This window comes from Ramlibacter tataouinensis, from assembly GCF_027941915.1.
Classification (GTDB): Bacteria; Pseudomonadota; Gammaproteobacteria; order Burkholderiales; family Burkholderiaceae_C; genus Ramlibacter; species Ramlibacter tataouinensis_C.
In genome coordinates, this window is sequence record NZ_CP116009.1 from 3,577,715 (window position 1) to 4,018,742 (window position 441,028).

General features: G+C 69.8%; 434 protein-coding genes, 2 tRNA genes, 6 pseudogenes and 1 riboswitch (2 of these 443 cut by a window edge). Of the genes and pseudogenes, 220 read left to right on the forward strand and 222 right to left on the reverse strand.

What is annotated here, in order from left to right; all coding sequences use genetic code 11:
• Both orn and PE066_RS17130 read left to right on the forward strand, forming a co-directional pair.
• Positions 1 to 431: the 3' portion of an oligoribonuclease gene (orn, locus tag PE066_RS17125; protein WP_271233734.1), read on the forward strand. The gene continues 157 nt to the left of window position 1, outside the view; only the last 431 of its 588 coding nucleotides appear in the window; the start codon falls outside the window, past its left edge; the stop codon is at positions 429 to 431.
• Between the two features lie 263 nt (positions 432 to 694).
• Positions 695 to 2,335 (forward strand): DEAD/DEAH box helicase, encoded by a 1,641-nt coding sequence (locus PE066_RS17130; RefSeq protein ID WP_271233735.1) that lies wholly within the window; start codon positions 695 to 697, stop codon positions 2,333 to 2,335.
• A gap of 49 nt (positions 2,336 to 2,384) precedes the next feature.
• Here PE066_RS17130 and PE066_RS17135 read toward each other — a convergent pair whose 3' ends face one another.
• Positions 2,385 to 3,620, reverse strand: a complete 1,236-nt coding sequence (locus PE066_RS17135; RefSeq protein WP_271233736.1) for a multidrug effflux MFS transporter — start codon at positions 3,618 to 3,620, stop codon at positions 2,385 to 2,387.
• Positions 3,621 to 3,713: 93 nt separating this feature from the next.
• On the reverse strand, positions 3,714 to 3,980 hold the full coding sequence (locus PE066_RS17140; protein ID WP_271233737.1) for a hypothetical protein: 267 nt from the start codon (positions 3,978 to 3,980) through the stop codon (positions 3,714 to 3,716).
• A 598-nt stretch (positions 3,981 to 4,578) separates the two neighbouring features.
• Here PE066_RS17140 and PE066_RS17145 point away from each other — a divergent pair.
• Positions 4,579 to 6,396, forward strand: a complete 1,818-nt coding sequence (locus PE066_RS17145; RefSeq protein ID WP_271236605.1) for a cytochrome c/FTR1 family iron permease — start codon at positions 4,579 to 4,581, stop codon at positions 6,394 to 6,396.
• Positions 6,397 to 6,527: 131 nt separating this feature from the next.
• The gene (locus tag PE066_RS17150) at positions 6,528 to 7,745 is read left to right on the forward strand and encodes a c-type cytochrome (RefSeq protein ID WP_271233738.1); all 1,218 of its coding nucleotides are present in this window, start codon (positions 6,528 to 6,530) and stop codon (positions 7,743 to 7,745) included.
• 33 nt (positions 7,746 to 7,778) lie between these two features.
• Here PE066_RS17150 and PE066_RS17155 read toward each other — a convergent pair whose 3' ends face one another.
• The 3 genes from PE066_RS17155 to PE066_RS17165 form a co-directional block, all read right to left on the reverse strand.
• Positions 7,779 to 8,342 (reverse strand): DUF1439 domain-containing protein, encoded by a 564-nt coding sequence (locus PE066_RS17155; RefSeq protein WP_271233739.1) that lies wholly within the window; start codon positions 8,340 to 8,342, stop codon positions 7,779 to 7,781.
• 19 nt (positions 8,343 to 8,361) lie between these two features.
• The gene (locus tag PE066_RS17160) at positions 8,362 to 9,861 is read right to left on the reverse strand and encodes a catalase (RefSeq protein WP_271233740.1); all 1,500 of its coding nucleotides are present in this window, start codon (positions 9,859 to 9,861) and stop codon (positions 8,362 to 8,364) included.
• A 62-nt stretch (positions 9,862 to 9,923) separates the two neighbouring features.
• On the reverse strand, positions 9,924 to 11,351 hold the full coding sequence (locus PE066_RS17165; protein ID WP_271233741.1) for a PQQ-dependent sugar dehydrogenase: 1,428 nt from the start codon (positions 11,349 to 11,351) through the stop codon (positions 9,924 to 9,926).
• Between the two features lie 295 nt (positions 11,352 to 11,646).
• Between PE066_RS17165 and PE066_RS17170 the strand changes: the two genes are divergently transcribed.
• Genes PE066_RS17170 through PE066_RS17180 form a run of 3 tightly spaced genes read left to right on the forward strand, consistent with a single transcriptional unit; the run spans position 11,647 to position 13,264 of the window.
• A complete protein-coding gene (locus PE066_RS17170) occupies positions 11,647 to 12,198 on the forward strand; it encodes an NADPH-dependent FMN reductase (RefSeq protein WP_271233742.1) in 552 nt (183 codons plus the stop codon).
• Positions 12,199 to 12,215: 17 nt separating this feature from the next.
• Positions 12,216 to 12,974, forward strand: a complete 759-nt coding sequence (locus PE066_RS17175) for an alpha/beta hydrolase family protein (protein ID WP_271233743.1) — start codon at positions 12,216 to 12,218, stop codon at positions 12,972 to 12,974.
• A gap of 56 nt (positions 12,975 to 13,030) precedes the next feature.
• Positions 13,031 to 13,264, forward strand: a complete 234-nt coding sequence (locus PE066_RS17180) for a hypothetical protein (protein ID WP_271233744.1) — start codon at positions 13,031 to 13,033, stop codon at positions 13,262 to 13,264.
• A gap of 51 nt (positions 13,265 to 13,315) precedes the next feature.
• Here the strand turns inward: PE066_RS17180 and PE066_RS17185 are convergent, their stop codons facing one another.
• The gene (locus tag PE066_RS17185; protein ID WP_271233745.1) at positions 13,316 to 14,875 is read right to left on the reverse strand and encodes an MFS transporter; all 1,560 of its coding nucleotides are present in this window, start codon (positions 14,873 to 14,875) and stop codon (positions 13,316 to 13,318) included.
• Positions 14,876 to 14,997: 122 nt separating this feature from the next.
• On the opposite strand from PE066_RS17185, the gene PE066_RS17190 reads away from it, so the two are divergent.
• Both PE066_RS17190 and PE066_RS17195 read left to right on the forward strand, forming a co-directional pair.
• Positions 14,998 to 15,936, forward strand: a complete 939-nt coding sequence (locus tag PE066_RS17190) for a DUF5996 family protein (protein ID WP_271233746.1) — start codon at positions 14,998 to 15,000, stop codon at positions 15,934 to 15,936.
• A gap of 177 nt (positions 15,937 to 16,113) precedes the next feature.
• Positions 16,114 to 17,181: a sensor histidine kinase gene (locus PE066_RS17195; protein ID WP_271233747.1), complete on the forward strand. Its 1,068-nt coding sequence runs from the start codon at positions 16,114 to 16,116 to the stop codon at positions 17,179 to 17,181.
• Here PE066_RS17195 and PE066_RS17200 read toward each other — a convergent pair.
• On the reverse strand, positions 17,126 to 17,551 hold the full coding sequence (locus PE066_RS17200; protein WP_271236606.1) for a PACE efflux transporter: 426 nt from the start codon (positions 17,549 to 17,551) through the stop codon (positions 17,126 to 17,128). The genes PE066_RS17195 and PE066_RS17200 overlap by 56 nt on opposite strands.
• Before the next feature lie 185 nt (positions 17,552 to 17,736).
• Between PE066_RS17200 and PE066_RS17205 the strand changes: the two genes are divergently transcribed.
• A complete protein-coding gene (locus PE066_RS17205; protein ID WP_271233748.1) occupies positions 17,737 to 19,104 on the forward strand; it encodes a dicarboxylate/amino acid:cation symporter in 1,368 nt (455 codons plus the stop codon).
• Positions 19,105 to 19,382: 278 nt separating this feature from the next.
• Positions 19,383 to 20,105 (forward strand): TerC family protein, encoded by a 723-nt coding sequence (locus PE066_RS17210; RefSeq protein WP_271233749.1) that lies wholly within the window; start codon positions 19,383 to 19,385, stop codon positions 20,103 to 20,105.
• 37 nt (positions 20,106 to 20,142) lie between these two features.
• Here the strand turns inward: PE066_RS17210 and PE066_RS17215 are convergent.
• From PE066_RS17215 to PE066_RS17225, 3 genes and pseudogenes are all read right to left on the reverse strand, one after another.
• Positions 20,143 to 20,319: pseudogene (locus PE066_RS17215) on the reverse strand (alpha/beta hydrolase); the annotation flags it as partial.
• 111 nt (positions 20,320 to 20,430) lie between these two features.
• Positions 20,431 to 20,898, reverse strand: coding sequence for a hypothetical protein (locus PE066_RS17220; protein ID WP_271233751.1), 468 nt, complete (start codon positions 20,896 to 20,898; stop codon positions 20,431 to 20,433).
• 192 nt (positions 20,899 to 21,090) lie between these two features.
• Complete coding sequence (locus tag PE066_RS17225; protein WP_271233752.1) at positions 21,091 to 21,705, reverse strand: hypothetical protein; 615 nt, start codon at positions 21,703 to 21,705, stop codon at positions 21,091 to 21,093.
• Positions 21,706 to 21,835: 130 nt separating this feature from the next.
• Between PE066_RS17225 and PE066_RS17230 the strand changes: the two genes are divergently transcribed.
• The gene (locus PE066_RS17230; protein WP_271233753.1) at positions 21,836 to 22,492 is read left to right on the forward strand and encodes a GntR family transcriptional regulator; all 657 of its coding nucleotides are present in this window, start codon (positions 21,836 to 21,838) and stop codon (positions 22,490 to 22,492) included.
• Here PE066_RS17230 and PE066_RS17235 read toward each other — a convergent pair.
• The 3 genes from PE066_RS17235 to PE066_RS17245 all read right to left on the reverse strand — a co-directional run bounded on the left by PE066_RS17235 (position 22,485) and on the right by PE066_RS17245 (position 24,309).
• Positions 22,485 to 23,408, reverse strand: coding sequence for an ornithine cyclodeaminase family protein (locus PE066_RS17235; RefSeq protein ID WP_271233754.1), 924 nt, complete (start codon positions 23,406 to 23,408; stop codon positions 22,485 to 22,487). The two genes, PE066_RS17230 and PE066_RS17235, sit on opposite strands and share 8 nt — an antisense overlap.
• A 2-nt stretch (positions 23,409 to 23,410) precedes the next feature.
• A complete protein-coding gene (locus PE066_RS17240) occupies positions 23,411 to 23,722 on the reverse strand; it encodes a 2Fe-2S iron-sulfur cluster binding domain-containing protein (RefSeq protein WP_271236607.1) in 312 nt (103 codons plus the stop codon).
• A gap of 284 nt (positions 23,723 to 24,006) precedes the next feature.
• A complete protein-coding gene (locus PE066_RS17245) occupies positions 24,007 to 24,309 on the reverse strand; it encodes a 2Fe-2S iron-sulfur cluster-binding protein (RefSeq protein ID WP_271233755.1) in 303 nt (100 codons plus the stop codon).
• A gap of 71 nt (positions 24,310 to 24,380) precedes the next feature.
• Between PE066_RS17245 and PE066_RS17250 the strand changes: the two genes are divergently transcribed.
• Genes PE066_RS17250 through PE066_RS17265 form a run of 4 tightly spaced genes read left to right on the forward strand, consistent with a single transcriptional unit; the run spans position 24,381 to position 27,854 of the window.
• Complete coding sequence (locus tag PE066_RS17250) at positions 24,381 to 25,109, forward strand: TenA family transcriptional regulator (RefSeq protein WP_271233756.1); 729 nt, start codon at positions 24,381 to 24,383, stop codon at positions 25,107 to 25,109.
• Positions 25,106 to 26,569 (forward strand): aldehyde dehydrogenase family protein, encoded by a 1,464-nt coding sequence (locus tag PE066_RS17255; RefSeq protein WP_271233757.1) that lies wholly within the window; start codon positions 25,106 to 25,108, stop codon positions 26,567 to 26,569. The genes PE066_RS17250 and PE066_RS17255 overlap by 4 nt, the downstream gene beginning before the upstream one ends.
• Positions 26,570 to 26,581: 12 nt before the next feature.
• Positions 26,582 to 27,061, forward strand: a complete 480-nt coding sequence (locus PE066_RS17260; protein WP_271233758.1) for a GlcG/HbpS family heme-binding protein — start codon at positions 26,582 to 26,584, stop codon at positions 27,059 to 27,061.
• A gap of 13 nt (positions 27,062 to 27,074) precedes the next feature.
• Entirely contained in the window at positions 27,075 to 27,854 is a 780-nt protein-coding gene (locus tag PE066_RS17265) for an SDR family oxidoreductase (RefSeq protein ID WP_271233759.1), read from the forward strand.
• A gap of 12 nt (positions 27,855 to 27,866) precedes the next feature.
• Here the strand turns inward: PE066_RS17265 and PE066_RS17270 are convergent, their stop codons facing one another.
• From PE066_RS17270 to PE066_RS17285, 4 genes are read right to left on the reverse strand one after another with little or no spacing between them, the layout of a single operon-like run.
• A complete protein-coding gene (locus PE066_RS17270; RefSeq protein ID WP_271233760.1) occupies positions 27,867 to 28,535 on the reverse strand; it encodes an isochorismatase family cysteine hydrolase in 669 nt (222 codons plus the stop codon).
• A gap of 12 nt (positions 28,536 to 28,547) precedes the next feature.
• A complete protein-coding gene (locus PE066_RS17275) occupies positions 28,548 to 29,414 on the reverse strand; it encodes an ABC transporter permease (RefSeq protein WP_271233761.1) in 867 nt (288 codons plus the stop codon).
• A 6-nt stretch (positions 29,415 to 29,420) separates the two neighbouring features.
• Entirely contained in the window at positions 29,421 to 30,254 is an 834-nt protein-coding gene (locus tag PE066_RS17280; RefSeq protein ID WP_271233762.1) for an ABC transporter ATP-binding protein, read from the reverse strand.
• The gene (locus PE066_RS17285) at positions 30,254 to 31,261 is read right to left on the reverse strand and encodes an ABC transporter substrate-binding protein (RefSeq protein ID WP_271233763.1); all 1,008 of its coding nucleotides are present in this window, start codon (positions 31,259 to 31,261) and stop codon (positions 30,254 to 30,256) included. The genes PE066_RS17280 and PE066_RS17285 overlap by 1 nt, the downstream gene beginning before the upstream one ends.
• A gap of 185 nt (positions 31,262 to 31,446) precedes the next feature.
• Between PE066_RS17285 and PE066_RS17290 the strand changes: the two genes are divergently transcribed.
• Positions 31,447 to 32,889: a gamma-glutamyltransferase family protein gene (locus PE066_RS17290; RefSeq protein ID WP_271233764.1), complete on the forward strand. Its 1,443-nt coding sequence runs from the start codon at positions 31,447 to 31,449 to the stop codon at positions 32,887 to 32,889.
• A gap of 104 nt (positions 32,890 to 32,993) precedes the next feature.
• Here PE066_RS17290 and PE066_RS17295 read toward each other — a convergent pair whose 3' ends face one another.
• The 6 genes from PE066_RS17295 to PE066_RS17320 form a co-directional block, all read right to left on the reverse strand.
• A complete protein-coding gene (locus PE066_RS17295) occupies positions 32,994 to 34,364 on the reverse strand; it encodes a TRAP transporter large permease (RefSeq protein ID WP_271233765.1) in 1,371 nt (456 codons plus the stop codon).
• Positions 34,365 to 34,368: 4 nt separating this feature from the next.
• On the reverse strand, positions 34,369 to 35,475 hold the full coding sequence (locus PE066_RS17300; protein ID WP_271233766.1) for a TRAP transporter small permease subunit: 1,107 nt from the start codon (positions 35,473 to 35,475) through the stop codon (positions 34,369 to 34,371).
• A gap of 87 nt (positions 35,476 to 35,562) precedes the next feature.
• Positions 35,563 to 36,585 carry a TRAP transporter substrate-binding protein DctP gene (gene dctP, locus PE066_RS17305; protein WP_271233767.1) on the reverse strand — a complete coding sequence of 341 codons (1,023 nt, stop codon included), beginning with the start codon at positions 36,583 to 36,585 and terminating at the stop codon, positions 35,563 to 35,565.
• 346 nt (positions 36,586 to 36,931) lie between these two features.
• Positions 36,932 to 37,726 (reverse strand): molybdopterin-binding protein, encoded by a 795-nt coding sequence (locus tag PE066_RS17310; protein ID WP_271233768.1) that lies wholly within the window; start codon positions 37,724 to 37,726, stop codon positions 36,932 to 36,934.
• Entirely contained in the window at positions 37,723 to 38,532 is an 810-nt protein-coding gene (locus tag PE066_RS17315; protein ID WP_271233769.1) for a cytochrome b/b6 domain-containing protein, read from the reverse strand. Before PE066_RS17315 ends, PE066_RS17310 begins: the two co-directional genes overlap by 4 nt.
• A gap of 134 nt (positions 38,533 to 38,666) precedes the next feature.
• Positions 38,667 to 39,482 (reverse strand): IclR family transcriptional regulator domain-containing protein, encoded by an 816-nt coding sequence (locus PE066_RS17320; RefSeq protein ID WP_271233770.1) that lies wholly within the window; start codon positions 39,480 to 39,482, stop codon positions 38,667 to 38,669.
• Positions 39,483 to 39,564: 82 nt separating this feature from the next.
• On the opposite strand from PE066_RS17320, the gene PE066_RS17325 reads away from it, so the two are divergent.
• The 5 genes from PE066_RS17325 to PE066_RS17345 are packed head-to-tail and all read left to right on the forward strand — an operon-like array spanning position 39,565 to position 43,878.
• The gene (locus PE066_RS17325; protein ID WP_271233771.1) at positions 39,565 to 40,266 is read left to right on the forward strand and encodes a 3-oxoacid CoA-transferase subunit A; all 702 of its coding nucleotides are present in this window, start codon (positions 39,565 to 39,567) and stop codon (positions 40,264 to 40,266) included.
• Positions 40,266 to 40,922, forward strand: coding sequence for a 3-oxoacid CoA-transferase subunit B (locus PE066_RS17330; RefSeq protein WP_440480542.1), 657 nt, complete (start codon positions 40,266 to 40,268; stop codon positions 40,920 to 40,922). Before PE066_RS17325 ends, PE066_RS17330 begins: the two co-directional genes overlap by 1 nt.
• 9 nt (positions 40,923 to 40,931) lie before the next feature.
• Complete coding sequence (gene pcaF, locus PE066_RS17335; RefSeq protein WP_271233773.1) at positions 40,932 to 42,137, forward strand: 3-oxoadipyl-CoA thiolase; 1,206 nt, start codon at positions 40,932 to 40,934, stop codon at positions 42,135 to 42,137.
• Between the two features lies 1 nt (position 42,138).
• A complete protein-coding gene (locus tag PE066_RS17340) occupies positions 42,139 to 42,861 on the forward strand; it encodes an SDR family NAD(P)-dependent oxidoreductase (RefSeq protein WP_271233774.1) in 723 nt (240 codons plus the stop codon).
• 21 nt (positions 42,862 to 42,882) lie between these two features.
• The gene (locus tag PE066_RS17345; protein WP_271233775.1) at positions 42,883 to 43,878 is read left to right on the forward strand and encodes a Bug family tripartite tricarboxylate transporter substrate binding protein; all 996 of its coding nucleotides are present in this window, start codon (positions 42,883 to 42,885) and stop codon (positions 43,876 to 43,878) included.
• Positions 43,879 to 44,435: 557 nt separating this feature from the next.
• Here the strand turns inward: PE066_RS17345 and PE066_RS17350 are convergent.
• The 5 genes from PE066_RS17350 to PE066_RS17370 all read right to left on the reverse strand — a co-directional run bounded on the left by PE066_RS17350 (position 44,436) and on the right by PE066_RS17370 (position 48,276).
• Positions 44,436 to 44,708 carry an SWIB/MDM2 domain-containing protein gene (locus tag PE066_RS17350; RefSeq protein ID WP_271233776.1) on the reverse strand — a complete coding sequence of 91 codons (273 nt, stop codon included), beginning with the start codon at positions 44,706 to 44,708 and terminating at the stop codon, positions 44,436 to 44,438.
• A gap of 180 nt (positions 44,709 to 44,888) precedes the next feature.
• On the reverse strand, positions 44,889 to 45,431 hold the full coding sequence (locus PE066_RS17355) for a GAF domain-containing protein (RefSeq protein ID WP_271233777.1): 543 nt from the start codon (positions 45,429 to 45,431) through the stop codon (positions 44,889 to 44,891).
• 62 nt (positions 45,432 to 45,493) lie between these two features.
• Entirely contained in the window at positions 45,494 to 46,714 is a 1,221-nt protein-coding gene (locus PE066_RS17360) for a pyridoxal-phosphate-dependent aminotransferase family protein (protein ID WP_271233778.1), read from the reverse strand.
• 78 nt (positions 46,715 to 46,792) lie between these two features.
• The gene (locus PE066_RS17365; protein WP_271233779.1) at positions 46,793 to 47,494 is read right to left on the reverse strand and encodes a GntR family transcriptional regulator; all 702 of its coding nucleotides are present in this window, start codon (positions 47,492 to 47,494) and stop codon (positions 46,793 to 46,795) included.
• A 59-nt stretch (positions 47,495 to 47,553) separates the two neighbouring features.
• The gene (locus tag PE066_RS17370; protein WP_271233780.1) at positions 47,554 to 48,276 is read right to left on the reverse strand and encodes a maleate cis-trans isomerase family protein; all 723 of its coding nucleotides are present in this window, start codon (positions 48,274 to 48,276) and stop codon (positions 47,554 to 47,556) included.
• 263 nt (positions 48,277 to 48,539) lie between these two features.
• Between PE066_RS17370 and hydA the strand changes: the two genes are divergently transcribed.
• From hydA to PE066_RS17415, 9 genes are all read left to right on the forward strand, one after another.
• Complete coding sequence (hydA, locus tag PE066_RS17375; RefSeq protein WP_271233781.1) at positions 48,540 to 49,973, forward strand: dihydropyrimidinase; 1,434 nt, start codon at positions 48,540 to 48,542, stop codon at positions 49,971 to 49,973.
• Positions 49,970 to 50,716, forward strand: a complete 747-nt coding sequence (locus PE066_RS17380; protein WP_271233782.1) for an aspartate/glutamate racemase family protein — start codon at positions 49,970 to 49,972, stop codon at positions 50,714 to 50,716. Before hydA ends, PE066_RS17380 begins: the two co-directional genes overlap by 4 nt.
• 38 nt (positions 50,717 to 50,754) lie before the next feature.
• Positions 50,755 to 51,810, forward strand: coding sequence for a TRAP transporter substrate-binding protein (locus PE066_RS17385; RefSeq protein WP_271233783.1), 1,056 nt, complete (start codon positions 50,755 to 50,757; stop codon positions 51,808 to 51,810).
• A gap of 101 nt (positions 51,811 to 51,911) precedes the next feature.
• On the forward strand, positions 51,912 to 52,493 hold the full coding sequence (locus tag PE066_RS17390; RefSeq protein ID WP_271233784.1) for a TRAP transporter small permease subunit: 582 nt from the start codon (positions 51,912 to 51,914) through the stop codon (positions 52,491 to 52,493).
• Positions 52,490 to 53,782: a TRAP transporter large permease gene (locus PE066_RS17395; RefSeq protein WP_271233785.1), complete on the forward strand. Its 1,293-nt coding sequence runs from the start codon at positions 52,490 to 52,492 to the stop codon at positions 53,780 to 53,782. Before PE066_RS17390 ends, PE066_RS17395 begins: the two co-directional genes overlap by 4 nt.
• A gap of 11 nt (positions 53,783 to 53,793) precedes the next feature.
• Complete coding sequence (locus PE066_RS17400) at positions 53,794 to 55,200, forward strand: amidase (RefSeq protein WP_271233786.1); 1,407 nt, start codon at positions 53,794 to 53,796, stop codon at positions 55,198 to 55,200.
• A 62-nt stretch (positions 55,201 to 55,262) separates the two neighbouring features.
• Positions 55,263 to 56,024: a fumarylacetoacetate hydrolase family protein gene (locus PE066_RS17405; RefSeq protein WP_271233787.1), complete on the forward strand. Its 762-nt coding sequence runs from the start codon at positions 55,263 to 55,265 to the stop codon at positions 56,022 to 56,024.
• A 52-nt stretch (positions 56,025 to 56,076) separates the two neighbouring features.
• Positions 56,077 to 58,383: an NADP-dependent malic enzyme gene (locus PE066_RS17410; RefSeq protein ID WP_271233788.1), complete on the forward strand. Its 2,307-nt coding sequence runs from the start codon at positions 56,077 to 56,079 to the stop codon at positions 58,381 to 58,383.
• Between the two features lie 207 nt (positions 58,384 to 58,590).
• Positions 58,591 to 59,679 (forward strand): ornithine cyclodeaminase, encoded by a 1,089-nt coding sequence (locus PE066_RS17415; protein ID WP_271236608.1) that lies wholly within the window; start codon positions 58,591 to 58,593, stop codon positions 59,677 to 59,679.
• Positions 59,680 to 59,682: 3 nt separating this feature from the next.
• On the opposite strand, the gene PE066_RS17420 is transcribed toward PE066_RS17415, so the two are convergent.
• The 8 genes from PE066_RS17420 to gabT are packed head-to-tail and all read right to left on the reverse strand — an operon-like array spanning position 59,683 to position 69,087.
• Positions 59,683 to 60,102, reverse strand: coding sequence for an Lrp/AsnC family transcriptional regulator (locus PE066_RS17420; RefSeq protein WP_271236609.1), 420 nt, complete (start codon positions 60,100 to 60,102; stop codon positions 59,683 to 59,685).
• Between the two features lie 20 nt (positions 60,103 to 60,122).
• Entirely contained in the window at positions 60,123 to 61,532 is a 1,410-nt protein-coding gene (locus PE066_RS17425; RefSeq protein WP_271233789.1) for an amidase family protein, read from the reverse strand.
• The gene (locus tag PE066_RS17430; RefSeq protein ID WP_271233790.1) at positions 61,507 to 63,183 is read right to left on the reverse strand and encodes an ABC transporter ATP-binding protein; all 1,677 of its coding nucleotides are present in this window, start codon (positions 63,181 to 63,183) and stop codon (positions 61,507 to 61,509) included. The genes PE066_RS17425 and PE066_RS17430 overlap by 26 nt, the downstream gene beginning before the upstream one ends.
• A complete protein-coding gene (locus PE066_RS17435) occupies positions 63,180 to 64,019 on the reverse strand; it encodes an ABC transporter permease (RefSeq protein WP_271233791.1) in 840 nt (279 codons plus the stop codon). Before PE066_RS17435 ends, PE066_RS17430 begins: the two co-directional genes overlap by 4 nt.
• A complete protein-coding gene (locus PE066_RS17440; RefSeq protein ID WP_271233792.1) occupies positions 64,016 to 64,990 on the reverse strand; it encodes an ABC transporter permease in 975 nt (324 codons plus the stop codon). The genes PE066_RS17435 and PE066_RS17440 overlap by 4 nt, the downstream gene beginning before the upstream one ends.
• Before the next feature lie 22 nt (positions 64,991 to 65,012).
• On the reverse strand, positions 65,013 to 66,581 hold the full coding sequence (locus PE066_RS17445; protein WP_271233793.1) for an ABC transporter substrate-binding protein: 1,569 nt from the start codon (positions 66,579 to 66,581) through the stop codon (positions 65,013 to 65,015).
• A gap of 33 nt (positions 66,582 to 66,614) precedes the next feature.
• Positions 66,615 to 67,787, reverse strand: a complete 1,173-nt coding sequence (locus PE066_RS17450) for a M20 aminoacylase family protein (RefSeq protein WP_271233794.1) — start codon at positions 67,785 to 67,787, stop codon at positions 66,615 to 66,617.
• 4 nt (positions 67,788 to 67,791) lie between these two features.
• Positions 67,792 to 69,087 (reverse strand): 4-aminobutyrate--2-oxoglutarate transaminase, encoded by a 1,296-nt coding sequence (gabT, locus tag PE066_RS17455; RefSeq protein WP_271233795.1) that lies wholly within the window; start codon positions 69,085 to 69,087, stop codon positions 67,792 to 67,794.
• Between the two features lie 177 nt (positions 69,088 to 69,264).
• Here gabT and PE066_RS17460 point away from each other — a divergent pair, with 177 nt between their 5' ends.
• Positions 69,265 to 70,215 (forward strand): LysR family transcriptional regulator, encoded by a 951-nt coding sequence (locus tag PE066_RS17460; RefSeq protein WP_271233796.1) that lies wholly within the window; start codon positions 69,265 to 69,267, stop codon positions 70,213 to 70,215.
• Here the strand turns inward: PE066_RS17460 and PE066_RS17465 are convergent.
• The 10 genes from PE066_RS17465 to PE066_RS17510 all read right to left on the reverse strand — a co-directional run bounded on the left by PE066_RS17465 (position 70,184) and on the right by PE066_RS17510 (position 79,805).
• The gene (locus PE066_RS17465) at positions 70,184 to 71,317 is read right to left on the reverse strand and encodes a branched-chain amino acid ABC transporter substrate-binding protein (protein ID WP_271233797.1); all 1,134 of its coding nucleotides are present in this window, start codon (positions 71,315 to 71,317) and stop codon (positions 70,184 to 70,186) included. The genes PE066_RS17460 and PE066_RS17465 overlap by 32 nt on opposite strands.
• A 192-nt stretch (positions 71,318 to 71,509) precedes the next feature.
• Positions 71,510 to 72,223 carry an ankyrin repeat domain-containing protein gene (locus tag PE066_RS17470; RefSeq protein WP_271233798.1) on the reverse strand — a complete coding sequence of 238 codons (714 nt, stop codon included), beginning with the start codon at positions 72,221 to 72,223 and terminating at the stop codon, positions 71,510 to 71,512.
• A gap of 8 nt (positions 72,224 to 72,231) precedes the next feature.
• Positions 72,232 to 72,723: a GlcG/HbpS family heme-binding protein gene (locus tag PE066_RS17475; RefSeq protein WP_271233799.1), complete on the reverse strand. Its 492-nt coding sequence runs from the start codon at positions 72,721 to 72,723 to the stop codon at positions 72,232 to 72,234.
• Between the two features lie 101 nt (positions 72,724 to 72,824).
• A complete protein-coding gene (locus PE066_RS17480; RefSeq protein WP_271233800.1) occupies positions 72,825 to 73,463 on the reverse strand; it encodes a response regulator transcription factor in 639 nt (212 codons plus the stop codon).
• Positions 73,460 to 74,908: a sensor histidine kinase gene (locus tag PE066_RS17485; protein WP_271233801.1), complete on the reverse strand. Its 1,449-nt coding sequence runs from the start codon at positions 74,906 to 74,908 to the stop codon at positions 73,460 to 73,462. Before PE066_RS17485 ends, PE066_RS17480 begins: the two co-directional genes overlap by 4 nt.
• Before the next feature lie 77 nt (positions 74,909 to 74,985).
• The gene (locus tag PE066_RS17490) at positions 74,986 to 75,177 is read right to left on the reverse strand and encodes a DUF2783 domain-containing protein (protein WP_271233802.1); all 192 of its coding nucleotides are present in this window, start codon (positions 75,175 to 75,177) and stop codon (positions 74,986 to 74,988) included.
• The gene (locus tag PE066_RS17495; RefSeq protein ID WP_271233803.1) at positions 75,174 to 76,883 is read right to left on the reverse strand and encodes an FAD-dependent monooxygenase; all 1,710 of its coding nucleotides are present in this window, start codon (positions 76,881 to 76,883) and stop codon (positions 75,174 to 75,176) included. Before PE066_RS17495 ends, PE066_RS17490 begins: the two co-directional genes overlap by 4 nt.
• A gap of 65 nt (positions 76,884 to 76,948) precedes the next feature.
• Positions 76,949 to 77,650 carry a GntR family transcriptional regulator gene (locus PE066_RS17500; protein WP_271233804.1) on the reverse strand — a complete coding sequence of 234 codons (702 nt, stop codon included), beginning with the start codon at positions 77,648 to 77,650 and terminating at the stop codon, positions 76,949 to 76,951.
• Between the two features lie 8 nt (positions 77,651 to 77,658).
• Positions 77,659 to 78,846: a YbfB/YjiJ family MFS transporter gene (locus PE066_RS17505; protein ID WP_271233805.1), complete on the reverse strand. Its 1,188-nt coding sequence runs from the start codon at positions 78,844 to 78,846 to the stop codon at positions 77,659 to 77,661.
• The gene (locus tag PE066_RS17510; RefSeq protein WP_271233806.1) at positions 78,846 to 79,805 is read right to left on the reverse strand and encodes a Bug family tripartite tricarboxylate transporter substrate binding protein; all 960 of its coding nucleotides are present in this window, start codon (positions 79,803 to 79,805) and stop codon (positions 78,846 to 78,848) included. Before PE066_RS17510 ends, PE066_RS17505 begins: the two co-directional genes overlap by 1 nt.
• 155 nt (positions 79,806 to 79,960) lie before the next feature.
• Here PE066_RS17510 and PE066_RS17515 point away from each other — a divergent pair, with 155 nt between their 5' ends.
• Together PE066_RS17515 and PE066_RS17520 are read left to right on the forward strand one after the other, a co-directional pair.
• On the forward strand, positions 79,961 to 81,202 hold the full coding sequence (locus PE066_RS17515; protein ID WP_271233807.1) for a M24 family metallopeptidase: 1,242 nt from the start codon (positions 79,961 to 79,963) through the stop codon (positions 81,200 to 81,202).
• Between the two features lie 48 nt (positions 81,203 to 81,250).
• The gene (locus PE066_RS17520; protein ID WP_271233808.1) at positions 81,251 to 81,508 is read left to right on the forward strand and encodes a hypothetical protein; all 258 of its coding nucleotides are present in this window, start codon (positions 81,251 to 81,253) and stop codon (positions 81,506 to 81,508) included.
• A 40-nt stretch (positions 81,509 to 81,548) separates the two neighbouring features.
• On the opposite strand, the gene PE066_RS17525 is transcribed toward PE066_RS17520, so the two are convergent.
• The 3 genes from PE066_RS17525 to PE066_RS17535 all read right to left on the reverse strand — a co-directional run bounded on the left by PE066_RS17525 (position 81,549) and on the right by PE066_RS17535 (position 85,220).
• On the reverse strand, positions 81,549 to 82,622 hold the full coding sequence (locus tag PE066_RS17525) for an isocitrate/isopropylmalate dehydrogenase family protein (RefSeq protein WP_271233809.1): 1,074 nt from the start codon (positions 82,620 to 82,622) through the stop codon (positions 81,549 to 81,551).
• An 8-nt stretch (positions 82,623 to 82,630) separates the two neighbouring features.
• On the reverse strand, positions 82,631 to 83,668 hold the full coding sequence (locus PE066_RS17530; protein ID WP_271233810.1) for a Bug family tripartite tricarboxylate transporter substrate binding protein: 1,038 nt from the start codon (positions 83,666 to 83,668) through the stop codon (positions 82,631 to 82,633).
• A gap of 70 nt (positions 83,669 to 83,738) precedes the next feature.
• A complete protein-coding gene (locus PE066_RS17535; RefSeq protein ID WP_336298436.1) occupies positions 83,739 to 85,220 on the reverse strand; it encodes an amidase in 1,482 nt (493 codons plus the stop codon).
• Here PE066_RS17535 and PE066_RS17540 point away from each other — a divergent pair.
• The 4 genes and pseudogenes from PE066_RS17540 (at position 85,146) to PE066_RS17550 (ending at position 87,485) form a co-directional block, all read left to right on the forward strand.
• On the forward strand, positions 85,146 to 86,105 hold the full coding sequence (locus PE066_RS17540; protein ID WP_271233812.1) for a LysR family transcriptional regulator: 960 nt from the start codon (positions 85,146 to 85,148) through the stop codon (positions 86,103 to 86,105). The two genes, PE066_RS17535 and PE066_RS17540, sit on opposite strands and share 75 nt — an antisense overlap.
• A gap of 194 nt (positions 86,106 to 86,299) precedes the next feature.
• Complete coding sequence (locus PE066_RS17545; protein ID WP_271233813.1) at positions 86,300 to 86,659, forward strand: PAS domain-containing protein; 360 nt, start codon at positions 86,300 to 86,302, stop codon at positions 86,657 to 86,659.
• A 114-nt stretch (positions 86,660 to 86,773) separates the two neighbouring features.
• Positions 86,774 to 86,944 (forward strand): annotated as a pseudogene (locus tag PE066_RS21435) (histidine kinase dimerization/phospho-acceptor domain-containing protein); the annotation flags it as partial.
• 316 nt (positions 86,945 to 87,260) lie between these two features.
• Entirely contained in the window at positions 87,261 to 87,485 is a 225-nt protein-coding gene (locus PE066_RS17550) for an ATP-binding protein (RefSeq protein ID WP_271233814.1), read from the forward strand.
• Here PE066_RS17550 and PE066_RS17555 read toward each other — a convergent pair.
• The 3 genes from PE066_RS17555 to PE066_RS17565 form a co-directional block, all read right to left on the reverse strand.
• Positions 87,460 to 88,410: a patatin-like phospholipase family protein gene (locus PE066_RS17555; RefSeq protein ID WP_336298437.1), complete on the reverse strand. Its 951-nt coding sequence runs from the start codon at positions 88,408 to 88,410 to the stop codon at positions 87,460 to 87,462. The two genes, PE066_RS17550 and PE066_RS17555, sit on opposite strands and share 26 nt — an antisense overlap.
• Entirely contained in the window at positions 88,407 to 89,129 is a 723-nt protein-coding gene (locus PE066_RS17560) for an FAD-dependent oxidoreductase (protein WP_271233815.1), read from the reverse strand. Before PE066_RS17560 ends, PE066_RS17555 begins: the two co-directional genes overlap by 4 nt.
• Positions 89,130 to 89,274: 145 nt before the next feature.
• On the reverse strand, positions 89,275 to 89,637 hold the full coding sequence (locus tag PE066_RS17565; protein ID WP_271233816.1) for a hypothetical protein: 363 nt from the start codon (positions 89,635 to 89,637) through the stop codon (positions 89,275 to 89,277).
• Positions 89,638 to 89,731: 94 nt separating this feature from the next.
• Here PE066_RS17565 and PE066_RS17570 point away from each other — a divergent pair, with 94 nt between their 5' ends.
• Positions 89,732 to 90,364 (forward strand): 3'-5' exonuclease, encoded by a 633-nt coding sequence (locus PE066_RS17570; protein ID WP_271233817.1) that lies wholly within the window; start codon positions 89,732 to 89,734, stop codon positions 90,362 to 90,364.
• A complete protein-coding gene (locus tag PE066_RS17575; RefSeq protein ID WP_271233818.1) occupies positions 90,357 to 91,073 on the forward strand; it encodes an RNA pseudouridine synthase in 717 nt (238 codons plus the stop codon). Before PE066_RS17570 ends, PE066_RS17575 begins: the two co-directional genes overlap by 8 nt.
• On the opposite strand, the gene PE066_RS17580 is transcribed toward PE066_RS17575, so the two are convergent.
• The gene (locus PE066_RS17580) at positions 91,050 to 92,729 is read right to left on the reverse strand and encodes an FAD-dependent oxidoreductase (RefSeq protein WP_271233819.1); all 1,680 of its coding nucleotides are present in this window, start codon (positions 92,727 to 92,729) and stop codon (positions 91,050 to 91,052) included. The two genes, PE066_RS17575 and PE066_RS17580, sit on opposite strands and share 24 nt — an antisense overlap.
• A 109-nt stretch (positions 92,730 to 92,838) precedes the next feature.
• On the opposite strand from PE066_RS17580, the gene PE066_RS17585 reads away from it, so the two are divergent.
• The 4 genes from PE066_RS17585 to PE066_RS17600 all read left to right on the forward strand — a co-directional run bounded on the left by PE066_RS17585 (position 92,839) and on the right by PE066_RS17600 (position 95,527).
• Entirely contained in the window at positions 92,839 to 93,711 is an 873-nt protein-coding gene (locus PE066_RS17585) for an intradiol ring-cleavage dioxygenase (protein ID WP_271233820.1), read from the forward strand.
• Positions 93,711 to 94,793: a maleylacetate reductase gene (locus tag PE066_RS17590; protein WP_271233821.1), complete on the forward strand. Its 1,083-nt coding sequence runs from the start codon at positions 93,711 to 93,713 to the stop codon at positions 94,791 to 94,793. The genes PE066_RS17585 and PE066_RS17590 overlap by 1 nt, the downstream gene beginning before the upstream one ends.
• Positions 94,790 to 95,197: a YkvA family protein gene (locus tag PE066_RS17595; protein ID WP_271233822.1), complete on the forward strand. Its 408-nt coding sequence runs from the start codon at positions 94,790 to 94,792 to the stop codon at positions 95,195 to 95,197. The genes PE066_RS17590 and PE066_RS17595 overlap by 4 nt, the downstream gene beginning before the upstream one ends.
• A 150-nt stretch (positions 95,198 to 95,347) precedes the next feature.
• Positions 95,348 to 95,527 (forward strand): DUF3606 domain-containing protein, encoded by a 180-nt coding sequence (locus PE066_RS17600; protein WP_271233823.1) that lies wholly within the window; start codon positions 95,348 to 95,350, stop codon positions 95,525 to 95,527.
• Positions 95,528 to 95,611: 84 nt separating this feature from the next.
• Here PE066_RS17600 and PE066_RS17605 read toward each other — a convergent pair whose 3' ends face one another.
• Positions 95,612 to 96,013 (reverse strand): Hsp20/alpha crystallin family protein, encoded by a 402-nt coding sequence (locus PE066_RS17605; RefSeq protein WP_271233824.1) that lies wholly within the window; start codon positions 96,011 to 96,013, stop codon positions 95,612 to 95,614.
• Between the two features lie 11 nt (positions 96,014 to 96,024).
• Positions 96,025 to 96,471, reverse strand: coding sequence for an Hsp20/alpha crystallin family protein (locus tag PE066_RS17610; protein ID WP_440480543.1), 447 nt, complete (start codon positions 96,469 to 96,471; stop codon positions 96,025 to 96,027).
• Positions 96,472 to 96,709: 238 nt separating this feature from the next.
• Between PE066_RS17610 and PE066_RS17615 the strand changes: the two genes are divergently transcribed.
• The 6 genes from PE066_RS17615 to PE066_RS17640 all read left to right on the forward strand — a co-directional run bounded on the left by PE066_RS17615 (position 96,710) and on the right by PE066_RS17640 (position 98,386).
• The gene (locus PE066_RS17615; RefSeq protein ID WP_271233826.1) at positions 96,710 to 97,171 is read left to right on the forward strand and encodes a septal ring lytic transglycosylase RlpA family protein; all 462 of its coding nucleotides are present in this window, start codon (positions 96,710 to 96,712) and stop codon (positions 97,169 to 97,171) included.
• An 87-nt stretch (positions 97,172 to 97,258) separates the two neighbouring features.
• The gene (locus PE066_RS17620) at positions 97,259 to 97,552 is read left to right on the forward strand and encodes a hypothetical protein (protein WP_271233827.1); all 294 of its coding nucleotides are present in this window, start codon (positions 97,259 to 97,261) and stop codon (positions 97,550 to 97,552) included.
• Between the two features lie 52 nt (positions 97,553 to 97,604).
• Complete coding sequence (locus tag PE066_RS17625) at positions 97,605 to 97,805, forward strand: hypothetical protein (RefSeq protein WP_271233828.1); 201 nt, start codon at positions 97,605 to 97,607, stop codon at positions 97,803 to 97,805.
• Positions 97,806 to 97,816: 11 nt separating this feature from the next.
• Positions 97,817 to 97,972, forward strand: a complete 156-nt coding sequence (locus PE066_RS17630) for a stereocilin (RefSeq protein WP_271233829.1) — start codon at positions 97,817 to 97,819, stop codon at positions 97,970 to 97,972.
• 73 nt (positions 97,973 to 98,045) lie between these two features.
• Complete coding sequence (locus PE066_RS17635) at positions 98,046 to 98,189, forward strand: hypothetical protein (RefSeq protein WP_271233830.1); 144 nt, start codon at positions 98,046 to 98,048, stop codon at positions 98,187 to 98,189.
• Positions 98,186 to 98,386, forward strand: a complete 201-nt coding sequence (locus PE066_RS17640) for a hypothetical protein (RefSeq protein ID WP_271233831.1) — start codon at positions 98,186 to 98,188, stop codon at positions 98,384 to 98,386. Before PE066_RS17635 ends, PE066_RS17640 begins: the two co-directional genes overlap by 4 nt.
• Before the next feature lie 24 nt (positions 98,387 to 98,410).
• On the opposite strand, the gene PE066_RS17645 is transcribed toward PE066_RS17640, so the two are convergent.
• The gene (locus tag PE066_RS17645; RefSeq protein WP_271233832.1) at positions 98,411 to 99,139 is read right to left on the reverse strand and encodes a hypothetical protein; all 729 of its coding nucleotides are present in this window, start codon (positions 99,137 to 99,139) and stop codon (positions 98,411 to 98,413) included.
• A gap of 148 nt (positions 99,140 to 99,287) precedes the next feature.
• Here PE066_RS17645 and PE066_RS17650 point away from each other — a divergent pair, with 148 nt between their 5' ends.
• From PE066_RS17650 to PE066_RS17690, 9 genes are all read left to right on the forward strand, one after another.
• Complete coding sequence (locus PE066_RS17650) at positions 99,288 to 99,596, forward strand: hypothetical protein (RefSeq protein ID WP_271233833.1); 309 nt, start codon at positions 99,288 to 99,290, stop codon at positions 99,594 to 99,596.
• Positions 99,597 to 100,036: 440 nt separating this feature from the next.
• The gene (gene epsA / locus PE066_RS17655; protein WP_271233834.1) at positions 100,037 to 100,825 is read left to right on the forward strand and encodes an XrtB/PEP-CTERM-associated transcriptional regulator EpsA; all 789 of its coding nucleotides are present in this window, start codon (positions 100,037 to 100,039) and stop codon (positions 100,823 to 100,825) included.
• Positions 100,818 to 102,278: an undecaprenyl-phosphate glucose phosphotransferase gene (locus tag PE066_RS17660; protein ID WP_271233835.1), complete on the forward strand. Its 1,461-nt coding sequence runs from the start codon at positions 100,818 to 100,820 to the stop codon at positions 102,276 to 102,278. The genes epsA and PE066_RS17660 overlap by 8 nt, the downstream gene beginning before the upstream one ends.
• Positions 102,279 to 102,381: 103 nt before the next feature.
• A complete protein-coding gene (gene epsL, locus PE066_RS17665) occupies positions 102,382 to 103,704 on the forward strand; it encodes an XrtB/PEP-CTERM-associated polysaccharide biosynthesis outer membrane protein EpsL (protein WP_271233836.1) in 1,323 nt (440 codons plus the stop codon).
• Between the two features lie 45 nt (positions 103,705 to 103,749).
• Positions 103,750 to 104,637, forward strand: coding sequence for a polysaccharide export protein EpsE (gene epsE / locus PE066_RS17670; RefSeq protein ID WP_271233837.1), 888 nt, complete (start codon positions 103,750 to 103,752; stop codon positions 104,635 to 104,637).
• Between the two features lie 31 nt (positions 104,638 to 104,668).
• Positions 104,669 to 106,072, forward strand: coding sequence for a chain length determinant protein EpsF (gene epsF, locus PE066_RS17675; protein ID WP_271233838.1), 1,404 nt, complete (start codon positions 104,669 to 104,671; stop codon positions 106,070 to 106,072).
• Complete coding sequence (epsG, locus tag PE066_RS17680) at positions 106,069 to 106,974, forward strand: chain length determinant protein tyrosine kinase EpsG (RefSeq protein WP_271233839.1); 906 nt, start codon at positions 106,069 to 106,071, stop codon at positions 106,972 to 106,974. Before epsF ends, epsG begins: the two co-directional genes overlap by 4 nt.
• A complete protein-coding gene (locus tag PE066_RS17685) occupies positions 106,974 to 107,762 on the forward strand; it encodes a WecB/TagA/CpsF family glycosyltransferase (protein WP_271233840.1) in 789 nt (262 codons plus the stop codon). Before epsG ends, PE066_RS17685 begins: the two co-directional genes overlap by 1 nt.
• Positions 107,763 to 107,868: 106 nt before the next feature.
• On the forward strand, positions 107,869 to 109,311 hold the full coding sequence (locus PE066_RS17690) for a hydroxysqualene dehydroxylase (RefSeq protein ID WP_271233841.1): 1,443 nt from the start codon (positions 107,869 to 107,871) through the stop codon (positions 109,309 to 109,311).
• A gap of 75 nt (positions 109,312 to 109,386) precedes the next feature.
• Here PE066_RS17690 and PE066_RS17695 read toward each other — a convergent pair whose 3' ends face one another.
• From PE066_RS17695 to PE066_RS17755, 13 genes are all read right to left on the reverse strand, one after another.
• Positions 109,387 to 110,700 (reverse strand): glycosyl hydrolase family 8, encoded by a 1,314-nt coding sequence (locus tag PE066_RS17695; protein WP_271233842.1) that lies wholly within the window; start codon positions 110,698 to 110,700, stop codon positions 109,387 to 109,389.
• 464 nt (positions 110,701 to 111,164) lie between these two features.
• A complete protein-coding gene (locus PE066_RS17700; RefSeq protein WP_271233843.1) occupies positions 111,165 to 112,211 on the reverse strand; it encodes a GNAT family N-acetyltransferase in 1,047 nt (348 codons plus the stop codon).
• A gap of 80 nt (positions 112,212 to 112,291) precedes the next feature.
• On the reverse strand, positions 112,292 to 113,299 hold the full coding sequence (locus PE066_RS17705) for an NAD-dependent epimerase/dehydratase family protein (protein ID WP_271233844.1): 1,008 nt from the start codon (positions 113,297 to 113,299) through the stop codon (positions 112,292 to 112,294).
• Positions 113,300 to 113,354: 55 nt separating this feature from the next.
• Positions 113,355 to 115,040 (reverse strand): FAD-dependent oxidoreductase, encoded by a 1,686-nt coding sequence (locus tag PE066_RS17710; RefSeq protein WP_271233845.1) that lies wholly within the window; start codon positions 115,038 to 115,040, stop codon positions 113,355 to 113,357.
• The gene (locus tag PE066_RS17715; protein WP_271233846.1) at positions 115,037 to 116,284 is read right to left on the reverse strand and encodes a glycosyltransferase family 4 protein; all 1,248 of its coding nucleotides are present in this window, start codon (positions 116,282 to 116,284) and stop codon (positions 115,037 to 115,039) included. Before PE066_RS17715 ends, PE066_RS17710 begins: the two co-directional genes overlap by 4 nt.
• Positions 116,281 to 117,339 (reverse strand): glycosyltransferase family 2 protein, encoded by a 1,059-nt coding sequence (locus tag PE066_RS17720; protein ID WP_271233847.1) that lies wholly within the window; start codon positions 117,337 to 117,339, stop codon positions 116,281 to 116,283. Before PE066_RS17720 ends, PE066_RS17715 begins: the two co-directional genes overlap by 4 nt.
• A complete protein-coding gene (locus PE066_RS17725; RefSeq protein ID WP_271233848.1) occupies positions 117,336 to 118,298 on the reverse strand; it encodes a glycosyltransferase family 2 protein in 963 nt (320 codons plus the stop codon). Before PE066_RS17725 ends, PE066_RS17720 begins: the two co-directional genes overlap by 4 nt.
• Positions 118,295 to 119,737 (reverse strand): O-antigen ligase family protein, encoded by a 1,443-nt coding sequence (locus PE066_RS17730; RefSeq protein WP_271233849.1) that lies wholly within the window; start codon positions 119,735 to 119,737, stop codon positions 118,295 to 118,297. Before PE066_RS17730 ends, PE066_RS17725 begins: the two co-directional genes overlap by 4 nt.
• Positions 119,734 to 121,230, reverse strand: coding sequence for an oligosaccharide flippase family protein (locus tag PE066_RS17735; RefSeq protein ID WP_271233850.1), 1,497 nt, complete (start codon positions 121,228 to 121,230; stop codon positions 119,734 to 119,736). The genes PE066_RS17730 and PE066_RS17735 overlap by 4 nt, the downstream gene beginning before the upstream one ends.
• Complete coding sequence (locus tag PE066_RS17740) at positions 121,227 to 121,523, reverse strand: hypothetical protein (RefSeq protein WP_271233851.1); 297 nt, start codon at positions 121,521 to 121,523, stop codon at positions 121,227 to 121,229. Before PE066_RS17740 ends, PE066_RS17735 begins: the two co-directional genes overlap by 4 nt.
• A gap of 286 nt (positions 121,524 to 121,809) precedes the next feature.
• Positions 121,810 to 122,721, reverse strand: coding sequence for a DMT family transporter (locus tag PE066_RS17745; RefSeq protein ID WP_271233852.1), 912 nt, complete (start codon positions 122,719 to 122,721; stop codon positions 121,810 to 121,812).
• Positions 122,718 to 123,212, reverse strand: coding sequence for a methylated-DNA--[protein]-cysteine S-methyltransferase (locus PE066_RS17750; RefSeq protein WP_271233853.1), 495 nt, complete (start codon positions 123,210 to 123,212; stop codon positions 122,718 to 122,720). The genes PE066_RS17745 and PE066_RS17750 overlap by 4 nt, the downstream gene beginning before the upstream one ends.
• Positions 123,209 to 124,732, reverse strand: coding sequence for an Ada metal-binding domain-containing protein (locus tag PE066_RS17755; RefSeq protein ID WP_440480544.1), 1,524 nt, complete (start codon positions 124,730 to 124,732; stop codon positions 123,209 to 123,211). The genes PE066_RS17750 and PE066_RS17755 overlap by 4 nt, the downstream gene beginning before the upstream one ends.
• Positions 124,733 to 124,834: 102 nt before the next feature.
• Between PE066_RS17755 and PE066_RS17760 the strand changes: the two genes are divergently transcribed.
• The 21 genes and pseudogenes from PE066_RS17760 (at position 124,835) to PE066_RS17860 (ending at position 141,252) form a co-directional block, all read left to right on the forward strand.
• Entirely contained in the window at positions 124,835 to 126,217 is a 1,383-nt protein-coding gene (locus PE066_RS17760) for a phosphomannomutase/phosphoglucomutase (RefSeq protein ID WP_271233855.1), read from the forward strand.
• A 146-nt stretch (positions 126,218 to 126,363) separates the two neighbouring features.
• Positions 126,364 to 127,350, forward strand: coding sequence for a lipopolysaccharide heptosyltransferase I (waaC, locus tag PE066_RS17765; protein ID WP_271233856.1), 987 nt, complete (start codon positions 126,364 to 126,366; stop codon positions 127,348 to 127,350).
• On the forward strand, positions 127,347 to 128,630 hold the full coding sequence (locus PE066_RS17770) for a 3-deoxy-D-manno-octulosonic acid transferase (RefSeq protein ID WP_271233857.1): 1,284 nt from the start codon (positions 127,347 to 127,349) through the stop codon (positions 128,628 to 128,630). Before waaC ends, PE066_RS17770 begins: the two co-directional genes overlap by 4 nt.
• A 47-nt stretch (positions 128,631 to 128,677) precedes the next feature.
• On the forward strand, positions 128,678 to 129,397 hold the full coding sequence (locus tag PE066_RS17775) for an aldolase (protein ID WP_271233858.1): 720 nt from the start codon (positions 128,678 to 128,680) through the stop codon (positions 129,395 to 129,397).
• A gap of 191 nt (positions 129,398 to 129,588) precedes the next feature.
• Positions 129,589 to 131,862 carry an alpha,alpha-trehalose-phosphate synthase (UDP-forming) gene (locus PE066_RS17780; RefSeq protein WP_271233859.1) on the forward strand — a complete coding sequence of 758 codons (2,274 nt, stop codon included), beginning with the start codon at positions 129,589 to 129,591 and terminating at the stop codon, positions 131,860 to 131,862.
• 536 nt (positions 131,863 to 132,398) lie between these two features.
• Positions 132,399 to 133,013, forward strand: coding sequence for a hypothetical protein (locus tag PE066_RS17785; RefSeq protein WP_271233860.1), 615 nt, complete (start codon positions 132,399 to 132,401; stop codon positions 133,011 to 133,013).
• A 17-nt stretch (positions 133,014 to 133,030) separates the two neighbouring features.
• Positions 133,031 to 133,495, forward strand: a complete 465-nt coding sequence (locus tag PE066_RS17790) for a hypothetical protein (protein WP_271233861.1) — start codon at positions 133,031 to 133,033, stop codon at positions 133,493 to 133,495.
• An 83-nt stretch (positions 133,496 to 133,578) separates the two neighbouring features.
• A complete protein-coding gene (locus tag PE066_RS17795; RefSeq protein ID WP_271233862.1) occupies positions 133,579 to 133,998 on the forward strand; it encodes a hypothetical protein in 420 nt (139 codons plus the stop codon).
• Between the two features lie 58 nt (positions 133,999 to 134,056).
• On the forward strand, positions 134,057 to 134,659 hold the full coding sequence (locus tag PE066_RS17800; RefSeq protein WP_271233863.1) for a DUF4145 domain-containing protein: 603 nt from the start codon (positions 134,057 to 134,059) through the stop codon (positions 134,657 to 134,659).
• 478 nt (positions 134,660 to 135,137) lie between these two features.
• The gene (locus PE066_RS17805; protein ID WP_271233864.1) at positions 135,138 to 135,536 is read left to right on the forward strand and encodes a hypothetical protein; all 399 of its coding nucleotides are present in this window, start codon (positions 135,138 to 135,140) and stop codon (positions 135,534 to 135,536) included.
• Between the two features lie 525 nt (positions 135,537 to 136,061).
• The gene (locus tag PE066_RS17810) at positions 136,062 to 136,511 is read left to right on the forward strand and encodes a methyltransferase family protein (RefSeq protein ID WP_271233865.1); all 450 of its coding nucleotides are present in this window, start codon (positions 136,062 to 136,064) and stop codon (positions 136,509 to 136,511) included.
• A 45-nt stretch (positions 136,512 to 136,556) separates the two neighbouring features.
• On the forward strand, positions 136,557 to 136,991 hold the full coding sequence (locus tag PE066_RS17815) for an SAM-dependent methyltransferase (protein WP_271233866.1): 435 nt from the start codon (positions 136,557 to 136,559) through the stop codon (positions 136,989 to 136,991).
• A gap of 63 nt (positions 136,992 to 137,054) precedes the next feature.
• Positions 137,055 to 137,303 (forward strand): annotated as a pseudogene (locus PE066_RS17820) (nucleoside deaminase); the annotation flags it as partial.
• A 330-nt stretch (positions 137,304 to 137,633) separates the two neighbouring features.
• Positions 137,634 to 138,089, forward strand: a complete 456-nt coding sequence (locus tag PE066_RS17825) for a GFA family protein (protein WP_271236611.1) — start codon at positions 137,634 to 137,636, stop codon at positions 138,087 to 138,089.
• 9 nt (positions 138,090 to 138,098) lie between these two features.
• A complete protein-coding gene (locus tag PE066_RS17830; protein ID WP_271233867.1) occupies positions 138,099 to 138,443 on the forward strand; it encodes a cupin domain-containing protein in 345 nt (114 codons plus the stop codon).
• A 13-nt stretch (positions 138,444 to 138,456) separates the two neighbouring features.
• Positions 138,457 to 138,996, forward strand: a complete 540-nt coding sequence (locus tag PE066_RS17835) for a DUF4256 domain-containing protein (protein ID WP_271233868.1) — start codon at positions 138,457 to 138,459, stop codon at positions 138,994 to 138,996.
• A gap of 11 nt (positions 138,997 to 139,007) precedes the next feature.
• Complete coding sequence (locus PE066_RS17840; RefSeq protein WP_271233869.1) at positions 139,008 to 139,361, forward strand: gamma-glutamylcyclotransferase family protein; 354 nt, start codon at positions 139,008 to 139,010, stop codon at positions 139,359 to 139,361.
• Positions 139,362 to 139,424: 63 nt separating this feature from the next.
• Positions 139,425 to 139,835 (forward strand): low affinity iron permease family protein, encoded by a 411-nt coding sequence (locus tag PE066_RS17845; RefSeq protein ID WP_271233870.1) that lies wholly within the window; start codon positions 139,425 to 139,427, stop codon positions 139,833 to 139,835.
• A gap of 265 nt (positions 139,836 to 140,100) precedes the next feature.
• The gene (locus tag PE066_RS17850; protein ID WP_271233871.1) at positions 140,101 to 140,535 is read left to right on the forward strand and encodes a YciI family protein; all 435 of its coding nucleotides are present in this window, start codon (positions 140,101 to 140,103) and stop codon (positions 140,533 to 140,535) included.
• Positions 140,536 to 140,566: 31 nt separating this feature from the next.
• Positions 140,567 to 140,881 (forward strand): hypothetical protein, encoded by a 315-nt coding sequence (locus PE066_RS17855; protein ID WP_271233872.1) that lies wholly within the window; start codon positions 140,567 to 140,569, stop codon positions 140,879 to 140,881.
• Between the two features lie 83 nt (positions 140,882 to 140,964).
• Positions 140,965 to 141,252: a hypothetical protein gene (locus PE066_RS17860; RefSeq protein WP_271233873.1), complete on the forward strand. Its 288-nt coding sequence runs from the start codon at positions 140,965 to 140,967 to the stop codon at positions 141,250 to 141,252.
• A 27-nt stretch (positions 141,253 to 141,279) separates the two neighbouring features.
• Here the strand turns inward: PE066_RS17860 and PE066_RS17865 are convergent, their stop codons facing one another.
• From PE066_RS17865 to PE066_RS17900, 8 genes are all read right to left on the reverse strand, one after another.
• On the reverse strand, positions 141,280 to 141,765 hold the full coding sequence (locus PE066_RS17865; protein ID WP_271233874.1) for a hypothetical protein: 486 nt from the start codon (positions 141,763 to 141,765) through the stop codon (positions 141,280 to 141,282).
• A gap of 135 nt (positions 141,766 to 141,900) precedes the next feature.
• A complete protein-coding gene (locus tag PE066_RS17870) occupies positions 141,901 to 143,226 on the reverse strand; it encodes a TolC family outer membrane protein (protein ID WP_271233875.1) in 1,326 nt (441 codons plus the stop codon).
• Between the two features lie 48 nt (positions 143,227 to 143,274).
• Positions 143,275 to 143,610: a rhodanese-like domain-containing protein gene (locus tag PE066_RS17875; protein ID WP_271233876.1), complete on the reverse strand. Its 336-nt coding sequence runs from the start codon at positions 143,608 to 143,610 to the stop codon at positions 143,275 to 143,277.
• Positions 143,610 to 144,299, reverse strand: coding sequence for a protein-L-isoaspartate O-methyltransferase family protein (locus PE066_RS17880; protein ID WP_271233877.1), 690 nt, complete (start codon positions 144,297 to 144,299; stop codon positions 143,610 to 143,612). The genes PE066_RS17875 and PE066_RS17880 overlap by 1 nt, the downstream gene beginning before the upstream one ends.
• Before the next feature lie 21 nt (positions 144,300 to 144,320).
• Positions 144,321 to 147,605 carry an efflux RND transporter permease subunit gene (locus tag PE066_RS17885; protein ID WP_271233878.1) on the reverse strand — a complete coding sequence of 1,095 codons (3,285 nt, stop codon included), beginning with the start codon at positions 147,603 to 147,605 and terminating at the stop codon, positions 144,321 to 144,323.
• Positions 147,606 to 147,611: 6 nt separating this feature from the next.
• Positions 147,612 to 148,775 (reverse strand): efflux RND transporter periplasmic adaptor subunit, encoded by a 1,164-nt coding sequence (locus PE066_RS17890; RefSeq protein WP_271233879.1) that lies wholly within the window; start codon positions 148,773 to 148,775, stop codon positions 147,612 to 147,614.
• Positions 148,772 to 149,467, reverse strand: a complete 696-nt coding sequence (locus PE066_RS17895) for a TetR/AcrR family transcriptional regulator (protein ID WP_271233880.1) — start codon at positions 149,465 to 149,467, stop codon at positions 148,772 to 148,774. The genes PE066_RS17890 and PE066_RS17895 overlap by 4 nt, the downstream gene beginning before the upstream one ends.
• 110 nt (positions 149,468 to 149,577) lie before the next feature.
• Positions 149,578 to 150,342: a YdcF family protein gene (locus tag PE066_RS17900; protein ID WP_271233881.1), complete on the reverse strand. Its 765-nt coding sequence runs from the start codon at positions 150,340 to 150,342 to the stop codon at positions 149,578 to 149,580.
• 89 nt (positions 150,343 to 150,431) lie between these two features.
• On the opposite strand from PE066_RS17900, the gene msrA reads away from it, so the two are divergent.
• Positions 150,432 to 150,971: a peptide-methionine (S)-S-oxide reductase MsrA gene (msrA, locus tag PE066_RS17905; RefSeq protein ID WP_271233882.1), complete on the forward strand. Its 540-nt coding sequence runs from the start codon at positions 150,432 to 150,434 to the stop codon at positions 150,969 to 150,971.
• A gap of 53 nt (positions 150,972 to 151,024) precedes the next feature.
• A complete protein-coding gene (gene sugE / locus PE066_RS17910; protein WP_271233883.1) occupies positions 151,025 to 151,342 on the forward strand; it encodes a quaternary ammonium compound efflux SMR transporter SugE in 318 nt (105 codons plus the stop codon).
• Positions 151,343 to 151,427: 85 nt separating this feature from the next.
• On the opposite strand, the gene cueR is transcribed toward sugE, so the two are convergent.
• Entirely contained in the window at positions 151,428 to 151,853 is a 426-nt protein-coding gene (cueR, locus tag PE066_RS17915; RefSeq protein WP_271233884.1) for a Cu(I)-responsive transcriptional regulator, read from the reverse strand.
• Positions 151,846 to 154,062 carry a heavy metal translocating P-type ATPase gene (locus tag PE066_RS17920; protein WP_271233885.1) on the reverse strand — a complete coding sequence of 739 codons (2,217 nt, stop codon included), beginning with the start codon at positions 154,060 to 154,062 and terminating at the stop codon, positions 151,846 to 151,848. The genes cueR and PE066_RS17920 overlap by 8 nt, the downstream gene beginning before the upstream one ends.
• 145 nt (positions 154,063 to 154,207) lie before the next feature.
• Here PE066_RS17920 and PE066_RS17925 point away from each other — a divergent pair, with 145 nt between their 5' ends.
• Together PE066_RS17925 and PE066_RS17930 are read left to right on the forward strand one after the other, a co-directional pair.
• Positions 154,208 to 154,399, forward strand: a complete 192-nt coding sequence (locus tag PE066_RS17925) for a heavy-metal-associated domain-containing protein (protein WP_271233886.1) — start codon at positions 154,208 to 154,210, stop codon at positions 154,397 to 154,399.
• A gap of 76 nt (positions 154,400 to 154,475) precedes the next feature.
• Positions 154,476 to 155,756 carry an MgtC/SapB family protein gene (locus PE066_RS17930; RefSeq protein ID WP_271233887.1) on the forward strand — a complete coding sequence of 427 codons (1,281 nt, stop codon included), beginning with the start codon at positions 154,476 to 154,478 and terminating at the stop codon, positions 155,754 to 155,756.
• On the opposite strand, the gene PE066_RS17935 is transcribed toward PE066_RS17930, so the two are convergent.
• The 3 genes from PE066_RS17935 to PE066_RS17945 are packed head-to-tail and all read right to left on the reverse strand — an operon-like array spanning position 155,728 to position 159,547.
• Entirely contained in the window at positions 155,728 to 156,660 is a 933-nt protein-coding gene (locus PE066_RS17935; protein WP_271233888.1) for a ribose-phosphate diphosphokinase, read from the reverse strand. The two genes, PE066_RS17930 and PE066_RS17935, sit on opposite strands and share 29 nt — an antisense overlap.
• On the reverse strand, positions 156,657 to 158,183 hold the full coding sequence (locus tag PE066_RS17940) for a thymidine phosphorylase family protein (RefSeq protein WP_271233889.1): 1,527 nt from the start codon (positions 158,181 to 158,183) through the stop codon (positions 156,657 to 156,659). Before PE066_RS17940 ends, PE066_RS17935 begins: the two co-directional genes overlap by 4 nt.
• Entirely contained in the window at positions 158,180 to 159,547 is a 1,368-nt protein-coding gene (locus tag PE066_RS17945; RefSeq protein WP_271233890.1) for an MBL fold metallo-hydrolase, read from the reverse strand. The genes PE066_RS17940 and PE066_RS17945 overlap by 4 nt, the downstream gene beginning before the upstream one ends.
• 177 nt (positions 159,548 to 159,724) lie before the next feature.
• On the opposite strand from PE066_RS17945, the gene PE066_RS17950 reads away from it, so the two are divergent.
• A complete protein-coding gene (locus PE066_RS17950) occupies positions 159,725 to 160,186 on the forward strand; it encodes a DoxX family protein (protein ID WP_271233891.1) in 462 nt (153 codons plus the stop codon).
• 72 nt (positions 160,187 to 160,258) lie between these two features.
• Here PE066_RS17950 and PE066_RS17955 read toward each other — a convergent pair whose 3' ends face one another.
• Positions 160,259 to 162,484, reverse strand: coding sequence for a copper-transporting P-type ATPase (locus PE066_RS17955; RefSeq protein ID WP_271233892.1), 2,226 nt, complete (start codon positions 162,482 to 162,484; stop codon positions 160,259 to 160,261).
• Positions 162,485 to 162,602: 118 nt separating this feature from the next.
• Between PE066_RS17955 and PE066_RS17960 the strand changes: the two genes are divergently transcribed.
• Together PE066_RS17960 and PE066_RS17965 are read left to right on the forward strand one after the other, a co-directional pair.
• Positions 162,603 to 163,073, forward strand: a complete 471-nt coding sequence (locus PE066_RS17960; protein ID WP_271233893.1) for a c-type cytochrome — start codon at positions 162,603 to 162,605, stop codon at positions 163,071 to 163,073.
• A 103-nt stretch (positions 163,074 to 163,176) separates the two neighbouring features.
• Positions 163,177 to 163,359: riboswitch (yybP-ykoY riboswitch) on the forward strand.
• A 2-nt stretch (positions 163,360 to 163,361) separates the two neighbouring features.
• The gene (locus PE066_RS17965) at positions 163,362 to 163,958 is read left to right on the forward strand and encodes a TMEM165/GDT1 family protein (protein ID WP_271233894.1); all 597 of its coding nucleotides are present in this window, start codon (positions 163,362 to 163,364) and stop codon (positions 163,956 to 163,958) included.
• A gap of 90 nt (positions 163,959 to 164,048) precedes the next feature.
• On the opposite strand, the gene PE066_RS17970 is transcribed toward PE066_RS17965, so the two are convergent.
• From PE066_RS17970 to PE066_RS17995, 6 genes are all read right to left on the reverse strand, one after another.
• Positions 164,049 to 164,903: an HpcH/HpaI aldolase/citrate lyase family protein gene (locus PE066_RS17970; protein WP_271233895.1), complete on the reverse strand. Its 855-nt coding sequence runs from the start codon at positions 164,901 to 164,903 to the stop codon at positions 164,049 to 164,051.
• Positions 164,900 to 165,364, reverse strand: a complete 465-nt coding sequence (locus PE066_RS17975; RefSeq protein WP_271233896.1) for a MaoC family dehydratase — start codon at positions 165,362 to 165,364, stop codon at positions 164,900 to 164,902. The genes PE066_RS17970 and PE066_RS17975 overlap by 4 nt, the downstream gene beginning before the upstream one ends.
• 62 nt (positions 165,365 to 165,426) lie before the next feature.
• Positions 165,427 to 166,605 (reverse strand): acetyl-CoA C-acyltransferase, encoded by a 1,179-nt coding sequence (locus tag PE066_RS17980; RefSeq protein ID WP_271233897.1) that lies wholly within the window; start codon positions 166,603 to 166,605, stop codon positions 165,427 to 165,429.
• Positions 166,602 to 168,719 (reverse strand): 3-hydroxyacyl-CoA dehydrogenase NAD-binding domain-containing protein, encoded by a 2,118-nt coding sequence (locus PE066_RS17985; RefSeq protein WP_271233898.1) that lies wholly within the window; start codon positions 168,717 to 168,719, stop codon positions 166,602 to 166,604. The genes PE066_RS17980 and PE066_RS17985 overlap by 4 nt, the downstream gene beginning before the upstream one ends.
• An 18-nt stretch (positions 168,720 to 168,737) precedes the next feature.
• Positions 168,738 to 169,901: an acyl-CoA dehydrogenase family protein gene (locus PE066_RS17990; RefSeq protein WP_271233899.1), complete on the reverse strand. Its 1,164-nt coding sequence runs from the start codon at positions 169,899 to 169,901 to the stop codon at positions 168,738 to 168,740.
• Between the two features lie 14 nt (positions 169,902 to 169,915).
• Positions 169,916 to 171,058, reverse strand: coding sequence for an acyl-CoA dehydrogenase family protein (locus tag PE066_RS17995; protein WP_271233900.1), 1,143 nt, complete (start codon positions 171,056 to 171,058; stop codon positions 169,916 to 169,918).
• 289 nt (positions 171,059 to 171,347) lie between these two features.
• On the opposite strand from PE066_RS17995, the gene PE066_RS18000 reads away from it, so the two are divergent.
• The 4 genes from PE066_RS18000 to PE066_RS18015 all read left to right on the forward strand — a co-directional run bounded on the left by PE066_RS18000 (position 171,348) and on the right by PE066_RS18015 (position 176,498).
• The gene (locus PE066_RS18000) at positions 171,348 to 173,123 is read left to right on the forward strand and encodes a TetR family transcriptional regulator (protein ID WP_271233901.1); all 1,776 of its coding nucleotides are present in this window, start codon (positions 171,348 to 171,350) and stop codon (positions 173,121 to 173,123) included.
• A 17-nt stretch (positions 173,124 to 173,140) separates the two neighbouring features.
• A complete protein-coding gene (locus PE066_RS18005; protein ID WP_271233902.1) occupies positions 173,141 to 174,235 on the forward strand; it encodes a hypothetical protein in 1,095 nt (364 codons plus the stop codon).
• Between the two features lie 11 nt (positions 174,236 to 174,246).
• A complete protein-coding gene (locus PE066_RS18010; protein ID WP_271233903.1) occupies positions 174,247 to 175,440 on the forward strand; it encodes a CaiB/BaiF CoA transferase family protein in 1,194 nt (397 codons plus the stop codon).
• A gap of 116 nt (positions 175,441 to 175,556) precedes the next feature.
• Positions 175,557 to 176,498, forward strand: a complete 942-nt coding sequence (locus tag PE066_RS18015) for a Bug family tripartite tricarboxylate transporter substrate binding protein (RefSeq protein WP_271233904.1) — start codon at positions 175,557 to 175,559, stop codon at positions 176,496 to 176,498.
• A 308-nt stretch (positions 176,499 to 176,806) separates the two neighbouring features.
• Here PE066_RS18015 and PE066_RS18020 read toward each other — a convergent pair whose 3' ends face one another.
• The 8 genes from PE066_RS18020 to PE066_RS18055 form a co-directional block, all read right to left on the reverse strand.
• The gene (locus PE066_RS18020; protein WP_271233905.1) at positions 176,807 to 177,340 is read right to left on the reverse strand and encodes a hypothetical protein; all 534 of its coding nucleotides are present in this window, start codon (positions 177,338 to 177,340) and stop codon (positions 176,807 to 176,809) included.
• A gap of 67 nt (positions 177,341 to 177,407) precedes the next feature.
• The gene (locus tag PE066_RS18025; RefSeq protein WP_271233906.1) at positions 177,408 to 177,764 is read right to left on the reverse strand and encodes a copper-binding protein; all 357 of its coding nucleotides are present in this window, start codon (positions 177,762 to 177,764) and stop codon (positions 177,408 to 177,410) included.
• Positions 177,761 to 178,252 carry a DUF411 domain-containing protein gene (locus tag PE066_RS18030; protein WP_271233907.1) on the reverse strand — a complete coding sequence of 164 codons (492 nt, stop codon included), beginning with the start codon at positions 178,250 to 178,252 and terminating at the stop codon, positions 177,761 to 177,763. Before PE066_RS18030 ends, PE066_RS18025 begins: the two co-directional genes overlap by 4 nt.
• Positions 178,249 to 178,758 (reverse strand): cupredoxin domain-containing protein, encoded by a 510-nt coding sequence (locus tag PE066_RS18035; protein WP_271233908.1) that lies wholly within the window; start codon positions 178,756 to 178,758, stop codon positions 178,249 to 178,251. Before PE066_RS18035 ends, PE066_RS18030 begins: the two co-directional genes overlap by 4 nt.
• Before the next feature lie 19 nt (positions 178,759 to 178,777).
• The gene (locus PE066_RS18040; RefSeq protein WP_271233909.1) at positions 178,778 to 180,208 is read right to left on the reverse strand and encodes a multicopper oxidase family protein; all 1,431 of its coding nucleotides are present in this window, start codon (positions 180,206 to 180,208) and stop codon (positions 178,778 to 178,780) included.
• A gap of 11 nt (positions 180,209 to 180,219) precedes the next feature.
• Positions 180,220 to 181,641 carry a TolC family protein gene (locus tag PE066_RS18045; RefSeq protein WP_271233910.1) on the reverse strand — a complete coding sequence of 474 codons (1,422 nt, stop codon included), beginning with the start codon at positions 181,639 to 181,641 and terminating at the stop codon, positions 180,220 to 180,222.
• Between the two features lie 10 nt (positions 181,642 to 181,651).
• A complete protein-coding gene (locus PE066_RS18050) occupies positions 181,652 to 181,990 on the reverse strand; it encodes a hypothetical protein (protein WP_271233911.1) in 339 nt (112 codons plus the stop codon).
• A gap of 91 nt (positions 181,991 to 182,081) precedes the next feature.
• Positions 182,082 to 182,498 (reverse strand): hypothetical protein, encoded by a 417-nt coding sequence (locus PE066_RS18055; protein ID WP_271233912.1) that lies wholly within the window; start codon positions 182,496 to 182,498, stop codon positions 182,082 to 182,084.
• Between the two features lie 122 nt (positions 182,499 to 182,620).
• On the opposite strand from PE066_RS18055, the gene PE066_RS18060 reads away from it, so the two are divergent.
• Together PE066_RS18060 and PE066_RS18065 are read left to right on the forward strand one after the other, a co-directional pair.
• Positions 182,621 to 185,431: a beta-phosphoglucomutase family hydrolase gene (locus tag PE066_RS18060; RefSeq protein ID WP_271233913.1), complete on the forward strand. Its 2,811-nt coding sequence runs from the start codon at positions 182,621 to 182,623 to the stop codon at positions 185,429 to 185,431.
• Entirely contained in the window at positions 185,428 to 186,309 is an 882-nt protein-coding gene (locus PE066_RS18065; RefSeq protein WP_271233914.1) for a universal stress protein, read from the forward strand. The genes PE066_RS18060 and PE066_RS18065 overlap by 4 nt, the downstream gene beginning before the upstream one ends.
• A 90-nt stretch (positions 186,310 to 186,399) precedes the next feature.
• Here PE066_RS18065 and pdxH read toward each other — a convergent pair whose 3' ends face one another.
• The gene (gene pdxH, locus PE066_RS18070; protein ID WP_271233915.1) at positions 186,400 to 187,047 is read right to left on the reverse strand and encodes a pyridoxamine 5'-phosphate oxidase; all 648 of its coding nucleotides are present in this window, start codon (positions 187,045 to 187,047) and stop codon (positions 186,400 to 186,402) included.
• 84 nt (positions 187,048 to 187,131) lie between these two features.
• On the opposite strand from pdxH, the gene PE066_RS18075 reads away from it, so the two are divergent.
• The 4 genes from PE066_RS18075 to PE066_RS18090 all read left to right on the forward strand — a co-directional run bounded on the left by PE066_RS18075 (position 187,132) and on the right by PE066_RS18090 (position 189,358).
• On the forward strand, positions 187,132 to 187,359 hold the full coding sequence (locus tag PE066_RS18075) for an SHOCT domain-containing protein (RefSeq protein ID WP_271233916.1): 228 nt from the start codon (positions 187,132 to 187,134) through the stop codon (positions 187,357 to 187,359).
• A 123-nt stretch (positions 187,360 to 187,482) separates the two neighbouring features.
• Positions 187,483 to 188,301: a dioxygenase family protein gene (locus tag PE066_RS18080; protein WP_271233917.1), complete on the forward strand. Its 819-nt coding sequence runs from the start codon at positions 187,483 to 187,485 to the stop codon at positions 188,299 to 188,301.
• Positions 188,298 to 188,918, forward strand: coding sequence for an esterase (ypfH, locus tag PE066_RS18085; protein ID WP_271233918.1), 621 nt, complete (start codon positions 188,298 to 188,300; stop codon positions 188,916 to 188,918). The genes PE066_RS18080 and ypfH overlap by 4 nt, the downstream gene beginning before the upstream one ends.
• Positions 188,915 to 189,358, forward strand: coding sequence for a hypothetical protein (locus PE066_RS18090; protein WP_271233919.1), 444 nt, complete (start codon positions 188,915 to 188,917; stop codon positions 189,356 to 189,358). The genes ypfH and PE066_RS18090 overlap by 4 nt, the downstream gene beginning before the upstream one ends.
• Before the next feature lie 34 nt (positions 189,359 to 189,392).
• On the opposite strand, the gene PE066_RS18095 is transcribed toward PE066_RS18090, so the two are convergent.
• The 5 genes from PE066_RS18095 to PE066_RS18115 form a co-directional block, all read right to left on the reverse strand.
• Positions 189,393 to 189,743, reverse strand: coding sequence for a DUF3147 family protein (locus PE066_RS18095; RefSeq protein ID WP_271233920.1), 351 nt, complete (start codon positions 189,741 to 189,743; stop codon positions 189,393 to 189,395).
• A 30-nt stretch (positions 189,744 to 189,773) separates the two neighbouring features.
• Entirely contained in the window at positions 189,774 to 191,009 is a 1,236-nt protein-coding gene (gene chrA, locus PE066_RS18100) for a chromate efflux transporter (protein ID WP_271233921.1), read from the reverse strand.
• A gap of 6 nt (positions 191,010 to 191,015) precedes the next feature.
• Positions 191,016 to 191,825, reverse strand: coding sequence for a 3-hydroxybutyrate dehydrogenase (locus tag PE066_RS18105; protein WP_271233922.1), 810 nt, complete (start codon positions 191,823 to 191,825; stop codon positions 191,016 to 191,018).
• Positions 191,822 to 193,330 (reverse strand): class I adenylate-forming enzyme family protein, encoded by a 1,509-nt coding sequence (locus PE066_RS18110; protein WP_271233923.1) that lies wholly within the window; start codon positions 193,328 to 193,330, stop codon positions 191,822 to 191,824. Before PE066_RS18110 ends, PE066_RS18105 begins: the two co-directional genes overlap by 4 nt.
• An 83-nt stretch (positions 193,331 to 193,413) precedes the next feature.
• Positions 193,414 to 193,989, reverse strand: a complete 576-nt coding sequence (locus tag PE066_RS18115) for a LuxR C-terminal-related transcriptional regulator (RefSeq protein WP_271233924.1) — start codon at positions 193,987 to 193,989, stop codon at positions 193,414 to 193,416.
• 66 nt (positions 193,990 to 194,055) lie between these two features.
• On the opposite strand from PE066_RS18115, the gene PE066_RS18120 reads away from it, so the two are divergent.
• Positions 194,056 to 194,625, forward strand: a complete 570-nt coding sequence (locus tag PE066_RS18120; RefSeq protein WP_271233925.1) for a nucleotidyltransferase family protein — start codon at positions 194,056 to 194,058, stop codon at positions 194,623 to 194,625.
• Here the strand turns inward: PE066_RS18120 and PE066_RS18125 are convergent.
• Both PE066_RS18125 and PE066_RS18130 read right to left on the reverse strand, forming a co-directional pair.
• Positions 194,609 to 195,130, reverse strand: a complete 522-nt coding sequence (locus PE066_RS18125; protein WP_271233926.1) for a superoxide dismutase family protein — start codon at positions 195,128 to 195,130, stop codon at positions 194,609 to 194,611. The genes PE066_RS18120 and PE066_RS18125 overlap by 17 nt on opposite strands.
• 118 nt (positions 195,131 to 195,248) lie before the next feature.
• A complete protein-coding gene (locus PE066_RS18130) occupies positions 195,249 to 196,508 on the reverse strand; it encodes a phospholipase D-like domain-containing protein (RefSeq protein ID WP_271233927.1) in 1,260 nt (419 codons plus the stop codon).
• 103 nt (positions 196,509 to 196,611) lie between these two features.
• On the opposite strand from PE066_RS18130, the gene PE066_RS18135 reads away from it, so the two are divergent.
• Complete coding sequence (locus tag PE066_RS18135) at positions 196,612 to 199,098, forward strand: DNA internalization-related competence protein ComEC/Rec2 (protein ID WP_271233928.1); 2,487 nt, start codon at positions 196,612 to 196,614, stop codon at positions 199,096 to 199,098.
• A 69-nt stretch (positions 199,099 to 199,167) separates the two neighbouring features.
• On the opposite strand, the gene PE066_RS18140 is transcribed toward PE066_RS18135, so the two are convergent.
• Genes PE066_RS18140 through PE066_RS18160 form a run of 5 tightly spaced genes read right to left on the reverse strand, consistent with a single transcriptional unit; the run spans position 199,168 to position 204,899 of the window.
• Entirely contained in the window at positions 199,168 to 199,776 is a 609-nt protein-coding gene (locus tag PE066_RS18140; protein ID WP_271233929.1) for an HD domain-containing protein, read from the reverse strand.
• Positions 199,773 to 200,861, reverse strand: coding sequence for a lytic murein transglycosylase B (gene mltB / locus PE066_RS18145; RefSeq protein ID WP_271233930.1), 1,089 nt, complete (start codon positions 200,859 to 200,861; stop codon positions 199,773 to 199,775). The genes PE066_RS18140 and mltB overlap by 4 nt, the downstream gene beginning before the upstream one ends.
• Positions 200,858 to 202,888, reverse strand: coding sequence for a transglutaminase family protein (locus tag PE066_RS18150; protein ID WP_271236612.1), 2,031 nt, complete (start codon positions 202,886 to 202,888; stop codon positions 200,858 to 200,860). The genes mltB and PE066_RS18150 overlap by 4 nt, the downstream gene beginning before the upstream one ends.
• 38 nt (positions 202,889 to 202,926) lie before the next feature.
• On the reverse strand, positions 202,927 to 203,979 hold the full coding sequence (locus tag PE066_RS18155) for a DUF58 domain-containing protein (RefSeq protein WP_271233931.1): 1,053 nt from the start codon (positions 203,977 to 203,979) through the stop codon (positions 202,927 to 202,929).
• On the reverse strand, positions 203,979 to 204,899 hold the full coding sequence (locus PE066_RS18160; protein WP_271233932.1) for an AAA family ATPase: 921 nt from the start codon (positions 204,897 to 204,899) through the stop codon (positions 203,979 to 203,981). The genes PE066_RS18155 and PE066_RS18160 overlap by 1 nt, the downstream gene beginning before the upstream one ends.
• A gap of 39 nt (positions 204,900 to 204,938) precedes the next feature.
• Between PE066_RS18160 and PE066_RS18165 the strand changes: the two genes are divergently transcribed.
• Genes PE066_RS18165 through PE066_RS18175 form a run of 3 tightly spaced genes read left to right on the forward strand, consistent with a single transcriptional unit; the run spans position 204,939 to position 207,948 of the window.
• Complete coding sequence (locus tag PE066_RS18165) at positions 204,939 to 205,898, forward strand: histone deacetylase family protein (RefSeq protein ID WP_271233933.1); 960 nt, start codon at positions 204,939 to 204,941, stop codon at positions 205,896 to 205,898.
• A gap of 27 nt (positions 205,899 to 205,925) precedes the next feature.
• Positions 205,926 to 206,708: an enoyl-CoA hydratase gene (locus PE066_RS18170; protein ID WP_271233934.1), complete on the forward strand. Its 783-nt coding sequence runs from the start codon at positions 205,926 to 205,928 to the stop codon at positions 206,706 to 206,708.
• Positions 206,709 to 206,736: 28 nt separating this feature from the next.
• Positions 206,737 to 207,948, forward strand: coding sequence for a mechanosensitive ion channel family protein (locus tag PE066_RS18175; RefSeq protein WP_271233935.1), 1,212 nt, complete (start codon positions 206,737 to 206,739; stop codon positions 207,946 to 207,948).
• Here the strand turns inward: PE066_RS18175 and lepB are convergent.
• The 5 genes from lepB to PE066_RS18200 form a co-directional block, all read right to left on the reverse strand.
• On the reverse strand, positions 207,905 to 208,405 hold the full coding sequence (lepB, locus tag PE066_RS18180; RefSeq protein ID WP_271233936.1) for a signal peptidase I: 501 nt from the start codon (positions 208,403 to 208,405) through the stop codon (positions 207,905 to 207,907). The two genes, PE066_RS18175 and lepB, sit on opposite strands and share 44 nt — an antisense overlap.
• Positions 208,377 to 208,976, reverse strand: coding sequence for a DUF6448 family protein (locus PE066_RS18185; RefSeq protein WP_271233937.1), 600 nt, complete (start codon positions 208,974 to 208,976; stop codon positions 208,377 to 208,379). Before PE066_RS18185 ends, lepB begins: the two co-directional genes overlap by 29 nt.
• A gap of 112 nt (positions 208,977 to 209,088) precedes the next feature.
• A complete protein-coding gene (locus PE066_RS18190; protein WP_271233938.1) occupies positions 209,089 to 210,381 on the reverse strand; it encodes a TRAP transporter large permease in 1,293 nt (430 codons plus the stop codon).
• Positions 210,378 to 210,863, reverse strand: a complete 486-nt coding sequence (locus PE066_RS18195) for a TRAP transporter small permease (protein ID WP_271233939.1) — start codon at positions 210,861 to 210,863, stop codon at positions 210,378 to 210,380. Before PE066_RS18195 ends, PE066_RS18190 begins: the two co-directional genes overlap by 4 nt.
• A 102-nt stretch (positions 210,864 to 210,965) precedes the next feature.
• Complete coding sequence (locus tag PE066_RS18200) at positions 210,966 to 211,982, reverse strand: TRAP transporter substrate-binding protein (RefSeq protein WP_271233940.1); 1,017 nt, start codon at positions 211,980 to 211,982, stop codon at positions 210,966 to 210,968.
• A 268-nt stretch (positions 211,983 to 212,250) separates the two neighbouring features.
• Between PE066_RS18200 and PE066_RS18205 the strand changes: the two genes are divergently transcribed.
• The 4 genes from PE066_RS18205 (at position 212,251) to PE066_RS18220 (ending at position 216,957) form a co-directional block, all read left to right on the forward strand.
• Complete coding sequence (locus tag PE066_RS18205) at positions 212,251 to 213,000, forward strand: electron transfer flavoprotein subunit beta/FixA family protein (RefSeq protein ID WP_271233941.1); 750 nt, start codon at positions 212,251 to 212,253, stop codon at positions 212,998 to 213,000.
• Between the two features lie 160 nt (positions 213,001 to 213,160).
• On the forward strand, positions 213,161 to 214,093 hold the full coding sequence (locus tag PE066_RS18210) for an electron transfer flavoprotein subunit alpha/FixB family protein (RefSeq protein ID WP_271233942.1): 933 nt from the start codon (positions 213,161 to 213,163) through the stop codon (positions 214,091 to 214,093).
• Positions 214,094 to 214,154: 61 nt separating this feature from the next.
• On the forward strand, positions 214,155 to 215,975 hold the full coding sequence (locus tag PE066_RS18215; RefSeq protein WP_271233943.1) for an acyl-CoA dehydrogenase: 1,821 nt from the start codon (positions 214,155 to 214,157) through the stop codon (positions 215,973 to 215,975).
• Between the two features lie 16 nt (positions 215,976 to 215,991).
• Positions 215,992 to 216,957 (forward strand): NAD(P)H-dependent flavin oxidoreductase, encoded by a 966-nt coding sequence (locus PE066_RS18220; protein WP_271233944.1) that lies wholly within the window; start codon positions 215,992 to 215,994, stop codon positions 216,955 to 216,957.
• Positions 216,958 to 216,966: 9 nt separating this feature from the next.
• Here the strand turns inward: PE066_RS18220 and PE066_RS18225 are convergent, their stop codons facing one another.
• Positions 216,967 to 218,013 (reverse strand): cytochrome d ubiquinol oxidase subunit II, encoded by a 1,047-nt coding sequence (locus PE066_RS18225; protein WP_271233945.1) that lies wholly within the window; start codon positions 218,011 to 218,013, stop codon positions 216,967 to 216,969.
• A gap of 11 nt (positions 218,014 to 218,024) precedes the next feature.
• A complete protein-coding gene (locus PE066_RS18230) occupies positions 218,025 to 219,410 on the reverse strand; it encodes a cytochrome ubiquinol oxidase subunit I (protein ID WP_271233946.1) in 1,386 nt (461 codons plus the stop codon).
• A 135-nt stretch (positions 219,411 to 219,545) separates the two neighbouring features.
• Between PE066_RS18230 and PE066_RS18235 the strand changes: the two genes are divergently transcribed.
• Positions 219,546 to 220,628, forward strand: coding sequence for a PA0069 family radical SAM protein (locus PE066_RS18235; protein WP_271233947.1), 1,083 nt, complete (start codon positions 219,546 to 219,548; stop codon positions 220,626 to 220,628).
• A gap of 3 nt (positions 220,629 to 220,631) precedes the next feature.
• Here PE066_RS18235 and PE066_RS18240 read toward each other — a convergent pair whose 3' ends face one another.
• The 4 genes from PE066_RS18240 to grpE all read right to left on the reverse strand — a co-directional run bounded on the left by PE066_RS18240 (position 220,632) and on the right by grpE (position 225,194).
• Positions 220,632 to 221,195 carry a hypothetical protein gene (locus PE066_RS18240; RefSeq protein ID WP_271233948.1) on the reverse strand — a complete coding sequence of 188 codons (564 nt, stop codon included), beginning with the start codon at positions 221,193 to 221,195 and terminating at the stop codon, positions 220,632 to 220,634.
• Between the two features lie 138 nt (positions 221,196 to 221,333).
• Complete coding sequence (gene dnaJ / locus PE066_RS18245; protein WP_271233949.1) at positions 221,334 to 222,476, reverse strand: molecular chaperone DnaJ; 1,143 nt, start codon at positions 222,474 to 222,476, stop codon at positions 221,334 to 221,336.
• A gap of 85 nt (positions 222,477 to 222,561) precedes the next feature.
• Positions 222,562 to 224,517, reverse strand: coding sequence for a molecular chaperone DnaK (gene dnaK / locus PE066_RS18250; RefSeq protein WP_271233950.1), 1,956 nt, complete (start codon positions 224,515 to 224,517; stop codon positions 222,562 to 222,564).
• A 104-nt stretch (positions 224,518 to 224,621) separates the two neighbouring features.
• The gene (grpE, locus tag PE066_RS18255) at positions 224,622 to 225,194 is read right to left on the reverse strand and encodes a nucleotide exchange factor GrpE (RefSeq protein WP_271233951.1); all 573 of its coding nucleotides are present in this window, start codon (positions 225,192 to 225,194) and stop codon (positions 224,622 to 224,624) included.
• A 195-nt stretch (positions 225,195 to 225,389) separates the two neighbouring features.
• Between grpE and PE066_RS18260 the strand changes: the two genes are divergently transcribed.
• Positions 225,390 to 225,776, forward strand: coding sequence for a RidA family protein (locus PE066_RS18260; protein WP_271233952.1), 387 nt, complete (start codon positions 225,390 to 225,392; stop codon positions 225,774 to 225,776).
• A gap of 128 nt (positions 225,777 to 225,904) precedes the next feature.
• On the opposite strand, the gene PE066_RS18265 is transcribed toward PE066_RS18260, so the two are convergent.
• The gene (locus tag PE066_RS18265) at positions 225,905 to 226,255 is read right to left on the reverse strand and encodes an FKBP-type peptidyl-prolyl cis-trans isomerase (RefSeq protein ID WP_271233953.1); all 351 of its coding nucleotides are present in this window, start codon (positions 226,253 to 226,255) and stop codon (positions 225,905 to 225,907) included.
• A 50-nt stretch (positions 226,256 to 226,305) separates the two neighbouring features.
• Positions 226,306 to 226,632, reverse strand: coding sequence for a winged helix-turn-helix transcriptional regulator (locus PE066_RS18270; RefSeq protein WP_271233954.1), 327 nt, complete (start codon positions 226,630 to 226,632; stop codon positions 226,306 to 226,308).
• Positions 226,633 to 226,818: 186 nt separating this feature from the next.
• On the opposite strand from PE066_RS18270, the gene PE066_RS18275 reads away from it, so the two are divergent.
• A complete protein-coding gene (locus PE066_RS18275; RefSeq protein ID WP_271233955.1) occupies positions 226,819 to 227,526 on the forward strand; it encodes an SOS response-associated peptidase in 708 nt (235 codons plus the stop codon).
• Between the two features lie 10 nt (positions 227,527 to 227,536).
• Here PE066_RS18275 and PE066_RS18280 read toward each other — a convergent pair whose 3' ends face one another.
• Together PE066_RS18280 and PE066_RS18285 are read right to left on the reverse strand one after the other, a co-directional pair.
• Positions 227,537 to 228,901 carry an MATE family efflux transporter gene (locus PE066_RS18280; RefSeq protein ID WP_271233956.1) on the reverse strand — a complete coding sequence of 455 codons (1,365 nt, stop codon included), beginning with the start codon at positions 228,899 to 228,901 and terminating at the stop codon, positions 227,537 to 227,539.
• Positions 228,902 to 228,970: 69 nt separating this feature from the next.
• Positions 228,971 to 229,726, reverse strand: a complete 756-nt coding sequence (locus PE066_RS18285; protein ID WP_271233957.1) for a hypothetical protein — start codon at positions 229,724 to 229,726, stop codon at positions 228,971 to 228,973.
• A gap of 213 nt (positions 229,727 to 229,939) precedes the next feature.
• On the opposite strand from PE066_RS18285, the gene PE066_RS18290 reads away from it, so the two are divergent.
• Both PE066_RS18290 and PE066_RS18295 read left to right on the forward strand, forming a co-directional pair.
• A complete protein-coding gene (locus tag PE066_RS18290; RefSeq protein ID WP_271233958.1) occupies positions 229,940 to 232,759 on the forward strand; it encodes a PAS domain-containing protein in 2,820 nt (939 codons plus the stop codon).
• 108 nt (positions 232,760 to 232,867) lie between these two features.
• The gene (locus PE066_RS18295; RefSeq protein WP_271233959.1) at positions 232,868 to 233,848 is read left to right on the forward strand and encodes a YcjF family protein; all 981 of its coding nucleotides are present in this window, start codon (positions 232,868 to 232,870) and stop codon (positions 233,846 to 233,848) included.
• Positions 233,849 to 233,896: 48 nt separating this feature from the next.
• Here the strand turns inward: PE066_RS18295 and PE066_RS18300 are convergent, their stop codons facing one another.
• A complete protein-coding gene (locus PE066_RS18300) occupies positions 233,897 to 234,616 on the reverse strand; it encodes an ArsR/SmtB family transcription factor (protein ID WP_271233960.1) in 720 nt (239 codons plus the stop codon).
• Between the two features lie 108 nt (positions 234,617 to 234,724).
• Here PE066_RS18300 and PE066_RS18305 point away from each other — a divergent pair, with 108 nt between their 5' ends.
• From PE066_RS18305 to PE066_RS18315, 3 genes are all read left to right on the forward strand, one after another.
• On the forward strand, positions 234,725 to 235,054 hold the full coding sequence (locus tag PE066_RS18305) for an NIPSNAP family protein (RefSeq protein ID WP_271233961.1): 330 nt from the start codon (positions 234,725 to 234,727) through the stop codon (positions 235,052 to 235,054).
• 87 nt (positions 235,055 to 235,141) lie between these two features.
• On the forward strand, positions 235,142 to 235,519 hold the full coding sequence (locus PE066_RS18310; RefSeq protein ID WP_271233962.1) for an antibiotic biosynthesis monooxygenase family protein: 378 nt from the start codon (positions 235,142 to 235,144) through the stop codon (positions 235,517 to 235,519).
• A 130-nt stretch (positions 235,520 to 235,649) separates the two neighbouring features.
• Positions 235,650 to 236,072 (forward strand): VOC family protein, encoded by a 423-nt coding sequence (locus PE066_RS18315; RefSeq protein WP_271233963.1) that lies wholly within the window; start codon positions 235,650 to 235,652, stop codon positions 236,070 to 236,072.
• 9 nt (positions 236,073 to 236,081) lie between these two features.
• On the opposite strand, the gene PE066_RS18320 is transcribed toward PE066_RS18315, so the two are convergent.
• From PE066_RS18320 to PE066_RS18340, 5 genes are all read right to left on the reverse strand, one after another.
• Complete coding sequence (locus PE066_RS18320; protein ID WP_271233964.1) at positions 236,082 to 236,393, reverse strand: MTH1187 family thiamine-binding protein; 312 nt, start codon at positions 236,391 to 236,393, stop codon at positions 236,082 to 236,084.
• 173 nt (positions 236,394 to 236,566) lie between these two features.
• On the reverse strand, positions 236,567 to 236,977 hold the full coding sequence (locus PE066_RS18325) for a DUF2894 domain-containing protein (RefSeq protein WP_271233965.1): 411 nt from the start codon (positions 236,975 to 236,977) through the stop codon (positions 236,567 to 236,569).
• On the reverse strand, positions 236,970 to 237,668 hold the full coding sequence (locus PE066_RS18330; protein WP_271233966.1) for an OmpA family protein: 699 nt from the start codon (positions 237,666 to 237,668) through the stop codon (positions 236,970 to 236,972). The genes PE066_RS18325 and PE066_RS18330 overlap by 8 nt, the downstream gene beginning before the upstream one ends.
• The gene (locus PE066_RS18335; RefSeq protein ID WP_271233967.1) at positions 237,665 to 239,743 is read right to left on the reverse strand and encodes a hypothetical protein; all 2,079 of its coding nucleotides are present in this window, start codon (positions 239,741 to 239,743) and stop codon (positions 237,665 to 237,667) included. The genes PE066_RS18330 and PE066_RS18335 overlap by 4 nt, the downstream gene beginning before the upstream one ends.
• Entirely contained in the window at positions 239,740 to 240,447 is a 708-nt protein-coding gene (locus PE066_RS18340) for a DUF3348 family protein (protein WP_271233968.1), read from the reverse strand. The genes PE066_RS18335 and PE066_RS18340 overlap by 4 nt, the downstream gene beginning before the upstream one ends.
• Before the next feature lie 427 nt (positions 240,448 to 240,874).
• Here PE066_RS18340 and PE066_RS18345 point away from each other — a divergent pair, with 427 nt between their 5' ends.
• Both PE066_RS18345 and PE066_RS18350 read left to right on the forward strand, forming a co-directional pair.
• Positions 240,875 to 241,357, forward strand: a complete 483-nt coding sequence (locus PE066_RS18345) for an SRPBCC family protein (protein ID WP_271233969.1) — start codon at positions 240,875 to 240,877, stop codon at positions 241,355 to 241,357.
• A gap of 34 nt (positions 241,358 to 241,391) precedes the next feature.
• Positions 241,392 to 241,733 carry an ArsR/SmtB family transcription factor gene (locus PE066_RS18350; RefSeq protein WP_271233970.1) on the forward strand — a complete coding sequence of 114 codons (342 nt, stop codon included), beginning with the start codon at positions 241,392 to 241,394 and terminating at the stop codon, positions 241,731 to 241,733.
• Here PE066_RS18350 and PE066_RS18355 read toward each other — a convergent pair.
• The 6 genes from PE066_RS18355 to PE066_RS18380 all read right to left on the reverse strand — a co-directional run bounded on the left by PE066_RS18355 (position 241,727) and on the right by PE066_RS18380 (position 247,181).
• Positions 241,727 to 242,464 (reverse strand): aspartate/glutamate racemase family protein, encoded by a 738-nt coding sequence (locus tag PE066_RS18355; protein ID WP_271233971.1) that lies wholly within the window; start codon positions 242,462 to 242,464, stop codon positions 241,727 to 241,729. The two genes, PE066_RS18350 and PE066_RS18355, sit on opposite strands and share 7 nt — an antisense overlap.
• On the reverse strand, positions 242,461 to 243,447 hold the full coding sequence (locus tag PE066_RS18360) for a Bug family tripartite tricarboxylate transporter substrate binding protein (protein WP_271233972.1): 987 nt from the start codon (positions 243,445 to 243,447) through the stop codon (positions 242,461 to 242,463). Before PE066_RS18360 ends, PE066_RS18355 begins: the two co-directional genes overlap by 4 nt.
• Positions 243,448 to 243,482: 35 nt before the next feature.
• Positions 243,483 to 244,640 (reverse strand): mandelate racemase/muconate lactonizing enzyme family protein, encoded by a 1,158-nt coding sequence (locus tag PE066_RS18365; protein WP_271233973.1) that lies wholly within the window; start codon positions 244,638 to 244,640, stop codon positions 243,483 to 243,485.
• A gap of 110 nt (positions 244,641 to 244,750) precedes the next feature.
• Positions 244,751 to 245,644, reverse strand: coding sequence for a LysR family transcriptional regulator (locus tag PE066_RS18370; protein ID WP_271233974.1), 894 nt, complete (start codon positions 245,642 to 245,644; stop codon positions 244,751 to 244,753).
• A 46-nt stretch (positions 245,645 to 245,690) separates the two neighbouring features.
• Positions 245,691 to 246,419 carry a glutathione S-transferase gene (locus PE066_RS18375; protein WP_271233975.1) on the reverse strand — a complete coding sequence of 243 codons (729 nt, stop codon included), beginning with the start codon at positions 246,417 to 246,419 and terminating at the stop codon, positions 245,691 to 245,693.
• A 63-nt stretch (positions 246,420 to 246,482) separates the two neighbouring features.
• Positions 246,483 to 247,181: a pseudouridine synthase gene (locus tag PE066_RS18380; protein WP_271233976.1), complete on the reverse strand. Its 699-nt coding sequence runs from the start codon at positions 247,179 to 247,181 to the stop codon at positions 246,483 to 246,485.
• A gap of 167 nt (positions 247,182 to 247,348) precedes the next feature.
• Here PE066_RS18380 and PE066_RS18385 point away from each other — a divergent pair, with 167 nt between their 5' ends.
• From PE066_RS18385 to PE066_RS18395, 3 genes are all read left to right on the forward strand, one after another.
• The gene (locus PE066_RS18385; protein ID WP_271233977.1) at positions 247,349 to 247,951 is read left to right on the forward strand and encodes a DUF4136 domain-containing protein; all 603 of its coding nucleotides are present in this window, start codon (positions 247,349 to 247,351) and stop codon (positions 247,949 to 247,951) included.
• Between the two features lie 73 nt (positions 247,952 to 248,024).
• Entirely contained in the window at positions 248,025 to 248,264 is a 240-nt protein-coding gene (locus PE066_RS18390; RefSeq protein ID WP_271233978.1) for a DUF1653 domain-containing protein, read from the forward strand.
• On the forward strand, positions 248,261 to 249,100 hold the full coding sequence (locus PE066_RS18395) for a 5'-3' exonuclease (protein ID WP_271233979.1): 840 nt from the start codon (positions 248,261 to 248,263) through the stop codon (positions 249,098 to 249,100). Before PE066_RS18390 ends, PE066_RS18395 begins: the two co-directional genes overlap by 4 nt.
• 30 nt (positions 249,101 to 249,130) lie before the next feature.
• Here the strand turns inward: PE066_RS18395 and PE066_RS18400 are convergent, their stop codons facing one another.
• Complete coding sequence (locus tag PE066_RS18400; protein ID WP_271233980.1) at positions 249,131 to 249,877, reverse strand: spermidine synthase; 747 nt, start codon at positions 249,875 to 249,877, stop codon at positions 249,131 to 249,133.
• Between the two features lie 6 nt (positions 249,878 to 249,883).
• The gene (locus tag PE066_RS18405) at positions 249,884 to 250,822 is read right to left on the reverse strand and encodes a pseudouridine-5'-phosphate glycosidase (protein WP_271233981.1); all 939 of its coding nucleotides are present in this window, start codon (positions 250,820 to 250,822) and stop codon (positions 249,884 to 249,886) included.
• Positions 250,823 to 250,947: 125 nt separating this feature from the next.
• Here PE066_RS18405 and PE066_RS18410 point away from each other — a divergent pair, with 125 nt between their 5' ends.
• The 7 genes from PE066_RS18410 to PE066_RS18440 all read left to right on the forward strand — a co-directional run bounded on the left by PE066_RS18410 (position 250,948) and on the right by PE066_RS18440 (position 257,324).
• Positions 250,948 to 251,757, forward strand: a complete 810-nt coding sequence (locus PE066_RS18410) for an alpha/beta fold hydrolase (protein WP_271233982.1) — start codon at positions 250,948 to 250,950, stop codon at positions 251,755 to 251,757.
• A 96-nt stretch (positions 251,758 to 251,853) separates the two neighbouring features.
• Entirely contained in the window at positions 251,854 to 252,969 is a 1,116-nt protein-coding gene (locus PE066_RS18415) for an NADH:flavin oxidoreductase/NADH oxidase (RefSeq protein WP_271233983.1), read from the forward strand.
• 89 nt (positions 252,970 to 253,058) lie between these two features.
• Entirely contained in the window at positions 253,059 to 253,790 is a 732-nt protein-coding gene (locus PE066_RS18420) for an MBL fold metallo-hydrolase (protein WP_271233984.1), read from the forward strand.
• A 136-nt stretch (positions 253,791 to 253,926) separates the two neighbouring features.
• Positions 253,927 to 254,823, forward strand: a complete 897-nt coding sequence (locus tag PE066_RS18425) for a nuclease-related domain-containing protein (RefSeq protein ID WP_271233985.1) — start codon at positions 253,927 to 253,929, stop codon at positions 254,821 to 254,823.
• A gap of 422 nt (positions 254,824 to 255,245) precedes the next feature.
• Complete coding sequence (locus PE066_RS18430) at positions 255,246 to 255,539, forward strand: RNA recognition motif domain-containing protein (protein WP_271233986.1); 294 nt, start codon at positions 255,246 to 255,248, stop codon at positions 255,537 to 255,539.
• 349 nt (positions 255,540 to 255,888) lie between these two features.
• The gene (locus PE066_RS18435; RefSeq protein ID WP_271233987.1) at positions 255,889 to 256,239 is read left to right on the forward strand and encodes an RNA recognition motif domain-containing protein; all 351 of its coding nucleotides are present in this window, start codon (positions 255,889 to 255,891) and stop codon (positions 256,237 to 256,239) included.
• 143 nt (positions 256,240 to 256,382) lie between these two features.
• Positions 256,383 to 257,324 carry an NYN domain-containing protein gene (locus tag PE066_RS18440; protein WP_271233988.1) on the forward strand — a complete coding sequence of 314 codons (942 nt, stop codon included), beginning with the start codon at positions 256,383 to 256,385 and terminating at the stop codon, positions 257,322 to 257,324.
• A 143-nt stretch (positions 257,325 to 257,467) separates the two neighbouring features.
• Here the strand turns inward: PE066_RS18440 and PE066_RS18445 are convergent, their stop codons facing one another.
• Positions 257,468 to 259,264 carry a glutamine--tRNA ligase/YqeY domain fusion protein gene (locus tag PE066_RS18445; protein ID WP_271233989.1) on the reverse strand — a complete coding sequence of 599 codons (1,797 nt, stop codon included), beginning with the start codon at positions 259,262 to 259,264 and terminating at the stop codon, positions 257,468 to 257,470.
• A gap of 165 nt (positions 259,265 to 259,429) precedes the next feature.
• Between PE066_RS18445 and PE066_RS18450 the strand changes: the two genes are divergently transcribed.
• Positions 259,430 to 259,822 carry a hypothetical protein gene (locus PE066_RS18450; RefSeq protein WP_271233990.1) on the forward strand — a complete coding sequence of 131 codons (393 nt, stop codon included), beginning with the start codon at positions 259,430 to 259,432 and terminating at the stop codon, positions 259,820 to 259,822.
• 118 nt (positions 259,823 to 259,940) lie between these two features.
• Here PE066_RS18450 and PE066_RS18455 read toward each other — a convergent pair whose 3' ends face one another.
• Positions 259,941 to 260,201 carry a hypothetical protein gene (locus PE066_RS18455; protein ID WP_271233991.1) on the reverse strand — a complete coding sequence of 87 codons (261 nt, stop codon included), beginning with the start codon at positions 260,199 to 260,201 and terminating at the stop codon, positions 259,941 to 259,943.
• A 285-nt stretch (positions 260,202 to 260,486) separates the two neighbouring features.
• On the opposite strand from PE066_RS18455, the gene PE066_RS18460 reads away from it, so the two are divergent.
• The 8 genes from PE066_RS18460 (at position 260,487) to PE066_RS18495 (ending at position 270,054) form a co-directional block, all read left to right on the forward strand.
• Positions 260,487 to 261,422 (forward strand): LysR family transcriptional regulator, encoded by a 936-nt coding sequence (locus PE066_RS18460; RefSeq protein WP_271233992.1) that lies wholly within the window; start codon positions 260,487 to 260,489, stop codon positions 261,420 to 261,422.
• A gap of 143 nt (positions 261,423 to 261,565) precedes the next feature.
• Positions 261,566 to 262,240 (forward strand): RraA family protein, encoded by a 675-nt coding sequence (locus PE066_RS18465; RefSeq protein ID WP_271233993.1) that lies wholly within the window; start codon positions 261,566 to 261,568, stop codon positions 262,238 to 262,240.
• A gap of 5 nt (positions 262,241 to 262,245) precedes the next feature.
• Entirely contained in the window at positions 262,246 to 263,448 is a 1,203-nt protein-coding gene (locus tag PE066_RS18470) for a pyridoxal phosphate-dependent aminotransferase (RefSeq protein ID WP_271233994.1), read from the forward strand.
• A gap of 16 nt (positions 263,449 to 263,464) precedes the next feature.
• Entirely contained in the window at positions 263,465 to 264,730 is a 1,266-nt protein-coding gene (locus PE066_RS18475; protein WP_271233995.1) for a 3-isopropylmalate dehydratase large subunit, read from the forward strand.
• Complete coding sequence (locus PE066_RS18480) at positions 264,727 to 265,236, forward strand: LeuD/DmdB family oxidoreductase small subunit (RefSeq protein WP_271233996.1); 510 nt, start codon at positions 264,727 to 264,729, stop codon at positions 265,234 to 265,236. Before PE066_RS18475 ends, PE066_RS18480 begins: the two co-directional genes overlap by 4 nt.
• Positions 265,237 to 265,276: 40 nt before the next feature.
• Positions 265,277 to 267,382 carry a hydantoinase/oxoprolinase family protein gene (locus PE066_RS18485; RefSeq protein ID WP_271233997.1) on the forward strand — a complete coding sequence of 702 codons (2,106 nt, stop codon included), beginning with the start codon at positions 265,277 to 265,279 and terminating at the stop codon, positions 267,380 to 267,382.
• The gene (locus PE066_RS18490) at positions 267,379 to 269,004 is read left to right on the forward strand and encodes a hydantoinase B/oxoprolinase family protein (RefSeq protein WP_271233998.1); all 1,626 of its coding nucleotides are present in this window, start codon (positions 267,379 to 267,381) and stop codon (positions 269,002 to 269,004) included. Before PE066_RS18485 ends, PE066_RS18490 begins: the two co-directional genes overlap by 4 nt.
• Positions 269,005 to 269,055: 51 nt before the next feature.
• The gene (locus PE066_RS18495) at positions 269,056 to 270,054 is read left to right on the forward strand and encodes a tripartite tricarboxylate transporter substrate binding protein (RefSeq protein WP_271233999.1); all 999 of its coding nucleotides are present in this window, start codon (positions 269,056 to 269,058) and stop codon (positions 270,052 to 270,054) included.
• Between the two features lie 280 nt (positions 270,055 to 270,334).
• Here the strand turns inward: PE066_RS18495 and PE066_RS18500 are convergent, their stop codons facing one another.
• Genes PE066_RS18500 through PE066_RS18525 form a run of 6 tightly spaced genes read right to left on the reverse strand, consistent with a single transcriptional unit; the run spans position 270,335 to position 273,465 of the window.
• Positions 270,335 to 271,144 carry a LytR/AlgR family response regulator transcription factor gene (locus PE066_RS18500; protein ID WP_271234000.1) on the reverse strand — a complete coding sequence of 270 codons (810 nt, stop codon included), beginning with the start codon at positions 271,142 to 271,144 and terminating at the stop codon, positions 270,335 to 270,337.
• Positions 271,141 to 272,187, reverse strand: coding sequence for a sensor histidine kinase (locus PE066_RS18505; RefSeq protein ID WP_271234001.1), 1,047 nt, complete (start codon positions 272,185 to 272,187; stop codon positions 271,141 to 271,143). The genes PE066_RS18500 and PE066_RS18505 overlap by 4 nt, the downstream gene beginning before the upstream one ends.
• On the reverse strand, positions 272,184 to 272,468 hold the full coding sequence (locus PE066_RS18510; RefSeq protein WP_336298439.1) for a 2TM domain-containing protein: 285 nt from the start codon (positions 272,466 to 272,468) through the stop codon (positions 272,184 to 272,186). The genes PE066_RS18505 and PE066_RS18510 overlap by 4 nt, the downstream gene beginning before the upstream one ends.
• Before the next feature lie 46 nt (positions 272,469 to 272,514).
• The gene (locus PE066_RS18515; protein ID WP_271234003.1) at positions 272,515 to 272,802 is read right to left on the reverse strand and encodes a 2TM domain-containing protein; all 288 of its coding nucleotides are present in this window, start codon (positions 272,800 to 272,802) and stop codon (positions 272,515 to 272,517) included.
• 20 nt (positions 272,803 to 272,822) lie between these two features.
• Positions 272,823 to 273,020 carry a hypothetical protein gene (locus PE066_RS18520; RefSeq protein WP_271234004.1) on the reverse strand — a complete coding sequence of 66 codons (198 nt, stop codon included), beginning with the start codon at positions 273,018 to 273,020 and terminating at the stop codon, positions 272,823 to 272,825.
• Positions 273,021 to 273,054: 34 nt separating this feature from the next.
• Positions 273,055 to 273,465 carry a DUF2306 domain-containing protein gene (locus tag PE066_RS18525; RefSeq protein ID WP_271234005.1) on the reverse strand — a complete coding sequence of 137 codons (411 nt, stop codon included), beginning with the start codon at positions 273,463 to 273,465 and terminating at the stop codon, positions 273,055 to 273,057.
• 195 nt (positions 273,466 to 273,660) lie between these two features.
• On the opposite strand from PE066_RS18525, the gene PE066_RS18530 reads away from it, so the two are divergent.
• Positions 273,661 to 274,611 (forward strand): alpha/beta hydrolase, encoded by a 951-nt coding sequence (locus PE066_RS18530; protein ID WP_271234006.1) that lies wholly within the window; start codon positions 273,661 to 273,663, stop codon positions 274,609 to 274,611.
• Positions 274,612 to 274,708: 97 nt separating this feature from the next.
• Positions 274,709 to 275,533 (forward strand): undecaprenyl-diphosphate phosphatase, encoded by an 825-nt coding sequence (locus PE066_RS18535; protein WP_271234007.1) that lies wholly within the window; start codon positions 274,709 to 274,711, stop codon positions 275,531 to 275,533.
• Positions 275,534 to 275,541: 8 nt separating this feature from the next.
• On the opposite strand, the gene PE066_RS18540 is transcribed toward PE066_RS18535, so the two are convergent.
• The 3 genes from PE066_RS18540 to mutS form a co-directional block, all read right to left on the reverse strand.
• Entirely contained in the window at positions 275,542 to 276,351 is an 810-nt protein-coding gene (locus tag PE066_RS18540; protein ID WP_271234008.1) for an alpha/beta hydrolase, read from the reverse strand.
• Positions 276,352 to 276,507: 156 nt separating this feature from the next.
• Positions 276,508 to 277,317: a proteasome-type protease gene (locus PE066_RS18545; protein ID WP_271234009.1), complete on the reverse strand. Its 810-nt coding sequence runs from the start codon at positions 277,315 to 277,317 to the stop codon at positions 276,508 to 276,510.
• Positions 277,314 to 279,932 (reverse strand): DNA mismatch repair protein MutS, encoded by a 2,619-nt coding sequence (mutS, locus tag PE066_RS18550; RefSeq protein ID WP_271234010.1) that lies wholly within the window; start codon positions 279,930 to 279,932, stop codon positions 277,314 to 277,316. The genes PE066_RS18545 and mutS overlap by 4 nt, the downstream gene beginning before the upstream one ends.
• Positions 279,933 to 280,103: 171 nt before the next feature.
• On the opposite strand from mutS, the gene PE066_RS18555 reads away from it, so the two are divergent.
• Positions 280,104 to 280,409 carry a hypothetical protein gene (locus PE066_RS18555; protein ID WP_271234011.1) on the forward strand — a complete coding sequence of 102 codons (306 nt, stop codon included), beginning with the start codon at positions 280,104 to 280,106 and terminating at the stop codon, positions 280,407 to 280,409.
• Here the strand turns inward: PE066_RS18555 and PE066_RS18560 are convergent, their stop codons facing one another.
• Positions 280,410 to 281,486, reverse strand: a complete 1,077-nt coding sequence (locus PE066_RS18560; protein WP_271234012.1) for a mechanosensitive ion channel family protein — start codon at positions 281,484 to 281,486, stop codon at positions 280,410 to 280,412.
• A 1-nt stretch (position 281,487) separates the two neighbouring features.
• Positions 281,488 to 282,426 (reverse strand): inositol monophosphatase family protein, encoded by a 939-nt coding sequence (locus PE066_RS18565; RefSeq protein ID WP_271236613.1) that lies wholly within the window; start codon positions 282,424 to 282,426, stop codon positions 281,488 to 281,490.
• Positions 282,427 to 282,554: 128 nt separating this feature from the next.
• Here PE066_RS18565 and PE066_RS18570 point away from each other — a divergent pair, with 128 nt between their 5' ends.
• Entirely contained in the window at positions 282,555 to 283,268 is a 714-nt protein-coding gene (locus PE066_RS18570) for an RNA methyltransferase (protein WP_271234013.1), read from the forward strand.
• 99 nt (positions 283,269 to 283,367) lie between these two features.
• Here PE066_RS18570 and PE066_RS18575 read toward each other — a convergent pair whose 3' ends face one another.
• From PE066_RS18575 to yjgA, 3 genes are read right to left on the reverse strand one after another with little or no spacing between them, the layout of a single operon-like run.
• A complete protein-coding gene (locus tag PE066_RS18575) occupies positions 283,368 to 284,621 on the reverse strand; it encodes an amidase (RefSeq protein ID WP_271234014.1) in 1,254 nt (417 codons plus the stop codon).
• Positions 284,618 to 285,217, reverse strand: coding sequence for a molybdopterin adenylyltransferase (gene mog / locus PE066_RS18580; RefSeq protein WP_271234015.1), 600 nt, complete (start codon positions 285,215 to 285,217; stop codon positions 284,618 to 284,620). Before mog ends, PE066_RS18575 begins: the two co-directional genes overlap by 4 nt.
• Complete coding sequence (yjgA, locus tag PE066_RS18585; RefSeq protein ID WP_271234016.1) at positions 285,210 to 285,824, reverse strand: ribosome biogenesis factor YjgA; 615 nt, start codon at positions 285,822 to 285,824, stop codon at positions 285,210 to 285,212. The genes mog and yjgA overlap by 8 nt, the downstream gene beginning before the upstream one ends.
• A 62-nt stretch (positions 285,825 to 285,886) precedes the next feature.
• On the opposite strand from yjgA, the gene pmbA reads away from it, so the two are divergent.
• A complete protein-coding gene (gene pmbA / locus PE066_RS18590) occupies positions 285,887 to 287,272 on the forward strand; it encodes a metalloprotease PmbA (RefSeq protein ID WP_271234017.1) in 1,386 nt (461 codons plus the stop codon).
• A 120-nt stretch (positions 287,273 to 287,392) separates the two neighbouring features.
• On the opposite strand, the gene PE066_RS18595 is transcribed toward pmbA, so the two are convergent.
• On the reverse strand, positions 287,393 to 287,836 hold the full coding sequence (locus PE066_RS18595) for a GatB/YqeY domain-containing protein (protein ID WP_271234018.1): 444 nt from the start codon (positions 287,834 to 287,836) through the stop codon (positions 287,393 to 287,395).
• 86 nt (positions 287,837 to 287,922) lie between these two features.
• A complete protein-coding gene (gene rpsU, locus PE066_RS18600) occupies positions 287,923 to 288,135 on the reverse strand; it encodes a 30S ribosomal protein S21 (RefSeq protein WP_012346814.1) in 213 nt (70 codons plus the stop codon).
• Positions 288,136 to 288,316: 181 nt separating this feature from the next.
• Between rpsU and PE066_RS18605 the strand changes: the two genes are divergently transcribed.
• The gene (locus PE066_RS18605) at positions 288,317 to 290,953 is read left to right on the forward strand and encodes a hybrid sensor histidine kinase/response regulator (RefSeq protein ID WP_271234019.1); all 2,637 of its coding nucleotides are present in this window, start codon (positions 288,317 to 288,319) and stop codon (positions 290,951 to 290,953) included.
• A 34-nt stretch (positions 290,954 to 290,987) separates the two neighbouring features.
• Here the strand turns inward: PE066_RS18605 and PE066_RS18610 are convergent, their stop codons facing one another.
• Genes PE066_RS18610 through ybiB form a run of 3 tightly spaced genes read right to left on the reverse strand, consistent with a single transcriptional unit; the run spans position 290,988 to position 293,995 of the window.
• The gene (locus tag PE066_RS18610; protein WP_271234020.1) at positions 290,988 to 292,235 is read right to left on the reverse strand and encodes an NAD(P)/FAD-dependent oxidoreductase; all 1,248 of its coding nucleotides are present in this window, start codon (positions 292,233 to 292,235) and stop codon (positions 290,988 to 290,990) included.
• A 55-nt stretch (positions 292,236 to 292,290) separates the two neighbouring features.
• A complete protein-coding gene (cobA, locus tag PE066_RS18615) occupies positions 292,291 to 293,070 on the reverse strand; it encodes a uroporphyrinogen-III C-methyltransferase (protein WP_271234021.1) in 780 nt (259 codons plus the stop codon).
• Between the two features lie 16 nt (positions 293,071 to 293,086).
• The gene (gene ybiB / locus PE066_RS18620; protein WP_271234022.1) at positions 293,087 to 293,995 is read right to left on the reverse strand and encodes a DNA-binding protein YbiB; all 909 of its coding nucleotides are present in this window, start codon (positions 293,993 to 293,995) and stop codon (positions 293,087 to 293,089) included.
• Positions 293,996 to 294,065: 70 nt separating this feature from the next.
• On the opposite strand from ybiB, the gene tsaD reads away from it, so the two are divergent.
• Positions 294,066 to 295,106, forward strand: coding sequence for a tRNA (adenosine(37)-N6)-threonylcarbamoyltransferase complex transferase subunit TsaD (tsaD, locus tag PE066_RS18625; RefSeq protein WP_271234023.1), 1,041 nt, complete (start codon positions 294,066 to 294,068; stop codon positions 295,104 to 295,106).
• 30 nt (positions 295,107 to 295,136) lie between these two features.
• On the opposite strand, the gene PE066_RS18630 is transcribed toward tsaD, so the two are convergent.
• Positions 295,137 to 295,520, reverse strand: coding sequence for an Hsp20/alpha crystallin family protein (locus tag PE066_RS18630; RefSeq protein ID WP_271234024.1), 384 nt, complete (start codon positions 295,518 to 295,520; stop codon positions 295,137 to 295,139).
• A gap of 115 nt (positions 295,521 to 295,635) precedes the next feature.
• On the opposite strand from PE066_RS18630, the gene PE066_RS18635 reads away from it, so the two are divergent.
• The 25 genes from PE066_RS18635 (at position 295,636) to PE066_RS18755 (ending at position 319,767) form a co-directional block, all read left to right on the forward strand.
• Positions 295,636 to 296,910, forward strand: a complete 1,275-nt coding sequence (locus PE066_RS18635) for a branched-chain amino acid ABC transporter substrate-binding protein (protein ID WP_271234025.1) — start codon at positions 295,636 to 295,638, stop codon at positions 296,908 to 296,910.
• 13 nt (positions 296,911 to 296,923) lie between these two features.
• Positions 296,924 to 298,084, forward strand: a complete 1,161-nt coding sequence (locus tag PE066_RS18640) for a pyridoxal phosphate-dependent aminotransferase (protein WP_271234026.1) — start codon at positions 296,924 to 296,926, stop codon at positions 298,082 to 298,084.
• Between the two features lie 114 nt (positions 298,085 to 298,198).
• On the forward strand, positions 298,199 to 298,462 hold the full coding sequence (rpsO, locus tag PE066_RS18645) for a 30S ribosomal protein S15 (RefSeq protein WP_271234027.1): 264 nt from the start codon (positions 298,199 to 298,201) through the stop codon (positions 298,460 to 298,462).
• Between the two features lie 178 nt (positions 298,463 to 298,640).
• Positions 298,641 to 300,962, forward strand: coding sequence for a polyribonucleotide nucleotidyltransferase (gene pnp / locus PE066_RS18650; protein ID WP_271234028.1), 2,322 nt, complete (start codon positions 298,641 to 298,643; stop codon positions 300,960 to 300,962).
• Between the two features lie 153 nt (positions 300,963 to 301,115).
• Positions 301,116 to 302,102, forward strand: a complete 987-nt coding sequence (locus tag PE066_RS18655) for an NAD(P)H-quinone oxidoreductase (RefSeq protein ID WP_271234029.1) — start codon at positions 301,116 to 301,118, stop codon at positions 302,100 to 302,102.
• Positions 302,103 to 302,248: 146 nt separating this feature from the next.
• Positions 302,249 to 302,992 (forward strand): triose-phosphate isomerase, encoded by a 744-nt coding sequence (gene tpiA, locus PE066_RS18660; RefSeq protein WP_271234030.1) that lies wholly within the window; start codon positions 302,249 to 302,251, stop codon positions 302,990 to 302,992.
• Positions 302,993 to 303,026: 34 nt separating this feature from the next.
• Complete coding sequence (gene secG / locus PE066_RS18665) at positions 303,027 to 303,482, forward strand: preprotein translocase subunit SecG (RefSeq protein WP_271234031.1); 456 nt, start codon at positions 303,027 to 303,029, stop codon at positions 303,480 to 303,482.
• 135 nt (positions 303,483 to 303,617) lie between these two features.
• Positions 303,618 to 303,702 (forward strand) — tRNA-Leu (locus PE066_RS18670).
• A gap of 55 nt (positions 303,703 to 303,757) precedes the next feature.
• Complete coding sequence (locus PE066_RS18675) at positions 303,758 to 304,129, forward strand: NADH-quinone oxidoreductase subunit A (protein ID WP_271234032.1); 372 nt, start codon at positions 303,758 to 303,760, stop codon at positions 304,127 to 304,129.
• 33 nt (positions 304,130 to 304,162) lie between these two features.
• Entirely contained in the window at positions 304,163 to 304,642 is a 480-nt protein-coding gene (locus tag PE066_RS18680; RefSeq protein WP_135263744.1) for a NuoB/complex I 20 kDa subunit family protein, read from the forward strand.
• A 4-nt stretch (positions 304,643 to 304,646) separates the two neighbouring features.
• On the forward strand, positions 304,647 to 305,291 hold the full coding sequence (locus PE066_RS18685; RefSeq protein WP_271234033.1) for an NADH-quinone oxidoreductase subunit C: 645 nt from the start codon (positions 304,647 to 304,649) through the stop codon (positions 305,289 to 305,291).
• Positions 305,284 to 306,537, forward strand: coding sequence for an NADH-quinone oxidoreductase subunit D (locus tag PE066_RS18690; RefSeq protein WP_271234034.1), 1,254 nt, complete (start codon positions 305,284 to 305,286; stop codon positions 306,535 to 306,537). Before PE066_RS18685 ends, PE066_RS18690 begins: the two co-directional genes overlap by 8 nt.
• Positions 306,534 to 307,025 (forward strand): NADH-quinone oxidoreductase subunit NuoE, encoded by a 492-nt coding sequence (nuoE, locus tag PE066_RS18695; protein ID WP_271234035.1) that lies wholly within the window; start codon positions 306,534 to 306,536, stop codon positions 307,023 to 307,025. Before PE066_RS18690 ends, nuoE begins: the two co-directional genes overlap by 4 nt.
• The gene (nuoF, locus tag PE066_RS18700) at positions 307,022 to 308,380 is read left to right on the forward strand and encodes an NADH-quinone oxidoreductase subunit NuoF (protein ID WP_271234036.1); all 1,359 of its coding nucleotides are present in this window, start codon (positions 307,022 to 307,024) and stop codon (positions 308,378 to 308,380) included. Before nuoE ends, nuoF begins: the two co-directional genes overlap by 4 nt.
• Entirely contained in the window at positions 308,373 to 310,541 is a 2,169-nt protein-coding gene (gene nuoG, locus PE066_RS18705; RefSeq protein ID WP_271234037.1) for an NADH-quinone oxidoreductase subunit NuoG, read from the forward strand. The genes nuoF and nuoG overlap by 8 nt, the downstream gene beginning before the upstream one ends.
• Positions 310,538 to 311,620, forward strand: coding sequence for an NADH-quinone oxidoreductase subunit NuoH (gene nuoH, locus PE066_RS18710; protein ID WP_271234038.1), 1,083 nt, complete (start codon positions 310,538 to 310,540; stop codon positions 311,618 to 311,620). The genes nuoG and nuoH overlap by 4 nt, the downstream gene beginning before the upstream one ends.
• Positions 311,621 to 311,633: 13 nt before the next feature.
• Complete coding sequence (nuoI, locus tag PE066_RS18715; protein WP_271234039.1) at positions 311,634 to 312,155, forward strand: NADH-quinone oxidoreductase subunit NuoI; 522 nt, start codon at positions 311,634 to 311,636, stop codon at positions 312,153 to 312,155.
• A gap of 98 nt (positions 312,156 to 312,253) precedes the next feature.
• A complete protein-coding gene (locus tag PE066_RS18720) occupies positions 312,254 to 312,940 on the forward strand; it encodes an NADH-quinone oxidoreductase subunit J (protein WP_271234040.1) in 687 nt (228 codons plus the stop codon).
• Positions 312,937 to 313,245, forward strand: coding sequence for an NADH-quinone oxidoreductase subunit NuoK (nuoK, locus tag PE066_RS18725; protein WP_271234041.1), 309 nt, complete (start codon positions 312,937 to 312,939; stop codon positions 313,243 to 313,245). The genes PE066_RS18720 and nuoK overlap by 4 nt, the downstream gene beginning before the upstream one ends.
• A gap of 75 nt (positions 313,246 to 313,320) precedes the next feature.
• Positions 313,321 to 315,354, forward strand: a complete 2,034-nt coding sequence (gene nuoL, locus PE066_RS18730; protein ID WP_271234042.1) for an NADH-quinone oxidoreductase subunit L — start codon at positions 313,321 to 313,323, stop codon at positions 315,352 to 315,354.
• A gap of 13 nt (positions 315,355 to 315,367) precedes the next feature.
• Positions 315,368 to 316,843: an NADH-quinone oxidoreductase subunit M gene (locus tag PE066_RS18735; protein ID WP_271234043.1), complete on the forward strand. Its 1,476-nt coding sequence runs from the start codon at positions 315,368 to 315,370 to the stop codon at positions 316,841 to 316,843.
• Between the two features lie 10 nt (positions 316,844 to 316,853).
• Entirely contained in the window at positions 316,854 to 318,341 is a 1,488-nt protein-coding gene (gene nuoN / locus PE066_RS18740) for an NADH-quinone oxidoreductase subunit NuoN (RefSeq protein WP_271234044.1), read from the forward strand.
• A 16-nt stretch (positions 318,342 to 318,357) separates the two neighbouring features.
• A complete protein-coding gene (locus PE066_RS18745; RefSeq protein ID WP_271234045.1) occupies positions 318,358 to 318,666 on the forward strand; it encodes a DUF2818 family protein in 309 nt (102 codons plus the stop codon).
• The gene (locus tag PE066_RS18750; RefSeq protein ID WP_271234046.1) at positions 318,659 to 319,237 is read left to right on the forward strand and encodes an NUDIX domain-containing protein; all 579 of its coding nucleotides are present in this window, start codon (positions 318,659 to 318,661) and stop codon (positions 319,235 to 319,237) included. Before PE066_RS18745 ends, PE066_RS18750 begins: the two co-directional genes overlap by 8 nt.
• Before the next feature lie 89 nt (positions 319,238 to 319,326).
• Positions 319,327 to 319,767: a DUF1178 family protein gene (locus PE066_RS18755; protein ID WP_271234047.1), complete on the forward strand. Its 441-nt coding sequence runs from the start codon at positions 319,327 to 319,329 to the stop codon at positions 319,765 to 319,767.
• Between the two features lie 150 nt (positions 319,768 to 319,917).
• Here PE066_RS18755 and PE066_RS18760 read toward each other — a convergent pair whose 3' ends face one another.
• Both PE066_RS18760 and PE066_RS18765 read right to left on the reverse strand, forming a co-directional pair.
• The gene (locus PE066_RS18760) at positions 319,918 to 320,295 is read right to left on the reverse strand and encodes a cupin domain-containing protein (RefSeq protein ID WP_271234048.1); all 378 of its coding nucleotides are present in this window, start codon (positions 320,293 to 320,295) and stop codon (positions 319,918 to 319,920) included.
• Positions 320,296 to 320,505: 210 nt separating this feature from the next.
• A complete protein-coding gene (locus PE066_RS18765; RefSeq protein WP_271234049.1) occupies positions 320,506 to 322,284 on the reverse strand; it encodes an ABC transporter transmembrane domain-containing protein in 1,779 nt (592 codons plus the stop codon).
• A gap of 80 nt (positions 322,285 to 322,364) precedes the next feature.
• Between PE066_RS18765 and PE066_RS18770 the strand changes: the two genes are divergently transcribed.
• From PE066_RS18770 to PE066_RS18790, 5 genes are all read left to right on the forward strand, one after another.
• Entirely contained in the window at positions 322,365 to 322,895 is a 531-nt protein-coding gene (locus PE066_RS18770) for a MarR family winged helix-turn-helix transcriptional regulator (RefSeq protein ID WP_271234050.1), read from the forward strand.
• The gene (locus PE066_RS18775; protein ID WP_271234051.1) at positions 322,882 to 324,318 is read left to right on the forward strand and encodes an efflux transporter outer membrane subunit; all 1,437 of its coding nucleotides are present in this window, start codon (positions 322,882 to 322,884) and stop codon (positions 324,316 to 324,318) included. The genes PE066_RS18770 and PE066_RS18775 overlap by 14 nt, the downstream gene beginning before the upstream one ends.
• A 12-nt stretch (positions 324,319 to 324,330) precedes the next feature.
• Complete coding sequence (locus PE066_RS18780) at positions 324,331 to 325,608, forward strand: HlyD family efflux transporter periplasmic adaptor subunit (RefSeq protein ID WP_271234052.1); 1,278 nt, start codon at positions 324,331 to 324,333, stop codon at positions 325,606 to 325,608.
• Positions 325,608 to 327,170 carry a DHA2 family efflux MFS transporter permease subunit gene (locus tag PE066_RS18785; RefSeq protein WP_271234053.1) on the forward strand — a complete coding sequence of 521 codons (1,563 nt, stop codon included), beginning with the start codon at positions 325,608 to 325,610 and terminating at the stop codon, positions 327,168 to 327,170. Before PE066_RS18780 ends, PE066_RS18785 begins: the two co-directional genes overlap by 1 nt.
• An 83-nt stretch (positions 327,171 to 327,253) precedes the next feature.
• On the forward strand, positions 327,254 to 327,805 hold the full coding sequence (locus tag PE066_RS18790; RefSeq protein WP_271234054.1) for a hypothetical protein: 552 nt from the start codon (positions 327,254 to 327,256) through the stop codon (positions 327,803 to 327,805).
• Between the two features lie 48 nt (positions 327,806 to 327,853).
• On the opposite strand, the gene PE066_RS18795 is transcribed toward PE066_RS18790, so the two are convergent.
• Genes PE066_RS18795 through PE066_RS18805 form a run of 3 tightly spaced genes read right to left on the reverse strand, consistent with a single transcriptional unit; the run spans position 327,854 to position 331,941 of the window.
• Positions 327,854 to 328,906 (reverse strand): lipocalin-like domain-containing protein, encoded by a 1,053-nt coding sequence (locus tag PE066_RS18795; RefSeq protein WP_271234055.1) that lies wholly within the window; start codon positions 328,904 to 328,906, stop codon positions 327,854 to 327,856.
• On the reverse strand, positions 328,903 to 331,431 hold the full coding sequence (locus PE066_RS18800) for an FtsX-like permease family protein (protein WP_271234056.1): 2,529 nt from the start codon (positions 331,429 to 331,431) through the stop codon (positions 328,903 to 328,905). Before PE066_RS18800 ends, PE066_RS18795 begins: the two co-directional genes overlap by 4 nt.
• A 24-nt stretch (positions 331,432 to 331,455) precedes the next feature.
• Positions 331,456 to 331,941 (reverse strand): hemerythrin domain-containing protein, encoded by a 486-nt coding sequence (locus tag PE066_RS18805; protein ID WP_271234057.1) that lies wholly within the window; start codon positions 331,939 to 331,941, stop codon positions 331,456 to 331,458.
• A gap of 247 nt (positions 331,942 to 332,188) precedes the next feature.
• Here PE066_RS18805 and PE066_RS18810 point away from each other — a divergent pair, with 247 nt between their 5' ends.
• Positions 332,189 to 332,371: a CopG family transcriptional regulator gene (locus PE066_RS18810; RefSeq protein WP_271234058.1), complete on the forward strand. Its 183-nt coding sequence runs from the start codon at positions 332,189 to 332,191 to the stop codon at positions 332,369 to 332,371.
• A gap of 34 nt (positions 332,372 to 332,405) precedes the next feature.
• Here PE066_RS18810 and PE066_RS18815 read toward each other — a convergent pair whose 3' ends face one another.
• Genes PE066_RS18815 through mutL form a run of 4 tightly spaced genes read right to left on the reverse strand, consistent with a single transcriptional unit; the run spans position 332,406 to position 336,822 of the window.
• A complete protein-coding gene (locus PE066_RS18815; protein WP_440480545.1) occupies positions 332,406 to 333,074 on the reverse strand; it encodes an ABC transporter ATP-binding protein in 669 nt (222 codons plus the stop codon).
• Positions 333,071 to 334,000, reverse strand: a complete 930-nt coding sequence (miaA, locus tag PE066_RS18820; RefSeq protein ID WP_271234059.1) for a tRNA (adenosine(37)-N6)-dimethylallyltransferase MiaA — start codon at positions 333,998 to 334,000, stop codon at positions 333,071 to 333,073. The genes PE066_RS18815 and miaA overlap by 4 nt, the downstream gene beginning before the upstream one ends.
• A 52-nt stretch (positions 334,001 to 334,052) precedes the next feature.
• Positions 334,053 to 334,898, reverse strand: coding sequence for an alpha/beta hydrolase (locus PE066_RS18825; RefSeq protein WP_271234060.1), 846 nt, complete (start codon positions 334,896 to 334,898; stop codon positions 334,053 to 334,055).
• 40 nt (positions 334,899 to 334,938) lie between these two features.
• Positions 334,939 to 336,822 carry a DNA mismatch repair endonuclease MutL gene (mutL, locus tag PE066_RS18830; RefSeq protein ID WP_271234061.1) on the reverse strand — a complete coding sequence of 628 codons (1,884 nt, stop codon included), beginning with the start codon at positions 336,820 to 336,822 and terminating at the stop codon, positions 334,939 to 334,941.
• Positions 336,823 to 336,850: 28 nt separating this feature from the next.
• On the opposite strand from mutL, the gene PE066_RS18835 reads away from it, so the two are divergent.
• A complete protein-coding gene (locus PE066_RS18835; RefSeq protein WP_271234062.1) occupies positions 336,851 to 337,495 on the forward strand; it encodes a DedA family protein in 645 nt (214 codons plus the stop codon).
• A gap of 144 nt (positions 337,496 to 337,639) precedes the next feature.
• Here the strand turns inward: PE066_RS18835 and PE066_RS18840 are convergent, their stop codons facing one another.
• Entirely contained in the window at positions 337,640 to 338,185 is a 546-nt protein-coding gene (locus tag PE066_RS18840; RefSeq protein WP_271234063.1) for a PAS and helix-turn-helix domain-containing protein, read from the reverse strand.
• A gap of 101 nt (positions 338,186 to 338,286) precedes the next feature.
• On the opposite strand from PE066_RS18840, the gene PE066_RS18845 reads away from it, so the two are divergent.
• From PE066_RS18845 to PE066_RS18855, 3 genes are all read left to right on the forward strand, one after another.
• Positions 338,287 to 338,985: a CoA transferase subunit A gene (locus tag PE066_RS18845; RefSeq protein WP_271234064.1), complete on the forward strand. Its 699-nt coding sequence runs from the start codon at positions 338,287 to 338,289 to the stop codon at positions 338,983 to 338,985.
• Between the two features lie 40 nt (positions 338,986 to 339,025).
• Positions 339,026 to 339,664, forward strand: coding sequence for a 3-oxoacid CoA-transferase subunit B (locus tag PE066_RS18850; RefSeq protein WP_271234065.1), 639 nt, complete (start codon positions 339,026 to 339,028; stop codon positions 339,662 to 339,664).
• Between the two features lie 150 nt (positions 339,665 to 339,814).
• On the forward strand, positions 339,815 to 340,321 hold the full coding sequence (locus tag PE066_RS18855) for a hypothetical protein (RefSeq protein ID WP_271234066.1): 507 nt from the start codon (positions 339,815 to 339,817) through the stop codon (positions 340,319 to 340,321).
• A 53-nt stretch (positions 340,322 to 340,374) separates the two neighbouring features.
• Here PE066_RS18855 and PE066_RS18860 read toward each other — a convergent pair whose 3' ends face one another.
• Entirely contained in the window at positions 340,375 to 340,827 is a 453-nt protein-coding gene (locus PE066_RS18860) for a fasciclin domain-containing protein (RefSeq protein WP_271234067.1), read from the reverse strand.
• A gap of 112 nt (positions 340,828 to 340,939) precedes the next feature.
• Between PE066_RS18860 and PE066_RS18865 the strand changes: the two genes are divergently transcribed.
• Positions 340,940 to 341,923 (forward strand): MerR family transcriptional regulator, encoded by a 984-nt coding sequence (locus PE066_RS18865; RefSeq protein WP_271234068.1) that lies wholly within the window; start codon positions 340,940 to 340,942, stop codon positions 341,921 to 341,923.
• A gap of 27 nt (positions 341,924 to 341,950) precedes the next feature.
• Here PE066_RS18865 and PE066_RS18870 read toward each other — a convergent pair whose 3' ends face one another.
• The gene (locus PE066_RS18870; RefSeq protein ID WP_440480546.1) at positions 341,951 to 342,583 is read right to left on the reverse strand and encodes a DNA-3-methyladenine glycosylase; all 633 of its coding nucleotides are present in this window, start codon (positions 342,581 to 342,583) and stop codon (positions 341,951 to 341,953) included.
• A gap of 121 nt (positions 342,584 to 342,704) precedes the next feature.
• Here PE066_RS18870 and imuA point away from each other — a divergent pair, with 121 nt between their 5' ends.
• Genes imuA through PE066_RS18885 form a run of 3 tightly spaced genes read left to right on the forward strand, consistent with a single transcriptional unit; the run spans position 342,705 to position 348,016 of the window.
• On the forward strand, positions 342,705 to 343,427 hold the full coding sequence (gene imuA / locus PE066_RS18875) for a translesion DNA synthesis-associated protein ImuA (RefSeq protein ID WP_271234069.1): 723 nt from the start codon (positions 342,705 to 342,707) through the stop codon (positions 343,425 to 343,427).
• A complete protein-coding gene (locus PE066_RS18880) occupies positions 343,396 to 344,682 on the forward strand; it encodes a DNA polymerase Y family protein (protein WP_271234070.1) in 1,287 nt (428 codons plus the stop codon). The genes imuA and PE066_RS18880 overlap by 32 nt, the downstream gene beginning before the upstream one ends.
• Complete coding sequence (locus PE066_RS18885) at positions 344,675 to 348,016, forward strand: error-prone DNA polymerase (protein WP_271234071.1); 3,342 nt, start codon at positions 344,675 to 344,677, stop codon at positions 348,014 to 348,016. The genes PE066_RS18880 and PE066_RS18885 overlap by 8 nt, the downstream gene beginning before the upstream one ends.
• Positions 348,017 to 348,110: 94 nt before the next feature.
• Here the strand turns inward: PE066_RS18885 and PE066_RS18890 are convergent, their stop codons facing one another.
• Entirely contained in the window at positions 348,111 to 349,022 is a 912-nt protein-coding gene (locus PE066_RS18890) for a LysR family transcriptional regulator (protein ID WP_271234072.1), read from the reverse strand.
• A gap of 127 nt (positions 349,023 to 349,149) precedes the next feature.
• Here PE066_RS18890 and PE066_RS18895 point away from each other — a divergent pair, with 127 nt between their 5' ends.
• The 4 genes from PE066_RS18895 to PE066_RS18910 are packed head-to-tail and all read left to right on the forward strand — an operon-like array spanning position 349,150 to position 352,993.
• Entirely contained in the window at positions 349,150 to 349,935 is a 786-nt protein-coding gene (locus tag PE066_RS18895) for a 3-hydroxybutyrate dehydrogenase (protein WP_271234073.1), read from the forward strand.
• An 8-nt stretch (positions 349,936 to 349,943) separates the two neighbouring features.
• Positions 349,944 to 351,272 carry a fumarylacetoacetase gene (fahA, locus tag PE066_RS18900; protein ID WP_271234074.1) on the forward strand — a complete coding sequence of 443 codons (1,329 nt, stop codon included), beginning with the start codon at positions 349,944 to 349,946 and terminating at the stop codon, positions 351,270 to 351,272.
• A gap of 55 nt (positions 351,273 to 351,327) precedes the next feature.
• Positions 351,328 to 352,290: a tripartite tricarboxylate transporter substrate binding protein gene (locus PE066_RS18905; RefSeq protein ID WP_271234075.1), complete on the forward strand. Its 963-nt coding sequence runs from the start codon at positions 351,328 to 351,330 to the stop codon at positions 352,288 to 352,290.
• Positions 352,291 to 352,342: 52 nt separating this feature from the next.
• Positions 352,343 to 352,993 carry a trimeric intracellular cation channel family protein gene (locus tag PE066_RS18910; protein ID WP_271234076.1) on the forward strand — a complete coding sequence of 217 codons (651 nt, stop codon included), beginning with the start codon at positions 352,343 to 352,345 and terminating at the stop codon, positions 352,991 to 352,993.
• On the opposite strand, the gene PE066_RS18915 is transcribed toward PE066_RS18910, so the two are convergent.
• Complete coding sequence (locus PE066_RS18915; protein WP_336298441.1) at positions 352,947 to 353,678, reverse strand: N-acetyltransferase; 732 nt, start codon at positions 353,676 to 353,678, stop codon at positions 352,947 to 352,949. The genes PE066_RS18910 and PE066_RS18915 overlap by 47 nt on opposite strands.
• A gap of 113 nt (positions 353,679 to 353,791) precedes the next feature.
• Positions 353,792 to 354,664, reverse strand: coding sequence for a hypothetical protein (locus PE066_RS18920; protein WP_271234077.1), 873 nt, complete (start codon positions 354,662 to 354,664; stop codon positions 353,792 to 353,794).
• A 708-nt stretch (positions 354,665 to 355,372) separates the two neighbouring features.
• On the opposite strand from PE066_RS18920, the gene PE066_RS18925 reads away from it, so the two are divergent.
• From PE066_RS18925 to PE066_RS18940, 4 genes are all read left to right on the forward strand, one after another.
• Entirely contained in the window at positions 355,373 to 356,305 is a 933-nt protein-coding gene (locus tag PE066_RS18925) for a universal stress protein (RefSeq protein ID WP_271234078.1), read from the forward strand.
• Positions 356,295 to 356,852, forward strand: coding sequence for a hypothetical protein (locus PE066_RS18930; RefSeq protein ID WP_271234079.1), 558 nt, complete (start codon positions 356,295 to 356,297; stop codon positions 356,850 to 356,852). The genes PE066_RS18925 and PE066_RS18930 overlap by 11 nt, the downstream gene beginning before the upstream one ends.
• Before the next feature lie 500 nt (positions 356,853 to 357,352).
• Entirely contained in the window at positions 357,353 to 358,135 is a 783-nt protein-coding gene (locus PE066_RS18935) for a hypothetical protein (RefSeq protein ID WP_271234080.1), read from the forward strand.
• A gap of 272 nt (positions 358,136 to 358,407) precedes the next feature.
• On the forward strand, positions 358,408 to 358,572 hold the full coding sequence (locus PE066_RS18940) for a hypothetical protein (RefSeq protein ID WP_271234081.1): 165 nt from the start codon (positions 358,408 to 358,410) through the stop codon (positions 358,570 to 358,572).
• Positions 358,573 to 358,720: 148 nt separating this feature from the next.
• Here PE066_RS18940 and PE066_RS18945 read toward each other — a convergent pair whose 3' ends face one another.
• The 8 genes from PE066_RS18945 to PE066_RS18980 all read right to left on the reverse strand — a co-directional run bounded on the left by PE066_RS18945 (position 358,721) and on the right by PE066_RS18980 (position 368,980).
• Positions 358,721 to 359,380, reverse strand: coding sequence for a hypothetical protein (locus tag PE066_RS18945; RefSeq protein WP_271234082.1), 660 nt, complete (start codon positions 359,378 to 359,380; stop codon positions 358,721 to 358,723).
• The gene (locus PE066_RS18950; RefSeq protein ID WP_271234083.1) at positions 359,373 to 359,762 is read right to left on the reverse strand and encodes a hypothetical protein; all 390 of its coding nucleotides are present in this window, start codon (positions 359,760 to 359,762) and stop codon (positions 359,373 to 359,375) included. Before PE066_RS18950 ends, PE066_RS18945 begins: the two co-directional genes overlap by 8 nt.
• A gap of 169 nt (positions 359,763 to 359,931) precedes the next feature.
• The gene (locus PE066_RS18955) at positions 359,932 to 362,637 is read right to left on the reverse strand and encodes a TnsA endonuclease N-terminal domain-containing protein (RefSeq protein ID WP_271234084.1); all 2,706 of its coding nucleotides are present in this window, start codon (positions 362,635 to 362,637) and stop codon (positions 359,932 to 359,934) included.
• Entirely contained in the window at positions 362,627 to 363,727 is a 1,101-nt protein-coding gene (locus tag PE066_RS18960) for a site-specific DNA-methyltransferase (protein ID WP_271234085.1), read from the reverse strand. The genes PE066_RS18955 and PE066_RS18960 overlap by 11 nt, the downstream gene beginning before the upstream one ends.
• Positions 363,670 to 364,575, reverse strand: coding sequence for a DNA methyltransferase (locus PE066_RS18965; protein WP_271234086.1), 906 nt, complete (start codon positions 364,573 to 364,575; stop codon positions 363,670 to 363,672). The genes PE066_RS18960 and PE066_RS18965 overlap by 58 nt, the downstream gene beginning before the upstream one ends.
• Entirely contained in the window at positions 364,572 to 367,490 is a 2,919-nt protein-coding gene (locus tag PE066_RS18970; protein ID WP_271234087.1) for an ATP-dependent helicase, read from the reverse strand. Before PE066_RS18970 ends, PE066_RS18965 begins: the two co-directional genes overlap by 4 nt.
• Positions 367,491 to 367,785: 295 nt before the next feature.
• Positions 367,786 to 367,995 carry a retron Se72 family effector protein gene (locus PE066_RS18975; RefSeq protein ID WP_271234088.1) on the reverse strand — a complete coding sequence of 70 codons (210 nt, stop codon included), beginning with the start codon at positions 367,993 to 367,995 and terminating at the stop codon, positions 367,786 to 367,788.
• Complete coding sequence (locus PE066_RS18980) at positions 367,988 to 368,980, reverse strand: reverse transcriptase family protein (RefSeq protein WP_271234089.1); 993 nt, start codon at positions 368,978 to 368,980, stop codon at positions 367,988 to 367,990. The genes PE066_RS18975 and PE066_RS18980 overlap by 8 nt, the downstream gene beginning before the upstream one ends.
• 1,824 nt (positions 368,981 to 370,804) lie before the next feature.
• Between PE066_RS18980 and PE066_RS18985 the strand changes: the two genes are divergently transcribed.
• The 4 genes from PE066_RS18985 (at position 370,805) to PE066_RS19000 (ending at position 374,313) form a co-directional block, all read left to right on the forward strand.
• Entirely contained in the window at positions 370,805 to 371,272 is a 468-nt protein-coding gene (locus PE066_RS18985; protein ID WP_271234090.1) for a hypothetical protein, read from the forward strand.
• Between the two features lie 199 nt (positions 371,273 to 371,471).
• A complete protein-coding gene (locus PE066_RS18990; RefSeq protein WP_271234091.1) occupies positions 371,472 to 372,122 on the forward strand; it encodes a hypothetical protein in 651 nt (216 codons plus the stop codon).
• A gap of 767 nt (positions 372,123 to 372,889) precedes the next feature.
• The gene (locus PE066_RS18995) at positions 372,890 to 373,390 is read left to right on the forward strand and encodes a hypothetical protein (protein ID WP_271234092.1); all 501 of its coding nucleotides are present in this window, start codon (positions 372,890 to 372,892) and stop codon (positions 373,388 to 373,390) included.
• Positions 373,391 to 373,407: 17 nt separating this feature from the next.
• On the forward strand, positions 373,408 to 374,313 hold the full coding sequence (locus tag PE066_RS19000) for a DUF4407 domain-containing protein (RefSeq protein ID WP_271234093.1): 906 nt from the start codon (positions 373,408 to 373,410) through the stop codon (positions 374,311 to 374,313).
• A 329-nt stretch (positions 374,314 to 374,642) separates the two neighbouring features.
• Here the strand turns inward: PE066_RS19000 and PE066_RS19005 are convergent, their stop codons facing one another.
• The 7 genes and pseudogenes from PE066_RS19005 to PE066_RS19035 all read right to left on the reverse strand — a co-directional run bounded on the left by PE066_RS19005 (position 374,643) and on the right by PE066_RS19035 (position 380,642).
• Positions 374,643 to 375,413 carry an ATP-binding protein gene (locus PE066_RS19005; protein ID WP_440480547.1) on the reverse strand — a complete coding sequence of 257 codons (771 nt, stop codon included), beginning with the start codon at positions 375,411 to 375,413 and terminating at the stop codon, positions 374,643 to 374,645.
• Positions 375,410 to 376,958, reverse strand: a pseudogene (istA, locus tag PE066_RS19010) (IS21 family transposase). The gene PE066_RS19005 and the pseudogene istA overlap by 4 nt, the downstream one beginning before the upstream one ends.
• A gap of 620 nt (positions 376,959 to 377,578) precedes the next feature.
• Positions 377,579 to 377,798: pseudogene (locus tag PE066_RS21470) on the reverse strand (fumarylacetoacetate hydrolase family protein); the annotation flags it as partial.
• A gap of 299 nt (positions 377,799 to 378,097) precedes the next feature.
• The gene (locus PE066_RS19020; RefSeq protein ID WP_271234095.1) at positions 378,098 to 378,559 is read right to left on the reverse strand and encodes a hypothetical protein; all 462 of its coding nucleotides are present in this window, start codon (positions 378,557 to 378,559) and stop codon (positions 378,098 to 378,100) included.
• Positions 378,560 to 378,684: 125 nt separating this feature from the next.
• On the reverse strand, positions 378,685 to 379,065 hold the full coding sequence (locus tag PE066_RS19025; protein WP_271234096.1) for a hypothetical protein: 381 nt from the start codon (positions 379,063 to 379,065) through the stop codon (positions 378,685 to 378,687).
• A 29-nt stretch (positions 379,066 to 379,094) separates the two neighbouring features.
• Positions 379,095 to 379,754 (reverse strand): hypothetical protein, encoded by a 660-nt coding sequence (locus tag PE066_RS19030; RefSeq protein WP_271234097.1) that lies wholly within the window; start codon positions 379,752 to 379,754, stop codon positions 379,095 to 379,097.
• 30 nt (positions 379,755 to 379,784) lie between these two features.
• On the reverse strand, positions 379,785 to 380,642 hold the full coding sequence (locus tag PE066_RS19035; protein ID WP_271234098.1) for a hypothetical protein: 858 nt from the start codon (positions 380,640 to 380,642) through the stop codon (positions 379,785 to 379,787).
• 83 nt (positions 380,643 to 380,725) lie between these two features.
• On the opposite strand from PE066_RS19035, the gene PE066_RS19040 reads away from it, so the two are divergent.
• Both PE066_RS19040 and PE066_RS19045 read left to right on the forward strand, forming a co-directional pair.
• Positions 380,726 to 381,046: a hypothetical protein gene (locus PE066_RS19040; RefSeq protein WP_271234099.1), complete on the forward strand. Its 321-nt coding sequence runs from the start codon at positions 380,726 to 380,728 to the stop codon at positions 381,044 to 381,046.
• 142 nt (positions 381,047 to 381,188) lie between these two features.
• Positions 381,189 to 381,905: an ATP-dependent DNA ligase gene (locus PE066_RS19045; protein WP_271234100.1), complete on the forward strand. Its 717-nt coding sequence runs from the start codon at positions 381,189 to 381,191 to the stop codon at positions 381,903 to 381,905.
• Here the strand turns inward: PE066_RS19045 and PE066_RS19050 are convergent.
• From PE066_RS19050 to PE066_RS19070, 5 genes and pseudogenes are all read right to left on the reverse strand, one after another.
• Positions 381,851 to 382,846, reverse strand: a pseudogene (locus tag PE066_RS19050) (PGN_0703 family putative restriction endonuclease); the annotation flags it as partial. The gene PE066_RS19045 and the pseudogene PE066_RS19050 sit on opposite strands and share 55 nt — an antisense overlap.
• Positions 382,847 to 382,901: 55 nt before the next feature.
• Positions 382,902 to 383,594, reverse strand: coding sequence for a hypothetical protein (locus PE066_RS19055; protein WP_271234102.1), 693 nt, complete (start codon positions 383,592 to 383,594; stop codon positions 382,902 to 382,904).
• Positions 383,595 to 383,657: 63 nt separating this feature from the next.
• Complete coding sequence (locus PE066_RS19060) at positions 383,658 to 384,353, reverse strand: hypothetical protein (protein ID WP_271234103.1); 696 nt, start codon at positions 384,351 to 384,353, stop codon at positions 383,658 to 383,660.
• Positions 384,343 to 384,771: a DUF6884 domain-containing protein gene (locus PE066_RS19065; RefSeq protein ID WP_271234104.1), complete on the reverse strand. Its 429-nt coding sequence runs from the start codon at positions 384,769 to 384,771 to the stop codon at positions 384,343 to 384,345. Before PE066_RS19065 ends, PE066_RS19060 begins: the two co-directional genes overlap by 11 nt.
• Positions 384,772 to 384,869: 98 nt before the next feature.
• Entirely contained in the window at positions 384,870 to 385,634 is a 765-nt protein-coding gene (locus tag PE066_RS19070; protein ID WP_271234105.1) for an IclR family transcriptional regulator, read from the reverse strand.
• A 140-nt stretch (positions 385,635 to 385,774) separates the two neighbouring features.
• On the opposite strand from PE066_RS19070, the gene PE066_RS19075 reads away from it, so the two are divergent.
• From PE066_RS19075 to PE066_RS19090, 4 genes are read left to right on the forward strand one after another with little or no spacing between them, the layout of a single operon-like run.
• The gene (locus PE066_RS19075) at positions 385,775 to 387,430 is read left to right on the forward strand and encodes an FAD-dependent monooxygenase (protein ID WP_271234106.1); all 1,656 of its coding nucleotides are present in this window, start codon (positions 385,775 to 385,777) and stop codon (positions 387,428 to 387,430) included.
• A gap of 21 nt (positions 387,431 to 387,451) precedes the next feature.
• Positions 387,452 to 388,336, forward strand: coding sequence for a fumarylacetoacetate hydrolase family protein (locus PE066_RS19080; RefSeq protein ID WP_271234107.1), 885 nt, complete (start codon positions 387,452 to 387,454; stop codon positions 388,334 to 388,336).
• A gap of 20 nt (positions 388,337 to 388,356) precedes the next feature.
• On the forward strand, positions 388,357 to 389,307 hold the full coding sequence (locus PE066_RS19085; protein ID WP_271234108.1) for a cupin domain-containing protein: 951 nt from the start codon (positions 388,357 to 388,359) through the stop codon (positions 389,305 to 389,307).
• Positions 389,308 to 389,358: 51 nt separating this feature from the next.
• Positions 389,359 to 390,345: a tripartite tricarboxylate transporter substrate binding protein gene (locus PE066_RS19090; protein ID WP_271234109.1), complete on the forward strand. Its 987-nt coding sequence runs from the start codon at positions 389,359 to 389,361 to the stop codon at positions 390,343 to 390,345.
• 1,130 nt (positions 390,346 to 391,475) lie between these two features.
• On the opposite strand, the gene PE066_RS19095 is transcribed toward PE066_RS19090, so the two are convergent.
• Positions 391,476 to 391,862 (reverse strand): PxKF domain-containing protein, encoded by a 387-nt coding sequence (locus PE066_RS19095; protein ID WP_271234110.1) that lies wholly within the window; start codon positions 391,860 to 391,862, stop codon positions 391,476 to 391,478.
• A gap of 233 nt (positions 391,863 to 392,095) precedes the next feature.
• On the opposite strand from PE066_RS19095, the gene PE066_RS19100 reads away from it, so the two are divergent.
• On the forward strand, positions 392,096 to 392,542 hold the full coding sequence (locus PE066_RS19100; protein WP_271234111.1) for an EcsC family protein: 447 nt from the start codon (positions 392,096 to 392,098) through the stop codon (positions 392,540 to 392,542).
• Between the two features lie 276 nt (positions 392,543 to 392,818).
• Here PE066_RS19100 and PE066_RS19105 read toward each other — a convergent pair whose 3' ends face one another.
• Positions 392,819 to 393,019 carry a hypothetical protein gene (locus PE066_RS19105; RefSeq protein ID WP_271234112.1) on the reverse strand — a complete coding sequence of 67 codons (201 nt, stop codon included), beginning with the start codon at positions 393,017 to 393,019 and terminating at the stop codon, positions 392,819 to 392,821.
• 477 nt (positions 393,020 to 393,496) lie between these two features.
• On the opposite strand from PE066_RS19105, the gene PE066_RS19110 reads away from it, so the two are divergent.
• Both PE066_RS19110 and PE066_RS19115 read left to right on the forward strand, forming a co-directional pair.
• On the forward strand, positions 393,497 to 394,183 hold the full coding sequence (locus PE066_RS19110) for a hypothetical protein (protein ID WP_271234113.1): 687 nt from the start codon (positions 393,497 to 393,499) through the stop codon (positions 394,181 to 394,183).
• Positions 394,184 to 394,516: 333 nt separating this feature from the next.
• Positions 394,517 to 394,768, forward strand: a complete 252-nt coding sequence (locus tag PE066_RS19115; RefSeq protein WP_271234114.1) for a hypothetical protein — start codon at positions 394,517 to 394,519, stop codon at positions 394,766 to 394,768.
• A 117-nt stretch (positions 394,769 to 394,885) separates the two neighbouring features.
• On the opposite strand, the gene PE066_RS19120 is transcribed toward PE066_RS19115, so the two are convergent.
• Both PE066_RS19120 and PE066_RS19125 read right to left on the reverse strand, forming a co-directional pair.
• Positions 394,886 to 396,787 (reverse strand): site-specific integrase, encoded by a 1,902-nt coding sequence (locus PE066_RS19120; RefSeq protein WP_271236617.1) that lies wholly within the window; start codon positions 396,785 to 396,787, stop codon positions 394,886 to 394,888.
• Between the two features lie 91 nt (positions 396,788 to 396,878).
• A tRNA-Gly gene (locus PE066_RS19125) sits at positions 396,879 to 396,952 on the reverse strand.
• Positions 396,953 to 397,097: 145 nt separating this feature from the next.
• Here PE066_RS19125 and PE066_RS19130 point away from each other — a divergent pair.
• Together PE066_RS19130 and PE066_RS19135 are read left to right on the forward strand one after the other, a co-directional pair.
• Positions 397,098 to 398,276 (forward strand): helix-turn-helix transcriptional regulator, encoded by a 1,179-nt coding sequence (locus PE066_RS19130; protein WP_271234115.1) that lies wholly within the window; start codon positions 397,098 to 397,100, stop codon positions 398,274 to 398,276.
• A 176-nt stretch (positions 398,277 to 398,452) separates the two neighbouring features.
• The gene (locus PE066_RS19135) at positions 398,453 to 399,661 is read left to right on the forward strand and encodes a hypothetical protein (protein WP_271234116.1); all 1,209 of its coding nucleotides are present in this window, start codon (positions 398,453 to 398,455) and stop codon (positions 399,659 to 399,661) included.
• A gap of 77 nt (positions 399,662 to 399,738) precedes the next feature.
• On the opposite strand, the gene PE066_RS21475 is transcribed toward PE066_RS19135, so the two are convergent.
• Positions 399,739 to 400,377: a response regulator transcription factor gene (locus PE066_RS21475; RefSeq protein ID WP_440480548.1), complete on the reverse strand. Its 639-nt coding sequence runs from the start codon at positions 400,375 to 400,377 to the stop codon at positions 399,739 to 399,741.
• A gap of 243 nt (positions 400,378 to 400,620) precedes the next feature.
• Here PE066_RS21475 and PE066_RS19145 point away from each other — a divergent pair, with 243 nt between their 5' ends.
• Positions 400,621 to 400,839 carry a DUF1059 domain-containing protein gene (locus PE066_RS19145; RefSeq protein WP_271234117.1) on the forward strand — a complete coding sequence of 73 codons (219 nt, stop codon included), beginning with the start codon at positions 400,621 to 400,623 and terminating at the stop codon, positions 400,837 to 400,839.
• Between the two features lie 52 nt (positions 400,840 to 400,891).
• Here PE066_RS19145 and PE066_RS19150 read toward each other — a convergent pair whose 3' ends face one another.
• Positions 400,892 to 401,947, reverse strand: a complete 1,056-nt coding sequence (locus tag PE066_RS19150; protein WP_271234118.1) for a mechanosensitive ion channel family protein — start codon at positions 401,945 to 401,947, stop codon at positions 400,892 to 400,894.
• Between the two features lie 136 nt (positions 401,948 to 402,083).
• The gene (locus PE066_RS19155; protein ID WP_271234119.1) at positions 402,084 to 403,562 is read right to left on the reverse strand and encodes an NAD-dependent succinate-semialdehyde dehydrogenase; all 1,479 of its coding nucleotides are present in this window, start codon (positions 403,560 to 403,562) and stop codon (positions 402,084 to 402,086) included.
• 149 nt (positions 403,563 to 403,711) lie between these two features.
• Here PE066_RS19155 and alaS point away from each other — a divergent pair, with 149 nt between their 5' ends.
• Positions 403,712 to 406,333 carry an alanine--tRNA ligase gene (gene alaS / locus PE066_RS19160; protein WP_271234120.1) on the forward strand — a complete coding sequence of 874 codons (2,622 nt, stop codon included), beginning with the start codon at positions 403,712 to 403,714 and terminating at the stop codon, positions 406,331 to 406,333.
• Between the two features lie 23 nt (positions 406,334 to 406,356).
• Positions 406,357 to 406,860 carry a hypothetical protein gene (locus PE066_RS19165; RefSeq protein ID WP_271234121.1) on the forward strand — a complete coding sequence of 168 codons (504 nt, stop codon included), beginning with the start codon at positions 406,357 to 406,359 and terminating at the stop codon, positions 406,858 to 406,860.
• A 27-nt stretch (positions 406,861 to 406,887) separates the two neighbouring features.
• Here the strand turns inward: PE066_RS19165 and PE066_RS19170 are convergent, their stop codons facing one another.
• The 5 genes from PE066_RS19170 to PE066_RS19190 all read right to left on the reverse strand — a co-directional run bounded on the left by PE066_RS19170 (position 406,888) and on the right by PE066_RS19190 (position 411,827).
• Positions 406,888 to 408,033 (reverse strand): ABC transporter substrate-binding protein, encoded by a 1,146-nt coding sequence (locus PE066_RS19170; protein ID WP_271234122.1) that lies wholly within the window; start codon positions 408,031 to 408,033, stop codon positions 406,888 to 406,890.
• Positions 408,034 to 408,148: 115 nt separating this feature from the next.
• Positions 408,149 to 408,919, reverse strand: coding sequence for a tRNA (guanosine(46)-N7)-methyltransferase TrmB (gene trmB / locus PE066_RS19175; RefSeq protein ID WP_440480610.1), 771 nt, complete (start codon positions 408,917 to 408,919; stop codon positions 408,149 to 408,151).
• Positions 408,864 to 409,745 (reverse strand): tRNA glutamyl-Q(34) synthetase GluQRS, encoded by an 882-nt coding sequence (gluQRS, locus tag PE066_RS19180; RefSeq protein ID WP_271234124.1) that lies wholly within the window; start codon positions 409,743 to 409,745, stop codon positions 408,864 to 408,866. Before gluQRS ends, trmB begins: the two co-directional genes overlap by 56 nt.
• A gap of 5 nt (positions 409,746 to 409,750) precedes the next feature.
• Positions 409,751 to 410,827 (reverse strand): NAD(P)/FAD-dependent oxidoreductase, encoded by a 1,077-nt coding sequence (locus PE066_RS19185; RefSeq protein ID WP_271234125.1) that lies wholly within the window; start codon positions 410,825 to 410,827, stop codon positions 409,751 to 409,753.
• A 46-nt stretch (positions 410,828 to 410,873) separates the two neighbouring features.
• Positions 410,874 to 411,827, reverse strand: a complete 954-nt coding sequence (locus PE066_RS19190) for a LysR family transcriptional regulator (protein WP_271234126.1) — start codon at positions 411,825 to 411,827, stop codon at positions 410,874 to 410,876.
• Positions 411,828 to 411,940: 113 nt separating this feature from the next.
• Between PE066_RS19190 and PE066_RS19195 the strand changes: the two genes are divergently transcribed.
• The 5 genes from PE066_RS19195 to dnaE all read left to right on the forward strand — a co-directional run bounded on the left by PE066_RS19195 (position 411,941) and on the right by dnaE (position 418,260).
• Positions 411,941 to 412,642 (forward strand): pirin family protein, encoded by a 702-nt coding sequence (locus PE066_RS19195; protein WP_271234127.1) that lies wholly within the window; start codon positions 411,941 to 411,943, stop codon positions 412,640 to 412,642.
• Positions 412,643 to 412,730: 88 nt separating this feature from the next.
• Positions 412,731 to 413,180, forward strand: a complete 450-nt coding sequence (locus tag PE066_RS19200) for a DoxX family protein (protein WP_271234128.1) — start codon at positions 412,731 to 412,733, stop codon at positions 413,178 to 413,180.
• 30 nt (positions 413,181 to 413,210) lie between these two features.
• Complete coding sequence (locus tag PE066_RS19205; protein WP_271234129.1) at positions 413,211 to 413,771, forward strand: flavodoxin family protein; 561 nt, start codon at positions 413,211 to 413,213, stop codon at positions 413,769 to 413,771.
• Positions 413,772 to 413,775: 4 nt separating this feature from the next.
• Positions 413,776 to 414,666 (forward strand): pirin family protein, encoded by an 891-nt coding sequence (locus tag PE066_RS19210; protein ID WP_271234130.1) that lies wholly within the window; start codon positions 413,776 to 413,778, stop codon positions 414,664 to 414,666.
• A gap of 78 nt (positions 414,667 to 414,744) precedes the next feature.
• Entirely contained in the window at positions 414,745 to 418,260 is a 3,516-nt protein-coding gene (dnaE, locus tag PE066_RS19215) for a DNA polymerase III subunit alpha (protein WP_271234131.1), read from the forward strand.
• Between the two features lie 12 nt (positions 418,261 to 418,272).
• Here the strand turns inward: dnaE and tolA are convergent, their stop codons facing one another.
• The 10 genes from tolA to ribD all read right to left on the reverse strand — a co-directional run bounded on the left by tolA (position 418,273) and on the right by ribD (position 425,813).
• The gene (gene tolA / locus PE066_RS19220; protein WP_271234132.1) at positions 418,273 to 419,172 is read right to left on the reverse strand and encodes a cell envelope integrity protein TolA; all 900 of its coding nucleotides are present in this window, start codon (positions 419,170 to 419,172) and stop codon (positions 418,273 to 418,275) included.
• Between the two features lie 4 nt (positions 419,173 to 419,176).
• Positions 419,177 to 419,602 carry a biopolymer transporter ExbD gene (locus PE066_RS19225; protein WP_271234133.1) on the reverse strand — a complete coding sequence of 142 codons (426 nt, stop codon included), beginning with the start codon at positions 419,600 to 419,602 and terminating at the stop codon, positions 419,177 to 419,179.
• Position 419,603: 1 nt separating this feature from the next.
• On the reverse strand, positions 419,604 to 420,296 hold the full coding sequence (gene tolQ / locus PE066_RS19230; RefSeq protein ID WP_271234134.1) for a protein TolQ: 693 nt from the start codon (positions 420,294 to 420,296) through the stop codon (positions 419,604 to 419,606).
• Positions 420,293 to 420,703, reverse strand: coding sequence for a tol-pal system-associated acyl-CoA thioesterase (gene ybgC, locus PE066_RS19235; protein ID WP_271234135.1), 411 nt, complete (start codon positions 420,701 to 420,703; stop codon positions 420,293 to 420,295). Before ybgC ends, tolQ begins: the two co-directional genes overlap by 4 nt.
• Complete coding sequence (locus PE066_RS19240; RefSeq protein ID WP_271236618.1) at positions 420,703 to 421,887, reverse strand: pyridoxal phosphate-dependent aminotransferase; 1,185 nt, start codon at positions 421,885 to 421,887, stop codon at positions 420,703 to 420,705. Before PE066_RS19240 ends, ybgC begins: the two co-directional genes overlap by 1 nt.
• 64 nt (positions 421,888 to 421,951) lie before the next feature.
• A complete protein-coding gene (gene nusB / locus PE066_RS19245) occupies positions 421,952 to 422,473 on the reverse strand; it encodes a transcription antitermination factor NusB (protein WP_271234136.1) in 522 nt (173 codons plus the stop codon).
• Positions 422,473 to 422,934, reverse strand: a complete 462-nt coding sequence (ribH, locus tag PE066_RS19250) for a 6,7-dimethyl-8-ribityllumazine synthase (RefSeq protein WP_271234137.1) — start codon at positions 422,932 to 422,934, stop codon at positions 422,473 to 422,475. The genes nusB and ribH overlap by 1 nt, the downstream gene beginning before the upstream one ends.
• Positions 422,935 to 422,943: 9 nt before the next feature.
• Positions 422,944 to 424,065, reverse strand: coding sequence for a bifunctional 3,4-dihydroxy-2-butanone-4-phosphate synthase/GTP cyclohydrolase II (ribBA, locus tag PE066_RS19255; protein WP_271234138.1), 1,122 nt, complete (start codon positions 424,063 to 424,065; stop codon positions 422,944 to 422,946).
• Positions 424,062 to 424,703, reverse strand: a complete 642-nt coding sequence (locus PE066_RS19260) for a riboflavin synthase (protein ID WP_271234139.1) — start codon at positions 424,701 to 424,703, stop codon at positions 424,062 to 424,064. Before PE066_RS19260 ends, ribBA begins: the two co-directional genes overlap by 4 nt.
• 24 nt (positions 424,704 to 424,727) lie before the next feature.
• Positions 424,728 to 425,813 (reverse strand): bifunctional diaminohydroxyphosphoribosylaminopyrimidine deaminase/5-amino-6-(5-phosphoribosylamino)uracil reductase RibD, encoded by a 1,086-nt coding sequence (ribD, locus tag PE066_RS19265; protein WP_271234140.1) that lies wholly within the window; start codon positions 425,811 to 425,813, stop codon positions 424,728 to 424,730.
• A gap of 153 nt (positions 425,814 to 425,966) precedes the next feature.
• On the opposite strand from ribD, the gene PE066_RS19270 reads away from it, so the two are divergent.
• From PE066_RS19270 to PE066_RS19300, 7 genes are all read left to right on the forward strand, one after another.
• Positions 425,967 to 426,407 (forward strand): type IV pilin protein, encoded by a 441-nt coding sequence (locus tag PE066_RS19270; protein ID WP_271234141.1) that lies wholly within the window; start codon positions 425,967 to 425,969, stop codon positions 426,405 to 426,407.
• Positions 426,404 to 426,883 (forward strand): GspH/FimT family pseudopilin, encoded by a 480-nt coding sequence (locus PE066_RS19275; protein WP_271234142.1) that lies wholly within the window; start codon positions 426,404 to 426,406, stop codon positions 426,881 to 426,883. The genes PE066_RS19270 and PE066_RS19275 overlap by 4 nt, the downstream gene beginning before the upstream one ends.
• Complete coding sequence (pilV, locus tag PE066_RS19280) at positions 426,880 to 427,434, forward strand: type IV pilus modification protein PilV (protein ID WP_271234143.1); 555 nt, start codon at positions 426,880 to 426,882, stop codon at positions 427,432 to 427,434. The genes PE066_RS19275 and pilV overlap by 4 nt, the downstream gene beginning before the upstream one ends.
• Before the next feature lie 7 nt (positions 427,435 to 427,441).
• A complete protein-coding gene (locus PE066_RS19285) occupies positions 427,442 to 428,518 on the forward strand; it encodes a PilW family protein (RefSeq protein ID WP_271234144.1) in 1,077 nt (358 codons plus the stop codon).
• Entirely contained in the window at positions 428,515 to 429,048 is a 534-nt protein-coding gene (locus PE066_RS19290; protein WP_271234145.1) for a pilus assembly PilX family protein, read from the forward strand. The genes PE066_RS19285 and PE066_RS19290 overlap by 4 nt, the downstream gene beginning before the upstream one ends.
• Positions 429,049 to 429,079: 31 nt before the next feature.
• Positions 429,080 to 433,576 (forward strand): PilC/PilY family type IV pilus protein, encoded by a 4,497-nt coding sequence (locus tag PE066_RS19295; RefSeq protein ID WP_271234146.1) that lies wholly within the window; start codon positions 429,080 to 429,082, stop codon positions 433,574 to 433,576.
• A gap of 150 nt (positions 433,577 to 433,726) precedes the next feature.
• On the forward strand, positions 433,727 to 434,320 hold the full coding sequence (locus PE066_RS19300) for a GspH/FimT family pseudopilin (protein ID WP_271234147.1): 594 nt from the start codon (positions 433,727 to 433,729) through the stop codon (positions 434,318 to 434,320).
• A 20-nt stretch (positions 434,321 to 434,340) separates the two neighbouring features.
• Here the strand turns inward: PE066_RS19300 and nrdR are convergent, their stop codons facing one another.
• The 3 genes from nrdR to PE066_RS19315 all read right to left on the reverse strand — a co-directional run bounded on the left by nrdR (position 434,341) and on the right by PE066_RS19315 (position 437,097).
• Entirely contained in the window at positions 434,341 to 434,790 is a 450-nt protein-coding gene (gene nrdR, locus PE066_RS19305; protein ID WP_271234148.1) for a transcriptional regulator NrdR, read from the reverse strand.
• A 4-nt stretch (positions 434,791 to 434,794) separates the two neighbouring features.
• A complete protein-coding gene (glyA, locus tag PE066_RS19310; protein WP_271234149.1) occupies positions 434,795 to 436,039 on the reverse strand; it encodes a serine hydroxymethyltransferase in 1,245 nt (414 codons plus the stop codon).
• A 224-nt stretch (positions 436,040 to 436,263) separates the two neighbouring features.
• Positions 436,264 to 437,097 carry a lytic transglycosylase domain-containing protein gene (locus PE066_RS19315; RefSeq protein ID WP_271234150.1) on the reverse strand — a complete coding sequence of 278 codons (834 nt, stop codon included), beginning with the start codon at positions 437,095 to 437,097 and terminating at the stop codon, positions 436,264 to 436,266.
• Positions 437,098 to 437,874: 777 nt separating this feature from the next.
• On the opposite strand from PE066_RS19315, the gene PE066_RS19320 reads away from it, so the two are divergent.
• A complete protein-coding gene (locus PE066_RS19320) occupies positions 437,875 to 440,826 on the forward strand; it encodes a DUF349 domain-containing protein (protein ID WP_271234151.1) in 2,952 nt (983 codons plus the stop codon).
• Between the two features lie 61 nt (positions 440,827 to 440,887).
• Here the strand turns inward: PE066_RS19320 and PE066_RS19325 are convergent, their stop codons facing one another.
• Positions 440,888 to 441,028 carry the final stretch of a zinc-dependent peptidase gene (locus tag PE066_RS19325; RefSeq protein WP_271234152.1) on the reverse strand. The gene runs 663 nt beyond the window's last position, so 141 of the gene's 804 nt are visible here — the last part of the coding sequence; the start codon falls outside the window, past its right edge; the stop codon is at positions 440,888 to 440,890.

The following is a 441,028-nucleotide window of genomic DNA, read 5'->3' on the forward strand; positions in this document are numbered from 1 at the left end:
TGGAGGGCCCGGTGTTCGCCATCCACCAGAGCGACGAGCAGCTCGACCGCATGGACGCCTGGAACAAGAACACCCATGGCCGCAGCGGCCTGATCGACCGCGTGAAGGCGTCGGTGATCTCGGAGGCGCAGGCCGAGGACCAGTTGCTGGCCTTCCTGGCGCAGTTCGTGGCCAAGGGCGTGTCGCCCCTGTGCGGCAACACCATCGGGCAGGACCGGCGCTTCCTGGTCAAGTACATGCCGCGGCTGGAAGCGTTCTTCCACTACCGCAACCTGGACGTCAGCACGCTCAAGGAGCTGGCGCGCCGCTGGCGGCCCGAGGTGTACAACAACTTCAAGAAACAGCAGTCGCACACCGCGCTGGCCGACGTGCACGAGTCGATCGACGAACTCGTGCACTACCGCGAGCACTTCATCCGGCTCGGGAATTAGAGGCGGCGCTCAGGCAGCCGCGCCCGCCCTGTGCGATAATAGCCAGCTTCGCGGCGCCGCGCGTGCCGCAACTCCTCGCATCCGACCTTCATGCACAGGCCCCCCGATGGGGCCACCGGCGCCTTCCGCCGGACGTCGTTGATGGTTGCATGTTCCCTTGACCATTGACGACGGCAGCTCGATCAATGGGGGTCAGAGCCCGATCTGCTTCGCAGATCCGCGATCCGATCCCCAGGCATTCGAACTCGCCGCATGAGAGCTTCATGACCGACACGTTTGACGTGCAGGGCGAGTTCGCGCCTGCGCTTTCCATCGAAGAAACCACCGTTGCCGCCGCGCCGGCGCTGCCGAACGGCTTCATCCGCCTGGGCCTGGCGCCCGAGCTGATCGCCGCGGTGGAGGACCTGGGCTTCTCGCAGCCCACCGCCGTGCAGGACGAGGTGATTCCGCGCGCGCTGCCCACCGGCGTGGAAGGCGGGGACGCCTTCATCGACCTGATGGTCTCCAGCCAGACCGGCAGCGGCAAGACCGCCGCGTTCCTGTTGCCGGTGCTGCACACGCTGCTGCAGATGCAGGCCGAAGCCGCCGATCGCGAGCGCGCGGAAGAAAAGCGCCTGGCCGACGAAGCCTCCGCCCGCGGCGAAGCGCCGCCCAAGCGTCGCCGCCGCAACCCGGCCGACCCGCGCAACTTCAAGCCGGCCGTGCCCGGCGCGCTGGTGCTGTGTCCGACGCGCGAGCTGGCGCAGCAGGTGGCGCACGATGCCATCGGCCTGGTCAAGCACTGCAAGGGCCTGCGCATCGCCAACGTGGTGGGCGGCATGCCCTACCAGATGCAGATCGCGCGGCTGCAGAACGCCAACCTGGTGGTCGCCACGCCGGGCCGCCTGCTGGACCTGCAGCGCTCGGGCCAGATCCAGCTGGACCAGGTGCGCTTCCTGGTGGTCGACGAGGCCGACCGCATGCTGGACCTGGGCTTCGCCGACGACCTGGCCGAGATCCAACAGCTCACCGCCCAGCGCCAGCAGACCATGATGTTCAGCGCCACCTTCGCGCCGCGCATCCAGCAACTGGCCGCGCGCGTGATGCGCCAGCCGCAGAAGATCCAGATCGACTCGCCGCAGGAGCAGCACGCCAACATCAAGCAGATGCTGTACTGGGCCGACCACCCGCAGCACAAGCGTGCGTTGCTGGACCACTGGCTGCGCGATGCGTCGATCGACCAGGCCATCGTGTTCGCCTCGACCCAGGTCGAGTGCGATGCGCTGGCCGAGGACCTGCAGCAGGTCGGCTTCGCCGCCGTGGCGCTGCACGGCGCCCTGAGCCAGGGCCTGCGCAACCGCCGGCTGGGCGCGCTGCGCAACGGCCAGGTGCAGATCCTGGTGGCCACGGACGTGGCCGCGCGCGGCATCGACGTGCCGACGATCACGCACGTGTTCAACTTCGGCCTGCCGATGAAGAGCGAGGACTACACGCACCGCATCGGCCGCACCGGCCGCGCGGGCCGCGATGGCCTGGCGGTCACGTTCGCCGAGTACCGCGACCGCTTCCGCATCTTCGACATCGAGGCGTTCACCAAGCAGCCGTTCAAGGCCGAGGTGGTGCCGGGCCTGGAGCCGCAGCAGCGTGCCCCGCGGGCGCCGCAACCCGGCTTCGGCGGCCGCGGCCGTGGCGGCCCGGGTCCGCGCGGTGGCGCGCCTGGCCCGCGTGGCGGCCATGGCGCCCGCCGCAACACTGGCGGCGAATTCGGCCGCCAGACCGGCTTCGGCGACTTCAACGGCGACCGCCGCGAGCGCCGTGAATCGACGCCCTGGGAAAAGCCGGCGCCGCGCTCGTCGTTCGCCAAGCCCGGCAACGGCGGCAAGGTGTTCGTGCCGCGCGACGCCAAGAAGCGCGCCTATCGCTGAGCGCCGCGCGCGCTGGCTGCTCGATGCCTGACGCGGCGCGGCGCTCGCGTCAGGCGTGAGCGACCGCGTGCCGTCCGATCTCCGGCCAGCGGTGGTGGACGTAGATCCACGCGAGCAGCCCCACGCCCATCATCAGCAGCGAGGCGATCGCCAGCCAGGCGGTGGAGTGCATCACCAGCGGCGCGATGACGCCGGCGACGACGCCGTTGGCGGTCGAGCCGATCACGGCCTGCAGCGACGAGGCCAGCCCGCGCCGCTCGGGGTTGAGGTCCAGCACCAGCAGCGTGACCACCGGCACCATCAGCGACCAGCCGAAGGCGAACAGCGCGATGGGCAGCAGTGCCCACCAGGCCTGCGCCGGGAACAGCAGGTTGGCCGCCACGTTGGCCAGCGAGATCGCCAGCATGATCACGAAGCCGTGCCGGATCTGCTGCTTGGGCGGAATGTGCCCGGCCAGCCGGCCGCTCATCCAGGCGCCGCCCATGATGCCGGCGATGGTCAGCAGGAAGAACCAGAAGAACTCGGTCGGCGCCAGCCGCAGGTGCGTGCCGAGGAATTCCGGCGCCGCCAGCACGTACAGGAACATGCCGTTGAACGGCACGCCGCTGGCCAGCGCCAGCAGCAGGAAGCGCGGGCTGGAGCCCAGCGCCCAGTAGCCCTGCAGCAGGTTGCGCACGTTGAACGGCTGCCGGTGGTCCACGTGCAGCGTCTCGGGCAGCAGCTTCCAGTTGGCCAGCCACAGCAGCACGCCGACCGCGGTGAGGAACCAGAAGATCGAGTGCCATCCCAGGTGCACGAACAGCCAGCCGCCGATGATGGGCGCGACCGCCGGCGCCACGCCGAAGTAGATCGTCACCTGGCTCATCACCCGCTGCGCCTGCGCCGGGGGGAACATGTCGCGGATCACCGCGCGCGACACCACGATGCCGGCGCCGGTCGACAGGCCTTGCAGCCCCCGGAAGAACACCAGCTGCCCGATGGTCTGCGCCAGCGCGCAGCCGATCGAGGCGATGGTGAACACCGCGATGCCCCACAGCACCACGGGCCGGCGGCCGAAGCTGTCCGACAGCGCGCCGTGGAACAGGTTCATGAAGGCGAACCCGAACAGGTAGGCCGACAGCGTCTGCTGCATCTCGACCGGCGTCGCGCCGATCGCCTGGGCGATGCCGGAAAAGGCCGGGATGTAGGTGTCGATCGAGAACGGCCCCAGCATGCCCAGCAGCGCCAGCAGCACGGCCAGCGCCCAGCGCGGGGCGCGCCACAGCTTGTCGGCGTCCGGATTCACGCGCGGGGCTCCGCGGCGGCGATGGTTTCAGGCGGGATGGGCGCGTGCGAAGGCGGGGTCATGTGGCCCCGATCGTAGGGCATGGCCCGCGGGCTATTCCTGCGTCGCCTCGCCCTTGCGCCCGCGCTGCGGCCAGGAAGGCGGTGGGACAGGGGCATCGAAGAACGCCTTGTCCAGGTGGCGCGAGAAGCGCGTGAGCCAGGTGTCGCGCGGGTAGAACGCCGTGCCGCGCGGCCCCGACAGGCGCACCAGTCCGTCGCGCTGCAGGGCGGCGCTGAAGCTGCCGGGCTCGCGCCCGCGGGCACGCAGCAGGGTCGCGAGCAGTTCGCGTTCGTCGGGGCGCAGGTCGGGCTGGGTCACGCCGGGATCATCCGCGCAGCGCTGCCTGAGCGGTAGGCGGGCGGGCGGCAGCGCGTGTAGGACGAAACCCCGCGCCAGCTCGGCGCCTGCGCCGTCGCACGCCGGCGTTCAGCGCCGTCCTACGAACTTTCCGCAACGCGTTGGCGACGATGGCTTCCGACCGGAGGTCATCGTCATGGACGCATCGAGCCGCAGCCGCCGCGCGGGAGCCTGAGATGGCTCCGGAAGAGTTCGGCCTGGTCGGCACGCCTTACTTCTGGACCGGCATCGCCGGTGTGGTGGTGGTCTGGGCGATCGTGATGCTGGCGCTGTGGAGTTGAGCGGGCTTCGACAAGCGGCCCGCCGGGCGCTCTCGCGAAAGGGGCACGGAAGCTGAATCGGCGTACACTCCTTCAATGCGAATAATTCTCATTGAAGGAGTGTGAGATTGCCCAGCCTTGCCGGCTGTGGCCGGGGCCGACGCGCACCGGCGCCGCGCCGCTGGTTGTGGCTGGGCCTTTTCCTAACGTTCGCAGTTGCCGCCGCGTTTGCCCAGCCGGCGGCCAGCCCATCTGCGCAGGCCCCGTCGCCGGGCGAAGCCGCTCCCGCCGTGATCCACATGCTCGACTACGTCAGCGTGGACTACCCCGAGTTCGTGCAGGACGGCAAGGTGCTCGACGCTCCCGAGTACGCCGAGCAGAAAGAGTTCGCGGCCCGCTCGCTGGCGCTGCTGGAACGCATGCCGGACGCTCCGGGCAAGGCCGGGCTGCTCGAGCGGGCGCGCCAGCTGCTGGCGTCCGTCGAAGCCAGGGCCCCCGGCGCGGAGGTCAGTGCCTTGGCGCGCGCGGTTGCCGCTGAGGTGATTCGCATCTATTCGGTGGCCGTCGCGCCGCGCCAGGCGCCCGACCTGGCCCGCGCGGCCACGCTGTTCCGCCAGCAGTGCGCGTCCTGCCACGGTGCGCAAGGCCGGGGCGACGGGCCTGCGGCCAAGGGCATGGACCCGCCGGCCAGCAACTTCCATGACGAGGCGCGCATGCGCCAGCGCAGCCCCTACGGCCTGTACAACACCGTCACGCTGGGCGTGGGGGGCACGCCGATGCGTGCCTTCGGCGAGCTGTCGGATGCGGACCGCTGGGCCCTGGCGTTCTTCGTGGCCGGGCTGCGCCACCCGCCGTCCACCATCAGCCAGGGCGAGCAAGGCTGGAAGCAGGGCGAAGGAAAGAACGAACTGGGTACGCTGCGGCAACTGGTGACCGCCGCGCCCGCCGCGCTGGCACAGCAGCAGCCGGACCTGCCGGCCGTGCAGGCCTTCCTGCTGGCGCAGCCACGGCTGCTGGAGCCGACCCGTCCGGGCGCCTTGGCGTTCACGCGCAGCAAGCTGCAGGACACGCTGGCCGCCTACGCGCGCGGCGACCGCGAGGCCGCGCGCCGCGAGGCCATCACCGCCTACCTCGAGGGCTTCGAGCTGGTCGAGTCCAGCCTGGACAACGTGGACCCGGCCCTGCGCAGCGCGACCGAGAAGGAGATGATGGCGCTGCGCCACGCCATCGACCAGGGCCGGCCGGCGCCGGCCATCGCGCAGCAGGTGGAGCGCATCGACGGCCTGCTCGACCAGGCCGAGGACAAGCTGGGCCAAGGCGGGCTGTCGGCCGAGGCGGCCTTCACCAGCTCGCTGCTGATCCTGCTGCGCGAAGGCCTGGAAGCGATCCTGGTGCTGGCCGCGATCATCGCCTTCGTGCGCAAGACCGGCCGGCGCGATGCCATGCCGTGGATCCATGCCGGCTGGATCGCGGCGGCGCTGCTGGGGGTGGCGACCTGGCTGGTGTCCAACCACGTGCTGGCCATCACCGGCGCCAGCCGCGAGTTGACCGAGGGCGTGTCGGCGCTGCTGGCCTGCGCCATGCTGCTGTACGTGGGCGCCTGGCTGCACAAGCGCTCGCACGCGCAGGCCTGGCAATCCTTCATCCGCGAACAGGTGACCTCGGCGCTGGGCCGGCGCACGCTGTGGGCCATGGCCGGCATCGCCTTCCTGGCGGTGTACCGCGAGCTGTTCGAGGTGATCCTGTTCTACCAGGCGCTGTGGGCGCAGGCCGGGCCGGGCAGCCAGCACGCGGTGCTGGGCGGCATGCTGGCCGGCGCCGCGCTGCTGGTGGTGCTGGCCTGGGCCATCCTGCGCTTCGGTGCGCGCCTGCCGATCGGGCCGTTCTTCGTCGCCACCTCCGCGCTGCTGGTGGTCATCGCCGTCGTGTTCCTGGGCCATGGCATCGCCGCGCTGCAGGAAGCCGGCGTGATGGGCGCCACGCCGGCGGGCCATTTGTCGCTGCCGCTGCTGGGCATCCACCCGACGGCGCAAGGCTTGCTGGCGCAGGGCCTGCTCGTGGTCGCGATCGCGGTCGCCTGGCTGGCCGGCCGGCGCGCCGCTGCGCGCTCCAGCTGAGACGAGCGCACGGCCGCCGCTCCGGCGCTACGCCGTACCAGCTCAGCCGCGCAAAGCGCGGCTTGTCACCAACAGGCGCTTCGCCACGTCTATGCCACCAACCAATCCCCGGTTGCAGCAAGGACCCCACGATGCGCCTCCGTCATCCGCGCCGCCGCCTGTCGCGCGTGCTGAATCCACTCATGCTCGGCCTGAGCGGCCTTTTCCTGGCCGGCTGCGGCGGCTCCGATCCCGCCACGCCCACGCTCGATCCCCAGCTCGTCGCCCAGGGCAAGCAGATCTTCCGCGAGGACACCTTCGGCGACGAAGCGCAGTGGACCGACACGCTGCGCATGCACGAGGTGATCGAGCAGAACGTCACGCCGAAGATCGCGCTGGACGTCGGGCTGAAGGTGGATTCGGAGGCCCTGCCCGCCGCCGTCGTCGAGGGCATCCAGAAGGGCACCGTCGACCTCAACGACACGAAGACCACGCTCGCGCTGATCCAGCTGGGGGCGGTGGTCGGCGTGAAGGGGACGGTGGAGACGGTCGGCGGCGTCGAACGCCTGACCAAGGTGGGCATCACCTGCGCGCTGTGCCATTCCACGGTCGACAACTCGTTCGCGAAAGGCATCGGCAAGCGCCTGGACGGCTGGCCCAACCGCGACCTCGATCCCGGCTTGATCATCTCGCTGTCGCCGGCACTGACCGCGGCCCAGAAGGCGGTCTATGCGTCCTGGGGCAAGGGCAAGTTCGATCCGCGCTTCAACGTGGACGGCAAGAGCAAGCCGGTGGTGATCCCGCCGGCCTTCGGCCTGCTGGGCGTGAACAAGGTCACCTACACGGGCGACGGCGACGAGATCGCCTACTGGAACCGCTACGTGTCGGTGGTCGAGATGGGCGGGCAGGGCTCGTTCTCCGAGCCGCGCCTGAACCTGGACGTGGTGCACGGCACGCAGGACATGGTGTCCGCCAAGCTGCCGGCCTTGCAGGCCTACCAGCTCTCGCTGGCGGCGCCGGCCGCGCCCGCGGGATCGTTCAACGCCGCCGCCGCCGAGCGCGGCCGGGCCCTGTTCTTCGGTGCCGGCCAGTGCGCGACCTGCCACTCCGGCGCCACCTTCACCGACTCGCGGCTGCATCCGCCGTCGGCATCCATGGCCGAGCCCGAGTCGCCCAGCTACGCCAGCCGTTCGGCGACCGGGATGTACCGCGCCACGCCGCTGCGCGGCAACTGGCAGCACCCGCCTTACTTCCATGACGGCTCCGCGGCCGACCAGGAAGCGGTGGTCGATACCTACAACCGTCGCCTGAACCTGGGCCTGTCGGCGCAGGAGGTGCAGGACCTGGCGCAGTACCTGCGGTCGCTGTGACCGGCCGAGGCGAGGTGCTTCGGTGGAGCCGCCTCAGCGGCGCGGTTTCGGCGCGAACGCCAGCACCAGGCCATCGTCGACCACGGTGACCTGGTCCGGCTCGAAGCCCAGGGTGTCGGCCAGCGCCAGTTCACGCGGCGAGAACCGGTGCAGCACGATGTCGCCCAGCACCTGGCGCGCCATCGCCGGCAGCAGCTCATGGAGCGCTTCGGCCGCTGCGGGCGCCAGCCCGGGCAGGCGCAGCTCGAGGATCTCGGGGCGGTGGGCCCGCAGTGTGCGGTCGGCCGGTTCGTAGCGCACGCCGAACACCAGGTCGAGCTCGCCCGGCGGCAGCGGCTGCAGCACCGGGCCGCCGGCCTGGGCTTGCAAGGCGGCGCCGAGCTGGTTGCGCACCGGCACCAGGTGCAGGCGGGGTGCGCTGACCTGCAGCTCCAGCAGGCCGCCGAGCCCGAGGCGCACGGGAAAGCGTTCCGACAAGGCCTGGTGCAGCGTTGTGGCGGAAATCTTGTGGCGCGGCTGGCCACCAGGCTCCTGCTCCGTGGCCAGCGCGGCAACGGGACAGCAGGCGAGGGCGCAGATCAGCAAGCGTCGTTGCATGGCGCCCATTGTGGCGCGCTCAGGCTTCGCCCATGCCCTCGGCCGGCTTGGTCGCGGCGCCGGCACGCACCTTCTCCTCGATGCGGCGGCCGACATCGGCGTCCACCTGCTTCCAGTAGTCGAAGGCGCGTTCGAGCACCGGGCTGCGCACGCCGCCCAGCAGGCTGCCAGCCACCTGGTCGACCAGCGCCGTCCGCTGCGCATCGTCGAACACCTCCCGCACCAGCGTGCCGGGCTGCCCGAAGTCGTCGTCCTCCTCGTGCAGCGTGTAGGCGCTGCGCACCAGCTCGCCGTCGGCTTCCCAGCCCTCGGCCGCGGCGCCGGTCTCGTCGGCCCAGGGGCGGCCGCCGCTGTTGGTGGCATAGACCGGTGCATTGCCGCTGTGCGCGTAGGCCATGGGGCCGTCGAACAGGTAGGTGTTGACAGGCACCTTGGGCCGGTTGACCGGCAGCTGGTGGAAGTTGGTGCCGATGCGGTTGCGTTGCGCGTCGTTGTAGGCGAAGGCGCGGCTGAGCAGCATCTTGTCCGGCGACAGGCCGATGCCGGGCACCGTGTTGCCCGGCGAGAACGCCGCCTGCTCGATCTGGGCGAAGAAGTTCTCCGGGTTGCGGTCCAGCGTCATGGTGCCGACCGGGATCAGCGGATAGTCCTTGTGCGACCAGGTCTTGGTCAGGTCGAACGGGTTGAAGCGGTAGTTGCGCGCCTCGGCATAGGGCATCACCTGCACCGACAGCAGCCAGCTCGGGTGCTCGCTGCGGGCGATGGCATCGAACAGGTCGCGCCGGTGGAAGTCGGCATCCAGCCCCGCCATCCGGGCGGCTTCGGTATTGCTGAAGAACGCCATGCCCTGGCGGGTGTGGAAGTGGTACTTGACCCAGAACCGCTCGCCGGCCGCATTGACCCACAGGTAGGTGTGCGAGCCGTAGCCGTTCATGTGGCGCCAGGTGCGCGGCAGGCCGCGCTCGCCCATCAGGTAGGTGACCTGGTGGGTGCTCTCGGGGTTGCCGGTCCAGAAGTCCCACTGCATGTGGTTGTCGCGCAGGCCGCAGTCGGGCAGCCGCTTCTGGCTGCGGATGAAGTGCGGGAACTTCATCGGGTCGCGCACGAAGAAGACCGGCGTGTTGTTGCCCACCAGGTCGTAGTTGCCCTCGCTCGTATAGAACTTCAGCGAGAAGCCGCGCACGTCGCGCCAGGTGTCGGGGCTGCCCTGCTCGCCGGCGACGGTGGAAAAGCGCGCCAGCATCTCGGTCCTGGCGCCCGGCTGGAACAGCGCGGCCCGGGTGTAGCGCGACACGTCCGCGGTCGTCTCGAACACGCCGAAGGCGCCGCCGCCCTTGGCGTGCGGCTGGCGCTCGATCACCTTCTCGCGGTTGAAGTGCGCCATCTGTTCGAGGAAGTGCACGTCGTGCAGCACGATCGGGCCATTCGGGCCCACCGTCAGGACGTTGCGATCGCTCGGCGCGGGGGCGCCGGCGCCGGTGGTCGAACGCGCAGCGGGGTCATAGTCGGACTTGCTCATGGAAGAAATGTCCTGTTCGCTGGGGGTTGGAGGGGTGTCGATGCAGCAGTCCGCGACCGCTGTCAGCGGCGCGCGACGCGGAAGATCGTGCCGTTGGCGTCGTCGCTCACCAGCAGCGCACCGCCGGGCGTGACGGCCACGCCGGCGGGCCGGCCCCAGGTGCGGTCGTTGTCCAGCAGGAAGCCGGTCATGAAGTCCTCGTACTCGCCGGTCGGCTGGCCGCCCTGCATGCGCACCCGGATCACCTTGTAGCCGGTGCGCTGCGGGGCGCTGTGGGAGCCGTGCAGCGCGACGAAGGCATCGCCGCGGTAGTCGGCCGGGAACGCGTCGCGGTCGTAGAACGCCACGCTCAGGGCGGAGGAGTGCGGCTGGATCAGCACCTCGGGCTGGCGCATCTGGCCGCGCAGGTCGGGCCGCTTGCCCCTGAGCGCGGGATCTTCCGTTCCGCCGACGTAGTACCAGGGCCAGCCGTAGTAGCCGCCGTCCTGCACCCGTGCCATGAAGTCGGGCGCCAGCTGCGGGCCGAGGTGGTCGCGCTCGTTGACCACGCCCCACAGGTTGTCGGTACCGGGCTGCATCGCCAGGCCCGAGCAGTTGCGCAGGCCGGTGGCGTAGTTGCGGATGCCTTCTCCTTCCGGATCGAACACGCGGACGACGGCGCGATTCATTTCGCCGCCCCAGGCGGCGCCGCGGCCGTGAACCTGTTCATGCCGCCGGATGTCCTGCGGCGACAGGTCGGGCATGTCGGCCACGCCCAGGTTGGAGGCCGAGCCGACGGCCAGGAACAGCCGCCGGCCGTCCCGGGTGACCGCCAGGTCGCGCGTCCAGTGCCGCTTGGTCGGTATGTTGTCGATCACCACCTCGGCCGGCCCCGAGGCCCTGGCGTCCCCGCTGCGATACGGATAGCGGACCACCTGGTTGGCCGCTGCCACATAGACGTACTGGGGATCGGCCGGCGGCACGAAGGCAATGCCGTAGGGACGCTCCAGGGATTCGGCGAAGACCTGCGGTTGCGCCGCCGGCACGCCGCCCGGGCCGGCGGGAAACAGCAGCACACGTCCGGCGCCGCTTTCCGCCAGGAAGAGGTCGCCATTGGGCGCGATGCGCATCGTGCGCGGCTGCTTGAAGCCGGTGGCGAGCACCTGCACGGCGAACCCCTCGGGCACCCGCGGCAGCGCGCCCGCCGGCGCCGGGACCACCTTCACGGTGCTGGCGACCGACTTCTCGGCCTCGGCGGCCGTCACCGGCGGCGGCGGCGGCAGGTCGGACGCGCGGATGAGGCGCCGCACGCCGGGGGCATCGGACCGCCAGTCGGCAAACGCGGCCCGGCCGGTCAGCAGGTTGGCCGATGGGGCGGCGGGACCCGCAGCCGGGGCCGGGCCGGCGGGTGCGGCCCCTGCAGATGGGTTGCCGGGTGGCGTGCCGGCACAGCCGGCGAGGGCGGTAGCACCGATGGCGGCCCCACCGAGCACGAAGCTCCTGCGTTCCATGGCGATGACCTCTTCTTCCTTGTCGACGGGACGGGGATGCAGCGGGGGACCGATGCTGCGGCACTGCCAGCGGGGCCGCTGCGCATGGGTGCAACATCTGTAGCGCGCCGTGCGGGGTCGTTTGCGAGGACCCACATTCGGTAGCAGGCGACAGCCCGATCACGCGTGGACGTTGCAGCAGAGCGGGAACAAGGCCAGGAGACTGGCTCGTTCATTCACCGGACCGCGTCCCACGGAAGCGATGGCGGTGCTAAGGTCATGGCCCGGCGCCGCGGCGCCCACGGATGGAACCGCCATGCCCACTGTCCTTGGCTTGTCCGGCAGCCTGCGGGCCGGCTCCTTCAACACGGCGCTGCTGCGCACCGCAGCCAGGCTGATGCCGGCCGGTTCCACGCTGGAGCTGGCCACCCTGCACGGCATTCCGCTGTACGACGGCGATGCGGAGGCGCGCGACGGCATCCCGCCCGCAGTCCAGGTGCTGAAGGACCGCATCGTCGCCTGCGACGCCCTGTTGCTGGCCACGCCCGAGTACAACAACGGCGTGCCGGGCGTGCTCAAGAACGGCATCGACTGGCTGAGCCGGCCGCCGGCGGATATCGCCCGCATCTTCGGCAACCGTCCCGTCGCGGTGCTGGGCGCATCGCCTGGGGGCTTCGGCACGATCCTGGCCCAGAACGCCTGGCTGCCGGTGCTGCGCACCCTGGGCACGCGGCCCTGGTTCGGGGGCCGGTTGATGGTTTCGCGCGCTGGCCAGGTGTTCGACCCGGCCGGGGAGATGGCGGACGAGAAGATGAAGGCGCAGCTGCAGCAGTTCCTGCAGGGCTTTGTCGAGTTTCTCGGCCGCTAGCCAGCGAGGAGGGTGCGATGCAGTCCGACAAGGCCTCCTTTCCCGGCGCGCACGGCGACCTGCTCGCCGCCCGGCTGGACGCGCCGGATGCACCGGCCCGCGCGCATGCGCTGTTCGCCCACTGCTTCACCTGCAGCAAGGACATCTTCGCCGCCAGCCGCATCGCACAGGCGCTGGTGGAGCATGGCATCGCCGTGCTGCGCTTCGACTTCACCGGCCTGGGCCACAGCGAGGGCGAGTTCGCCAACACCAACTTCTCCTCCAACGTCGCGGACCTGGTTGCGGCGGCCGACTGGCTGCGACGCGAGCACACGGCGCCGGCCCTGCTGATCGGCCACAGCCTGGGCGGTGCGGCCGTGCTGGCCGCGGCCGCCGCGGTGCCGGAGGTGCGGGCGGTCGCTACCATCGGCGCGCCCAGCGATGTCAGCCATGTCTCCGGCCTGTTCCGCGAACAGGTGGCCGAGATCGAGGCCCGCGGCGAGGCGCTGGTGCAACTGGCCGGACGGCCGTTCCGCATCCGGCGCGAGTTCCTCGCCGACGCGGCCGAGCAGAACCTGCGCGAGAAGGTCGGCCAGCTGGGGCGTGCCTTGCTGATCCTGCACTCGCCCGTGGACGAGACCGTGGCGATCGGCAATGCCACCGGCCTCTTCGTCAATGCGCGCCATCCCAAGAGCTTCATCTCGCTCGACGACGCCGACCACCTGCTGCGCCGGCGCCGCGACGCGACCTATGCGGCGAACATGATCGCGGCCTGGAGCGAGCGTTACCTGGCCTGACGCTCACGGAGGCGGCGAATGGACAAGCGGATGTTGCTCGACCTTGGGAATCCATCGTGCAGCACACACCCGAACAACTCGACGCCCTGTGGGTGGCGCTCAAGAGCACCGACGGCGAACTGCGTTCGCGCGTCCTGGCGAGGTACAGCAACCCGAACCTGGGCGGGGCCGCGCCGGCGATCGTGCGCGACGAGCACGATGCCCAGGTCCTGAGCATCCCGACCCCCGATCATCCGGGCCGCCACGTGTATGCCCGCAAGCCGGGGGGTGCCTGGGGCCAGGAACACTAGAGCCGCCTGTTGCGCGCCCGCCAGAGAGGACGGCGCGCCCGATCGGGAAGATCAACTTCGCTCCGGCGCGCGCGGTTCGATCCACAGCGCCGCCACCGCCGCGCCGCCGAGCGCCAGCACGGCGCTGATGGCCATGATCCAGCGGTAGCCGGCGACGAAGGCCTGGCGCACGGCCTCCTGCGCACCGCGCGCGCCCGGCGGCAGTTCGATCGCTGCCAATCGGCTGCGCTGCTGCCAGAGCGCATCGCCCAGCTCCGACGGCAGCGCGGCGGCGGCGCCGCGCAGGCGCGGCTCGAACACCAGCACCATCACCACGCCGAACACCGCGATCGCCAGCACCCCGGCCACGCGCGACAGCGCGTTGTTGACGCCCGAGGCGACGCCGGCGGCATCGGGCGGGACCGAGTTCATCACCGTCGTGGTCAGCGGCGCCACCGCGATCCCCATGCCCAGCCCCAGCACGGCGATGCCCGGCAGGAAGTGCCAGTAGCCGGCCCCGGTGCCCGGCAGCGCCAGCAGGGCGAAACCCACCGCCGCCATCGATGCACCGGCCAGCAGCGGCCCGCGCGCCCCATGCCGATCGACCAGCCCGCCGGCCCAGCGCGACAGCAGGAACATGATCACGGTGAAAGGCAGCAGCGCCGCGCCGGCGGCGGTGGCGGACAGGCCCTGGACCTGGATCAGGTTGAGCGGCAGGAAGAACAGCCCGCCGCCCAGCGCCGCATACAGCAGCAGCGTCAGCAGGTTGGCGCCGGCGAAGTTGGGGTTGCGCAGCAGGTGCAGCGGCAGCATCGGCTCCGCTATCGTGCGCTCGACCCGGAAGAAGGCCGCGAGCGCGCCGAAGCCGATCGCGCCGGCCGCCAGCACGGCGGGTGAGCCCCAGCCGCGGGCCGGTGCCTCGATGAAGAAGAACACGCAACCGGCCAGCCCGAGCGTGCCCAGCGCGGCACCGGCCACGTCGAGCCGGGGCAGGGGGCCGGGCCGGCGGCTTTCCGGCACGCGCCACCACGCGATCGCCAGCACCAGCGCCGCCAGCGGCACATTGATCCCGAAGGCCCAGGACCAGGACAGCCGGTCGATCAGGAAGCCGCCGAGCAGCGGCCCGAGGGCCGAGGTGATGCCGCTGAACGCGGCCCAGGTGCCGAAGGCCGCGCCCCGCTCGCCTTCCGGAAAGGTCGCGCTGATCAGCGCCAGGCTGCCCGGCACCAGCAGCGCCCCGCCCACGCCCTGCAGGGCACGAGCGGCAATCAGCTGGTTCGCGGTCTGCGACAGCGCGCAGGCCACCGACGCCAAGGCGAACACCACCACCCCGGCCATGAACACGCGCCGCCGCCCCAGTCGGTCGCCCAGCGAGCCGCCGACCAGCAGCAGCGCCGCCAGCAGCAGCGCATAGGACTCGATCACCCACTGGGCCTGGTAGACCGAAGCCTGCAGCTCGTGCTGGATCGCCGGCAGCGCGACGTTGACCACCGTTCCGTCGATGAAGGCCAGGCTGGAGCCGAGGATGGAGGCGACCAGCACCCAGCGCTTCTGTGCGGGACCGCAGCCGGGCACCGCGGGGCCGCGCCGGGCCGCCGAGTCGTCGCAGGGAAAGCGGGCCGCCAGCGTCATCGGCACCATGATGCGCGCGGCAGGCCCCGATGGGCTTGGCAAAGGCCGCACGCCGGACCCGGCGCGCCGGTGCTATGGTGTTCCGGCCGGCTGCCGGACAGCCGGGCACCAGGAGCCGCGCCATGTCCTCCAGCGAATCCGCCCGCACCCGCGCCGCCGATTGGCCCGACCTGCCGCTGGCCGGCTGGCGCGACACCGCAGCGACGCTGCACATGTGGACCCAGATCGTCGGAAAGACCCGGCTGGCGCTGGCGCCGCGGCAGAACCACTGGTGGCACACCACGCTGTACGTCACCGAGCGCGGCCTCACCACGTCGGCGATGCATGGGGGCGACCGCATGCTGTCGGTGGAGTTCGACTTCATCGCCCATGCGCTGAACCTGCGCACCGGCGACGGCGACTCGCACACCCTGGCGCTGGTGCCGCAGACCGTCACCGATTTCCATGCCCGCTACCTGGCCGCGCTGCGCTCGCTGGACATCGTCCCGGCGATCATGGGCCGCCCCGTGGAAGTGGCCACCGCGATCCCCTTCGCCGACGACGTGCAGCACGCCGCCTACGACGCCGCGGCCGTGCGGCGCTGGTGGCAGGTGCTGGCGCGGATCGACGGGGTCTTCAAGCGCTTTCGCGGCGACTTCGCCGGCAAGCAGAGCCCGGTGCATTTCTTCTGGGGCAGCTTCGACCTGGCGGTCACCCGCTTCTCGGGCCGGCGCGCGCCGCTGCATCCCGGCGGCGCGCCCAACTGCCCCGACTACGTGATGCACGAGGCCTACTCGCACGAGTGCAGCAGCGCCGGCTTCTGGCCGGGCGGCGGCTACGTGGACGAACCCGCCTTCTATGCCTACGCCTACCCCGAGCCCACCGGCTACGCGCAGCACGCGATCGCGCCGGCCGCGGCGTACTACCACCCGACGGCGCACGAGTTCATCCTGCCGTACGAAGCCGTTCGGCACGCCGCCGACCCCGAGGCCGACCTGCTGGCCTTCCTGCGATCCAGCTACGACGCGGCCGCCACCCTCGGCCATTGGGATCGCGAGGCGCTCGCACCGTACGTGGCCTGACGGCGCACCGCGGCGGCCCATCTGCACTCTTGCGCGCGCCAGACTGTGCCGCGAACGATCGCCATCTGCGGGTGGTTCTGCTACTGTGAACGCGTGCTTGCGCCACGACCCTCATCGACTGCACAGCAAGGCCGTTTCAGGCCTGATGAGCCGCAACTGGCATTCTGGAAACGCGCCATGGTGGCGGTGGGCTTCTCGGCCTTGGCCCTGGCCATCCGGTACCTTGCCGATCCGCTTCTTGGCGCGCACCAGGCGTTCACTGCAGCCTTCGCCGCGGTCGCATTCGCTTCCTGGCACGGAACCTGGCGCGCCGGCCTGTTGTGCGCCGTCCTGTCCTTCCTCTGGGCAGATTACTTCTTCGTCGAGCCGCGCCTGCACCTCATGGTCATGTCGCCTTCCAAGGCGGTGGAGTCGGCCTTCTACTGGGCGCTCGTGACCGTGATCCTCTATATCAGCCACCGCGCAATCAAGTCGCGGGACGCCGCCAAGCACCTGATCGCAAGGCTGCAGGCCGCCGATGCGCAGAAATCCGAGCTCCTGGCGACGTTGGCGCATGAAATGCGCAGTCCCCTGTCGGCCATCGGTTCGGCCATCCAGATCCTGGAGCTGGGGGGGGCCCAGCCCGAAACGCGAAGCCGAGCGACCGCGACGCTCGCGCGGCAGGCCGCCTACATGAACCGCCTGACCGAGGATCTGATGGACGCTGCCAGGATCCAGCAGGGAAAGATCGACCTCAAGCTGGAGAGGGCGGCGATCGCCGACCTCGTCGCGGCCGCACTCGAAGCGGTCGATCCGGTGCTGCGCGAGAGGAAGCAGCGCTGCGAAGTCTTCGTGGCCGGGGAGGTACCGGAACTGGTGGTCGACTCGGCGCGGATGTACCAGGTGCTGACGAACCTGCTCTTCAACGCATCCAAATACTCCCCCGACGCCTCGGTGATCCGCATCGAGGCAAAGCTCGCGCACAACGACGTTTGCATCAGCGTGACCGATTCGGGTGCAGGCATCCCGCCTTCCAAGCTCGACTGGGTGTTCGACACCTTCTCCCAGGTCAAGCAGGGTGGGCAGGGCTTGGGCCTGGGCCTGTCGCTCGTGCGCCGCCTGGTCCAGCTGCACGGCGGCTCGGTGAATGCGCTAAGCCGCGGAGAGGGCGAAGGAACCCGATTTGAGATCCTCTTGCCTGTCGAGGCGCCTAGCGCGCCTGCGCCGACAACGGCAATCCGAACACCCGATCGAACACCAGGTTGAACAGGAATGCGTAGACCAGGAAGAACACGATCATCACCGCGTTGAGCAGCAGCGCGGCGAGCAAGCCGACGCCCAGCACCCACGCGAAGAGCGGCACCAGCATCGTGACCAGCCCCGCCTCGAAGCCGATCGCGTGGACGATGCGCCGCAGCAGGCTGCGGCCCTTGCGTGCCTGGCGGACCTCCCACGCCTCGAACAGGGTGTTGTAGGCATAGTTCCAGGCCATCGCGATGGCCGACGATGCCAGCGCGGTGACCCCCGCGGTCGCTACCGGGCTGTCGGACAGCCATCGCAGCAGCGTGGTGGCAAGCAAGACGGCGATCAGCTCGAATGAAACGACGTAGACAATTTTTCGCTTGAGTCCCTGCACCGGCGGGATTCTAGGTGCGCTGCAGTAGATCAAGGCCCGTGGCTCAGCCCTGCGCTGGAAGGGGCCAGGCGGGTTGATGGCGAGACTCAAGGCTGAAGAGGCACGGTAGGCGCTATGCGCGCCCAGCGCCCCGTGCGCGCGCCCCCGGGTGTAGAGTGGCCGTTCGTTCCCGCCCGGTCGATGTCATGGCCACTTCGAACGACTCCACCGACGCGCCGCGCCGTCAGCCGCTGTACCGTTCGCTGTACTTCCAGGTTGTCATTGCCGTCATTTCCGGCGTGCTGCTCGGCCATTTCGCACCGGCGACCGGCGAGGCGATGAAGCCGCTGGGCGACGGCTTCATCAAGCTGATCAAGATGATGATCGCGCCCATCATCTTCTGCACCGTCGTGACCGGCATCGCCGGCATGGAGGACATGAAGAAGGTGGGCAAGACCGGCGGGCTGGCGCTGCTGTACTTCGAGGTCGTCAGCACGATTGCCCTGATCGTCGGGCTGGTGCTGGTGAACGCGGTCGGCCCCGGCCGCGGCATGAACGTGGATCCGGCCACGCTGGACACGAAGGCCCTGTCGGCCTACACCGCGCCCGGCAAGATCGGCACCACCACCGACTTCCTGCTGCACGTCATTCCGGACACCTTCGTCGGTGCGTTCGCCAGCGGCGAGATCCTGCAGGTGCTGCTGATCGCGGTCCTGTTCGGGTTTGCGCTGCACCGCTTCGGCGGCCGCGGCTCGCTGGTGTTCGACTGGGTGGAGAAGGCCTCGCACGTGCTGTTCACCATGGTGGGCTTCATCATGCGCGTGGCGCCGATCGGCGCCTTCGGGGCCATGGCCTTCACCATCGGCAAGTACGGAGTGGGCTCGCTGTTCTCGCTGGGCAAGCTGATGGCGACCTTCTACGCCACCTGCCTGATCTTCGTGTTCGCGGTACTGGGCCTGATCGCGCGGGTGCATGGCTTCTCGGTGTGGAAGCTGATCAAGTACATCAAGGAGGAGCTGCTGGTGGTGCTGGGCACCTCCTCATCCGAGTCGGTGCTGCCGCGCATGATGGAGAAGATGGAGAACCTGGGCGCGCGCCGCACCTCCGTGGGCCTGATCATCCCGACCGGCTACTCCTTCAACCTCGACGGCACCAGCATCTACCTGACCATGGCCGCCGTGTTCATCGCGCAGGCCACCAACACGCCCCTGACCTTCGGGCAGGAGCTGGTGCTGCTGGGCGTGCTGCTGCTCACCTCCAAGGGCGCCGCCGGCGTCACCGGCAGCGGCTTCATCGTGCTGGCGGCCACGCTCTCGGCCGTGGGCCACGTGCCGGTCGCGGGGCTGGCGCTCATCCTGGGGATCGACCGCTTCATGTCCGAGGCCCGCGCGCTCACCAACCTGGTCGGCAACGCCGTCGCCACGCTGGTGGTGGCGCGCTGGACCGGCGACCTGGACATGGCGCAACTGCACGCCCGGCTGGACAGCCGCGACTGGCAGGAGACCGGCGAGCCCGAGGTGCTGCTCGATGCCAAGACGGCCCGCATGAGCGTGGAGGGTCAACCGGGGTCGTGAGTGAACGCGTGGTTGGTCGAGCGCGAGCGACGGCAAGAGCCGCTGTCGGATCGGGCGCGAGGAGTCGCTGGCGGCCAAGAGCGGCTTTCGATCCCGATCTTGTCACCTGGACGCACCCACTCGCGTCTAACGAATACGGACCGCGGTCAGGCCGGGGTCAAAGGTGAACACCAAATTCGTACTTCAACGCATGTGCTTCGCACGCACGCACTCCAACTGGCCGGCCACGCGGCAACGGCGCAGTAGCGGCGCTGTCATCAAGATCAGCGCGGTGCCGAATGCCTGAATTCCTCCATCCGGCGTTCTGGATTGCCGTGGGGCAAATCATCCTGCTGGACCTCCTCCTGGGCGGCGACAACGCCGTCGTCATCGCGCTGGCCTGCCGCGACCTGCCGCCCAAGCGGCGCAGGCTGGGCATCCTCTACGGCACGCTCGGGGCCATCGGCCTGAGGGTCGCGCTCATCCTGTTCGCGTTGGCACTGCTGGCTGTCCCCTACCTCAAGGCGACGGGCGGCGTGCTGCTGTTGTGGATCGGCGTCAAGCTCCTTTCTCCGTCGGAAAGCGAGGAGCGTGCGGTCCAGACCAGTGACAAGCTGTGGAGCGCGGTGAGAACCGTGATCCTGGCCGACCTCGTCATGAGCATGGACAACGTGCTGGCCATCGCCGCCGCAGCGGAGGTCGCGGGCGCGCACCAGGTCCCGCTGGTGATCTTCGGGCTGCTGGTGAGCATCCCCGTGATCGTGGCAGGCAGCCAGCTGGTGCTGCGCCTGATGGACCGCTTCCCGGTGATCATCACTCTGGGGGCCATGCTGCTCGGCTGGGTCGCAGGCCAGATGATCTGGACCGATGCGGGGCTGCAGCCGCACCTGCCGGACGCCAACGCCTGGGAGTACGGTGCGGCCGCCATTGGCGCATTGGTGGTCCTGGCATTGGGCAAGCGGCGCATACGGCGCAAGGCGGCCGGCCTGGCTGCAGCGGCGCTGCGCGAGCAAGGCAGGTAGGCGTGCGTGAGGCTTAGACAGCCAATGGCCGCTTCGGCTGGAAGTTGACGTAGGACTTGCCGATCTGCAACGCCGCCAGCTCCGTGCGCAGCGTGACCGGCTCGGTGAACGTGCGGTACGGTTGCGGATTGAGCCGGGCGTAGCTGCTCTCGGCCAGCGCGAAGTCGGCGTCGATGATGAAGGCTTCGCGCCAGATCGGGAAAGGCAGCATCAACGGGAGCGCAGGTGCTTGGCGGTGGGCTCCAGGAGCTCGCCGTGCCAGGCGCCGTGGACCAGGACGTAGGTGTCGGCCATGGTGTCTCCCCTTCGGAGCTGGCCCCGCCGGCTACTTGCACTCGACCCTGAAGTTGTCGTGAAAGCTGGTCAGTTCGCCGCTTTCCGCGACGACGAGGTGAACGTTCTCGTGCAGCTGGAAGTTGTTTCCCGGGCCCAGTCCGATGATCCTGAAGTTGTTCAGGAACGTGAGGCTGAACCTTCCGTTCTCGGACGCGGCGTTGAAGTAGTCCGACGTGTTGCCCACCGCGCGGTAGGTGTCGCCAGTGCTCTGGCCGATGCCGGCGATGCCCTGCGGCTGGTAGTGGTTCATGCCGCGGATCCTGTTCCCGTTGATCGTGAAAGAGGTCAGGACGTGCAGTGGCCCGCTGAGATTGACGACTTCGCCGGCACCCCCATTGGCGCAGGGGACGAAGACCGCGAGGGTGACATCGACCTTGTCGTTCGTGACAACTTCGGCGTGGGTCGGGATTGCGCACAGGACTGCCAGTGCCGCGGCAGACGCTTTGAGGGTCTTCATGGCCATGCCTCCTTTGCAAGTTCGGGATCGGAGCCGGTGCTTCGGTCCGCTGCCCACCTTCGACGCACCCATGCTTGCCCGCAAGGTGAAAACCTACCGGCCAGGCTAGTAGTAATGTCCTGCCGGCGCGCTCTCACTAATCGAGAGCGCAAGCGAGTCCGGCCAGCCTCCCGGTGCGGATGGCGTTGTGGCCTACGCGCGCCTGGCCAGCGACACCAGACCCAGGTAGTCCGAGCGGGTCTGCGGCAGGACGGCGCCCACCAGTTGCTCGTACGAAGTGCGATGGCGCGCAAGCATGCGGGCCGAAGCCACGGTCTTGGACCTGCAGAACCAGTGGCAGGTATGTTGCATCAGGAGCATTTCGGCCGAAATGGCGAACGCGCGATCCTTCGCCGAGCCTGCGCCTTCCTCGTCGATGGCACGGCAGATGCCCCGTGCGTGGACACGGAGTGCTTCGCGCATGTCGAAAGAACCGGCGAAGGCTGACGCCAGCGGAAGCCAGATCGGCAGCTTGCTCACGCGAGTGGCTGCGGCGTCGGCAGCCGCGAAGTCATTCGCGAACTGGCGCATTTGCGTGCACAACGCTTGCTCGGTTGTTCGCAGCAGGTTCCAGACCTGTTCGCGCCGGCCAGGATCGGCTTCGCCCAGGGCCCGCAAGTAGCCCTCGGTCAGGGTCTCGATGTTCTTTTCGATGCTGAAGCCCGAAAGGAATCGGGCGAGGAGGGCGATGCGCTGTTGCTGCAGCTTGGCCTTGGTCATCCAGAAGGACAGGGCCAGCACGAGGGCGAGGGTCAGAAGGAAATCCACGCGCGATCCTACACATCGGAAACGGCTGCTCCCCAGCCGATCCAGGTCTTGGGCGCGCATGGCGGCGCAGTGGCGGGTGGACGATTTGCGGCTTGGGATTCTGTATACCGGCGTAGAATCCGGGACCAACATGGATACCCTGAAGGATTCCAGCCTGGGTGCCAGCCACTCTCCGCTCACCCGGCTTGTCGTGGAGGCCCTGCGCGAGCGCATCCTGGCGGGCACCATCCCGCCCGGCGATCGCCTGATCGAGGGCCGCCTCTCGGAGGAATTCGGGGTGTCGCGGATGCCGGTGCGGGAGGCCCTGCGCCAGCTGGCCGCCGAAGGCCTGGTGGTGATCGAGCCGCGCCGTGGCGCCTCGGTGGTGACCTTCGACGACCAGCAGATGCGCGAGCTGGTCGAAGTGCGCGCCACGCTGGAAGGGCTCAATGCGAAGCTGGCCGCCAAGCGCCACGACCCCGGACAGATCGCCGAACTGCAGCGCATCCTGGAGGAGGGCACGCGGCTCGCCGAAAGCTCGGACGTGGCCCGGACCACGCTGATGAACCAGCAGTTCCACGAAGCGCTGGGCAACGTCGCCGCCAATTCCGTCCTGCGCGACATCATGCGTTCGCTGCGCGACCGCACGGCCCTGCTGTTCGCGCCGATCAACCGGGTGCGCGGCCGGCAGAACTGGGAAGAGCACGCCGCCATCCTGCGCGCCGTGATCCAGGGCGATGCCGAGCTGGCCGCGATGCTGGCGACGCGCCACGTCTACAACGCGGCGCAGATGGATCCGCTCAGCTAGAACCCCGGGCTTGCAGGCGCTGCCAGGCCAGGCCCGCCAGCGCCACGTCCTGCAGCCCGACCCCCACCGACTTGTAGATCGCGATCCCGTCCGCATTGGCGCGGCCCGGGGCCTGCCGCGCCAGCAGCGCCCCGAGCTCGACCACCCTGTCGGCCACCCGCAACTCCGGCGCTGCGAGCACAAGGTCGCCCGCCTCGCGCAGCGCCTGGGCGCGCCACTCGACGACGATCTGCGAAGCGCGCGCGAGAGCGCGGTCGTCCAGCTCGCGCGTGGTCGGCAGGCTCGAGCCGGTCGCCGCGACGAAGCAGTCCTGCGGCAGCAGCTCGCCCGGAAAGAGCGGCGCGGGGGAGCGCGATGCCGTGACCACCAGGTCCGCGCCGTCCAGCACCCCGGCTGCGTCGCCGTAGGACACCGGCACGCCACAGGCGCGCTGCAGGTCGTCGGCCCAGCGCGGGTCCGCCGTGCGGGAGCAGACCCGGATCGCTTCCAGCGGAAAGGCCTCGGCCAGCTGCAACGCATGGGCGGTGGCCTGCACGCCAGTGCCGAAGAGCGCGAGCCGGCGGGCGTCCGGGCGGGCGAGCCGCCGAGCCGCCAGCACCGTGCAGGCGGCGGTGCGCAGCCGCGTGATGGCGCCGGCGTCCAGCGACGCGAGCGGGCGTCCGTTCTCGCTGGAGAACAGCAGGATGACGAAGCTGAACCGGCCGGCCAGCGTGGAGTAGACCTTGGCGCCGGCCACCCCCAGGTCCGGCAGCACGGCGCCCAAGGTGGAGAGCTTGACGCCCCCGGCCTCGGTCCTCGCGCGCTCCTGCATGGCCGCGCGCCCGGCCGTGAAACTGGTGAACGCGTCGTGCAGCACTTGCTGGGCATCGCGCGGGCGGATCGCGCCCTCCACCATGGCGTCCGTGATGTGCAGCATGGCTACCAGGAGACGGCGATGTCGCCGCGCACGAAGGTCTGGCACGCCATGCGCCAGCCGTCCGCCAGCTGCGCCTCGGTCAGGTGGCGGCGCTCCTTGGCCTTGACCTCGTCGGTGTACTCGCGGCCCTGCTCGATGCGGCACTTGCAGGTGCCGCACAGGCCCCCGCCGCACTTGAAGGGAATGCCGCCTTTCTCGCGCAGGGAGACCCGCAACAGGTTGCTGTTGGCCGGCGCGGCGGCGACCTTGCCGCCATTGCTCAGGAAGGTGACGCTCACCGTGCCGGCCCCGGCCGCCGGCTGCGGCGGGCGCAGCTCCACGGGGCGCAGCAGGCTGGAGTCGCTGCCATCGCGGCAGAGCTCGCGCAGTTCGGCGCGCGCGGACGCGAGCGTGGAAAAGCGCGGGAAGAACTTGGCCGGAACGGCGTTGACGCTGCCGCCGTCGCCTTCCTCGACGATGCGCACGCGGTCGTCGGCCTTGAGCTGGGCGATGACGAAGCGCGCACGCAGCCGGCCCCCGTGCAGGTATTCGTAGGCCTCCAGCGATTCCAGGCCGGCCCCGGGTTCGCTGCGGTACACGCCGGGCTTGCTGGTCAGGATCAGGTACATGCCCGGTCCTGCCGCAGTTCGATGTCGTGGGACAGCCACAACTGACAGACCAGGCGAAAGCCTTGCGCCAGCCGCTCGCCCAGCAGCTTCTCCTCCTTCCAGTTCGGGGGTGGCAGGTGCTCGGCGCCGGCGAGCACCCGGCTGGCGCAGCGGCCGCACTGGCCCATGCCGCAGCGGAACTGCAGCAGGGGGTAGGGGAACTGGCGGATGCCGGCCCGCACGACCAGGTTGGCGCCGGCGGGGACTTCCTCGCGCGCGACCTGCTCGTTCTGGTGGAAGGTGACGAATGGCATGGTGAGGGCGAGGGCACCTTTGCAGTCGACAGTATACAATATACCAACCATTCACCGACGAAAGGAACAGCATGGCCGCCGCCCTGATGACCCACGACGAATTCCGCAGCGCCCTGGAAGAAGCGATCAAGGGCAAGAGCGCCAACAAGGCGCCCTTCAGCATCGCCTGGGCGACCGGCCAGCTGTCGCGCGCCCACCTTGCGCGCTGGGCCGAGAACCACTACCACTACGTCGGGCCGTTCGCCGACTACCTGGCCTACATCTACGCACGCACGCCCGACCACATGACGGAGGCCAAGGACTTCCTGCTGGCGAACATGTACGAGGAGGAGATCGGCGGCGACCGCCACACCGACCTCCTGATCCGGTTCGCGCAGGCGTGCGGCACCACGCGCGAGCGGGTGATCGATCCCGACAACATGTCCCCCACCACGCGCGGCCTGCAAAGCTGGTGCTACGCGGTGGCGATGCGCGAGGACCCGGTGGTGGCGGTCGCTGGGCTGGTGGTCGGCCTGGAATCGCAGGTGCCGTCGATCTACCGCAAGCAGACGCCGGTGCTGCGCGAGCAGTACGGCTTCACCGACCAGGAAGTCGAGTTCTTCGACCTGCACATCGTGTCCGACGAGATCCATGGCGAGCGCGGCTACCAGATCGTGCTGGAGCACGCGAACACCCCGGAACTGCAGCAGCGCTGCCTGAAGATCTGCGAGATCGGCGCCCAGATGCGCCTGCTGTACACGACCGCGCTGTACCACGACTACGTCGCCCGCGACCTGCCCGAGCTGAACCTGGCGGCATGAGCACGAACACTGCAACGGTGGACGGCCTGAACTACATCCAGGGCGAGTGGGTGGCGGGCCTGGACGGCGCCACCTTCGACGACCTGAACCCGGCGGATGCGCGCGAGTGCGTGGCGCGCTTTCCGGCCTCCACCGCGCGGGATGCCGAAGCCGCGGTGGCCGCGGCCGCGGCGGCGTTCGACGGCTGGCGAAAGACGCCCATCGGCAAGCGCGCCGCCATCCTGAACGCCGCCGCCGCCTACCTGGAGGCGCATGTCGAGCGCCATGCGCGCGACCTGACGCGCGAGCAGGGCAAGCCGCTGGCGCAGGCCCGGGACGAATGCCTGCGCGCCGCGCAGACCTTCCGCTTCTACGCGGTGGAAGCCCAGACTTTCGGCGGCGAGACCTATCCGCAGGACGACCCGGGCATGGTGGTGTACAGCCAGCGCGAGCCGCTCGGCGTGGTCTCGGTGATCTCGCCCTGGAACTTTCCCGCGTCCATCCCCGCCCGCAAGATTGCCCCGGCGTTGATGACCGGCAACACGGTGGTGTTCAAGCCCTCGTCGGACGCGCCGCTGAGCGGATGGCGTCTCGTGCAGGCGCTGGCCGAAGCGGGCTTGCCCAAGGGCGTGCTCAACTTCGTCACCGGCGCGGCCGCGGCGACCGGGCCGGTGCTGACGCGGTCGGCCGCCGTGCGCGCGATCACCTTCACCGGCTCCACCCGCGCGGGCGAGGAGATCCACCGGGGCGCCTCGCTCACCACGCGCCTGCAGATGGAGCTGGGCGGCAAGAACCCGCTGCTCGTGATGGAGGACGCCGACCTGGACCAGGCGGTGGAGTTGGCGGTCAAGGGCGGCCTGTCGCTCAGCGGCCAAGCATGCACCGGCACCAGCCGGATCATCGTGCAGCGCCCGGTGCTCGCCGCCTTCACCGACAAGCTGGTCGAGCGGGTGCGCCGGCTGAAGGTCGGCAGCGGCCTGGAGCCGGGCATGGACCTGGGGCCGCTCTCCACCCGGCGGCAGCTGGACACCGTGCTCTCGTACATCGAAATCGGCCGCCAGGAAGCGGACCTGCTGTGCGGCGGCGAGCGGCTCCAAGGCGAGGCCCACGCCCACGGCTGGTACGTGTCGCCGGCGGTCTTCGCGGGCGTGACGCCCACGATGCGCATCGCCCGCGAGGAGATCTTCGGGCCGGTGCTGGCGGTGCTGGAGGCGGGCAGCTTCGAGGAGGCGCTGGCCCAGGCCAACGACAGCGACTACGGACTGGCGGCCGCGATCGCCACCCGCAACCCGCGCTACATGCACGTGTTCGCCAGTGAAGTGCAAAGCGGCACGGTCAAGATCAACCGCACCACCACCGGCAACCTGGTCAACGCCCCGTTCGGCGGCATCAAGTGTTCCAGCACGTCGACGTTCCGCGAGTCGGGGCGCGCCGGACTGGAGTTCTTCACGCAGACCCGCATGGTCTACCGCGGCACCTGAGGAGGAGAGGCAATGAAGAAGTCGCTGAAGCTGCAGCTCGACGAGGCGCGCGTCATGGCGGCCGCCGCGCTGCGGCGCGCCCAGGAGATCGGCGTGGCCGAGACGGTGTGCATCACCGACGAAGGCGGCTTTCCGCTGGTGCTCGAGCGCATGGACGGCGGCCGCGTGACGGGCCCGCAGATCGCCTGGAACAAGGGCTTCACCGCGGCCGGCCACAAGCGCTCCACCCACCTGTTCACCACGCCGCCCAACGGTCCGGCGCTGCCAGGCAACGAGGCATTCGGAATCCAGCTCAGCTTCGAGGGGCGCTTCGCCGCCTTCGTCGGGGGCTTTCCGGTGGTGGTCGACGGCGAGGTGGTCGGCGGCGTGGGCCTGAGCGGCGGCAACGGCGAGCAGGACATCCAGTGCGGCCTGGCCGCGCTGGCGGCGTTGCAGCAACTGCTGGAAGGCCAGGGGCACCAGGTGCTGGTGCAGGCCGACATCAAGAAGTGAGGGACCGGGCGTGATGGACCTGGGCATTGCCGGCCGCCGCGCCCTGGTGTTCGGCGGCAGCAAGGGCATGGGCCGCGCCTGCGCGCTGCATTTGGCGCGCGCGGGCGTGCAGGTGTGCATCGCCGCCCGCACGCGGGAGACGCTGGAGCAGGCCAGCGCGCAACTGCAGCAAGCCAGCGGCGCGCCCGTGGCGTGGGTCGTGGCCGACCTGACGACCGAAGCGGGCCGGGCCGCCGCGCTGCAGGCCTGTCCGGCGCCGGACATCCTGGTGAACAACGCCGACGGACCGCCGCCGGGCGATTTCCGCGACTGGACGCGCGCCGACTGGCATGCGGCGCTGGACGCGATGATGCTCGGTCCCATCGGGATGATCCGCGCGACGATCGACCCCATGCTGGAGCGCGGCTTCGGCCGCATCGTCAACATCGTCTCGCGCAGCGTGAAGGCGCCGCACGCGGAGCTGGGGCTGTCCAACGGCGCCCGCTCGGGGCTGGTGGGCTTCGTCGCCGGCCTGGCCCGGCAGGCGGTGCGGCGCAACGTCACCATCAACAACCTGCTGCCGGGGGCCTTCGACACCGACGCCCAGCGGCGCCACCTGGAAGCGCTGGCGCGCGCCACCGGCCGCGATGCCGGCGAACTGCGGCGCGAGCGGGAGAGCGCGACGCCAGCGGGCCGTTTCGGAAACCCCGACGAGGTCGGCGCCCTGTGCGCCTTTGTCGCGTCGGCCCATGCGGGCTACCTGACGGGGCAGAGCCTGCTGATCGACGGCGGTGCCTACCCCGGCACCTGGTGACCGCCCGGGCGCCTAGGCGGCCAGGCGCTCGATCACCTCGCGCGTGCCGAGCACGTCCCCGAAGAACAGCATCCAGGTCTGCAGCGATTGTTCGTGCTCGTGCGGCGTCACCGCCGACAACGCGTCGTGCACCATGACGGTGGCGTAGTCCATCATCATCGCGTCGCGCGCGGTCGATTCGCAGCAGACGTTGGTCACCGTGCCGCCGACCAGCACGTGCGTGATGCCGCGCGCCTGGAGCACCTCGTGCAGGCGCGACGATCCCGGCGCCAGTGCGCTGTAGCAGCGCTTGACGACGCGCTCGTCCGCCGGGTCGGGCTCCAGCCCGGGCGCCAGCTGGAAGCCCGCATGGCTGCTGGCCAGCTCGCGCAGCCGCCTTGCGCTGCGCTCCGGCGTGAGCATGTGGGCGTGGTGGTGCGACCAGCTGCGATCGGCGCCGTCGGCGCTGGTCTGCACCCAGATCACGTGGCCACCCGCATGGCGCAGCGCGTTGGCGAGCCGGTTGACGGCCGGGAAGGTGGCGCGCGCCGGCGCGCACTCGCCCAGGTATCCGGGCTGCGTGTAATAGTTCTGCAGGTCAATGACGACGAATGCCGTGCGCTTCGGATCCAGGCGGTCATAGGGGTGCAGCCGGCCCTGGCGAGCGATGACCCGTTCCACCACCCATTGCGGGAATTCCATCAGTCCGTCCCTTCAGGCGTAGCGCCGCGCGAACGCCGATTCCAGCCGGGCGATCGCCAGGTACATCAGGCCCGACAGCAGCCCGAGCACCACGATGGCCGCCATGACGATGTTCAGCTTGAACACCTGGCTGCCGTTGATGATGAGAAAGCCCAGCCCGGCGTTGGACGACTGGAACTCGCCCACGATGACGCCGACCAGGGCCAGGCCGATGTTCATCTTCAGCGCCGCGATCAGCGTCGGCATGCTTCCGGGCAGCACGACCAGCCGCAGCACCTGGGCGCGGCTGGCGCCGAAGGTGCGGGCCAGCTTGACCTTGTTCGGGTCGATCCCCTGGAAGCCCTCGTAGACCACCATGATGGTCACGAAGACCGCGATCGCCACGGCCATGCCGTACACCGAGTACTCCGAGCCGAGCCAGATGTAGAAGATCGGCACGAAGGCGATCTTGGGCATGGCATTGGCCACCACCAGGAACGGATCCAGCACCTTGTGGGCGAAGGAGGACCACCACAGGCCCGCGGCCACCGCGATGCCGAACGCCATGCTCAGGGCGAAGCCGACCAGGGTCGCCCGGAAGGTGGCCCAGGTGTGCCCGAGCAGGTCCCCGCTGCGCGAGAGCTCGATGAACGTGGGCCACAGCGCACTCGGATAGCTGGTCATCAGGGGGTTGACCACGTGCGTGCGTGCGAGCACTTCCCAGAGCACCAGAAAGAGCAGCAGCAGCAGCGCGCGGGTGGCCTGGATCCAGCGGCCGCGGCGCTTCTCGCGCGCGCGCCAGGCCAGGTAGGCGGCGCTGGGCGCGTGCGCCGGGGCGGCGGGCGACCCGGCCGCGGCGGGTGCGGGGGCGGCGTTCTCGGCCAGCAGAACGGAGCTCATGGAACCTCAGCCCTCCACGTGCACGTCCAGCTCGTCCCAGAGCGTGCGGAAGTAGTCGTTGAACTCGGGCAGCCCGCGGATCTCCAGCGGCTTGGGCCGCCGGCCCTCGTGGCCGGCGAAGCGCATCAGGTGCTGCGACTTGATCCGGCCGGGGCGGCGCGACAGCACCACCACCCGGTCGGTCATGGAAATGGCCTCGCCGATGTCGTGCGTGACCAGGACCACCGACTTGCCCTCGCTGCGCAGCACGTCGACCACCTCGTCCGCAATGGCCAGGCGGGTCTGCGAATCGAGCGCGGAGAACGGCTCGTCCAGCAGCACCACGTCCGGGTCGGTGACCAGCGTGCGGGCCAGCGCGACGCGCTGGCGCATGCCGCCGGAGAGCTGGCGAGGGTAGTGGTCGAGGAAGTCGCCCATTCCGCACTTGTGCAGCAGGTGGGCGGCGCGCTCGCGCGCCTGCTTCATCGAGCGGTGCTGGATCTGCGCGCCGAGCACCGCGTTGTCGAGGATGGTGCGCCACTCGAACAGGTAGTCCTGCTGCAGCATGTAGCCCACCCGCGGGGAGGGCCCGCGCACCGGCAGCCCGTCCACCAGCACCTGGCCCGACGAGGGCTCGAGGATGCCGGCGATCAGCGACAGCAGCGTGCTCTTGCCGCATCCGGACTGGCCGATGAGGCCGACGAACTCGCCCGCGCCGACCCCGAGCTGGATGCGGTCCAGCGCCTCGGTCTCGCCCGCGTGGGTGAAGTAACGCAGGCAGACGTCCTGCAGTTCGATGCGCGGCCGCCCGCGAGGGGGCGACGCGGTGGCGGGGCGCTCGGCTGCCTCGGCGAGCGTCATCAGCGGGCCTTGCTGCTGAACTCGTTGGCCACGACCTGCTCGTACTTGACGCGCTTGGCGCGGTCGAGGACCCCGCTGGCGATCAGCATGTCCTGCAAGGTCTCGATCGCCTGCTGTTCGACCGTGGTGCTGGTCTTCCACAAGCCGATGCCGCGATACCGCTCGATGGCTGCGACCAGCTCGGGTTGCGTCATGCCGGGGAAGAATTCGGCCAGGGCCTTGGCCAGGTCGGCCGCCGGTGCGGTCGCCACGTGCTTCTGCGCGCGCAGGATGACGTTGGTCCAGGCTTGCGCCACCGCCGGGTTCTTCTTCAGGAAGTCGCTGGTGGCGGTGAAGACGGTGTAATCCACCGGGCCCACCTCGCGGCCGACGGCCGCGACCACGAAGCCCTGGCCGTTCTTCTCCAGCATGCCGGCCTCCGGCTCCAGGAAGATGCCGTAGTCGGCCTGCCCGGCCATCCAGGCGCCGGCGCGCGCGGCCGGTCCGATGTTGTTCACCAGCTTCAGGTCCTTCTTCGGATCGAGCCCGTGCTTGCGCATCGCCGTCTCGAGGAACACGTCCGGGTTCGAGCCCGGACGGAAGGACAGCACGCTCTTGCCTTTCAGGTCGCTCCACTCGAACTTGGCCGGCTTGGTGCGCGCCATCAGCAGGAACCCGTCGGTGGCCGTCAGCCCGGAGAAGATCCTCGGCTTGGTCGGCGACTCGCTGTTGGCCACGTAGATCGAGGCTTCCGGCCCGATCAGCACGATGTCGGCGCTGCCCGAGAGCAGGGCGGCCATGCCCTTGTCGGTCCCTTGCGAAGTCTTCAGGCCAACGTCCAGCCCGGCTTCCTTGAAGTAACCCTGGCTCAGTGCCACGTACATGGGCGTGTACAGGATCGACCGGACCACTTCCTCGTAGCGGACCTTGGTCAATGTGGCAGCGGATTGCGCCTGCGCGGTGCCGGCCAGCGCAAGGACGCTCACGGCCAGGCCGATCGTGCGGAACAGGCGGGACAAGTAGGACATGGCGACTCCTGTCGGTGAAGAAATTAGTTTCTACGAAATACAGTATGCAATTCGCGTGCCGGCAGGCACTACCTCAAGCTCTGGTTTGACTTGGATCAAGTGGAACAGACCCACTGACGAGCGTCTACTGACATTTGTCGGTATACTATATACCGTAGATGCTGACCACTGGAGTAGGTGAAAGCGTGACTGCCGGCCCGGGGCGGGCCATGGTGGCCACGGGCCACCCCCTGGCCGCCGGGGCCGCCGCCGCCGTGCTGCGCGAAGGCGGCAGCGCCGTGGATGCGGCCATCGCCGCCGACGCCGTCATGGGCGTGGTGGAGCCGATGGCCACCGGCGTCGGCGGCGACCTGCTGGCGATGCTGGTGCCGCAGCAGGGGGCACCGCAGGCATACAACGGCAGCGGCCGGGCGCCCTTGTCACTGGATCCGGCGCAGGTGGCGGCCTTGCCGGGCGAGCGAATCCCCGAACGCCACCCCTTGTCCGTCACCACGCCTGGCGCCGTTCGGGGCTGGCACGACCTGCATGCACGCCATGGGCGGCTCCCGTGGAGGCGCCTGCTGCGCGAGGCGATCGATGTGGCGGCCGCCGGCTTTCCCGTTGCGCCGGTGGCGGCACGGGAGTGGGCCTGGTTCGAGCCGGTGCTGCGCGCCCAGCCGGAGTGCGCCGCGCTGTACCGGGCCGGCGCCGCGCCGCGCGCGGGAGAAACCTTCCGCAATCCCGAACTCGCCGCCGTGCTGGAGGCTATCGCCACGGACGGGCCGGATGCCTTCTACCGCGGGGTTCCGGCGCAGGCGGCTGAACGGGCCGTCCGGGCGCTCGGCGGCGTGCTGTCCGCAGAGGACTTCGCGGCGCACCGGGGCGAGTTCGTCGCGCCCGTGGCCGGCTCGTTTCGCGGACTGCAGGTGCTGCAATGCCCGCCGAACACGCACGGCGTGGCGGTGCTGCACGCGCTGGCCGCCCTGGAGCCGCTCGCGCTCGCGCCGGAAGACCCGCTCACCATGGTGGCGGCGGTGCAGGCCATGAAGCAGGCCCAGGACTTTGCTGCGCGAACGGTCGCCGACCCGGCCGGCAATACCGTGTGCACGGTGGTGGTCGACGCCGATGGTTTCGCTGTCACCCTGATGAGCAGCATCTTCAAGCGCTTCGGCGCCGGCATCGTCGCACCGGGATGCGGGTTCGTGCTCCAGAACCGCGGGTTCGGCTTTTCGAGGCCGGGACACCGCAACGGCCCGACACCTGGGAAACGGCCGTACCACACGGTGGTCCCGGGCGCTGCGCTGCGCGAAGGCCGCCTGCATGCCGCGTTCGGCGTGGTCGGTGGCGCGATGCAGCCGCAGGGGCAAGTGCAGCTGCTGCTGCGCATCGCCGCCTGGAACCAGGGCCCCCAACCGGCCATCGACGCGCCGCGCTGGCGCCTGGAAGGCGGCCGCGAGCTGGCCATCGAGACCGGCATGCCGCAGGCCACACGACAAGCTTTGCGTGCGGCGGGGTACACGGAACCCGCACGTGGCGAGCTCGGGGGCCGCAGCGACTTCGGTGGGGCGCAGCTTGTCCTGCGCACGCCGGATGGCGGACTGGCCGGCGGTTCGGACCGCCGCAAGGACGGACTGGTGCTCGTGATATGAGCGGGGTGGTGGTGGGTTGGCGGAGGCCATCCGCCAGCGTCTAGGCGGTGCCCTCTGCACGCATCCGGACGCGCGGCCCGGCCCAACTGAAGTCGAGGCCCGCTTCAATGGCCGCTGTAGACCAGCCCAGGAAGCCACAGCACGATTTTCGGGAACACGACGCACAGCGCCAAGCCGACAGCCTGCAGCATCAGGAAGGGAACGGCGGAGCGGAAGATCATCGCCATGCTGATCTGCGGCGGGGCCACGCTCTTCAGGTAGAAGAGCGAATAGCCGAACGGCGGGCTGAGGAACGCCATCTGCATGTTCACCATGAAGATCACCCCGTACCACAACGGGATCTGTTCCACGGCGACGCCGGCTACGCCGGCCACACCGTCGAACTGCAGGCTCTTCATGATCGGCAGGAAGATGGGCACGGTGAGCAGCAGGATGCCCACCCAGTCCAGGAACATCCCGAGGATGAAGAGGACGACCATCATCAGGAACAGGATGCCGTAGGGGGGCAGGCCGGTGCCGATGATGAGCTCCGACACGAAGGTCTGCCCGCCCTTGACGACGAAGAAGCCGACGAACATGGTGGCCCCGAAGAAGATCCACATGACCATGGCCGTCGCCCGCAGCGTGGCCAGTCCGGCGTCGTACAGTGCCACCCACGTCAGCCGGCGGTGCAGCGCACACACCACCAGCGCGCCGAAGGTGCCGATGCCGGCCGCTTCCACTGGGGTCGCGATGCCGAAGAAGATGACGCCGAGCACGAGCAGGATCACGAGGATGGGCGCGATCGTGTTGCGCAGCAGGCGCAGCTTCTCCCGCATGGACACGCGTTCTTCCTTGGGGAGCGCCGGCCCGAGGGACGGATCGAGGTAGCAGCGGACGGTGACGTACGCGATGTACAGGCCGGAGAGGAGCAAGCCGGGAAAGACGGACCCGATCAGCAGTTCGCCGAGGGACTGCTGCGCGACCACGGCATAGACGATCGCCATCACCGAAGGCGGAATCAGGATCCCCAGGGTGCCGCCGGCCAGCAGCGCGCCGCAGGCGAGCTTGGGCTCGTAGCCGCGCCGGAGCATCGCCGGCAGCGCGATCATCCCCATCGTGACCTCGGTGGCCCCGACCACGCCGACCATGGCGGCCAGCAGCGTGCAGGCCACCACGGTCGCCGACGCCAGGCCGCCCTTGACCGCCCCGAGCCACTTGTAGATGACGTCGAAGAGCTCCTCGATGATGCCGGCCTTCTCCAGCACGGCCGCCATGAAGATGAACAGCGGCACCGCGGACAGCTGGTAGTCCGTCATGAACGGGAACACCCGCGAGGGCAGCATGTTCAGCACGCTGCCGCTGCCGAAGACGTACAGGTAGATGATGGCCAGGCTGCCGGTGCAGAAGGCCATCGGCAGGCCGAGGAGCAGCAGCACGGCGAGCGAGCCGAACAGCAGCAGGGTGAGCCAGCCGATGCCGATCTCGAGCCCCATCGCACTAGCTCCCCGCTTCGCGCACGATCAGGATGTCCTTGATCAGCTTGGACACGCCTTGCAGCGCCAGGAGGAAGGCGCCGATCGGAATCATGAGCTTGACCGGCCAGTACTGGACGCCCCATTCGGTGAACGAGTGCTCTTCGACCCGCACCGCATCCATGGCGAAGCGCGCGCCGGTCCAGAGCATGGTGAGGACGAAGATGAAGAAGAAGACCGACGTGACGATGTCGGCGATCGCCTTGCCGCGTCGCGAGAAATGCGTGTAGACCACGTCGACGCGCACGTGCTGGTCCTCGCGGTAGGCAAACGCGCCGCTCAGCATGTACTGCATGCCGAACATGAGGAACATGCTCTCGTGCACCCAGTTGGTCGGTGAATTGAAGATGTACCGGGCCATCACCTCGTAGTAGTAGGCGAACACGGCGATCACCGCCCACCACGCCACGAAGGCGCCGATGCGGGTGTTGAGCCCGTCGATCCAGTCGGTGAAGCGGGTGCGCACCTCCAGCGTGGGGTCCTGGCCGATACCGCCCTCTTGCACGTCGACGGCCGGCGTTGCCTCGAGGGGCGATGGCCTTTGCCCGGCTCTTTGCCCGGCTTCCAGTGCGCGCCGGCGGCGCACCAGGCCGGGCAGCAGCGCGGCGTCCACCAGCAGCATCAGCGCGAGCGCCAGGGCCACGTCACGCGTCCGGGAGTGCCACAACTCCGTGACCCCCCTGGCCTGCTCGAATTCGAGCTGGCGTGCCGCCAGCTCGGCCTGGGCCTTGGCGGCGTCCGCCGGATCGGCTTGGCTCGCGGCGACCTGCGCCGCCTGGAACGCCGCGAACGTGCGCGACGTGTCCTCGCGCACGTCCCGCACCTGGGCGTTGCAGTAGATGATGGCCAGGAAGACCGGAATGAACACGAATCCCCAGGCGCTGCGCAGATAGAAGCGATGGATGCCCAGGTAGCCGGCGAGCAGCCAGAACAGGTAGGCGATGCCGAGCACCGGCCGCCCGTCGGGGCGGCGCTTGAGCTGGCGGGCTGCCAGCCATCCGGCGATGAGGGGAAAGAGAAGAAGTCCCGACCAGTAGAGCCAGTGCGGAAGGATGAAACCGAGGCTGGGCATGTGGAGGTCAGGCTGACTCACGGCTCGGGCGCACGATGCATGCGCACCGTGCGCCCGAGTTCGCGGGGTGGGCCGGCGGGCCGGACATCAGACGTCGATCTTCAGCCCCTTGTACATGTCGGGCGTGACGTAGCCGACCGTGTGGGACTCCATCACCTCCAGCTGCAGCTTGAACAGGCGCGCCGCATCCTTGTCCTTGTTCGCCCACTTGAACCAGATCGGGACCGCCGTGCGCTGGAACTTGGGCAGGTCCTGGGCGGGCAGGCGGTTGATCTGGACGCCGGCCTTCTCGAACTTGCCCCACGCTTCCATGTCGGCCTTCTGGATCGCGCCGTGGTGCTCGTTGGAGTAGACCTGCACTTCGTCGTCCACCCAGCGCTTCATCTTGGGCGACAGCTTGTTCCACACGTCCATCCGCACCACCAGGTCCATCAGGTCCACCGGCTGGTAGACGGACTCGAGCCCGGGCGGGCCGGTCCAGATGAACTTGGACACCTGCTGGAAGCCCAGGTCCCAGTTGACCGCGGGGCCGGTGTAGTCGGCCGCCTCGATGGTTCCCTTTTCCAGGGCCGAGAACACTTCGCCGCCCGGCAGCAGCGTCGTCTTGGCGCCGATGGCGGCGAAGCCTTCCGCGATCATCCCGCCCGGGACGCGCAGCTTCAGGTCCTTGAAATCCTCGATGCTGCGGATCGGCTTCTTGGAGTGGATGATGTTGGGTCCGTGGTGGATGCGGTTGACGTAGTACAGGCCCTGCTTGGCGAAGATGTCGCGTGCCGCCTGCAGGCCGCCCTTGCTGTAGAAGAAGATGTCCCACTCGTGGGGGTAGCGCAGACCCATCAGGTAGGACGACAGGAAGGCGGTCGCCGGAAGCTTGCCGGCCCAGTACAGCGTGAACGAGTTCATCGCCTCGAGCACGCCGTTCTTGACGCCGTCGAGAAGTTCGAAGTCGCCGACGACCTCCTTGGCGGCGAACGGCCTGAACTCGAGTTCGCCGCCGGTCTTCTCCTTGATCGTGGCGCACCAGTTCTTGAAGGTCTGCAGGCCCACGCCGGCGGGCCAGGAGGTCTGCACTTTCCAGATGGTCGTCTCGGCGGCCTGGGCATTTCGCACGAAGGGTGCGGCGAGGGCCACTGCGGTGCCGGCAGCCGCGGCGCCGCCCGTCTTCAGCAGCGAGCGTCGCGTCGGAGAGGGCTCACTCGGCGACTGTTGCTTGTCTCGGGATGCAGGATTCATTGCGCCTCCTTGACTTGCGGGGAAGCACGCCTCTGCTGAGAGAACGGCGCGATCATCTTGCGCCTCGCCGCAGAAACGTCGGAACTAGGGCAAACGCGAACCCGCGGCATGGCCGCGCTGGGGTGTGTGCACTGGTCGCCGTTACGGAAGCCGAGCGGCCAGCGCGGCGCGGTTCAACGACGCTCTGCCGTGAATACGGATGAGGCGATAGGAAGCGCCGCCCCTAGATGCCCCCGTACCAGCTGTAGCCCAGATCCTCCCAGTAACCGCCGCGCCCGCGCCCCAGGGCCGCGAAGCTGTCCACCAGTTCGATCCGCTGCACGTACTTGGGCTGCTTGTAGCCCAGCTGGCGCTCGACGCGCACGCGCAGCGGCGCCCCGTTCTCCACCGGGAGCCGACGGCCGTTGAGATCCCAGGCCAGCAGGGTCTGCTCGTGGTAGGCGTCGTCCATGTCCACGCTCTCGTAGTAGGGGGCCCGGTAGTCGCCCTCGTCCATGACGTCCATGCAGTGGAAGACCACGTAGCGTGCCTGCGGTCTCGCGCCGACGAGTTGCAGCACGTGCGAAAGGCGCACGCCGGTCCATTGGCCGATGCAGCTCCAGCCTTCGACACAGTCGTGGCGCGTGATCTGCGTTCTCGAGGGCATGGCGCGCAACTGCGCCAGCGTGAACGATCCCGGGCGCTCGACCAGGCCGTCCACCTGCAGCCGCCAGTTCGCGAATCCGTCCCGCAGGTGCGCCGAGTAGGTCTCGCCGACCGGCCGGGTCGTGCCGTTGGGGCGGAACACCGGCGCGATGTCGGCGGGCGTGAATTCCTGCGCCATCGCCCGCCCCGCAAGGGCGCGCTGCACGCGACGCGTCAGCGCCTCGGCGCTGCCCAGCACGCGCACGGCCCGCTCGTCATGGCTCAGGGCGTCGCAGCCGGCGAGCGCTCCGCCCGCGACCGCGGCAAGGCCGGCGCGCAGCAACCGTCGGCGTTCGCGGCGGTGTTCGAAGGGGGGGTTCCTGACGGGCCTCATCGGGGGAGCCTCCAGTAGCCGGTGACCATCGAACGCAGGTTGTTGACCAGCCCGGTGACGACCACCTCGAAGACGTGCACGAGCACGAAGGCGATCAGCAGCAGCGCGCCGGCGAAGTGCAGCGTGCGCGCGGCCTGTCGGCCGCCGAGCCAGTCGACCCAGCCGGGGAGCGCGGCATTGAGCCACGGCGACATGGCCAGGCCGCACAGGATGAGCAGGGGCAGGACGATGAACACGATGGAGAGATACGCGATGTTCTGCATCACGTTGTAGCGGAGCGCCGCCTCGCCGGTCGGATGCCGCAGCAGCAGGTGGTCGACCACGGAGCGCCCGATCCCGCGCCACTCGCGGCCCGTCGGCACCAGATCGCGCTGCAGATGCCCGCTGAAGATCGTCCACAGGAGGTAGGCCACGCCATTGAGGACGAACAGCCAGGCGAAGAAGAAGTGCCACAGCCGGCCCAAGGCGAGCCACTGGCCGTCCGGGATCGTGGCCCAGGACGGAAAGCCCCGCGCCACTTCGGCGCCATCCGGACCGCGTGAGACGCCGAGCACGCCGTGGGTGGGGAACTCATGGGCGCCGACCCGCGTGATGCCCACCAGCCGGTCGCCGTTCCGGCGCTGGCCGATCTCGAGCACGCGGGTTTCCGGCCGCGAGTCCTTGCCCCAGTAGAGCGCAGGATGGGCGTTGAAGATCTGCAAGCCGCTGCCCAGCAGCGCCAGCACGCAGACGACGTTGACCCAATGCATGATCCGCACCGGCAGCCGGTGCCGGTAGATCACGGCGGGAGCGGGACCGGATGCCATGGAAGCCTCCCCGGTGGATGCCCAAGCGAAGCGTGCGCAAACGAGCACTCTTCATACCGCGGCGCACCGGGCCGGTCAACTGCCGCGCACGCGTGGATTCGAATCACTCATCGGTTGGGGATGCGGGCGGGTGCTCAGGTGGGTCCGGCCCCAGCTTGCAGCCGTCGCGAGACCTCGCGCGCCGCTTCGCGCAGCGCCGGCAACATGGTCTCCTGCATCTGCCGCGGCGCCGTACGGTTGGCCTGACCACTGATGTTGAGCGCTGCGATGGTGCGGCCGGCGCGGTCGATCACCGGCGCGGCGATCGACACGAGGCCTTCCTCCAGCTCCTGGTTGACCAGGCACCAGCCCTGGCGGCGTGCCTGCTGCACCTTGGCCAGGAGCGCATCGATGTCCACCACCGTGTGCCGTGTGCGCGCCTCGAGCATGGTGGACTTGAGCAACCCGACCACCTCATCGTCCGGCCGGCCCGCCAGCAGCATGCGCCCGATCGAAGTGCAGTAAGCCGGCAGGCGTGAGCCGATCCCGAGACCGTTGCGCATGATCTTGCGGGTCGATACGCGCAGCACGTACACGATGTCGGTGCCTTCCAGTACCCCGGCGGAGCACGACTCCTTCACCTGCTCCACCAGCGCCTCCATCACCGGCTCGGCCACGTTCCACATCGGCATCGAGGAGAGATAGGCAAAGCCCAGGTCCAGGATGCGCGGCGTCAGCGCGAATTGCCGCTCATCGCTCTCCACGTAGCCCAGCGCCTGCAAGGTGAGCAGGATGCGGCGGGCACCGGCGCGGGTGAGGCCGGTGCGGGCGGCCACCTGGGTCAGGGTCTGGCGCGGCGCGTCGGCGCTGAACGAGCGGATCACTTCCAGCCCGCGCGCGAACGATTGCACATAAGCGTCCCCCGGTCGCGGGTCGGGGGTGGCGTTCGGGCGGGCGCTGGCGGTGGGCATGTAGAATTCATTATACGAACAAGTGTTCGCATGGCGAACATTCTTTCTGCCAAGGGCTGCAACAGCCCATTCAAGGAATTCCATGATCAACAAGATCGCGGCCTCCGTGGCGGAGGCACTGGCCGGCGTGAAGGACGGCGCCACGGTCCTGATCGGCGGCTTCGGCACGGCGGGCATCCCGGGCGAGCTGATCGACGGGCTGATCGAGCAGGGGGCCAGGGACCTCACGGTGGTCAACAACAACGCGGGCAACGCCGACCAGGGCCTGGCGGCCCTGCTCAAGACCGGCTGCGTGCGCAAGATCATCTGCAGCTTCCCGCGCCAGGTGGACAGCTGGGTGTTCGACGAGCTGTACCGCGCCGGCAGGATCGAGCTGGAGCTGGTGCCCCAGGGCAACCTGGCCGAGCGCATCCGCGCGGCCGGCGCCGGCATCGGCGCCTTCTTCTGCCCCACCGCCTTCGGCACCGAACTGGCCAAGGGCAAGGAGACGCGCGAGATCGACGGCCGGCAGTACGTCCTGGAGTACCCCATCCACGGCGACGTGGCGCTGATCAAGGCGGAAGCCGGCGACCGTTGGGGCAACCTGGTGTACCGCAAGTCGGCGCGCAACTTCGGCCCGGTGATGGCCACCGCCGCCAGGCACACGGTGGCCACCGTGTTCGAGCTCAAGGAACTGGGCGAACTCGATCCGGAAGCGATCGTCACCCCCGGCATCTACGTGAGCAGGATCGTGAAGATCCCGCGGGTGGCGACGCAGGCGGGCGGATTCAGGAAGGCTGCATGATGAACGCCGCGAACTACCAGAAGCGAACCAAGGACGAACTGGCCCGGCGCGTGGCGCAGGACATCCACGACGGTGCCTACGTGAACCTGGGCATCGGCATGCCGACCACCGTCGCCAACCACATCCCGGCCGGCCGCGAGGTGATCCTGCAAAGCGAGAACGGCATCCTGGGCATGGGCCCGGCGCCGGCTTCGGGCCAGGAGGACTACGACCTGATCAACGCGGGCAAGCAGCCGGTCACCCTGCTGGCGGGCGGCTCGTATTTCCACCACGCCGACTCCTTCGCGATGATGCGGGGCGGCCACCTCGACATCTGCGTGCTGGGCGCTTTCCAGGTGTCCGCCCGCGGCGACCTGGCCAACTGGAGCACCGGCGAGCCGGGCGCCATCCCGGCCGTCGGTGGCGCCATGGACCTGGCCATCGGCGCCAAGCAGACCTGGGTGATGATGGATCTGCTGAGCAAGGCCGGCGACAGCAAGGTCGTCGAGCGCTGCACCTACCCGCTGACCGGCATCGCCTGCGTCAAGCGCATCTACACCGACCTGTGCACGCTCGAATGCACGCCGCAGGGCCTGCGCCTGATCGACGCCGTCGAGGGCCTGTCCCGCGAGGAACTGGAGCGCCTGATCAACCTGCCGATCGCGGCCCCGATCTGAAGGACCCCCATGACCCGACAAGCTTTCATCTGCGATGCGATCCGCACGCCGTTCGGCCGCTATGGCGGCGCGCTGTCCTCGGTGCGCGCCGACGACCTGGCCGCCCTTCCGCTGAAGGCGCTGATGGCGCGCAACCCCAAGGTCGACTGGCAGGCGGTGACGGACGTGATCTACGGCTGCGCCAACCAGGCCGGCGAAGACAACCGCAACGTGGCCCGCATGGCCGCGCTGCTGGCCGGACTGCCGATGGACGTGCCCGGCGCCACCGTCAACCGCCTGTGCGGCTCCGGCCTGGATGCGGTCGGCACGGCGGCCCGGGCGATCAAGGCCGGCGAGGCGGGCTTGATGATCGCCGGCGGCGTCGAGAGCATGAGCCGAGCGCCCTTCGTCATGCCCAAGGCCGACAAGGCGTTCTCGCGCGCCAACAACGTGTACGACACGACGATCGGCTGGCGCTTCGTCAACAAGCTGATGCAGCAGCAGTACGGCATCGACTCCATGCCCGAGACGGCGGAGAACGTCGCGGTCGACCACCAGATCGAGCGCGAGGCGCAGGACCGGATGGCGCTGGCGTCGCAAACCAAAGCGCTGGCGGCGCAGAAGCGCGGCTACTTCGATGCCGAGATCACGCCGGTGACCATCCCGCAGAAGAAGGGCGACGCCGTCATCGTGAGCAAGGACGAGCACCCGCGGGAGACCTCGCTGGAGGCCCTGGCCAAGCTCAAGGGCGTTGTGCGTCCCGATGGCACCGTCACCGCGGGCAACGCCAGCGGCGTCAACGACGGTGCCTGCGCGCTGCTGATCGCCGACGAAGCGACGGCGGCCAGCCATGGCCTGACACCGCGCGCCCGCATCGTGGGCATGGCCACCGCCGGCGTGGCGCCGCGGGTGATGGGCATCGGTCCGGCCCCGGCCACGCAGAAGGTGCTGGCGCTCACCGGACTGGCGCTCGAGCAGATCGACGTGATCGAGCTCAACGAAGCGTTCGCGGCGCAAGGGCTGGCGGTGCTGCGCATGCTGGGCCTGGGGGACGACGATCCGCGCGTCAATCCGAACGGCGGTGCGATCGCGCTGGGCCATCCCCTGGGCGCCTCCGGCGCGCGCCTGGCGACGACCGCGGTCAACCAGCTCCATGCGAGCGGCGGCCGCTACGCGCTGTGCACGATGTGCATCGGCGTGGGGCAGGGCATCGCCGTGATCCTGGAGCGCGTCTGACATGCAGGAAGCAACCCTGGTCACCGGCGGCAGTTCCGGCATCGGGCGCGCCATCTGCGAAGGCCTGCTGGCGCAGGGCCGCACGGTGGTGAACCTCGACTACCAGCGGCCCGCGTGGTCGCACGAGCGCCTGGTGTCCTTCCAGGCCGACCTCACCAGCGAAGCGCAAACGCTCGAACGCGCAGCCGAGATCGCGCGCGCATTCGACATCACGGCGCTCGTGAACAATGCCGGCGCGACGCGGCCCGGCTCCATCGACACGCAGACGGCCGCCGACCTGGCCTACGTCCATGCGCTGACGCTGCAGGCGACGATGCTGCTCACCCAGGCCTTCCTGCCGGCGCTGCGCGCCAGCGGCCGCGGGCGTGTCGTCAACATGGCGTCGCGGGCGGCGCTCGGCAAGACCGAGCGCATCGCCTACTCGGCCGCCAAGGCGGGGCTCGTCGGCATGACCCGCACCATGGCGATGGAGCTCGGGGCCGACGGCATCACCGTCAACGCCATTGCGCCCGGCCCGATCGCCACGGAGCTGTTCCGCCAGAGCAACCCCGAAGGCGCGCCGCGCACGCAGCGCATCCTGGACAGCATCGTCGTCAAGCGCATGGGCACCCCGGAGGATGTCGCACGCGCGGCGCTGTTTTTCCTCGCTCCGGACAATGGCTTCATCACCGGCCAGGTGCTCTACGTCTGTGGCGGCACCACCCTTGGACTCGCTCCCGTCTGAATTCACCAAGAGGACCCTTCCATGACCCCGTTCCACGACTCCCGCCGCCGCTTTGCACTGGGCGGCCTCGCACTCGCCGCTGCCGCCGCAGGCCTGCCCCTGACTGCCACCGCGCAGGCGTACCCGTCCAAGCTGGTGACCGTCATCGTTCCGTTCGCCGCCGGCGGCACCACGGACATCCTGGCACGCGTGATCGGCCAGGCACTGACCAAGGAGCTGGGCCAGTCGGTGATCGTCGACAACCGCGCGGGCGCCGGCGGCAACATCGGTTCGGCCCTCGCGGCCAAGGCGACGGCCGACGGCTATACCCTGCTGATGGGCACGGTGGGCACGCACGCCATCAACCAGAGCCTGTACAAGAAGCTGCCGTTCGACCCCGTCAAGGATTTCGCGCCGCTCACGCGCGTGGCGATGGTGCCGAACCTGCTCGTGGCCAATCCCGGCAAGCCGTACAAGAACGTGAAGGAGCTGATCGCCTACGCGCAGGCCAATCCGGGCAAGGTGAACTTCGGTTCCTCCGGCAGCGGCAGTTCGATCCACCTGTCGGGTGAGCTGTTCAACTCGATGGCGAAGGTCAACATGATCCATGTGCCCTACAGGGGCAGCGCGCCGGCCGTCACCGACCTGCTGGGCGGCCAGATCGACATCATGTTCGACAACATGCCCTCTGCCATCCAGCACGTGCGCAGCGGCAAGCTGCGTCCGCTGGCCGTCACGACGGCCAAGCGCGCCCCCGAACTGCCCGATGTTCCGACGATTGCCGAAGCCGGGGTGCCCGGTTACGAAGCGACTTCCTGGTTCGGCATGTTTGCGCCCGCGGCCACGCCGGCGCCGATCGTCGCCCAGCTCAACGCGGCACTGGTCAAGGTGCTGGCCGATCCGGACGTGAAGAAGAAGCTGGCGGAGCAGGGCGCCGAGCCCTACGCCGAGAAGCCGGAGCAGTTCGCCGAATTCATCCGCAGCGAGTCGGCGAAGTGGAGCAAGGTCGTCAAGGCCTCCGGCGCCAGCGCCGACTAAGGCGGAGTTCTCGACGGGAAGGCCCAGGCCGGGGCCTTTTCGGTCCGCTCTCCCGGCCGGCTTCCCCGAGCGTCGGAGTCCCTGAAGCCCTAACCAGGTAGCTAGGATCATCGTGAGTTCGGCTGGGCTCCGCGGCGCCCTTCGGAAGGAAGGAGGCTACTTGGGCCGAGCGCATCGGCGGGGAGAACACGTTGGTGGCGATCCGAGCCGTTCCTGCTTGGGTACGCTTTCAGCCTTGCGACTGATGGCAGGCCGGGAAGCCCGTACTTCGTCTGGGTGTTCCCTTCCAGGAAGCAGTACACGTTCGAGATCGGACCCGACGAGAGGCGGGCGGCGCGCTGAACGCCTGTCTCGGAGGGCGGCGTCGGCCGGCTGAATCTGCAGCCGATGAGCAACCCGTCGACATCAAGCCCCAGCGTTGAACGTCGACAGCGGCGCCGCGAACAAGCCCCTCGTTGTCGGCGAGAACTTGCTCGCCGTGAAGGTGTGGTTCCGGCATCGCCCTGCGGCACCCCTGGCACCGCAGGGCGATCTCCGAGAGGAGATCGCCCCGACGGTCAGGTCGCGTGCAGGTGCTTGCCCACCAATCCGGTCATCTCGAACATCGTGACCTCACCCTTGCCCATCACGGCCTTGAGCTTGTCATCGCAAATGATGTTGCGCTTGTTGGAAGGGTTCTGCAGGTTGTGGGCCTTGATGTACTCCCAAAGGCGCTTCGTGACTTCGGTGCGTGGCACAGCCTCGGAGCCGATCACGGCAGCCAGCTCAGGGCTCGGTTTCAGCGCCTTCATGAAGGCGGAGTTCTTCTTGGGTGTTTCGGCTTGCGTCATGCTGTACCTGTGGTCAAAAAGGAAGGCAGCATACTCGCACGCGGTCGAGAAACCTGTGCCAAACGTAAGCTGCTGCCGCCCGCAAGCGATGGGGCTGCTTTCGGGCCAGGAGCAGACATCCTGAAGTTGCGCGCGCTAGCAAGGGCCGGCTTGCTGATGCCCGGGCCTCTCGGCCTGCAGCTATCTCGCGAGCTTGATCAATTCGGCCGAGCGACGCTCGGCGTACATGACGCGTTCAGGTGCGGGCGCAAGGCTGACCACTGCGTCTGCCAAGTGCCGCCCGTAGGTCTCGCCCGACCTGAGCTCGAGCTCGGTTGGCGCAAGGACGTGGGCGGAGTGCGCTGACACCATGCCGACAAATTCTCCGGCAGAGGAAACCAGTGGAAAGGAGAGGACCGAGCGAAATGGGACCGAGTTCGCGAAGTCCACGTACGGCTTGAAATCCTCATCGACGCGGACGTCGGGAACGAACACCGGCTTGCCCGAGCGGGCAGCACGACCGCAGACTGTGCTGGAGCCGACGGCGACCCGCTCGAAGGTTTTCAGGAATGCCAACCCGAGCCCGCGGGCGGCGACGATGACCAGTCGCCCGTCGCTCCCTGGAAACTGCACGTTCCCCATCTCCGCACCGTGCAGTGCGACGACGTCGTGAAGCCCTGCCTGGATCTTCTCGTCGAGCGTCTTGGCGCCACCCAGGCGTGAAAGCATTGGCTCCAGAAGCATCCTGGAATTCTAGGCTGAGCGTCCGGGCTCATGGACCGGGATCTCGCCGGCCGCTGGTGCCGCTACTCGGCGATGGGCCGGTCGGACCGCTGGGCCGTCCCGGCGAGGTATTCCATCGCGGCGGCGCAGCCGCTGCCTGGCAGCCGCACGCCGGCCAGGCGCAGGCCCATCTCGCAGCCCGAGAGGGTCGCCATCAAGGTGAGGTCGTTGCACTCGCCGAGGTGCCCGATCCGGAACATGCGCCCCTTCACCTTGCCGAGCCCCGCGCCCAGCGACATGTTGAAGCGCTGGTAGACGAGTTGCCGCACCGCGTCGGCATCCACGCCCTCCGGCATCATCACCCCGGTCAGCACCGGCGAGTAGACCGCCGGGTCGGCGCACTGGATCTCCAGCCCCCAGGCGCGCACGGCACGGCGGCAAGCTTCGCCCAGGCGCTGGTGGCGCGCGAACACGGCCTCCAGCCCCTCCTGGTGCAGCATGTCGAGGGCTTCGGACAGGGCGTACAGCAGGTTGGTGTTGGGCGTGTACGGGAAGTACCCCGTCTTGTTGATCTCCAGCATCTCGTCCCAGGCCCAGAACGATTTCGGCAGCCGGGCCGTGCGGCTCGCCTCGATCGCCTTGGGCGACAGGGCATTGAAGCTGATGCCGGGCGGCATCATCAGGCCCTTCTGCGAGCCGCTGACCGAGACGTCCACGCCCCACTCGTCGTGGCGGTAGTCGGCCGAGGCCAGCCCCGAGATGGTGTCCACCATCAGCAGCGCCGGGTGGCCGGCAGCGTCGATCGCGCGGCGAACGGCGGCGATGTCCGACGTCACGCCGGTCGAGGTCTCGTTGTGGACGACGCACACGGCCTTGATCGCATGCGAGCGGTCCGCCCGCAGCCGCTCTTCGATCATGGGGGCCTGCACGCCGCGGCGCCAGCCCTCGCTGCCCGGCAGGCCCAGGAACTCGGGCTCCAGGCCCAGGCGCAGGGCCATCTTGTTCCACAGCGTGGCGAAGTGGCCGGTCTCGTACATCAGCACCGCGTCGCCGGGGCTGAGCGTGTTGGCCAGAGCCGCCTCCCAGGCGCCGGTGCCCGAAGCCGGGTAGATGACCACGGGATGCCGGGTCTTGAAGAGGGTGCGGATGCCGGCGAGAACCTTGCGGCCAAGCGCGCCGAACTCCGGGCCGCGGTGGTCGATGGTCGGGTAGCTCATCGCACGCTGCAGGCGGTCGGGCACCGGGCTCGGCCCCGGGATCTGCAGGAAGTGGCGCCCGGCGGGGTGGAAGTTCAGGTTCAGCACGTGGGTCTCCTTGTTGAAATGGCGGCGCCGCAGGGGGCGCCGGCGCCGCCGGAAAAGGCAGGGAGCAGGCGCGCGCGCCTAGCTGTTGAAGATCTCGGCGAGATCGACCTCGCCGTTGCCGACATCGAGCTGGAGGCTGCTCTCGATGTGCTCGAGGTGCTCGAGCATGAGCTTCTCGGCCTTGGCGCGATCACGCTTGGCGACCGCATCGACGATCTTCTCGTGTTCATCGTTGCGGCACGCGTGGGCGGTCGGCGCGTCGTACAGGAAGATGGTCAGGCAGGTCAGCATGCAGAGCTCGCGCACGCTGCGGGCCAGCGCCGCGTTGCCGGCCAGTTCCGCCGCCAGGGTGTGGAACTCGCCCGACAGGCGGATCACCGCCCGCTTGTCGGCCCGGCGGCGCGCGTCCGCCTCCAGCTCCTGGTGCTGGCGCAGGCGTGCGACCTTCTCCGGGGTGAGGGTGTCCACCAGCCGCCGCAGGACCGCCGGTTCGATCAGCCGGCGCGCCTCGAACACGTCGCGCGCCTGCTCGATCGAAGGCTTGGCGACGTAGGCGCCGCGCTGGGGGTACAGCTCGACGATCTGCTCGTGCGCCAGCTTGGCGAGCACCTCGCGGATGCGTGCCCGGCTGACGCCGAAGATCTCCGCCATGCGCTCTTCGCCGAGCTTGGTGCCGGGCTGGAGGCGGTGCTCCAGGATGGCGACATAGATGCGCTCGTAGATGTCTTCCACCGATTTTTCCCGCTCCGCACGGGGGGAGGACTTGCGCGCAGTCGCCATCGGTTGCTTGTGGTTGCGTTCGCCGGCGATTCTAGCCAGCGGTCGGGTTTGCGCCGCGTTCAGGCCCATTGGAACAGCTCTCCCCATCCGGTGATGCCGGCCGGCGACCGCCTGGCCAGTCGTGCCATCCCCCAGACGGTGGTGCTCACCGTATCCAGCAGGGGGATGCGTGTGTCGGCTTCCACGCGCGCGGCCAGCGGCGCGGCGCGCAGGTTGGTGCAGAAGGTGGTGATCGCCTCCGGCCGCTGCGCGGCCACTTCGTCGATCAGCTCGCGCAGCCGCTGCGGCTCGACGCCGGCGAACGAGTGGTTGTCGCGGATGTCCAGGTGTCGCTCGGCGACGACCGTGATGCCCAGCGCGCGGTAGTTCTCGACGATGCGCACCTGCACGTCCTGCGTGTAGGGCGTGACGAGCGCCAGGGTTCGCGCGCCGCGGATCTGCAGCAATTCGTTCAAGGCCAGCACGGCCGTGGTGGCCGGGATGCCGGTGTGCGAGCGGATCCGCTCGCACAACTGCCGGTCGCGCTCGAAGCCCAGCCAGCCGGCCGAGGTGCCGCTCCAGCCGATCACGTCGACCTTGGCATGGGCCAGAAGTTCGGCCGCGGCCAGGATCGGGCCTTCGTCGAACTGGCCCAGGGCGCCGGCGCCCAACCCGATCTCCGTCACCCTGAACCGCGAGAAGTGCGCGGTGGCATCCGGCAGCAGCCGGACGATCTCGCCGGTGATCGGTTCGAGGGTCGTATTGGAAGACGGCGTCAGGATGCCGAATCGGGTTGTTGACATTTGTGCCTGCAATGTGCAAGGCCATTATGCATGGCGCGTTGGGGAAGAGCCAGCTGTTGCGTTTTCAATGTCTACATCGGTGTAAACACCAATGGGGCGGACGATCGGCCAAGCCATAGTGGCTATCCGTGAGCCATTTTCGATGGTATGTAGGCACCCTTGGAAGCGCTCATTTGAGCGACATATGCGAGCTGTGCATGAGTAAATGTCAACAATGAATCGGATAGATTGTCTACATGAAAAGATGGCGACCAGGGGGCTGAATGGCTGATGCGGCCTTCGACCTGGTGGTGCGCAACGCGCAGGTCGCCACGGCGAGCGACACCTTCGATTGCGACATCGGCATCCGCGACGGCCGGATCGTGCAACTGGGGCAGGCACTGGCGGCGGGCCGCGACGAGTACGACGCCGCAGGCAGGGTGGTGACGCCCGGTGGGGTGGATGCCCACTGCCACCTCGACCAGCCGATGGAGGCGCCGGCCCGCATGGCCGACGACTTCCGCTCCGGCAGCCGCTCGGCGGCCTGCGGCGGAACGACCACCGTGATCCCGTTCGCCGCACAGATGAAGGGGCAGTCGCTGCTGGCCGCGGTGGACGACTACCACGCACGTGCCGAGGGGCGCGCGGTGGTGGACTACGCCTTCCACCTGATCGTCAGCGACCCGACGCCGCAGGTGCTGTCCACGGAGTTGCCGCAGCTGATCGCGCAGGGCTACACGTCCTTCAAGGTCTATATGACCTACGACGACATGAAGCTCGACGACGGCCAGATCCTGGACGTGCTGGACGTCGCGCGCACCCACGGCGCCCTGGCCATGCTGCATGCGGAGAACGCCGACTGCATCGAATGGCTGACGCGCCGGCTGGAGGCCGCCGGCCGGACCGCCCCGCGCTACCACGCCCATGCCCGGCCGATGCTGGTCGAGCGCGAGGCGACCCACCGCGCCATCGCCCTGTCGCAGCTGGTGGACGTGCCGATCCTGATCGTCCACGTCTCGGGCGGGGAGGCCGTCGAGCAGATCCGCTGGGCCCGCAGCCACGGCCTCTCGGTGTTCGCCGAGACCTGCCCGCAGTACCTGTTCCTCACCGCGGAGGACCTGGGCATCGACGACAGTTACCACGGCGCGCGCTGCGTCTGCAGCCCGCCGCCGCGCGACAAGCGGAACCAGCAGGTGATCTGGGACGGCTTGTCCGACGGCCTGTTCACGATCTTCTCGTCCGACCACGCGCCGTTCCGCTACGACGATCCGCAGGGCAAGAAGCCGCACGGCGAGGAGGTGGCCTTTCGCCACATTCCCAACGGCATCCCGGGACTGGAGACGCGGCTGCCGCTGCTGTACTCCGAAGGCGTGCTGGGCGGCCGCATCACGCTGCAGAAATTCGTGGAGCTCACCTCGACCAACCCCGCCAAGGCCTACGGCCTGCATCCGCGCAAGGGCACCATCGCCATCGGCTGCGACGCCGACCTGGTGGTCTGGGACCACCGGGACACGGTGGTGCGCAATGCGGACCTGCACCACGCGGTCGACTACACGCCCTACGAGGGCATGGGGCTCAAGGCCTGGCCGGCGCTCACGCTCAGCCGCGGCGAGGTGGTGTGGGACGGCCGCGACTGCGTGGCCCGGGAGGGCCGCGGCCGCTTCCTGCGTTGCGGCCGGCCGACGCTGCTGCCGCAGCGCCCGGAGGGACGGCCATGAAGCTGCTGCTGGTCAACCCGAATATCTCGACGGAAGTGAGTGCGCTGATCGAGGCCGAGGCCCGGCGCACGGCGGCGCCGGACACCCGCATCACGGTGGCCACCGCACCGTTCGGGGTCGCCTACATCGAGACCCGCTTCGAGGCGCTGGTGGGGGCGTACGCGGCGGCGCAGGTGGCGGCGCAGGCGTACGCGCAGCACGATGCCCTCATCGTCGCGGCCTTTGGCGACCCCGGCGTGGGCGGCATCCGCGAACTGCTGCCCATCCCGGTGATCGGGCTGACCGAGAGCGCACTGGCCAGCGCCTGCCTGCTGGGCCAGCGGTTCTCCATCATCACCATCTCGCAGCGCATCCAGGCCTGGTACCGCGAGGTCGTGCACTCGTACGGGCTGCTCGATCGCCTGGCCAGCATGCGCGGCCTGGACCGGCAGCTCTCCATCGGGTCGGTGCAGCAGGACCACGCCGACCGGCTGGCGCAGCTGTGCGACGAAGCCGTGCGCCAGGATGGCGCCGACGTGATCGTGCTGGCCGGCGCGCCGCTGGCCGGGCTGGCGCGCACGCTGCGCGACCAGCTCCCGGTGCCGGTGGTGGACGGCGTCTCCAGCGCCGTGCGCCACGCCGAAACGCTCGTCGCCCTGCAGCCCGGATCGCACCGGGGCGGCAGCTTCGAAACCCCGCCGGTCAAGCCTCACAAGGGCCTGCCGGAAGCCATCGCGCGCATCCTCGCGCGCACCGGTCCGTAGTCCCCCGCCCGTCTGCAACCTCTGCCCAAGGAGCCCCCATGAAAGCTTCCCTTTCGCGCCTGCTGGCCTGCGCCGCGCTAGGCGCCGCCGCGCTGCAGGTCCCGACCCAGGTCCAGGCCGATGACCGCATGAAGTGGAAGGCCATCGGCCAGCCGCTGGCCACCGGCCTGATCCAGAAGAACAAGGAGCAGCCGTTCTTCGAGAATTTCGCGGCGAAGACAGGCCTGCCGATCGACATCGACTACAAGCCGATCGACACCCTCGGCCTGAAGGACACGGAGCAGCTGCGCGTGATGAAGGCCGGCCTGTTCGACATCGTGTCGCTGCGCGTCTCGCAGAACTCGCGCGACGAGCCCACCCTGCTCGGGCTGGACCTGGTCGGCGCCGCGCCCGACTACGCCACCGGCCGCAAGGTCGCCCAGGCCTACTTCGACACCATCGACAAGCGCTTGCAGAAGCAGTTCAACGTCAAGCTGCTGGGCGTGTGGCCATTCGGGCCGCAAGTGCTGTTCTGCAAGAAGCCGATCACCAGGCTGGCCGACATCAAGGGCATGAAGGTCCGCGTGTACGACCAGAACCTGGCCAAGTTCATCGAGCTGGTGGGCGGCACGCCGGTGCCGGTGTCCTTCCCCGACACCCACCAGTCGCTGTCGCTGGGCGTGGTCGACTGCGCCATCACCGGCCCGAGTTCGGCCAACACGGCCGGCTGGCCGGAGGTGACGACGCACCAGATGCCGCTCGGCTTCCAGATGGCGCTGAACGGCTACGCGATGTCGCTCAAGTCCTGGAACCAGCTCAAGCCGGATCAGCAGGCCAAGCTGAAGGCGGCGTTCGACGGGCTGACCAGCGAGATCTGGTCCTACTCGGAGGAGCTGTTCCAGGACGCGCTGAACTGCAACACCGGCAAGGAATGCAAGACCGGCAAGCCATTCAAGCTGACCAACGTGCCGGTCTCGCCGGCCGACCTGGAGCTGGTGCGCAGCGCCGTCACCAAGGTGTCGCTGCCGGTGTGGGCTGAAGTCTGCGACAAGTCCAATCCCGACTGCTCCAGGCAGTGGAAGGCGATCGTTGCGCCGGTGCTGGGGCTGAAATGAAGAACGGCGCGTCCATGCTCAAGCGGGGCGCGCCGGACGGCGCGCCCGCGGCCAAGGGGGAGGCGCCGGGCGCCGCCCCCGCGTCTCCCGCGGGGCCCGCCGTGAAAGAACACATCGAGAACGTGCTGGCCTGGATCTTCGGCGCCATCTTCCTGGCGCTGTCCGTCGTGGTGGCGGTGGAAACGCTGTCGCGCAAGCTCTTCAGCTTTTCGCTGCAGGGCGCCGACGAGCTTGGCGGCTACGCGCTGGCCGTCGGATCCACCATCGCCTTCAGCCTGGCCCTGATGGGGCGCAACCACATCCGGGTGGACGTGTTCCACGAGCGGTTGCCGCGTGCGCTGCAGGCGTTCCTGAACTGGTTCGCCGTGGCCAGCATCGCCGCCTTCGGCGTCTTCATGGCCTGGGTGGCGACCAAGGTGATCGTGGACACGATGCAGTACGGCAGCACCGCGCAGACGCCCTGGGCCACCCCGCTGATCTGGCCGCAATCGGTCTGGTATGCGGGTCTGGTGATCTTCGCCCTGGTGGCGACCGGCTACGCCCTGCGGGCGAGCTGGCTGGGGGTGCAGTGCCGGATCGACTCGCTCAACGAGGACTTCCAGCCCAGGAGCGCCAAGGAAGAACTGAAGGAAGAACTGGACGACCTGGCCAACCGGCAGGCGGCCGAAGGAGCCCCGCGATGACCCTTTCCTTCTTCGGGATCGCCTTCGCGCTGATGCTGGGCATGATGCTGATCGGCACGCCGATCGCCGTGGCCATGGCGCTGGTGGGCATCGTCGGCGGCATCGCTGCCTATGGCATCCCGTTCATGGACTCGATCGCCCCGGTGGTCTGGGGCGTGCACAACGAGAACCTGCTGACCTGCATTCCGCTGTTCGTGCTGCTGGGCGAGCTGCTGCTGCGCTCGGGCATCGCCGACCGCATGTACATCGCACTGTCGGCCTGGCTCGGGCGGCTGCCCGGCGGGCTGCTGCATACCAACATCGGCAGCTGTGCACTGTTCGCCGCCACCTCGGGCTCCTCGGTCGCGACCGCCGCCACCGTGGGTACCGTGGCACTGCCGTCGTTGCAAAAGCGCGGCTACTCGATGCGCAATTCGCTCGGCTCGCTGGCCGCCGGCGGCACGCTCGGCATCCTGATTCCGCCCAGCGTCAACATGATCGTCTACGGCTCGCTGACCAATACCTCGATCGGGCAGCTGTTCATCGCCGGCATCATTCCCGGAATCCTGCTGACTGCGATCTTCATGATCTACATCGCCGTATCCAGCGCCCTCAGCGGCGAGGTGATGCGCGAAGCGAAGATCCCGCTGGCCGACAAGATGCGCACGCTGGTGCACCTGGTTCCGCCGCTGGTGGTGTTCGGCATCGTCATGGGCAGCCTGTACTTCGGCCTTGCCACCACCACCGAGAGCGCCGCGCTCGGGGTGATTGCGGCGCTGGGCTTCGTCTGGCATTCGGGCCGGCTCAACCGCGAACTGCTGCGCAACTGCTTCATCTCCACCGCCCGCGTCAGCGGCATGATCCTGCTGATCATGACGGCCGCGTTCATCCTGAACCTGGCGATCAGCCTCACGGGCGTGGCCGACTCCCTGACCAAGTGGGTGACCAGCCTGGGCCTGTCGGGCACCGGCCTGATCCTGGTGCTGATCGTCTTCTACCTGATCCTGGGCATGTTCATGGACGTGCTGTCGATGCAGGTGGCCACCATCCCCATCACCTACCCGATCGCCGTCGCATTGGGCGTGGACCCGATCTGGTTCGGCATCTTCATCGTCCTGATGTGCGAGCTGGGGCTGATCACGCCCCCGGTCGGCATGAACCTGTTCGTGGTGCACGGGATCCGGCCGGACAAGGGCGGCATCGAGGATGCCATCTGGGGCGCGCTGCCGTACGCGGTGATCATGATTGCCTTCACGCTGCTGCTGCTGGCCGTGCCGCAGCTGGCGACCTGGCTGCCCAGCCACATGTGAGCCGCACGCCGATGACACCGACCGAAGCGTGGCGGCTTCCCGCCACCGAACTGCAGCGCCGCTACCGTGCGGGCGATCTCACCCCCTCCGCGGTAGCGAGGGCCTGCCTGGCCCGGCTGGAGGCGGTCAATCCGAAGATCAATGCGGTGATCGCCCGGCGCGATGCCGCCTTCCTGGCCGAAGCCGAAGCAGCGACGCGCCGCTACGAGGAAGGCCGGCCACGATCCGCCATCGACGGCATTCCGCTGACGGTGAAGGACAGCCTGTACACGGCCGACCTGCCCACCACCTGGGGTTGCCCGGCGCTGCGCAACCACTGCACCGCAGAGGATGAACTGTCGGTGGGGCGGGCTCGCGCCGCCGGTGCGCTGATCATCGGCAAGACCAACGTGCCGGAGTTCGCGCTCGAGGGCTACACCGCCAATCCGATCTACGGCGTCACGGGCAATCCGTGGAATCCGGCGCTCACGCCGGGTGGCTCCACCGGGGGCGGCGTGGCCGCCTGTGCCGCCGGCATCGCGCCGCTGGCGATCGGACAGGACGGCGGCGGCTCGATCCGCCGGCCGGCCTCACACACCGGCCTGGTCGGACTCAAGCCCTCGCTGTCGGCGGTGCCGCGCGAGCACGCGCTGCCCAGCCTGCTACTGGACTTCGAAGTGATCGGCCCGCTGGCGCGCACGGTGGCCGACGCGCGGCTGCTGTTCGAGGTGATGCGCGGCCCGGCCGACGCGGACCGCTCCTCGCTCGCGGCCGCCCAGGCAGCGGGCAGCGTGAGGGCCGGCGCTGCCCTGCGCATCCTGTACGTGGAGCGCTTCGGCAGCGCGCCGCTGGATCCGCAGATCGCAGCCAGCGTCGGCGCCGCCGTGGAGCAGCTCGCAGAACTGGGCCATTCGGTGGAGGCCGGCCCATTGCCGCTGGATCTCGATTTCTATGGCGAGGCCTGGCCGCAGATCGGCCAGATCGGACTGGCGCAACTGTTCCAGCAGCACCCCGAATGGGCGGCCCAGGCTTCGCCCAGGTACCTGGAGATGGCCGAGAAGGGCAGGGCGTTGCCGGGCGCGCGCCTGTGGCGCATCCTGGAGCAGGTCAAAGCCTTGCGCCGACAGGTCGCCGCGGTGTTCCGGCAGGTCGACGTGATCGTCCTGCCGTCCGCCGCCGCGCTGCCCTGGGCGGCGCAGGAGGCGTATCCCACGCACATCGACGGCCAGGAGGTCGGGCCGCGCGGGCACGCCATCTATACCGGCTGGGTCAACGCGGCCGGGCTGCCGGCACTGGCTCTGCCGTGTGCGCCCTCGCGCGAGGGCCTGCCGATCGGCCTGCAGATGGTCGGGGCCTACGGCAGCGACGATAGACTGCTCGAACTGGGGGCGAAGTTCGAGGACGCGAGCCCTTGGGCGCACCGGTGGCCGCAGCTCTGAGGGGTGCGCTCGCCCGGAACGATGAAACAACCCCCGCTGCTGCTTTTCGAAGGCTGATGTCCATGGACGCCTCTTCCACCCAGTCGGTCGCGCAGGCCCTGCTGCACGCGCGCCGCCACCGCAGTCCCGTCGACGCCGCGGCGCTGGCCGGCTCCCTGCGCGAACCGCAGGACGCCTACGAAGTCCAGCGGCTCGTGCGCGAGGCCCTGGCGCCAGGCGAACTGCCGGCTTTCTGGAAATCCGGGGGGCCGTCGCGCAGCGCCGTGCTGACCCACGCGCCGCTGTTCGCGGCGAGCACCTGGCCAAGTCCCGCGGACGCCCGGAACTCGCACTTCAATTCCAGGTTGATCGAGGCCGAGGTCGCCTTGCGGCTGGGATCGGATGTCACGGCCGCGCAGGCGGCCCGGCTGACGCCCGGCGATGCCGCAGCGCTGGTGGACGCGATGGCGGTGGCCATCGAGATCGTCGATTCGCGCTGGACCGAAGGCGTCGACGCGCCGCCCCTGCTGAAGCTGGCCGACCTGCAGTCGCATGGGGCGCTGGTGGTGGGAGAGTGGCGCCGGTTCGCGGCCAGGGATTGGGCCATGCAGTCGTGCGTGGTGCGGATCGCCGCCTCGAGCGCCGAGTACCGCGGCACGCACCCGCTCGGGGATCCCACCTGGCTGCTGCCCGCCTGGCTGAAGCACGCCACCCGAGGCGGTGCCGTCGTGCGGGCCGGCACATCGGTGACCACCGGCACCTGGTGCGGGATGCTGCCCGCCAACCGGGGGGACCGGGTCTCGGTGACCTTCGACGGCATCGGCGCGGCCTGCGTCGAGCTCTAGCAGCCCAGCAGTCGGCGCCGGCACGGCGCATCCAGATCAAGGACGGTCATCCATGGCAGATTCATCTTCACCGGGCCGGCCGCTGTCCGGCGCCGAGCAGGCGCTGCGCGAGGCCGCGCGCGAGTACCACCGCAGCCCGACGCGCGGCAAGATCGCCGTCACCCCCACCAAGCCGCTGTCCAACCAGCGCGACCTGTCGCTGGCCTATTCGCCCGGCGTCGCCTATCCCTGCCTGGACATCCAGACCGATCCTTCGCTGGCCGCCGAGTTCACCTCGCGCGGCAACCTGGTGGGCGTGGTCACCAACGGCACCGCGGTGCTGGGGCTGGGCGACATCGGCCCGCTGGCGGGCAAGCCGGTGATGGAAGGCAAGGGCTGCCTGTTCAAGAAGTTCGCCGGCATCGACGTGTTCGACATCGAGCTGGCCGAGCGCGACCCGGACAAGCTGGTCGAGATCATCGCGGCGCTGGAGCCCACGCTCGGCGGCATCAACCTCGAGGACATCAAGGCGCCCGAGTGCTTCTACATCGAGCGCCAGCTGCGCGAGCGCCTGAACATCCCGGTGTTCCACGACGACCAGCACGGCACCGCCATCATCTCCGGGGCGGCGCTGCTCAACGGGCTGGAACTGGTGGGCAAGTCCGTCGGCGAGGTCAAGGTGGTGGTGTCGGGCGCCGGTGCCGCCGCGCTCGCCTGCATCGACCTGATGGTGGGCCTGGGCGTGGCGCAGCGGCAGATCTTCGTGTGCGACTCCAAGGGCGTGCTGTACGAAGGGCGGCCGGGCGGCTACGACCCGTCCAAGGCGCGCTACGTGCAGGCCACGGAGGGCCGCACCCTGGCCGACGTGGTGCAGGGGGCCGACGTGTTCCTCGGCTGCTCGGCGCCCGGCGTCCTGACCGGCGCCATGGTCGCGACCATGGCGCCGCGGCCGATCATCCTGGCGCTGGCCAACCCCGAGCCGGAGATCCGGCCGGAAGTGGCGAAGGCGGCGCGGCCGGACTGCATCATCGCCACCGGCCGCTCCGACTACCCCAACCAGGTCAACAACGTCCTGTGCTTTCCCTACATCTTCCGCGGGGCGCTGGACTGCGGTGCCACGCGGATCACCGAGGCCATGAAGCTGGCCTGCGTGCGCGAGATCGCCGCGCTGGCCAAGGCCGACATCAGCGAGGAGGTGGCCAACGCCTACTCGGGCAAGGAACTGGCCTTCGGCCCGGACTACATCATCCCGACGCCGTTCGACTCGCGGCTGATCCTGCGCATCGCGCCGGCCGTGGCGCGGGCCGCCGTGGAATCAGGGGTGGCCACGCGGCCGATCGAAGACCTGGAGGCCTACCGCCAGAGCCTCACGCGCTTCGTCTACCAGACCGGCATGATCATGCGGCCGGTGTTCGCCGCCGCCAAGGGGGCGCAGGCGCGCCGCGTGATCTATGCCGAAGGCGAGGACGAGCGGGTGCTGCGCGCGGCGCAGCTCGCGCTGGACGAGCGGCTGGCCCAGCCGATCCTGATCGGCCGCCCGGCCGTGATCGAGGCGCGCATCGCGCGCGCCGGCCTGCGCCTGAAGCTGGGCCAGGACGTCGACTGCGTCAACCCGGAAAGCGACGCGCGCTTCCGGCAGTACTGGGAGGCCTACCACCGGCTGATGGGGCGCAACGGCGTCACGCCGGAAGCCGCCAAGGCGGCCGTGCGCCGCTCCAACACCCTGATCGGCGCGTTGTCGGTGCACCTGGGCGACGCCGACGCCATGCTGTGCGGCATGGTCGGGCGCTTCGACGCCCACCTGGCGCACGTGCGCGACGTCATCGGCACCGCGCCGGACGCCCCCGGGCTGGCCACGCTGAACGCGCTGATGCTGCCCAACCGCACGCTGTTCATCGCCGACACCTATGTCAACGAGAACCCCGATGCGGAGCAGCTCGCCCACATCGCACTGATGGCGGCGCAGGAGGTGCGGCGCTTCGGGCTGCCGCCCAAGGTGGCGTTCCTGTCGCACAGCAGCTATGGCTCCTCCACCCGCGGTGCGGCGCAGAAGATGCGCCGCGCCCGAGAACTGTTCGCGCAGCTTGCCCCGGACATCGAATGCGACGGCGAGCTGCAGGGCGACGCCGCGCTTTCCGAGCCGATCCGCCGCGAAAGCCTGATGGAGGGCGGTTCGCTCGAGGGCGAGGCCAACCTGCTGATCTGTCCGGACCTGGACTCGGCCAACATCCTGTTCACGGTGCTGAAGATGACGGGCGGGCACGGCATCACGGTGGGGCCGATCCTGCTGGGCGCGCGGGCCTCGGTGCACGTGCTCAATCCATCCGCCACCGTGCGGCGGATCGTGAACATGACGGCGCTGGCGGCGATCCGGGCCTGAAGCCCTGGTCGCTCGGCAGGCTCCTCGCGGAACTGACTCCGTCCGCGTGGGGGAAGGAGCAGGGCCGGTCCGAACCCTGTCCTTGTCCATTGCGCCAATGGCCGCTCTCGTTTTGTCGAAACCGCCCGGCACTATCTGCCAGGCTGCAGCCTTCCGGCTGACATGCGCCCGCGCGAGACTCTTGTGGTTCGTTCAAGGAGTCTCCCGATGCTTCCCGCCCCGTATCCCTCGACGCGGTATATCGATGCCGGGACCATGGTCCGGCTGGTGAATCGAAAGGGCCTGTCGACCTGCATTTCCGGCATCGCCGAACGGATCGCCGCCGATTTCAGGCGCTGGCAGGACTTCGACAAGTCCGCGCGGGTGGCTGCGCATTCCACGGAGGGCGTGATCGAGCTGATGCCGATCGCCGATGCGCGGCGCTTCGCCTTCAAGTATGTCAACGGCCATCCGAAGAACACCCGGATTGGCCTGCCGACGGTGATGGCCTTCGGCGTTCTGGCGGATGTCGCCACCGGTGCGCCCCGCGTGCTTTCGGAACTGACGCTCATCACCGCGCTGCGCACGGCCGCCATGTCGGCGCTCGCGGCGCAGCACCTGGCCCGCGCCGGGAGCCGTGTCATGGCGCTGATCGGCAACGGCGCGCAAGGCGAATTCCAGGCGCTGGCCTTTCGTGATCTGGTGGGCATCGGGGAGCTGCGCCTGTTCGACGTCGATCCTGCCGCCACCGCCAAGCTGATGGCCAACCTGGCCGGCCAGGGGCTGCAACTGCGGGCCTGCAGCTCCATCGCCGAAGCGGTGCGCGGCGCCGACATCGTCACCACCGTGACCGCCGACAAGGCAAACGCCACGATCCTCACTCCGGAAATGCTGGCGCCGGGTATCCACGTCAATGCCGTAGGCGGCGATTGCCCCGGCAAGACCGAACTGCACCGCGGCGTGCTGGAGCGCGCCAGCGTGTTCGTGGAATTCGAGCCGCAGACGCGGATCGAGGGCGACATCCAGCAGATGCCGCCGTCGTTCCCGGTCACCGAGTTCTGGAGGGTGCTCGACGGCACGCACCCCGGCCGGCGCGACGACGCCGAAGTGACGGTATTCGATTCGGTCGGCTTTGCCCTGGAGGACTACGCCGCCCTGTGCTTCGTAGCCGATGCCGCGCAGCAAATGGGGTTGGGCGAGACGCTGCGCCTGGTGCCGCAGCTCGCCGATCCGAAGGACCTGTTCGGGCTGCTGTGCCAGGAGGCGGGTGTGCCGCCCCCCACGCAGCCGCCCGTCTGGGCCGGGGCGCTCTCGTAGAAGCTAGCGGTAGGTGGTCAGGTGGATGCTGGTCTCGGTGTGGGCGATACCCTTGATCAGGCGAACCCGCTCGAGCACCTGCGAGAGTTCCGCCATCGTCTCCGCGCGCAGCTCGGCCAGCAGGTCCCAGCGCCCGTTGGTGTCGTGCAGCGACTCGACCCCCGGTTCGCCCAGCAGGTTGGCGATCACCGCGCGGGTCTGGTTACCTTCCACACGCACCCCCATCCAGGCGCGGATCTGCCGCGGCTGCGCCTCCGGGCGCAGGCGCACGGTGTAGCCGACGATGACCTGCGCATCCTCCAGCTTGCGCAGCCGGTTCGCCACCGTGCCGCGCGAGACGCCGGTCTTCTGCGCCAGCGCGGCACTGCTCATGCGCGCGTCCTTGCGCAGCAGCGCCAGCAGGTCGCGGTCGGTGTCGTCCAGGTGCACGGCGCCTCGGTAGGCTACCCGGCCAGGTGATCCAGCGGGCGGAAGCGGGCGGCGCGCTCCACGATCTCGCCCGCCGCCAGGCACAGATCCTCGCGGTAGCGCGTGGCGCACAGCTGCACGCCGGTGGGCAGGCCATCGGCCACGCCGGTCGGGACGGACAATCCGGGCAGGCCCAGCATGGCCGTGGCCAGCAGCGGGCTCTGCGCCGCCAGCATCTGCTCGAGGCGCTCCTGGCCGCGCTGGTCCTCGTCGATCGGGAACTGGCGCTCCCAGCTCACCGGCATCAGCAGCACCGGGTACTGGGCGTAGAACAGTGACCAGGCGCGCGCGATGGTCAGCCGCCGCTGCTGGGCGGTCAGGTACTGGTCGCGGCTCCAGTCGGGAATGCTGCCGAAGTAGCCGCGCACGGCCGTGCGCACGGCTCTGTCGCCTAGGGCATCGATCGCCGGCTTCATGCTGCGGCGCATGTCGTCGTGCACCAGCTGGCGCCACAGTACCGTGGCTTCCTCGAAGTGCGGCGGCTCCTGCTCCTCGACGACGCAGCCGGCATCCGCCAGCCATTGCGCGGCCTGCTCCAGCGCAGCACGCACCGTCGGGTGCGTGTCGCAGCCGGACCAGCGCTTGAACAGCGCCACCTTCAGCGGTTCCTTGCGCGACGGGTACTCCAGTGGCGCCGGCACCCACAGCGGGTCGCGCGGGTCTTCCTGGGACATCACCTTCAGTGCCAGGCGCGCATCGGCCACGCTGCGGGTCAGCGGCCCCTGAACCGACATCTGCTGGTTCGAGAGGATGCGGTCTTCCTTGGCGGTCGCGTTCACTGCGGCGATGCGGCCGGCGGTGGGGCGCATGCCGACCACGCCGCAGGCAAAGGCCGGGTAGCGGATCGACCCGCCGTAATCGTTGCCGTGGTGGATCGGGCCCATGCCCAGCGCTGCAGCCGCGGCGGCACCGCCGCTGGAGCCGCCCGGCGTGCGTTGCGCATCCCAGGGGTTGAGCGTGCGGCCGTGCAGGTCGTTGTCGCTGAACCAGCGCAGCGAGAACGAGGGCACGTTGTTGCGCCCGACGATCACGGCGCCGGCGTTCTTCAGGTGGCGCACCAGCGGCGCGTCTTGCGTCGCCATCAGGTCCTTGAGCGCGACGATGCCGCCGTCGGTGGGCTGGCCGGCGACGTCGACGTTGACCTTGATGGAGACCGGCACGCCGTGCAGCTCCCCCACCGGCTCGCCGCGGGCGAGCTGCTGGTCGGCTGCGCGGGCCGCGGCCAGCGCCTCCTCGGGGTACTTGAGCGGCAGCGCGTTCACCGACGGGTCGACGGCGGCGATCCGGTCCAGCACGGACTGGGTCGCCTCCACGCAGGAGACGTCCTTGCGGCGGATGCGGGCGGCGAGTTCGACGGCGTCAAGCCGCCACAAAGGCTGGGTCATGGTCGGTGTCCTTGTCCAGGGTTGAACGGAAATTCGGCGCGGCAGCCAGCAGCTCGCGCGTGTATTCGTGCCGCGGGGCGTCCAGCACGTCGGCGGTGGCGCCCATCTCGACGATCTCGCCGCGGCGCATCACCGCGATGCGATCGCACATGCGGGCGGCCACGCGCAGGTCGTGGGTGATGAACACCATCGACAGGCCGAAGTCGCGCCGCACCTGTTCGAACAGGTCCAGCACCTGGGCCTGCACCGAGACGTCCAGCGCCGACACCGGCTCGTCGGCCACCAGCAATTGTGGCCGCATCGCGAGCGCACGGGCGATGGCGATGCGTTGGCGCTGTCCACCGGAGAACTCGTGGGGGTAGCGCCCGGCGGCGTCGGCCTTCAGGCCCACCTGCTCCAGCAGCGCACGCACGCGCTCGCGCACCTCCGCGGGAGGCACGCCTTGCTGCAGGGGGCCGGCGGCGATGGCGGCGCCGACGGTATGGCGCGGGTTGAGCGAGGCGTAGGGATCCTGGAACACCATCTGGATGCGGCCGCGATCGGCCACCGGCCGGCGCCGCAGGTCCAGCGGCAACTCCTGCCCGCCGAAGCGGATGCGGCCTGCATCGGCCGGCACCAGCCCGGTGAGGCAGCGGCCCACGGTGGACTTGCCCGAGCCGGATTCGCCCACCAGGCCCAGCGTCTCTCCGGCCTGCAGCGAGAACGACAGGTCGCGGGCGGCCTGGACCTCGCGCGACTTGCGCCACAGACCGCCGCCGCTGCGATAGGTCTTGGCCAGGCTGTCCACCTGCAGCAGCGGCTCGAACCCGGCCGTGGGCGCGGCGCGGGTTTGGCCGCTGGGGATGGCAGCGATCAGCCGCTGCGTGTAGCCGTGCTGCGGCGCGCGCAGCACCTGCCGCGCCGGACCGCGCTCGACCACCCGGCCGAACTGCATCACCGCCACCCGGTCGGCGATCTGGGCGACGACGCCGAAGTCGTGGGTGATGAACAGCAGCGCCATGCCGCGCCGTTGCTGCAGCTCGCGCATCAGCGCCAGGATCTGTGCCTGGGTGGTCACGTCCAGCGCCGTGGTCGGCTCGTCGGCAATCAGCAGCTTGGGCTGCAGCACCAGCGCGGCGGCGATCATCACCCGCTGACGCTGGCCGCCTGACAGCCGGAACGGGAAGGCATCGGCGATCAGCTCCGGTTCGGGCAGCCCGACGTCGCGCAGGGCGGCAACGATGCGGGCGCGGCGCTCGGGCGCGGGCAGGCTCTGGTGCGCGTCCAGCACCTCGCCGATCTGCTCGCCGATGCGCATCACCGGGTTCAGGGAGGTCATGGGCTCCTGGAACACCATGCCCATGCGGCAGCCGCGCAGCGCGCGCAACTCGTCCTCCGACAGCGCCAGCAGGTCGCGCCCTTCGAACAGGATGCGGCCCGCCACCGGCGCAACCTGCGGCCCGGGCAGCAGGCCCATCACCGCATTGGCAATCATCGACTTGCCGGAGCCCGACTCGCCCACCACGCACAGCGTCTCCCCGGCGTGCAGTTGCAGGTCCACCCCTTCCACGGCCAGCGGCCGGTCGGCGCCGGCCGGCAGCCGGATGGACAGGCCCTCGATGCGCAGCACGGGTGGCGCCGCATGCGCCAGCGAGACGGGCGCGGCGCTCATCGCGTCCTCCCGTCCAGCCGCGTGTTGAGGCCGTCACTCAGGCCCTCGCCCACGAGGTTCAGCGCCAGCACGGTCAGCGCGATGGCCAGGCCAGGGAACACCGCGATCCACCAGGCCTGGCGCAGCGCCGTGCGGGCCGCCCCGACCATGTAGCCCCAGCTCATCATGTCCGGGTCGCCCAGGCCCAGGAAGCTCAGGCCCGACTCCAGCAGGATGGAGCTGGCGATCATCAGCGACCCCATCACGATGATCGGCGAGATGGCGTTCGGCAGGATCTGGGTGAAGATGATCCGGCTGCTCGACTGCCCGGCCAGCAGGGCGGCCTGCACGAACTCGCGCTGGCTCAGGGTCAGGAATTCGCTGCGCACCAGCCGCGCGACCGGCGGCCAGGTGATGATCGCGATGGCCGCGACGATGGTGTAGACCGTCGGCTGGAAGATCGCCACCACCACGATGGACAGGGCGAAGGCCGGGATGGCCTGGAACAGCTCGGTGAAGCGCATGAGCAGGGCGTCCACCCAGCCGCCGTGGTAGCCGGCCAGTGCGCCGACGCCGATGCCCACGGCCAGCGACACGGCGGTGGCCACCAGCCCGATCAGCAGCGACACGCGCGCGCCGTGGATCAGGCCGGCGGCGACATCGCGCCCGAGCGCGTCGGAGCCGAGCGGCAGGCTGCCTTGCGCGAACGGCGCCAGGAAGGGCGGGCCCACCATGTCCCAGGGCGAGCCAGCCAGCCAGGGGCCGGCCACCGCCACCAGCGCGACCAGCAGCAGCACCGCCAGTCCTGCCACCGCGCCCTTGTTGCGCGCGAATCGCCGCACGAATCCGGAGTTCATCGCAACTGGATCCGAGGGTCCACCAGGGTGTAGGCCACGTCGGTGATGATGTTGAACAGGACCGCCAGCGCGGCGGTCACGAGGAAGGTGCCCAGCAGCAGCGAGTAGTCGCGCTGCTGCAGGGCGTCGAACAGCAGTCGGCCGATGCCCGGCCAGGCAAACACGGTTTCGATGATCACGGCACCGCCGACCATCGCGCCGGCCTGCAGGCCGGCCAGCGTGACCACCGGCAGCAGGGCGTTGCGCAGCACGTGGGCGCGCAGCACCCGGCCGGCGGGCAGTCCCTTGGCCCGGGCGGTCTTCACGAAGTCCATGCCGGCGACTTCCAGCATCGAGGCGCGCGTCATGCGGGCATAGACCGCCATGAAGAACATGGCGAGCACGACCGCAGGCAGCACCAGGTGCCGGCCGATGTCCAGCATGCGGGCCAGACCGGTGTGCCCACCACCCACCGTTTCGTAGCCGAAGGCGGGAAGCCACGGCAGCCACACCGCGAACACCAGCACCGCCAGCAGCGCCAGCCAGTAGACCGGCATCGCATAGAAGACGGTGGCGAACAGGCTGATGGCGCTGTCCTTCCAGGTGCCCGCGCGCACGCTGGCCCAGACGCCCAGCGCCACGCCGATGGCCAGCGACAGCAGGAAGGCCGTGCCGGTCAGCAGCAGGGTGGCGGGCAGGCGATCGAGGATCAGGTCGATCACTGGCTGCTGCTGCCGGTAGGAGACGCCGAGGTCGCCCTGCGCCAGCTGCCCAAGGTAGGTCGCGAGCTGCTGGGGCAGCGGACGGTCGAGGTCGAAACGCTCGCGCAACTGCTGCAGGAACACCTCGTCGGCTGCGCCGGACTCGCCCGCCAGCAGGGTGGCCGGGTCGCCCGGGGCCGCCCGCACCAGCAGGAAGTTCATCACCGCGATCAGCAGCAGGGCGGCCAGGCCCTGCAACAGTCGCCGCGCCAGGAAGCGAAAGGTATCCAAGCTGGGGCTCCCGGGCGCGTCCTCAGACGGACTTGATCGAGGCCCGCCCCAGGCTGTCGATCAGCCCCAGGGAGGTGTTGATCAGGTTGTCCACCTTGCTGCGGTAGACCGTCGGGAAGCCCAGATCGAGCAGCCAGGCGGCCGCCACGTCTTCGGACAGCGTGCGCTGGATGTCCGCATAGATCTCGGCGCGCTTCTTCGGGTCGATCTCGCGCGAGCCGCGCTCGAACAGGGCGTCCACCTTGGGGTTCTGGTAACCGCCCACGTTGTTGAAGGGCGACCCCTTGCGGATCTCGCTGCTCACGTAGTTCCGCGCCACGCCCAGCGCGGGGTCGCCAAGCTGGAACATGTAGGTAAGGGTCAGGTCGAAGTCCCAGCCCGACTGGCGCTGGATGGTGCCGGGCAGGTCCGCCGACTGCAGGTCGACCTTGAACCCGGCGGCCGTCAGGTTCTGCCGGATCAGCTCCGCCAGCCGCATCCAGCTCTCGCCGAAGGGCAGCGGCAGCAGCCGCACGGCCTGGCCCTTGTAGCTGGACTCGGCCAGCAGTTTCCTGGCGCGCGCCGTGTCGAAGGGGTACTGCGGGACCTGCGGCGTGTAGAACTGGGTCTGGTGGCTGAAGGCGCCGGTGGACGGCTTGGCGAAGCCTTGCCAGACCACCTTGGCCATGGCGTCGCGGTTGAGGGCGTGCATCACGGCCTTGCGCACCTTGAGGTCCTGGAACAGCGGCAGCCGGTGGTTCATCCACATCCAGGCCATGGGACACAGCTTCTCGTGGCCCTTGAGCGTGACATCGGTGTTGGGCAACTTGTCGAGCCGCCCGACGTCGAAAAACTCCACCATGCCGCCCGGCAGCACGTCCACCTTGCCCGATTCGAAGGCTGCCGCGCGCGAAGCGCCGTCCGGGATGATGTGCCAGTACACGTTCTCCAGCTTGGGCAGGCCGGACTCGTGGTACTTCTCGTTCCTGACCAGGTGGATGAACGATCCGCGCTGCCACTCCTTGAACTTGAACGGCCCGGTGCCCACCGGGTTGGGCGACAGCGGCTTGGTGACGTCGTCGCCATACAGGTGTTTGGGGGCGATCGGCAGCGTGCTGCTGTCGAACAACTGGATGAAGGCCGCATACGGGATGGCCATGCGGAATTCGACCGTGTGCGGGTCCAGCGCCTTGACCGATTCGACCGAGGCCATCGCGACGCGCACGCGCGGGTTCAGCGTGCGCATCAGCTTGTCGGCGGTGAACACCACGTCGTCGGCGGTGAACGGCTTGCCGTCATGGAAGGTCACGCCCTTCTTCAGCTTGAAGGTGTAGACCTTCATGTCCGGGCTGACGGTCCACTCCGTCGCCAGGTTGGGCATGGGCTGCAGCTTCTCGTCGAAGCGCAGCAGGCCGTCGTAGATGTTGCCGATCACTGTCTGGGCCGGGCCGGTGGAGCCCAGGCCGGCGACCACGCCGTTGGGCTCGGGGAACAGGGCAATGTTGAGCGTGTGGCCGCTCGCCTGCGCCAGCGCGCTGGCGGAGAAGCCGGCGGCCAGCCAGCCGAGGCCCGCGGCGCCGGCGGACAGCAGTTCGCGTCGATCGATGGTCATGGTTGTCTCCTTGCGGTTGCAGGTGCGGGAAAGTCAGTCGGTGAGGAAGCGCTCGGCCAGCAGGCACCAGAAGGCGGCGCCCACGGCCACGTTGCCGTCGTTGAAGTCGTAGCCGGGGTTGTGGACCATGCAGGTGCCTTCGCCGTCGCCGTTTCCGATCAGCACGTAGGCACCGGGGCAGTGCTCCAGCATCACGGCGAAGTCCTCGCTTCCGGTCTGGGCCGGGCCGTGCGCGACGACCTTGTCGGCGCCGACCAGTTCGATGGCGACGCGGCGCGCGAACTCCGTTTCAGCCGGCGTGTTCACCAGCACCGGGTAGTCGCGAAGGTACTCGACGCCGGCCTCCAGGCCGTAGCTCGCGGCCTGCGCCTGCGCCAGCGCGGTGATGCGCTGTTGCAGCAGGTCGCGCACACCACGATCGAGGGCGCGCACGCTGACGAGCAGCCGAGCGCTGTCCGGGATCACGTTGTTGGCGGCGCCGGCCTGGAACGATCCGACCGTAACGACGGCGGTTTGCTGGGGATCAACGTTGCGCGACACCACGGTCTGAAGCGCCAGGACGATGCTGGAGGCCGCCACGATGGGGTCGGTGGCGCGATGCGGCATGGCGCCGTGGCCGCCTTGCCCGCGCACGGTGATGATCACGTCGTCGCTGGACGCCATGGCCGGGCCGTCCCGGAAGACGAAATCGCCCTGCGGCGTGCCCGGCATGTTGTGCATGGCGAACACCGCGTCGCAGGGAAAGCGCTCGAACAGGCCCTGCTCGATCATCAGGCGAGCACCCCCAGGGTGCTCCTCGGCCGGCTGGAAGATCAGGTTGAGCGTGCCGGAGAACTCGCCGCGCATGGCCAGGTGGCGAGCGGCCGCCAGCAGCATGGCCGTATGGCCGTCGTGGCCGCATGCGTGCATCACGCCGGGGTGGACGCTGGCCCACTCACGGCCGCTGTGTTCCTGCAGCGGCAGTGCGTCCATGTCCGCCCGCAGGCCGAGCCGGCGCTTTCCATTCCCCCGCTTGAGCCGGGCCACGACACCGGTGCGGGCCAGGCCGCTGTGGACCTCGTAGCCCCAGGACTGAAGGCGCTGCGCGACCAGTTCGGACGTGCGGTCTTCCTTCAATCCGAGCTCCGGGTGGCGGTGGATATCGCGGCGCAGCGCGATGAACTCCGGCGCGGACTGCTGCAATGCGTCGACGAGCGGGTGAGCCATGACGTCAGGCAACACAGGCGTGCAGGCTGGCCGCGAGGAGGTCCAGCGCCTCGGCGAAGGTGTCGTCCTCGATGGTGAGCGGGTAGAGGAAGCGGATCGCTTCCGCCTCGGCGCCGCAGGTCAGGAGGATCAGGCCGCGCTGCAGGGCCTGATCCACCACCCGCTTGGCGAATTGAGGGTGCGGCCGGCCGTCCGGATGCCGGAAGGCCGCGGCTGCCATGCTGCCGAGTCCACGCAATTCGGCCAGCGCAGGGATCTCGGGGCGAAGCGCGTCGAGCCGCTCGCGCAGGCGGCGCCCCAGGACGTCCGAACGATGGGTCAGTCGCTCGCCAAGCATCACCTCAACGACGGCGAGGGCGGCCGCAACCGCGACGGGGTTGCCCGCGTAGGTGCCCCCGAGTCCGCCCGGCGGCACGGCGTCCATGAGTTCCGCGCGCCCGATCACCGCTGAGAGTGGCAAGCCCCCCGCCAGGCTCTTGGCACAGGTGATGAGGTCCGGCGTGATGCCGGATTGATCGATCGCAAACCAGGTTCCCGTGCGGCCGAAGCCGCTCTGGATCTCATCCGCGATCAGCACGATGCCGTGCTGATCGCAGGTGGTGCGCAACTCGCGCAGGAACTCGAATGGGGCAGCATGGAAGCCGCCTTCTCCCTGGACGGGCTCGATGATGATCGCGGCCACCCGGCGGGGATCGACGTCGGCACGGAAGATGCGGTTCAATCCCTGCAAGGCTGCAACTGCATCCACGCCATCGGCGGGAAACGGTGCATGGAACACCTCCGGGGGCAGGGCGCCAAAACTGCTCTTGTAGGGCGTGACCTTGCCGGTCAGCGCCATGCCCATCGCCGTGCGGCCGTGAAACGCGCCGCTGAAGGCGATCACCGCCGTCCGGCCGGTGGCTGCGCGGGCGATCTTCACGGCGTTCTCGACCGCTTCGGCGCCGGTGGAGAAGAGCGCGGTCTTGGCCGCGGCGCCGCCCAGTGGAGCCAACCGGTTCAGGACCTCGGCGAGCTGCACGTAGCCTGGATAGGGGATCACCTGCCAGCAGGTGTGCAGGAAGCGCTCGGCTTGCTCATGCACGGCCTGCAGCACGCGCGGATGCCGGTGACCGACGTTGAGCACGCCGATGCCGCCGGCGAAGTCGATGTAGCGGCGACCGTCGACGTCCCACAGCTGCGCATTGAGCGCGCGCTCGGCGAAGACGTCGGTGGCAACCGCGATGCCCTGCGGGATGGCTGCCCGAAGCCGTTCACGCCAGGATGTTCCGGCGAAGCTCTCGCCGGTCTCGATCGTCTTCATCGCGCCACTCCGTTGGGGGAGTCGAATGCTAGGAGGGCGCGCGGTGAACGGGGAGGCTACTTATGGTGTTCATCAGCACCTCTGGTAGCGCCAAATGAGGGTAACTTCGGGTTGTGCCGACGTGTACGGCCTGGTTTTCATGGCCGTTGATATCCAAAAGCTGTCCCGCAACCCTCTATGAAGCTCCAGCAACTCCAGGTATTGGTCCATGTGGTGGACCACGGCGGCATCCGGGCTGCCGCGCGCCAACTGCACCTCTCGCAGGCTGCCGTCACCAAATCCATGCGCCTGCTGGAGGAGGTGGCAGGGGTCTCGCTGCTGCGCCGCGGTTCGCGCGGCGTCGAGCCGACGGAGGCTGGCGAAAAACTACTGGCGCGCGCGCGGCTCGTCACGCGTCAAGTCGAGCTGGCTCAGGAGGAACTGCGCCAGCTCGCCGGCGAGGACGAGGGGCGGGTGCGGATCGGGCTGACCCCGTACGTGACGCTCACCGCCTTGGGCGAGGCGTTCCACTGGTTTCGCCAGCGCTACCGCGAAGTCAAGGTGGAATTCAGCGAGGGGCTCATGAGGCGCGTGCTGCCCCGGCTTCGCGACGGGACTCTCGACCTGGCCGTCGTCGCCGCCGACGTGGGCGAACTGCAGGGCGATGAATTCAGCGTGCGCCGGCTGAGCCGGGCCCGCCAGCACATCGTGGTTCGCGAAGGCCACCCTGTGCTGACGCAGCCCAGCGCCGCCTTGCTGGCCCAGCAGGAGTGGGTGATGACGCATCCGATCCCCGCGGATCGTCAGAACCGGGTCTGGGCCATGTTCGCTCTGGCGGGGCTGGAGCCGCCCGAGCGCGTGGTCGTGTGCGAGACCCTGGCCGCGCTTACGCTTCTGCGCAACTCGGACGCGGTGGGCATCATGCCGGAGCCGCTGCAAGGCCACCCCGAGTCACGCGGCATCGTCGCTGTGCCCGATTGCGGACTCACGCCGACCGACATCGAATTGCTGCTGCTCGCCAGGCCCGACATCCCCCTGACACCGGCGGCCGAGTTTTTCGGTCACTGCGTCGCCCAGATCATCTCCGGCGAAGCAGGAGCGGCTCGGCCCCAAGTGGTCAATTCAGCGGCGCCTTCCGCCCATCCTTGAACTGGAACAGCGTCATGGCCGGGTTCTTCAACTCGCCGGTTGAGTCGAACTCGATGCGCCCCGTCACCCCTTGGTAGCTCAGCTTGAACAGCTCCGGCGCGTACTTGGCAGGGTCCGCCGAGCCGGCGCGCTTCATCGCTTCCACCAGGACCAGCGCGGCGTCATAGCCGTAGGGTGCATTGCCTTGGAACTGGCCCGGGAATCGGGCGTCGTAGCGCTTTTTCCAGGCGGCCCCGCCAGGCATCTTGTCGACCGAGGCACCGCCTTCCCCGCAGGTGACGGCGGCCACGTTGGCGGGACTGCCGGCCAGTTCCACCAGGCGGTGGGTGCAGATGCCGTCGCCGCCGAACAGCCTCACCTTGCCCATGCCGAGCATCTGCATCTGCCTCAGCATGGGGCCGGCTTGCGCATCCAGGCCGCCGTAGAAGATCGCTTCCGCGTTCTTGGCGCGGATGGCAGTGAGGAGGGGCGTGAAGTCGACGGACTTGTCGCTCGCGTACTGCTCGTCCACCACCTGCAGGCCCAGCGAACGCGCGGTCTTCTTGAAGACTTCGGCCACGCCCTGCCCGTAGGCGGTACGGTCATCCACCACCGCGACCTTCTTCAGCTTCAGGGTGTCCGCAGCGTAATGGGCCAGTCCGGCGCCCATGGCGTTGTCGTTGGCCAGCAATCGAAAGCTGGTCTTGTAGCCTTGCTGCGTCAGCTTGGCGTTGGTCGCCACCGGGCTGATATGGGGGATGCCGCAGTCGTTGTAGATGCGGGAAGCGGGCAGCGTGGAGCCCGAGGTGAGGTGCCCCACCACACCGTTGACCTTCTGGTCGCACAGCTTTTGCGCCGCCGCCGTGCCTTGCTTGGGGTCGGCGCCGTCGTCCTCGGCGATCATCTCGAATCGCGCCTTCCGGTTCCCGATGAGCACACCCGCCGCGTTGAGGTCGTCAATAGCCATCCGCATGCCATTGACGTTGTCCGCGCCCAGGTGGGCTGCGGGGCCGGACGTGGGCGAAACGTGGCCGAGGCGCACGACCAGCGTGTCCTGGGCTTGCAGGCTGGTGCCCGCGAAAGCGATGCCCAGCACGAGCGCGGTACGGCTGAATCGATGCATCGATTGTCTCCTGTGGTTCGCAACGGCGCCGTGCGGCGCCGCGGGATGCTAGACCAAGGACCCATGAACACGGTGACAACAAATAGTGTTCGCCGGCAACATCGGGGCTCTCCTCGGACGCGAGCCAGCAAGTGGCAGTCTGCCGCTGGGGCGGTCGGCCGACTACCGCGGGATCCGGAGTCTGCGCGCCAGCTAACGCCCGGTCGAGCGTCGCCGCCCGAGCGCTGTTTCCAGCATCTGCTCCATCGCGGCGTATCCGCGGCTGCGCGCCAGCTGCAACGGCGTTCGGCCGTGCCGGTCGGCGATCTCCAGGTTCGCGCCGGCCTCGATCAGAGCCGCCAGGGTGGCCTGGTGCCGCGGGCCGCCGTCGCCCAGGACGATGGCCTCGATCGTGGCGGTCCAGTGCAGGTTGTTGACGTGGTCGAGCGGGGCGCCGGCCGCGATCAGCTGGCGCACGACGCCGGCGTGCCCCAGATGGGCGGCTGCGATCAGGGCCGTTCCGTCATAGCGACTGGTGATCTGCTTGGCACTCGCACCCAGGGAGAGCAACAGCGCGAGGGTTTGCCCGTCGTCCGCGACGGCGGCGATCGTCACGCTGTCGTAGCGGTCGTTCTCGAGCAGGTCCAGCTTCGCGCCGGCTTCGGCCAGCACGCGGATCACCGCGCGTTGCCCGGCGAACGCGGCCGCGTGAAGGGGCGTACGCCCGTGTGCATCGCGCGCATCGATGGACCAGGGTTCGGCGGCCGCGAGGCGACGCACCGCGGCGGCATCGCCCCGCCACGCCGCCGCGTGCATGCCACCGTAGGCGGCTGCTTCCGCGACGCTCGGGGCCACTTGCGCGCCGGCCGGGAGCGCCGAACCCAGCCAGAGTGCGGCAACAGCGGCGGGCAGGAGGCGGGTCAGCATCTGCCTCGTCACTGCAGGAGGGCTTTCGCCTTGTCGAGCGCGGCCATTGCACACTGCTCGTCGAGGTGTCCGCCGGGCGCGCCGCCGACGCCGATGGCGCCGATCACCTCGTTGCCCACCTTGACCGGAACGCCGCCGCCGAGCAGCAGGTAGCCGGGGATGTTGACCAGGTTCGCAGCCGCGGGGTTCTTCTGCGCCGCTTCCATCATCGCGAGCGTGCTGTTCTTAGCCGACGCCGCGGTGTAGGCCTTCAGGCGGCTCGCTTCCAGCGTATGCGGGCCGGCCAGGTCGGCGCGGTGCACCGCGCGCACCGTGCCCGCCCGGTCGACCACGGTGGCGGCGACCGCGTAGCCGCCGGCGGAGCAGGCCGCGACGGTGGCGCCCGCGAGCTGGCTGGCCAGGTCCAGTGACATGTTGCGTTCGGTGCGCACGGCCTGCGCGTGCGCGCCGACGGCGGCGAGCAGCAGGGTGGAAACGAGGAGGAGGGGCTTGGCGTTCACGGTGTGTGTCCTTCGGTGCCGGTTCGATCAACCGTGGCGCCACTGTAGGAAGCGGGTGCCGCTTCGGCCATCCGCACGGCAACGCAACGGCATGCGTAGAACTACGCGGCCGCGCCGCCCGGCCCTGCGTCCACCAGGGCAGCGTACTGCCGGATCAGCTGCGCCAGCGAGGGCGCCTGGAGCTTCTCGAACAGGTGCGCGCGATGCGCCTCCACGGTGCGTGGCGACAGGCCCAGGGCACGCCCGATCTGCTTGTTGGTGAGCCCCTCCACGATGAAGGCGAGGACTTCGCGCTCGCGGCCGGAGAGCTGCGCGAAGCGCTCGCGCGTGACGCGGTCGGCCTGCCGCCGCTCACGGGTGCGAACATGCTGCCGCACGGCGTGCTGCAGCGTCTCCAGGAGCAGCTCGTCGTCGACCGGCTTTTCCAGGAACTCCGCCGCGCCGGCCTTGAACGCCCGCCGGCACATGTCGACGGTGCCGTGGCCGGTCAGCATGATCACGGGTTGATCGACCCCGTTCGCCAGGAGCTGCTCGAGCACGGACAGGCCGCCGATTCCCGGCATCCGCACGTCGAGCACGATCGCGCCGATGGCTGCGTGGTCCATGCCGGCCAGGAAATCCGTCGGGTCGCTCCAGGCCTGCACGCGCAGGCCGATGGTCCCGATCAGCAGCGTCAAGGCCTGGCGCACCGCGGCGTCGTCGTCGACCAGCTGGATCACGGGCGATTGGTCGGGCGTCATGGCAGGGCGGGCAAGGTGAGGCGGAAGCTGGCGCCGCGTTGCGGGATCGGCTGCGCGGCGATGCTGCCGCCCATCGCGCTGGCGAGACTCTCGCACAGGGGCAGTCCGAGGCCGAGCCCGCCTGTGCGCGTGCTCACGAACGGCTCGAACAGGCGGGGCAGCAGCTCCGGCGGCACGCCCGGCCCCGAGTCGCGCACGGTGAGGACGCCGCAGCCGCTTTCCTGCGACAGGGCGACCCAGAGGGAGCGCTCCCCGGGTGGCACCTGTTCCAGTGCCTGCAACGCGTTCATCAGCAGGTTGTGCAGGATCTGCTCCAGGGCCACCGGCTCGGCCCGGACCCGGACCTCGGCCTGCGCATGGAATCGCGGGACGACCCCACGGCGGGCGAATTCGGGCTCGAGCAGTTCGAACGCGCTGCGCACCGCGTCCTGCAGGCTGACCGGTTGCGGCGCGCCGGGATCGGTCCGCTCGAGCCCGCGCCGCAGGCGCCGCACCACGTCGCTCGCGCGCCGGGCCTGCTGCGCTGCCTGCGACATCGCCGCACGCGCGTCGACGATGTCCGGCGGATCGTCGTCGAGCAGCCGGCCGGCCGCCTGGGTATTGGCGAGCACCGCGGTCAGCGGCTGGTTCAGCTCGTGCGCCAACCCCGCCGCGAGTTCGCCCAAGGCGTTCAGGCGGCCGACCTGCCCCAGGCGAAGCAGCTCTTCGGCCCGGGCCCGGGCACGGCGTTGCGCGCGCCAGGCGGCGAACGCGGCCAGGAAGCCGCCTGTGCCGAGCCACCAGAGCGCGATCCACACCCACGGCCACTGCGCGGGCGTGACCCGGCGCGACAGGGTCACGACAAGCGGCTGGCTTTCCACCGCGAGCGCCTTGCTGGCGGCCAGCCGCGTTCCCCATCCCTGGGCGCTGGCCGCCTGCTGCACGACGTACCGCTGGTCGCCGAGCGACAGATCGACATGGGTGTCGCCGGTGTCACGGCGCAGCGGCCACTCGGGCCCGGGCGCCAACGCCGCAAGGTCGATGCGCAAGGCGAAGCTCGCGGGCTCGGCAGCTTGCACCAGCCAGTACCGGCCGCCTGCGAGCTGCGCGTCGGCCATCACCGCACGCCTGGCCGTGCGGGAGCGTTCCTCGGCGATCGCGAGCGAAGGCAGCGTCCAGTCGCGTGCGGCGCTGCGCTGCTGGATGGCGACCAGCTGGGGGTAGATCGCCTGCAGCCGGTCGATGGCGTGCTCGGCGGGGGAGGGCTGCAGCAGCGCGAGCGTCGCCAGCACCGCATCGTTCTCCGCGGCACGCTGGCTGAGCAGGCGATGCACGATGCGGGCCTGCGTGTCGAATGCTTCGCGCTGTCGGCCCAGTTCGGAAGCGACCAGCAAGGCCGAGCCCGCAAGGGCCACCAGCAGCCCGCCGGCGGCCAGGAACGCGTGTCGACGCAGCCTGGAAAGCATCGCGAACGATTCTGTCACGCCCGCTCGGTGCCGGATGGCTGCCCCGAGTGTTGCCTCAGGGCGCCACGGCCAAGGTCTTAGAGGTCCGCCGCGGCGGATGCGAGGTGGGCCCGGAACAGTTCCGGGTCACCCAGCGCGTTCGCATTCAGCAGCGCGAGCTTGACGAGCAGCAGTTCGGACTTGTCCGGGCCCGCCTCGTCGATCGCGGTGGCGAGCAGGTCGTAGACCGTCTCCAGGCCGGGGATGGTCAGGCTGTGCGGCGCGGTCATGGAGGGCTCCTTCGCTGGGGAAGCGCCTGGGCGAAAGCCGCTCGCAGGCGCGTGGCGTCGACGGTGAGCCAGCGTGCGCACACGTGCTGGTCCGGCCGCAGCAGGTAGGCGGCACCCGCGCCGGGCATGCCGTACCTCGCGCGCAGGTGCCCTTGCGCGTCGGGGATCGTCTCGTCGGCGCCTTCGACGGGACCGGCCGCGCCGACGGCCAGCACCTTCAATGGAATGCCGCGTGCGCGCACGGTGGCGATGCAGTCGCGCAGCGCCGCCGGCACGGCGCTCCCGTCGACTGCGTACAGCAGGGTGAAGCCGGCGCCGAGCCGGTCCAGCAGGTGGTCGTCGCTGCCCAGCCGCACGTCCCTGGGAGGCGCACCGTGGGCAGGACCGGCGCGAAAGAGCGCCGTGTCGTCGCCGGGGCTGTTCAGCGCGGAGCCGGTGTATTCGTGCGGGCGCGACGTGCGCCAGTGGTACAGCGGACGCACGAACTCCTGCGTGAGCGACAGCGACAGCACCGCGTCGCGCAGCAGCTTGAAACCGCGCGAGGGCGGGGTCATGAACCGCGTGCTCTTGCCGGCCTCATCGATGATCTCGCGAGCCGCGCCGACCCGCTCGGCGCTGTAGTTGGCCAGCAGGGCCACGCTGGCCCAGCCGTTCACCACGGCGGCCAGGTGCCAGCCCAGCGACTGCGCGTCCTGGAAGGCGGTGTTCGCGCCGCGCACGCCGAAGATGGGCAGCAGGTGCGCCGCGTCGCCGGTGAACAGCACGCGACCCTGCACGTAGTCGGGCAGCGTGAGTGCCCGCGCGGAGTACACCGAGCACCAGTCCATCTCCCAGGGTGTGCCGGCGTGGCCGATCATCGCCAGCTGCGCGTCGATGCGCTGGCGCAGCGACTCGGGCTGCAACGCCTGTTCCGGTGTCTCCCCGCGAGGCAACTGGTAGTCCACGCGCCAGATTCCGAAGGGCTCCCGGTGCATCAGGATCGTGTTGCCGGGGTTCCACGGCGGATCGAAGAAGGCGAGCCGCTCGGTCGGCAACGGCAGGTCGATGCGGATGTCGGCGATGACGAACAGGCCCTCGTAGGAGGCGCCTTCCATCTGCAGGCCCATGCTGGCACGGATCCCGGAGCGGCCGCCATCGGCGGCCACCAGCCATTCGGCTTCCAGCGTGTAGGGTCCGGCCGGCGTGTCGACCTCCAGCCGGACGCCGTGCTCATCCTGGGTGAACCGTTCCAGCTTGTTGCCCCAGCGCAGCTCCACGAGCGGCTCGGCTGCACACGCATCCAGCAGGTACTCCTCCAGGAACTGCTGCTGGATGTTGATCATCGGGAAGAAGCGGTCGTCCGGATCGTGCGGGGCTTCCATCCGGAACACGCGCTGGCCGCGATAGAACGAGTTGCCGAAGCGCCAGGGCAGCCCGTTCTGGCTGATGCGGCGCGCAACGCCGGGGAGCTGGTGGAGGATCTCCATGCTGCGACGGGTGAAGACGATGGCCCGGCTTCCCTGGGACACCTGCAGTTCGGAGTTCAACACCACGCTGCGCACGCCGTGCTGGGCCAGCTTCAGTGCAGTGACAAGGCCGGCAGGTCCTGCGCCGACGACAACGACGGGGCAGCGCTGCTGCGGCTCGTGGCCGGCAGGCAGCCGCGGCGCATGCACTTCGTAGCGGTAGTAGATGGAAGGGCGAGGTCGCGTTTCGGGCTGGTGCATGGCGAGGCCCCCTGGTCATGGACGGCGGGGCTGGGTGACTTGGGTTGCTCGTGAATGCAGGGGACTCAGCTGGCCGAGCCGCGCAAGGGTGACAAGGCGAGAGCACGCTGCAAGTGCAGGTCGTCACCGCGCTGAGCGTCGTCCACCCGAAGGCTGTCTTCCACCACGCTCAGGTGCGAGCACAACAGCTCGAGAGCCTGTGGGGTGTCGCGCTTGGCCAGCAGTTCGATGAAGTGTTCATGATCCTCCTGCAGGCAGCCGGCATGGCGGTCATAGGCGGCGTTGTACAACTGCAGGATCAATGCGACCCGCCCCTGCAGTTGCTCCAGGTGCTGGGCCAGCAGGGCATTGCCGGCCAGGCGCGCCATGAGGGCGTGGAACTCGGCGCCCAGCCGGCGGACAAGTTCCCAGTCCTGCGCCTTCAAGGCCGCTTTTTCCCGCTTGAGGTGGGCGCGCAGCTTGGCGATGTCCTTGGGCGAGCCGCGGTCGATCAGTGTGCGTGTGACGTGCGACTCCAGGGCGATGCGCAGGTCGAAGACGTCCTTGGCTTCCTGTGCCGATGGCTGGGCCACCATGGCAATGCGCCCGGGCGGCAGATCCACCAGGCCGTCCTTGCCAAGCTGCTGCAGCGCCTGGCGGACCACCGTCCGGCTGACGCCGTAGAGGCGCGCCAGGCTCATCTCCCGCAGTTCGACGCCGGGCAGGAGTCTTTGCGAGAGGATCGCCGCGCGGATGCTGGCGACGATTTCGTCGGTCTTGCTTGACATGGTGCAGCTTACATTTTCGCACGCGGGTCCCAGCGGCCACCCCTCTGGGCCGAGGCGATCGCGGCTCCGGCGAGCAGCAGCACCGGGCCCAGCCAGAGGCCCGATTCCAGCCGGCCCGTGGCATCCGCGAGCGCCCCGGCGAGCACGGGCCCGATCGATTGGCCGAGCGAGAACGCCGCCGTCAGCGCCCCCAGCCCGCGCGCCGCATCGGCCGCGCCGAGTTCGCGCTGTGCGACGACGCTCACGGCGGCGGGGCCGGCCATGAAGACCCCGCCGAACAGCAGGGCGGAGGTGGCCACCGCCAGCAGGTGGTCCGAGAGCAGCACGGGCATGAGGCCGGCGGAGAGCAAGGCGCTGACCACGGCGAAGCCGCGCCCGCCGGGCTGGGTTTGCAACCAGCGCCCCCAGGCAGGGCTGGCCAGCATGGATGCCGCGCCGATGGCGCAGAAGACCAGCGTGGCGGCCGACACGCCGTAGCCGCGCTGCGCCAGCAGGGCGATGACGAAGGTCGTGTAGCCCACGTAGCCCGCCCCATAGAGGCTGTTGGCCACCAGCGTGGGCGCGATCGCGTCGCGAAGCAGCGGCGCACCCGTGCGCCCGCTGCACCCACGCTCCACCGAGGGCAGCTGGAACGCCACCCGCGCGCTGATCGCAGCGGCGATCACGCCGGCGCCCCCCATCAGCGTCCAGCCGAGGCGCCAGGGCTGCTCGCTGCCGGCAAACCAGTCACTGCCGTAGGTCGCCCCTGCCACCACCATGCCGAGCCCGGTGCCGGCGAAATAGACGGCCATGCCCACGGCCGGGCGCTGCGGCATGGTCAAGGGGGCCAGTGCCGAGCCCAGCACGAAGGCGCAGGCCGTGGCGGCGCCCCCGATGCCACGCACCAGCAGGAACGCGAGCCAGGCATCCAGCCAGGCGCTGAGCAGCAAGGCCAGCGAGCTCAGGGCGAGGGTGGCCGCAAACACCCTTGCGGTGCCCCAGCGCGCCGCCAGTCGCGACGCGGTCATGGCCCCCAGCAGGAAGCCCGCGCCGTTGGCTGTGTTCAGCGCGCCCGCCTGCGCCAGGTTCCACTGCAGGGAATCCTGCATGCCGGGCAGCAGGAGCGCGTACGCGAAACGGGTGAACCCCAGCGCCACCACCGGGGCGAGCGCCAGGGTGAGGGCGCGGTGCAAGCCGCGCCATGGGTATCCGGACATCAATCGTTGGTGAACCCCGAGGCCTTGATGGGCGCTTCCCAGCGCTTGTAGTCCGCGGCCTGCTGCGCGCCCAGTTCGGCTGCGCTGGCGTAGTCCGGCTCGACGCCGAGCGCGCGGATCTTGTCCTGCACCGCGGGCTTGGCCAGAGCGGCCTTGAGGGCGCCGCTCCAGCGTTCGACCTCGGCCGGCGGCATGCCCGCAGGCGCATACACCCCGAACCAGCCCTCCACCGGCGCCATCTGCAGGCCCGCCTCGCGCAGCGTCGGCACATCCGGAAGCTGGCGCAGCCGCTTGCCCGCCGTGGTGGCCAGGATGCGCACCTTGCCGGACCGGTGGTGCTCCAGGGTCTCCGTGGAGGTGCCGATCGTCAGTGCGATGTTGCCGCCGATCAGGTCCGTCAGGGCCGGGCCGCTGCCCTTGTAGGCGACGTGCTCCATCGCCACTCCGGCTTCCTGCGACAGCAGCACGCCGGCGAAGTGCTGGGCCCCGCCAGCGCCAGGCGAGCCGAAGCTTGCCCGGGTCGGGTTGGCCTTGAGCCAGCCGAGCGCGTCCTTCAGGGTGGTGGCCGGCACCATCGGCCCGGCCGTGACGACATAGCCGTAGCTGGCCGCGCGGCCGATCGGCGTGAAGTCGGCCGCCGGGTCGTAGGCCAGCTTCTTGACCGTATGGGGAATCATGACCATCGCGCCGATCGGCGTCAGCACCAGCGTGGAACCGTCCGGGGCCGCGCGCTTGGTCTCGGTCATGACAATGCGTCCGCCCGCGCCAGGCTTGTTCTCGACCACGATGCTGCGGTTCAGGGTGGTTCGCATTTCATCGGCGACCATCCGGGCCACCCCGTCGACCGAGCTGCCGGCCGGGAATCCGACCAGCAGGCGCGTGGTGGGCCCGGCCTGGGCAAGGGCACAGCTCGAGGCGAAGGCCAGGACGCTGCAGGCGAGTTGGCGGCGATTGATCAAGGAAGTCTCCAGTTCGTATTGCGTTGGCGGCAGCAGCGTCGCTTGGGCCCGCACCTATGCGCCCGGCACCGGCGGCTGCTTCATGTAGTATACCGGGTTGGTATACCGTTATCGGTATACCGATAAACCCTAAAGCAAGCACCGAGGAGACCTCCATGGATGTTCAAAAGACACTCGACCACTTCCCTGTCCTCAGCCTTGCCGAGCGCGACCGGCGCTGGCAGGTCGCCCGCCAGCTGATGGATGCGTCCGGCGTGGATGCGCTGGTGGTGCTGGGTCTGCGCACGCGCGAGAACTTCGACGCCTGGCTCACCAACGAGGCATTGGGCGGCATCGTGGTCCTGCCTCGCGAAGGCGAGCCGATGTACATCACCACCGGCCACATCCGCGTGCTCGCCCGCCACGATTGCGTCGGCGGCAAGCGCGAGCGCTGGGTGCGCGACGTCCGCGTCGGCGACGTGAGCCGCAACATGAAGTCCTTCTTCCTGGAGCACCGGCTGGGCGCCGCGCGCGTGGGCGTGGTCGGCCTGGACGCGGTGTTCGTGACGGAGCCGCTGGGCGTGGCGCCGCACGCCGGCTGGACCCAGGTCACCGAGGCGCTGCCCGAGGTGCGGTTCGTCGACGTGAGCATGGCTTTCGCCAACGCCGTCCTGCCGCGCAGCCAGGAGGAACTGGTCCTGCTGCGGCGCGCCGCCGCGATCGGCGAAGTCGCCACGCGCGCCTTCGTCGAACAGGCGGTGCCCGGCGCCCGCGAAAGCGAGGCCTTCGCTGCGGTGATGCAGGCCATCTACTCGCTGGGCGGCAACGTCACGTCGCCGACCATGATCCTGCGCAGCGGCCCCGAGTCGCTGGGCTGGTATTCCCCCGAGTGGCTCTGGATGGGCGGCGAGCCGAGGCGGCTGGAGCGGGGCGACATGATCGCCGCAGAGATCTTCCCGACCTACGGCGGCATGGAGTCGCAGCAGCAGTTGGCCGTCAGCATCGGCCCGGCCACCCCGACGCAGAAGATGCTGGGGGCGGTCGCCCGCGAGTCGTACGAGGCCGGGCTGCAGGCGATCCGCCCGGGCGCCTCGTTCGCCCAGCTGTGCGAGCTCATGCAGCAGCCGCTGCGCGCGGCCGGATGCTGGAACATCGGACCACTGGTGCAGACCGTGCCGGTGATCTACAACAGTGCGCAGATGGTCGGCGCAGCGGACCAGCCGGGCCTTGCCGGCATTCCATTGCCCCCGGTCGTGCCGATCACCGGCGACTTCGAACTGCGGGAAGGCATGGTGCTGGCGATGGAACCCAACGCCCTGAAAGACAAGGAGCGCGTGTGCATCGGCGGTACCGTGGTCGTCACTGCAGACGGCTGCGAAGAGCTGAACGAACTGGCCAACTGGCTGATCGAGACCTGAGCGGCGGCTGGCGAATGCCCGGAAGCCGCCTCGTAGGCGCTCGGGCTGATGAGCCAGTTCCTGGCCGCCGCGATGGTGCCGGTGCTGGCTTGCATCGCGTTGCTGATGACCATGGTCTGCCGCCTCTACCGGGTCGGCCCGCCCGGCAGCCTGTTCTTCGTGATGGCAGCGGCGATCGCCCCTGCAGGTGCCGCTGATGGTCGGCCTGCTGACCATGGGCGGCCTGCTGCCTTGCACAGCCCGCGATTTCGCCTTCGTGCCAGTGGGTGGATGCGGCGGTTGATGCCGCCCCTTGTGCGCCGCTGACAGCCCGACGACGCCCCGACGTGCCCATCGAGGCAAGAGTTCACGCCGTGGCCACCGTCCCGGCGACTGCCTGCCCGAATGCCCGGCAGCCGATGTGGCCGCCGATGTCACGCGTGCGCGTGGCCGGGTTGGCGAGCACGCGGTCCACCGCGGCGGCGATTTCGTCGCGGACCCGCTGCCAACCGGCGTGCCGCTGCTGGTCGCCAACCCATCCCACCAGCATCGCCACCGAAAGGATCATGGACGTTGGGTTGGCGACGTCCTGGCCCGCGATGGCCGGCGCGGAGCCGTGCTGGGCCTGGGCACAACACAGCTCGTCGTTGGCCATCATCGATCCCGCCAGCCCCAGGCTGCCGGAAAGCTCGCTGGCCAGGTCGGACAGGATGTCGCCGTACAGGTTGGTCGCAACCAGCACGTCGAAGCGTTCCGGCTCGCGCACCAGATGGGCGGTGGCGGCATCCACGAGCAGGTCGTCCAGCTGCACCTGCGGGAAGTCCCCGGCGACGTGGCGCACCGCCTCGAGGAACAGGCCATCGGTCATGTGGAAGCTGTTGGCCTTGTGGATCGCCGTCACCTTCTTGCGACGGGTCATCGCCAGCTCGAAGGCCGCGCGGGCGATGCGCTCGCTGCTATGCCGCGTGATCTTGCGGGTGGACAGCGCCATGTCGGGGCTGGGCATCACCTCGCCCCACCCGCGCGTCATGTTGCGGTCGGGGTAGAAGCCCTCGGTCGCCTCCCGCATGATGACCAGGTCCATGCTGCGGCCCTCGCGCAGGTTGGACGGCAGGAAGGGGCGGGTGCGCGCCGGCCGCACGTTCGCATACAGGTCCAGGCCGACCCGGAACGCCGCCGACACGTTGCGGCCGCCTTTTTCCGGCGCCGGGTAGTCGGCATGCGACTGCGTCCCGAGGATGACCCCGTCGTACCCGCGCGCGCGCTGCAGCACCTCGTCCCGCAGCGTGGTGCCGTGATCGCGCAGGCTGTCGAAGCCCACGCTGTCGTAGTCGAGACTCAGTTCCAGGCGGTGGCGCTGCGCGGCCGCAGTCAGCACCTGGACCGAGGCCTCGACGATTTCGGGGCCGATGCCGTCGCATGGCAGGACGAGGAGCCGCACGGCGATGCTCAGTCGACCTTGATGCCCTTGTCGCGGATCAGCTTCGTCCAGCGCTGGCTCTCGGTTTCGACGAAGCTGGAGAAGTTCGCGGGGGTGCCGCCGCCGACTTCGGCTCCCTGGTCGGCCACGACCTTGCGGTAGGCCGGGTCCTGGGTGGCACGGTTCACTGCTTCGTTGAGCTTGGCGATCACCTCGGGCGGTACGCCCTTGGGTGCGATCACGCCGAACCAGTTGGAAGCGTTCATGGTCGGGTAGCCCAGCTCGGCGAAGGTCGGCACGTCGGGCAGTGCCGGCAGGCGCTTTTCGGCCGTGACCGCCAGGATGCGGATGCGCGGGCTATCGCCAGTGGCGTGCGGGATGAACAGGCTGGCCAGGTCCATCATGAAGTCGGTGCTGCCCCCCATGATGTCGTTGATGGCCGGGGCGCCGCCGCGATAAGGGACGTGCACCGCGTCGAACTTGGCCGTGTCCTTGAACAACTCGGCGACCAGGTTGGAGGCTCCGCCGGCGCCGGTGGATGCATAGCTGAAGCCGCCTGGCTTGCGCTTCGACCAGGCCAGGAACTCCGCCAGCGTCTTGTAGGGCGCGGATGCGGAGACCCCGAGCACGAGCGGGCCCTTCTCGAGCAACGCAATGGGCTCGAGGTCCTTCTTCGGGTCGTAGGCCAGCTTGCCGTACAGCGCCTGGTTCACCGACATGGGCGCGAAATTGCCCAGGCCGATCATGTAACCGTCCGGCTTGGCGGTGGCGATCGCCTGCGTGCCGATGTTTCCGCTCGCGCCGGGCCTGTTCTCGACGACGACGCGTTGGCCGAGATAGTCTTCCATCTTCTTGGCAAGCTGTCGCGAGCGCGTGTCCGAGCTGCCCCCGGCGGCGTACGGCACCACGAAGACGATGGGCTTGGACGGGTAGCTCCCTGCCTGGGCCCATGCGCCGGGGGCCATGGTGGCCGCCGCTGCGGCGAGCATGCAGGCGGACCACAGGCGGCGCGTCACGCGGGTCTGCACCGAGGTGAGGGAAGGACAGGAGCGAAGGATCGACTGCATGGGCCTTTGGTAAGAGTGGTTGGGAAGAATGAAAACCGGTGTCGGGCGGATGTCGATGGGAGGGCAGCGCTCAGGCGGCCAACGCGCACGCGGACGCTCCGCGTTCGTCGACAACCGGGTGCAGCACGCGGGCCCAGGCCAGCAGCTCGCCATCCGCATTCCAGGGGGCGACCAGCTGCACCCCCATCGGAAGCCCCTCGTCCGTGAAGGAGGTCGGCAGGTGCAGGCAGGGCCAGCCCAGCAGCGACCAGGCCTTGTTGAAGCTGGAGTCGCCGGTGCTGTGCAGGCCCTCGGGTGCCGGGCCGGGTGCGCTGAACGTGAGGACGAGGTCCGCCTCGCCGAACTGCGAGTGCCAGCGCTGGCGCTGCTCCGCCTGGAACGCACGCATCAGCAGGTAGCGCTCGGCCGGGATCGCCAAGCCGCGGTCCACGGCTGCCAGCAGTTCGCGGCTGAGCGCGTGCGCGGCAACCGACGCAACCGGGAGCAGGCTGCGCGCGAACTCGTAGTGCATCACGGCGTGGTGGGCTTCCATCCAGCGCGGGGCCTCGGCCAGCTCGCACGGGCCCAGGATCGTGGCGCCACGGGCAGCCAGCCGCTCCCGCGCGCGCTGCACGGTTTGCGCCGCGCGCGCATCGATCTCGATCCCGGGCACGCGCTCGATCACCGCCACTCGCGGTGCGCGGGCGGGCGCCTGCTGCGCCATGCAGTGGGGCAGCAGCACCGAGGCGAATTTCCCGATCTCGTCGAAACCCGCGCCGAACCAGCCGACCACGTCCAGGGATTCGCAGGTGATCTTCATGCCGTCGCGTGCCACGGCGCCGAACGACGGCTTGAACCCCAGGACGCCGCAGAACGCGGCCGGGCGGATCATCGAGCCGCCGGTCTGCGTGCCCAGGGCCGCTGGAACGAGTCCCGCCGCCACGGCCGCGGCCGAGCCGCTGGAGGAACCGCCGGGCGTGTGGCCGGGGGCGTGCGGATTTCGCGTGGGCCCGGGGTGCACGAACGCGTATTCGGCGGTCACGGTCTTGCCCACTGGAACCGCTCCCGCGGCGCGCAACAAGGCCACGCAGCTGGCGTCGAAGGCGGCCGGCCGATCCGGCGTGGCCGTGGAGCCGCATCGGGTCGCCAGCCCGGCCACGTCGATCACGTCCTTCACGCCGAAAGGCATTCCGGCCAGGGGACCTTCGATGTGCGGGGTTGCCCGCAGCAGGGCTTCGTCGGCCACGCTCGTGAAGGCGCGCAGCTCGCCGTCGCGTTGTGCGACCCGCTGCAGCGCAGCTGCTGCGGCGGATGGGAGGGACGTGCCAGCGCTTGAAGAACCGTTTGCCATGGGCCGGCGGAGAAAGTCGAAAGCCAGGAGTGGAAGAAACGCCACCGGCTGGGTGCGCCGATGTCGGGGGGCGCGTGGGAAGCCGTGGTCGGGCGGCATCCTACGGCGTGGATTATTCTCAGTCCAATTCGAAATTGAGCGCCGACTATGTTGAATCACGACACAATCTTCCTGGACGCCCGGCTGCTGCAGATCTTCTGCGTCGCGGCGGAGGAACTGCATTTCGGCCGTGCCGCAGAGCGCATGTGCATGAGCCAGCCGCCGTTCAGCCAGCAGATCAAGCGGCTGGAGAAACTGGTGGAGGCGCAGCTGTTCGTGCGCACGACCCGCTCCGTGCGGCTGACGCCCGCGGGCGAAGTGATGCTCTCGCGCGCCAAGCGTCTGGCCAGCGATACCGGGCTGATGCTTCGGGCCGTGCGCCAGGCGGCGCGCGGGGAGGCCGGCTCGCTGTCGATCGGGCTGACGATCAGCGCCAACTGCTCGCCGCTCGCGGAAGCGCTGTACCAGTACCGGATCACGCATCCCCACATCGAGCTCGATCTGCGCGAGATGAACTCCAGCACGATGGAGTCGGCGCTGCGGCTGCGCCAGATCGACGTCGCCCTGATGCGGCCGGTGCACGTCGATGCCGACATCTCGACAACGGAGGTCTACCGCGAGCCCATGGTGCTGGCCGTGCGCCGCGACCACCCCTGGGCCGGGCAGAAGTGCGTGTCGCTGGAGCAGGTGGCCGAGGTGCCGCTGATCGGCTACGAGCAGGCGATCTCGCCTTACTTCCGGCGCATGGTGCACCAGATGTTCGCCCAGACCGCCCGGCCCCCGCGCATCGTCCAGGAAAGCGCCGTGCCGACCAACCTGACCCTCGTCGAGGCCGGCGTGGGGGTGGCCATCGTTCCGCTCACCATCTTGCGCGCGCGCAGCGATACGCTGACCTACGTCCCGCTGCACGACCGCTCGATGACGCAGGCCGTCACCGTGATGGCGATGCTGCGTTCGCACCCCAACCCGGCCGCCAACGACCTCGCCGCGACCATGCTGAACGTACAGGCGGACCTGGCGGGCCGGAGCGCGAAGAAGCAAGTCCGTCGCAAGAACAGGGGTAGCTGACCTTCGTGACTGGCCAAGACTCAGGTGAAGCTGGCATCTCCACGGCGACGCGATCCCCGCTGCTCGGCCGTGGCACGGTAGTGCTCACTGGTCAGCAAGGCTTGCCGGGGCGGCGCCTCATCGAGCCCGGCGAAGCGGGCTTTTGGATAAAGTGAATGTCGCGCGTGTGAATGCGGATGCCATGAAGACGCGAGATGAAAAGTAACCGGCGCCAACCGGCGACCAGCGGCACCGACATCGGTCGGCGGCTGCGTGACAAAGAGGCGATCCACGAAAACGAGGAGCGCCTGCGGCTGGCCATGGAAGTCGCCGATCTCGGCACCTACGACTGGGACCTGCCCGCCGGGATGATCCGCTGGTCGGGCAAGGTTTGCGAGGTGTTCGGCTTGCCGGCAGATGTGCGGGTGACCCCGGACAAACGGGCGGCGCTGATCCACCCCGACGACCGCGAGCGTGCGCTGGGGCTCTTCGCGGCTGCCGCGGAGCCGGCCAGCGGGGGCGCGTACCGGGCCGAATACCGGGTCCTGCCCGCTGACGGCAGTCCGGAGCGCTGAGTCGCTGAACGTGGCCAGGTGCTGTTCGACCGCGCGGGGCGCCCGCGACGTTTCATCGGCGTGGTCGTGGACAACACCGCGCACAAGCACGCCGAATTCGAGCGCGAGCGGCTCATGCGGGAGCTCGAGCAGGCGGTTCGCACCCGTGACGACCTTCTCGCCATCGTCTCCCACGACCTGCGCAGCCCGTTGGGCACGATCAGCCTGGCGGCAGAGCTGCTGGCGCGAGAGGCCGATGCCGACGGCGACGGCCGCGGCCGCAAGCCCGTGGAGACCATCCTGCGCGCCAGCAGTCGCATGAAGCAGCTGATCGGAGACCTGCTGGACATGGCGAGCACGCAGACGGGGCGTCTTTCGGTGGAATTCGAGGCTTGCGACGCGAAGGCGTTGGCGACCGAGGCGTTCGAGGCGCACGCACCTTCGGCGGCGGAGAAGGGCATTGAACTCGATGTGCAGCTCGATCTGCACGGCGAGTCCGTCTGCTGTGACCACGGAAGGATCCAGCAGGTGTTCGCCAACCTGATCGGCAATGCGATCAAGTTCTGCGCGGGCGGCGACACCGTCCGGCTATTGGCTATTGGCGGCACGCGAGCCCGGGGCGGTGCGCTTCTCGGTTGTCGACAGCGGCCCGGGCATTCCGGCCGAGGCGCTGGCCCACCTGTTCGATCCCTACTGGTCGGCCAGGGAGCACGCGACGATCGGTTCAGGGCTCGGCCTGTTCATCTCCAACGGCATCGTCGCTGCGCACGGGGGGCGGCTGTGGGTGGAGAGTACCGCCGGGAAGGGAAGTGCCTTCCACTTCACGGTGCCGATGGCACAGGGCTGAGCCCTGCCGATCGCGGCTGTCCACTGGGTGTGCCGGCTTGCGGCTCGTCCACGTGTGGCCGCAGCGCACCCGGGATGCGCTGCTGCGCAAGTCCGCCGCCTTCGAGCCAGCGGCGAGTGCCCTGGGCAGCGCGTTCGATCAGGTCGCGTGCGCGGGAGAAGTCGTAGGCCGATACCGCGAGCGGACACAGGGGCGGCACCGTCGCGACCTCGACGCGGCCGTCCAGCTGCTCCAGGTCGCGCACCAGCTGCCGCGCCACCAGCAGGTTCAGGGCATGGAAGGCGCTCGCGAGCGCGCCCGTCGGCGGCGTGCTCAGCGCGCATGCAAAGCCGGTGGGCAGGACGACCAGGCGCGTGCACCCGAGCGCCAGCGCCGCCATCACCGGCGTGTTGCTGGCGACGGCGCCGTCGATCAGGTACTGGTCGCCGATGCGCACCGGCGGAAAGGCGCCGGGAATGGCGCAGCTGGCGAGAATGGCGTCGGCAGCCGGGCCGCACGAGAGCAGCACCGATGCGCCCGTGAGCAGGTCGGTTGCCGCGACGTGCATCGGAATCACGGTGTCTTGCAGCTGCGAATGGGGCAGGTGCCGCGCCACCAGGCCGCGCAGCCCGCTCGGGTCGACGAGCGAGGCCGCGCCCCGGAAGACGCCGAACAGGTTGCGCGGCGACAGCGGAAACACGTCGCTGCGCCGCAACCCGCACCAGATCGCCTCCAGCCGCGCCACCCCGGCCGGCGTGGGATCGCAGCAGAAATGGATGCCGTTCAGGGAACCGACCGAGGCGCCCACGACCAGGTCCGGCCGCACGCCGTGCGCCACGAGCTCGCGCAGCATGCCCACCTGGATGGCCCCGAAGCTGCCGCCTCCGGCCAGCACGAAGGCGGTCTTTTCCCGATTGCCGTCGGCCATGGCGATGGCGTCCTTCAATAGCCGTAGAACTCCTCGCTGCGGATGTCGTCGCCGTCGACCCCGGCGCGCTCCAGCGTGTTGCGCAGCGCGCCCACCATGGCCGGCGGACCGGCCACGTAGTACACGGGAGCCGGCAGCTCCGCGGCGATCCGCTTCAGCAGGGCTTCGTCGATCGGGCCGGTCCTGCCCATCCACGGCAGGCGCGACTCTTCCAGCCGCGTCATGGTGGCGACCAGCCGGAAGTTGCGGTTGTCGCCTTCCAGCCGCTGCAGTTCGGTGAGGAACGCGCTGTCCTCGGGCCGCCGGTTGGAATACAGCAGGACCAGGCGCTGGGGCAGGGCGTTCCGGGTGGCGTGCCGCAGGATGCTCATGAAGGGCGTGATGCCGATGCCGCCGGCGATGAACACGGCGGCCCGTTCCTGCTTGTTGTGCAGGGTCAGCGAGCCGAAGGGTCCGTCGATCTCGGCCTGGCCCCCGATGGGCAGGCGCGCCAGCGCCTGCTTGAACGCGCTGTCGCGCATGCGCGTGGCCACCACCAGCTCGTCTTCGTGGGGCGCGCTGACGATGGAAAAGGCATGGCGCGCGCCGTCCGTGCCGGCGACGGCCGGATCCGGCAGGATCAGGTCGATGGCCTGGCCCGGCCGGAAGCTGAACCCGGCCGGCTTGTCGAAATGAAAGGCCGTCGTGCCGTGTGCAACTTCCTCGCTGCGCTGCAGGCGGATCGCCATGGTCGTCATGATGCTGCTCCTGGGCCGCTGGGTGGGGCGCGGCGGGTCCGGGCCTGTTGCCTCGTGGCCCTTGGACACTCGCGGGCCCTCGGAAGTGACAAACCCCTGAGCGCTGCATGGTGGCTGGATTCGGCGGCAGCGTCACCGCTCCCCCTCAGTCCAGCGTGAAGGCCTGGCGAAACACCTCGCAGAAGTCGCGCGAACCGCCGACCGTGAGCGCCAGCGTGATGCCGCCGCCGCTACCGCTGGGGAGCAGGATCACGCGCCCGGAGGCCGCGTCATAGGTCACGCCGAGCGGATCATCCGTTTCGCTCGCCCCCTGCAGGTCGAAGTCCCACGAGCCGGCGTCTACCGCTGCGTCCGGGGGCCCGAACGCCTGGTGGCCCCAGCCCAGCACGGCCTCGATTTCGCCGAGCAAGGCGGGTACCCGCTCGGGCAGCACCCAGGCCATGGCGTCGAAGCTGCCGGAGCCGCTTTCCTCGTCGGTGAAGTCGAACAGCAGGTAATCGAGTTGCATGGGCGGAGCATGCACCCTGGCGGCGGCGCCGGCGATGCCGCCGGCGAGCCGCGGTGACCGGCTAGCATCCCAACCTCATGTATTGGGAGGGCGGATGAACCGCATGGCCGTCATCGACTTCGAGACCACCGGCTTGTCGCCAGCCATGGGCGACCGGGCGACCGAAATCGCGATCGTGCTGCTGGAGGGAACGAAGGTCGTCGGACGGTTCCAGTCGCTGATGAACGCGGGGGTGCGGATCTCCCCCTTCATCGAGAACTACACAGGCATCAGCAACGAGATGATCCGGGCCGCACCGCCGGCCGCCGAAGTCATGGCGCAGGCGGCAAGTTTCGTGCAGGGTGCGCCGCTGGTGGCGCACAACGCGTCGTTCGACCAGCGCTTCTGGGCCGCGGAACTGGGCCGGCTGGGTGGGCAGGCGAGCACGGAGCCTTCATTCGCCTGCACCATGCTGCTGTCGCGACGCCTCTATCCCCAGGCCGGCAGCTACCGGCTCGGTGCCCTGGCATCCTTCCACGCCCTCCCTTTCGCGGGGCGGGCCCACCGGGCGATGGCCGATGCCGAGGTCGCCGCGGCGCTGCTGTCCCGGATCCAGGGGGACATCCGGCGCGACTACGATGTCGAGGACGCCCCGCACGACCTGCTGGTGAAGCTGCAGCGAAGCCAGCGCAAGGCCGTGCCCGAGGCGATCCGGAGGTACTTCCAGGTGTCGAGGTCGCATGTCTGAGGAGCCGCAGCGTCTTTCCAAGGTGGTCGCGGCCCGGGTGCCCTGCTCGCGCCGCGAAGCCGAGCAGTACATCGCCGAAGGCTGGGTGCGGGTGGACGGCCAGCGGGTGGAAGAGCCTCAGTTCCGCGTCGCGGATGGGCAGCGCGTCGAAGTCGATCCGCAGGCCCGGCTGCAGCCTCCGGAGCCCGCGACCCTGCTGGTGCACAAGCCTGCGGGCATGGCGACCGAGCAGGCGAGGGCCTTGCTGGGCGCGCCCGCCCACTGGACCGGGGACTCGTCCGGCATCCGGCGGGTCAAGAGCCATGGGGTCGGGCTGGTGGCCCTGCTGGCGCTGCCGCCGCAGGCCAGCGGGCTGTCGGTCTTCAGCCAGGACGGGCGCATCGTGCGCAAGCTGCAGGAGGAGGCCGGCCTCATCGAGCAGGAGCTGGTGGCCGAAGTGGCCGGCACCCTGGCACCCGGCGGCCTGGAGCGGCTGTGCCGCGGCCTGGTGCGGGACGGCCAGCCGTTGCCGCCAGCCAGCGTGAGCTGGCAGAGCGAGACGCGCCTGCGCTTTGCCGTCAAGGGCATCGCCCCGCAATGGGTGCCCTGGATGTGCGAGCAGGTGGGCCTGAAGCTCACTTCGCTCAAGCGCATCCGCATCGGCCGCGTGCCCATGGCCGGCCTGCCGCCGGGCCAGTGGCGCTACCTACCGCGGGGCGACCGGTTCTGACCCGCTGACACGGGCGAGCACGGCGTCGGCGGCCGCGCCGTCGTGCCCGCGCCAGGCCACGATCTGGTCGGGCCGGATCAGCGCCAGCGGAGCCTGGTACAGCTCCCGCAATTGCGGCTGCGCGTGGCGCACCACCCGCAGGTCCATCCCGCGCGCGGCCGCCGCCCGTTCGAACGCGCGGGTGTCCGGCGCATCGGTGCCGAGCGCCAGCAGCGTCCATTCGAAGTTGAACGTGTCGTACAGCGAGCGGCCGTCGTCAAGCCACGCGTGCGGCGCCCGCCCGCCCGGGCAGGCGCTGGGCGTGTAGGCATTGGGCTCGTCCGGCGGCGGCGTGCTGCCGTCGGGCACGATGGCCGGCGAGCCGTCGTAGCGGGTGCCGAAGGTCACGCCGGGGATGTTGAACTCCAGCCGGGCGTGCGCGTTCAGGTGCTCCGCAGCTGCGGCGCGGGCAGCGTCGCCGCGCGGGCCTTCGGCTTCCAGCTCGGGCGAGGCGGCGAACAGTCCCACCGAATCGGCGAAGCGACGGGCATAGCCGGTGTTGCGCTGCGCCGCCGGCTGGCGCTCGGGCCCGTAGCTGTCCAGCAGGGCTTCGCCGGCCTGGCCGCGCAGCACATGGGCCAGCTTCCAGCCCAGGTTCACCGCGTCCTCGACCGCGGTGTTGTAGCCCAGGCCACCGGTGGGCGTGAACAGGTGGGCCGCATCGCCGCCGATGAACACGCGGCCCTGGCGGAACCGGTCGGCCACCAGCGAATGCCCGGCCACCCAGGTGCCGACCGACAGCACCTCGATGGCGATGTCCCTGCCGAACGCCTGCGCGAAGACGCGGCGCGCATCGGCCTCGGTCCAGTCGTCGGCGTTCTCGTGCGGGTGCACCGCGGCGTGGAAGGCGTACTCGGCCACGCCGTCGACGGCGGCCATGAAGGCGCGCCGCTCGTGGTTGACGGTCACGTGCATCCAGGCCGGGGGGTGCGGCATCTGCCGTTGCAGCTCGGGCGCGCGCAGGTACACGGCGAACATCTTGCCGCCCATGAAGTCGCGCTGCACGCCGGTCATGCCGGTCCATTCGATGCCGAGCCGGCGGCGGATGCTGCTGCGCGCGCCGTCGGCGCCCACCAGGTAGCGGGCACTCACCGTGACGCCCGCCCCGTCGCCGCCGGCCACCGGCCGGATCGTGGCCCGCACGCCCTCGCCGGTGTCCTCGAAGTCTTCCAGCCGCCACTGGTAGCGGATGTCGCACGACGGCCACTCCTTCGCGTGGCGCAGCAGCACGGCCTCGACGTACTTCTGCGAGATGCGGTGCGGCAGCTCGGCCGCGCTCCAGGAGCCGGCCATCGACCGGATCCGGCTCACGGCTTCGCGCGCGGTGGGCAGCGCCAGGCGCGCCAGCTCGTGGCCGGCGTAGCGGGTGAAGTAGGCGATGTCGGTCGGGTGGTCGGCCGGCAGGCCGAGGAAGCGGATCTCCTGCGCGAAGCCCAGCCGCCGGAAGTGCTCCATGGTCCGCGCCTGGGTCGCATTGGCCTGCGGGTTGAAGGCGGTGCCGGGCTTGGGGTCCACCAGCAGGCAGCGCACGCCGCGCCGCCCCAGCTCGTTGGCCAGCATCAGGCCGCAAGGGCCGCCGCCGGCGACCAGGACATCGGTGGTGAATTCGTGCTGCATGCGTCGGGCCAGGGATAGACTGATCGATCCGTCATCCCGCGAAGCGGAGATCCAGCGCAACGCGCGAGTGCGAAGGGGCCGGCCCGGCCCAGTTTATCTGCCCAGCTCCATGCGAAACATCGACGAGAACACCATCACGCCCGCCGTCCTCGCCGCGATGGCCGATTGCCCCAGCCCGCGCCTGAAGGCCATCATGGATTCGCTGGTGCGGCACCTGCACGACTTCGCGCGCGAGACCCAGCTGACCGAACAGGAGTGGGAGGCCGGCATCCGCTTCCTGACCCAGGCCGGCCACATCACCGACGACCGGCGCCAGGAGTTCATCCTGCTGTCCGACGTGCTCGGGCTGTCCACGCTGGTCACCGCGCAGAACAACGCCAAGCCCGCCGGTTGCACCGAGGCGACCGTGTTCGGCCCGTTCTTCGTCGAGGGGGCGCCGCGCATGGACAACGGCGCCGACATCGCCAACGGCGCGCAGGGCACGCCCTGCTACGTCAGCGGCCAGGTGCGCGGCATCGGCGGCGAGGCCGTCGCCGACGCGGTGATCGACGTCTGGCAATCCGACGAGCAGGGCTTCTACGACGTGCAGCAGCCCGACGCCGCCGGCGCGCACACGCATCGCGCCCGCGCGCAGCTGCGCAGCGACGCGCAGGGCCGGTTCCACTTCCGCTCCATCCTCGCCCACTGCTACCCGATCCCGCACGACGGGCCGGTGGGCCGGATGCTGCAGGCACTGGGCCGCCATCCGTGGCGGCCGGCGCACCTGCACTTCATGATCGCGGCGCCCGGCTACGAGCGGCTGATCACCCACGTGTTCCGCGACGGCGATGCCTACCTCGATTCCGATGCGGTGTTCGGCGTGCGCCAGAGCCTGGTGGCCGACTGGCAGCGGCACGAAGCGGATGCGCAGCACCCGCACGAGGGCGGCTACTACACGCTGGCCTACGACTTCGTGCTCAACCCCGCCGGCGGGGCCGCGTGATGCGGAGCGAGCGCGACTTCACCTGGGAGGGGCGGCCGGGCCGCGTCGTCTTCGGCGCCGGCAGCCTGCAGCACCTGGAGCGCGAGGTGCAGGCGCTGGGCGCCAGCCGCGCGCTGGTGCTGTGCGGGCCGCAGCAGCGCGCCACGGCCGAGGCCCTGGCGGCCCGCCTCGGGCCGCGGGCGGCAGGGGTGTTCGATGGCGCGGCCATGCACGTGCCGATCGAAGTTGCGCGCCAGGCCCGCGCGCTGGCCCGGCAGGCCGGCGCCGATCTTGCCATCGCCGTCGGCGGCGGCTCCACGATCGGGCTGGCCAAGGCCATCGCGCTGGCGTCGGGGCTGCCCATCCTGGCCATCCCGACCACCTACGCCGGCAGCGAGATGACGCCGATCCACGGCATCACCGAGGGCGGGTTGAAGAAGACCGGCCGCGATGCACGCGTGCTGCCGCGCTGCGTGATCTACGACCCCGACCTGCTCGCCAGCCTGCCGGCGGCGCTGGCCGTCACCAGCGGCTTCAACGCGATCGCGCACGCGGCCGAGGGGCTGTATGCGGCCGACGGCAATCCGGTCATGGACCTGATGGCGCAGGAGGGCATCCGCGCCACGGCGGCCGCGCTGCCGTTGCTGGCGAACGGCACCGACGACGAGCGCCGCCCGGCCCGCGCCGACGCCCTGTACGGCGCCTGGCTGTGCGGCACGGTGCTCGGCTCGGTGGTCATGGGCCTGCACCACAAGCTGTGCCATACCCTGGGCGGCAGCTTCGACCTGCCGCACGCCGAGACCCACACCGTGATGCTGCCGCACACGCTGGCCTACAACGCCTCGCACGCGCCGCAGGCCCTGGCGCGCATCGCCGGCGCGCTGGGCGCCCCCGGCAACGCGCCCGAGGCGATCTTCCGGCTGCAGCAGGCCACCGGCGCGCCGACCTCCCTGCGCGAGCTCGGCATGCCGGAAAGCGGCCTCGACCGCGTGGCGGAGCTGGCGGTGCAGACGCCGTATCCCAATCCGCGTCCGCTGGAGCGCGGCGCCTTGCGGGCGCTGCTGCAACGCGCGTACGACGGGGCGGGGCCGCAGGCCCGATGACGCCCAGCCTGCCCGGCCGCCTGCGCGCATGGGCCCGCGGCATCAAGCGCGATGCCGTGGCGCTCTGGTTCGCCTCGCGGCATCCGCGCACGCCGCTGGCCGCCAAGGCCCTGTGCGTGTTCGTGGTGGCCTACGCCCTCAGCCCGATCGACCTGGTGCCCGACTTCATCCCGGTGCTGGGCTACGTCGACGACGTCCTGCTGCTGCCGGCGCTGATGTGGGTTGCCCTGCGCCTGATCCCCGCCGACGTGATGCAGGAATGCCGGACGCGAAGCGACGAGTGGCTGCACGAGCGCGGGGCCCGGCCGCGCAGCGTCCTCGGTGCGGCCCTGGTCGTCGCCATCTGGGCAGCGGTGGGCTGGGCCGGTTGGCTGTGGTGGTCGGGCCGCCCCGGCGGCGGCTGAAGGTGCGCCCCAGGAAGCAGGCCCGCAAGCGCCCCATCCATGCTCCTACAGCCGGTGCCGGCGGTCTCGCACCGCCGGCCGCAACCGCATCCGATGCCGGCACTGCCCGGCCTGCCTAAGGTGGTGGCATCGAGTGAATGGAGTACTTCGATGCCCGACGACGCCGATGCCCCCTGCGCGAACGAGTTGCTGGTGAGCCTCGAGGACGAATGGGAGCGGCGCAACTGGATGCGCTGGCTCGGCTGCAGCGAACAGGAACTGCAGCACGCGGTCGAATCGATCGGCCCCGATGCCGACAACGTCCGGCGCTTCCTGCGGCAGGCGCGTTGAAACCGCCGCCGCGCCGGCGCGCGCATGGATGACGGCATCGGCCGGCCATCCGTGCATGGCAGCAGCGGGCGCGGCGGCGGCGGCTCAGCCCGCGCGCACCTCGACGCGGCGGGGCTTTGCCTCTTCCGACTTCGGGATCGTCAGGCGCAGCACGCCGTCCTTGAGCTGGGCCTCGATGCGCGAGGCGTCCAGTTCCCGGCTCAAGGTGAACTCGCGCCGGTACGCGGCCAGCCGCGCCTCGCCGTACACCATGTCGATCTCGGCCGGCGCCGGCACTTCGGCGGTGCCTTCGATCACCAGGCTGTCGCCGTCCACGCGCACCCCGAGCCGCTCGCGGCTGACGCCCGGCAGGTCGGCCAGCAGGGTGATCCCTGCGTCGTCCTCGAACACGTCCACGGGCGGCACGGCGTACGACTGCCTGTTGCTCTCCGGCGTGGCGGAAGCGCCGACCTCGCGGCGCGGGGTGGTTTGCATGTCGTTGCTCATCGCAGCCTCCTTCACTGAACTTCGATGCGGCGCGGCCGGGACGACTCGCGCTTGGCCACCGTGATGCGCAGGATGCCGTCGCGGTAGCTGGCTTCGATCTTCGCGGGGTCGGCCTCCTGCGGCAGGTTGACCACGCGCCGGAACGGGCCGGTGAAGCGCTCGCGCGCATAGACGCTCGAGCCCTCGTCGCGGGGTACCGCATCGGGACGCTCGCCGGCGATGACCAGCAGGCCGCGGTCGGCCGTGACCTGCAGCGTCGCCGGGTCCAGCCCGGGTGCGAGGGCCATGATCTCCACCGATTCGGGCGTGGTGCCCACGTTGATCACCGGGAAGGCCGCCCCGGCCAGCGATCGGATGCTGGTCCGGTCCATGGGACGGAAGACCTGGTCGAGGAGGCTCTGCAATCGGTTGAGCTCCCCGAAGACGTCCGCGGCAGGTCTGAATGATGCGTGCAACATCGCTGCGCTCCTTTGAAGTCTGTCAGGTGAACCGCGCGGCGGAGGCCGCGCAGCGCCGACATAGCGGCGCGCGGGCGGTTTTTCAAGAACCCGCCAGGCAGGCCGCCGCAGCGGGGCCATGCGACGCGGCCGAGCCGGTTGTTCCTACGCCGGGCGGCGGTCCGGCCCGACCTGGAGCGGACCCCGATCGAGCGAGAGTAGCCCGCAGAGCCGGCCGCGCCGGCGCCGCGTGACTGCCATGGCTTCTCCCGCTGTCCTCCTGCTGTCGATCGGCCTGCTGCTGGCGGGCGGTGCCGCCTCGGCCGGCGGCGCGGCCCGCGGCGACGGCGCGCGCGCGGCCCGCCTCGACCATTCCGGCCGCAAGCAGGTGGGCGAGGCTTCGTTCTATGCGCGCAAGTTCGCCGGCCGCCCGATGGCCGACGGCACGCCGATGGACCCGCACGGCGACAACGCGGCCAGCCGGACGCTGCCGCTGGGCACCACCGCCACGGTCACCAACCTGGACACGGGCCAGCGGGCGGTCGTCACCATCCAGGACCGGGGGCCGTTCGTCGAAGGCCGCATCGTCGACCTGTCGCCGGCCACCGCGCGGCGGATCGGGCTGGAGCCGGAGGAGGGCGTGACCACGGTGGAGGTCGCGCCGATCGCGGTGCCGCAACCCGACGGCAGCGTGCGGCTGGGCGCCGGCGCCAGCCGCTGAGCCGCAGCGGCGAACCCAGCAAGGGACTGCGCCCGCAAGCAGCTTTGTCCTACAGGGCCGGCGCTCGTCCGTGCCTAGCATGGGGCCATGCGATACAGCCGTGCCGAATACGCCAAGATGCTGGCGGCCCAGCATGAGGTCGCGCGCGCCGAGGAAGACTACAACCGGCTGCGCGCCGCCTACCTGGAGATCGCCCGCAACGAGCCTGGGCACGAGGTCGCGCTGGCCATGATCGGCGCCGACATGGACCGCGCCCATGCCCATCTGCAGGTGCTGGTCGGCCTGCCGCAGCTGCCGTTCACGCACGACCCCAGCCGCACGCTGGCCGCCGAGGCCACGCGCGAGCCCGGCGAGCACGAAAAGGAAAAGGAGAGCGCCTGACGGTCGGCGCATGCCGACGGCGTTGGGCCATCGCCCGGGCGGGCCTGCAAGCATGACTGCCAGCGAGAAACCCGCTTCGAAGCCAGCGCCGGAACGCGTGCCCGGACCGGGCGCGGACGGCGAGCCGGCGCCGCCCCAGCTCGGCGACGGTTTCTCGCCGCCGGCCGCCCAGCCGCAGGCGCAGCCCGGCGAATCGCTGGCCGACCCGGCCGAGCTGCCCCATCCGGCGCCCTGGTCCAAGAGCGACTTCTGACAGGCGCCGGCATGGCCACCCACCCGGTCGAACCCGAAGAGTCCGACGAACCCGGCACCGAAGCGGGCACGCCCAATCCGACGCGCCTGCCGGTGGAGCCCGAGTTCGGGCCGATCGAGCCGCCGCCCGAGCCGGGCGAGCCGGTCGGCAAGCCCCCCAAACCCTGATGCCGCTTCGATCCACCCCCCGGGGCCAGAAGCCAGGCATCGACCGCTTCCGATCCGAAACAAGGACCCCACGATGAGCACCGCCAATCCCACGGGCATCCCGCGCCTGGAAGCCGAGGAGCCGGAATTCTCGGTCGAGGAAGACATCCCGACCCCGTCGAACGAGGATCCGGAGGAAGCCGCGCGCCACACCGAGGTGGACGCCGATCGTTCATGAGCGGCAGCCACCCCGTTCCCGCCGCGCAGCCCACGGCGCCCCCGAAGCCGACCGATCCGGAACCGCCGGTCCCGGCCAACACGGAGCCGCCCAAGCCCACCAATCCGGAGCCGGTGCACAGCCGGCAGCCGAAGGACCCGGAGAAGCACCACAAGCCGGAGCCCGACGACGGGCATTCGGAGCATCCGATGGAGTAGGCGCCCCGCGGCGCGGCGCGGCGCTCAGGCCAGCAGCCCCTGAACTTCCTCGTCCAGCCCGGTGGCCGGCGTTGCCTTCGCCAGTGCCATCCAGACGCCGAACGGCAAGGCACTGCGTCGCGCCCGCGGCGCCGCCCGCGCCACCACCAGCCGCTCGCCCTCGGCCACCAGCACGCCGCAGCTCTCGGGGATTTCCTCCGGCGCCGCGATGCAGCGCCCGCGGGCATCGCATCCCAGCACGTACCAGCACTCGCCCAGGTCCAGGTAGGCCGCGCGCTTGTCCTGCTGGCGCAGGTCGGACAACAGGTCGGCGCGGCGCACCTTGACCTCGTGCACCACCGGCTCGACGTACTCGGCGACCGAGGTGTTGCGGATCGAGAAGACGTCCGGCCGGGCCATGCACCAGCGCGCCTCGGACCCGTCACCGGCCGCGGGCACCTGCGCGCGCAAGGACAGCCCGCGCCAGGCCAGGCGGCCGGCGCGGCCCATCTCGCGCGCCACTCGCTCGACCAGCGCCTCGTGCGCCGACAGCCGCGCGCGGTTGCCGGCCAGCACATCGGCCATCAGTTGCAGCCCGGCGGCGGTGACGCGCAGCGACTCGTGGCCGGACGGCGCCAGCACCCGGTGCAGCAGGCCGGCCGCCAGCAGCTCGATCTCCAGCGTGTCCTGGCAGGGCCAGCCGGCCGAGCGATAGACGTCGCGCAGCCGCCGGGCATGGGCGCGGCTCAGGGACGGCGGGCTGTGCTGGGGCATGCGGCGATGTTAGGGGTTCCCGCCTGGCGCCTTCCGCGGCCCGGCGGCGTCCTGCAGCACCGCCGCAACCTCTCCCGTAGGCAGCCGCTGACGACCGGTAGCGCCCTCCGCCGATGACCCGGGGCGCCGCCGTTCACAGAATGTCGCCATGGCAGAGAAAGCCACCTACGGCATCACCGCGCTGCGCTATGCGGGGACGCAGGTCGTCGAGGCCATGATGGGCCTGATCGACTCGGCCAGCGCCCGCTGGGACCTGCGGCCGGCGCCCACGCGCGTGTCCGAGGTGGTCGACCGCCTGGTCGAGGGCGACACCGTGATCAGCCTGTTCCCCGACGACGAGGGCGGCCTGCAACCCGGCCCCGAGGTCAAGGTCGACGTGCTGCCCGGCGGTACCGAAGCGCTGGTGCTCGCCGACGAGCGCGACGGCCGCCGGCTGGACGACCTGCCGCGCTTCTGAGCGCCCGGCCGGAAGGCGGCCGTCCGCTCCAACGCTTCGGCACTCCCAATCCCGCGCCGGCCTTTCCGAACACTTCCTCTCTGGCCGCTGCACCTGGTAGCGGTCCGCCAGGCACGGTTACATACCGGTTGTGTCGAATTCCCCCGACACACCGATGCGCCGGTGACGACAGCAAGGGGCGGGTGGAGCCTACCCGGTGTGCATGTCCATTTTTCACACCATCACGGCTGCGGAATACGAAGCGTGAACCAGTCCGTGAAGTCGCCCTCTTTCATGTCGGAAACCCCCTGTCAAGCCGACCGTGGCACAGGGGCAACGGGCTTCACACCTGGTTTCGCAGCGCAATGCGAAGACACGCTTGCTGACGCCTGCGCGCGCCGAAAAGTGTTTCGGTTCATGTCGGCGGCCTGCGCCGCCCGGACCAACGACGGGAGAGCCTCATGATCACCACGCCAGCCGTTCCGGACGTCGATCCGGTCGAGTTCCTCAAGATTGCCGGCCAGGGTGCGCAGCTGCGCACCCACGCGGACCTCTGGCGCTGGCTGCAGGGGGACGTGCAGAAATGGCTGCCGCACGACATCCTGCTGGTGGGCTGGGGCGACTTCCGCGCCGGCGACCTGCAGTACGACATCGTCTCCAGCCTGCCGGGCCTGCGCACCCACCTGTGCCCGGCCTCGCGCATCGCGCCGCTGGTCAACTACTTCCGCGACTGCTGGGTGGCCGCCCAGTCGCAGCCGTGCGAGCTCGACATCTCCGGCTGCGGCCCGCTCCTCGGCGAGGCGGGGCAGGGCTGGGCGCCGGCCCCCGGCACGCCGGGCATGCACTCGGCGCTGGTGCACGGCGTGGGCGACTCGCGCCTGGGCGGCGAACGCATCTTCGCGGCCCTGAGCAGCGAGCCGGCGCAGCCCGCCGGTGCCGCCGCGCTCAAGCTGCTGGTGCCCTTCGTCGATTCCTCGCTGCGCCGCATGCCGCCGGCCCCGATGCGCCAGCCCGGCGCCGAGCGCAGCCAGGTCGAGCACCTGGTGGTGCGCCTGGGCCAGCTGTCCGAGCGCGAACGCCAGATCATGGTCTGGGTCGCGATGGGCAAGACCAACCCGGAGATCGGCTGCATCCTGCGCATCAGCGAGTTCACGGTGAAGAACCACATGAAGAGCATCTTCAGCAAGCTGGACGTGACCAACCGCGCCCAGGCCGTGGCCCGCCTCACCCGGATGGCCGCGTATGCCTGAAGCAGAGCGCGTCCTCGGGGCCGCCGCGGCTTCCGGGGCACCGCCCGCCACCGCACCGCCGCCGCCCGCGCCGGCCCTGCCGGGGTCGGCCGTCTTCAGCCACAGCCGCCTGCTGCGCGCGTTCGAGGCCTTCGTCGAGCCGCTGGCCACCGTGCTGTCGCTGTGGGCGCTGGTGCTGTTCTTCGAAGGCGCGCTGGCGCCGCGCTGGGTGGGCCTGTCGATCGTGTCGTTCGCGCTGGTCTATCCCGGGCGGCCGCAACTGCGCGCGTCGGCCGCCCGGGTGGTGGCCGACACGGTGCTGGCCTGGGCCTGGACCTGCGGCCTGCTGCTGGCCACCGGCTACGCGATCGACGCCCTGGCGAGCTTCTCGCGCGAAGTGGTGCTGAACTGGCTGTGGCTGGCGCCGGCCTCGCAGCTGGCGGCCCACTGGGCCCTGCGCGCGGCCGCCCCGCACCTGATCCGGCTGCAGGGGCCGCCCCTGCGCGCGGTGGTGGTGGGCATGAACGAGCAGGGCGGCTCGCTGGCCGACCGGCTGTCGATGGCGCACTACACCGGGGTGGAGCTGCTCGGCTTCTTCGACGACCGCACGCCCGACCGCATCCACGGGCGCGGGCGCCACCGGATGCTGGGGCGCATCCAGGAGATCGCCGAGTACGTCAAGCACCACAACGTGCAGCTGGTGTACCTGTCGCTGCCGATGGCGTCGCAGCCGCGCATCAAGCTGCTGCTGGACGCGCTGAAGGACACCACGGCCTCGGTCTACTTCGTGCCGGACATGTTCGTGACCGACCTGGTGCAGGGCCGCACCGACTCGATCTGCGGCATGCCGGTGATCTCGGTGTGCGAGACCCCCTTCCGCGGACCCAACGCGGTGGTCAAGCGGGCCAGCGACATCGTGCTCGCTGTTGCAATCCTGCTACTGGTTTCGCCGCTGATGCTGGCGATCGCCGCGGCGATCAAGCTGACGTCGCCGGGGCCCGTGATGTTCCGCCAGCGCCGCTACGGGCTGTGGGGCCAGGAGATCATCGTCTACAAGTTCCGCTCGATGACGGTGGCCGAGGACGGCGCCGTGGTCACCCAGGCGCGCCGCGACGACGCCCGCGTCACCCCGCTCGGTCGCTTGCTGCGCCGCACCTCCATGGATGAGTTGCCGCAGTTCCTCAACGTGCTGCAGGGGCGCATGAGCATCGTCGGGCCGCGCCCGCATGCCGTGGCGCACAACGAGTTCTACCGGCCTCTGATCAAGAGCTACATGATCCGCCATAAGGTCAAACCCGGAATCACGGGTTGGGCCCAGGTCAATGGCTGTCGCGGCGAGACCGACTCGCTGCAAAAGATGGAAGCGCGCATTCGCTGCGATCTCGACTATCTGCGAAACTGGTCACTGCGGTTGGACCTCTACATCATCCTGAGGACCATCCGCCTGGTGTTCAAGGATGGCGCGGCTTATTGAGCACTAGCACCAATGAGCCATTGTCCGCCCGTGAGCCTGTGCGCGACCATGCCGAGCATGAGCCAGTGTGTGCGTCGCCGGGCGTTCTTGTGAGAGAACACCAATGAAGAAACCTTCCATCCGGCCCGTGATGACAGCCGTGGCGGCAGCCGCCTGCCTGCTCCCGATGGCGCTGCACGCTCAAACCACCCTGCAGTCCCCAGGCGGCCTGGGCGAGTCGGCGGCCCAGCCGGCGGGGCAGTCCATGGGCACCCCGATGGGGCAGTCCATGGCCGTGCCCATGGCGGTGCCGATGTCGCCCGCGCAGGCCATCTCGCAACCGTACTCGCCGGTGTCCTCCGGCGCCGACCAGCGCGAGGGCTTCCAGTTCCGCGCCACCGCGGGCGTCGAGCGCGACAACAACGTGCTGCGCACCAACGGCGGCGAGATCTCCGACACCATCACCGGGCTGGGCCTGGGCCTGCGCTTCCAGAAGCGCGTGAGCCGACAGCAGTTCGTGGTGGATGCCGAGGTCAACCACTACAACTTCGACAAGATCGGCACCGACTACAACACGCTCAACTACTCGGCGGCGTGGCAGTGGCAGGCCGGCGAGCGGCTCGAGGGCATCCTCAGCGCCGACCGCCGCCAGTTCCGCGACGTCACCTCCAACGGCGTGATCGCGGGCATCAACCGCCGCACCGAGCGCAACGAGCTGTTCGAGGCCGGCTACAAGCTGGGCGCCTCCTGGCGCGTGCTGGGCGGCCTGCAGCACAACGCCACCCGCAGCAGTGACCCGACCGCCTGGGACGGCAGCCTGAGCCAGAGCAGCGTGCGCGTGGGCGTGGGCTACGAGCCGGCCACCGGCTCCAGCGTGGCGCTGCGCTTTCGCCGCGGCAACGGCGAGTACATGAACTCGCCGGTGGCCGCCGACTTCGACGACAACGAGATCGAGGCGACCGTGCGCTGGGCGGTCTCGCCCAAGACCTCGGTCGATGCGCGCCTGGCCCACCTGGACCGCGAGCACTCGGGTGCGCCGACGCGCGACTTCAGCGGCGTGGTCGGCTCGCTCGGCGTCAACTGGGGCATCACCGCCAAGACCAGCCTGGCCGCCGGCTACGCGCGCGACCTGGGCAGCTACCTGTTCGGCACCGGCGGCCACCTGTCCAGCGACCGCTGGTACGTCGGCCCGGTCTGGCGCCCGACCGAGCTGATCTCGGTGAACCTGCGCTACGAGCACGAGACCCGCCGCTGGGAGGACGTGACCGGCAGCGCCGATGCCGGCCGCCGCGACAAGTTCAACGTCGGCGCGCTGGGGGTCGAGTGGGCGGTGCGCCGCTCCGTCACCCTGGGCGCGCAATACCGCCACGAGCGCCGCTCGTCGTCGCTGCCCATCTTCAACTACCGCGCCAACGTGATCGGATTGACGGCCAAGCTGACGATCTGACGCGCCGCGCGGGCAACCGCAGGCTTATTGCAAGGGAGAGAAACGATGAAAAGCGTGTTCCGAAACCTGGGCGGGCTGCTGCTGGCAGCCGGGATGGCGCTGGCGGCCCAGGCCGCCGGGCCGTCCCCCCGTGGGGCGGCCGCGCCGGCCGCCGCCGCAACCGGCGGCAGCGACACCGGGGCCGCCGCCAGCAAGGGGGCCCCGAGCGCCGACTACCGGCTCGGCCCGGGCGACCAGATCCGGGTGCAGGTCTACCAGAACCCGGACCTGTCGATCGAGGCACGCGTGTCCGAGCAGGGCACCATCAACTACCCGCTGGTGGGGTCCGTCAACCTCGGCGGCTCCACCATCTCCCAGGCCGAGAACAAGATCGCCTCGGCGCTCAAGAACGGCCAGTTCCTCAAGCAGCCGCAGGTCAACATCGTGCTGCTGCAGGTGCGCGGCAACCAGGTGGCGGTGCTCGGGCAGGTGCAAAAGCCCGGGCGCTTTCCGCTCGAGACCACCAACACCCGGGTGAGCGACCTGCTCGCCGCCGCCGGGGGCGTCACCCCGATGGGCGACGACACCCTGATCGTCACCGGCACGCGCAGCGGCCAGCCGTTCCGCAAGGTGATCGACATCCCGGCCCTGTTCCTCAACCAGCGCGGCCAGGACGACATCCAGGTGCAGGGCGGCGACACCCTGTACGTGGCCAAGGCGCCGGTCTACTACATCTACGGCGAGGCCCAGCGCCCCGGCCCCTACCGCATCGAGCGCGGCATGACCGTGCAGCAGGCGGTGGCCCAGGGCGGCGGCCCGACCCCGCGCGGCAGCCTCAACCGGCTGCGCCTGTCGCGCACCGGGCCGGACGGCAAGCAGGTCGAGGGCGACGCCAAGCTCAGCGACCCGGTGCTGCCCAACGACGTGATCTACGTGCGCGAGAGCCTGTTCTGACCCCGCCGCCGGAACGAAGGAAGGCCCGCCCATGAACCTCTACCAATTCCTGTCCATCCTGCGTGCCCGCCGCACGATGGCCTTCATGATCTTCGTGACCACCATCGCCCTGGCCCTGGCCTGGGTGATGCTGCGGCCGAAGAACTACACCGCGCACGCGCCCATCCTGGTGGACCTGCGCGCCAACGACCCGCTGGCCCAGCCCAACTACCAGAGCATCGTGCCGCAGGCCTACATGGCCACCCAGATGGACATCGTGCGCAGCACCCGCGTGGCCGAGCAGGTGGTCGAGGCGCTGGGCCTGGAGAAGGACCCGAAGTCGACCGAGGCCTGGCGCAGCGCCGGCGGCAGCGGCACGCTGAAGTCCTGGCTGGCCGGCGAGCTGCAGGCCGACCTGGAGGTCAAGCCGGCGCGCGAGAGCAACATCATCAACATCTCCTACACCGCGCCCAACCCGGCCGAGGCGGCCAAAGTGGCCAATGCGTTCTCGCAGGCCTACCTGGACACGGCGCTGGACATCAAGACCGACCCGGCCAAGAAGTACTCCACCTGGTTCGAGGAGCAGCTGAAGTTCGCGCGCGACCGGCTCGAGCAGGCGCAGGGCGCGCTCACCGCCTACCAGCAGCGCACCGGCGTGATCAGCGCCGACGGCGTCGACATGGAGACCCAGCGCCTGAACGAGCTGTCGTCCCAGCTCACGCTGGTGCAGGGGCAGCTCACCGACGTCGCCAACAAGCGCGCCGCCTCGGCCGCCAGCATCTCCGAGGCGATGAACAGCCCGCTGATCAACACGCTCAAGGCCGACATCGCCCGCCAGGAGGCACGCGTGCAGGAGGCCAGCGCCAACCTGGGCGCGCGGCATCCGCAGATGGTGCGCATGCAGGACGAGCTCAACGCCATGCGCGCGCGCCTGCGCACCGAGACCTCCAGCATCGGCAGCGCCGTCGACACCGCCTACCAGGTGGGCCGCGCCCGCGAGAAGGAACTGCAGGCCGCAGTCAATGCGCAGCGAGGCCGGGTGATGCAGTTCAACCGCTACCGCGACGAGCTCAACGTGCTGCGGCGCGACCTCGACGCCGCCCAGCGCGCCTACGAGCAGGTCAGCGAGCGCGCCTCGCAGTCCAAGCTGCAGGCCCTGACCAACCAGACCAACATCCAGCGCCTGGCCACCGCGGTGGAGCCGCTCAAGCCCACCGGCCCCAGCGCCCGGCTGGCGCTGGCGCTGGCCGCCTTCGCCGGCGCGCTGCTGGCGATCGCCGGCGCGGTGCTGGTGGAGCTGCTCAATCGCCGCGTGCGCTCGGTCGACGACCTGGCCATCGCCACCCACCTGCCGATCCTGGCGACCGTGCCGGCCCACGACGGCCGCGAGTCGCTCAAACGACTGGCGCAGGCGCCCACGCGACCGGCGCTGGCCTACCAGGGGAGCCTCGCATGAACAGCCAGATCCTGCCGCTGCACCGCGAGCTCGACCTCGTGGGCCCGCCCGGGCGCGACCCGGCCCTGCCCATCGGGCACCTGCTGGTCGACGCCGGCCGCCTGACCCACGACGAGGCCGAGCGCATCCACGACTACCAGATGAAGGTCGGCCTGCCGTTCGGCGAAGCCGGCATCTCGATGGGGCTGCTGACCGACGAGGACGTGCGCCATGCGCTGGCTCTGCAGTTCGGCCACGCCACCATCTCGCCGGATGCCGGCCTGGGCAAGGACCTGGTCGCCGCCTACGAGCCCGACAGCCCGGCGGTGGAGCACCTGCGCAGCCTGCGCGCCCAGCTCACGCTGCGCTGGTTCGACAACGAGGTGCAGCACCAGTCGGCGCTGGCCATCGTCAGCCCCGGCCACGGCGAGGGCCGCAGCTACATCACCGCCAACCTGGCCGTGCTGTTCGCCCAGATGGGCAAGCGCACGCTGGTGATCGACGCCGACCTGCGGCGGCCGCGCCAGCACCGCATCTTCGGCCTGCCCGGCAAGATCGGCCTGTCGGCACTGCTGGCCGGCCGCGCCGGGGCCGAGGTGATGTGCGACATCAAGCCGCTGCCCGGCCTGACGGTGCTGCCGGCCGGCGTGCTGCCGCCCAACCCGCAGGAGCTGCTGTCGCGGCCGCAGTTCCAGCGGCTGGTGCAGTCGCTGCGCGGCATGTACGAGGTGATCCTGGTCGACACGCCGGCCGCCGGCTCCTGGGCCGACGCCGAAACCGTGGCCGCCCGCGCCGGCGCGGCGCTGATGGTGACCTGCCGTGACCGCAGCTCCATGCCGCGCGTGATCAAGCTGTCGGAAGACCTGCGCGAGTTCGGCGTCACGGTGGTGGGCGCCGTCCTCAACGGGGCAGGAGCCGTCTGATGGCCACGGCGCTGCCGTCCCCCACGCGGGACTGGCAGATGCGCTGGTACCAGCTCGTGCGCTCGATGGCCCGGATCCACAGCCCGGGCGGCGAGGAGCAGCTGCTGGACTGGCTGCTGCGGCCGGGCGAGGCGCGCGTGCTGGCCTTCGTCAACGCGCATGCCATGAACATGGCGGCCGAGTCCGAGCCGTTCTACCAGTCGCTGATGTCGGCCGACCTGGTGGTGCGCGACGGCATCGGCGTGTCGCTGCTGATGCAGCTGCTGAACCAACCGCCGGGCCAGAACCTGAACGGCACCGACCTGATCCCGCGGCTGCTGGCGCGCGCCAACGGCCTGGGCATCGCCTTGTTCGGCACCAGCGAGCCCTGGCTGGCGCGGGCGCAGCAGGTGGTGCGCGAGCGGCTCTCGCCCGCGAGCCCCTGCGTGGCGCTGAACGGCTTCCTGCCGCTGGACGACTACATCCGGCTGGCCGCGCAGTGCCGCCCGCGCGTGATCGTGCTGGGCATGGGCATGCCGCGGCAGGAGGAGGTCGCGCTGGCGTTGCGCGGCGCGCTGGGCGGCCCCTGCCTGATCGTGTGCGGCGGTGCCATCCTCGACTTCCTCGGCGGCAAGGTCACGCGGGCCCCGCGCTGGATGCGCCGCAGCGGCCTGGAATGGGCCTATCGCCTCGGCCGCGAGCCGCGCCGGCTGTGGCAGCGCTACGTGCGCGGCAACCCGGTGTTCCTGCGCCGTGCCTTCGCCATGGTCCAGCGCTCCATCCGGCGCGGCTGGCCGGCCGTGGCGTAGGCCTCATCAATTCCCACTGACGCACACCGTCGCTGCTGAGGCAGGACAGCGCAGCTACGGCTGGTTACGCTGGCGCAATGCACCGGCTCGTCCTGCTCCGTTCGCCATGCCCCTTCGCTGGGGCGATTGCATGAACGCCGACGCGCTGGTCGTCGGCGCCGGCATCGCCGGGCTGCGCTGCGCCCTGGCGCTGGCCGATGCGGGACTGAAGGTGGTGGTGCTGGAAGCCGCCCCGCACGCCGGCGGCCGGGCGGCGAGCTGGGCCGACGACACCACCGGCCTGCAGGTCGACACCGGCCCGCAGGCGATCAGTTCCGAGCACCGCAACTTCATCGCCATGCTGCAGCGCCTGGGCACGGCGCAACAGGTGCAGTGGCAGCGCAGCCCGCTGCTCACCGTGGTCGATGCCAAGGGCGTGCTGCGCGTGCCCAGCCCGCGCCTGCCGCCGCCGCTGCACGGCTTGGCGCTGCTGCCGGGCGTGCTCACGCGCCTGTCGCTGCGCGAGGGCTGGTCGCACCGCGCCATCGCCTGGCGCGCCGCCCGCATGGACGAGCGCAGCGTGCGCGACCTGGACGCCGATGACGCCCATGCCTTCCTGCGCGAGATGGGCGTGAGCCCGGCCGCGATCGACTGGTTCTGGCGCTCGGCCATGCTGGCGCTGCTGAACGTGCCGCTGGAGCAGTGCTCGGCCGCTTCCATGATGCGGGCCTGGCGGCTGCTGCTCGGGCGCAGTGGCTGGCACTTCGGCTTCCCGCGGCTGGCGCTGTCGCAACTGTTCGTGCCGGGTGCCTGCCGCGCGGTGATGCGCTCCGGCGGCCAGGTGCTGTTCGGCGCGCGCGTGCGGCGGCTGCAGCTGGCGGGGGGGCGCTTTGCCCGCGTCGAGGTGGAGGGCGGCCCTTCGATCGCCGCGCCGCACTGCGTGCTGGCGCTGCCGCCGCAGGCGCTGGCCGCGGTGGCCGGCGCCAGCGACGAGGCCGCACTGGCGCCGCTGGCGACGGTGGCGCGCTACTTCCGCGCCAGCCCCTGCATCAGCACCTACCTGTGGTTCGACCGGCCGGTCACGCGCGAGCGCTTCTGGGCGCGGGCCTGGACCTGCCAGGGCCTGAACACCGCGTTCCACGACCTGTCCAACATCCGGCCGGCGCTGGCCGGCCGCGGCGCCGTGATCGCGGCCCACGCGGTCGGGCCGAGGGCGCGCCAGGACTGGGACGATGCCCGCATCGTCCTGCAGACCACGCAGGAGGTGCGGGAGTTCGCGCCGGCCGCGCGCGAGGCCAAGGTGATGCATGCGCGCGTGCACCGCACGCCGATGGCGGTGCCGCAGCCGCGCCCCGGCACCGAGGCGCTGCGGCCGGCTGCTGCCACCCCCGTGCCCGGGCTGTGGCTGGCCGGCGACTGGACCGATACGGCGCTGCCGTGCTCGATGGAAAGCGCGACGCGCTCCGGCGCGCTGGCGGCCGAAGCGCTGCTGGCGGCCCTGGGCCGCCCGGTGAAGCTGTCGCTGGAAGCGCCCGACACCCGCGGCGTGGTGCGCTGGTGCCGGGCCTGACGGCGGGGCCGCGCTTGGCTTGGCGGCCCGGACGGCGGCCTCAGCCGGTGCCGCCGCTGCCGACGCCGTCGCCCGTTACGGGTTCCACCAGTTGCCCGAGGCGACGATCATCGGGATCAGCTGCAGCTCGGAGTCGTAGTAGTCGGTGGTGAAGTTGCCGGCGTTCCAGTTCCACAGGTTGTCCAGGAAGCCCTGGAAGCGCGGGTCCACCATCGCGCCGCACAGCATCGGGCCGATCATGCCTTCGGGCTCGTAGCTGCGGTTCATCGCGAAGCCGTCCAGGTGGTAGCCGGCCGAGATGCGGTTGGCCTGGCCGCCGGTGTCGCGCTCGATGAAGCTCACCAGCTTGTTGCACACGTCGCGCCAGCGCGTGTCGCCCGAGGTCACGTAGTCGGTGCCCCAGCGCCACGGGTTGCGCTGCGCGTTGGCGAAGTAGTAGCCCTCGGTGTCGACGAAGTCGCCGTAGCCGCCCGGCGAGGGGATCGGGTTGGCAGTGTCGGTGTGGATGATGAAGTCGGGCATCAGGCCGCAGTTGGGCGAGAACACCGACTGCATGCGGTCGACCAGCTGGTACGAGCGGTCGATCGCGCGGTCCCACAGGGCATCGCCGGTGGCGCGCTTGAACGCGCGGAAGTGGCCGGTCATGTAGTCCGAGGTGCGGCTCACGTGCGGGGTGGCCATGCCCTTGGTCGTGCCGTCGGGCTTCATGTTCCAGGCGGCCATCGCGTTGATGGTGTTGATCGCCTCCTGCTTGTAGTTCCAGCCGCTCGACGAGCCCCACTGGCGGTCGGCCATCAGCAGCGCCATGGCGATGTCCAGGTCGCCGTCCATGGCGTTCCAGCCGCCGCCGGCAGCGTCGGTCGACGAGCCGTCGATGGTCAGGCGCCAGTCCAGCAGCCAGCGCCCATGCTCGGGGATGCTGTAGGCCGGGCGGGCGCGCACGGTGGTCAGCAGGCCGTCGAAGAGGGAGCGGGCCTGCGGGTCGTGGCCGGCCATCAGCACGGTGATCAGCATGCCGTAGCCGATGCCCTCGGACACCGTGAGGTAGGCGCCGGAGTTGCCGAACTTGACGGCCTTGCCGCCGCGCACGGTGGGCACGTCGACGATGGCGCGCGCCTTCCAGGCGTCGTACGAGCGGCGGATCACCGCGTCCATCTGGTCGGCGCTGGCCGACGGCAGGATGCCGGCGACATACGGGTCCAGGCGCGCGCCGAAGGGGTAGGTATCCGGGCCGTCCACCGCGCGGCGGCTGGTGCTGCCGGGGCCGATGCCGTCCGCGGTCACGCCGGTGGAGAGCTCGCTGCCGCCGCCTCCACCGCCGCCGCAGGCGGCAAGGGCCAGAGTCAGGGCCGAGGCTGAACCGGTGCGCAGGAAGAGTCGTCTTTGCATTCTTGGGCTTGTTGGGTAAGGCGGCCTGGGCGGACAGCGGGGCTGCCGCGCACCTGTTGACCAGGTTGGAAGATGTGCCTCGGCGCCGGCGGCCCGTCCGGTGCCGCGGTGTGTCGCGGGCGAGAGTCCGGTGCGGCTGCGGGGGTGGCTGCCTCAGCGAGGAGCCCGGACTGTAGTAGGCGCAGTCCGACAAAACGGCGGGGCGCCGTCCTGCAAAAGTAACGAATGGGAGCGACTGTCGGGCTGCCGCTGGCGCGGCCGTAACAGCATCTTCAGGGGGCGCGCCGAACCCTGTTCATGCGAACAGGACAACGGCTGGGAAAGCGGCTGCGTCAGGCTCTGCAGCTGGTGCAGCCCAGCACGCGGCCGCGGCAGGGGCCGAGCTCGAGGCGGCCAGGGAGGCCGGCCCGACAAATCGGGTTACGACAATTCGAGCCGCACAAGTTACGTTTGTTAGCGGCGCGTTACGACGAGGCGCGCCTCAGGTGGCGCAACAGCGGCCGGGCCGGCGCGGCCAGGGGCGAGGTCCGGACCCAGGCGCCGACGCGTTTCTTGAGCTGGCGCGCCAGCGTGAGCGGGGTCGGCCGGCTGACGATGCCTTCCAGCAGCGGCCAGCTGCAATCGGCGAAGCTGCGCTTGTAGCGCTCGTCGCCCTTGCCCAGGTCCAGCAGGGCGTGGCCCTGCGCGGCCGCCGCGCGCGCCACTTCCAGCAGCAGCAGCGAGCCGGGCGAGTACGGCGCGTGCGCCTGGCTGTAGACCGGGAACCACCAGTGCAGCACCTCGGGCGTGTGCATGCCGAAGTGCGCCGCCACCAGCGTGTCGCCCGCGTGCAGGGTGGACAGGCAGCCGCCGAAATCCGCATCGTCGGTGTCGCGCACCCGCCGCACCAGCGTCCGTGTCCACTCCCATGCAAAGAAGTCGAGCTGGCCGGTGCGCCGGCACTGCTCGGACTTGAGCCGGATCACCTCGTCGAAGGCCGCCGTGTCGCCGCCGCGCAGTTCGAACCGCAGCGGCCCCGCTTCGCGCTCGAGCTTGCGCAGCTTGCGCGGCAGCGTGGCCAGCGAACTGCCCTGGTCGAGCTTGGCCTGCAGCCAGGCCGGGTAGCCGCGCGACAGGTCCAGCCCCGGGGAACTGGCGCAGGTCACCGGCACCGGTGGGCGTTGCCAGGCCGCGAGGTGGTCGAACTGCCAGAACGACAGTCGGCAGCCCTTGAGCAGCTCGGCCCAGTCCCAGCGCGTGCCGGGCGCGGCCACCACGCCGTGGTGGTCCGACAGGCGCCCGCCGGCCGGCTGGCCGGCGCCCATCCGGTGCTGGAAAGGGAAGAAGCCGACCACCTTGTGGCCGTCTTCGAGCACTGCGACGCGCACGTCGGGCCGCGCGGCGGCGGCCGCCTGCGTGAACTGCCACGAGAAGCAGGGGCTGGCCAGGCTGGGATTGGCCTTTTGCAGGGCACGCCAGCGGGCCCGCTCGGGCGGCCCCAGTTCATGCGCCCGGATCACCGAAATCTTCATGGCTCTTGTTCGTCTCCCGGTGTTCGAGGCGCCGCGGGGGAGGGCGCCGCCTGCGCCCGCGCGCTGCGTCGCCCGCCTGCTCAATGGGCCGCGGCCACGGCGCGGACACGGCTGCGCGCCTGGCTTTCCTGTTCCAGGAACCAGGCCGCTGCCTCCTGCAGGGCGGCCGGGTACGGTGTCCAGTCCAGGCGCAGCTCGCCGGTGGCCGCGCGCGCATCCAGGTGCAGGTGCCGCTGCCACAGCGCCACCAGCCCCGGCGTGATCGGTTCGGGCAGGCCGCGCGGCGCGCGGCCCAGCCGCTGCAGGCCCTTGCGCAGCAGGTGCAGCGCCGGGCCGGCCAGGGCTGCGTCCAGCCGCAGCCGCCGCCCCGACAGGCGGCGCACCGGGGTGGCGCCGATCGCCAGCGCGAGGTCGATGAAGTACTCGTTCCAGCGCGGGCTGTCGGGCGCGGCCAGGTTGAAGCTGCGCCGCTCGCCGCGCGCCAGCGGCAGCTCGAGCGAGCGCAGCGCGGCGGTGCAGACGTCGTCCACGTGCACGAGGTTGGACCAGCCATCGCCCGCCACGCCCAGGTCGCCCAGCCGGCCGGCGCGCAGCCAGCGGCCGATCCGGCCGACCCACAGTTCGCTGCCGGGGCCCCACACGCAGCCCGGCCGCAGCACCACGGCCTGGCCGCCGCCGCGCGCGAACGCGGTCGCGTGCTGCTCGGCCTGCCGCTTGGCCTGGTCATACCAGCCCAGCAGCGGGCCAGGTGGGGCTTGTTCGGTGATGCGGCCTTCCAGCGCGCCGTAGGCCGACATGCTGCTCAGGTGCACCAGCCGCCGGCAGCGCGGCGAGGCCAGCGCCGCTTCCGCCAGCACCCGCGCGCCGTCGGCGATCGAGGTGCCGTCGCCGGCGACGCAGTTGACCACCGCATCCATGCCGCGCAGCGCCTCCTGCACCGCGGCGCGATCGCGCGCATCGACGCGCAGCAGGCCGTCGGCCGGCACGGCGCGCGAGGAGGCCACGATCGCCTCGTGGCCGGCGGTCCGCAGCAGCGCGACCAGCCGAGAGCCGATGTAGCCGCGGCCGCCCAGCACCAGCACCTTCATTCGGAAACCTCCGTGCTGCGCACTGCGGTATTCGCCTTGGGAGCGGCCCTGCGGCTCATGCGAACACCTCCTCGGCCGCGGCCCGGCGCGGCTGCAGGCGCCGGGCCAGCCGGTCGGCCAGGCGCAGCGACAGCGCCACGATGGTCAGCGTCGGGTTGGCCTGGCTGGAGGTCGGGAACACCGCGCTGCCGGCCACGTACAGGTTGTCCACCCCGTGCAGCTTGCAGTCGGCATCGACCACGCTGGTGCGCGGGTCGCTGCCCATGCGGGCCGTGCCGACGTGGTGGCCGCCATAGGCGCCGTAGCGCAGCAGGTCTTCTTCCAGCGTGGCCGGGTCGTACTCGAAGCGGCCGACGCCGGTGCGCGCCAGTTCGGCGGCGATCAGGTCCAGCGTGCGCGCGATCGACTCGATGTCGCCGCGCCCGTAGCGCCAGTCCACCCGCAGCTTGCGCATGCCCAGGGCATCGACCGCGGACGTCAGGTGCACCCGGCTGGAGGCCAGCGGCTGCTGCTCGCCCTGCACCTCCAGGCTGAAGCGGTTGCTGCGGTTGCGCAGGATCACCGAGGGGAACTTGCGCTGCGCCAGGGTGCGCTTGCGCAGCCAGTGGGCCAGGAAGGCGGCAGTGTCGCCGGGGTCGCGTGCGACGTTCAGCGCATGCCGTGCCCAGTCGGCGGCGCTGAGCGGCTGCGTGTCGCGCAGCCGCTTGCCGTACTCGTAGCTGATCAGGCCCTTGGCCAGCAGCAGCCCCGACAGCACGCCGCTGCGGTGCGCCGGGTCGGTGATGCGGGGGAAGTGCAGGCGCGCCACCGCGTTGAGCAGGCCGTGGCGGCGCTGCTGCACCGGATCGATGGCGATGCGGCGGCGGCAGTAGACGCCGTCGGCCGCCACCTCGTAGCCGTGGCGCACGCCATCGACGCTGCCGGCCACGGTGAGGGTGCCGACGTTGCCGGCGATGTGGCACTGGTAGTAGCGGCCGACCACGTCGTGCGCATTGCCCACGCCCTGCGGCGCCACGTCGCTGGAGTGCAGCAGCAGCCGCGCCGTCTCGAGTCCGCCGGCAGCCAGCACCACGGCCCGCGCCGCCACCTGGAAGCGGTTGCCGGCCAGCGTGGCGACCTCGAGCGCGCGCACGCCGCTGCCGCTCGCATCGAGCCGGATCGCGGTGCAGTGCGCGCCGGACAGCACGCGCACGTCGGGCGCGACCTCCAGCCGCTTGCGGTAGCGCACGCCGAAGTCGGTCGGGCAGGAAAAGCGCTCCAGCCCGTGGGTGCGGACGATGTCGCTGTCGAAGCCGGCGAACAGCGGCGGCGCCAGCGGCAGCGCGGTCCGCGCGTCGTAGGCATAGCAGCCGGCTTCGGCCCAGGCGTTGGCCCGCGCGTAGTAGGGCTGCAGCCCTTCGTGCGAGATCGGCCAGCCGCTGTGCGGCACCCAGGACCGGGCCTCGAAGTCGATCGGATCGAACGGCATGCAGCGGCCGCCCCACAGGCTGGTGGAGCCGCCCAGGCCGCGCAGGCGGTAGCGGTGCAGCGGGCTGTGCAGGCGCTCGTCGGCCACCTCGCCTTCGTAGTGCGCCTGGGCCTGGCCGTCGCGCGTGCGCTCGCCGGCCTCCAGCAGCAGCACCGACAGGCCGCGACCGGACAGCGACAGCGCCAGCGGGATGCCGGCGGCGCCGGCACCGACCACGCAGACGTCGGCGTCCAGCACGGTGCCGCGCGGCACGGCGTTGGCGTGCCCGATCACGGCGCGATCCCTCCGGCCGGCGCCTCGCGCGGCCGCCGCGGCGCCGCTCCCCGCGGCTGCGCCGGGGCATCCGGCGCCGGCGCCGACTGCGCGCTCAGGCCGAAGTGCCGCTGGTGGATGCGAGCGATGGCGGCCGAGAAGCGCGCCAGCGAGAAGCGGGCCTCGTGCAGCGCACGGCCGTTGTGCTCCAGGCGCTCGCGCAGCTCGGGTTCGGCCAGCACCTGGCCCAGGCCGCGGGCGATGCTGGCCGGATCGCCGGGCTCCACGAACACGGCGTCGCGCAGGTGGGCCAGCACGTGCGGGATCTCGCCGACCGGCGTGCACACCACCGCCACGCCGTGCGCCAGCGCCTCGAGGATCGCCAGCGGCAGGCCTTCGTCGTAGGACGGCAGCACCAGCGCATCGGCCTCGGCCAGCAGCCGGCCCAGCTGCGCCTGGTCGGCCCAGCCGTGGAAGTGCACCCTGTGCGCCACCCGCAGCCGCTCGGCGTGCGCCGCATAGCCGGCCGTGTCGCCGCCGCCGGCGAGCGTCAGGCGCAGCGGCAGGCGGGCCAGCGCCGGCTGGGCCAGTGCCTGCAGCAGGTCGGCCACGCCCTTGCGCTCGGACAGGTTGCCGACGAACAGCACCTGAAACGCCTCGCGCTCGCGGGCCCTGCGGCGCGGCACGGCCGGATCGGGCACGCCGTTGATGACCACCTCGACCCGTTCGGCCGGCACCCGCAAGTCGCGCGTGACGAAGGCGGCCGACACCTGGCCCAGCACCACGCAGGCGCGCGGCAGCGAGAAGATCCAGCGCACCAGCGCCTGCAGCGGCCGCGGCAAGCGCGCATAGCTGTGGTGCAGCTGCGCCGCGTGCAGGTGCAGCACGGTCGGGATGCCCAGCGCGCGGCAGGCCACCAGCACAAGGGACTCGCGCACGAAGTCCAGCCGCTCGGCCATGTTGACGTGCACGCCGGCCAGCTGCCCGCCCAGGCGCGCGCGCGCCAGTTGGACCACCGCGCGCAGCACCTGCAACAGCGAGGCGGCGGCGTTGCCGCTGCCGCGCGTGTCCAGCGGCCGCAGCACCGGCCCGCCCTCGGCTGCGGCCTGCGACTGGATCAGGTAGTCGGCGACCTTGAACATGCCGCCGCCCACCGGGGTCCAGGGCACGGCGATGTAGATGAAGCGGCCCGGCTGCGCGCGCGTCTCGCCGGCATCGCGGGAGGGGAGGTCGAGGGTGGAGGAGCGGTCCATCGGCCGGGTCATGAGCACATTTCCTGGCCGTGGCGGGCCGCGGGGTGGGGGTCCTTGATCACGAGGCTGGGGATCAGCGCCCGCGGCGGGCGGCGCGGCGCCAGCAGGCCGCGCACCACCCCGGCCGCGTGCACGTTCCAGGCCAGCACGGAATAGACGGCGCGGGCGAGCGAGCGCTTGCGCCAGGCCATCGTGGCGAACGGCGCCGCCAGCAGCGCGGCGAACAGCAGCGCGGCGCTGCGCTGCGGCAGGGGCCACAGCGGCGCGCTGGCCAGCAGCAGCCACCAGCCGATCACCGCCAGGTACAGGCGCAGCTCGCGCAGCCCGCGCAGCACCGCCCGGGCATGGCCCTGGCCGAGCGCCGCGCGCAGCACCTCGCCGGCGCCGCACGCATAGCGCGTGCGCCAGCGGCGCAGCAGCAGGCGGTAGGGCGGCGAATCATGGCCGTAGTGGGTGACGGCATCGATCGGCAGCCGCCACAGCTTCCAGCCGCGCGCGCGCAGCCGCACCGCCAGGTCGAATTCCTCGTAGCTGTGCAGGTTGCGGTCGGAGAACCAGCCGGCCTCCTCGATGGCGCAGCGCCGGTACAGCCCGCCGCCGTCCAGCCGGTCGACCGGCCCGGGCGCGCGGTGCGCTTCGCTGCGGCGGCTGCGCTCGGTGCGTTCGCGGTACTCCAGGCTTTCGGTGTTGAGCTCCACCACGCGCCCGGCCACGCCGGCGATCTCGGGGTGCTGGGCCAGGAACGCCAGGGCCTGCTCGAGGAAGCCGGGCACCATCTTCATGTCGCCGTCGATGATCTGCACGTATTCGCCGTCGGCGTGCTGCCAGCCCAGCTGGGGGCCGGTGCCGCAGCTGCGCTCGGCCGGTCGCGCCAGCTGCACGATCCGGATCGGGTAGCGGGCCGCCACCTGCACGGTCCGGTCGGTCGAGGCCGAGTCGGCCAGCACCACCTCACCGTCCAGTCCGGCCAGCGCGGCCAGGCAGCTCTCGATCGCCGCGGCGATGTTCGCCTCCTCGTTGAGCGCCTTGATGACGATCGAGACGCGGCAGGGCGAACTGCGGGTCATGGGCCCTCCGGCGAGAACACCTCGGCGCTGCGCAGGCGCCAGCGCTGCCAGCTGTCGGCCACGCGCGCCGGCATGAACAGGGCCATCAGCAGCGTCAGCTGCCAGCGCCGCGTCAGCGCCACCCGGCGCGCGTCGAGCAGGAAGCGCAGCGCGGTGCGGCGGTCGCCCAAGGCCAGCGCTTCGCGCGCCAGCGTCACCTCCTGCTGGCCGACGAACCACAGCGCCGATTCGCGGTGCCGCGGCGGGATGCGGCCGGCGCGCGCGTCGTCGCGCATCTGCTGCAGGAAGCGCGGCAGCGTGTGGCGCGGCTGGCGCGCCGACAGGCTGTCGGACAGCACGCGGTTGGCCGCGAACGGCGCGTTGACGATCGCCACCGGCGAGGTGTCGGCGACCCGGAACCACAGGTCCAGGTCCTCGCCGTAGTGGTCGCCCTCGGCGAAGCACGGCTGCATGTCCTTCAGCCGCGCGGCGCGGATCGCCACGCTGCTGCTGCAAAAGGGCGAGGTGCGCATCCAGCGCTGGCGCAGGTCGTCCACCACCTCGACCTCGTAGAAGTTGTCGGTCACCGGCCAGGGCTCGGGATCGGCGCCCATCAGGTGCGGCACCTTGCGGAAACCGGTGCCCAGCAGGTCGGCCTCGGGGCAGGCCTGGTGCGCCTGGGCCAGCGCGGCCAGCATCTCGGGGTGGTACCAGTCGTCGGCATCGAGCAGGGCGATCCAGTCGCCGCTGGCCTCGGCGATGCCGCGGTTGCGCGCGGCCGAAACGCCCGCGTTGGACTGGCGCAGCAGCCGCACGCGCGGGTCGCCGATGCTTTCGACCGCGGCGGCGCTGCCGTCGGTGGAGCCGTCGTCGACCACGATCACCTCGTGCGGCGGCAGCGTCTGGGCCAGCACCGAGCGCACTGCGCTGTGCACGTAGCGGGCCTTGTTGTACAGGGGCATGACGACGGAAAACTTCATGGCGCGGTCCTGGTCCTGAGGGTCGGTTCGATCGGCACCACCGGCGCCGCGCGCGCCTGCACGCGGGCAGCCGCGCCGGATGCGACGGCGACGATGAGGAGGAAGTGGGTCATCACGTGGCTGCCGTAGTCGATCAGGATCAGCGGCACCTCGCTGATCGACAGCAGGGCCTGGCTCACGTACAGCGCCAGGCTCAGCCCGCCGGTGGCGCGCGCGTAGCGGAACGCCATCACGGTCAGCACCAGGGCGTACAGCACCAGGCCGACCGCACCCACCGTGCCGGAGCGCGCCAGCGTGTCGATCATCTGGTTGTGGGCGTGGGTGGCCTGCGGCATGCCGATCGCCTCGCGGTAGCCAGCGTCCCACAGCGTCAGGCCGTAGCCGAACACCGGCTGGCGCGCCCATTCCTCCATGGCCACCACCCAGATGCGGTCGCGGCCGGTCAGCGAGGCGAGCTGGGCGCCTTCGCGGGTGTCGAAGAAGTCGGTGATCGCCGTCGGCAGGTCGAACGCCAGCACCGCCACCAGCGCCGCCAGCACCGCGCCGATCACCAGCAGGCACAGGCCGACGCCGAACGAGCTGCGGCGCGGGTCGCCGGCGCGCTGCATGGCGTCGGGCGCGCGCCGCACCGCCATCAGGCAGGTGCCGCTGAGCAGGAAGCACAGCCAGGCCGTCTTGGACTGCGCCAGGAACAGCGCGCCCAGCCCCAGGCCCCAGCAGGCCGCGTTGAGCCAGCCGTGCTTGAGGGGCCGCGCCCACAGGATCACCAGTGCGGTCTGCGCCAGCATGCCCATGCCGACCGCGTGCGTGGCCAGCCCGCCGAAGCGCGGCAGGCCGGGGATCAGGCCCTGCGTGTACGAGGTGTCCAGTACCAGCGAGGGCATCACCGGGATCAGTGCGGCGCTGGCCAGCAGGAAGACGAACAGCGCGTTGCGCGTGACCGCGAAGATGCGCTCGCGGTCGCCGGGGCCGGCCAGTGAGCAGGCCAGGCCCAGCAGGAGCGGGTAGAGGTATTCGTGCGACAGGCTCGGGTGCGAGCTGAACACCGCCGGCGCGGCCACCGTGGTCAGCCAGAAGAACAGGAAGGTCCACGTCAGCATCGGCGCCGGCACCGGCTTGCGCTGCACGACGTGGCTGACCATGCGTTCCAGGCACACCGCGATCAGCATCAGCGAGACGCCGCGCTGGACCCAGGCCAGCAGCGGATGGCGGGTCGATTCCACCAGCGACTGGACTTCGCGCTGCAGTGCCAGGAAGGACTGGGTCAGGTCGCGGCCGGACAGCAGCACCTCCATCGCGGAGAGCACCAGCAGGGCCGGGAACACCAGCCACACCAGGCCGTCGCGGCCCAGCTTGAACGGCTCGGGGCGCGCCGTTTCGCGCGCGGTCACCGTGGTGGCTTCGGCGGCGCCCGGCCGGCGCACGGTCTTGCGGTTCATGGATGCACCTCCGGACCGGCGGCGGCCCAGCGCGGCCCCGGCAGCAGGCGGGCGAGCACGCCGCGCGCCTCGGGGCCCAGCACCTGCGGACGGGCGAACACCAGCGCAGCCACGACGGCGGCGCCGGTGCCGGCCCCGGCCAGCAGCGTCAGCAGCGGATGACCCAGCGGCGCGGCGGCCGCGCGTCCGGCCATCACCGCGGCGCCGGCCAGGGCGCCGAGCGCCACGCCGCGCAACGCGAACGGCAGCAGCTCGCGCCCGCGCATCTGAAAGGCGGCCAGGCAGGTGGCGACCACCACGCCGGCGCGGGCGAAGATCAGCACCGCCGAGGCGAACACCACGGCATGCAGGCCGCCGTGCAGCGCCAGCAGCCACCAGGCGGGCAGCGCCAGCAGCAGCAGCGGCAACTGCAGCGCGGCTTCCAGGTGCTTGCGCTGCGTGTTCCACAGCACCGGCGTGGACAGGCCCAGGCAGGCCCAGGCCGGCACGCACAGGAACAGCACGGCCATCACCCAGCCGGCATCCAGCCAGGCGCTGCCGTACAGCACGCGCACCAGGTCGCCGGCCAGCAGCGACATCATCACGGCGGCCGGCGTCAGCAGCACCAGCACGCAGGCCAGCACCGTCAGCCAGACGCGGGCCAGCTGCTGCGGCTCGTCCTGCAGGCGCGCGCCGGCGGCCAGGAAGGTCGGCTGCATGGCGTGCACCAGCAGCACGTTGGGGATCGAGGCGATGTTGTAGGCCACGCCGTAGAGGCCCACCGCATGGGTCGTGAGCAGGCGGCCGATCACGATGCGGTCCATGTTGGACAGCAGCCAGTTGACGATGTTGGTCAGGAACACGGTGCGGCCGGTGTCCAGCGTGTCGCGGGCCAGCGGGTGGTGCAGCAGCGGGCGGATCGAGTGCGGGCGGGCGGCGAAGGCGCCGACCAGCGCGACTGCGGCCTGCACCACGCAGGCGGCGGCCAGCGCCTGCGCGCCGTAACCCTGCAGCGCCATCGGCACGCCCACCACGAGGTAGCCGGCGGCGTAGCTGGCCATCTGCAGCAGGCCGAGCACGCGGAAGTTGAGGTCGCGCTGCAGCAGGCAGGTGGCCGGCCCGGCCAGCGCCATCAGCAGGCAGGCCGCGGCCAGCCAGTGCACCATGTGCTCGATGCGGGCGTCGCCGAAGTAGCTGGCGATCCAGCCGGCGCTGGCGTACATCGCGCCGGCGCACAGCACGCCGGCGATGAGCTGCCAGGTGAAGGCGAAGCGCACGTCCTCGGCGTCCACCTCCTTCTGCAGCATCAGGATGTAGCTGAAAGCGTTGCCCGACAGGAAGGCCGCGAACGTGAGCACCACCAGCCCGATGCCGTAGACACCGTAGTTGCCGGGGCCCAGCAGCCGCGCGAGCACGACCTGCGCCACGAACTGCAGCACGAAGCGGCCCGCGGTGGTGAGCGCGCTCCACTTGAACGCGCGCTCGGCGAGCGATCGGAGGGCACCCGGCGTCATCGCTCGCCCGCGTCCCAGCGCCGCAGCACGATGCCGGCCATCAGGGCCAGCGCCGCCAGCAGCATGCCCCGGGTGGTCTGGCGTTCGGGCTCCGTGTCGGAGGCAGGCGGCGCCTCGTCGTCCTGCAGCGCGACGACGACGACGGGGCCGTGCCCGGCTGTGCCCCTGGCAGCTGCCTTGGCCGGCGCGGCCAGCGTGGCGTGCAGCACCGGCTGCGGCCCGGGCGTTGTTGCCTGTGCGGGTCCCGCGGCAGGCCCGCCGGCCCAGGCCGGCTGCAGAGCCATGCAGAGCATGAGCGCGGGGAGGGTTCGGTGCATCACTTCGTCCTGGCCATCCGTCATTGCAGACGATTCTCAAACAACCCCCTTCCCCAATGGGGCGATGCATCCAGGGGGGTCATGGCTCTTTCAGGCTATTGCCGGAAGAGCTTGGCGGATGGGTTGCGCGGATGGGCTTGCGGCACGCGATTCGCCACCCCCGCGAACGCGGAGGGTCCACGCAGGCGCCCACACGCATTGCGCGTTGGGCTTCCCGCTCTTGGGTTGGCGGGAGCGACTCTTGCTGGGGTTGCGGCTGGGCCTAAGCCGTCCTCATCCGTCCCCAGCGCAACAGGCCGGTGGACAGCGCGGTGCCGATCACGATCACGGCGGCGCACACCACCATCCACGCGGTCACCGCCTCGGCCAGGAACAGCACGCCGTAGAGCACGGCGAACACCGGCACGACGAAGGTGACGGCCAGCGCGCGCGCCGGGCCCGCTTCCTCGATCAGCCGGAAGTAGAGGATGTAGGCCAGGCCGGTGCAGACCACCGCCAGCGCGACCAGCGCGAGCCAGGCCCGCGCACCGGGCAGCTGCTGCGGCCAGTACCAGATCGCCGGCAGTGCGAGCGCGGCGGTGGCGCCGAGCTGGCTGCCCGCTGCGGTCATCAGCGGCGGCAGGCCGGACAGGTACTTCTTGGTCGCGCTGGCGGCGATGCCGTAGCAGAGCGTCGCCAGCAGGCAGGCGGCCACCGCCCAGCCGGGCGCGGCCGTCGCGGTAGCGAGCGTGAAGCTGGACTTGTCGGTCGCCAGCAGCGCCACGCCGGCGAAGCCGACGACCAGCCCGAGCGCGCGCACGGGCGCGGGCCTGTCCTTCAGCCAGGCCCAGGCGATCAAGGCGCCGAACAGCGGCACGGTGGCGTTGAGGATGGCCGACAGCCCGGTGGTGATCGACATCACCGCAAACGAGAAGAGAGCGAACGGAATGCCCGAGTTGACCAGCCCGACCGCGCACACCCGGAACCAGTGCTTCCGTAGTTGCGGGCCCAGCCCGCGCCAGACCACCAGCGGCAGCAGGAAGGCAGCGGCGATGGCCACGCGCAAGGCCGCGGTCGCGACCGGGCCGAACTCGACCACGGCCAGCCGCATGAACAGGAAGGAGCCGCCCCAGATCGCGGCCAGCAGCACGAAGTCGATCACCCAGGCGCGCGGCCCGCGCCGGCCGGCGCTCACATGAGCCCCTCGATGCGCAGCAAGGCGGTCTTGCGCTCCAGCCCGCCCGCATAGCCGGTCAGCGAGCCGTCGGCGCCCAGCACGCGATGGCAGGGCACGACGATGCAGACCGGGTTGCGGCCAACTGCGGCGCCGACGGCACGCACCGCGGTGCTGCGGCCGATGCCGGCCCCGAGCTGGCCATAGGTGCGGCGTTCGCCGCACGGAATGCGAAGCAGGGCCTGCCAGACCGACTGCTGGAACGGCGTGCCGCCCTGCAGGTCCAGCGGCAGGTCGAACGTCGTGCGGCGGCCGGCGAAGTACTCGTCGAGTTGCCGCATGGTGCGGACCAGCACCGGGTGCGCGGGGTCGAAGCGCCAGCCGGCGGCATCGGGATGGTGGCGCTGGCCGTCGAACCACAGGCCGGCCAAACCGCGGTCGGTGGCCGCGAGCAGCATGCCGCCCAGCGGGCTGGAGTGGCGCGCGGCCACCAGGGAGGGATCGAATTTCATGGTCGGGTGCCCGGTGGAGGGGGAAGGGCCAGGCCGGCCCAGGCGCGGACCACGGCGTAGCTGCGCCAGGGCTTCCAGGCCTGCGAGGCGGCTTCGGCGGCGCGCGCGGCCTGGCGCTGGTGCTGCACGCCCAGCGCTTTCTGCAAGGCGACGTCGCCGGCCGGGAAGGCATCGGGCCAGCGCAGGGCGCGCATGGCGATGTACTGCGCCGTCCAGTCGCCGATGCCGGGCAACTGCTTCAAAGCGTGGATCGTCGCCTGCACGTCGGCGCCGCCGTGCAGCGGCAGCGTGCCCGACTGCACGGCGCGCGCCAGCGCGACGATGGCGGCCTGCCGCTGGCGCACGATGCCCAGCGTGCCGAGCGGGTCGCCCTCGGCGTGGGCCAGCGCCGCCGGTGTCGGGAACAGCCGCGTCAGGCCGGGCTGCCCGGTGTCGACCGGCTCGCCGAAACGTTCGACCAGCCGGTGCGCCAGGGTGCGGGCGGCGGCCACGGTGATCTGCTGGCCGAGCACGGCGCGCACCGCCAGCTCCCAGCCGCTGAAGGCGCCCGGCACGCGCAGCCCGTCGCGGCCGGGGAAGGCCTCGTGCAGCACCGCATTGACCGCCAGCGGATCGCAGTCCAGGTCGAGCGCGGCGCGCGTGCGGCGGATGACCTGGGGCAGCGCCTCGTGCAGCGATTCGCTCACGCGCAGCAGCAACTGGTGGTGCGCGATGTCGAAGCGCGCCTCGATCCAGCCGGCGTGCTCGCGCCCGGCGACGCTGGCCTGCAGCGTGCGCAGCAGGCGGCCGCCGGCCGGGTCGGGCACCACGAGTTCCATGCCGGCGATGGCGCGCTGGCCGAAGAAGCCCAGCATGGCCGCGGTGTCGTAGGGCGGCCGCCAGCCCAGCCGCACCTGCAGGCCTTCCTGCCCGGGCTGTGCGCCTTCGCGCCGCAGCCGCGTCGGCGCCAGGCCGTAGTGCTGCACGAAGGCGGCATTGAACCGGCGCAGGCTGCCGAAGCCGCTGACCAGCGCCACCTGGGTGATCGGCAGCCGGGTGTCGGCCAGCAGCTGCTTGGCGGTGAGCAGGCGGCGCGTCTGCAGGTACTGCAGCGGCGAGACGCCGAACTGGGCCTCGAAGATGCGGCGCACGTGGCGCTCGCTCACGCCCAGCCGTGCCGCCAGGTGCTCGACGGTCGGAACCGAGCCGTTCCAGGCCTCGGGCTCGTCCAGCAGCCGGGCCGCCTGCTGGGCCAGGATGCTGCCGGCATCCTGCATCGACCAGGCCAGCGCATGCGGCGCCAGCTCGGGCCGGCAGCGCAGGCAGGGGCGGAAACCCGCCCGCTCGGCCTGCGCGGCGTGGGCGAAGAAGCGGCAGTTCTCGCGCCGCGGCGTGCGCACCTTGCAAACCGGACGGCAGTAGATGCCGGTCGAGGTGACGCCGGTGAAGAAGCGGCCGTCGAAGCGCGCGTCGCGTGCCTTCAGCGCCAGGTAGCAGGCGTCGGGCTGGAGCGTGTCTTCGGGGGGCATGGCGCTCATCATAGGTGCGCGCCCGGTGCGGACTCGCCATTTCCGGACATGTGCCTGCGGCCGGCCTGCCTAGAATGGCCGGCTTCCCTTCACGCACCACAGGCAGTCCTCCCCATGCAAGTCGACGCATCCATCTTCAAGGCCTACGACGTCCGCGGCATCGTGCCCGCGACGCTGGATGAGGCGGTCGCCGAAGGGCTGGGGCGGGCCTTCGGCACGCTGGCGCGCAAGGAAGGCGAGACCACGGTGGCCGTGGGTCGCGACGGCCGGCTGTCGGGGCCGTCGCTGTCGGCGGCGCTGGTGCGCGGCCTCGTGGCGGCCGGCGTGGACGTGATCGACGTCGGCGTGGTCACCACCCCCATGCTGTACTTCGCCGGCAGCACGTTGTGCAACAGCGGCATCCAGGTCACCGGCAGCCACAACCCCAAGGACTACAACGGCTTCAAGATGGTGCTGGCCGGCCGCGCCATCTTCGGCGAGGAGATCCAGGCCCTGCGGCGCGTGATGGAGCAGGAGGCGTGGGACACCGGCGGCAGCGGCAAGGTGCGCAACATCAACGTGTTCGGGCCGTATCGCGACCGCATCGCCGGCGACGTCAAGCTGGCGCGGCGCATGAAGATCGTGGTCGATTCCGGCAACGGCGTGGCCGGCGCCTCGGCCCCGGCCATCTTCCGCGCGCTCGGCTGCGAGGTGATCGAGCTGTTCAGCGAGGTCGACGGCAACTTCCCGAACCACCACCCCGACCCGAGCAAGCCGGAGAACCTGAAGGACCTGATCGCCGCGCTGCAGTCCAGCGGCGCCGAGCTGGGGCTGGCCTTCGACGGCGACGGCGACCGGCTGGGCATCGTCACCCGCAGCGGCCAGAACATCTTCCCCGACCGGCAGATGATGCTGTTCGCGCGCGACGTGCTCAGCCGCGTGCCGGGCGGCACCATCCTGTTCGACGTCAAGTGCACGCAGCGGCTGGCGCCGGTCATCCGCGAGGCCGGCGGCACGCCGCTGATGTACAAGACCGGCCACTCGCTGATCAAGGCCAAGATGAAGGAAGTCGGCTCCCCGCTGGGCGGCGAGATGAGCGGGCACGTGTTCTTCAAGGAGCGCTGGTTCGGCTTCGACGACGGCACCTACGCCGGCGCCCGCCTGCTGGAGATCCTGTCGCGCGAGGCCGACCCGAGCGCGGTGCTGGAGGCGCTGCCCACCAGCTTCTCGACGCCCGAGCTGAACGTGAAGTGCGCCGAGGGCGAGCCGCACCGGCTGGTGGCCGAGATGATGGCCAAGGCGCAGTTCGCGTCGCCGGCCGAGGTGTCGACCATCGACGGCGTGCGGGTGGACTGGCCCGACGGCTTCGGCCTGGTGCGCGCGTCCAACACCACGCCGGTGCTGGTGCTGCGTTTCGAAGGGCAGACCGAGGCGGCGCTGCACCGCATCGAAGGCGAGATGCTGGCGCTGCTGCGCAGCGTCAAGCCCGATGCGCAGTTCGCCGCGGCGGGGCACTGAGTTTCTTGTCATCCTCCGCGAAGGCGGAGGATCCAGCGCAACGCGCTCCCGCCTTCCCGTAGCCGCCGCCTTCGCGCGGCGTGACCGCGTTGCGCCGGGTCCCCGCCTGCGCGGGGACGACGGCGACTTGGCCCGACAATGCCCCCGTGGACATCCTCATCGTCAAGCTCTCGTCCCTCGGCGACGTGGTGCACGCCATGCCGGCGCTGCAGGACCTGCGCGCGGCGCGGCCCGATGCGCGCATCGACTGGGTGGTCGAGCGCGCCTTCGCCCCGCTGGTGCGGCGCTGCGAGGGCGTGAACCGGGTGATCGAGCTGCAGATGCGCCGCTGGCGCAAGGCGCCGCTGGCGCCGGTGACGCGGCAGGAATGGCGCGCGTTCCGCCAGGAGCTGCAGGCCCATCCCTACGATGCGGTGCTCGACCTGCAGGGCCTGACCAAGTCGGCGCTGGTCGCCCACACCTCGCGCCTGGCCGCCGGCGGCCGGCGCTTCGCGCTGGCCAACCGCACCGACGGCTCCAGCTACGAAGCGCCCACCCGCTGGGTGGCCGACGTGGCGGTGCGGGTGCCCGCCCGCAGCCACGCCGTGCAGCGCTCGCGCGAGCTGTGCGCAGCGGCGCTGGGCTACGAGTTGCCGCCGGTCCTGCACTACGGCCTGCGCGCCGAGCCGCAGCGCGACCCGGCCGACGCCCGCCCCTGCATCGCCTTCGTGCACGGCACCTCGCGCGACGACAAGTGCTGGCCGCAGGACCACTGGATCGACCTGGGCCGCCGGCTGGTCGGCGAGGGTTTCTCCATCGGCCTGCCGCACGGCAGCGAGGCCGAGCGGCAGCGCAGTGAAGCGATGGCGGCGGCGATCGGCCCGCACGCGCACGTGTGGCCGCGCCTGGACCTGGGCGCGCTGGCCGACCGGCTGGCTGCGTGCGCCGGCGTGGTCGGCGTCGACAGCGGGCTGAGCCACATCGCGGTGGCCCTGGCGTTGCCGCACGTGCAGATCTACAACTTCGACACCGCCTGGCGCACCGGCCCGGACGTGCCCGGCGTGCCGCCGGGGCGCCAGCGCAGCGTGTATGGTTCGCCGTGCCCGTCGCCGGCCGCCGTGTGGGACGCGTGGCGGGCCGTCAGCCCCCGATGATCCGACGCTTCTATTCGCTGGTGATGCGCGGCGCGCAGCCCCTGCTGCGCCGCAAGCTGCGTCGCCGCGGCGCGGCCGAGCCGGGCTACCTGGAAGCGGTCGACGAACGCTTCGGCATCTACCAGGAACCGGCCGTGCCCGGCGCCCTGTGGGTGCATGCGGTGTCGCTGGGCGAGACGCGCGCGGCGGCGATCCTGGTGCAGGCGCTGCGCGAGCGCCAGCCGTCGCTGCGCCTGCTGCTGACGCACGGCACCGCCACCGGCCGCGCCGAGGGCGCCAGGCTGCTGCAGGACGGCGACGTGCAGGCCTGGCTGCCCTGGGACACGCCGCAGGCGGTGCAGCGTTTCCTGGCGCATTTCCGGCCGGCCGCCGGCGTGCTGATGGAAACCGAGGTCTGGCCCAACCTGGCCGAAGCCTGCCGGCGCGCGCACGTGCCGCTGGCGCTGGCCAATGCGCGCCTGTCCGACAAGTCGCTGCGCCAGGCGCTGCGCATGAAGCGGCTGGCGCACCCGGCCTACGCGTCGCTGCGCGCCGTGTGGGCGCAGACCGAGGCCGACGCGCAGCGGCTGGCACGCACCGGCGCCCGCGTCTCCGGTGTGTTCGGCAACCTCAAGTTCGATGCGGATCCCGACGAGGACCAGCTCGCCCAGGGGCGGCAGTGGCGGCAGGGCCAGGCACGCCCGGTGCTGATGTTCGCCAGCTCGCGCGAGGGCGAGGAGGCGCAGCTGCTGCGCGTGCTCGCCGCGGCGCGTGCTGCGGACGAAGCCATGGGGCAGGGTGTGCAGTGGCTGCTGGTGCCGCGCCATCCGCAGCGCTTCGACGAAGTGGCCGCGCTGGCGCAGCAGGCCGGCCTGTCGGTGTCGCGCCGCAGCGCGTGGCCGCGGGAAGAGGGTCCGCAGCGCGCCGACGTCTGGGTCGGCGATTCGCTGGGCGAGATGGCGCTGTACTACGGCCTGGCCGACGTCGCGCTGCTGGGCGGCAGCTTCCTGCCGCTGGGCGGGCAGAACCTGATCGAGGCCGCCGCCTGCGGCTGCCCGGTGGTGATGGGGCCGCACACCTTCAACTTCGCCGAAGCCGCCGACAACGCCCAGGCCGCCGGTGCCGCGCTGCGCGTGGCGTCGCTGGACGAAGGCGTGCGCGCCGCGGTGCAGCTGGCGCTCGATGCGCCACGGCGCGCAGCGCATGCGCAAGCCGCCCTGCAATTCGCAGCCGCCCACCGCGGCGCCGCCGACCGCACGGCGCAGGCGGTGCTGAAGCTGGTTCGTCCTTTCTCGAAATGACGCCAGACTCCCGGAAACAACGAAGCCCCCACCCGCCCATGATCGCCATGCACCCGCAAGACTTCGAAGCCCCCGTCATCCGCCAGCTGCGCGAAGACCTCGCCCTCGCCCTGCGCGCGGCCGCGCACCACGGGCTGGCCGAGGGCGTGTGCAACCACTTCAGCGTGGAACTGCCGGACGGCTCCGGCCGCTTCCTGCTCAACCCGCGCGGGCTGCTGTGGCAGGAGATCGGCGCCGACGACATCGTGATGGTCGACGGGCACGGCGAGAAGCTGGCCGGCCGCCACGCGGTGGAGCCGACCGCCATGTTCATCCACGCCGCCGTGCACCGCATCGCCGGCAAGGCCTGCGTGCTGCACACCCACATGCCGTACGCGACGGCGCTGACGCTGACCGCGGACCGCGCGCTCGACACCACGCTGTCGCAGAACGCGATGCGCTTCCACGACCGCGTCGCGATCGACGACGCCTACAACGGCCTGGCGCTGGACACGTCCGAGGGCGAGCGCATCGCCCGCGCGATGGCCGGGCGCGACGTCGCCTTCCTCGGCAACCATGGCGTGATCGTCTGCGGCGACCGGATCGCCCACGCGTACGACGACCTGTACTACCTGGAGCGCGCCTGCCTGCACCAGGTGCTGGCTCAATCGACGGGCCGGCCGCTGGCGCCGGTGGCGGCCGAGCTGGCCCATAAGGTGGGCCAGCAGGCGCAGGGCGAGCGGCTGCAATCCGAGCTCTTCTTCGAGGCGCTGCGGCGCCTGCTGTGAACGCGATTTCCTCACGGTAGCGTTGCGGCGGCCCCGCAGCGCGGGCTCGGCGGTACAGTAGGCACCCCGGAACTACGCACTCGCTGCAGACCGGCACGAGCCCCTGGGTACGGCGATGTCCGCCAAGCCCCACCCGAGCGGCCCCAGCGGGGCTGTCCCTTTCGAGGTGACTCGCGGCCGGCGATCCCCTGATGAAAGCCTTCAACCTCCAGCTCCGCTTCCTGCTTCCGTTGATCGTCGTCCTGGTCGCCGCGGCCTACCTGGCGCTGCCCGTGATGGACCGCCTCACGCTGCGCTGGTTCGCGCGCGACATGAACATGCGCGGCAACCTGGTGGCCAACACGATGTCGGAATCGATCGCCGACGCGCTGCAGGACCCGAAGGGCCGCAAGCTGCAGGCCCTGTTCAACCGGGCGGTGGAAGACGAGCGGATGGTGGCGATCGGCTGGTGCTCGCCGTTCGGCGAGCTGATGGTGCGCACCGCCAACTTCCCGCGCGACCTGAACTGCAGCGCGGCCGAGCAGCTCAGCGCCGAGCCCGACCCGCAGCTGCGCCTGCCGAGCGGGCCGGTGTACGTCAGCTCGCACCCGGTGCGCGCGGAGTCCGGGCCGGTGGGCCAGTTGATCCTGATGCACGACCTGAGCTTCATCGACCGCCGAAGCCAGGACACGCGCCGCTACCTGATCATCCTGATCGCCGGCCTGGGCGTGATCATCGCGCTGGTCACCATGGCCGTCGCGCAGCTGAGCTGGCGCGGCTGGGTCTCGGGCACGCGGGCGCTGCTGCGCGGCGAGGGCCTGATCCGCCCGCTGGGCGGCGGCGCCCCCGAGCTGGAGCCGATCGCGGCCGAGCTGCGTTCGCGCCTGCGCGACCTGGAGGACGAATACCGCCGCAGCCAGATCCAGGAAGCCGGCTGGGACGCCCCGCGCCTGCAGGCGCTGCTGCGCAGCCAGTTGCGCGGCGACCAGGTGATCGTGGTCTCCAACCGCGAGCCCTACATCCACGAGCGCAGCCCCGACGGCAAGACCTTCGTGCGCCGGCCCGCCAGCGGGCTGGTGACGGCGGTCGAGCCGGTGATGCGGGCCTGCTCGGGCACCTGGATCGCGCACGGCAGCGGCAGCGCCGACCGCGAGGCGGTGGACCGGCACGACCGCGTGCAACTGCCCCCCGGCAAGAGCGAATACCAGCTGCGCCGCATCTGGATGACCGAGGAGGAGGAGCAGGGCTACTACTACGGCTTCGCCAACGAGGGCATGTGGCCGCTGTGCCACGTGGCGCACGTGCGGCCGGTGTTCCGCGAGTCGGACTGGGAGGCCTACCGCGCGATCAACCAGCGCTTCGCCGACGCGGTGGTGGCCGAGGCGCGCAGCGAAGACCCGATCGTGCTGGTGCAGGACTACCACTTCGCGCTGCTGCCGGCCATGGTGCGCGCCAAGCTGCCGCGCGCGACCATCCTGACCTTCTGGCACATCCCCTGGCCGAACCCGGAATCGTTTGGCATCTGCCCGTGGCGCCAGGAGATCCTGGAAGGCCTGCTGGGCAGCACCATCATGGGCTTCCACACGCCGTTCCACTGCAAGAACTTCATCGACGCGGTCGACCGCTACCTGGAGGCGCGCATCGAGCACGAGCACTCCACCGTGTCGTACCGCGGCGAGCAGACCTTCGTCGAGGCCTACCCGATCTCGATCGAGTGGCCCTCGGCGCTGCAGGTGCAGCAGCTGCCGTCACCGCAGGAGTGCCGGCGCCAGGTGTGCGAGGCGCTGGACATCCCCGGCTCGCACCACATCGCCGTGGGCGTGGACCGCTTCGACTACACCAAGGGCATCCTGGAGCGCATGCATGCGGTCGAGCGCCTGCTGGAGAAGTACCCGCAGTGGCGCGACCGCTTCACCTTCGTGCAGGTGGCCGCGCCCACGCGCGCGCAGCTGGAGGAGTACCAGTCCTTCCAGCAGCGCATCACGCAACTGGCCGAGCGCATCAACAAGCGCTTCGGCAGCAAGGGGTTTGATCCGGTGCGGCTGCTGGCCCAGCACCACGAGCACGACCAGGTCAACCGCCTGTACCGCGCCGCCGACGTCTGCCTGGTCACCAGCCTGCACGACGGCATGAACCTGGTGTGCAAGGAATTCGTCGCCGCCCGCGACGACGAGCAGGGCGTGCTGATCCTCAGCCGCTTCGCCGGCGCCGCCCGCGACATGCCCGAGGCGCTGGTGGTCAACCCCTACCACGTCGAGGAAGTCGCCGATGCGCTGCACCGCGCGCTGGTCATGCCCGCCGCCGAACAGCGCGAGCGCATGTCCAATCTGCGCAGCACGGTGCGCGAGTACAACGTCTACCGCTGGGCGGGGCGCATGCTCACCGACGCGGCGAGGTGGCGGCTGCGCGAGCGCATCTCGGAGCGCGTGCAACGGCACGGGGGGCGCGGGGAGAACACGAACGGGCGGGGGCGGATGGTGGCGTAGGGGGCGGTTCCGCCCCTTGCTTGAAGTGAGGGTGATGGTGCGGCGCCGCATGGGATGCGGTCGCCGCGTCAGCGTACTGGCAGCCGCCCTGCCTTCCATGCCGTCCCTGCCGTCGCTGTCTTCTAGGCGCCCCCGTTGGGGTTTTGCCTGTGGACGGCAAGACCGCGGTCCCTACGATGCCTACCCAACGACCGCGCTGCAGCGCGGCATGGAGGAGGGGAGACATGCGGTGGACCGCTGGCGGGGGCTTTTCCTCGCTGTTCAATTCCACGGGCAAGAACGGCCTGCGACGACGGAGTTGGGGTCGGGAGTTATCTGACCTGCATATGCGGCGGGCAGGTTCGCATTTCCTTCGAGATCAACAACTTGCCGTGACTTCCATGGCAGCTTTATTCCGCGCCTGCGGGGTTGCAGGTCCGGATTTGCGGCATTGGGCTGCGCGCGAGGCGCGGCCGACATTACGTTAGCCCTCAGCGATGAACCGCCAGCGAATTCCCCGGGTCCCTAGGTGGAAACAAGCCTTGGCAATCGCGTGCATGGTCTACGCAGCCACCGTCTGGGCTTTGCCCGTGTTCATGTTGCCATTCGTGAACATCCTTCCCTTCGTCCACGAGAGGGGAGTTGTCGACCGGCTGTTCTTCTCGATGGCAGGGAGCGCATTACTTGTCGCAGTTCTGTTGGGGCTGAACGGGGGAAGGCCGCCGAAGGAAGCGTCTGTTGGTGGAACCACTCGGCAGAAGGTCCTTCACTGGATCGGGGTAATCAGCGGCCTCGCTATGTTCACGTACTCGGGCGCGGCCCTTAGTCCCAACCTGTTCGGAATCACAACGAAGCTCCTTCCGCAACAAACCTACACCGCACGAGTTTCCATTGACTCAGCGGAGTACTACGGCTCGCGGTACAAGTCTGTGGCCTTGGAGTACCGGGACGACATCACGAGAGAACCTCGCCACCTCGTGATTTCGAAGCGCCTCTTTGATTACCCTCACCTCAAGTCCGGCGATGTAGTTGAACTGCGCGGACGAAGGACTGTCCTTGGGGACTATGTGGACGGGCTCTCGCTTCGGCAGAGGGCTAACAGGTCGATCGACGCGGACGTCCTATCGGCGGGCTCCGCCCGCCTTCTGGCCGCCGGTCATCTCCGACGTTAGACATCAGAGGGCCACGTATGGACATCGCATCGGTTACTGCGGCTCTGGGCAGCATCAAGACTGCGACAGACATCGCGAAGTTCATTCGCGAGAGCGATCTGTCAATCGAAAAGGCGGAGTTGAAGCTGAAGCTCGCGGACCTGATGAACGCGCTTGCGGATGCGAGGATCGAAGTAGCGGAGATTCAGCAGGCCGCGGCCGAAGCTGAAAGCCAGATCAAAGACTTGAAGACACAACTTGCCATTCGCGCAAAGGTGAAGTGGGAAGAGCCTCTCTACTGGCTCGAAACCGAGTCGGGCCGCGACGGGCCCTTCTGCCAGCGTTGCTATGACACAGAGGAAAAGCTGGTGCGACTCCAGGGCAGCGGGGACGGGCACTACTCGTGCCGCGCGTGCAGGTGCGGCTACACCACCCCAGCTGCCCGTGCCCGAGAGGAGGCCGCGATGCGCGAGCACCAAGCACGCGGATCGGACTACTTCTGATGTCTAACATGGCAGTCGACACGGACGTACTCGCGGCACGCTGTCGCGTGCCTATGGTCCGCCGGTCACTTCTACGTTAGACCATGAGTGACGGCGGTTCGTATTCGACAGCAGCAGGAGAGCACTTGGTGCTCGGACAGCTGTTGCGTCTCGGTGTGAGTGCGTATCTCGCTCAAGGTCCCACTCAAAAAGGGTGGGACATCATTCTCAAGCGTGGTGACGAACTGAAGACCGTTCAAGTAAAGACCATTAGCTGGCCGAAGGAGAAGGCTGTAAACGGCAAGCTCACCTCTGGCTTCGACTACCTGGTCGTGGTTCTTCTTGACCGGGACAAGACCCACCCGAGGTACCTGGTGTTCGCCGCACATGAAGTCGAGCAGTTCCTCTCGAAAGAAAATCCAGAACGCCAGACCAAAGCACGGACCCTTACCGTCAGTAATCACAAGCTGGAGCCGGACGGTTCCTTGCAAAAGTATGAGAACAATTGGCGGGTCATGGTCTAACAGGTCGTTCGATACGGGCGGGCAACGCAGACATTAGGCCGCACAGGAAAGATTCAGCTTGATCATCGAGTGCTCAAATTGTCGTCAGTACGTGGACGCGCGAGAGACCGGGTCGTACTGGCGTCACTTCGATGGACGGGAGCCGTCCCGGCGCTACACCCTGCTTGCTTGCGCTCAATGCCAGGAGCCAATCCTCGTCGGTCAAACGAACATCGGAAACATGGCAGAGGGTGACAAGTGGGATACGCCCTTCGTCGTCCATCCTCAGGGTGATATCCGTGTCAATCCGAGCGCACCCAGCGAAATCCGCGCCGCTTTTGAGGAAGCCTGCACGTGCTATCGCACGCAGGCGTACACCGCCTCAGCCATTATGTGCCGCAAGACACTCGAAGGCGTCTGTGCCGCTCATGGGGTAGAGGAGCGAAATCTCAGCGCGTCATTGCGGAAGATGAAGGAACTGACCCTCATCGACGATCGATTGTTTGAGTGGTCGGATGCGCTGCGTGTCGTCGGCAACGAAGCCGCGCATGGTGTTCGCGTCGCAATCTCGCAGCCAGACGCAAAGGACGCGATCGAGTTCACGAACGCCATCCTGGACTACCTCTTCTCGTATCGGGACCGTTTCGAACAATTCAAGAAGCGTCGCGGCAATGCGGCCTAACCTCGTTCTGCCCGACGTGCTGCAGAGCTTCCTCCGCTCCCGCAATCTGGTAAACATCAACCTAGGCCTGGAACCACTCAAGAGCAAGCGCAATGCACCTCGTAACGCGTTATCGAATCACTGATGCGACTGCGGCGGCTGAAGTTCGGTCACTTCCGGCTCTTTCAGAGATTCCCTACTTTATGCGTCACCACCGTGGTCGCCTGCGCTACATCGATGACATGGTCGCCATGGCTTCAAACCGCGCTCACGCGCACCCTACATTTGTCCGACTTAGCGCATTCCACCGACACGAAACGACATACGCAGCTATCGACGCACTTGCGCCACCCTTGGCAGAGTTCTTCATACATTCGGACATTCTGCCGGTGCTGGAACCCATTTTTTTGCGCTACAGGGATCGTCTTGAAGAACTATCGCCGCGGCTTTATCGGCAGTTCGCCGAGCGTGGAATACTGATTCCGAGAGAGGTCTAAAGGTGAAGACGCGGTTTATTCGTGTTGCGGAGCGCTCAACTGAGGCCGGAGACGCAGCGCTCTCGGCCGGAACTCATGAGAAGGCGAGCTTTCTCGCGTACCACGCCTTCGAGTCGTCCGGATCTGCGCTCGGAGTGCACGTCGGCTTCGATATGGGAAAGACTGTGTCGCATCCGACAAAGATCAAGCGCTTCCAGCATGCGGCGAAGCAGGTTGGAATATCAAAACAAGTCGCCCTGTTGGCCGTGCGGCTGGCGCCCATGCGAAACAGGTTCCTTTATCCCGAGGAACTTCCAGATGGGAGCATCATCGCGCCAGAGGACCAGATCACGCCCGCAAAAGCGGCACAGTTGGTGAAGGAGGTGAAGCACATGGTGCAAGCAGTTAAAACCAAGCTGTGACGCTGCCTAACAGATCGTTCGACGAGGACACGGAGCTTGCCTCGCTTTGGTCGACACTCTCACATAACGGAGAGTGCGGTCAATGCGACGACCGTTCGGGTCGGTCACGTTCACGGACTCCAGTCAGGCCCGCGTCAGCCGACACGCTGTGCGCCTAATTGAGTCTCAAGTCAGCTTGCACATGACCGAACGTCGCAGAGTAGTCCTGTGGCTTGGCCTCGCCCTGTCACTGCCAGCCGCCGCATACGCGAGCCTGGGCTTCGTCTATTTCGTCTGGCTCGAGGGCTTGCAGCAGTGGCCCGCCGGGAGAGCCGGCCTCTTGGCGGTTGGCGCCTTGGCCCTTGGCATCCTTTGTGCCGGCACTTTCATCTATTGCCTGGTGTCGTTGATCAGGAACGCGCGCCGCCCAGATCCGGATAACCAGGGTCCAGCCACCTGACGGCGGGCGACACGGGCGCACAAGTCCCGCCGTGCGCATCGAGCACGTCCCGCATGAGCGCCGGCCACGTCCAACGTTAGAAGCTCGTGTTCCTTCGCGCCGTCCTCGCCTTCCTCGCACTACCAGGCATCGTCGCGTTTGCCATTCCCCTCGCTTGGGTACTCGCCGCTTCCGATGCGCAAGTCGTATGGCCGCTTGGCCTCGTCCCGCTGGGCATCGGTTGCATCGGCCTGCTGTGGTGCGTGCGGGACTTCTACGTCCAGGGCAAGGGCACCCTCGCTCCCTGGTCGCCTCCGGCCCATCTGGTGGTCGTCGGCCTGTACCGCTACACACGCAATCCCATGTATGTCGCGGTCCTTCTGATCCTGGTGGGATGGGCGGCATCGTTCGGGGTGGCGGGGCTCTATGTGTACGCCGCGGTGGTGGCGGTCGCGTTCCACCTTCGCGTCGTCCTGGGTGAAGAACCCTGGCTCGCGCACAGGCACGGCGAGCAGTGGCACGAGTACGCCCGGCGGGTCCCGCGCTGGATCTGGTGAACACCATGCGGACCGTTGCTGCTTCTGCCTATGCCGCCCGGAAAGATGGCTGACGACCTCTCACCCCGGCTCGCGGCCGTGGTCGACGCCTTGCCCTTGCGGCCCGGCATCCGTGTCCTGGAGATCGGTTGCGGGCCGGGTGCGGCTGCGCGTGCCATCGCCCGGCGCATCGGCGAAGGCTATGTGCTCGGTATCGACCGCTCGGCCAAGGCCATTGCCCAGGCCCGCGCGAGCTCTACGGCGGAGATAGCCGCCGGCCGCCTGGGCTTTCGCGTCGCTGCCATCGAGGCGTTCACGCTCGAGCCTGGCGAGCCACCGTACGACATCGCCTTTGCCGTGCGGGTCGGCGCGCTCGATGGACGCCATCCCGAGCTCGAGCAGGCAGCGCTCAGCCGGATCGCCAGCGCGCTGCGCCCGGGCGGCCGCCTGGTCGTGGACGGCGGCGAACCTCTGCGGGAGGTTCGGCTGGGCGCGCCCTAACATGGCGCTTCCGTGTCGCGCCTGCTGGCGTCCACCAGTCGCGCCCCTGAAGCGGAGACCTCCATGCCCACCGACACCGACCTGCATCACCTGCGCCGCTGCATCGAACTGGCCGCCGAGGCGCTGGAGGCGGGCGACCAGCCGTTCGGCTCGGTGCTCGTGGGCGCCGACGGGCGCAGGCTGGCCGAGGAGCGCAACCGCGTCGGGGGCGGTGACGAGACCCGGCACCCCGAATTCGAGCTCGCGCGCTGGGCCGCCGCGAACCTGAGCCCCGCCGAGCGCGCGGCCGCCACCGTCTACACCTCGGGTGAGCACTGTCCGATGTGCTCGGCCGCGCATGGCTGGGTGGGGCTGGGGCGCATCGTCTTCGCCACCTCCTCGCAGCAGCTGTCGGGCTGGCTGGCGCAGATGGGCGTGCCCGCGTCGCCGGTGCAGGCCCTGCCGATCCGGCAGGTGGTGCCCAGCCTTGGCGTGGAAGGCCCGGTGCCGGAGCTCGCCGAGCCGGTGCACGAGCTGCACCGGCGCTTCCACCAGCAGCCGCCGCGGCCAAGCCTGGGGGAGGGCGCAGGTGATGCGGCCGCAGCCGCGGCGCCCGACTTCCCGATCGAAGGCGGCTGCGATTGCGGCGCCGTGCGCTACCGCATGGCCACGGCGCCGCTGTTCGTGCATGCCTGCCACTGCCGCTGGTGCCAGCGCGAATCGGGCAGCGCCTTCGTGCTCAACGCGATGATCGAGTCGGACCGGGTCACGGACCTGGGCCAGGCGCCCGAAGTGATTCAAACGCCGTCGGCCAGCGGCCGCGGCCAGCTCATCGCGCGCTGCCCGCACTGCAAGATGGCGCTGTGGAGCCACTATGCGGGCGGCGGGACGCGCGCGAAATTCGTGCGCGTCGGCACGCTGGACCAGCCCGACCGGCTGCCGCCGGACATCCACATCTTCACCCGGTCCCGCCAGCCGTGGGTGGTCCTGCCGCCGGGCACGCCGGCCGTGCCGGCGTACTACGATCGAAACGCGTACTGGCCGCCGGAAAGCCTGGCGCGCTGGCAGGCGCTGCAGGCGGGGCCAGGTGGAGCACCGGCCGATGTGGGCGGCAGATAGGAGCGCACGATGGGAAACGAACACGAGGCACACGAGACGAAGGGCGTGACGGTGGCTCTGCTGGCGACCGTCGACCTCGGCCCCGAGATCGAGGGCATGGCGGGCCGCCAGCTGCGGATGCGCAAGGTGACCATCGAGCCGGGCGGCGTCTTCGGGCCGGTGCACGACCACAAGGACCGGCCGGGCACCGTCTACATCCTGCAGGGAACGATCACCGACCACCGCAACGGGGTGGCCACCGACTACGGGCCGGGCGTGGGCTGGCCCGAGGACAGGAACACCGTCCACTGGCTGGAGAACCGGGGAACGATCCCGGCGGTGGAGATCTCGGTCGACATCGTCAAGCAGCCGTAAGCCCACGCCCGCCATGCAAGACCGCGACGAACTGCTCCAAATGCTGAAGGCCCGGTTCGAGAAGAACATGCATCGCCACCCGGGCGTCGCATGGCCCGAGGTGCAGGCCAGGCTGACAGGCAACTCTGCCGCGCTGGCATCGCTGCTGGCGATGGAAACGTCCGGCGGCGAACCCGATGTGATCGGCCAGGCCGGGGAGGGCGGGCAGTTCCGGTTCTGCGATTGCTCCCCGGAGAGCCCGGCCGGGCGCAGGAGCCTCTGCTACGACCCGGGGGCACTCGAGTCCCGCAAGGAGAACAGGCCGCAAGGCAGTGCCCTCGGGATGGCCGCCTCGATGGGCATCGAGCTGTTGACGCAAGCGCAGTACCGGGAACTGCAGCAGCTCGGTGAGTTCGATACCAAGACGTCGAGCTGGATCGACACACCGGCCGATGTCCGCTCGCTCGGCGGTGCCCTGTTCTGCGATCGCCGGTACGGCATGGTGTTCGTGTATCACAACGGCGCGCAGTCGTACTACGCCGCGCGCGGGTTCCGCGGCTCGCTGCGCGTGTGAGCGCAAGTTCCATGATCGATCGGCTCTTCGTCTACGGCACGCTGGCACCGGGTCGCTCCAATGCGCATGTGCTGGCCGATGTGGCGGGCACCTGGGAGCCGGCCACGGTGCGCGGGCGGCTGCTGCCGCAGGGGTGGGGCGCCGCTGCCGGCTGGCCCGGCATCATCCCGGACCCGCGCGCCGGCGAGGTCCGGGGCCTCGTCTTCAGCTCTCCCGCCTTGCGGGCCGACTGGCCGCGCCTGGACGAGTTCGAAGGCCCCGGCTACCAGCGCGTCCTGGTTTCGGCGAAGCTCGACACCGGATCGGAGGTGCAGGCCTACGTGTACGCACTCAGCAGCACGCCGCCGGAGACGGACGGAAGCTGACGGTTCCCCTGGGCGCGGACGGCATCCGTACGCCCGCGCCCGCAGACCCCGCAGGAGCATGCCATGCGAAGCACCAGCTGGTACACCCGGTTCGCGCGGGCGGCGGCCTATTTCTGTGGCCGCCCGCGCGTGTTCACTTTGGCGGTCGCCGTCGTCGGCGTCTGGATCGTCACGGGGCCGCTGTTCGGCTTCAGCGACACGTGGCAGCTGGTCATCAACACCGGCACCACGATCGTCACGTTCCTGATGGTGTTCCTGATCCAGAACACCCAGAACCGGGACACCGAGGCGATCCAGATCAAGCTGGACGAGTTGATCCGCGCGACCCAGGGGGCGCACAACGCCTTGCTCGACCTGGAGGAACTGGAGGACCAGGCGATCGACGCCTTCCGGGCGAAGTACGAGGCACTGGCCGCGGCCGCACGGGCGGGCGTGGGCCAGGGCAGCTTCGACACCGGTACACCGGAGCCGTGAGGGTGGGCACGAGCTGTGCTGGCATCATCCGGCCCTCTGGTCCCTGCTGCCCGAGAAGGTCGAGCCCCGCATCGCGGTGCCGCACTGGCCGCAGTTCCTGCGCGGGTGCGTGCGTTACCGGCAATCGCTCGATGAGCAGGCACCGGCTGCGCCGAGAACGGATGAGGAGAGCGGGCCGGCATGACGCGTCTGTCGAAATCCGGCGGCCCGGATCGTCGTGGCAGCAGGGGAGCGCCGCTCCCTGTCCATTCAGAAGGAGAACGCAATGCGATTCATGGTGATGGTCAAGGCCACGGCCGACAGCGAGGCCGGCGTGATGCCCTCGGAGCAGTTGTTGGCCGAGATGGGGCGCTTCAACGAAGAGCTGGTCAAGGCCGGCGTGATGCTGTCCGGCGAAGGGCTGCACCCCAGCGCCAAGGGCGCTCGGGTGCGCTTCGCCGGGCGCGACCGCACGGTCGTCGATGGCCCGTTCGCCGAGACCAAGGAGCTGGTCGCCGGCTTCTGGATCTGGCAGTGCGCGTCGATGCAGGAGGCCATCGACTGGGTCAAGCGCTGCCCCAATCCCATGCCCGGCGAATCGGAGATCGAGATCCGGCGCATCTTCGAGGCCGACGACTTCGGCGAGGCCTTCACGCCCGAGTTGCGCGAACAGGAAGACAGGCTGCGCGACGAGCTCGCCCGCAAGGCCGCAAGCCAGTAGCGGCCGGGCTCTTGCAGGCGGCCCCGGGTCCATGATCTTCGCCCTCTGCGTCGCCGAGCGCAGGCTGCTGGTCTTCGAGGCCGAGGTTGCGGCGATCGCGCACGCCGAAGACAGCGACGGGACCGCCTGGCAGTTCTTCGATGCGGCCGGGCTGCCGCTGGAGGTGGTGACGGCCGGCGAGCACCCGCGCTGCTTCTTCGTCGCGCCGGACACGCTGTACCTGCGGGCTGCCGACCGCCAGGCCGGCCTGGCGCAGCGCCTGCATGAAGTGGCGGCGGTGCAGGGGCCGGCCCCGCTCGACAGCGTGCAGGGCGTGCGCGACTGGCTGCGCCGGTCGAAGGCTTGAGGGCGGCGGCCTTTCGCATCACGCGACACTGCCACACGCGCGCGACCACGCGTGCCGTCACGCGATTGCGCTAGGCTCGGACCATGCCATCCGTGTCGCCGCTCGCCACCGCCGTCATCGTGATCGGGGCCACCTTCGGCCTGGCCCTGGTGCTGGGTGCGCTCACGCGCAACACCTTCTTCTCGCTGGTGGCGCCGCTGGCGGTGCCGGTGCTGGTGGTGGCCACCGAGTTGCGCGGGTCGATGCGGGGCGACGAGCTGCTGGCGGCGCTGCCCTACCTGGCCGGCGGGGCGCTGCTGTCGATCGTGGTGGCCATGGCCGGGGTGTACGCCGGCCGCTGGCTGCGCGGCAAGCTGTCCGCGCGGCGCTAGATTGCCGCGGCGCCGGCTGCGGCAAGCTCAGGGCTTGCCCACGTGCCGCAGTCGCTCCCGCGCCTGCGAGCGGGAGATGCCCAGCTGCCGCGCCAGGGCCGTCACGGCCGCCTCCTCGCGTTCGGATGCGGAGTGGTGCGCCAGCCGCTGCAGGGCCTGCCGCATGCCTTCGATCAGCGGCCGGATCACCTGGAAGGGATGCAGGTTGAATTCCGCCGCCCGCGCGACGGCGGTCCGGATCGCCAGCGACACCGCCGCCACCGGGCTGATGCCTTCGGCCACCGCCTGCTCGAGCGCCCGGTTGATGGCGCCCACCGCGCGGTGTTTCGCCAGCACGGCACCCGGCGAGTCGGGCACGGAAAGTTCGGGGGGATGGAGTCGGGCCAGCAGTCCCAGCGAGGCGGTGGCCATCGCGATGGCGGCGGCGCGCGCGTCGGCCTGGATCAGGTCCGCCATGCGGTCGAGGATCAGGGCCTGGATCTCGCGGCGCTGCGGGTCGGTCTGTTCCGGCATCGATGTCCCCCTGGCTGAACGGGGCCGATGCTAGCCAGTGCTACCTCTGGTTGCAACAAAAAGTGGAACGATGAGCCCACGCGATGCAAGGTTGAGTTGGCGCGGAGCACCCCCTCGGGCCCGGCCTGCACCGGGCTACTTCACCACCAGCGCATTGAGCCGCGCCAGGTCCTCCGGGACCAGCGTGCCGTTGGCCTGGCGCAGGCGCAGGTGGCCGAGCAGCACGTTGTAGCGGGCCTGTGCCAGGTCGCGCTTGGTCTGGAACAGCTGGCTCTGCGCGTTCAGCACGTCGATGTTGATGCGCACGCCGACCTGGTAGCCCAGGCGGTTGGCGTCCAGCGCCAGCTGGCTGGACGCCTCGGCGGCTTCCAGCGCGCGCACCTGGCCCTGGCCGGAGAGCACGCCGAAATAGGCGGTGCGGGTGGCCTGGGCCACGTTGCGGCGCGCGGCCTCCAGGTCGGCCTGCGCCTTTTCTTCCAGCGACAGGGTCTCGCGCACCCGGTTCTGGGTGGCGAAGCCGGCGAACAGGGGCAGGTTGAAGGTCACGCCGAGCTGGCCCACGTTGCTGCGGTTGTCCAGCGCGCTGGTGGTGCTGCCGCCCAGGTTGCGCTGCACGCCGTAGCTGGCGGTCAGGTCCAGCGTGGGCTTGTGGCCGGCCTTGGCCTTCTCGATCTCCCACTCGGCAATGTCGAGCGCGGTGCGGGCCTGCTGGATCACCGGGCTGGCCCCTTCGGCCTGCGACACCCAGGCTTCCGCGCTGGCGGGCTCGGGGGCCGGCACGTTCAGCGGCGCGGCCAGCGGCGTCGGCTGCGCATCGGGCTTGCCGGTCAGCGTCTCCAGCGCCAGCCGGCGCACCCGCAGGTCGTTCTCGGCCTGGATCTCCTGCGCGGTCACCAGGTCGTAGCGCGCCTGCGCCTCGCGGGTGTCGGTGATGGTGGCGGTGCCGACCTCGAAGTTGCGCTTGGCCGAGGCGAGCTGCTCGCCCACCGCGGTCTTTTGCGCCCGCACGAAGGCCAGCGTGTCCTGCGCGGCCAGTACGTCGAAGTAGGCCTGGCTCACGCGCACGATCAGGTCCTGCGCGGCGGCCGTCAGCTGCGACTGGGCCAGCTCGGCCTGCAGCTTGCCCTGCTGCCAGGTGGCCCAGTTGGCCGGGCGGTACAGCGGTTGCGAGGCGGCGATGCTGGCCGTGCGGGTGCCGAAGCTGCGGTCGGTCGGGGGGGTGTTGACGTCGAGGCTGGAGCGGCTCACGCCGGCCGACAGGTTGGCGCTGGGCAGGATGCCGGCGCGGGCCTGCTCGGCGCGCGCCAGGTTGGCGTCGTACTGCGCCTTGGCCGATTGCCAGGCGGCGTCGTGGGCGCGCGCCGACTCGTACAGCTCCAGCAGGCTTTGCGCACCCGCGGGTGCGGCCGCGAAGGCGGCGACCAGGGCCGCTGCCAGGGGGAGTCGCCGTGAAGCTGTCATTCGTCCGTCCTTGCTCGAGTTCTGTCGGTCGATTCGGTGGTGGGGGCTTCAGTAGCGCGGCACGGCGCAGTCGCGCTCGAGCGACCAGGCGTCGATGCCGCCCACGATGTTGGCCACGTGCTCGAAGCCGTTGTGCGCCAGGAACATCGCCACCCGCTGGCTGCGTGCGCCGTGGTGGCACAGGCAGGCCACCGGCCGGTCGGCATCCAGTTCGGCCAGCCGGGCCGGGATCTCGTTCATCGGGATGGCCACGACCTCGAAGCCGGCCGGCGCCACGCTGGCCGCGCGCAGCTCCGGCGCCTCGCGCACGTCCAGCACGAGGCCGTTGCCGCCCTGGGCGGCCAGCCAGGCGTCGAGGTCGGTGGGGCGGACCTGGTCGATCATCAGAACTTGAAGCGCGAGGGCTCAGGGAAGTTCAGCAGGCGCGGCGCCAGCGTGTCCCAGGGCTGCGCCGTGGTGAAGGTGGCGTCGCCGGTGCGGGTGATGATGGTGGCGCGCATCACCGGCTCGTCGCCGGTGATGGTGGCGAGGCGGCCGCCCGGCTTGAGCTGCTGCAGCAGCGCCTGCGGCACCTCGGCCACCGAGCCGCTGAGCAGGATCACGTCGAACGGGCCTTCGGCGGCCAGGCCGCGCGAGCCGTCGGCCTCGCGCACTTCGCAGTTGCGCACGCCGGCGCGCTGCAGGTTCTCGCGCGCCATGCGGGCCAGCTCGGGCTCGATCTCCAGCGTGATCACGCGCTGGGCGCGCGCCGCCAGCAGCGCCGCCATGTAGCCGGAGCCGGCGCCGACTTCGAGCACCTTCTCGTGGCCCTGCAGCTTCACGTCCTGCACCAGGCGCGCTTCGACCTTGGGCTCCAGCATCACCTGGCCCAGGCGCAGCGCCTCGTCGCGCTCGCCGCGCAGCGGCAGCATCATGTCCACGAAGGCCAGCGCCCGGTGCCGGGGCGGCACGAACTCCTCGCGCCGGATCTGCGCCAGCAGTTGCAGGATCGGCTCGTCCAGCACATCCCAGGGGCGGATCTGCTGCTCGATCATGTTGAAGCGGAGTTCGGCAAGGGTCGGTTCGGCGTTCATTTCTACTCGAGAGGCTGGGGACTAGGGCAAACCCCGAATTTTAGAAGCGGGCACAGCAGCGGCCCCGCCGCCGGCGCCCGGGGCCGGATTCCCGCCCCCGGCCAGCGCCGGGGAAGCCGCCGAAGCGCCATGGCCCGTGTCGTCATCCCCGCGCATGCGGGGATCCAGCGCAACGCGCCCGCCGCGCGAGCGGCGGCGCAGCCAGGCCGCGAAATCATCCAGGTAGCAGTACACCACCGGCACCACCACCAGCGTCAGCAGCGAGGAGGTGATCACGCCGCCGATCACCGCCTGGCCCATGGGGGCGCGCTGCTCGGAGCCTTCGCTCAGCGCGAACGCCAGCGGCACCATGCCGAAGATCATCGCCAGCGTGGTCATCAGGATCGGGCGCAGCCGCACCCGGGCGGCCAGCAGCAGCGCCTCGGCGCGCTCCATGCCCTCTTCGCGCATCCGGATCGCGAAGTCCACCAGCAGGATCGCGTTCTTGGTCACCAGCCCCATCAGCATCACGATGCCGATGATGGAGAACATCGAGACGGTCGAGCCGAACAGCATCAGCGCCAGCACCACGCCGATCAGCGTCAGCGGCAGCGAGGTCATCAGCGCCAGCGGCTGCAGGAAGCTCTTGAACTGGCTGGCCAGGATCATGTAGATGAAGATCACCGCCATCGCCAGCGCCGACATCGCGTAGCCGAAGGACTCGGCCATGTTCTTGGCCGAGCCGCTGAACTGCCAGCGGTAGCCCGGCGGGAAGGCGATGCCCTCCAGTTGCTTGCGGATGTCGGCCGAGATCTCGCCGGCGGCGCGGTCGTGCGCGTTGGCGTTGATCGCCACTTCGCGCGTCAGGTCGCGCCGGTTCACCTGGTTGGGGCCGGTGCCTTCGCGCACCTGCGCCACCTGGCCCAGGCGCACGATGCGGGCGCTGCCGTCGGCGTTCTGGCCGGTGGCGAAGGGCAAGCGATCGAGCTGCTGCGGCGCGACGCGGGCGTCGGGCGCCAGCCGCACGTTGACGTCGTAGGTCTGGTCGTCGGGCGCGCGCCAGTTGCCCACGGTCTGGCCGGCCACCAGGGTGCGCAGCGAGCCGGCGATCTGGCCGACCGACAGGCCCAGGTCGGAGGCGGCGTCGCGCTGCACCTGCACCTCGATGGTGGGCTTGTCGGCCTTGACGCTGGAGTCCAGGTCCACCAGGCCGGGCGTGCCGCGGATGCGCTCCATCACCAGCCGGGCCAGCCGCTCCAGCTCCTGCTGGTCGGGCCCGAGGATGGAGAACTCGATCTGCTTGTTGCCGCCCACCGCATCGACCAGGCCGACGTGCGTGACGGTGATGCCGGGCACCTGCAGCAGGCGCTGGCGCAGCACGCCGGAGAGCTGGTCGACGCTGCGATGGCGCTGGTCGCGGTCGACCAGCCGCACGTACACCGAGGCGTAGATCTTGCCCTGCGCGGTGCCGGTGTTGATGGTCGACAGCGTGTACTGCACCTCCGGCAGCTCGCGCAGGATCGCCTCGACCTGGCGCGCCTTGGCCTCGGTCACCTCCAGCGACGAGCCCACCGGCGTGTGGAAGCTGACCGAGGTCTCGGAGTAGTCGGCCTTGGGCACGAACTCGGTGCCCAGCAGCGGCAGCATGAACACGCTGGCCACGAAGATGCCCAGCGCAAGACCCAGCGTGGCCAGCTTGTGGCCGAGCGACCAGCGCAGCAGCGACTGGTAGGTCTGCGCCAGCCATTCGGTGGCGCGGTCGAAGGCGCCGGTCACGCGGCCGATCGTGCGGTCGTACAGCGTGCGCGCCTCGCGCGGCTGGCCGTGGCGGTCGATCTCCGGGTCGTGCCAGATCGACGACAGCATCGGGTCCAGCGTGAAGCTGACGAACATCGAGATCAGCACCGCCGCCACGATGGTGATGCCGAACTCGTGGAAGAACTTGCCGATGATGCCGCCCATGAAGCCGATCGGCAGGAACACGGCGACGATGGAGAAGGTGGTGGCCAGCACCGCCAGCCCGATCTCCTGCGTGCCCTCCAGCGAGGCCTGGTAGGGCGGCTTGCCCATCTGCACGTGGCGCACGATGTTCTCGCGCACCACGATGGCGTCGTCGATCAGCAGGCCCACGCACAGCGACAGCGCCATCAGCGTGATCATGTTGATGGTGAAGCCGAAGGCGTGCATGAACAGGAAGGTGCCGATCAGCGCGATCGGCAGCGTCAGCCCGGTGATGACCGTCGAGCGCCACGAGTTCAGGAACAGGAAGACGATCAGCACCGTCAGCGCCGCGCCCTCGATCAGCGTCTGGCGCACGTTCTGCACGGCGACGCGGATCGGCCGCGAGGCGTCCTGGATCGGCTCCAGCCGCATGCCGGGGGGCAGCTCGGCCTTCATGTCGCGCAGCGTCTGCGCCAGGCCATCGGTGACCGCGATGGTGTTCTCGTCCTGCGATTTCTGCACCGACAGCAGCAGGGTGCGCTGGCCGTTGTAGAGGGCCAGGCTCTCCACTTCCTGGGCGCCGTCGGCCACGCGGGCCACCTGCTCCAGCCGCACGGGCGCGCCGCCCTTGCGCGCGACGATGATGCGGCCGAAGTCCTCGGGCCGCTGCATGCGCGCGTCGATCTGCACCACGCGCTCCTGTGCCAGCGAGCGGATGGCGCCGACCGGCAGGTCCTGGTTCTCGTTGCGCACCGCGGACACCACCTGGTCGGCGGTGATGCCGAAGGCCTCCAGCGCCTGCGGGTCGAGGTACAGGTTGATCTCGCGCTTGCTGCCGCCCACCAGCGTGACCGAGCCGACGCCGCGCACGTTCTCCAGCCGCTTCTTGAGCACCTGGTCGGCCCAGTTGGTCAGCTCCACCGAAGAGAACGCCTTGCCCTTGCTGTCGTCAGGCAGCACCGCCACCGACCAGATCGGCCGGCTGGCCGGGTCGAAGCGCAGCACGCGCGGCTCCTTGACCTCGGTGCGGAACAGCGGGCGGATGTTGGCCACCTTCTCGCGCACGTCGTCGGCCGCCTTGCGGCCGTCCAGGTGCAGCTGGAACTCGATGATGACCAGCGACTGGTTCTCGTAGCTGCGCGAGGTGAGGGCGTTGATGCCGGCGATCGAGTTGACCGCCTCCTCGATCTTGCGCGTGACTTCGCTCTCGACCACCTCGGGCGAGGCGCCCGGGTACTCGGTCTGCACCACTACCACCGGGAAGTCGATGTTGGGGAACTGGTCGACCTTGAGCCGCTGCAGCGAGAACAGCCCGAGCACCACCAGCGCCAGCATGAGCATGGTGGCGAAGACGGGATTCTTGAGGCTGACGCGGGTGAACCACATGGGGTGTCAGGGGCTGGGGGTCTTGCCCGCGGCGGCGCGCGCCGCCGGCACGGGCGCTGCGGTGAACCGCACCGGCGTGCCTTCGCGCAGCTGCCCGACGGCGCCCTTGATGACCACGGTTCCGGCCGCGAGGCCGTCCACCGCGACCCAGCTCTCGCCTTCCACCTCGCCGCGCGCGCCCGGCGTCACCGCGCGGTGCGCCACGGCGCCGTTGTCCACCACCTGCACGTACGGCGCCGGTTTGTCGGTGCGCACCGCCGCCAGCGGCAGCGCCAGCGCATCGGCGCGGCCGGTGGCCAGCCGGCCCTGCGCGAACAGGCCCTGGCGCAGCCCGGCTGCATCCTGCAGTGCCAGGTAGGCCGGCACGCTGCGGCTGCCGGCCTGGGCGCTCGGGTTGATGCGCACGACCTGCGCCGTGACCGGCCGCTCCAGGCCTTCCACCTGCAGCTGCGCGGTCTGGCCGACGCGCACCTGCACCGAATCGGCCGCGCTCAGGGTCGCTTCCAGTTCCAGCCGCGACAGGTCGACGATCTCCACCACCCGCGCATCGACGCCGACCCGCTCGCCGGGCTGGGCCAGCCGCTGCGACACCACGCCCGCGATGGGCGCGCGCAGCACGGTGTCGTCCAGCGTCTTGCGCGCCATGTCGGCTGCCGCCACGGCGGCCTGGTGGGTCGAACGCGCCGCGTTCAGGTTGTTCAGCGAAGTGTCCAGCGCGGTCCTGGAGATGAAGCCCTGGTCCACCAGCGCCTTGTTGTTGTCCCACTGGCGCTGGGCGATGTCGATCTGCGCCTGGGCCGCGGCCGCCTGCTCGCTGGCCTGGCGCAGGCGCGCCTGGTATTCGGTGGCGTCGATGCGTGCGATCACCTGGCCGGCGCGCACCGCATCGCCTTCGCGGACCGAAAGGCCTTGCAGTTCACCTGCCACGCGTGCCTTCACCTGGGCGGAGTTGACGGCGCGCAGCGAGCCCGACACCGGCAGGCCCTGCGACAGCGCCACCGACCGCACCTTCAGTACGTCGGATTCGGCCAGCTCCACCACGGCCTGCGCCTTGGCCACCGGCTCGGCGGCGGCGCGCTCCTTGCGCGCGGCGGCCAGCCGCAACGCGCCGACGGCGGCGAGCACCAGGACGAGGGCCGCGATGGCCCACTTCAATCGGCGGCGCGTCATCGCTTGCCCGTCCGGTGGGCGGCCGGCGCGCAGATGCCGCCGAGCAGGATGTCGGCGACGTTCTGCAGGTAGCGCTGCGGGTCGAGGGCGTAGTCCTGCGGGGCGCAGGGCGCCAGCGAGTGCTTCATCATGATCAGGTGGACCATCGGCGCGATGATCGAGTAGACGGCGTAGTCCAGGTCGAGCGGCTTGAACTCGCCGCGGTCGATGCCGCGCTGCAGGATGCGCCGGATCAGCCGGTTGCCGGGGTTGATCACCTCCTGCTGGTAGAAGGCCGCCAGTTCGGGGAAGTTGCGTGCCTCGCTGATCACCAGCTTGGTGATGCCCGAGGCGCGGGTGGCGCCCAGCCGGTCCCACCAGACCTGCAGGCAGTAGCGCACCATGTCGGGCGTGGAGCCCTGGAACGACTCGAACTCCTCGTACCACTCGGTGAAGCGGCCCGACACGTTCTCGCGCACCACCGCCTTGAACAGTTCCTCCTTGCTCGGGAAGTAGAGGAACAGCGTGCCCTTGGACACGCCGGCGCGGGCGGCCACTTCCTCCGAGCGGGTGGCGGCGAAGCCCTTTTCGACGAACAGGTCGAGCGCGGCATCCAGCAGCTCGCCGGGGCGGGCCTGCTTGCGGCGCTCGCGCTTGCCGGCCACTTCGTCGGCGGGCTCGGGCGGGGCGGCGAGGGGTTTGGCGGGGGACATGAATTACTGACTGACTGGTTAGTAATGTAGCCGCGGGGGAGCCGGACCGTCAAGCCGGAGCCGCCGGCGCGAGCCTAAGTGCCGGGCGACCGCCATCCCCCTGAGCCAGATCAAGGCCGGGCGACCCACAGGCCCAGTGCCTCGCGCAGCACCTGGCGCGACAAGGCCAGGCCGTCGGCCGACGGCAGCCAGGCCAGCAGCGGACGGGTCGGCGCGGCCGCAAAGCCGGTGGGCGCGGGCAGGACCGTGAAGCCGGCGCGCTCGAACTCCAGCACCGAGCGCGGCATGTGCCAGGCGTCGGTCACCAGCGCGATGCGGCTGATCTGCTCGCGCGCCAGCAGCTCGTGCATGCGGGCGGCGTTCTCGGCGGTGTCACGCGATTGCGCATCGGCCCAGCGCAGCTCGGCGCCGAACTCCGCCAGCGTGCGGCGCGCGGCCTCGGCTTCCGGCGGAAAGCCGTCGCCGGCCGCCCAGCCGATGCCGCCGGCAAAGGCCAACGGCTGGCCGGTCCGGCGCGCGAGCCAGGCGCCGTAGCGCAGCCGCGCCAGCGTGTAGCCGGTCGGTTGTGCCGCGCCGTACTCCGGCGCCTGCGGCACGATGCCGCCGCCGAGCACCACGATGGCCTGCACCCGGGCCTGCGCGAGCTGGGCCGGCTGGGCCGCCGGTACCTGCGGCAGCACCGTGTGGGCCAGCGCGATCGCGACCGCGTGGCAACTGAGCAGCCACAGCCCCGCGATGCCGATGAAGGCGATCGTCAGGCCGGCCCGCACCCGCTTGCGGGCGGCGAGCAGCAGGCCGAGCAGGGCCAGCAGCAGCGGCGCGGTCGGCGGCATGACCAGCGCCGTGAGGATCGGTTTGAGTTCGCCAGGGAGCATGGGGTGAATGCTAGAGGCTGGCAGGACCGCGCAGACACGGCATTTCGGCCCCGGGCTACAGTGACCCTCTTTGCCCGGAGTCCCGCGCCATGACCGATCCCCAAACCCTCGTCCTCGCCGGCGGCTGCTTCTGGTGCACCGAGGCGGTCTTCGTCAAGGTGCGCGGCATCACCGACGTCGAATCCGGCTACAGCAACGGCCACGTCCAGCGCCCCAGCTACGAGCAGGTCTGCACCGGCACCACCGGCCATGCCGAGGTGGTCAAGCTGACCTACGACCCGGCGCAGATCAGCACGCGGCAGATCCTGGAGATCTTCTTCGTCGTGCACGACCCGACCCAGCTCAACCGCCAGGGCAACGACACCGGCACCCAGTACCGCAGCGGCATCTACTACACGACCGAAGAGCAGCGCCAGGTGGCCGAAGACCTGATCCGCGAAATGGGCCGGGACAAGCTGTTCGGCCAGCCCATCGTCACCGAGGTGCAGCCGCTGGCCAACTACTGGCCGGCCGAGGCCTACCACCAGGACTTCTTCGAGAAGAACCCCTACCAGGGCTACTGCGTCGCCATCGCCGCGCCCAAGGTGGCCAAGTTCCGCAAGACCTTCGCGGCGCTGGCGAAGGATTGACGGGCGCGGGTGCTAGCCTCGGCGCCTTCATTCATTCATCGAGGATGGCTGCAATGGCCTGGTTGGTGCTGGTGGTTGCCGGCTTGTTCGAGGTGGGCTGGGCCATCGGCCTGAAGTACACCGAGGGATTCACGCGTCTCTGGCCGACGGTGGGCACGGTCGTCGCGATGACGATCAGCGTGGTGTTGCTGGGGCTGGCGATGCGCACGCTGCCCGTGGGCACCGCCTATGCCGTGTGGACCGGCATCGGCGCCATCGGCACCGTGATCCTGGGCATCGTGCTGTTCGGCGACCCGGCCACGATCGCGCGGTTGGTGTGCGTGGGGCTGATCCTGGCGGGGATCGTGGGGTTGAAGCTGACGCACGCGTGAGCGCGCATCCGGGTGCGTGAGGGGCCGCGCGGCGCGGCCGGTGTTCGCGCCCGCGCCGCGCTGCCTCAACTCACATCGACTTCTTTCAATGCCGGCACGCATGCCCGCCACTCTCGAGCTCGTCGAGGATCGGGCAGTCCGGCCGCTCGTCGCCATGGCAGCAGTCCACCAGGTGCTGCAGGGTGCGCCGCATGGTTTCCATCTCCTCCAGCTTGCGCGTGAGTTCCTCGACGTGCTTGCTGGCGATGCGGTGCACCTCGTGGCTGGAGCGGCGGCGGTTCTGCCACAGCTTGACCAGCTCGGCGATCTCGGCCATCGAGAAGCCGAGGTCGCGCGCGCGGCGGATGAAGCGCAGCGTGTGCACCTCGCGCTCGCCGTACTGGCGGTAGCCCGAGTCGGTGCGGTGCACGGCCGGCAGCAGGCCGAGCGACTCGTAGTGGCGCACCATCTTGGCCGACACGCCCGAGCGGCGCGCCGCCTCGCCGATGTTCCAGGGTCCGGCATCAGCCATGACGGGCTCCCTTCCAGCGGCGCAGCAGCAGCGCGTTGGTCACCACGCTGACGCTGCTGAAGGCCATCGCGGCGCCGGCGAGCACCGGGCTGAGCAGGCCGAACGCGGCCAGCGGAATCCCGACCACGTTGTAGACGAAGGCCCAGAACAGGTTCTGCCGGATCTTGGCGTAGGTGCGGTGCGAGATGTCGATGGCGTCGGCCACCAGCGCCGGGTCGCCGCGCATCAGCGTGATGCCGGCGGCGTGCATGGCGACGTCGGTGCCGGTCGACATGGCGATGCCGACGTCGGCGGCGGCCAGCGCCGGCGCGTCGTTGATGCCGTCTCCCACCATGGCCACGGTGCCGTGGCCGGCCTTGAGCTCGCCGATGATGCGGGCCTTGTCCTGCGGCAGCACCTCGGCGCGCACGTCGTCCATGCCGAGCTGCCTGGCCACCGCGCCGGCCGCGCCGGCGTTGTCGCCGGAGACCAGCGCCGTGCGCACGCCCAGGCGGTGCAACAGCGCGATCGCCTCGGCGGCGCTGGCCTTGAGCGTGTCGCCGAACGCGAGCATGCCCAGCAACCGGGGCGCGGCACCGGCTTCGGCCAGCCACGACACGGTCTGCCCGGACGACTGGGCCTGGGCGGCGACAGCGGCCAGCGGGCCGGTGTCGATCCCCAGCTCGGCCATCCAGCGCGTGCTGCCCAGCCGCAGCTCGCGGCCTTCGAGTCGGCCCGAGACGCCGCGACCGGCGACTGCCTTCACGCCCTCGGAAGCCGGCACGGCGATCGATTGCTCCTGCGCGGCGTTGACGACGGCGCGCGCCAGCGGGTGCTCGCTGCCGGCCTGCAGCGCGGCCGCCAGGCGCAGCAGCTCGCCGCGCTCGACGCCGGCCGGCTCGAAGGCGACCAGCCGCGGCCTGCCCTCGGTCAGCGTGCCGGTCTTGTCGAAGGCGACCACGTCCAGCTTGTGCGCGACTTCCAGCGCTTCGGCGTCCTTGATCAGGATGCCGCGCCGCGCCGCCACGCCGGTGCCGGCCATGATGGCCGCCGGCGTGGCCAGGCCGAGCGCACAGGGGCAGGCGATCACCAGCACCGCGACGGCGTTGAGGATGGCCGCTTCCCAGTGGCCGGTGGCCAAGCCCCAGCCCAGCAGGGTGAGCAGCGCCAGCACCAGCACCACCGGCACGAACACCGCGCTGACCTGGTCGACCAGCCGCTGGATCGGCGCCTTCTTCGCCTGCGCCGATTCGACCAGCCGGACGATGCGCGCCAGCGTGCTCTCGGCGCCCAGCGCGGTGGCGCGCAGCACCAGCAGGCCCTCGGCGTTGACCGAGCCGCCGGTCACGCGGTCGCCGGCGTGCTTGGCCACCGGCAGGCTCTCGCCGGTGATCATGGATTCGTCCAGGTGGCTGCTGCCTTCCAGCACCTCGCCGTCGGCCGGCACGCGCTCGCCGGGGCGCACCACCAGGCGGTCGCCCAGCACCAGCTGCGCGACCGGCAGTTCGACCTCGCGGCCGTCGCGCTGCACGCGCGCCACGTCGGGCCGCAGCGCGTTGAGCGCACGGATGGCAGCGGTGGTCTGGCGCTTGGCCCGGCCTTCCAGCCACTTGCCCAGCAGCACCAGCGTGATCACCACCGCCGAAGCCTCGAAGTACAGGTGCGGCATGCCGTGCTCGCCGTGCGCGAGCAGCTGCCACACGCTCAGGCCATAGGCGGCCGAGGTGCCGATGGCCACCAGCAGGTCCATGTTGCCGCTGCCGGCGCGCAGCGCGGCCCAGCCGGCGCGGTAGAAGCGCGCACCCAGCCAGAACTGCACCGGCGTGGCCAGTGCCCACTGCAGCCAGCCGGGCAGCATCCAGTCGCTGCCGGCGGCCATCGGCACCATCTGCGCCAGCAGCGGCAGCGACAGGACCGCCGCGGCGATCACCGGCCAGGCGCTGTGAAGCACGTTGTCGGGCGGCTCGGCCGGCGCTTCTTCCGCCTGCAGCACGTGCGCGTGGTAGCCCGCCTTCTCGACGGCGGCGGACAGGGCGGTCACGTCGGTGGCCGGATCGAGCAGTGCGACTTCGGCGGTCTCGGTGGCGAGGTTGACCTCGGCCGAGCCGACGCCGGGGACTTTCTTGAGCGCCTTCTCCACGCGGTTGACGCAGGAGGCGCAGGTCATGCCCTCGATCTGCAGCCGCACGGGCGGCGCGGCGGGGGGCAAGGACAGGGTGGCGGTGTTCATGGCGGCAGTTTGAACCTTTCCATGATGGTAAGGTCAAGCGGGAAGCTTTCAATGATCCCGGTCAAGGGCGCGGCGGGCCTGCGCTTGACCTTGCCACGGGGGCAAGCTTCACAGTGGTGCCGTTCAACCCCACAGGAGAGATGCGATGCATGAATTCAAGCTGCCCGACATGAGCTGCGGCCACTGCGTGAAGGCGGTGACCGAAGCGGCGCAGGAGGTCGATCCGCAGGCGAAGGTGCAGGTGGACCTGGGACGCAAGCAGGCGACGGTGGAATCGGCGCAGCCCAGGGAGAAGTTCGCCGCGGCGCTGGCCGAGGCGGGGTATCCGCCGGCGTGAGCGCCATTCCCGCGGGCGCGCGGACTGCGGCGCGCGTCGTGGCCGCTGACGGCTTCCATGGTGCAATTGCGCACCGATGAGCAATCTCCCCGCCGACCTGATCCCCACCCTGCAATCCATCGGCGGTGCGCTCGCCACCGGGCTGCTGGTCGGCCTGCAGCGGGGCTGGCAGGCGCGCGAGCGGCCGGAGGGCGGGCGGGTCGCGGGCCTGCGCACGTTCACGCTGATCGGGCTGCTGGGCGGCCTGCTCGGCTGGGGCTGGCCCGGCTCGCCCTGGCCGATCGCGGCCGGCCTGCTGGCCACCGGCGCGCTGTTCGCCATCTCCTGGCGCCCGGCCGCCGATGCCGCCGGCACCCTCAGCATCACCAGCGCCATCGCGGGCCTGGTCACCTTCGTGCTGGGCGCCATCGCCGGCCAGGGCTACCCGCTCCACGCGGTCGGGGCCGCCGTGGGGGTGGCCCTGCTGCTGGACCTCAAGGGCCCGCTGCACCGGGGCCTGCGCCGCATGCAGGAGACCGAACTCGATGCGGTGCTGCAGCTGGGCGTGCTCAGCGCCGTCATCCTGCCGCTGCTGCCCAATCAGGGCTTCGGCCCCTACCAGGCGATCAACCCGTTCCAGCTCTGGCTGGCGGTGATCTTCATCGCCGCGCTGTCGCTGCTGGGGCACTGGGCCAGCCGCTGGCACGGCGCGCAGCACGGCCTGCTGTGGGTCGGTGTGCTGGGCGGGCTGGCTTCGTCCACCGCCGCCACGCTGTCGCTGTCGCGATCGGTGCGGGCCACGCCGGAACTGGCCAGGCCGGCCGCCGCCGCGGTGGTGGCGGCCAACGGGATGATGTTCGTCCGCATGGCGGTGGTCGTGTCGCTGCTGCTGGCCGGCGCCGGCGTGCGGCTGGGCGCGCTGCTGGCGGCCATGGGCGCGGCCTGCTTCGCCGCCGCCGCGGTGCTGTGGCATCGGCGCGGCCAGCGGCAGCCGGCGTCGGTGGAGGGCGAAGCCAAGCTGTTCGACCTGGGCACCGCCTTCGGCTTCGCGCTGGCGCTGGGCATCGTCGCCGTGCTGGTGCGCGCGGCGCAGGACCTGCTGGGCACCGGCGGCGTGTTCGCGGTGGCCTTCGTCTCCGGCGCGGTCGACGTCGATGCGATCGTGCTGGCCAGCGTGCAGATGCTGGGTCGGGGCGAGCTGGCGGCCGGCGCGGCTGCCGCGGCCATCGTGCTGGCGGCGGTCGCCAACATGATCGTCAAGCTGGGGATGGCCAGCACGCTCGGCGGCCGTGCGCTCGGCTGGCGCGTGGCCGCCGGCTACGGCGCGGCGGCGGCCACCGGCGCGGCCCTCACGACCGTGGCGGCGTCGCTGGTCTGAGTGCCGCCAGGGCGGCGGCGGCCTGGGCCAGTTCGCCGAGCACGTCGATCGAACCCGGGGCCATCGTCAGCGTGTTGCAGGTGACCACCTCGCCGGCCCCGGCTTCGCGCAGCACGTCCAGCGCATCGGGCGCCAGCACCGCGTGCACCCCGATGCACAGCGGCGCCTGCCCGAAGGCCGCGCGCACGTTCCGCACGGCGGTGGCCATGGTGCGGGCGCTGGAGATGATGTCGTCGATCAGCACCGGCTGGCGGTCGGCCAGCCCCTCGGCCTGCGGCAGCGAGATCTCCACCGCGCGATCACCCAGGCGCTGCTTGCTCAGCACCAGCACCGGGCAGCCGACGCGGGCGGCGACGTCGCGCGCCCACTGCTCGCTTTCACCGTCGGGGCCGATCACCACCGGCCGCGGCAGCCGCTGCGAGATCCAGCGTGCGATGGCCGGCGCGCTCGGCGCCACGGCGGCGGGAATGCGGTACACCGCGTCCAGCGACGGGTAGCGGTGCAGGTGAGGATCGACCGTCACCAGCCGGTCGAACGCCTGCGACACCACGCGCGCGAAGGTGCGCGAGGTCACCGCCTCGCCGTCGCGGAAACGGATGTCCTGCCGCATGTAGGGCAGGTAGGGCGCCGCCAGGCCGACGCTGGCGGCGCCCAGCTCGCGCGCGGTGTCGGCCAGGAACAGCAGCGTGAGCGCCTGCGGATCGGGCTCGCGCAGGGTGGCGATCACCCACACGTGCGCGTCGTGCACGCTGTCGAGCAGGCGGACATAGGCCTCGCCGTCGGGGAAGCGGCGGAACTCGACGCGGCCGACGCGAACGTCGCGGCCGGAGCCGGCGCGCAGGTGGCTGGCAAACAGCTCCGCGGCCGCTTCGGCGCCGGGCGCGGGGAGGATCACCGTGTTCATTCGCCTTCTCCGATCTCGACCAGGCCCGCTTGCGCATGCACGTAGTCGGTGGCGTAGTCCAGTTCGCCGGGGCTGTGGGCGTGCAGCATGAACAGCGGCTGGCCGCGCTCGACCCGATGGCCCAGCTTCACCTCCAGGCTGACGCCGGCCACGGCATCGCCGGGCGCGCCGGCCAGCTTGGCGGCCATGGCGATGCGGCGGTTGTCGATGGCCTGCACGACGCCGGCGCGCTCGGCCGTGACCGCGCGCACGTGCCGGGCCCGGCCGGGCTGGCGCAGGCCGCCCTGGGCTTCGCAGATGGCGGCGAACTGCTGCCAGGCGCGGCCGCTGTCCAGCGTCTGCGTCGCCAGCGCCAGGCCTTCGCCGGCCGGGGTGCGTCCGGCCATCTCCAGCAGGCGGCCGGCCAGCACCAGCGCCCGCTCGCGCAGGTCGGCCGGCGTCTGCGGCTGCCCCTGCAGCACCGCCAGCACGTCGTGCGCCTCCAGCGCCGGGCCGATGCCGCGGCCCACCGGCTGCGACCCGTCCGTCTGCAGCACCTGCACGTCCAGGCCGATGGCCGCGCCCACGTCCGTCAGCGCTGCCGACAACTGTGCCGCGGCGGCCTCGGTGCGCACCTTGGCGGTCGGTCCCACGGGGATGTCGATCAGCACCTGGCGCGAACCGGCCGCCGCCTTCTTGGACAGCACCGAGGCCACCAGCTGCGCCGTGCCGTCGAGGTCGAGCGGCCGCTCGACCCGGATCAGCACGTCGTCGGCCGGGCTGAGCTGCACCGCGCCGCCCCAGACGATGCAGCCGCTGTGGCGCTCGACCACCCGGCGCATGGCGGCCAGGTCCAGCGCCACCGGCGCCAGCGTTTCCATCGCATCGGCGGTGCCGGCCGGCGAGGTGATGGCGCGCGACGAGGTCTTGGGCATGGCGACGCCGCAGGCCGTGACGATGGGCACCACCAGCAGCGTGGTGCGGTTGCCGGGCAGGCCGCCGACGCAGTGCTTGTCGACCACGGTGTCGAACGGCCACTGCAGGCGCTCGCCGACATCGACCATCGCGTGGGTGAGGGCGATGGTTTCCTCGCGATCCATGCGGTCGCCCACGCAGGCCGTGACGAAGGAAGCGAGGTGCAGGTCCGACAGCCGGCCCGCCGCCACGTCGCGCATGATCGCCAGCAACTGCGGGTAGTCGAGCCGATCGCCGTAGGTCTTGGCGCGGATGAAGCGCAGCGACTGCAGCACCGGCGGGTGGCGGATCTCCAGCGGCTCGCCGCCCTGCAGCCCCAGCAGCCGCCACGCGGCCTCGGACAGGCCGGCCTCGTGCACCTGCAGCCAGTCGGCCATCACGTGGTGCACGGTGGCCAGCACGCTGCGGCCGTCGTTGACCAGCTCGACCCGGGCCTGGGCCTCGAAGCCCTCGGCCAGGCAGACCGGGCAGTCCGGCCGCATGTAGACGATGGGCGCCTGGTAGGTGTCGATGCCGGCCCGGCGGGCGACCAGCGTCGCCGGCGCCGGCTTGGCACGCAGCGCCGTCACAGCTCGACTTCCTGGCGCTGCTCGGGCACCGAGCAGGCGAAGCCGTGGGTGTCCTCGATCGCCAGCCGCAGGCTGTCGGAGGCGACCGGCTCGCCGTGGGTGACGAACACCTGGCGCGGCGCCGACGGCAGCTTGCCCAGCCAGTTCAGCAGTTCGCTGCGGTCGGCGTGCGCCGACAGCGAACCCAGGCTCACCACCTCGGCGCGCACCTTGACGTACTCGCCGTGGATCTTGACCTCGGGCGCGCCGCCGGCCAGCGCCGCGCCGCGGGTGCCGGCCGCCTGGTAGCCGGCCAGCAGGATGGTGTTGCGCCGGTCCGGCGCGAAGGCCTTGAGGTGGTGCACCACGCGCCCGCCGGTGGCCATGCCGCTGGCGGCGATGATCACCGCCGGCACCCGCATCTCGTTGAGGCGCTGCGACTCCTCGACCGTGTTGACGATGCGCACGGCCTGGCACATGGCGCGGCACTGGGCCTCGTCCAGCCGGTGCTGCGCGCGGTAGCGGTGGTACAGCTCGGTCACGTTGGCGGCCATCGGGCTGTTGAGGAACACCGGCACGTCGGGCATGCGCCGCTGCTCCTTGAGCTGCGCGACCAGGTGCATCAGGGCCTGCGCCCGGCCGACCGCGAAGGCCGGGATCACCACCACGCCGCCGCGCGCGGCGGTGCGGCTGACCACCTCGGCCAGGGTCGTCGCCGGGTCTTCCTCCAGGTGCGCGCGCTCGCCGTAGGTGGACTCGATCAGCACCGTGTCGGCCGCCGGCGGCGTCTCGGGCGGCCGCATCAGGATGTCTTCGTCGCGCCCGAGGTCGCCCGAGAACAGCACCGAGCCGCCGTCCCACTGCACGTGGACGCTGGCCGCGCCGAGGATGTGGCCGGCCGGGATGAACTGCACGCGCACGCCCGGGATCGGTTCGAACACCGAGTGGAAGGGCGTGCGGCGCAACTGCCGGAGCACGCGGCGGGCGTCGTCCTCGGTGTAGAGCGGCAGCGCCGGGTGGTGCTTCGAGAAGCCGTGCCGGTTGGCGAACTCGGCCTCTTCCTCCTGCAGGTGGCCGGAGTCGGGCAGGAGGATGCCGGCCAGCTCGCAGGTCGCTTCGGTGGCATGGACCGGCCCGCGGAACCCCTGCTTGGCCAGCGCCGGCAGGTAGCCGCTGTGGTCGATGTGGGCGTGGGTGAGCACCACCGCGTCGATGGCGTGCGGATCGACGGGGAAGCGGTCCCAGTTGCGCAGGCGCAGTTGCTTGAGGCCCTGGAACAGGCCGCAATCGACCAGCAGGCGGCGGCCGCCGTGGGCCAGCAGGTAGCGCGAGCCGGTGACGGTGCCGGCGGCGCCCAGGAAGGTGAGTGTGGTTCGGGAACTCATGCCGTGGAAGAGGATACCCGCGGCCGGGGCGGGAAACCCCGGGCGGCTGCACGGAAATGGCTGAGCCATCGCATACTGCGCCCGTCCGGCCGCCTGGCTGGACGGGCGAAGCAGGCTGTGCCCCCGGTGCGGCCGCTTCGTTCTCAACCACTTCACGATCACGACAGGAGACAACCGATGAACACCACGACGACCTCTTTCCCGGCCGCCGGGCAGGGCGCCTTCGCGACGACAGGCGCCCAGGATGCCGCCACGCTGCTGGGCCGCGTGCTGCTGGCATGGCTGTTCATCCCCGCGGGCTGGGCCAAGATCGCCGGCTTCAGCGGCGTGGTGGGCTACATCTCGTCCAAGGGCATTCCCATGCCCGAGGTCTGCGCCGCGCTCGCCATCGCGATCGAGCTCGGACTGGGCCTGCTGCTGCTGGTGGGCTGGCAGGCGCGCTGGGCGGCGCTGGGCCTGGCGATCTTCGTGGCGGTGATCACGCCGATCTTCCACAACTACTGGGCCATGCCCGAGGCCCAGCAGATGATGCAGCGGCAGGCCTTCTGGAAGAACCTCGCCATCCTCGGCGGCCTGCTGGTGGCCTGGGCCTTCGGACCGGGCCGCTGGAGCCTGGACGGCAAGCGCGCGCGGGGCTGAGGAACGGGGCCACTGCCTCTGTCATGGCGGGCCCGGCCCGCCATTTTTTTCTGCGGGACATCGCAAGCGCAGTCACCCCTTCGCCCGCCCGAGTCGCAGCGCATTGAAGACCACCGAGGCCGAACTCAGGCTCATGGCCAGCGCGGCGATCATCGGCGAGAGCAGCCAGCCGGTGAACGGAAAGAGGACGCCCGCGGCCAGCGGCACGCCCAGCGCGTTGTAGACGAAGGCGAACAGCAGGTTCTGCTTCATGTTGGCGACCGTCTGCTCCGACAGCCGCCGGGCCGCGGCGATGCCGCGCAGGTCGCCCTTGACCAGCGTGAGCTGGGCGCTGTGCATCGCCACGTCGGTGCCGGTGCCCATGGCGATGCCGACGTCGGCCCGGGCCAGCGCCGGCGCGTCGTTGATGCCGTCGCCGGCCATGGCTACCACGCGGCCTTCGCGCTGGAGCTGCTCCACCAGTTGCAGCTTGTCGACAGGCTTGACTTCGCCATGCACCTCGTCGATGCCCAGCTTCCCGGCGACCGATTTCGCCGTGGTCAGGCCGTCGCCGGTGGCCATGATCACGCGCAGGCCGGCGGCGTGCAGCTCCTGCACGGCGGCGGGCGTGGTCGCCTTCACCGGATCGGACACCGCCAGCAGGCCGGCCAGCCGGCCGTCCACCGCCAGGTGCATGACGCTGGCGCCTTCGTTGCGCAGGGCCTCGGCATCCTTCGCGAGCGGCGCCACGTCCACCCCTTCCTGCTGCATCAGGGCCGTGTTGCCCAGCGCCAGGGCGTGGCCCTCGACCTGGCCGCGCACGCCGATGCCCGAAGCGGAGTCGAACGCCTCGGCCTTGGTCAGCGCCAGGCCGCGCTCGCGCGCCGCCGCCACGATGGCGTCGGCCAGCGGGTGCTCGCTGCCCTGGTCCAGGCTGGCGGCCAGCCGCAGCACCTCTTCTTCGGTGTAGCCGTTGGCGCCGACGGCGCGGTTGAAGGCCGGCCGGCCTTCGGTCAGCGTGCCGGTCTTGTCGACGATCAGCGTGTCCACCTTGCGCAGGTTCTCGATCGCCGCGGCGTCGCGGAACAGCACGCCCGAGGTGGCGCCGCGCCCGGTGGCGACCATGATCGACATCGGCGTGGCCAGGCCCAGCGCGCAGGGGCAGGCGATGATCAGCACCGACACCGCGTTGACCAGGCCGTAGACCCAGCTCGGCTGCGGCCCGAACAGGCCCCAGCCGAAGAAGGTGAGCAGCGCGATCGCCACCACCACCAGCACGAACCAGCCGGCCACCCGGTCGGCCATGCGCTGCATCGGCGCGCGCGAGCGCTGCGCCTGCGCCACCATCTGCACGATCTGCGACAACACGGTGGCCGAGCCGACCTTCTCGGCGCGCATCAGCAGCGCGCCGCTGGTGTTGAGGGTCGCGCCGACCAGCTTGTCGCCGGCCTGCTTGGACACCGGCAGCGGCTCGCCCGTGAGCATGGATTCGTCGAGCGAGCTGCGGCCCTCGACCACCACGCCGTCGACCGGCACCTTCTCGCCGGGACGCACGCGCAGCAGGTCGCCCACGTGCACGTGGGCCAGCGGCACGTCCTCCTCGCTGCCGTCGTTCGAGACCCGGCGCGCGGTCTTGGGCGCCAGGCCCAGCAGCGACTTGATCGCGGCCGAGGTCTGCGAGCGCGCCTTGAGCTCCAGCATCTGGCCGAGCAGGGTCAGCGAGATGATCACCGCCGCCGCCTCGAAGTAAACGCCGACCCGGCCCATGGACTGGAACGATTCGGGGAACACCTCGGGCACGATGGTCGCGACCACGCTGTACACGAAGGCAGCGCCGGTGCCCAGCGCGATCAGCGTCCACATGTTGGGGCTGCGGTTCACCACCGACTGCCAGCCGCGCGCGAAGAACGGCTGGCCGGCCCACAGCACGATGGGCAGCGTCAGCACCAGCTCGATCCAGCTCTGGGTGGCCATGCCGAACCAGCCCAGCGAATGGCCGAACATGGCCAGCGTGGTGACGACCAGCGTCAGCGGCAGTGTCCACCAGAAGCGGCGGCGGAAATCCTCCAGTTCCGGATCGCCGGTGTCCTCCAGCGAGGGCATCAGCGGCTCCAGCGTCATGCCGCACTTGGGGCAGTTGCCCGGACGGTCCTGGCGGATCTCCGGATGCATGGGGCAGGTGTAGATCGTGCCCTCGGGCGCCCCCCCGGCTGCGGACAGCGGCTGGGCGGGCGCGTGCCCCCTGTGGCCGCCGGCCCCATGCCCGTGGTGCGCGTGGTCCGGATGCGCATGGCGGTGGTGTGCGTGGTGATCGGTCATCGGGCGTTCCTGTGGTCGCAAGCAAGGACTCTGAACCTTGTCCCGGTGGGAAGGTCAAGGGGAGGGCGCGCCGGGCTGGGCGAGCGCGGGCCAGCGCACGGCACTACCATGGCAGGCGATGACCGATGCGGACCGTTTCCACTCTACTGCCTTCGCGCTGGCCTGCTGCGCGGCCCTGGCGGGCTGCGATGCCGGCCCCCGGGCCGTCGAGCTCAGGCCGGCGGACCCGCAGGTGGTGCAACTCGGCCAGCAGGTCTATGCCGCCCATTGCGTCGCCTGCCACGGCGCCAGGCTCGAAGGCCAGCCGAACTGGCGCGACCGCGATGCATCGGGCCGGCTGCCGGCGCCGCCGCACGACGCCTCGGGCCACACCTGGCACCACCCGGACGAGCAGCTGTTCGCGCTCACCAAGTACGGCGTCGCGAAAGTGGCGGGGCTGAAGGACTACCAGACCAGCATGCCCGTGTACGAGGGCGTGCTGAGCGACGCCGAGATCGTGGCGGTGCTCTCGTGGATCAAGGCGCAGTGGCCGGCAGAGGTCCGGGCCAAGCACGACCGGATCAACCAGGCCGCGCGCGAGAATCGCTGACGACGGGCCGGCACGGGGCGAGGTCGCCGACCGCGCACGGCGAATCCCACCCGCTGCGTCCGCCATCGGCCGGCACGCCGATGAACTGCGCCACCGCCCCGTACAATCGCGTCCGTCACTGGGGAGTAGCCGTCCTTTCCGCACCGGAAAGGAGCCTGCGTCAACACACTTGGCCCTCCGGGCCATGGCGCAGGCGGTCCCGCACTTGGCAAGACCTTTGACCATGCCGCCTTTCCCGGCCGGGGGGCGCCGTGGTCAATGGATCGAAGCCCGGCCTGGAAAGCTCCTGTGGAAGCCCTCTTCGCTTCGTTCGGGCTGGTCGCCGTCGCCGAGATGGGCGACAAGACCCAGCTCCTCTCGTTCCTGCTCGCGGCCCGCTTCAAGGGCCGGCACTGGGCCCTGATCTGGGGCATCCTGGCCGCGACCCTGGCCAACCACTTCCTGGCGGCGGCGGCCGGCGACTGGATCGCCGCCCATGTCGATCCGCAGGTCATGCGCTGGGTGCTGGGCGCGGCCTTCCTCGGCTTCGCGGCCTGGGCGCTGATCCCCGACAAGCTGGAAGACGATGCCGAATCGAGCCAGCGGCGCGCGCTCGGCCCCTTCCTCACCACCCTGGTCGCCTTCTTCATCGCCGAGATGGGCGACAAGACCCAGTTCGCCACCGTGGCCCTGGGCGCCAACTACGCCAGCCTGTCGATGGTGGTGGTCGGCACCACGCTGGGCATGATGGCGGCCAACGTGCCGGCGGTGCTGCTGGGCGAGCGGCTGGCCCGGTACGTGCCGCTGTCGCGCATGCGCTTCGTCGCCGCCGCGCTGTTCGCCGTGTTCGGCGTGGTGGTGCTGATGGGGATCGACTTCGGGCTGGTCGCGGGCACCGGACGCTGAGCGGCCGTGCTGAAACGGGGGCGGGCTGCTACGACCTGAGGGCCTGACCTTTTTCCCGCGCACCCGCGCGGGGGTTCAGCCGGCCTGTTGTCACAGGCTCTCCTGGATGCGCCGCGCCAGCTTGAGGTGCGGAATGTCGATCATCTGCCCATCCAGCTGGAAGCTGCCGGCCGCCGGCTGCGCCTCGAACGCCGCGATGACGCGCCGCGACCACTCCACCTGCTCGGGCGCGTAGCGGAACGCCGCGTTGATGGGCGCCAACTGGCTGGGGTGGATCGCCATCTTGCCGACGAAGCCGTCGCGGAAGGCCTCGGCCGCTTCGGCCTGCACCTCGCCGGGCGCGTTGATCGCCACGCTCACGGTGTCGATGGCGCGCACGCCCGCCGCACCGGCGGCGTACAGGCACATGGACCGTGCCAGGCGGTACGGCTCGGTGAAGCGCCCATCCGCGCGGTTGCCGAACGCACCGATGTCCGCAGCCAGGTCCTCGCCGCCCCAGGTGATGCCCCACAGGCGCGGCGTGGCCCCCGCGAATTCGCCCAGGTGGAACATGGAGCCGCCGGTCTCGGTGGCAATGGGCAGGATCTGCGTGTGCCCCAGCCCCACGCCGAAGGCTGTCTCCAGCGCGTCGAGCTGGTGGCACACCGGCATCAACGATTCCCGGCCGCTGCACTTGGGCAGCAGGATGCCGAACGGTTTTGCAGGTACCACGGCGGCCAGGTCCTTCAGAAGCAGGCCGGAAGACGCCGGATTCACGCGCACCCAGACCTGCTGGTGCCGGGGCTGCGCGGACAGCATCTGCGCCAGGTTGGCGCGCGCCTCTTCCTTCGCCGAAGGCGGTACCGAATCCTCCAGGTCGAGGATCAGCGCGCCGGCTTCCGACGCCTGCGCCTTCAGGTAGCGCTCCGGCCGGTTGGCCGGCACGAACAGCATGGAGGCGTTCATGCGCTGACCGCCTGCGGGCGCTTGTGGATGAAGGCCGCACGCTTGCACAGGCAGACGACCTTGTCGTCCTGGTTCAGGCCCACGTGCTCGAACTCCACGATGCCCGCGCTGGGCCGCGACTTGCTCTCGCGCTTGGAGAGCACTGTGGTCCGCACGTGAATGGTGTCGCCGGCGAACACCGGGGCCGGAAAGCTGATGTCGCTCATCCCCAGGTTGGCCACGGTCGTGCGAAAGGTCGTGTCGTTCACTGACATGCCAATGACAAGCCCCAGCGTGAACAGGCTGTTCACGATGGGTTTGCCGAACTCGGTCTGCGCCGAGAAGTGGCTGTCGATGTGCAGCGGCTGAACGTTCATGGTGAGCGTGCTGAATAGCACGTTGTCCATCTCGGTGACGGTGCGCGTCCACTCGTGGTCGAACCGGCGACCCACTTCAAATTCTTCGTAGTAGAGGCCTGGCATGTTGCAACTCCTTCATGACTCCTGTCTGCCGATATCGAGCCGGGCGGTCGCCCGCTCGCCTGTCAGCACACCTCGAAAAGACCCGCGGCGCCCTGGCCGCCGCCGATGCACATGGTGACGACGACGTACTTCGCGCCGCGGCGGCGTCCTTCGATCAAGGCATGCCCGGTCAACCGTGCACCGCTCACCCCATAGGGATGGCCTACCGCAATCGCGCCGCCATTGACGTTGAGCCGCTCATCCGGAATGCCGAGCCGGTCACGGCAGTACAGCACCTGGCAGGCAAATGCCTCGTTGAGCTCCCACAGGCCGATGTCTTCCACCTTGAGTCCGTGGCGCTCCAGCAGGCGCGGAATGGCGAAGACCGGGCCGATCCCCATTTCGTCGGGTTCGCAGCCGGCCACGGCGAAGCCGCGAAAGATCCCGAGCGGTTGCAGCCCGCGCCGCTCGGCGAGGCGGGCATTCATCACGACGCACGCGGAGGCTCCATCGGAGAACTGGCTCGCGTTGCCGGCAGTGACCACGCCACCCGGCAGTGCAGCTCGAATGCCGCGCACGCCTTCGATCGTGGTGTCGGCGCGGATGCCCTCGTCGGCCGAGACGGTAACCTCGCGGGTCGCGATGCGGCCGCTGGACTTGTCGACCACGCCCATCGTCGTGGTCATCGGCACGATCTCCGCGTCGAAGCGCCCGGCCGCCTGGGCCGCGGCGGCACGTTGCTGGCTGCGGACGCCGTATTCGTCCTGCGCCTCCTTCGAGATGCCGTAGCGCCGGGCGACCTGCTCGGCCGTCTGCAGCATGCTCCAGTAGATCTCGGGCTTGTGCTGCGCGAGCCAGGGGTCGGCGCGCATGTGCGTGTTGATCTCGTTCTGCACGCAGGAGATGCTTTCCACGCCGCCGGCCACGATGATCGGCACCTGCTCGACCATCACGCGCTGCGCCGCGATGGCGATGGCCTGCAGGCCCGAGGCGCAGAAGCGACTGACCGTCAGGCCCGCGGTGCTCACTGCGAGTCCGGCGCGCAGGGCGCTCGTGCGGGCGATGTTGCCGCCGGTGGTGCCTTCCGGACGGCTTGCGCCCAGGATGACGTCCTCGACTTCGTCCGGCGCGACGCCGGCCCGCTCGACCGCATGTCGCACCGCATGGCCGCCGAGCGTGGCGCCATAGGTCATGTTGAAAGCGCCCTTCCAGCTCTTGGCCAGGGCGGTGCGGGCGGTGGAGACAATGACAGCTTCGTTCACTTACGAGCCCCTTCCAGGTGGTCCTTCAGGCCGCGACCCTCGGCGGCCAGGCGGTCGAGCAGCGGCGCGGGCGTCCAGGCCCGGGCGTCGGCGCCTGGCTCGGCGGCGATGCGCCTGAGCGCACGCACGACCTCCGACAGCCCGACCTCTTCGGCGTAGTGCATGGGGCCGCCGCGATGGCGCGGGAAGCCATAGCCGTTGAGGTAGACCACGTCGATGTCCGAGGCGCGCTGCGCGATGCCCTCGTCCAGGATGCGTGCGCCCTCGTTGGCCATCGCGAAGAGGCAACGCTCGACGATCTCGGCCTTGCCGACCGCGCGCGGCGTGACGCCCTTGTCGCGACGGTATTCGGCCAGCAGCGCGTCGACGGCCGGATCGGCAATGGGGTCGCGCCGCCCCGGCTCGTAGCGGTACCAGCCCGCGCCGTTCTTCTGCCCGAAGCGACCCGCCTCGCAAAGGCGGTCGGCAGCGATGCTGAAATCCACGCCGGGATTCTCGGCGGCGCGGCGCTTGCGGACCGCCCACGAGATGTCCAGGCCCGCCAGATCGCCGACCCGGAAAGGCCCCATGGCCAAGCCGAATTCCTCGAGCGCCCGATCCACCTGCTGGGGCGACGCGCCCTGGAGCAGCAGGTCGTTGGCCGCGGAGACATAGCGCGCCAGGATCCGGTTGCCGATGAAGCCGTCGCAGACCCCGGCCACGACGGCGACCTTGCCGATCCGCCGGGCCAGTTGCATCACCGTGGCCAGCACTTCGGCCGAAGTGGCCGCGCCCCGCACGACCTCGAGGAGCCGCATCACGTGGGCAGGGCTGAAGAAATGCAATCCGACGACGTCCTGCGGCCGACTCGTGAAGCTTGCAATCGTGTCGAGGTTCAAGGCCGAGGTGTTAGACGCGAGGATCGCCCCCGGCCGCAACACCCTGTCGAGCTGCTCGAACACCACGCGTTTGACTTCGAGGCTTTCGGACACGGCTTCGATGGCCAGATCGGCATCGACCAGTGCGTCGTAACTCAGAGTCGGCGCGATCAGGTTCATGCGCTGCTCGAGCGCGTCGGGCGTCAGCCGCCCCTTCTTCAATGCGCTCTCGTAGGTGCGGCGTATCGAGTCGATGCCGCGCTGCAGCGCTTCCTGCCCCGTCTCGAGCAAGCTCACCGCGATGCCGGCGTTGGCCAGGGTGATCGCAATCCCGGTGCCCATCGTCCCTGCGCCGATGACGGCGACCTGGCGGATCGGTCGTGCCGCCGTCCCGTCCGGCACACCGGCAACCTTGGTCGACGCACGTTCCGCGGCGAATGCATGGCGCAACCCCCGCGACTCGGGTGTGTTCATGAGCTGGAAGAAGAACTCGCGCTCCAGCTTCAGCGCCTCGTCGAAAGGCTTGCCAACGGAGGCGGCCAGTGCCTCCACGCACTTCTGCGGAGCCGGCATGTTCTTCGACGCGGCGCGCACAGTGTTGCGCGCGAACTGCAGGAACGGCTCTGCCGCCGGCGCATCCACCACCCGGTCGCGCACGCGGGATATCGGCATCGCCTGTGCGATCACCTTTTCCGCGAAGGCCAGCGCGCCAGGCATCAGTTCGCCGTCGATTAAGGCATCGATCAGCGGCGTTCCCTCGAAGGAGCGCGCGGCCTGGGGCGCTCCGGAGAGGATCATGTCCAGCGCGCGCTCCAGTCCGACGAGTCGGGGCAGTCGCTGCGTGCCGCCTGCACCGGGCAAGAGGCCGAGCTTGACTTCGGGAAGCCCCAGCGTGGCCTCCGAGCCGGCGACACGAAAGTGACAGCCCAGTGCAAGCTCCAGTCCGCCGCCGAGGCAGGTGCCTGCGATCGCCGCGACGACCGGCTTGGATGACATCTCGATCGCACGAATCACCGATGGCAGGATCGGATCCCGGCTGGAGTTGGCCGTGCCGAACTCGCGGACATCGGCGCCCGCTGAAAAGATACGCTCGCCCCCGGTCAGGACGAGGGCGCGGATGGCCGGATTCGCCAGGGCGCGATCCAGCGCAGCGGCGATGCCCACCCGCAAGGAATGCCCCAAGCCGTTGACGGGCGGATGGTCGAGCGTGAGCACGGCGATGGAGCCGTGCACGGCATAGCCGACGGTAAAGGTCATGAGTTTCTGCCCCGTTGATTAGTAGGACTTGGGCAGCCCGAGCGCCTTTTCCGCGATGAAGCACAGGATGAGCTGCGGGCTCACCGGCGCGATGCGGGGAATCCAGGCTTCGCGCATGTAGCGCTCGACGTGGTACTCCTTGGCATAGCCCATGCCGCCGTGCGTCAGGATGGCGTTCTCGCAGGCGTGGAAGCAAGCCTCGGCCGACAGGTACTTGGCCGCGTTGGCCTCTGCGGCGCAGGCTTTGCCCGCGTCGTACAACGACGCCGCCTTCATGACCATGAGGTTGGCCGCCTCCAGCTCGATCCACGACTTGGCCAGTGGGTGCTGGATCCCCTGGTTCTGGCCGATCGGGCGCTCGAACACGACGCGCTCGTTCGCATACTGGGCGGCGCGCTGCAGGGCCACCCTGCCGAGGCCGACGGCTTCCGAAGCGATGAGGATGCGCTCCGGGTTCATCCCGTGCAGGATGTATTCGAAGCCGCGCCCCTCTTCGCCGATGCGGTCGGCCACGGGGATGCGGAGTCCGTCGATGAAGACCTGGTTCGAGTCGACGCACTTGCGGCCCAGCTTCTCGATCTCGCGCACCTCGACGTGCGTGCGATCGAGGTCGGTGTAGAAGAGCGAAAGCCCCGCGGTGCCACGTGCCTCCTCCACCGGCGTCGTGCGGGCCAGCAGCAGGATCTTGTTGGCGACCTGCGCGGTGGAGATCCACACCTTCTGGCCCGAGACCACGTAATGGTCGCCTTCGCGCACGGCGCGGGTCTTCAGCTTCAGCGTGTTCAGGCCGGCGTTGGGCTCGGTGACGCCGAAGCAGGCCTTGTCACGGCCCTCGATGAGCGGCGGCAGCCAGCGCCGCTTCTGCTCGTCCGTGCCGTACACCACGACGGGATGAAGGCCGAAGATGTTCATGTGGACGGCCGAGGCGCCGGAGAGGCCGGCGCCGGTAGCCGAGATGGTCTGCATCATCAGCGCGGCCTCGGTGATGCCGAGGCCGGCCCCGCCATACTCCGGCGGCATCGCGATGCCCAGCCAGCCCGCGTCGGCCAGCGCACGGTGGAAGTCCAGCGGGAAATCGCCTTGGCGATCCTTGCGCAGCCAGTAGTCGGCGTCGAAAGGCTCGCACAGGCGCTGGATCGCCTCGCGGATCTGTTCCTGTTCCGGGGTGAGATCGAAGTTCACGTTGGTTTCCTCGCTTATGCCTGCGCCTGCTGCGAACCCGTGGCCAGGCTGACGCCGTTCTTCAGCACCTCCCGCGCCACGATCATCTTCTGCACTTCGGTGGCGCCCTCGTAGATGCGCAGCGCGCGGATCTCGCGATACAGGCTTTCCATGACGCCGCCCACCTGGACGCCCCTGGCACCAAACAACTGCAGGGCGGCATCGATCACTCGCTGCGCGCTTTCGGTGGCCGCCATCTTGGCCATGGCCGCTTCCCGGGTGGTGGGAAGTTGCAGCACATCGCGCCGCCATGCCGCGCGGTAGGTCAGCAATGCTGCAGCGTCGATGCGCGCCGCCATCGCGCCGATTCGGTCCTGGGTCACCGGCATGTCGCCCAGCAGCTCGTCGAACATCTGCCGCGAGCGGGCGTGCGCCAAGGCTTCGTCGAAAGCGCGCCGGGCAAAACCCAGCGCAGCCCCGGCCACCGACACGCGGAAAATGTCGAGCGTGCGCATCGCGAGCTTGAAGCCTTCGCCCGGCTTGCCCAGGAGGCGCGACGCCGGAAGCCGCATGTTCTCGAACCGCAGGGTCGCCAGCGGATGCGGAGCCATCACCTCGATGCGCTCCGCGATCGAGAAGCCCGGGTCGTCGGGGTACACGACGAAGGCGGAGATGCCACGCGTCTTCGGCCCCTCGCCGGTGCGCGCGAACAAGGTGTACACATCGGCGATGCCGCCGTTGGAAATCCAGGTCTTTTCGCCGTTCACCACATAGTGATCGCCGTCGCGTACGGCCGTACAGGTCATGGCGCCGACGTTGGAGCCGGCTTCCTTCTCCGACAGCGCAAAGGCAGGGATCAGCTCGCCCCGCGCCACCTTGGGAAGGATGGCCTGCTTGAATTCCTCGCTGCCCTCCAGCGCAATGGGTCCGCTGCCCAGGCCTTGCATGGCCAGCGAAAAGTCCGCCAGCCCACAGCGGTAGGCCAGGCCTTCGCGTGCCAGCGTCAAGCGGCGCGATTCGATGGCCGGGGAGAAGCCGCCGTAGGCACTGCTCACGCAGGCGCGCAGCAGGCCGGCGCGGCCGAGTTCGGAGACCAGGCGCCGGCACGAAGCATCGACATCGCGGTGATCGACGGCATCCAGTGCGCCCGAGTCGGCGAACTCGTCGACCGATTGCATGAACGCACTGTGTTCGGGGCCGAAGAACGGCCAGTCAAGCGGCTCTCGCCGGCCAAGAGGAGTGAAGCTATGAGGCATCTGTGAGGTGACGGAACGTCTCGGAAGAATGGCTACCTACGCGGTAGTATGTACCTGACGTACCACCGAGCGCAAGCCTTCCGGGGGGCTTCACTTCCGGCTTGACTCTTGCCGAAAGGTCTCTAAACTACCTGGTAGTATGTCGCCTACGCTGATATGGTCCCCCAACCTCGAGTCCGGCGCGGCCCGTTGCCAGGTCCTGGCCGCACGCGTGCCTGGCGCGCTGGATCCGGCGGCGGCCCTGCAATCGATGCGCGAAGCCGGGCTGCTAGTCAAGCTGCTGCCCTCCCGGTCGCACAAGAGGGGCGGCGGGGCTTCGTTCACCTCGCTGGTGGCAGCCCTGGAAGGTCTGGCCATGGGGGCCCCTCTGGCCGCAGCCGCGCTCGCGCAAGCCGTCATCGGCACGGTGCCCGTTGCGCAGCTGGGAAGCGCGCGCCAGAAGGCGGCCTCGCTCGATGCCCTGGTTCACGGCGACGGCGCGGCGCCTGTCCTGCTGCGCAACGCAGACGCGGGGGCGGACGAGGCGCCGATGAGGGTCGCCCTGCAGCAGGGCGACTGGCTCCTGGAAGGCGGCGGCCGCTGGGGCGCGGCGGGCGTCGAGGCACCCGCCTTCGTGGTTTTCGCAAGCCACCGTCAAGCCAATGGCGAGTCCGGGCAAGCGTCCGCGTTCATCATCCCGCGCTTTGCTGCCGGCGTATCGGTCCACGCGACGTCCGGGCCCGCGGGCATGGCCAGTGAAGGCACGCTCCAGATGCAAGTGCTCGCCGACGGCTCGCTGCTGCTGGGCCCGGCGGGACAGGCCGCCTCCGTCATGGCCGCGACGTTCGCGCTCGATCGCCTGGCCAGCGCGGCACAGGCCAGCGGCCTTGCAATCGCCGCGTACGAAGAGGCAAGCAAGACGCTCGGCCTGGCAGGGTCGGATGCGCAGGAGGCAGAGCGCAGTTCCCTCAAGCTCGCCCACTGCGCGACCGCCATCTCGGCTGCACGCATGATGCTCTATGAAGCCGCGCGCGCCGCCGATTCCGGCGAGGACATCCGGCTGGCCAGCGCGAAGGCGCTGCTCTGCGCCATGGAATGCGCCGAGCGCATGCTGAACCTGACAGTTCAGGTCGTAGGCGGCCATCCTTCGGTCGACGCGGCGCGCATGCATCAGTTCCTGGCGGCCCGCCGCCTGCAGCAGTCCGTCGCGGGCCCCGCGGAGCGCCAGGCCGCGCGGATCGCACGCGCCATCGTGCAGCCATCCATCTCTTCCAGAGGAGACGAACCTCTTATGCCCAAGGCCACCACAGAACCGCGCACGCCGGAGATGCCGGACCGCGTGTCGGAAATCCTTGATGCAGCTGCCGACGCCTTCGACCAGCAAGGCTACGACGCCACCACCCTCGACCACATCGGCGATGCGCTGGGCGTCACGAAGGGGAGCATCTACTACCACTACCGGAGCAAGGTCGAGCTGTTCGTCGCCGTCTACCGGCGCGTGATGGAGATGAACCTGGAAACCATCTCGCCCATCGCCGAGGACGAGGCGCTGCTCCCGCTGGAGCGGCTGTACCGCATGGCGCACGCCCATTCGCTGCAGGTCATGAAGCACCTTTCGTATCAACGGCTGGCGGTGCATGGCATCGAGGCGCAGCTGATGGGACGCGTCAACGAGGATCAGCGCGCCAAGCTCAACGAGGTGATCGTCCTGCGGGACCGTTACCAGGAAATCTTCGTGCGCGCCATCTCGCAGGCCGTCGAGGCAGGCGAGTTGCCGCAGCAGGACGCACGGATGGCGGTCAAGCCGCTGTTCGGAGCCCTGAACTGCACCACCATGTGGTACCAACCCCGTCCCGGGGAAACAGCGGCGGACCGCGAGCGCATCGGCGACCAGCTCGCAGGTTTTGCCATCTCCGGCCTGACGCAGTCCTATCGCAGCGACAACGTCCCCACTTCCCGCCCCACTGCCGCGCCACAGCGCGCACGCCGCAGCGCCAAGGCGCACTGACCGAGAAAAGATCCAGCATGCAAGCAAGAACCTTCCAGGAAGCCCCGCCTCCAGGCACCGCCCAGTGGGCCGCCGTGGCCAACTGGTACCACGCCTACTTCACCGGCTTGTTGATGACCATGGTGTCGCGCAAGGGCGCGCGCGAGGCGGCCGAGCTGACCTACCACATCTTCCGCCGCCAGCACCTCGAGCGCTTTCTCCCGGGGCTGGAGAAGCTGGGCCTCACGGGCCTGCCCCCGGCGGTGACGGCAGCGCGGTACCACTACCTGTCCAATGCCATCGGCGGCGTGCGGGTGGAGTACCTCGAGGAAACGCCCCAGAAGGTCTGGGTGCGCTACCCGCCGCCGCGCTGGGCCTGGCACGGCACTGCCATCTGCGCCATCCCCGGCGAGGTGTCGCGCGCGGTGCTGCGCGGCTGGCACGCGCACAACGGGGTGACGCTCGGGTCGCGCAGGCTCGGCTTCGTCTGCACCAAGCAGACCGTCGACGGCCAGCCGGGGCTCGAAGGCTACTACTGCGAATACGACCGCGACATCGAGCCCGACGAGCGCCTGCGCTTCGAGCGCGGCGTCGAGATGCCCGACGTCGATCCGGCCAGCATGCCGGTGCTGCCGACGGCCGACTGGCCGCAGGAGCGGCTGCAGAAGGCTCGCCGCAACTATGCGATGGAGTACGTGCGCACCGCCCTGCCCGAGCTCATCGCGCTGCACGGCCCGCACGAAGCCGAATACCTCGGCGGCATCACGGCGCGCCTGATCGGCATGCAGTTCTACAGCGAGACCGCCGCCGCATTCGGGGTTCCGGATCACGGCGATGCCGGCGACTTCGCCCGCTTCATGGTCATGCTGGCTCGAGCTCAGGGCGACAGCGCCGAGCTGGTCGAGAGCCCGCAGGGCGTCGGGGTGCGGCAGACGAGCTGGAAGCTGATGGCCGGCCTGCCTTCGCTGCACGGGGCGGCGTTCCAGATGTGGAACCAGCTCCTCGAAGGCGCGCTGTCGGCGCACAACCGCCGTCTCCAGCTCGAGCTGACGCGGCGGCGCGACCTGGGCGACGAGGCGTTCGAGTGGCGGATCGCGCGACGTCTGCGCGGCAGTCTCGCCTCCGCCAGCTGAAAGGTGCCGGCATGACCCAAAGCCTCACCGGGCTGACCGTGATCGATGCGTCGCGTGTGCTGGCCGGCCCCTACTGCGGGCAGATGCTCGGAGACCATGGCGCCCAGGTCATCAAGGTCGAGTCGCCCGAAGGCGACGAGACCCGCACGTTCGGGCCACCGGTTCGCGACGGCAGCGCCGCGTACTTCCATGCCCTCAATCGCAACAAGCGGGGCATCACGCTCGACATGAGCGGTCCGCAGGGCCGCGACGTCCTGTGGCGCCTTCTCGAAACAGCCGACGTGCTGATCGAGAATTTCAAGGCGAGCACCCTGCGCAACTGGGGCATCGAGGACCCATCGGAAATCTGCCGCCGCTTTCCGCGCCTCGTGCACTGCCGTATCACTGGCTTCGGGGACGATGGTCCGCTCGGCGGCCTGCCGGGCTATGACGCAGCGATCCAGGCCATGTCGGGCCTGATGAGCGTCAACGGCGCGAGCGAAGGCCCGCCGTTGCGCATGGGCGTCCCCGTCGTCGACCTTGCCACCGGCATGCAGGCGGCCATTGCGGTGCTCGCCGCTCTGCAGGAGCGCTCGCGGTCCGGCCTGGGCCAGATGTGCGACGTCGCGCTCTACGACTGCGCGCTCAGCGTGACGCATCCGCACCTGCCCAACTACGCCTGGAGCGGCAAGGAACCGAGCCGCTCCGGCAACGCGCATCCCAACATCGCGCCGTACGACGCCTTCGAGACCGCCACCTGCCCGGTCTACATCGCCGTCGGGAACGACCGCCAGTTCGCGATGCTCTGCACGCTGCTCGACTGCCCGGAAGTGGCTGCTGATCCACGCTTTCGCCGCAACGTCGACCGCATCGCCCATCGCGACGAGCTCCGGCAGGTGTTGAGCCGCCAGCTGACGCATCAGGATGGCCAGGCCGTGGCTTCGCGCCTGCACGAAGCGGGTGTGCCGGTCGCGCCCGTGCTCGGCATCGCGGACGTCGCCGCCTCGCCCCATGCCAAGCACCGCGAGATGTTTCTCGAACGCGATGGCTACAGGGGGACCGGCTTTCCCGTCAAGCTCAAGCGGACGCCGGCCACGCTGTCCAGGCTGCCGCCGGGCCGTGGCGAGCACACGCACGAAGTCCTGCGCGAGGCGGGCTTCAGCGGCGAGGAGATCCGAGAACTCGCTCGTTGCGGCGCGCTGGGAGCCGCGGCCGGCGAGCCCTAGCCTGGCGGTGCCGCCGGGCAGTTCCAGGCATCCGTAGAAGCCGCGCCAAGCGGCATGTCCAACCTTCCAATCAGGAGACCTCCGTGAAATTCAAGTTCCTTCATGTGGCGGCCGTGATGGCCTTCGCCGCCGCGGCAAGCACCCCGTCGCACGCCAGCGATGCCTATCCCAGCAAGCCGATCCGCATCGTCTCGCCCCACACGGCGGGATCGACGACCGAGACGTTCGGGCGCATGCTCACGACCGAGATGTCGGAGCTGCTGGGGCAGCAGATCATCGTCGACGCCAAGGGGGGCGCGGCCGGAACCACGGGGGCGCGGGAAGTCGCGCTCAGCAAGCCCGACGGCTACACGGGCCTGATGAACGCCTCGATCCAGGTGATGTACACGGGCATGTTCAAGTCCTTGTCCTTCGACCCGATCAAGGACTTCACCCCGGTTGGCGTCTTCGGCTTCGCACCGATGGTGGTGCTCGTCAACAGCGAGTCCAAGATCAGCAGCTTCGGCGACATGATCAACCGGGCACGCGCGAATCCCGGGAAGCTGTCTTTCGCATCCGGTGGCCTGGGATCGCTCCCGCACCTCGTGGGCGAGCTGGTCAACTTGAGCACCAGCACCAAGATGTCCCACGTCCCCTACAACGGGACCGGCCAGGCGCTCACCGACGTCGCCGGCGGCCACGTCGACGTGCTCTATGCGTCCGTCGCGAGTGCATTGCCCCTGGTCAAGAGCGGCAAGGTGCGCGCACTTGCCGTGACCTCGGCGCGGCGCATTGACCTGCTGCCGGACGTGCCGACCGTGGCCGAGTCCGGCATTCCCGGTTTCGACGTGACGTCGTGGTACGCGATGTGGGTGCCCAAGAACACGCCGCGCGACATCGTGGCCAAGCTGAACAAGGCGATGCGGGATGCGTCGAACCAACCGGCCGTCCAGCAGCGCATGAAGAGCAATGGCGTGATTGCCAGCAAGCTGACGGCCGACGAATTCGCGAAGTTCACGGCCAGCGAGAACGCCAAGTGGCTCGATGTCATGCGGCGCGCGAACGTCGAGCCGAACTGACGTCCCGCCAGGCGGCTTCCTCGCTTCCAGGACTTGCTTGCCCCGCAGCCTCTGGCAGGCGGCCTGGCGACTGACACCGGCGGCTTCGGCCGCCGGTGTCGTATTCGTCCTGGATGATCTGGACGGGCACGGCCGTGGTGAAGAAACGCGGGGCGATGGGGCAATGCGCGGCCGGTCTTGGCGCCGCCTGCGGGGAACTGGGCAGCAGGGTCAGCGCAGCCTGGCCCCGTTGCAGGCACCGCCGAAGGGTGACCGCCAGAAGGAGGGCCGGCCGCTGGCTTGCACGTGTTCCAGGGGAGGCTTTCGGTCTACCGGTCGGATGCGGCGGCCTCGCGGTCGACCATCATCTGCATCATCATTTCCATCATGGCCATGCGGCGTTCCATGGCGCCGTGCATGCCCATCATGCCCTGACCCATCATGCCGCCGCCCATGCCCGAGCCGCCGGGCGGCGAGGCGCTGTTGGCGGGCGGCATGCCGGGGGCAGCGGGCATGCCGGGGGCGGGTCCGCCCTGCATGCCCATGCCGCCGCCCATGCCCATGCCGCCCATCTGCGCCATCGTGTCCATGCCGGATTGCATCAACTTCAGGTGCTCGTCCATCAGGGCGCTGCGTTCGGCGGGCGTCTTAGCCGCCTGCAGGCGCGCGTGCATGTCCTGCATCTGCTTCATCTGCCCGGCGTAGCGGTCGGCCCCGGCCGGTCCGCCGGGCTGCGCGGGCGCTGCGGCGGACGGCGGCGCACCGCCGCCCGGATGGTGAGCGGAATGGTCGTCCTGGCCGACCTGGGCCGAGACGGCCGTGGCGGCGAAGGCCAGGACGAGGGGGAGAGCGCGGTACTTCATGACGACTCCTGCAGTGAATGGGCAGCAGGATCAGGCGCTGCCCGGGCCCGAACGGGAACAGGCACTGTCACGGCGCCGGCTCGATCGCCTGAACCGTGAAGCCGCCGTTGTCGCCGCGGCCGGCTACGAACCGGACCTTGTCGCCGACCTTGAGCTTGTCCAGCTGCTTCGGGTCGGTGGCCTTGAACACCATGGTCATGGGCGGCATGTCCAGGTTGCGGATCGGCCCGTGCTTGAGCGTGACCTTGCCGGCCGCCTTGTCGATCTTGCGGACCTCGCCCGCGCTCATGTCGGCCGCGGGCGCCGCCACGCTGCCGGCGGCCGCGTGCGCGTCATGGTTCGCGTGCGACGACGGCTGGGCGATCAGCGGGCCGGCCGCCAGACCGATGGCCGCCCCTGCGAGCAGGAGGTGGATGCGCTTCATGCCTTGTTCCCTTGGTAGTGCTGGTAGACCCTGGCGCCGCCGTCGCGGGTGAGCAGGACGACGTCGTAGGCATCGCGGCGGCCGCCGTAGGCCGGACCGTCCATGCCCGGCGAGCCGATCGGCATGCCGGGCACCGCCAGGCCGCGCGCCTGCGGCTTTTCCTTCAGCAGCCGGTGGACCTCGCGCGCCGGCACGTGGCCTTCGAGCGCATAGCCGCCGACCACCGCCGTGTGGCAGGAGCCGTACTTCATGTCGATGCCGAGCTGGGCGCGCACGCCGGTGTTGCCGGTCTCGTGCACCTTGACCGCGAAGCCGTTGGCCTGCATGTGCTCGACCCAGTCCTTGCAGCAGCCGCAGCTCGGGTCCTTCCAGACCTCCAGCGGGATGCCGGTCTTCTTCGGCTGGGCCTGCACGCCCGTGGCGGCGGCCGCCAGCGCGAGTCCGCCGACCAGCAGGCGACGGCGGGTGAGGGGGGAACGATGGCTCATCTCTTGGACTCCTTGCGTGCAATGACCTTGATCTTGCCGACCATGCCGGCCTGGTAGTGGCCGGGGATCAGGCATGCGAAATCGAACTCGCCGGGACGGTTGAAGTTCCACACGATCTCGCCGGATGCGCCGGCATTGACGTGGGTCATGTGCGGCTCGTCGTGCTCCATGCCGGGGTGCCTGGCCATCATTTCGGCGTGCGCGTCCAGGTCGGCCCGGGTGCCGATCACCAGCTCGTGCAGCACCTGGCCGTTGTTCTGCACCCGCAGCCGCACCGTCTCGCCCTCGCGCACCTCGATGCGTTCGGGCGTGAAGCGCATGGTGTCGGTCATGGCGATGTCGATGGTGCGACGCACCGCGGACGCAGCGCCGGCGATCCCCCAGGGCTTCTGCTCCTTGGCAACCGGCGCGTGATGCCGCGCGGCGTGGCCCGCGTTCCCGTGGGCCTGCGCACCCGCGGCCAGTGCCGCCAGCAACAAGGCCGCCATCCCGTTCGTGTACTTCATCGATCCGTCTTCCTTTCCATCAGTGATCGTGTCCGCCGTGCGGGTTCGCCGCCCCCGGCTTGCGCACCCGCACCTCGACGTCCTGCTTCCCGGCCGGCCGGTGCGGCGGCGCCGCACCGTTGCCGGCAGCCGGCGCCCGCGGCGAGGCCGGCAGGCTGCCGGTGAACTCCCAGGCCACGGTGCCAGCCGGGTGCTTGTACCAGTCCGGGTTTCGATAGTCGCCCGGCGGCTGCTCGCGCCGCACCTTCAGCACCGTGAACATACCGCCCATCTCCAGCGACCCGAACGGTCCCTGGCCGGCCATCATGGGCGCGGTGTTGTCCGGCAGCGGCATCTCCATCTCGGCCATGTCCGACATGCCGCGCTCGCCCATCACCATGTAGTCGGGGATCAGGTCGGTGATCTCCTTGACGACCTTGCGATGGTCGACGCCGATCATGGTGGGAACGCCGTGGCCCATGGCGTTCATGGTGTGGTGGCTTTTGTGGCAATGGAAGGCCCAGTCGCCTTCCTCGTCGGCGACGAACTCCAGCTGCCGCATCTGGCCGACCGCCACGTCGGTGGTCACCTCCGGCCAGCGCGCCGCCGGGGGCGTCGGGCCGCCATCGGTGCCGGTGACCGTGAACTCGTGTCCGTGCAGGTGCAGCGGGTGGTTGGTCATGGTCAGGTTGCCGGCGCGGATGCGCACCCGGTCGCCCTTGCGCACGTTCATCGAGGCGATCCCCGGAAAGATTCGGCTGTTGAAGGTGAACAGGTTGAAGTCCAGCATGGTCATCACCTTGGGTGTGTACGAGCCGGGCTCGATGTCGAAGGACGACATCAGGAACACGAAGTCGCGGTCCACCGGCTCGATCAGCGGGTGCCGGCCCTTCGGGTGGGTGACCCAGAAGCCCATCATGCCCATGGCCATCTGCACCATCTCGTCGGCGTGCGGGTGGTACATGAAGGTGCCGGGCCGGCGCGCCGTGAATTCGTAGACGAAGGTCTTGCCGGGCGGGATGGGCTTCTGCGTCAGCCCGACGACGCCGTCCATGCCGTTGGGCAGGCGCTGGCCGTGCCAGTGGATGGTGGTGTGCTCGGGCAGCTTGTTGGTCACGAAGATGCGCACCCGGTCGCCCTCGACCACTTCGATGGTGGGGCCCGGCGACTGGCCGTTGTAGCCCCACAGGTGGGCCTTGAAGCCGGGCGCCATCTCGCGCACTACCGGCTCGGCCACGAGGTGGAATTCCTTGACGCCGGCGTTCATGCGCCAGGGCAGGGTCCAGCCGTTGAGGGTGACGACGGGGTCGTAGGGGCGGCCGTTGGGCGGCGCCAGCGGCGGTGCGGTGTCCGGCTGGTCCTGGATGACGGGCTCCGGCAGGGCGGCCATGGCCACGCGGCTGACGGAGGCGGCGGCGACGGCACCCGTGATCGCGCCGGCGCCGGTGAGGAAGTGGCGTCTGCTGTTCATGGCGGGCGCGTTCAATGGGCGGCCGCTTCGCCGGTGGCGGCGGAGCGGAGGGGGGTGGCGGGCGCCGCGGCGAGCGGCTGGCCGATGAGGGAAGCCGACAGGGCGGCGTCGGCCAGCCAGAACGCCTGCTGGGCGTCGATGGCCGCCACGACGGCACCGACCTGCTCGCGGTGGTCGGCCAGCAGCTCGAACACGCCGATCAGCATGCCGTTGTAGCGCAGCACGTTCTCCTCGGAGATGGTCTTGCGCAGGGGCACGATCTCGTCGCGGTAGTGGCGGGCCCGGTCCCAGGCCGTGCGGTACGCCGAGTAGCCCTCGCGCAACTGCGAGGAGGCGGCCCGCACGGTGTCGTCGTGGCGGTGGGCGGCGGCCAGCGACTGCGCGTCCATGGCCGCGCGCCGGGCACCGCCCCAGTCGAACAGCGGCAGCCGGATGTCGGCTTCCCAGCCGCGCGCCGTGCGGCGGGAGCCGTCGGCGTTGTCGAACTGGGTGTCGCGCCGGATGCCGACTTCGGTGTCGACCAGTGCGGTGAGCAGATCCAGGCCTTGCGACCGCCCCGCGGCATCCAGTTGCAGCCGGGCCATGCGCACGTCCAGCCGCTGGTCGACCGCGGCAGCACTCACTTCAGCCGGCGTGCGCGGCTGCGCCGGCAGCTCCGGCAGGCGATCGGGCAGTCGGAGCTGGGCGGCCTGCGCATCGCTCAATCCGAGCCGGCGCACCAGCTCCTCCCGCGCGGCGGTCGCCGCGTGCTGCGCCGTGGCCAGTTGCGCCGTCGCGTCGGCATGGAACGCCTGCTGGCGCGCGCGCTGCAGCTTGCTGAAGTTGCCCGCCGCCTGCATGCGCCGCGCCAGTTCGGCGCTGGCCTGCGCGCTGCGGTTGACCTGGCCGGCGTAGTCCAGTTGCTGCTGCGCGGCCACGGCCCGCACCCAGGCTTGCCGCATTTGGCTCACCTGGTCCACCACGTCGCGGGTGAGCTGCAGCTGCGCCTGCGCCGACTGGTTGCGCGCCAGCGATGCGCGCTGCGGCAGGGTCAGCAGGTCCAGCAGCCCGAAGGACAGCAGGCGGCCGATCTCCAGCTCGCTGCCGGAACGAACGCGCTCGAAGCTGAACACCGGGTTGGCGATGCGGCCGCCCTGGGCAGCGGTTGCCAGGTCGCTCCAGCCCTGGGCTACGAGGGCCTGCAGGGCGGGACTGTTGGCCAGCGCGAGCTGAACCGCCTCGGCCTGGCCCAGCGGCTCGGCCAGCAGTTGCTGGGCCAGCCGTTCGCGGCGCTCCTGCTGCTGCGCCGTGCGGCTCAGCTCCAGCCGGCCCTGGGTGAAGCCGGCGGCGGTCTCGTTGGTCTGGCCGACGGCCTGGTCGATATCGACGGTGGCGCATCCGGCCAGCAGCGCGGCTGCCGCGAGGGCCGTGATCCGAAGGGAAGGAATCGGCATCGGCGGCGCCCTATCGATGGTGGCCGTGGCGGCCGTGCCCGCGCTCGTCCACCGGCGCGGGCTGCGCAGGCTTGCCGCCGGTATCGGCCGGGCCGGGCGCTGGCGCTGCGGCCGGCTGGGTTTCGCCACTCGCCTCCCGGGCGTAGGCCTTCCAGCCGCCGATGCGGCCGACCGTATCGTTGGCGGCCTTCCAGGACGCGACGGGTTGATCACCGAAGGGCTGGTAGCCCTCGAAGGCGGAGTGGTACGCCGGCGGCGGCGCCGGGGCGGGATCGGGCTGCGCGCCGGCGGGACCGGCGGCGCCGGCGGCCAGCAGGAGCGGCCACCAGGAAAAGACGGATGCGTGCATGAAGCCTCGCGCGAACGATGGGGACGCGTCGCCTGCGGCGGCAGGCAACGGACGAGCCTGGGCGGCCCGCACGCGGCGGGCGCCGTGGAGCTCAGGCGCGAGGTGGTTTGTCGGGGACGGGTGCGGGCCGGCTGGCCAGGCGCTGGAACGCCTCGGTCAGCGGCACATGGGGCGCGCCGGTGGGCGCGACCTGGCTCGGCTGGCTGGCAATGCCGAGGCCATGGCAGGCGGCGGAACAGAGGTTGCAGCTGTGGCCGGTGCCGTTCGACGCCAGCGGTGCCGCATCGGTGCCGGCGGCACCGTGGTGCGCACCGGCCGCGGACGCATGGGCATGGCGATGGCCATCACCCTCGACCGCTGCCGGCTGCCGATCGGCCGGGCCGGCCGCTGCCGCGCTCGCCGCACCGTGGTGCGCCGGCCCGCACAGCAGCGTGGTGGCCGCCGCGAAGCCCTGCAGGGGCAGCGCGGCCAGCAGCAGCCAGGCGAGCAGGATGCGGATGGCGGACATTCGGCAACGATTCTAGGGGTTGGGGTCTTGCATTATCGGCAGGCGATAACTTTGAACCTTGCCCCCGGGGCAAGGTCAAGTGGATTGCACAAGCGGCGTTCTTCTTCCCGCTGGGCTGACCGATGAGCCTGAGCTTCCGGGCCGCCATTTTCGACATGGATGGCGTCATCACGCGCACCGCCGGCCTGCATGCGGCGGCCTGGAAGGAGCTGTTCGACGACCTGCTGCGCCGCATGGCCCCGGATGGACAGGCCTGGCAGCCCTTCGACGAGCGCGCCGAATACCGCGCCCTTGTCGACGGCAAGCCCCGCCTGGAAGGCGTGCGGAGCTTCCTGCGGGCCCGCCAGCTCAGCCTGGCCGAAGCGGAGGTGGAGGAGCTGGCGCGGCGCAAGGACCTGCTTTTCTCGCGGCGCCTGCAGGAGCAGGGCGTCGAGACTTTCGACTCCACCATCGCCCTCGTGCGCGCACTGCGCGAGCGCGGCGTGAGGACCGGGGTGGTCACGTCGAGCCGGCACGGGCGGGAGATCCTCGGCATCGCCGGCATCGGGTCGCTGTTCGATGCACGGCTGGACGGCATCGACATCGGCGAGCTCGGGCTGGCCGGCAAGCCCGATCCCGACATGTTCCTGAAGTGCGCCGAAGCGCTCGGCACGGCGCCCGGGCGCACGCTCGTCTTCGAGGACGCGGTCGCCGGCGTCCAGGCCGGTCGCCGCGGCGGCTTCGGGCTGGTGGTGGGGATCGATCGGGGCGGCAATGCGGCCGCACTGGCCCGCGCGGGGGCGGATGTCGTCGTCCAGGACCTGGCCGGGCTGGACGCGGATCGCCTGGAGGCGGCGCTGCGCGCGCGCCAGCAGGAGATCGCCTGGCGCATCGAGCAGGAGGGCTTCGACGCCGCCCGCGAACGCCAGATGGAGAGCCTGTTCGCGGTGGGCAACGGCTACCTGGGCGTGCGCGGCGCGCTGGACATGCCGCCGCCCGGCTCGCAGTGCGACATGTTCATCGCGGGCATCTACGACCGCAAGCGTCCCGACCTGCCGTATTCGGAGACCGAGTTCCTGACGCCCGATCGCGACGACCTCTACGCGGAACTGGTGTCGGTGCCGTTCCCGTTCACTCTGGCGGCCGAGCTCGAGGGCGAGCCGCTGGCCTTCGGCGGGCCGCACGGGCGGGAACTGCGCCGGACGCTGGACCTGCGCACCGGCGTGCTGCACATCGAGGCGCTTTACGAGACGCCCGGCGGGCGCCGCACCGCCATCCGGACGCGCCGCTGCGCCTCGCTCGCCGATCCGCATTTGCTGCTGCAGGAAGCCGTCGCCAGCGGCGAGAACCACTGGGCCGCGGTGGCACTGGAGCCGGCGCTCGAGCCCCCGCAGACGGCAGCCCGCCATCCGCACGTGGAACGCATCGAGACAGCCAGCCTGCCGGATGCCCCGCTCGTGCGCTACCGGACCCTGGCGTCGGGCTTCGAGATCTGCCTGGCGTCGCGCACCTCGCGCGAGCCCCAGGGGCTGCGCCGGCGCATCGTCGTGTACACCAGCCGCGACACAGCGGATCCACGGGCGGCGGCGCTCGCGCACCTGCAGTCGCTGGAGGGGCAGGACTTCGAGGCGCTGTTCGACGCCCATGCGCAGGCCTGGGCGGAGTTCTGGCGCCGGGCCGACATCCGCGTGCCGGGCCGTCCATCCGTCGAGCAGGCGCTGCGCTTCGGCAGCTACCACCTGCGCCTGCCCGCCGGCGACGACCCGCGCGTGTCGATCGGCGCGCGCACGCTCACCGGCCGCGGCTACGAGGGGCACGTGTTCTGGGACACGGAGATCTTCATGCTGCCCTTCTTCCTGCACACCGAGCCCGGGCGGGCCCGCACGCTGCTGATGTACCGCCACCACACGCTCGAAGGGGCACGGCGGCGCGCACGCGAGCTCGGCTACCGCGGTGCCTGCTACGCCTGGGAGTCGACCGTCACGGGCGACGACGTCACGCCCAGCAAGATCGTGCTCAGGAGCAGCGGCAAGGAGATCCCGATCTTCACCGGCAGCCAGCAGGTGCATGTCACCGCCGACGTCGCCTACGCGGTGTGGCGCTACTGGGAAGCGACGCGGGACGAGGATTTCCTCAGCGGCCCCGGAGCGCAGATCCTGTTCGAGACGGCGCGCTTCTGGGCCAGCCGCATGGTGCCGGGCGAGCACCACCACCACATCCGCGGCGTGGTCGGGCCGGACGAATACCACCATGGCGTGAACGACAACGCGTACACCAACTGGATGGCCCGCTTCAACCTCGAGCAGGCCGCATGGGCCGCCCGGCGTTTCGGCCTGCACGAGGCCGAAGCGCAGGAGTGGAGCGGATTGGCCGGCTCCCTGTACTGCCCGGGCCCCGGCGCGGACGGCGTGATCGAGCAGTTCGAGGGCTTCTTTGCACTCGGGGACTATCCGCTGCCGAAGGAAGAGCGCCTGAAGGCGCCGATCAGCCGGTTGTTCGACTGGGAGGCGATCAACCGGCTCAAGCTGGTCAAGCAGGCCGACGTGCTGATGCTCCCGCTGCTGTTCCCCGACGCCTTCCCGCACGAGGTCGTGGCGGCGAACTACCGCTACTACGAGCCGTTGACGGACCACGGCAGCAGCCTGTCGCCCGGGGTCCATGCCGCCATCGCGGCGCGCATCGGCCTGCTGGAGGATGCGCAGCGCTACTGGGAGCAGAGCCTCTGGCTCGACCTGTCCAATGCGATGGACAACAGCATGCTGGGCGTGCACGCGGCCGCCATCGGCGGCACCTGGCAGGCCCTGGTGTTCGGTTTCCTGGGCGTGCGCTTCGCCGACGACGGCCCCCGGGTCGACCCGCTCGCCGGGCAGAGGCTGCCGGCGGGGTGGGACGGCGTGGAGGCGACGCTGGCCTGGCGCGGGCGCTCGCATCCTGTGAAGGTGGTACGACCATGAGAGGCTTCGACTCCGTCCTCCTGGCGCTCGATGGCTCGCCCGAGGCGGCCCGGGGCGCATCCTGTGCGCTGTGGCTCGCGGACGCGCTCGGCGCGACGCTGCACGTCGTGCATGCGACGCGGCATCCGCTGGCCGCGGCCGACGAACTCGCGCGCCTGCGCGTGCCCCATGCACGGGGCAGCCAGGTCGTCGTGCACCAGCTCCAGGGGGAGGCCGAACCGGCCATCCTCGAGGAGATCGAGGCCCATCGCATCGACCTGGTCGTGATGACCGCCCGGGGCGAGTCGGCCTCCGCGGATGCGCAGCCCGCCCGCGCGCTGGGCAGCGTCGTCCGGGCGGTCATCGAGCGCACCCGGGCGCCCGTCGTGCTGCTGCCGGCGCGCTATCGCGAACGCCTGCCCTGGACCTCGATGCTCGCGGCCGCCAGCGGCGAGGCCGCGGCGGACCAGGCCCTGGACACGGCGACGCGGCTGGCGGCGGCACTGCGCATCCGCGTCACGGTCGTGCATTCCGAGGATGGGCCGTCGGGGGCAGCGGGGGCGGCCCTGGGCTCGGCCTACGCGGATGCCCCGCACCACGAATACCCCCGGCGCCTGGACCAGCTCGTGGCGCGCGGCCTGGCGCGCTGCTCGGAGCAGGAAGCGGCTTGCGTCGATGACGTCCTGCTGTGCCGGGGCGAGCCGGCCGCCGTGCTGCTCGAGCAGGCCGCACGCCTGGACAGCAGCGTGCTGGCGCTCGGATGGCACGGCGCGCTGGGCGCCGGGCGCGCACCGGTCTTCAAGCGCCTGCTGGAGACATCGCAGCGCGCGCTGCTCCTCGTGCGCGGGAGCGAAGCGTCGGGCGCACGGCTGAAGGTCGGGAGCGAAATCGATGCCTGAGTGGGGCCTCCGGCACGACCCGGATCGACGTGCCGGGGTCCGGCTTGATCGCCGTCGTCGCAGCGGGATCGGGTGAAGCGGCCGGGCCGCTCAGGGCGCCAGCCGCTCGCGCAGCCAGCCGGGGCCGTCGGGGGTGTAGCGCAGCCGGTCGTGCAGCCGGCTCTTGCGGCCCTGCCAGAACTGCCATTCGTGCGGCACCAGCCGATAGCCGCCCCAGTGCGGCGGTCGCGGCGGGTTCAGCAGGAACTGGGCGCTGTACTTCGCGGCGTTGGCGACCAGCACGGCGCGGCTGGGAATCACCTCGCTTTGCGGGCTGGCCCAGGCGCCGATGCGCGAGTCGAGCGGCCGGCTGGCGAAATAGGCGTCGCTCTCGCCGGCGCTGGTCTTTTCCACCGTGCCTTCGATGCGCACCACGCGCTCGAGCTCGACCCAGTGGAACTGCAGCGCGGCGTAGGGGTTGCCGGCCAGCTCACGGCCCTTGCGGCTGTCGTAGTTCGTGTACCAGACGATGCCGCGCTCGTCGTAGCCCTTGATCAGCACGATGCGCGTGCTGGGCCGCAGGTCGCTGCCGACGGTGGCCAGCGTCATCGCGTTGGGCTCCGGGATCTCGGCGGCGATCGCCTCGTTCAGCCACTGCTCGAACTGGCGCAGCGGGTCGGCGTGGCTGGCTTCCTCGCTCAGCTCGGCGCGCTCGTAGCTCTTGCGCAGGTCGGCGAGGCGGCTGGAAGTGGTGCTCATGGGTGGATTGTCGCAGCGGCGGCGTGCCCGCATGGCCGATCGGAGCGCGTGATCGGACGGACAATGGGCGGCAAGGAGTTTTCCATGTGGCATTCGATGTGGGGCTGGGACGGCGGCTGGGGATTCTTCGGCCTGATGCACGTCCTGTGGTGGGTGCTGCTGATCGCCGCCGCCGTGGTCGTGGTGCGGGCACTGGCGGGCAGCGGCAGGCCCAGGCACGACAGCGCCCTGCAGATCCTGCGGGAACGCTTCGCCCGCGGCGAGATCGACGCGGCCGAGTTCGAGCAGCGCAGCAAGCAGTTGAAGGGTTAGCGCCAACGCCGGCAGCGCCTCCCACTGTTGCTGAAACAGCAATGCCGCATGGCGGGCCCGGCGGTTTTTCGCCGGATGGGCGGCGCCCAGAATGGAGCAACAAATCAAGAAGGAGCCCGCCCCATGACCACGATGCCCGCCCTGTTCGTTTCCCACGGCGCGCCCACCTTCGCGCTGGAGCCGGGTCTGGCCGGCGCGCAGCTGGGCGCGCTCGGGCGTGCCCTCGGCAAGCCGCGCGGCATCGTCATCGTCTCGCCGCACTGGATGACGCGCGGCGTCGAGGTCGGCGCCGCGCCGCAGCCCGCAACGATCCATGACTTCGGCGGATTCCCGCGGGCGCTCTACCAGCTGAGCTACCCGGCGCCGGGCAGCCCGGCCCTGGCTGCCCGCACGGCGGAGTTGCTCGGGGCGGCCGGCATGGGCCTGACCCTGGACCCTGAGCGCGGCCTGGACCACGGCGCCTGGGTGCCGCTGATGCACCTGTACCCGGAGGCCGACGTGCCGGTGCTGCAGGTGTCGCTGCCGCTCGGCGCCGGCAGCGCCGGCGCGTTCGCGCTCGGCCGCGCCCTCGCGCCGCTGGCGGACGAAGGCGTGCTGGTGGTCGGCTCCGGCAGCCTGACGCACAACCTGTACGAGTTCCGCATGGGCAGCGACCAGGGGGCGCCGTACGCGCGCGAGTTCGCGCTGTGGATCCGGCAGGCGGTGCGGGCCGGCGACCGCGACCGGCTGCTGCACGCGCTGCAGCAGGCACCCCACGCCGACCGCGCGCATCCGACCGACGAACATTTCCTGCCCCTGCTGGTGGCCCTGGGCGCTTCGCCCGAGGGTGCGCCGGCCACCGTGCTGGACGGCGGCATCCGCGACGGCGTGCTGGTGATGGAGTCGTACCTGTTCGGGCGCGAGGTCGAGCTCGCCCTGGCGGCGCCGGAGGTGGCGGCATGAACGACGCTTCCATCGTTGCCGCCCGGCCTCAGGGCCCCGCCACCGAACTGGTGCTGCTGTTCCATGGCGTCGGCGCCTCGGCCGCCAACCTGCTGCCGCTGGCCGAGTGGATCGCGGCGGCCCGGCCCGGGGCCTTCGTGGTCAGTGTCGATGCGCCGCAACCGTCCGGGCTGGGCGGCGGGCGCGAGTGGTTCTCGGTGCTGGGCGTGACCGAGGACAACCGCATGCCGCGGATCGACGCCGCCATGCCGCTGTTCCGCCAGGCGGTCGCCCACTGGCAGCGGGAAAGCGGCGCCGGGGCGGAGCGCACGACGCTGATCGGCTTCTCGCAGGGCTCGATCATGTCGCTGGAATCCACCCAGGACGGCGACCCGCTGGCCGCCCGCGTGGTCGCGCTGTCGGGCCGCTTCGCGCAGCCGCCGCGCCGCGCGCCGGCCGCCGTGCGCTTCCACTTCATCCACGGCGCCGACGACCCGGTGATCGCCGCGCGCTTCAGCGTGGAGGCGGCGCAGGCGCTGGAACGCCTGGGCGGCCGCGCCACCGTCGACGTGTTGCCCGGTCTGGCCCATGGCATCGATGCCCGCGCCGCCCAGCTCGCGGCCGGCTACCTGGCGTGACTGCGCGGCTGCTCATCGCCGGGAACGGCTACGTCCTGGCGCGCCGGGCCGATGGCGGCGGCTGGACCGAGCTGGCGCGCCTGGCCGGCGGCGCCGCGGCGCTGCTGCCCGCCGCCGGCCGCATCGGCGAGGCGCAGCTGGAAGCCGCCATCGAGCGGGCCGAGGACTGGCTGATGCCGCATGCCGCAGCGCTGCAAGGCCAGATCCTGGACGTGCACGACGAGACCGGGCGGCTGGCCGAGGGCTTGCAGTCGGCGGACTTGGCGGGCGCCCGCGAATGGAACACCGAGGCGTTGGAGGCCCTGTTCCTGCGCCTCGTCGATCGCACGCTCGGCCGCTTCGCCAGCCAGGCCGACGAGCCGGCCTTCATCGCGCACGTGCTGCTGCTGCGCGAGCTGGCGCACCACGGCAAGTTGGCCCGCGTGCGGCTGGCGGGCTGAAGCAGGAGCCCACCTTCGAAGCGCCAGCGGCGCCTCAGAGCAGCTCGATGCCGAAGCGGCGCAGCACCAGCACCGTCACGCCGAAGCTCGCCACCGTCACGACGGCCGATCCGCCGAGCGCACCCCAGAAGCCGAGGCGCCCGAGCAGGAACGGGAACAGCAGGAACATCGGCAAGGTCGGCAGCACGTACCAGAACGTGAACCAGGCGTGGTTGGCGATGGTGGAGCGGGGCTGGTCCTCGACGTGCAGCCAGATCAGGGTGAGCGTCGTCACCAGCGGCAGCGCGGCCAGCAGGGCGCCCAGCCGGTCGCTGCGCTTGGCCAGTTCGGACACGGCCACCACCAGGGCGGCCGTCACCAGGTACTTGAAGGTGAGCCAGAGCATTGTTGGCAGTCCGCTGGTGCAACCCCCCGATCAGCCCGGCAAGGCCCAGCCCGCCAGCGCGGCGAGCAGCACCACCAGCACCGGCGACAGCCGCGCGACCACCAGCAGCGCGAACGCCGCCAGCGCGATGGCGAAATCGGCCCGGGTGTGGATGGCGCTGGTCCACACCGGGTCGTACAGGGCCGCCAGCAGGATGCCGACCACGCCGGCGTTCACGCCCGCCATGGCCGCCTGCACCGCGTCGCGCTGGCGCAGGCGGTCCCAGAACGGCAGCGCGCCCACCAGCAGCAGGAAGGCCGGCACGAAGATCACGACCAGGAACACCAGCCCGCCCAGCCAGCCCGGCAATGGACCCGGCGTGACCGCGCCCAGGTAGGCCGCGAAGCTGAACAGCGGGCCGGGCACCGCCTGGGCGGCGCCGTAGCCGGCCAGGAAGTCCGACGACGAGACGGCACCGGTCGGCACCACCACCTCCTGCAGCAGCGGCAGCACCACGTGGCCGCCGCCGAACACCAGCGCGCCGGTGCGGTGGAAGCCGTCCACCAGCTGCCAGAACGGCGAGCCGGTGGCGGCGGCCAGCAGCGGCAGCCCGGCCAGCAGCAGCAACAGGGTCGCCAGCGCGGCGAAGCCGGCGGCGCGCGACACACCGAAGACGAGGTGCGCCGCGGGCGGCTGCTGCGGCAGCTTCAGCCACCACCCGCCCACCAGCCCGGCCAGGGCGATGGCGGCCAGCTGGCTCAACGCCGAAGGCAGCGCCAGCACCAGCAAGGCGGTGCCGACCGCCAGCCCGGCGCGCAGCCGGTCCGGGCACAGCGCCCGGGCCATCCCCCAGACCGCTTGCGCCACCACCGCGACCGCCGCCACCTTGAGGCCATGGACCCAGCCGCTTTCAGCCAGCTGCTGCCAGCGGGCGATGCCGTAGGCGAACGCGATCAGGGCCAGCGCCGACGGCAGCGTGAAACCGATCCACGCCATCAGTGCGCCCGCCCAGCCGGCGCGCGCCAGCCCCAGCGCCATGCCGACCTGGCTGCTGGCCGGCCCGGGCAGGAACTGGCACAGGGCCACCAGGTCGGAAAAGCCCCGGTCGTCCAGCCAGCGGCGGCGCTCGACGAACTCGGTGCGGAAGTAGCCCAGGTGCGCCACCGGCCCGCCGAACGAGGTCAGGCCCAGGCGGGTGAAGGCGCGCAGCACTTCGACGGCGCTGCCGCGAGCAACCGATGCCAGGGCGGGATCCGGCCCGCGCAGCTGGGCCTGGGGTGCTTCCATCCTGCGCTACTGCGCCGTCCAGCCGCCGTCCACCGGGATGGAGGCGCCGGTGAGGTTGTGCGCCGCCGGTTCGCACAGCCAGCAGACCACGCGCGCGATCTCCTGCGGCAGCGAGGTGCGCCCGCTGGGCTGCTTTTCGCGCAGCAGGTCGCGGATGGCGTCGTCGCGCGACGCTCCCAGCGCGGCGGCGCGCGCGTCGATCTGCGGCTGGATGATGGCGGTCTCGGTCCAGCCGGGGCAGACGCAGTTGACGGTGACGCCGCCGCTGGCGCGCAGGCCGGCGGCGGCGTACTCCAGCGCGGCGACCCGGCTCAGGCCGACCAGGCCGAACTTGGCGGCCACGTAGGGGGCCTTCTGCACGGAAGCGACGAGGCCGTGCACCGACGCGATGTTCACCACCCGGCCGTAGCCGGCTTCGGCCATGCGCGGCAGCAGCAGGCGCATGGTGTCGAACGCGGCCGACAGGTTGACGGCCAGGATGTCGTCCCACTTGGCGCGCGGCATCTGCGCCAGGGCGGCGGTGTGCTGGATGCCGGCGTTGTTGACCAGGATGTCGACGGCGCCGCCGGCCAGCGCGGCGTTGACCAGCGCCTCGACCTGGTCGGGCTGGCGCAGGTCGTGCGCGAAGGCATCGACCTGCGGCGCGCCGGCCTGCCGCAGCGCCGCGCGGGCCGCCTCCAGTTCGCCGGGCCGGGCCAGTCCGTGCAGCACGACGGCGGCGCCCTGCGCGGCCAGCGCCTCGGCGATGGCCAGGCCGATGCCCTGCACCGAACCGGTGACCAGGGCGCGACGGCCCTGCAAGTCGCTGGTGCTCATGCCGATTCCTCCTTCAGTTGCCGGCGCAGCTCGGTCTTGAGCACCTTGCCGTAGTTGTTCTTGGGCAGCGCGTCGGTGAACACGTAGCGCTTGGGCCGCTTGAAGCGGGCGATGTGCTGCAGGCAGACCGCGTCGAGCGCGGCCTCGTCCAGCGGGGTGCCGGGCTGCGGCACCACGAAGGCCACCACGATCTCGCCCCATTCGGGATCGGGCGCGCCGACCACCGAGGCCTCGGCCACGCCGGGCGCCGTCAGCAGCACTTCCTCGACCTCGCGCGGGTAGATGTTGGAGCCGCCGCTGATGATCATGTCCTTGCTGCGGTCGCGCAGGGTCAGGAAGCCGTCCTCGTCCAGGCTGCCCATGTCGCCGGTGAACAGCCAGCCGTCGCGGATGGCCGCTTCGGTCGCCTGCGGGTCGCGCCAGTAGCCGGCCATCACGGTGTCGCCGCGCACCAGCACCTCGCCGACCTCGCCGGCCGGCAGCGGCCCGCCCTCGGGGTCGGCCACGCGCACCTCCACCGGGGTCTGGGCGACGCCGACGGAAGCCACGCGCGCGGCATGGCGCGGGTGCGTTGTGTTCAGCAGGTGCCGCCGCGACAGCGCGGTGATCACCATCGGGCTTTCGCCCTGGCCGTAGATCTGCACGAAGCGCGGGCCCAGCACGCGCAGCGCGCGCTGCAGGTCCTGCACGTACATCGGCGCGCCGCCATACACGATGGTCTTGAATCCCTCGCCGGACAGGCCGTGGGCCTCGGCGTGGTCGACCAGGCGCTTGACCACCGTCGGCGCGGCGAACATCGTGAGGCGGCCGATGCGGCGCGCCAGCTCGAAGATCTCTTCCGGCTCGAAGCCGCCCGAGGCCGGCACCACGTGGCGCGCGCCGGCCACCATGTGCGGCAGCGCGTACAGGCCGGCGCCGTGCGACATCGGCGGCCCATAGACGATGGCGTCCTCCGGTTCGATCGGGTCGACGTCGCAGAAGTAGCCCATCGCCATGCACTGCAGGTTGCGGTGCGTGAGCATCACGCCCTTGGGCTTGCCGGTGGTGCCGCTGGTGTAGAACAGCCAGGCCAGGTCGGTCGGCGCGCAGCTGGCCAGCGGCAGGCCGACCGGGGCGGGCAGGGCGGCGTAGCCGGCGCCGTCGACGTCGATGCAGCGCTCGGCCTGCAGCCCGGCGCCGACATCGGCGGTGACGAAGGCCCAGCGCACGCCGGCGTGGTCGGCGATCCACTGCGCCTCGCGCAGGTGCAGCTTGGCGTTCATCGGCACCACGGCCAGCCCGGCCCACCAGCAGGCGTACAGCAGCTCCAGGTAAGCCGGGTGGTTGTGCATGAACAGGGCGACGCGGTCGCCGGGCACCAGGCCCTGCTCGAGCAGCCCGGCTGCGAGCCGCGCCACGTGGTCCGCCAGCGCGCCGTAGTCGCGGTGCAGGCGGTCACCCACGAAGACGGCGGGCCGGCGGGGATCCTGGCGCGCGATGCGGGCCAGCGCGTGGGCGAGGTTCATGGCGCGAACGATAGCCGCGCGGGCGCCGCAAGGCCATAGCGTAGAAACACTTCAGCCCGCCCGGCCGGGGTCGGCGGGCCGCTTCAGGAGGGCGCGGAACCCAGCAGGCGAGCCACCAGTTCGCGCTGGCTTCCAGCCGCCAGCTTCTTCATCAGGCGCGCGCGGTGCGCCTCGACCGTGCGCGGGCTGATGCCGAGCGAGCGCCCGATCTGCTTGCTGGTGGCGCCGGTGACGATCTGCCGGGCGATCTCGCGCTCGCGCGAGGTCAGCGGGCCGGCGACCGGGCGGAGCGGCGACAGGTCCTCGAACATCCACACCGCGCGGGCGAAGGGCTGCGCGCGATCGACGGCCTTGCCGGCCACGTGGCACCAGAACAGCGACCCGTCGCGCCGGCGCATGATCCGGTCGTCGCTGTAGGTGCCGCAGGCCTCCATCACCGGCCGGCCGATGCTGCCGATGTGCTCGAACTCCGCGTGCGACGGATAGAGCGGCTCCAGCGGCTGGCCCAGCAGCTCGCCCGGCGCATAGCCGAACATCGTGCCGAAGGCCGGGTTGCACAGCACCACGCTGCGGTGCTCGGTGACGCAGATGCCCACCGGGGACAGGTCGAAGGCCAGTTGCAGGGCGTCGGCCTGGCCGACCGGGGAGAGCTTGTCCATGGCGCTGCGGATTGTGCCGGCGCGGCCGGTTGTCGCACGGTGCGCGGGCCCGCTACAGTGGCCCGGATGAACCAAGCCGCCGCCGATCCCGTGGTGCTGGTGCTCGCCTCCGGACGCGGCGAGCGCTTCCTGGCCTCCGGCGGCTCGGGCAACAAGCTGCAGGCCTTGCTGGCCGGCAAGCCGGTGCTGCAGTGGACGATGGAGGCGGTGCGCGCCAGCGGGCTGCCGTTCCATGTCGAGGACGCCGGGCATCCGGGCATGGGCGATTCGATCGCGGCGGCGGTGCGCGCCACGCGCGCGGCGCGGGGAGGCTGGCTGGTGCTGCCGGGCGACCTGCCGCTGGTGCGGCCGCAGACGCTGCGCGCGGTGGCGCAGGCGCTGGCCGGCGGCGCCGAGGTCGTGGTGCCGACGTTCCGCGGCGAACGCGGGCACCCGGTCGGGTTTGCCGGCGCCTGCGGCGACGCGCTCGCCGCCCTGTCGGGGCCGAAAGGCGCGGCCGCCGTCGTGCAGGCTCACCGCGTCACGGAACTGCCGGTGGACGACCGCGGCATCGTGGTGGACATCGACACCGTGCAGGCGCTGGCCGAGGCGCAGCGGAAACTGGAATCCGGCCCCGATTTCAGGCGGGCCGGATGACGGCGCAGGCCAGCCGCGGCCCGGCGTTGCCGGTCGGCTGGGTGGTGTAGTCGTCGGGATCGCGGTGCACGATCAGGCCCTTGCCGACGATGTCGGCGGGGCCGCTGCCGAGGGCGATGCTGCGGCTCTCGAAGCTGATGCGGGCCACGCCGGCGGCGTCGGCGCGCAGGCTGGGCAGGTCGCCCACGTGGTGGGCGCCGCTGCCGTGGCGGCCGTGCGGCGCGCCCGCCGGGTTGAAGTGGCCGCCGGCACTCATGCCGTCGCCGCTGGAGCAGTCGCCCTTCTCGTGCACGTGGAAGCCGTGCTCGGTGTTGGGCTTGAGGCCGCGCACTTCGCCGCTGACCCGCACCAGGTCGCCCGCGCGCGCGAAGCGCACCTGGCCGCTGGCGGTGTTGCCGGTGGTCGGCGCCAGGTTGGCGACGGCCGGGGGGCCCGGCGCCATCGTGCTGCACGCCGCCAGGGCGAGCGCGGCGGCCGCAGCCGCCAGGGTGTGGGGTTTGCGCATGGGCGGTCTCCTGAAAGCCTGGCCCACTGTACGTCGGCGGCGGCGCGCTCGTCCAACGCGACAAGGCAGTTGGCGCAGGCCGGCGCCGGCCAGCGGCCGGGCTGGACGCGAGCCCGCCTCAGAGCACCGGCGCCAGCCAGGCGGTGGCGTGCTCGCGCAGCTTTTCCCGCACCGGCCGGCGCTGCCAGTCGGCCAGCGTGATGCGCTGGCTGTGTTGCAGGTCGGCCTCGAACACCTCGGTCATGCGCCGGGCGAAGTCGCGGTCGTAGACGTTGAGGTTGGCCTCGTCGTTGAGGTGGAACGAACGCGGGTCGAAGTTGGTCGAGCCGACCGAGGCCAGCAGGCCGTCGACGATCATCAGCTTGCAGTGGTACATGGTCGGCTGGTATTCGTGCATCTGCACGCCGGCCTCCAGCAGCGGGCCCCACAGGCCGCGCGAGGCGCGCCGCACCGTGTCCTGGTCGGTGTGCGGGCCGGGCGTGATGACGCGCACGCGCACGCCGCGCCCGGCGGCCGCCTGCAGCGCCGCCAGCGCGACGTCGCCCGGCACGAAGTAGGCGCTGGCGATGTCGATGCTGCGCACCGCCGCGGTGATGGCCAGCAGCATCATCTGCAGCATCGACTCGCTGCCGCCGCTGGGCGAGCTGGCGAACATCTGCGCCGGCATGCCGCCGGCCGGCTCCAGGTCCGGGAAGTAGGCGCGGCCGTGCAGCACGCGGCCGGTGGTCTTGTTCCAGTTGGACAGCATCACGCTCTGCATCTGCGCGACTACCGGGCCTTCGACCCGGAAGTGGCAGTCGCGCCAGTGCTGCGGGTCCTGCGCGTCGCCGCACCATTGCGGCGCGATGCCGACGCCGCCGGTGAAGCCGATGCGCCCATCCACGATCAGCAGCTTGCGATGCGTGCGGTCGTTCATGCGGCCGAGGTTGTACCAGCGCAGCGGGTGGAACATGCGCACCTCCACGCCGGCGGCGCGCATGCGGCGCACCAGCTCGCGATCGACCCGGGTGCTGCCCACCCAGTCCAGCAGCACGTGCACCTTCAGCCCGGCGCGGGCGCGATCCGACAGCGCCTCGGCAAAGGCCTCGCCGATCGCGCCCGACCAGTAGATGAAGGTCTCGAACAGCACGGTGCGGCGCGCGCCCCGGATCGCCTCCAGCATGGCCGGGAAGATGCGGTCGCCGTTGATCAGCGCTTCGACCCGGTTGCCCTCGACGATGGTGGGTCCCAGCATCAGCGCCATGGAGCGGTGGAACTGCGGGTCGTCCACCGGATACAGGTGCTCGATCGGGTGATCGACCCGGCGCTCGCCGCCGCCGAAGTTGACGACGACCAGGGCGACCAGCAGGGCGGCGAGGAAGGCAAGCAGGACCAGCACGGCCGCAGGATGGCAGCGCCGTGGCCGGATGAGCGTCGGACCGCTTCCCGAATGCGGCGCAGTCGCTGTCGTCGCCGCCCGGCCGGCAGCCGTTGAGCAGGCCATGCACGACCGACACGCCGCGCCCGCCCGTGCCTGGCTCCCCCTGCTGGCCGGCGCGGTGCTGGGGCCGGCGTTGCAGTTGCAGCAGGCCCGGCTGGGCTCGGCGGCAGCCTATGCGGGCTTGCTGGCCTTGTCCCTGCTGGCGCTGGCGGCTGTGCTGCGGCAGCCGCGCTGGCGCCACCCGGCGCTGGTGCTGGCGCTGGCCGCCGCGGCGGGCTTCGCCGGGTGCGGCGCGCGCGCGGCGGTGTTCGCCTCGCAGGCGCTGGACCCGGCGCTGGAGGGGCGCGACCTGGTGGTCACCGGGCGCATCGCGGCCTTGCCGCAGCGGCACGAGTGGGGCCAGGGCCTCCGCTTCGCGGTGGAGGATGCGCAGCGTGACGGGGTGCCGCTGCGCATCCCCGACCGGCTGGCGCTCGGCTGGTATGCGGCCGGCGCCTTTGCCGACGAAGGCCTGGTCGAGCCGCAGCGCGCCCTGCCCGACGTGCGCGCCGGCGACCGCTGGCGCTTCACGGTGCGCCTGCGCGCGCCGCACGGCAACGTCAACCCGCATGGCTTCGACTACGAGCTGTGGCTGTGGGAGCAGGGCGTGCAGGCCACCGGCTACGTGCGCACCGGCCGCGACGATCCGGCGCCGCAGCGCATCGGCACCAGCTGGCGCCACCCCGTGGAGCGGGCCCGCCAGTCGGTGCGCGACGCCATCCAGGCCCGCATCGCCGATCCGCAGGCGGCCGGCATCGTGGCGGCGCTGGTGGCGGGCGACCAGAACGCGATCGCGCGCGACGACTGGGACGTGTTCCGCGCCACCGGCGTGGCCCACCTGATGTCGATCTCCGGCCTGCACGTGACCATGTTCGCGTGGCTGGCCGGCATCGCGGTCGGCTGGGGCTGGCGCCGCAGCACGCGCCTGTGCCTGGCCTGGCCGGCGCAGCACGCCGCGTTGTTCGGCGGGCTGCTGCTGGCGGCGGCCTACGCGCTGTTCAGCGGCTGGGGCGTGCCCGCCCAGCGCACGCTGCTGATGCTGGCCAGCGTCGCCTGGCTGCGCCTGTCCGGGCGGCGTTGGCCCGGGCCGGCGACCTGGCTGTTCGCCTGCGCCGTGGTGGTGACGGCGGATCCGTGGGCGCTGATGCAGCCGGGCTTCTGGCTGAGCTTCGTGGCGGTGGGCGTGCTGTTCGCCACCGCCGTCGGCGGCCGGGAGACCCGCGAGGAGGGCCGCCATGACGCCGAGGTCCGCGCCGATCCCCGCCCGGAATTCGGCGCCTGGCCCCGCCGCGCGGCCCGTGCCGGGGCGGGCCGCCTGCTCGCCCTGCTGCGCGAGCAGGGCGTCGTCACCCTCGCCTTGTCGCCGCTCACCCTGCTGCTGTTCGGGCAGGTGTCGCTGGTCGGCCTGGTCGCCAACCTGGCGGCGATCCCCTGGGTGACGCTGGTCGTCACGCCGCTGGCGATGCTGGGGGTGGCGTTCCCGCCCGCCTGGGATGCGGCGGCGCTGGCGGTGCAGGGCCTGGCCGGCCTGCTGCAGCTGCTGGCGGCGCTGCCGTTCGCCGTCTGGAACAGCGCGGCGCCGCCGGGGTGGGCCGGGGCGGCGGGCGTGCTGGGCGGCCTGCTGCTGGCGATGCGCTGGCCCGCGCCGGTGCGCGCGCTGGGTGTTCCGCTGCTGCTGCCGGTGCTGCTGTGGCAGGCCCCGCGGCCGGCGCCGGGCGAGTTCGAAGTGCTGGCCGCCGACGTTGGCCAGGGCAACGCGGTGCTGGTGCGCACCGCCACGCACGCGCTGCTGTACGACGCCGGGCCGCGTTTCGGCAGCGACAGCGATGCCGGCCAGCGCACGCTGGTGCCCCTGCTGCGGGCGCTGGGCGAACGGCTGGATGCGATCGTGCTCAGCCACCGCGACAGCGACCACACCGGCGGCGCCGGATCGGTGCTGGCGATGCAGCCGCAGGCGCGCCTGCTGGCGTCGCTGGAGCCGGCGCACCCGCTGGCGGTGCGGCACGCGGCCGCGCCGTGCCTGGACGGCCAGCAATGGGACTGGGACGGCGTGCAGTTCCAGTTCGTGCATCCGCCCGCGGCCGATGCGGGCCGGGCGGCCAAGCCCAACGCACTCAGTTGCGTGCTGCGCATCGCCAACGGGCGGCAGGCCGCGCTGCTGGCCGGCGACATCGAGCAGCCGCAGGAGGCGGCGCTGCTGGCGCGCAGCGCGCCGCTGCGCGCGCAACTGCTGCTGGTGCCGCACCACGGCAGCCGCACCTCGTCGAGCGACGGCTTTCTCGATGCGGTGCAGCCGCGCTGGGCGCTGGTCCAGGCCGGCTACCGCAACCGCTTCGGCCATCCGGCAGCGTCGGTGGTCGACCGCTACCTGCAGCGCAACGTGGCGCTGGTCGAGTCGGCGCGCTGCGGCGCGGCCTGGTGGTCCTCGGCCCGCCCCGAGGCCCTGCGCTGCGAGCGCGCGGCGGGTCCCAGGTACTGGCAGCACCGGTTGCCCGAGGCGGGCCCCTGAGGAGCGCGGCACGGGGGCTGGCCTGCGCGTGACCGCCGCCAAGCAGCCTGCCGCCGCGGAGCGCGAGCCTCAAGCGCGGGCCAGGTTCCCGCGGGCGCGCGCTTCCAGCGCGTCGTGGAAGGCGTCGGTGAGGTAGATGCGCGGGCGGGCCAGGAAGCCGCGCAGGACCTGCGCGCGGCGCTCGCGGTACAGCGGCTCGGGCACGTGGGCGTATTCGGCGCGGATCTGGCGCTGGTAGTCGTCGAAGCGGGCCGGCGCGGCGCCAAGGATGGACAGGTCGATGTCCAGCAGCAGGCGCGTGTCGGGGTCGTCGCCGGCGTAGGCGTGCGTGCGCGTGGCCATCACCAGCGCGTGCACGCGATCGGCCACCTCGGGTGCGCAGCCGGCGGCCCGCACGCCGGCCCGGGCCCAGTCGGCGCTGCGCTGCTCGTTGTCGTCGCGCCGCGGGTCGTACACCGCGTCGTGGAACCACAGCGCCAGTTCCACTTCGGCCGGCCGCCGCGCCAGCATCGAGGCCGCTTCGAGGTACGACAGGCATTCGCGCAGGTGCTGCAGCGTGTGGTAGTGGCGCTGGGGCTCGCCCCAGGCCGCCACCAGCTGGTTGAGCAGGCCGCCGTTGACCGTGGCGGCGCCCAGCTCGCCCCACAGCCGCTGCCAGGATGCCAGGCCGATGGTCATGAGCCGCCGCGCGGCAGCGCCGCCTTCACTTCGCGCCCCAGCTCGATCACCGCCATCGCGTAGTAGCTGGACCAGTTGTAGCGCGTGATCACGTAGAAGTTCTCGGTGCCGGCCACGTAGGTCGGCGGGTCGCTGCCGTTCTGCAGTTCCACCAGCGCCAGCGGCCCCTCGTGCTGCACCGCCTCGCCCTCCAGGTGCGCGCCCTTGGCCAGGAAACTGGGCACGCTGAAGGTGGGCAGGATGTCGGGCGCCAGCAGCGCGTCCAGGTCGAGCCGGTCGGTGTCGAAGCTCACCGGGTAGTGGGTCGGCATGCCGGGGTGCCAGCCGAACGCCCTGAAGTAGTTGGCCACCGAGCCGATCGCGTCGGCCGGGCTGCCCCACAGGTCGATGCGGCCATCGCCGTCGAAGTCGACCGCCCAGCGGATCCAGCTGCTGGGCATGAACTGCGGCATGCCCATCGCACCCGCATAGCTGCCCAGCGGCCGGGCGGGGTCGCCGCCCAGCCGGCTTTGCAGCGCCAGGAACGCTTCCAGCTCGCCGCGAAAGAACGTGCTGCGTTCGACTGCGCGCGGGTGGGCGGCCGGGAAGTCGAAGGCCAGCGTGGCCAGCGCATCGAGCACCCGGAAATTGCCCATCTGCTGGCCGTAGATCGTCTCCACCCCGAGGATGCCGACCACGATCTCGGGCGGCACGCCGAAGTCCTGCTCGGCGCGGGCCAGCGTCTCGCGGTTGTCCTGCCAGAAGCGCACGCCGGCCTGGATGCGGACCGGGTCGATGAAGCGGCTGCGGTACACCGCCCAGTTCTTGGGCGTGCCGGCCGGTGCCGGCTGCATCAGCCGCTCGACCACCGCCAGGCGCTGCGCCTGGGCCACGACCCGGCGGGTCCAGTCGGGATCCAGCCCGCGCCGCTCGGCCACCTGCTCGGCAAAGGCCATCGCCTCCTCGCGGCCGGCATAGGGCGGGCCCTGGCGCGCCGGCGCCTGCACCTTCACCTTCTTGGGCGAGGACGGCTTGGCCACAACGCCGGGCGCGGGCAGCGCCAGGGCCATGGCCGCCAGCGCGGCGGCCAGTCGGGATGCATTCATCGGGAAAGGGGCCAGGGCAATCGGTTGAACTCGCGCTGCAGCGCCGGCAGCGGGGCGGGTGCCTGCGCCGCGTAGCGCTGCGCTTCCAGCCGCAACAGCCAGTCTGCCAGCGGCTGTCCTTCGCTGCCGAAACGGTTGGTGACGGCAGCGGCCATCCGGCGCGGGCCGGCCGCCGCGGGCAGCGCCACGCCGGCCTGCTGCAGCTTGCCGCGCACCCGGGCCAGCAGGCGCAGCCACGGGTCCTGCCGTCTGCGATCCCAGCGCGCCCAGGCCGCGCCGGCCACCGCCACCGCGGTCACGATGGCGATCAGCACATAGCTGAGGTCCTCCCAGCGCGGCGACTGGAACCCGAGCTTGCGCAGCAGGTCCAGCTGCTTGCTCTGGGTGTAGTTGAGCACCCACTGGTTCCAGCGGTTGTTGACCGCCTCCCAGGCCTGGCGCAACCCGGCCAGCAGGGTCGGGTCGACGGTGCCCAGCGCCGTGGCGAAGGCGCCTTGCGGGGCGCGCAGCCGCTGCAGCGACCCGGTGCGCGAGGGCGCCACCATGGAGGTCGGATCGACCCGCACCCAGCCCCGGCCCGCGAGCCAGACTTCGGTCCAGGCGTGGGCGTCGCTCTGGCGCAGGGTCCAGTAGCCGTCGACCGCGTTCAGCTCGCCGCCCTGGTAGCCGGTGACGATGCGCGCCGGGATGTCCATGGCGCGCATCAGCACCGCGAAGGCCGAGGCGATGTGCTCGCAAAAGCCCTCCTTGCGGTCGAACCAGAATTCGTCGGCGGTGTGCTCGCCGTAGACGCCGGGCTCGAGCGTGTAGACGTAGCCGCCGGTGCGCAGCCGCTCCAGCGCCGCGCGCACCAGCGCCGGCTTGTCGGCGCCGCCGCCGGGGGCGGCGCGCATCATCTCGGCGGCCATCTGCAGCGTGCGCGGGTTGTACGAGGCCGGCAGCTCGCGGTACTGCGGCGGCAGCCCGGCCGAACGGCCCTGCGCGTTGGCCCGCCAGTCGAGGTGGCTTTCCACCTGGTAGCGCAGCAGGTCGGTGACCGGGCGGGTCGAGATCCATTGCAGCTCGCCGCCGCTGAGGGCTTCCAGCCCCGGCCCCGAGGGCGCCTGGGTGGCGGCATCGAGCACCAGCAGCCAGGGCCGGTTGCTCGGCTCCAGGGTCACGGTGTAGCGCACCGGCGCGCCGAAGCCCTGCAGGTTCACCGGCGGCAGCAGCGACGCGGCATAGGCGCCCAACCGCGGCAGCAGCGGCTTCCATTCGCGCCCGTCGAAGCTGGACAGCACCGGTCCGCGGAAATACAGCTCGTGCGCCGGCGGCACCGCCCCCTCGAACCGGACCCGCATGGCGATGCCTTCCTCCAGCGCGAGCTGGGCCACGTTGCCCACGCGCATGGTGGACGACAGGCCGCTGCGCCCGGTCATGCCGTCGTTGGGGATGCCCCACAGCGGCGCGAAGCGCGGGAACAGCATGAACAGCACGGCCATGATGGGCGCGCCCAGCAGCGCCATGCTGCCGGCGGTGCGCGCGGCCTGCATCAGCGGCGGCCGGCCGACCGGCATGTGGGCGTTGACCAGGGCCGTCAGCAGCCCCAGCAGGCCGACCAGCATCGCCGCCGCGGTCAGCAGCGATTGCGAGAAGAAGAAGTTGGTCAGCAGGGTGAAGAAGCCGAGGAAGAACACCACGAAGGCGTCGCGCCGGGCGCGCAGCTCCAGCGTCTTGAGCGCCAGCAGCACCACGATCAGCGTCACGCCGGCATCGCGGCCCAGCAGGGTGCGGTGCGACAGCAGGGTGGCGGCGATGGTCGCCGCCAGCAGCCCCAGCACCCAGGCGCTGCGCGGCAGCGGCGCCCCGCGCACCGCCAGCACGCCGCGCCAGCCCAGGATGGCCGCCGCCAGCGCGATGCACCATGCAGGCAGGCGGCCGGCCTGCGGCAGGATCAGCCAGCCGATCACCGCCAGCAGGAACAGTGTGTCGCGCGCCTCGCGCGGCAGCGCGGCCAGCGTTTGCCAGGGGCGCCGCGCCGCGGCCAGCGCCTGCCGGCCCGGCGGGGCAGAGGCGGGTTGCGCGGTCAGCACAGCGCCAGCGCCTCCAGGCAGCGCCGCCGGTGGCCCTCGCCGCTGTCGGGCGCGATCTCCAGGCCGGGCAGCCGCAGCCCGTAGTCCACCCCCAGCTTGTCGGCCTGCATCACCCAGGCCGCCAGCCGCGACAGGCGGGCCTCGCCGTCGGCGGCGCCGGCGCGGGCGAAGTCCAGCCAGAGTTCGCGGCGCTGCGCCTGCTGGGTGTCGCGGCTGACCAGCTCGTCGGACTTGGCGGCCTTCTTCCAGACCACCAGCTTGAGCGGGTCGCCGCGGCGGTAGGCGCGCACGCCGTCGAACTCGCCGGCGGTCTGAACCCTCGTCGGGCCGGCGGTGCCGGCGCGCGGCTCGCCCTCGGGCAGGGGCGGCGGCAGCGGCTCGGGCGCCGGCCAGACCAGCACCTGGGCGGCCGGCCGCCACACGGTCCAGACGCGGAAGGTGCCGAGCGGAAAGCGCGTCTCGGCGGTCAGCGGCGGCACCCGGTGCAGGCCGCGCCGCGGCGGCTGGAACGCGACCGAGACGGCGGCGGTGCCCAGGCCGGGCACGTCGGTCCAGGCCCAGTGGTCCTCGTGGCCGTCGTCCAGCACGGCCAGGCCGATGCCGTAGCGCGCGGCCTTGCGCCCGTTGGTCAGCGTCACGCGCAGCGGCGCGCTGCTGCCGGCGAACACCGGCTCGGGCGGCGCCAGCACCAGCGTCAGGCCGCGCAGCGTGGCATGGCACACGTGCATGCCGGCCACGGCGCTGCCGGCCAGCAGGAAAGTCAGCAGGTAGCCCAGGTTGAGCTGGTAGTTGATCGAGGCGACCAGCAGCACCAGCAGCGTGGCCGCCAGCATCAGGCCGGGGCGGGTGGGCAGGATGTAGACGTTGCGCTGGGTGAGCACCAGCGTGTCCGCGAGCGGCAGGCGCGCCTGCCACCAGGCGCGGAAGCGCCCGCGCACCAGGGCCGCCGGATTCCATTCGCGAGCCCCCGAGGAACCGGCTTTGCCGGGCCACAGGCGGCGACCCCTTGGAGCGGGAGCGCCGAAGGCGCTTCGGGGCTGGGTCATCAGGGCAGCGGCACCGCCTCCAGCATCGCCCGCACCTGCTCGACCGGGCCGCGGCCGGCATCGCCGGCGGGCACCAGCCGGTGCGCGATGGTCTGCGGCAGGATGGCCTGGACGTCGTCGGGCGCCACGTAGTCGCGCCCGCTGATCAGGGCCTGCGCCTTGGCCGCGCGCACCAGCGCGATGCCGGCGCGCGGCGACAGGCCCTGCAGGAACCAGCGGCCGCTGCGGGTGGCGGCGATCAGGTCCTGCACGTAGTTGAGCAGCGGCTCGGCCGTGTGCACCGCCAGCACCTGGCGCTGCAGCGCGTCCAGGTCGGCCGGCGTGAGCTTGCCGGCCATGCCCACCACCATGTCGCGGCGGTCGGCGCCGGACAGCAGCTCGCGCTCGGCCGCGCGGTCCGGGTAGCCGAGCGAGATGCGCATCAGGAAGCGGTCGAGTTGCGACTCGGGCAGGGCGAAGGTGCCCAGCTGGTCGTGCGGGTTCTGGGTGGCGATCACGAAGAACGGGGCGGGCAGGGCGCGCGTCTCGCCCTCGATCGTCACCTGCTTCTCCTCCATCGCCTCCAGCAGGGCGCTCTGGGTCTTGGGGCTGGCGCGGTTGATCTCGTCGGCCAGCAGCACCTGGGCGAAGATCGGCCCGGGGTGGAAGACGAAGGCTTCCTTGCCGCGCTCGTAGATCGACACGCCGGACAGGTCGCTGGGCATCAGGTCGGCGGTGAACTGCACCCGCGAGAAGTGCAGCCCGAACGAGCGCGCCAGCGCATGCGCCAGGGTGGTCTTGCCGACGCCGGGAACGTCCTCGATCAGCAGGTGGCCGCCGGCCAGCAGGCAGGCCACGCAATCGCGCACCTGGTCGGTCTTGCCCACGATCACCGTGTTAAGCTGGTCCAGCAGCGCCTTGAGTTTTTGTCGTGCTTCCATCAGGGCCTGACGTTATCCGAAATTTGCGTGCCGCCAGCCATGAGTGCGAACAAGACCGGGTATTTCACGCATGGGTCGTGCCGGTTGCACGAGATGGGCGAGGGCCACCCCGAGTGCCCGCAACGGCTGGCCGCCATCGAAGACCGCCTGCTGATCACCGGTGTCCTGGATGCGCTCGACCAGCGCGAGGCGCCCGAGGCCTCGCTGGCCGACCTGGAACTGGCCCACGACCGGATGCACGTGGCGGCGATGCGCGGACTGCGCGAGCAGCTGCGCGAGCAGATCGCCGCCGGCGGCAGCCCCTACGCGCACATCGACCCGGATACCGCCCTCAACCCCCACACCTGGGACGCCGCCCTGCATGCGGCCGGCGCCGTGCTGGCGGCCACCGACGCGGTGCTGGCCGGCGAGCTGCGCAACGCCTTCTGCGCCGTGCGCCCGCCCGGGCACCATGCGTGCCGCGACCGGGCGATGGGCTTTTGCATCTTCAACAACGTCGCGATCGCGGCGCGCTACGCGCTGGAGCGGCACGGCCTGAAGCGGGTGGCGATCGTCGACTTCGACGTGCACCACGGCAACGGCACCGAGGACATCCTGGCCGGCGACCCGCGGGTGCTGATGGTCGGCATCTTCCAGCACCCGTTCTATCCCTACAGCGGCGACCCGCCGGCGGCCGACAACATGGTCAACGTGCCGGTGCCGGCGTACACCCGCGGCATGGACGTGCGCGAGCTGGTCGAGATGCTGTGGATCCCGCGGCTGGAGCAGTTCCGCCCGCAGATGATCTTCATCAGCGCCGGCTTCGACGCCCACCGCGAGGATGAACTGGGCCAGCTCGGGCTGACCGAGAACGACTACGCCTGGATCACCCACCGCATCCGGCAGATTGCCGACCGCTTCGCCGACGGCCGGATCGTCTCCAGCCTGGAGGGCGGCTACAACCTCGGCGCGCTGGGCCGCAGCGTCGAGGCGCATGTGCGCGTGCTGGCGGACCTCTGAACGAACGTACCGGACAAGGAGACCGACATGGACAACGACAACCCGCCGATCCTGCAGACCCGCGACGCGCGCGGCGTCGCCACCCTGACCCTGAACCGGCCGGGCAACTTCAACGCGCTGGGCGAGGAGATGCTGGGCGCGCTGCAGGCCGCGCTGGACCAGCTGGCCGGCGACGAGTCGGTGCGGGTGGTGGTGATTGCCGCCGAGGGCAAGGCTTTCTGCCCGGGGCACAACCTCAAGGAGATGATCGCGACGCCCGAGCTGGACTACTACCAGCAGCTGTTCTCGCAGTGCAGCCGCGTGATGCTGTCGATCCAGAAGCTGCCGGTGCCGGTCATCGCCCGGGTACACGGCATCGCCACGGCCGCCGGCTGCCAGCTGGTCGCCCAGTGCGACCTGGCGGTGGCGTCGACCGACGCGAAGTTCGCCGTCAGCGGCGTCAACTTCGGCCTGTTCTGCTCCACGCCCAGCGTGCCGTTGCTGCGCAACATCGCGCCCAAGCAGGCGATGGAGATGCTGGTCACCGGCGAGTTCATCGGCGCCGAGGAAGCGAAGCAGCGCGGCCTGGTCAACCGGGTCGCTGCGCCCGAGCGGCTGGACGCGGAGATCGAGTCGCTGGTCGCCAGCATCCTGGCCAAGCCGCGCAAGGCGCTGGCCATGGGCAAGGAGCTGTTCTACCGGCAGCGCGAACTGGGGATCGAGGCGGCCTACCAGCTGGCCTCGCAGACCATGGCGGTGAACATGATGGACGGCTGCGCCCAGGAAGGCGTGACCGCGTTCACCGAGAAGCGCCAGCCGAAGTGGAACTGATGCGCGCGGCGTCCCGGGGCGCGGCCGCATGAACCCGCTGCGACGCCTGATCCTCAGCCTGGACCATCCCGGCCTCCCAGTGGAGGCGGGGGTGCTGCTCGGCTGCCTGCTGCTGGCGGCCGGCCTGTCGTGGTGGATGGGCCGCGGGCGCCACCCCGGCTCGGTCTGGTTCGGCCGCATCGTGGTCGATGGCCTGCTGTTCCCGCTGCTGGCGCTGGCGCTGGTGACCACCGCGCGGGCCATCCTGGACGACTACCTGCCGCTGGCGCTGCTGCGGCTGGCGGTGCCGGTGCTGCTGTCGCTGGCCGGCATCCGGTTCATCGCCCGCGTGCTGACGGTCGCCTTCCCGAACTCGGGGCTGGCGCGGCTGGTGGAGCGGGTGTTCTCCTGGCTCGCCTGGATCGCCGCGGCGCTGTGGGTGGCGGGCGTGCTGCCGGCCGTGATGGCCCAGCTGGACGCCTTCCAGTTCGCCTTCGGCAAGTCGCGCGTGAGCGTGCTGACGCTGCTCGAGGGGCTGCTGTGGGCCGGCGTGGTGCTGGTGGGCGCGCTGTGGGCCTCGGCGGTGCTCGAGCGGCGGGTGCTGCAGCCGGCGGTGCAGGACCTCTCGCTGCGCAAGGTGGCGGCCAACGCGATCCGCTCGGTCCTGCTGCTGGTGGCGCTGCTGTTCGCGCTGTCGGCCACCGGCATCGACCTGACGGCGCTGTCGGTGCTGGGCGGCGCCCTCGGCGTGGGCCTGGGCTTCGGCCTGCAGAAGCTGGCGTCCAACTACATCAGCGGCTTCGTGATCCTGTTCGAGCGCTCGCTGCGCATCGGCGACCTGGTCAAGGTCGACAACTTCGAGGGCCGGGTGCTGGACATCAAGACCCGCTACACCCGGATCCGGGCGGCCAACGGGCGCGAGGCGTTCGTGCCCAACGAGAAGCTGATCATCGAGCGCACCGAGAACCTGTCCGCGGCCGATCCCAAGGTGATGGTGACCACCGACGTGACGGTGGTGGCCGACAGCGACGTGGAACGGGTGCAGCAGGTGCTGGTGGCCGCCGCGCGCTCGGTGCCCCTCGTGATGAGCGATCCGCCGCCCGCTGCGCGGCTGGGCCGTTTCCTGCCGAACGGGCTGGAGTTCACGGTGCAGTTCTGGATCCCCGATGCCAGCACGCTGCAGTTGAATGTGCGCTCGGACGTGAACCTGGCCGTGCTCAAGGGGCTGCGCGAGAGCGGCATCGAGCTGGTCCGCGGGTAGCCGCGCTTGCCGAGGCGGCGAGGCCGGGACGCCGCCAGCGGCCCAGCGCCACCCCGCTGATCCGGGAAGCCGCGACGAACGGCCGCGGCCACACGCGCGAGTCGTCCGAGGCCTGCAGGTCGTCGCCGACGACGAACCAGTGGCCCTCGGGCACGCGCCAGGACTGCACCCGCGCGCCGGCGACCCGGGGCTGCCCGTCCCACGGACGATCGTTGACGTACAGGCGGCCGGCTTCGAGTTCGACGAGATCGCCCGGCCCGGCCGCGACCCGCTTGACGTAGCGGGTGCCCGGCGCGGCGGTGATCACCACGATGTCACCGACGGCGACCCGCCCCAACGGCGGGCGCGTCAGCAGCAGCCGGCCGGGCGCCAGCGTGGGCTGCATGGAGCGCCCGCGGATGCGCACGAGGGGCGTCCAGCGCGCCACCTCAGTGGCGGTGCTCCGCAGGGTGCGCATGCGCGCCGCCGGCAGGGACAGGGTGGCCGTGGTCGTGGTCCTCGCCCTCGGCGTACTTGAAGAAGCTCACGTAGGCGGCGACGTAGTCGCGGGCCGCGGGAACGTCATCGACGTCGAAGCCCTTCTTGCCCAGTGCCGCGTGGAAGCGCCGATGCAACTCGTCGCGGCGTTCCGCGGGCGCCAGTGCGCGGACTTCCCGGTCATCGCCGGTTTCGAGCGCCCGGTCCGCTGCCGCGACGATCGGCTCGACATGCGCACCGGTCGGCTGGATGCCGGTGAAGCCGACGCCCTCGCCCATGCGGTGGATCCGCACCAGGGTTTCCAGGAACAGCCGGTCGGCGACCTCGGCGGCTTGCGGGCCGAGCTTGCGCACGGCCAGCGCCTTGGTGAAAACCTCCTTCAGCTCGGCCTCGCCGTCGGCCTGGATCCACTTGAGGGCGTGGTTGATGTTGCCGGTGGCGAGTGCACGGCGGCCGTCGGTGACCGCGGGGCCGTCGGTGGTGTCGCAGTGGGCCTGGGCCGTTGGAACGATCGCACCGGCGAGCGAGCGCAAGAGTTGGGCGAAGAACATGGCCGATCTCCTTTTGCCAGCGGGTGCCGGCAACAGGCCAATCTAGCCAGGATGCGGACCGCAGGCCTTGAGACGCCTCAAGCTGCGGGCCCGCCGGAGGGGCCGGACCGCTTCACCCCATCAGCGACGGCAGCCACAGGCTGAGCTGTGGGAACGCGACCAGCAGCCCCAGCATCAGCACCATCACCGCCACGAACGGCCAGCAGCCGCGGAAGATGGTCGGCAGGCCGACGCCGGGCAGCAGCGAGTTGAGCACGAACAGGTTCATGCCCACCGGCGGCGAGATCAGGCCGATCTGCACCACCATCACGATCAGCACGCCGAACCAGATCGGGTCGAACCCCATGCTGGTGACGATGGGGAAGAACAGGGGGATGGTCAGCAGCACCATCGTCAGCTCCTCCATCACCGTGCCCAGCACCACGTAGATCGCCATCATCGCCACCACGACCATGGTGGGCGACAGGCCCAGGTGGGTGATCCAGTCGCGCAGGTCGCCCGGCATGGTCGTGAAGTTCACGAAGTTGGCGAAGATGGTGGCGGCGATCAGCAGCGTGAACAGCATGGCCGTGGTGCGGGCCGACTCCACCAGCACCTGGTAGAGGATGGCCCAGGTCAGCCGACGCCGCCCCAGGGCGAACAGGAAGGCGCCGAACGCACCGAAGCCGGCGCCCTCGGTGGCGGTGAAGAAGCCGCCGTAGATGCCGCCCAGCACCACCACCACCAGCACCGCCACGCCCCAGATGCCGCGCACGGCCTGCCAGCGCTCGGGCCAGCTGGCGCGCTCGCCGGGCGGCGCATGCTCGGGGTCGCGCGCCGTCAGGTAGGAAATGGCCGCCATCAGCGCGAGCGCGGTCAGCGCGCCGGGGATGACCCCGGCGGCGAACAGCTTGCCGATGTTGGTCTGGGTGATGATCCCGTAGATGACCAGGATGGTGGACGGCGGGATCATGATCCCCAGCGTGCCGCCGGCCGCCATCACGCCGGTGGACAGGGCCTCGCTGTAGCCCAGCTTTCGCATCGACGGATAGGCCACCTTGCTCATGGTGGCGGCGGTGGCGATGGACGAGCCGCAGATCGCGCCGAAGCCGGCGCAGGCCGCCACCGTGGCGTGGGCCAGCCCGCCGCGCACGTGGCCGACGAAGGAGTACGCCGCCTGGAACAGCTCGTGCGCCAGGCCGGCCCGGGCCACGAAGTTGCCCATCAGGATGAACAGCGGCACCACCGACAGCGTGTAGGCGAAGCCGGTTTCATAGACGGCCTGCGAGGTGCTGGCCAGCGCCGGCGTCCAGCCGCGCGTCAGTCCGATGCCGGCGAAGCCGACCAGGCCCATGGCGAACGCCAGCGGCACCCGGATGAGGGCGAGCGCGAAGATCGCGGCGAATCCGAGCAGGGCTTCGGTCACAGCGCGGCTCCTTCGCCCTCGGCGCGGTCCACCGGCTCCTGGCCCATCAGCCACAGGTGGACGGCGCCGGTGATGGCGCACAGCACGCTCATGCCGTACAGGAACGGCGCCTTGAGGACCTGCAACTGGGCGGTGGTCTCGCCGCTGGCCAGGAACTGGTTGCCGGTGCGCCACATCAGCCAGCCCAGCGCCAGCAGGGCGGCCGCGCACAGCAGGTGCACGACGACGGCCTGGAGGCGGCGCAGCCAGCCGGGCAGGTAGGGATCGAGCGAGTCGAACTCGACGTGTTCGCCGCGCTCGGACACCAGCGGCAGCGCGGCGAAGATCACCACCACCATCAGCAGCTCGGTGACCTCGAGCGAGCCCGGGATGGAGTTGCTGAGGAACTTGCGGCCCAGCACGTCGAAGAACGTCAGGGCCATGATGCCGAACAGCGCGGCGCCGGACAGCAGGCCGCACAGCAGCACGAGGGTTTTCTTCATCGGGGGACTTCCGTCAGGCGCGCCGCGGACGGCGGGCGCTCCATGTGCGAAGGCGGCACCTCCGGGCAGAGGATGCCGCCTTCCGTTCGGGCCGGCCTGTGCTTATTTGGAAGCCTTCGCGATCTCGGAGCGGAACTCGGCCAGCACCTTGGCCGCGTCCTTCAGGCCCTTGGCCTCGGCGTCCTTGGCCCACTTTTCCTCCAGCTTGGAGGTGTGCGACTTGACGTCGTTGACGAACTTGGCGTCGGCCTTGGTGAACTGCACGCCGTTGGCCTTCATGTTCTCGAGGGCCTTGTTGTCGACCTTGTCCCAGCCGCGCCCGAAGATGCGCGCGGCGACTTCGCCGGAGGCGTCGTCGACGGCCTTCTTCTCCTCCGGGCTGAGCTTCTTGTACTTGTCCTCGTTCATCATGAAGACGAAGCTGGTGTTGTACAGGCCGCCGGGGAAGGTGGTGGCGTACTTGATCAGCTTGTCGAGCTTGAACGAATCGACCGACTCGGCCGGGAACAGGGTGCCGTCCATCACGCCGCCCGACAGCAGCTCGTAGGACTCGGGCGCCGGCTTGAGCGTGACGTTCATGCCCAGCGTCTTGGCGATCTCGTTGACCATGCCGCCGCCCACGCGCCACTTCAGGCCCTGCAGGTCCTCCAGCTTGGCCACCGGCTTCTTGGTGTTGAGCACCATGCCCGGGCCGTGGGTGAAGTAGGTCAGCACGTGGACGCCGGCGTGCTCCTTGGCGAACTCGGGGTGCTTGGCGGCCACCCGGTTGAACGCCACCGAGAGCGGCTCGGCGCTGTCGCCCAGGAACGGGAATTCGGCCATCTGCGTCAGCACGAAGCGGCCGGGGGTGTAGCCGTGGACGGTGAAGGACACGTCGGCCAGGCCGTTCTTGACCGCATCGAAGGTGCCGGGCGGTGCGGCGACGGCGCGCGGGAGCTGGTTGCACTTGATCTTGCCGGCGGCCTTCTGCGCGACCAGGTCGCACCATTCCTTCTGGGCCAGGGTCAGCGCATGGGTGGGCGGCACCCAACTCGAGAGCGTGAGCACCGTCTCCGCGGCAGCCGGGGCACAGGCGAAGGCGGCGGCCAGTGCGGCGGCCGAGAGCGACAGGCGTTTCATGGTGAAAAGCTCCTTGCGAGGGGGGTCGCGGCACTGTATGCCCGCCCTTGACGAATGTCGGTCCAGAAATACCCGAATTCATCGACCGCGCGGTCGATCGAATGTCGTCGCGACGACAGAGGCAGGCGCATGCGCCCGGCCCCGGCGGCGGGGCTCCCTATAATCAAAAGTGAACGACCGTTCTTTTTTGCCTCTAGCCCATGCCGCAGTGCGGCATAGAATTTTGGGCTTTACGTCAACGTCAATTCTTCCCTTTAGGAGCCCCCTGATGAAGGTTCTCGTCCCGGTCAAGCGGGTGGTGGACTACAACGTGAAGGTCCGCGTCAAGTCGGACAACACGGGTGTGGACATCGCCAATGTGAAGATGAGCATGAACCCGTTCGACGAGATCGCGGTGGAGGAGGCGGTGCGCCTGAAGGAAAAGGGCGTGGCCGCCGAGGTCATCGCGGTGTCCTGCGGCGTGCAGCAGTGCCAGGAGACCCTGCGCACCGCCATGGCGATCGGCGCCGACCGCGCGATCCTGGTGCAGACCGACGAGGAGCTGCAACCGCTGGCGGTCGCCAAGTTGCTCAAGGCCCTGGTCGACAAGGAGCAGCCCGGCCTGGTGATCCTGGGCAAGCAGGCGATCGACGACGACGCCAACCAGACCGGCCAGATGCTGGCGGCGCTGGCCGACCTGCCGCAGGCCACCTTCGCCAGCAAGGTGGAAGTGGCCGACGGCAAGGCCCAGGTCACGCGCGAAGTCGATGGCGGCCTGGAGACCGTGTCGGTCACGCTGCCGGCGGTGGTGACCACCGACCTGCGCCTGAACGAGCCGCGCTACGTCACGCTGCCCAACATCATGAAGGCCAAGAAGAAGCCGCTCGACACCGTGACCCCGGCCGACCTGGGCGTGGACGTCGCGCCGCGGCTCAAGACGCTGAAGGTCATGGAGCCGCCCAAGCGCAGCGCCGGCCAGAAGGTGGCCGACGTGGCGACGCTGGTCGACAAGCTGAAGAACGAAGCGAAGGTGATCTGACCCGCTTCGTCATCCGCCGGCCCCCGTCATTCCCGCGAAGGCGGGAATCCACGCAGCGCGAGCGCATGAGCGCCGCAGGCGCGTTGCGCCGGATCCTCCGCCTTTCGCGGAGGACGACGAAGTGAAGGCGGGCCGACTGCCCACATCAAGGAACAGATTCATGACCTCCCTCGTCATCGCAGAACACGACAATGCGTCCATCAAGGGCGCCACCCTCAACACCGTCACCGCGGCCGCGGCCTGTGGCGGCGACGTCCACGTGCTGGTGGCCGGCCACAACGCCGGCGAAGCGGCCAAGGCCGCCGCGCAGATCGCCGGCGTGGCCAAGGTGATCCACGCCGACGGCGAGCAGTTCGCCCACGGCCTGGCCGAGAACGTCGCGGCCCAGGTGCTGGCGATCGCCGGCAACTACAGCCACATCCTGTTCCCGGCCACCGCCAGCGGCAAGAACATCGCCCCGCGCGTGGCCGCCAAGCTGGACGTGGCCCAGGTCTCGGACATCACCAAGGTCGACAGCCCCGACACCTTCGAGCGCCCGATCTACGCCGGCAACGCCATCGCCATCGTGCAGAGCGCGGACCCGGTGAAGGTGATCACGGTGCGCACCACCGGCTTCGATGCCGCGCCGGCCAGCGGCGGCAGCGCCGCGGTGGAGAGCGCCAGCGCCGTGGCCGACAGCGGCAAGAGCCGCTTCGTCGGCCAGGAGATCGCCAAGAGCGACCGCCCCGAGCTGACCGCCGCCAAGATCATCGTCTCCGGCGGCCGCGCGCTCGGCTCGGCGGAGAAGTTCAACGAGGTGATCACGCCTCTGGCCGACAAGCTGGGTGCCGCCATCGGCGCCAGCCGCGCCGCGGTGGACGCCGGCTACGCGCCCAACGACCTGCAGGTCGGCCAGACCGGCAAGATCGTCGCGCCGCAGCTGTACATCGCCGCCGGCATCAGCGGCGCCATCCAGCACCTGGCCGGCATGAAGGACTCCAAGGTGATCGTGGCGATCAACAAGGACCCCGAAGCGCCGATCTTCAGCGTCGCCGACTACGGGCTGGAGGCCGACCTGTTCCAGGCGGTGCCGGAGCTGGTGAAGGCGCTCTGAGCGCAGCAAAGTACCGCGTCATCCCGGGCCTGGCCCGGGATGGCGCCATCTGGAGACCGTGATGACCTACCGCGCCCCCCTCAAGGACATGCTCTTCGACATCCGCCACCTGGCGCGGATCGACGAGATCGCCAGGCTGCCCGGCTTCGAGGAAGCCGGCTTCGACACCGCCCAGGCCGTGCTGGAGGAGTGCGCGAGGTTCAACCAGGAAGTGGTCGCGCCGCTCAACCGGCCGGGGGACCTGGAGCCCTCGAGCTGGAAGGACGGCCAGGTCAGCACCACGCCGGGGTTCAGCCAGGCCTACCGCCAGTACACCGAAGGCGGCTGGCAGGGCCTGCAGCACCCGGCCGACTTCGGCGGCCAGGGCCTGCCCAAGACCGTGGGCGCCGCCTGCAGCGAGATGCTCAACTCGGCCAACCTCAGCTTCGCCCTGTGCCCGCTGCTGACCGACGGCGCGATCGAGGCGCTGCTGACGGCCGGCTCCGACGACCTGAAGGCGATCTACCTGGCCAAGCTGGTGAGCGGCGAGTGGACCGGCACCATGAACCTGACCGAGCCGCAGGCCGGCAGCGACCTGGCGCTGGTGCGCAGCCGCGCCGAGCCGCAGCCCGACGGCACGTACAAGGTGTTCGGCACCAAGATCTTCATCACCTACGGCGAGCACGACATGGCCGAGAACATCGTCCACCTCGTGCTGGCGCGGGTGGCCGGTGCGCCGGAGGGCGTCAAGGGCATCAGCCTGTTCGTCGTGCCCAAGTTCCTGGTCAACCCGGACGGCTCGCTCGGCGCGCGCAACGACGTTCACTGCGTCAGCATCGAGCACAAGCTGGGCATCAAGGCCTCGCCGACGGCCGTGCTGCAGTACGGCGACGGAACGGCGGCGAGCAATGTGAATGGCACCGGACCCGGTGCCGTGGGCTACCTGGTGGGCCAGGAGAACCGCGGCCTGGAGTACATGTTCATCATGATGAACGCGGCCCGCTATGCGGTGGGCGTGCAGGGCATCGCGATCGCCGAGCGCGCCTACCAGAAGGCCGCCGAGTACGCCAAGGAGCGCGTGCAGTCGCGGCCCGTCGACGGCTCGGTCAATGCCAGCGCGCCGATCGTGCACCACCCGGACGTGCGCCGCATGCTCATGACCATGCGCGCGCTCACCGAGGGCTGCCGTGCGATGGCCAGCGTGGCCGCCGCCGCCTACGACGCCGCGCACCACCACCCCGATGCGCAGGTGCGCCAGCAGAACCAGGCTTTCTACGAATTCATGGTGCCGCTGGTCAAGGGCTACAGCACCGAGATGAGCCTGGAAGTCACCTCGCTGGGCGTGCAGGTGCACGGCGGCATGGGCTTCATCGAGGAAACCGGCGCCGCCCAGTACTACCGCGACGCCCGCATCCTGCCGATCTACGAGGGCACGACGGCGATCCAGGCCAACGACCTGGTGGGCCGCAAGACCGCGCGCGACGGCGGCCAGGTGGCCAAGGCGATCGCCGGGCAGATCGAGCAGACCGAGGGTGAGCTGGCCAGCCGCGATTCGGCCGCGGCGCAGTCCGTGCTGCGGCGGCTGGCGGCGGCGCGCCAGGCCTTCCTCGACGTGGTCGACTTCATCGCCCGCGAGACCCGCGGCAACCCGAACGCGGCCTTCGCCGGGTCGGTGCCCTACCTGCTGCTGGCCGGCAACCTGGTGGCCGGCTGGCAGCTGGCGCGCTCGCTGCTGGTGGCCGAGGAGCTGGCGGCCCGCGGCGAGGACACCGCCTTCATGCAGGCCAAGATCGCCACCGCCCGCTTCTATGCGGAGCACATCCTGTCGCGTGCGCCGGCCGCCCGCGATGCCATCGTCGACGGCGCCGAGAGCGTGACCGCGATGGCGCTGGACGCTTTCTGACCGACGAAGGAGACCCATGTCGCGCCTGCCCCCCGCCCTGCAAAACCTTTCGCTGCCGGTGATCGGCTCGCCGCTGTTCATCATCAGCAACCCCAAGCTGGTCATCGAGCAGTGCAAGGCGGGGATCATCGGCGCCATGCCGGCGCTCAACGCCCGGCCGGCCTCGCAGCTGGACGAGTGGCTGCACGAGATCACCGAGACGCTGGCGGCGTGGAACCGCCAGCACCCGGACCGGCCGGCCGCGCCGTTCGCCATCAACCAGATCGTGCACAAGAGCAACGACCGGCTCGAGCACGACATGGAGATGGTGGTCAGGCACAAGGTGCCGGTGATCATCACCTCGCTGGGCGCGCGCACCGACGTCAACGACGCGATCCACGGCTACGGCGGCGTGGTGCTGCACGACGTGATCAACAACACCTTCGCGCGCAAGGCGGTGGAGAAGGGCGCCGACGGCCTGATCGCGGTGGCGGCCGGCGCCGGCGGCCATGCCGGCACCAAGAGCCCGTTCGCGCTGGTGCAGGAGATCCGCGAGTGGTTCGACGGCCCGCTGGCGCTGTCCGGCGCCATCGCCACCGGCGGTGCGGTGCTGGCGGCCCAGGCCATGGGCGCCGACTTCGCCTACATCGGCTCGGCCTTCATCGCCACCGAGGAGGCGCGCGCCTCGGACGCCTACAAGCAGGCCATCGTCGAGGGCACCAGCGACGACATCGTGTACTCGAGCCTGTTCACCGGGGTGCACGGCAACTACCTCAAGCCCTCGATCCGCAACGCCGGCCTGGACCCGGACAACCTGCCCGAGAGCGACCCCAGCAAGATGGATTTCGGCGGCGGCGAGAGCGCCAAGAAAGCCTGGAAGGACATCTGGGGCTGCGGCCAGGGCATCGGCGCGGTGCACCAGGTCAGCACGGCGGCCGCCTTCATCGCGAAGCTGAAGCAGGAGTACGCCCGGGCCCGCGAACGGGTCGGCGTGCCCGCCTGAGCCGGCCGGTCAGGGCCGGTGCACGGAAGCGGCCGGCGGCGCCGCTTCGCCGGCCCCGTAGCTCAGCTCCCGCGCCGGTCCCCAGAACACCCGGTACATGTAGATCGTGTAGGCGGTGATCACCGGGAACGTGATCGCCGTGCCGATGAAGCTGAACACCAGCGAGTCGGTCGAGGCGGCGGCCTGCCAGACCGTCAGCCGGTCGATCACGATGTACGGGTACAGGCTGTAGGCCAGGCCCAGGAAGGCCATCACGAAGATCAGCACGGTGCTGGCGAACACGATCCAGCCGTAGCCGGCGGCCACCACGTTCGGCCGCTGGATCACGTGCCAGGCCGCATAGAAGGCCGCGGCGCAGGCCACCGGGATCGGCAGCAGCCCGATCAGTTGCGGCATGTCGAACCAGCGCTCGAACACGGTCTGGCTCATCACCGGTGTCGCCAGCGAGATGCCCACCAGCGCCAGCCCCATCGGCCACAGCACCTTGCGCGCCCAGCCGACGGCCCGGGCCCGCAGCTCGCCTTCGGTCTTCATGATCAGCCAGCCCGATCCCATCATCGCGTAGGCGGTGGGCAGCGTCAGCGCGATGCCGGCGGCGAAGGCCAGCGACCAGCGGTCGCGATCGAAGCCCACCAGGTAGCTGCCCAGCATCCATCCCTGCGCGGCAGCCGCCATCAGCGAGCCGATGGCGAACAGCCGGTTCCACAAGGCCTTGTGGTGGTCGCGCGCCTTGACCCGGAAGTCGAACGACACGCCGCGCAGGATCAGGCCCAGCAGCATGATCGCCACCGGCAGGTACAGGCTGCTGAGCACCAGCCCCTGCGCCTGCGGGAAGGCCATCAGCAGCACGCCCACGCCCAGCACCAGCCAGGTCTCGTTGGCGTCCCAGAACGGACCGATGCTGGAGACCATCACGTCCTTCTGCTCGTCGCTGGCGAACGGCAGCAGCAGGCCGACACCGAGGTCGTAGCCGTCCAGCACCACGTAGACCAGCAGCGCCAGGCCCATCACGCCCATGAAGAACAGCGGCAGCAGCGTCGCCCAGTCGATGTCCATGGCGGTCTCCTTCAGGCGCGGCCGCCGATCGGGGTGCCGGGGCGCGCACCCTGCGGCGTGGGCGGCGGCTGCTGCGCCGGGTGGGTGGTCATGTACATCAGCACCGCCACGTAGGCGACCAGCAGGAAGGCGTACAGCAGCAGGTAGCCCACCAGCGTCGAGAGCACCACGCCGGGCGGGTGCGGCGCCACCAGGTCGGCCGTGCGCAGCACGCCGTACACCATGAAGGGCTGGCGGCCGATCTCGGTGACCCACCAGCCGGCCAGCGTGGCGACCCAGCCCGAGAAGGTCATGGCCGTCAGCACGCGCAACTGCCAGCGCGACAGCGGCATCGGCTGGCCGGTGTCGAGCCGCCTTCGCCAGTAGGTCAGCGCCATCCACCAGGACACCGCCAGCATCAGCACGCCCACGCCCACCATGACACGGAAGCTCCAGAACACCGGCGCCACCGGCGGGTGGGCGTCGGGGAACTCGTTCAGGCCCTTGATCTCGGCGTCCGCGTCGTGCGCCAGGATCAGGCTGGCGAGCTTGGGCACCATGACGGCGTACTCGGTGCGGCGCTCGGCTTCGTTCGGAAAGCCGAACAGCGTGAGCGCGGCGCCCTTTTCGGTGTGCCAGATGCCCTCGAGGGCGGCGATCTTGGCCGGCTGGTGCTCCAGCGTGTTCAGGCCATGCAGGTCACCGGCGAGGATCTGCAGCGGCACGGCCACCGCGGCCACCGCGATCGAGGTCCGCAGGGCCAGCGCGCTGCCGGCGTTGGCGGCGCGGCGCAGGTACTGGTACGCCGACAGCCCCGCGATCAGGAACGACGCCGTCAGCGTGGACGCCAGCAGCATGTGCGCCAGCCGGTAGGGGAAGGACGGGTTGAAGATCACCTGCCACCAGCTGTCGACATGCACCACGCCGTCGACGATGCTGTGGCCGGTGGGCGTCTGCATCCAGGAGTTCAGGCTCAGGATCCAGAAGGCCGACAGCGTGGTGCCGCCCGCCACCATCAGCGAGGCGAACAGGTGCGTGCGGTCCGACACCCGGCTGCGCCCGAACAGCATGATCCCGAGGAAGGTGGCTTCCAGGAAGAACGCGCTGAGGATCTCGTAGCCGAGCAGCGGCCCGGCGATGTTGCCGGCCCGCTCCAGGTAGCCCGGCCAGTTGGTGCCGAACTGGAAGCTCATGGTGACCCCGGTCACCACCCCCAGGGCGAAGCTGAGCGCGAACACCTTGGTCCACAGGTAGTACGCCTCTTCCCAGTGCTGCTCGCCCGCTCGGCCGTGGGCGGCGTTGCCGCGCACCCGGAAATACACCAGGAACCAGGCCAGCGCGATGTTGATGGCCGGGAACAGGATGTGGAAGCTGATGTTGGCGCCGAACTGGATGCGCGAGAGCAGCAGGGTGTCCATGGGATGGGGTCCTTCCGGCTCGGGGCAGGCCGTGCGACAGCGTAGGCGCATTCGCGTCCCGCGTGGCGTGATGGCCAGCCCGGCCATGGCGCGACACTTGTGCGTCCGCCGGAAAACTGTATGAAAATACAGTGCATGGCCGACCACCGCATCCCCGTCGAGGCGATCAAGGGCCGTGGCACGGCCACCCGCCACCCGCACCGGTTCGAGCGCGAGCAGCGCGAGGCCTTCGACGACGGCTGGGATGCCGCCATCGAAGACGGCGCGCCGTTGCCGCCGGCCACCGAGGTGATCTGGGAAGACCCGCGCAGCGCCGTCGGCCAGGTCGATTCGCCCGACGTGTACTTCGACCGCTCCCTGAACCCGTACCGCGGCTGCGAGCACGGCTGCATCTACTGCTACGCGCGCCCCACCCACAGCTACCTGAACCTGTCGCCCGGGCTGGATTTCGAGACCAAGATCATCGCCAAGCGCGGCATCGCCGAGGTGCTGCGGCGCGAGCTGTCAAGGCCGAAGTACCAGCCGCGCATGATCGCCATCGGCACCGCCACCGACTGCTACCAGCCGGTGGAACGCGAGCTGCGCCTGACGCGCTCGGTGATCGAGGTGCTGCACGAGACCGACCATCCGTTCTCGCTGGTCACCAAGTCGAGCGGGGTCGAGCGCGACCTCGACCTGATCGCCCCAATGGCGCACCGCAAGCTCGCGGCGGTGTACGTCACCATCACCACGCTCGATGCGCAGCTGGCCCGCCAGCTGGAGCCGCGCGCCGCCGCCCCGCACCGGCGCTTGCGCCTGCTGCGCACGCTGGCCGAGCACGGCGTGCCGTGCGGCGTCAGCCTGGCGCCGCAGATCCCGTTCCTGACCGACGACATGGAGCAGGTGCTGGAAGCCGCCTGGGACGCCGGCGCGCGCAGCGCCTTCTACCACGTGCTACGGCTGCCCTGGGAGGTGGCGCCGCTGTTCCGCCAGTGGCTCGAACTGCACTACCCGCAGCGGGCCCAGCGCGTGATGGCACGCGTGCAGGACATGCGCGGCGGCAAGGACTACGACGCCGACTTCGCCACGCGCATGAAAGGCAGCGGCCCCTGGGCCGAGCTGCTGGCACAGCGCTTCCGCAAGGCGACGCAGCGGCTGGGGTTCAACCGCGAGCGGATCGAGATGGACATGGGGCTGTTCCGCCCGCCGTCGCCGCCGGGCCAGGGGTGCCTGTTCTGAGGCTCAGGCCGTGGCGTAGAGCACGGCGAAGCCGCAGGCGAACACCAGCGCCCAGGTCACCAGCCCCGCCAGGTTGGTGCGGAACTGCTCGGAGCCGGCCAGGCGCCGCAGCTGGACGTTCCAGAGGTAGATCACCGGTATGCCGCCCAGCAGCACCAGCAGGGTGGGCACCTGCCAGCGGAACAGGCTGGCCCAGGTCGGCAGCAGGGTGGACAGCCGCAGGGCGGGATCGGCCAGCTGGCGCGCCGGGATGTCCTGGGTCAGGACGCCGCCGGCCAGCAGCGCGCCGAACAGCAGCACGCCGGTGGCCGCGAGCTTGAAGGTGCGGCGCCAGCCGAACAGGCTGAGCGCGGAACCGGCGGCGCCTGACAGCGCCAGCGCCGACCCGGCAGCGGGCAGCGCGTCCTGGCCGCCGGTGGCCAGCGCCTGCCAGAACCACACGTTGCTGGCCAGCCCGACCCAGCCCGCCACGATCGTCACCGCCCAGCCGGGATGCAGCGCCAGCCGCGCCTCCCCCGGGGTCAGGATGGAGTGGTAGCCGGTCGATCTGAACAGCTTCAGCGACATCCCGCCATTGTGGCGGGCGGGCTTGCGGCAGCCAATGGTGTTGTCGCGTTGGGAGGACAGTGCGCAGGCAAACGTCGGCAGGAAGGCCCGGATGCCTGGACGCCAGACTTCCGGATTCCCTGCCTCCCGGGCTCCCTGTCAGGCGCTGAAGAAGTTCTTCAGCTTGTCGCTCCAGCTCTCCTCGCCCGGGGAGTGGCGCGAGCCGCCTTTCTTGAGCGAGTCGTCCAGTTCCTTGAGCAGCTTGCGCTGGTGCTCGGTGAGCTTGACCGGGGTCTCCACGCTGATGTGGCAGTACAGGTCGCCCGGGTAGCTGGAGCGCACGCCCTTGATGCCCTTGCCGCGCAGGCGGAACTGCTTGCCGGCCTGGGTGCCCTCGGGGATGTCGATGGCCGCCTTGCCCTGCAGCGTGGGCACCTCGATCTCGCCGCCCAGCGCGGCGCTGGTGAAGGAGATCGGCACCACGCAGTGCAGGTCGTCGCCGTCGCGCTCGAAGATCGGGTGCTTCTTCAGCCGGATCTCGATGTACAGGTCGCCCGGCGGGCCGCCGTTGTGGCCGGGCTCGCCATTGCCGGCGCTGCGGATGCGCATGCCGTCGTCGATGCCGGCCGGGATCTTCACCTCGAGGGTCTTCTGCTTCTTGACCTTGCCCTGGCCATGGCAGGTCGGGCAGGGCTCGGGGATGATCTTGCCGGCGCCGCGGCAGGTCGGGCAGGTCTGCTGCACCGAGAAGAAGCCCTGGCGCATCTGCACCACGCCGGCGCCGTGGCAGGTGCCGCAGGACTTGGCCTGGGTGCCGGGCTTGGCGCCGCTGCCGTGGCAGGTGTCGCACGGGTCCCAGGTCGGGATGCGGATCTGGGCTTCCTTGCCCGCCGCCGCTTCCTCCAGCGAGACCTCCATCGCGTACGACAGGTCGTTGCCGCGATAGACCTGGCGGCCGCCGCGCGCGCCGCCGCGGCCCTGGCCGAAGATGTCGCCGAAGATGTCGCCGAAGGCCTCGGCAAAGCCGCCGAAGCCTTCCGGGCCGGCGCCGGGGCCGCGCATGTTCGGGTCGACCCCGGCGTGCCCGTACTGGTCGTAGGCCGCGCGCTTGTCGGCCTCCGAGAGCATCTCGTACGCCTCCTTGGCCTCCTTGAACTTCACCTCCGCTTCCTTGGCCGCCTCCCCCTGGTTGCGATCGGGGTGGAACTTCATCGCCAGCTTGCGATAAGCCTTCTTGATCTCGTCTTCCGAGGCGTTCTTGGGTACCCCCAGGACTTCGTAGTAGTCGCGCTTCGTGGCCATCGTGTCGTCGTTCGTTTCTTTCAGCGCGAACGCCGCGTTGGCTCTTCACCAACGCGGCGCGCGTTCCATCGGCTGGGCGCCGCGGTCAGCCCTTCTTGACCTCTTTGACTTCGGCGTCGACCACGTTGTCGTCGGCCGGTGCGGCGCTGGCCGACGGGCCCTGGGGCTGGTCGGCGCCGGCGGCACCGCCGCCGGCCGCCTGCGCGGCCTGGGCCTGCTGCATGTCGGCGTACATCTTCTCGCCCAGCTTCTGGCTGGCCGTCATCAGTGCGTTGGTCTTCTCGTCGATCTGCGCCTTGTCCTCGCCCTTGAGGGCTTCCTCGACGTCCTTCAGCGCGGCCTCGACCTTCTCCTTCTCGCCGGCCTCGAGCTTGTCGCCGTACTCGCTCAGGCTCTTGCGCACGCTGTGCACCATCGCCTCGCCCTGGTTGCGGGCCTGCACCAGCTCGAGCTTCTTCTTGTCCTCGGCGGCGTTGAGCTCGGCGTCCTTCACCATCTTCTGGATCTCGTCCTCCGACAGGCCCGAGTTCGCCTTGATGGTGATCTTGTTCTCCTTGCCCGTGCCCTTGTCCTTGGCGGACACGTGCAGGATGCCGTTGGCGTCGATGTCGAAGGTCACCTCGATCTGCGGCAGCCCGCGCGGCGCCGGCGGGATGCCCTCCAGGTTGAACTCGCCCAGCAGCTTGTTGCCGCTGGCCATCTCGCGCTCGCCCTGGAACACCTTGATCGTCACGGCCGGCTGGTTGTCGTCGGCGGTGGAGAAGGTCTGGGCGAACTTGGTCGGGATGGTCGTGTTCTTGCCGATCATCTTGGTCATCACGCCGCCCAGCGTCTCGATGCCCAGCGACAGCGGGGTGACGTCCAGCAACAGGACGTCCTTGCGGTCGCCGCCCAGCACCTGGCCCTGGATGGCGGCGCCCACGGCCACCGCCTCGTCGGGGTTGACGTCCTTGCGCGGCTCGCGGCCGAAGAACTCCTTGACCTTCTCCTGCACCTTGGGCATGCGGGTCTGGCCGCCCACCAGGATCACGTCGTGGATGTCGCTGACGCTGACGCCCGCGTCCTTGATGGCCGTGCGGCAGGGCGCGATGGTGCGCTCGATCAGCTCCTCGACCAGGCTTTCCAGCTTGGCGCGGGTGAGCTTGATGTTCAGGTGCTTCGGGCCCGACGCGTCGGCCGTGATGTACGGCAGGTTGATGTCGGTCTGGGCGCTGTTGGACAGCTCGATCTTGGCCTTCTCGGCGGCTTCCTTCAGCCGCTGCAGGGCCAGCACGTCCTTGGACAGGTCGACGGCCTGTTCCTTCTTGAACTCCGAGATGATGTAGTCGATGACGCGCTGGTCGAAGTCCTCGCCGCCCAGGAAGGTGTCGCCGTTGGTGGACAGCACCTCGAACTGCTTCTCGCCGTCGACGTCGGCGATCTCGATGATGGAGATGTCGAAGGTGCCGCCGCCCAGGTCATAGACGGCGATCTTGCGGTCGCCCTTTTCCTGCTTGTCCAGGCCGAAGGCCAGCGCGGCCGCGGTCGGCTCGTTGATGATGCGCTTGACGTCCAGGCCGGCGATGCGGCCGGCGTCCTTGGTGGCCTGGCGCTGGGCGTCGTTGAAGTACGCGGGCACCGTGATCACGGCCTCGGTGACCGGCTCGCCCAGGTAGTCCTCGGCGGTCTTCTTCATCTTGCGCAGGATCTCGGCCGAGACCTGCGGCGGCGCCAGCTTCTTGCCGCGCACTTCCACCCAGGCGTCGCCGTTGTCGGCCTTGGTGATCTGGTAGGGCATGAGGTGGATGTCCTTCTGGACTTCCTTTTCCTCGAACTTGCGGCCGATCAGGCGCTTGACCGCGTAGATGGTGTTGCGCGGGTTGGTGACCGCCTGGCGCTTGGCCGAGGCGCCGACCAGGATCTCGCCGTCTTCCTGGTACGCCACGATGGAAGGCGTGGTGCGCGCGCCTTCGCTGTTCTCGATGACCTTGGGGGTGTTGCCCTCCATGATGGACACGCACGAGTTCGTGGTGCCCAGGTCGATGCCGATGATCTTGCCCATGTCAGTCTTCTCCTGTGCTTTGCTCGCGGGGCAGGCGCCCCCTTGTTCCGTATCTGCCGCCTAGTTGTGGATAAGCCGCGTTGTTTCAAGCCGTTGGCGCGCCCTCACTGGGGGGCCGCCACCATCACCAGGGCCGGCCGCAGCACCCGCTCGGCGATCAGGTAGCCCTTCTGCAGCACCGAGGCGATGGTGTTGGGCTCCTGGCCGGGGGCCGGCACCATGGAGATCGCCTGGTGCAGGTGCGGGTCGAACTTGTCGCCCACGGCGGGGTTGACCTCCACCACCTTGTTGCGCTCCAGCGCCTGCTTGAGCTGGCGCAGCGTGACTTCGGAGCCTTCGCGGATCTGCTCGACGGTGGCTTCCTGCACCGCCAGCCCGGCCTCCAGGCTGTCGCACACCGGCAGCAGGCTTTCGGCGAAGCTCTCGACGGCGAACTTGCGCGCCTTGGCGATCTCCTCGTCGGCCCGTCGCCGGGTGTTCTGGACCTCGGCCTGGGCCCGCAAATACTGTTCGGACAGCTCGGCGTTCTTGGCGCGCAGGGTCTCCAGCTCGCCCAGGGACGCCGCGAGGTCGGCCTCGTTGGCCGCGGCGGCGGCCTCCCGCTCCTCCGTGCTGAGGTCGGCCGGGGCCGGGGCACCATCCAGGGTCGGTTCGATCTTGGGGTCTTCGGGGTTCATCTCGATGTTGTCGGATCGGCGTGAAAACAGCGCAGCAGCTTGGGGCAGGGTATTCGTTTTCAAGCCGGCGAACCGGCCCGGCCGGCAAAAAAAGGCTGAGCCAGCCCGAACGGGCTAGCCGCGCCACCCCGACCGCAGCCACGGATGGGCAAGGCGCCGGCCCCTACAGTAGCGGCTTTGCGGCAGGAGGCTCGCATGGCACGTCAATGGATCAGCTCGGGTTCGCCCTTCGAGGCGCAGATCGGCTACTCGCGCGCGGTGGTGGACGGCGACTGGGTGTTCGTCTCGGGCACCACCGGCTTCGACTACGCCACCATGACCATCGCCGAGGACGTGGCGACCCAGTGCGAGCAATGCCTGCGCAACATCGCGGCGGCGCTGGCCCAGGCCGAAGCGAGCCTCGACGACGTGGTGCGGGTCACCTACGTGCTGCCCGACGGCAAGGACTTCGAGGCCTGCTGGCCGGTGCTGCGCCAGTACTTCGGCGCGGCCCGGCCGGCGGCGATGATGATCCAGGCGGGATTGCTCGACCCGCGGATGAAGATCGAGATCGAGGTGACGGCGCGCAGACAACCACGTTGAAATCGCTGTGCGATTCCAACGTGGTTTTCGGATCGGTTGGACAAGGGCCGGCAAAGCCGGATCCTTGTCCAAAGGGTGTTCGCGCTGCATGCTGTTCCGCGCGAACGGTACCCCCGCGGGGGAGGGGATCAATGCGTCTGCAGCAGCTCCACCTCGAACTTCAGCGTCGCGTTCGGCGGGATCACCCCGCCGGCGCCGCGGGCGCCGTAGCCCAGCTGCGGCGGGATGATCAGGGTGCGCTTGCCGCCCACCTTCATGCCGGCCACGCCTTCGTCCCAGCCCTTGATCACCATGCCGGCGCCCAGGGAGAAGGCGAAGGGGTCGTTGCGGTCGTGGCTGGAATCGAACTTGGCGCCGGCGCGGCCGTTCTCGTACAGCCAGCCGGTGTAGTGCACGTGCACGTGCTGGCCGGGGGTGGCTTCGGCGCCGGTGCCCGGGACGGTGTCTTCGTACTGAAGACCGGAAGGGGTCGTGATCATGGCCGGCGAGTGTACCGACGTGGGCCGGCTCGACCGTAACCGCGTGCCGCTCAGTCGGCCGCCGGCGGCTGGCGCTTGCGTCCCTGCGACGCCGTCCAGCGCACCGCGAAGGCCGGCAGGTCCGACAGCCGCTTGAGCAGGTCGGCGCCGGCCGGCGTGACGCAATAGCCTTCGGCCACGCGGCCCATCAGGCCGGCCTCGCGCAGCTCCTTGATGCGGGTGTTCAGCGTGTTGGGCGTGATGCCGCCCACGCTGTCCTGCAGCAGGCGGAAGGTCTGGGGATGGCCGTCGCGCAGGGCCCAGAGCACGCGGATGGCATAGCGCGCCTCCAGCAGCGCCAGCAGCTGGAAGATGGCCGCGTTGTCCCTGGAACTCATGCCTCGCCTTCTCTCGTTCGCCGCGCCGGTCGGCTCGCGGGGGAGGGGAGTGTACGAAGCCCCCGCTACACAAACAATAGCTGGCTAACCCTTGGCCAGCCCGCCGGCGCGGGCATTCCCGGCGCGGCCGCCGACTTCCCCCCAAACGGGTGAAAGGGAAAACACGGAGCGGGCTAGCATCGCCCCATGTGCTCCAACTACGTGCCGGTCAGCCGGCGCGACCGGCTGCTGGCGTTCTTCGGCGTGGTGCGCGAGCGCGACGACGAGCCGGTCGACACCTGGCCGCTGGGCCTGGCGCCCTTCATCCGGCTGGCGCAGGACGGCTCGGGCTTCGAGCGGGTGGTGGACGACGGCATCTTCGGGCTGCTGCCGCAGTTCGCCACCGAGCTGGCGTTCGGCCGCCGAACCTACAACGCCCGCAGCGAAACGGTGGACCGCCTGCCGAGCTTTCGCGACGCCTGGGCGCGCGGCCAGCGCTGCGTGATCCCGTGCGAGGCGATCTACGAGCCGAACTGGGAAAGCGGCGAATGCGTGCGCTGGGCGATCCACCAGGAGGGCTTCGTGCCGTTCGGCGTGGCCGGCATCTGGGCACCCTGGCGGCACCCGGACGGGCGCGAGGTCCTGAGCTTCGCCATGCTGACCGTCAACGCCGACGACCACCCGCTGATGCGCCGCTTCCACCGGCCCGAGGACGAGAAGCGGATGGTGGTGATCCTGGAGCCGGAGGACTACGGCAACTGGCTGACCTGCCGCGTGCGGGACGCGCCGGCCTACTTCCGCGCCTGGGACCGGCCGCTGCTGGCCCAGGCTTCGCCGCTGCCGCCGCGGGCGCCCAAGGCGGGCAGCGTGCGCACCGTGCGACCGCCGCCGCCGCGCACCGGCGACCTGTTCTGAGGCGGCGCCCTCAGACCAGCGCGCGCACCGGACGGCGCGTCCAGGCGCCGAAGAAGTACGCCGCCTGCAGCAGCAGGCCGACGCCGTAGGTGGCCGGGTAGGCCAGCCAGATCCAGGGCAGGCCGAAGGTCCGCCCGAAGGTCCAGCCGAGCGGGAACATCAGCAAGGCCAGGCAGCCCAGCGAGATCAGCGTGGGCACGCGCAAGGTGCCCGCCGCCCGCATCACGCCGCTGAGCACGCTGGCCATGCCGAACAGCACGCTGCCGGCCACGGCGATGCGCAGGGCCTGCGTCGCCAGGTCGACCACCGCCGGGTCGTCGACGAACAGGCCGGCCGCGCGGCGCGCCAGCAGCGCCACCAGCAACGCGAGCCCGCCGGTGAGCGCCAGGTTCATGCCCAGCCCGATGCGCGTGACCTGCGGCAGTTGCGCCTGGCGTCCGCCGCCGATCGCCTGCGCGGCGAACACCGAGGCGGCGATGGAGATCGAGATCGCCGGGAACTGCACGTAGGCCATCACCTGGTTGACCGCGCCCCAGGCGGCGGTGGCGTGCAGCCCGTGCGCGTTCACCAGCGACAGCAGGGCGATGTCGGCCAGCGATCCGGTGATGAAGAACAGCGCCGTCGGCAGCCCCAGCCGCACCACCTGCCCCAGCAGCGCGGCGTCGAACCCCAGGTGGCGCGACACCCCCGGCCAGGCCAGCACGTGGTGGCGCCGGGAAAGATGCCAGGCCAGCCAGCCCAGGCTGGCGACGTTGCCGGCCAGCACCGCCCAGGCCGCGCTGGCCACGCCCAGCTGCGGCAGCCCCAGCCAGCCGCGGATCAGGGCGGGCGTCAGCAGCATGCTGGCCGCGGTGGTGATCACCAGCATGCGCAGCGGCGTGATGCTGTCGCCCACGCCGCGCAGCAGCGCCGCCGACAGCAGCGACAGGAACAGCGCGGGCAGCGCCAGCAGCAGCACCCGGGCATAGGCCACCGCCTGCGGCAGCACTTCGGGCGGCGTGCGCAGGCCGCGCAGCACCGGCTCGATCGCCAGCAGCCCGATCCCCATCACCAGCAGGCCGAGCGCCCCGGCGCCGGCCAGGGTGGTGCCGGCGACCCGCTGCACCACCTCGGGCTTCCTGGCGCCCCAGGCCTGCCCGGCCAGGATGGAGCTGCCGGTGCCCAGCCCGATCACCAGCGCGATCAGGAACATCAGCAGGGGAAAGAAGGCCACCGCCGCCGCCAGGGCATCGGTGCCGAGCATGCGGCCCAGGTAGATGTTGTTCAGCGTGCCGGACAGCGCCTGCAGCACGTTGGTGAGGACCAACGGGGCGAGGAAGGCCCCGAAGCGGGTCCAGAGGGCGGCAGCCGGCAGGGCGGCAGCAGTACTGCTCATCGGCTGCGATGCTAGCGGAGCACGGGCCCGCAAGCGTGGCGTGCCGGCCGCGCGGTTCGATCGGCGGAATCAGCCCTGGTCGGGGCGCGCCGTCGGCCGGGTCTTGTCGTCGCCCGCCGCCGGGGATGGCTCGGGCTGCATCGGCCGGGTCTTCTGGAACCCCTGGGTGCGCTCCATCACCTGGGTCTTCTCCAGCGCGGTGATCGGCTGCGTCTTCTCGAACGGCATGGGCTGGGTCTTGCCGAAGCCGTCGCCGGTTTCTTCCTCGGCGCGGAACTGCGCATCGCGTGCGCTCATCAGGCGTTCGAGCTCGGCCCGTCGGCCCGCGCCTTCCGGCTGCCCGTGCGCGGCGGCGTCGGGCCTGGCATCCGGCTCCTGGCCCTGCGCGGCGGCGGGCGCCGAGGGGGCCGTCCAGCTGCCGGGGTGCGGCAGCGGCGGGCAGGCCGAGGCATCGTCCAGTGCGAACTGCCAGGACAGCCCCATCAGCCACTGCCCGGCCTCGGGGTCCAGCGCCTGGATGCGCTTCTCGATCGTGTCCTGCAGCGGCACGGCGTGCAGCATCAAGCGCGCGTCCCAGTGCTGCACCACCAGCCGCACATGGACCCCGGTTTCGCGGCCGGGCGAGGCCGTGGTGAGCGGGTCGGCGCGGATCCAGGTGGCCGGGATGCCGCTGTGCAGCAGCGCCTCGCGCACCGCCAGCCGGGCCAGCTCCTTGCGCACCGACTGCGGCGAGCCCAGTGTCGATTGCGGTCCCTGCGCAGCCGCGCTCGCCGCGCGCGAGCCGCCCGCGCCACCCTTGCCGAGCAGCCGATCCATCAAGCCCATGAAAATCCTCCGCGGGGAAGGCGCCTGGCTGGCGCATCTGTTATCGGCGCGAGTATGCGCGCCGACGGACTTTGCGGCAAAGTCTTGTCATATTCCTTACGCGCGCCCCGGCGCAGGCATCATCCGGGTACATATTCAAGAAGACCCGGAAGGAGAAGGATGGGGATGCTGCGGCGCAGGGCGGCCGAATTCGGGCCGACCGTTTCAGAACCGATGAGGGGGCCGGCGCGCCCCTGGCGGCCGCGCATCCTGTGGTGGGTGGCCGGCTTCGCCCTGGTTCTGGGCGCCTTGCTGGCCCTGGCCCTGGCCCACCTGCGGGTCGAGGCGCTGCGCGCCGGCGAGCAGGTGACGCAGGCGCTGGCCCAGGTCATCGCCGAGCAGACCACGCGCAGCCTGCAGGTGGTGGACGTGCGCCTGCAGCTGGCCGGGCACGAGCTGCGCGTGATGGGCGCCGAAGGCCCGCTGGACACCGAGGCGGCCCGCGCCATGCTGCGCAAGCAGCTGGAGGGCCTGCCCTTCGTTCGCAACCTGTGGGTGATCGACCCGCAGGGAACCATCCTGTTCTGGTCGAACGAGGGCGCTGCCGACTTCTCGGTGAGGGACCGCGAGTACTTCCGGTTCCACCTGGATTCACCCGAGCCGGGATTCTTCGTGGGGCGGGTCGTGAGCAGCCGCGTCACCCACAAGGGGATCGTCGTCGCTTCCCGGTCGGTGCGCGATCCCGACGGCCGCGTGCAATGGGTGATCGCGGCGGCCATCGAGCCGCCGTACTTCCAGTCGGCCTGGCGTGAAATGGACCTGGGCGCGCAGGGCGTGATCGGCCTGTTCCACCGCAGCGGCCAGCTCATGATCCGCAGCCCGGCCAACGAGCAGGCGATGGGGCGCGACTTGTCGCAGTTGCCGCTGTTCACCCGGCTGCTGCCGGCCTCGCCCGACGGCGTGTTGCGCATCCGCAGCGTGCTGGACGAGGTCGATCGCGTGGTGGCGTACCGCACGCTGCCGCTCTACCCGCAACTGATCGTCAACGTCGGCTCCTCGGTGTCGCAGCTGCTTGCGCCCTGGAACCGCTTCGCCTGGCTGACCGGCGGGCTGTGGACGCTGGCCCTGGCCGCGGCCACCGTGCTGGGCTGGCAGCTGCAGCGCCAGTCGCTGCGCCGCCGGCACATCGAGCGGCGCTTCGGCGAACTGGCCCAGGCCATGCCGCAGATCGTCTTCACCACCGATGCCGATGGCACGGTGGAGTTCGTCAACGAGCGCTGGACGGCGGCCACCGGGCTGCTGGTGGAGACCGCGATCGGCGCCAAGTGGGAGCAGCTGTGCCATCCGGACGACCGGGCGCGGGTCGCCGCCCACCGGGCCGAGTGGGCCGATGCCGGCATGCCGGTGTCGGTGGAGATGCGCCTGCGCCAGGCCGACGGCAGCTACCGCTGGCAACTGGTGCGCGCGATGCCCAACCACGGGTCGCGGGGCGACATCGTCTCCTGGTACGGCACCTCCACCGACGTGCACGAACTGAAGATGGCGCAGGAGCAGCTCGAACGCCAGGCCGAGATGCTGCGCATGGCCGGGCGGCTGGCACGCATGGGCAGCTGGTACCTCGACGTGCGCAGCGGGCGGATCGGCTGGTCCGAGCAGGCCCGGGCGGTGTTCGGTTTCGAGGACGCCGTCCCGCAGCGGCTGACGCAGCTGCTGGCGGGGCTCCCGACGAAGTCCCGCGAGACCGTCGAGGCGGCGCTGCGCAAGTCCATCCACCAGGGCGTGCCGTTCGAGGCCGAGGGTGAGGTGTCCACCGCCGGCGGACACTGGCGCTGGCTGCGCGCCATGGCCGAGCCGGTGCGCGATGCCAGCGGCGCCGTGGTGCGCCTGCAGGGCGCCGTGCAGGACGTCACCCAGCAGATGCACCTGGTCGAGCAGGTGCGCCAGCTCAATGCCACGCTGGAGCAGCGCATCGAGAGGCGCACGCGCGAGCTGCAGCAGCAGGAAGCGCTGTTCCGCACCCTGACCGAAGAGGCGCCGCTGCCGATCTGGACCATGGATCCGCAGGGCCGCATCACCTTCATCAGCCGCGCCTGGTACGAGCTGGTGGGCGGCGCGCCGCCGCGCTGGCTGGGCAACGAGTGGATCGAGCTGATCCATCCCGACGACCTGGCCCGGATGCGCGAGGACTGGGTGCGCTGCCGCGTCGAAGGTTGCACGTTCCAGGGCACGCGCCGGCTGCGCGCGCGCGACGGCACCTGGCACACCACCACCTACCGCGCCAGCCCGGTGCGCGGCGAGGACGGCCAGATCGCGTTCTGGGTCGGCGTGGACACCGACATCACCGACCTGATCGCGCAGGAGACCGCGCTGCGGCTGGCCAACGAGCAGCTCCAGTCGTTCTCGTACTCGGTCTCGCACGACCTGCAGTCGCCCTTGCAGCGCATCGGCGCCTTCGCCCAGCTGCTGCAGCAGGAGCTGGGGACGGAGCTGGAGGGCACGCGGGCCGCGCACTTTTTGCAGCGCATCCGAGCCAACGCGGAGGAGATGGTGCAACTCGTGCAGGGGCTGTTGTCGCTGGCGCGCGTGTCGCAGGCCGAGATCGTGCGCGGCCGGGTCGACCTGAGCGGCCTGGCCGTCGAGATCCTGGAGCGCATGAAGGCCGAGACGCCCGAGCGCGATGTGCGCTGGCGGGTGGAACCGGGCTTGCTCGTGCTGGGCGACGTGCGCCTGATGCGCTCGGTGCTGGAGAACCTGCTGGGCAACGCCTGGAAGTTCACCTCGGGCACCGAGCGAGCCGAGATCGAATTCGGCGGGGCGCCGCCGCGCGGCGAGTTCTTCGTGCGCGACAACGGCGCCGGCTTCGACATGGCGCACGCCGGCAAGCTGTTCGGCACCTTCCAGCGCCTGCACCGGCAGGACGAATTTCCCGGCACCGGTGTCGGCCTGGCCACCGTGGCGCGCGCCGTCACGCGCCAGGGCGGCCGCGTCTGGGCCGAAGCGCAGCCCGGCCTGGGCGCGACGTTCTGGTTCACGATGCCGGTGCCGGACGCCTGAGGGCTGCCGGCGCGGGGGTGTGCGCCACTCGTGGTGCCTGATCAGGGCGGCCGGGAACCGCTGCCGTCGCCGCGAGCACCAACCTTCTTTTGCCAGGAGTTCCCGCGCATGAGCCCTTCCGACACCCAGGCCATCGTCACGCTCAGCCTGATGGCGGCGTTCGCCGACGGCAGCAAGCACGATCGCGAGCGCGAGGAGGTCAAGCGCATCGCCGACGGGCTGGCGCAAGCCGACCCGGTGCACCTGCCCACGCTGGTGCAGGACGTGCTGATGAAGCGAGTGACGATCGAGCAGGCGGCCGCCTCGCTCGGCTCTCCGGACGCGCGCCAGCTGGCCTACGAGATGGCCGTGTGCGTGTGCGACGCCGACGGCGTGCAATCGGTGCCCGAGCAGCAATTCCTGGCGCAGCTGCGGTCGGCCCTCGGGCTGGAGGCGGGCCCCGCCCGGCAGTTCACCGACGCCGCGCAAGCGCTGGCCGCCGCGCCGCTGGACGGGCCCCTGCCCGAGGCCGGTGCGCCGGCAACTGTCGCGCCCGGCCAGCCGGTGGCCGCCGCTCGTCCATCCCGGCTGGCGGACGCCGAACTCGACCAGATGATCCTGAACGCCGCCATCACCAACGGCGCGCTGGAGCTGCTGCCCGAGTCGCTGTCGACGCTGGCCATCATCCCGCTGCAGATGCGGCTGGTCTATCGCATCGGGCAGTCGTACGGCTACGAGCTGGACCAGGGGCACGTCAAGGACTTCCTGGCCACCGTCGGCGTCGGCTTGACCTCGCAGTACCTGGAGCAGGCCGGCCGCAAGCTGCTGGGCGGCCTGCTCGGCCGTGTCGGCGGCGGGCTGCTGGGCGGCGTCGGCCGGCAGGCGGTGAGTTCGGGCATGAGCTTCGTGGCGACCTATGCGCTCGGCCACGTCGCGCGGCGCTACTACGCCGGCGGCCGCACCCTGTCCACGCAGATGCTCAAGGAAGCCTATGCCGGCATCGCCGGCGAAGCCCAGGGCCTGCAGGCCCGCTACCTGCCGCAGATGCAGCAGCAGGCGCAGACGCTGGACGCGGGCAAGGTGCTGGCCATGGTGGGCGGCCGGCGCTGAAGGCCGCACCGCGGGCGGCGCACGCGCGTGGCCGTGTGCGACGCCGCCTCAGCCGTCGACCAGCGACTGCCAGCGCTCGGTTCCCAGCCAGTCGCGCAAAGCGATCGCGCCGGCCGGCGTGAGCTGCAGCGCACGCGTCTGCGGCTTGCGCAGCAGCCAGCCCTGCTGCAGGCAGTGCGAGCAGAGCAGGGCGCCCAGCCGGCCGGCCAGGTGCATGCGCCGCTCGCCCCAGTCCAAGCACGGGCGGCAGGGCGGACGGGTGCTGCGGCCGTCCGCCTGCAGCGCCTCGGCATCCAGGCCCAGGCCGGCGAGCGCGGCGGCGGCCTTGTCCGTGACCACGGCGGTGTCCTCCTCGATCACCACCGCACCCTCATCCACCAGCCGGTCCGCGATCGCCACCGCGAGGCCGCCGGCCAGGTGGTCGTAGCAGGTGCGCGCCAACCGCAGGGCCGCGTCGCGCGGCCCGGTGGCCACGCGGTGCGGCGCGGGGGAGGAGGCGGCGGCCAGCTGCATGATCCCTTCCAGCAGGCGTGCCACGTCGGCGGATGCGAGCCGGTGGTAGCGGTGCCGGCCCTGCTTTTCCAGGCGCAGCAAGCCGGCTTCCACCAGCAGGGCCAGGTGGCGGCTGGCGGTGGCGGGCGTGACGCGGCCGGCGTTCGCCAGCTCGTGCGCGGTGAGCGCGCGGCCGTCCATCAGCGCGACCAGCATGCCGGTGCGCGCCGGCTCGCCCACCAGCGAGGCGACCCGGGCCAACTGGTTGGTGTTCATGCGCGCAGTGTGCCGCAGGGGTGGCGGGCCATGCTTCGTCCGGCAGCGAAGCATCGGCGCGGGCGGGCGCCGGACCATGACGGCTTCGCCCACTCCGGCCCGACCGCCATGACCCTCACCTGCTTCATCCGCTACCAGATCGACCCGTTCCAGCGCGAAGCGTTCGCCGAATACGCCCGCCAGTGGGGCCGCATCATCCCGCGCTGCGGCGGCCGCCTGCTCGGCTACTTCCTGCCGCACGAGGGCAGCAACAACATCGCCTGGGGCCTGGTCGCCTTCGACAGCCTGGCCGCCTACGAGGCCTACCGCACCCGCCTGAAGGCCGATGCCGAAGGCCGCGCCAACTTCGAGTTCGCCCAGCGCCAGCGCTTCATCCTGCGCGAGGAGCGGACCTTCTGCGAGGCCGTGCCCGAAGCGTTGCTGCCCGAATTGCGCTGAGCGTTGCGCCTTCTTTCCCCCGGCAGGGCCGGCCGTGTGCACGGGCGGCCCTGCCCGACGCCGCACCTTCCTTGTCCAGGAGCCCCGATGATCGCCGTCCTCTTCGAAGTCACCCCGCAACCCGGCCGCCAGGCCGCCTACCTCGACACCGCGGCCGCCCTGCGTCCGCTGCTCGAGCAGGTCGACGGCTTCCTGTCCGTCGAGCGCTTCCAGAGCCTGTCCGAGCCGCGCAAGCTGCTGTCGCTGAGCTTCTGGCGCGATGAAGCTGCGGTCGCCCGCTGGCGCCAGCTCGAGGCGCACCGCCGAGCCCAGGAACTCGGCCGGGCCACCGTGTTCGAGGACTACCGGCTGCGCATCGCCAGCGTCGTGCGCGATTACGGCATGGCCGATCGCGAGCAAGCGCCGGGCGACTCGCGCGAGCACCACGAAACAAACGACGCGCGGAAGAGCGGCCGGCGAGCGTAGGCTGCGGCGAGGGCGGCCCCGATTCGAGGGACTGCCGAGGCAAGGGCCGTCGATTCCGATGGGCCCCGTTCGTCGTGAACGGAGCGGGCCGCGATCCGGCCCCGCTGCCGAACCCTGCAAGGAGACCCAGATGCCCACGCTCGACTGCTACATCTTCTTCGACGGCCAGTGTGCCGAGGCCATGCGCTTCTACGAGCGCACGCTCGGCGGCCGGATGGAGACCTTCATGACCTACGCGCAGTCGCCGCAGCCGGAACACTGCCCGCCCGGCTCGGCCGACCGCATCATGCACGCCAGCCTGCTGCTCGAGGGCGAGCGCCGGCTGATGGCCTCGGATTCGCCGGCCGGCCAGCACAAGGCGGCCATGGCCGGTTTCGGCCTGGCCCTGAACTACCCGACGGCGCAGGAGGCGCAGCGGATCTTCGCGGCGCTGTCGGCCGGCGGGAGCGTGACCATGCCCATGAGCAAGACCTTCTGGACCGAAGCCTTCGGCATGTGCAGCGACCGCTTCGGCACGCCGTGGATGGTCAGCGGCGGCGCGCAGGCCGGCTGACCGCGACGCTCAGGTCCGCAGCTTGCGGCCGAGCTGCTGCTCGACCGCATCGATCTTGCTGCGCAGCCGCGATTGGGGGCCGGCCCGGTAGTCCATCTTCAGGTTCATGCCGATGCGCGGGCAGTCGGTTTCCAGCGCCCGGAAGCAGGCGCCGACCACGGCCATCACCTCGTCCCAGTCGCCTTCCAGGATCGTGCCCATGGCGGTGAGCTGGTAGGTGACGCCGCTCCTGTCGATGATGTCCAGGATGCGGGCGACATAGGGGCTGAGGCTTTCGCCGCCGGGGGCGGCGGGCGACATCGCGAATTCGAGCAGGACCATGGGGTGCTTCCTGGTGGATGGAGATGGCCTCGGGCAAGGCCGGTCACGTGGAATTGTCATCCCGGCGCCAGCCGGGATCCATCTCCCGCTCAGGAACCAGCGCGTGGGTGGATGGCGGCTCAAGGCCGCAATGACACCGCCGGTTTGCGGCTCGAGACCGCAATGGCCCCCTTCTACTTCCTGCGCCGTCCCTTCGCCGGCTTTCCTGCCTCGGCGCCGCGCTCGCGCGGGTACTGCTCGGCGGCGCGCTGCAGCCAGTGCAGCGTCTCGAGCTGCGCCATGAAGCGGCGCAGGTAGTCGGGCGAGAGCTCGCCCATCCGCTTTAGCGAGCGCAGCACCAGCGCGTGGGAGTTCAGCGGGCCGGCATTGGCCGGCGTACGCGCCACGGCCTGCTGCAACTGGTCGATCGTGCGGTGCCGGTCCCAGGCCTGGCGGAAGCGGCGCACGCTGGCGAGCTCGTGCGGGTCCGCGGGCTCGCCGGGCGCGGGGGCCGCGCGCCGTGCCGCCGTTGCGCGGCGGATGTAGGCGTTCAGCTGCGCCAGCGTGCGCGGCGCATCCGCCGAATCGCCCGCGGCGTCACCCACGCGAACCCCCGGCCGCCGCCCCGTGCGCCGGCCCAGCGCCAGCGCCGTCAGCTTCCTTCGCCGCGGCCGTGCGCGGCACCGGCGCCATCTCCACCCGCCGGTTCAGCGCACGCCCCTTCTCGTCCGCGTTCGAGGCCACCGGCTGCTCGGCGCCGAACGCCGCGGCGAACACCTGCGAGGCCGGCATGCCGTCCTCGACCAGCGCCCGCGTCACGGTCAGCGCCCGCTGGGCCGACAACTCCAGGTTGTCCTCGAAGCGGCGGTTGCCGCCGCTGACCGGCGTGTCGTCGGTGAAGCCGCTGACCATCAGCATCTCCTGGCGCTCGCCCAGGTACACGCGCAAAGGGTGCACCAGGCTCTTGAGCAGTTGCCGCCCCTCGGGCCGCAGGCGATCGGAGTTGACCGCGAACAGCACGCTGCCGCTGATGCCGATGCGGCCGTTGTCCACGGTGATGCGGCCGCTGGCCAGCGGGATCGCCAGCGCCTTTTCCAGCGCGATGCGTCGCTGCTCCTCGATGCGGCGCTTCTCGATCTCGGCTTGCAGGCTGGCCGCCAGGTCCATCTGGCTGACCAGCACGCCGATCAGCACCAGCACGAACGCGCCGAGCAGCCCCGACATCAGGTCGGCGAACACCGTCCAGGCCGGCGCGACCTCCTGCGCCGCGGCGTCGCCGTCGTCCGCGCCGATCATGAGGCGCCCGCTTCGGCCAGCGCCGCCGGTTGCGCCTTGCCCTGCAAGGGGCGCAGGCTGTCGATCATGGCCTGCTGCGAGGCGATGCTCAGGTCGATCACCTCGCGCGCCTGCGCCACGTAGTAGGCCAGCTGCTCGTCGCTGCGCTCGGTCGACTGGCGCAGCGAGGCTTCCACCCGCTGCAGCGCGTCGGTGAGTTTGTCGTGGCTGGCCTGGAAGGCGCGCACGCTTTCGCCGAAGGACTCGGCCACGCCGGCCAGCTGCTGCGCGCTGCCGGCCACGTGCGCCGCCGCGTCGGCGGCCTGGCCGGCCTGCGCCTCCAGCGCCTGGCCAAACCGCGCCTGGGCCTGCTCCAGCACGCCCGACGCCGATTCGACCAGCGACTCGATGGCTTGGCGCTGCTCGCCCGAGGCCTGCTCCAGCGAGTGCAGCAGTGCGCCCAGCCGCTCCAGCAGCACGGTGCGCTCCTGCAGCGCCAGGTTGTCGCGCTCGGCCACCCGGCTCATCTCCTCGCGCAGCTGCGACATCACCCCGGCTGCCGCCTGCGGCACTTCGGCCGCGGTATTCAGCAGGCGGGTGAGCGGCGCTTCCAGCGCGGCGCCCAGGGTGGCCAGGTGCTGGGTGACGGCGCCTTGCAGGTCCGACAGGCGCTGCACGGCGGCCTCGCCGCGCGCGCTTTCTTCCTGGCGCAGGGTGGCCAGGTGCTGCGCCAGCGTGGACTGCAGCTCGCCCAGGCGCTGCGTGGCCGCCTCGCCGCGCTGGCTTTCCTGCTGCCGCAGGGCCGCCAGTTCCCCCGCGACCGTGGATCGAAGGTCGCCCAGCCGCTGCACGGCCGCTTCGCCGCGCTGGCTTTCCTCCTGCCGCAGCGCCGACAGCTCGGTCCGCCAGGTGGCGGCCAGCCGGTCCATGCCCTCGCCGTGCTCGCGCAGCCAGCGCGACTCGGCTTCGGCGCGCGACTGCACCAGTTCGCCCGACTGGGCCAGCACCTGCGCCACCTGCTCCAGAGCGCGCTGCGCCTGCGCGCCGGCGCGATCGGCCACCTGGGTGGCGCGCTGCTCCAGCGCGTCGGTCCAGGCCTGCAGCCGCTGCTGCTCGGCGGCGCTGAACTGGCGGGCCAGGGCGTCCACCTGCGCCTGCGCGACCTCGCCCAGCCGCTGGTGCAGGCCCTGCGACTCCTGCACCACCTGCGCCATCGCCGACTGCACGATCGGGCGGATGGTCTCGCCGGTGGCCTGCGCGCTGGCCGCCAGGTGCTGCTGCAGCGACTGGCCCACGCTGCGCGCCAGCTCGGCGTAGGCGGCGGTCACTTCGCGCTGCAACTGCGTTTGCCGCTCCGCCAGTTGCGCATCAAGCTGCTCGCTGCGGCGCTCGATGCGCTCCAGCATGGCGCCCAGCGACTCGGCCACCTCCGGCAGCACGCGCGACTGCGCCTGCACGGCGCGCAAGGCCTCCTGCCGCTGGTGGGCCAGCGAGAACGGCTGCAGCACGCCGGCGGCCCTGGCGTCGAGCAGTCGCGCGGCGTCCAGCCGCTCGCGCCGCGCGATCGCCGACATCAGCCCGAGCAGCGCCGAGGCGGCCACGCCCGCGACCGAGGTGCCGAACGACAGGCTCAGGCCCCTGATCGGCTCGGCCAGCGCCGCGCGGATCGCCTGCACGTCGGTGGAGCCCTGCAGCGCGAACACCGCGCCCTTGAAGGTGACCACCATGCCCAGGAAGGTGCCCAGCATGCCCAGCATCACCAGCAGGCCGACCAGGTAGGGCGTGAGCGCCGGGCCGGGCAGGGCGCCGCGCTCGCCTTCGATGCGCAGCCGCACGGCATCGCGCAGGCCGGCGGGCAGGCGCTGCAGCCAGTCGGCCAGCGCGGCCGGCGGTTCGGACAGGCCGTCGAGTGCGGCGCGCAGCGTGCCGGTGGCGGCGCGGAACTGCCGCAGCTCGTGGGCGCCGACGAGGTAGGTCGCCGCGATCACGGCCGTCATGGCCAGCGCCAGGGCGCTGGTGCCGACGAAGCCGGTGGCGACCCAGCCCAGGGCCAGCAGGCCGAGGAAGAAGGCCAGGGCGAAGATTCGATTGCTCATGGTTCGTGTTCGTTGCGCCGGGCGTCCAGCAGGCCGGCGACGGGTTCGAGGCGCAGCGCCAGTTCGGCCAGCAGCGCCTGGTGCCAGTCCCGCGTGAAGGCGGGCAGCCAGGCGCCGGGGCGGTCCCCGCCCGGCTCGGCCGCATCCGTCGGCTGCAGGTGCGCGCGCCGCAACTGGTGGAAGCGGCGCTCCAGCAGGGTGGCGGCGGTGGGCAGCAGCTTCTGTTCGCGCGCGGCGAGCACCTCTTCCAGCGCCGCGTCCAGCGCGGCGAGCTGCCGCAGCCGGGGCGACACGGCGGCGACGGCCTGCCGCACGTGGTCGCGCAGGGCCGCCACCATCTGCTCCATCTGGCGCTGCAGTTCCAGCTGGCGTTGCCGGAACGGCGCGTAGCTGACGCCGGGGTCGTCCGGCTCGAGGTTGGCGAGCGCCAGCGGGTCTTGCGCGATGGCCTTGGCCAGCACGCCGCGCACCCGCTGGACGTCTTCTTCCAGGGCCGCGATCGCCTGGCTTCGCGCCGGGCGGCGGGGGGCCGTGGCCGGCGTCGCCGGGATCGCCTGGTGCGCCGCCTGCAGCCGGATCGCGTCGAGCGGGCCGATCCACAGGCTGGTCCGCTCGGCGACGTCCATGCCGGACCGGTCCGCGTCCACCCGCGCCCAGGGGTCGAGCAGGCGGACGAGCCGGGAAGTGCCGAACGTGCTGTGCAAGAAAGCGATCCTCTGCACCGGGGCGGGTGCGCTGCGGTCCTCGTGGTTGATTCCCGCGGGCGCAGCGCCCGCGGCAGGTGGGCCGGAGGCCCGGGAGCCGGAGCCCGGCTCGCCCGTCGGCGCAAGGCGGCTGCCTGCCCGCGGGGCCCGTATTAGAAACGATCCGGCTGGGCTGGCCGCAGCCCGGCGGCCGCGCAAGGCTGCGCCCGGGGCGGCCCCGGGCTTCGGCGTTGCTGCCGGCAGTCAGCCCCGTGCATATGTCGCGTCCGCTGCAATGGGTTGCAGACAGCAGCGAGGGAATCTGCCGGGGTCCGGACCGGGTGGAACAGAACGGCAACCGATCGGTTGCGCGATGCCGGATTCGGGCGCACAATGACATGCAACGAATCGGTTGCCGATTCGTTCCATCCCACCCCAGGAGAGCACCATGACCGAGCCCAGCGAATCCCAGGCCAGCGATCGCATCGAGCGCAGCATCCTCATCGACGCCCCGCGCGCCAAGGTCTGGCAGCTGCTGTCCGATGCGGAACGGTTCGGTCGCTGGTTCGGCGCCGACCTGAAGGGGCAGACTTTCGCGCCCGGCCAGGTGACGCGCGGGCCGATCACCATCGAGGGCTACACCCACATCCTGTTCGAGGTGAAGGTCGAGCGCGTCGAGCCGCAGCAGCTGCTCTCGTGGCGCTGGCACCCGTACGCGGTCGATCCGGCCGTGGACTACAGCGGCGAAGAGCCCACCCTGGTCACCTGGACCCTGCACGACGCGCCCAACAACGCCACCCTGGTCAGGACGGTGGAGTCCGGCTTCGACCAGGTGCCGCCGCACCGCCGGCTGGAGGCCTTCCGCATGAACTCCGGCGGCTGGACCGCCCAGCTGGAGAACATCCGCCGCCATGCCGAAGCCGCGCGCTGAGTCTGCCGCAGCCGAGGCTGCCGGCGCAGGACCGGTGCGGCCCCAGCCACCAGCCGCGCCGCCGTCGCAGCTCGCCCAGGTGTTCTTCGCGCTGGGCGACGCGACGCGGCTGCGCCTGGTCGCCGTGCTGTGCGCCGGCGGCGCCTTTTCCATCACCCAGCTCACCGCCAACACCGACATCAGCCGCCAGGCCGTGACCAAGCACCTGCAGGTGCTGGCCGACGCCGGCCTGGTCAAGGACCTGAAGATCGGCCGCGAGCGGCTGTGGCAGTTCGATCCCACCCAGCTGGAAGAGGCGCGCCGGACCCTCGAGGTGATCGGGCGCCAGTGGGACACGGCGCTGGCGAAGCTGAAGGCGTTCGCGCAGGATCAGTAGGCGGGCTGGAGATTTTGCGATTCGAACAGCCGCCCGAATCCGCGCGACCGCGGTGCCACGCCGGCCAGTCGCACCACATCCCAGAAGCCGGCCGGGGAGCTGGCGGTCACCGGCAGCCCCAGCTCGCGCTCGAGCTGGCGGATCGCGTCCAGCGTGAGCAGGCCGCCGCAGGAGATGAAGACGCCGTCCGCCGTGGCGTTCTGCGCGAGCACCTGGTGCGACAGGCGCACCAGCGCTTCGGTGGAGACCTCGCCGACTTCCTGCACGCCCGTGATGGACATCCCCTGGATCGCCGTCACGGTGAAGCCGGCCTGCGTCAGGTAGGCCTCCAGCTTGTCGTTCAGCTCGTCGATGTAGGAGGTCGCGACCGCGACGCGCCGGATGCCCAGCTGCCGCAGCGCCGCCAGGATGGCGTGGCTCATCGTGGTGCAGGGCACGCCGGTGGCTTCCTGCATCCGCTCGCGCAGCGATTCGGTGAACGCCGCGCCCCGGTAGAAGCTGATCGAAGTCCCCATCAGCGAGATGGCCTCGGCCCCGGCCTCGCGCAGCTCGCAGGCGCGGTCGAGCACGGTGTCGATGACCGGCGCGAAGCCTTCCGGCGACACCCCGGCGATGCCCAGGCCGCGGGCGATGAAGCGCACGCGATCGCCGTAAAGCAGCGGGCCGTCCTGCGGCACCCGGCCATGGCCGGGCGGCACGACCAGGCCGATCGTGGGCACGCGGTCGCTCACTGGACGGCGATCTTCTGCGACTTGATCAGCTTGGACCAGTCGGCCGTTTCCCTGGCCATGGCCTGCCCCAGCTGTGCCGGCGGCAGGTACGAGACGACGCCGCCGGCGCGGGAGGCCGCCTGCTCCAGCTCGGCGCTGGACAGCACCTTGCGCAGGGCCTCGTCCAGCTTGGCGACCACGGGTGCCGGCGTGCCGGCCGGGGCCAGCACGAACAGGCGCGGCGCGACGTCGAAGCCGGGCAGGGCGTCGGCGAAGGCGGGCACCTTCTCGGCGCCGGCCAGCTTGCCGGCGCTCATCATGCCGATGGCCTTGAGCTTGCCGGCGTTCGCCTGCGTCAGCCCGGCCGCCGCGCTGACCACGCCGATGGGCACCTGGCCGCCGATCACGTCCGGCACGATCTGGGAGGCGCCGCGGTAGGGGATGTGGACGATGAAGGATTGCGAGCGCGCCTTCAGCATCTCGAAGCCGAGGTGGTGGACGGTGCCCACGCCCGAGGTCGCATACGAGAGGCCGCCCGGCTTGGCCTTGATCAGCTCGAGCAGCTCCTTCGGGTTGTTCGCCGGCAGGCTGTTGCCGGCCACCACCATCAGCGGCGTGACGAAGGCGCCGGCCACCGGCGTGAAGGACTTGATCGGGTCGAGGTTGCCGCGCGGCTGCAGCAGCGAGGTGATCATCATGCCGCTCTCGCCCAGCAGCAGCGTGTAGCCGTCGGGGGCCGCGTTGGCGACCGCCTCGGCGGCGATCATGCCGCTGGCGCCGGACCGGTTCTCCACCACCACCTGCTGGCCCAGCAGCGCCGGCAGGCGGGCCGACAGCAGCCGCGCCATCGCGTCCACGCCGCCGCCGGCGTTGTAGCCCACCAGCAGCTTGACCGGCTTGTCCGGAAAGGCCTGGGCCGCCGCGAACGGGCTGGCCAGGGCCAGGGTGGCGGCCGCCAGCAGGGCGCGGCGCGAGGCCAGGAAGGAAGGGATTCGCTTGGTCACGGGTAGTCTCCTTGAGTTCGTTGTGGTTCGGTGGCTCAGGCCTTGCCGGCCCCGCGCGAGCCGGGGCGCTTGGCCAGTTCGGCCACGCGCTCGCGGTTGGGCCGGAAGCCCAGGCCCGGCGCCTCGGGCAGCGCCAGCATGCCCTCGACCGGCTCGGGCAGGCCGTCGAACACCAGCTTGCAGCATTCGACCGCCACCGAGTGGTACTCCACCAGGCTGCCGTTGGCGAGCCCGGCGTGCAGGTGCATGTTGTGGTGCGGCCAGGCGCCGCCGTTGGCGAAGCCGGCGTTGAAGGCGGCGGCCAGGCCGGCGATCTTCAGGCACTGGGTGTAGCCGCCGGTGATGCAGGCATTGGGCTGCACCACGTCCACGGCCTGCGCCGCCAGCATGTCGCGGAAGCGGCTGGCCAGGCCCTCGTTCTGGCCGGCGGCCAGCGGGATGCGGGTCCTGGCGCGCAGCTTGGCCAGGTTGGGGATGTCGTTCTGCGCCACCGGCTCCTCGAAGAAGCTGATGTCGAAGTCCTCGATGCGCCGGGCCAGGTCCTGGGCATGGAAGTAGTCCAGGCTGCAGTTGGCGTCGATGTACAGCTGCACGTCCGGGCCGACCGCCTCGCGCACGGCGCGGATGCGCTCCACGTCCTCGCGGATCACGTCGGCCAGCGGGCGCGGCTCGTCGCGCCGCTGCAGCGCGTGGTGGCCGACCGTCATCTTCAGGCGCTTGAAGCCGCGCTCGACCCAGCTGCGCGCCGCCGCGGCGAGTTCGTCGCGGTCGAAGAAGGCGAAGCCGAAGGTGGCGTAGACCGGCACCCGGTCGCGCGCGCCGCCCAGCAGGCGCCAGCAGGGCTGGCCCAGGATCTGGCCCTTGAGGTCCCACAGCGCCAGGTCGATCGCGGCGATCGCGTGGCTGGCGTAGCCCGACTGGCCGCGCGGGGCGAGCAGCCAGAACAGCTTGTCCCAGATCTGCTCGTGGCGCAGCGGGTCCATGCCGACCAGGGCATGGCCGGCCACTTCGTTGACGATGGCGGCGACCACCTCTTCCTCGGTGATCGCGGTCATGCCGCAGCCGGTGCGGCCGTCGTCGAGTTCCACCTCGACGATGCAGATGGACAGGAACGTGGACTTGCTGCGGCTGCCGCTGCCCACGGTGACGGGCAGGTTGAGCGGGGTGGCGCGGACGGCGGTGATGGTTGGCATGGCCGGCCAGTGTCCGGATGCCCCGGCGGGGTGGCAAGCAGACGCCGCGATGCCGGCTTTCGCGTACCGCGAAATCAGGGTTCCCCCGGGGCGCGCGGCCCGCAGCGGGCTCAGCCCTCGGTCAGCAGGGCCTGCACCAGCGTGCGGGCCGCCGCCGGCGCATCGCTGCCGGTGCGCAGGGCCAGGTAGTGCGTGCGCTCGGCCCAGTCCTCCGCCAGCGGCAGGGCCTGCAGCGGCAGGTGCTGCAGCTGCGGTGCGATGGCTTCGCCCGGCAGCACGGCCACGCCCAGGCCGGCCGCCACCAGGCGGCTGGCGGCGTCGAAGCTGCGCATCTGCAGCCGCACCTTGATGCTCTGGCGCAGCGCCGTGGCCGCGTTGAACAGGCGGGTGCTGACCGCATTCGGCCCGGCCACCACGATGAAGTTCTCGTCCACCAGGTCGGCCAGGCGCAGCGGGCCGGCGCCGCCAAGCGGGTGGCCGCGCGGCACCACCAGCACCAGCCGGTCGCGGAAGAAGGGCAGGAATTCCAGTCCGGCCGAGAGCGTCCGGGTATCGACCACGCCCACGTCGGTGCGGCCTTCCAGCAGCGCCTGCGCGATCTCCGGGCTGATGCGCTCCTCCACGTCGACGCGGATGCCTGGATGGCTGCGGGTGAACGCCTGCAGCCGCGCCGGCAGGACCTCCAGCAGCGCCGACGCATTGGCCAGCATGCGCACCTGGCCGGCCAGCCCCTGGCTCAGGTCGTGCAGGTCGGTGGCGAGTCGGTCGGCATCGGCCAGCAGCCCGCGCCCGCGCTGCACCAGCACGCGCCCGGCGGACGTGAGTTCCACGCCGCGCGGCGAGCGCTCGAAGATGCGGATGCCCAGCGCCGCCTCCAGCGACGAGATGCGCGCGCTCGCCGCCGCGACGGCCAGCTGCAGTCGGTCGCTCCCGGCGCTGATCGAGCCGGACTCGGCCACGGCGATCACGACGCGCAGCGTGAGAAGGTCGAACGCGGCATTCATGCCGGGATTATCCGGGGGGCTGCGCGCTCACCGTCGCCGGCGGCGCCTACGCATCCAGTTCCGGATAGCGCCGGAAGATCCCTTGCTCGTTGAAGGCGATGCGCCGCCCGCTGGCCAGGTACGCGCGCAGGCGCCGGTGCGTGGCCACGCCCGCGTGCAGCGCCGCCACCCGGGGTGCCTTCTTCAGCACGCGCCGGGTTGCCTTGGGGAACGCGTACTGCAGCCCGTCCACCACCTGGAACAGCGACAGGTCGGCATAGGACAGCCGCCCGCCCACCAGTTGCGGCATGGAAGCGCCGGCGTTGCGCGGGTTGCGTTCGAGCACCGCCTCGAACCAGGCCATGAACTTGGTCAGCCGGTGGCGGCGGAAGTCGGCCGCGCGGCGCTGCGCTTCCGCCTGCTGGTCCTCGTAGTACAGGCCGCTGGCGATCGGGTGGTGCACGTCGTGCACCTCGGCCACGAAGTCGGCGATCGTCAGCTGGATCTGGTGCGTCCAGAGCGCATCGGCCGCACGGGCGCCCACCAGCCCCAGCTTCGGCCCCAGGTACAGCAGGATCGCCGCGGTCTGCGCCAGCACCAGCTTGCCGTCGACCAGGAACGGCGGCGCGAACGGCGGGCGCTGCACCTCGGGCGAGGACAGGTAGCGGTCCATCGCCGGCATGCCGCCTTCCTCGCGCGCGACGTCGACGTAGGGCGCACCGGCCGCCTCCAGCGCCAGCCGGACGAATTCGCCGCGGCCCTGGATGGTGGGCCAGTAGTGGAGTTCGTAGGGCATCGGGGCGGGCCTTTCCTGCGGTTGCGTGGATGGTGGCACCGTTCGGCGGCGAAGGGCGAGCGCTCAGCTGAGCAAGGGCGCCCATTCCGCTCCGGCGGGCGCCTCGATGCTCAAGCCGCCCGGCAGCTCGACGCGCAGCGCATGCAGCCAGAGCCGCGACACGCCCAGCCACTGCGCCACCGCCCGGTTGTGCGCGCCCTTGCCGTGCGTCGTGTCGCCCACCAGCGGATGCGCGAGGTGCTTGAAGTGCCGGCGGATCTGGTGGCGCCGCCCGGTGAGCGGATCCACTTCCACCAGCGCATAGCGGCTGCTCGGGTGCCGGCCGTCCACGCTGAACGGCCAGTCGAAGCAGGCCAGTCGCCGGTAGCGGGTGAGGGCCGCCACGCGCGGCTGGCCGGCGGAGGGCAGCTCCGGATCGCGGGCCAGCGGGTAGTCGATCTCTCCGGCTTCGGGCGGCCAGCCGCGCACGAGCGCGAGGTACTGCTTGCGGATGCGGCCAGCCTCGAAGGCCTGGCCGTGCTCGCGCGCGGCCTGCGCGTGGCGGGCGAACAGCAGGACGCCGCTGGTGGCCTTGTCCAGGCGGTGCAGGGGGAAGACCCGCTCGCCGAGCTGCCGCTCGAGCAGGTCGACGGCGGTGTGCGTCTCGTGCGCGTCGAGGCTGCTGGGGTGGACCAGCAGGCCGGCGGGCTTGTCGATGGCGGCGAGGTCGGCGTCGAGGTGGATGAGGCGCAGCCCAGCCTCCCCTGCGGGCACTTTTCCCATCGGCAGTGACTCGGGCGGTGCCATGTGTTCTTCCGGTGCGTGGGGCGCCATGCTGCCAGAGGGGCGGGCATCGGCGCTGAGCCAGCCGGCCGGATCAGCCACGAAGCACCCCGTGCAGCGGCTGCGGTCCTACACCGCAAGCGCCGAAGCAGCGCGACCATCCGCCCATGGTCCCGTCCCCGCAACGTCGCCTGCTCCTGCTGTCCGCCGCCGTCGTGCTCGCGGCCTGCGCCGGCACGCCGCCGCCCGCGACCGTGCAGGTCTTCACCTGGCCGCTGCAACTGCCGGCCGGGTCCGGCTACCGCTACGAGCGCCTGCCCTCGCAGGCCGCGCAGCCGAGCCAGAACGAGCTGGAAGCCGCCGCCGATGCGCTGCTGGCGCGCGCCGGGCTGCGGCGCGACGACGTGTCGCCGCGGCTGGCCGTGCAGTTGACGGCCCGACGCGACCCGGGGAGCTACGGCTACGGCCCCTGGGACGCACCGTATGGCGGCGGGCCGACGGTGGGCGTCGGCGTCGCGGGCGGCAGCGGTGGCGTCGGCGGCATCGGCATCGGGCTCGGCTTTCCGATCGGCGGCAGCGGCGCGCGGCCCGCGCAGCGCCTGGACGTGCAGATCCGCGACCTGGCCAGCGGCCAAGTGGTGTTCCAGTCGCAAGCCAGCGGCAGCGCCGGCACCAGCCCGGTGGCGCTGCTGCGGGCGTCGCTGCGCGACTTCCCGAACGCGCGGCCGGGCACGCGGCAGGTGCCGCTGGACGATGCCGCCTCGCGCTGAGCACGGCAGCGGGCGCACGGCCGGCGCACACCCCCTTGCCGCAGCGATGCGGCCCGCTGCTACATTGCCGCGCATGTCCGACCTTCCCCCGCTGCCCCCCACTCGCACCGGCCGCTACCGGCACTACAAGGGCGGCGAGTACGAGGTGCTCGGCGCCGTGCGCCACAGCGAGACGCTGGAGCCATTGGTCCTGTACCGCGCGCTGTATGGCGAGCAGGGCCTGTGGGTGCGGCCGCACGCCATGTTCTTCGAAAGCATCGAGGTGGACGGCGCGCGCCGGCCGCGCTTCGAGCCGATCGCGACCGGGCCGTGATCGTCGACCTGATCGACGGCACCTACGAGCTGTTCCGGCACTTCTACGGCCTGCGCCGCTTCACCAAGGGCGCCGACCGGCCGTTCGGCGCGGTGGCCGGGGTGCTCAACGGCGTGCTGCAGCTGCTCGAGAACCGCGCCACCCACGTCGGGGTGGCGACCGACCACGTCATCGAGTCGTTCCGCAACCGGCTCTGGCCCGGCTACAAGACCGGCGAGGGCATCGAGCCGGCGCTGCTCGCGCAATTCCATTCGCTGGAAGAGGGCCTGGCGGCGATGGGCGTCGCGGTGTGGCCCATGGTCGAACTGGAAGCCGACGACGCGCTGGCCAGCGCCGCATCCATCGCCGCTGCCGACGAGCGGGTGCAGAAGGTGCTCGTCTGGACCCCGGACAAGGACCTGGCGCAGTGCGTGCGCGGCGACCGCGTGGTGCAGGTGGACCGCCGCGGCCCGCAGATCCGCGCCGCCGGCGACATCCGGGCCAAGTTCGGCGTCGAGCCGGCCCTGATCCCCGACTTCCTGGCGCTGGTGGGCGACGCCGCCGACGGCTATCCCGGCATCGCGGGCATCGGTGCGGTCGGCGCCGCGCGGCTGTTGAACCGGTACGGGCCGATCGAGGCGTTCCCGGCCGACGTGCTGGGCGAACAGGCCGAGGCCGCGAAGCTGTTCAAGCAGCTGGCCACGCTGAAGAGCGATGCGCGGCTGTTCGAGGACGTGGAGGCGCTGCGCTGGTCGGGACCGACGCAGGCGTTCGCGGCGTGGACGGAGCGCATCGGGCAGCCGAAGCTGCTGCAGCGCGCCCTCGAGGTCCAGCAGAAGGTGGCTGATCGGGCCTGAGGGGGCCTGGTGGTCCTCCGGGCCAGCCCGTCAACCGGTGTCGCGCACCACCCCTGGCGTTCGACGCGCCATGGCCAGCCAGTCCGGCGCAGGAAGCCCCCAGCGTGACGCGATCTCCGCGGCCCTTGCGGCGAGCACGTCGTCGGCCGGCACCTTGCCGCAGTGCGCGAGCACGACCACGTTGCCGGCCATCGTCGGCGGGAACTGCCAGACGGCCGAGGGTTGCAGGCCGCTGCGGAGGCGCGCCACGCTGCCCCGCACGTCCAGCGCGCCGCCGACCAGGTTGACGGCCACCGTGCCGCCCTCGCGCAGGCCGCCGCGGCAGTCGGCGTAGAACGCCTCGCTGTCCAGCGCCGGCCGGTCGACCGACGCGTCGTACGCGTCCACCTGCAGCACGTCGACGCTGTCGCTGCCGTGCAGCTCGCGGACGAAGTCGGCCGCATCGGCATGCACCACCCGCAGCCGCGGGCCGTCGGGCGGCAGCAGGAAGTGGGTGCGGCAGGCCTCGATCACGCCCGCGTCGATCTCCACCGCGGTCGCCCGCATGCCCAGCACGCGATGGGCGAACTTGGTGAGCGAGCCGGCGCCCAGGCCCAGCGTCACGAGGTGCTGGTCGGGCAGGGCCGCAGGGTCGTGGAACAGCAGCCAGCCGAACATGCGCACCGCGTACGCCATCACCAGCTCGTCCGGGGCGGCGATGCGCATCGCGCCCTGGCACCAGGGCGTGCCGAAGCGCATCAGCCGCAGGCCTTCCTGCTCGGTGATCTCGATGGCCATGCGGCCTCAGCCCGGCGCCCGGCGCAGCTGCGCCAGCGCGCAGGCCAGCCGCGCACCCACTTCGGCGTTGTGCTTGACCAGCGCGATGTTGGTCGCCAGGCTGCGCCCGCCGGTGAGCTGCTCCATGCGCGTCAGCAGGAAGGGCGTGAGCGCCTTGCCGGTGATGCCCTGCGCCTTCGCTTCGTCGATGGCCTGGCGGGTGTACGCGTCGACCTCCTCGCGCGGCAGGGCCGCCGCTTCGGGCACCGGCGTCGCCAGCACCACGCCGCCGGCCAGGCCCAGGTCCCACTTGGTGCGCAGGAAGCGCGCCTGCTGCACCGGGTCGTCGATCCGGTAGTCGGCGCGAAAGCCGCTGTCGCGCGTGTAGAAGGCGGCAAAGGCGTCCTGCTCGCAGCTGAGCACGGGCACGCCGTGCGTCTCCAGGTATTCCAGCGTGAGGCCGATGTCCAGGATCGACTTGGCGCCGGCGCACACCACCGCCACCGAGGTGCGGGCCAGCTCCTGCAGGTCGGCCGAGATGTCGAAGCTCTCGGCCGCGCCGCGGTGCACGCCGCCCATGCCGCCGGTGACGAACACCTCGATGCCGGCCAGCGCCGCGCAGCTCATGGTGCCCGCCACCGTGGTCGCGCCGAGGCCACCACTGGCCAGCACGGCCGGCAGGTCGCGCCGGCTGACCTTCTCGACCTCGCGCGAGCGGGCCAGCAGCTCCAGCTCGTCGTCCGACAGGCCGATGCGGATCCTGCCGCCCATCAGCGCGATGGTCGCCGGCTCCGCGCCGATCGACCGGATCAGCGCTTCGACCTCGCGCGCCGTCTGCACGTTGTGCGGGTAGGGCATGCCGTGGGCGATGATGGTCGACTCCAGCGCGACCACCGGGCGGCCGGCGGCCTGCGCCGCTTCGACGGATGCGCTGCGCTGCAGCCAGGGTCGGGCAAGGTCGTGCATGGGCCGTTCTCCAGTTCGGAACAGGGGAGTGTGCCGTGATCCGCAGCGGGCCGGCTCAGCCGGTTCTCCCGCGTTGACCGCGCCGGCCCGATGGCCGATAGTCGCAGCCACTCTCCCTCGCTGCCATGCCCATCAGCCCTTACGTGCGCGAAGCCGGCGCCGGCCCGACGGTGCTGTGCCTGCACGCCAATGCCAGCCACTCCGGCCAGTGGCGCCCGCTCATGGACCCGCTCTCCGGCCGCTTCCGCGTGCTTGCGGCAGATACCTACGGGGCCGGCAAGTCGCCGCCGACCCCGCCCGGGCGCCCCTTGCGGCTGGCCGACGAAGTCGAGCTGATCCACGCCCTGCTGGCCTCCGCGCCGGAAGGCGTGCACCTGGTCGGCCACTCGTATGGCGCGGCGATCGCGTTCAAGGCGGCGCTGATGCACCCGCCGCGCGTGCTCAGCCTGGCCGTGTACGAACCCACGCTGTTCGCGATGGTGGACCGCGACACGCCGCGACCCAACGGCACCGAAGGCATCCAGCAGGTGGTGCGCGAGGGCATCGCCGATCTGGAACGCGGCGACGCCGAAGCCGCGGCCCGCGCCTTCATCGACTTCTGGATGGGCGAGGGCAGCTACGAGCGCACCCCGCCCGAGCGGCGCCCGTCCATCGTCGACTCCTGCCGCAACCTGCCGCAGTGGTCGCATGCGCTGCTCACCGAACCGGCGACGCTGGACGAACTGCGGCAGGTGAGCGTGCCGGTGCTCTACATGGTGGGCGGCCGCTCGCCCGAGTCGTCGCGCTGCGTGGCCGAGCGGGTGATCCCGGTGCTCCCGAACGTGCGGTGGGTCGATTTCCCCGACCTGGGGCACATGGCGCCGGTGACGCATCCGGAGCCGGTGAACGCGGCGATCGCGGCCTTCCTCGACAAGGTTGCGGCGCCGACGGCGTAGCGCCACGCGCGACCGTGGGCGGCTCGTGCTCCGGATCCGCCGGCCCGAGCCGCTCGACCACAGCCGACACAATGGGGCCCTTCCGAGGGAACCTGCATGAGCCGACTGTTCGAACCGCTGCAACTGGGCGCGCTGCGCCTCGCCAACCGCATCGTCATCGCGCCGATGTGCCAGTACTCGGCCGAGGAGGGCAACGCGACCGACTGGCACCTGATCCACCTGGGCCATCTCGCGCTGTCCGGCGCCGGGCTGCTGATCGTCGAGGCGACCGCCGTCTCGGCCGTCGGGCGCATCACGTCGGGCGACCTGGGCCTGTACAGCGACGACAACGAGCGCGCGCTGGCGCGGGTGCTGGCAGCGATCCGCGCGTACTCGCCGATCGCGGTGGCGGTGCAGCTGGCCCATGCCGGCCGCAAGGGGTCCAGCCGCGCGCCGTGGGATGGCGGCCAGCAGGTCGCGCCCGATGCACCGGGCGGCTGGCTCGCCGAGGCGCCGTCGGCCGTGCCGCACGCCGAGGGCGAGCACGCGCCCGCCGCGCTCGACGACGAGGGCCTGGCGCGCGTGCGCCAACAGTTCGCCGACGCCGCCCGGCGCGCCGTGCGGATCGGGTTCGAAGGCATCGAACTGCACTTCGCCCACGGCTACCTGCTGCACCAGTTCCTCTCGCCGCTGGCAAACCAGCGCACCGACGCCTACGGCGGCAGCCTGGCCAACCGCATGCGGTTTCCGCTCGAGGTGTTCGACGCCGTGCGCGCCGCGGTGCCGGCGGACCTGCCGGTGTGGGTGCGCATCTCCGCCACCGACTGGGTGCCGGGCGGCTGGGACCTGCCGGACAGCATCGCGCTGGCGCATGAGCTGAAGGCCCGCGGCTGCGCGGCCATGCACGTCAGCAGCGGCGGCGTCTCGCCGCAGCAGAAGATCGCGCTGGGCGCGGGCTACCAGGTGCCGTTCGCCGAGCGCATCCGCGCCGAAACCGGCCTGCCCACTGTGGCCGTCGGCCTGGTCACCGAACCGGAGCAGGCCGAGGCCATCGTCGCCAGCGGCCAGGCCGATGCAGTGGCGCTGGCGCGCGCCATGCTGTACGACCCGCGCTGGCCCTGGCACGCGGCCGCCAGGCTGGGTGCGCAGGTGCAGGCGCCCAAGCCCTACTGGCGCTCGCAGCCGCGCGAACACAAGGACCTGTTCGCGGGCCTGCATTTCGGCCAGCGGTAGCGGCCGGCCGCCGGAACAAATGGCTGCAACGGCCGGGCAGGCCTCGCGCTACAAGCAGCTTCCGACCATCCACCCGGCGAGGCCCACCGATGATCACGAACCCGCAAAGCCGCACCAACATCCACGAGATCGCCGACGGCATCTACCGCATCAACACGCCGGTCGACTTCCCCGACGGGAACGGCTTCTGCTTCAACCAGTACCTGGTGCTGGACGACGAGCCGCTGCTGTTCCACACCGGCCCGCGCAAGATGTTCCCGCTGGTGCGCGAGGCCATGGCCGCCGTGATGCCGGTGGAGCGCCTGCGCTACGCGGCCCTGTCCCACTTCGAGGCCGACGAGTGCGGCGCGCTCGACCTGTGGCTGGCCGCCGCGCCCGACGCCGTGCCGGTCTGCAGCCGCATCGCGGCCATGGTGTCCGTCTCCGACATGGTCGACCGCGCCCCGCGCGCCCTGGCCGACCGCGAGCCGCTAAGCCTGGGCCGCCACACCCTGCAGTGGCTGGACACCCCGCACGTGCCGCACGGCTGGGACTGCGGCCTGATGATGGACGCGACCACCGGCACCTTCTTCTGCGGCGACCTCTTCACCCAGCCGGGGCATGGCGACGAGCCGCTCACCGAAGGCGACATCCTCGGGCCGAGCGAAGCGTTCCGGCAGCCGATGGACTACTTCGCCCATGCGCCGCAGACGGGGGCCACGTTGGCGCGGTTGGCGGAGCTGAAGCCGACCACGCTGGCTTGCATGCATGGGAGTGCGTGGCGGGGGGATGGTGGAGTGCTGCTCCGGCAATTGGCCGAAGCAATTAGTTCGAAAGGTTGAATGGTTCTCCCCCTCGTCCGCTGCTGGGCTACTGCCCAGAATGGAGCGGACGAGGAGGAAACGCCATGCCGCTCAAGAAGGCAGACGACAAGACCAAACGGCTCGCACTGCTTGAAGACCTGCAGAAGTCCACCTCTTGCTGGACTATCGGCAGAAGCAGTGGTTGCGCGAAGAACTGGGCCGCCTGCGAAAGGGTATCCAGGGCGAACGCGATTCGGCGTACTACCTGGACCAGTACTTCAAGGATTCCGAGAACCACGTCGTCCTGCACGACTTGCGATTCGTGTTCGAAGGCGACGTCGCGCAGATCGACCACCTGGTGATCAGCCGCGCCCTCGGCATCTACCTGATCGAGACCAAGAACTACGCCGGCAATGTGAGCATCAACGCGCACGGCGAATTCACCGTCGATTACGACGGCGACCGCTTCGGCGTGCCTTCCCCCATCGAGCAGAGCCACCGGCACGAACGGGTGCTGCTGCGCCTCATGGATCGCCTGGGCATCGAAGCCCGGATTGGGGGCGCTATGCAGTGCCACCACGTCGTGATGTTCAACCCGAAGTCCATCATCACGCGTCCGAAGCCGAGCGAGTTCGACACCCGCAACGTGATCAAGGCGGACCAGTTCCCGTCGTGGCGCGAGCAGTACGTGGACCGCGAGGTCGGGGGAGCCAAGATCTTCAAGGCCATCGCCAACCTGCGATCGCTCGAGACGATCAAGGAGTGGGGCGAGAAGCTGATTCGACAGCACCGGCCTGGCAATCTGCTTGATTTGCCAGAGTTCATGCAGGTGAAGAAGGTTCGGGGAAAAACCAAGCCTGACCCAAAAAGCACGGATTTCATTCAGATCCCAGTAGCCGAAACGGTCTTGCCTGCTGCAGGCAATTCCGGCGAGAACGGTTCCGGTGAAAAGAGGCTGATCTGTCTGCACTGCAACGAGAAGATCAGTTTTGCAGAGGGTCGGTTCTGCTGGAACAACGCGCCTCGATTCAAGGGAGGTCAGTATTGCCGAGAGCATCAAGCTCGTTTCTAGCGAACCAGAGAGCCGCCCCTGGTCGCAAGTCCGAATCAGCGGCGAGTGACGCGCTGGCATTCAGCCCAATCACGACTCCAGTTCATTCCAGCAGCGCACCACTCGCGTCCCGGTGGTGAACAGACTACTGATATTCAACACCTGGCGGCAGGTTGCTCGAGCCCCGCTGAGCGGGGTTGCAGATTCCAGCTCCAAGCCGGCCATCGAGATCAAAGCGGCGCCAAGCTGCATTGCACAAAAGTGCATTACGTGCTACGCTGCGGGCTGCTGGACGTTCAATAGATCGTCGCTCTTCAGGTCTTGCTTTCTCCCTCCGGCGGATTTGCACCCGCCGCGTCGTTGTCTGAATTCCTCTCGATGTTCTCTGGCGTTGTGCACCGCACGGCATGTTGCTGCGCGGCCCCTTCCTCAATGGAGACATCATGGAAAACAAACTCTACGTGGGCAACCTGCCCTACGCCTTCAGCGACAACGACATGCAGCGCACTTTCAGTGAGTTCGGGTCGGTCAACAGCGCCAAGGTCATCATGGACCGCGACAGCGGTCGGTCGAAGGGCTTCGGCTTTGTCGAGATGTCCACCGCCGCTGAAGCCAATGCCGCGGTCGAGGCGCTGCATGGCCAGGACCTGGGCGGTCGTGACATGGTCGTGAACATTGCCAAGCCGATGGAGGCGCGTCCCCCCCGCGCTGGCGGTTACGGCGGCAATCGCTACTGATCAACTGAAGCGCAGTCTCAAGGGCGTGCTTCGCACGCTCTGGTAGGTTGCAGAGAGAGTTCCTGACGGGGGTTCTCCATCCGAACGGCGAGCCGAGCGATGCAGCGTGCCTCTTGCGACCTTGGTCGCCCAGTTGGTCTGTCGAGCTGCAGCCAACCGAGTCCTTGATGCTTACGCAGGTTGATCCAAGCCTGCGGTCCTGAATGCACTAGATGGTGCATCCCCCCGCGTGCTGATGGTCTGCTCGACGCAGATCCACGCCAGCCTTCCCCGTTGCGCCGGAATCCCGTTCCGCACACCCGCTCCCCACGGTGCGCCCTTGCGCGCCATCATTGAGAAAGGCTCTTCCATGAGCAGCAAAATCTACGTGGGCAACCTGCCCTACTCCGTGACCGATTCGACCCTGCGAAGCAATTTTTCCGAGTTCGGCGGCGTTGCCTCCGCCAAGGTCATGATGGACCGCGAAACCGGCCGCTCCAAGGGCTTCGGTTTTGTGGAAATGGCGTCTGCGGACGTCGCCCAGGCCGCCATCAAAGCGCTGGACGGCATGTCCGTGGATGGACGCTCGATCGTCGTGAACCTGGCCCGCCCTCGTGAAGAGAGCCGTGGTTCGGGTGGCTACGGTGCGGACTGTTTCAAGGCAACCACGCGAGCTGACGTTGGCTACGGCAACGGCGGCTACGGCGGTGGCCGTTACTGACCACAGTCGCTTCCAACGAAGAACCGGCTCAGCCGGTTTTTTTTCGTTCCGACCAAGCGCTGACCTGGTCATCGGCGGGCCACCTGCTGCTCCATAGAATCAGCGCCGGCGCCGCTGGGTACCATCCAGCCAGGAGAGGGACCATGTCCAAGAACGACTCGGCCGAAGGCCGAACTGTTGCCCTGTACTGGGATTTCGAGAACATCCATGCTGGGCTGTGCGATGAACGGGAGCCGGGCTCCTATCGCAACCCCGATGCGCGCTTCCGGCCGCAGGAGCCGCTCGTGAATGTCCAGGCCCTGGTCGACCTGGCGGCCTCCTTCGGGCCGATCGCCATCAATCGCGCCTATTGCAACTGGCAGTTCTACGGCCGCTACCGGGACGCGCTGCTGCAGAACGCCGTGGAGCTCATTCAGCTGTTCCCGCCGGGCGGCGCAGCCAAGAACGGCGCGGACATCAAGCTGTGTCTGGACGCCACCGAGGACATCGGCCGCTTCGCCCACATCGGGACCGTCATCATCGTGGGCGGCGACAGCGACTTCATGCCGGTGTCGCAAAAGATCAAGGCCGCCGGCCGCACGTTGATCGGCGTGGGCACGCGCAAGGCGACGAACCGGCACTGGGCCAAGAGCTGCCATGAGTTCCGCTACTACGAGAACCTGGTGGAAGTCAGGGACGCAGTCGCCACGGTCGCCCCGGTGGGACCTGAGGCCGGCGCCACGGTGGCCGACCAGTCGGCCGCCGCAGCCCCCGAAGGTGAACCGCAGGTCGATGGGCCCGGCGCGGTCGCCGCCCCTGTGGAGTCGCCCACCGGCAGCCACGTCGACCTGGTGCGCCGCGCGTTGCGGCTGCTCGCGGAAAAGCACGGCGAACCCTGGGTCAACAAAGCGGAGGTGTTGCCCATGGTCAAGCGCCTGGATTCCACCTTCGACGTGACTGAACACGGTTTTACGACCTTCTCGGGGATGCTCAAGGGCATGGAGGCGCTCGTGGAAGTGCGCAAGGGCGAGAACGACCAGCAAGTCCGCCTGCGGGGTGAGGGCGGCGATGCGTCGCCGCCAGCTGGCCGCGTGAATGGCAAGTGAATGGATACCGGCGGCGAAGGCGGGCGCTTCGAGCCGCGTCCAGGGCTGCTTCGGGACCCAGAAGCGGACGTCAGACAGCTGGAGCGCGAACCCCGCTTCAGCCGGAGCAACACCGGCGGACTCTCAGCCAGGGTCGCTCGAAGCTACTTCGCCCAGCTGTCCTTCAATCCGGTCACCCGGCTGAACACCGGCTTACCGTCTCCCGCCCGATGCTCCACCCGATCCGCCACGAAATACCCGTGCCGCTCGAACTGAAACTTCTCATCCCCCTTCACCTCGCGCAGTGACGGCTCCACATAGGCAATCACTACCTTCAGCGAATCCGGGTTGATCTCCTCCAGGAAGTCCTTGTCCCCCGTCCCCGGCTGCGGCACGGAGAACAGGCGGTCGTACAGGCGAACTTCGGCCTGCAGGCCATCGGCCACGCCGACCCAGGTGATGTTGCCCTTCACCTTCACCGCGTCCGCCCCCGGCGTGCCGCTCTTGGTGTCGGGGAGCAGGCGCGCGCGCACCTGCGTGATGGCGCCGTTCGCATCCCTGTCCGCGCCGATGCACTCCACCACGTGGCCGTACTTCAGGCGCACCTTGTTGCCCGGGAACAGGCGGAAGAAGCCCTTGGGCGGCGTTTCCTCGTAGTCGCTGCGCTCGATCCACAGCTCGCGGCCGAACATGAACTGGCGGCGGCCGCGCGATTCGTCGTGCGGGTGCACCGGTGCGCTGCAGGCATCGAGCTGGTCGTCGCTGCCCATCACTTCACCCCAGTTCTCGATCACCAGCTTCACCGGGTCCAGCACCGCCATGGCGCGGGCGGCCTTGGGGTCCAGGTCGTCGCGCAGCGCGGCTTCCAGTGCGCCGTAATCGATCCAGCTGTAGTCCTTGGTGACGCCGATGCGCTCGGCGAACAGCTGCAGCGATTCGGGCGTGTAGCCGCGCCGGCGCAGACCGACGATGGTGGGCATGCGCGGGTCGTCCCAGCCGCTCACGTGGCCTTCGTCGACCAGCTGCTTGAGCTTGCGCTTGCTGGTGACCACGTAGGTCAGGTTCAGCCGCGCGAATTCGTACTGGCGCGGGTGCGGCGTGTTGATCAGGCCGCCTTCGCTCAGGCGGTCCAGCAGCCAGTCGTAGAACGGGCGCTGGTCCTCGAACTCCAGCGTGCAGAAGCTGTGGGTGATGTTCTCCAGCGCGTCCTCGATGGGGTGCGCGAAGGTGTACATCGGGTAGATGCACCACTTGTCGCCGGTGTTGTGGTGCTCGGCGTGCTTGATGCGGTAGAGGGCCGGGTCCCGCAGGTTGATGTTGGGGCTGGCCATGTCGATCCTGGCCCGCAGCACGGCGGCGCCGTCCGGCAGCTTGCCGTCGCGCATTTCGCGGAAGCGCTGCAGGTTCTCGTCGACGCTGCGGGTGCGAAACGGGCTGTCCACGCCCGGCTTGCTGAAGTCGCCGCGGTTGGCGCGCATCTGCTCGGGCGTCTGCTCGTCCACATAGGCCAGGCCGGCGCCGATCAGGTACTCGGCGGCGCGGTACATGAAGTCGAAGTAGTCGCTGGCGTGGTACAGGTGGCTGGTGCCCTGCGCATCCCAGTCGAAACCGAGCCAGCGCACCGAGTCCTTGATCGATTCGACGTACTCCACTTCCTCCTTCTCGGGGTTGGTGTCGTCGAAGCGCAGGTGGCAGATGCCGCCGTAGTCGCGTGCCAGCCCGAAATTCAGGCAGATGCTCTTGGCGTGGCCGACGTGCAGGTAGCCGTTGGGCTCGGGCGGAAAGCGGGTGCGGATGCGCGCAGGGTCCAGCGGCCCTGCCTGTTGCGTGGCTGCATCACCCGGCTGGCCGGCCCAGTGCCGCTGCGAGTACGTGCCCTGTTCGAGGTCGCGCTCGATGATCTGGCGCAGGAAATGGCTGGGCTTGGCGCTGGCGCTGTCTTTCTCGGCGGAAGAGGTCATATCGGAGCCGATTCTAGGTGGCACCTTCGGGTTACCCGGGCTGCCCTGGGTTACGTCTGGCAACGCTCTTGACCGGACCGGCGTAGTCAGGGGAGCTCAGCCAGCGTTAAATACGCACAGGCGGTGTGCTGTCGGCGCCGCAAGAACCCTCAACAGGAGATTTCCATGACTTCCACCCGTTCCCTCATCGGCAAGGCGGCCCTGCTGGGCGGTCTGGCGTTCGCCGCGCTGGGCACGGCGCAAGCCAAGGACGTGTACTGGTCGGTTGGCGTGCACGCGGCGCCGGGCGTCCACGTGGGGGTCGGCAACCACCGCCCACCGGCGCCGGTGGTGGTGGCGCCGCCCGCGCCGGTCATCGTGCCGCCGGTGGTCTACACCCAGCCGCAGGTGATCTATACGCAGCCGCAGGTGGCCTACCCGGGCGGCATCTATTACGCGCAGCCGGCGCCGGTCGTCGTCTATCGCAATGGCTGGGCTCCGCGCAGCCAGTGGGACGGCCATCGCCACCGCAAGCACCGTGGCCACGGTCATGGTCACGGCCATGGCCACTGGCGCTGATCGCTGACGCGACACAAACGCCGTAAACAGGTTTTCTCCAAGGTCCCCCGCGTGCGCTCTGCGCCGCGGGGTTTTTTTTGGGCGCGCGCGGCGCAACCGGCAGGTTTGGCAGGGGCGGTCAGGTCTTCCTCGGCCGCGGATTGCTGCCGGGCTCGTCGTCATCCCAAGGCGAGAGCCCCAGGCGGCGTTGCTCCAGTTGTGCCCGCAGGTTTCGCCGGATGCTGTCCATGCCGTAGCCGCCGTGGCGAACCTGGTTGGCGGCGCCCGCTGGCTTCCCATTGGGGGCGCCGTCGCGCTTGCGCTCGGTGTCGGCTGAGGGACGGGAATCGTGGCGGGCCATGCTGTGCTTTGAGGCGCAGGCCACGAAGGTGGCCCGCATGGCGGCACCGTACCCAGTCGAATGCAGCGGGCGTGCCCGAACGCTTCAGCGGCGACGGTAGGACGGCCCCTACCCGACCCAACCTTGCGGTCAGGGCGCGTAGCAAGGAACCGGGTCCGAAGGGCCGCGACGGCGGGGGCCGACTGGTGAGAAGTTTTCCCGTACTTGACGATCGCGCGGAATGCTCGATCATCGGAACGATGAGTTCCTGTCCCGCCCTGGCAAGAGCGTGAGCTTCCTTGCCAGCTGTACCCCGGCCGCCGCGCGCGCACCGGGTGCCTTCCCATGCTGACGTTCAAGCAGATCGAGGCCCTCCACTGGGTGGCCCGCAGCGGCTCCTTTGCGGCCGCGGCCGACCGGCTGCACACGACCCAGTCGGCGATCTCCAAGCGGATCGCGGAACTGGAAGACATCCTGGGCGTCGCGCTGTTCGACCGCACCCGGCGCACCGCGCGCCTGACCGAGAAGGCCCGGGAGATCGTGGCCCTCGGAGAAGAGCTGCTCAACGCCCGCGAACGCCTGCTGGCCGCCGCCGGCCGCGAGGCCGTGACCATCCGCCAGTTCCGCATCGGCGTGACCGAGCTCATTGCCCTGACCTGGCTGCCGCGCCTGGTGAAGCTGCTGCGCGCCCAGTACCCGCACGTGGAGGTGCAGCCGGAAATCGACCTGAGCGCCAATCTCTACGAGAAACTGGGCCGGGGCGCGCTCGATCTGGTCGTCGTGCCGTCGGTGTTCAACGAAAGCAGCATGCTGTCCACGCCGCTGCGCAACCTGCGGCTGTCCTGGATGTGCAGCCCGAGCCTGTACGACGGCCCGCCCCGGCTGGCGCTGGCCGAGATCGCCCGCTACCCGATCCTGATGCAGATCGAGCGCTCGGGCGTCGACATGGGCCTGGAGCGCTGGTTCCGCGAGCGCGACCTGACCCTGCGCCGCCTGTACGCCGGTAACAGCCTGGTGGCGCTGAGCGCGCTGACCATCGGCGGCTTCGGCATCAGCTTCCTGCCCAGCGAGTTCTTCATGGAACACGTCGAGGCCGGGCGGCTGCGCGTCATCGAGAGCGACGAGAACCTGCCCGAGATTCCCTACTGCGCCCTCTACCTGCGCGACGGTCCGGTGTCGTTCAGCACCCGGGTGGCGGCGATGGCGCAGTCGATCTGCAGCTTCGCCAAGCCGCAGTGGGACACCCCCGGCCGGCGGCCGCGGAACACCACGAGCCGGTGAGCTGGCGAGCGGGGCCGCGCGCGGCCTAGCCATCCGAAACACGAATTTTCTTCATGTTTTCAGATCGCGATTAATCGCTTTTTTCTCCTGGACTCTCTTCGGATACTCGCCGGTGTCGATTTATTGAAGAGATCAGGAAAGCCATGTCGTATGGGTTCGCGGTTCACAGCCGCACACGCTCGGTCAGCGCCGAAACCATCGAGAAGTTCAGGACCGTGGCGGTCGCCAACGCCAGTGACAACATGGCCCGGCTGTCCCATGCGGGCGCCCGGCTGCGGCCGCTGCACGCGGGGGGGCCGATGGCGGGCCCGGCTCTGACCGTGAGGACGCGCCCTGGCGACAACCTGATGGTGCACAAGGCGCTGGACATGGCGCAGCCCGGCGACGTGATCGTCGTCGACGCGGCGGGCGACCTCACGAACGCCCTGATCGGCGAACTGATGCTGGCGTACGCCGAGTCCAAGCGCGTCGGCGGCATCGTGATCCACGGCGCCGTCCGCGACCTGGCGGCCATCCGCGCCGGCAGCCTGCCGGTGTTCGCCGCCGGCGTCACGCACCGCGGGCCCTACAAGGACGGGCCCGGTGAGATCAACGCGCCGATCTCGATCGAGGGCATGGTCGTCGCACCCGGTGACCTGGTGATCGGCGACGACGACGGCGTGCTGGCGATTCCGTTCGACGCCACCGAAACCGTCTACCGCGGCGTCCAGGCGACCCTCGAGCGGGAAGCCCGCGTGCTGCAGGCCACCCGTGCCGGGACGGTCGATCGCAGCTGGGTGGACAAGGCGCTGCGCGAGCGCGGCTGCGCGGGAGTTTAAAGCCCATGACGCTCGTCGCACACAGCCTTTCCCGCATCAAGGCTTCGCCCACCGGCGGCCTGACCGAGAAGGGCAACCAGCTGAAGGCCCAGGGCCGCAGCATCATCTCGCTGACCCAGGGGCAGCCGGATTTCGAGACGCCGCAGAACATCCGCGCCGCGGCGCGCGCCGCCATCGACCGGGGCGAGAACCGCTACCCGCCCACCGCCGGGATCGTGCCGCTGCGCGAGGCGGTCGCCGACAAGTTCCGGCGCGACAACGAACTGCCGTACAAGCCGCAGGAAACCATCGTCTGCACCGGCGGCAAGCAGGTCATCGCCAACGCGCTGCTGGCCACGCTCAACCCGGGCGACGAAGTCCTCGTTCCGGTGCCCTACTGGGTGTCGTATCCGGAGCTCGTCACCCTGTTCGGCGCCACTCCGGTGCCGGTGCCGTCCTCGGCCGCGACCGGCTTCAAGCTCACGCCCCAGGCGCTGGAGGCGGCGATCACGCCGCGCACCAAGTGGCTGGTCTTCAACTCGCCCAGCAACCCCTCGGGCGCGGCCTACTCGCGCGACGAGATCCGGGCGCTGGCCGACGTGCTGCTGCGGCACCCGCAGGTGTGGATCCTGGCGGACGACATCTACGAGCACCTGCTCTATGGGGACCTGCGCTTCGCCACGATGGCCCAGGTGGAGCCCGCGCTGCACGAGCGCACGCTGACGGTGAACGGCGTCTCCAAGGCCTACGCCATGACCGGCTGGCGCATCGGCTACGCCGGCGGTCCGGCCGCGCTGATCTCCGCGATGGCCAAGGTCCAGGGCCACTTCACCTCCGGGGCCTGCGTCATCGCGCAATGGGCGGCGCTGGAGGCGCTCACCGGTCCGCAGGACTTCCTGGACGCCAGCCGCGCCAGCTTCGTCCAGCGCCGCGACCGGGTCCTGCAGCGGCTGCAAGCCGTGCCCGGCCTGCACTGCCACCGCCCGGACGGCGCCTTCTACATCTTTCCCTCGTGCCAGGAACTGCTGGGCCGGACCACGCCGTCGGGCCGGGCGCTGGCCACCGATGAAGACTTCGCGCTGGCGCTGCTGGAGGAGGCCGGGGTCGGCGTGGTGCACGGGTCCGCCTTCGGCCTGGCGGGACACTTCCGGATCTCCTACGCCACCGGGGTGGAGCAGCTGGAGCAGGCCTGCGACCGCATCCAGCGCTTTTGCAGCGAGTTGCGTTGACATGGCCGCTGCAGGGGTGAAGCAGACCATCGCGGAGAAGATCCTCTCGGCCAAGGCCGGGGCGACCCTGAGGGCCGGCGATATCGCGATCTGCCGCATCGACGCCGTGATGGGGACCGACGGATCGGTGCCGATGGCCATCGACTATTTCGGCCAGCTGGGCGAGCGGGCAACGGTCGCCGAGCCGGACCGCATCGTGTTCGCGCTGGACCACTACGCGCCGGCGCCCACGCCCAAGTCCCAGGCGCTGCAGGACGTGGCGCGGGCGTTCGCGCGGGAGCGCGGCATCCGCGTCTGGGAGGTCGGCGAAGGCATCGGGCACCAGCTGATGGTGGAGCAGGGCTACGTCACGCCCGGCGCGCTGGTGCTGGGCGCGGACAGCCACGCCGTGACCTACGGCGCGCTCAACGCGTTCGGCACCGGCATCGGCTCGTCCGACCTGGCCGTCGCCATGGCCAGCGGGAAGGCGTGGCTGAAGGTGCCAGAGACCATTCGCGTCGAGCTGACCGGCGCCCTGCGCGCGCCAGCGGCGGCCAAGGACGTGGCACTGGAGCTGCTGCGCCGCTTCGGCGGCGACGGGGCCCGTTACCAGGTGCTGGAGTTCACCGGTCCGGGCGTCGCGGCGCTGGACATGGCCGACCGGCTGGTGATCAGCAACATGGTGGTCGAGATGGGCGCCAAGGCCGGCGTGTTCCCGTGCGACGCGCGGACGCTGGGCTACCTGGAGGGCCGGCCGGTGCGCCGCGCCGCGGCGCCGGTGGCGGCGGACCCCGGCGCCAGCTATGCCGGCTCGGTCCGGGTCGACCTGTCCAGCATGGAGCCGCTGGTCGCCCGTCCCCACCAGCCGGATCTCGTGGGTCCGCTGCGCGATGCCGGGGCCGTCCCGGTTCACATGGTCTACCTCGGAACCTGCACGGGCGGGCGCGCCAAGGACCTGCGCGAGGCGCTGGCGGTGCTGCAAGCGCGCGGCGGCGTGCGCCAGGGCGTCCAGCTGGTGGTGACGCCGGCATCGCGGGAGGTCGAGCAGGAACTCGAAGCCGGCGGCGAGCTGGCGCAGTTCCGCGCCATGGGCGCAACGCTGGGCGTGCCCGGCTGCGGCTCGTGCTGCGGCACCTGCGGCACGATTCCGGCCGACGGCCAGACCGTGGTGTCGACGGCCAACCGCAACTTCATCGGCCGCATGGGCAATCCCAAGGCGTCGATCTGGCTGGCTTCCCCCGCCGCCTGCGCGGCGGCCGCCGCCGAGGGCAGCCTTGTCGCGCTGGAGGGCGCCGCGCCATGAGGAACCTGAACCGCCTGCGCGCCCGCGTGCTCGGCGACCACGTCAACACCGACTACATCATCTCCTCGCGCCGCAAGCGGGACAGCCTCGACCCGAAGGAGCTGTCGCGCTACCTGCTGGAGGACCTGGATCCGCAGTTCGCGGCGACCGTGCAACCCGGCGACGTCCTGGTGGCCGGCGAGAACTTCGGCTGCGGCTCGGCGATGGAGGTCGCCGCCACGGTGGTCATCGGCGCCGGGATTCCCGCGGTCATCGCGCGCAGCTTCTCGCGCACCTATTTCCGCAACGCGGTGAACAACGGGCTGCTGCCCGTGGTCGCCGACACCTCGGGCATCCGCGAGGGCGACGCGCTCTCGATCGTCGAGGCAGACGGCAGGCTGACCCTGCAATTGCATCGCGACGGGCAAGAGCGCGCCGCATCCCAGCTGCCGCCCATCATGGCCGCCATCCTCCAGGCCGGCGGCCTCATCCCCTACTTCGCCCGGCACGGCGATTTCCATCCCTGATCAAGCCGGTTTTCCAAGCAATCCTGTCCCGCCTGCTCCCATGAAGCACATTGCCATAGGCACCGACATCGGTGGCACGTTCACCGACGTCGTCGCCCTCGACTACCGAAGCGGCCTCGTCCACTCGCGCAAGGTCCTGACGACCTACTCCGACCCCAGCATCGCCGTGGTGAGCGGGGTGAAATCCCTGTTCGCCCAGGCCGGCATCGAGCCGGGCCAGGTGCTGCGCCTGGTCCACGCCACCACGCTGTTCACCAACGCGCTGATCGAAGGCAAGGGGGTGCCCACCGGCCTGCTGTGCACCCGGGGATTTCGCGACATCATCGAGATCGGGCGCGAGCGCCGCTACGACCTCTACGACGTCCAGATCGAGGGCGCGCCCTCGCTGGTGCCGCGCAACCTGCGCGAGGAGATCGGCGGCCGGCTCGACGCCGGCGGGCGCGAACTCGAACCGGTCTCGCGCGAGGAGGTGCTGGCCGCCGTCGACCGGCTGGTCACGCGTGGCGTCGCCTCCCTGGCGATCTGCCTGCTGCACTCGTACGGCAACCCGGTGCACGAGCGCCAAGTAGCGGCCTGGGTGCGGGAGGCGTTCCCGCAGCTCAGCCTGAGCCTGTCGAGCGAGATCGCGCCGGAGATCCGCGAATACGACCGGGTCTGCACGACGGCGGCCAACGCCTGCGTGCAGCCGATTGCCCACCGCTACCTCAGCGTTCTGGAGACCCGCGTCGCCGAGCTGGGCATCGACACCGGCGTGCTGATGATGCTGTCCAACGGCGGCCTGTGCTCCGTGTCGCAGGCCCGCAAGAAGCCGATCGAGCTGCTGGAGTCGGGGCCGGCCGCGGGAGCGATCTCCGCCGCCTGGTCGGGCGCGCGCGACGGCCAGCGGGACCTGCTGGCCTTCGACATGGGCGGCACCACCGCCAAGCTGGCCCTGGTGGAGCAGGGCCGGCCGGCCGTCGCCCACGGGTTCGAAGCGGCCCGGCGCAAGCGCTTCGCCGAAGGCAGCGGGATCCCGATCCGGATCACCACGGTCGACCTCATCGAGATCGGCGCCGGCGGCGGCAGCCTGGCCCGGGCCGACGACATGCAGTTGCTCAAGGTCGGCCCGCAGAGCGCCGGCTCCGAGCCGGGGCCGGCGTGCTACGGCCGGGGCGGCGAACACGCCACGGTGACCGATGCCAACCTGGTGCTCGGCTACCTCAACCCGGATTACTTCGCCGGCGGCAGCATGCGCATCGACGTGGCGCGCGCGCAGGGCGCGCTGGCCCAGCTCGGGGCCTCGCTCGGGCTGGCGCCGCACGAGGCGGCGCGCGGCGTCCATGAGATCGTCGCCGAGAACATGGCGGCGGCGGCCCGCCTGCACGTGGCCGAACGCGGCCACGATCCGCGCGACTTCGTGATGGTCTGCACCGGCGGCGGCGGCCCGCTGCACGGGTACGCCGTCGCCCGCAAGATCGGGGTGCGCAAGCTGGTCGTTCCGGCGTCGGCGGGCGTGGCGTCGGCGGTGGGGCTGCTGCTGTCGCCAGCGCGCTCGGACCGATCGCGCACGGTCGGGTTCCGGCCGGACACCGGCAGGCTCGAGGAGCTCGAGCGTGACTTCGCCGAACTGGAGGCCGAGGCCGTCGCCAGCCTGCGCCCGCTGGAGCCGGGCTTCGGCCCGGTCGCCGTCAAGCGGCAGGCCGACGGGCGCTTCGTCGGCCAGGGCTTCACCCTGACGGTGGACCTGCCGCCGGCGCCGTACACCGGCGGCGGCAGCGACCCCGAGGCGGTGCGCCGCGCGCTGAAGGAATCGTTCGAGGCGGGCTACCGCCGCAAGTTCGGCCGCACGCCGCCGGACGTGCCGGTGGAGCTGGTCAGCCTGCGCGTCAGTGCCAGCGCCATGCCGCAGCAAACCTTCCAGCCGTCGCCGGTGGCCGCCGGCAGCGGCGGCCAGCCCCACGGCCAGCGCCCGGTGTTCTTCGCGGAAGCCGGCGCCTACCTGGACACCCCGATCTACCGGCGAGAGGACATCCCCCTGGGCGTGGCGCTCGCCGGCCCCCTGCTGGTCGAGGACCCCGATTCCACCCTGGTGGTCGGGCCCTGCGGCCGCCTGACCCGCATGGCCAGCGGCAACCTGGTGATCGACCTCGAAGAGGCAGCGAAATGAGCATCGACAACAACCAGCGTCCGGCGGACATGCCGCTGGACCCCATCTTCCTGGAAGTCTTCTGGACCCGGGTTCGCTCCATCGTGGACGAGGCAGCCAAGCTGATCGTGCGCACCTCGTTCTCCACGCTCTCGTCGGAGGCCAACGACTTTGCCGTGGTGCTGACCGACGCCGGCGGCCGCTCGATCATCGAGAACAGCGGCAGCGTGCCCTCGTTCATCGGGACGCTGCCCGCCACCGTGCGGCATGCGATCGACCGGATCGGCGTGGACGCGATGCAGCCCGGCGACGTCTACATCACCAACAACCCCTGGCACGGCACCGGCCACCTCAACGACTTCTGCTTCGTCAAGCCGGTCTTCCACGGCGGCCGCCTGGTCGCCTTCGCGGCCACCGCCGCCCACATGCCCGACATCGGCGGCCGCATCCGCTCGGTCGAGGCCCGCGAGCTGTTCGAAGAGGGATTCCACATCCCCATGATGCCGCTGCTGCGGCAGGGCCAGCCCGACGAGACGCTGCTGGGGCTGCTGCGGACCAACGTGCGCACGCCCGAGCAGACCATCGGCGACGTCTGGTCGCAGGTCGGCGCCGTCGAGCTGGTCGACGCCCGACTCAACGAGGTGATGGGCGAGTACGGCATCGAGGACATCGCGCCGATCGCCGGCGCGCTGTTCGACCGCAGCGAGGCGGCGATGCGCCGCGCCATCGCCCAGCTGCCGGAAGGGGAGTACGAGTACACGATGGAGACGGACGGCTTCGAGTCCTTCTTCACGTACCGGGTGAAAGTGACCATTCGCGGCGGCGAGATCGTCTGTGACTTCGAGGGCACCTCGGCGCAGCAGCCGCGCGGCATCAACTGCGTGCTGGCGTACACGAATGCCATGAGCATCTACGCCCTCAAGAGCCTGCTGCTGCCCGAGTTGCCGAACAACGAGGGCCTGTTCCGGCCGATCCGGGTGCGCGCGCCCGAGGGCTCGCTGCTCAATCCCACGTACCCGGCGGCCGTCGGCGGCCGCGCCTGCACCGGTCACTACGTGCCCAGCGTCATCTTCGGTGCCCTGCACGCCATCCTGCCGGAGCGGGTGATGGCCGGAGTGGGCTCGCCGCTGTGGATCGTCAACATGAGCGGCACGCGCGCGGACGGGCGGCCGTTCGCCACGGTGTTCTTCTACAACGGCGGGATGGGGGCCACCGCGCTGAAGGACGGCAACAGCACGACGTCCTGGCCGAGCAACATCTCGCCGACACCCATCGAAGTGGCCGAGCGCGACGGGCCGTTCGAGTTCCGGCACAAGCGGCTCATCCCCGGGTCCGGCGGCGCCGGCCGGTTCCGCGGCGGCCTGGGGCAGGAGATTTGTTTCGTCAGCCGCCACAGCGGGCCGCTGTCGGTCGTGTTCCTGGCCGAACGCCTGCGCCAGGCGGCGCCCGGGCTGGACGGGGGCGAAGCGGGCGCCTGCGGGGCCGTCCTGATCAACGGCCAGCCGATCGATGCCCGCCGGCAGCACGTGCTGCAGCCCGGCGACGAAGTCACCCTGCGCACCCCCGGCGGCGGCGGCTACGGGCTGCCGCCGACGCGCGCCGCCGGCGCCGTGGAGGTGGACCGTGCCCACGGCTACGCGTAGGCCCCCCCTTTTCACGACCACCCCCTTTTTTCACCACAACAGGAGACAGACATGAGCATGAATCCTTTCCGCCATCGCCTTCGGTTCCTTGCCGCCGCCGTCGGCGCCTGCATCGGCCTGGGCGCCTCCCAGGCTGCGCTGGCCCAGTCGGCCGGCTACCCGAACCGGCCGGTCAAGGTCATCGTGCCGTTCCCGGCCGGTGGCCTGGTTGATGGCATCGCCCGCACGCTGATGACGGCCATCGGCGCCGAGATCAAGCAGAGCATCGTCATCGACAACCGCGGCGGCGCGGGCGGTTCGGTGGGGGCGGCCGCGGCGGCCCAGTCGCCGGCCGACGGCTACACGCTGCTGATGGTGCTCGACACGCACGCCATCAATCCGCTGGTCTACAAGAAGCTGGCCTATGACAACGAGAAGGACTTCGCGCCCATCTCGCTGATCGCCCGGGCGCCGATGGTCGCGGTGGCGAACGAGAAGGTTCCGGTGAATTCGCTGGGCGAGCTGGTCAAGTACGCCAAGGCGCAGCCCGACGCCATCAACTACGGGTCGGTCGGCCCCGGCAGCGCAAGCCATCTCACGGCAGAGATGTTCAACATGAAGGCCGGCATCAAGACGACGCATATCCCCTACAAGGGCGGAGCGCCGGCGCAAACCGACCTGATGGCCGGGCAGATCCAGATCATGTGGGGCACGGCGCCCTACGCGCAGAGCCTGGTGCGGGCCGGCAAGACCAAGGCGCTGGGCCAGGCCAGTGCTGCGCGCAGCGTGGCCTTCCCGGACCTGCCCACTGCCGCCGAGCAGGGGATCAAGGACTTCGAGGCTTACGGTTGGGTAGGTCTGCTGGCCCCCGCAGGCACGCCTGCGGACATCATCCGCTTCTGGAACGAGCAGTTGAAGAAGGCGGCCAATTCCGCCGAGGTGGGCAACAAGCTGCGGGAGCAGGGATTCGAACTGGTGCTGGGCTCGCCTGCTGACTTTGGCAAGTTCATCCGGAGCGAAACGCAGGGCTGGCAGCAGCTGATCAAGGCACGGAACATTCCCTTGGAGTGACCGGCCAAGGGCACTGTTCGGCACCTGGTGCCAGCGGGGCTCGGACGCTGCCCCCAGACTCTTGGAACAACCTAAAAAAGAGCCCCCAGGCTTGGGGCCTGGGGGCAACTTGCCAGTCGCGGGACGGAGGGCCGGACCAGCTCACCCCGGAGGAGGAGGGGACTCAGAGGAGTCGGGGTGATTTCCATGGCGGGGCTGGCCTGGCCAGCCGCCGCAAACCGTTGGGCGTAGTAAACCGCGGCCCCACCGTTGCGGCTGTAGGACGGGACCGCATTTATGACTACATCGCCCTGAACAGGTGGGCGTACAGGCGGCTGACCGCCCAGCGCTCGGGCCGGCCGCGCAGGCTCAGGTGCAGCTTGCCGGCCTCGTCGCGCGTGACGGCCTCGATGGCGGCGGCACGCACCACGGTGCCCCGGTGCACCTGCCAGAACTCGGCGGCGTCCAGTTGCGGCTGCAGGTCCTTGAGCGGCGTGCGGATCAGGTACTCGTGGCCGGCGGTCAGCACCCGCACGTACTTGTCGGCGGCCTCGAAGGCCAGCACCTCCGGGACGGGCACCATGCGGATGCCACTGCCGACGCCGGCCTGGATCATCTTCAGCGGCGCCGCCGGGGCAGCTGGCGCAGCGGGCGGCGCGGCCAGCAGGTGCCGCAGTTGCTCGACCGCCGCGTCCAGCCCGACCGCGCTGCCGGTGTTGCCCGTGCGCCGGGCCAGCTCTTCCTGGAGCTTGGCGACGGTGCGCGCCAGCCGCGCCGGTTGCACCGGCTTGAGCAGGTAGTCCACCGCCTGGGCTTCGAACGCCTGCACGGCGTACTGGTCGTAGGCGGTGACGAACACCAGCGCCGGGAACGGCGCATCGGCCGGCCACTCGTCGGCCAGCTGCGCGGCAGCGTCCAGCCCGTCCAGGCCCGGCATGCGGATGTCGAAGAACAGCACGCCGGGGCGCTGCGCCAGCGCCTCGCGAACCGCCGACGCGCCGTCGCCCACGACCGCCACGATGCGCAGCTCCGGCCAGGCGCGGGCCAGCTCCGCCTGCAGCGCTTGCGCCAGCAGCGGCTCGTCTTCGGCGATCAGGGCGGTGGCGTTCATGCGGCAGCGGCGGGCAGGCGGACGGACACCAGCGTGCCTTGCGGCTGCGCGGCTTGCAACTGCACGCGGCCGGCAGCGCCGTACAACGTGGCCAGGCGCTCGCGCACCTGAGTCAGTCCGAAGCCGCTGCCGGGCGTGGACGCCGCCGCCGGGCCGACGCCGGTGTCCAGCACCTCCAGCACCAGCTCGGCGCCTTCCTGCCGGGCCGACACCTCCAGCCGGCCGCCGGCCACCTGCGGCTCCAGCCCGTGGCGGATGGCGTTCTCCACCAGCGGCTGCAGCAGCAGCGTCGGCACCGGCCGCTGCGCCAGCTCCGCGGGCAGCGCCAGCCGGTATGACAGCCGCGGGCCCATGCGGATCGCCATCAGCTCCAGGTAGTCGCGCAGGCGGTCGAACTCGGCCTGCAGCGGGTGGGTGGTGGCCCGCGAGGCGTCCAGCGTCGAGCGCAGGTACGCGATCATGTGGTCGAGCATCTGCTGGGCCCGCTGCGGATCGACGCCGATCAGCGCGCGCAGGTTGGCCAGCGTGTTGAACAGCATGTGCGGCTCGAGCTGGGTCTCCAGCAGCTTCAGGCGCGCGTCGTCGGCCTGCCGCTCGACTTCGCCCATGCGGTGTTCCAGCCAGGCGCTGCGGGCGCGGCTGTAGAAGTAGTAGCAACCGGTCACGCTGGCGACCAGAGTGACCAGCACCGAGGAGCGCAAGGCATGCGACCGGGAGGGCAGGGGGCCGGGGCCGTACAGGCCCCAGGCGCGGCAGAGCTGGTCGGCCAGCAGCGTGCCGAGCAGGAAGCCGGCGACGATGCCGCCGGCCACCAGCACCAGCCCGGCCGCGCCGGTCGGCCAGCCGGTGTCCTGCGCCGAGGGCAGCAGGTGCCGGCCCAGGTCGACGATGGCCCAGACGATCAGGCCGATGCACAGCGAATAGACCAGCGGCGGGCCCCAGCTCTGGTCGGGGTTGAAGCCGACCTGCACCGCGGCCACCGCCAGGCAGAACGCCACGGCCTGCAGCAGGTGCTGCAGCTTGGCGACGCCGTCCAGCTTCATGGGCGCTGGCGTTCGCGCTGCAGCCGCTCGCGCTCGCGGCGCTCGAGCCGCTCGCGCAGGCCGCTGCCGGCGCCCAGCACGAACACGCTGATGCCGTGCAGGGTCAAGCCGAGACCCCAGCCCAGCGGCGGGAACCAGGTCCAGCGGCGCGTGCCCCAGCCCTGATCGGAGATCGCGAGCAGGAACAGGTTGACCGCGAGGTACACCGTGGCGTGGATGTACCAGCCCAGCTTGGCGCCGGCGCGCCGGCGGGCCAGGCGGTCGATCTCTTCGTCGGTCATGGGGGCGCTCATGTGCGAGGGCATTCTAGGGGTGGGCCCGCGCGGCTTACCAGGGGTCGCGCTGCACCTGCAGGCGCGAGCGCTCGCGATCGAGCAGGCTCTGGTACAGCCCGCCGCCGCCGGTGACGAAGAACACCGCCAGTCCGTGCGCCGCCAGCCCGACGCCCCAGCCCAGCGCCGGGAAGATCGCCCATTGGCGCTCGCCGGTGGCGGCCAGCGCGAAGAGGAACAGGTTGACGGCGGTATAGACCATCGCGTGGACGTACCAGCCCATCTTGGCGCCGGCGCGGCGGCGGGCGAGACGTTCGATCGAGGTGTTTTCGGTGGTTTTCATGGTCTTCTCCAGGGGTTGGGTTACAGGGCGGGGATGGCGGTGGGGCGGGTGAGCTTCCAGCCGCAGGAAGCGGCCGACGAACAGGCCGTTGAAGATGCCGTAGACGGTGGCGATGCCCAGGCGAAGCCGCTGTCGGCAACGAGCGCGGGTTGCATCGCGATCTCCACGCCGATGGTGGCCAGCATCTGCGGCTGGTGCAGGGCGATGTGCAGAAGCATGGACGTTCTCCGTGGCTGGCGTGGTGGCAGGGGATCAGGCCAGGCCGACGCTGCTCCACAGCAGCTGGCCCAGGTAGCGATGCGGCAGCAGGGTGAAGGCGCCGGCGACGACGCAGGCGCCGAAGTACAGGTTCTGCATCGTGGTCTTGTGGCCGCGCACGTTGCCGCGGGCCAGCTGCCAGAAGGCGCCGAACAGGCCGACCAGAGTGACCGGGACCAGCAGGTGGATGGGCGTGAAGCCGGCGATGTTGGGCAGCAGGGTGTCGCGGATGAACAGGGCGGAGAGGGCGGTCACCACCATCAGCGTGACCCAGGCGTAGCCGAAGGCGCGGTGCAGCCTGGGTTGCTGGGTGCGGCCGCGCCGCGCCCACAGCGCGACCGGGCCGAGGGCCAGGGCGCCGAGGGCGGCGGTCATGTGGACGGCGATCACGGGGGTCAGTTGCATGGTGGGCTCCGGTGGGTGGCGCGATGGCCGCACTGTGCCGACCGGGCCGCCGGCCCGCGAGCCGGTTGCGACGGAATGCAGGCGGCGTGGAGCGAAATGCGGATCGGCGGGGTGAAAGTCGCTCGCCGCGATGGGACCGCCGGGCCGCGAGCCCCTGTGTCAGACTTGCCGAGCCGACAACCAGGAGGCGAAGCCATGCTGCACCCGGCCGACCAGATGCTGCTGCGAATGCTGGTGGAAAAGGGCATTCCGCCCACCCACACCCTGTCGCACCAGCAGGCGCGCGAGTTCTACCTGATGCGCCGCACGGTGACGCAGCCGGACCCCCCGGACGTCGGGCTGGTGCGCAACCTGGCTGCACCCGGGCCGGCCGGCGACATCGCGTTGCGGCTGTACCGGCCGGCGGGCAGCGATGCCGGGCAGGCGCTGCCGGTGCTGGTGTACTACCACGGCGGCGGCTGGGTGATCGGCAACCTCGACACGCACGACGTGCTGTGCCGCCAGCTCTGCAACGGCTCCGGTTGCGCGGTGGTGGCGGTGGACTACCGGCTGGCGCCCGAGCACCCGTTCCCGGCGGCGGTGGACGATGCCATCGCCGCCACCCGCTGGATCCACGCCAATGCCGGCAGCCTGGGGCTGGATGGCTCGCGCCTGGCCGTGGGCGGAGACAGCGCCGGCGGCAACCTGGCGGCGGTGGTGTCGCTGACCGAGCGCGACGCCGGCGCCGGGGGCCTGCCGCTCGCCTGGCAGCTGCTGATCTACCCGGCCACCGACCAGCGCCGCGGCTGGCCCTCGCACACCACCAACGGCGAGGGTTACCTGCTCACCAAGGACACGATCACCTACTTCCACGACCTGTACGTGGGCCCGGCCGGCCATGACCTGGACTGGCGGCTGTCGCCGCTGCTGCACGAGAACCACCGCGGCCTGCCGCCGGCGCTGGTGCTGACCGCCGGCTTCGACCCGTTGCGCGACGAGGGCGTGGCCTATGCGCAGAAGCTCAGCGAGAACGGCAACCGGGCCGCGCTGGTCAGCTTCGAGCGGCAGATCCACGGCTTCATCACCATGGGCAAGGTGATCGACGAGGCCAACGCGGCGGTGCAGATCTGCGCCGCGCAGCTGCGCGAGGCGCTGCGGGCGGGGTAAGGGGCACCGGCGCAAAGATGGGCCGATCGGGCCAGTCCGCGCGTTCCAACGGCTGACCCAACGATAATCCCCCGCTTTCGTCCGAAAGGGAGCGCGCGTGGATGTCGTCCTGCTGGCCAAGGCCGCAGTCATGGGGGTGGTGGAAGGGCTCACCGAGTTCCTGCCCATCTCCAGCACCGGCCACCTGATCCTGGCCGGCGCCCTGCTGGGCTTCGATGACGAGAAGGCCAAGGTCTTCGACATCGCGATCCAGACCGGCGCGATCCTGGCGGTGATCATCGTCTACTGGCAGAAGATCCGCTCCACCATCGTCGCGCTGCCGACCCAGCGGCAGGCGCAGCGCTTCACCCTCAACGTCGCCATTGGTTTCGCGCCCGCCGTGCTGTTCGGCCTGCTGCTGGGCAAGGCGATCAAGGCGCACCTGTTCACCCCCGGCGTGGTCGCCACCACCTTCATCCTCGGCGGGCTGGTGATCCTGTGGGCCGAGCGGCGCCAGCAGTCCAGCGTGCGCATCGAGGACGTGGACCAGATGAGCGCGCTGGATGCCGTCAAGGTCGGCCTGGTCCAGTGCCTGGCCATGATCCCCGGCACCAGCCGCAGCGGCGCCACCATCATCGGCGGCATGCTGCTCGGGCTGTCGCGCAAGGCGGCCACCGACTTCTCGTTCTACCTGGCGATCCCGACGCTGATCGGCGCCGGCGTGTACATGCTGTTCAAGGAGCGCGCCCTGCTGTCGCTGCAGGACCTGCCGCTGTTCGGGGTCGGGCTGCTGTTCTCGTTCCTGAGCGCCTGGGTCTGCGTGCGCTGGCTGCTGCGCTACATCTCCAGCCACAGCTTCACGCCGTTCGCCTGGTACCGCATCGCCTTCGGGCTGCTGGTGCTGCTGACCTCGTCGATGGGCTGGGTGGAGTGGCACGGCTGAGGCGCGCCTCAGCTCCCGTGCTCCAGTGAGCGCAGCGCGGCCTCGATGGCGGCCGCGGTGGGCAGCGGCTTTTCCATCGGGAACAGGTGGCTGCCGTCCAGCATCATCATCCGGCCCTGCGTGATCTTCTCGGTCAGCGCCAGCCCGACCTGCTTCAACTCCTGCGACTGGCAGCCGCCGATGAAGGCGGCCGGGCAGCGCAGCGGATGCCGCCCCAGCACCTGCGCCAGGTTGTGCGGCAGGGTGTTGTAGATCGCGGTCTCGATGGCGCGGTCGAAGCTCAGGACCCGCGCGCCGTCCTCGTCGTGGGTGCACAGGTTGACGTAGTCGTGCAGCACCTGCTCGTCCCACTGGGCGAACACGCGCTTGTGGCGGAAGTGCTCGAACGCGGCGGCGCGGGTCGGCCAGCGGTTGGTGCGCGCGCGGCTGATTCGGCCCGGCGAGATCGAGCCGACCAGCTGCGCCCGCTTGGCGGCGCCGACGGCGGTCGCCTTCCAGCCGCCCAGCAGGGGTGAGTCCAGCAGCAGCACGCCGCGGGCCAGCTGCGGGTGGCGCGCCGCGCACAGCACGCTCAGGAAGCCGCCCAGCGAGTGGCCGACCAGGAAGGCCGGCTCGCCCGCCTTGTCCACCTCGCGCTGGGCGAAGTCGTGCAGCTGCTGCACCAGGTGCGGCCAGTTGCTGGTGACCGGGTAGCGCTCGTCGTGGCCGAACTTGTCGACCGCCTTGACGACGAAGCCGCGCGAGCGCAGGTGCTTGAAGAGGACGCCGTAGGTGGCGGCGGGAAAGCTGTTGGCGTGGGAGAAGACGATCAGGGACATTGTTCTTGGGTGTCATCCCCGCGAAGCTAGAGGCCCGGCGCAACGCGCCTGCGGCGCCCGCGCCCGCGTTGCGGTGGATCCTCCGCCTGCGCGGAGGATGACGATATCAGGGGATGAATGGCGACGTCCGGGGGTGGATGGTCAACGCAGCCGCCCTCACCCCGCCGTCACCTTGTCCAGCGGCCGCTGCCGGGGCTGGGTCACCTTCAGCGGCGTGCCGCTTTGCGATTCGTCCCACACCGGGTCGGGCAGCGCATCGAAGATCTCGCGCAGCTTCTCGCCCCAGCTCGCATGCAGCATGCGGAAGTAGGGGTTGGTCATGTCGATGTGGACCAGCTTGTCGCTCTGGAAGCTGTCGACCTCGTACACCACCAGGTCCAGCGGCGGGCCCACCGACAGGTTGGATTTCATGGTCGAGTCCATCGACACCAGCGCGCACTTGGCGGCCTCGGCCAGCGGCATGCCGGGGCGCACCACGCGGTCGAGCACCGGCTTGCCGTACTTGGCCTCGCCGACCTGGAAGTAGGGCGTCTCGCAGGTGGCCTCGATGAAGTTGCCGGCCGAATAGACCTGGAACAGCCGCATGCCTTCGCCGCGGATCTGGCCGCCGAAGATCATCGCGGCGTTGAATTCCACGCCGGCGGCCTTGAGCGCCTCGGCGTCGCGCTCGTGCACGCGGCGCACCGCCTGGCCCAGCACGCGGGCGGCGTCGAACATGGTGCGCGCGTTCCAGATGGTGACCGGCTCGCCGCCTTCGTCGCGGATCTGCTCGACCGGCAGCAGCTCGCGCACCGACTGCGAGATCGACAGGTTGCCGGCGCTTTGCAGCACCATGAAGCGGTCGCCCGCCCGCTCATAGACCGTCATCTTGCGGAAGGTGCTGATGTGGTCGACGCCCGCGTTGGTGCGCGAGTCCGACAGGAATACCAGCCCGGCGTCAAGCTTGATGGCGACGCAGTACGTCATGGCGCCTCCAGTTTCTTCTTGAGCGCGTACAGCGCATCGAGCGCCTCGCGTGGGCTCATGGTATCGGGATCGAGCTGCGACAGGGCGGCTTCGACCGGGCTGGGCCCTGGCTCGACCGCCTGCGGCGGCGGCGCGAACAGGTCGACCTGCTCGCGCGAGCGCTCCTGCTGGCTCTCCAGCGCGGCCAGGGCGTGCCGCGCATGGTTGACCACCGCCGCCGGCATGCCCGCCAGCCGCGCCACCTGGATGCCGTAGCTGCGGCTGGCCGGCCCCGGCTGGATCTCGTGCAGGAACACGATGTCGCTGCCGCTCTCGGTCGCGCTGACGTGCACGTTGACCGCGGCGTGGTGCCGGGCCGGGAACTCGGTCAGCTCGAAGTAGTGGGTGGCGAACAGCGTGTAGGCCTGGGTCCTGTCGTGCAGGTGGGCGGCGATGCCCGAGGCCAGCGCCAGCCCGTCGAAGGTGGAGGTGCCGCGCCCGATCTCGTCCATCAGCACCAGGCTCTGCGGCGTGGCGGCATGCAGGATCTGCGCCGCTTCGGTCATCTCCAGCATGAAGGTGGACTGGGCGTTGGCCAGGTCGTCGGCCGCGCCGATACGGGTGTGAATCGCGTCCATCGGGCCCAGCCGGCAGGCGGCCGCCGGCACGTACGAGCCCATTGCCGCCAGCAGGCAGACCAGCGCCACCTGCCGCATGTAGGTGCTCTTGCCGCCCATGTTGGGGCCGGTGATGACCTGCATGCGCTGCCGCGGACCCAGCCGCGTGTCGTTGGCGATGAAGGCGCCGCCGCTGGTCTCGGCCAGCCGCGCTTCCACCACCGGGTGGCGCCCTTGCGTGATCTCGATGCCCGGTTCCTTCATGAACTGCGGGCGGCACCAGTTCAGCGTCAGCGAGCGCTCGGCCAGCGCGCACAGCGCGTCCAGCGAGGCGAGGGCGCGCGCCAGGCGGGTGAGCGCCGGCACGTGCGGCTGCAGCTCGTCCAGCAGCTGCTCGTACAGCCACTTCTCGCGCGCCAGGGCGCGCTCCTGCGCCGACAGCGCCTTGTCCTCGAAGGCCTTGAGCTCGGGCGTGATGAAGCGCTCGGCGTTCTTCAGGGTCTGGCGGCGGCGGTAGTCGGCCGGCACCTTGTCCAGCTGGCCCTGGGTGACCTCGATGTAGAAGCCGTGCACCCGGTTGAACTGCACCTTGAGGTTGGCGATGCCGGTGCGCTCGCGCTCGCGCTGCTCCAGTTGCACGAGGAAGCCGTCCGCGTTCTCCTGGATGGCGCGCAGCTCGTCCAGCTCGGCGTCGTGGCCGGGCGCGATCACGCCGCCGTCGCGCACCAGCGCGGCCGGCTCGTCCAGCAGGGTGTGCGCCAGTCGCTCGGCGCAGCCAGGCGGCGGGACCAGCTCGGCGCGCAGGCGCTCCAGCAGTTCGGTGCCGCCCTCGAGGGCGCGCGCGAGCTGCGCCGCCTTGTCCAGCGACAGCCGCAGGCCGACCAGCTCGCGCGGGCGCACCTGGCGCAGGGCGGTGCGGGCGGTGATGCGCTCGACGTCGCTCGTGCCCTTGAGCTCGGCGCGCAGCCGTTGCCAGGCGCCGCCGCGCAGCGCCTCGATGGCGTCCAGCCGCTGCTGCGCCTGGCTGCGTTCGCGCCGCGGCTCCAGCAGCCAGCACTTGAGCAGGCGGCTGCCCATGCCAGTCATGCAGGTGTCCAGCAGCGAGAACAGGGTCGGCGAGTCCTCGCCGCGCAGGGTCTGCACCAGCTCCAGGTTGCGGCGGGTGGCGATCGGCAGGTCGATCAGCTCGTCGTCGCGCTGCACCTGCAGGCTTTGCACGTGCGACAGCGCCCGGCCCTGGGTGTGCTCGGCGTAGGCCAGCAGGGCCGACGCCGCGGCATGGGCGTGCACCAGCTCGTCGGCACCCCAGGCGGTGAGCGTGGCGGCATTCAGCTGCTCCAGTAGCTTGCGCAAGCCCAGGCCGGGGTCGAACTGGAAGCCGGGGCGCTCGGTCAGCGAGACGCTGCTCGAAAAGCGCAGCGCCTGCAGCCGCTGGGTGAAAGCCGGGGTGACGTCGGTGCTGTGCAGCAGCTCGCTGGGTGCGATGCGGGCGATCCAGGCTTCCAGCTCGTCGCCGGCGCACTCGGCCAGTTGCAGCGCGCCCTGCGTGACGCTCAGCCAGGCCAGGCCGCAGCGGTGGCGCGAGCCCTGGTGCACGGCCAGCAGCACGGCCTCGGACTTGTCGGCCAGCAGCTCGGTGTCGGTCAGGGTGCCGGGCGTGACCACCCGCACCACCTTGCGCTCGACCGGCCCCTTGGAGGCGCCGACGTCGCCGACCTGCTCGCAGATCGCGACCGACTCGCCCAGGCGGATCAGGCGCGCCAGGTAGCTCTCGACCGAGTGGAAGGGCACGCCGGCCATCAGCACCGGCTGGCCGGCGGAGTTGCCGCGGCGGGTGAGCGTGATGTCCAGCAGCCGGGCGGCCTTTTCCGCGTCGGCGTAGAACAGTTCGTAGAAATCCCCCATCCGGTAGAACACCAGCGTGCTCGGGTGCTCGGCCTTGATGGCGAGGTACTGCGCCATCATGGGGGTGTGGGCGGGCGCGGGTGCGCTGGCGACGGCGTCGCGGGGCTCGTCCATGGAATCTCGTGCAGGGCTGCGGCCGGGAGGGCTGGCACAGCGGTCGGTCATTATCGTTGCCCGCGCCGTGGCGGCTGCCCACAGCGGGCGTCGCGGGCGTCCTACAGGCCGTCCCGGCCCGGCTTGCCACCATGCGTAGCTGCGGACGAGACGACGCAGGGAGGCGTGGCGATGTCGGGCAAGGTCGGATTCGTGGTGGTGCCGGCGCACCAGCTCGGGTATCTCAAGGTGGTCTGCAACGCCGCCAGCCGGGCGGCCGCGAAGGCGCAGGACGCGGCCTCGGCCGCGCGCGCCGAACTGGCCGACGCGGTGGCCGGCGGGCTCAAGCCGTCCCAGCTGCAGCATGTCTGGCGCCTGCACCGCGAGGCCATCCAGAAGCTGAACATCGTGCTGTTCTTCGGCCAGCTGTACGTGTCCGCCTTCCGCAAGCAGCCGCCGCGCGGGCCGGCGCTGGCGTGGAACGGGCGGCCGGAGTAGTCAGGCCAGCGTCGCCTGCGCTTGCTCGACCTTGTGCAGTTCCCGCACCGTCGGCAGGCAGTGCGGGTACTCGCGCGCCATGAAGCCGAACAGGGCTTCGCGCACCAGGCAGCCGAGCTCGAAGGCCGGGCCCGAGGCGCGCGCCGACACCAGCGCGCGGATCTTCATCGCCCGCTCGGTGGCATCGACGATCACCAGGGTGCAGGTGCGGCCGTCCCATTGGGGCGCGGCCTCGACCACCCGCTGCAGCTCGGCGCGCAGCGGCTCCAGCGGCGTGGCGAAATCCACGAACAGGTAGACCGCCTGGTGGATCTGCGCGCTGGTGCGCGTCCAGTTCTGGAACGGGTTCTCGATGAACCACTGCAGCGGGATGACCAGGCGGCGCTCGTCCCAGATGCGCAGCACCACGTAGGTGCCGGTGATCTCCTCGACCCGGCCCCACTCGCCCTGCACGATCAGCACGTCATCCAGCCGGATCGGCTGCGCCAGCGCCAGCTGCAGGCCGGCGATCAGGTTGCTGAACACCGGCCGCGCCGCGATGCCGCCGATGATGCCCAGCACGCCGGCCGAGGCCAGCAGGCTGGCGCCGACCTGGCGCGCGCCGGGGAAGGTCATCAGCGCCATCGAGGCGCCGGCGATCAGTACCAGCACCATGGCGCTGCGCGAGAGCACGCGCGCCTGCGTGTGGATGCGGCGCGCATGCATGTTGTCCTCGACGTCGACCCGGTGCTGGTCGATCACGCCTTGTGCCAGCCCGCGGATGGCGGCCATGGCCAGCCAGGTGAGCGCCGCGATCAGCAGCACGCCGTTGACGTGGCGCACGCTCTCGATCAGGTGCAGGGTGTTGGGCGCGAGCTGCCAGACCGGCTGCAGCGCCAGCAGCGGGAACGCCGCGCCGGCGGCACTCTCGCAATGCACCAGCACCGAATGGACGATGGGCGCGCCCCGGGTGGCGCGGCGCAGCAGCCGGGTCAGCACGTGATGGGCCACCAGCGCGACCACCACGGCGGCCAGCGCCAGCAGCGCGGTCGCGACCCAGTGGTCGCGCCAGAGCGCGTCGATCAGGTCGCCCCCCATGTCACTCGGGACGATCGGCGGGAGCGTCGGGGGCCTCGCGGGCCTCGGGGGCGTCGTCCAGGTAAGCGGTGGGCGTGGTCAGCGGCGGCACCGGTTCCGCCGCCTGCCGCACGCGGGCCTTCTCGCCGGCGCTGGCGAACTTGCTGTACTTGCCCAGCAGGCCGACCAACTGGCCGTAGATGCGCGGGTTGCCGGCCAGGCATTCGCGCTGCTCCAGGAAGTCGGCCTCGCCGGTGAAGTTGCCGATCAGGCCGCCGGCCTCGGTCACCAGCAGCGATCCGGCCGCCACGTCCCAGGGCGACAGGCCGGTCTCGAAGAAGCCGTCGGTGAAGCCGGCCGCGACATAGGCCAGGTCCAGCGCCGCGGCGCCGGGGCGGCGCAGGCCGGCGGTGCGCTGCATCACCTCGGCCATCATGCGCAGGTAGAGGTTGAAGTTGTCGCCGGGGCGGAACGGGAAGCCGGTGGCGATCAGGCAGCGCGTCAGCTCGGTGCGCTTGGACACGCGGATGCGGCGCTCATTGAGGTAGGCGCCGCGGCCGCGGGTGGCGGTGAACAGGTCGTTGCGGGTGGGGTCGTAGACCACGGCCTGCTCGATGCGGTCCTTCACGCGCAGCGCGATGCTGACGCAGTAGACCGGGAAGCCGTGGATGAAGTTGGTGGTGCCGTCCAGCGGATCGATGATCCAGGTGAAGTCGGAGCCCTGCCGCCCGTGCTGCTGGCCCGATTCCTCGGCCCAGATGGCGTGGTCGGGGTAGGCGGTCAGCAGCGTCTCGATGATGGCGTTCTCGCTGGCGTGGTCGACCTCGGTGACGAAGTCGTTGATCTGCTTTTGCGAGATGCGCACCGCTTCCACGTCGAGCGCGGCCCGGTTGATGATGGCGCCGGCGGCGCGTGCGGCCTTGATGGCCACGTTGAGCATGGGGTGCAGGTTGGACGACATGGGTTGTGCGGACACGGGCGCGGCACGGGGTGCGCGCGCCGTTGTTCGAAGAGCAGCACCTGGCGGTGCGGGGATCGGCCCGACGATGCGGGGCGGCGACAATGGCGGCGATTTTACCGGCCCCTGCCTTGAAGACCCGCTTCGTCCTGATCCAGACCAGCCATGCCGGCAACGTCGGCGCCGTGGCGCGGGCGATGAAGGTGATGGGTTTCGACGACCTGGTGCTGGTGGCGCCGCGCTGGCCCGACGTGCTGCAGCGGCAGGAGGCGATCGACCGCGCCAGCGGCGCCACAGACGTGCTGCAGCGGGCCCGGGTGGTCGAGACGCTCGACGAGGCGCTGGAGGGCATGGACACCCTCTGCGCCACCGCCATGACCCCGCGCGACTTCGGCCCGCCGACCGCGACCCCGCGCGAGCACCTGCCGGCGCTGGCGACACGATCGCAGGGCGTGGCCTTCCTGTTCGGCTCCGAGCGCTACGGCATGCGCAACGAGGACGTCTACCGCTGCCACGTGGCGCTGACGATTCCCACCGCGCCCGACTACGGGTCGCTGAACCTGGCGGCGGCGGCGCAGTTGATCGCCTATGAGTGGCGGCTGGCGCTGGGCGGCTACGCCGTGACGGCCTCGGCGCCCGAGGCGGTGCCGGCCGACGCGCAGGCGCTGGCGGGGATGCTGGACCACTGGCAGCAGGCGCTGGTGGACATCGGCTTTCTCGATCCGCAGGCGCCGAAGAAGCTGATGCCGCGGCTCAATCAGTTGTTCAACCGGGCCCGGCCGACGGCCGAGGAGATCCACATCCTGCGCGGGATCGCGCGGGCGATGGCGCGGGGGCGCAAGTGAGGGCACGGGGAGCGGAGGGCATGGCGTCCTCCGCCAAGGTGTCATGGCGGGCCTGAGCCGCCATCCACCTCCCGCGCGCTGATCAACAGCTGGGCCTGTTCAGGCGCCGGAGGCTGGATCCCGGCCTTCGCGGGGAGGACGAGAAAGCGCCTGCTCCAGCACCCACCCCGCCTTCAGGCACAGCGCCTCTTGCCGTAGCGGCGCGATCACCTGCACCCCCATCGGCAGCCCCGTCGCGCCGGTCGCGCCGGGCACGTTCAGGCACGGCACGTGCAGCAGCGTCCAGGCGCGGTTCCAGCTCGACGAACCGGTGGAGCCGTAGCCCGCTGGCGGCTCGCCTGGCGCGCTGGGCGTGAGCAGCACGTCGATGCCGTCGAACAGCCCGTCCAGAGCGGCCCGGCCGGCCGCTGCCGCATCCAGCGCCGCCGCGTAGTCGCCATCGGTGATGCCGCGCGCCTGCGCCAGGTAGTCGCGCAGGATGGGCGAGAGCCGATCGCGCCCGAAGGCGTACTCGTCCGCCAGCGTGCGCGCCGCTTCCCAGCCCTGCACGGCGTCGTGTGCCTGGAACACCGGGCCCAGCCAGGCGGGCAGGTCGATTTCACGCACGGTGGCACCGGCCGCGCGCAGGGCCGCGACGGCGCGCTCCAGCGCCTGCCGGCCGCTGGCCGACAGCTCGTCCCAGGGATAGGCCCAGGCGACGCCGAACACCGGCGCCGCGCCGTCCTTCAAACCCCGCGCCCAGGGCCGTCCGCTGATCGCCTGCGCGCAGGCGGCCATGGTTCCGACGTCGGCGGTGAACAGCCCGACCGTGTCGAGCGACCAGGAAAACGGCTTGAGCCCCGGCGTCGGCAGCTCGCCGAAGCCCGGCTTGAAGCCGACCACGCCGCAGTAGGACGCCGGCCGGATCACCGAGCCGCCGGTCTGCGTGCCCACCGCCAGCGGCACCAGGCCGGCCGCGACGGCCGCCGCCGAACCCGCCGACGACCCGCCCGGGGTGTGCCCCGGCGCGCGCGGGTTGTGCGTGGCGGTCGGGTGCAGGAAGGCGAACTCGGTGGTGCTGGCCTTGCCGACCACCACGCCGCCGGCGCGGCGGATCGCCTGCACGATCGCAGCGTCGCTGCGGGGCCGGTGGCCGGCGAACAGCGGCGAACCATACGAAGTGGGGAAGGCCGCCGTGTCGAAGATGTCCTTGACGCCGACCGCCAGCCCCTGCAGCGCGCCGCCGCCGGCCAGTGCCCGCTCGCATTCGCGCTGCGCCTGCGCCGCATCGGCCAGGGCCACGAAGGCGCCGACGTCGCCGTCGCGCGCCGCGATGTCGGCCAGCGTGCGCTGGATCGCCTCCTGCGCGTTCATGCGGCGCGCGGCGGACGCACCGCCGACTTGGGCCGGAAGGCCTTGCAGACCTCGTCGCGGGTTTCCAGGTAGGGACCGCCGATCAGGTCGATGCAGTAGGGCACCGCGGCGAAGATGCCGCTCACCAGCGGCTGGCCCTGCTCGTCCTTCAGGCCTTCCAGCGTTTCCTGGATCGCCTTGGGCTGGCCCGGCAGGTTGATGATCAGGCTTTCGCCGCGGATCACCGCCACCTGGCGCGACAGGATCGCCGTCGGCACGAACTTCAGGCTGACCTGGCGCATCTGCTCGCCGAAGCCGGGCATCTCGCGGTCGGCGATGGCCAGCGTGGCTTCGGGCGTGACGTCGCGCCGGGCCGGGCCGGTGCCGCCGGTGGTCAGCACCAGCGAACAGCCGGCATCGACCAGCTCCACCAGCGCCGCGCTGATGCGCTCGGCCTCGTCGGGGATCAGGCGCGGCTCGAACGCGATGGGGTTCTTCAGCGCGCGCGAGAGCCAGTCCTTCAGCGCCGGCAGGCCCTTGTCCTCGTAGACGCCGGTGGCGGCGCGGTCGCTGACCGAGACGATGCCGACGCGCACCGGGTCGAATGCTTCACTCATGCTGGAGGTGCTCCTTGACGATCTGGAAGATCTCGCGATAGGCGCGGCCCTGGCGCGGCGCCAGCCCCTGCGAAGCGGCGGCGCGGTCGGGCTGGCTGTCCTTGCGGGCCTGGCGCACCAGCGCCCGCAATTGCTGGATGTCGGTGGCGGGGTACTCGGCCAGCCAGCGCTGCACGGCCTGGTCGTCGCCGATCAGCTCGTCGCGCCAGCGCTCGGCCTGGTGCAGCGCCAGGCTGTCGCGGGCCGAGCCCAGGCGCTGCGCTTCCAGCGCCTCGCGCACGGCGGCCAGCGCGTCCTCGTCGAGCTTGCGCATCAGCTTGCCGACGTACTGCAACTGGCGGCGCTTGCCCTCGAAGTCGGTGATGCGGCGCGCCTGGCCGATCGCTTCGGCGAGGGTGTCGGGCAGCGCGAGGCGCTCGAACAGGTCGGCGCGCAAGCCGATCAGCGCTTCGCCGAGCTTCTGCAGCTCGGCGCTCTCGCGCTTGAGGTCGGTCTTGCTGCTGCCCTCGGTTTGCTTGAGTTCGGCCTTGAGCTGCAGGTCCAGCTCGCTGCCCTCGGCGACGAACTGGCCGCGCACGAAATAGCCTTTTTTGGGTTTGCGTGGCATGGCGGTGGAGAGGGTGGCGCGGCCCGGCTGTGCAGGCGGCCGCAAGTATCATAGCCCTCGCCATGAACCAAGCTTCCCGCGCCACGAACCGATCCGAACAAGGCTTTTCCTACAGCCGCCAGCAGTTCGAGGAGCTGGTCGACCGGGCTCTCGCGCATGCGAAGAAGATCGGCGCGACCGACGCAGGCGCCGAGGCTTCGGAGGGTTGCGGACTCTCGGTCTCGGTGCGCAAGGGCGAGCTCGAGAACGTCGAGCGCAACCGCGACAAGTCGCTCGGCGTCACGGTCTATGTCGGCCAGCGCCGCGGCAACGCCAGCACCTCCGATTTTTCCGATGCGGCGATCCAGCAGACGGTGCAGGCCGCCTACGACATCGCGCGCTTCACGGCCGAGGACCCGGTGGCGGGCCTGCCCGACGCGAAGGACATTGCCGGGCCGGATGAGCAGCCCGACCTCGACCTGTTCCACCCCTGGGCCATCGACAGCCAGGAGGCGGCCCGCCTGTCGCTCGAGTGCGAGGCCGCGGCCTTCGCCACCGACAAGCGCATCACCAACAGCGAAGGCGCCGGCGTGTCGGCCCAGCAGAGCCACTTCTTCAGCGCCCACACGCGCGGCTTCCGGGGCGGCTACGCCAGCTCGCGCCATTCGATCTCGGTGGCGCCGATCGCCGGCCGCGGCGAGCACATGCAGCGCGACGCCTGGTATTCGTCGATGCGCGCGCCGGATGAACTGGCGGCGCCGCAGGCGGTGGGCCGCTACGCCGCCGAGCGCGCCCTGGCCCGGCTCAAGGCCCGCAAGATCGCCACGCGCGAGTGCCCGGTGCTGTTCGAGTCGCCATTGGCGGCCGGGCTGCTGGGCGGCTTCGTGCAGGCGGTCAGCGGCGGCTCGCTGTACCGGCGCAGCAGCTTCCTGGTCGATTCGCTGGGCAAGTCGATCTTCCCCGGGCATGTCGACGTGCTGGAGGACCCGCACCTGCCGCGCGGCAAGGGCAGCTCGCCGTTCGACGAGGAAGGTGTACGCACCTCGGCCCGCAAGGTGGTCGATGGCGGTCGCGTCGAGGGCTATTTCCTGTCGAGCTATTCGGCCCGCAAGCTGGGCATGAAGACCACCGGCAATGCCGGCGGCTCGCACAACCTGTCGCTCACCTCGCGGCTGACCGATCCGGCCGACGATCTGCCGGCCATGCTGCGCAAGCTCGGCACCGGCCTGTTCGTCATCGAGCTGATGGGGCAGGGCGTCAACTACGTGACCGGCGACTACTCGCGCGGCGCCAGCGGCTTCTGGGTCGAGAACGGCGAGATCGCCTACCCGGTGCAGGAGATCACCATCGCCGGCAACCTCAAGGACATGTTCCTGGGCATCGATGCGGTGGGCGCGGACACCTACAACTACGGCGCGAAGACCGTGGGGTCGGTGCTGGTCAACCGGATGAAGGTGGCCGGTTCGTAGCGCGGCGAAGCCGAGCGAGAACCGGCCGTCCCCGCGAAGGCGGGATTCCACCGCAACGCGGCGCACGAGCGCCGCAGGCGCGTTGGGCTGGATCCCCTCCGACCTCCGCGGAGGAGACGGTCAACCCAGCGCCGCCTTCACCGCCGCCGACACCTGCCCCATCTCGGCCTTGCCGGCCAGGCGCTGCTTGGCCGCGCCCATGACCTTGCCCATGTCGCCCGGCCCGCTGGCGCCCAGCTCGGCCACGATGGCCTTCACCTCGGCGGCGATCTCGTCGGGCGACAGCCGCGCCGGCAGGTAGGCCTGCAGCACCTGCAGCTCGGCCGCTTCCTTGTCGGCCAGGTCCTGCCGGCCGGCCTTCGTGAAGGCGTCGATGCTGTCCTTGCGCTGCTTGATCAGCTTGTCGACGATGCCGACCACGGCTGCGTCGTCGAGCTCGACCCGCTCATCGACTTCCTTCTGCTTCATCGCCGCCTGCAGCAGGCGGATGGTGCCCAGGCGGCCCATGTCCTTGGCGCGCATGGCGGCCTTCATGTCGTCGGTGATGCGTTCTTTCAGGCTCATCGGTGTACTCCCCGTTGCAAACGAAAAAAGCCTGCCAAGGCGTCCCCGGGCAGGCTGGGCGGGCAGCCGCGTGGCGGCGCCGGTGGTCAGTACAGCTTCTTGGGCAGCTGCATGCTGCGCACGCGCTTGTAGTGGCGCTTGACCGCCGCCGCCTTCTTGCGCTTGCGCTCGGCCGTGGGCTTTTCGTAGAACTCGCGGGCGCGCAGCTCGGTCAGCAGGCCCAGCTTCTCGATGGTGCGCTTGAAGCGGCGCAGGGCCACGTCGAACGGCTCGTTTTCCTTAACGCGAATGGTCGTCATCTATGGGTTCGATCTCGAAGGTGCCGCAAGAAGATCGGGCTTGCGGCGGGGGTCCCGACTCGGTAACTGATCAGGCCGTCGGGGTATGCCGGCAAAGCCAGAAATTATAGCGGCACGCGCCGAGCCGGCAAACACCGGGGGCCGCGGCAACGCCAATTGGGACAGAATTGCCGGCGTGGCGATGGCGTCGTACCCCCCGGCGATCCCTGCCGACGAGCAGCGGCGGGTGCTGGGGCGTGCCGCCCGCCTGCTGGCCGGCGCCGCCGATTTCGACGAAACCCTGCGCCAGGCCATCGCCGCCTGCCTGCCGGCCCTGGCCGATTTCGGTTGCTTCGATACCGTGATCGGGGACGACGACGTGCGCCGCACCTGCGCCGCGCACGAGGATCCCGGGCTGCAGGCGCTGCTGGCGACCACCCGCTGGGTGCGGCGGGTCCATCCCGAGTTCAACCTCTGTGCCCTGTCCACCGGCGAGCCGGCCCTGCACCCGGACACCGACGATCGCTGGTACCGCCGTGCCGCGGCGAGCGACCAGCACCTGCAGCTGCTGCGCAGGCTGGCTTTCCGCTCCATGCTGACGGTGCCGGTGCGCTGGCGCGGCGAGCTCATGGGAGCGCTGACCCTGTTCATGGGCCGCTCCGGCCGGCGCCACACCGGCGAGCACCTGGCCTTCGCGGCCGAGCTGGCCGAGCTGGCGGCACCGCTGGTCGCCAATGCGCGCCTGCTGGAGCGCCAGCGCCGGGTGGAAGTGGCCCTGCGCCACAGCGAGGAGCGCCTGCGCATGGCCGTGGAGGCCGGCGAGGTCGGCATCTGGGACTGGGACATCGTCTCCGACCGGGTCAACTGGTCGGAACGGGTGTACCAGATGCACCAGATGCCGGCGGGCAGCGACATCGGCGGGGTGGACGGGTTCCGCTCCCACGTGCTGCCGGACGACCTGCCGCGGGTGGAGGCCGCGATCGGCGAGGCGCTCGCGGGCGGGGCGCCCTACGCCATCGAGTTCCGCACCCCGCTGCCCGACGGCAGGGTGCGCTGGATCGCGACCCAGAGCCAGCTGGTGCGCGACGGCTCGGGCCGGCCGCTGCGCATGGTCGGCGCCAGCACCGATGTCACGCAGCGGGTCGAACTGCTGGCGGCCGAGCGGCGCGCCCGCAGCGAGGCCGAGGCGGCGCGCCGCCGCATGGAACTGCTGGCCGCAGCCGGCGAGCGGCTGGCGCGTTCGCTCGACCCGCAAGCCACGCTGGAGGCGGTGGCACGCACCCTGGTGCCCGACATCGCCGACTGGTGCCGCATCGACCTGCTGGACGAGCACGGCGTGCTGCAGCGCAAGCTGGCCTGGCACAGCGACCCGCAGCGCTCGCAGCAGGCGCTGGAGCTCGCCGGACGCCTGCGCGCCCGACCCGACGCGGTGGGCAGCATGGCCTGGGTGGTGCGCACCGGCCGTCCGCACCATGGCGACCTCGACGCGGCGCAGCGAGACCCCGCCATGGCCGAATTCACGCGCGCCTTCGGCATGCACTCGCATTTCATCCTGCCGCTGGTCGCGCACGGGCGCACCATCGGCGCCATGGGCGTGCTGCAGGCGGAATCGGGCCGCAAGCTCGACGAGGACGACCGGGCGCTGGTGCTGGACCTGGGCCGGCGCGCCGCGCTGGCGCTGGACAACGCGCGCCTGTTCGCCGAAGGCGAGGCCGCGCGCAAGCAGGCCGAGGCCGCCAACGGCGCCAAGGACGAATTCCTGGCCATGCTCGGGCACGAGCTGCGCAACCCGCTGGCGCCGATCAGCACCGCGCTGCAGCTGATGGCGCGCCGCGAGCCGGACGCGGCCGTGCAGGAGCGGCGCGTGATCGGCCGGCAGGTGGATCACCTCTCGCGCCTGATCGACGACCTGCTGGACATCTCGCGCATCACCCGCGGCAAGGTCCAGCTGCGCCGGGAGCGGGTGGACCTGCGGGCGGTGGTGGCGCACGCGCTCGAGCTGACCCGGCCGGTGTACGCGGTCCGGCCGCAGCCGGTGCAGGTGCAGCTGCCCCAGGGCCCAGCGCTGGTCGATGGCGATTTCGTGAGGCTGTCGCAGGTGCTGTGCAACCTGCTGGTCAACGCCGCCAAGTTCACGCCGCCGGCCGGCGTGGTGGCGCTGCGGCTGCGCCAGCGCGGCAACTGGGAAATCGAGGTCAGCGACACCGGCTGCGGCATCGCGCCGGAGCTGCTGGCGCGTGTGTTCGACCAGTTCGTGCAGGGCCCCCAGCCGGTGGACCGGCGCGCCGGCGGGCTCGGGCTGGGCCTGGCCATCGTGCGCAGCATGGTCGAGCGGCACGGCGGCACGGCGCGCGCGCACAGTGAAGGCGAAGGCCACGGCGCCGCCTTCACCGTGACCCTGCCGCCGTCCGGTTCCGCCCCGTTGCCGGCGCCCACGCCGGCCCCGGCGCCGGCCCCGGTCGGCGAGCATCGCGGCAGCGGGCGGATCCTGGTGGTGGACGACAACGCCGACGCCGCGCAGACGCTGGCCGAACTGCTCGAAGTGATCGGCTACGAGGCGCGCACCGCCGGCGAAGCGAATGCGGCGCTGCAGGTGCTCAAGGAATTCCGCCCGCAACTCGCGCTGCTGGACATCGGGCTGCCGCAGGTCGATGGCTACGAGCTGGCCGGCCTGATCCGCCAGCAGCCTGAAGGGCGGGACGTGCGCCTGGTCGCCCTGACCGGCTACGGCCAGGAAAGCGACCGCGCCCGCGCGCTCGCCTCCCATTTCGACGAGCACTTGGTCAAGCCGGTCAGCCTGGACCTGCTGACCGAGGTGCTGCAGCGCCTGCTCGGCTAATTGGGGTCAGATAAGAATTTCTCGCCCAGCCCGATTAATTCGTATCTGACCCCAATTTCTGGGCGCAGGCCCAGGCGCTGGACCAGGCCCACTGGAAGTTGTAGCCGCCGAGCCAGCCGGTGACGTCGACGACTTCGCCGATGAAGAAGAGGCCCGGCTGGGTGCGGGCTTCCAAGGTTTGGGAGGACAGCTCGCGCGTGTCGATGCCGCCGGCGGTGACTTCGGCCTTGCGGTAGCCCTCGGTGCCGGAGGGCACCAGCTCCCAGTGCGACAGGGCCTGGGCCAGCGCGGCGAGCGCCTTGTCGGGGACTTCGTTGACCGGCCGCTGCCAGGCGGCGTCGCGCTGCGCCCAGGCGTCGGCCAGGCGGGCGGGCACGAAGGTGGCCAGCTCGTTGGCCAGGCGCTTGCGCGAGAGCGACTTGGCCTGGCGCAGTTCGGCCGCCAGGTCGGTGCCGGGTGCGAGGTCGATGCGCACCGGCGCGCCCGGCTGCCAATAGCTGGAGATCTGCAGCACGGCCGGGCCGGACAGGCCGCGGTGCGTGAACAGCAGGTCCTCGTCGAAGGCGGCGGTCGATCCGCGCACGCCGGCGGCCGGTAGGGGCGCCGTGGCCATGCGCACCGGCAGCGACAGCCCGGCCAGTTGCGCATAGGGCGCCCAGTCGCCGCCATCGAAGGTCAGCGGCACCAGCGCCGGGCGCGGCGGCACCACGCGCAGGCCGAACTGCCTGGCGATCCGGTAGCCGAAGTCGGTCGCGCCGATCTTCGGAATGGACAGCCCGCCGGTCGCGATGACCAGCCGGGGCGTCCGTACGGTGCCGCGCTCGGTGTCGATCTCGTACAGCGGCGCGCCGTCGGCGTTGCGATGCCGGACCGCCCCGACGCGGCACGGCTGCCAGCGCGCCACGCCCCCCGCCTCGCACTCGGCCAGCAGCATGCGGATGAAGTCCTCCGAGCTGCGGTCGCCGAACAGCTGGCCCTTGTGCTTCTCGTGGAAGGGAATGCCGTGCCGCCGCACCAGAGCCACGAAGTCGGCCGCCGTGTAGCGCGACAGCGCGCTGCGGCAGAAGTCCGGGTTCTCGCCCAGGAAGTGCCTGTGCGGGGCGCGCGGATCGAGGTCGCGGTTGGTGAAGTTGCAGCGGCCGCCGCCGGAGATGCGGATCTTCTCGGCGATCTTCTCGCCGTGGTCCAGCAGCAGCACGCGCGCGCCCAGCTGCCCGGCCACGCCGGCACAGAACAAGCCGGCTGCGCCCGCGCCGATCACCACCGCGTCGTACGCGTGCACCGTCCTGCCCCCGAAGAAAAAGGAGCCGTTTATAGCAGCGCCACGGGCGCCGGCATCAGCCGGCACGCGTGCGCGCAGGCTGCGCACGCACCGCCGCCACGCCGCGCAACACGTCGCCGACCACGATCACGGAGGGACTGGCGAGCTGCTCGCGCTCGATGGTGGCGGCCAGCTCGCCCAGCGTGGTGACGGCGTGGCGCTGGCCGGGCAGGCTGGCGCGCTGCACGACCGCGGCCGGCGTCTCGGCCGGCAAGGCCGCGAGCAGCTGCTGCTGGATCGCCGCCACGCCGCGCACGCCCATGTAGATCACCAGCGTCAGGCGCGACTGCCGCGCCGCCTGCGCCAGCGAATGCCAATCGGGCCCTTCGCCGCCGCGGCGCGGGTGGCCGGTGACGAACACCACGCCTTGCGCATGCTCGCGATGGGTGAGCGGCACCCCCAGCGACGTCACCGCCGCCAGTCCGGCCGTGATGCCGTTGACCACCGCCACCGGCACCCCGGCCGCGCGCAGCCGCTCCACCTCCTCGCCGCCGCGGCCGAACACGAACGGGTCGCCGCCCTTCAGGCGCACCACCTGCTCGCCCTCGCGCGCGGCGGAGATCATCAGCTTCTCGATGAAGGCCTGCGGCGTGCTCCGGCAGCCGCCGCGCTTGCCGACGTGGACGATGCGCGCCCGCGGCGAGGCCAGCGCCAGCACCTCGTCGCCGACCAGGTCGTCGGCCAGCACCAGCGTCGCCGCCTGCAGCGCGCGCACGGCCTTGAGCGTGAGCAGTTCGGGGTCGCCCGGGCCGGCGCCGACCAGGGTGACCGCGCCGGTGGCCGTCGTGTCGTTCATGCGTCGTCCTTCGCGTTCAGGCGGCGGCACCGGCCAGCCGCACGAGATGGTCCACCTGCAGCGCGATCGCGGGCGGTACCGGCTGGGCGCCGTCCAGCACCTGCCGGATGTAGCGCACCGTCGCTGCCGCCTCGTTGTCCGCGGGCCAGCCCGCCACCTCGGGCAGCGTGCCGCGCTCGCCCTCGTGCAGCACGCTGCGCTGGCCGCGCACGAAGCCTTCCATGCGCGGCTGCCGGCGCGCATCGGCCACCGGCTCCCCCTCGGTGCCGCGCAGCAGCATCGCGGTGCAGCCCATGCGCTCGAACACCTCGCCCATGGACCGGGCGTATTCCGGATGGGTGTAGCTGCCGACCACCACCGCCGGCCCGGCGCAGGGATTCATCAGCTTGACCACGCTGTGCGCCGGGTTGCGCAGGCCGGTGGTCCGGCGCACGTCCAGCAGCCGCTTCAGACCGGGGTGCAGCACTTCGGTCGGTACGAACACGGCTTCGGCCGGCGCGGGTGCACGCGCTTGCGCCAGGGTCTCGATGCCCAGGGGCGCCAGCAGGTCGGTGAGCGGCAGCCGGCTGTCCTCGGTCGGCGTGCCGTGCACCAGCACCGGCAGCCCGCGCCGCGCCAGCAGCAGGGCCAGCAGCGGGGTGAGCAGCGGCAGCCGGCGCGAGCCGTTGTAACTGGGCAGCACGACCACCGGCAGCCCGCGCGCATCGACGCGGGCCATGCGCTCGTGCAGCGCATCCAGGAAGCCGGCCAGCTCGTCGCAGGTCTCGCCCTTGCAGCGCATGGCCATGCAGAAGCTGCCGACCGCCAGGTCGGACACTGCGCCGTCCAGCACCTGCCCAAACAGGTCGGCCGCCTGCGCGCGGGTGAGCGCACGCGCGCCGTCCTTGCCGCGGCCGATCTCCCGGAGGTACTGGCGAATCCCCATCGGGCGGATTGTCCCAAAGCGTTCAGCACCATGGGTCATATGCTCAAGCGCCGCTGGCTACACTCGCCCGATGCTGGTGCTGGGCATCGAATCCTCCTGCGACGAGACCGGGGTCGCGCTCGTCGATGCCGGCGGGCCGGGCATTCCGCGCCTGCTGGGCCACGCGCTGCACAGCCAGGTGCGCATGCACGAGGCCTATGGCGGCGTGGTGCCGGAACTGGCCAGCCGGGACCACATCCGCCGCGTGCTGCCGCTCACCCGCGAGGTGCTGCAGCAGGCCGGGCGCGCGCTGGACGAAGTGGAGACCGTGGCCTACACGCGCGGGCCGGGGCTGGCCGGCGCGCTGCTGGTCGGCGCGGGCGTGGCCTGCGCGCTGGGCGCGGCGCTGGGCAAGCCGGTGCTGGGCGTGCACCACCTGGAAGGGCACCTGCTCTCGCCCTTCCTGAGCGTCGATCCGCCGCAGTTTCCGTTCGTCGCGCTGCTGGTCTCCGGCGGCCACACGCAGTTGATGCGGGTCGATGGCGTCGGGCAGTACGAGCTGCTGGGCGAGACCATCGACGACGCCGCCGGCGAGGCCTTCGACAAGAGCGCCAAGCTGCTGGGGCTGGGCTATCCGGGCGGGCCGGCGCTGTCGCGGCTGGCGGAGCAGGGCGACGCCAAGGCGTTCGCGCTGCCGCGCCCGCTGCTGCACAGCGGCAACCTCGATTTCTCCTTTGCCGGGCTGAAGACGGCGGTGCTGACGCAGGCGCGCAAGCTGGGTGACGAACTGGCGCCGCGCAAGGCCGACCTGGCCGCGGCCACCGAGGCGGCGATCGTCGAGGTGCTGGTGAAGAAGTCGCTGGCGGCCCTGAAGGAAACGGGGCTCGATCGGGTGGTGGTGGCCGGCGGCGTCGGCGCCAACCGGCTGCTGCGCGCGCAACTGGATGCGGCTTGCGCCAAACGGGGCGTGCGCGTGCACTACCCCGAACTGGCGCTGTGCACCGACAACGGCGCCATGATCGCCATGGCCGCCGCGATGCGCATCGGCGCCCGCGTGCAGGCGGCCAGCCGGTCGTACGCTTTCGACGTCAAACCGCGCTGGCCGCTGGACGAGATCTCGGCGGCCGCGTGACCGCGGGGCCGACCGGGATGGGGTGCCCCGTTACTGCACTTCGACCTGACGCGCCTTGCTCACCGGCTGCTGCTTGGCCAGGGTCAGCGTCAGCACGCCGTTCTCCAGCTTGGCGCGGGTGGCCGCGACGTCGATCTCCTGCGGCAGCTCGTAGGCCGCCTTGTAGCGGCGCGGCGCTTCGGGCCTGGTCTCGATGCGCACCACGGCGCCTTCGATGCTGATCGACAGGTCCTCGCGGGCGACGCCGGGCAGGTCCAGGCTCAGCTTCCAGGCCTTGTCGTCCTGCTCCAGCTTCGTCGCACCGGCGGTGCCGCTGCCGAAGAAGGCTTCGTTGACGAAGCGCTCGAAGTTGCGGTCGAAGGAACGGAAGGCCGGCACGCCGGCGCGGGTACGAACAACGGGTGCGAAAAACATGCGGGGCTCCTTGGCAATGACGTGGAACTAAACTCCGCGGCTCTCGCTTCAATTTCCGATTGCCGCCTGCAGCCAACGTGCGCTCCGGGCGCACTTTTTCAAGAGGAATCCATCGATGCAAAGCACCCGCAGGCGGGTCTTGAAAACCCTTGCGGCGGCGCTATCTGTGCCGGCCTTCGCGCACGCGCAACCGGCCGGCGCGCCGATCAAGCTGGCGATGATCGAATCGCTCTCGGGCGCCTTCGCCAACACCGGCGAGGCGGTGTTCCGCAACCTGCTGTGGGCCGTCGAGCGCGTCAATGCCCGCGGCGGCGTCAAGCTGCCCGGCGGCACCCGCCCGCTGGCGCTGGAGCGCTACGACAGCAAGGGCCAGGCCGAGGAAGCGCTGGCCATGCTGCGCGCGGCCATCGATGACGGCGCGCGCGTCATCCTCCAGGGCAACTCGTCGGCGGTGGCGGCGGCGCTGGTCGAAGCCGTGAACAAGCACAACGAACGCGATCCCTCGCGCCAGGTGCTGTTCCTCAACTATTCCGCGGTCGACCCCATCCTGACCAACGAGCGCTGCAGCTTCTGGCATTTCCGCTTCGACGCCCACGCCGACATGCGCATGGCCGCCCTGATGGCGGTGCTGCGCGAGGACAAGTCGGTCAAGACCACCTACCTGATCGGGCAGGACTACAGCTTCGGCCAGGCGGTGCTGCGCGAGGCGAAGCGGCAGCTGGGGGCGCAGCGGCCGGACGTGCGCATCGTCGGCGACGAGCTGCACCCGATGGGCCGCATCAAGGATTTCCTGCCCTATGCCGCCAAGATCAAGGCCAGCGGCGCCGACGCGGTGATCACCGGCAACTGGGGCAACGACCTGACCCTGCTGGTCAAGGCGGCGCGCGACGTCGGCTTCGACGGCCGCTTCTACACCTTCTACGGCAACGCGCTGGGCGCGCCGGCCGCCATCGGCGAGGCCGGCCTGGGCAAGGTGGTCGCCGTGGCCGACTGGCTGCCCAACCTGCCGACGGCGCAGAGCGAAGCCTTCTACCAGTCGTTCCGCGAGCGCTTTCCCCGGCCGCAGGACGACTACGTCCACATGCGCATGCAGCTCATGGTCGAAGCGCTGGCGCAGGCCCTGGAGCGGGCCGGCAGCGCCGAAACGGCGGCGGTGGCTTCGGCGCTGGAAAATGCCCGGGTCAGCCTGGCCGGGCAGGGCGGCGCCATGCGCGCGCTCGACCACCAGTTCCAGCAGACGCTGGTGGTCGGCGTGATGGACCGCCAGGGCGGCCCCGGCGTGAAGTTCGACGTCGAGGGCTCCGGCTACGGCTTCCGCGTGGTCAAGACCATCGCGCCCAACCAGGCCGAGCTGCCGAGCACCTGCCGCATGCAGCGGCCGTCCGCCTGATAGAGGAGCCGCCATGCGCCCAGCCATCCTGAACCTCGAGGAATCCAAGATCCGCGAGGTGGCCAATGCCGGCATCGGCCGCAGCGATGTGCTGGCGTTCTGGTTCGGCGAGAGCGACGAGGTCACGCCGGATTTCATCCGCGAAGCCGCCATCGAATCGATCCGCGCCGGCGAGACCTTCTATGCCCACAACCTGGGCCTGGCGGAGCTGCGCGAGGCGGTGGCGGCCTACACCTCGCGGCTGCACGGGCCGATGGGCAGCGAGCGCATCGCCATCACCTCCGGCGGCGTCAACGCGCTGATGCTGGCCATGCAGATGCTGGTGGAGGCCGGCGACGACGTGGTGGCGGTCACGCCGGTCTGGCCCAACCTGACGGCCCAGCCGCTGATCCTGGGCGCCCGGCTGCGCCGGGTGTCGCTGCAGCCCCAGGCCGGCGCCTGGAAGCTGGACCTGGCGCAGCTGCTGGACGCGGTGCGCCCGGGCACCAAGCTGCTGATCCTGAATGCGCCGAACAACCCGACCGGCTGGACCCTGACCCGGGCCGAGCAGCAGGCCATCCTGGACCACTGCCGGCGCACCGGCACCTGGATCCTGGCCGACGAGGTCTACGAGCGGCTGTACTACGGGCCGACGGAGACCGGCTGTGCGCCCAGCTTCCTCGACATCGCCGGCCCGGACGACCGGCTGGTGGTGGCGCACAGCTTCTCCAAGAGCTTCCTGATGACCGGGTGGCGGCTGGGCTGGCTGGTGATGCCGGCGGCCATGACCCACCCCATGGGCAAGCTGATCGAGTTCAACACCTCCTGCGCCAGTGTGTTCACCCAGCGCGCCGGGCTGGCGGCGGTGCAGCGCACGGCCGAGGTCACGCCGCGGGTGGTGGCCCACCTGAAGGCCTGCCGTGACCGGCTGGTGCCGCAGCTGCAGGCCCTGCCGGGCGTGGAGCTGGCCCTGCCCGCGGGCGGCATGTACGCGTTCTTCAAGCTCGGCGGCTTCGGCGACTCGCTCAAGCTGGCCAAGCGGCTGGTGGTCGAGGCCGGCCTGGGCATTGCGCCGGGCAACGCCTTCGCGCCGCAGGCGCAGGGCTGGCTGCGCTGGTGCTTCGCCTCGAAGGACCCGGCCCGGCTGGACCGGGGGGTGGAGCGGCTGCAGGGCTGGCTTGGCCGGCAGGGCTGAGCGGCGCTCCGCGTGTACAATCCACCGGTTCTGCGCCCACCAGGGCTGCAGGACAGCACGCCGGGGCCCTTCCAGCCCCGAGCGCAAGTGAAACCCCCAACAAAGGAAATCCAGATGTCCGCCATCAACAAGGCCGAGGTCGTCGCTGCGCATTCGCGTGGCACCGGCGACACCGGCAGCCCCGAAGTGCAGGTCGCGCTGCTGACCGCCCGCATCAACGAGCTGACCCCCCACTTCAAGACCCACGCCAAGGACCACCATGGCCGCCGCGGCCTGCTGCGCATGGTGAACCGCCGCAAGCGCCTGCTGGCCTACCTGAAGGACAAGGATGCCGACCGCTACACCGCGCTGATCGGCAAGCTGGGCCTGCGCAAGTAAGCAGGCTTTCGAGAAACGCAGGGCGCCTGGGTTGGCTGTTGCTGGCTCAGGCGCTTTGCACATCGGAGAAGCGGAAAGGGCGCGCGCTGTGTCATTCCTCGGGGGCTAGGAGCTAGCCTCCCAGGAATGGCATCGCGTTCGGTTCCGGCTCTCCATCCCACCGAGAGAGAACGCACACATGTCCATCTTCAACAAAGTCACCAAGACCTTCCAGTGGGGCCAGCACACGGTCACCCTGGAAACCGGCGAGATCGCGCGCCAGGCCTCCGGCGCCGTGCTGGTCAACATCGACGACACCGTGGTGCTGGCCACGGTGGTCGGCTCCAAGACCGCCAAGCCGGGCCAGGACTTCTTCCCGCTGACGGTCGACTACATCGAGAAGACCTACGCCGCCGGCAAGATCCCCGGCAGCTTCTTCAAGCGCGAGGCCAAGCCCAGCGAGCTGGAGACGCTGACCAGCCGCCTGATCGACCGCCCGATCCGCCCGCTGTTCCCTGAAGGCTTCTTCAACGAAGTGCACGTGGTGATCCACACCGTGTCGCTCAACCCCGAGGTCGACGCCGACATCGCCGCCATGATCGGCACCAGCGCCGCGCTGGCGATCTCCGGCATTCCGTTCGCCGGCCCGATCGGCGCCGCCCGCGTCGGCTACATCAACGGCGAGTACGTGCTCAACCCGGGCCAGACCCAGCGCAAGGACTCGCTGCTCGACCTGGTGGTCGCCGGCACCGAGGCCGCCGTGCTGATGGTGGAGTCCGAGGCGCAGCAGCTGCCCGAGGAAATCATGCTGGGCGCCGTGGTGTTCGGCCACCAGCAGGGCAAGATCGCCATCGACGCCATCCACGAGCTGGTGCGCGAAGCCGGCAAGCCGCTGTGGGACTGGCAGCCGCCGGCCCGCGACGAGGCCTTCATCGCCAAGGTCGAGCAATTGGGCGAGGAAAAGCTGCGCGCCGCCTACCAGATCCGCAGCAAGCAGGCCCGCACCCAGGCCCTGCGCGAGGCCAACGCCGCCGTGCACGCCGGCCTGAAGGAGCAGGGCGTCGAGTTCGACGCGGTCAAGGTCGACGACCTGCTGTTCGGCATCGAGTCGCGCATCGTGCGCAGCCAGATCCTGGCCGGCGAGCCGCGCATCGACGGCCGCGACACCCGCACCGTGCGCCCGATCGAGATCCGCAACGGCGTGCTGCCGCGCACCCACGGCTCGGCGCTGTTCACCCGCGGCGAGACGCAGGCGCTGGTGGTCACCACCCTGGGCACCGAGCGCGACGCCCAGCGCATCGACGCGCTGGCCGGCGAGTTCGAGGACCGCTTCCTGTTCCACTACAACATGCCCCCCTTCGCCACCGGCGAAGTGGGCCGCATGGGCAGCACCAAGCGGCGCGAGGTCGGCCACGGCCGCCTGGCCAAGCGGGCGCTGGTCGCCTGCCTGCCGTCCAAGGACGAGTTCCCCTACACCATCCGCGTGGTCTCCGAGATCACCGAGTCGAACGGCTCGTCGTCGATGGCCTCGGTGTGCGGCGGCTGCCTGTCGCTGATGGATGCCGGCGTGCCCATGAAGGCGCACGTGGCCGGCATCGCCATGGGCCTGATCAAGGAAGACAACCGCTTCGCGGTGCTGACCGACATCCTGGGCGACGAGGACCACCTGGGCGACATGGACTTCAAGGTGGCCGGCACCACCAACGGCATCACCGCCCTGCAGATGGACATCAAGATCCAGGGCATCACCAAGGAGATCATGCAGGTCGCCCTGGCGCAGGCCAAGGAAGCGCGCATGCACATCCTGGGCAAGATGCAGGCCGCCATGGGCGAGGCCAAGACCGAGATCAGCAGCTTCGCGCCGCGCCTGTACACCATGAAGATCAACCCGGAGAAGATCCGCGACGTGATCGGCAAGGGCGGCTCGGTGATCCGCGGCCTGACCGACGAGACCGGCTGCCAGATCAACATCGACGAGGACGGCACCATCACCATCGCCTCGACCGATCCGGCCAAGGCGGAAGAGGCCAGGCTGCGCATCGAGCAGATCACCGCGGAAGTGGAGATCGGCAAGGTCTACGAAGGCCCGGTCACCAAGATCCTGGACTTCGGCGCGCTGATCAACCTGCTGCCCGGCAAGGACGGCCTGCTGCACATCAGCCAGATCGCCCACGAGCGGGTCGAGAAGGTCACCGACTACCTGAGCGAAGGCCAGGTGGTGCGCGTGAAGGTGCTGGAGACCGACGACAAGGGCCGCGTCAAGCTGTCGATGAAGGCGCTGACCGAGCGCCCGGCCGGCATGGAAGACCAGCCCCCGCGCGAGCGCCGCGATCGTGGCGACCGCCCGCCGCGCGGCGACCGGGGTGAGCGTGGCGAGCACCGCGGCGATCGTGGCGACTACCGGGGTGAGCGCAGCGACCGTGGTGATCGCGGCGACCGCGGCGACTTCAACGGCGAGCGCGGCAACGGCGGCGACCGTCCGGACGCGCAGCCGCAGTCCACGCTGGATCCGCAGGACTGAGTCCGGCCGGCGTGCCATCCCGATCGACGTCGGGATCCAACGCCGGCTGGCCGGGCGCGCGAGCGCCGTGTTCCGGCGGGGGGAGATGGATGGCGGGCCGCCCGCCATGACAGGTTCCATGTCCAACCGCCCTGACTGCTTGGGAAGACAAGGATGAAAGCCATCGAGATCACCCGTCCCGGCGCCCCCGAGGTGCTGTGTGTGGGCGAACGGCCTGACCCCGTGGCGGGGCCGGGCGAGGTGCTGGTCCGCGTGGCGGCCAGCGGCATCAACCGCCCCGACGTGCTGCAGCGCGCCGGGAAATACCCGCCGCCGCCCGGCGCGTCCGACATCCCCGGCCTCGAGATCGCCGGCGAGATCGTCGCCGGCGACGCGCAGGCCATGGCCCAGGCCGGCCTGCAAGTGGGCCAGGCCGTCTGCGCCCTGGTGGCCGGCGGCGGCTACGCCGAACTGTGCGTCGTGCCGGTCGCCCAGTGCCTGCCGGTGCCGCAAGGCCTGACGTACGTCGAGGCGGCGTCGCTGCCGGAGACCTTCTTCACGGTCTGGAGCAACGTCTTCGACCGCGGCCGCCTGCAGCCGGGCGAGACCCTGCTGGTGCAGGGCGGCACCAGCGGCATCGGCGTCACCGCCATCCAGCTGGGCAAGGCCTTCGGCGCGACGGTGATCGCCACCGCCGGCAGCGACGAGAAGTGCGCCGCCTGCCTCCAGATCGGCGCAGACCACGCGATCAACTACCGCACGCAGGATTTCGCCGAGGAAGCGCGGAGCCTCACCGGCGGCCGCGGCGTCGATGTGATCCTGGACATGGTGGCGGGCGACTACGTCGCGCGGGAGGTCAGCTGCCTGGCCGATGACGGCCGGCTGGTCATCATTGCCGTGCAGGGCGGCGTCAAGGCAAACCTCGATGCCGGGCTGGTGCTGCGCCGGCGCCTCACGGTGACCGGCTCGACGCTGCGGCCGCGGCCGGTCGCCTTCAAGGCGGCCATCGCCGCCTCGCTGCGCGAGAAGGTGTGGCCGCTGCTGGCCGCCGGCACGGTGCGCCCGATGGTGCACCGCGTGTTCGCGGCGGCCGACGCCGCGCAGGCGCACGAGCTGATGGAGTCGAACCGCCACATTGGCAAGATCGTCCTGACCTGGTGAAGTGACGACCACCCCGAAGCGCCTTCGGCGCCTCCCCTCAAGGGGCGCCACCAGCGGCCCGGCGGAGCCGGTTCCTCGGTGGCACTGGACCAGGCCGTGCGATTTCGAACGGCGCGCGTCGTGCCGCGCGCGGTGGAGCAACTGACATGAAGAAGAAGCTGATTGCCGGCAACTGGAAGATGAATGGCAGCCTGGCCGCCAACCAGGCGCTGGTGCGCGCCGTGGTGGACGGCCTGCACGGCGCAGCCTGCCAGGCGGCCGTCTGCGTGCCGGCGCCCTACCTGGCGCAGGTGCAGGCGCTGCGCCAGGGCTCGGCGCTGGAGCTGGGCGCGCAGGATGTGTCGCGCCACGAGCAGGGCGCCTACACCGGCGAGGTGTCGGCCCCCATGCTCAAGGAATTCGGCGTGCGCTACGCCATCGTCGGCCACTCCGAGCGCCGCCAGTACCACGGCGAGACCGACGAAACGGTGGCCGAGAAGGCCAAGGCGGCGCTGGCCCACGGCATCACGCCCATCGTCTGCGTCGGCGAGACCCTGGCCGAGCGCGAAGGCGGTTACACCGAGGAGGTCGTCAAGCGCCAGCTGGCCGCCGTGGTCCATGCCAATGGCCCCTGCATCAGCGAGGTCGTGGTGGCCTACGAGCCGGTCTGGGCCATCGGCACCGGCCGCACCGCCACGCCCGAGCAGGCGCAGCAGGTGCACGCGGTGCTGCGCGCGCAGTTGCGCGCCGCCACCACCCACGCTGACCGCGTGGCCATCCTCTACGGCGGCAGCATGAACGCGGCCAATGCGGCCAGCCTGCTGGCCCAGCCCGACATCGACGGCGGCCTGATCGGCGGCGCGTCGCTCAAGTCCGCCGACTTCCTGCAGATCATCGCGGCCGCCGGCTGAGGCCGGCGCCCCATCCCTCCGGAGTGAACCGAAAATGAATGTGCTTCTCACCGCCCTCCTTGCCGTGCAGATCCTGTCGGCGCTGGTCATGGTCGGCCTGATCCTGATCCAGCACGGCAAGGGCGCCGACATGGGCGCCGCCTTCGGCAGCGGCAGCTCGGGCAGCCTGTTCGGCGCCAGCGGCAGCGCCAACTTCCTGTCGCGCACCACCGCCGTGCTGGCCACCGTGTTCTTCGTCTGCACGCTGGCGCTGGCCTACCTGGGCAACTACCGCGGCGCGCCCGACTCGGGCAGCGTGCTCGACCGCGCGCCCGCCACCGCCCCGGCTCCGGCGCCCGCGCCGGCCGCCTCGGGTGCGGCGGCACAGATCCCCGGCGCCGCGCCGGCCGCGGGCGGCGCTGCCGCTCCGGCCCCCGCGGCACCGGCGACGCCGGCCGCCCCGGCCGCGCCCGCCGGCGCTGGCGGCGCAGCGCAGATTCCCGGCAAGTAGGCCGGGGCTGATCCCGCGCAAGTAGCTCTACCTAATCCCCCTTGCCACAGCGGGACGGCAAGGGGATTCGGGGTAAACTCCAAGGCTGCCCGGAAGCCAACAACAAAGCCTCATTGGCACCGGGAAACCACAAACGCCGTCGTGGTGAAATTGGTAGACACGCTATCTTGAGGGGGTAGTGGCGAAAGCTGTGCGAGTTCGAGTCTCGCCGACGGCACCAGAACCAAGAGCCGCGGGCCGCGCAAGGCGGCCCGCGAGCTGAGCAGAGTCCCGCAATGAACCTTGACCAGTACCTGCCTGTCCTCCTGTTCATCCTGGTGGGCGTTGCGGTCGGGGTCCTGCCGCAGGTGCTGGGATGGGCCTTCGCCGGCGCCACCGGCCTGCACAAGCCCGATCCGGCCAAGAACTCCCCCTACGAATGCGGCTTCGAGGCCTTCGAGGACGCGCGCATGAAGTTCGACGTGCGCTACTACCTCGTGGCGATCCTGTTCATCCTGTTCGACCTGGAGATCGCGTTCCTCTTCCCCTGGGCCGTCGCGCTCAAGGAGATCGGGCCGGCCGGCTTCTGGGCCGTGATGGTCTTCCTGGCGATCCTGGTGGTCGGCTTCATCTACGAATGGAAGAAGGGCGCGCTCGACTGGGAGTGAAGCTCCCGCGCCCCGCAACGGACTCTCAACGCAATGGCTAAAGAAGGCATCCTCGACAAGGGCGTCGTCACGACGACCGTGGACAGCGTCATCAACTGGGCCAAGACCGGCTCGCTGTGGCCGATGACCTTCGGGCTGGCCTGCTGCGCGGTGGAGATGATGCACGCGGGCGCGGCCCGCTACGACATCGACCGCTTCGGCATGCTGTTCCGGCCCAGTCCGCGGCAGTCGGACCTGATGATCGTGGCCGGCACGCTGTGCAACAAGATGGCGCCGGCGCTGCGCAAGGTCTACGACCAGATGCCCGAGCCGCGCTGGGTGCTGTCCATGGGCACCTGCGCCAACGGCGGCGGCTACTACCACTACAGCTACTCGGTGGTGCGCGGTTGCGACCGCATCGTGCCGGTCGATGTCTACGTCCCCGGCTGCCCCCCGACCGCCGAGGCGCTGCTCTACGGGATCATCCAGCTGCAGCAGAAGATCCGCCGCACCCAGACCATCGCGCGTGCCTGAACCGATGACCGCCCCCACGTCCTTTGCGGTCGATCCCGCCGCGCTGCAAGCCACCATCACCGAAGTCCTGGGTCCGCTGGCCCGGCGGGTGGACCTCAAGCTCGGTGAAGTGACGGTCACCGTCGCCGCCGACAAGTACCTGCAGGCCGCGCAGGCGCTGCGCGACCACCCCGCCTGCCGCTTCGAGCAGCTGCTCGACCTGTGCGGCGTCGATTACTCCGACTACGGCAACGGCGCCTGGGACGGCCTGCGCTACGCGGTGGTGTCGCACCTGCTGTCGGTCAGCCTGAACCAGCGGGTGCGCCTGCGCGTGTTCTGCGCCGACGACGAACTGCCGCTGGTCGATTCGCTGACCACCTTGTGGGCCTCGGCCAACTGGTTCGAGCGCGAGGCCTTCGACCTGTTCGGCATCGTGTTCGAGGGCCACGTCGACCTGCGCCGCATCCTCACCGACTACGGCTTCATCGGCCACCCGTTCCGCAAGGACTTCCCGATCTCCGGCCACGTGGAGATGCGCTACGACCCCGAGCGCCAGCGCGTGATCTACCAGCCCGTGAGCATCGAGCCGCGCGAGATCACGCCGCGCATCATCCGGGAAGAGAACTACGGAGGACTCCAGGCCGGACGGGGCCTCGACAACCATGGCTGAGATCAAGAACTACACGCTCAACTTCGGCCCGCAGCACCCGGCCGCGCACGGCGTGCTGCGCCTGGTGCTGGAGCTCGACGGCGAGGTGATCCAGCGCGCCGACCCGCACATCGGCCTGCTGCACCGCGCCACCGAGAAGCTGGCCGAGACGCGCACGTACATCCAGTCGCTGCCCTACATGGACCGGCTGGACTACGTTTCGATGATGTCCAACGAGCACGCCTACTGCCTGGCCATCGAGAAGCTGATGGGCATCGAGGTGCCGGTGCGCGCGCAGTACATCCGCGTCATGTTCGACGAGCTCACCCGGCTGCTGAACCACCTGATGTGGCTCGGCGCGCACGGGCTGGACTGCGGCGCCATGAACATGCTGATCTACTGCTTCCGCGAGCGCGAGGACATCTTCGACATGTACGAGGCGGTCTCGGGCGCGCGCATGCACGCGGCCTACTACCGCCCGGGCGGTGTCTACCGCGACCTGCCGGACAGCATGCCGCAGTACAAGGCCAGCAAGGTCCGCAACCAGCGCGAGATCGACCGCATGAACGAGGACCGGCAGGGCTCGCTGCTGGACTTCATCGACGCCTTCACCCAGCGCTTCCCCGGCTACGTCGACGAGTACGAGACGCTGCTGACGGACAACCGCATCTGGAAGCAGCGCACCGTGGGCGTGGGCGTGGTCACGCCGGAGCGCGCGCTCAACCTGGGCTTCACCGGCCCGATGCTGCGCGGCTCGGGCGTCGCCTGGGACCTGCGCAAGACCCAGCCCTACGAGGTCTACGACAAGATGGACTTCGACGTGCCGGTGGGCAAGACCGGCGACTGCTACGACCGCTACCTGGTGCGCGTGCAGGAGATGCGCGAGGCCAACCGCATCATCAAGCAGTGCGTGGCGTGGCTGCGGGCCAACCCGGGCCCGGTGATCACCGACAACCACAAGGTGGCGCCGCCCGACCGCGAGAGCATGAAGACCAACATGGAGGAGCTGATCCACCACTTCAAGCTGTTCTCCGAAGGCATGCGCGTGCCCGAGGGCGAGGCCTACGCGGCGGTGGAGCACCCCAAGGGCGAGTTCGGCATCTACATCGTCAGCGACGGCGCCAACAAGCCCTACCGCCTGAAGATCCGCCCGCCGGGCTTCGCGCACCTGGCCGCGATGGACGAGATGTCGAGCGGCCACATGATTTCCGATGCCGTGGCGATCATCGGCACCATGGACATCGTGTTCGGAGAAATCGACAGATGATCACGGACAGCATGAAGAGCCGCTTTGACCGCGAAGTGGCCAAGTACCCCGCGGACCAGAAGCAGTCCGCCGTGATGGCCTGCCTGGCCATCGTGCAGCAGGAGCAGGGCCACGTCACCCGCGAGGCCGAAAGCGAGATCGCGGCCTACCTGGGCATGCCCGCGATCGCGGTGCACGAGGTCACGACCTTCTACAACATGTACAACCAGCGGCCGGTCGGCAAGTACAAGCTGAACGTCTGCACCAACCTGCCGTGCCAGCTGCGCGACGGCGCCAAGGCGCTGCACCACCTGGAGCAGCGCCTGGGCATCAAGATGGGCGAGACCACGCCCGACGGCCTGTTCACGCTGCAGCAAAGCGAGTGCCTGGGCGCCTGCGCCGACTCGCCGGTGATGCTGGTCAACGACCGCACCATGTGCAGCTTCATGAGCGCCGACAAGCTCGACGAGCTGGTCGACGGCTTGCGCAAGGCGGAGGGCGCGGCATGAACGCACAACAAGTGCTGGCGCAGTTCCAGGCCACGGGCGTGCAGACCTGCTTCCATGGCCGCCACATCGAGCCGCAGATCTACGCCGGCCTGGACGGCACCAACTGGCGCCTGAAGGACTACGAGGCGCGCGACGGCTACCAGGCGCTGCGCAAGATCCTCAAGGAAGGCCTGACGCCCGACCAGGTGATCGCCACCGTCAAGGAGTCGGCGCTGCGCGGCCGCGGCGGCGCGGGCTTCCCGACCGGGCTGAAGTGGAGCTTCATGCCGCGCCAGTTCCCCGGGCAGAAGTACCTGGTGTGCAACTCCGACGAGGGCGAGCCGGGCACCTGCAAGGACCGCGACATCCTGGCCTACAACCCGCACATCGTGATCGAGGGCATGGCCATCGCGGCCTACGCCATGGGCATCTCGGTGGGCTACAACTACATCCACGGCGAGATCTTCCAGGTCTACGAGCGCTTCGAGGAAGCGCTGGAAGAGGCGAGGGCGGCCGGCCTGCTGGGCGACAACATCCTCGGCTCGAACTTCTCGTTCCAGCTGCATGCCTTCCACGGCTTCGGCGCCTACATCTGCGGCGAGGAGACCGCGCTGCTGGAGTCGCTCGAGGGCAAGAAGGGCCAGCCGCGCTTCAAGCCGCCGTTCCCGGCCAGCTTCGGCCTGTACGGCAAGCCCACGACGATCAACAACACCGAGACCTTCGCGGCGGTGCCCTGGATCATCCGCAACGGCGGCCAGGCCTACCTCGAATGCGGCAAGCCGAACAACGGCGGCACCAAGATCTTCTCGGTCTCGGGCGACGTGGAGCTGCCGGGCAACTACGAGGTCCCGCTCGGCACCCCCTTCAGCAAGCTGCTGGAGCTGTGCGGCGGCGTGCGCGGCGGCCGCAAGCTCAAGGCCGTGATCCCGGGCGGATCGTCGGCGCCGGTGCTGCCGGCGCACATCATGATGGAGTGCACGATGGACTACGACTCCATCGCCAAGGCCGGCTCGATGCTGGGCTCGGGCGCCGTCATCGTGATGGACGAGACGCGCGACATGGTCGAGAGCCTGCTGCGCCTGTCGTACTTCTACATGCACGAATCCTGCGGCCAGTGCACGCCCTGCCGCGAGGGCACGGGCTGGCTGTGGCGGGTCGAGGACCGCATCCTCAACGGTCACGGCAAGCCGGCCGACCTGGACCTGCTCGACTCGGTGGCCGACAACATCCAGGGCCGCACCATCTGCGCGCTCGGCGATGCCGCCGCGATGCCGGTGCGAGCCATGCTCAAGCACTTCCGCCACGAGTTCGAGGCCCGCATCGCGGGCGCGGGCGCGGCGAACGGCGCGTTGAATGCGCCCATCAAACATGGCTGAAATCACACTGGACGGACAGAAGGTCGAGGTGCCCGACGGCAGCATGGTCATGCATGCGGCCGAGAAGGCGGGCACCTACATCCCGCACTTCTGCTACCACAAGAAGCTCTCCATCGCGGCCAACTGCCGCATGTGCCTGGTCGAGGTGGAGAAGGCGCCCAAGCCGATGCCGGCTTGCGCCACCCCGGTCACCAACGGCATGGTGGTCCACACCCGCAGCGAGAAGGCCCTCAAGGCCCAGCAGACGGTGATGGAGTTCCTGCTGATCAACCACCCGCTGGACTGCCCGATCTGCGACCAGGGCGGCGAATGCCAGCTGCAGGACCTGGCCGTCGGCTACGGCGCCTCCGCCTCGCGCTACGAGGAGGAAAAGCGCGTGGTGCTGCACAAGGACGTGGGCCCGCTGATCTCCATGGAGGAGATGAGCCGCTGCATCCACTGCACCCGCTGCGTGCGCTTCGGCCAGGAACTGGCCGGCGTGATGGAGCTGGGCATGGTCAACCGCGGCGAGCACGCCGAGATCACCACCGTGCTGGGCGACACCGTCGACTCCGAGGTGTCCGGCAACATGATCGACCTGTGCCCGGTCGGCGCGCTCACCAGCAAGCCGTTCCGCTACAGCGCGCGCAACTGGGAGCTGTCGCGCCGCAAGTCGGTCAGCCCGCACGACTCCACCGGCGCCAATCTGATCGTGCAGGTCAAGAACAACCGCGTGATGCGCGTGCTGCCGCTGGAAAACGAGGCCGTCAACGAGTCCTGGCTGGCCGACCGCGACCGCTTCTCCTACGAAGCCCTGAACGGCGACGACCGCCTGACCTCGCCCATGCTCAAGCAGGGCGGCGAGTGGAAGGCGGTCGACTGGCAGACCGCGCTGGAATACGTCGCCAACGGCCTGAAGCACGTGGCGGCCGACCATGGCGCCGCCTCCGTCGGCGTGCTGGCCAGCCCGCACAGCACCGTCGAGGAACTGTTCCTGGCCGGCCGGCTGGTGCGCGCGCTGGGCAGCGAGAACATCGATTCGCGCCTGCGCCACGCGCAGTTCGCGCCGGCCGAAGGCGTGCGCTGGCTGGGCACGAGCATTGCGTCGCTGTCGCAGCTGCAGCGCGTGCTGGTGGTCGGCTCCAACCTGCGCAAGGAGCACCCGCTGTTCGCCATGCGCGTTCGTGCCGCCGCACATCAGGGTGCGCAGGTCTCGCGCATCAACGACATCGCCCACGACTGGGCGATGGCCATGGCCACCTCGGTCACCGCGCCCGCCGGCCAGTGGGCCCAGGCGCTGGCCGACATCGCCACGGCCGTCGCTGCCGAGAAGAACGGCGCCGCGCCGGCCAAGGGCACGGCCACGGACGAAGCCAAGGCGATCGCCGCTTCGCTGCTGTCGGGCGAGCGCAAGGCCATCCTGCTGGGCAACGCCGCTGCGCACCACGCCAATGCGTCCACGCTGCTGGCGCTGGCGCAGTGGATCGGCGAGGCCACCGGCGCCTCTGTCGGCTACCTGACCGAAGCGGCCAACACCGTCGGCGCGCAACTCGCCGGCGCGCTGCCGGGCGAGGGCGGCCTGAACGCCGGCCAGATGCTGGCGGCGGGCGGGCTGAAGGCCGCGATCCTGCTGAACACCGAGCCGGTGTTCGATTCGGCCGCCGGTGCCCGCGCCGCCGAGGCGCTGGGCCAGGCCGAAATGGTGGTCACGCTCAGCCCCTTCATGGCCAACATGGAGTTCAGCGACGTGCTGCTGCCGATCGCGCCCTGGACCGAAACGCCCGGCACCTTCGTCAACGCCGAGGGCCGCGTGCAGTCGTTCCACGCCGTGGTCAAGCCGCTGGGCGAGACGCGCCCGGGCTGGAAGGTGCTGCGCGTGCTGGGCAACCTGCTGGGCCTGCAGGGCTTCGAGTTCGAGTCGGCGCAGGACGTGCTGGCCGCTGCCCGCGGCGAGGCGGATGCCGCCCAGCCGATGGTGCAGGGCAACGTGCTGTCCAACCGCACGCAAGCGGCCATCGATGTCTCGCTACCGGCCGACACCCCAGCCAGCGCCGCCATCTACCAGCTCGACGGCATCGTGCGCCGCGCCGAATCGCTGCAGCTCACGGCCGACGGCCAGGCCGCGCTGCCGGCCTCGCAGCGCGTGCCGCGGGTGCGCGGCCAGCAGGAGGCCCTCGCATGATCGACGCCATCTACGGCTACGGCCACGGTCTGATCGCGGCGCCCTGGTGGTCCGCCGCCGGCTGGCCGGTGGTCTGGAACCTGATCAAGATCGTGGTGGTGGTCGCCCCGCTGATGGGCGCCGTGGCCTACCTGACGCTCTGGGAGCGCAAGGGCATCGGCTTCACCCAGCTGCGCCCGGGCCCCAACCGCATCGGCCCGTTCGGCCTGCTGACGCCGATCGCCGACGCGGTGAAGCTGCTGACCAAGGAAATCATCCTGCCGGCGGCGGCCAACAAGAGCCTGTTCCTGCTCGGTCCGATCATGACCATCATGCCGGCGCTGGCCGCCTGGGCCGTGATCCCGTTCGGGCCGGAGCTGGCGCTGTCCAACATCAACGCCGGCCTGCTGTTCCTGCTGGCGATCACCTCGATGGAGGTGTACGGCGTCATCATCGCCGGCTGGGCGTCCAACTCGAAGTACGCCTTCCTGGGCGCGATGCGCGCCTCGGCCCAGATGATCAGCTACGAGATCGCGATGGGCTTCGCCTTCGTGGTGGTGCTGATGGTCACGGGCAGCCTGAACATGACCGACATCGTGCTCAGCCAGGACAAGGGCTACTTCGCCGGCCTGGGGCTGAACTTCCTGTCGTGGAACTGGCTGCCGCTGCTGCCGATCTTCGTGGTCTATTTCATCTCCGGCCTGGCCGAGACCAACCGCCACCCGTTCGACGTGGTGGAAGGCGAGTCGGAGATCGTCGCCGGCCACATGATCGAGTACTCGGGCATGAGCTTCGCCATGTTCTTCCTGGCCGAGTACGCCAACATGTGGCTGGTCTCGATCCTGGCCGTCACCATGTTCCTGGGCGGCTGGCTGCCCCCGATCGACTCGGCCGTGCTGGCCTGGATTCCCGGCTGGATCTGGCTGGGCCTGAAGACCTTCGTGGTCGTGACCATGTTCCTGTGGGTGCGCTCGACGTTCCCGCGCTACCGCTACGACCAGATCATGCGCCTGGGCTGGAAGATCTTCATTCCGGTCACGCTGGTCTGGCTGGTGGTCGTGGGCCTGTGGATGCAGACCCCCTACAACATCTGGAAGTAAAGCGGACGCAAGCATGTCCACCGATACCCTGCAACGTCAGCCCTCGGCGTTCTCGCTCAAGGACTTCCTCTCCAGCTTCATGCTGGTGGAGCTGTTCAAGGGCCTGCGCATCACGGGCAAGTACTTCTGGGCGCGCAAGATCACGGTGCAGTTCCCGGAAGAAAAGACACCGCTGTCCCCGCGCTTCCGCGGCCTGCACGCGCTGCGCCGCTACGAGAACGGCGAGGAACGCTGCATCGCCTGCAAGCTGTGCGAGGCGGTCTGCCCGGCGCTGGCCATCACCATCGAGAGCGACCAGCGCGCCGATGGCACCCGCCGCACCACGCGCTACGACATCGACCTGACCAAGTGCATCTTCTGCGGCTTCTGCGAGGAGAGCTGCCCGGTCGACTCGATCGTCGAGACCCACATCCTCGAGTACCACGGCGAAAAGCGCGGCGACCTGTACTACACCAAGGACATGCTGCTGGCCGTGGGGGACCGCTACGAGGCCGAGATCGCCGCCCGCAGGGCCGCTGACGCCAAGTACCGGTAAAGAAATGACAACCACCCCGAAGCGCCTTCGGCGCCTCCCCTCAAGGGGCGCCACAGCGGCCCGGCAAAGCCGGTTCCGCGGTGGCCTCTAAAGTGACCATGGACTTCACGACCGGTTTCTTCTACCTGTTCTCGGCGGTGCTGCTGTTCGCGGCCTTCCGGGTCATCACCGCGCGCAACCCGGTGTACGCCGCGCTGTACCTGGTGCTCACGTTCACCCAGGCCGCCGCCATCTGGCTGCTGCTCAAGGCCGAGTTCCTGGCCATCGTGCTGGTGCTGGTCTACGTCGGCGCCGTGATGGTGCTGTTCCTGTTCGTCGTGATGATGCTGGACATCAACACCGACACCCTGCGCGCCGGTTTCTGGAAGCACTTCCCGGTGGCGGCCGTCGTCGGCGTGGTCATCGCGCTGGAGATGGCGGCGGTGCTGATGGGGGGCTTTCGCATCGCCGAGGCGCCACGTGGCGGCGCCGCAGCGGTGCAGGCGGCCGCGCAGGCCGGCGGCCAGCTGGCCGCCGAGGTGTCCAACACCAAGGAACTGGGCAAGCTGATGTACACCCAGTACCTGTACCCGCTGGAGCTGGCCGCAGTGCTGCTGCTGGTGGCCATCATCTCGGCCATCGCGCTGACCCTGCGCAAGCGCAAGGACAACCGCCGGATCGACCCGTCGCTGCAGGTGCGCGTGCGTGCCAGCGACCGCCTGCAGGTGGTCAAGATGCCGCCGGTGGTGGCCGCACCGCCGCAACCCGAGCCGGCAACCCCCGCCGCCGAAGGAGGCAAGGCATGATGCTCACGCTGGGCCACTTCCTGTCGCTGGGCGCGATCCTGTTCGCGCTGTCGGTGGTGGGCATCTTCCTGAACCGCCGCAACCTGATCATCCTGCTGATGGCCATCGAGCTGATGCTGCTGGCCGTCAACATGAACTTCGTCGCCTTCTCCTACTACCTGGGCGACATGCACGGCCAGGTGTTCGTGTTCTTCATCCTGACGGTGGCTGCCGCCGAGTCCGCGATCGGCCTGGCCATCCTGGTTCTGCTGTTCCGCAACAAGTCCAACATCAGCGTCGAAGAGCTGAACGAGCTGAAAGGCTGACAACGATTCGTCCGCCGCTGTCATGCCGGGCCAGCCGCCCGGCGTGACGGGGGCAGGCTGCGAGAAAAAGAAACGATGGCTACAACCCTCAACGCATCGACCCTGCTCGCCGTGGCGCTGGCGCCGCTGGCCGGCTCCGCGATCGCCGGCATCTTCGGCACCACCTTCGGTGGCAACCGGATCGGGCGGCGCCTGTCGCACACCTGCACCATCCTGGGCGTGCTGGTGGCCTTCATCCTGTCGGCCCTGACGCTCAAGAGCGTGGCCCTGGACGGCGCCCGCTTCAACGAGACCATCTACGAGTGGATGGTGGTGGGCGGCCTGAAGATGGAGGTCGGCTTCCTGGTCGACGGCCTGACTGCCATGATGATGTGCGTGGTGACCTTCGTGTCGCTGATGGTGCACATCTACACCATCGGGTACATGGAGGAGGACGAGGGCTACAACCGCTTCTTCGCCTACATCTCGCTGTTCACCTTCTCCATGCTCATGCTGGTCATGAGCAACAACTTCCTGCAGCTGTTCTTCGGCTGGGAGGCGGTGGGCCTGGTGTCCTACCTGCTGATCGGCTTCTGGTACAACAAGCCGAGCGCCATCTTCGCCAACCTGAAGGCCTTTCTGGTCAACCGGGTCGGCGACTTCGGCTTCATCCTGGGCATCGGCCTGATCGCCGCCTTCGCCGGCACCCTGAACTACACCGAGGCCTTCGCCAAGGCCGGCGAGCTGGCCGCGCTGCAGTTCCCGGGCACCGAGTGGATGCTGGTCACCGTGATCTGCATCTGCCTGTTCATCGGCGCCATGGGCAAGAGCGCGCAGTTCCCGCTGCACGTCTGGCTGCCCGACTCGATGGAGGGCCCGACCCCGATCTCGGCGCTGATCCACGCGGCCACCATGGTGACCGCCGGCATCTTCATGGTCGCGCGCATGTCGCCGATCTTCGAGCTGTCCGACACCGCGCTGTCCTTCATCCTGGTGATCGGCGCCATCACGGCCCTGTTCATGGGCTTCCTGGGCGTGATCCAGAACGACATCAAGCGCGTCGTCGCCTACTCCACGCTGTCGCAGCTGGGCTACATGACGGTGGCGCTGGGCGCCTCGGCCTACTCGGTCGCCGTGTTCCACCTGATGACGCACGCCTTCTTCAAGGCACTGCTGTTCCTGGCGGCCGGCTCGGTGATCATCGGCGTGCACCACAACCAGGACATCCGCTGGATGGGCGGGCTGCGCAAGTACATGCCCATCACCTGGATCACCTCGCTGCTGGGGTCGCTGGCGCTGATCGGCACGCCGTTCTTCTCGGGCTTCTACTCGAAGGACAGCATCATCGAGGCGGTGCACCACAGCACGCTGCCGGGCGCCGGCTTCGCCTACTTCGCCGTCATGGCCGGCGTGTTCGTCACCGCGTTCTATTCGTTCCGGATGTACTTCCTGGTGTTCCATGGCAAGGAGCGCTTCGACCAGGTCCCGGCGCACGCGCACGACCCGGCCGAGGAGCCCGATCCGCACCACCACCAGGAGGAGCACCACAAGCCGCACGAGTCGCCCTGGGTCGTGACCGTGCCGCTGCTGCTGCTGGCTTTCCCCTCGGTGGTGATCGGCTTCCTGACCATCGGCCCGATGCTGTTCGGCGACTTCTTCAAGGACTCGATCCTGGTCGACGCGGCGCGCCACCCGGCCATGGCCGAACTGGCGAAGATCTGGCACGGCCCGGTGGCGATGGCGCTGCACGGCTTCATGACGCCGGTGTTCTGGCTGGCCGTCGCCGGCGTGGCACTGGCGTACTACCTGTACCTGGTCAACACCGCGCTGCCGGCGAAGATCGCGCGCGCGTTCCGTCCGATCTACACGATCCTGGAAAACAAGTACTACATGGACTGGTTCAACGAGAACGTGCTGGCGCGCCTGACGCGCGGCATCGGGATCGGGCTGTGGAAGGGCGGCGATCAGGCCGTGATCGACGGGGCGGTGGTCAACGGCAGCGCGCGCCTGGTCGGCTGGGTCGCCGGCGTGGTGCGCCGCGCGCAATCGGGCTACCTGTATCACTACGCGTTGGCCATGCTCCTGGGGGTCTTCGTCCTCATGACGTGGTTCGTCTGGCTGGGCCGCTAAGGAGAACAAGAAAGTGGGTCTTTTGAGCCTTGCCATCTGGACGCCGATCGTGTTCGGCGCCGTGCTGCTGGCCCTGGGGAGGGACGAGCAGGCGCGCGCCGTGCGCTGGATCGCGCTGGTCGGATCGATCGTCAGTTTCCTGGTCACGCTGCCGCTGTACAGCCGGTTCCAGACCGGCACCGCGCAGATGCAGTTCGTCGAGAAGGCGCCCTGGATCGAAACCTTCAACATCAACTACCACCTCGGGCTGGACGGGCTGTCGTTCTGGTTCGTGCCGCTGACGGCGTTCATCACCGTCATCGTGGTGATCTCCGCCTGGGAAGCGATCACCGAGCGCGTCAACCAGTACATGGCCGCGTTCCTGATCCTGTCGGGGCTGATGATCGGCGTGTTCTGCGCGCTCGACGCGATCCTGTTCTACGTGTTCTTCGAGGCCACGCTGATCCCGATGTACCTGATCATCGGCGTGTGGGGCGGCCCGAACAAGATCTACGCCGCGTTCAAGTTCTTCCTGTACACGCTGCTCGGCTCGCTGCTGATGCTGGTGGCGCTGATCTACCTGTATGGCGCCTCGGGCGGCAGCTTCGACATCGCCACCTGGCACCAGCTGCCGCTGCCGATGACGGCGCAGACGCTGCTGTTCTTCGGCTTCCTGGCCGCCTTCGCGGTCAAGGTGCCGATGTGGCCGGTGCACACCTGGCTGCCCGACGTGCACGTGGAGGCGCCCACCGGCGGCTCCGCGGTGCTGGCGGCCATCATGCTGAAGCTGGGCGCCTACGGCTTCGTGCGCTTCTCGATGCCGATCGCGCCCGACGCCTCGCGCGAGTGGGCCTGGTTCATGATCGCGCTGTCGATCATCGCCATCATCTACGTGGGCCTGGTGGCGCTGGTGCAGCGCGACATGAAGAAGCTGGTGGCCTATTCGTCGGTGGCCCACATGGGCTTCGTCACCCTGGGCTTCTTCATCTTCAATCCGCTGGGCGTGTCCGGCGGGCTGGTGCAGATGATCTCGCACGGCTTCGTGTCGGCCGCGATGTTCCTGTGCATCGGCGTGCTGTACGACCGCGTGCACTCGCGCGAGATCGCCAGCTACGGCGGCGTGGTCAACACCATGCCCAACTTCGCCGCCTTCGCGCTGCTGTTCGCCATGGCCAACTCCGGCCTGCCGGCCACCGCCGGCTTCGTCGGCGAATGGATGGTGATCCTGGGCACGGTCAAGGCCAACTTCTGGCTCGGCCTGGCCGCCGCCAGCGCGCTGATCTGGGCCCCGGCGTACAACCTGTGGATGTACAAGCGGGTCTACCTGGGCCCGGTGTCCAACGACAACGTGCGCCAGCTGACCGACATCAACAGCCGCGAGTACCTGATGCTGGGGCTGCTGGCCCTGGCCGTGCTCTACATGGGCATCCACCCGAAGCCCTTCACCGACGTGATGGACGCGTCGGTCGCCAACCTGCTCAAGCACGTGGCCGCTTCCAAACTGAACTGAACCCGCAGCCATGATCGATTCCCTGAGCCTGATCGTCGTCCTGCCGGAGCTGCTGCTGCTGGTGATGGCGTGCGTCATCGCCATCGTTGACCTGGGCGTCAACTCGCGCCTGCGCGGACTGACCCACTGGCTGACCATGGCCACGCTGGCGGCCGTCGCCTACGTCTGTGCCGACTTCGCCATGGACGGCCGCACCTTCTATGCCTTCGGCCGGATGACGGTGAGCGACCCGATGGGCAACTGGCTGAAGTGCTTCTCGGCCATCGCGCTGATGGTGACGCTGGTCTATGGCCGCCCCTACGCGGCCGACCGCGGCATGCTGCGCGGCGGCGAGCTGTTCACGCTGTCGCTGTTCTCGCTGCTGGGCATGTTCGTCATGGTTTCCGGCAGCAACTTCCTGGTGCTGTACCTGGGCCTGGAGGTGATGACGCTGTCCAGCTACGCACTGGTGGCACTGCGGCGCGACCACGCGACCTCCACCGAAGCCGCCATGAAGTACTTCGTGCTCGGCGCCATGGCCAGCGGCTTCCTGCTGTACGGCATGTCGATGCTGTACGGCGCCACCGGCTCGCTCGACATCAACGAGGTGTTCCGCGCCATCGCCAGCGGCCGCATCAACCACCAGGTGCTGGTGTTCGGCCTGGTCTTCATCGTCGCCGGCCTGGCCTTCAAGCTGGGCGCCGCGCCGTTCCACATGTGGATTCCGGACGTCTACCACGGCGCGCCGACGGCCATCACGCTGCTGATCGGCTCGGCGCCCGAGCTGGCCTCGTTCGGCATCGCCATGCGCCTGCTGGTGGAAGGCCTGATCCCGCTGGCCATCGACTGGCAGCAGATGCTGATGGTGCTGGCCGTGGCCTCGCTGCTGGTGGGCAACCTGGCGGCCATCGCGCAGAGCAACCTCAAGCGCATGCTGGCCTACTCGACCATCGCGCAGATGGGCTTCGTGCTGCTGGGCCTGGCGGCCGGGGTGGTCGACGGCAGCACCGCCAACGCGCAGGCCGCCTACAGCTCGGCGATGTTCTACATCGTGACCTACGTGCTGACCTTCCTGGCCGCGTTCGGCATCATCCTGCTGCTGGCGCGCGAGGGCTTCGAGAGCGAGGAGATCGCCGACCTGGCCGGCCTGAACCAGCGCAGCCCGCTGTACGCCGGCATCATGGCCATCTGCATGTTCTCGCTGACCGGCATCCCGCCGATGGTGGGCTTCTACGCCAAGCTGATGGTGCTGCAGGCGCTGGTGGCCGGCGGCACGGTGCTGCACATCGGGCTGGCGGTCTTCGCCGTGCTGGCCTCGCTGGTCGGCGCGTTCTACTACCTGCGCGTGATCAAGGTCATGTACTTCGACTCGCCGATCACCGCCACCACCGTCTCGGCCCCGGCCGACGTGCGTGCGGTGCTGACCGTCAACGGCGCCCTGGTGCTGGTGCTGGGCATCGTGCCCGGCTGGCTGATGGCGCTGTGCACCGAGGCCGTGCTCAAGACGCTGGCGTCCTGAGCACCCCAGCAAGCCCGTGTCGCTGACGGCCTCCGTCTGGCTGGTGATCGCGGTGGCGTTCGCCGCCGCCAACCTGCCGTTCCTGCTCGACCGCCACGTGCTGGGCGTGTGGCCGCTCAAGGCGCCCAAGCCCTTCGCGCTGCGCCTGGCCGAGCTGCTCGTGCTGTACCTGCTGGTCGGCGCCCTCGGCCTGGCGCTGGAGAACCGCGCCGGGCAGATCGCCCCGCAGGGCTGGGAGTTCTACGCCGTCACCGGGGCGCTGTTCCTGACCTTCGCCTTCCCCGGTTTCGTCTGGCGCTACCTGGGCAAGCGGCGCCGTGGCTGACGAGGCCGACCGGCACCTGGTCGAGCGCACGATCGCGCGCGATGAGTTGCTGCGCGGGGACTTCCTGCACGTGGTGCGCGACCGCGTGGTGCTGCCCGGTGGCGTGCACGCCACGCGCGAGTTCGTCATCCATCCCGGCGCCGTGATGGTCGTGCCCCTGCTGGACGATGGCCGGGTGGTGCTGGAGCGCCAGTACCGCCACCCGATCGGGCGCGTGATGGTCGAATTCCCGGCCGGCAAGCTCGACCCGGGCGAGGACCACCTGGCCTGCGCCCGGCGCGAGCTGCAGGAAGAGACCGGCTACACGGCCCGCGAATGGGCCTTCGCCGGGCAGCTGCATCCGGTGATCTCGTACGCCACCGAATTCATCGATGTCTGGTTCGCGCGCGGCCTGGCGGCCGGCGAGCGCCGGCTCGACGACGAGGAGTTCCTCGACGTCTTCACCGCCACGCCCCAGCAGTTGCTGGCCTGGTGCCGCGACGGCAGCGTGACCGATGCCAAGACCCTGGTGGGCGCGCTGTGGCTGCAGAACGTCCTTGCCGGCACTTGGCAACTCGACTGGCGCCCATAATTGCGCATCATGAACCCCCACGCTTGCCCACTCCGTGGTTGCGCCGGCCCCCGAGGGGGCGCGGCGAGCCGGGGCGGCCCGTCGACGCCGTGAAGGTCCTGAACCTGCAATGCTCGCATCGCCATGCCTTCGAAGGCTGGTTCGGCTCGGAAGATGATTTCCAGGGCCAGCTCGAGCGCGGCCTCGTCGAATGCCCGATGTGCGGTGACACCGCCGTCGCCAAGATGCCCAGCGCTCCGCGCCTGAACCTGGGCGCGCAGCCCGACGCCTCGCCGCGCCAGGAGGCGGCGGCCGTGCCCGAGGCCGAGATGCAGAAGGCCTGGCTGAAGATGGTGCGGCACGTCATGTCCCACACCGAGGACGTCGGCGAGCGCTTCGCCGAGGAGGCCCGCCGCATCCACTACGGCGAGAGCGAGGAACGCGGCATCCGCGGCCAGGCCTCGCGCGAGGAAACCCAGGCCCTGCTGGAAGAGGGCATCGGCGTGCTGCCGCTGCCGATCCCGAAGGCGCTCAAGGGGCCGGTGCAGTAGGCGGCTCGTCCGCGCGGCGCGTCATCGCGCTTCGTCGTCATCCACTGCGGTGCGCCGTCATCCACCGCGCGTCACCGTCATCCACCCCGCGTCACCGTCATCCTCCGCGCAGGCGGAGGATCCAGCGCAACGACGCGCCCCGACTCGCCATCACGCCGGCTTCGCGTAGACATCCGCGCTCAGGACCTCGACGCCGACGAACGGCTCGCTGCCCTCGACCCAGGCATCGTGGCCCGGCGGGATGGTGTACGACTCGCCGGCGCTGATCGTCTTCTCCGACCCGTCGGCCATGCGCACGCGGATCTTCCCGGATACCGCGTGTCCGACGTGCGACAGCTGGCAGAGGTCGGTCTTGGCCACCGGCTTCACGCATTCGGACCAGCGCCAGCCCGGCTGGAAGTTGAGCCGGCCGATGGTGTAGCCCTCGAGCTTGACCACCTCGACGCGCGTCTTGTCGGGCGAGCGGACCTCGTCGGGCGAGGCGTGCGACTTGACTTCGAACTTGCTGATCGAAACGGGAGTTGCCATGGTGTGGGCCTCCTATGCCGAGGAATGCCGCCTTGCTGGGCGGCGCTGCCGCGCAAGCCACCGGGCTCGAGAGCGACGATGCACGACGAGCACGAGCCGCCGCGCGGCCCGATCACTATAGGACGGCAGCAGGCGAGATCAAGTCACGGCTCGTTGCTCGGCACGAGCGCGGCTCGCTGCAAGTCCGGTCGCCGCGCACGGGCGGCGGCCTCAATCGAGCAGCTGCAGCGCCGCCAGTCGCGCATACACGCCGCCGGCCGCCACCAGCGCTTCGTGCCGGCCCTGCTCGACGATGCGTCCGTGGTCCAGCACGACGATGCGATCGGCCTGCTGCACGGTGGCCAGGCGGTGCGCGATCACGAGGGTGGTGCGGTCGCGCATGGCGGACACCAGCGCCGCCTGCACCATGCGCTCGCTCTCGGCGTCCAGCGCGCTGGTGGCCTCGTCCAGCAGCAGCAGCGGCGGGTTCTTGAGGATGGCGCGGGCGATCGCGATGCGCTGGCGCTGCCCGCCGGAAAGCCGCACCCCGCGCTCGCCCAGGTAGGTGCCGTAGCCTTCGGGCAGCGCCATGATGAAGTCGTGCGCGTAGGCGGCCCGCGCCGCCTGCACCACCTCCTCGTCGCTGGCGCCGGGGCGTCCGTAGCGGATGTTCTCCAGCGCGCTGGTGGAGAACACCACCGGCTCCTGCGCGACCAGGCCGATGCGGCCGCGCAGGTCTTCCAGTGCCAGGTCGCGGATCGCCACGCCGTCGACGGTGATGCGGCCCTGCGCCGGGTCGTAGAAGCGCAGCAGCAGCGAGAACACCGTGCTCTTGCCGGCGCCGCTGGGGCCGACCAGGGCCACCGTCTCGCCGGGCCGCACGTCGAGCGTGAAGTCCTGCAGCGCCGCCGTGGCCGGGCGCGAGGGGTAGTGGAAGGAGACGTGCTCGAACGCGACGCGGCCGCCGCCCGCGGGCACCGGCGCGGCAACGGCTCGCTCGGGCGAAGCCACCGGCGAGCGGCTGGCCAGCAGTTCCATCAGGCGCTCGGTGGCGCCGGCGGCGCGCAGCAGGTCGCCGTAGACCTCGCCCAGCACCGCCACCGCGCCGGCGAAGATGATCACGTACAGCGCCGCCTGCCCGAGCTGGCCGGCGCTGAGCTGGCCGGCCATCACCGCCTGGGCGCCGCGGTACAGGCCCCACAGCAGCAGCGCCGCATTGGCGATGATGATGAAGGCCACCAGCGCGGCGCGCGCCTTGGTGCGGCGCACGCCGGTGTGGAAGGCGCTGTCGGTGGCCTCGCGGAAGCGGGCCGCTTCGCGCGCCTCGCCGGTGTAGCTCTGCACCACGGGGATCGCGTTCAGCACCTCGGCGGCGATCGCGCTGGAGTCGGCGACCCGGTCCTGGCTGGCGCGCGAGAGCCGCCGCACGCGCCGGCCGAACGCCATCGCCGGCAGCACCACCAGCAGCACGGCGGCGAACACCAGCGACATCACGTAGGGGTGGGTGTACACCAGCATGCCGAGCGCGCCCACGCCCATCACGACGTTGCGCAGGCCGAGCGAGAAGGAGGAGCCGACCACGGTCTGCACCAGCGTGGTGTCGGTGGTCAGGCGCGACAGCACCTCGCCCGTGCGTGTGTGCTCGAAGAACTCCGGGCTCTGGCGCAGCACGTGGGCGTAGACCGCGCTGCGCAGGTCGGCGGTCACGCGCTCGCCCAGCCAGCTCACCATGTAGAAGCGCGCCGCCGAGAACAGGCCGAGCGCCACCGCCACGCCGAACAGCAGCCCGAAGTGCTCGCGCAGCGCGACCAGCCGCTCGCCGGGGCCGCCCGCGGCGGCCAGCCCCTGGTCGATCAGGCCGCGCAGCGCGATTGGAAACAGCAGCGTCGCCGCCGCGGCCAGGCCGAGGAACAGCGCCGCCAGCGCCATGCGGCCGCGGTACGGGCGCAGGAAGGGCAGCAGGCCCGAGAGCGAGCGGGGCGAGCCCCGGGCGGGAACGGCGTCGGCCATGCGGGGCAGTGTAGCCACAACTGCCCAGCCAAGCATCGCCTTGACAATGATTGACTAGGCAAATAATATCCGCCGCTGCCATGGACAAGCCCGCCAGCCCCCGGTCGCGCCGCAAGCCCGCGGCGGCGTCCTACTACACGCCGGCCAGCTACCGGCCCGACGACAGCGTCGCCTACCTGATGCGACGGGTGCTCGCCAGCTTCGCCGGTGAAGTCGAGCACGAGCTCGAGCCGCTGGGCCTGACCCACGCGCAATGGGTGCCGCTGTACAAGCTGTTCCTCGGCCACGGCAACACCGGCGCCGAACTGGCGCGCGAGTGCCAGCTCGATGCCGGCGCCATGACGCGCATGCTCGACCGGCTGGAAGCCAAGGGCCTGCTGCGGCGCGTCCGCTCGGCCCAGGACCGGCGTATCGTGCACCTGGAACTCACCGAAGCGGGCCGGGCCGCGGCCGGGAACATTCCGCAGGCCTTGTGCAAGGTGCTCAACGCCCACCTGCGCGGCGTCAGCCGCGAGGAATGGCTGCTGCTGAAGGGCCTGCTGCACCGCCTGCTGGACAACGGCGTGGCCCTCAAGCGCGAACGCGAACGGACCCGAGATGAAGCTGCCTGATTGGCGCGCCGGCCCGCTGCTGGCGGCGGCGCTGCTGGCGGGTTGCGCCAGCCCCGCCGGCATCCAGTCGCAGGCGCAGCGGCGCTCCCCTGCCAGCGTGGGCCTGGCAGCGGACACGGCCGCGCCGGCCCCCGCGGTCGCGCCCGGGTGGTGGCGCGCCTTCGGCGATCCGCAGCTCGACCGGCTGGTCGAGCAGGCCTTGGCCGACAGCCCGACGCTGAAGATCGCGCAGGCCCGCACGGCCCGGGCCCAGGCGGTGCTGGAGGTGGCCGGCGCCGCCACCCGGCCGCAGCTGCAGGGCTCGGCCACCGTGCAGCGCCAGCGCTACACCGAGACCGGCGCCGTGCCGCCGCCGCTGGCCGGTTCGGTGCGCGACTCCGGCACCCTGCAGCTGGGCGCGAGCTGGGAGATCGATTTCTTCGGCCGCTACCGCGAGGCGCTGGCCGCGGCCCTGGGCAGCTCGCGCGCGGCCGAGGTCGAGGTGGAGGCCGCGCGCGTGCTGTTGGCCAGCCAGGTGGCGCGCAGCTACTTCCAGCTGGCGCGCATCGACGCCCAGCTGCAGGTGGCGCAGCGCACGCTGGCGCAACGCGAGCAGGCGCTCGGGCTGGTGCGCGAGCGGTTCGATGCCGGGCTGGACACCACGCTGGAGCTGCGCCAGAGCGAGGGCGCGCTGCCCGACGCGCGCCAGCAGATCGAGGCGCTGCAGGAGCAGGCGCAGCTCACCCGCCATGCGCTGGCCGCCCTGGTGGCCCAGCCCGACGCGGCCGTGCAGCCGCCCGCACTGGCGTCCATGCGCGCGCTGGCGATCCCCGCCGCGATTCCGGCCGACCTGCTGGCGCGCCGGGCCGACATCATGGCCGCCCGCTGGCGCATCGAGGCCGCCACGCATGACGTGGCCAGCGCGCGGGCGCAGTTCTATCCCAACGTCAATCTCGGCGCCTTCGTCGGCCTCTCCAGCATCGGCCTGTCGAACCTGCTGGAGGGCGGCAGCCTGCAGTGGGGGGTCGGTCCCGCGCTGCAATTGCCGATCTTCGACGCCGGCCGGCTGCGCGCCAACCTGCGCGGCAAGGCGGCCGACCTGGACCTGGCCATCGAGAGCTACAACGGTGCCATCCTGGACGCCGTGCGCGAGGTGGCCGACCAGCTCGCCTCGGCCCGCTCGATCGGGCGCCAGCAGATGCAGCAACGCGAGGCCCAGGGCGCGGCCGAAGCCGCGTACGGCATCGCCGTGCAGCGCTACCAGGCCGGTCTGGGCACCTACCTGCAGGTGCTCTCCGCCGAAACCGCGGTGCTCGACCAGCGCCGGCTCGCCGTCGACCTGGCGGCGCGCGCCCTCGACAACCAGGTCCAGTTGATGCGGTCGCTGGGCGGCGGCTTCCAGCCCGAGGCGGGCCCGCCGCGCCTGGCGGCCAAGGCCCCCTGACCCCCGAACACCATGAACGACACGCAAGAACCCGCGGGCGCGGCCCGCAACCGCCGGCGCCGCAAGGGCCTGCTGGTGCTGACCGGCGCACTGGCCGTCGCCGGGCTGGTCTGGGCCGTCTACGAATGGCAGGTCGCCAGCCGCTACGAATCCACCGACAACGCCTACGTGCAGGGCAACGTGGTGCAGATCACGCCGCAGATCGGCGGCACGGTGGTGGCGATCCACGCCGACGACACCGACTTCGTGCAGGCCGGCCAGCCGCTGGTGCAGCTCGACCCGGTCGACCTGAAGGTGGCGCTGCAGCAGGCCGAGGCGCAGCTGGCGCAGACCGTGCGGCAGGTCCGCACGCTGTACGCCAACAACGCCTCGCTGGCCGCGCAGGTGCGCCTGCGCGAAGCCGACATCGGCCGGGCCGAGGCCGAAGTGCGGCGCGCCGCCGACGACCTGAAGCGCCGGCAGTCGCTGTCGGGCAACGGCGCCGTGTCGCGCGAGGAGCTGAACCACGCCGGCGCGCAGCTGGCGCAGGCGCAAAGCGCCCTGGCCGCGGCCCAGGCCGGCGTGGCGGCGGCGCGCGAGCAACTGGCCAGCAACCAGGCCCAGACCGAGGGCACGACGGTGGAGCAGCACCCGAGCGTGCGGGTGGCCGCGGCCAAGGTGCGCGAGGCCTGGATCGCCACCCAGCGCGCCGCGCTGCCGGCGCCGGTGGACGGCTACGTGGCCCGGCGCACCGTGCAGCTGGGGCAGCGGGTGGCCGCCGGCAGCCCGCTGATGGCGATCGTGCCGCTGCACCAGGTCTGGGTCGAGGCCAACTTCAAGGAAGGCCAGTTGCGCAAGGTCCGCATCGGCCAGCCGGTGACCCTCACCGCCGATGTGTATGGGCAGAAGGTGGCCTATCACGGCACCGTGGCCGGTCTGGGCGCGGGCACCGGGGCGGCGTTTGCGCTGCTGCCGGCGCAGAACGCCACCGGCAACTGGATCAAGGTGGTGCAGCGGGTGCCGGTGCGGGTGGCGCTGGACCCGGAGGAAGTCGCGCGGCACCCGTTGCGCGTGGGCCTGTCGATGGATGCCACGGTCGACGTCAGCCGGCAGGACGGCAAGTCGCTGGCCGACGCGCCGCGCCCGGCCGCGGTCGCGCAGACGCCGGTGTTCGACCTGCAGGACGCCGCCGCCGACGCCGCGGTGCAGCGCGTGATCGCCGCCAACCTGGGCCGCGCGCCGGCGCGCGCGGCGGCGCCTTCCGGCTCGCGCACGGCAGCCCTCGACGCCCCCGTCCACGGAGCCCATTGATGGCCGCCGCCCCCGGCGCGGCGGCCCAGCATCCGCCGCTGGAAGGCGCGGCCCGCACCTGGGGCACGATCGCGCTGTCCGCCGCCACGTTCATGAACGTGCTGGACACCTCGATCGCCAACGTCTCGCTGCCGGCCATCGCCGGCGACCTGGGCGTCAGCCCCAACCAGGGCACCTGGGTGATCACCAGCTTCGCGGTGGCCAACGCCGTGTCGGTGCCGCTGACCGGCTGGCTGGCCCAGCGCATCGGCCAGGTGCGCCTGTTCGTGGGCAGCGTGATCCTGTTCGTGATCGCGTCCTGGCTGTGCGGGCTGGCGCCCAGCATGGGCCTGCTGATCGCGGCGCGCGCGCTGCAAGGCTTCGTGGCCGGGCCGATGATCCCGCTGTCGCAGACGCTGCTGCTGGCCAGCTACCCGCCGGCGCTGGCCGGGCTGGCGATGGCGCTGTGGGCCATGACCACGCTGGTGGCGCCGGTGCTGGGCCCGCTGCTGGGGGGCTGGATCACCGACAACATCAGCTGGCCCTGGATCTTCTACATCAACGTGCCGGTCGGCCTGGTGGCCGCCGCCTCGGCCTGGGCCATCTACCACCGGCGCGAGAGCGTGACGCGCCAGCTGCCCATCGACAAGGTCGGACTGGCGCTGCTGGTGGTCTGGATCGGCGCGCTGCAGATGATGCTGGACCTGGGCAAGGAGCACGACTGGTTCCACTCGCCGCTGATCGTGGCGCTGGCCATCGTCGCCGCCGTCGGCTTCGCCTACTTCCTGCTGTGGGAGCTGACCGAGGACCATCCGGTGGTGGACCTGCGCCTGTTCGCCCGGCGCAACTTCTGGGCCGGCACGCTGTCGGTGTCGGTGGCCTACGGGCTGTTCTTCGGCAACGTCGTGCTCCTGCCGCTGTGGCTGCAGCAGTTCATGGGCTACACCGCCACCGACGCGGGCATGATCATGGCGCCGGTCGGGCTGCTGGCGCTGGTGCTGTCGCCGTTCGTGGGCAAGACCGTCGCCAAGGTCGACCCACGCCGCTACGCGACCTTCGCCTTCATCGTGTTCGCGCTGGTGCTGTGGATGCGCTCGCGCTTCGCCACCACCGCCGACTTCGGCACGCTGATGGTGCCCACCATCGTCCAGGGCGTCGCGATGGCCTTCTTCTTCATCCCGCTGACCACCATCACGCTGTCGGGCCTGCCGCCCGAGCGGATCGCGGCGGCATCGGGCCTGACCAACTTCGTGCGCATCACCGCCGGCGCGCTGGGCACCTCGATCTTCACCACCAGCTGGGAGAGCCGCTCGGCGCTGCACCACGCGCAGCTGGCCGAAGCGGTGAACGCGGGCAACCCCGCCGTCGAGGCCGCGCTGGCCGGCCTGCAGGCCCAGGGCCTGACGGCGCAGCAGGCGCTCGCCCAGGTCAATCGGCTGGCCGACCAGCAGGCCTTCACGATGGCGGCGACCGACCTGTTCTGGCTCTCGGCGCTGTTCTTCCTGGTGCTGATCCCGCTGGTGTGGCTGAGCCGTCCGCAGCCGATGGGGGCGCCCGGCGATGCCGCGGCCGGGGCCCACTGAGATTTGCGACCGGTTCTTACAAGGCAGACACATGGCCGGCGCGACCGGGTGCCACACTCGGCCCAGGGAGGCAATCGAGCATCATGTCCTGGAGCCAATGGAGGCCGCTGCTGGTGTGGCTGGCCGCCGCGGTGGCGGCGGTGACCCTGGCGTGGCTCGCACCGCACGAGCGGCAGGTGCTGGGCAAGCTGCCCAGCGCCGCGGTCCAGCGCCTGGCGCAACTGCAGAAGGCGCCGCCGTGGCCGCGGCAGCGCGTGCTGGCGCTGGTGGTGTTCGACGGCAGCCCGAGCCACGAGGTGCAGGGCTGGATCGAGGGGCTGCAGTTGCAGCGCGAACCGCGCATCGCCTGGGTCAAGCTGCCGGTGGTGCAGGACCCCGGCGATGATGGCGAGCGGCGCGACATCGAGCGCCGGCTGCGCGAGCGCTGGCCGGCGGTCGCCGAGCGCTCGCTGCTGTTGCCGGTATTCACCGATCGCGCGGCCTTCGTGCGCGAGGCCGGCCTGTCCGACCCCGACCATGCCAGCGTGCTGGTGATCGACGGCGACGGCAACGTACTGGCGCGCGCGCAGGGGCCGTTCGATCCGCACAAGGCGCAGGCGCTGCGCGAGACGGTACTGGCGCAGAACGACGATTGAGTTCGTATCCTCGGTGCGCTGGCGCGATCGCGCGCAGTCCACCCAGGGCTAGAGGCGCAGCCGCTGCGCGTACCCGGTCATTTCCAGGTAGCCGCGCCCGACCCGGCGGCCACCGGCGTCGAGCAGGTCGGACAGGCCTTCCCAGTACACCGCGCCGGTCGAGGCGCGGCTGTCCAGCTCCTGGTTGTCCACCAGCGCGCGCACGGTGTAGCGGCCGGCGGGCGTCTGCACCTGCCATTCCACCGGGTACGAGGCGCCGGTCAGCGGGCTGCTCCAGCGCCGCTGCGGGCTGAACCGGGTGGCGCCTTCGCTCGCAATGGCGGCGCTGCCGCCGGCCGGACGGAACGAGCCGCCGTCCCACAGCGGCGAGCCGTCCTGCCGGCGCAACTGGAAGGCGGTGAGCGCGCCGCCGTCGTCCAGGTTCATGCCGATCCAGTCCCAGCCCACCGCCTGCGGGTGCATCAGCGCCTCGCTCCACTCGTGGTCCAGCCAGGCCTTGCCCTGCACCTCGTGGCGCCGGCCGGCCAGCGTGATCGCGCCGTCCACCGCCAGCTGCGGCACGCTGTAGTAGTAGCTGGCCTGCGAGGGGTCCGGACCCTTGCGCGACAAACCGTTCGCGCCCTGCAGCAGCGGCGGCTGGGTGGGCGTGCCGCGCAGCTCGAGCGTGAAGTCGCCGGCCGGCAGCCGCGCCACGTACGCGCCGTCGGCGCCGCGCGCAAGTTGCCAGTCGCGCAGCCGCAGGCGCGTGTCGGCGCTGTCGGCCAGCGCCACGCCGAAGCCTTCGCGCGCGATGCGCTGGTCGTGGTGCAGGCGGGCGGCCTGCACGTCGGTGACCGCGGCGTGCGCGAACACCAGTTGCTTGGCCGCGAAGCCCGACGCCATCGCCTGCGTGGCGTCCACCCGCGAGCGGAAGAAGGTCAGCTGGAAGCCGAACGGGCGCTCGCCGGCCTGCACGGCGCCGGTGATGTACCACCACTCGGTGCGCAGCTCGGGGTGGGCGCCGTGGTCGCGCGGAAACCGCAGCGCGCGCTCGGGCAGCGCGTGCCCGGGCAGCGCCAGCAGGGCGGGCGCGGCGGCCAGCAGCTCGCGGCGCCGGATCACCAGTCCTCCTTCACCGCCAGCACGGCGTCGCGGCTGGCGGCGGCGCGCCCCGCGACCCAGGCGGTCAGCGTGCCGGCGGCGACCACCGCCGCGCACAGCGCCAGCAGGCGCAGCCAGGGCACCAGCAGGTCCATGGTCCAGTGGAAGCTCTGCGGGTTCACCACGTGCACCAGCACCACGGCCACCGCCAGCCCGAGCGCCAGGCCGGCGGCCGAGCCGATCAGCGTCCACGCTGCGCCTTCACCGGCCACCACCGCCAGGATCTGCCGGCGCGTCAGGCCCAGGTGGGCGAGCAGGCCGAACTCCTTGCGCCGCGCCAGCACCTGCGCGCTGAAACTGGCGGCGACGCCGAACAGGCCGATGCCGATCGCCACCGCCTGCAGCCAGTAGGTGACGGCGAAGCTGCGGTCGAAGATGCGCAGCGAGGTGGCGCGGATCTCGTGCGCCGAGGCGAATTCGAGCAGCGCGGCGGCGGGGCCGGCCCGTTCGCGCAGGGCTTGCTGCACCTGCGCCGGATCGGCGCCGGGCGCCAGCCAGACCTGCAGGTCGTTGCTGCGCGTATCGCCGGTCAAGCGCCGGTAGTCGGCCTGGCGCAGCAGCACCGCGCCGTTCTGGCGCACGTAGTCGCGCCAGGTGCCGGCCACGGTGAAGCGGCTCGCACCGACGCCGGTGGCGGGCAGGCCGAGGGCGGCGTCGAGCAGCGGCAGCGGCCGGCCCACCCGGGCGCCGTACAGGTCGAGCATGGCCTCGCTCACATAGACCGGCACCTGGCCCGGGGCCACGGCCACGGGCGTTCCCACCAGCGGCAAGTCGCTCGCCGGGTTGTCGATCGGCCGGGCGAGCAGGGCGATCGGCGGCCGGGCGGGATCGGGCAGCAGGGGCCGCACGCGCTGGGTCGCGACCCGCTGCACGCCGGGCAGCCGCGCGGCGGCTTCGACCAGCGCCGGATCGAGGAAGGCCGTGTCGCCGGCCGACGAACTGGCGGCGGTGCGCAGGTACAGGTCGGCCGGCAGCAGCACGTCGAGCCAGCGCGCGACCGAGTCGCGGAAGCTCGCCACCATCACCGTCAGCGCCACCGCCAGGCTGAGCGCCGCCACCACGCCGCTGACGGCGACGGCGGCGGTCTCGCGCACGCGGCGCGCGCGCTCGACCGCCAGCAGCGGCAGCACGCGGTGGGCCACGAGGGGCGCGATGCGGTCGTACAGCGCGCCGACCAGCGGGGGCAGGGCGGCGATGCCGCCGACCAGCAGCAGGCCGACCGAGAAGTAGGCCGCCAGCGGCAGGCCGCCGACCGGCGGCAGCAGGGCCAGCAGCACGGCAGCGGCGAGCAGGGCGGGGCCGACCCAGCGCCGCCGCGCGCCGTGGGCGTCGGCGCGCAGGCCCTTGAGCGCCTGCGCCAGCGGCAGGCGCTGCGCGGCGCGCGCCGGGAACCAGCCGCCCGCCATGGCGGCGAGCACGCCGAGCCCGCCGTAGCCGACCGCGGCGCCGGTGCTCCATTGCAGGCGCGGCGCCACGCCTTCGAAATAGCCGCCGCCCAGGTCGCCCCCGAGCACGCGCAGGGCCAGCGCCGCGAGCGCGGTGCCGAGCGCGACCCCGGCGGCGCTGCCGACGGCGCCCAGCGCCGCCGATTCGGCCAGCACCAGCCGTTGCCGCTGGCCCGGATCGAGGCCCAGCACGCCCAGCAGCGCCAGTTGCTGCGAGCGCCGGGCGACGCTGAGCGACAGCACCGAGAACACCAGGAAGGCGCCGGTGAACAGCGCCACCAGCGCCAGCACCGTCAGGTTGACGCGGTAGGCGCGCGACAGGTTGCTCACGCGCTGGGTGGCGTCGCCCGGCTCGGCCGCGACCACGCCGGCGGGCAGGTCCATGCGCTGCAGCCACTGCTGCCGGTCGACGCCGGCGCGCAACTGCACGTCGATGCGCGAGAGCTCGCCGATTCGACCGAACAGTTCCTGCGCCGCGCCGATGTCCATCACCGCCAGCGGCGGCCCCGCGGCGCCGACGCTGCCGCCGACCGCCACGGCACGCAGCTGCAGCCCGGCCTGCAGCCGGATCGGTGCCGCGCCCAGTTGCTCGCGCGCGGCGGCGTTGAGGAACACGGTGGCGGGCTCGAACAGCGCCAGCCGGCCGGCTTCGCGGTCCAGCCGCGGCATCAGCGCGGGGGCGAGGCCGGCCGCGACCAGCGCGTCGGCGCCGACGATGCGCAGCGGCACGCGGCGGCCTTCGGCGCCGACGGCATTGGTGGCCAGCTCCAGCACCGGGCCGGCGAGCGCCACCTGGGCATCGCCGGCCACCCGCGCGAACAGCGCCTCGTCGAAGCTGCCGCGGGCACTGCGCAATTCCAGGTCGGGCTGGCCATTGACCGAGCGCACCGCGGCGGAGAATTCGCTCAGCGCGGAGGCGTTGATCAGGTGCACTGCCAGCGCCAGCGCCACGCCCAGCATCACGGCGCCGACCGCGGTCAGGCTGCGCCACGGATGGTGGCGCAGTTCCTGCCAGGAGTAGGTACGCAGCAGGGCCCGCATGGGCCCGATTGTCGCGGGGCGGCGCTACGCCAGCGCGCCCATCTCGGACATCAGTTCTTCCTTGCGCTGCTCCAGCTCGTCGCGCATGGCCACCAGGTCCAGCTTGCGGGCCGAGCGCGCCTTGGGAAAGATCTGGTTGCGCTCTTCCTTGACGTGGTGGTCGATGTACTCGCCCAGCACCTTGACGGTGGCGTCGAACTTGTCGTCGGCATCCGTCATCTGCTGGATCTGCGCGATCAGGTCCTTGGCGCTCTGGTGCTCGACGGCGGCCTCGTCCAGCATGTCGGTTTCCTTGAGCGCCGCGCGCACGGCCGGGTAGAAGATCTCTTCCTCGAGCTGCGCGTGCACGGTCACCTCCATGCAGATCTGGCGCGCCAGATCCATCTTCTTCTGGGCCGCGCCGCGGGCGCGCGAGCCGGTCAGCTCCTCGTATTCCTTGAACATCTTCTTGACGGCGCGATGGTCGGCATCGAGCAGGTCGCAGGCGTCTTTTCCGGCGCGGTTGGGCATGGTGGGTCTCCGGTTGGCGATGCCCGATGTTGGAAGGGCGCGGTGGTGCGGGCTGTAGGAAAACCGCGCGTGAGCCTGTGCTGCGGGGCGCAGCGGCGGTACCACAGCCGCACCACAGGTCGCGCCGCGGGCACTCCGGAAAAACCCGGAAAAAGCGACGTGCAGGGCAGGGTCCATCCCGACGGGCGGAAGCGGCAAGCCCGGTATGCCCTGACTACAATCGGCCGACTTCGCCGCCCGTGCTCCCATGGAGAACAAGACCGCCCGGCTCACCATACTGATCGACCCCGCCAGGAAGGCTGCGTTCGAGAAGCTGTGCTACGCACAGGACATGACGCCGTCGCAGGTGCTGCGACGGCTGGTGCGGGAATTCATGGAGCAGCACGCGCCCGCCGCGCCTGCGGCCAAGGTCCCGGCACGCAGGCGCTGACGCGCCGCATCTGCCGCCTCGCGGGCGGCGCCGGTCACCCTGGCGACACCACCCCGTCCGCACGCAGGTGCAGCACCCGATCGGCGCGTGCCGCCGCGGCGGCCGAATGCGTCACCAGTACCAGCGCCGCCTGCTCGCTGCGCGCCTGCGCCGCCAGCAGGTCCATCACCTGGTCGGCGGTGCGCGGGTCCAGGTTGCCGGTGGGCTCGTCGGCCAGCAGCAGCGGCGGCGCATGCACCAGCGCGCGCGCGATCGCCACCCGCTGCAGCTGCCCGCCACTGAGCTGCTGCGGCAGCCGCTCGCCCAGGCCGCCCAGGCCGACGGCCGCGAGCATCGCCTGCACGCGCTGCGGGTCGGCCCGGCCCAGCAGCATCAGCGGCAGCGCCACGTTCTGCGCCACGTCCAGGTGCGGCAGCACGTGGAAGGCCTGGAACACGAAGCCGACGTGGCTGCGCCGCAGCAGCGCGCGCTGCGCTTCGTCCAGCGTGCCCAGGTCGCGCCCATCGAGCGTGATCCGGCCCTCGTCCCAATGGTCCAGCCCGGCCAGGCAGTTGAGCAGGGTCGACTTGCCCACGCCCGACTCGCCGACGATGGCGACGAACTCGCCGCGCGCCACCTGCAACGACACGTGCCGGAACACGTCGACGCTGCCGTAGCGCTTGCCCAGCTCCTGCACCTGGAGCAGCGGAGCGGGCACGTTCAAAGCCCGGCCTCCCGCGCGGCGCGCAGCACCTGCGCGGTCGCATCGGCTGCATCGCAGGCGATCACGCGCCGCTGCATGGGGCGCAGCCAGGTGAGCTGGCGCTTGGCGAGCTGGCGGGTGGCGAAGATGCCGCGCTCGCGCAGTTCGGCCAGCGGCCAGCCTTCGTCCAGCGCCTGCCAAGCCTGGCGGTAGCCGACGGAGCGCATGCTGGGCAGGCCGGGGTGCAGGTCGCCGCGGGCGCGCAGCGCCTTCACCTCGTCGAGGAAGCCGTGCGCCAGCATGGCGTCGAAGCGCTGGGCGATGCGGGCGTGCAGCCAGGCGCGGTCGCCCGGCTCCAGCGACAGCAGGGCGGCCGGTCGCAGGGCGCCGCTGCGCGCGGCGCCGTGGAAATCGCTCAGCGGCCGGCCGCTGCCGCGGAACACCTCGAGCGCCCGCTGGATGCGCTGGGCGTCGTTGGGTGCGAGCCGCGCCGCGGTGCGCGGGTCGACCTGCGCCAGTGCCGCGTGCAGGGCCGGCCAGCCGCGCTCGGCCGCGTCGGCCTCGATCGCCGCGCGCACCTGCGGATCGGCCGGCGGCATCGCGTCCAGCCCCTCGAACAGCGCCTTGAAGTACAGCATGGTGCCGCCCACCAGCAGGGCGATGCGGCCGCGGCCGTTGATCTGCGCGACCAGGCGCGCGGCGTCGGCGGCGAACTCGGCTGCGCTGTACGGCTGCGCCGGATCGCGGATATCGATCAGGTGGTGCGGCACGGCCGCGCGCTGCTCGCGGCCGGGCTTGGCGGTGCCGATGTCCATGCCGCGGTACACCAGCGCCGAATCGACGCTGACGATCTCGCAGGGCATCGCCGCGGCCAGTGCCAGCGCGGCATCCGTCTTGCCCGAGGCGGTGGGGCCGGCCAGGGCCAGCAGGCGGGGTGCGGTCGGCATCGGGCGCGAGACTAGCAGAAGCTCGTTCGCCGGCGCGCGTGCCCGCGCCCGCTCAATGCCAGCCGAACAGTTGCTGGATCGCCTCGCGGTAGTGCACCTGCCCGACCACCATCGAGCTGTGGTGCGAGCCGCCTTCGATCAGCAGGAAGCGCTTCTTGCCGGTGGCGGCCTCGTACAGGCGCTGGCCCAGTTCGGTGCGGATCAGCGTGTCGTTGTCGCCGTGCACCACCAGCAGCGGCGAGCCGATCTTGCCGACCTTGTCGATCGAGGCGAAGCGCTGCGTGATCAGCGGCCCGATCGGCAGCCAGCCCCACTTGAAGGTGCTGGCCACGTCGGGGATGGAAGTGAAGGTGCCCTCGACGATGGTGCCCTGCTCGTCATCGACCTGCGCCGCCAGGTCGATGGCGATGGCGCCGCCCAGCGAGTGGCCGAACAGGTAGCGCGGCCGGCCGGGGTACTGCGCGGCCAGCCAGTCCCAGGCCGCGCGCGCATCCTCGTAGGCGGTCTGCTCGGACGGCAGGCCGCTGCTGCTCTTGCCGAAGCCGCGGTAGTCGATGGCCAGCACCGCGAAGCCCATGTCACGCATGCGCCGCATGCGGCCGGCCGAGCCCTCGACGTTCCAGCGGGCGCCGTGCAGGTACAGCAGCACGGGGGTGTCGGCCCGGGCGTCCTCCGCCTCGATCCACAGGGCATGCAGCCTGGCCGGCTGGCCGGTGATGCGGGACGGGAACTCGATCCAGACGTGGTCCATGCCCTCGGCGTAGCTGGCGCTGCCGCCCCAGGCCCGGTCGCTGGGCTGGAAGATCCATTCGCGCTGCTTCTCGTCGAGGGTGGCGCAACCCACCGACAGCACGATGGCCAGCAGCACGGAGAAAAAGGCAGGCAGTCGGCGCGTCATCTCGATGGGCAGGAGTCACCCGGCGCGGGGTAAGTTCCCTTCAGCGCCCGCGCAGGAACAGCGCGTCGAGTTCACGCAGCGACAGCTGGCGCCAGGTCGGCCGGCCATGGTTGCACTGGTCCGATCGCTCGGTGGCCTCCATCTGCCGCAGCAGCGCGTTCATCTCTTCGAGCGTCAGCCTGCGGTTGGCCCGCACGGCGCCGTGGCAGGCCATGGTCGCCAGCAGCTCGTTGCGCGCCCGCTGCACCACCGTGCTGGCGTCGTGCTGGGCGAGCTCCGCGAGCACGCTGCGGGCCAGTTCGACCGGGTCGCCGTGGGCCAGGGTGGTCGGAACCGCGCGCACGGCCAGCGTCTTCGCGGAAAAGGGCGTGATCTCCAGCCCCAGCACCTGCAGCGCGGCCGCCGCCGACTCGGCGGTGGCCACCTCCTGCGGCGTCGCCGCGAAGGTGGCGGGAATCAGCAGCGGCTGGCTGGCCAGCGCCGTGCCTTCGCCATCGTCCATCTGCGCCTTGAGCCGCTCGTAGACGATGCGCTCGTGGGCCGCGTGCATGTCGACGATGACCAGGCCCTGCCGGTTCTCGGCCAGGATGTAGATGCCCTGCAGCTGGGCGACGGCGCGGCCGAGCGGCCAGTCGCCGGCCTCGTCACCTGCGGCCAGGTGGCGTGCGGCGTCCGCAACGGGCTCGAGCCCCGCCGCCGACGCGGGCGCGCCAGGGGAGGGCGCAGGCGCCGTCCTCGGCGCCCACAAGGCGGAGAGATCCGCCACGCGGTGGCCGGGCGGCGCACTGAAGTCGAAGCGCGGCTGGGCCCAGGCCGGCGGGCCGGCGGGCGGCCGATCTTCGGAGAACGCAGGTGCCGCGGCGGACGACGGTTCGGTCGGGCCATCGGCAGTGGCGGCCGCCTGCCCGGCCCGGGGCGCCGCCAGGGCCGCCTCCACCGCGCGCCGCACGGCCTGGTGCACCTCGCGGCTGTCGCGAAAGCGCACTTCGATCTTGGTCGGGTGCACGTTCACGTCGACGCGCGTGGGGTCGATCTCCACGTACAGCGCATAGACCGGCTGCCGGTGGCCGTGCAGCACGTCCTCGTAGGCGCTGCGCGCCGCGTGCGTGAGCACCTTGTCGCGCACGTAGCGGCCGTTGACCCAGGCGTACTGCTGGTCGGCGCGCGAGCGGGCGGCGTCGGGGATGCCGGCGCGGCCGCTGATGCGGATGGGGCCGGCGGCGTAGTCGACCGCCACGCTCTGCTCGAGGAAGTCCTCGCCCAGCACGTCGGCCAGGCGCTGCTCGCGCGTGCCCGGCCGCCACTGCTCGACCAGCTTGCCTTCGTGCCACACGGCAAAGCCGACGTCCGGCCGCGCCAGCGCATGGCGCCGCACGGCCTCGATGCAGTGGGCCAGTTCGGTGGCGTCGGTCTTGAGGAACTTGCGGCGCGCCGGCGTGCTGAAGAACAGCTCCTTGACCTCGACCGTGGTGCCGGTGGCGCGCGCGGCCGGGCGCAACTCGCCGCTGCGCGCATCCAGCAGCCAGCCGTTGGCTTCGCCGGCGCGGCGCGAGAGCAGGGCCAGCTCGGAGACGGAGGCGATGGCCGCCAGCGCCTCGCCGCGAAAGCCCATGGTGCCGACCGACTCGAGGTCGGCCAGGCTGCCGATCTTGCTGGTGGCGTGCCGGCGCAACGCGACCGGCAACTCTTCCCGCGGAATGCCGCCGCCGTCGTCTTCCACGCTGACCAGCCGCACGCCGCCGGCCAGCAGGCGCACGGCGACCTGGGCCGCGCCGGCGTCGAGCGCGTTGTCGACCAACTCGCGCACCACGGAAGCGGGCCGCTCCACCACTTCGCCGGCGGCGATCTGGCTGACCAGCTCGTCGGGCAGCTCCCGGATGGGCCGGCGATGGTCCGAATGGAGCACGGCGTTCACGGCGGGCATTCTAGGGGCGGGCGGATAATCGCCGCCCATGGAATACGTGGCCTTCCTGATCGACTTCATCCTGCACGTCGATGTGCACCTGGAGGCGTTCGTGCGCAACTACGGCCTGTGGGTGTATGCGCTGCTGTTCCTGATCATCTTCGTCGAGACCGGGCTGGTGGTGATGCCGTTCCTGCCGGGCGACTCGCTGCTGTTCGTGGCCGGCGCGCTGTGCGGCCTGGGCTTCATGGACTACGCGGCGACCTGCGCCGTGATGCTGGCCGCGGCCATCCTGGGCGACCAGTGCAACTACACGATCGGGCGCTACTTCGGGCCCAAGGTGTTCCGCTGGGAACAGTCGCGCTGGTTCAACAAGAATGTGTTCGACCAGACCCACGCGTTCTACGAGAAGTACGGCGGCATCACCATCATCGTGGCGCGCTTCGCGCCCTTCCTGCGCACCTTCGCGCCCTTCGTGGCCGGCGTCGCGGCGATGACGCGCACCAAGTTCACCACGTACAACGTGGTGGGCGCGGTGATCTGGGTGATGGGCATCGTCACCGCCGGCTACTTCCTGGGCGGGCTGCCGTGGGTCAAGGCGAACCTCGACAAGATCATCTGGGCCATGATCCTGATTCCCGGACTGATCGTGCTGGCCGGCGCCTGGCGGGCGCGGCGGGCGGCGGCGGCCTAGGCCTCTCCACACCCCGAAGGGGGTGCCGTTCGCGCGGAATAGCATGCAGCGCGAACGCGCTTCGGGCGAGGATCCGGCGTTGCCGGTTCTCGCCCGACTGATCAGGGCGCACGCTAAACGCGCAGCGTCTTGCGTGTGAATGCCCTAGTGACCGGCCGTGAGTTTGTGCACCAGGTCGGCGGTCGTGTTCGCCTTGTACTTGCGCATCAGCCGTGCCCGGTAGATCTCCACCGTGCGGTGGCTGATGGCCAGCGCCTTGCCGATCTCCTTGGAGGTCAACCCTTCCAGCAGGCGGGCGGCGACCTCGCGCTCGCGGGCGGTGAGTTCGGCCTTGACCGGGCGCTGGGCGCTGAGGTCCTCGAAGGCCCAGATGCCGGACGAGTGCGGCGCCTCGCGGTTGAGCGCACGGCCGCTGACGTGGCACCAGAACACCTCGCCGCTGGCGCGCTTCATGATCCGGTCGTCGGAGTAGTGGCCCCGGGCGTTCAGGATCGGCGCCATCCGCGCGCCCAGCCGTTCGTACTCATCGGCACTGGGGTACAGCGCGAGGAACGACTGGCCGATCAGCACCTCGCGCGAGTAGCCGAACATCTCGCACAAGTGCCGGTTGCAATCGACGATGGCGCGGTTGCGCGACAGGCACAACCCGACCGGGGCCATGTCGAACGCAAGCCGGTAATCGACGTCCATCGGGCTAACCCTTTACGAGATACTACGTAGAACACTAGGTAGTATCGTAACCCGGTTCGCCCGCAACCCATCCGGGCCTTTTCCTGCAGCAGGAGAACCTCTTGAACAAGCTCTACCCCCATGCCGCGGCCGCGCTGGATGGCGTGGTGCGCAGCGGCCAGTTGCTGGCCGTCGGCGGCTTCGGCCTGTGCGGCATCCCCGAGGCGCTGATCGACGCCTTGCGCGACAGCGGCGCGAAGGACCTCACCGTCATCTCCAACAACGCCGGCGTCGATGGCTTCGGCCTGGGCAAGCTGCTGGACACGCGCCAGATCCGCAAGATGATCTCGTCGTACGTGGGCGAGAACAAGGAGTTCGAGCGCCAGTACCTGGCCGGCGAGCTGGAGCTGGAGTTCACGCCCCAGGGCACGCTGGCCGAGAAGCTGCGCGCCGGCGGCGCCGGCATCCCGGCGTTCTTCACCAAGACCGGTGTCGGCACCATCGTGGCCGAGGGCAAGGAGCTGCGCGAGTTCGACGGCGAGACCTACGTGATGGAGCGCTCGCTGGTGCCCGACGTGGCGCTGGTCAAGGCCGACGTGGCCGACAAGAGCGGCAACCTGCGCTTCCGCCTGACCGCGCGCAACTTCAACCCGGCCGCCGCGATGGCGGGCAAGGTCTGCATCGTCGAGGTGGAAAAGGTGGTGGAAGTGGGCGAGCTGGCCCCGGACGACATCCACCTGCCCGGCATCTACGTGCACCGCATCGTGCACAACCCGAACCCCGAGAAGCGCATCGAGAAGCGCACCACGCGTCCCGCCTGAAGGTTCGCGAAGCCAACGGACGGAACACAGGAGAACTGACATGCCCTGGACCCAAGACCAGATGGCCGCGCGCGCGGCGCAGGAACTCGAGGACGGCTTCTACGTCAACCTCGGCATCGGCATCCCGACCCTGGTGGCCAACTTCACCGGCGACAAGGAAGTGTGGCTGCAGTCGGAGAACGGCATGCTGGGCATCGGCCCGTTCCCGACCGAGGACGAGGTCGACGCCGACCTGATCAACGCCGGCAAGCAGACCGTCACCACGCTCGCGGGCTCGTCGATCTTCGGCAGCCACGACAGCTTCGCCATGATCCGCGGCGGCAAGATCAACCTGTCCATCCTGGGTGCCATGCAGGTCAGCGAGACCGGCGACCTGGCCAACTGGATGATCCCCGGCAAGATGGTCAAGGGCATGGGCGGCGCGATGGACCTGGTGGCCGGCGTCAAGCGCGTGATCGTGCTGATGGAGCACGTCGCGAAGAAGAAGGACGGCACCGAGGACCTGAAGATCCTGCCCAAGTGCACGCTGCCGCTGACCGGCGTGGGCGTGGTCGATCGCATCATCACCGACCTGGCGGTGATGGACGTCACCCCCGAAGGCCTGAAGGTGGTCGAGCTCGCGCCCGGCGTGACGCTCGAGCAGGTGCAGGCCAAGACCGGCGTGAAGCTGCTGCACTGAGCGCGCGGGCACGTCCCCGTACATTCCTCACAGCCTGAAACCCGCTGCCAGCGTCCGCTGACAGCGGGTTGTCGTTTCGGCTGTCGTGCTCAGCGGTTGCGTGGCTGGACCATGGCTTGCCGTGCCTGCGGCATGGCGGGAGCCGATGCGATGAAACCCCAACCTGTCCTGCTGGCCATCGCGGCGCTCGCCGCCGGTCCGGCCCTGGCCTGCTACACGGTCTACGACGCCCAGAACCGGGTGGTCTACAACGCGCAGGAACCGCCGTTCGACATGAGCCGGCCGCTGCACGAGAACCTGGCCCGCGCCTATCCGGGCGCACACCTGGTGTTCGGCGAGGCGCGGGACTGTCCGCAGCAGAGCTACTCGCGCGGCTTCCTGCAGGCGACCAGCCTGGGCCATCGGCCGCTATTGACCGACGCGCGCACGGCCATCGCGATGCGGCTGCCGCACACGGTGGTCGCCGACGGCATCGTGCTGGTGCCCGACCGGCCCGCCGACATGCGTCCCGGCGTGGTGCTGGCCGAGTCGCAGCCGCCCGCCGGTGCGGACACCCGGGCCATGGGCGCTGCTGCGGCCGTGCCGGCCAGCCGGCCGGCGCCACCGCGGCAGCCGCCGCGGGTGTACCGGCGCTGGCAGCCGGCGCCGATCCGCTGACCCGGTGATGGCAAGGCACCGGCGCCCGCCGGTGCCTTCCGTGGTTGCCCGGCTCACTGCGGCAGCACGACGCTGTCGATGACGTGGATGACGCCGTTGTCGGCGACGATGTCGGTCTTCACGACGTTCGCCGCGTCGACCTTGACGCCGTCGCGGGTGCTCACGGTCAGCTCGCTGCCCTGCACGGTGCGGACCTTGCCGGGCTTCACGTCCTTGGCCATGACGCTGCCCGGCACCACGTGGTAGGTCAGCACCGCGGCGAGCTTCTCGCGGTCGGCCAGCAGGGCGTCGAGTTGCGCCTTGGGCACCTTGGCGAAGGCCGCATCGGTTGGCGCGAACACCGTGAACGGGCCCTTGCCCTTGAGGGTCTCGGTGAGCCCGGCCTTCTCGATGGCGGTGGTCAGCGTGCCGAACTGGCCGGCCGAGGCGGCGGTCTCGACGATGTCCTTGGCCTGGGCCGAGGCGGCAACGAAGACGAGGGTGGCGATGGCAATGGCGTGCTTCATGGTCAGACTCCTGTGGGTTGGAAGCATTTCCACCGATTTGTCCTGGACAAAACTCGGTGAGGACGTAGGATAGGGCGAATTTCAGATTCGTCCACAATTTGTCCTAGACAAAATGGCAACAAACTGCTTTTCCATTTCGGCGGTCGAGCGCGAGCTGGGCTTGTCCAAGGACGTCCTGCGGGTCTGGGAGCGCCGCTACGGCTTTCCCGTCCCCGAGCGGGACGGGCACGACGAGCGGATCTACCCTGCCGCGCAGGTGGAGCGGCTGCGCCTGGTCAAGCGGCTGATGGATCGCGGCTGGCGGCCGGGGCGGCTGTTGCCGCTCTCGGCTGACGAGCTGCAGGCGCTGGCCGACGTGCCGCGGCCGACCGCCGGGCGTCGCGAGGGCGGGCCAGCGACGAGCTTGGCCGCAGGTGGGGGGGGCGGCGCAGGGGCTGGCGATGATGGGCTCGACGGGCTGCTCGACCGGGTGCGCAGCGATCAGCCCGACGCGCTCCTGCACACGCTGCAACGCCGGCTGGTCGAACAGGGATTGCGCTCGTTTGTCCAGGACACGGTGGCGCCGCTCACCGTGTCGGTCGGCCTCGCCTGGGAGCACGGCCGGCTGGGCATCCACGAGGAACACTGGTTCACCGAAGTCGTGGCGCGGATCCTGCGGCAGGCCATCACCGCCTTGCCGGCCGATGGCGGTCCGCGCGTGCTGCTGACGACCCTGCCCGGGGAGCCGCACGGGCTGGGGCTCCTGATGGCCGAGGCGGTGTTCGCGCTCGCAGGCGCCCGCTGCATTCCGCTCGGCACGCAGACCCCGGTGCTGGAGATCGTGCAGGCGGCCGGAGCCCGGCAAGCGGATGCGGTTGCGCTCTCGTTCTCGGCCGCCTTCCCGGCTCGGCAAGTGACGCCGTTGCTGCGCCAGGTGCGGGGTGCGTTGCCGGCGCCCACGCAACTATGGGCCGGTGGCGCCGGGGTCGGCCGGATCGCCGCCAGCGACGGGGTGCGGTTGCTGGCGACGCTGGACGACGCGGCCGCGGCCGTGGCGCAATGGCGGGCCGCCGAAGAACCCGGAACCGTCGCACGGCCACCGCGCAGCGCTGCCTGACTGGTCGGCGCCCCGTTGTCCGCCGCCTCAGGCGGGAAACCGCCGGCTCAGGTAGCGCGAACCCTTCAGCCCGAACCGCCACGGCACGTCGACCGCCTTGCTGATGCCGACGCGCGGGCCGGCCACGATGTCCACGTCGACGTCCGCGCGGCGCGCCAGCACCTGGAACGGCGCGCGATCGAGCCGGTGGCCGTTCATGGCGTGCGTGATGGCCAGTGCCTGGCCCAGCTTGCCGGGGCCCGAGCACAGCAGCCGGTCCTCGTGCAGGCCGCGCCGCTCGCGCATCACGTCAAGGCCCTGGGTGGGCTGCAGCGCCCGGATCAGCACCCCGGCGCCATGCCCGGCCTCGCAACAGACGAAGTTCAGGCACCAGTGGATGCCGTAGGAGCGGTACACGTAGGCGCGGCCGGGCGGGCCGAACATCGCTGCGTTGCGCGCGGTCGGGCCGGTGTAGGCGTGCGAAGCCGGGTCTTCGCGGTCGTAGGCCTCGGTCTCCACGATCACCCCGCCGATGCCATCGACCAGCAGGGTCGCGCCGATCAGGGCCTGGGCGACCGAGTGGGAGTCGGCCTCGAAATCCCCAGGCACGAGCGCGCGCGACAGGGCGACCGGCTCGTGGAGAAGGTGCTGGGGTGGGTGGCTGGGCAAGCCGGCAAGCATGCCATGGCCAACAACACAGGACGGCGATTTCCCTGACTTGGCGAAACAGACGCAGGCTGCACTTTACTGTATAAACAACCAGTCTTTTCTGCGTTCCCGATTCCCCCTCCCGAGCACCCACATGCAGCCCGCTGCAGCCTTGGCCGTCCCCGATGTCTGGCGCGTGCAGGACCTCGCGCTGCAGGCCGGCGCGCGGCCCAGCGGGCATGAGGCGCTCGACCGGCACCTGCCCGGCGGCGGCTGGCCGCTGGGCAGCCTGATCGAGCTGATCCAGGCCCGCCCGCAGGCGCCTGTCTGGCAACTGGTGCTGCCGGCCCTGGCGCAGCTCACCCGCGAGCAGCCCGGCCCGATCGCCCTGGTCGGCGCGCCGCACCCGCCGTTCGGGCCGGCGCTGGCCGCGCAGGGCCTGCCGGCCGACCGCCTGCTGTGGATCCGCACCGATGCCGCCGCGGCGCGCCTGTGGGCGGCCGAGCAGGCGCTGCGCTGCGCCGACGTGGCGGGCCTGCTGGCCTGGCTGCCGCAGGTGCGCTCGCAGGACCTGCGCCGCCTGCACCTGGCCGCCGGCCGGCACCGCAAGCTGCTGTTCGTGCTGCGCAGCCTCGACGCGCAGCAGCAGGCCAGCCCGGCGCCGCTGCGGCTGCGGCTGGAAGGCGTGGACGAGCTGCAGGTGCGCATCGTCAAGCGCAAGGGGCCCCCGCTGGAAGAACCGATCCTGCTGCCGGCCATGCCGGCGCGGCTGCAGGCGCTGCTGGCCTCGCGCCAGCAGCGCGCCGCGCCGGCGCCCACTTCGCAACCCGACCCCAGGAGATCGCATGTACTGGATCGCCTTGTCACCGCCGCCTGAGGGCGAGCGCCTCGCCTGGACCTGGTGGGCGCTGCGCTTCACGCCCCGCGTCGCGCTCGTCGAAGAAGCGATCCTGCTGGAGGTCTCGGCCAGCCTGCGGCTGTTCGGCGGCCGTCGCGGGCTGCTGCAGCTGCTGCTGAAGTCGCGCACCGACCTGCAGCCGCCGCCCTGGGCCGCCGGGCCGACGGCGCTGGTCGCGCTGGCGCTGCTGCGCTGCAAGCTGCGCTCGCAGGCCGCGCCGGCGCCAGTCCCCGACGGGTTGCCGCTGGAGCTGCTCAGCGCCGCGCTGCCGCACGTGCCGCTGCTGGAGCGCACCGGCATCCGCAGCTGGGGCCAGCTGCGCGCGCTGCCGCGCGGCGGCCTGTCGCGCCGCTTCGGCGCGGGGCTGCTGGCCGCGCTCGATGCCGCCTACGGCCAGCGCCCCGAGCAGTACCCCTGGGAGACGCTGCCCGAAGCCTTCGACCTGGACCTGGAGCTGGACTGCCTGGCCACCGGTACCCACGAGCTGATGCCGGCCGCCGAGCACCTGCTGCGCCTGCTGCAGCACTGGCTGCAGGCGCGCAACCGCGGCGTGCTGGCGCTGGAGCTGGAATGGACGCTGGACCTGCGCCGCCTGAACGGCGTGAGGCTGCCGCCCAGGGAGCAGCTTCAAGTGCGCACCGCCCAGCCCACGCAGGAGATGGCGCACCTGCGCCGGCTGGTCGGCGAGCACCTGGCGCGCGCCCGGCTGTCGGCGCCGGCCAACCACCTGCGCCTGCGTTCGCTGGAGACGGTGCCCTGGGGCGGCGCCACCGCCAGCCTGCTGCCGCAGGAGCAGGCCGAAGGCGAGCGGCTGCACCAGCTGGTCGAGCGCCTGTCGGTGCGGCTGGGCGACGACAGCGTGCTGGTGCCGCAGGCGCAGCAGGACCACCGGCCCGAGTGCAAGCAGGATTGGCGGCCGGCCAGGGCGCACGAGGCCACGCCCTGCGCCGACAGCGACGCGCTCTATCCCACCTGGCTGCTGCCGCAGCCGCTGAAGCTGCGCATGCAGGGCGAGACGCCGTGCTTCGGCGGGCCGCTGCGCCGGCTGGCGCGCCTGTACCGCGTCGAGACCGCGTGGTGGGAAGAACCCGGCCCGGCCCTGCGCGACTACTTCATCGCCCGCAGTCCGCAGGCCGGGCTGGTGTGGATCTACCGCGAGCGGCCGCGTCGGCTGGCGCAGGAGCTCGCGACCTCGGGGCCCTTCGCCTGGTACCTGCAGGGCCTGTATGCCTGAGAGCGCCGTCAAGCCGCAGCTGCTGCTGGACGAGGAGCGCCTGCCGCCTGTGCTGGGCAGCGGGCCGGACCTGCTGCCGCGCTACGCCGAGCTGCATTGCCTTTCGAACTTCAGCTTCCAGCGCGGCGCGTCGCACCCGCAGGAGCTGGTGCGACGCGCCTACGACCTGGGCTACGACGCCCTGGCCATCACCGACGAGTGCTCGGTGGCCGGCGTGGTGCGCGCGGGATCGGGCCTGCACGACTACCTCGACTTCATCCGCCGGCTGGAAGAGGCGTATCCGGGCCAGCGCCGGCTGCGGCCATTCCGGCTGCTGTACGGCTCGGAATTCGATTTCGGCGATGGCCGGCTGGTGGCGATCGCGCGCGACCTGCCAGGCTGGGGCGGCCTGTGCGAGTTCATCACCGCCGCACGCACCACCCGGGCGCCCAAGGGCACCTACGTGGTGGGTTGGGAGACCAGCGACCTGCGCCGGCTGCAAGGCTGCGAGATCCTGTTCGCGCCGCAGCGGCCCGAAGGCCAGCGTCTCGACATCGATGCGTTGTGCCGTCGCTTGCACGCCTTGCGCGCGCTGTACGGCGACAGCCTGTGGCTGGCCGTCAACCTGCCGCACCGGCTCGACGACGACCTCTGGCTGGCCGACCTGCGCGAAGCGGGCGAGCGCACCGGCGTGCCGCTGGTGGCCACCGGCGACGTGCACATGCACGCGCGCTCGCGCAAGCCGCTGCAGGACGTGATCACCGCGGTGCGGCTGGGCCGGCCGGTGGCCGGCTGCGGGCTGGCGCTGCAGGGCAATGCCGAGCGCCACCTGCGCCAGCGCAAGCGCCTGGCCGAGCTGTACCCGCGCGAGCTGCTGGACCGCACCCTGCAGCTGGCTGACCGCTGCCGCTTCGAGCTGGACGAGATCCGCTACGACTACCCGCTGGAGACCGTGCCGCCCGGCCTGACGCCGACCCAGGCCTTGCGCCAGCTGACCTACGAAGGCGCGCGCGAGCGCTACCCGCAGGGCCTCCCGCCGCGCGTGGTGGAGCTGCTGGAAAAGGAGCTGCCGCTGATCGAGCAGTGCCGCTACGAGATGTTCTTCCTGACCGTGCACGACATCGTGCGCTTCGCCCGATCGGAAAACATCCTGTGCCAGGGCCGCGGCTCGGCGGCCAACTCGGTGGTGTGCTTCTGCCTGGGCATCACCGCCATGGACCCGATGCTGTCGCAGCCGCTGCTGGAGCGCTTCATCAGCGTGGACCGGCGCAACGAGCCGCCCGACATCGACGTCGACTTCGAGCACGAGCGGCGCGAGGAGGTGATCCAGTACATCTACGGCAAGTACGGCCGCGAGCGCGCCGCCATCGCCGCGGTGGTGATCGGCTACCGCACCCGCAGCGCGATCCGCGACGTCGGCAAGGCACTGGGCGTGGCCGAGCCGCTGGTCGATGCCTTCGCCAAGGACCACTTCTGGTTCGACGACCGGCTGGCGCCCGAGCGCCTGCGCGAGATGGCCGCGCACGGTGGCGTGCCGCTGGCCGAGCACCAGGCCCGGCTGTGGCTGGAACTGGCCCAGCAGCTCATCGGTTTTCCGCGCCACCTGTCGCAGCACGTGGGCGGCTTCGTGCTGACGCAGACGAAATTGACGCGGCTGGTGCCGGTGGAGAACGCCAGCATGAAGGAACGCTCCGTCATCCAGTGGGACAAGGACGACCTGGAGGACATGGGGCTGATGAAGGTCGACGTGCTGGCGCTGGGCATGCTCAGCGCCATCCGCCGCTGCATCGACCTCGTCGCCCAGCGGCGCGGCGCGCCCTTCACGCGCTACGACATCCCGACCCACGACGAGCCCACCTACGAGATGATCCGGCGCGCCGACACGGTCGGCGTGTTCCAGATCGAAAGCCGCGCGCAGATGTCCATGCTGCCGCGCCTGAAGCCGCGCGAGTTCTACGACCTGGTGGTGCAGGTGGCCATCGTGCGGCCGGGCCCGATCACCGGCGGCATGGTCCACCCCTACCTGAAGGCGCGCGAGCGCAAGGCCCGGGGCGAAGCGATCGAATACGAGCGCTCGACCCGGGACGGCGCCGAGCCGCGCCTGAAGAAGGCGCTGGAGCGCACGCTGGGCATCCCGATCTTCCAGGAGCAGGTGATGGAGATCTCCATGCTCGCCGCCGGCTTCACGGCCACCGAGGCCGACGCGCTGCGCCGCGCCATGGCGGCCTGGAAACGCAAGGGCGGCCTCGGCAAGTTCGAGGCGCGCCTGAAGGGCGGCATGCTCGCCAACGGCTACAGCGCCGGGTTCGCCGACCGCATCTTCGAGCAGATCAAGGGCTTCGGCGACTACGGCTTTCCGGAAAGCCATGCCTACAGCTTCGCGTTGCTGGCCTGGTCCAGCAGCTGGCTCAAGTGCCACGAGCCGGCCTGCTTCCTGGCCGCGATGCTGAACTCGCAGCCCATGGGGTTCTATGCGCCCTCGCAGCTGGTGCAGGACGCGCAGCGGCACGGCGTGAAGGTGCTGCCGCCGGACGTGTCGGCCAGCGATTGGGACAGCAGGCTGGAGTGGGAGGAGGGGGGCGGCTCGCCGCCGCAGGCGGCCGCAGCGCCGGCGGCGGACACGGGTGCGCCGCCGGCCGTGCGCCTGGGCCTGCGCCTGGTGGGCGGCCTGCGCGAAGAGGCGGCGCAGCGCATCGCGCAAGCACGGGCCCAGGGCGCCTTCATCGACACCGAGGACCTGGCGCTGCGCGCGCGGCTGGACGTGCAGGACCTGGCCGCGCTGGCCGCCGGCGACGCGCTGCAGTCGCTGGCCGGCCACCGCCGCCAGCAGGTCTGGGAAGCCTCGGCCCAGCGCCGCGCGCCCGAGTTGCTGCAGCACGCGCCGATCCGCGAAGCGGCGCTGGCACTGCCGGCGGCGCACGAAGGCGAGGAGATCGTCTTCGACTACGACTCGCTCGGCCTGACCTTGCGCCGCCACCCGGTGGCACTGCTGCGCCCGAAGCTCGCGCGCATGCGCTTTAAGGACGCCCAGCAGTTGCAGGCCTTGCCCGATGGCTGCCGCGTATCCGCCTGCGGCATGGTCACCGTGCGCCAGCAGCCGTCCACCGCCAACGGCACCATCTTCGTCACGCTGGAAGACGAGACCGGCCCGGTGAACGTGATCGTCTGGAAGGGCGTGCGCGAGCAGCAGCGCGAGCCCCTGATGCACGCCCGGCTGCTGGCCGTGCACGGCACCTGGCAGCGCGACGAGGCCAGCCAGGGGCGCGTGTGCCACCTGATCGCCGAGCGGCTGGAAGACCTGACACCGCTGCTCGGGCGGCTGGGGCGGCAAAGCCGCAGCCGGGATTTCCGCTAGCGGCGCCGACGCGCCCGCGATGGCGACGAAGTTGCAGCACAGTCACCAGGCGACGTGGCCGCGTCGGGAATGACTCCCTGCCGCTGGATGGCACTCAGTCGATGGCAGCTGCGGACTCCCGCGCGTCCTCTCCCAGGTCCATCTCCAGCAGGTTCGCCAGGGCCGGGTTGCGGTTGCTGGTCCGCCAGGCCAGTCCGTGGCTGAGCGGATGGGCATGGGAGTCGAGCGAGCGGAACACCACGCCCACCGTCTCCTTGGCCTCCAGCTCGCGCGGGACGACCGAAACACCGGTGCCGGCCGCCACCAGGCACAGCAGCACCTGGGAGCTTTCCGTCTCGCGCACCACGCGCGGGTCGAAGCCGGCCCGGCCGCATTCGTCATCCATGGCCTGGCGCAGGTGGTAGCCCTGGTTGGACGGAAAGCCGACGAAGGGTTCGTCCTGCAGCCGCTCCAGCCGCAGGTCCTCGCAGCCCGCCAGCGGGTGCGAGGCGGGCAGGGCGATCACCAGCTCGGTCGTGGCGAAGCGGCGCGTCGCCAGGTCCTCGCCCTCCAGCGGCAGGAAGCACAGGGCGACGTCCAGCGTCCCCTGCAGCAGGCCGAGCCGCAGCGCCCCGCTGGGCAGCGGTCCTCCGGCGATGTCGAGCGCCACCTCCGGGAAGCGCTGGCGGAACGCGGCCACCAGGCGCAGCAGCAGCAGCTGGCTGCCGCGGCCGGTGTAGCCCACGCGCAGCTGCCCGGTCTCGCCGCGCGCCGCGCGGCGGCAGGACTCCACCGCCTGGTCCAGCTGCGCGAACAGCGGGCGCACGCCGTCGAAGAACACGTGGCCGGCGGCCGTCAGCGCCACCCGGCGGGTATTGCGCTCGAACAGCTGCACGCCCAGCTCCGCCTCCAGTTCGCGGATGCGCTGGCTCAAGGGTGGCTGTGCCATGTGCAGCCGCTGGGCCGCCCGCGTGAAGCTCTGTTCATGGGCGACGGCGAGGAAGCCGCGCAACTGGCGCAAGTCCATTGGCACCTCCAACTTAGATTGATTCGGTCTAGATGATTAACCTAAATGATATTGGACGTATCAATGCGGGCTCCCTAGCATCCCCGTCAACGGGGGCGCACATCGATTTCCCCCGACAGGAGAAAGCGTGAGTCTGAAGAACAGGACCGCCCTGGTCACCGGCGGCAACAGCGGGATCGGGCTGGGGATCGCCCAGCGGCTGGCCAGCGAAGGCGCCGACCTCGTGATCAACGGCATCGTTCCGGCGGACGAGGGCCAGGCCGAATGCGACCGGCTGGCGGCGGCCCACGGCGTGCGGGCGCACTACCTGGCGGCCGACCTGCGCGACCCGGCGCAGATCGAGGGCCTGCTGCACCAGGCCCGCGAGTGCCTGGGGGGCGTCGACATCCTGGTGAACAACGCCGGCATGCAGCACGTCAGCCCGATCGAGCAGTTCCCGGTGGACATCTGGAACGCGATGCTGGCCGTCAACCTGTCCGCCGCGTTCCACACCATCCGGCTGGCGCTGCCCGGCATGCGCGAACGCGGCTGGGGCCGCATCGTCAACATCGCCTCGATCAGCGGCCTGCGCGGTCGCGCCGGCAAGTCGGCCTACAACGCCACCAAGCACGGGCTGATCGGCCTGACCAAGTCGGTCGCCCTGGAGATGGCGCAGACGAACATCACCTGCAATGCGATCTGCCCCGGCTGGGCCTTGACCGCGCTGGTGCAGCGCCAGGTGGATGCCCTCGCGCAGAAGGAGGGGCTGGATGGCGACGAAGCCACGCGCAAGCTGCTCGGCCTGCGCCAGCCGTCGGGCCGGTTCGTCACGACCGAGCAGATCGCCGCACTCACGGCCTTCCTCTGCTCCGAGGACGCCCAGGAAGTCCGCGGGGCCGCCTGGACCATGGACGGCGGCACCACGGCGGCATGAGCATGGACATGAACAGCAACCGCATCGCCCCGATCGACCACACCCATGCGCCCGAGTTGCGCAGCTGGGTCGAATCCGCCGCCGGCCACCCGGCTTTCCCGATCCAGAACCTGCCGCTGGGCGTGTTCCGCGGCGACGACGGTCCGCGCATCGGCGTGGCGATCGGCGACCAGGTGCTCGACCTGCGGGCGGCCCGTGCGGCCGGCCTGCTGCAGGGCCTGGATGCGGCGCAGGCCGCCGCCGTGGAGGCGCCGGCACTCAACGACTGGATGGCGCTGGCGCCGTCGCAACGGCGCGCGCTGCGGCATGCCGTGTCGGCCCTGCTCGCGGCGGACACGAGCGAAGGTCGTGCCGCCCGGGGGGCGCAGCACCCGATCCTGCGCTCGCAGGGCGACAGCGAGATGCTGCTGCCGGCCCGGGTGGGCGACTACACGGACTTCTACGCCGGCATCCACCATGCCATCAACGCCGGGAAGTTCTTCCGGCCCGACAACCCGCTGCTGCCCAACTACAAGCACGTGCCGGTGGCCTACCACGGGCGCGCCTCGTCCGTGCGGCCTTCGGGGGCGCTGCTGCGCCGGCCGCGCGGGCAGGTGCGGCAGGACACGCCGCAGGGGCCGCAGCCGGTGTTCCAGCCCAGCGCCCGGCTGGACTACGAGCTCGAGCTGGCGATCTGGATCGGGCCGGGCAACGCGCTGGGTGAACCCATCGCCGTCACCCGGGCAGGCGACCACGTGGCCGGGTTCGGCCTGCTGAACGACTGGTCGGCCCGCGACATCCAGGCCTGGGAGTACCAGCCGCTGGGGGCGTTCCAGGGCAAGAACTTCCTCACCAGCGTGTCGCCCTGGGTGGTCACCGCCGATGCGATGGCGCCGTTCCGCGCACCGGCCATGGCGCGCGACGGCGGGCCGCGGCCGCTGGACTACCTGTACGACGAGGCCGACCAGCAGACCGGCGGCCTGCGGGTGGAACTCGAGGTCTACCTCAGCACTCGAACCATGCGCAGCCAGGGTCTGGCGCCCCACCGCCTGTCGCGCGGCGATTCCACCTACCTGTGGTGGACGCCGGCGCAGATGGTGGCCCACCACACCGTGGCCGGCTGCGACCTGCAGCCGGGCGACCTGCTCGGCTCCGGCACGATCTCCACGCCCGAGCCGGGCGGCCGCGGCTGCCTGCTGGAGCTGACCGACGGCGTCCGCCAGCCGGTGCAGCTGCCGGGCGGCGAGACGCGGATGTTCCTGCAGGACGGCGACGAGGTCGTGCTGCGCGGGCAGTGCCGCCGCGAGGGCTTCGCCACCATCGGCCTCGGCGAGTGCCGGGGCCTCGTCCAGGACTGATCCCAGGCCCGGGCGCTTGCGCCCGATCCCTTCCCTTTCTCCCAAGGAGACCCCGATGCAAAGAAGATTGTTCACCACCGCCGTTGCTGCTGCCGCACTGGTTGCCGTCGCCGGGCCGGCCTCGGCCTCGAGCTGGCCGGACAAGCCGATCAAACTCATCGTGCCGTACTCGGCCGGCGGCGTGACCGACCAGATGGGCCGTGCCCTCGCCGAGTTCGCTTCGAAGCGCCTGGGGCAGGCTGTCGTCATCGAGAACAAGACCGGCGCCAACGGCACGCTCGGTGCGGTCCAGATGCGCACCACCGACCCGGCCGGCTACACGCTGACGATGATCCCGATCGGCGTGTTCCGCATGCCGCACATCACCGGCGCGCAGTACGACCCGCTGAAGGACCTGACCTACATCTCCTCGGTGGCCGGCTTCAACTACTACATCGCCGTCAATGCCGCCTCGCCCTGGAAGACGATGGCCGAACTGATCGACTACGCGAAGAAGAAGCAGGGGCCCGTCTCGTACGGCACCCCGGGTGCGTACAGCAGCCAGCACCTGGGCATGGCGCAGCTGGGCACGCACGTCGGCGCCGACTGGGTGCACATCCCGTTCAAGGGCGACGCCGATGCCATGACCGCCCTGCTGGGCAACCACGTGCAGGCCGTCGTCAGCGCGAGCTCCATCCTGCCGTACGTCGAGACCGGCCGCATGCGCGTGCTGGCGGCGCTGGGCGACAAGCGCTCGGACGAGCTGCCGAACGTGCCGACGCTCAAGGAGCTCGGATACCCGGTCGTGCACACCTCGCCGATCGGCATCGCGGGCCCGAAGGGCATGGACCCGGCCGTGGTGAAGAAGCTCGACGCCACGTTCCGCGACGTCCTGAACGATCCGGAATTCCAGGCAGCGCTGAAGAAGTTCGGCCTGTCGTCCCTGTACATGGACCAGGCCAGCTACGCCAAGTACGCGCGCGACATCTACCTGGGCGAGAAGGATGCGCTCAAGGCGATGGTCGCCAACGTGAAATAAGGGCGCGCACGGCGGCGGGCCGGGGTCGCACCAGCCGCGACAATCCGCCGCCATGCAGCCCTCTCCCTCTGCCATCTCGACCGCCCTCCTGCTTGCCGAGGCCCTCGGCACGCTGGCCTTCGCCATCTCCGGGCTGATCGCCGCGGCCGGCCGCAAGTTCGACGCGGTGGGCGTGGTGATGGTGGCGGGCGTCACGGCCTTCGGCGGCGGGACGCTGCGCGACGTGCTGCTGGAGCGGCGGCCGTTCTTCTGGGTCGAGCGGGTGGAGTGGCTGTGGGCGCTGCTGGTGCTGTGCCTGCTGGCGATGCTGCTGCTGCGGGCCAGGCACTTCGGCATCACGCGGCGCGCCATCCTGTGGCCCGACGCGATCGGGCTCGGGCTGTTCACGGCCAACGGGGCGCAGATCGCCCACGCGATGGGGCTGCCGGCGCTGGTGTGCGTGCTGATGGGGATGATCACCGCGGTGTTCGGCGGCGTGATCCGCGACGTGCTGTGCAACGACCTGCCGGCCGTCTTCAGCGACCACCGCCCCTATGCCGTGTGCTCGTTTGCCGGCGGCTGGGTGCTGCTGGGCGCCCACGCGCTCGGCTCGCCGGTGTGGCTGGCGCTGGTGGCGGCGACGCTGGCCACCGCCGCCCTGCGCATGGCGGCCGTTTTCAGCGGCTGGACGCTGCCGCCCTGGAACGCGGACGAGGACGCCTGACCGGATCGGCTTCCTGCGCCACCGGGTCGTTGCTGGCCTCGGCCTGCTGCGCCAGCGGCCGCATGCCGGTGGCGGCGCACAGCCCCTCCAGGGTCCAGCCGTTGCCCAGCATCACCATGCGCGTGTGCAGCTCGTCGAGCACCGCATCGTCCACTTCGCTGCCCAGGCAGCGCAGCGCCTTGTCGCGCACGTCCACGTAGATCAGTTCGCGCCTGCGGGCGAGTGCGCGCCAGAGGCCGTGCGCGCCGGCCGACTGGCGTGCGCCGCTGATCAGGCACAGGCCGCCGCCCAGTCCCCACTCGTACACCGCGGTGGCGATGCCGCGGCGCTGGTAGTCGGGCGAGTAGCGCGAGTGCGGCGCGCGCAGGTGGCGGTCGGCGCGGCGGTTCAGCTCGACCAGGCGGTTGAACACGGTGTAGCCGGCCAGGCGGGCGTGCACCACGTCTTCGACGTAGACGTAGGTCTCGCCGTCGGCCTCGCGCGTGCGGAACATGAGGCCGGGCAGGTTGATGGGCGCGGTGGCGCTGCCGAACATGGCATCGCCCGGCGTTCGCAAGCGGCGGTAGAGGTTGTCCAGTTCGCCCTCGAGGTCCTCGGGGCGCAGGTCGACGTCGATGCGCAGGTCGGCGCGGGTGTCCAGGCCGCGCGGTCCGGTCGGCAGCCGCGGGAGCCAGCGCGCGAGCAAAGCCCCGGCGCGTTGCGCTGGATCCCCGCCTTCGCGGGGGGAGACGCGGTCCCGATGCGGAACGAGGGCATGACCCATGGGGAACGTCGTCGCAAACACGGCAACCTCCTTCGTCAAACCGCGCTGAACCCGGCCCAGCAGCCGCTCATCAGGGCGTCGGGCCGGGCGCTGGCGTTGACGCGGGCGCTGGTGTCCCAGGCGTCGCTCGGCACCGACAGGCCGGCGAACACGCCGTAGCCGTCGCCGGCGCGCAGTTCGCCGGCGGTGAACAGGCTCTCGCCGGCGCGGATCGCGCCGCCCGCGCGGATGCTCTCGCCCGCGCGGATGCCCCAGCCCGCATCCAGGTGCCGGCGCGCCTCGATCGAACCCGCGCACAGGATCCCCTGTTCCGCGCGCACGCTGGCACCGGCATCGAGCGAGCCGCCCACGCGCAGGCTCTTGCCGCAGGCGAGCGCGCCCTCCACGCGCAAGTCCTGCCCGGTGACGATGCCGCCGGCCACGTCCAGCCCCTCGCTGCAAGCGATGTCCCAGCCCGCGCGCAGCTCGCCGCCGACGCGCACCGGCGCGTTCGCCTCCAGGCCCCAGGCGACGTGGATGTCGCCGCCGGCTTCCAGCGCGCCCGCGCACCGCAGCCCGCCCTCGGTGCGGATGTCCTCGCCGACGGTCACCGGGCCGCCCGCGCGCAGGCCGGCGCCGCAGCGGATCGAGCGGCCGGCGCGCAGCACGCCATCGACCTCGATCCCGCCGCTCACCTCGAGCGTGCCGGCGAACACCAGCGCGGCCGCCTCGATCGCATCGACGCGCAGCACCGCATTGGTCGGGCCGAACTGCGACAGCAGCCAGCAGGCGTCGTCGATCCGGCCCTCCGCGACCAGCGAATCCAGCACCTGCTGGTAGTCGCTGCGGTCCTCGTAATGGCGCGCGAACCAGCGGAAGCCGGCGGCGCAGGGGCTCTTGGCCCGGATCAAGCTCTTCGTCAGGTCCATGCGGCAAGCGAGGCTGCCCACCGGCTTCAGGCCGACGGGGGCAGGACTCGATGAGCGGACTTGTCCCGCGCAGGCGGGGCAGGCCGCAGGCGCGCTGGGCAGGGGCCCGGCGATGAAGAGTTAGCGCGAAAGGGGAAGGGTTATCGCCGGGCGGTGGGATGTGCGACCGGCCGGTGGGGGCGGATCGCACGCACGGCAGCACGCCTCGCCGCGGACGGGCGATTCATCGGGCAAGGGATGAACGAGGGGCGTGACATGGGGGCGATGGTTGCAGGCCCGCGATGCGAAGCAACACGGGGCCGCAGGATGGTAGCCCGCATGCAATGTCGCACGCCAGCGAGCGGTTATTGGCGCGCATGGTGCGGCAATACTGGCACGCGGCGCAGGTGCATGCTTGCCCTGGCAGCAGGGTCTTCCTATACTCGCCCGGCCATGAACCGACTGACGCCTGTCCGTTTTGCCCTTTCCGCCGCGCTGCCGGCCGCGGGGCAACTGCGCGCGCGTCCGCTGCATCCGCAGCAGCGAACGCCTGCGCATCCGTAGGCCCGGCGGTCCGCTTCTTCCCCCTCCCACGCAGACCATCGACCGCCGGGCCACCCACCCAGCGCGGTAGCGCGCGCAACCCGCGCGCCACCGATGGAGTTCCATTCACCTTCACCCGCCGGCCGCATCCAAGGTGGCGGGTGCCAGACTTTGGAGGGATGGGAAATGAACATCCAGACCGTTGCGGTCCTGACCGACCTGTCGTTGCGAGAGGGCATGGCCGTGCAGCGTGCCTGCCGGATCGCCGAAACCCATGGTGCCCAGCTCAAGCTGGTGTACATGCCCAGCGGCGCGCAAGCGGCGCTGCCGAACGCGCGCCAGCGCGTGGCCAATGCCGCGGCGCAGATCGAGGAGTCCTCCGGCCTGCGCGTGAATCCCGTCGTGGCCGGGGGCCGCTCGATCGATGCGATCGCGGCCGAATTCGCCGGCAGCGACCTGCTGGTGCTGCCGGACCGGCGCGAGCGCACGCCGATGGCGCTGTTCGCCGGCCAGCCGGCCGAGCGGCTGCTGCGTCGCCTCGACGTGCCGGTGCTGGTGGTGCGATCGGTGCCGGCCGACGACTACGGCCGCATCCTGGTGGCTGTCAACGTCGGGCCCGAATGCTTCGAGGTGGTGGCCGCGGCCGCCGCGCTGGAGCCCACCGCGGAGCTGGAGCTGTTCCACGCGACCAGCACGCTGAAGGAGGCCTGGCTGCGCTCGGCCGAGGCGTCCGAGCAATCCGTGCGCGCCTACCGGCAGGCCACCACCCGGCATGCGCAGCAGCATCTGCTGCGCGTCTCCGATTCGTTCTCGGCGCGGCGCAACCGCGTGCGCACCACGATCGGCCGCGGTGACCCGGCGCGCCAGGCGCTGATCCAGCAGGAGCACACCGGTGCTGCGCTGGTGGTGGTCGGCAAGCGGCGGCGTGCCGCCTGGTTCGACTTCCTGTTCGGCAGTGCGGCCCAGCGCATCCTGGGTTGGGGCCGCAGCGACGTGCTGCTGGTGCCGCAGGACCTGCGCGGCGCCGACCAGCCGGTGTCCGCGGCGCCCGGCGGCGGTGCCATCGGCCCCTGGGGCGGCCTGGTGGGCATGGGTGGGGAGGGCGGCCATGTTCGCTGACGACGTCCTCGATCGCCTGCCGCTGCGCCAGTCCGTCAAGCCGACCGGCGAGGCGAGCTTCGCGTTCGCCGAGCGCAAGCTGCTCGACTGGCTGTCGCGCCCGGCCGAATTCCAGATCACCCGCTACGGTGAAGGCGGGCAGATCCATGCGGCCAGCGAGTCGGCCCTGGGCGAGGCGCAGTCGCTGCTGCGCGAGGCCTATGGCGCGCTGATCTCGTTCGGCGAGCCCCTGGTGCATACCTGGATCTGCCCGCGCGAAGAGCAGCTGATGGAACCCATCATGCAGCTGCGGGTGGAGGCCGGGCGTGCCCACGTGCTGCCGGCCCTCGGCGAGCTCAAGCAGCGCAATGCCGACGTGCAGGAGGTGGAGCTGGAGCCCGATCGCGCCGTGTTTCGCGCCGAGATCCGGCTGGCCGACCTGCTCGGCTACGAACGCGCGGTGGAGGGCCTGACCGGCGAAGCCGCCCACGTGCTGAGCCGTCTGCTGCGCTACCAGCCGGCGTCGAGCGGTTCCATGCCGGGGGCGGGGAGCTGGTACGCGGGGTGATGCCCCAAAGGGCTGAATAGGAACCCGGGGCCCCCCGCTCGGCCCAGTGCTGGACGGGGCGGCCTGTCATCTTGGTCCCACGCCAGTCCCAAAGCAAAGGGCCAGCGCACGCAAGTGGCTGGCCCTTCTTGAATCATTCTGGAGCGGGCGATGGGAACCCGCTCCACTTCTGCTTCCCCCTGAGAGCGTGCCTCTATTTCGCTGGTTTGTATGAGGAGATTGTATGAGTGGCCACCGCCTTGGCGGCCGTCTTTAGCTGGGCGCGAACTGCCCTGAAGCCGGCCGGCTTCTGCCCGGTCACACTGGATGAGTGAGTGCAGCTGGTGGCTGAAGGAGCGGGGGCCGTTGGGGGGCCCGCAGAAGCACCGTCAGCGCTGATTAGATGAGAAGATCGCGAGGATGCTGAAGCTGGATCAGGTGAACTGAGGTAGTGACCGGTGACTGTCATGGGCCGAGACTCGTCAACTCCACCTGGCACCGAGACAATCCCCCCCTTAGACATGCTGCTCTATCGGGCCGCTCCGGCGAAGGTTGACCAGGCGCAAGAAAAGATTGGAGCGCTTCCGCTGGACCAGCTGAAGTTGAAGTTCCAACAGGCTTTCTGGGGAACCAAGCGGCTCAGCAGTCTTCTGTTGGCTCGTGAGCTTCTGCATCGTAGGGTTGCGCCCATGTTCTGGCACGACTGGCGATCGAGCACGGCATACACGCCGCCTCAGCTCATCGACCTGATCGCCTTTGACCTCCTCTACCTAAATCAGCTCTTCACCGAGCGCCCTTGGCACACGCCCCACGCCAACGAGCGGCGCGGCTTAGCGAACCGCGTGTATGCCTTTCAAACTGCTGCGTACCTCTACTATGGCGGTAAGCGCAAGAAATGGGAGATGGTCCGGCGGCTGCGCATTCCAGTTGAGCACCAGCTGACATGTGCATTCCTTAGGTCAGCGGATGTTCAGAAAAAGCACGATGTCTTGGCGGCGAAGCGCGATGAGGTATTCACGGCACTGAAATTGGACATCGCCAAGGTTCGGAGAACTGTGACTTACACCGAGGCGGACGCCACGGCAACCGTGCGTAGGCGCCTCGCGCTGTGGCTGTGTGGTGAATTGTGCGGCTGGCGACCAACAAGATCGGCACGCTTGTACGAGCAGATGACCGGTGAGGAAATCAACCGGGGCTTTGTGGTGAGCCAGTTCGAGAAAATCCATGAAGTGCTGCGCGCTGCAGGCATCACCCGGTCGCATGTGAAGAAGCCCAGGCAGAAGCGGGTTGCCGGGGGGTCTTGAGGGGATACGTATCCTGTTTTCGGAACTTACGTTCCGATTGTCGTTCACCCCTCGTGCAGCCCGCGCCAGATCTACATTTGAGGGGGTAACAGGCATGATCGAGAAACTGCACGGCACACACAGGAATTGCGTTACCCCTCAGTTGCCATGTGTCTTCAATCCTGAGAGCGCATGTATCCACGCCCGCGGAGGCGGTCGGCGCTGCATTCGCGGAGTACCCGGGCGTCGCACCATGCTGCTAGAGCTATCCCGCCGAGGCACGTGGAGTTCAGGTGGTTGACCGTGCCCACGACCGGGTTGCCAACGGCTCGGCCGACCTGTTGGAAGTGCTGCAGGAGATCACCGATTCCAACACCAATCGCCAGCGCCTGCGGCCGCGCCTGGGCCGTTGGCCGCTGCGGCACCAAGGTTTGCTTGCCGGTGGCCTGCGTCTTTAGAAGGTACCCGCCAGGCGGAACTTGGCGGTTCGAAAGGTGGGAGAAGTCTAGAGAGGGGGCTTAACTGGGTTGGGAACGTGGGTCCCCAACGACTCGGGGAGCGCCACAGGCAGCCGTGCTCCCGGCCCAAGCTCAGCCCCGAAGCGCGTCACGGCAGCTTCTTGCCGGCGTCCAAGAATCGCTTGCTTTGCGGGTTCAGCACCATGAACTCGGTGCCGGTCACCCGTGTGAACCCCAGTCTGCCGTAGTACCGCTGCAGTTTATGGGTCGCCGAACGCTCATCTGCCGGAAGGTCGGCCAACCGGTAGCGGTCCTGTGCTGGGTCTTCCCGGCTGCCTGACTCGAACTGCAGCGGGAAAGGCTTCATCGCCACGATGCCGCAGCCTTGGGCAAGCTGCAGCACCAGCCAGCGCAGCACCCATAGCCCGTGCCCTTTTCCACGCACCTCCGGCACGAGCGCCACGCGGTCCAGGATCAGCAGGTTGGGCCGCCAGAGGTCGTCGCCGCCAATGGCCTTGAGCACGGCGGGTGTGAATTCGAGATCCTCGTCGTAGAGTGTCTGATAAGCATGGACAACGGCCTCCGAGTCGAACACGGCATCCGGGTCGACACCCTCGTTCACTGCGCCTTCTAGGTCGATTAAGATGACGCGGAACTCCCCAGCCGAGACGCCTTCGTCATCGTCAACGTCCAGCACGCGAACCTCACCTTCGATGCTGTGGACGAAGCGCGAGGGCTCAGGATCGTCGACCAGCGTGGACTGCTGATTGAAGACCAGCAGCAGGTCTTCCTTCTCGTCCTCACGCATAACGCCCTTCCTGGTCCATCGGAACGCCGTTGACGATCACGCTCACGATGCGGTTGCCGCCGGCGGCCACGTGGCGCAGGTGGCCGATGACGTCGCGCTCGATGGCGACCAGGCGCGGCCCCCAGGCACGCGTCAGCACCTCCAAGAGGTCCGGTAGGTACTCCTTCAGGGCCATCTCCAGCAGCGCCCCGGCTTCGACCTCCAGCGCGTAGGCCACGCCCTCGATGCGCTGCAGCGGCAACTTGGCCTTGCCGTTCAGGATCAGCGGCCAGATCTTGGGGGTCTCCAGGCCGGCCAGGCGGGCGAGATCCTCGTCGCTCAGTCGCAGATCGCTCTGGCGGGCGGCTAGGAACTCGGACAGCGTGAGTTGGTAGGGGGGCATCGATCTACTCCAGTCATTACCCGAGCGCACCATGCGCCCCGGTTGCTGGTTTGACCGGAAGTTCACCGTCGAGATCCAGGCGAAGTGAGTCGCGACTGATGGCGAAATCGGGTATGAAGAGACTGATCTCCCAAGCACGCGACGGAGTGAGAATGGGCGAATTTTTCGACTACAGAAGCAGCCGATAGTGTCGCTTATCAGCGTCAGTGGACTTCATGATCCGATATTCCATCCCGCTGGCCACCGCGATCTGGTGGGCGAAGTCCTTCTTGGCCTGCACCACGGCATCTTCGATCTGGTTGTCGGCCTTTACCTCGACGATTACGTATTTCAGGCTGCCATCCAGCTCTTCTCGCTGGAAGATGAAGTCGGGGTAGTAGCTGCGCACAGTGCGTGAATCGGGGTCGATGTATTGGATGAAGAAGTCGGACTGGCCGTGGGTCAACATCCCGGTGAAGTAGATCTTCTTCACCCGCCGCTCGCGCAACAGATCCCAGAACAGCAAGTTCTCAGAGCCGGAGTCAAAACAGTAGGTGTCGAGATGGAAGCTCTTGGCGCGCTCCTCGTCCTTGATCTGCGCGTCGTGCATCCGGACGATTTTGTCCTTCGCCGCCGACACCTCGTAGTAACCGTTCGGAGGCATCTTGATCAGATCGACCTCGTGCTCCTCGGTTTGCTGTGACTCGTCCAAGTCGTAGAGTTGGCGAAACAGACGCGGGATGATCTCGTCGTACAGAAGCCCGTTGAACTCATTGGTGATCGCCACCAGTTCGTCGGTGCCTTCCTTGGTCGCCTCCAACAACTCTTCGATGTCCAGCGGGCTTCGGTTCAGATAGCGAGACACCTCGGCCACCAGAGACAGTCGTGAGAACACCCGCTTTTCCCGGCGCGAGGTCAGGTCGAAGGTGCGACTACCGGAAGCACGCGCCGCGTCGGCAGCAGTCAGGCCGTCCTGCTGTGTTTCGATCAGGCGGTACTTCTCGATCAACGCATTCCAGCTTTCCCTGTCCGCTCGGTCGAGGCCCAGCGTTTGGCCGGGCACAAGCTTCTTCTCGCGCATCTGGTACTGCTTGTGCACACGCACAAGCTTAATCTTGACCGGTGGCGCCACGACGCGGATTTGCACCGGCTCCTTATCCTTGCCTGTTTTTTGCAGCTCGTCGACGCTGATGCGGAAGTTCTGCTGCAGCTCGTTGTTTAAGGTCTCCAGGTTGTCATCCGACAGGAAGACGTGGCCGGTGTGTTGGGCCTCCCCGACGGCGCGAAGGCAGCGCATCGTGGCCTGCAGTACGAAAATCTTTGACTTGGGCTCACGGAATAGTCCCACGCCGAACAGCGAGCGACAGTTCCAGCCTTCCCGGCCCTTGTTGACCAGCAGGATGAACTGCTTGTCCGAGCCTTCGGTATCCAGCCGGTTGAACTCGCGGATGTCGTCGTTGGTGGTGAGCTTATCGTCGCCCACGTTGACCAGGATGCGCGAGGTGGGGATACCGTGCTTGAGCAGCGCACGCTCCACTGCTGGTCGCAGTTCACCGGTCAGCTCGTCGATGGTTGCCGCAAAGAAGGCCAGCTTGGGCAAGAGTCCTTCCGGACGCAGCTCGCCCGATTCCTTCAGGAAGCTCTCGATGGCGATATCAACGAACTCGTTGGTGCGGGTGTTGGAGTAGCCGTGCAGCGTGACCTTCTTGAGGAAGCCCTTGTCGATCGCTTCCTTTAGGCCGTAGGCATAGACCACCTCCGGCAACACCTCGCGCCCCACATAGGGCGTGCCTGTGTAGTTGTAGCAGGCCACCACCCGCGTGCCCGCCGCGTTTAGACTGGCGGCCAGGATGTCAATGGTGGTGCGCAGGCTAGTGTCCGACTCCTTGACCCCGACACCCATGTCCTTGGCCAGTGCCCTGCCGAAGGCGTGGTGAGCCTCGTCAACGTAGATGCCCAACTGCTCCAGGCGGCGCAGCTTCTCAAAGCGCTGATTGGTGGCTAGCTCGCCTTCTTCCTCGGGCTGGTCGAAGTTGTAGAGATCGGCGGCATCGGCGTAGACGCCTTTGGCGGCCAGGGTATCGCCGGTCGCGCCGAACAGCTTGTCGACAGAGGTCTTTTCCTTGTGCTGGCGCTTGAGGATGATCTTCTGCGTATTGGAGACGATGATGTTGAAGCGTGAGCGATCCAGCGTATCCAGCGAGGTGCCCGCGTCTTCAAGGTAGTGGAAGCGCAGGTGCGTAGTCAGGAAGTTGACGTACTCCGGCGGCACCACGCGGGTCAGGTCGAACGCCTCAATCTCCTTCAATGATTGCAGCACTGTCTTGTCTGGTGCGAACACCAGCGCGTTATGGCAGTAGCGTGCGTCCTTCTCGAACTTGTTGCCCAGCAGGAACTCGTAGAAGATGCAGGTAGCCATCAGGATGGTTTTGCCGGTGCCCATCGTCAGAGCGAAGATGTAGTTCGGGTAAGCGCGCGAGTTCTTGCGCATCTTCTCGAACAGCAGCTTGTACGAGTTCAGCTCCAGCTCGTCCGATTCGCCGAACTGGAACATTTCCTGCCCGGCGGTGCCAAGGAAGGAACCGAATTTTCGCCCCTCGAACTTCCCGCTGCGCTCGTACCAAGCTTTGAAGATCTCCTCGACCTTGGCGTTGCCGAGGAACTCTTTGAGGAAGACGTAGGTCTCCAGTGCCTCGAACTGCGGCTGGCGCAGGAAGACCTTGGGGTTTTTCTCCGGGTTGTTGAAGTCGAGAAACTTGCGGGTTAGCTCCTTGTAGTTCTGGCGAATCGCGCTGCGGTTGTCTTGGTGGAACTGCCGCAGAAAGCGGAAGAAGGCGAAATCTAGCGACGCACCAGACGTGCTGGCTGCCTTGCCGGTCGCACGCTTAGTCGCCATTGCCAACGCTCCCTTCCCACGACTCCGAGAGCAGGTCGGTGATCTTCACGCGGATGGTGCCCGCGTCATCCGGCACCTTGTACGCACCCATGACTAGATAGTCCTTGCCAGGAATATCGACCACGGCCGGTTGTAGCACTGCGCCGTCGAAATTCCAGTCGATCAGCACCGACTCGACTAGCTCCTTCCAGTCCTCGACTGACTCCTTCTGCAGCGAGAGCTTTTGCAGCAGGTTCATCGGGTAGAACTTCTCGATGACCAAATCGCCCATCTTGATGGACACCTTGGCCTGCGAATCGCGCTTGAACTCTAAATCGGCCTTGTCGCGCAGAATGTCGAGCACTTCCACGTCAATCTTGAAAGGCTTGGCGGCAAGTTCCAGTTGTGCGGCCAAGTCAGGTTCGTGGCCCATGCAAACAAGGGCGATCTTCTCGACCGGACGGTTTGGGCTCTCGTTCTGTTTGCGCTGCCAAGCCTTGTAGTCAAAGCCAGCGATAAGCTCGTTCAGATCGGCGCGCGTGGCGATGCGGTTGACGGGCATGATCTTGACCATGCGCCCGTCCTTCTCTCCGTCGAACACAGTGCTGAATTCGAGTTTCTGAACTTCAAGCGCCTCGATCAGCAGATCCTTGGCTTGAATAGGATTGCGAAAAACGTCGTAGTGATTGACGTTGTACACCTCGAGCCCCGGAAAGAACTTTATTTTCGGGTCAAGTGGTCTTTGGCGTAATTCGTCTGCTAGGCGGATGAGCCGTTTGGACGTTGTTTGAATTGCTCCAAGATTAATGTCCGCCCCGATAAATCGGCGACCTAGCTTCGTGGAAACCGAAAGCGTGGTGCCTGATCCCATAAAGAAATCAAGTACGATCTGCCCGGGATTTGACGAGTTGGCGATTATTCGCTCCAACAGTACTTCTGGCTTCTGAGTCGGATAGTCGAGCCTTTCGTTTGATGTGGGACTAACCCGGTTCAAATCATCCCAGAGGTCGGTCACCGGTGTTCCCTTTGCATCCTTAAGAAACCGTTTTCTGCTCAAGGAGCGTCCAGTGGATGAGAGAACGATCTCTCCCCTGTCATGCAGTTCCTGCATTGTCTCCTTTGAATACCTCCAGTAGCCAGTGACGCCAAGGAACTCATAGTACGGGTTCCCTTTTGACGCGCCCCTGGCCCGTCAACAGGCATTAGTCGATATCGTTCGCCAGTCTTCTCGTCCGTATATTTGTAATCTCGATCCAAGACGTCTTGGGTATACGGCACGTATTGCGGATTCCAGATCGGCTTTCCAGATTTTGAGTAGATAAAAATAGTGTCGGAGACCCGTCCAAAGTGAACGGCCCCCTGCCCGGTGTTGCTCTGCGCGTGCGATCGTTTCCAAGTGATCACGTTGTGGCAGTTTTCGCTCCCGAAGATTTCGTCTAGTATGCATCGAAGATGATGGGACTTGTGCCAGTCACAGTGCAAATACAGCGTTCCTGTCTCCGAGAGTAGTTCCCTTGCGACGACGACGCGTTCATACATGAATTGCAGATAATCATCGTTAGCCCAAATGTCTGTGTATTGCTTCTCTTCGAAGGAAGATCGGTCATTCGCCGCAGTTTTCCCTTTCAAAGAAATCTGCTTCTTATAGTCAGCCTTCGAGTCAAATGGTGGGTCGATGTAGATGAGATCGACCTTGCCTCTGAACTCCTTCAGAAGATGGCTCATCACCTGAAGGTTGTCGCCCCAGAAAATCTTGTTGCGCCATCCGTCCACTTCCTCGCCGTGAACTTCCTTCAATTGTGCGGGGTAATACTGAGTCGACTTGAACGGGCGCTTGCCGCGCCAGTTCAGCATCGGGTAGCCCTTGATGGGCTCAAACTGATACTTCTCAACGTTGGTGGTGCCAACGTCGGGCGTTGCCAGTTGCAGGCTGTCCTGCGCTGGGGTGTTCTTGCTCATGTGTCGAGGTTCCTGAATTCCCAATTCTTGTTGTCGCAGTAGGCGCGCATGTCGCAGCTCAGGCACAGCTTGGCAGGACGTGCTGCAATCTGGTAGTCCTGCCGCTCGATGCGTGTCACGATGTCGTCGAAGCGCGCGATGGTCTTGTTGATGGCGCGGTCGTCCTTTGTGAACGACACGTAAGGATTCCCGCCGTCCTCGCCTGTGTAGTACAGATGCATTCGGCTGACCTTCTGACCGGTGCGCTCTTCCACCAAGTGGGCGTACACCTCTAGCTGGTGCTGGTACTGACGCAGGCGATCCCGGTCTTTTTCCATGTCGGGCTTCTTCTCCGACTTGAAGTCGATGATCTCGACCGTGTTGCGCTCGCCGCGAATCAGGTCGACGCTGCCCTTGAGGATGTAGTGATCCTTGACCAGCGAAATCTCAACCTCGGCCTCTTTGATGCGATCCCAGTTGCCGTTCTCGCGCTCGTAGTAACGCACGACGTGCAGTAGCGCCGCCTGCTGCGAGCTGGGCGCGAGGTAGACGCGCTCCTTCTTCGACAGCATCGCGTAGTTGGCCGAGAACCAGCTATTGATGGCGTCGAAGGTGATGGTGCCTTCTTCGCCGCGCAGCACGGTCTTGTGGATGTCCTCGATGGTTTGATGCACCAAAGTACCGAACAGCATCGGACTCTCGCGGATGGGCGCGAACTCCAGATCCTTGAAGAAGCGGTATTGCTCGGCGCAGTTCTCGAACACCGTTATGTGCGAGGTGAACGAGTACTCGCGCTTGAGGTTGATCTGCTTGACGGCTTCGAAGGTCAGCGCCGACATATCGACGTCACGCCAACTGGGCAGCTCGTAGAACAGGCGCTCGAAATACTTCGACGGCGACTTGCCCTGGCCTTGCTTCTCCTGCGCCGCCAGCACCAGCAGGTTCTGCGCACGCGAAAAGGCCGTGTAGAACAGTCGCCAGAAGTCGAAGTTTTTGATGTGGTCGAGCGGCTCGAAGCGTTCCTTGGAGAGGTATCCGCCATCCTCCAGCAGCACATCAAGCGCGCTGTACTGCTTGCGCGGCACCGCCTCCAGCGAGCCGCACACCACCACCGGGTACTCCAGTCCCTTGGACTGGTGGATGGTCAGAAACGAGACACAGCCCTTGGGCGCGTACTCGGCTTCATCCTCGTACTCGCCGATGCCGCCGTCCTGAAGGAAGCGCAGGAACTGGTTGAACAGGTCGCGGATGTTTTTCTCCAGCCACTCCGAATTCAACACGCTGACGAAGTGCAGGTACTCGAACTTGGTGAGCAGCTTGGAGAAGGTGCCGAGGTTGCGCGCCGCGCGCCCCTTGTCCACGCCTTGCACGGCTTCTTCGGTGAGGAAGCGCGAGAACAGCGGGAACTGAAGCAGTTGGTAGAACAGGCCGGAGAAGGCGTAGTCTGTGTTCTGCGTGAGCACGGCGTGGCGCTTGGCCAGCGGGCGAGCCCAATCCAGCAGCGGCTTGTTTTCCGGTTTGCGCAGCTCGTCCGTGAAGGGCTTGAAGCAAAGCTGGTCGTAGTAGTCCCAGATGTCCAGATGCACGCCTTCGGCCCATGCCCGCACCTTCGGGAACTGTGGGAAGAGGAAGATCAGCGCGCCGATCATCAGGCGGATTTCCTCGCGCTCGAAGAACATGTTCGAGCGTGGCGAGAACACGGGCACACCTTCGGCTTCGAGGAAGCGTGCGAGCGCCACCACCTTATGGTTCTTCACCGAACGGAACAGGAAGGCGATCTGGTTCCAGTCGGCAAGGCGGCCGGATGCCTTCAGTCCATCGAGGAAGGACAGCACCTCAGCGTGCCAGTTGGTGGTGTCGCCCTTGTCATCGCTGGCGGCCAGCCGCACCGCCGTGGGCATGTCAGGGAAGTCGTCCTCGCGCGGGACGATCTGCTTGGCGAAACGAAAAACACGCGTGCCGTCGTCCCATACCTGCTCCTTCATCCACTCGTTGTAGAAGCGGATGATGTCCGGGTGCGAACGGTAGTTGACGGTGAGCTTGACCTGCTTGCACTGGCCGTCATCGAACAGCGCGGGGAACTCCAGAATGTTGCGGATGGTGGCTCCGCGAAAGCGGTACAGGCCCTGGTCGTCGTCGCCCACCACGCACAGATTGCAGCGCTCGCCCGCCAATAGCAGGAGGATGCGCTCCTGAATGGTGTTGGTGTCCTGGTACTCGTCCACCATCAGGTAGGTGATCTTTCCGCGCAGTTGCCCCAGCACCTCGGGGCGCTTTTCCAACAGTTGCAGCGCCTCGTACTGGATGCCGGAGAAGTCCAGTGAGTTGTGCTCGTGCAGCAGCTCCTGGTACTTGGCAAAGCAGGTGGCCAGGGCGCGGATTTCCGGCTCTGGGGCCGCCGCCAGCGTGGTGACGTCGAGCGCCTCTTCGCTGACCTTGTTGACCCACTTGAGCAGGTTCTTTGACTGCGCCCAGCGGCCCGTCTGGTCGTCACCCATGACGAGCTGGGCACCGGGCAGTTCACGGAACTCCTTGATGTGCTGGTAGAGAAAGTACTGCTGGTCGAACTGGTCGAACAGCGTGAAGCTGCGCTTGAGCCGTGTGAACTCGCGGTAATCCTCGAGCAGCCGCAGGCATATGGAGTGGAACGTGCCGAGGTACATCTCGTTCAAATTGAACTGGATGCCTAGCTCGATCAGGCGGTTGGAGATTCGGGTGGTCAGCTCGCGCGCGGCCTTGTCCGTGAAGGTGACCACCAGCAGCGACTCCGGGGCGACTCCTTTCTGGGTAATCAGATGAACGATCCGTTCGACAAGCGTGAACGTTTTGCCCGACCCAGGCCCCGCGATGATCAGTACGGGACCGTCAGTAGCAAGAATGGCTTCGAGCTGTTGGGCATTAGCCTTCGTCTGGAGGAGGGTACCGCTGGCTGTCATTCCGTACCTCACCCTCCGTAATGGTCCTGCCGAGGCGCCAGATTGTCAGGGCGTCCTTGCAACGAGCCTGAAGCACTGAGACACCGCTAGACTCATCAATTCTAAGCGGTCGTCACATGAGCCATGCAAGCAGGCATCCTGACACAGCGGGCAGCGTATGGAGAGAACATCGAACGTCTTGAGAATGACGGCGAGCGATGCGACGCGGCTGCGAGTTTTTGTTGCGGTCAGAAGGTGAGTTAATGGCGACAAAGCAATGAGCGCGAGCCCCACATGCGAAAGAGTGTCCCTACACCTAAGAGACGCGCACTACCTTTGTAGCTCTCGGACCTTTTGGCGTTCGTTCAACATCGAATCTCACCGTACTACCCTCGATCAGGCTCTCTTCCTTATCAGCAGCATCTCGATAGAAGAAAACGTCCTTTCCTGAGGTTCTCGTGATGAAGCCGAAACCTTTTACCGGATAGTAGACCTTGATCAATCCGATCTGATCTTTCTCATCCATAGAGAAGCTCCTCTTTCGACACAGGAGGCAGGCACTTCTGGAGCAGGGCTCGATATTTCGCGGCTAGACCCTTGTTGGTTCGAGCGAGAAGACCTAGTCGGTAGTTGACTTGATGCCATTTTTCCAAGTAGGAGAGACTTCCGCGGAGATGAATTGGCGTAGCGCAGACTACTCTTGCCAAACGCATGGTTCTTACCACTTCTTTCCCATCGTAGATGGGTAATATGCTCCTAATCTTGGCGCGGTACCTTTCGGCTTCAAAATGGCCGACATAGGCGATCTTTGAGATGCGTCCCGAAACTCGGTTGTGCTCCTCATGATAATCGGGGGCACTGCTACTCAGCTCGTACATACGCTCAAGCCTGAATACCTCGGCGCGGATGTCATGTCGCTCTGATCTAAAGACCCTCGGCGCGCCACGATTCAACCACAATCCGGTTACCTCCATGGGTACCTCCGGGTTGCTGTTTGAACAAACGCGCGTTTTATTCCCCTTGAGCTTCAAGTGCTTGTTCGCCAATAGGAGCTTGATCTTATGTACAACTTTGCTGGTTCGCTCCCGCGTCAGCGGTTTCTCTGCGGAAATAGTGATGTCGTCTAGCAGCCGACTGTACCGCAGGCCCTGCTGTTGCAACTCACGGACAATCCTGTGCTCTGTGTCGAAGAACACCAAGTTCGCGATGTGCGAACTCGTGCATGCGCCTTGCGGTACTCGGCCGTGGCGCGTGGTTAGATCTGTTAGGGCGCGTGCGACAGGATCCGGGAATCGGCAGAAGAATTTGAAGATACTGAAGACTTCGTCTGCAGGGATACTGTCGTAGAAATCCTGAACATCTAAGGCGATCAAGGATTTGGCGTTTGCGTGCACCCTCGCATTCCGGACGTAATCCCGCTCGGCTATGCCGCCGTACAAGTAACTCGGATAGGTGACCTTCTCGAAAATTGCGCGATTAATCCTCTTTTGCACGATCTTGAGATCCTGCATAGGCGCGCAGACTTGGCGAACTCGACCGTCCTTTTTGGGTATCTCGAAGGTGGAATATCGCGACGATGCCGAATTCGCGAGGGTGATGAGCGCAGAAGGGCTGAGGCCCAAGGCCAAGCCTAGTGATTGAAGACTGCCAATCGGCTGCGCGCTGTATGTTGGGCGCATAAAAAACAGGCACCTACTCTATTCGATCATGTCGAACAAAGATTTGAGAATGGATCCCAGCCGGGTCAGGGCGAAGAACCATTCGAACGCATAGTTGGCTCCACTCGACGCCATGGGCGATCCACACCGCACACGGCGCTTCCTTTTAGCCGTGCGGGCACGGCAGCACCTAGAGCCGGATTTAGTCCTTACGAACATAAACACCTCCTTAGAGTTATCCCGGGACGACCCCGGCGCTCAACGCTCTAAGGAAACGAGTGACAAACAACCAACTACGGTCCAGGTGCCTGGTTTGACGCTCAACAACCGTCGCGTTCGGGCAGCTCTTCCATGACCCGCGGCGCTCTTCGTTCGCTCAGGTCGGAGGGCTGCTAACGCCCCGGTCAAGTTCCGGAAACCGGAACGTCTCTTGCGAGACCTTGACTCACTCGTTCAGCTCTACTGCATTCAAAGAACGCGGATCGGGCGTAACACCCGATGGCGCACTGATGTGCACGTACAGATTGTTACTGCACCCTGCGGCAGAGTCAAGTGCAAGGTTCATGGTGAGGAGAAAAGTCTACGTTTTGGAGTCCTCCAGTGGCAGGCCACCGTCAGGGAACCTTGCACTGCAGGCCATCGCCGGCGAGGCAGCTTTTTTTTCCAGACGGAGCGCCGAAAGGGGAAAGCCGCTGCGAGCAGCCAGTCCAGCGCCCCATATAGCTGCTTCTTGTCAGATGGGATCGGCCGAGCATCTGGGAAGGAGATGAACCATCCATCGCGGAGCACCACCTCGCCTCCGCCGGATCACATTGGGCCTTTGATTCGCCCTTCGCCGGCATCGGCGGTCCGGCAAGCAGTTGGACGCGCACGGGGGAGGGCGACGTACCCGCCAATCGCCCAGACCCTGCCAGACGAGTGCCTGCAATCTGAGGGTTATCTTTGCCGTCCCTTGTGTGGGGTTGGTCTGTCAAGTTTCCGGAGTCCACCAGCTTTCTGAATCGCGAGTGGCCTCCGAGTCACCGCGGGCGGGGAGCCGATTGAGTCGGTTAGTCGGGTTATCAATCATTTGATCCTGGCAGGACGGCAAGCACGGGCCAATCAGGGGAGGCGCCGCAGCAGGAACGACCATTGCGCCAAAGAGTCAGGTCAAGACGTTCTAGCCGCGAGAGCGCTGTTGAGGGAGGCTGATGCCGCGTAACCGTGGAAAACTCGGAAACGAAGGGACCCACTTACAACAAGGAGGATCGACAGCACGTCAGCCGCGTGCTTGGAAGTCGCGGTGCGGGGCATAAGACAGGGCAGGGGATTTCGCTGCCTTTGCACTCGTCAGCAGCGCTTCCCCGAGCGCAAGGGTAAAAAAAATCCAGGTACGGCGCCGCTGCCTGAATGCCGCGGATGGAGGTTGGCGTGTCCTGGGCGCTCATGCTGTAGGGGATGGAAGTCCTAGAAGGATGGTGGACGGGCTAGGGAGTGCCTGCATCGACTGCCGCCTGCCAGCCCAATCCTTATAGAGGAAGATGCTGGGCCGCTATCAAAATAGTAGTGCCGTATTCAATGCTTGGATCCTTATAGATCGGCACAGGGATCAGATCAGGTGCGGCTTTCCGGTTAACGGGCCGGCGCTAAAGGCTTCTTTGTATAAGGGGAGCAATTCAAGTGAGGTAAGCTCAGCAGGTGATCTTCACTGTGCTCTCCTACGTGGTGCTGGCCATTTTGATATGGAAGCACAGGCCGATCTTCTTCGGAAGCTGGAACATCGCACGTGAAAACTACAAGGTGGCCAGAAAGGCCACGCTTGCGATGTACATCGTGTGCTGGGGAGTTCTGCTGGCGATCGTGGCCACAGTCGGTTGGGGCTCGTTGTTCACCGGTGAGGGGCGCAACACGCCACTCACCACTCCGCTATTCAAGGTGTTCAGCCTGCTGTTCGTCGTCTCAGTGCTCCTGCTTGACGCGAATCTTGGGCAAAGCCGCAAGCACGGCTACGAACGGAACTTCTTCAAGCATTGGCTGCTCGGGTTGACCTTCATCCTGCCGGTCTTGGTGAGCTGCGTTGTGAATCGACCGTTGATCGCCCTTTTCCTGGTTGTCACGGTGTCCGGCTGGTTTACTCGCAAGGCGGCAAAGGTGGCCGCACATTAGGAGCCGCGCGCGTCACTTACACGATTGGGATCACCGCAAGACACCCGGGAACCTGCCCAGTGATCAATGAGAATGTCCGAATAACTGGCAGCCAGAACGTCGCCACGCCCTTCACGCCTGCAAATGCGCGGCTGCGCGCCATCGTGCCTTGGACCCAGCGCGGCCGGTTTGGTGTCAGCAGCCCGGTTGCCACCATAGGGTGTACGCGGCCGTCCATGTTGTTGAGGAAGACGGCCACATACTGGTGCTCGGGTCCACGTGCTTTCGCAAGCGCTACGGCAGCGCCAAGTCGCTCGGCAAAGCGCAGTTTGGCGTGGGCTCGAGCCGGCTGCTGACTGAAGAAGAGCGGCAGATCATGCCGGACAACACAGCAGTCTTGATCGCCCGCTTCGAGGACGAGGATCGGGTGCGTGCGGCGGCTCTGGCGAGCGCTGCAAAGGAGCGGCGTGTTCTCCAAGCGCGTGAGGAGCAGTTCCGCCAAGTTCGGGGGCAGGCTAGCTCGGTCGCCACGACGCAGACGCGCCCGAATGCTGGCAGGGGCCTGGCCGCACTGATCGCCGGCACGCCCTGGCCCTGGCAGTCGGAGCACCACACCTCCGTGGCCGTACTGTTGGCGCCCAACGGGCACCCGTGGGTGCGTGTGCAGCATCGCGATGGCTTGCACCGGCTGGTGCCGTGGCCGGTGTTTCCCGGCTGGGAGATGGCGCTTCCGCCCGAGGTCGGCCGCCCCGACCCGGGTGTTCAGGGCTATGCGGTCGCGGACATCGCGACCGCGCTGCAGCTCCTTCAGGAGCGCGGGTTCAGCCGGCCCAACGTTGGCCGCTGGCGCGACGTACGGCCGCGCAACTAGATCCCGCTGCCATCACTACTCGATTCGATTCCTCCTAGTTCCCGGCCTAACATCTACGTCGAACCTTCGAGAAGGTTGATGGCGAGCGGCTGGATCGTTGATCTGCAGAGACGGCGGCTGCGACCGCACCATTCACGGGTAGCGATACTCGTCCCACGACCGCCTGCCGATCTCCCGTAAGAAGGGAGCACGTTGTACTCGGGCTGGACGTACTCCACCGGCAAGCGAAAGCTTGTACCTAGTGGATATGCCTTGCGCATCGCTCGTGAGCACTGCACCCGCATGGTTGAAGGAAATGGTTGGCCACTGACAGGGCGCACCCGGTATTCCGCATCGGATGGCTCGCCCGGATTCAAGAAGGCTTCGACCACCACGAACATGAATAGGCTCCGCACCTCAACAGAATGCCACAGACATTCCGTCACCTGATCGGTCAAAGTCTCGTTGCTTGGTCACAGTGATTATGTGGGGGCGCGGCCCTCTGGCATGGTGGCAGTTCGCAGTTGTCCTCTCTCGACTGCTGCTTCGAAGCATGGCCGACAGCAATCAAAGAGGACAAATCAACTACCTGGATTGCCCCTGCCGTCCCAAGTCATCGGGCATCTTCGTAGCTAAGCTCTGTTGGCCATTTCGGCCTTTCGCTCGGGGGTGTAATGAGCTTTGTACAGGCGCTATCGATTTTCGGGATCGGTCAGGCCAGGCGACCCGTACCGCCGCCCGGTCCGCAAGATCCAACTCCGCAAGCTCCGCCAGAAACTGCAGTTCAGATGTCGGCTTCGACTTCGACTTCCGATCAGGTCGATAACGTGATCTACCCCGAGCAGCTGGCACGGGCTCAGCCGTCTCGAGGCACAAGCGAGTTGCTTAACTTGCCCGATGTTCGCGCCTTCTTCCATGAGAGCCATTTCGGCCTCGGACGGCACAACGGCGCGGTGCTGAGAAGCAGGGAGTCCCTGCAATTGGGAAAGTCGGAAATCGTCTCCAGGTTCCAAAACATCCTTCGGCAGATCGTCCAGGGCAAGCAGCTTCGGCTCGGCCGCCTGGAGGATATGAAGGTCTCCATCGACGGCATCGAGACCGCGATGACGAATCGAATCGATGCGGCTTGCAGCTTCCTGAGGCGCGAAATCGAAACGTGCATGGAGCAGATCGCGCTGGCCGAGCAGCACTCGGGCTGGGTCGCTGAAGCCTTGAACCACTACGAGATGGGTTTCCGGCAGGGACTGGCCCACGTCATCCGCTTTGAAGCTCTGCTGCAGGGTGAGTGATGCTCCCCCGTGGTTACTTGTTCTGGATCGCCGGAGCAGACCCCCGCAGCATCCGCCAGCTTCACAGGTCGACCTGCGAACGAACGATCGCATTCGGGCTGGCTATTCATCTACCGGTCGCCCTTTGGGCGATTAGTGCTTACCTGCTTGCGCGCCAGGTGTTCGACATAGACCAGGTACAGGCATTCGCTGTCGCAGTGGGGTGCGCCGGGCTTGTTTACCTGGTCGAGCGCCTCGTAATCGCCGCCCCACGCAGCTTCTGGGTGAATGCGGCTCGCATGATGCTCGGAATCATCATGGCCGTGCTCGGTGCTTCGATCGTCGACCTGGTCATCTTTGAGAAAGAGATCGTGCAGGAACTCAAGGACTCGCGCGCGGCGGACATCGAAAAGACGTTGAACCCGCAGTTAGAACATCTGCGAGAAGAGGTTGAGCGCAAAGAGGTGTTGTGGCGAGAGGCGGTGAGGAACGCCGCCTGCGAAGCCAATGGTAGCTGCGGAAGTGGGCGCCGCGGACGTGGGCCTATCGTCGATCTTCTCGAGGAGAATGCGGAGCGCTTTCGTCAAGATCTCGTTGCAGCACAGCAGAATTTGCGGGCTATTGAGGCCAACAAGCGGGCGGGACTGGCGAGCGCTGGGGATGTTGCGCGCAAGGAGTCGGGCATATTAGGCCGCTTCGAGGCGTTCCACAGCTATGCGATGCAGAACCCGCTTGTTCAGATCGCGTGGGGGCTATTCTTTCTGCTGGTGCTCGCGATGGAACTGATGGTAGTGTTCGTCAAGTTTGTGTTTCCTCCGACCGTTGACGATGCGCTGGAGGAAGTGCGGGAATACGTTGCCGCCCGGCAGGCCGCGGACTACCGGGATGCCATGACGTCCCCCGTGCGCGCCGCGGCCGATCTGGTGAAAACAACCTATGCCTGAGTTGCACAAGCAGGAGTTGCGCGGCAACGCAGGGCGCACAGTCCAAGTTGGAGTTGGACATGGTGCGAGAGGTCTGTCGCCCGCGAAATCTCATCCTTGCCCCCGATGGCCACCTCAAACTCCCCCACCCGTGGCCGGGTCAAACTCCCCCAGGCCAGGACGAGGGGGATTTTCGTCTTTTCTTCTTTGACGGCTGTTCGGCAAGCGAAGCGCGTCAGGCCGAAGGCGTGCGCCGGGGAGCGGTGGGCAAGCCACGGACCCCGCGGGGGCCGTCCACAGGCTTGTCCTGTGGGCGGGTGGCTTGTCCACGGCGGGCGGGGAGGGCCGCGTCAGTCCGCCTGCGGTTTGATGGCGAGCCGCTGCGCGGCTTCCTTGAGCCGGTAGCTCTTGCCCTCGAACTCCAGCAGCCGCGAGCGGTGCATGAGACGGTCCAGGATCGTCGAGGCCATCGTCATGTCGCCAAGGTAAGTGCCCCAGTCGCGGATGACCCGGTTGGACGTCACCAGCACGCTGGCGCGCCGGCGATGCCGCTGGTGCACCAGCGTCTGCAGCAACTCGGCGGCCGTCTCGGAGACGCGCTTGGCCAGGAACAGATCGTCCAGCACCAGCAGGTCCGCCGCGAGGAAGCGCTGCAGCATCAGCTCGCGCTCGCGCGCATCGGTGAGCGCGTAGCGCGCGAAGTCGCTGTCGGTCTCGACGTAGGCGACCTTCAGCCCCTGCTGCACCGCGTGGTAGGCCACCGCCTTGGCTGCGTGGCTCTTGCCCGTGCTGGGCTTGCCGATCAGAAGGGCGTTGGCGCCTTCGCTGACGAACTTCAGCGTGTGCAGCTCGAAGCACGCCGCACGCGGCACCTTCGGGTTGAACGACCAATCGATCTCCGCGAGCGTGACCTTCTCGTCCAGGCGCGAGTCCTTGTAGCGCTTGTCGATCAGACGAGACTGCCGGCGATCGAGCTCGTCTTGCAGCAGCAGCGCGAGCAGCTCCTGCGCGTTCATCTGCGAGGCCGCTGCCTGCTCAAGGCGCGTCTGCAGCGTGTCGCGCGCTCCGGACAGGCGCAGCTGCGCCAGCGTGCGTTCGAGTTCGGCAATCGACATGCTCATTGCAGCCACTCCCGCGTCAGCTGCGCAGCCGCGGCGGCGGCGAAGAAGTCGGCATAGTCGCCCGCATCGCGGATGAGGTCGTCGCGCTGCGTCAGTTCGAGCTCGCGCTGTTCGGGCGCGCTTGCCGCTTCGGCCAGCTTCACCACGAGCGCCGTGATCGCCTTCAGTGTCACGCGTGCTTCGACGCAAGCCTGCGCGCAGGCCTGTTCCACCAAGGCTGCACGATGGCGGCGCGCAAGGCCCACGAGCCCCCACATGCGGCGCTGGCCGACACGTCCTTCGCGGGCGAACCACTCGCGGCAGATCACCACGCACTGCGGCCCGATCTCTGCGGCGAGCTTCCACAGCAGCTCGGTCTGCCGGCTCGGGTTGAACGGCCGCTCCTCATCGGGCAGCACCACTGCGCCGCGCCGCTCGCTTCTCGCGTGCGTGCGCAGCAGCGCGCTGGTTTCCCGGTCGCGGATCTCCACCAGGTGCGCGTACAGCCGCACCGTCACCTTCGAGCCGATGGCCGCCGGCCGCGCAGCGTAGTTGCTGCTGGCAACGCGCACCGTCGTGTCGTCGGCGACCGTGCGCACCAGCTCCTCGAAGAACGCGAAGTGGCCCACCGGCAGCGGCGTGAGGCTGGCGCGTTCCTCCTCGAACATGGCCTGTACCTGGCGCTTCTCGCGGCCGTGGATGCGCTTGGCCGCCCACGTGCTCTCCCAGCTCCAGGAACTCGTTCTGCGCGGCCAGCGAGTCGAAGCGGCGCCCCTTCAGGGCGGTGGCCTGCGTGTGCTGGATTCCCGACTCCACGGTGCCCTTGCGGTTCGGATCACGTACCCGCGCGGGGTCGGCAACGCAGTGGTAGTGCGCCAGCAGCTGCGCGTACACCGCGTTGAGCTCGGGCTCGTACAGGTCGGGCTTGACGACTCCTTCCTTGAGGTTGTCCAGAACGACGTAGCGCACAGCGCCGCCGAAGTAGCGGAAGGCCTCCTCGTGCAGCCGCGCCCATTCCTGCTGGCCGCTCTTCCAGACTACGCGGCGGAAGCTGCGACGCGAGTAGCGCAGCGTCATCACGAACAGCCTCGGGCGCTTCCAGCGTCCGGTCACCGCATCGAAGGTGAGCGCGCCTTCGCCGTAGTCGACCTGCGCTTCCTCGCCCGGGGCGAACTCCAGCCGGTCGAACTGCTCGGGCTCGCGCCAACGCAGCCGGGCGGCAAACCGCTTGACGCTGTTGTAGCCGTGGCCGAAGCCGTGCACGTCCACCAGGTCCTGGTAGATGGCCATCGCGTTTCGACGCAGCTTCAGCTGCTCTTCGATGAACTCGCGCCAGGGCTCGCACGCCGAGGTGTGAGCCGGTGGCCGGGGTGGGGGAATTTGCTCGGCCGACTCAGGCAGCGAGCCGGTGGCCACCCCGGGGGAATTTGCCGCCGCCAGCTTCAGCTGGTAGGTCCTCACGGTCTTGCGGTCGATGCCGGTGACCCGCGCGATCTCCCGCTGGCTCTTGCCCATCGCCAGCAGCGTCTGGATGGTGGTTTGCTTGTTGGCACTCAAGACGTTCAACTCCTCGACCTCCGCTCTCGGGAGGTCAGTCAACGTCCTGTCCAAAGGGGGCCGGCGGCGCCGGCCTACTACCCTCTCCCGATCAATTCAGGTGGGGGAGTTTCAGGTGGCCACGGGTGGGGGAATTTGGGTGGCCGTCAGGGTCCTTGCTCGTTCTTCTTGCGATCCAGGCATGGCTTCGTGGGCTGGACTGCATCCTGATGACCGCGGATGACCTTAGGGCCTTTTACGGCGTCGATCGGATTCGCGAATCACGGGTCGAATGGATTGCGGAGGACTTGAGGCACTGGTTTCCCCACCTCAAATTCGTTTACCAATCTGAGCACGCGCTGTCGGAAGCATGGTTCTCTCGTGGACCAGTTCCAATAAATCTTCCCTTCCAAGAGCGGCTTGCAGCTGTTTCCGGAGCGTACCTGCTCGATCCACTTGAGGCGTTTGTGCGTGGGCGACTCCGAGAAAGGGACGCTCTCGCAGATCTCGTGAGTATTGAAAGCGGTCTTGCCAATCCGAGTCCCTACGAATTTCCTCAGGGCTTGGGGTAATGTACGAAGCAGTTCACAGCGAGCGTAGTGCCGAACCGAAGTGAACTCTGACATCGCACTCCAGCGCTGTCCACCGGGTTACCAGTGATGCCGATGTCGCACGGCTTTCTGGCGCTGCTCACCCCAAGCTGTCTCGCCGCCCTTTAGGAACACTGGACTTGGCCCTTGGGCGTGCCCGTGGAGATCACATCGCCAGGCAAGAGGGTCATGATCCGTGAGAGATACGAGACGAGCTGCGCCACGCCGAAGATCATTGACCGGTATGGCCATCCTGATAGCGGTGACCATCGACTTCCAGTCACAAGCGTTGCGAGTGGCATATCACGGGTGCCGCACCCCCATCGTCTCTGAAGCTGCGGCGTTGGTGAAACGCCTATTCGGCGCTGAGCTGGAGGATGCACCACGCGCGCGTCGGAAGCGCCGGCCTTCTTCGGTGCTCAGTAGACGCTACTTGGCTCAACTCAAAGCTCAGGGGTGATCAGCTAACCACGCCCTCTGCCGCGCACCGCCGCTGGTGCCGCTCCGCAAGAGAAGTGCGGAGCCAAGCCCGCCTCCTCAGAACGCTCACGAGCACGAGGTTGCCGCGGAAGGTGTCTCCTATGCACTCCGTTCGTTGGCCTCGAAGATGGCGGCAAAGGCACCTCGGATACCTCTATCGCCGCGGTGATTGACGATCCATTCCCGATCGGACTTGCCACTATAGACAACTAGCTTGCCGTCTTCCCGCCCGGTTGCGTGTTTCTCCGCCTCGTGGAGCCAATCGAGAACAGGGAAGAAGTGGAAGGTTTCCAGCTCTGCGCGTTGGTCGTGCCCCTCGGCGCCGAATGCAAGTACGGTCGTCTTGGGATAGCCAGCTGCCTTTTTCGCGTCCAAGGAAAAGCCGGTGCGGGTCGCCTTGTACTTGACTTGAACAGGGACCAAGACTGCGCCGTCGCTTGACGCGGCGATCAGATCGATGCCGTTGTCCACCAGCGGCATGAAAACATGGATGCCCATGCGCACCAGCTGACTGGCGACGGCAAGCTCCTTGGCCTTGCCGATAAGGGATGTCTCACTCATTCTGAAGGCGCGCTCAACGGAAGCTCATCATAGAGTGGATCGACGGAACGGCAAGCTGTTGTTCGGCCGGCGTCACGCTGCGTGGCTCCTTCGGGCTTCCCGGGACCATGACACGGGTAGAGACGCTAGGCATACCAAACCTGAGCGTCGGCGGCCAGAATGGCATCGATGTCCCGTCCGACCCGTGCCACCGTGGGCAGGGCCGCGACGTTGCTTTCAAGAGGGATCTCGATGCCGCCTTCGTAGACGACCTCAGCGATCCAGCAAGGGGGCGCCGATCGCGAGTCCGTGATGAGACGGGCCGCAGCACAGTCGACAAGAACGGTGTGAGATCCTCCGATGCGAATGCGCTGGCCCCAGGAGGCCTGCTCGGGTGCAGCCGCCTGATACCCCAATTTCATGAGCTGTTCGCGCAGCCATCGGGCAATGCACGCTTCCCCTTGTCTGTTGAACTCCGAGGCGACGTGCTCGGCGCGAAACCAGAACTGCGGGTGGTACTCGTTCATTGCACGACAACTAAGGTGACTTCTGTGAGCTACGCCGCGCGCCTTGCTCCGCAGCTTGACCGGGGACTAGCAGGATTTTTCCAAAGACACGGATCGGCGTTCACGCCCGGCTTGATACCGTTGGCGTGGAAGATGGCCAGCATCGAGTCCTTGAAGTCCGCCGGCAGCGCAAACAGACGCGCGGACCCGATGTCCTGCGACCCGAGGATTGAGCCCCAGCCACCCTCTGGCACGATTGCCTTCCGACCCAAGTACCAGAAGTCCTTGCAGATGAGGGAGTTGACGCCGCCCAGGTCGTGGTCCATGTCTCCGGGTAGGTGATGGTCGTTCGGCAATTGCCGGTAATGGCCCTGCGCGTTTTGGAAATAGATGTTGTCGCCAGCGCGCTCGATCTCATGTGGACTGCCCTTCTTGGGCTTCTTCAAAGCGAAGCGCTGGTCCTCAAAGTAGCTCGCAAGCGGGATCACCTCGGACACCTTGGCCAGATAGATCAGTCCCATGAACGGGATGGTCACGCCGTTCTGCCGCGCCCTGACGACCAGTTGCTGAGACGCAAATCCGGCGATCCAGTCGCCAGGCTTGCGGCAGCGACGAACCGGCGGGCGGCAGGTTGCCAGTGTCAGACATCCGTGAAATGGGTTCGGCGCGAAGCCGCTGTCGTGGGTGAGTTTGTAGCCCCTAATGGCCATGCTTCTTCAGTCCCTTCTTCCGACTGCTGTTCAGATGCTGTGAGATTCGATAAGACTCCGCACCCAGGCGATACCGTCCCGGTGTTCGCCCATGTTCAGCACGAACTCCTGCCCCTTACCGACTGTTTGCAACCGCACGCGGTTGCCAATCGTTTCCCAGCGGCTTTCTTTGCTATGCAGTGACAGGGCTGGCATTCCCGCCTCGGGCGACATCCACGAGGGCAGAAGCCACCTGGAGCGACTGCGGCCTGGCTCGGTCAGTTGCAAAGACGAGGTCCAGCGCCGGAACATGCCCGCGCCGGCCGTATTGGTCGGCCTTCTGCCGAAGGTGAGGTGCTGGGTTGCGACGTAGAGCGTGTTGTTAGTGCCGATCGTTGTTCCGTGCTGGACATGGGGATGGTCGGCCAGCCAGGGGTAGCGAACGCAGACATCCTGCGAGAATGCTTTGGGCACCGGAATGATTTCGCCGACCTGCAGCCAGCCGAACAAGCTGTGGATGTGCGGTGCGCTCCGCACGTACCGCCAACGCCCTTGGTGTTGCTCGACCTGGCGAAACCACCCAAAGAAGAGAAAGACGTCGCCCACGCCCACGCCTTCATTGGCCAGATGTGACTGGGCGCCTCCGACCTGTCCGAAGGTCGGCAGCCAGCCTGGCTGGCGCGGCACGCAGTCAGCCTCCAGGTCCGGGTCCAGATGGACCGTCCCAACGCCGCCCTTGAGGTCGTTGACCAAATCGACAAGTGGCCGGCCGCGAAACGACAGGTCGTCTATCGGCCGGCCGTAGCGCGATGGAATAGGGAACGAGGTGAGGCCGCCGTCAGGCAGGAGGGGGCTAGGCACGCCGCCGTACTGTGAATCGAAGCCCTTGCGGCTGAAGATGATCCTCACTATCGCCTCTGACCTGAATGAACTGTCCGAGCTTCCCTACCCAGGTCATCTGTGTCAAGATGTAGAACCGAAAGAGGCGAGGAATGACAAACAGAATCGATCTTCCCCGAGACTGGGTCTGCGATGGCCGGGAACTCAAACCCAAGTCTGGCTCCAGCATGAGCAACACTTGGGTGTTCGATGGCAAGGAGATCAAGCCTAAATCTGGCGCGTCGATGTCCAACACTTGGGTGTGGGACGGCAAGGAACTCAAGCCCAAGTCGGGTGCCAGCATGAGCAACACCTGGGTTGCCAGCGGGAGCACCATCAAGCCCAAGTCGGGCGCCTCGATGTCCAACACTTACGACATTGGTGGGCTGCCGATCTTGGCCGTGGCCGGAAAGCTGGCCCTGCGCTTGTACTGAAGGGCATCGACCCCATTCACGCAGGAACGAAGCGGGTCGACGGCCACGTTGCTGGTGCGTCGAACCCAACTTGCGCTTGCTCACTTGCCTGTGGAAGGTGCCGGTACGCAGTACCAAGCCTGCCGGAAGGTTCCCAGAGGTGATGCGCGCGCTGGCCAGCCTGACCGGCGGCCCGCATGTGCTCGACGGCGAAGTGTGCGTCCTGCGCGAGGATGGGACCAGCGACTTCAACCTGTTGCAAGAGCGCGCCCGCTGTCGGCGCTGGTATCCCGGCGTGCACCGGGTCACGTTTTGCCTCTTTGACCTACTGGTGTGCAACGGCAAGCCCACCGGGGACCTGACGCTGACACGGCGGAAGGAACTACTGCGCGAATTGCTCAAGCTCTTGGGCGGCCGTGACCTATCGCTGCTGTTCGTTCAGGACCTGCCGGCCGATGCCAATCTGTTCGCCAATATGGCCAGCGCCGGCCTGCAGATCGACGGCGTGATGGCCAAGCGCAAGGACAGCACCTATCAGCTCGGGGTGCGCAGCCCCGACTGGCGCAAGATCAAGCGGCCAGAGTGGCATAAAGGAAGCGAGTGGCGCGCTTGGAGCCGCTCTGGAGCGTCAAAAATGCCGGTCAACCGCAACCTGACCGGCTCTGTCTCGCGCAGCAGCGCCATGGTGTCCCCGTCCGCGCTTCGGATGACTTCTCTGTTTGAAGTGGCCGCCGATGCTGCGCTGGCCCTATTTGCTCAAGCCCAGAAATACCGCTCGCGGAACGCTTCGGCGTGTTTGGGATTGAGCACATCCGCTGCGAGCATCTCCTCCAGTGTTATTGCGGTAAAGGTGGAAGTGTCAGCCAGCAACTGGCCGTAGTCGGCAGCGAGAGTGGTGTAGCTCACGTTGCCGGCCGGGAACACCAGTGCGAAGCCCGCCCATGCCCACTCCTTCTGATCATCGAACCGCATACTGAGGGCCAGTAGGTGGTCCTGCCAGACCTGCTGCATTGGGCTATCGATGATCTTGTCTGCGGCGCCGTCCTTGAAGACGGGTTTCTTTGGTCAGGGTTCGATAGCGTTTCAGCTGCGACTCATAACGCTGCTCCTGCTGGCTCCCTTGCGGGGACGCTTCTCCCTTACGGCGTGCTCGTGGTACTTCGTCTCCACCCCGAAGATGCCCTTGCGCCCGCCCCGTAGTTCGAGCTTGAACGCCACATCAAAGGCGCTGCCATTGTTCAGGAATCGACCGTTTCTGCGACCGGGTGAATACTCGAAACACACGTCTGTCACCGTGCCTGGCACGTGCGGCCACCAGCGCTTGACCGCGCGAGTAGCCAGCCCTTTCGGGTCCTTCTTCAAGGGGCCGAACAGGTTGAAGCACATCGGCATCGAGGACAGCAGGTCGGCGAACAGGCGATGCTGATTCAACATCTCGCCTGGTCCTTTGTTCTCCTTCCTTACTCGCTCGCGCGCGATGTCGGCGATCTCGGGGAAGAGAAAGTTGTGACCATTGTCCTTAGCTCCCTGCCAGCAAAGCCGGCTTCCAAGCGGACGGGTCGGCTTGGAATTCGAGAAGATTGGGTGGGTGCCTTCCGTGATGGTCGGCTGCTGTTTTATCCGCCACTGCGTCTGCTGCAGCCGAGCCCTGCGTTTAAACTGTGTCATGAGGGGATTGACCGGGACGTAGTCCACGTCCTCCCAGCAGTTAAGCGCCTGCAGCGTGCTCTCGTCCAATTGCTGATTCATGCTCCCACCTCCGGTGCGCTCGACCCGGGCACTTCGACATCTTCCTTGCGATCCCACCCGCGGTACTCCCATGGCACGACATTCTCCAAGAGCGTGATTCGAGGTTCAGGCATCACGTCGTCCACTTTCAGATCTCCCGATTCATCCCCACCGCTCCGAGCATTTCACGATAGCTGTCGATGTGACTGCCGCCGTGGTTGTCCATTCCCGGCTTGGTCAGCAAGCGCGGCGTCATCCAACTGCTGATGCGCTTTTCAGGACGCTCGTGCCAGCTCACGTTGAAAGCGGCGAGCTTTGGGTAAAACTGCATGTGCGAGTAGCCAGGCACGTTGTCGTGAACCCACCAGGCCAGAGCCGCCCAGTCAAAGGTTCTCTCGTAATAGGGCAGGAAGGCCGGAACGACGATGCAGGCCGTCGCTCCCATGTGCCCCGCAGCGTCCCGATGGTCCCAGATGTGGGAAGCGTAATTGGCTTCGTTCGAGGCGCAGTTGTACTGGTTCTTGTTAGCCGCACCACGGGCATTGACTGCAGCGGCCCGGAACGCCGACCGGATCGCGATTCGGCCAAAGCGCTCCTGAATGGCCTCCAGGACCTCCTGGCACAGGCGCTTGCCCGCTTCGATCGCCAGTTCGGGGTCGTCCGGCACATTCGGGATGCCCTCGATCTGCGAGATCTCTGAGTACAGGAAGTCCCGCATGAAAAACGATCGCGACAACCGGGTCCGCCCAAAGTCCTCCAGCCGGGCTACCGTCCAGGGTCGTCCTGCCATGTCAAGCTCCAACCCAAAAGCAACAGCAGGGAGCTTCCGGTCGAAGCTCATCCGTGTCAAGATGCTGCTCGCAGGAGGATTCCGTGGAAGAGCTTTTTCCCCACTGCTGTGGAGTCATGTTCCTTCGGCCATGCCCTCCAACGCGTCCAAGAACGATGGATCGCAGGCCTCGTCGACGTGGTTGAAGTTCCACAGGCCACTGCGCCGGATCTCTGAGCGAGCGCTGTGATGGCCCAGCCAGCCGGCGCTGGGCGGATCAAGCGGGTCGAAGCGGTTGGACAGCAGCGCGATCGCGTTGCGTTCGATGTAGCCCCGCTGGCTGGAGGCGCCGGGTTCGTCGGGCACGGCCACCCACAAGATGCTCATGGAGCAGATGTAGGCCGAGACGGCCCGCTCGATGCCTGCCTCGGCTGCGAGAAGGGCAGGGTTGGACCTCACTTCGGTCGGCCTGGTGCTGCCGCTGCCCCAGCTGGGTAGGCTGCAATCCTCACGCGCCAACAGCGCCGCGCCGACGTGCAGGCGAAATATCGAACCACGGTGGTTGCCGCCGCCGGACCGGGTACCCGCGTGCGTTCGCAGCCGCCCCCAGAGCGTCGACTTCGCCCCCTCCGCCAAGCCATGGGTGCCCACCCGCACGATGCGCGGCGTGCTGCCGTCGCGTCTCAACTCACCCGGCTCGCGAAAGAAGTACACGCCGCGCTTGGGTAGGCCGGACCTGCCAGAGTAACTACCCAGGGTCTGACCCTGCCCGCGCTGCTCCAGGGCGCCCAGAATCGCGTAGAAGCGGTCGAGCAGTGCCTCAGTTGCCAAGCGCCGCCTCCTTGCGCAATTGGCGCAGCTGCTCGCCCAGGCGCAGCCCACGCAGCGGAACGTCGATCTGGTGGCCGCGGGCCTGCAGCAGCGGCTCCAGATCCTCCCGATAGCGCTGGCCGGCCAGCAGAATGAGCCGGCATCCTGCCGGCAGAACTGCGTCGAGCTGAGTGGCGACCTTGCTCGCCCACTGTTGGCGTGCAGGCTTGGCCATGGTCAGCAGGGTCTTCTCGTACGGCTGCACCACGTCCTGGGGCTGCAGCAGGCCGTGTTCGGCCGACAGGATGAACCAGCGGTCGGCGTGGCGGCGCGCGTACGCGCGCAGCGCACGAAACAGTGCCGAGGTATACAAGTCCTCGGCGGGCGCCGGGTGCGGGCGCTTGGACTTGACGCAGCCAACGAGGGCGATGGTTGCCATCCATCAGAGAAGGGCGTCGAAGGTCACAAGGTTGCCAGAGATCCCGACCGCCGTGCGGCGCACGGGGTCGAGAGAATCGTGGTCCGCTCGCGCCCGGACTACACGGCAATGCTTTCGCCGGCCTGGGCGGCCAAGTGGACTGCCGCATCCAGTTTCGCTGTGTTGCCGCCAAAGTCGCGGGTGAGGTCAACAGCAGCACGCAGGATCGGCAAGCGCATGGAGGCAATGCGCTCATCCGAGAACCGGAAGGCCGGGCCGGTGATGGCAAGCGCGCCTTGCAGCGCGTCGCCGGGTCCGAACACCGGGGCCGCCACGGCTGCGGTGTCCGCTTCAATTTCCCCGCGCGTGAAGCTAAAGCAGGAACGGCGCAGCTCGGCCCACCTCGGGGCGGCCGCCTCCCGGCCGAAGGCCAGCAAGATCTTGCCGCCGGCGCCGCGGTGCAGCGGCAGCAGGTCGCCCACGCGGACATGGTCCCGGATCTTGTGGGTCGAGTCGACCCGATAGACGCACACGCGCAGCTCGCCTTCTTGTACGTTGAAGGAAGAGCTTTCGCCGGTCTGCTCAACCAGACTGTGCAGCACCGGGTTGATCAGTTCAGCCGGCTTGATCCATCGCTGGTAAAGGCTTCCCAGATGCAGGGCAGCCACCCCCACGTGGTAGTTGCCATCGGCTTGCTGGCCGATGTAGCCGAACTTCTCCAGGGTGCCCAGCAGGCGCAGCAGGGTGCTCTTGTACAGGCCGGTGCGCCGCGACAACTCGGCCAGGGACTGGGTGGTGCTGGCCTCGAACGTCGACAGGATCGCCAGCGCGCGCTGCAGCGTGGCCACACCCCGGTCTTCCTTGTCTGGGTCCTCGGTTGCCATTTCCTCTCCATAAAATAGAACGATGTTCTGAATTGACGCTCCCGCGTTTCAATAATACGCTACTCTCCGCTTCAGAACGTTGTTCTAGATCAATGAACCGACGTTCTCAAAACGGCCCGGAGCGGCCAGATGAACACGAGATGGAACGACTGGAAACCCCTGTACTGATCGTCGGCGGCGGGCCGACGGGACTGGCCCTGGCGGCCGACTTGACCTCCAAGGGCGTGCGCTCGATGGTGGTGGAAACGCGCACCGAGCCGACCGCCCACCCGCGAGCCACCTTGCTGGGCTCGCGCTCGATGGAGTACTACCGGCGCCTCGGTCTGGACGAGCAGATCGTGCGCAGCAGCCTGCCGCGCGAGCACGGCTACCGGATCGTGTTCGCCACCCGGCTGTCGGGCAAGCTGCTGCACGCGCACGACAGCCCCTCGCCCAACCAGTACATGACGGCGCACCGCGAGATGCGCACCGACCTGCCCGAGTCGGCCTGGACCCCGTACTACAAGGTGCAGATCGGCCAGCACGCCCTGGAGCCCATCGTCAAAAGCTGGCTGCTGGACAAAGGTATGGCGGACGTGCGCTACGGCACCGAGTTCGTCGCCTTCGAGCAGGACGCCGGTGGCGTCACCTCTGTCATCCGCGACCTGGCCAGCGGGCAGGAGACCACCGTGCGATCTCGCTTCCTGGTGGCCTGCGACGGCGGGCGTAGCGCGATCAAGGCGACGCTGGGCATTCCCTACACCGGCCGAGGCGCGATGCGCCGCAACGTCAGCTACCTGTTTCGCAGCAAGGCGTTCCTGGAGCACGCAACAGCAGCCGGCTGGGCCAACCTGTACTTCATCTTCCGCCCGGGCGCGTTCGGCGTCTTCACCAACATCAACGGCGGCGAGATCTGGAACTACCAGAACTATGTGCTTGAAGGCGAGGCCGAGGGCAGTGAACGGGACCCTGCCGAGCAGATCCGCGACGCCATGGGCGCGGACTTTCCGTTCGAGATCCTGCAGGTGATGCACTGGTCGCACCACCAGTCGGTGGCCGACCGCTTCCGCGCCGGCAACGTGTTCCTGGCCGGCGACGCAGCGCACCTGTTCTGTCCCACCGGTGGCATCGGCATGAACACTGGCATCGCCGACGCATTCGACCTGGGTTGGAAGCTCACCGCCGCGCTGCGCGGCTGGGGCGGGCCGCACCTGCTGGACAGCTACGAGTGGGAGCGCCGCGCCATCGCGATCCGCAACACCATCGCCGCGGCCTCCAATGCGGACCGCATCGACGCCATGATGAAGGTGACCCCCGCCGGCCTGGAAGATGACACCCCGCAGGGGCAGGAACTGCGCCAGGCGTTCGGACGGCGGCTGCGCCAGACCTCCAAGCAGTTCAACACGGCCGGGCTTCACCTGGGCTATCGCTACAGCGACTCCTTCATCGTGGTGCCCGACGGCACGCCGGAGCCGCCGGACGACCCGCGCATCGTCAGCCAATCCACCTGGCCGGGCTGCCGCGCACCGCATGTATGGCTCGAGCCGGGCAAGTCCACGCTGGACCTGTTCGACGGCACCGGCTATGTGCTGGTGGCCCTGCCGGGGGCGCCGGACACGGCGGCGCTGGAACGCACGGCCGCCGAGCGCTGCATCCCGTTCAAGCGGGTCGACGTCAACGAGCGCGCCCGGGCGCTTTACGAGCGCGCCCTGGTGCTGGTGCGCCCGGACGGCAGCGTCTGCTGGCGCGGCGAGGCCCTGCCCGAGCAGGTCAACGACATCTGGGACACGGTTGCAGGCTTTCGCGCCCCGGTCTGACTTGGCAAACGGAATTCACTCATGAAACTCATTCGCTTCGACGGCGGGCGTGTCGGCGTGGTCGACGCCCAGCGCGTGTTCGACATCACCGACATCGTTCGGGAAGACCCCGTCGCCTGGCCGCCGACCGGCATTTGCCGCGTCATTCGCGACTTCGACAGCTTCCGCCCGGCGATTGCCGATCGCATCAAGGGCGGTGCCGGCGTGCCGCTTGACTCGGTGCGGCTGGAAACGCCGGTGCCCTGGCCCAACAAGCTGATGGCCTACCCGGTGAACTACCATGACCACGCCAAGGAGATGGCGTCCAAGGGCCTGGCCAACGTGCAGGGCTACTTTCTGAAGTCCAACTCCTCGCTGGCCGGTCCTTCGGACCGGGTGGAACTGCCGGCGCTGGCCGGCCGCGAGGTCCACCACGAGTGCGAGATCGCGCTGGTGATCGGCAAGGAGGGCCGCCAAATCCCGCCCGAGCGGGCCATGGAGTACGTCTTTGGCTATGCCTGCCTGTTGGACATGACGGTGCGCGGCAAGGAAGAGCGGGTGTTTCGCAAGTCGTACGACACCTTCACGCCGGTGGGTCCCTGGATCGTCACCGCCGACGAGGTGCCGGACCCGGCCGACATCGGCATGAAGCTGTGGGTCAACGACGAGCTGCGCCAGCAGGCCAACACGCGCGACCTGATCGTCGACATCCCGCAGATGGTGGCGGTGGCCTCCTCGGCGTCGACCCTGTACCCGGGTGACCTGATCGCCACCGGCACGCCGGCCGGCGTCGGCCCGGTGCGCGACGGCGACGTCATCACCATCGAAGTCGAGCACGTGGGTCGCATGTCGATTCCGGTGGTGCAGGGCACGCGCGGCGCCAACGTGGTATTCGAAAAGCCGTACGAGTTCGTGCGGGCCAGCTAAGAACCGCAAGAGGAGAACCGATGCCCATCGACAGCGCCGACATCGGCAGCCTGGAGCAGCTCTACCCGGTGCTCAACCGCGAGCGCTACACCGCCGGCTGGCACAAGGCCCGCCCTTCCCTGTGGAAGGAGCCGAAAACGCCTTTCGAGCCGCGCCAGTGGCGCTATGCCGAGGCGCGCCGCTACATCGACCTGGCCGCCCAGTGGATCGGCACCGAACAGGCCGAGCGGCGCAACCTGCTGATGTTCAACCCGGTGGCCGACAACGACTATGCGTCGCTGCCCAACCTGGTGGCCGCCTACCAGATGCTGCGCCCGGGTGAACATGCCCGTGCCCACCGCCACTCGCCCAACGCGTTGCGGCTGGTGCTGGACGCGAAGGAAGAGGTCTACACCGTGGTGGACGGGGTGCAACTGCCGATGGTCCCTGGGGACGTGCTGCTGACGCCCGGCTGGTGCTGGCACAGCCACTTCGATCACGGCGAGCACGACGCCTACTGGATCGACTTCCTGGATGTGCCGCTGGTGCATCGGCTCGAGTCGATGTTCTTCGAGCCGCACCCCGAGCAGTTCCAGCAGGTCGAGCACAAGCCGGCCGCTTCGCCGATGCGCTTTTCCGCGGCCGACCAGGATCGGCTGCTGGCGCAGGTGCCGCAGCAGGGCGGCGTGCGCTCGGTGCGGCTGGACACGCCCTCGATGCGCACCATCGCCCTCACGGTCCACGAGTTGGCCGCAGGCGCCCGGACACCGCTGCGCAGGGATGCGGCCTCGCGTTTGGTCGCCATCACGCAGGGTCGCGGCCAGGTTGAAGTCGGCCAGCACCTGTTCGACTGCGAGCGCGGCGACCTGGTGGCGATTCCGATCTGGCACGAGTACCGGATCGTGGCCGCGACCGGGCTGCGGCTGCTGGAGGTGTCCGACGAGCCGGTACAGCAGATGCTCGGCTTTTATCGAAACGAACTTCGCGCCTGAGCGCACGGGCGCTGCTTTTTCTCTTTATTTTCACTACATAGGAGACGAGACATGGCTTGTTTTTCCACCCGAGCTTCCGGCGTGAGCCGGCGCCTGAGCATTGCCCTGCTGGCGGCGCTGGGCACCGGCGCCGCCCTGGCCGCCTTCCCGGAGCGGCCGATTCGCATCGTGGTGCCGTTCCCCGCCGGCGGCGGCACCGACATCGTGGCCCGCGTGATCGGCCCGCACCTCTCGGCCGAGTTGAAGCAGCCGGTGGTGTTCGAGAACAAGGCGGGGGCCAGCACCGTGATCGGCACCGAGGCGGTGGCCAACGCGCCGGCCGACGGCTACACGCTGCTGTTCACGTCCAGCGCCTTCACCGCCAACGCATCGCTGATTAAGAGCCTGCCGTATGACCCGCTGCGCACCTTCACCCCGATCGGCTCGGCGGCGCTGCATCCGTTTGTGCTGGTGGCGCACCCGTCGCTGCCGGCCAACAACCTGAAGGAACTGATCGCGTACGCCAAGGCCAACCCCGGCAAGCTCAATTACGCATCGGTGGGCCCGGGCAGCTCACAGCACCTGGGCATGGAGCTTTTGAAGCGCATGGCCGGTGTCGACATCGCCCACATCCCGTACCGTGGCAGCGCACCGGCAATGACCGATCTGCTGGGCGGCCAGGTCAACCTGATGTTCAACGGCGTGTCGCCTACGCTGCAGCACATCCGCACCGGCAAGCTCAAGGTGCTGGCCACCGACGCGGACCGCCGGGTTTCGGTGCTGCCGGACGTGCCGACCGTGGCCGAAGCGGCCCTGCCGGGCTACAAGATCACGACCTGGTCCGGTCTGCTCGCGCCGGCGGCGGTGCCGGCGGATGTGCGCGAGCGGCTGGCGGCGGCCTGGACCAAGGCCATGGCCGTGCCCGAAGTGCAAAAGGCGCTCACCGATCGCGGGCTGGTGCCTAACCCGCTGGCGCCAGCCCAGTTCGCCCAAATGCTGGGCGAAGACAAGGAGGCCTGGGCCAAGCTGGTGCGCGACACGAAAGTCGAGCCCGAATGAGGGAGGCAGACCGCTGCCGCCGACGGCAAAGGTAGGAGTTTTTCTTTGCCAGGCCATAGCGGCGGTCTCGGCCCCGGCGAACCTCCTGACCGCGTCGCGTGACAGGAGGCGCCAAGTAAGCCCGTAAGGGCGGTCGCGACTCTGGTGCTTCGGCGCTGACCGCGACTTGCGCGGGTGGCTGGTACCAACGGGCGGGTAGGGTGGTGCTAATCGAGAGCGGCAACACTCTCTTATGCGCACGGACGGCTTATCCTCGCGGGTCGCTTGTCTTCTCCGCGGGTGGCGGGCGGGCGTCGCAAGTCCTCCGCGCGGGGCAGGACCGAGTTTCGTGGGCGCAACTCTCGGCGCCGCTGCTGAAAAGTCTTCCCGGACCATCCCCACTACGGGTCGGAGTTCAACTTATATCGATGGCCCTGGGGCCCCTATTGCGGATGATCGAACGCAGGGTAAAGCTGCCAGACTGACTCCAGCCGGGCGTGTCGGCTTCGTCGGTTCAGTCGATTCCGCCGTGCGCCGCAAGCAGCTCGCAACTGTGCCCGGTTGCTGTCCTGCCATCCGTACCGCTTAGCCCAGGACGAAGGGCCGAGCGCCTTTGCAGGGTAGCTGGGCGAGGCAGCGTTATCGAAGCTAGCCAGCTCAGTTCGCGAGCTGTCCCACATTATGGGTTGGACATGTGCGAGCGCTTCGCGGACGGGCAGGGGGGAAGTGCCCGCTACGCAACATGGCCCAATTCAGCCCGAAGGTGGCGCGGGCTGTATGCGAATCGGGTGGCGAACGAAGTCCGGTCGCAAACGCCTGACCAGAAAAATTAGGTACGGCGGCGGTGCCTGAATGCCGCGAACGGGAATTGGCGACCTCCTGCAGCCGCGCCGCAGGAGGTGGAAGTCCTAGAAGGATGGTGGACGGGCTAGGGAGTGCCTGCATCGACTGCCGATCCGTAGACCGATCCTTATAGGGCCAACTGCCCATGCGCTATTAAAAACATAGCGTACAATTTCGCACTTGAATCCTTATAGATCGGCGTGGAATCGTGCTGCGGCGCGGCTGCGCACGGGCACGGGCACGGGCCGTCCGGCAAGCCTGTAGGTATAAGGACTAGCAGCGCCGCGCCCAGCCCATTACTGCCTCAACTACCTTATGAACTGAAAGTTGGCGATGTGCGTACTTCCATCCTTGAAGCGCAGCACCAGCTGGCGGCAGGTGTCCCTCCAGTTTTTCCCCGTTCTCCAGAGATAGGTGTATTGCTGAGTCGTCGAGTCGTATCGTAGGTCCGACTGGCCAGGGCTGTTGGTTGACTCGCCGGGAAAGCCCGCTGGCACGGAACCGTCGCAGTTCGCGAGAACGCTGGAGGGGGCGGCGCTGAAGATGTCTAGCCCTTTGTTGGCTCCAAAACTGAACTTCACGGGAACCACCGCGCCGGCCCGCAGCTCGTTGATCGCCGGCCATGGTTCAAGGGGAGCCAAGAAGCCGCTGAAGCTCCAGGAGGTGAGCGGCGCCACATAGGTCTTGAACCGCATCCTGTAGCCGAAGAGATCCTTCTGCGATCCTTGACTGATTCCCGAAATGAACCAGTTGCCGTTCGTGCCCGCCGTGTTGCCGTTGAAATCCCTGAACCAGTACCCTATTTGGTACGTCTGTCCCTATCTGCGATGACAAACAGCTAGGCCAGTGAGAAATCAGGTGAACCGGTGTACTCGAAGCCGTATGGCTGCCTGTTTTCTCGACCATCATGTGCTGCAGCATCGCGGGCATGGCACGGGCCAGCGGCGAGGACTTGCCTGAGCCCGAAACCAAGCTCGCCTGCCTGCAGGTATTCGCCCTCGGCGGCACGTCCAGAAGCGATGACGGCGCCGAGACGGGCTACTTCGCCACTCCGGGCGCTCCTGGCCAACGCAGTGCGCGCGACGCAGCCGCGCACATTGCCCAAAAGGGCATGAGCACCGAGGGCGCCCCGGCGCTCGTCAGGCTGATTGCCATGATCAGCACCCGGTTCAACGTCCAGGTGACCGAAAAGGCGGCCGCGCAGGCGGTGCCGGTGATCGGCGCGGTGGCCGGCGCGCTGGTCAACTTGGCGTTCACCGACCACTTCCAGAACATCAGCCGGGTGCACTTCACCGTACGGCGACTGGAGAGGATCTACTCACCTGCGGTGGTGCAGGGCGCGCTACGGTCGCCTGTAGTGCCGCGGCCTGAGTAGGCGCTACCCTCGCCGCTGCGCGAATCCATTGAGAACCGTGTGCCCCAGGTGAGCCGCAAATGAACTCCAACCACATCCCGTCCGCCGGCCTTCGCGACGGGTTCTCGACTCCTGGTGAGGTCCACCGTGCTTCTCCTGCAACGCCGACGACCCGACCGGTGATGGTTTCCGCGCCGGCCTCAAGAGCGATCAGCAACGCGGCTGCGCCGACCAGATGAGGCAGCCGAAGGTAACAGGCCGCCCAAAGCCGACGAGGGCTGTAGCTCGAGCGACCTCTCAGAGGGTTTGCGGGACGGCTAGGAACTGCAGGCTGCCGCCAGGTGCCGAATCAAAGACTTCATCCTCCACTACGTCTCCCAATCCCACGCTCTGGGCTGCCGACAGCGTGTGGACCATGCACCACCAGGTCTGTCGGTGGCGCATCACGTTGGCCTTGCTATGCGGCCCGCGGGCGAGCTGCTCGATGCCGGTGATCACAATTCCATTGGCCGAGAACCGCCGCACCTGAGCGTAAACCAGCTCAGGCAGCAGATCAGCGGAGTCGTCCGCACCGCCCAGCAGACGTGCTCGCAGCGTCGGACTGCTACCGCGTGGCCGCTAATCAGAATGAGGTGCCGGTCCACTGCGCGCCGTGGACGCGGAAGGCGAATGCCTCGGTCGCGGAGCTGGAAGACGACTGCAGCATACTGTATTAATATACAGTATGCTGTGCCGCTCACACATCGATCACGCTTACTACGCGTCGTAAGTGCTGGAGGTTGCCTCGACGCCTGTGTGCTGGCTGCCGCAGAGCGCTCGCGAACGCCTCAGGCTTGGCCTGAGTCCGGCAGATCCTCAGCTGAAGACAGACGTGGGGCTTCACGGGCACAAAAGGGCAGGTTAGGCCTCTGAAAATCGACCCTGTACAGAGGAACTCCTCTGCGGCAGAGTCGGCACATCAAAGGAGCCGCCGATATGAATGACACCCTGGAGCCCGCCCCCGCTGCACGATCGCCCATCAGCTTCAACGTACCCGAGCGCCTCTGGCAGGCCTTCCATGACCAGACCGACGGGCTGTTCCTAGCCCGGTCACGCTTTCTTGACCACATACTGGCCCGAGAGTTGCCGCACGTGCGGGAAGACCTGCAAGGCTGGCGCATGTCGACTCGTGCAAAGCGCCTGGTCGCCGGCGAGTTCAAGCGGCTCGATTCACGCAGCGTAAACATCGAGCTGCGCCTTGCAACGGCCCAGGACTTGCGCGACACGCTGGTGCAGCACAACCTCGTGCGTGATGCCTTTTTCACGCGAGTGATCCTGCTGCTGCGCAGCACGGACAGGCTTTTGGATTTGCTGGAGGTGCCGCGCTACGCCTCTGACCGCTTGTCGGGCGGCATTCTGGAGGATATGCCTGCCAGTCCCCTGTTGGCCATGGAAGCGGTGCGCGACGACCCGCTGTACTACGTGCGCCACTTCGTGCGCGAGCGCCACGGGGTAGGCCTGTACCAACTGCAACTGCCTTTCTTGTGGGCGAGTTGCTATCTGGATGACGAGGTGGTGCCGGGCACTGCGGCCGCGAAGCGCGCGAACCGGATATGGGACGAGATCGCCGGTGTGCCGACGCCTATCAAGGCTCGCCGCCGCCCGGCCGCGGGGAGGCGGTGATGCGCGAGCGGGCACCGATGCACACCTCCAGTCTGCGCCTGGTGAATCGACGCTGGCGCGAGCTGGGCGGAACCATAGAAGCGATCCGGCGCACAGGGGAACTGCGATATGCGCACGTGCATTTGCCGCGGCCGCTACGCGTCAACTGTCGGCGCACGAGCGTTCCTGCCAAGCTAATCAGCCGGCTCAATCAGCTGGAGCGGTTAGCCGCTGAGGCGTGACGCCGTCTCGTCATCGAGTCTTGCGAGGCAATCGAAGTGCACAACCCAGCACCCGGCTCGGCTCCTCTGAATAGCGGATGCTGGGGAAAGGGCCTCGCTGTACCGTTGCGCGATGAACAGCATCATCAGTCTGCGATCGGACCTGTTTGTTGCCGGCTACACCGTCAGGACGCGCGAGGGCCACATGGCGCACTGCAAGATCTGTGCGAGCCGGCCACTAAGTGCCTGGGACAGCACCCCAGGGGTTCAGATCCAGGACGGTCCCTTCCTGGAGGAGGTCACCGCGCTGGCGATCGTCTTCGACCGCGCGAAGCGGCTGGCCCGACCGGTTCGGCTTGCTCGGCGCCGACCTCGTCCCGGGTGATTTCCTTGCAAGAGCACTTGAAAGGTTTGGATCGAGAAGGTAAGGGCAGCAGACGGCGCCGGCCCCCTCGGAGGCCCGGGCCGAGTCAGGGAGGGCATCGGCAGCCTTGCCGGTCGGTCAGGTGCGGCCTTTCTTTCTCCTGAGCGCATCGCGCAGCGCCTGCAAACCCTGTTCGATGTCGAATCGCACGATCTTCGGCAGGTTGAAATCGAGCCGGCGCACCTGCTTGGCCAGTTCGTCGGTCGCCACGTCCTTGCGATAGCGTTCCATCAGCACCGACGACCCGCGGGCGTGACCGCTGATCTGGGCGGTGATCTCCTCGCTCAGGCCAAGTTTGTTCAGGCACTCGCTGGCCAAGGTGTGCCGGAACGAGTGGAACACCTTCTTGCCGTCGCGCGGCCACCCCAGTCGGCCCAGGTAGGCCGAGAACCACCTGACCGCTGCGGCGCTGTAGCCCTTGCGCTCGTTGTGCAGCAACTCGGGAAACAGTCGCGTATGCCCTTCCCGGACCAGTGCTTCCCGCCACTCAAGCAAGCCAAGATCAATCAGGTGCGGGTGGATCGGCACGCGGCGCACGGAGTTGACGTTCTTGATCCGCTTGCGCGCTTCTCCTGGCGCGCCGGCACTCGTCTCGGGGGTGATGTCGATGTACCAGGTGCCCGACTGCGTCTGGCGAATGTCGCCCAGCTCCAGCTGGCAAAGTTCGTTGATCCGAGCGCCGTAGTACAGGCCTAGCAGCGGCAGCCAGTAGTAATACGGCAGGAACTCGCGGTAGGTGCCCTGGCGCGTGAGCTTGCCCTTGCCGGTGGCGAACCACTCGGCGCTGAAGATTTTGGCCAGCTCGTCGCGGGTGAACAGGTCCCGGGCCCGATTGACCGCGGATGCCTTCTTCGGTGCGATGGCCCCGGCCAGGCCGACAGCAGGGTCGTCGGCAATCCATTTTTCCTGATGCAGCCACTCGAACAGGCCCGCCAGCCAGTGCATCCGCTTGGCCACTTCCGCCGCCGAGATGGTCGGCCAGTCGGTGCCCGCGACCTTGCCGATCGACTCCTTCACCGTGCGGCTGCCGTGCCTGAGGCGGACCTTGTTCTCGCGCGCCGGCACCCGCGGCAGCTGATGGTCACGGTACTGGCGCAGCACGTCGCGGGTAACCTCTTGCAGCGGCAAGTTGCCCATCAACTCGGCCAACAGCTCGCAGGCGGCGCGGACCCGCCTTGCTTGGTCGGCGGCGCAGCGCCGCGAGCGCTCGTCCATGTAGGCGTCGATCGCTTCGCGCAAGCGCACATGACCCCTGGCGGACGCCGGTGTCGCCAGCGTGCGAGCCCGCTGCTTGGCGGCCTCGATCTGCTCATCGGTAATGCCGGCTGCCAGGGTGGTGCGCAGCGTCTCGACCTGGGCACTTTGCATCAGCAGGTTGGATTGGTTGACCCGCAATCCGCCCGTCGGGCAGTAGGCAGTGTTGGGGTTGCCGGGGCGGGCAAATGCCACCAGCTCGCAGTCCTGACCGTCGATCAACTTCCCGGCAATCACCGCAACGTCCGCGGCGTACAGCTGCACCACGCCGGGGTGTTCGACCGGCACAGCATTGGGTACGTGCGCGGCGGCCGGGACCTCATAGATGCCGGTGAGCCGGTCGTACTCGAACGCCGAGCGGGGCAAGAAGAACCCGGCCTGCAGGCCCGGATCGATGAACAGTCCGAGCCGCCCCTCGGCAGCCGCCCGCAGCAGGCTCGCGGCGTCGATGCCCGCGGCGCTGCTCGCCTCGGCCAGCGACAGGTACTGGGCCACCTGCAGCAGCGGGGAGCCGGCCTGGAGCTGGAGGATGTCCACCTGGGTGCCGAAGTCGAAGTCGTGCAGGCTGCGCCGCCAGCTCGCCAGGATCGCTGCCGCGATGACCTTGGCCACCGCCGCACAACGGCAGCCGGTGGACTGGATCAACTCGGTCTTGCCGACCCGCTCGCGCAGTCGGCGCGGCACGGCCATCCTGGCGAAGTAGACGCCGCTTGGGCGCCTGAACATACCCTGCACAGCAGCTCCTTTGTATGAGCGCGCTGTATCAGAGGGGTCAGAGTCGCAAAATCCTGTTGAGGATCGAGGACTTAAGTAGACATGGAGCGGGCGATGGGAATCGAACCCACGTCTTGAGCTTGGGAAGCTCAGGTCCTGCCATTGAACGACGCCCGCGGGACGTGCAATTCTACGGGGGAAATTCCGGCGCACCGGTCTCGGCCGCACCTGGCTGCGCTCGGGGGGTGGTCGCTACACTCCGGCGCGGGGCCCCGGCGCCCCGCAGCAGTAGCAGTTAGCAGTCGCAGCGAGCAATTCCCCGATGGACTTGTCCGAGCAGTCTTTCCACCGTTTCATCGACCTGGTCTATGAAGCCGCCGAAGGCCCGCGCCACTGGCGCCGCTTCTACGAGGCGCTCCAGCAGGCGCTCGGCGTGCAGTCGATCCACATGCTGGGCACCGACAAGCGCCACGGAACCCTCTCCTACAGCGACGGCGCCAACATGCCGGTGGAAGGGGAGCTCGCGTACATGCAGCACTATCGCTTCGTGGATCCGCGGGCGCCGGTTGTCCTGCAGCGCGCCGTCGGCGAGTGGACGCACTGCCACGAGATCCTGGACGAATCCACGGTGGCGCGCCATCCGTTCTACCAGGAGTTCCTGATCCCCCACGACCGCCGCTACATGACCGCTACCAAGCTGGTCGACACGCCCGAAGCGACGATCATCTTCTCCACCCTCAGCAGCGCTGCCCAGGGTCCGCTGTCGGCCGAGGCGCGCGCCTTCATGGACCGCCTGCTGCCGCACCTGCAGCGGGCCTGCCGCATCGGGCTGCAGCACTTCGTCTACTCCACCCAGGCGCTGGTCGGCCAGCTGCTGGTGAACAAGCTGCGCCAGCCGGTGATCCTGATGACGCCGGGCGGCGAAGTGATGCACACCAACGAGGCCGCGCAGGAGCTGCTGCGGTCCACCGGCCTGGTGGCGGTGGAAGACGGCCGGCTGCAGCTGCCGCAGCCACACCACGCCGACCTGCTGCGCCACTGCGCCGAGATGGAGCAGGCGATCAAGTCCGCGCAAGCCGACGCGCCGGCAGCCGGTGGACCGGTCGCGTCGCTGTTCCGCTCGCTGCTGATCGCGCAGGAGGGGCGCGGCGAGCGCGCCGAGACGCTGTACGCCTTCTTCAGCATGCTGGCGCCGCAGCAGATGATGGGCAGTTTCGGCCTGCGGCCCGTGGTGATGCTGATCTTCTACCACCCGGCGTCCGCTCCTCCGATCGATTCCGGCCTGCTGTACGCCGTGTTCGGCCTGACCCCGGCGGAATGCCGCATCGCCACGCTGCTGGCCGAGGGCATTGCGCTCAAGCGCATCGCCGAGATCCAGGGCACGCAGCACGAGACCGTGCGCAAGCAGCTGCGCTCGATCTACCAGAAGACCGCGACCAACCGCCAGCCGGAATTGGTGCGGCTGCTGCTGCACCTGCCGCACAACGCCGTGCAGAACTGACGCCCGGCCGCGCGCCACCCCCCGAACGGGGAATGGAGCGGGCTGCGCGTTTCCCGCATCCTCGCCATCGGCGCGGGCCAGGCCCACGCCTGGCGCGAGTGCGCGCATGCGCGCATGGTTCGGAAATTCTTCAAAGGGTCGATATGAGTGTGATGAGAGCAGTAAGACTGGCCGTGATGGCCGCAGCGGCCGCTGCGCTGGTGGCTGCGTGCGGCGGCGGCGGTGGTGGTGGCACTGCGGTACCGGCCGTTGCCGGCTCTGCCGTTGGCGTGCTGACGGACAGCCCGATCGGCGGCGTCGAGTACATCACCAGCGGCGGCTACCGCGGGTTCACCGATGCGAACGGCAACTACAACTACAACGAGGGTGAAACGGTGGAGTTCCGCATCGGCGGCATCTCGCTGGGCACCGTCACCGCCACCGGTACCGTGACGCCGATCCAGCTCGCCGGCAGCGGCGCCGGCGCCGCCAACAAGGTGATCAATCTGCTGGTGTTGCTGCAATCGCTGGATGCGGACGGGAACCCGGCCAACGGCATCACCATCGCAGAAACGGCGCGAACTGCCGCGGCGAGCGTGACGACGCTGGATCTCACCGCCGCCCCGGCGACTTTCGCGAGTGCGTCCACGCTGGGCACCTTGTTGTCCAGCTCGGGCGTCAGTTCCACGCCGGTGACCGCCGAGACGGCCCTGGAGCACTTCAGGACCCAGTTCATGTCGCAGTTGGCTGGCGGCTGGGTCCATGCCTCCGACACCAAATTGATCGTCCTGCGATTCGCTGCGGACGGCAGCTACCTGCATGGCGAGAACGCGGCTCCGGTCGGTGACGGACACCCGGGCGTCGAAGAGGGCAAGATCGCATGGGATCCCGTGACCGGCGAGATGAGGGTCGTCAGCACCGGCGTGGATACCAATGGCGACTGGGGCCTCTCCAGCCTGACCGGCAAGGAGATCGCCAGCTTCAACGGCGACAAGCTGGTCTTCACCGATCCGGACGGCACCGTCACGACGTTCGTGCGCATCCCCAAGAGCGACACGAACCCGCTCGCCGGGATGTGGACCCTGGCGTCGACCGGCACGGACCTGACCCGGCAGAACTTCGTGTTCTTTGCCTCGGGCGCCTACATGATGCTGGACCCCGTCGGCGACGACCAGAACGCAGGCACCCCTTGCGGTGGACCCGGCATCGAGCGCGGCACCTACACGTACGACGCCAGCACGGGGGCGTTCGCCACCACTGCGGTGGCAAGGGACACGAACGGCTGCGCGGGCTTGTGGGACAGCGAGGCCGGCACGGGAACGTCCGTGACAGTGCCGGCGACGCAGATTGCGACCGGCATCTTCGACATCGAGTCGGGAGTGACGTTCCGTCGAGTCGGCCCGTGAGGCACCGGGCCTCGAGGCTCATCTGACGAAGAAAAGGCCGGTGCCTGTGCGCCGGCCTTTTCATTTCCGGCCAGGCACTATCGGCTGGACTCGGCCGTCGCGCCTGCCCGCCGCACGGCCATCACCGCCGCCGTCCGCGTTTCCACGCCCAGCTTCTCGTAGATGTGCTCCAGGTGCTTGTGCACCGTGCGCGGGCTGATCGCCAGCAGCGCCGCGATGTCGGCATCGGTCTTGCCGCACGAGAGCCAGCGCATCACGTCGCCCTCGCGCGGAGTGAGCCGGCTGGCGTGGATCGGGCGCAGCAGAAGCGGCCGTTCGGACTGCGCCGCGATGCGCGGCAGGACGCGGCTGCCCTGGCGCCGGGCCTGCGCGAACAGCCAGGCCAGGTGGGGCTGCAGCAAGGCAAGACGTTCGCGTTCGCGCGGAGTGAAAGGGGCGCTGCGGCGGCGCAGGACCAGCCGGGCGCCCCTGCTGCCTGCTGCCGCGAGCGGCAAGCACAGCGCGAACCAGCCGCCTTCACGCTGGCGTTGGCCCGCAGCTGCCGTGCCGTCCTCAGGCTCGGGTCCTGTCTCCAGCCGGACCGTTTCACAGGCCACCAGCGCCGGCAGGCGCTCGACCGACGCAGCCATCAGGCGCGGCAACTCGCCGGATGCGCGCTCCAGGTCGATGAGCAGGGACAGCGCGGTCGAGTAGTCGTTGCGGGTGAGGTGGGACACGCAGCCTCCGGACCGGCGCATACGCATTCCGTCGTATGGAGCCGCGCCGCGCCGCGCGCCACGATGCCGGCCGGCGAAATCAGTATAGGCAGCCGCCCCCGGGAGCCAGGCGGTGGGCGATCGACGAGGCGAAACTGAATGTGTTCATGCAAGGCAGGGCGGCTCCAGCGCGTTCCGCCGGGCGTCGCAGACGCCGTTCTGATTTTCGAGGCACGCCCCTGAGCGGGCGAAAAGGAGAGCGACATGGGCAGACAGTACGTCGATTGCCGGGAGATCCCGAGCGACATGAATTGCACGGTGGCGATCGCTGCCGACAGCGAAAAGGAACTGCTGGACGCCGCCGTGCAGCACGCCGTCGCCGTGCACGGCCACAGCGACACGCCGGAGCTGCGGCAGATGGTGGCGCAGGCGATCAAGCCGGGCACGCCGCCCGTGGAAGCGCCGGCGAAGCAAGCGGCCTGACCGCAACGAAGAAAGCGGGCCCGCGGGCCCGCTTTGCTTTTGCCGGTCGGGATCAACCCTCCGACGGATGCCGCGGCGAGGACGGCGTCGGGTACATCTGGTCCCGGCCTTCCGGCGCGGACGCACCGGTCCCGGTGCGGGGGCCGCCATCGGCAGGGTACTGCGGCCCGCCCGCGCGGCCGCCCTCGTAGGAGCCGCCGCCGGACGATCCGTAGCCGCCGCCCGAGGACGGGCCGCCGTAGCCGCCGCCCGTCGAGCCGCCCCCCGAGCCGCCGCCGTAATCACCGCCCTGCGAGCCGCCACCCATGGAGCCGCCACCGCCGCCCATGGAGCCGCTGCCGCCCACCGGGCCGCCTGCGCCCTGCACCCGCTCGCTGGCCATCTGGCTGCCCGCTTCCGCCGCATGCGCCAGTTGCGGGCCCTTCTCCTGGGCCGCGCTGTACCAGCGGTTGAGGATCTGGCCGGCCGTCTCGCGTCCGCCCAGGCCGAAGGCCAGGCCCAGGCCCAGCGCGATGGCGCCGACGAAGGCCATGAACAACGTGTTCACCAGTTCGGTGGCGATGCCGATCTGGTTGACAGCCACCACGATCGCGAAGGCCCAGACCAGCGCCGACGACACCTTGGCCAGCAGGTTGGGGTTGCTCAGCCCGCCTTCGCTGGCCGCGCCGCGCACCAGGTTGCTCAGCGCGCGGGCCGCCAGGCCGCCGATCACCAGCACCACCAGGGCCACCACCACGTTCGGTAGCCACAGCAGCAGGCTTTGCAGCACCTCGGACACGGCCGGCAGGCCCAGCGCGTCGAAGGCCACCACCAGGGCGATCAGCCGGATGAACCACTTGGCGAGCAGCCCGATCATTCCGGACGGGTCGGTGTTGGTGCCCATCTTTCCGACGAAGTCGGCCAGTCCCGAACGCCGCGCCAGATCGTTGAAGCGCACGGCGCGCAGGATCGCCGCCACGCCCTTCTCGACCAGCGACGCGATCAGCCAGCCGACGATGACGATGACCGCAAAGCCGATGATCTTGGGGATGGCCGAGAGGAACATGGCCATGGCAGCGGCCAGCGATGTCATCATCGCCGCGCTCCAGTCAGTGATGGCAGTGGGCATGGAAGCCTCCGGAGGTTGTCGGAACGGGATGTTCACGACACTCTCCGGCCGGCCCCTGCCGGCCCGGGTCAGCGCAGGTCCGCGCCTGCTGTAGGAAGAGACTCCGCGCGCTGGCCGGGCCGTTTGCGGCGTGGCCCTAGCTCAGCACATCGCCCACGCAAAGGTACTTCATCTCGACGTACTCATCGATGCCGTGGCTGGAGCCTTCACGGCCCAGCCCCGACTGCTTGACGCCGCCGAAGGGCACGTGTTCGGTCGAGATGATGCCGGTGTTGATGCCCACCATGCCGTACTCCAGGGCCTCGCTCACCCGCACGATGCGGCCGACGTCACGGCTGTAGAAGTAGCTGGCCAGGCCGAACTCGGTGTTGTTGGCCGCGGTTATGGCTTGCTGCTCGGTCTCGAACCTGAACACGGGAGCCACCGGGCCGAAGGTTTCCTCCCGGGCGCACAGCATGTCGCCGGTAGCGCCGGCGATCACGGTCGGCTCGAAGAACTGACCCTGCAGCCGCTTGCCGCCGACCACCACCTGGCCGCCCTTGGCCTGTGCGTCCTCGACGTGCTTCTGCACCTTGTCCAGCGCGGCGGGCTCGATCAGCGGACCCTGGACCACGCCGTCCTCGAAGCCATTGCCGACCTTGAAGCCCCTGACCCTGGCGGCCAGCTTCTCGACGAAGGCGTCGTAGACGCCCGCCTGCACGTACAGCCGGTTGGCGCAGACGCAGGTCTGGCCGGCGTTGCGGTACTTGCTGGCGATGGCGCCTTCCACCGCCGAGTCGAGGTCGGCGTCGTCGAACACGATGAAGGGGGCGTTGCCGCCCAGCTCCAGGCTCAGCTTCTTGATGGTGGGCGCGCTCTGCGCCATCAGGATGCGCCCGACTTCGGTGGAGCCGGTGAAGCTCAGGTGGCGCACCACGTCGCTGGCGCACAGCACCTTGCCGACGGCGATGCTGTTGGCGCTGTCGGCGGTCACCAGGTTCAGCACGCCGGCCGGGATGCCGGCGCGCAGCGCCAGCTCGGCGGCGGCCAGCGCCGTCAGCGGAGTCAGCTCGGCCGGCTTGATCACCACCGTGCAGCCGGCGGCCAGCGCCGGCGCCACCTTGCGCGTGATCATGGCCAGCGGGAAGTTCCAGGGGGTGATGGCGGCGCACACGCCGATGGGCTGGCGGATCACCGACACGCGCTTGTTGTTGTCGTAGGTCGGCAGGGTCTCGCCGTTGACGCGCTTGGCCTCCTCGGCGAACCACTCGACGAAGCTGGCGCCGTAGGCCACTTCCCCGCGCGACTCGGCCAGCGGCTTGCCGTTCTCGGCCGTCATCAGCCGGGCGAGGTCCTCCTGGTGGGCCATCAGCAGGTCGAACCACTTGCGCATCAGCCCGCTGCGTTCCTTGGCAGTCTTGCCGCGCCAGGCCGGCCAGGCAGCGTCGGCGGCGGCGATCGCCTGTTGCGCCTCGGCGGCGCCCAGGTTGGCCACGTCGGCCAGCTTGGCGCCGGTGGCGGGGTCGTGCACGTCGAAGCGGGCGGCGCCCTTTACCCAGTGGCCGCCGACCAGGGCATCGGTCTTGAGCAGGGAGGGGTCTTTCAGTTGCGCCAGTGGCGAGGTCTTCATGTCCATGGGGCGGGTCTCCGGATGGCAGGCTGGCATTTTGCGCCGGCGACCCCGGGGCGCACGGGCGGTGGCGAGGGCGCTCTTTCCCCGTGGCGACCGGCGGGGGAAGAGGGCCCAACCCATAAAATCACTGGTTTGCTCCTCCGCCGCCTGGTATGACCTCCCGATTCACCGTTGCCGACATCCGCAAGACCTTCCTGGACTTCTTCGCCAGCAAGGGCCACACGGTGGTCGAGTCCAGCCCGCTGGTGCCGGGCAACGACCCCACGCTCATGTTCACCAACTCGGGCATGGTGCAGTTCAAGGACGTGTTCCTGGGCACCGACAAGCGCCCCTACGTGCGCGCGGCCTCGGTGCAGGCCTGCCTGCGCGCCGGCGGCAAGCACAACGACCTGGAGAACGTGGGCTACACGGCGCGGCACCACACCTTCTTCGAGATGCTGGGCAACTGGAGCTTCGGCGACTACTTCAAGCGCGAGTCGCTGCTGTGGGGCTGGGAGCTGCTGACCGAGGTGTACAAGCTGCCGAAGGAGCGCCTCTGGGCCACGGTGTACCAGGAGGACGACGAGGCCTACGACATCTGGACGAAGGTGATCGGCCTGCCACCCGAGCGGGTGGTGCGCATCGGCGACAACAAGGGCGCGCGCTACGCATCGGACAACTTCTGGATGATGGCCGACACCGGCCCCTGCGGCCCCTGCTCGGAGATCTTCTACGACCACGGCCCGGAAGTCGCCGGCGGCCCGCCCGGCAGCCCCGACGAGGACGGCGACCGCTACATCGAGATCTGGAACCACGTGTTCATGCAGTTCGACATGCAGCCCGACGGCAGCGTCAAGCCGTTGCCGGCGCCCTGCGTGGACACCGGCATGGGCCTGGAGCGGCTGGCCGCCGTGCTGCAGCACGTGCACAGCAACTACGAGATCGACCTGTTCGGCAAGCTGATCGCCGCCGCCGCACGCGAGACCGGCTGCAGCGACCAGGCCAACCCCTCGCTGCGGGTGATCGCCGACCACATCCGCGCCACTGCGTTCCTGGTCAGCGACGGCGTGATCCCCAGCAACGAGGGCCGCGGCTACGTGCAGCGCCGCATCATCCGGCGCGGCATCCGCCACGGCTACAAGCTCGGCCGCAAGCAGCCCTTCTTCCACAAGCTGGTGCCCGAGCTGGTGGCGCTGATGGGCGAGGCCTATCCGCGGCTCAAGGCGGAAGAGCAGCGCATCATCGAAGTGCTGAAGGCCGAGGAGGAGCGCTTCTTCGAGACGCTGGAAAACGGCATGGAGATCCTCGATGCCGCGCTGGCCGGCGACCGGAAGGTGCTGCCCGGCGACGTGGCGTTCAAGCTGCACGACACCTACGGCTTCCCGCTCGACCTGACGCAGGATGTCTGCCGCGAGCGCGACGTCACGGTGGACGTGGCCGGCTTCGATGCCGCCATGGACAAGCAGAAGGCGGCCGGCCGCGCCGCCGGCAAGTTCCGGATGGACCGGGCGCTGGAGTACACCGGCGACGGCCACCCGTTCACCGGCTACGAGAAGCTGGAAGAGCCGGCCCGCGTGGTGGCGCTCTACAAGGACGGCACGCCGGTGCCGCAGCTGGCCGAAGGCGAGCCGGGCGTGGTCGTGCTGGACACCACCCCCTTCTACGCCGAGAGCGGCGGCCAGGTCGGCGACAGCGGCGTGCTGGCGGCCGAAGGCGTGCTGTTTGGCGTGGAGGACACCCAGAAGATCAAGGCCGACGTCTACGGCCACCACGGCGCGCTGGGGCAGGGCACACTCAAGGTCGGCGATGCCGTCGTGGCCAGGGTCGACGTGGCGCGCCGCCAGGCCACCATGCGCAACCACAGCGTCACCCACCTGATGCACAAGGCCCTTCGTGAAGTGCTGGGCGCCCACGTGCAGCAGAAGGGCTCGCTGGTCGATGCCGACAAGACCCGCTTCGACTTCACCCACAACCACCCGGTCAACGAAGACCAGGTGCGCGAGATCGAGCGGCGCGTCAACGCCGAGATCCTGCAGAACCAGCCGACCCAGGCGCGGCTGATGGACATCGAGTCGGCCAAGGCCACCGGCGCCCTGATGCTGTTCGGCGAGAAGTACGGCGATACGGTGCGCGTGCTGGACATCGGCAGCAGCCGCGAGCTGTGCGGCGGCACCCACGTGCAGCGCACCGGCGACATCGGCCTGTTCAAGATCGTCAGCGAAGGCGGCGTGGCCGCCGGCATCCGCCGCGTCGAAGCGGTGACCGGCGCCAAGGCGCTGGACTACCTGCAGCAGGTCGAGGCCACCGTGCAGGCCGCGGCGGCGGCGCTGAAGGCGCCCGTCCCGGAGCTGCAGCCGCGCATCGCCCAGGTGCTGGAACAGGTCCGGGCGCTGGAGAAGGAAGTGGCCCAGCTCAAGGGCAAGCTGGCTTCCTCGCAGGGCGACGAGCTGGCCGGCCAGGCGGTGGACGTCAAGGGCATCAAGGTGCTGGCCGCCACGCTGAACGGCGCCGATGCCCGGACGCTGCGCGACACGCTGGACAAGCTCAAGGACAAGCTCAAGTCGGCGGCGATCGTGCTGGCGGCGGTCGATGGCGGCAAGGTGCAGCTGGCAGCCGGCGTCACGGCCGACCGCATGGCCCAGGTCAAGGCCGGCGAGCTGGTCAACTTCGTCGCCCAGCAGGTGGGCGGCAAGGGCGGCGGCAAGCCCGACATGGCGATGGCCGGCGGCACCGACGCCAGCAAGCTGCCGGCGGCCCTGCAATCGGTGCCCGGCTGGGTCGCCGAGCGGGCCTGAGGAGCAACCCCGGGGACGATGCCGTGAAGATCGTCTCCCAGGTTTTCTCGGCCATCCACGGGGTGATCGCGCTGCTGTTCGTGGCGGCGGCGATCGTGCTGGTGCTCATCGCGGTCCGCATTGCGTGGGCGGCGCTGGGGGAGGGCTTGAACCCGAACTCGGCCCTGGTGGTGATCGAGTCGCTGGGCCTGCTGGCCGCTGCCGTGGTGGCCTTGCAGATCGCGCAGACGGTGTTCGAGGAGGAGATCGTCCGCGACGCCCAGATCAGCGCCCCGACCCGCGTGCGGCGCTTCCTCTCGCGCTTCCTGGTCGTCGTCGTGGTCGCGCTGGCCATCGAGGGCCTGGTCGCGGCCTTCAAGGCCATCCACGAGCAGCTGGCCGAACTCTGGCATGCCTCGGCGCTGCTGCTGTCCACCGCGGCCCTGCTGGCGGCCTGGGGCGTGTTCGTGCGCTTCAACCGCGCGGCGGAAGAACTGGAGCCGGAAGCGATGGAGGAGGCGAAGCGGGAGGATCGCAAGCTCGGGTAGCGGCGGCGCCCGGGGCCGTCACCCGGATTACCTCACCACCTTGCCGTCGGCCGTGATCGTCACCAGGTCGATCGCGCGCACCGAGTCGCGCACGCCGGCGCGCAGGTTGATGCGAAAGCCCCCGACGTCGTAGTCGCTCATGCCGGACATGGCGCGGTGCAGCGCGGCGCGGTCGCCGGCCTTGCCGGCGCGGCGCACGGCCTCGGCCAGGGTCTTGGCGGCGATGAACCCTTCCAGGCTTTCGTACGATGCGGTCTGGTCGGAGTTGTCGAGGACGGCCAGGTACTCCTTGACGATCGGCGTGGCCGAGCTGCGTGGCGACGGCACCACCTGCGACACCACCACGCCGCTGATCTCCTTGCCCAGGGCGGTGAACAGCGGGTCGATGCCGACCACCGAGAAGTTCATGAAGGCGCCCCCGTAGCCGGCCTTGCGCATCCGGCGCACGAAGGCGGCACTGGAGTTGAACAGCGACACCTGGATGATGGCCTGCGGCTGCACCTTGCCCAGCGCGGCCACCGCCGCGTCGACCTTGTCGCTGTTGACCGGCACGAAGGCCGAGCCCACCAGCGGCGGCAGCTTGAGCTCCTGCATGGCCTGCTGCACGGCCGCCAGGCCGGCGCGGCCCATGGCGTCGTCCTCGGCCAGCACCGCGATGCGGTTCTGGCCCAGGGTGGCGCAATGGCGCACCATCTTGAAGGCCTCGTCGGCCAGGCTCGGGCGCACGTGGAACACGTGGCCCGCCGAGCGGTCGCGCAGCGCATCGGAGGCGGCGAAGGGCGCGAACAGGATCGCGCCTTGCTGCCGCGCGACCGCCGCGCCGGCTTCGCTGCTGCCGGTGCCGACGAAGCCGAACAGCAGGTCGGCGCCGTCGGCCAGCAGCTTGGCCGCATTGGCCGATGCCTTGGCGGGGTCGTAGCCGTCGTCGATCTGGCGCAGCTCGAAGGTCCAGCCCGGGTTGTTCTTGGCCTCGTTGAAGGCGTCGAAGAACAGCTTGGCGCCGCCGGCGAAGGCCAGCCCGATCTGGTCGGCGGCGCCGGTCAGCGGCACCGACTGGCCCAGCACGATCTTGCGGGGCCCCGCGCCGCGGGCCGGCGCCGCCGACACCGGCCGCCCGATGGCCAGGGCGGCCGCCGCTGCCGTGCTCCACATGAATTCGCGTCGGGTTCCCATGGGCGTGCTCCTCGTGGCCGGCGCCCCTGCGCCGGATGAGGCGAGACCTTACGCCGGGGTGGGCCAGGTCAGCAATTGGTGTGCACCCGCGGGCTCATGCGGGCTGCACATGCGGTCATGTGCGCCGGAACACCACGTCCCAGACCCCATGCCCCAGTCGCATGCCGCGCCGCTCGAACTTGGTCAGGGGACGGTAATCCGGCTTGGGCGCGAAGCCCTGCGCGGTGTTGCGCAGCAGCGGCTCCGCCCCCAGCACCTCCAGCATCTGCTGCGCGTAGGGCTCCCAGTCGGTCGCGCAGTGGATGTAGCCGCCGGGCTGCAGGCGCGAGGCCAGCCGGGCCGCGAGCGGCGGCTGGATCAGCCGGCGCTTGTTGTGCCGTAGCTTGTGCCAGGGGTCGGGGAAGAACACGTGCACGCCGGCCAGCGAGCCGGGCGCGATCATGTGCTCCAGCACCTCCACCGCATCGTGCGGCACGATCCGGATGTTCTGCAGGTCCTGCTCGCCGATGTGCTTGAGCAGTGCGCCGACGCCGGGTTCGTGCACCTCGCAGCCCAGGAAGTTGGTGTCGGGCATCAGCCCGGCGATGTGGGCCGTGGCGTCGCCCATGCCGAAGCCGATTTCAAAGACGGTGGGCGCGTCGCGGCCGAAGGCCTCGCGCAGGTCCAGCCGCTCGGCACGCCAGGGGATCAGGAAGCGCGGGCCGAGCGCCTCCAGGGCACGCGCCTGGCCGGTGGTGACGCGGCCGGCTCGGCGCACGAAACTGCGGATGGCGCGGGGATGGGCCACGCCCTCGGGCGGGCGGCGGGAAGGGGATTCGGAATCGCCGGGTTCAGTCACCCGTGGATTGTAGGAACGGCCACTCGGCGGTCCACGCCCGCAGCGCATCGGCAAGCGAGCCGCCTCGTGCGTGCAGTCCCAGCATGCCCGCGGCGTCGGTGAGCGCACGCAGCGGGTCGGCCAGGTCGAGCGGCTGCGCGCCGTTCTGCTTGGACAGCTTCTCGCCGTCGGCGCCCCGCACCAGCGGCGTGTGCAGCCAGGCCGGGTGGGGCAGCCCGAGTGCGCGCTGCAGCACGAGCTGGCGAGCGGTGTTGTCCGCCAGGTCCTCGCCGCGCACGACGTGCGTGATGGCCTGGTCCGCATCGTCCACCACCACGGCGAGCTGGTAGGCCCAGAGGCCGTCGGCGCGCCGCAGCACGAAGTCGCCGACCTCGCGCGCCACGTCCTGCTGCTGGGGGCCGAGCCGGCGGTCGGTCCAGTGCACGGTGCCGTCGGGCACGCGCAGGCGCCAGGCCCGCGCCGCGCGGCCGCGCAGGCCCTGGCGGCAGGTGCCGGGATAGGGCGCTTCCTCGCCCCGGCGGCGCGGCCGGCCCTGCGCGGCCAGCGCCTGCTCGATCTCCTTGCGCGAGCAGGCGCAGGGATAGGCCTGGCCGGCGGCCACCAGCCGATCCAGCGCGGCCTGGTAGAGCCCGCCGCGCGCCGATTGCCACACCGGCGGTTCGTCGGGCTGCAGTCCGCAGGCGGCGAGCTGGCGCAGGATCTCCCGATCCGCACCCGCGATGCAGCGCGGCGTGTCCACGTCCTCGATGCGCACCAGCCAGCGGCCGCCGTGCCGCCGCGCATCCAGCCAGCTGGCCAGCGCCGCGACCAGCGAGCCGGCATGCAGCGGCCCGGTGGGCGAGGGGGCGAAGCGGCCGGTGTACGGCGCGGGCATGGGGATCAGGCCGTGGCCGCCAGCGCGAGCTCCAGCCCGGAGACGAAGGCGTGCTCGACCCGCTGGCCCAGGCACCAGTCGCCGCACAGGCCCAGCCGCACCTGCGGATCCCACAGGTGCGAGCGGCCCAGCGGCTGCAAGGTGCGGGCGTAGCGCCAGCGCCGCACTTCGCTGTGCGCCGGCTGGGCCCGGATGCCGGTCACCTCGGCAAAGGCCTTGAGCAGCTTGGCCTCGACACGCGGCTCGTCGTCGGCCAGGTGCTCGGCCGACCAGTTCGGGCTGGCCTGCACCGTCCAGCGCTCGACCGGCCCACGGCCGGGCTTGGAGGATTCGCGCGCCAGCCAGGCGATGCGGTGGTGCGTGCTGCGCGCCGCGTTCCACTGCGGACCCAGGTGGGACAGGCCGGGCTGCAACGCCTGCGGGAAGGCCAGCATCAGCGTCCAGCAGGGGGCCATCTCCACCGGCTTCAGGCGTTCCACGAACACCGGCGCCAGCCGCGAACGCTCCAGCAACGTGGCCGCGTGCGGCGCCGGGATGGCCAGCACCACGGCATCGAAGCCGGGAAAGACCTGGGCCGTGTCCTGCGGCCCGCTGGTGCGCAATTGCCAGCGCTGCGCATCGAGCGCATCGGGCTCGATGCGGTCCACGCGCGAGAGCAGATGCACGGCACCGGCGTCCGCCAGCGGCTGGGCCCAGGCGCGCGGCAGCGCTTCCATCTCGGGTGTCCCCACCCAGTGCGGCTCGGGTTCGGGGCGCGGCGCCTCGATCACGCGCCCGAGCGGATCGAGCACGCGCACGGCCGTCGCGCTCCAGCGTCGCCGAGCCTGCGGCGCGGTTTCCAGCGCCTGCTGGAAGCGCGGATCGCGGATGGTGAAGTACTGGGCGCCGCAGTCGAAGCTGCCGAAGGGCGTCTTGCGCGTCGCGATGCGTCCGCCGACGCTGCCCGACTGCTCGAACACCGTGACCCGGTGGCCCGACTGTGCCAGCGTGCGTGCGCACGCAATGCCGGCGAGGCCGGCGCCGATCACGGCGAAGTGGGAGCTTGCGAGGCTGCGTGAGGTCGGCGGGCGGGGGGCGGGCATCGGGCCGATTGTCGCTCGGCAGAGCTTTCGCGGGCGCCCGGCCGGGTCAGCCGACCCGCATCCCGCTGTGCCGCTCCAGCAGGGCCAGGCGGGTGGCGGGGCTTTCGAGCTGTTCGAGCCACCACTGCAGGCCGCGCCCCGGGCCCAGCGGGCCGCTGTCGCGCCAGGCATAGCTCAGGCGCACCCTGCGCTCGGGACGCAGCACCGGCTTGAGCACCAGCCGGCCGGTCTCGATGAAGGGCCGGGCCATGGGCTCGGGCAGGAAGCCGACGCCGAGCCCGCGCACCTGCGCTTCCAGCTTGGCAGTCATGGTGGGCACCGTCAGCACGTCCTGACCGGCCAGCAGGCCCAGCGTCAGGCCATCGCCGCGCCGCACCGAGTCGGCCACCGCCACGGCGCGGTGCTTGACCAGCAGTTCGTCGCTGACCGGCTCGGGCAGGGCGGCCACGGGGTGGTGCGGGGCGACCGCAAACACGAACGGCAACTCGCCCAGGCTGCGGCTCATCAGGCCCGAAAACGTGCCCGGGTCCAGCGGCACGCCCAGGGCCAGGTCGGCACTGCCGGTGACCAGGGCGTCCACCGTGCCCGACAGCGCCTCGTCCAGCAGCCGCAGCCGGGTGTGCGGCGCGACCTCGAAGAAGGCCTGCGCCAGTTCCATCACGATGCCGCAGGCGATCACCGCGTCGACCGCAATGGTGAGTTGCGATTCCCAGCCGGTGGCGACCCGGCGCACGCGGTTGGCGACCGCATCGACCTCGCCCAGCAGCCGCTCGCCCTCGCGCAGGAGCTCGGCGCCGGCGTCGGTCAGCCGCGCCTGGCGCGACGCGCGATCGAACAGCAACGCATCCAGCGCATCCTCGACCTGGCGGATGCGGTAAGTGACCGCGCTGGGCACCAGGCCCAGCTCGCGGGCGGCCCCGGCGAAGCTGCCGGCGCGCGCCACGGACTGGACGAGCGCCAGCGCATCCGGCGTGAGGACTTCGCGGGGGGTGGCGGCCACGGCTCGTGTTCAGTTTTTTTGAATGATGCCATCAAAGACGGGTCCTGCGCCGCGCGGCGACCGGAACCTACATTCACCAGACCGGGATCCAACGCAAGCTACAGGAGCAAGCCATGCTGACCGTCCGCCGTTCGCAGGATCGAGGCCATGCCAACCATGGCTGGCTCGATTCGCACCACAGCTTTTCGTTCGCGAACTACTACGACCCCGAGCACATGGGCTGGGGCAACCTGCGCGTGATCAACGAGGACCGCATCGCCCCCGGCACCGGCTTCGGCACGCACGGGCACCGCGACATGGAGATCATCAGCTACGTGCTCGAGGGCAACCTGGCGCACAAGGACAGCATGGGCAACGTCAAGGGTATCCCGCCGGGCGACGTCCAGCGCATGAGCGCCGGCACCGGCGTGATGCACAGCGAGTTCAACCACGCGCCGCAGCAGGTCACGCACTTCCTGCAGATCTGGATCGAGCCCAACGTCACCGGCATCCCGCCCAGCTACGAGCAGAAGACCTTCACCGAGGCCGACAAGCGCGGGCAGCTGCGCCTCGTCGCGTCGCCCGATTCGGCCCAAGGCTCGGTGAAGGTCCATGCCGACGCCCGCGTCTACGCCGGGCTCTTCGACGCCGACGAGGCCGCGACGCTGGAACTTCCGGCAGGCCGCAAGGCCTACGTGCACATGGTGCGCGGCGAGATCGAAGCCAACGGCAAGCCGCTGAAGGCGGGCGATGCTCTGATGCTCGACCAGGAGCCGGTCGTCCAGCTGCGCCAGGGCCGCCAGGCCGAGGTGCTGGTGTTCGACCTGGCGCCTTGAGGAAAACCGGATGGCAGGCCCGTTGCCTGCCGCCGGCCTGTCGTGGGCGGGTTGCCCACTAGTTCAACCTGCAAGAAAGGAAATCACCATGGCCACCCTGACCCACGACGGGCGCAGTGCCACCCTCGTCCAGAACCCCGTCTATGACAGCGCCGCGCTGCTGGGCCGCATCCTGCTGGCCTGGATGTTCGTGCCGGCCGGCTGGGGCAAGATCGGCGGCTTCGGCGGCACGGTCGGCTACGCCACCTCGGCTGGCCTGCCGCTGCCGGAAGTCGGCGTTGCCATCGCCCTGGCCATCGAGCTGATCGGCGGCCTGATGCTGCTGGTGGGCATCGGTACCCGCTGGGCCGCGCTTGCGCTGGCGATCTTCACCGCGGTGGCGGCCTTCTTCTTCCACAACTACTGGGCGCTGCCGGCCGACCAGCAGATGGTGCAGCAGCTCATGTTCGGCAAGAACATGGCCATCAGCGGCGGCTTGCTGGCGTTCTTCGCCTTCGGCCCCGGGCGCTTCAGTTTCGAAGGTCGCCGCCGCGACTGATCGCCGGGCCGCCTGCGGCCCCGCCATCCCATGCCCGGGATCGTGGTCATCTATCACTCCGGCTACGGCCACACGCAGCGCCAGGCGCAGGCGGTGGCCGACGGCGCCGGGGCGCGGCTGATCGCGATCGATGCCGACGGCAACCTGCCCGAAGGCGCATGGGACGAACTGCAGGCCGCCGATGCCATCGTGTTCGGCTCGCCCACCTACATGGGCGGGCCGAGCTGGCAGTTCAAGAAGTTCGCCGACGCGACCTCCAAGGCCTGGTTCGCCATGGCCTGGCGCGACAAGCTGTTCGCCGGCTTCACCAGCAGCGCCAGCGTCATCGGCGACAAGACCAGCACGCTCACCTACTTCTTCACGCTGGCCATGCAGCACGGCGGCGTGTGGGTGGGCACCGGCATGGCGCCGGCCAATGCCAGGGCGTCGCGCCGCGACGACCTCAACTGGGCCGGCGTGTGGAGCGGCGCCACCGCCACCTCGCCCATCGACGCCTCGGCGGCCGAGATGGCCGAAGGCGACCTGAAGTTCGCATTCGAGTTCGGCCAGCGCGTGGCCCAGGCGGCCGCGCGCTGGAGCCGGGAGGGTTGAAAGCATGGAAGCCGAAGCCATCGCCGGGCGCGAAAAGGACATCGGGGGTGGGTTCATCGTGCGGCGCCTGCTGCCGGCCTTTCGCCGGCGCAGCGTCGGCCCCTTCATCTTCTTCGACCATTTCGGCCCGGTCACCGAGCAACCGGGCGAGAACCACGACGTGCGGCCGCACCCGCACATCGGGCTGGCCACCGTCACCTACCTGTTCGAGGGCGCGATGATGCACCGCGACAGCCTGGGCAGCGTGCAGCTGATCGAGCCCGGCGCGGTCAACTGGATGACCGCGGGGCGCGGCATCGCGCACTCGGAGCGCAAGCCGGAGCACCTGCGCGAGCGGACCTACGTCAACCACGGGCTGCAGTTGTGGGTCGGCCTGCCCGAGAGCCACGAGGAAGCGGAACCGGCGTTCTCGCATACGCCGGCGGACGCGATCCCGCGGGTGGCGTTCGGGCCGGCCCAGGTGCGTGTGCTGGTGGGCGAGGCGTTCGGGCAGCGCTCGCCGGTGCCGACGCTGTCGCCCACGGTCTATCTCGACATCGACCTGCCGGCCGGCGGCGAGTTCGAGCTGCCGCCGCTGGCGCCGGAACGGGCGGTGTACCCAATCGCCGGCGAGTTGCGGCTGGACGCCGAGCCCATGGCGGCGCATGTGCTGCGGGTGCTGGCGCCGGGGCGCAAGGCCCGCGTGTCGGCTGCCGGGCCGGCGCGCCTGGTCGTCATCGGGGGCGAGCCGCTGGGGCACCGCTTCATGTACTGGAACTTCGTGTCCAGCCGCAAGGAGCGCATCGTGCAGGCCAGCGACGAGTGGGCCGCGCAGCGGTTCGATCCGGTGCCGGGGGAGACGGAGTTCATCCCGCTGCCGCCCACCCGGTTCGCGCCGGCCGAGCCGATGTCCTGAGGGATTCGCCATCCTCCGTGCTGGCGGGAATGACCAGGGGGAGCGGAGACATGTCTCGCCTTCCCTAAAATCGACCGCATGTTCGTCCATCTGCGCCTGCACACCGAATTCTCCGTCGTCGATGGCACCAACCGGATCGATGACATCGTGCAGGCAGCGGCCCGGGACGGGCAGCCGGCGCTGGCGATCACCGACCTGAACAACCTGTTCGGGGCCATCAAGTTCTACAAGGCCGCGCGCGGCGCCGGCGTCAAGCCGCTGGTCGGCGCCGAGCTGCTGCTGCAGGGCCTGGGCACCGACGGCAATGCGTTGTCGCGCCTGCTGGTGCTGGTGCAGAGCCGCACCGGCTACCTGAACCTGTGCGAGCTGCTGGCGCGCGCCTGGACCCGCAACGTGGTGCGCAACCAGGGCGTGTGCAAGCTGGAGTGGCTGCGCGAACTGGGCGAGGGCCTGATCGTGCTGTCCGGCGCCCACGCCGGCCCGGTGGGGCAGGCGCTGGTGCAGGGCGACACCGCGCGGGCCAGCCAGGCGGCGCTCGAGCTGGCCTCGATCTTCCCGCACCGCTTCTACCTGGAGTTGCAGCGCGCCGGCCGCCCCGAGGACGAGGCGCAGGTCGCCGCCGCGGTGCAGCTGGCGGCCAACCTGCACCTGCCCGTGGTGGCCACGCACCCGGTGCAGTTCACCACCCCCGATGACTACGAGGCGCACGAAGCGCGCGTGTGCATCGCCGAGGGCGAGATCCTGGGCAACCCGCGGCGCGTGCGCAAGTTCACGCGCGAGCAGTATTTCAAGTCCGCGGCCGAGATGGAGGCGCTGTTCGCCGACGTGCCCTCGGCGCTGGCCAACACGCAGGAGATCGCCCGGCGCTGCAACCTGGTGCTGGACCTGGGCAAACCGCGGCTGCCCAACTTCCCGACGCCGGACGGCATGCCGATCGAGGAGTACTTCCGCCTCGCCTCGCACGAGGGCCTGAAGGAGCGGCTGGTGCAGCTCTACCCGGATGCGGCCAAGCGCGAGAAGGAGACGCCGCGCTACGTCGAGCGGCTGGAGTTCGAGATCGGCACCATCCTGAAGATGGGGTTCCCCGGCTACTTCCTGATCGTGGGCGACTTCATCAACTGGGCCAAGAACAACGGCTGCCCGGTCGGGCCGGGCCGGGGCTCGGGCGCCGGCTCGCTGGTGGCCTACGCGCTGAAGATCACCGACCTCGATCCGCTGCAGTACAACCTGCTGTTCGAGCGCTTCCTCAACCCGGAGCGGGTGTCGATGCCGGACTTCGACATTGACTTCTGCCAGAGCAACCGCGACCGGGTGATCGAGTACGTCAAGGACAAGTACGGCCGCGACGCCGTCAGCCAGATCGCCACCTTCGGCACCATGGCCGCGCGCGCCGCGATCCGCGACGTCGGCCGCGTGCTCGACATGAGCTACACCTTCTGCGACGGCATCAGCAAGCTGATCCCGAACAAGCCGGGCATGTCGGTGACGCTGCAGTACCCGCCCGAGCCCAAGCGCGAGGGCGACAAGAACAACTACGCCATCGAGATGGAGCCGCAGCTGGCCGAGCGGGTGCGCAAGGAAGAGGACGTGCGCACCCTGGTCGAGCTGGCCCAGAAGCTCGAAGGCATGACGCGCAACATCGGCATGCACGCCGGCGGCGTGCTGATCGCACCGGGCAAGCTGACCGACTTCACGCCGCTGTACCAGCAGCCGGGCAGCGAGTCGGCGGTGAGCCAGTACGACAAGGACGACGTCGAGGCCGCCGGCCTGGTCAAGTTCGACTTCCTGGGGCTGGCCACGCTCACCATCCTGGAGATCGCCAAGGAGTTCATCCGCGCCCGCCACAAGGGCCGCGAGGACTTCGCGTTCGAGAAGGTGCCGCTGGACGATGCCGCCACCTACCGGCTGTTCGCCGACGGCAAGACCGAGGCGGTGTTCCAGTTCGAATCGCGCGGCATGCAGGGCATGCTGCGCGACGCCCGCCCCACGCGCCTGGAGGACCTGATCGCGCTGAACGCGCTGTACCGCCCCGGCCCGATGGACCTGATCCCCAGCTTCGTGGCGCGCAAGCACGGCCGCGAGGAGGTCCAGTACCCGCACCCGCTGGTGGCCGACATGCTCTCCGAGACCTACGGGATCATGGTCTACCAGGAGCAGGTGATGCAGACGGCGCAGATCCTGGGCGGCTACACGCTGGGCGGCGCCGACCTGCTGCGCCGCGCCATGGGCAAGAAGAAGCCCGAAGAGATGGCGCAGCACCGCGAGCTGTTCCGCACCGGCGCGGCGAAGAACGGCATCTCGCAGGACAAGGCCGACGAGATCTTCGACCTGATGGAGAAGTTCGCCGGCTACGGCTTCAACAAGTCGCACGCCGCCGCCTACTCGCTGCTGGCCTACCACACCGGCTGGCTGAAGGTGCACTACACGGCGGAGTTCTTCTGCGCCAACATGACCGTGGAAATGGACAACACCGACAAGCTCAAGGTGCTGTTCGAGGACGCGGTCAAGAATTTCGGCCTGACGTTCGAGCCGCCGGACGTCAATCGCGGCCGCTACCGCTTCGAGCCGATCTCCGACAAGGTCATCCGCTACGGCCTGGGCGCCGTCAAGGGCACCGGCCAGCTCGCCATCGAGGCGATCGTGCGGGCGCGCGAGGAGGGCGGACCCTTCACGAGCCTGTACGACTTCTGCGTGCGGGTGGACCGCACCCGCATCAACAAGCGCACCGTCGAGGCCTTGATCAAGGCCGGCGCATTCGATTCATTGCAGCTGAACCGTGCGGCGCTGGTCGCGTCGATCGACCGCGCCTTCGACTTCGCCGCCGCCGCCGAGGCCAATGCCAACCAGGGCGGGCTGTTCGACATGGGCGGCGGGCACGGCGCCAGCACCCAGGAGCCCGACCTGGTCGAGGCCATGCCGTGGGGCGTGCGCGAGCGCCTGTCGCTGGAGAAGACCGCCATCGGGTTCTACTTCTCGGGTCACCTGTTCGACGAGGTCGCGCTGGAGGTGCGGCGCTTCGTGCGCACGCCGATCGGCGACCTGATCGACAGCCGCGAGCCGCAGCTGCTGGCCGGCGTCATCAGCGACTTGCGGGTGATCAACGGCCAGCGCGGCAAGCTGGCGCTGTTCAAGCTCGACGACAAGTCCGGCACCCTCGAGGCCACGGCCGACGAGGCGGTGATCAACGCCTGCCGCGGGCTGCTCAAGGACGACGAGCTGGTGATCGTGCAGGCGCGGCTGCAGCCGGACCGCTTCTCCGGGGGCTTCCGGCTGTCGGTGCAGCAGGCCTGGGACTTGCCGACGGCGCGCTGCCGCTTCGGCAAGTTCGTGCGCGTGCAGGTGGACCGCCGCAACGGCGCCGCGCCGCCGCAGGTGGACCGGCTGCTGGCGCAGTTCCCGGCCGTGGCCGTGACGACCGAGGAGGGCGACACGGTGCACCGCGGCCTGGGCCTTCGCCTGTCACTGGTCTACCCGGGCTTCACCGCCGAGGACAAGGTGCGCCTGGACGAGCGCAAGTTCTTCCCCAGCGACGCCGCCCTGGCCAGCCTGGTGGCGCAGGCGGACGAAGGGCGGGCGCAGGTGGTGTACGAGTAGCGCGGCTCGCGCTCAATCGTTCGGCCGGAACACCAGTTCCATCGGCGTCACCACGCGGCCATCGACGTCGCGCGGCAGCACCTCGGTGCGGTCGAGCGCGCGCAGCACCGCATCGTCCCAGCTCTTGAAGCCGCTGGAGCGGGTGATGCGCTTGCCGACGATGGTGCCGTCGGGCGCCAGCCGCACCTCCACCACCGCCGTCGGGTTGCCGGGGATGTCGTCGCTGAAGACGATGTTGGGCTTGACCGCGGCGCGGATGCGGCCCGCGTAGCCGCCCGAGGGGCCGGCGCTGCGCAGGGCGGTGCCGGTGGCCTCGCGCGGGCCGGTGGCGCCGGCCAGGCCCTGGATGCGCCGCAGGTTTTCCTCGCGCAGCTTGGCCACGCGTTCTTCTTCCTGCTTAACGCGCGCTTGGGCCTGTTCCTGCTTGCGCTTGTCCTCGGCCTCGCGCTTGCGCTTCTCCGCCAGTTGCTGCTGTTCCTGCTGCTGCTTGCGGGCGGCCTCTTCCTTGCGCCGCGCTTCCTCTTCGCGCTTGCGCTTGTCGGCGGCGAGCTGGCGCTGGCGCTCGGCTTCGGCCTCGCGCTTGGCCTTTTCCTGTTCCTGCCGTTCCTTTTCCTGCTGCAGCACGATGTCGGCGTTGCGCTGCACGGGGGCGGGCGCCGGCGCCGGCGGCGGAGGAGCGGGCTGGGGCGGGGGTGGGGGCGGCGCCTCCACCGGCTTGGGTGCGGCTTGCTGCGGCGTGCTGGCCCACAGCTCGGCTTCGACGGCGACGGAGGTGTCGTCGTGCTTCCATTTCAGGCCCAGGCTCAGCGCCAGCACCAGGACCACGTGGGCCAGCACGGCCAGCCCGACGGCGCGCGGCCAGCCCCCTTCGGCCGGCGGGGTGAACTCGGGGCGTTCGGTGCTCGATTGCATCAACTCATCGGACCACTTGGACGGACAGCCCCACGCGCTGCACGCCGGCTTTCTGCAGCGTGTCCATGACCATGACCACGGTCTCGTACTTCACGCTGCGGTCGGCGCTGATGACCACCGCCACCGAGTTGGGCGGCTGGCCGGCCTGGGCCGCGACGACGGAGGCGGCCAGCTCGGCCAGCGACAGGTTGCGCGAGTCGTCGCCGGACTTGAGCACCAGTTTCTCGTCCTTGCCGACCACCACTTCCAGCTTGCGATCGGGCGGCTTGTTGCCCCGGCCCACGGTGGGCAGGTCGATCAGGCTGGGCGTGATCAGCGGCGCCGTGACCATGAAGATGATCAGCAGCACCAGCATGACGTCGATGAACGGGACCATGTTGATCTCGTTGATCGTGCGGCGGCCGCGGCCGCGGCTGGAGACGCCGGGCATCTCAGTGGGGCGCCGCCACGGCGGCGCTCAGGTTGCGTTGCAGGATGTTGGAGAACTCCTCGATGAAGGTCTCCAGCCGGATGGCGACGCGGTCGATGTCGCGCGCGAAGCGGTTGTAGGCCACCACGGCGGGAATGGCGGCGAACAGGCCGATGGCGGTGGCCACCAGCGCCTCGGCGATGCCGGGCGCCACCGTGGCCAGCGTCACCTGGGTCAGGCTGGCCAGCCCGGTGAAGGCATGCATGATCCCCCACACGGTGCCGAACAGGCCGACGTAGGGCGACACCGAGCCGACCGAGGCCAGGAAGGACAGGTGCGATTCGACCGCATCGACCTCGCGCTGGTAGCTCGCGCGCATGGCGCGGCGGGCGCCGTCGAGCACCGTGCCGGGGTCCTGGATGCGGCGCTCGCGCAGTTTCTGGTACTCGCGCATGCCGCTGGCGAAGATGCGTTCCATCGGGCCGGCGTGGCGCGCGTTCTGGGCGGCGTTGGCGAACAGCTCGTTCAGGCTGGTGCCCGACCAGAAGTCGCGCTCGAAATCCTCGTTGAGCGACTTGACGCGCCGCAGCGAGAACAGCTTGCCGAAGATGGCCGCCCAGCTGGCGACGGACACCACCACCAGCAGCAGCATCACCAGTTGGACAACCCAACTGGCGCCCAGCACCAGTTGCAGGATCGAGAGGTCTTGGTTCATCGTGTGTTCAGTGCCTCCAGGATCGGTGGCGGAATTCTGGCAGGCCGTAGCGTGGCTGCGTCGACCCAGCCGATGCGGATGGTCCCCTCGGCGAGCAGCTCGCCGCCGGGGTGCTGAAGAGCTTGCTGTCGCAGGGTCATGGATGCGCGGCCTGCTTCTGAGAGCTCGGCCGTGACGCGAAGTTCATCGTCCAGCCGGGCGGGGCGCAGGTAGCGCACCGAAGTCTCGGTGACGACGAACATGCCGCCGGTGCGCTCGCGCAGTTGCGCCTGCCCGATGCCCAGCGCCCGCAGCCACTCGGTGCGGGCGCGCTCGAAGAACTTCAGGTAGTTGGCGTAGAAGACGATGCCGCCGGCGTCGGTGTCTTCCCAGTAGACCCGGACCGGCCAGCTGAAAGGTGCCGCCATCAGGGCGCCATCTCCCGCAGCCGCCGCACCGCTTCCTCCAGTTGCGCCATGCTGCTGGCCGTGGAAAAGCGGATGAAGCGGCGGGTGTCGGCGCTGCCGAAGTCGCGCCCGGGCGTCACCGCCACATGGGCCTTGTCCATGATCTGGAAAGCCAGTTCCCAGCTGCCCGGCACGCCCAGGGCCTGGCACCAGTGCGAGCAATCGGCCCACGCATAGAACGCGCCGTCGGGCGCCACCGGCACCGGCAGCCCCAGTTCGTCCAGCGCCGGGATGAACCAGTCGCGCCGGGCCTTGAACTGCGCGCGGCGCTGCTCGTATTCCGCGATGCTGTCCGGCTCGAAGCAGGCCAGCGCGGCCTGCTGCGCCACCGTGCTGGGGCAGATGAACAGGTTCTGCGCCAGCCGCTCGAGCACCGGCACCAGCTCAGTCGGCGCGACCAGCCAGCCCAGGCGCCAGCCGGTCATGTTGAAGTACTTGGAGAAGCTGTTGACGCTGATGACGTCCTCGCCCAGCGCCAGCGCCGAATGGCCGAAGCGCTCCTCGTAGCTCAGGCCCAGGTAGATCTCGTCGATCAGGGTGATGCCGCCGCGCGCGCGAACCACCTGGTGGATGCGCTTGAGTTCGTCCGGCTCGATCGAGGTGCCGGTCGGGTTGGACGGCGAGGCCAGCAGCACGCCGCGCGTGCGCTCGTTCCAGTTCGCCTCGACCGCGGCCGCCGACAACTGAAAGCGGTCGGCCGCGGTGGTCGGCACCAGCACCGCCTCGCCCTCGGCGGCGCTCACGAAGTGGCGGTTGCAGGGATAGCTGGGGTCAGGCATCAGCACCTGGTCGCCGGCTTCGATCAGCGCCAGGCAGGCCAGTTGCAGCGCCGCCGAGGCACCAGCGGTGACCACGATGCGCGCAGCCGGCACGTCGAGGCCGAAGCGCTGGCGGTACCAGCCGCTGATTCGCTCGCGCAGGGCATCCAACCCGGTGGCATGGGTGTACTGGGTGGCGCCGGCCCGGATGGCGCGCTCGGCGGCCTCGCGCACCAGCGGCGGCGCGGTGAAGTCCGGCTCGCCGATGTTCAGGAACACCATCGGGCGGTCGCTGCGCGCCACGTCGCGCGCCAGATCGGACGCGGCCTTGGCCACCTCCATCACGTAGAAGGGCTCGATGCGCTCGGCGCGGCGGGCGATGCGCAGGGTCATTGGAGGACCTTTGCGCTGCGCGCTCCGGGGGTGAGCGCTTGGGAGCGGCCCGGCGCGCTCACGGGCGCGCCTTTCCGCTGGCGCGGTCGGCCTCGACTTCCGTCGCGCGCAGTTGGGGCGCGAGGCCGTTCAGCACCGCGTTCACGTACTTGTGGCCGTCGGTGCCGCCGAATTCCTTGGCCAGCTCGATGCACTCGTTGATCACCACCCGCCAGGGCACGTCCAGCGCATGCTGGAACTCCCAGGCGCCGATCCACATCACGGCGTGCTCGATCGGCGAGATCTCGGCGAGCTTGCGGTCCAGCAGCGGCACGACCATCGCGTCGAGTTCGGCCGCCTGCTCGATGCAGCCATGCAGCAGCGCGTCGTAGTGCACCGAATCGGCCTTGTGGAAGCCCGCCAGCCCGCGGGTGAACTGGTCGACCGAAGCGGCGTCGTTGCGCCCGACCAGGTGCTGGTACAGGGCCTGCAGCGCGAATTCCCTCGCTCGGCTGCGCGCCGACTTGGCCGACGCCTTGCGCGCGCCGGTGGCGGTGCGGCCGGGCGTCGGGGCCGGCATCCTGCGGTCGTCGCCGGCCATCAGATCGCGTCCAGCAGGTTGGCCATCTCGACCACCACCCGCGCGGCATCCACGCCTTTTTCGGTCTGCCGCGCCACGGCCTGCTCGACGTTCTCGGTGGTCAGGATGACGTTGGCCACGGGCAACTGGTAGTCCAGCGACACGCGGGTCACGCCAGCGGCCGACTCGTTGGCCACCAGCTCGAAGTGGTAGGTCTCGCCGCGGATCACGCAGCCCAGCGCCACCAGCGCGTCGTAGCGGCCCTTCTCGGCCAGCGCCTGCAGCGCCACCGGGATCTCCAGCGCGCCGGGCACGAAGAAGTGGTCGACGTCGCCGGGCTCCACGCCCAGCCGGGCCAGTTCGCCCTTGCAGGCATCCGCCAGCGCGTTGGTGATGCCCTCGTTGAAGCGGGCCTGCACGATGCCTATGCACAGGCCCTTGCCGTCCAGCCGGTCGGCCTTGCCCTTGTCAGCGCCAAACATGAAAAGTCCTTACTGGGATTGCGGGACCAGGTGCCCGGTGATTTCGAGTCCGTAGCCGGCCATGCTGGGCAGGCGGCGCGGCTTGCCCATCAGCGTCATGCGCTGCACGCCGCACTCGCGCAGGATCTGCGCGCCGATGCCGTAGGTGCGCAGGTCCATGCGGCCGCGCTCGGGCGCCTGCGCCGAGCGCGCCGTGCCCTCGAACTGGGCCAGCAGCTGCTCGGCCGACTCGCCGCAATTGAGCAGGACGGCCACGCCCTTGCCGGCGCCAGCGATGTGCTTGAGGCTCGCGTCCAGGCTCCAGGAGTGCATGGAGCGGCCCACCTCCAGCGCGTCCAGCACCGACATCGGCTCGTGCACGCGCACCGGGATCGATTCCTGCGGCGCCCATTCGCCCAGCACCAGCGCCAGGTGCAGGCCCTGGCTGGGCTGGTCCTTCCAGGCGTGGACGGTGAAGCGGCCCCAGGGGGTGTCCAGCTCGCGCGAGCCGACCTGGCGCACCAGCGACTCCGTGCGGCTGCGGTGCTCGATCAGGTCGGCGATGGTGCCGATCTTCAGGCCGTGTTCGGCGGCGAACGCCTGCAGGTCGGGCAGGCGCGCCATGGTGCCGTCGTCCTTCATGATCTCGCAGATCACGGCGGCCGGCGTCAGGCCGGCCATGCCGGCGAGGTCGCAACCGGCTTCGGTGTGGCCGGCGCGCATGAGCACGCCGCCGTCCACCGCCTGCAGCGGGAAGATGTGGCCGGGCTGGACCAGGTCCTCCGGCCGGGCGTCGGGGGCCACGGCGGCCTGCACGGTGCGGGCGCGGTCGGCGGCGGAAATGCCGGTGGTCACGCCCTCGGCCGCCTCGATCGAGACGGTGAACGCGGTGCCCATCTTGGTGCCGTTGCGCGCCACCATGGGTGGCAGGCGCAGGCGCTCGCAGTGTCCGCGCGTGAGGGTCAGGCAGATCAGGCCGCGGCCGAAGCGGGCCATGAAGTTGATCGCCTCGGGCGTCACGTGGTCGGCGGCCAGGACCAGGTCGCCTTCGTTCTCGCGGTCCTCCTCGTCGACCAGGATGACCATCCGGCCGGCCTGCAGCTCGGCGACGATCTCCTGGACCGGGGCAATGGTGGCGACGGGTGTCGTCATGCGGCCTCCTGCGCCTGGGTGGCGCCGGCGCCGAGCATGCGCTCGACGTAGCGGGCGATCAGGTCGATCTCGAGGTTGACGGGGCTGCCGGTTCGCAGCGCATGCAAGGCGGTGTTCTGCACGGTATGGGGGATGAGGTTGATGCTGAGTTCGCAGCCGTCGTCGCGGTCCTGCACCGAGTTGACGGTCAGGCTGACGCCGTTGACGGCCACCGATCCCTTGTAGGCCAGGTACTTGCCCAGCGGGACAGGGGCCAGGATGCGCAGTTCATGGCTTTCGCCCACCGGCTCGAACCGGCTGACGCGGCCGATGCCGTCGACGTGGCCCGAGACGATATGCCCGCCCAGCCGGTCGTGCGCGCGCAAGGCCTTTTCCAGGTTGACGGGGCCGGGCTGGTCGAGGCCGCTGGTCTTGTCCAGCGACTCGGCCGAGACATCGACGCTGAAAGTGGAGCGGTCGGGGTCGAGCGTCGTGACGGTCATGCAGGCGCCGTTGAGCGCGATGCTGTCGCCCAGGCCCACGTCCCCGAGGTAGCCGGCGGGCGCCTCGACGGTGATGCGCTTGCCATGCTGGCTGCTGGCGCCGAGGTCCTGGACGGCGGCGATGCGCCCCACGCCGGTGATGATTCCGGTGAACATCCCCGCATTTTCGCAGGGAATGGATCAGGCCCCGGCGCGCCCGGTCACCCGTGCCAGCACCCGGAGGTCCTCGCCCACCATTTCCACCGAGGTGAACCGAAGCGGCAGGGCCTGGGCCAGGCTGGCCAGGGGAGCCAGATGCGCCATCGGCTGCCCCGGGCCGATCAGCCGGGGCGCCAGGTAGACCAGCAACTCGTCGACCAGTCCCTCGCGCAGCAGCGAGCCATTGAGCTTGTGGCCGGCTTCCACGTGCAGCTCGTTCACGTCGCGGGCCGCCAGGTCGCGCAGCACGGCCGCCAGGTCGACCTTGCCACCCGGTCCGGGCAGGGAGACCACCTTGGCGCCGCGCTCCTGCAGCTCCAGCCACTTGGGGGAGGGCGGCTGCGCGGTGTAGATCCAGAGCCTGCGCTGGGGGCCGAACAGGCGGGCGGTGAGCGGCACCTCCAGCCGGCTGTCGACCAGCGCCAGCGGCGGCTGGCGCGCAACGCCAGCCAGCCGGGCGTCCAGCAGCGGATCGTCCTGCAGCACGGTGCCGATGCCGGTGAGCACGGCGCCGGCGCGGGCGCGCCAGGCGTGGCCGTCGGCGCGAGCGGCTTCTGCGGTGATCCACTGGCTGCGGCCGTCGTCCAGCGCCGTGCGGCCATCCAGCGAGGCCGCCACCTTCAGCCGCACCCAGGGGATGCCGCGCTCCATGCGGCTGAAGAAGCCGATGTTCAGTTCACGGCTCTGCTCGGCGCCCGGCCCGACCTGGACCTCGATGCCGGCGGCGCGCAGGCGCTCGAAGCCGCGGCCGCCCACCAGCGGGTTGGGGTCGCCGGTGGCCGCGACCACCCGGGCGATGCCCGCGTCGATCAAGGCGTCGCAGCAAGGCCCGGTCCGGCCCTGGTGGGCACAGGGCTCCAGCGTCACGTAGGCGGTGGCGCCCCGGACGTCGTGGCCGGCCGCGGCGGCGTCGCGCAGCGCCATGACCTCGGCGTGCGGCCCGCCCGCCTCCTGGGTGTGGCCCTGGCCGATCACCGCGCCGTCCGGCGCCACCAGCACGCAGCCGACCCGCGGGTTGGGCTCGGACAGGCCGAGCGAGCGCCGGGCCAGCGCCAGGGCTTGTTGCATGGGGTCGATAGCGGGCATCACGGAATTGTCCGCCAACGGCCGGCAGCCACTTGGCTGGCTGCGTTGACCGGTTGTCGGGCTGGGCGTCGCAGCCCGGGGATGCCGCGCTATGTTCCGGCCTGCCTGAAAGAAGTGCCCGGAGGAGAACGGCCCATGACAGAGAGGAAAGCCCGGGGTTTCACCCTGATCGAACTGATGATCACGGTGGCGATCATCGCCATCCTCGCGTCGGTGGCGTACCCGGCGTACACCAACCACATGGTGCGGGCCAAGCGATCGGCGGTGCAGAGTTTCATGCTCACCGTGGCGAGCCGGCAGGAGCAGGCCATGCTCAATTCGCGCAGCTATTTCGGAATCCCGACCGGTGCCCCGGCCGAATGGAGTGCGGTGAACCTGGCCGTGCCGGGCGAAGTGGCGGGCGCCTATACGGTCACGGTGACGGCCAGCGGCTCGGCGCCGCCCGCCTACACCATCACCGCGACGATCAGCGGCGGCAGCGACCCCAAGTGCGGCAACCTGACCTACACCCAGGCCGGCACCAAGGGGACTTCCGTCAGCAGCGATCCGGCGGCGGTCGCGAATTGCTGGCGATGAAAGCGGCCGACCCGCGCCAGCGCGGGTTCACCCTGATCGAGCTGCTGGTCACCCTGACCATCCTGGTGATCATGATGGGGCTGGGCGTGCCGGCGATGCAGTCGTTCACTGCCAACCAGAAGGTCCGGTCTGCGTCCTATGAGCTGATGACCTCGATCGTGCTGGCGCGCAGCGAGGCCATCAAGCGCAACGCCTCCATCCTGCTGGAGCCCAAGGCTGCCAACGACTGGACCAGCGGCTGGACGGTCAAGGCCGGCGCCGCCACGCTGCACGAGCAGACGCCGATGGCCGGCCTGGCGATCACGCCGCAGTCCGCCCCCGGCACCGCGATGACGCTCGCGAACCTGACCTTCGGCGCCAGCGGACGCCCCACGGCCAAGGCCTACTTCGAGATCACCGGCACGGGCAAGACCATCCGTTGCGTCGCGGTCGACACGACCGGCATTCCTACATCCAAGACGGGGACCTGTTCATGACGAGGATGCGCACGCACCGCCGGTCCCGCGCGCAGCGCGGCGCGACCATGATCGAAGTCCTGGTGTCCCTGGTGATCCTGATGGTGGGCCTGCTCGGCCTGGTCGGCGTGATGATCCAGAGCCAGCGCTCGCAGCTGGAGTCCTACCAGCGGGTGCAGGCGTTGCTGCTGGTGCAGGACATGGCGACGCGCCTGAAAGCCAACCGGTCGGCGGCCGACTGCTACGTTCTGGCCAGCTTCCTCGGCACCGGCAACACGACCATCCCCACGGCCTGCGGCAGCGGCTCGCGGGGCGAGCACGACCTGACGCAATGGCGTGACCTGCTGCTTGGCGCGGCCGAGTTGTCGAACACGGACCAGGTCGGCGGCATCCTGGGTGCGCGCGGCTGCATCACCAAGGATGCGAGCAACCTGTTCCAGGTCAGCGTGGCGTGGCAGGGCCTGTCGGCGACCACGGCACCGCCGGCAGGTGTGACGTGCGGCCAGGGCGAGTACGGGAGCAGCGATGCGCTCCGCCGGGCCGTCAGCGTGACGGTGCAATTCGGAATCTGAGCGGGACATGACGGAATCATCCATTCCACTGCGCGGCCGGCGGCAGGCCGGCCTGACGCTGGTCGAGTTCATGGTCGCCATCGTCATCGGCATGCTGATGGTGGCGGCGATGGCGGCGTTGATCGCCAACCAGAGCACCACCCGCGGCGAAGTGGACCGCTCGGGCAAGTTGATCGAGAACGGCCGCTATGCCATCCGCATGCTCGCCGAGGATGTGCAGATGGCAGGGTACTGGGGCGAACTCAGTACCGCGCCCGACGTGCCGGCCGCGCTGCCCGATCCCTGCAGCACGGCGGTGGCCAATCTGGAAACGGCCATGGGCCTGGCCGTGCAGGGCTATGACGCACCGGCCACCCTGCCGCCGGAGGTGGCCGCCTGCGTCAAGAACCACCTGCCGGGCACCGACGTCCTGGTCGTGCGCAAGGCCGATCCCGACACCAGCGCCATCGAAACCGCCGGTGCCATGGACCTGACCAAGCTCAAGCCGGGGCAGGTCTACCTGCAGACCGGCCTGGACACGACGTCCAACCTGACCCACGTACTGGCGGCCGCCGATCCGGCCACGGATGCCGCCACGTTCGTCCTCAAGCGCAAGGTCGCCACCAGCCTGGCCGCGCTGCGCAAGTACACCGTCCACATCTACTACATCAGCAAGTGCAGCGTGGAGGAGAGCGGCAGCTGCGACAGCGCCGACGGCGGTACGCCGATTCCCACGCTCAAGCGGGTCGAGTTGACGGTCTCGGGCGGCGCCGCGTCCATGACGTGCGGCTCCTGCACGATCACCATCGCCGAGGGAATCGAGAACATGCAGATCGACTACGGGACCGACACCAGCGGTGACGGGCAGCCCGATGGAACCGATAGCGCCGGTTCGACCTTCACCAAGGACAACTGGGCGGATGTCATGAGCCTGAAGATCCACCTGCTGGCCCGCGCGACCGAACGCACCCCGGCTCACCAGGACACCAAGAGCTATGTCCTCGGGGTGGCCGGGAACGTCGCCGCGGCGAACGATGCCTACCGGCGCCACGTCTTCGTCCAGTCGGTGCGGCTGGTCAATCCGAGTGCGCGGAGGCCGCTGTGACGAACCGCCGCTCGCAAACCGGCATCACGCTGGTGGTCAGCCTGATCATGCTGGTCATCCTGACCCTGCTGGTCGTCTCGGCCGTCCGCTTCGGCCATATCAACCTGAAGATCGCCGGCAACGCGCAGGCCGAAGCGGAGGCGTCGGCGGCTGCCATGGTCGCTCTCGACCAGACACTGGCCGCGATCGACGCCGCGCCGAAGGTGGACGAAATCGCGGCGCAGCCCGCCGTCTCGGTTTCCACCGGTGGCGGAACGTACACGGTGGCCATCTCCAAGCCGGACTGCATCCTGACCCGCAACATCAAGTCCTGGGAGCTGACGACCGAACCGGAGGACCAGGTCTGCTACGAAGGCGGCGACGGCGAAAAGCAGATCGGCCCCGACGGCAAGCTGACGTCCCAGCCCACGGCCTGCAAGAACCAGCAGTGGGACGTCACGGCCTCGGTCGATGACGCGGTGTCCAACGCCAAGGTCAGCATGTTGCAGGGGGTGGCGGTGCGCGTCGGCGCCGAAGTCACCTGTCCCTGAGCGCGTTTCGCACGAATCGGAGGAAATCGCCATGAAAAAAATGCAAGGCCTGATCCTTGCCGCGATGGTTTTGGCGTCGGGATATTCGGCCAGCCTGCGTGCGGAAGACGTCGACATCTACGTGGGCGGCGCCGCCACGACCGGCACGCCGAACGTGCTGCTCGTGCTGGACAACGCGGCCAACTTCGAAGCGTCGGCCGAGAACTGCACCTACGTGGACGGCACCGCTCCCAGCCTCAACGGAACGGCCGGGGGCGTCGAGCAGTGCGCCATCTACAACGTCGTCTCGAGCCTGCCGGCAGGGGCCGTCAATCTCGGCCTGATGGTCTACAACGCCGGCAACATCCGCGACATCAACGGCGCGAACTGCGGCGGCTCCAACGGCGGCTGCTTGATGGTGCCGCTGACGGAGATGACGGCGGCGAACAAGGCGGCCTTCCTGACCTGGGTCAAGACCTGGCGCACCTCCGGCAGCGCGGGCCCCGGCTACATCAAGGCCAACGGCGAAGCCACCGGCGCAGCCATGCAGGAGGCCTGGGCCTACTACGCCGGCCGCACCGGGCTGTCGGGGCGTTCGTATGCCAGTGTCCAGCCGCCTGCCGGGTGCCAGAAGAACTTCGTGATCTTCGTCGGCAACGCCTTCACGCCGTCCGGTTCGCCCGGTGACGGCGGCAGCGCCTCCCCCATGGCCGCGCTGAATACGGCCCCCGGCATCACCGCCGAGCTGAAGGCACCGATCACCATTCCCTCGCGCTCGTATGGCACCAGCAGCTTCAGCTGCGGTAGCTACACCATGGGCAACCACACCGATTCGTCCGGCCTGTTCGCCGACGAGTGGGCGCGCTACATGAACCGGACGGACCTGTACGCAGCGTTCGACAGCACCCAGTCCATCACCACCTATACCGTGGGCCTGCTCGGGCCGAGTTGCAAGCCGGACTACCCCGCGCTGCTCAGCAGCATGGCCAGCCATGGCGGCGGCAAGTACTTCCCGACCTCCAGCTACGAGGAGATCGCCACCGCCCTGATGAAGATCCTGAACGAGGTGCAGGCGGTCAACAGCGTGTTCTCGTCGGCCAGCCTGCCCGTCTCGGTCAATGCCGATGGCACCTACCTGAACCAGATCTTCCTGGGGATGTTCCGGCCGGATCCGGCCGGCCTGCCGCGCTGGATGGGCAACCTCAAGCAATACCAGCTCGTCAAGAATGCTTCTGGCAAGTTCGTGATGGGTGATGCCAACAGCCACGAGGCGATCAGCTCGTCGGGCACCGGATTCATCGACCCGAACGCCGTGAGCATCTGGAGTTCCAAGAACACTCTCACGGCGCCCGACAACGGAGGCGGGTTCTGGGTCAACGAGCCCAAGGGGGTTCCCCAGAGTGGGTACGACTCCCCGGACGGCGAAGTGGTGGAGAAGGGAGGGGTGGCGCAGCAGTTGCGGCTCGAGAACCTGACCGCCGATTTCAGTTCGGCGGAATACAGCAGCACCAATCCGCGCCGGCTGTACACCTACTGCCCCAGCGGAAGCGGTTGTGTCGCCAGCCTCACGGACGCCAGCAATGCCTTCTCGACCGGGAATGCTGGCATCTCGGCCGCGGCGTTCGGCGCCTCCAGCGCCGTGCGTATCACGTCGATCGTCCGCAACGGGACCACCGCCACGGTGACGACGGCCGAGAACCACGGTTTCACGACGCCGACCAGCGTCACCATCAGTGGCGCCGACCAGCCCGAATACAACGTCACCCAGACGGTCAGCGGCGCCGGCAACACCTTCACCATCTCGGGCCTGCCGGACCATCCGAGAAGTCCCGCGCAGGGCGCCTACACACTGGCGAAGGTGGATGCCGCGAGCCAGGTGACCCTGAGTTCGCTCAGCTACGACGCCGCGACGGGCCTGGTGACGGCGCGAACGTCCTTGCCGCACGGGTTCGCAGCCGGCAGCACCATCGCCATCCAGGGCGCGGTGCCGAACGATTTCAACGGCCAGTACGTCGTTGCCGTCCCGGTTGCCACCTGCCCGGACCTGGCCTGCTTCACCTACGCCCGGTCACAGAATCCCCCCTCGCCGGCGACCAACGGCTACCAGATCGTGGTGGCTCCGCCGGCCAGCGCGATCAACGTCAGCAAGGTAGCGAAGACTGGCGGCAAGATCCTTGTCGACACGTCAGCCCCGCACGGGTTCCATCAGGGGCAGAAGATCAACATCACGGGCACTTCCGTCGTTGCCGGAGCCTGGACGGTGGTTTCGGTTGGATCGGACAAGCAGTTTGAGATCAACGCCAGCGGCAACCCCAGCTGTAACGCTTCCTGCGGCTCCGTTGAGGCTTCGACGACCCCGGAACCGATCACGGCTCTCACGCGTTCCGGCACCACCGCCGCGGCGCAGGTGGCCACCGCCTACCTGTTCGGCCGCGCCGCGGGTGACAAGAAGACGGTCAACATCACGCTGAAGACGGACAACGGCGGCGTCAACGAGTCGGGTTACGTGATCAGCAACGCGACGATCACCTGCACCGTTGCAGGCTGCTCCCAGTTCACCTACACCGTGCCGGTGTCGCCGCCGAGCGGAGATGCGGGCGGGACCATCACGGCGGGTCCGCCGTCGGCCACGTCGGCCAGCATTGCCGCCGGCAGGATCGACCGGGTCGGCACGTCCAACAACACCGTCCGGGTCCGGTCGGTGCCGGCCAACGTCTTCGCGACCGGCGACCGGGTCACGCTGTCGCCGCTCGGCACCTCGTATGCGAACGAGTCGGCCTATGCGGCACGGACCTGGACCGTCAGCTGCAGCGTAGCCGACTGCTCGGAGCTGACCTTCGACGAACCGGTGCCCCTGAGCCCAGCCGCTTCGGCCACCGGCAACATGAAGGCCTACTCCGGATCGACCCCGCCCGACAAGAACACCCTGATCCGCTGGCTGCGCGGCGCCGACAACTATGGCGACGAAAAAGGCCCGGGCGGCAGCGTGAAGGTGCGCCCGTCGATCCACGGCGACGTGCTGCATTCGCGCCCCGTGGTGCTCAACTACGGCGGCAACACCGAAAGCCTGGTCGCCTTCTACGGCGCCAACGACGGGGTGTTCCGGGCCGTCAATGCGAACAAGAGCCAGGCGATCGGCTCGGTGCCCGCCGGCGGCGAACTGTGGGGATTGATCCTGCCGGAGCACTTCCCGTCGCTGAACCGGCTGCGCGTGAACACGCCGGAGGTGCGATTCACGGGCACGGTGCTGCCCAATGCGCAGCCCAAGGACTACTACGTGGATGGCCCCACCGGCGTCTACCAGAAGCTCAAGGCCGACAAGACGATCGACGAGGCTTTCATCTACCTCGCCATGCGGCGCGGCGGGAACTTCCTCTATGCCATCGACGTGTCGGACCCGGTCAGCCCGCAGGTCAAGTGGCGCATCTCGGCGGGCGACGCCGGCTTCGAGGAACTGGGGCAGACCTGGTCGCGTCCCCGGCTGACCCTGATCAACGGCCTGCCCGGCACGACGTCTCCTGATACGCCGCCGACCCCGGTGTTGGTGTTCGGAGCCGGCTACGACACCGCCCAGGACAGCGAACCGCCGGCCGGAGACACCATGGGCCGCGGCATCTACATCGTCAACGCGAAGACCGGCGAGCTGATCTGGAGCGCCACCCGCAGTTGCACGACCTCCGCCACCTGCAAGAACGTGGCCAACATGAACTATGCAATCGCTTCGGACATCACGTTCGTGGATCGCAACTTCGACGGCTTGACCGACACGTTGTACTTCGGCGACCTGGGCGGCAACATCTGGCGGGCCCACGTGAGTTCGACCGACAAGGCGGACTGGAAGGTGGAGCGGCTGGCTGCGCTGGGCTGCGACGCCGGCGCCTGCACCAGCGGCAACCCGCGCAAGATCTTCTTCCCGCCGGCCGTCCTGTCCATCGGCAAGGCGGGCACGCCTGGCGCCTACGACCTGGTGTCGGTTGCCTCTGGCGACCGGGAGCATCCGCTGCGCACGCACGCCTCGTACAACGTCTCCGACAAGTTCTTCGTGCTCATCGACCGCACCGCGGCCGGCCCGACGCCGACGCCGACGGTCAACGTCGCCAAGACCGATCTCGACGATGCGACGAGTTCCGAGTTCACCTACTCGGACAGCAAGAAGGGTTTCTTCATCACCTTCGCCCGAGGGGAAAAGGGAGTCAACGCGCCCAATGTGGTGAACGGCATCGTGTTCTTCTCGACGAACCGACCGATCGATCCGGCCAACACCTGCTCGGCCAACCTGGGCGAGGCGAAGGGCTATGCCGTCAATCCGTTCACGGCCTTCAAGACGTCCAGCGTGCTGGCCGGCGGCGGTTTGCCGCCCAGCTCGGTCAGCGGCGTGGTCAACGTCACGACCAGGAACGAGGATGGGACGGAAACCACCACTCAGGAGAAGTTCTGCATCGGTTGTGCGATGAACTGCACGGGCAACGAGTGCTCGCCGCTGCAGAACACCCCGCCGGCCATCACCATCGACAAGAAGCTGCGCCGGACCTACTGGTACAAGAAGTAGCGGGACACGGCGGCCGGTCAGCGCTGCGCTGACCGGCGGATCGCGGGTCCCCTCTCGAAATCGGTTCCCGCAAGTCCCCGAACTACTTCACAGGAAACGTGGGAACTGCGTTGCTGCTGGAGGCCCGCCGGGTGACTATCGTTCCCGGCCGTGGACAGTCCAGCCGGCCGCCTGGGTCTTCGCGTCGCGAGCCGCCGTGCCATCGCGGCGCGCGGCTTCACATTGGTCGAACTGCTCGTCGCCATCGCGCTGACCGCGCTGCTCGCCGGACTTGCGGCGCCGGCCATGACGGCCATGACCCGCTCGGTGCGGCTGACGTCAGCCGCCAACGACCTCTTCGCCAGCCTGCTCATTGCCCGAAGCGAGGCCGTCAAGCGGGCCGGCCGCGTGACCCTGTGCAAGTCGGCCGATGGCAGGGCGTGCAGCGCGACCGGTGGATGGGAGCAGGGCTGGATCGTCTTCCACGACACGGGCGGCCTCGGGACGCGTGAGGCCGGCGAGCACGTCCTGCTGCACGCGCAACCGCTGGACCAGCGCTTGCGCCTGAGCGGCAACCTGAATGTCGCGCGCTACGTGTCGTTCACCGCCTCAGGCGCCACGGCACTCGCCAGCGGCGCGTTCCAGGCCGGCACCATCACGATGTGCCATGCGTCGATGGAAGGCAGCGAAGGCAGGCAGATCGTCCTCAGCGCTTCGGGTCGCGCCCGTGCCCAGCGAAAGGTGCTGGACCGATGTCCTGCCTGATCCGGAGCCCGGGAACGTCGTTACCGCCGGATCTCATCGACCATGGTCTTGAATTCGTCGATGTCCTCGAAGCTGCGGTAGACGCTGGCAAAGCGCACGTAGCCGACCTTGTCGAGCTTCTTCAACTCGCGCATCACCAACTCGCCGATGCGGGCGCTGGGGATCTCGCGCACCCCCATGTTGAGCAGCTTTTCCTCGATGCGCTCGACGGCGGCATCGACCTGTTCGGTGCTCACCGGGCGCTTGCGCAGCGCCAGGTTCATGGAAGCGCGCAGCTTGGCGCGCTCGTAGTCGATGCGGCGGCCGTCCTTCTTCACCACCGCCGGGAAGTTCACTTCGGGCCGCTCGTAGGTGGTGAAGCGCTTTTCGCAGTGGGCGCACTGGCGGCGCCGGCGGATGAAGTCCCCGTCTTCGGCAACGCGTGTCTCCACCACCTGGGTGTCATCGTTGCCGCAGAAGGGGCACTTCATGGCGTCAGCGGTACACCGGGAAGCGCCGGGTCAGGGCGTTGACCTTCTCGCGGACGGCGGCGATGTTGGCCTCGTCGCGCGGGTTGTCCAGCACGTCGGCGATCAGGTGGGCGGTCTGGCGCGCCTCGTCCTCCTTGAAGCCGCGCGTGGTCATGGCCGGCGTGCCGATGCGCACGCCGCTGGTGACCATGGGCTTTTCCGGGTCGTTGGGAATCGCGTTCTTGTTGATGGTCATGTGGGCCTGGCCCAGCACCGCCTCGGCTTCCTTGCCGGTGATGCCCTTGGCGCGCAGGTCCACCAGCATCAGGTGGCTCTCGGTGCGGCCGCTGACGATGCGCAGGCCGCGCTCGACCAGCGTTTGCGCGACCACGCGGGCGTTCTTCGCCACCTGCTCCTGGTAGGCCTTGAACTCGGGCGCGAGCGCTTCCTTGAAGGCCACTGCCTTGGCGGCGATGACGTGCATCAGCGGGCCGCCCTGCAGGCCGGGGAAGATGGCGCTGTTGATCGCCTTCTCGTGCGCCGCCTTCATCAGGATGATGCCGCCGCGCGGGCCGCGCAGGCTCTTGTGGGTGGTGGACGTCACCACGTCGGCGTGCGGCACCGGGCTGGGGTACACGCCGGCGGCGATCAGCCCGGCGTAGTGCGCCATGTCCACCATGAAGATGGCGCTGACCTCCCTGGCGATGCGGGCGAAGCGCTCGAAATCGATGCGCAGCGAATAGGCGGAGGCCCCCGCGATGATCAGCTTGGGCCGGGCTTCGCGCGCCTTGCGCTCCATCGCCTCGTAGTCGATCTCTTCCTTGTCGTCGAGCCCATAGCTCACCACGTTGAACCACTTGCCGCTCATGTTGAGCGCCATGCCGTGGGTCAGGTGGCCGCCCTCGGCCAGGCTCATCCCCATGATGGTGTCGCCCGGCTTGAGGAAGGCCAGGAACACGGCCTCGTTGGCCTGGGCGCCGGAGTGCGCCTGCACGTTGGCGGCCTCGGCGCCGAACAGCTGCTTGACGCGGTCGATCGCCAGCTGCTCGGCGACATCGACGTTCTCGCAGCCGCCGTAGTAGCGCTTGCCGGGGTAGCCCTCGGCGTACTTGTTGGTCAGTTGCGTGCCCTGGGCGGCCATCACGGCGGGCGAGGCGTAGTTCTCGCTGGCGATCAGCTCGATGTGCTCTTCCTGGCGGCGGTTCTCGGCGACGATCGCGGCCCAGAGCTCGGGGTCGGTTTGCTCGATGAGGATGTTGCGTTGGTACATGCGGCAGTCCTTCCAGACATGAGGTCCCTGTGATGCACAAGGGCTGCCCAGGCGAACGGCGGATCACGGGGATGGGCCCGCTGCGCGGCGCGATCGCGCGCGGCGCAAGACTTCATTCCCGCGGCACGCTCCCCCGTGGTGGCCCACGTCAACGCGGGCGGCCCGGTGCGGGCGCCGCGCCTATCGCCAGTCGCGTACGGGGGAAAGTGTAGCCGAGCCCCGGCTCACGAGCCGGACAGCGAGGCGAACTTGTCGGCCTCGTTGGGCAGCAGGGGGCCGGCGCCCAGGGCCGGCGCCAGGGTGCGCAGCGTCGCCGGCGGTGCCGGCGTGAACACCGGCACGGCACGGCCGGCGGCCACCTGTTGCAGGCGAGCGTGCTCGGCCATCACCTTGTCGGCGTAGCCGCCGTCGTCCGGCAGGTTGGCGGCGCCGACGTAGAACTTCAGGCCGGCCTGCAGCGAGCCGGCGCGCTGGATGCACTCTTGCAGCACCCTGACGCCCACCCGCAGGTTGGTCACCGGGTCGAAGGCCGCCAGCTTGCCGCCGAAGACCTCGTACTTGTCGGTATGCACGCGCGTCATCACCTGCATCAGGCCCTGGGCGCCGACGGCGCTTTGGGCGAACGGATTGAAGCCCGACTCGATGGCCATCACGGCCAGGATCAGTGTCGGGTCCAGCTTGGCGCGGCTGCCGGCTTCCCAGGCTTCGGCCACCAGGGCACTGAGCGGTTCGGGGGCCACGCGGTACTTGCGCGACAGCCAATAGGCCACGGCGGCCTGCTGCTGGGGCAGGTCCTTGGGATTGGCCGCGGTGGCGCGGCCGATGGCGTCCAGGTCCGGCACCATGCCGAGGGCCTCGACCTGGCGCTCCTGCAGCCAGCTCATCAACCGGCTTTCGCCGGCTTGCCTCAGCTCCGGGCGGGCCGTCACGGCCGCCAGGGCGATGACCACGGCCACGCCCACCAGCGCAAGGCCGTTGTGGGTGATCTCGAAAAAGCCCTGCGCGACATCTGCGGTGAAGGTCCGCACGGCACGGGCGACTTTTCCTGACGCTGTCATAGCACTCCTTTCTACGCGCGGGCCGGGGACGGGCTGCTCGGGCGAGCAGAGGCCGGTCGGACACCTCGTTTGGATTGGTACGCCATCGGATCGAACGGGGCTCCTCTCAGGGCCTGCGGCGGTCGATCCGACTTCGCCGGGTTCGGCAGCGGTTCGGGTTTGTCCCTAGCTCAGCGGCCAGGGTGGCGAATTCTAGGAGTCGGCCAAATAACGAGTCAAGGATAAAAACGTTTATCTTTATGCCTAATTTTGCAATTTGAATCACCGATTTACGCCCTCGACGCTGCCGGGCGACGTCGGACGTGAACTTCGTCTCCCGTCGGAAATCCGCGGACAACGACGGGCGGCGTTGTCAATGCGGCATGCGCAATCGCGGGTTTGCCGGCCATTGAAAAGGCGGGCTTGCAGGGACCGAGGCGCACCTCTAACTTGTAGGTGCCCGAGCAATCGGGCGCTTGCACCGGGACTTCCCCGCCGTGATGTGCCGGCCTGCGTGCGGCAAGGGCTTACCCCCTTTGCAGCCCAGGTGCGGTGTACGTGGCACAGGTCCTGGTCGATCCTGGGAGCAATCTCTTGCTTCCGGTGCCGACAGGGACCACTGACCTCCCGCGGCACACCCAGACGGTCGGACTTGCGCCGCCGTCAAGCCCGGCAGATGGCTTCAGGCCGCTGCCGGGCTTTCTCGTTGACGGGCCCGCAAGGAGCGGGGTCAATCGCGGCGAGAATACGGACCTGCCCCCGCGCTCGCGTGGGCGTGTTTTTTTCCGACCGACCGAAGTGACCCAAGCCAGCCTCCGATCCTCCGACACCCAGGCGCTCGACGCGCTGACCGGTGGTGCCTTTTCCGCGCCCACCTCGGGCGAGCGTGCCGCGCGCCTGCGCGACTGGCTCGCCGGCAACCCCAGCGCCGAGCAGATGCAGGAGGTGTTCCGCGAACTCAGCGCGCGCGACAAGGGCGCCGCCCGGGTGCTGCGCGAGCGGCTCGACGAGATCAAGCGCGCCCGCGGCCAGGAAGCCATCGCCGCCGAGTGGGCGCAGAAGGCCGAGGCCCTGCTGGCGCAGCCGCGCCTGAACATCGCCGACGCCATGGCCTGGCAGCGCGATGCCGCCAAGGCCGGCGCACCGCTGAGCCGCGACCCCCTGGCCGGCCTGAAGACCCGCCTGGCCGATCGCGTCAAGGGCATCGAGGACCTGCAGCACCGCGTGCAGGTGCAGCGCGAGGCGGCGGTGCTGCTGGCGCAACGCATCGAGGTGCTGTCCACCAAGCCCTGGCGCGACGCCCTGGCGGCGGCCGATGCCCTGCGCAGCGACGTTCCCGAATGGCAGGGCCAGGCCGACGCGCTGGTTTCCGACGCCAATTGGGCCAGCGTCGATGCCCGCTTCCCGCCGCTGCTGGACGCCTCGCGCAACCAGTTGCAGGTGGTCTGGGACGCGTTCCAGGCCGCCCTGGCCCAGGCCGTTGCCGCCGACGCCGACCCCGCCGCTGCGCTGCCACCGGTGCCGGTGTGGGCGGACGAACTGCGGGCGGCCCGCGGCATCCCGGTGGAAGCGCCGCCGGCGGCGGCCAAGCCCCGGGTCGATCCGGAGCTGCGGGCCAAGGCGGCCGAGGCCGTCACGGCGGCGATCGGCAAGCTGGAGCAGGAGATCGCCCAGGGGCATGGCAAGGGCTCCGCCGGGGCGGCGGCCGCCTTGCGCGCGGCCCTGAAGGAGCACGCCAAGCTGATCGACGACAAGCTGGAGAACCAGGCCCATGCGCTGCTCGCCTCGGCCGGCGAGCTGGAAGGCTGGCAGCGCTGGCGCGCCGACCAGTTGCGCCAGGAGCTGGTGGCCAAGGCGGAGGCCTTGTTCGAGCCGGCCGCGCCCGCCAGGCCCGCGGCTCCGAAATCGGAAGGAACGCCGGCGAAGGTGGAAGTCGCAGCTCCGACGGCGGAAAGCGCGGCGCCGAAGGCGGAAAGCGCCGCGCCGGAGGCGGAAGGCGCGGCGCCGGAGGCCGATGCGGTCGAGCCGACTGCGCTGGCCGCCGGGAGCGGGGCAGCGGCGGATGCGGCGATGAGCGGCGGCGATGCCCCGGCCGCCGCCGACGCGACGCCACCGACGCCACCGAAAGCGGCACCCGCTGCGGTCGCCGGGCCGCGCAGGCCGCGCTACGGCGGCCGCAAGATGCAGGAACAGCTGCGCGCCCTGCGCGAGCAGTGGAAGCAGGTCGACCAGGGGGGGCCGCCCAACCACGCGCTGTGGAAGCGCTTCGACGAGGCCTGCAACGAAGCCTACAAGGTGGTCGAGGCCTGGCTGGACAAGGTCAAGACCGAGGCGGCGGAGCACCGGTCGCAGCGGCTGGCGCTGATCCAGGAGGTGCAGGCCTGGGCCGGGCAGAACGCCGCGGCGGCCGGCAACGACTGGAAGGCATTCAACCGGGCCATTCGCCAGTTCGATTCGCGCTGGCGCGAAGCCGGTCACCTGAGCGAGAAGGCCTTCGCTGAGCTGCAGCCGCAGTGGAAGCAGGCGATCCAGGCGGCCGAGGCGCCGCTGGCGGCGGCGCAAAAGCAGAGCGTCGAGCGGCGCCACGCCATGATCGAGGAAGCCCGGGTGCTGGGCGCCGCGCCCCAGTTGCGCATCGACGCGGTCAAGGCGCTGCAGCAACGCTGGCAGGCCGAGGCGCAGGCGGTGCCGCTGGACCGCAAGCACGAACAGAAGCTGTGGGATGCGTTCCGCAAGCCGATCGACGACGCCTTCAACCGCAAGACCGAGGAGCGCGAGCGCGCGGCGGCCGCCCTGAGCGAGCGCGACCGGGCGGTGCTGGAAGCATCGAAGGCACTGGAGGCCGCCAATGCCAGCGGCGATGCCAGCCGCATCCGCGAAGCGCTGGCGGCGCTCGATGCGGCGCTGAAGGGACAGGCCCAGGCCAAGGCCGACCACGCCCGCGCCGACGCCCAGGCGCCCGCACCCGCACCCGCTGCTGAAGGCGCCGAGCCTGACCAGCAGGCATCCGCTGCCGAGCCCGGCGGCGAAACGGCTGAGGCGCCTGCAGGCGAAGCGCCGGCGGCATCGGCGCCGTCCAAGACCGGCCCCAAGCCGGTGGTGGCCATGCGCGGCGACGACCGCCCGGGCATGAAACGCGCCGAGCCGCAGCCGATGGGCCGCGGCGGCCGGTTTGGCGACAAGCGCGGCGCACCTGGGGGCGGCGGCCGCTTCGGCGACCGCACCAACGAGCGCGGTGGCCGCGAAGGGCGGGGTGGCCGCTTCGGCGACCGCGCGCCGGACGACCGCGGCCCGCGGCTGGGCGACGTCGCCTTCCGCGCCCAGCGCGAGGCGACCGAGCACGCGCAGCAAGCCTTGCGCAAGCTGGCCGCGCAGGCGCACGGCGAGGCGCTCACCCAGTTGCTGGCCGCCTGGGAAAAGCGCTCGGCGGACGACGTGCCGAGCCAGAGCGAGCTGGGGCGGGCCGTGACGCCCGCGATCCGCGGCGCCTGGACCAAGGCGCTGCAGTCGGCACCCTCGGGCGAGGCCGGCGAGGCCCTGCTGCGGCTGGAAATCGCGTCCGAGGCGCCGACGCCGGCGGACCAGGTCGCCGCGCGGCGGCAGCTGCAACTGGTGCTGCTGACCCGCCGCAACGACCCGTCGCCGGCCCAGACCTGGGGCGAGGACACCGCGCGCGTGCTGGCCACCGGGCACGACGCCGGCACGGCGCGCCGGCTGCAGAACGTGCTGAAGGTGTTGCTGCGCGGCTGAGGCCGGCCACGCTCCGCTTCGGCTTCGATCCGTCATCCCCGTGCAAACGGGGATGACGTGCTCAAGCCGGCCGCGAAGGCGGGCGTTCCGGGTTCCCGCCTGCGCGGGAATGGCCGGGCGCCAGGAAGAACGCGTCGAACAACGCCAGCAAGGCGGGGAACTCCTGCGCGAAGCGGGCGCGGTTGACGAAGTAGGCCTCGCC

What these genes read in the sequence shown, in the direction of transcription:
- PE066_RS17130 (WP_271233735.1), top strand. Translation starts at nt 695, where the DNA reads ATGACCGACACGTTTGACGTGCAGGGCGAGTTCGCGCCTGCGCTTTCC.
- PE066_RS17145 (WP_271236605.1), top strand. Translation starts at nt 4,579, where the DNA reads ATGCTCGACTACGTCAGCGTGGACTACCCCGAGTTCGTGCAGGACGGC.
- PE066_RS17150 (WP_271233738.1), top strand. Translation starts at nt 6,528, where the DNA reads ATGCGCCTCCGTCATCCGCGCCGCCGCCTGTCGCGCGTGCTGAATCCA.
- PE066_RS17155 (WP_271233739.1), bottom strand. Translation starts at nt 8,342, where the DNA reads ATGCAACGACGCTTGCTGATCTGCGCCCTCGCCTGCTGTCCCGTTGCC.
- PE066_RS17160 (WP_271233740.1), bottom strand. Translation starts at nt 9,861, where the DNA reads ATGAGCAAGTCCGACTATGACCCCGCTGCGCGTTCGACCACCGGCGCC.
- PE066_RS17165 (WP_271233741.1), bottom strand. Translation starts at nt 11,351, where the DNA reads ATGGAACGCAGGAGCTTCGTGCTCGGTGGGGCCGCCATCGGTGCTACC.
- PE066_RS17170 (WP_271233742.1), top strand. Translation starts at nt 11,647, where the DNA reads ATGCCCACTGTCCTTGGCTTGTCCGGCAGCCTGCGGGCCGGCTCCTTC.
- PE066_RS17175 (WP_271233743.1), top strand. Translation starts at nt 12,216, where the DNA reads ATGCAGTCCGACAAGGCCTCCTTTCCCGGCGCGCACGGCGACCTGCTC.
- PE066_RS17185 (WP_271233745.1), bottom strand. Translation starts at nt 14,875, where the DNA reads ATGACGCTGGCGGCCCGCTTTCCCTGCGACGACTCGGCGGCCCGGCGC.
- PE066_RS17190 (WP_271233746.1), top strand. Translation starts at nt 14,998, where the DNA reads ATGTCCTCCAGCGAATCCGCCCGCACCCGCGCCGCCGATTGGCCCGAC.
- PE066_RS17195 (WP_271233747.1), top strand. Translation starts at nt 16,114, where the DNA reads ATGGTGGCGGTGGGCTTCTCGGCCTTGGCCCTGGCCATCCGGTACCTT.
- PE066_RS17205 (WP_271233748.1), top strand. Translation starts at nt 17,737, where the DNA reads ATGGCCACTTCGAACGACTCCACCGACGCGCCGCGCCGTCAGCCGCTG.
- PE066_RS17210 (WP_271233749.1), top strand. Translation starts at nt 19,383, where the DNA reads ATGCCTGAATTCCTCCATCCGGCGTTCTGGATTGCCGTGGGGCAAATC.
- PE066_RS17220 (WP_271233751.1), bottom strand. Translation starts at nt 20,898, where the DNA reads ATGAAGACCCTCAAAGCGTCTGCCGCGGCACTGGCAGTCCTGTGCGCA.
- PE066_RS17230 (WP_271233753.1), top strand. Translation starts at nt 21,836, where the DNA reads ATGGATACCCTGAAGGATTCCAGCCTGGGTGCCAGCCACTCTCCGCTC.
- PE066_RS17235 (WP_271233754.1), bottom strand. Translation starts at nt 23,408, where the DNA reads ATGCTGCACATCACGGACGCCATGGTGGAGGGCGCGATCCGCCCGCGC.
- PE066_RS17245 (WP_271233755.1), bottom strand. Translation starts at nt 24,309, where the DNA reads ATGCCATTCGTCACCTTCCACCAGAACGAGCAGGTCGCGCGCGAGGAA.
- PE066_RS17250 (WP_271233756.1), top strand. Translation starts at nt 24,381, where the DNA reads ATGGCCGCCGCCCTGATGACCCACGACGAATTCCGCAGCGCCCTGGAA.
- PE066_RS17255 (WP_271233757.1), top strand. Translation starts at nt 25,106, where the DNA reads ATGAGCACGAACACTGCAACGGTGGACGGCCTGAACTACATCCAGGGC.
- PE066_RS17260 (WP_271233758.1), top strand. Translation starts at nt 26,582, where the DNA reads ATGAAGAAGTCGCTGAAGCTGCAGCTCGACGAGGCGCGCGTCATGGCG.
- PE066_RS17265 (WP_271233759.1), top strand. Translation starts at nt 27,075, where the DNA reads ATGGACCTGGGCATTGCCGGCCGCCGCGCCCTGGTGTTCGGCGGCAGC.
- PE066_RS17270 (WP_271233760.1), bottom strand. Translation starts at nt 28,535, where the DNA reads ATGGAATTCCCGCAATGGGTGGTGGAACGGGTCATCGCTCGCCAGGGC.
- PE066_RS17275 (WP_271233761.1), bottom strand. Translation starts at nt 29,414, where the DNA reads ATGAGCTCCGTTCTGCTGGCCGAGAACGCCGCCCCCGCACCCGCCGCG.
- PE066_RS17280 (WP_271233762.1), bottom strand. Translation starts at nt 30,254, where the DNA reads ATGACGCTCGCCGAGGCAGCCGAGCGCCCCGCCACCGCGTCGCCCCCT.
- PE066_RS17285 (WP_271233763.1), bottom strand. Translation starts at nt 31,261, where the DNA reads ATGTCCTACTTGTCCCGCCTGTTCCGCACGATCGGCCTGGCCGTGAGC.
- PE066_RS17295 (WP_271233765.1), bottom strand. Translation starts at nt 34,364, where the DNA reads ATGGGGCTCGAGATCGGCATCGGCTGGCTCACCCTGCTGCTGTTCGGC.
- PE066_RS17300 (WP_271233766.1), bottom strand. Translation starts at nt 35,475, where the DNA reads ATGCCCAGCCTCGGTTTCATCCTTCCGCACTGGCTCTACTGGTCGGGA.
- PE066_RS17310 (WP_271233768.1), bottom strand. Translation starts at nt 37,726, where the DNA reads ATGAGGCCCGTCAGGAACCCCCCCTTCGAACACCGCCGCGAACGCCGA.
- PE066_RS17315 (WP_271233769.1), bottom strand. Translation starts at nt 38,532, where the DNA reads ATGGCATCCGGTCCCGCTCCCGCCGTGATCTACCGGCACCGGCTGCCG.
- PE066_RS17320 (WP_271233770.1), bottom strand. Translation starts at nt 39,482, where the DNA reads ATGCCCACCGCCAGCGCCCGCCCGAACGCCACCCCCGACCCGCGACCG.
- PE066_RS17325 (WP_271233771.1), top strand. Translation starts at nt 39,565, where the DNA reads ATGATCAACAAGATCGCGGCCTCCGTGGCGGAGGCACTGGCCGGCGTG.
- PE066_RS17330 (WP_440480542.1), top strand. Translation starts at nt 40,266, where the DNA reads ATGAACGCCGCGAACTACCAGAAGCGAACCAAGGACGAACTGGCCCGG.
- pcaF (WP_271233773.1), top strand. Translation starts at nt 40,932, where the DNA reads ATGACCCGACAAGCTTTCATCTGCGATGCGATCCGCACGCCGTTCGGC.
- PE066_RS17340 (WP_271233774.1), top strand. Translation starts at nt 42,139, where the DNA reads ATGCAGGAAGCAACCCTGGTCACCGGCGGCAGTTCCGGCATCGGGCGC.
- PE066_RS17345 (WP_271233775.1), top strand. Translation starts at nt 42,883, where the DNA reads ATGACCCCGTTCCACGACTCCCGCCGCCGCTTTGCACTGGGCGGCCTC.
- PE066_RS17350 (WP_271233776.1), bottom strand. Translation starts at nt 44,708, where the DNA reads ATGACGCAAGCCGAAACACCCAAGAAGAACTCCGCCTTCATGAAGGCG.
- PE066_RS17355 (WP_271233777.1), bottom strand. Translation starts at nt 45,431, where the DNA reads ATGCTTCTGGAGCCAATGCTTTCACGCCTGGGTGGCGCCAAGACGCTC.
- PE066_RS17365 (WP_271233779.1), bottom strand. Translation starts at nt 47,494, where the DNA reads ATGGCGACTGCGCGCAAGTCCTCCCCCCGTGCGGAGCGGGAAAAATCG.
- PE066_RS17370 (WP_271233780.1), bottom strand. Translation starts at nt 48,276, where the DNA reads ATGTCAACAACCCGATTCGGCATCCTGACGCCGTCTTCCAATACGACC.
- hydA (WP_271233781.1), top strand. Translation starts at nt 48,540, where the DNA reads ATGGCTGATGCGGCCTTCGACCTGGTGGTGCGCAACGCGCAGGTCGCC.
- PE066_RS17380 (WP_271233782.1), top strand. Translation starts at nt 49,970, where the DNA reads ATGAAGCTGCTGCTGGTCAACCCGAATATCTCGACGGAAGTGAGTGCG.
- PE066_RS17385 (WP_271233783.1), top strand. Translation starts at nt 50,755, where the DNA reads ATGAAAGCTTCCCTTTCGCGCCTGCTGGCCTGCGCCGCGCTAGGCGCC.
- PE066_RS17395 (WP_271233785.1), top strand. Translation starts at nt 52,490, where the DNA reads ATGACCCTTTCCTTCTTCGGGATCGCCTTCGCGCTGATGCTGGGCATG.
- PE066_RS17400 (WP_271233786.1), top strand. Translation starts at nt 53,794, where the DNA reads ATGACACCGACCGAAGCGTGGCGGCTTCCCGCCACCGAACTGCAGCGC.
- PE066_RS17405 (WP_271233787.1), top strand. Translation starts at nt 55,263, where the DNA reads ATGGACGCCTCTTCCACCCAGTCGGTCGCGCAGGCCCTGCTGCACGCG.
- PE066_RS17410 (WP_271233788.1), top strand. Translation starts at nt 56,077, where the DNA reads ATGGCAGATTCATCTTCACCGGGCCGGCCGCTGTCCGGCGCCGAGCAG.
- PE066_RS17415 (WP_271236608.1), top strand. Translation starts at nt 58,591, where the DNA reads ATGCTTCCCGCCCCGTATCCCTCGACGCGGTATATCGATGCCGGGACC.
- PE066_RS17425 (WP_271233789.1), bottom strand. Translation starts at nt 61,532, where the DNA reads ATGACCCAGCCTTTGTGGCGGCTTGACGCCGTCGAACTCGCCGCCCGC.
- PE066_RS17430 (WP_271233790.1), bottom strand. Translation starts at nt 63,183, where the DNA reads ATGAGCGCCGCGCCCGTCTCGCTGGCGCATGCGGCGCCACCCGTGCTG.
- PE066_RS17435 (WP_271233791.1), bottom strand. Translation starts at nt 64,019, where the DNA reads ATGAACTCCGGATTCGTGCGGCGATTCGCGCGCAACAAGGGCGCGGTG.
- PE066_RS17445 (WP_271233793.1), bottom strand. Translation starts at nt 66,581, where the DNA reads ATGACCATCGATCGACGCGAACTGCTGTCCGCCGGCGCCGCGGGCCTC.
- PE066_RS17450 (WP_271233794.1), bottom strand. Translation starts at nt 67,787, where the DNA reads ATGGCTCACCCGCTCGTCGACGCATTGCAGCAGTCCGCGCCGGAGTTC.
- gabT (WP_271233795.1), bottom strand. Translation starts at nt 69,087, where the DNA reads ATGAAGACGATCGAGACCGGCGAGAGCTTCGCCGGAACATCCTGGCGT.
- PE066_RS17460 (WP_271233796.1), top strand. Translation starts at nt 69,265, where the DNA reads ATGAAGCTCCAGCAACTCCAGGTATTGGTCCATGTGGTGGACCACGGC.
- PE066_RS17465 (WP_271233797.1), bottom strand. Translation starts at nt 71,317, where the DNA reads ATGCATCGATTCAGCCGTACCGCGCTCGTGCTGGGCATCGCTTTCGCG.
- PE066_RS17470 (WP_271233798.1), bottom strand. Translation starts at nt 72,223, where the DNA reads ATGCTGACCCGCCTCCTGCCCGCCGCTGTTGCCGCACTCTGGCTGGGT.
- PE066_RS17480 (WP_271233800.1), bottom strand. Translation starts at nt 73,463, where the DNA reads ATGACGCCCGACCAATCGCCCGTGATCCAGCTGGTCGACGACGACGCC.
- PE066_RS17485 (WP_271233801.1), bottom strand. Translation starts at nt 74,908, where the DNA reads ATGCTTTCCAGGCTGCGTCGACACGCGTTCCTGGCCGCCGGCGGGCTG.
- PE066_RS17490 (WP_271233802.1), bottom strand. Translation starts at nt 75,177, where the DNA reads ATGACCGCGCCGCACAGCCTGACCATCCCCGGCCTGGAGACGGTCTAC.
- PE066_RS17495 (WP_271233803.1), bottom strand. Translation starts at nt 76,883, where the DNA reads ATGCACCAGCCCGAAACGCGACCTCGCCCTTCCATCTACTACCGCTAC.
- PE066_RS17500 (WP_271233804.1), bottom strand. Translation starts at nt 77,650, where the DNA reads ATGTCAAGCAAGACCGACGAAATCGTCGCCAGCATCCGCGCGGCGATC.
- PE066_RS17505 (WP_271233805.1), bottom strand. Translation starts at nt 78,846, where the DNA reads ATGTCCGGATACCCATGGCGCGGCTTGCACCGCGCCCTCACCCTGGCG.
- PE066_RS17515 (WP_271233807.1), top strand. Translation starts at nt 79,961, where the DNA reads ATGGATGTTCAAAAGACACTCGACCACTTCCCTGTCCTCAGCCTTGCC.
- PE066_RS17520 (WP_271233808.1), top strand. Translation starts at nt 81,251, where the DNA reads ATGAGCCAGTTCCTGGCCGCCGCGATGGTGCCGGTGCTGGCTTGCATC.
- PE066_RS17530 (WP_271233810.1), bottom strand. Translation starts at nt 83,668, where the DNA reads ATGCAGTCGATCCTTCGCTCCTGTCCTTCCCTCACCTCGGTGCAGACC.
- PE066_RS17540 (WP_271233812.1), top strand. Translation starts at nt 85,146, where the DNA reads ATGTTGAATCACGACACAATCTTCCTGGACGCCCGGCTGCTGCAGATC.
- PE066_RS17535 (WP_336298436.1), bottom strand. Translation starts at nt 85,220, where the DNA reads ATGCAGTTCCTCCGCCGCGACGCAGAAGATCTGCAGCAGCCGGGCGTC.
- PE066_RS17545 (WP_271233813.1), top strand. Translation starts at nt 86,300, where the DNA reads ATGAAAAGTAACCGGCGCCAACCGGCGACCAGCGGCACCGACATCGGT.
- PE066_RS17560 (WP_271233815.1), bottom strand. Translation starts at nt 89,129, where the DNA reads ATGACGACCATGGCGATCCGCCTGCAGCGCAGCGAGGAAGTTGCACAC.
- PE066_RS17565 (WP_271233816.1), bottom strand. Translation starts at nt 89,637, where the DNA reads ATGCAACTCGATTACCTGCTGTTCGACTTCACCGACGAGGAAAGCGGC.
- PE066_RS17570 (WP_271233817.1), top strand. Translation starts at nt 89,732, where the DNA reads ATGAACCGCATGGCCGTCATCGACTTCGAGACCACCGGCTTGTCGCCA.
- PE066_RS17575 (WP_271233818.1), top strand. Translation starts at nt 90,357, where the DNA reads ATGTCTGAGGAGCCGCAGCGTCTTTCCAAGGTGGTCGCGGCCCGGGTG.
- PE066_RS17580 (WP_271233819.1), bottom strand. Translation starts at nt 92,729, where the DNA reads ATGCAGCACGAATTCACCACCGATGTCCTGGTCGCCGGCGGCGGCCCT.
- PE066_RS17585 (WP_271233820.1), top strand. Translation starts at nt 92,839, where the DNA reads ATGCGAAACATCGACGAGAACACCATCACGCCCGCCGTCCTCGCCGCG.
- PE066_RS17590 (WP_271233821.1), top strand. Translation starts at nt 93,711, where the DNA reads ATGCGGAGCGAGCGCGACTTCACCTGGGAGGGGCGGCCGGGCCGCGTC.
- PE066_RS17595 (WP_271233822.1), top strand. Translation starts at nt 94,790, where the DNA reads ATGACGCCCAGCCTGCCCGGCCGCCTGCGCGCATGGGCCCGCGGCATC.
- PE066_RS17600 (WP_271233823.1), top strand. Translation starts at nt 95,348, where the DNA reads ATGCCCGACGACGCCGATGCCCCCTGCGCGAACGAGTTGCTGGTGAGC.
- PE066_RS17605 (WP_271233824.1), bottom strand. Translation starts at nt 96,013, where the DNA reads ATGAGCAACGACATGCAAACCACCCCGCGCCGCGAGGTCGGCGCTTCC.
- PE066_RS17610 (WP_440480543.1), bottom strand. Translation starts at nt 96,471, where the DNA reads ATGTTGCACGCATCATTCAGACCTGCCGCGGACGTCTTCGGGGAGCTC.
- PE066_RS17615 (WP_271233826.1), top strand. Translation starts at nt 96,710, where the DNA reads ATGGCTTCTCCCGCTGTCCTCCTGCTGTCGATCGGCCTGCTGCTGGCG.
- PE066_RS17620 (WP_271233827.1), top strand. Translation starts at nt 97,259, where the DNA reads ATGCGATACAGCCGTGCCGAATACGCCAAGATGCTGGCGGCCCAGCAT.
- PE066_RS17625 (WP_271233828.1), top strand. Translation starts at nt 97,605, where the DNA reads ATGACTGCCAGCGAGAAACCCGCTTCGAAGCCAGCGCCGGAACGCGTG.
- PE066_RS17630 (WP_271233829.1), top strand. Translation starts at nt 97,817, where the DNA reads ATGGCCACCCACCCGGTCGAACCCGAAGAGTCCGACGAACCCGGCACC.
- PE066_RS17635 (WP_271233830.1), top strand. Translation starts at nt 98,046, where the DNA reads ATGAGCACCGCCAATCCCACGGGCATCCCGCGCCTGGAAGCCGAGGAG.
- PE066_RS17640 (WP_271233831.1), top strand. Translation starts at nt 98,186, where the DNA reads ATGAGCGGCAGCCACCCCGTTCCCGCCGCGCAGCCCACGGCGCCCCCG.
- PE066_RS17645 (WP_271233832.1), bottom strand. Translation starts at nt 99,139, where the DNA reads ATGCCCCAGCACAGCCCGCCGTCCCTGAGCCGCGCCCATGCCCGGCGG.
- PE066_RS17650 (WP_271233833.1), top strand. Translation starts at nt 99,288, where the DNA reads ATGGCAGAGAAAGCCACCTACGGCATCACCGCGCTGCGCTATGCGGGG.
- epsA (WP_271233834.1), top strand. Translation starts at nt 100,037, where the DNA reads ATGATCACCACGCCAGCCGTTCCGGACGTCGATCCGGTCGAGTTCCTC.
- PE066_RS17660 (WP_271233835.1), top strand. Translation starts at nt 100,818, where the DNA reads ATGCCTGAAGCAGAGCGCGTCCTCGGGGCCGCCGCGGCTTCCGGGGCA.
- epsL (WP_271233836.1), top strand. Translation starts at nt 102,382, where the DNA reads ATGAAGAAACCTTCCATCCGGCCCGTGATGACAGCCGTGGCGGCAGCC.
- epsE (WP_271233837.1), top strand. Translation starts at nt 103,750, where the DNA reads ATGAAAAGCGTGTTCCGAAACCTGGGCGGGCTGCTGCTGGCAGCCGGG.
- epsF (WP_271233838.1), top strand. Translation starts at nt 104,669, where the DNA reads ATGAACCTCTACCAATTCCTGTCCATCCTGCGTGCCCGCCGCACGATG.
- epsG (WP_271233839.1), top strand. Translation starts at nt 106,069, where the DNA reads ATGAACAGCCAGATCCTGCCGCTGCACCGCGAGCTCGACCTCGTGGGC.
- PE066_RS17685 (WP_271233840.1), top strand. Translation starts at nt 106,974, where the DNA reads ATGGCCACGGCGCTGCCGTCCCCCACGCGGGACTGGCAGATGCGCTGG.
- PE066_RS17690 (WP_271233841.1), top strand. Translation starts at nt 107,869, where the DNA reads ATGCCCCTTCGCTGGGGCGATTGCATGAACGCCGACGCGCTGGTCGTC.
- PE066_RS17695 (WP_271233842.1), bottom strand. Translation starts at nt 110,700, where the DNA reads ATGCAAAGACGACTCTTCCTGCGCACCGGTTCAGCCTCGGCCCTGACT.
- PE066_RS17700 (WP_271233843.1), bottom strand. Translation starts at nt 112,211, where the DNA reads ATGAAGATTTCGGTGATCCGGGCGCATGAACTGGGGCCGCCCGAGCGG.
- PE066_RS17705 (WP_271233844.1), bottom strand. Translation starts at nt 113,299, where the DNA reads ATGAAGGTGCTGGTGCTGGGCGGCCGCGGCTACATCGGCTCTCGGCTG.
- PE066_RS17715 (WP_271233846.1), bottom strand. Translation starts at nt 116,284, where the DNA reads ATGACCCGGCCGATGGACCGCTCCTCCACCCTCGACCTCCCCTCCCGC.
- PE066_RS17720 (WP_271233847.1), bottom strand. Translation starts at nt 117,339, where the DNA reads ATGACCCGCAGTTCGCCCTGCCGCGTCTCGATCGTCATCAAGGCGCTC.
- PE066_RS17725 (WP_271233848.1), bottom strand. Translation starts at nt 118,298, where the DNA reads ATGAAGTTTTCCGTCGTCATGCCCCTGTACAACAAGGCCCGCTACGTG.
- PE066_RS17730 (WP_271233849.1), bottom strand. Translation starts at nt 119,737, where the DNA reads ATGAACCGCAAGACCGTGCGCCGGCCGGGCGCCGCCGAAGCCACCACG.
- PE066_RS17735 (WP_271233850.1), bottom strand. Translation starts at nt 121,230, where the DNA reads ATGACGCCGGGTGCCCTCCGATCGCTCGCCGAGCGCGCGTTCAAGTGG.
- PE066_RS17740 (WP_271233851.1), bottom strand. Translation starts at nt 121,523, where the DNA reads ATGCTCTGCATGGCTCTGCAGCCGGCCTGGGCCGGCGGGCCTGCCGCG.
- PE066_RS17750 (WP_271233853.1), bottom strand. Translation starts at nt 123,212, where the DNA reads ATGAAATTCGATCCCTCCCTGGTGGCCGCGCGCCACTCCAGCCCGCTG.
- PE066_RS17755 (WP_440480544.1), bottom strand. Translation starts at nt 124,732, where the DNA reads ATGATGAGCGCCATGCCCCCCGAAGACACGCTCCAGCCCGACGCCTGC.
- PE066_RS17760 (WP_271233855.1), top strand. Translation starts at nt 124,835, where the DNA reads ATGCAAGTCGACGCATCCATCTTCAAGGCCTACGACGTCCGCGGCATC.
- PE066_RS17770 (WP_271233857.1), top strand. Translation starts at nt 127,347, where the DNA reads ATGATCCGACGCTTCTATTCGCTGGTGATGCGCGGCGCGCAGCCCCTG.
- PE066_RS17775 (WP_271233858.1), top strand. Translation starts at nt 128,678, where the DNA reads ATGCACCCGCAAGACTTCGAAGCCCCCGTCATCCGCCAGCTGCGCGAA.
- PE066_RS17780 (WP_271233859.1), top strand. Translation starts at nt 129,589, where the DNA reads ATGAAAGCCTTCAACCTCCAGCTCCGCTTCCTGCTTCCGTTGATCGTC.
- PE066_RS17785 (WP_271233860.1), top strand. Translation starts at nt 132,399, where the DNA reads ATGGTCTACGCAGCCACCGTCTGGGCTTTGCCCGTGTTCATGTTGCCA.
- PE066_RS17790 (WP_271233861.1), top strand. Translation starts at nt 133,031, where the DNA reads ATGGACATCGCATCGGTTACTGCGGCTCTGGGCAGCATCAAGACTGCG.
- PE066_RS17795 (WP_271233862.1), top strand. Translation starts at nt 133,579, where the DNA reads ATGAGTGACGGCGGTTCGTATTCGACAGCAGCAGGAGAGCACTTGGTG.
- PE066_RS17815 (WP_271233866.1), top strand. Translation starts at nt 136,557, where the DNA reads ATGGCTGACGACCTCTCACCCCGGCTCGCGGCCGTGGTCGACGCCTTG.
- PE066_RS17825 (WP_271236611.1), top strand. Translation starts at nt 137,634, where the DNA reads ATGGCCACGGCGCCGCTGTTCGTGCATGCCTGCCACTGCCGCTGGTGC.
- PE066_RS17830 (WP_271233867.1), top strand. Translation starts at nt 138,099, where the DNA reads ATGGGAAACGAACACGAGGCACACGAGACGAAGGGCGTGACGGTGGCT.
- PE066_RS17835 (WP_271233868.1), top strand. Translation starts at nt 138,457, where the DNA reads ATGCAAGACCGCGACGAACTGCTCCAAATGCTGAAGGCCCGGTTCGAG.
- PE066_RS17840 (WP_271233869.1), top strand. Translation starts at nt 139,008, where the DNA reads ATGATCGATCGGCTCTTCGTCTACGGCACGCTGGCACCGGGTCGCTCC.
- PE066_RS17845 (WP_271233870.1), top strand. Translation starts at nt 139,425, where the DNA reads ATGCGAAGCACCAGCTGGTACACCCGGTTCGCGCGGGCGGCGGCCTAT.
- PE066_RS17850 (WP_271233871.1), top strand. Translation starts at nt 140,101, where the DNA reads ATGCGATTCATGGTGATGGTCAAGGCCACGGCCGACAGCGAGGCCGGC.
- PE066_RS17855 (WP_271233872.1), top strand. Translation starts at nt 140,567, where the DNA reads ATGATCTTCGCCCTCTGCGTCGCCGAGCGCAGGCTGCTGGTCTTCGAG.
- PE066_RS17860 (WP_271233873.1), top strand. Translation starts at nt 140,965, where the DNA reads ATGCCATCCGTGTCGCCGCTCGCCACCGCCGTCATCGTGATCGGGGCC.
- PE066_RS17865 (WP_271233874.1), bottom strand. Translation starts at nt 141,765, where the DNA reads ATGCCGGAACAGACCGACCCGCAGCGCCGCGAGATCCAGGCCCTGATC.
- PE066_RS17870 (WP_271233875.1), bottom strand. Translation starts at nt 143,226, where the DNA reads ATGACAGCTTCACGGCGACTCCCCCTGGCAGCGGCCCTGGTCGCCGCC.
- PE066_RS17875 (WP_271233876.1), bottom strand. Translation starts at nt 143,610, where the DNA reads ATGATCGACCAGGTCCGCCCCACCGACCTCGACGCCTGGCTGGCCGCC.
- PE066_RS17880 (WP_271233877.1), bottom strand. Translation starts at nt 144,299, where the DNA reads ATGAACGCCGAACCGACCCTTGCCGAACTCCGCTTCAACATGATCGAG.
- PE066_RS17885 (WP_271233878.1), bottom strand. Translation starts at nt 147,605, where the DNA reads ATGTGGTTCACCCGCGTCAGCCTCAAGAATCCCGTCTTCGCCACCATG.
- PE066_RS17890 (WP_271233879.1), bottom strand. Translation starts at nt 148,775, where the DNA reads ATGACGCGCCGCCGATTGAAGTGGGCCATCGCGGCCCTCGTCCTGGTG.
- PE066_RS17895 (WP_271233880.1), bottom strand. Translation starts at nt 149,467, where the DNA reads ATGTCCCCCGCCAAACCCCTCGCCGCCCCGCCCGAGCCCGCCGACGAA.
- PE066_RS17900 (WP_271233881.1), bottom strand. Translation starts at nt 150,342, where the DNA reads ATGCTCCCTGGCGAACTCAAACCGATCCTCACGGCGCTGGTCATGCCG.
- msrA (WP_271233882.1), top strand. Translation starts at nt 150,432, where the DNA reads ATGACCGATCCCCAAACCCTCGTCCTCGCCGGCGGCTGCTTCTGGTGC.
- sugE (WP_271233883.1), top strand. Translation starts at nt 151,025, where the DNA reads ATGGCCTGGTTGGTGCTGGTGGTTGCCGGCTTGTTCGAGGTGGGCTGG.
- cueR (WP_271233884.1), bottom strand. Translation starts at nt 151,853, where the DNA reads ATGGCTGATGCCGGACCCTGGAACATCGGCGAGGCGGCGCGCCGCTCG.
- PE066_RS17920 (WP_271233885.1), bottom strand. Translation starts at nt 154,062, where the DNA reads ATGAACACCGCCACCCTGTCCTTGCCCCCCGCCGCGCCGCCCGTGCGG.
- PE066_RS17925 (WP_271233886.1), top strand. Translation starts at nt 154,208, where the DNA reads ATGCATGAATTCAAGCTGCCCGACATGAGCTGCGGCCACTGCGTGAAG.
- PE066_RS17930 (WP_271233887.1), top strand. Translation starts at nt 154,476, where the DNA reads ATGAGCAATCTCCCCGCCGACCTGATCCCCACCCTGCAATCCATCGGC.
- PE066_RS17935 (WP_271233888.1), bottom strand. Translation starts at nt 156,660, where the DNA reads ATGAACACGGTGATCCTCCCCGCGCCCGGCGCCGAAGCGGCCGCGGAG.
- PE066_RS17945 (WP_271233890.1), bottom strand. Translation starts at nt 159,547, where the DNA reads ATGAGTTCCCGAACCACACTCACCTTCCTGGGCGCCGCCGGCACCGTC.
- PE066_RS17950 (WP_271233891.1), top strand. Translation starts at nt 159,725, where the DNA reads ATGAACACCACGACGACCTCTTTCCCGGCCGCCGGGCAGGGCGCCTTC.
- PE066_RS17955 (WP_271233892.1), bottom strand. Translation starts at nt 162,484, where the DNA reads ATGACCGATCACCACGCACACCACCGCCATGCGCATCCGGACCACGCG.
- PE066_RS17960 (WP_271233893.1), top strand. Translation starts at nt 162,603, where the DNA reads ATGACCGATGCGGACCGTTTCCACTCTACTGCCTTCGCGCTGGCCTGC.
- PE066_RS17970 (WP_271233895.1), bottom strand. Translation starts at nt 164,903, where the DNA reads ATGAACGCCTCCATGCTGTTCGTGCCGGCCAACCGGCCGGAGCGCTAC.
- PE066_RS17975 (WP_271233896.1), bottom strand. Translation starts at nt 165,364, where the DNA reads ATGCCAGGCCTCTACTACGAAGAATTTGAAGTGGGTCGCCGGTTCGAC.
- PE066_RS17985 (WP_271233898.1), bottom strand. Translation starts at nt 168,719, where the DNA reads ATGACCTTTACCGTCGGCTATGCCGTGCACGGCTCCATCGCCGTGCTC.
- PE066_RS17995 (WP_271233900.1), bottom strand. Translation starts at nt 171,058, where the DNA reads ATGCAATCGGTCGACGAGTTCGCCGACTCGGGCGCACTGGATGCCGTC.
- PE066_RS18005 (WP_271233902.1), top strand. Translation starts at nt 173,141, where the DNA reads ATGCAAGCAAGAACCTTCCAGGAAGCCCCGCCTCCAGGCACCGCCCAG.
- PE066_RS18010 (WP_271233903.1), top strand. Translation starts at nt 174,247, where the DNA reads ATGACCCAAAGCCTCACCGGGCTGACCGTGATCGATGCGTCGCGTGTG.
- PE066_RS18015 (WP_271233904.1), top strand. Translation starts at nt 175,557, where the DNA reads ATGGCCTTCGCCGCCGCGGCAAGCACCCCGTCGCACGCCAGCGATGCC.
- PE066_RS18020 (WP_271233905.1), bottom strand. Translation starts at nt 177,340, where the DNA reads ATGAAGTACCGCGCTCTCCCCCTCGTCCTGGCCTTCGCCGCCACGGCC.
- PE066_RS18025 (WP_271233906.1), bottom strand. Translation starts at nt 177,764, where the DNA reads ATGAAGCGCATCCACCTCCTGCTCGCAGGGGCGGCCATCGGTCTGGCG.
- PE066_RS18030 (WP_271233907.1), bottom strand. Translation starts at nt 178,252, where the DNA reads ATGAGCCATCGTTCCCCCCTCACCCGCCGTCGCCTGCTGGTCGGCGGA.
- PE066_RS18035 (WP_271233908.1), bottom strand. Translation starts at nt 178,758, where the DNA reads ATGAAGTACACGAACGGGATGGCGGCCTTGTTGCTGGCGGCACTGGCC.
- PE066_RS18040 (WP_271233909.1), bottom strand. Translation starts at nt 180,208, where the DNA reads ATGAACAGCAGACGCCACTTCCTCACCGGCGCCGGCGCGATCACGGGT.
- PE066_RS18045 (WP_271233910.1), bottom strand. Translation starts at nt 181,641, where the DNA reads ATGCCGATTCCTTCCCTTCGGATCACGGCCCTCGCGGCAGCCGCGCTG.
- PE066_RS18050 (WP_271233911.1), bottom strand. Translation starts at nt 181,990, where the DNA reads ATGCACGCATCCGTCTTTTCCTGGTGGCCGCTCCTGCTGGCCGCCGGC.
- PE066_RS18055 (WP_271233912.1), bottom strand. Translation starts at nt 182,498, where the DNA reads ATGTCCGCCATCCGCATCCTGCTCGCCTGGCTGCTGCTGGCCGCGCTG.
- PE066_RS18060 (WP_271233913.1), top strand. Translation starts at nt 182,621, where the DNA reads ATGAGCCTGAGCTTCCGGGCCGCCATTTTCGACATGGATGGCGTCATC.
- PE066_RS18065 (WP_271233914.1), top strand. Translation starts at nt 185,428, where the DNA reads ATGAGAGGCTTCGACTCCGTCCTCCTGGCGCTCGATGGCTCGCCCGAG.
- pdxH (WP_271233915.1), bottom strand. Translation starts at nt 187,047, where the DNA reads ATGAGCACCACTTCCAGCCGCCTCGCCGACCTGCGCAAGAGCTACGAG.
- PE066_RS18075 (WP_271233916.1), top strand. Translation starts at nt 187,132, where the DNA reads ATGTGGCATTCGATGTGGGGCTGGGACGGCGGCTGGGGATTCTTCGGC.
- PE066_RS18080 (WP_271233917.1), top strand. Translation starts at nt 187,483, where the DNA reads ATGACCACGATGCCCGCCCTGTTCGTTTCCCACGGCGCGCCCACCTTC.
- ypfH (WP_271233918.1), top strand. Translation starts at nt 188,298, where the DNA reads ATGAACGACGCTTCCATCGTTGCCGCCCGGCCTCAGGGCCCCGCCACC.
- PE066_RS18095 (WP_271233920.1), bottom strand. Translation starts at nt 189,743, where the DNA reads ATGCTCTGGCTCACCTTCAAGTACCTGGTGACGGCCGCCCTGGTGGTG.
- chrA (WP_271233921.1), bottom strand. Translation starts at nt 191,009, where the DNA reads ATGGAAGCACCCCAGGCCCAGCTGCGCGGGCCGGATCCCGCCCTGGCA.
- PE066_RS18105 (WP_271233922.1), bottom strand. Translation starts at nt 191,825, where the DNA reads ATGAGCACCAGCGACTTGCAGGGCCGTCGCGCCCTGGTCACCGGTTCG.
- PE066_RS18110 (WP_271233923.1), bottom strand. Translation starts at nt 193,330, where the DNA reads ATGAACCTCGCCCACGCGCTGGCCCGCATCGCGCGCCAGGATCCCCGC.
- PE066_RS18115 (WP_271233924.1), bottom strand. Translation starts at nt 193,989, where the DNA reads ATGGACAAGCTCTCCCCGGTCGGCCAGGCCGACGCCCTGCAACTGGCC.
- PE066_RS18120 (WP_271233925.1), top strand. Translation starts at nt 194,056, where the DNA reads ATGAACCAAGCCGCCGCCGATCCCGTGGTGCTGGTGCTCGCCTCCGGA.
- PE066_RS18125 (WP_271233926.1), bottom strand. Translation starts at nt 195,130, where the DNA reads ATGCGCAAACCCCACACCCTGGCGGCTGCGGCCGCCGCGCTCGCCCTG.
- PE066_RS18135 (WP_271233928.1), top strand. Translation starts at nt 196,612, where the DNA reads ATGCACGACCGACACGCCGCGCCCGCCCGTGCCTGGCTCCCCCTGCTG.
- PE066_RS18140 (WP_271233929.1), bottom strand. Translation starts at nt 199,776, where the DNA reads ATGACCATCGGCCTGGCATCCTGGCAGCGGCTGTGGGGCGAGCTGGGC.
- mltB (WP_271233930.1), bottom strand. Translation starts at nt 200,861, where the DNA reads ATGAATGCATCCCGACTGGCCGCCGCGCTGGCGGCCATGGCCCTGGCG.
- PE066_RS18155 (WP_271233931.1), bottom strand. Translation starts at nt 203,979, where the DNA reads ATGACCCAGCCCCGAAGCGCCTTCGGCGCTCCCGCTCCAAGGGGTCGC.
- PE066_RS18160 (WP_271233932.1), bottom strand. Translation starts at nt 204,899, where the DNA reads ATGGAAGCACGACAAAAACTCAAGGCGCTGCTGGACCAGCTTAACACG.
- PE066_RS18165 (WP_271233933.1), top strand. Translation starts at nt 204,939, where the DNA reads ATGAGTGCGAACAAGACCGGGTATTTCACGCATGGGTCGTGCCGGTTG.
- PE066_RS18170 (WP_271233934.1), top strand. Translation starts at nt 205,926, where the DNA reads ATGGACAACGACAACCCGCCGATCCTGCAGACCCGCGACGCGCGCGGC.
- PE066_RS18175 (WP_271233935.1), top strand. Translation starts at nt 206,737, where the DNA reads ATGAACCCGCTGCGACGCCTGATCCTCAGCCTGGACCATCCCGGCCTC.
- lepB (WP_271233936.1), bottom strand. Translation starts at nt 208,405, where the DNA reads ATGCGCACCCTGCGGAGCACCGCCACTGAGGTGGCGCGCTGGACGCCC.
- PE066_RS18185 (WP_271233937.1), bottom strand. Translation starts at nt 208,976, where the DNA reads ATGTTCTTCGCCCAACTCTTGCGCTCGCTCGCCGGTGCGATCGTTCCA.
- PE066_RS18195 (WP_271233939.1), bottom strand. Translation starts at nt 210,863, where the DNA reads ATGAAGAAAACCCTCGTGCTGCTGTGCGGCCTGCTGTCCGGCGCCGCG.
- PE066_RS18200 (WP_271233940.1), bottom strand. Translation starts at nt 211,982, where the DNA reads ATGAAACGCCTGTCGCTCTCGGCCGCCGCACTGGCCGCCGCCTTCGCC.
- PE066_RS18205 (WP_271233941.1), top strand. Translation starts at nt 212,251, where the DNA reads ATGAAGGTTCTCGTCCCGGTCAAGCGGGTGGTGGACTACAACGTGAAG.
- PE066_RS18210 (WP_271233942.1), top strand. Translation starts at nt 213,161, where the DNA reads ATGACCTCCCTCGTCATCGCAGAACACGACAATGCGTCCATCAAGGGC.
- PE066_RS18215 (WP_271233943.1), top strand. Translation starts at nt 214,155, where the DNA reads ATGACCTACCGCGCCCCCCTCAAGGACATGCTCTTCGACATCCGCCAC.
- PE066_RS18220 (WP_271233944.1), top strand. Translation starts at nt 215,992, where the DNA reads ATGTCGCGCCTGCCCCCCGCCCTGCAAAACCTTTCGCTGCCGGTGATC.
- PE066_RS18225 (WP_271233945.1), bottom strand. Translation starts at nt 218,013, where the DNA reads ATGGACATCGACTGGGCGACGCTGCTGCCGCTGTTCTTCATGGGCGTG.
- PE066_RS18230 (WP_271233946.1), bottom strand. Translation starts at nt 219,410, where the DNA reads ATGGACACCCTGCTGCTCTCGCGCATCCAGTTCGGCGCCAACATCAGC.
- PE066_RS18235 (WP_271233947.1), top strand. Translation starts at nt 219,546, where the DNA reads ATGGCCGACCACCGCATCCCCGTCGAGGCGATCAAGGGCCGTGGCACG.
- PE066_RS18240 (WP_271233948.1), bottom strand. Translation starts at nt 221,195, where the DNA reads ATGTCGCTGAAGCTGTTCAGATCGACCGGCTACCACTCCATCCTGACC.
- dnaJ (WP_271233949.1), bottom strand. Translation starts at nt 222,476, where the DNA reads ATGGCCACGAAGCGCGACTACTACGAAGTCCTGGGGGTACCCAAGAAC.
- dnaK (WP_271233950.1), bottom strand. Translation starts at nt 224,517, where the DNA reads ATGGGCAAGATCATCGGCATCGACCTGGGCACCACGAACTCGTGCGTG.
- grpE (WP_271233951.1), bottom strand. Translation starts at nt 225,194, where the DNA reads ATGAACCCCGAAGACCCCAAGATCGAACCGACCCTGGATGGTGCCCCG.
- PE066_RS18260 (WP_271233952.1), top strand. Translation starts at nt 225,390, where the DNA reads ATGGCACGTCAATGGATCAGCTCGGGTTCGCCCTTCGAGGCGCAGATC.
- PE066_RS18265 (WP_271233953.1), bottom strand. Translation starts at nt 226,255, where the DNA reads ATGATCACGACCCCTTCCGGTCTTCAGTACGAAGACACCGTCCCGGGC.
- PE066_RS18270 (WP_271233954.1), bottom strand. Translation starts at nt 226,632, where the DNA reads ATGAGTTCCAGGGACAACGCGGCCATCTTCCAGCTGCTGGCGCTGCTG.
- PE066_RS18275 (WP_271233955.1), top strand. Translation starts at nt 226,819, where the DNA reads ATGTGCTCCAACTACGTGCCGGTCAGCCGGCGCGACCGGCTGCTGGCG.
- PE066_RS18280 (WP_271233956.1), bottom strand. Translation starts at nt 228,901, where the DNA reads ATGAGCAGTACTGCTGCCGCCCTGCCGGCTGCCGCCCTCTGGACCCGC.
- PE066_RS18285 (WP_271233957.1), bottom strand. Translation starts at nt 229,726, where the DNA reads ATGGGCTTGATGGATCGGCTGCTCGGCAAGGGTGGCGCGGGCGGCTCG.
- PE066_RS18290 (WP_271233958.1), top strand. Translation starts at nt 229,940, where the DNA reads ATGAGGGGGCCGGCGCGCCCCTGGCGGCCGCGCATCCTGTGGTGGGTG.
- PE066_RS18295 (WP_271233959.1), top strand. Translation starts at nt 232,868, where the DNA reads ATGAGCCCTTCCGACACCCAGGCCATCGTCACGCTCAGCCTGATGGCG.
- PE066_RS18300 (WP_271233960.1), bottom strand. Translation starts at nt 234,616, where the DNA reads ATGAACACCAACCAGTTGGCCCGGGTCGCCTCGCTGGTGGGCGAGCCG.
- PE066_RS18305 (WP_271233961.1), top strand. Translation starts at nt 234,725, where the DNA reads ATGACCCTCACCTGCTTCATCCGCTACCAGATCGACCCGTTCCAGCGC.
- PE066_RS18310 (WP_271233962.1), top strand. Translation starts at nt 235,142, where the DNA reads ATGATCGCCGTCCTCTTCGAAGTCACCCCGCAACCCGGCCGCCAGGCC.
- PE066_RS18315 (WP_271233963.1), top strand. Translation starts at nt 235,650, where the DNA reads ATGCCCACGCTCGACTGCTACATCTTCTTCGACGGCCAGTGTGCCGAG.
- PE066_RS18320 (WP_271233964.1), bottom strand. Translation starts at nt 236,393, where the DNA reads ATGGTCCTGCTCGAATTCGCGATGTCGCCCGCCGCCCCCGGCGGCGAA.
- PE066_RS18330 (WP_271233966.1), bottom strand. Translation starts at nt 237,668, where the DNA reads ATGATCGGCGCGGACGACGGCGACGCCGCGGCGCAGGAGGTCGCGCCG.
- PE066_RS18335 (WP_271233967.1), bottom strand. Translation starts at nt 239,743, where the DNA reads ATGAGCAATCGAATCTTCGCCCTGGCCTTCTTCCTCGGCCTGCTGGCC.
- PE066_RS18345 (WP_271233969.1), top strand. Translation starts at nt 240,875, where the DNA reads ATGACCGAGCCCAGCGAATCCCAGGCCAGCGATCGCATCGAGCGCAGC.
- PE066_RS18365 (WP_271233973.1), bottom strand. Translation starts at nt 244,640, where the DNA reads ATGCCAACCATCACCGCCGTCCGCGCCACCCCGCTCAACCTGCCCGTC.
- PE066_RS18370 (WP_271233974.1), bottom strand. Translation starts at nt 245,644, where the DNA reads ATGAATGCCGCGTTCGACCTTCTCACGCTGCGCGTCGTGATCGCCGTG.
- PE066_RS18375 (WP_271233975.1), bottom strand. Translation starts at nt 246,419, where the DNA reads ATGCCCTACGAACTCCACTACTGGCCCACCATCCAGGGCCGCGGCGAA.
- PE066_RS18380 (WP_271233976.1), bottom strand. Translation starts at nt 247,181, where the DNA reads ATGGGAAAAGTGCCCGCAGGGGAGGCTGGGCTGCGCCTCATCCACCTC.
- PE066_RS18385 (WP_271233977.1), top strand. Translation starts at nt 247,349, where the DNA reads ATGGTCCCGTCCCCGCAACGTCGCCTGCTCCTGCTGTCCGCCGCCGTC.
- PE066_RS18390 (WP_271233978.1), top strand. Translation starts at nt 248,025, where the DNA reads ATGTCCGACCTTCCCCCGCTGCCCCCCACTCGCACCGGCCGCTACCGG.
- PE066_RS18400 (WP_271233980.1), bottom strand. Translation starts at nt 249,877, where the DNA reads ATGGCCATCGAGATCACCGAGCAGGAAGGCCTGCGGCTGATGCGCTTC.
- PE066_RS18405 (WP_271233981.1), bottom strand. Translation starts at nt 250,822, where the DNA reads ATGCACGACCTTGCCCGACCCTGGCTGCAGCGCAGCGCATCCGTCGAA.
- PE066_RS18410 (WP_271233982.1), top strand. Translation starts at nt 250,948, where the DNA reads ATGCCCATCAGCCCTTACGTGCGCGAAGCCGGCGCCGGCCCGACGGTG.
- PE066_RS18415 (WP_271233983.1), top strand. Translation starts at nt 251,854, where the DNA reads ATGAGCCGACTGTTCGAACCGCTGCAACTGGGCGCGCTGCGCCTCGCC.
- PE066_RS18420 (WP_271233984.1), top strand. Translation starts at nt 253,059, where the DNA reads ATGATCACGAACCCGCAAAGCCGCACCAACATCCACGAGATCGCCGAC.
- PE066_RS18430 (WP_271233986.1), top strand. Translation starts at nt 255,246, where the DNA reads ATGGAAAACAAACTCTACGTGGGCAACCTGCCCTACGCCTTCAGCGAC.
- PE066_RS18435 (WP_271233987.1), top strand. Translation starts at nt 255,889, where the DNA reads ATGAGCAGCAAAATCTACGTGGGCAACCTGCCCTACTCCGTGACCGAT.
- PE066_RS18440 (WP_271233988.1), top strand. Translation starts at nt 256,383, where the DNA reads ATGTCCAAGAACGACTCGGCCGAAGGCCGAACTGTTGCCCTGTACTGG.
- PE066_RS18445 (WP_271233989.1), bottom strand. Translation starts at nt 259,264, where the DNA reads ATGACCTCTTCCGCCGAGAAAGACAGCGCCAGCGCCAAGCCCAGCCAT.
- PE066_RS18450 (WP_271233990.1), top strand. Translation starts at nt 259,430, where the DNA reads ATGACTTCCACCCGTTCCCTCATCGGCAAGGCGGCCCTGCTGGGCGGT.
- PE066_RS18455 (WP_271233991.1), bottom strand. Translation starts at nt 260,201, where the DNA reads ATGCGGGCCACCTTCGTGGCCTGCGCCTCAAAGCACAGCATGGCCCGC.
- PE066_RS18460 (WP_271233992.1), top strand. Translation starts at nt 260,487, where the DNA reads ATGCTGACGTTCAAGCAGATCGAGGCCCTCCACTGGGTGGCCCGCAGC.
- PE066_RS18465 (WP_271233993.1), top strand. Translation starts at nt 261,566, where the DNA reads ATGTCGTATGGGTTCGCGGTTCACAGCCGCACACGCTCGGTCAGCGCC.
- PE066_RS18470 (WP_271233994.1), top strand. Translation starts at nt 262,246, where the DNA reads ATGACGCTCGTCGCACACAGCCTTTCCCGCATCAAGGCTTCGCCCACC.
- PE066_RS18480 (WP_271233996.1), top strand. Translation starts at nt 264,727, where the DNA reads ATGAGGAACCTGAACCGCCTGCGCGCCCGCGTGCTCGGCGACCACGTC.
- PE066_RS18485 (WP_271233997.1), top strand. Translation starts at nt 265,277, where the DNA reads ATGAAGCACATTGCCATAGGCACCGACATCGGTGGCACGTTCACCGAC.
- PE066_RS18490 (WP_271233998.1), top strand. Translation starts at nt 267,379, where the DNA reads ATGAGCATCGACAACAACCAGCGTCCGGCGGACATGCCGCTGGACCCC.
- PE066_RS18495 (WP_271233999.1), top strand. Translation starts at nt 269,056, where the DNA reads ATGAGCATGAATCCTTTCCGCCATCGCCTTCGGTTCCTTGCCGCCGCC.
- PE066_RS18500 (WP_271234000.1), bottom strand. Translation starts at nt 271,144, where the DNA reads ATGAACGCCACCGCCCTGATCGCCGAAGACGAGCCGCTGCTGGCGCAA.
- PE066_RS18505 (WP_271234001.1), bottom strand. Translation starts at nt 272,187, where the DNA reads ATGAAGCTGGACGGCGTCGCCAAGCTGCAGCACCTGCTGCAGGCCGTG.
- PE066_RS18510 (WP_336298439.1), bottom strand. Translation starts at nt 272,468, where the DNA reads ATGACCGACGAAGAGATCGACCGCCTGGCCCGCCGGCGCGCCGGCGCC.
- PE066_RS18515 (WP_271234003.1), bottom strand. Translation starts at nt 272,802, where the DNA reads ATGAAAACCACCGAAAACACCTCGATCGAACGTCTCGCCCGCCGCCGC.
- PE066_RS18520 (WP_271234004.1), bottom strand. Translation starts at nt 273,020, where the DNA reads ATGCTTCTGCACATCGCCCTGCACCAGCCGCAGATGCTGGCCACCATC.
- PE066_RS18525 (WP_271234005.1), bottom strand. Translation starts at nt 273,465, where the DNA reads ATGCAACTGACCCCCGTGATCGCCGTCCACATGACCGCCGCCCTCGGC.
- PE066_RS18530 (WP_271234006.1), top strand. Translation starts at nt 273,661, where the DNA reads ATGCTGCACCCGGCCGACCAGATGCTGCTGCGAATGCTGGTGGAAAAG.
- PE066_RS18540 (WP_271234008.1), bottom strand. Translation starts at nt 276,351, where the DNA reads ATGTCCCTGATCGTCTTCTCCCACGCCAACAGCTTTCCCGCCGCCACC.
- PE066_RS18545 (WP_271234009.1), bottom strand. Translation starts at nt 277,317, where the DNA reads ATGACGTACTGCGTCGCCATCAAGCTTGACGCCGGGCTGGTATTCCTG.
- mutS (WP_271234010.1), bottom strand. Translation starts at nt 279,932, where the DNA reads ATGGACGAGCCCCGCGACGCCGTCGCCAGCGCACCCGCGCCCGCCCAC.
- PE066_RS18555 (WP_271234011.1), top strand. Translation starts at nt 280,104, where the DNA reads ATGTCGGGCAAGGTCGGATTCGTGGTGGTGCCGGCGCACCAGCTCGGG.
- PE066_RS18560 (WP_271234012.1), bottom strand. Translation starts at nt 281,486, where the DNA reads ATGGGGGGCGACCTGATCGACGCGCTCTGGCGCGACCACTGGGTCGCG.
- PE066_RS18565 (WP_271236613.1), bottom strand. Translation starts at nt 282,426, where the DNA reads ATGTCGTCCAACCTGCACCCCATGCTCAACGTGGCCATCAAGGCCGCA.
- PE066_RS18575 (WP_271234014.1), bottom strand. Translation starts at nt 284,621, where the DNA reads ATGAACGCGCAGGAGGCGATCCAGCGCACGCTGGCCGACATCGCGGCG.
- mog (WP_271234015.1), bottom strand. Translation starts at nt 285,217, where the DNA reads ATGAGTGAAGCATTCGACCCGGTGCGCGTCGGCATCGTCTCGGTCAGC.
- yjgA (WP_271234016.1), bottom strand. Translation starts at nt 285,824, where the DNA reads ATGCCACGCAAACCCAAAAAAGGCTATTTCGTGCGCGGCCAGTTCGTC.
- pmbA (WP_271234017.1), top strand. Translation starts at nt 285,887, where the DNA reads ATGAACCAAGCTTCCCGCGCCACGAACCGATCCGAACAAGGCTTTTCC.
- PE066_RS18595 (WP_271234018.1), bottom strand. Translation starts at nt 287,836, where the DNA reads ATGAGCCTGAAAGAACGCATCACCGACGACATGAAGGCCGCCATGCGC.
- rpsU (WP_012346814.1), bottom strand. Translation starts at nt 288,135, where the DNA reads ATGACGACCATTCGCGTTAAGGAAAACGAGCCGTTCGACGTGGCCCTG.
- PE066_RS18605 (WP_271234019.1), top strand. Translation starts at nt 288,317, where the DNA reads ATGGCGTCGTACCCCCCGGCGATCCCTGCCGACGAGCAGCGGCGGGTG.
- cobA (WP_271234021.1), bottom strand. Translation starts at nt 293,070, where the DNA reads ATGAACGACACGACGGCCACCGGCGCGGTCACCCTGGTCGGCGCCGGC.
- ybiB (WP_271234022.1), bottom strand. Translation starts at nt 293,995, where the DNA reads ATGGGGATTCGCCAGTACCTCCGGGAGATCGGCCGCGGCAAGGACGGC.
- tsaD (WP_271234023.1), top strand. Translation starts at nt 294,066, where the DNA reads ATGCTGGTGCTGGGCATCGAATCCTCCTGCGACGAGACCGGGGTCGCG.
- PE066_RS18630 (WP_271234024.1), bottom strand. Translation starts at nt 295,520, where the DNA reads ATGTTTTTCGCACCCGTTGTTCGTACCCGCGCCGGCGTGCCGGCCTTC.
- PE066_RS18635 (WP_271234025.1), top strand. Translation starts at nt 295,636, where the DNA reads ATGCAAAGCACCCGCAGGCGGGTCTTGAAAACCCTTGCGGCGGCGCTA.
- PE066_RS18640 (WP_271234026.1), top strand. Translation starts at nt 296,924, where the DNA reads ATGCGCCCAGCCATCCTGAACCTCGAGGAATCCAAGATCCGCGAGGTG.
- rpsO (WP_271234027.1), top strand. Translation starts at nt 298,199, where the DNA reads ATGTCCGCCATCAACAAGGCCGAGGTCGTCGCTGCGCATTCGCGTGGC.
- pnp (WP_271234028.1), top strand. Translation starts at nt 298,641, where the DNA reads ATGTCCATCTTCAACAAAGTCACCAAGACCTTCCAGTGGGGCCAGCAC.
- PE066_RS18655 (WP_271234029.1), top strand. Translation starts at nt 301,116, where the DNA reads ATGAAAGCCATCGAGATCACCCGTCCCGGCGCCCCCGAGGTGCTGTGT.
- tpiA (WP_271234030.1), top strand. Translation starts at nt 302,249, where the DNA reads ATGAAGAAGAAGCTGATTGCCGGCAACTGGAAGATGAATGGCAGCCTG.
- secG (WP_271234031.1), top strand. Translation starts at nt 303,027, where the DNA reads ATGAATGTGCTTCTCACCGCCCTCCTTGCCGTGCAGATCCTGTCGGCG.
- PE066_RS18675 (WP_271234032.1), top strand. Translation starts at nt 303,758, where the DNA reads ATGAACCTTGACCAGTACCTGCCTGTCCTCCTGTTCATCCTGGTGGGC.
- PE066_RS18680 (WP_135263744.1), top strand. Translation starts at nt 304,163, where the DNA reads ATGGCTAAAGAAGGCATCCTCGACAAGGGCGTCGTCACGACGACCGTG.
- PE066_RS18685 (WP_271234033.1), top strand. Translation starts at nt 304,647, where the DNA reads ATGACCGCCCCCACGTCCTTTGCGGTCGATCCCGCCGCGCTGCAAGCC.
- PE066_RS18690 (WP_271234034.1), top strand. Translation starts at nt 305,284, where the DNA reads ATGGCTGAGATCAAGAACTACACGCTCAACTTCGGCCCGCAGCACCCG.
- nuoE (WP_271234035.1), top strand. Translation starts at nt 306,534, where the DNA reads ATGATCACGGACAGCATGAAGAGCCGCTTTGACCGCGAAGTGGCCAAG.
- nuoF (WP_271234036.1), top strand. Translation starts at nt 307,022, where the DNA reads ATGAACGCACAACAAGTGCTGGCGCAGTTCCAGGCCACGGGCGTGCAG.
- nuoG (WP_271234037.1), top strand. Translation starts at nt 308,373, where the DNA reads ATGGCTGAAATCACACTGGACGGACAGAAGGTCGAGGTGCCCGACGGC.
- nuoH (WP_271234038.1), top strand. Translation starts at nt 310,538, where the DNA reads ATGATCGACGCCATCTACGGCTACGGCCACGGTCTGATCGCGGCGCCC.
- nuoI (WP_271234039.1), top strand. Translation starts at nt 311,634, where the DNA reads ATGTCCACCGATACCCTGCAACGTCAGCCCTCGGCGTTCTCGCTCAAG.
- PE066_RS18720 (WP_271234040.1), top strand. Translation starts at nt 312,254, where the DNA reads ATGGACTTCACGACCGGTTTCTTCTACCTGTTCTCGGCGGTGCTGCTG.
- nuoK (WP_271234041.1), top strand. Translation starts at nt 312,937, where the DNA reads ATGATGCTCACGCTGGGCCACTTCCTGTCGCTGGGCGCGATCCTGTTC.
- nuoL (WP_271234042.1), top strand. Translation starts at nt 313,321, where the DNA reads ATGGCTACAACCCTCAACGCATCGACCCTGCTCGCCGTGGCGCTGGCG.
- nuoN (WP_271234044.1), top strand. Translation starts at nt 316,854, where the DNA reads ATGATCGATTCCCTGAGCCTGATCGTCGTCCTGCCGGAGCTGCTGCTG.
- PE066_RS18760 (WP_271234048.1), bottom strand. Translation starts at nt 320,295, where the DNA reads ATGGCAACTCCCGTTTCGATCAGCAAGTTCGAAGTCAAGTCGCACGCC.
- PE066_RS18765 (WP_271234049.1), bottom strand. Translation starts at nt 322,284, where the DNA reads ATGGCCGACGCCGTTCCCGCCCGGGGCTCGCCCCGCTCGCTCTCGGGC.
- PE066_RS18770 (WP_271234050.1), top strand. Translation starts at nt 322,365, where the DNA reads ATGGACAAGCCCGCCAGCCCCCGGTCGCGCCGCAAGCCCGCGGCGGCG.
- PE066_RS18775 (WP_271234051.1), top strand. Translation starts at nt 322,882, where the DNA reads ATGAAGCTGCCTGATTGGCGCGCCGGCCCGCTGCTGGCGGCGGCGCTG.
- PE066_RS18780 (WP_271234052.1), top strand. Translation starts at nt 324,331, where the DNA reads ATGAACGACACGCAAGAACCCGCGGGCGCGGCCCGCAACCGCCGGCGC.
- PE066_RS18785 (WP_271234053.1), top strand. Translation starts at nt 325,608, where the DNA reads ATGGCCGCCGCCCCCGGCGCGGCGGCCCAGCATCCGCCGCTGGAAGGC.
- PE066_RS18790 (WP_271234054.1), top strand. Translation starts at nt 327,254, where the DNA reads ATGTCCTGGAGCCAATGGAGGCCGCTGCTGGTGTGGCTGGCCGCCGCG.
- PE066_RS18800 (WP_271234056.1), bottom strand. Translation starts at nt 331,431, where the DNA reads ATGCGGGCCCTGCTGCGTACCTACTCCTGGCAGGAACTGCGCCACCAT.
- PE066_RS18805 (WP_271234057.1), bottom strand. Translation starts at nt 331,941, where the DNA reads ATGCCCAACCGCGCCGGAAAAGACGCCTGCGACCTGCTCGATGCCGAC.
- PE066_RS18810 (WP_271234058.1), top strand. Translation starts at nt 332,189, where the DNA reads ATGGAGAACAAGACCGCCCGGCTCACCATACTGATCGACCCCGCCAGG.
- miaA (WP_271234059.1), bottom strand. Translation starts at nt 334,000, where the DNA reads ATGCCGACCGCACCCCGCCTGCTGGCCCTGGCCGGCCCCACCGCCTCG.
- PE066_RS18825 (WP_271234060.1), bottom strand. Translation starts at nt 334,898, where the DNA reads ATGACGCGCCGACTGCCTGCCTTTTTCTCCGTGCTGCTGGCCATCGTG.
- mutL (WP_271234061.1), bottom strand. Translation starts at nt 336,822, where the DNA reads ATGCCCGCCGTGAACGCCGTGCTCCATTCGGACCATCGCCGGCCCATC.
- PE066_RS18835 (WP_271234062.1), top strand. Translation starts at nt 336,851, where the DNA reads ATGGAATACGTGGCCTTCCTGATCGACTTCATCCTGCACGTCGATGTG.
- PE066_RS18840 (WP_271234063.1), bottom strand. Translation starts at nt 338,185, where the DNA reads ATGGACGTCGATTACCGGCTTGCGTTCGACATGGCCCCGGTCGGGTTG.
- PE066_RS18850 (WP_271234065.1), top strand. Translation starts at nt 339,026, where the DNA reads ATGCCCTGGACCCAAGACCAGATGGCCGCGCGCGCGGCGCAGGAACTC.
- PE066_RS18855 (WP_271234066.1), top strand. Translation starts at nt 339,815, where the DNA reads ATGAAACCCCAACCTGTCCTGCTGGCCATCGCGGCGCTCGCCGCCGGT.
- PE066_RS18860 (WP_271234067.1), bottom strand. Translation starts at nt 340,827, where the DNA reads ATGAAGCACGCCATTGCCATCGCCACCCTCGTCTTCGTTGCCGCCTCG.
- PE066_RS18865 (WP_271234068.1), top strand. Translation starts at nt 340,940, where the DNA reads ATGGCAACAAACTGCTTTTCCATTTCGGCGGTCGAGCGCGAGCTGGGC.
- PE066_RS18870 (WP_440480546.1), bottom strand. Translation starts at nt 342,583, where the DNA reads ATGCTTGCCGGCTTGCCCAGCCACCCACCCCAGCACCTTCTCCACGAG.
- imuA (WP_271234069.1), top strand. Translation starts at nt 342,705, where the DNA reads ATGCAGCCCGCTGCAGCCTTGGCCGTCCCCGATGTCTGGCGCGTGCAG.
- PE066_RS18880 (WP_271234070.1), top strand. Translation starts at nt 343,396, where the DNA reads ATGTACTGGATCGCCTTGTCACCGCCGCCTGAGGGCGAGCGCCTCGCC.
- PE066_RS18885 (WP_271234071.1), top strand. Translation starts at nt 344,675, where the DNA reads ATGCCTGAGAGCGCCGTCAAGCCGCAGCTGCTGCTGGACGAGGAGCGC.
- PE066_RS18890 (WP_271234072.1), bottom strand. Translation starts at nt 349,022, where the DNA reads ATGGACTTGCGCCAGTTGCGCGGCTTCCTCGCCGTCGCCCATGAACAG.
- fahA (WP_271234074.1), top strand. Translation starts at nt 349,944, where the DNA reads ATGAACAGCAACCGCATCGCCCCGATCGACCACACCCATGCGCCCGAG.
- PE066_RS18905 (WP_271234075.1), top strand. Translation starts at nt 351,328, where the DNA reads ATGCAAAGAAGATTGTTCACCACCGCCGTTGCTGCTGCCGCACTGGTT.
- PE066_RS18910 (WP_271234076.1), top strand. Translation starts at nt 352,343, where the DNA reads ATGCAGCCCTCTCCCTCTGCCATCTCGACCGCCCTCCTGCTTGCCGAG.
- PE066_RS18920 (WP_271234077.1), bottom strand. Translation starts at nt 354,664, where the DNA reads ATGGACCTGACGAAGAGCTTGATCCGGGCCAAGAGCCCCTGCGCCGCC.
- PE066_RS18925 (WP_271234078.1), top strand. Translation starts at nt 355,373, where the DNA reads ATGAACATCCAGACCGTTGCGGTCCTGACCGACCTGTCGTTGCGAGAG.
- PE066_RS18930 (WP_271234079.1), top strand. Translation starts at nt 356,295, where the DNA reads ATGTTCGCTGACGACGTCCTCGATCGCCTGCCGCTGCGCCAGTCCGTC.
- PE066_RS18935 (WP_271234080.1), top strand. Translation starts at nt 357,353, where the DNA reads ATGCTGCTCTATCGGGCCGCTCCGGCGAAGGTTGACCAGGCGCAAGAA.
- PE066_RS18945 (WP_271234082.1), bottom strand. Translation starts at nt 359,380, where the DNA reads ATGCGTGAGGACGAGAAGGAAGACCTGCTGCTGGTCTTCAATCAGCAG.
- PE066_RS18950 (WP_271234083.1), bottom strand. Translation starts at nt 359,762, where the DNA reads ATGCCCCCCTACCAACTCACGCTGTCCGAGTTCCTAGCCGCCCGCCAG.
- PE066_RS18955 (WP_271234084.1), bottom strand. Translation starts at nt 362,637, where the DNA reads ATGGCGACTAAGCGTGCGACCGGCAAGGCAGCCAGCACGTCTGGTGCG.
- PE066_RS18960 (WP_271234085.1), bottom strand. Translation starts at nt 363,727, where the DNA reads ATGCAGGAACTGCATGACAGGGGAGAGATCGTTCTCTCATCCACTGGA.
- PE066_RS18965 (WP_271234086.1), bottom strand. Translation starts at nt 364,575, where the DNA reads ATGAGCAAGAACACCCCAGCGCAGGACAGCCTGCAACTGGCAACGCCC.
- PE066_RS18970 (WP_271234087.1), bottom strand. Translation starts at nt 367,490, where the DNA reads ATGACAGCCAGCGGTACCCTCCTCCAGACGAAGGCTAATGCCCAACAG.
- PE066_RS18975 (WP_271234088.1), bottom strand. Translation starts at nt 367,995, where the DNA reads ATGGATGAGAAAGATCAGATCGGATTGATCAAGGTCTACTATCCGGTA.
- PE066_RS18980 (WP_271234089.1), bottom strand. Translation starts at nt 368,980, where the DNA reads ATGCAGGATCTCAAGATCGTGCAAAAGAGGATTAATCGCGCAATTTTC.
- PE066_RS18995 (WP_271234092.1), top strand. Translation starts at nt 372,890, where the DNA reads ATGTCGGCTTCGACTTCGACTTCCGATCAGGTCGATAACGTGATCTAC.
- PE066_RS19005 (WP_440480547.1), bottom strand. Translation starts at nt 375,413, where the DNA reads ATGAGCATGTCGATTGCCGAACTCGAACGCACGCTGGCGCAGCTGCGC.
- PE066_RS19020 (WP_271234095.1), bottom strand. Translation starts at nt 378,559, where the DNA reads ATGAGTGAGACATCCCTTATCGGCAAGGCCAAGGAGCTTGCCGTCGCC.
- PE066_RS19025 (WP_271234096.1), bottom strand. Translation starts at nt 379,065, where the DNA reads ATGAACGAGTACCACCCGCAGTTCTGGTTTCGCGCCGAGCACGTCGCC.
- PE066_RS19030 (WP_271234097.1), bottom strand. Translation starts at nt 379,754, where the DNA reads ATGGCCATTAGGGGCTACAAACTCACCCACGACAGCGGCTTCGCGCCG.
- PE066_RS19040 (WP_271234099.1), top strand. Translation starts at nt 380,726, where the DNA reads ATGACAAACAGAATCGATCTTCCCCGAGACTGGGTCTGCGATGGCCGG.
- PE066_RS19045 (WP_271234100.1), top strand. Translation starts at nt 381,189, where the DNA reads ATGCGCGCGCTGGCCAGCCTGACCGGCGGCCCGCATGTGCTCGACGGC.
- PE066_RS19055 (WP_271234102.1), bottom strand. Translation starts at nt 383,594, where the DNA reads ATGAGCTTCGACCGGAAGCTCCCTGCTGTTGCTTTTGGGTTGGAGCTT.
- PE066_RS19065 (WP_271234104.1), bottom strand. Translation starts at nt 384,771, where the DNA reads ATGGCAACCATCGCCCTCGTTGGCTGCGTCAAGTCCAAGCGCCCGCAC.
- PE066_RS19070 (WP_271234105.1), bottom strand. Translation starts at nt 385,634, where the DNA reads ATGGCAACCGAGGACCCAGACAAGGAAGACCGGGGTGTGGCCACGCTG.
- PE066_RS19075 (WP_271234106.1), top strand. Translation starts at nt 385,775, where the DNA reads ATGGAACGACTGGAAACCCCTGTACTGATCGTCGGCGGCGGGCCGACG.
- PE066_RS19080 (WP_271234107.1), top strand. Translation starts at nt 387,452, where the DNA reads ATGAAACTCATTCGCTTCGACGGCGGGCGTGTCGGCGTGGTCGACGCC.
- PE066_RS19085 (WP_271234108.1), top strand. Translation starts at nt 388,357, where the DNA reads ATGCCCATCGACAGCGCCGACATCGGCAGCCTGGAGCAGCTCTACCCG.
- PE066_RS19090 (WP_271234109.1), top strand. Translation starts at nt 389,359, where the DNA reads ATGGCTTGTTTTTCCACCCGAGCTTCCGGCGTGAGCCGGCGCCTGAGC.
- PE066_RS19095 (WP_271234110.1), bottom strand. Translation starts at nt 391,862, where the DNA reads ATGCGGTTCAAGACCTATGTGGCGCCGCTCACCTCCTGGAGCTTCAGC.
- PE066_RS19100 (WP_271234111.1), top strand. Translation starts at nt 392,096, where the DNA reads ATGGCACGGGCCAGCGGCGAGGACTTGCCTGAGCCCGAAACCAAGCTC.
- PE066_RS19110 (WP_271234113.1), top strand. Translation starts at nt 393,497, where the DNA reads ATGAATGACACCCTGGAGCCCGCCCCCGCTGCACGATCGCCCATCAGC.
- PE066_RS19115 (WP_271234114.1), top strand. Translation starts at nt 394,517, where the DNA reads ATGAACAGCATCATCAGTCTGCGATCGGACCTGTTTGTTGCCGGCTAC.
- PE066_RS19120 (WP_271236617.1), bottom strand. Translation starts at nt 396,787, where the DNA reads ATGTTCAGGCGCCCAAGCGGCGTCTACTTCGCCAGGATGGCCGTGCCG.
- PE066_RS19130 (WP_271234115.1), top strand. Translation starts at nt 397,098, where the DNA reads ATGGACTTGTCCGAGCAGTCTTTCCACCGTTTCATCGACCTGGTCTAT.
- PE066_RS19135 (WP_271234116.1), top strand. Translation starts at nt 398,453, where the DNA reads ATGGCCGCAGCGGCCGCTGCGCTGGTGGCTGCGTGCGGCGGCGGCGGT.
- PE066_RS19145 (WP_271234117.1), top strand. Translation starts at nt 400,621, where the DNA reads ATGGGCAGACAGTACGTCGATTGCCGGGAGATCCCGAGCGACATGAAT.
- PE066_RS19150 (WP_271234118.1), bottom strand. Translation starts at nt 401,947, where the DNA reads ATGCCCACTGCCATCACTGACTGGAGCGCGGCGATGATGACATCGCTG.
- PE066_RS19155 (WP_271234119.1), bottom strand. Translation starts at nt 403,562, where the DNA reads ATGGACATGAAGACCTCGCCACTGGCGCAACTGAAAGACCCCTCCCTG.
- alaS (WP_271234120.1), top strand. Translation starts at nt 403,712, where the DNA reads ATGACCTCCCGATTCACCGTTGCCGACATCCGCAAGACCTTCCTGGAC.
- PE066_RS19170 (WP_271234122.1), bottom strand. Translation starts at nt 408,033, where the DNA reads ATGGGAACCCGACGCGAATTCATGTGGAGCACGGCAGCGGCGGCCGCC.
- trmB (WP_440480610.1), bottom strand. Translation starts at nt 408,919, where the DNA reads ATGCGCTGCGGGCGTGGACCGCCGAGTGGCCGTTCCTACAATCCACGG.
- gluQRS (WP_271234124.1), bottom strand. Translation starts at nt 409,745, where the DNA reads ATGCCCGCGCCGTACACCGGCCGCTTCGCCCCCTCGCCCACCGGGCCG.
- PE066_RS19185 (WP_271234125.1), bottom strand. Translation starts at nt 410,827, where the DNA reads ATGCCCGCCCCCCGCCCGCCGACCTCACGCAGCCTCGCAAGCTCCCAC.
- PE066_RS19195 (WP_271234127.1), top strand. Translation starts at nt 411,941, where the DNA reads ATGCTGACCGTCCGCCGTTCGCAGGATCGAGGCCATGCCAACCATGGC.
- PE066_RS19200 (WP_271234128.1), top strand. Translation starts at nt 412,731, where the DNA reads ATGGCCACCCTGACCCACGACGGGCGCAGTGCCACCCTCGTCCAGAAC.
- PE066_RS19205 (WP_271234129.1), top strand. Translation starts at nt 413,211, where the DNA reads ATGCCCGGGATCGTGGTCATCTATCACTCCGGCTACGGCCACACGCAG.
- PE066_RS19210 (WP_271234130.1), top strand. Translation starts at nt 413,776, where the DNA reads ATGGAAGCCGAAGCCATCGCCGGGCGCGAAAAGGACATCGGGGGTGGG.
- dnaE (WP_271234131.1), top strand. Translation starts at nt 414,745, where the DNA reads ATGTTCGTCCATCTGCGCCTGCACACCGAATTCTCCGTCGTCGATGGC.
- tolA (WP_271234132.1), bottom strand. Translation starts at nt 419,172, where the DNA reads ATGCAATCGAGCACCGAACGCCCCGAGTTCACCCCGCCGGCCGAAGGG.
- PE066_RS19225 (WP_271234133.1), bottom strand. Translation starts at nt 419,602, where the DNA reads ATGCCCGGCGTCTCCAGCCGCGGCCGCGGCCGCCGCACGATCAACGAG.
- tolQ (WP_271234134.1), bottom strand. Translation starts at nt 420,296, where the DNA reads ATGAACCAAGACCTCTCGATCCTGCAACTGGTGCTGGGCGCCAGTTGG.
- ybgC (WP_271234135.1), bottom strand. Translation starts at nt 420,703, where the DNA reads ATGGCGGCACCTTTCAGCTGGCCGGTCCGGGTCTACTGGGAAGACACC.
- nusB (WP_271234136.1), bottom strand. Translation starts at nt 422,473, where the DNA reads ATGGCCGGCGACGACCGCAGGATGCCGGCCCCGACGCCCGGCCGCACC.
- ribH (WP_271234137.1), bottom strand. Translation starts at nt 422,934, where the DNA reads ATGTTTGGCGCTGACAAGGGCAAGGCCGACCGGCTGGACGGCAAGGGC.
- ribBA (WP_271234138.1), bottom strand. Translation starts at nt 424,065, where the DNA reads ATGACGACACCCGTCGCCACCATTGCCCCGGTCCAGGAGATCGTCGCC.
- PE066_RS19260 (WP_271234139.1), bottom strand. Translation starts at nt 424,703, where the DNA reads ATGTTCACCGGAATCATCACCGGCGTGGGGCGCATCGCCGCCGTCCAG.
- ribD (WP_271234140.1), bottom strand. Translation starts at nt 425,813, where the DNA reads ATGCAACAAGCCCTGGCGCTGGCCCGGCGCTCGCTCGGCCTGTCCGAG.
- PE066_RS19270 (WP_271234141.1), top strand. Translation starts at nt 425,967, where the DNA reads ATGACAGAGAGGAAAGCCCGGGGTTTCACCCTGATCGAACTGATGATC.
- PE066_RS19275 (WP_271234142.1), top strand. Translation starts at nt 426,404, where the DNA reads ATGAAAGCGGCCGACCCGCGCCAGCGCGGGTTCACCCTGATCGAGCTG.
- pilV (WP_271234143.1), top strand. Translation starts at nt 426,880, where the DNA reads ATGACGAGGATGCGCACGCACCGCCGGTCCCGCGCGCAGCGCGGCGCG.
- PE066_RS19285 (WP_271234144.1), top strand. Translation starts at nt 427,442, where the DNA reads ATGACGGAATCATCCATTCCACTGCGCGGCCGGCGGCAGGCCGGCCTG.
- PE066_RS19295 (WP_271234146.1), top strand. Translation starts at nt 429,080, where the DNA reads ATGAAAAAAATGCAAGGCCTGATCCTTGCCGCGATGGTTTTGGCGTCG.
- nrdR (WP_271234148.1), bottom strand. Translation starts at nt 434,790, where the DNA reads ATGAAGTGCCCCTTCTGCGGCAACGATGACACCCAGGTGGTGGAGACA.
- glyA (WP_271234149.1), bottom strand. Translation starts at nt 436,039, where the DNA reads ATGTACCAACGCAACATCCTCATCGAGCAAACCGACCCCGAGCTCTGG.
- PE066_RS19315 (WP_271234150.1), bottom strand. Translation starts at nt 437,097, where the DNA reads ATGACAGCGTCAGGAAAAGTCGCCCGTGCCGTGCGGACCTTCACCGCA.